General features: G+C 66.4%; 399 protein-coding genes, 5 tRNA genes, 3 rRNA genes and 4 pseudogenes (2 of these 411 running past the window's edge). 162 read left to right on the top strand and 249 right to left on the bottom strand.

The window, feature by feature from the left end:
• A protein-coding gene (locus tag ACUDP5_RS10685) for an alpha/beta hydrolase (RefSeq protein WP_445658724.1) crosses the window boundary here: on the top strand, positions 1-891 show its 3' portion. The gene continues 36 nt to the left of window position 1, outside the view; the window shows 891 of its 927 coding nt (coding positions 37-927); its start codon lies beyond the left edge, outside the window; the stop codon is at positions 889-891.
• A gap of 34 nt (positions 892-925) precedes the next feature.
• Here ACUDP5_RS10685 and ACUDP5_RS10680 read toward each other — a convergent pair whose 3' ends face one another.
• Both ACUDP5_RS10680 and ACUDP5_RS10675 read right to left on the bottom strand, forming a co-directional pair.
• Complete coding sequence (locus ACUDP5_RS10680) at positions 926-2,614, bottom strand: sensor domain-containing diguanylate cyclase (protein ID WP_445659149.1); 1,689 nt, start codon at positions 2,612-2,614, stop codon at positions 926-928.
• 541 nt (positions 2,615-3,155) lie between these two features.
• Entirely contained in the window at positions 3,156-4,295 is a 1,140-nt protein-coding gene (locus ACUDP5_RS10675) for a multidrug effflux MFS transporter (protein ID WP_445658723.1), read from the bottom strand.
• Between the two features lie 178 nt (positions 4,296-4,473).
• Between ACUDP5_RS10675 and ACUDP5_RS10670 the strand changes: the two genes are divergently transcribed.
• On the top strand, positions 4,474-5,343 hold the full coding sequence (locus tag ACUDP5_RS10670) for a LysR family transcriptional regulator (protein ID WP_263911777.1): 870 nt from the start codon (positions 4,474-4,476) through the stop codon (positions 5,341-5,343).
• A 138-nt stretch (positions 5,344-5,481) separates the two neighbouring features.
• Positions 5,482-8,214: an autotransporter family protein gene (locus ACUDP5_RS10665; RefSeq protein WP_445658722.1), complete on the top strand. Its 2,733-nt coding sequence runs from the start codon at positions 5,482-5,484 to the stop codon at positions 8,212-8,214.
• 387 nt (positions 8,215-8,601) lie between these two features.
• On the opposite strand, the gene ACUDP5_RS10660 is transcribed toward ACUDP5_RS10665, so the two are convergent.
• On the bottom strand, positions 8,602-9,372 hold the full coding sequence (locus ACUDP5_RS10660) for an APH(3') family aminoglycoside O-phosphotransferase (protein WP_445659148.1): 771 nt from the start codon (positions 9,370-9,372) through the stop codon (positions 8,602-8,604).
• Positions 9,373-9,400: 28 nt separating this feature from the next.
• Positions 9,401-10,408, bottom strand: a complete 1,008-nt coding sequence (gene ftrA, locus ACUDP5_RS10655; protein ID WP_445658721.1) for a transcriptional regulator FtrA — start codon at positions 10,406-10,408, stop codon at positions 9,401-9,403.
• Positions 10,409-10,533: 125 nt separating this feature from the next.
• On the opposite strand from ftrA, the gene ACUDP5_RS10650 reads away from it, so the two are divergent.
• Entirely contained in the window at positions 10,534-10,968 is a 435-nt protein-coding gene (locus ACUDP5_RS10650; RefSeq protein ID WP_445658720.1) for a rhodanese-like domain-containing protein, read from the top strand.
• A 48-nt stretch (positions 10,969-11,016) separates the two neighbouring features.
• On the opposite strand, the gene ACUDP5_RS10645 is transcribed toward ACUDP5_RS10650, so the two are convergent.
• Entirely contained in the window at positions 11,017-11,874 is an 858-nt protein-coding gene (locus tag ACUDP5_RS10645; RefSeq protein ID WP_263911773.1) for a LysR family transcriptional regulator, read from the bottom strand.
• Positions 11,875-11,957: 83 nt separating this feature from the next.
• On the opposite strand from ACUDP5_RS10645, the gene ACUDP5_RS10640 reads away from it, so the two are divergent.
• Positions 11,958-12,338 carry a tautomerase family protein gene (locus ACUDP5_RS10640; protein ID WP_263911772.1) on the top strand — a complete coding sequence of 127 codons (381 nt, stop codon included), beginning with the start codon at positions 11,958-11,960 and terminating at the stop codon, positions 12,336-12,338.
• An 11-nt stretch (positions 12,339-12,349) separates the two neighbouring features.
• On the opposite strand, the gene ACUDP5_RS10635 is transcribed toward ACUDP5_RS10640, so the two are convergent.
• Positions 12,350-13,207, bottom strand: a complete 858-nt coding sequence (locus tag ACUDP5_RS10635) for a dienelactone hydrolase family protein (RefSeq protein ID WP_445658719.1) — start codon at positions 13,205-13,207, stop codon at positions 12,350-12,352.
• 226 nt (positions 13,208-13,433) lie between these two features.
• On the opposite strand from ACUDP5_RS10635, the gene ACUDP5_RS10630 reads away from it, so the two are divergent.
• From ACUDP5_RS10630 to ACUDP5_RS10620, 3 genes and pseudogenes are all read left to right on the top strand, one after another.
• Entirely contained in the window at positions 13,434-14,234 is an 801-nt protein-coding gene (locus tag ACUDP5_RS10630) for an enoyl-CoA hydratase (RefSeq protein WP_445658718.1), read from the top strand.
• Positions 14,231-14,416: pseudogene (locus tag ACUDP5_RS10625) on the top strand (CoA transferase); the annotation flags it as partial. The gene ACUDP5_RS10630 and the pseudogene ACUDP5_RS10625, both read left to right, overlap by 4 nt.
• A gap of 6 nt (positions 14,417-14,422) precedes the next feature.
• Positions 14,423-15,004: pseudogene (locus tag ACUDP5_RS10620) on the top strand (tripartite tricarboxylate transporter substrate binding protein); the annotation flags it as partial.
• 15 nt (positions 15,005-15,019) lie between these two features.
• On the opposite strand, the gene ACUDP5_RS10615 reads toward ACUDP5_RS10620, so the two are convergent.
• From ACUDP5_RS10615 to ACUDP5_RS10605, 3 genes are all read right to left on the bottom strand, one after another.
• The gene (locus tag ACUDP5_RS10615) at positions 15,020-15,343 is read right to left on the bottom strand and encodes a helix-turn-helix domain-containing transcriptional regulator (protein ID WP_445658717.1); all 324 of its coding nucleotides are present in this window, start codon (positions 15,341-15,343) and stop codon (positions 15,020-15,022) included.
• Entirely contained in the window at positions 15,333-15,617 is a 285-nt protein-coding gene (locus tag ACUDP5_RS10610) for a type II toxin-antitoxin system RelE/ParE family toxin (RefSeq protein WP_445658716.1), read from the bottom strand. Before ACUDP5_RS10610 ends, ACUDP5_RS10615 begins: the two co-directional genes overlap by 11 nt.
• 258 nt (positions 15,618-15,875) lie before the next feature.
• On the bottom strand, positions 15,876-17,975 hold the full coding sequence (locus ACUDP5_RS10605) for a TonB-dependent receptor (protein WP_445658715.1): 2,100 nt from the start codon (positions 17,973-17,975) through the stop codon (positions 15,876-15,878).
• 434 nt (positions 17,976-18,409) lie between these two features.
• On the opposite strand from ACUDP5_RS10605, the gene ACUDP5_RS10600 reads away from it, so the two are divergent.
• Entirely contained in the window at positions 18,410-19,294 is an 885-nt protein-coding gene (locus ACUDP5_RS10600) for a crotonase/enoyl-CoA hydratase family protein (protein WP_263911763.1), read from the top strand.
• A 43-nt stretch (positions 19,295-19,337) separates the two neighbouring features.
• Here the strand turns inward: ACUDP5_RS10600 and pdeR are convergent, their stop codons facing one another.
• Together pdeR and ACUDP5_RS10590 are read right to left on the bottom strand one after the other, a co-directional pair.
• Positions 19,338-21,335 carry a cyclic di-GMP phosphodiesterase gene (pdeR, locus tag ACUDP5_RS10595; RefSeq protein WP_445658714.1) on the bottom strand — a complete coding sequence of 666 codons (1,998 nt, stop codon included), beginning with the start codon at positions 21,333-21,335 and terminating at the stop codon, positions 19,338-19,340.
• 364 nt (positions 21,336-21,699) lie between these two features.
• On the bottom strand, positions 21,700-22,695 hold the full coding sequence (locus tag ACUDP5_RS10590) for a Bug family tripartite tricarboxylate transporter substrate binding protein (RefSeq protein ID WP_263911761.1): 996 nt from the start codon (positions 22,693-22,695) through the stop codon (positions 21,700-21,702).
• A 222-nt stretch (positions 22,696-22,917) separates the two neighbouring features.
• Here ACUDP5_RS10590 and ACUDP5_RS10585 point away from each other — a divergent pair, with 222 nt between their 5' ends.
• Together ACUDP5_RS10585 and ACUDP5_RS10580 are read left to right on the top strand one after the other, a co-directional pair.
• Positions 22,918-24,693, top strand: a complete 1,776-nt coding sequence (locus tag ACUDP5_RS10585) for an IlvD/Edd family dehydratase (protein WP_445658713.1) — start codon at positions 22,918-22,920, stop codon at positions 24,691-24,693.
• Positions 24,694-24,713: 20 nt separating this feature from the next.
• Positions 24,714-25,397 (top strand): GntR family transcriptional regulator, encoded by a 684-nt coding sequence (locus ACUDP5_RS10580; protein WP_445658712.1) that lies wholly within the window; start codon positions 24,714-24,716, stop codon positions 25,395-25,397.
• Between the two features lie 76 nt (positions 25,398-25,473).
• Here the strand turns inward: ACUDP5_RS10580 and ACUDP5_RS10575 are convergent, their stop codons facing one another.
• Entirely contained in the window at positions 25,474-26,382 is a 909-nt protein-coding gene (locus ACUDP5_RS10575) for a LysR substrate-binding domain-containing protein (protein WP_445659147.1), read from the bottom strand.
• Between the two features lie 136 nt (positions 26,383-26,518).
• On the opposite strand from ACUDP5_RS10575, the gene ACUDP5_RS10570 reads away from it, so the two are divergent.
• Both ACUDP5_RS10570 and ACUDP5_RS10565 read left to right on the top strand, forming a co-directional pair.
• Complete coding sequence (locus tag ACUDP5_RS10570) at positions 26,519-27,481, top strand: 3-hydroxyacyl-CoA dehydrogenase family protein (RefSeq protein ID WP_445658711.1); 963 nt, start codon at positions 26,519-26,521, stop codon at positions 27,479-27,481.
• Positions 27,478-28,332 (top strand): 3-keto-5-aminohexanoate cleavage protein, encoded by an 855-nt coding sequence (locus ACUDP5_RS10565; protein WP_445658710.1) that lies wholly within the window; start codon positions 27,478-27,480, stop codon positions 28,330-28,332. Before ACUDP5_RS10570 ends, ACUDP5_RS10565 begins: the two co-directional genes overlap by 4 nt.
• A 129-nt stretch (positions 28,333-28,461) precedes the next feature.
• Here the strand turns inward: ACUDP5_RS10565 and ACUDP5_RS10560 are convergent, their stop codons facing one another.
• The 4 genes from ACUDP5_RS10560 to dsrO form a co-directional block, all read right to left on the bottom strand.
• Positions 28,462-29,022, bottom strand: a complete 561-nt coding sequence (locus ACUDP5_RS10560; RefSeq protein ID WP_263911752.1) for a hypothetical protein — start codon at positions 29,020-29,022, stop codon at positions 28,462-28,464.
• Positions 29,023-29,197: 175 nt separating this feature from the next.
• A complete protein-coding gene (locus ACUDP5_RS10555) occupies positions 29,198-32,395 on the bottom strand; it encodes a tetrathionate reductase subunit A (protein ID WP_445658709.1) in 3,198 nt (1,065 codons plus the stop codon).
• Positions 32,396-32,466: 71 nt separating this feature from the next.
• Positions 32,467-33,501: an NrfD/PsrC family molybdoenzyme membrane anchor subunit gene (gene nrfD / locus ACUDP5_RS10550; RefSeq protein ID WP_445658708.1), complete on the bottom strand. Its 1,035-nt coding sequence runs from the start codon at positions 33,499-33,501 to the stop codon at positions 32,467-32,469.
• Between the two features lie 13 nt (positions 33,502-33,514).
• Positions 33,515-34,279 (bottom strand): sulfate reduction electron transfer complex DsrMKJOP subunit DsrO, encoded by a 765-nt coding sequence (gene dsrO / locus ACUDP5_RS10545; RefSeq protein WP_263911747.1) that lies wholly within the window; start codon positions 34,277-34,279, stop codon positions 33,515-33,517.
• Between the two features lie 340 nt (positions 34,280-34,619).
• Here dsrO and ACUDP5_RS10540 point away from each other — a divergent pair, with 340 nt between their 5' ends.
• Genes ACUDP5_RS10540 through ACUDP5_RS10530 form a run of 3 tightly spaced genes read left to right on the top strand, consistent with a single transcriptional unit; the run spans position 34,620 to position 36,437 of the window.
• Positions 34,620-35,297: a CsgG/HfaB family protein gene (locus ACUDP5_RS10540; RefSeq protein WP_445658707.1), complete on the top strand. Its 678-nt coding sequence runs from the start codon at positions 34,620-34,622 to the stop codon at positions 35,295-35,297.
• A gap of 10 nt (positions 35,298-35,307) precedes the next feature.
• Complete coding sequence (locus ACUDP5_RS10535; protein ID WP_263911745.1) at positions 35,308-35,784, top strand: DUF4810 domain-containing protein; 477 nt, start codon at positions 35,308-35,310, stop codon at positions 35,782-35,784.
• Positions 35,785-35,786: 2 nt separating this feature from the next.
• Complete coding sequence (locus ACUDP5_RS10530; RefSeq protein ID WP_263911743.1) at positions 35,787-36,437, top strand: DUF799 domain-containing protein; 651 nt, start codon at positions 35,787-35,789, stop codon at positions 36,435-36,437.
• 101 nt (positions 36,438-36,538) lie between these two features.
• Here ACUDP5_RS10530 and ACUDP5_RS10525 read toward each other — a convergent pair whose 3' ends face one another.
• Positions 36,539-37,084 carry a DNA-deoxyinosine glycosylase gene (locus tag ACUDP5_RS10525; protein WP_263911742.1) on the bottom strand — a complete coding sequence of 182 codons (546 nt, stop codon included), beginning with the start codon at positions 37,082-37,084 and terminating at the stop codon, positions 36,539-36,541.
• A 166-nt stretch (positions 37,085-37,250) separates the two neighbouring features.
• On the opposite strand from ACUDP5_RS10525, the gene ACUDP5_RS10520 reads away from it, so the two are divergent.
• The 4 genes from ACUDP5_RS10520 (at position 37,251) to ACUDP5_RS10505 (ending at position 40,541) form a co-directional block, all read left to right on the top strand.
• Positions 37,251-38,114 carry a pirin family protein gene (locus ACUDP5_RS10520; RefSeq protein WP_263911740.1) on the top strand — a complete coding sequence of 288 codons (864 nt, stop codon included), beginning with the start codon at positions 37,251-37,253 and terminating at the stop codon, positions 38,112-38,114.
• Between the two features lie 288 nt (positions 38,115-38,402).
• A complete protein-coding gene (locus ACUDP5_RS10515; RefSeq protein WP_445658706.1) occupies positions 38,403-38,819 on the top strand; it encodes a type II toxin-antitoxin system RelE/ParE family toxin in 417 nt (138 codons plus the stop codon).
• Positions 38,770-39,075 (top strand): helix-turn-helix domain-containing protein, encoded by a 306-nt coding sequence (locus tag ACUDP5_RS10510; protein WP_445658705.1) that lies wholly within the window; start codon positions 38,770-38,772, stop codon positions 39,073-39,075. The genes ACUDP5_RS10515 and ACUDP5_RS10510 overlap by 50 nt, the downstream gene beginning before the upstream one ends.
• Before the next feature lie 317 nt (positions 39,076-39,392).
• On the top strand, positions 39,393-40,541 hold the full coding sequence (locus ACUDP5_RS10505) for an AraC family transcriptional regulator (protein WP_263911735.1): 1,149 nt from the start codon (positions 39,393-39,395) through the stop codon (positions 40,539-40,541).
• Positions 40,542-40,623: 82 nt separating this feature from the next.
• Here ACUDP5_RS10505 and ACUDP5_RS10500 read toward each other — a convergent pair whose 3' ends face one another.
• The 10 genes from ACUDP5_RS10500 to ACUDP5_RS10455 form a co-directional block, all read right to left on the bottom strand.
• The gene (locus ACUDP5_RS10500) at positions 40,624-41,046 is read right to left on the bottom strand and encodes a hypothetical protein (protein ID WP_263911734.1); all 423 of its coding nucleotides are present in this window, start codon (positions 41,044-41,046) and stop codon (positions 40,624-40,626) included.
• A 13-nt stretch (positions 41,047-41,059) separates the two neighbouring features.
• Complete coding sequence (locus tag ACUDP5_RS10495) at positions 41,060-41,434, bottom strand: glutaredoxin family protein (RefSeq protein ID WP_445658704.1); 375 nt, start codon at positions 41,432-41,434, stop codon at positions 41,060-41,062.
• Between the two features lie 127 nt (positions 41,435-41,561).
• Positions 41,562-42,455 (bottom strand): SphA family protein, encoded by an 894-nt coding sequence (locus ACUDP5_RS10490; RefSeq protein WP_263911732.1) that lies wholly within the window; start codon positions 42,453-42,455, stop codon positions 41,562-41,564.
• Positions 42,452-44,080 (bottom strand): phytoene desaturase family protein, encoded by a 1,629-nt coding sequence (locus ACUDP5_RS10485; RefSeq protein ID WP_445658703.1) that lies wholly within the window; start codon positions 44,078-44,080, stop codon positions 42,452-42,454. Before ACUDP5_RS10485 ends, ACUDP5_RS10490 begins: the two co-directional genes overlap by 4 nt.
• Before the next feature lie 53 nt (positions 44,081-44,133).
• A complete protein-coding gene (locus ACUDP5_RS10480) occupies positions 44,134-44,643 on the bottom strand; it encodes a flavin reductase family protein (RefSeq protein ID WP_445658702.1) in 510 nt (169 codons plus the stop codon).
• Positions 44,643-45,884 (bottom strand): styrene monooxygenase/indole monooxygenase family protein, encoded by a 1,242-nt coding sequence (locus ACUDP5_RS10475; protein WP_445658701.1) that lies wholly within the window; start codon positions 45,882-45,884, stop codon positions 44,643-44,645. Before ACUDP5_RS10475 ends, ACUDP5_RS10480 begins: the two co-directional genes overlap by 1 nt.
• A 97-nt stretch (positions 45,885-45,981) precedes the next feature.
• Positions 45,982-46,770 carry an SDR family oxidoreductase gene (locus ACUDP5_RS10470; RefSeq protein ID WP_263911726.1) on the bottom strand — a complete coding sequence of 263 codons (789 nt, stop codon included), beginning with the start codon at positions 46,768-46,770 and terminating at the stop codon, positions 45,982-45,984.
• A 409-nt stretch (positions 46,771-47,179) separates the two neighbouring features.
• Positions 47,180-47,809 (bottom strand): class I SAM-dependent DNA methyltransferase, encoded by a 630-nt coding sequence (locus ACUDP5_RS10465; RefSeq protein WP_445658700.1) that lies wholly within the window; start codon positions 47,807-47,809, stop codon positions 47,180-47,182.
• A 149-nt stretch (positions 47,810-47,958) separates the two neighbouring features.
• Complete coding sequence (locus ACUDP5_RS10460; RefSeq protein ID WP_263911722.1) at positions 47,959-49,815, bottom strand: phosphoenolpyruvate carboxykinase (GTP); 1,857 nt, start codon at positions 49,813-49,815, stop codon at positions 47,959-47,961.
• A 142-nt stretch (positions 49,816-49,957) separates the two neighbouring features.
• On the bottom strand, positions 49,958-51,580 hold the full coding sequence (locus ACUDP5_RS10455) for an AMP-binding protein (RefSeq protein ID WP_445658699.1): 1,623 nt from the start codon (positions 51,578-51,580) through the stop codon (positions 49,958-49,960).
• Between the two features lie 95 nt (positions 51,581-51,675).
• On the opposite strand from ACUDP5_RS10455, the gene ACUDP5_RS10450 reads away from it, so the two are divergent.
• Positions 51,676-52,401: a TetR/AcrR family transcriptional regulator gene (locus ACUDP5_RS10450; protein ID WP_263911719.1), complete on the top strand. Its 726-nt coding sequence runs from the start codon at positions 51,676-51,678 to the stop codon at positions 52,399-52,401.
• Here ACUDP5_RS10450 and ACUDP5_RS10445 read toward each other — a convergent pair.
• Positions 52,365-53,273, bottom strand: a complete 909-nt coding sequence (locus ACUDP5_RS10445; protein ID WP_263911717.1) for an SDR family oxidoreductase — start codon at positions 53,271-53,273, stop codon at positions 52,365-52,367. The genes ACUDP5_RS10450 and ACUDP5_RS10445 overlap by 37 nt on opposite strands.
• A 140-nt stretch (positions 53,274-53,413) precedes the next feature.
• Here ACUDP5_RS10445 and ACUDP5_RS10440 point away from each other — a divergent pair, with 140 nt between their 5' ends.
• The 4 genes from ACUDP5_RS10440 to ACUDP5_RS10425 all read left to right on the top strand — a co-directional run bounded on the left by ACUDP5_RS10440 (position 53,414) and on the right by ACUDP5_RS10425 (position 56,874).
• Complete coding sequence (locus tag ACUDP5_RS10440; RefSeq protein WP_263911716.1) at positions 53,414-54,205, top strand: enoyl-CoA hydratase/isomerase family protein; 792 nt, start codon at positions 53,414-53,416, stop codon at positions 54,203-54,205.
• A 74-nt stretch (positions 54,206-54,279) separates the two neighbouring features.
• Positions 54,280-55,566: a Zn-dependent hydrolase gene (locus tag ACUDP5_RS10435; RefSeq protein WP_445658698.1), complete on the top strand. Its 1,287-nt coding sequence runs from the start codon at positions 54,280-54,282 to the stop codon at positions 55,564-55,566.
• 29 nt (positions 55,567-55,595) lie between these two features.
• A complete protein-coding gene (locus ACUDP5_RS10430) occupies positions 55,596-55,931 on the top strand; it encodes a thioredoxin family protein (RefSeq protein ID WP_175192475.1) in 336 nt (111 codons plus the stop codon).
• Between the two features lie 13 nt (positions 55,932-55,944).
• Positions 55,945-56,874: a DMT family transporter gene (locus ACUDP5_RS10425; protein ID WP_263911711.1), complete on the top strand. Its 930-nt coding sequence runs from the start codon at positions 55,945-55,947 to the stop codon at positions 56,872-56,874.
• Positions 56,875-56,887: 13 nt separating this feature from the next.
• Here ACUDP5_RS10425 and ACUDP5_RS10420 read toward each other — a convergent pair whose 3' ends face one another.
• Together ACUDP5_RS10420 and ACUDP5_RS10415 are read right to left on the bottom strand one after the other, a co-directional pair.
• Complete coding sequence (locus ACUDP5_RS10420; RefSeq protein ID WP_445658697.1) at positions 56,888-57,790, bottom strand: DMT family transporter; 903 nt, start codon at positions 57,788-57,790, stop codon at positions 56,888-56,890.
• Positions 57,781-58,515 (bottom strand): GNAT family N-acetyltransferase, encoded by a 735-nt coding sequence (locus ACUDP5_RS10415; protein WP_445658696.1) that lies wholly within the window; start codon positions 58,513-58,515, stop codon positions 57,781-57,783. The genes ACUDP5_RS10420 and ACUDP5_RS10415 overlap by 10 nt, the downstream gene beginning before the upstream one ends.
• A gap of 113 nt (positions 58,516-58,628) precedes the next feature.
• On the opposite strand from ACUDP5_RS10415, the gene pdxR reads away from it, so the two are divergent.
• A complete protein-coding gene (pdxR, locus tag ACUDP5_RS10410) occupies positions 58,629-60,134 on the top strand; it encodes a MocR-like pyridoxine biosynthesis transcription factor PdxR (RefSeq protein WP_445658695.1) in 1,506 nt (501 codons plus the stop codon).
• A gap of 162 nt (positions 60,135-60,296) precedes the next feature.
• Here the strand turns inward: pdxR and ACUDP5_RS10405 are convergent, their stop codons facing one another.
• Positions 60,297-60,935 (bottom strand): LysE family translocator, encoded by a 639-nt coding sequence (locus ACUDP5_RS10405; RefSeq protein ID WP_445658694.1) that lies wholly within the window; start codon positions 60,933-60,935, stop codon positions 60,297-60,299.
• Positions 60,935-61,567 (bottom strand): LysE family translocator, encoded by a 633-nt coding sequence (locus ACUDP5_RS10400; protein WP_263911705.1) that lies wholly within the window; start codon positions 61,565-61,567, stop codon positions 60,935-60,937. Before ACUDP5_RS10400 ends, ACUDP5_RS10405 begins: the two co-directional genes overlap by 1 nt.
• Before the next feature lie 245 nt (positions 61,568-61,812).
• Here ACUDP5_RS10400 and ACUDP5_RS10395 point away from each other — a divergent pair, with 245 nt between their 5' ends.
• Entirely contained in the window at positions 61,813-62,640 is an 828-nt protein-coding gene (locus tag ACUDP5_RS10395) for a DUF72 domain-containing protein (protein WP_263911703.1), read from the top strand.
• A 25-nt stretch (positions 62,641-62,665) separates the two neighbouring features.
• Here ACUDP5_RS10395 and gorA read toward each other — a convergent pair whose 3' ends face one another.
• Entirely contained in the window at positions 62,666-64,024 is a 1,359-nt protein-coding gene (gorA, locus tag ACUDP5_RS10390; protein ID WP_263911701.1) for a glutathione-disulfide reductase, read from the bottom strand.
• Between the two features lie 158 nt (positions 64,025-64,182).
• Here gorA and ACUDP5_RS10385 point away from each other — a divergent pair, with 158 nt between their 5' ends.
• Positions 64,183-64,809, top strand: coding sequence for a LysE family translocator (locus ACUDP5_RS10385; RefSeq protein WP_263911699.1), 627 nt, complete (start codon positions 64,183-64,185; stop codon positions 64,807-64,809).
• 78 nt (positions 64,810-64,887) lie between these two features.
• On the opposite strand, the gene aceE is transcribed toward ACUDP5_RS10385, so the two are convergent.
• Positions 64,888-67,551, bottom strand: a complete 2,664-nt coding sequence (gene aceE, locus ACUDP5_RS10380; RefSeq protein WP_445658693.1) for a pyruvate dehydrogenase (acetyl-transferring), homodimeric type — start codon at positions 67,549-67,551, stop codon at positions 64,888-64,890.
• A 199-nt stretch (positions 67,552-67,750) separates the two neighbouring features.
• Between aceE and ACUDP5_RS10375 the strand changes: the two genes are divergently transcribed.
• The 3 genes from ACUDP5_RS10375 to ACUDP5_RS10365 all read left to right on the top strand — a co-directional run bounded on the left by ACUDP5_RS10375 (position 67,751) and on the right by ACUDP5_RS10365 (position 70,306).
• Entirely contained in the window at positions 67,751-68,209 is a 459-nt protein-coding gene (locus ACUDP5_RS10375) for a MarR family transcriptional regulator (protein WP_263911697.1), read from the top strand.
• 80 nt (positions 68,210-68,289) lie between these two features.
• A complete protein-coding gene (locus tag ACUDP5_RS10370) occupies positions 68,290-68,997 on the top strand; it encodes an aspartate/glutamate racemase family protein (RefSeq protein WP_445658692.1) in 708 nt (235 codons plus the stop codon).
• A 103-nt stretch (positions 68,998-69,100) separates the two neighbouring features.
• The gene (locus ACUDP5_RS10365) at positions 69,101-70,306 is read left to right on the top strand and encodes a GGDEF domain-containing protein (protein ID WP_263911695.1); all 1,206 of its coding nucleotides are present in this window, start codon (positions 69,101-69,103) and stop codon (positions 70,304-70,306) included.
• 66 nt (positions 70,307-70,372) lie between these two features.
• Here the strand turns inward: ACUDP5_RS10365 and ACUDP5_RS10360 are convergent, their stop codons facing one another.
• Both ACUDP5_RS10360 and fdx read right to left on the bottom strand, forming a co-directional pair.
• Positions 70,373-72,745 carry a mechanosensitive ion channel domain-containing protein gene (locus ACUDP5_RS10360; RefSeq protein ID WP_445658691.1) on the bottom strand — a complete coding sequence of 791 codons (2,373 nt, stop codon included), beginning with the start codon at positions 72,743-72,745 and terminating at the stop codon, positions 70,373-70,375.
• Positions 72,746-73,057: 312 nt separating this feature from the next.
• Positions 73,058-73,393, bottom strand: a complete 336-nt coding sequence (gene fdx / locus ACUDP5_RS10355; RefSeq protein WP_263911694.1) for an ISC system 2Fe-2S type ferredoxin — start codon at positions 73,391-73,393, stop codon at positions 73,058-73,060.
• Positions 73,394-73,498: 105 nt separating this feature from the next.
• Here fdx and ACUDP5_RS10350 point away from each other — a divergent pair, with 105 nt between their 5' ends.
• The 6 genes from ACUDP5_RS10350 to ACUDP5_RS10325 all read left to right on the top strand — a co-directional run bounded on the left by ACUDP5_RS10350 (position 73,499) and on the right by ACUDP5_RS10325 (position 77,097).
• A complete protein-coding gene (locus ACUDP5_RS10350; RefSeq protein WP_445658690.1) occupies positions 73,499-74,245 on the top strand; it encodes a hypothetical protein in 747 nt (248 codons plus the stop codon).
• A 2-nt stretch (positions 74,246-74,247) separates the two neighbouring features.
• A complete protein-coding gene (locus ACUDP5_RS10345) occupies positions 74,248-74,526 on the top strand; it encodes a hypothetical protein (RefSeq protein WP_263911692.1) in 279 nt (92 codons plus the stop codon).
• A 141-nt stretch (positions 74,527-74,667) separates the two neighbouring features.
• On the top strand, positions 74,668-75,624 hold the full coding sequence (locus tag ACUDP5_RS10340) for a sensor domain-containing diguanylate cyclase (RefSeq protein WP_445658689.1): 957 nt from the start codon (positions 74,668-74,670) through the stop codon (positions 75,622-75,624).
• A 37-nt stretch (positions 75,625-75,661) separates the two neighbouring features.
• On the top strand, positions 75,662-75,991 hold the full coding sequence (locus tag ACUDP5_RS10335) for a YciI family protein (RefSeq protein ID WP_445658688.1): 330 nt from the start codon (positions 75,662-75,664) through the stop codon (positions 75,989-75,991).
• Positions 75,992-76,092: 101 nt separating this feature from the next.
• Positions 76,093-76,479 (top strand): VOC family protein, encoded by a 387-nt coding sequence (locus tag ACUDP5_RS10330; protein WP_263911686.1) that lies wholly within the window; start codon positions 76,093-76,095, stop codon positions 76,477-76,479.
• Between the two features lie 93 nt (positions 76,480-76,572).
• A complete protein-coding gene (locus ACUDP5_RS10325; protein ID WP_445658687.1) occupies positions 76,573-77,097 on the top strand; it encodes a hypothetical protein in 525 nt (174 codons plus the stop codon).
• A 140-nt stretch (positions 77,098-77,237) separates the two neighbouring features.
• Here ACUDP5_RS10325 and ACUDP5_RS10320 read toward each other — a convergent pair whose 3' ends face one another.
• A complete protein-coding gene (locus tag ACUDP5_RS10320; RefSeq protein WP_263911679.1) occupies positions 77,238-77,948 on the bottom strand; it encodes a Crp/Fnr family transcriptional regulator in 711 nt (236 codons plus the stop codon).
• A gap of 212 nt (positions 77,949-78,160) precedes the next feature.
• On the opposite strand from ACUDP5_RS10320, the gene ACUDP5_RS10315 reads away from it, so the two are divergent.
• From ACUDP5_RS10315 to ACUDP5_RS10295, 5 genes are all read left to right on the top strand, one after another.
• The gene (locus tag ACUDP5_RS10315) at positions 78,161-79,798 is read left to right on the top strand and encodes an acyl-CoA synthetase (RefSeq protein WP_445658686.1); all 1,638 of its coding nucleotides are present in this window, start codon (positions 78,161-78,163) and stop codon (positions 79,796-79,798) included.
• A gap of 31 nt (positions 79,799-79,829) precedes the next feature.
• On the top strand, positions 79,830-81,599 hold the full coding sequence (locus ACUDP5_RS10310; RefSeq protein ID WP_445658685.1) for an acyl-CoA dehydrogenase: 1,770 nt from the start codon (positions 79,830-79,832) through the stop codon (positions 81,597-81,599).
• A 181-nt stretch (positions 81,600-81,780) separates the two neighbouring features.
• Positions 81,781-82,794, top strand: coding sequence for an ABC transporter substrate-binding protein (locus tag ACUDP5_RS10305; protein WP_263911675.1), 1,014 nt, complete (start codon positions 81,781-81,783; stop codon positions 82,792-82,794).
• On the top strand, positions 82,791-83,609 hold the full coding sequence (locus ACUDP5_RS10300) for an ABC transporter permease (RefSeq protein ID WP_263911673.1): 819 nt from the start codon (positions 82,791-82,793) through the stop codon (positions 83,607-83,609). Before ACUDP5_RS10305 ends, ACUDP5_RS10300 begins: the two co-directional genes overlap by 4 nt.
• Entirely contained in the window at positions 83,597-84,337 is a 741-nt protein-coding gene (locus ACUDP5_RS10295; RefSeq protein WP_445658684.1) for an ABC transporter ATP-binding protein, read from the top strand. Before ACUDP5_RS10300 ends, ACUDP5_RS10295 begins: the two co-directional genes overlap by 13 nt.
• A gap of 64 nt (positions 84,338-84,401) precedes the next feature.
• Here ACUDP5_RS10295 and ACUDP5_RS10290 read toward each other — a convergent pair whose 3' ends face one another.
• Positions 84,402-85,631, bottom strand: a complete 1,230-nt coding sequence (locus ACUDP5_RS10290) for an MFS transporter (protein WP_263911670.1) — start codon at positions 85,629-85,631, stop codon at positions 84,402-84,404.
• 150 nt (positions 85,632-85,781) lie between these two features.
• Here ACUDP5_RS10290 and ACUDP5_RS10285 point away from each other — a divergent pair, with 150 nt between their 5' ends.
• Positions 85,782-86,231 (top strand): winged helix-turn-helix transcriptional regulator, encoded by a 450-nt coding sequence (locus ACUDP5_RS10285; protein ID WP_445658683.1) that lies wholly within the window; start codon positions 85,782-85,784, stop codon positions 86,229-86,231.
• 37 nt (positions 86,232-86,268) lie between these two features.
• Here ACUDP5_RS10285 and ACUDP5_RS10280 read toward each other — a convergent pair whose 3' ends face one another.
• From ACUDP5_RS10280 to ACUDP5_RS10255, 6 genes are all read right to left on the bottom strand, one after another.
• Positions 86,269-87,258: a pyridoxamine 5'-phosphate oxidase family protein gene (locus ACUDP5_RS10280; RefSeq protein ID WP_445658682.1), complete on the bottom strand. Its 990-nt coding sequence runs from the start codon at positions 87,256-87,258 to the stop codon at positions 86,269-86,271.
• Between the two features lie 39 nt (positions 87,259-87,297).
• Positions 87,298-87,927: a glutathione S-transferase family protein gene (locus ACUDP5_RS10275; protein ID WP_263911666.1), complete on the bottom strand. Its 630-nt coding sequence runs from the start codon at positions 87,925-87,927 to the stop codon at positions 87,298-87,300.
• 193 nt (positions 87,928-88,120) lie between these two features.
• On the bottom strand, positions 88,121-88,513 hold the full coding sequence (locus ACUDP5_RS10270) for a type II toxin-antitoxin system HicB family antitoxin (protein WP_025135446.1): 393 nt from the start codon (positions 88,511-88,513) through the stop codon (positions 88,121-88,123).
• A gap of 57 nt (positions 88,514-88,570) precedes the next feature.
• Complete coding sequence (locus tag ACUDP5_RS10265; RefSeq protein ID WP_445659146.1) at positions 88,571-88,693, bottom strand: type II toxin-antitoxin system HicA family toxin; 123 nt, start codon at positions 88,691-88,693, stop codon at positions 88,571-88,573.
• 41 nt (positions 88,694-88,734) lie between these two features.
• Positions 88,735-89,622 carry a LysR family transcriptional regulator gene (locus tag ACUDP5_RS10260; protein ID WP_445659145.1) on the bottom strand — a complete coding sequence of 296 codons (888 nt, stop codon included), beginning with the start codon at positions 89,620-89,622 and terminating at the stop codon, positions 88,735-88,737.
• Positions 89,623-89,673: 51 nt separating this feature from the next.
• Positions 89,674-90,633: a LysR substrate-binding domain-containing protein gene (locus tag ACUDP5_RS10255; protein ID WP_445658681.1), complete on the bottom strand. Its 960-nt coding sequence runs from the start codon at positions 90,631-90,633 to the stop codon at positions 89,674-89,676.
• Between the two features lie 101 nt (positions 90,634-90,734).
• Between ACUDP5_RS10255 and ACUDP5_RS10250 the strand changes: the two genes are divergently transcribed.
• Positions 90,735-92,093: an MFS transporter gene (locus ACUDP5_RS10250; RefSeq protein WP_445658680.1), complete on the top strand. Its 1,359-nt coding sequence runs from the start codon at positions 90,735-90,737 to the stop codon at positions 92,091-92,093.
• Between the two features lie 81 nt (positions 92,094-92,174).
• On the opposite strand, the gene ACUDP5_RS10245 is transcribed toward ACUDP5_RS10250, so the two are convergent.
• The gene (locus ACUDP5_RS10245) at positions 92,175-93,068 is read right to left on the bottom strand and encodes a LysR substrate-binding domain-containing protein (RefSeq protein ID WP_445658679.1); all 894 of its coding nucleotides are present in this window, start codon (positions 93,066-93,068) and stop codon (positions 92,175-92,177) included.
• A 142-nt stretch (positions 93,069-93,210) separates the two neighbouring features.
• On the opposite strand from ACUDP5_RS10245, the gene ACUDP5_RS10240 reads away from it, so the two are divergent.
• Positions 93,211-93,870, top strand: a complete 660-nt coding sequence (locus tag ACUDP5_RS10240) for a flavodoxin family protein (RefSeq protein WP_445658678.1) — start codon at positions 93,211-93,213, stop codon at positions 93,868-93,870.
• Here ACUDP5_RS10240 and ACUDP5_RS10235 read toward each other — a convergent pair.
• The 8 genes from ACUDP5_RS10235 to ACUDP5_RS10200 all read right to left on the bottom strand — a co-directional run bounded on the left by ACUDP5_RS10235 (position 93,779) and on the right by ACUDP5_RS10200 (position 101,908).
• A complete protein-coding gene (locus tag ACUDP5_RS10235) occupies positions 93,779-94,786 on the bottom strand; it encodes an alpha/beta hydrolase family protein (RefSeq protein WP_445658677.1) in 1,008 nt (335 codons plus the stop codon). The two genes, ACUDP5_RS10240 and ACUDP5_RS10235, sit on opposite strands and share 92 nt — an antisense overlap.
• A gap of 110 nt (positions 94,787-94,896) precedes the next feature.
• On the bottom strand, positions 94,897-95,739 hold the full coding sequence (locus ACUDP5_RS10230; RefSeq protein WP_445658676.1) for an AraC family transcriptional regulator: 843 nt from the start codon (positions 95,737-95,739) through the stop codon (positions 94,897-94,899).
• A 118-nt stretch (positions 95,740-95,857) separates the two neighbouring features.
• Entirely contained in the window at positions 95,858-96,817 is a 960-nt protein-coding gene (locus tag ACUDP5_RS10225) for a proline dehydrogenase family protein (protein WP_445658675.1), read from the bottom strand.
• Positions 96,818-96,965: 148 nt separating this feature from the next.
• Positions 96,966-97,880: a DMT family transporter gene (locus tag ACUDP5_RS10220; RefSeq protein ID WP_445658674.1), complete on the bottom strand. Its 915-nt coding sequence runs from the start codon at positions 97,878-97,880 to the stop codon at positions 96,966-96,968.
• A 223-nt stretch (positions 97,881-98,103) separates the two neighbouring features.
• Positions 98,104-99,351, bottom strand: a complete 1,248-nt coding sequence (locus tag ACUDP5_RS10215) for a D-amino acid dehydrogenase (RefSeq protein WP_445658673.1) — start codon at positions 99,349-99,351, stop codon at positions 98,104-98,106.
• 109 nt (positions 99,352-99,460) lie between these two features.
• Positions 99,461-99,898 carry an Rrf2 family transcriptional regulator gene (locus ACUDP5_RS10210; protein ID WP_263911649.1) on the bottom strand — a complete coding sequence of 146 codons (438 nt, stop codon included), beginning with the start codon at positions 99,896-99,898 and terminating at the stop codon, positions 99,461-99,463.
• A gap of 19 nt (positions 99,899-99,917) precedes the next feature.
• On the bottom strand, positions 99,918-101,135 hold the full coding sequence (gene hmpA / locus ACUDP5_RS10205; RefSeq protein ID WP_263911648.1) for an NO-inducible flavohemoprotein: 1,218 nt from the start codon (positions 101,133-101,135) through the stop codon (positions 99,918-99,920).
• Between the two features lie 110 nt (positions 101,136-101,245).
• Complete coding sequence (locus tag ACUDP5_RS10200) at positions 101,246-101,908, bottom strand: 4'-phosphopantetheinyl transferase family protein (protein WP_445659144.1); 663 nt, start codon at positions 101,906-101,908, stop codon at positions 101,246-101,248.
• A 233-nt stretch (positions 101,909-102,141) separates the two neighbouring features.
• Between ACUDP5_RS10200 and ACUDP5_RS10195 the strand changes: the two genes are divergently transcribed.
• The 20 genes from ACUDP5_RS10195 to ACUDP5_RS10100 all read left to right on the top strand — a co-directional run bounded on the left by ACUDP5_RS10195 (position 102,142) and on the right by ACUDP5_RS10100 (position 119,210).
• Positions 102,142-102,756, top strand: a complete 615-nt coding sequence (locus ACUDP5_RS10195; protein ID WP_445658672.1) for a beta-ketoacyl synthase chain length factor — start codon at positions 102,142-102,144, stop codon at positions 102,754-102,756.
• A complete protein-coding gene (locus tag ACUDP5_RS10190; RefSeq protein ID WP_445658671.1) occupies positions 102,753-103,631 on the top strand; it encodes a lysophospholipid acyltransferase family protein in 879 nt (292 codons plus the stop codon). Before ACUDP5_RS10195 ends, ACUDP5_RS10190 begins: the two co-directional genes overlap by 4 nt.
• 43 nt (positions 103,632-103,674) lie before the next feature.
• Positions 103,675-103,935 carry a phosphopantetheine-binding protein gene (locus tag ACUDP5_RS10185; protein WP_445658670.1) on the top strand — a complete coding sequence of 87 codons (261 nt, stop codon included), beginning with the start codon at positions 103,675-103,677 and terminating at the stop codon, positions 103,933-103,935.
• 16 nt (positions 103,936-103,951) lie between these two features.
• The gene (locus tag ACUDP5_RS10180) at positions 103,952-104,209 is read left to right on the top strand and encodes an acyl carrier protein (RefSeq protein ID WP_263911644.1); all 258 of its coding nucleotides are present in this window, start codon (positions 103,952-103,954) and stop codon (positions 104,207-104,209) included.
• Positions 104,206-104,754: a hypothetical protein gene (locus tag ACUDP5_RS10175; RefSeq protein ID WP_445658669.1), complete on the top strand. Its 549-nt coding sequence runs from the start codon at positions 104,206-104,208 to the stop codon at positions 104,752-104,754. The genes ACUDP5_RS10180 and ACUDP5_RS10175 overlap by 4 nt, the downstream gene beginning before the upstream one ends.
• A 3-nt stretch (positions 104,755-104,757) precedes the next feature.
• Positions 104,758-106,458, top strand: a complete 1,701-nt coding sequence (locus ACUDP5_RS10170) for an ApeI family dehydratase (RefSeq protein ID WP_445658668.1) — start codon at positions 104,758-104,760, stop codon at positions 106,456-106,458.
• Positions 106,445-107,197, top strand: a complete 753-nt coding sequence (locus ACUDP5_RS10165; protein WP_445658667.1) for a glycosyltransferase family 2 protein — start codon at positions 106,445-106,447, stop codon at positions 107,195-107,197. Before ACUDP5_RS10170 ends, ACUDP5_RS10165 begins: the two co-directional genes overlap by 14 nt.
• Positions 107,194-108,117 carry an LpxL/LpxP family acyltransferase gene (locus ACUDP5_RS10160; RefSeq protein WP_445658666.1) on the top strand — a complete coding sequence of 308 codons (924 nt, stop codon included), beginning with the start codon at positions 107,194-107,196 and terminating at the stop codon, positions 108,115-108,117. Before ACUDP5_RS10165 ends, ACUDP5_RS10160 begins: the two co-directional genes overlap by 4 nt.
• On the top strand, positions 108,110-108,559 hold the full coding sequence (locus ACUDP5_RS10155) for an acyl-CoA thioesterase (RefSeq protein WP_263911635.1): 450 nt from the start codon (positions 108,110-108,112) through the stop codon (positions 108,557-108,559). The genes ACUDP5_RS10160 and ACUDP5_RS10155 overlap by 8 nt, the downstream gene beginning before the upstream one ends.
• Positions 108,556-109,224, top strand: a complete 669-nt coding sequence (locus tag ACUDP5_RS10150; protein ID WP_445658665.1) for an outer membrane lipoprotein carrier protein LolA — start codon at positions 108,556-108,558, stop codon at positions 109,222-109,224. The genes ACUDP5_RS10155 and ACUDP5_RS10150 overlap by 4 nt, the downstream gene beginning before the upstream one ends.
• Positions 109,208-111,535 (top strand): MMPL family transporter, encoded by a 2,328-nt coding sequence (locus tag ACUDP5_RS10145; protein ID WP_445658664.1) that lies wholly within the window; start codon positions 109,208-109,210, stop codon positions 111,533-111,535. Before ACUDP5_RS10150 ends, ACUDP5_RS10145 begins: the two co-directional genes overlap by 17 nt.
• A gap of 42 nt (positions 111,536-111,577) precedes the next feature.
• Complete coding sequence (locus tag ACUDP5_RS10140) at positions 111,578-112,825, top strand: NAD(P)/FAD-dependent oxidoreductase (RefSeq protein WP_263911632.1); 1,248 nt, start codon at positions 111,578-111,580, stop codon at positions 112,823-112,825.
• A 7-nt stretch (positions 112,826-112,832) separates the two neighbouring features.
• The gene (locus ACUDP5_RS10135) at positions 112,833-113,402 is read left to right on the top strand and encodes a DUF3261 domain-containing protein (RefSeq protein ID WP_445658663.1); all 570 of its coding nucleotides are present in this window, start codon (positions 112,833-112,835) and stop codon (positions 113,400-113,402) included.
• A complete protein-coding gene (locus ACUDP5_RS10130; protein WP_445658662.1) occupies positions 113,399-114,598 on the top strand; it encodes a beta-ketoacyl-ACP synthase in 1,200 nt (399 codons plus the stop codon). Before ACUDP5_RS10135 ends, ACUDP5_RS10130 begins: the two co-directional genes overlap by 4 nt.
• Positions 114,595-115,053, top strand: coding sequence for an ApeP family dehydratase (locus ACUDP5_RS10125; RefSeq protein WP_445658661.1), 459 nt, complete (start codon positions 114,595-114,597; stop codon positions 115,051-115,053). Before ACUDP5_RS10130 ends, ACUDP5_RS10125 begins: the two co-directional genes overlap by 4 nt.
• The gene (fabG, locus tag ACUDP5_RS10120) at positions 115,050-115,781 is read left to right on the top strand and encodes a 3-oxoacyl-ACP reductase FabG (protein ID WP_263911628.1); all 732 of its coding nucleotides are present in this window, start codon (positions 115,050-115,052) and stop codon (positions 115,779-115,781) included. The genes ACUDP5_RS10125 and fabG overlap by 4 nt, the downstream gene beginning before the upstream one ends.
• Positions 115,781-117,004 (top strand): beta-ketoacyl-ACP synthase, encoded by a 1,224-nt coding sequence (locus tag ACUDP5_RS10115; RefSeq protein WP_445658660.1) that lies wholly within the window; start codon positions 115,781-115,783, stop codon positions 117,002-117,004. Before fabG ends, ACUDP5_RS10115 begins: the two co-directional genes overlap by 1 nt.
• 34 nt (positions 117,005-117,038) lie before the next feature.
• Complete coding sequence (locus ACUDP5_RS10110) at positions 117,039-117,479, top strand: excinuclease (RefSeq protein ID WP_263911626.1); 441 nt, start codon at positions 117,039-117,041, stop codon at positions 117,477-117,479.
• A 127-nt stretch (positions 117,480-117,606) separates the two neighbouring features.
• The gene (locus tag ACUDP5_RS10105) at positions 117,607-118,068 is read left to right on the top strand and encodes a GatB/YqeY domain-containing protein (RefSeq protein WP_263911624.1); all 462 of its coding nucleotides are present in this window, start codon (positions 117,607-117,609) and stop codon (positions 118,066-118,068) included.
• A gap of 56 nt (positions 118,069-118,124) precedes the next feature.
• Complete coding sequence (locus ACUDP5_RS10100; protein ID WP_445658659.1) at positions 118,125-119,210, top strand: hypothetical protein; 1,086 nt, start codon at positions 118,125-118,127, stop codon at positions 119,208-119,210.
• Positions 119,211-119,301: 91 nt separating this feature from the next.
• Here the strand turns inward: ACUDP5_RS10100 and dinB are convergent, their stop codons facing one another.
• Positions 119,302-120,384 carry a DNA polymerase IV gene (gene dinB / locus ACUDP5_RS10095; protein WP_263911620.1) on the bottom strand — a complete coding sequence of 361 codons (1,083 nt, stop codon included), beginning with the start codon at positions 120,382-120,384 and terminating at the stop codon, positions 119,302-119,304.
• A 183-nt stretch (positions 120,385-120,567) separates the two neighbouring features.
• Here dinB and ACUDP5_RS10090 point away from each other — a divergent pair, with 183 nt between their 5' ends.
• A complete protein-coding gene (locus ACUDP5_RS10090) occupies positions 120,568-120,993 on the top strand; it encodes a PaaI family thioesterase (RefSeq protein WP_445658658.1) in 426 nt (141 codons plus the stop codon).
• 247 nt (positions 120,994-121,240) lie between these two features.
• Positions 121,241-122,233: an IS110 family transposase gene (locus ACUDP5_RS10085; RefSeq protein ID WP_263915840.1), complete on the top strand. Its 993-nt coding sequence runs from the start codon at positions 121,241-121,243 to the stop codon at positions 122,231-122,233.
• Positions 122,234-122,287: 54 nt separating this feature from the next.
• On the opposite strand, the gene ACUDP5_RS10080 is transcribed toward ACUDP5_RS10085, so the two are convergent.
• The gene (locus ACUDP5_RS10080; RefSeq protein ID WP_263914819.1) at positions 122,288-122,743 is read right to left on the bottom strand and encodes a BPTD_2524 family lipoprotein; all 456 of its coding nucleotides are present in this window, start codon (positions 122,741-122,743) and stop codon (positions 122,288-122,290) included.
• A 182-nt stretch (positions 122,744-122,925) separates the two neighbouring features.
• Here ACUDP5_RS10080 and ACUDP5_RS10075 point away from each other — a divergent pair, with 182 nt between their 5' ends.
• Complete coding sequence (locus tag ACUDP5_RS10075) at positions 122,926-124,830, top strand: alpha/beta hydrolase family protein (protein ID WP_445658657.1); 1,905 nt, start codon at positions 122,926-122,928, stop codon at positions 124,828-124,830.
• Here ACUDP5_RS10075 and ACUDP5_RS10070 read toward each other — a convergent pair.
• Complete coding sequence (locus tag ACUDP5_RS10070; protein ID WP_263914817.1) at positions 124,820-126,046, bottom strand: GGDEF domain-containing protein; 1,227 nt, start codon at positions 126,044-126,046, stop codon at positions 124,820-124,822. The two genes, ACUDP5_RS10075 and ACUDP5_RS10070, sit on opposite strands and share 11 nt — an antisense overlap.
• Positions 126,047-126,590: 544 nt before the next feature.
• On the opposite strand from ACUDP5_RS10070, the gene pgaA reads away from it, so the two are divergent.
• From pgaA to pgaD, 4 genes are read left to right on the top strand one after another with little or no spacing between them, the layout of a single operon-like run.
• Positions 126,591-129,113, top strand: a complete 2,523-nt coding sequence (pgaA, locus tag ACUDP5_RS10065; RefSeq protein WP_445658656.1) for a poly-beta-1,6 N-acetyl-D-glucosamine export porin PgaA — start codon at positions 126,591-126,593, stop codon at positions 129,111-129,113.
• A 7-nt stretch (positions 129,114-129,120) separates the two neighbouring features.
• Positions 129,121-131,160: a poly-beta-1,6-N-acetyl-D-glucosamine N-deacetylase PgaB gene (gene pgaB / locus ACUDP5_RS10060; protein ID WP_263914815.1), complete on the top strand. Its 2,040-nt coding sequence runs from the start codon at positions 129,121-129,123 to the stop codon at positions 131,158-131,160.
• On the top strand, positions 131,157-132,494 hold the full coding sequence (gene pgaC, locus ACUDP5_RS10055; protein ID WP_263914814.1) for a poly-beta-1,6-N-acetyl-D-glucosamine synthase: 1,338 nt from the start codon (positions 131,157-131,159) through the stop codon (positions 132,492-132,494). Before pgaB ends, pgaC begins: the two co-directional genes overlap by 4 nt.
• Positions 132,491-132,943: a poly-beta-1,6-N-acetyl-D-glucosamine biosynthesis protein PgaD gene (gene pgaD, locus ACUDP5_RS10050; RefSeq protein WP_445658655.1), complete on the top strand. Its 453-nt coding sequence runs from the start codon at positions 132,491-132,493 to the stop codon at positions 132,941-132,943. The genes pgaC and pgaD overlap by 4 nt, the downstream gene beginning before the upstream one ends.
• 73 nt (positions 132,944-133,016) lie before the next feature.
• Here the strand turns inward: pgaD and ACUDP5_RS10045 are convergent, their stop codons facing one another.
• Entirely contained in the window at positions 133,017-134,267 is a 1,251-nt protein-coding gene (locus tag ACUDP5_RS10045; RefSeq protein WP_445658654.1) for an MFS transporter, read from the bottom strand.
• A 202-nt stretch (positions 134,268-134,469) separates the two neighbouring features.
• Here ACUDP5_RS10045 and ACUDP5_RS10040 point away from each other — a divergent pair, with 202 nt between their 5' ends.
• Both ACUDP5_RS10040 and ACUDP5_RS10035 read left to right on the top strand, forming a co-directional pair.
• Positions 134,470-135,273 (top strand): AraC family transcriptional regulator, encoded by an 804-nt coding sequence (locus ACUDP5_RS10040; protein WP_445658653.1) that lies wholly within the window; start codon positions 134,470-134,472, stop codon positions 135,271-135,273.
• Between the two features lie 216 nt (positions 135,274-135,489).
• Complete coding sequence (locus ACUDP5_RS10035) at positions 135,490-138,162, top strand: PBP1A family penicillin-binding protein (protein WP_263914810.1); 2,673 nt, start codon at positions 135,490-135,492, stop codon at positions 138,160-138,162.
• 105 nt (positions 138,163-138,267) lie between these two features.
• On the opposite strand, the gene ACUDP5_RS10030 is transcribed toward ACUDP5_RS10035, so the two are convergent.
• The gene (locus ACUDP5_RS10030; protein ID WP_263914809.1) at positions 138,268-138,984 is read right to left on the bottom strand and encodes a metallophosphoesterase; all 717 of its coding nucleotides are present in this window, start codon (positions 138,982-138,984) and stop codon (positions 138,268-138,270) included.
• Positions 138,985-139,172: 188 nt separating this feature from the next.
• Between ACUDP5_RS10030 and ACUDP5_RS10025 the strand changes: the two genes are divergently transcribed.
• Positions 139,173-140,348, top strand: coding sequence for a PepSY-associated TM helix domain-containing protein (locus ACUDP5_RS10025; RefSeq protein WP_263914808.1), 1,176 nt, complete (start codon positions 139,173-139,175; stop codon positions 140,346-140,348).
• The gene (locus tag ACUDP5_RS10020; RefSeq protein ID WP_263914807.1) at positions 140,345-140,539 is read left to right on the top strand and encodes a hypothetical protein; all 195 of its coding nucleotides are present in this window, start codon (positions 140,345-140,347) and stop codon (positions 140,537-140,539) included. The genes ACUDP5_RS10025 and ACUDP5_RS10020 overlap by 4 nt, the downstream gene beginning before the upstream one ends.
• A 109-nt stretch (positions 140,540-140,648) precedes the next feature.
• On the opposite strand, the gene ACUDP5_RS10015 is transcribed toward ACUDP5_RS10020, so the two are convergent.
• A complete protein-coding gene (locus ACUDP5_RS10015; RefSeq protein ID WP_263914806.1) occupies positions 140,649-141,476 on the bottom strand; it encodes an aldo/keto reductase in 828 nt (275 codons plus the stop codon).
• A 170-nt stretch (positions 141,477-141,646) separates the two neighbouring features.
• Between ACUDP5_RS10015 and ACUDP5_RS10010 the strand changes: the two genes are divergently transcribed.
• Both ACUDP5_RS10010 and ACUDP5_RS10005 read left to right on the top strand, forming a co-directional pair.
• A complete protein-coding gene (locus ACUDP5_RS10010; protein ID WP_263914805.1) occupies positions 141,647-143,452 on the top strand; it encodes an ABC transporter ATP-binding protein/permease in 1,806 nt (601 codons plus the stop codon).
• Between the two features lie 51 nt (positions 143,453-143,503).
• Entirely contained in the window at positions 143,504-143,893 is a 390-nt protein-coding gene (locus tag ACUDP5_RS10005) for a Rieske (2Fe-2S) protein (RefSeq protein ID WP_175219896.1), read from the top strand.
• 73 nt (positions 143,894-143,966) lie between these two features.
• Here ACUDP5_RS10005 and ACUDP5_RS10000 read toward each other — a convergent pair whose 3' ends face one another.
• Positions 143,967-144,953, bottom strand: coding sequence for a bile acid:sodium symporter (locus ACUDP5_RS10000; protein WP_263914804.1), 987 nt, complete (start codon positions 144,951-144,953; stop codon positions 143,967-143,969).
• 105 nt (positions 144,954-145,058) lie between these two features.
• Here ACUDP5_RS10000 and ACUDP5_RS09995 point away from each other — a divergent pair, with 105 nt between their 5' ends.
• On the top strand, positions 145,059-145,901 hold the full coding sequence (locus ACUDP5_RS09995; protein WP_263914803.1) for a LysR substrate-binding domain-containing protein: 843 nt from the start codon (positions 145,059-145,061) through the stop codon (positions 145,899-145,901).
• A 70-nt stretch (positions 145,902-145,971) separates the two neighbouring features.
• Here ACUDP5_RS09995 and ACUDP5_RS09990 read toward each other — a convergent pair whose 3' ends face one another.
• The 8 genes from ACUDP5_RS09990 to ACUDP5_RS09955 all read right to left on the bottom strand — a co-directional run bounded on the left by ACUDP5_RS09990 (position 145,972) and on the right by ACUDP5_RS09955 (position 153,366).
• Positions 145,972-146,505 carry an OsmC family protein gene (locus tag ACUDP5_RS09990; RefSeq protein WP_263914802.1) on the bottom strand — a complete coding sequence of 178 codons (534 nt, stop codon included), beginning with the start codon at positions 146,503-146,505 and terminating at the stop codon, positions 145,972-145,974.
• A 57-nt stretch (positions 146,506-146,562) separates the two neighbouring features.
• Complete coding sequence (locus ACUDP5_RS09985) at positions 146,563-148,008, bottom strand: c-type cytochrome (RefSeq protein WP_445658652.1); 1,446 nt, start codon at positions 148,006-148,008, stop codon at positions 146,563-146,565.
• Positions 148,005-148,817, bottom strand: a complete 813-nt coding sequence (locus tag ACUDP5_RS09980) for an ABC transporter ATP-binding protein (RefSeq protein ID WP_263914800.1) — start codon at positions 148,815-148,817, stop codon at positions 148,005-148,007. Before ACUDP5_RS09980 ends, ACUDP5_RS09985 begins: the two co-directional genes overlap by 4 nt.
• Complete coding sequence (locus ACUDP5_RS09975) at positions 148,811-149,830, bottom strand: ABC transporter permease (RefSeq protein ID WP_445658651.1); 1,020 nt, start codon at positions 149,828-149,830, stop codon at positions 148,811-148,813. The genes ACUDP5_RS09980 and ACUDP5_RS09975 overlap by 7 nt, the downstream gene beginning before the upstream one ends.
• Positions 149,817-150,848: an ABC transporter substrate-binding protein gene (locus tag ACUDP5_RS09970; RefSeq protein ID WP_263914798.1), complete on the bottom strand. Its 1,032-nt coding sequence runs from the start codon at positions 150,846-150,848 to the stop codon at positions 149,817-149,819. The genes ACUDP5_RS09975 and ACUDP5_RS09970 overlap by 14 nt, the downstream gene beginning before the upstream one ends.
• A gap of 166 nt (positions 150,849-151,014) precedes the next feature.
• Positions 151,015-151,329: a hypothetical protein gene (locus ACUDP5_RS09965; protein WP_263914797.1), complete on the bottom strand. Its 315-nt coding sequence runs from the start codon at positions 151,327-151,329 to the stop codon at positions 151,015-151,017.
• Between the two features lie 147 nt (positions 151,330-151,476).
• On the bottom strand, positions 151,477-152,355 hold the full coding sequence (locus tag ACUDP5_RS09960; RefSeq protein WP_445658650.1) for an N-formylglutamate amidohydrolase: 879 nt from the start codon (positions 152,353-152,355) through the stop codon (positions 151,477-151,479).
• 24 nt (positions 152,356-152,379) lie between these two features.
• Complete coding sequence (locus ACUDP5_RS09955) at positions 152,380-153,366, bottom strand: Bug family tripartite tricarboxylate transporter substrate binding protein (protein WP_263914795.1); 987 nt, start codon at positions 153,364-153,366, stop codon at positions 152,380-152,382.
• A 149-nt stretch (positions 153,367-153,515) separates the two neighbouring features.
• Between ACUDP5_RS09955 and ACUDP5_RS09950 the strand changes: the two genes are divergently transcribed.
• Positions 153,516-154,439 carry a LysR substrate-binding domain-containing protein gene (locus tag ACUDP5_RS09950; protein ID WP_445659143.1) on the top strand — a complete coding sequence of 308 codons (924 nt, stop codon included), beginning with the start codon at positions 153,516-153,518 and terminating at the stop codon, positions 154,437-154,439.
• Between the two features lie 69 nt (positions 154,440-154,508).
• Here ACUDP5_RS09950 and ACUDP5_RS09945 read toward each other — a convergent pair whose 3' ends face one another.
• From ACUDP5_RS09945 to ACUDP5_RS09925, 5 genes are all read right to left on the bottom strand, one after another.
• Positions 154,509-154,724 (bottom strand): hypothetical protein, encoded by a 216-nt coding sequence (locus ACUDP5_RS09945; protein ID WP_025135384.1) that lies wholly within the window; start codon positions 154,722-154,724, stop codon positions 154,509-154,511.
• Positions 154,725-154,826: 102 nt separating this feature from the next.
• Positions 154,827-155,933, bottom strand: a complete 1,107-nt coding sequence (locus ACUDP5_RS09940; RefSeq protein WP_445658649.1) for an AGE family epimerase/isomerase — start codon at positions 155,931-155,933, stop codon at positions 154,827-154,829.
• A 154-nt stretch (positions 155,934-156,087) separates the two neighbouring features.
• Positions 156,088-156,300, bottom strand: coding sequence for a hypothetical protein (locus tag ACUDP5_RS09935; protein WP_006218759.1), 213 nt, complete (start codon positions 156,298-156,300; stop codon positions 156,088-156,090).
• 347 nt (positions 156,301-156,647) lie between these two features.
• Positions 156,648-156,872: a hypothetical protein gene (locus tag ACUDP5_RS09930; RefSeq protein WP_263914793.1), complete on the bottom strand. Its 225-nt coding sequence runs from the start codon at positions 156,870-156,872 to the stop codon at positions 156,648-156,650.
• Between the two features lie 68 nt (positions 156,873-156,940).
• Positions 156,941-157,834, bottom strand: coding sequence for a DMT family transporter (locus ACUDP5_RS09925; protein WP_445658648.1), 894 nt, complete (start codon positions 157,832-157,834; stop codon positions 156,941-156,943).
• Positions 157,835-158,009: 175 nt separating this feature from the next.
• On the opposite strand from ACUDP5_RS09925, the gene ACUDP5_RS09920 reads away from it, so the two are divergent.
• Together ACUDP5_RS09920 and ACUDP5_RS09915 are read left to right on the top strand one after the other, a co-directional pair.
• A complete protein-coding gene (locus tag ACUDP5_RS09920) occupies positions 158,010-158,480 on the top strand; it encodes an Lrp/AsnC family transcriptional regulator (RefSeq protein ID WP_025135380.1) in 471 nt (156 codons plus the stop codon).
• Between the two features lie 102 nt (positions 158,481-158,582).
• Entirely contained in the window at positions 158,583-158,816 is a 234-nt protein-coding gene (locus tag ACUDP5_RS09915; protein ID WP_025135379.1) for a hypothetical protein, read from the top strand.
• Between the two features lie 94 nt (positions 158,817-158,910).
• On the opposite strand, the gene ACUDP5_RS09910 is transcribed toward ACUDP5_RS09915, so the two are convergent.
• The 3 genes from ACUDP5_RS09910 to ACUDP5_RS09900 form a co-directional block, all read right to left on the bottom strand.
• Positions 158,911-159,504: a BPSL1445 family SYLF domain-containing lipoprotein gene (locus ACUDP5_RS09910; protein ID WP_445658647.1), complete on the bottom strand. Its 594-nt coding sequence runs from the start codon at positions 159,502-159,504 to the stop codon at positions 158,911-158,913.
• Between the two features lie 248 nt (positions 159,505-159,752).
• Complete coding sequence (locus ACUDP5_RS09905; RefSeq protein ID WP_445658646.1) at positions 159,753-160,007, bottom strand: hypothetical protein; 255 nt, start codon at positions 160,005-160,007, stop codon at positions 159,753-159,755.
• A gap of 156 nt (positions 160,008-160,163) precedes the next feature.
• The gene (locus tag ACUDP5_RS09900; protein ID WP_263914790.1) at positions 160,164-161,045 is read right to left on the bottom strand and encodes a MurR/RpiR family transcriptional regulator; all 882 of its coding nucleotides are present in this window, start codon (positions 161,043-161,045) and stop codon (positions 160,164-160,166) included.
• A gap of 136 nt (positions 161,046-161,181) precedes the next feature.
• On the opposite strand from ACUDP5_RS09900, the gene ACUDP5_RS09895 reads away from it, so the two are divergent.
• Both ACUDP5_RS09895 and ACUDP5_RS09890 read left to right on the top strand, forming a co-directional pair.
• On the top strand, positions 161,182-162,180 hold the full coding sequence (locus ACUDP5_RS09895) for a tripartite tricarboxylate transporter substrate-binding protein (protein WP_263914789.1): 999 nt from the start codon (positions 161,182-161,184) through the stop codon (positions 162,178-162,180).
• A gap of 12 nt (positions 162,181-162,192) precedes the next feature.
• Positions 162,193-163,146: a succinylglutamate desuccinylase gene (locus ACUDP5_RS09890; protein ID WP_445658645.1), complete on the top strand. Its 954-nt coding sequence runs from the start codon at positions 162,193-162,195 to the stop codon at positions 163,144-163,146.
• Positions 163,147-163,229: 83 nt separating this feature from the next.
• Here the strand turns inward: ACUDP5_RS09890 and ACUDP5_RS09885 are convergent, their stop codons facing one another.
• From ACUDP5_RS09885 to ACUDP5_RS09875, 3 genes are all read right to left on the bottom strand, one after another.
• On the bottom strand, positions 163,230-163,664 hold the full coding sequence (locus tag ACUDP5_RS09885) for a GNAT family acetyltransferase (RefSeq protein WP_263914787.1): 435 nt from the start codon (positions 163,662-163,664) through the stop codon (positions 163,230-163,232).
• Between the two features lie 304 nt (positions 163,665-163,968).
• A complete protein-coding gene (locus ACUDP5_RS09880; protein ID WP_445658644.1) occupies positions 163,969-164,886 on the bottom strand; it encodes a PhzF family phenazine biosynthesis protein in 918 nt (305 codons plus the stop codon).
• A 152-nt stretch (positions 164,887-165,038) separates the two neighbouring features.
• The gene (locus tag ACUDP5_RS09875; RefSeq protein WP_445658643.1) at positions 165,039-165,344 is read right to left on the bottom strand and encodes an NIPSNAP family protein; all 306 of its coding nucleotides are present in this window, start codon (positions 165,342-165,344) and stop codon (positions 165,039-165,041) included.
• Between the two features lie 370 nt (positions 165,345-165,714).
• On the opposite strand from ACUDP5_RS09875, the gene ACUDP5_RS09870 reads away from it, so the two are divergent.
• Positions 165,715-165,873 (top strand): DUF6726 family protein, encoded by a 159-nt coding sequence (locus ACUDP5_RS09870; protein ID WP_183003318.1) that lies wholly within the window; start codon positions 165,715-165,717, stop codon positions 165,871-165,873.
• Positions 165,874-165,945: 72 nt separating this feature from the next.
• On the opposite strand, the gene ACUDP5_RS09865 is transcribed toward ACUDP5_RS09870, so the two are convergent.
• From ACUDP5_RS09865 to ACUDP5_RS09825, 9 genes are all read right to left on the bottom strand, one after another.
• The gene (locus ACUDP5_RS09865) at positions 165,946-168,861 is read right to left on the bottom strand and encodes an autotransporter family protein (RefSeq protein WP_445658642.1); all 2,916 of its coding nucleotides are present in this window, start codon (positions 168,859-168,861) and stop codon (positions 165,946-165,948) included.
• A 412-nt stretch (positions 168,862-169,273) separates the two neighbouring features.
• Positions 169,274-169,350, bottom strand: a tRNA-Pro gene (locus tag ACUDP5_RS09860).
• A 191-nt stretch (positions 169,351-169,541) separates the two neighbouring features.
• Complete coding sequence (locus tag ACUDP5_RS09855; protein WP_445658641.1) at positions 169,542-169,958, bottom strand: MerR family transcriptional regulator; 417 nt, start codon at positions 169,956-169,958, stop codon at positions 169,542-169,544.
• 58 nt (positions 169,959-170,016) lie between these two features.
• The gene (locus ACUDP5_RS09850; RefSeq protein WP_025135360.1) at positions 170,017-170,355 is read right to left on the bottom strand and encodes an integration host factor subunit alpha; all 339 of its coding nucleotides are present in this window, start codon (positions 170,353-170,355) and stop codon (positions 170,017-170,019) included.
• Positions 170,356-170,358: 3 nt separating this feature from the next.
• The gene (gene pheT, locus ACUDP5_RS09845) at positions 170,359-172,776 is read right to left on the bottom strand and encodes a phenylalanine--tRNA ligase subunit beta (protein WP_445658640.1); all 2,418 of its coding nucleotides are present in this window, start codon (positions 172,774-172,776) and stop codon (positions 170,359-170,361) included.
• A 12-nt stretch (positions 172,777-172,788) separates the two neighbouring features.
• Positions 172,789-173,811 (bottom strand): phenylalanine--tRNA ligase subunit alpha, encoded by a 1,023-nt coding sequence (gene pheS, locus ACUDP5_RS09840; protein WP_006387999.1) that lies wholly within the window; start codon positions 173,809-173,811, stop codon positions 172,789-172,791.
• A 77-nt stretch (positions 173,812-173,888) separates the two neighbouring features.
• Positions 173,889-174,248, bottom strand: a complete 360-nt coding sequence (gene rplT, locus ACUDP5_RS09835) for a 50S ribosomal protein L20 (protein WP_006387998.1) — start codon at positions 174,246-174,248, stop codon at positions 173,889-173,891.
• Between the two features lie 18 nt (positions 174,249-174,266).
• Positions 174,267-174,464 (bottom strand): 50S ribosomal protein L35, encoded by a 198-nt coding sequence (rpmI, locus tag ACUDP5_RS09830; RefSeq protein WP_006387997.1) that lies wholly within the window; start codon positions 174,462-174,464, stop codon positions 174,267-174,269.
• 376 nt (positions 174,465-174,840) lie between these two features.
• On the bottom strand, positions 174,841-176,376 hold the full coding sequence (locus ACUDP5_RS09825) for a YifB family Mg chelatase-like AAA ATPase (protein ID WP_445658639.1): 1,536 nt from the start codon (positions 176,374-176,376) through the stop codon (positions 174,841-174,843).
• Between the two features lie 314 nt (positions 176,377-176,690).
• Here ACUDP5_RS09825 and ACUDP5_RS09820 point away from each other — a divergent pair, with 314 nt between their 5' ends.
• Together ACUDP5_RS09820 and ACUDP5_RS09815 are read left to right on the top strand one after the other, a co-directional pair.
• Entirely contained in the window at positions 176,691-177,242 is a 552-nt protein-coding gene (locus ACUDP5_RS09820; RefSeq protein WP_445658638.1) for a hypothetical protein, read from the top strand.
• A gap of 11 nt (positions 177,243-177,253) precedes the next feature.
• Positions 177,254-177,994, top strand: coding sequence for an RES domain-containing protein (locus ACUDP5_RS09815; RefSeq protein WP_445658637.1), 741 nt, complete (start codon positions 177,254-177,256; stop codon positions 177,992-177,994).
• A 74-nt stretch (positions 177,995-178,068) separates the two neighbouring features.
• Here the strand turns inward: ACUDP5_RS09815 and ACUDP5_RS09810 are convergent, their stop codons facing one another.
• Both ACUDP5_RS09810 and ACUDP5_RS09805 read right to left on the bottom strand, forming a co-directional pair.
• Positions 178,069-178,320, bottom strand: coding sequence for an accessory factor UbiK family protein (locus tag ACUDP5_RS09810; protein ID WP_025135357.1), 252 nt, complete (start codon positions 178,318-178,320; stop codon positions 178,069-178,071).
• Between the two features lie 150 nt (positions 178,321-178,470).
• Complete coding sequence (locus ACUDP5_RS09805; protein ID WP_263914777.1) at positions 178,471-178,896, bottom strand: DUF5339 family protein; 426 nt, start codon at positions 178,894-178,896, stop codon at positions 178,471-178,473.
• 545 nt (positions 178,897-179,441) lie between these two features.
• Between ACUDP5_RS09805 and ACUDP5_RS09800 the strand changes: the two genes are divergently transcribed.
• Positions 179,442-179,780: a P-II family nitrogen regulator gene (locus tag ACUDP5_RS09800; RefSeq protein WP_006218735.1), complete on the top strand. Its 339-nt coding sequence runs from the start codon at positions 179,442-179,444 to the stop codon at positions 179,778-179,780.
• 31 nt (positions 179,781-179,811) lie between these two features.
• Positions 179,812-181,050 (top strand): ammonium transporter, encoded by a 1,239-nt coding sequence (gene amt, locus ACUDP5_RS09795; RefSeq protein WP_183003325.1) that lies wholly within the window; start codon positions 179,812-179,814, stop codon positions 181,048-181,050.
• Positions 181,051-181,185: 135 nt separating this feature from the next.
• On the opposite strand, the gene ptsP is transcribed toward amt, so the two are convergent.
• The 7 genes from ptsP to rfbD form a co-directional block, all read right to left on the bottom strand.
• Positions 181,186-182,880 carry a phosphoenolpyruvate--protein phosphotransferase gene (ptsP, locus tag ACUDP5_RS09790; RefSeq protein ID WP_445658636.1) on the bottom strand — a complete coding sequence of 565 codons (1,695 nt, stop codon included), beginning with the start codon at positions 182,878-182,880 and terminating at the stop codon, positions 181,186-181,188.
• A 124-nt stretch (positions 182,881-183,004) separates the two neighbouring features.
• Positions 183,005-183,274 carry an HPr family phosphocarrier protein gene (locus ACUDP5_RS09785; protein ID WP_198484624.1) on the bottom strand — a complete coding sequence of 90 codons (270 nt, stop codon included), beginning with the start codon at positions 183,272-183,274 and terminating at the stop codon, positions 183,005-183,007.
• Between the two features lie 109 nt (positions 183,275-183,383).
• The gene (locus tag ACUDP5_RS09780) at positions 183,384-183,785 is read right to left on the bottom strand and encodes a PTS sugar transporter subunit IIA (protein WP_263914775.1); all 402 of its coding nucleotides are present in this window, start codon (positions 183,783-183,785) and stop codon (positions 183,384-183,386) included.
• Between the two features lie 16 nt (positions 183,786-183,801).
• Positions 183,802-184,779 (bottom strand): glutathione synthase, encoded by a 978-nt coding sequence (gshB, locus tag ACUDP5_RS09775; protein WP_263914774.1) that lies wholly within the window; start codon positions 184,777-184,779, stop codon positions 183,802-183,804.
• Between the two features lie 178 nt (positions 184,780-184,957).
• A complete protein-coding gene (gene infC, locus ACUDP5_RS09770; RefSeq protein ID WP_263914820.1) occupies positions 184,958-185,509 on the bottom strand; it encodes a translation initiation factor IF-3 in 552 nt (183 codons plus the stop codon).
• Positions 185,510-185,529: 20 nt separating this feature from the next.
• On the bottom strand, positions 185,530-187,482 hold the full coding sequence (gene thrS / locus ACUDP5_RS09765; RefSeq protein WP_445658635.1) for a threonine--tRNA ligase: 1,953 nt from the start codon (positions 187,480-187,482) through the stop codon (positions 185,530-185,532).
• 372 nt (positions 187,483-187,854) lie between these two features.
• A complete protein-coding gene (gene rfbD / locus ACUDP5_RS09760) occupies positions 187,855-188,769 on the bottom strand; it encodes a dTDP-4-dehydrorhamnose reductase (RefSeq protein WP_445658634.1) in 915 nt (304 codons plus the stop codon).
• 306 nt (positions 188,770-189,075) lie between these two features.
• Between rfbD and ACUDP5_RS09755 the strand changes: the two genes are divergently transcribed.
• Entirely contained in the window at positions 189,076-189,816 is a 741-nt protein-coding gene (locus tag ACUDP5_RS09755; protein ID WP_263914771.1) for a response regulator transcription factor, read from the top strand.
• Positions 189,817-189,865: 49 nt separating this feature from the next.
• On the opposite strand, the gene hemN is transcribed toward ACUDP5_RS09755, so the two are convergent.
• Positions 189,866-191,296 (bottom strand): oxygen-independent coproporphyrinogen III oxidase, encoded by a 1,431-nt coding sequence (gene hemN, locus ACUDP5_RS09750; RefSeq protein ID WP_263914770.1) that lies wholly within the window; start codon positions 191,294-191,296, stop codon positions 189,866-189,868.
• Positions 191,297-191,414: 118 nt separating this feature from the next.
• Here hemN and ACUDP5_RS09745 point away from each other — a divergent pair, with 118 nt between their 5' ends.
• Positions 191,415-191,678 carry a hypothetical protein gene (locus tag ACUDP5_RS09745; protein ID WP_263914769.1) on the top strand — a complete coding sequence of 88 codons (264 nt, stop codon included), beginning with the start codon at positions 191,415-191,417 and terminating at the stop codon, positions 191,676-191,678.
• Between the two features lie 88 nt (positions 191,679-191,766).
• Here ACUDP5_RS09745 and ACUDP5_RS09740 read toward each other — a convergent pair whose 3' ends face one another.
• Positions 191,767-193,278, bottom strand: a complete 1,512-nt coding sequence (locus tag ACUDP5_RS09740; RefSeq protein WP_445658633.1) for a glycosyltransferase family 39 protein — start codon at positions 193,276-193,278, stop codon at positions 191,767-191,769.
• A 299-nt stretch (positions 193,279-193,577) separates the two neighbouring features.
• Between ACUDP5_RS09740 and ACUDP5_RS09735 the strand changes: the two genes are divergently transcribed.
• The 11 genes from ACUDP5_RS09735 (at position 193,578) to ACUDP5_RS09685 (ending at position 206,490) form a co-directional block, all read left to right on the top strand.
• The gene (locus ACUDP5_RS09735; protein ID WP_445658632.1) at positions 193,578-194,276 is read left to right on the top strand and encodes a FadR/GntR family transcriptional regulator; all 699 of its coding nucleotides are present in this window, start codon (positions 193,578-193,580) and stop codon (positions 194,274-194,276) included.
• Positions 194,273-195,988 carry a thiamine pyrophosphate-binding protein gene (locus ACUDP5_RS09730; protein WP_445658631.1) on the top strand — a complete coding sequence of 572 codons (1,716 nt, stop codon included), beginning with the start codon at positions 194,273-194,275 and terminating at the stop codon, positions 195,986-195,988. Before ACUDP5_RS09735 ends, ACUDP5_RS09730 begins: the two co-directional genes overlap by 4 nt.
• Before the next feature lie 18 nt (positions 195,989-196,006).
• Positions 196,007-197,248, top strand: a complete 1,242-nt coding sequence (locus ACUDP5_RS09725; RefSeq protein WP_445658630.1) for a Zn-dependent hydrolase — start codon at positions 196,007-196,009, stop codon at positions 197,246-197,248.
• 18 nt (positions 197,249-197,266) lie between these two features.
• A complete protein-coding gene (locus tag ACUDP5_RS09720; RefSeq protein ID WP_263914764.1) occupies positions 197,267-198,766 on the top strand; it encodes an aldehyde dehydrogenase in 1,500 nt (499 codons plus the stop codon).
• A 196-nt stretch (positions 198,767-198,962) separates the two neighbouring features.
• Complete coding sequence (locus tag ACUDP5_RS09715) at positions 198,963-200,537, top strand: ABC transporter substrate-binding protein (RefSeq protein WP_263914763.1); 1,575 nt, start codon at positions 198,963-198,965, stop codon at positions 200,535-200,537.
• Between the two features lie 90 nt (positions 200,538-200,627).
• Positions 200,628-201,635: an ABC transporter permease gene (locus tag ACUDP5_RS09710; RefSeq protein WP_263914762.1), complete on the top strand. Its 1,008-nt coding sequence runs from the start codon at positions 200,628-200,630 to the stop codon at positions 201,633-201,635.
• A complete protein-coding gene (locus ACUDP5_RS09705; RefSeq protein WP_263914761.1) occupies positions 201,632-202,471 on the top strand; it encodes an ABC transporter permease in 840 nt (279 codons plus the stop codon). The genes ACUDP5_RS09710 and ACUDP5_RS09705 overlap by 4 nt, the downstream gene beginning before the upstream one ends.
• Before the next feature lie 9 nt (positions 202,472-202,480).
• Positions 202,481-204,115, top strand: a complete 1,635-nt coding sequence (locus ACUDP5_RS09700) for an ABC transporter ATP-binding protein (RefSeq protein ID WP_445658629.1) — start codon at positions 202,481-202,483, stop codon at positions 204,113-204,115.
• A 26-nt stretch (positions 204,116-204,141) separates the two neighbouring features.
• Complete coding sequence (locus ACUDP5_RS09695; protein WP_025135334.1) at positions 204,142-204,435, top strand: cupin domain-containing protein; 294 nt, start codon at positions 204,142-204,144, stop codon at positions 204,433-204,435.
• 26 nt (positions 204,436-204,461) lie between these two features.
• Positions 204,462-205,526, top strand: coding sequence for a histone deacetylase family protein (locus tag ACUDP5_RS09690; RefSeq protein WP_263914760.1), 1,065 nt, complete (start codon positions 204,462-204,464; stop codon positions 205,524-205,526).
• Positions 205,527-205,533: 7 nt separating this feature from the next.
• Positions 205,534-206,490, top strand: coding sequence for a DMT family transporter (locus ACUDP5_RS09685; RefSeq protein ID WP_263914759.1), 957 nt, complete (start codon positions 205,534-205,536; stop codon positions 206,488-206,490).
• 33 nt (positions 206,491-206,523) lie between these two features.
• On the opposite strand, the gene ACUDP5_RS09680 is transcribed toward ACUDP5_RS09685, so the two are convergent.
• Positions 206,524-207,549 (bottom strand): LacI family DNA-binding transcriptional regulator, encoded by a 1,026-nt coding sequence (locus ACUDP5_RS09680; RefSeq protein WP_445658628.1) that lies wholly within the window; start codon positions 207,547-207,549, stop codon positions 206,524-206,526.
• A 133-nt stretch (positions 207,550-207,682) separates the two neighbouring features.
• On the opposite strand from ACUDP5_RS09680, the gene ACUDP5_RS09675 reads away from it, so the two are divergent.
• The 4 genes from ACUDP5_RS09675 (at position 207,683) to ACUDP5_RS09660 (ending at position 212,476) form a co-directional block, all read left to right on the top strand.
• Positions 207,683-208,225, top strand: a complete 543-nt coding sequence (locus ACUDP5_RS09675; protein ID WP_263914757.1) for a TRAP transporter small permease — start codon at positions 207,683-207,685, stop codon at positions 208,223-208,225.
• A gap of 44 nt (positions 208,226-208,269) precedes the next feature.
• The gene (locus ACUDP5_RS09670) at positions 208,270-209,550 is read left to right on the top strand and encodes a TRAP transporter large permease subunit (protein ID WP_263914756.1); all 1,281 of its coding nucleotides are present in this window, start codon (positions 208,270-208,272) and stop codon (positions 209,548-209,550) included.
• Between the two features lie 57 nt (positions 209,551-209,607).
• Positions 209,608-210,624, top strand: coding sequence for a TRAP transporter substrate-binding protein (locus ACUDP5_RS09665; protein WP_445658627.1), 1,017 nt, complete (start codon positions 209,608-209,610; stop codon positions 210,622-210,624).
• Positions 210,625-210,694: 70 nt separating this feature from the next.
• Positions 210,695-212,476, top strand: coding sequence for a dihydroxy-acid dehydratase family protein (locus ACUDP5_RS09660; RefSeq protein ID WP_263914754.1), 1,782 nt, complete (start codon positions 210,695-210,697; stop codon positions 212,474-212,476).
• An 81-nt stretch (positions 212,477-212,557) separates the two neighbouring features.
• Here ACUDP5_RS09660 and ACUDP5_RS09655 read toward each other — a convergent pair whose 3' ends face one another.
• From ACUDP5_RS09655 to ACUDP5_RS09645, 3 genes are all read right to left on the bottom strand, one after another.
• Entirely contained in the window at positions 212,558-213,505 is a 948-nt protein-coding gene (locus ACUDP5_RS09655; RefSeq protein ID WP_025135326.1) for an alpha/beta hydrolase, read from the bottom strand.
• A 178-nt stretch (positions 213,506-213,683) separates the two neighbouring features.
• On the bottom strand, positions 213,684-214,103 hold the full coding sequence (locus ACUDP5_RS09650) for a YbaN family protein (protein ID WP_263914753.1): 420 nt from the start codon (positions 214,101-214,103) through the stop codon (positions 213,684-213,686).
• A gap of 53 nt (positions 214,104-214,156) precedes the next feature.
• On the bottom strand, positions 214,157-214,864 hold the full coding sequence (locus ACUDP5_RS09645; protein ID WP_263914752.1) for a hypothetical protein: 708 nt from the start codon (positions 214,862-214,864) through the stop codon (positions 214,157-214,159).
• 147 nt (positions 214,865-215,011) lie between these two features.
• Between ACUDP5_RS09645 and ACUDP5_RS09640 the strand changes: the two genes are divergently transcribed.
• Complete coding sequence (locus tag ACUDP5_RS09640) at positions 215,012-215,548, top strand: phosphonate degradation HD-domain oxygenase (RefSeq protein WP_445658626.1); 537 nt, start codon at positions 215,012-215,014, stop codon at positions 215,546-215,548.
• A gap of 217 nt (positions 215,549-215,765) precedes the next feature.
• Here the strand turns inward: ACUDP5_RS09640 and ACUDP5_RS09635 are convergent.
• The 9 genes from ACUDP5_RS09635 to leuC all read right to left on the bottom strand — a co-directional run bounded on the left by ACUDP5_RS09635 (position 215,766) and on the right by leuC (position 225,576).
• Positions 215,766-215,842, bottom strand: a tRNA-Val gene (locus tag ACUDP5_RS09635).
• 177 nt (positions 215,843-216,019) lie between these two features.
• A complete protein-coding gene (locus tag ACUDP5_RS09630; protein ID WP_445658625.1) occupies positions 216,020-216,682 on the bottom strand; it encodes a phosphoribosylanthranilate isomerase in 663 nt (220 codons plus the stop codon).
• Positions 216,683-216,810: 128 nt separating this feature from the next.
• On the bottom strand, positions 216,811-217,908 hold the full coding sequence (locus ACUDP5_RS09625; protein ID WP_263914748.1) for an ABC transporter substrate-binding protein: 1,098 nt from the start codon (positions 217,906-217,908) through the stop codon (positions 216,811-216,813).
• Positions 217,909-217,942: 34 nt separating this feature from the next.
• Positions 217,943-218,776, bottom strand: coding sequence for a tRNA pseudouridine(38-40) synthase TruA (gene truA, locus ACUDP5_RS09620; RefSeq protein ID WP_263914747.1), 834 nt, complete (start codon positions 218,774-218,776; stop codon positions 217,943-217,945).
• Between the two features lie 3 nt (positions 218,777-218,779).
• The gene (locus tag ACUDP5_RS09615; protein ID WP_445658624.1) at positions 218,780-220,711 is read right to left on the bottom strand and encodes a type IV pilus assembly protein FimV; all 1,932 of its coding nucleotides are present in this window, start codon (positions 220,709-220,711) and stop codon (positions 218,780-218,782) included.
• A 253-nt stretch (positions 220,712-220,964) separates the two neighbouring features.
• The gene (asd, locus tag ACUDP5_RS09610) at positions 220,965-222,095 is read right to left on the bottom strand and encodes an aspartate-semialdehyde dehydrogenase (protein WP_263914745.1); all 1,131 of its coding nucleotides are present in this window, start codon (positions 222,093-222,095) and stop codon (positions 220,965-220,967) included.
• Between the two features lie 289 nt (positions 222,096-222,384).
• Positions 222,385-223,461: a 3-isopropylmalate dehydrogenase gene (gene leuB, locus ACUDP5_RS09605; protein WP_263914744.1), complete on the bottom strand. Its 1,077-nt coding sequence runs from the start codon at positions 223,459-223,461 to the stop codon at positions 222,385-222,387.
• 37 nt (positions 223,462-223,498) lie between these two features.
• Positions 223,499-224,149 carry a 3-isopropylmalate dehydratase small subunit gene (gene leuD, locus ACUDP5_RS09600; protein WP_025135313.1) on the bottom strand — a complete coding sequence of 217 codons (651 nt, stop codon included), beginning with the start codon at positions 224,147-224,149 and terminating at the stop codon, positions 223,499-223,501.
• A gap of 23 nt (positions 224,150-224,172) precedes the next feature.
• The gene (leuC, locus tag ACUDP5_RS09595) at positions 224,173-225,576 is read right to left on the bottom strand and encodes a 3-isopropylmalate dehydratase large subunit (protein ID WP_263914743.1); all 1,404 of its coding nucleotides are present in this window, start codon (positions 225,574-225,576) and stop codon (positions 224,173-224,175) included.
• A 526-nt stretch (positions 225,577-226,102) separates the two neighbouring features.
• Between leuC and ACUDP5_RS09590 the strand changes: the two genes are divergently transcribed.
• The 8 genes from ACUDP5_RS09590 to ACUDP5_RS09555 all read left to right on the top strand — a co-directional run bounded on the left by ACUDP5_RS09590 (position 226,103) and on the right by ACUDP5_RS09555 (position 243,998).
• Entirely contained in the window at positions 226,103-227,617 is a 1,515-nt protein-coding gene (locus ACUDP5_RS09590; RefSeq protein WP_263914742.1) for a TolC family outer membrane protein, read from the top strand.
• A 26-nt stretch (positions 227,618-227,643) separates the two neighbouring features.
• Positions 227,644-227,856: a hypothetical protein gene (locus ACUDP5_RS09585; RefSeq protein ID WP_183003363.1), complete on the top strand. Its 213-nt coding sequence runs from the start codon at positions 227,644-227,646 to the stop codon at positions 227,854-227,856.
• Positions 227,840-230,011: a type I secretion system permease/ATPase gene (locus tag ACUDP5_RS09580; RefSeq protein ID WP_445658623.1), complete on the top strand. Its 2,172-nt coding sequence runs from the start codon at positions 227,840-227,842 to the stop codon at positions 230,009-230,011. The genes ACUDP5_RS09585 and ACUDP5_RS09580 overlap by 17 nt, the downstream gene beginning before the upstream one ends.
• Positions 230,012-230,018: 7 nt before the next feature.
• Positions 230,019-231,440: an HlyD family type I secretion periplasmic adaptor subunit gene (locus tag ACUDP5_RS09575; RefSeq protein ID WP_263914740.1), complete on the top strand. Its 1,422-nt coding sequence runs from the start codon at positions 230,019-230,021 to the stop codon at positions 231,438-231,440.
• Positions 231,441-231,458: 18 nt separating this feature from the next.
• Entirely contained in the window at positions 231,459-232,115 is a 657-nt protein-coding gene (locus ACUDP5_RS09570; RefSeq protein WP_263914739.1) for a helix-turn-helix transcriptional regulator, read from the top strand.
• Between the two features lie 84 nt (positions 232,116-232,199).
• Positions 232,200-241,202, top strand: coding sequence for a retention module-containing protein (locus ACUDP5_RS09565; protein WP_445658622.1), 9,003 nt, complete (start codon positions 232,200-232,202; stop codon positions 241,200-241,202).
• A gap of 127 nt (positions 241,203-241,329) precedes the next feature.
• Positions 241,330-242,013 carry a transglutaminase-like cysteine peptidase gene (locus ACUDP5_RS09560; protein WP_263913824.1) on the top strand — a complete coding sequence of 228 codons (684 nt, stop codon included), beginning with the start codon at positions 241,330-241,332 and terminating at the stop codon, positions 242,011-242,013.
• Positions 242,014-242,030: 17 nt separating this feature from the next.
• Positions 242,031-243,998: a LapD/MoxY N-terminal periplasmic domain-containing protein gene (locus tag ACUDP5_RS09555; RefSeq protein WP_263913823.1), complete on the top strand. Its 1,968-nt coding sequence runs from the start codon at positions 242,031-242,033 to the stop codon at positions 243,996-243,998.
• A gap of 60 nt (positions 243,999-244,058) precedes the next feature.
• On the opposite strand, the gene ACUDP5_RS09550 is transcribed toward ACUDP5_RS09555, so the two are convergent.
• Genes ACUDP5_RS09550 through ACUDP5_RS09540 form a run of 3 tightly spaced genes read right to left on the bottom strand, consistent with a single transcriptional unit; the run spans position 244,059 to position 247,515 of the window.
• Complete coding sequence (locus ACUDP5_RS09550; RefSeq protein WP_263913822.1) at positions 244,059-244,898, bottom strand: M48 family metallopeptidase; 840 nt, start codon at positions 244,896-244,898, stop codon at positions 244,059-244,061.
• 44 nt (positions 244,899-244,942) lie between these two features.
• Positions 244,943-246,010, bottom strand: coding sequence for a chorismate synthase (gene aroC, locus ACUDP5_RS09545; RefSeq protein WP_263913821.1), 1,068 nt, complete (start codon positions 246,008-246,010; stop codon positions 244,943-244,945).
• Between the two features lie 38 nt (positions 246,011-246,048).
• Positions 246,049-247,515: a putative bifunctional diguanylate cyclase/phosphodiesterase gene (locus ACUDP5_RS09540; protein WP_445658621.1), complete on the bottom strand. Its 1,467-nt coding sequence runs from the start codon at positions 247,513-247,515 to the stop codon at positions 246,049-246,051.
• A 533-nt stretch (positions 247,516-248,048) separates the two neighbouring features.
• Here ACUDP5_RS09540 and ACUDP5_RS09535 point away from each other — a divergent pair.
• Both ACUDP5_RS09535 and ACUDP5_RS09530 read left to right on the top strand, forming a co-directional pair.
• Positions 248,049-250,022, top strand: coding sequence for an EAL domain-containing protein (locus tag ACUDP5_RS09535; protein WP_445658620.1), 1,974 nt, complete (start codon positions 248,049-248,051; stop codon positions 250,020-250,022).
• A gap of 8 nt (positions 250,023-250,030) precedes the next feature.
• A complete protein-coding gene (locus ACUDP5_RS09530) occupies positions 250,031-251,551 on the top strand; it encodes a sensor histidine kinase (RefSeq protein ID WP_445658619.1) in 1,521 nt (506 codons plus the stop codon).
• Here ACUDP5_RS09530 and ACUDP5_RS09525 read toward each other — a convergent pair.
• The 3 genes from ACUDP5_RS09525 to ACUDP5_RS09515 form a co-directional block, all read right to left on the bottom strand.
• A complete protein-coding gene (locus ACUDP5_RS09525; protein ID WP_025135298.1) occupies positions 251,533-252,252 on the bottom strand; it encodes a response regulator transcription factor in 720 nt (239 codons plus the stop codon). The genes ACUDP5_RS09530 and ACUDP5_RS09525 overlap by 19 nt on opposite strands.
• 214 nt (positions 252,253-252,466) lie before the next feature.
• Entirely contained in the window at positions 252,467-253,954 is a 1,488-nt protein-coding gene (locus tag ACUDP5_RS09520; RefSeq protein WP_263913817.1) for a protein adenylyltransferase SelO, read from the bottom strand.
• Positions 253,951-254,322 (bottom strand): DUF2069 domain-containing protein, encoded by a 372-nt coding sequence (locus tag ACUDP5_RS09515; protein WP_263913816.1) that lies wholly within the window; start codon positions 254,320-254,322, stop codon positions 253,951-253,953. Before ACUDP5_RS09515 ends, ACUDP5_RS09520 begins: the two co-directional genes overlap by 4 nt.
• A gap of 17 nt (positions 254,323-254,339) precedes the next feature.
• On the opposite strand from ACUDP5_RS09515, the gene ACUDP5_RS09510 reads away from it, so the two are divergent.
• Positions 254,340-255,653 carry a YihY family inner membrane protein gene (locus tag ACUDP5_RS09510; RefSeq protein WP_263913815.1) on the top strand — a complete coding sequence of 438 codons (1,314 nt, stop codon included), beginning with the start codon at positions 254,340-254,342 and terminating at the stop codon, positions 255,651-255,653.
• 38 nt (positions 255,654-255,691) lie between these two features.
• Entirely contained in the window at positions 255,692-256,150 is a 459-nt protein-coding gene (locus ACUDP5_RS09505) for a CBS domain-containing protein (protein WP_025135294.1), read from the top strand.
• A 103-nt stretch (positions 256,151-256,253) separates the two neighbouring features.
• Here the strand turns inward: ACUDP5_RS09505 and dusA are convergent, their stop codons facing one another.
• On the bottom strand, positions 256,254-257,234 hold the full coding sequence (dusA, locus tag ACUDP5_RS09500; protein ID WP_445659142.1) for a tRNA dihydrouridine(20/20a) synthase DusA: 981 nt from the start codon (positions 257,232-257,234) through the stop codon (positions 256,254-256,256).
• A gap of 209 nt (positions 257,235-257,443) precedes the next feature.
• Here dusA and ACUDP5_RS09495 point away from each other — a divergent pair, with 209 nt between their 5' ends.
• Both ACUDP5_RS09495 and ACUDP5_RS09490 read left to right on the top strand, forming a co-directional pair.
• Positions 257,444-258,412, top strand: a complete 969-nt coding sequence (locus ACUDP5_RS09495; protein WP_445658618.1) for a homoserine kinase — start codon at positions 257,444-257,446, stop codon at positions 258,410-258,412.
• A 64-nt stretch (positions 258,413-258,476) separates the two neighbouring features.
• The gene (locus ACUDP5_RS09490) at positions 258,477-259,280 is read left to right on the top strand and encodes a BPSS1780 family membrane protein (protein ID WP_445658617.1); all 804 of its coding nucleotides are present in this window, start codon (positions 258,477-258,479) and stop codon (positions 259,278-259,280) included.
• 6 nt (positions 259,281-259,286) lie between these two features.
• Here ACUDP5_RS09490 and ACUDP5_RS09485 read toward each other — a convergent pair.
• From ACUDP5_RS09485 to ACUDP5_RS09440, 10 genes and pseudogenes are all read right to left on the bottom strand, one after another.
• Positions 259,287-259,451 (bottom strand): annotated as a pseudogene (locus tag ACUDP5_RS09485) (DUF192 domain-containing protein); the annotation flags it as partial.
• 65 nt (positions 259,452-259,516) lie between these two features.
• Positions 259,517-260,389 (bottom strand): type II secretion system F family protein, encoded by an 873-nt coding sequence (locus tag ACUDP5_RS09480; protein ID WP_263913811.1) that lies wholly within the window; start codon positions 260,387-260,389, stop codon positions 259,517-259,519.
• Between the two features lie 13 nt (positions 260,390-260,402).
• On the bottom strand, positions 260,403-261,248 hold the full coding sequence (locus ACUDP5_RS09475; RefSeq protein ID WP_445658616.1) for a type II secretion system F family protein: 846 nt from the start codon (positions 261,246-261,248) through the stop codon (positions 260,403-260,405).
• A pseudogene (locus ACUDP5_RS09470) lies at positions 261,245-262,922 on the bottom strand (ATPase, T2SS/T4P/T4SS family). Before ACUDP5_RS09470 ends, ACUDP5_RS09475 begins: the two are co-directional and overlap by 4 nt.
• A 29-nt stretch (positions 262,923-262,951) precedes the next feature.
• Entirely contained in the window at positions 262,952-264,289 is a 1,338-nt protein-coding gene (locus tag ACUDP5_RS09465) for a type II and III secretion system protein family protein (protein WP_263913808.1), read from the bottom strand.
• The gene (cpaB, locus tag ACUDP5_RS09460; protein ID WP_263913807.1) at positions 264,286-265,122 is read right to left on the bottom strand and encodes a Flp pilus assembly protein CpaB; all 837 of its coding nucleotides are present in this window, start codon (positions 265,120-265,122) and stop codon (positions 264,286-264,288) included. The genes ACUDP5_RS09465 and cpaB overlap by 4 nt, the downstream gene beginning before the upstream one ends.
• Positions 265,119-265,805, bottom strand: a complete 687-nt coding sequence (locus ACUDP5_RS09455) for a hypothetical protein (RefSeq protein WP_445658615.1) — start codon at positions 265,803-265,805, stop codon at positions 265,119-265,121. Before ACUDP5_RS09455 ends, cpaB begins: the two co-directional genes overlap by 4 nt.
• Positions 265,806-265,879: 74 nt before the next feature.
• Positions 265,880-266,491, bottom strand: a complete 612-nt coding sequence (locus tag ACUDP5_RS09450; RefSeq protein ID WP_445658614.1) for a pilus assembly protein — start codon at positions 266,489-266,491, stop codon at positions 265,880-265,882.
• The gene (locus ACUDP5_RS09445; protein ID WP_445658613.1) at positions 266,488-267,915 is read right to left on the bottom strand and encodes a hypothetical protein; all 1,428 of its coding nucleotides are present in this window, start codon (positions 267,913-267,915) and stop codon (positions 266,488-266,490) included. The genes ACUDP5_RS09450 and ACUDP5_RS09445 overlap by 4 nt, the downstream gene beginning before the upstream one ends.
• The gene (locus ACUDP5_RS09440; RefSeq protein WP_445658612.1) at positions 267,912-268,142 is read right to left on the bottom strand and encodes a hypothetical protein; all 231 of its coding nucleotides are present in this window, start codon (positions 268,140-268,142) and stop codon (positions 267,912-267,914) included. The genes ACUDP5_RS09445 and ACUDP5_RS09440 overlap by 4 nt, the downstream gene beginning before the upstream one ends.
• A 496-nt stretch (positions 268,143-268,638) precedes the next feature.
• Between ACUDP5_RS09440 and ACUDP5_RS09435 the strand changes: the two genes are divergently transcribed.
• Positions 268,639-269,790: an acyltransferase family protein gene (locus tag ACUDP5_RS09435; RefSeq protein WP_445658611.1), complete on the top strand. Its 1,152-nt coding sequence runs from the start codon at positions 268,639-268,641 to the stop codon at positions 269,788-269,790.
• A gap of 20 nt (positions 269,791-269,810) precedes the next feature.
• Here ACUDP5_RS09435 and mdtD read toward each other — a convergent pair whose 3' ends face one another.
• A complete protein-coding gene (gene mdtD / locus ACUDP5_RS09430; protein ID WP_263913803.1) occupies positions 269,811-271,205 on the bottom strand; it encodes a multidrug transporter subunit MdtD in 1,395 nt (464 codons plus the stop codon).
• 120 nt (positions 271,206-271,325) lie between these two features.
• Between mdtD and ACUDP5_RS09425 the strand changes: the two genes are divergently transcribed.
• A complete protein-coding gene (locus ACUDP5_RS09425; RefSeq protein WP_445658610.1) occupies positions 271,326-272,246 on the top strand; it encodes a glycosyltransferase family 9 protein in 921 nt (306 codons plus the stop codon).
• An 83-nt stretch (positions 272,247-272,329) separates the two neighbouring features.
• Here ACUDP5_RS09425 and ACUDP5_RS09420 read toward each other — a convergent pair whose 3' ends face one another.
• The 22 genes from ACUDP5_RS09420 to ndk form a co-directional block, all read right to left on the bottom strand.
• Entirely contained in the window at positions 272,330-273,472 is a 1,143-nt protein-coding gene (locus tag ACUDP5_RS09420; RefSeq protein WP_263913801.1) for a glycosyltransferase family 4 protein, read from the bottom strand.
• Between the two features lie 471 nt (positions 273,473-273,943).
• A complete protein-coding gene (locus ACUDP5_RS09415) occupies positions 273,944-274,231 on the bottom strand; it encodes a hypothetical protein (protein ID WP_263913800.1) in 288 nt (95 codons plus the stop codon).
• A gap of 112 nt (positions 274,232-274,343) precedes the next feature.
• Positions 274,344-274,422 (bottom strand) — tRNA-Ile (locus ACUDP5_RS09410).
• A gap of 7 nt (positions 274,423-274,429) precedes the next feature.
• Complete coding sequence (gene rpoD, locus ACUDP5_RS09405; protein WP_263913748.1) at positions 274,430-276,697, bottom strand: RNA polymerase sigma factor RpoD; 2,268 nt, start codon at positions 276,695-276,697, stop codon at positions 274,430-274,432.
• Between the two features lie 770 nt (positions 276,698-277,467).
• Complete coding sequence (gene dnaG, locus ACUDP5_RS09400; protein ID WP_263913747.1) at positions 277,468-279,513, bottom strand: DNA primase; 2,046 nt, start codon at positions 279,511-279,513, stop codon at positions 277,468-277,470.
• Positions 279,514-279,532: 19 nt separating this feature from the next.
• Complete coding sequence (rpsU, locus tag ACUDP5_RS09395; protein WP_006218592.1) at positions 279,533-279,745, bottom strand: 30S ribosomal protein S21; 213 nt, start codon at positions 279,743-279,745, stop codon at positions 279,533-279,535.
• 347 nt (positions 279,746-280,092) lie between these two features.
• Positions 280,093-280,635 carry a phosphoribosyltransferase gene (locus ACUDP5_RS09390; RefSeq protein WP_025135229.1) on the bottom strand — a complete coding sequence of 181 codons (543 nt, stop codon included), beginning with the start codon at positions 280,633-280,635 and terminating at the stop codon, positions 280,093-280,095.
• Positions 280,636-280,718: 83 nt separating this feature from the next.
• Positions 280,719-282,014, bottom strand: coding sequence for an adenylosuccinate synthase (locus tag ACUDP5_RS09385; protein WP_029953375.1), 1,296 nt, complete (start codon positions 282,012-282,014; stop codon positions 280,719-280,721).
• Between the two features lie 76 nt (positions 282,015-282,090).
• Positions 282,091-283,248, bottom strand: coding sequence for an ATP phosphoribosyltransferase regulatory subunit (locus ACUDP5_RS09380; protein ID WP_263913746.1), 1,158 nt, complete (start codon positions 283,246-283,248; stop codon positions 282,091-282,093).
• 245 nt (positions 283,249-283,493) lie between these two features.
• On the bottom strand, positions 283,494-284,399 hold the full coding sequence (gene hflC, locus ACUDP5_RS09375) for a protease modulator HflC (protein ID WP_263913745.1): 906 nt from the start codon (positions 284,397-284,399) through the stop codon (positions 283,494-283,496).
• Between the two features lie 18 nt (positions 284,400-284,417).
• On the bottom strand, positions 284,418-285,722 hold the full coding sequence (hflK, locus tag ACUDP5_RS09370) for an FtsH protease activity modulator HflK (RefSeq protein WP_263913744.1): 1,305 nt from the start codon (positions 285,720-285,722) through the stop codon (positions 284,418-284,420).
• Positions 285,688-286,794 (bottom strand): GTPase HflX, encoded by a 1,107-nt coding sequence (gene hflX, locus ACUDP5_RS09365; RefSeq protein ID WP_175192630.1) that lies wholly within the window; start codon positions 286,792-286,794, stop codon positions 285,688-285,690. The genes hflK and hflX overlap by 35 nt, the downstream gene beginning before the upstream one ends.
• An 84-nt stretch (positions 286,795-286,878) precedes the next feature.
• Complete coding sequence (gene hfq, locus ACUDP5_RS09360) at positions 286,879-287,115, bottom strand: RNA chaperone Hfq (protein WP_006218585.1); 237 nt, start codon at positions 287,113-287,115, stop codon at positions 286,879-286,881.
• A gap of 161 nt (positions 287,116-287,276) precedes the next feature.
• Complete coding sequence (gene hisC / locus ACUDP5_RS09355; RefSeq protein WP_263913742.1) at positions 287,277-288,344, bottom strand: histidinol-phosphate transaminase; 1,068 nt, start codon at positions 288,342-288,344, stop codon at positions 287,277-287,279.
• Between the two features lie 3 nt (positions 288,345-288,347).
• A complete protein-coding gene (gene der / locus ACUDP5_RS09350; protein ID WP_263913741.1) occupies positions 288,348-289,700 on the bottom strand; it encodes a ribosome biogenesis GTPase Der in 1,353 nt (450 codons plus the stop codon).
• Positions 289,701-289,725: 25 nt separating this feature from the next.
• The gene (bamB, locus tag ACUDP5_RS09345; RefSeq protein ID WP_263913740.1) at positions 289,726-290,883 is read right to left on the bottom strand and encodes an outer membrane protein assembly factor BamB; all 1,158 of its coding nucleotides are present in this window, start codon (positions 290,881-290,883) and stop codon (positions 289,726-289,728) included.
• A gap of 5 nt (positions 290,884-290,888) precedes the next feature.
• Positions 290,889-291,527 carry a YfgM family protein gene (locus ACUDP5_RS09340; RefSeq protein WP_263913739.1) on the bottom strand — a complete coding sequence of 213 codons (639 nt, stop codon included), beginning with the start codon at positions 291,525-291,527 and terminating at the stop codon, positions 290,889-290,891.
• A 2-nt stretch (positions 291,528-291,529) separates the two neighbouring features.
• Positions 291,530-292,816 (bottom strand): histidine--tRNA ligase, encoded by a 1,287-nt coding sequence (gene hisS / locus ACUDP5_RS09335; protein WP_263913738.1) that lies wholly within the window; start codon positions 292,814-292,816, stop codon positions 291,530-291,532.
• A 54-nt stretch (positions 292,817-292,870) separates the two neighbouring features.
• A complete protein-coding gene (ispG, locus tag ACUDP5_RS09330) occupies positions 292,871-294,157 on the bottom strand; it encodes a flavodoxin-dependent (E)-4-hydroxy-3-methylbut-2-enyl-diphosphate synthase (RefSeq protein WP_445658609.1) in 1,287 nt (428 codons plus the stop codon).
• Between the two features lie 15 nt (positions 294,158-294,172).
• The gene (locus tag ACUDP5_RS09325) at positions 294,173-294,676 is read right to left on the bottom strand and encodes a helix-turn-helix domain-containing protein (protein WP_263913736.1); all 504 of its coding nucleotides are present in this window, start codon (positions 294,674-294,676) and stop codon (positions 294,173-294,175) included.
• Complete coding sequence (gene rlmN, locus ACUDP5_RS09320; protein ID WP_175192634.1) at positions 294,673-295,827, bottom strand: 23S rRNA (adenine(2503)-C(2))-methyltransferase RlmN; 1,155 nt, start codon at positions 295,825-295,827, stop codon at positions 294,673-294,675. The genes ACUDP5_RS09325 and rlmN overlap by 4 nt, the downstream gene beginning before the upstream one ends.
• A 41-nt stretch (positions 295,828-295,868) precedes the next feature.
• Entirely contained in the window at positions 295,869-296,294 is a 426-nt protein-coding gene (gene ndk / locus ACUDP5_RS09315; RefSeq protein ID WP_076519905.1) for a nucleoside-diphosphate kinase, read from the bottom strand.
• 361 nt (positions 296,295-296,655) lie between these two features.
• Between ndk and ACUDP5_RS09310 the strand changes: the two genes are divergently transcribed.
• Positions 296,656-299,550, top strand: a complete 2,895-nt coding sequence (locus tag ACUDP5_RS09310; RefSeq protein WP_445658608.1) for a valine--tRNA ligase — start codon at positions 296,656-296,658, stop codon at positions 299,548-299,550.
• A 119-nt stretch (positions 299,551-299,669) separates the two neighbouring features.
• Here ACUDP5_RS09310 and ACUDP5_RS09305 read toward each other — a convergent pair whose 3' ends face one another.
• From ACUDP5_RS09305 to rpsP, 8 genes are all read right to left on the bottom strand, one after another.
• The gene (locus ACUDP5_RS09305; protein WP_445658607.1) at positions 299,670-300,959 is read right to left on the bottom strand and encodes an NAD(P)/FAD-dependent oxidoreductase; all 1,290 of its coding nucleotides are present in this window, start codon (positions 300,957-300,959) and stop codon (positions 299,670-299,672) included.
• A gap of 9 nt (positions 300,960-300,968) precedes the next feature.
• Positions 300,969-301,700: an amino acid ABC transporter ATP-binding protein gene (locus ACUDP5_RS09300; protein ID WP_263913733.1), complete on the bottom strand. Its 732-nt coding sequence runs from the start codon at positions 301,698-301,700 to the stop codon at positions 300,969-300,971.
• Positions 301,697-302,350 carry an amino acid ABC transporter permease gene (locus tag ACUDP5_RS09295; RefSeq protein ID WP_025135212.1) on the bottom strand — a complete coding sequence of 218 codons (654 nt, stop codon included), beginning with the start codon at positions 302,348-302,350 and terminating at the stop codon, positions 301,697-301,699. The genes ACUDP5_RS09300 and ACUDP5_RS09295 overlap by 4 nt, the downstream gene beginning before the upstream one ends.
• 115 nt (positions 302,351-302,465) lie before the next feature.
• The gene (locus ACUDP5_RS09290; RefSeq protein WP_263913732.1) at positions 302,466-303,218 is read right to left on the bottom strand and encodes an ABC transporter substrate-binding protein; all 753 of its coding nucleotides are present in this window, start codon (positions 303,216-303,218) and stop codon (positions 302,466-302,468) included.
• Positions 303,219-303,308: 90 nt separating this feature from the next.
• Complete coding sequence (locus tag ACUDP5_RS09285) at positions 303,309-303,983, bottom strand: helix-turn-helix domain-containing protein (protein WP_263913731.1); 675 nt, start codon at positions 303,981-303,983, stop codon at positions 303,309-303,311.
• A 183-nt stretch (positions 303,984-304,166) separates the two neighbouring features.
• The gene (gene trmD / locus ACUDP5_RS09280) at positions 304,167-304,982 is read right to left on the bottom strand and encodes a tRNA (guanosine(37)-N1)-methyltransferase TrmD (RefSeq protein ID WP_025135209.1); all 816 of its coding nucleotides are present in this window, start codon (positions 304,980-304,982) and stop codon (positions 304,167-304,169) included.
• Positions 304,982-305,599: a ribosome maturation factor RimM gene (gene rimM / locus ACUDP5_RS09275; RefSeq protein WP_263913730.1), complete on the bottom strand. Its 618-nt coding sequence runs from the start codon at positions 305,597-305,599 to the stop codon at positions 304,982-304,984. Before rimM ends, trmD begins: the two co-directional genes overlap by 1 nt.
• A gap of 68 nt (positions 305,600-305,667) precedes the next feature.
• Positions 305,668-305,928, bottom strand: a complete 261-nt coding sequence (rpsP, locus tag ACUDP5_RS09270) for a 30S ribosomal protein S16 (protein ID WP_025135207.1) — start codon at positions 305,926-305,928, stop codon at positions 305,668-305,670.
• Positions 305,929-306,207: 279 nt separating this feature from the next.
• Between rpsP and ACUDP5_RS09265 the strand changes: the two genes are divergently transcribed.
• On the top strand, positions 306,208-306,789 hold the full coding sequence (locus tag ACUDP5_RS09265; protein WP_263913729.1) for a hypothetical protein: 582 nt from the start codon (positions 306,208-306,210) through the stop codon (positions 306,787-306,789).
• A gap of 66 nt (positions 306,790-306,855) precedes the next feature.
• On the opposite strand, the gene ACUDP5_RS09260 is transcribed toward ACUDP5_RS09265, so the two are convergent.
• The 20 genes from ACUDP5_RS09260 to ACUDP5_RS09165 form a co-directional block, all read right to left on the bottom strand.
• Complete coding sequence (locus ACUDP5_RS09260; protein WP_263913728.1) at positions 306,856-307,125, bottom strand: sulfurtransferase TusA family protein; 270 nt, start codon at positions 307,123-307,125, stop codon at positions 306,856-306,858.
• On the bottom strand, positions 307,112-309,736 hold the full coding sequence (gene alaS, locus ACUDP5_RS09255) for an alanine--tRNA ligase (RefSeq protein ID WP_263913727.1): 2,625 nt from the start codon (positions 309,734-309,736) through the stop codon (positions 307,112-307,114). The genes ACUDP5_RS09260 and alaS overlap by 14 nt, the downstream gene beginning before the upstream one ends.
• Before the next feature lie 78 nt (positions 309,737-309,814).
• Positions 309,815-310,771, bottom strand: coding sequence for a prepilin (locus ACUDP5_RS09250; RefSeq protein ID WP_263913726.1), 957 nt, complete (start codon positions 310,769-310,771; stop codon positions 309,815-309,817).
• Between the two features lie 131 nt (positions 310,772-310,902).
• A complete protein-coding gene (locus ACUDP5_RS09245; RefSeq protein ID WP_263913725.1) occupies positions 310,903-311,520 on the bottom strand; it encodes a type 4 pilus major pilin in 618 nt (205 codons plus the stop codon).
• A gap of 51 nt (positions 311,521-311,571) precedes the next feature.
• The gene (locus ACUDP5_RS09240; protein ID WP_263913724.1) at positions 311,572-312,708 is read right to left on the bottom strand and encodes a general secretion pathway protein; all 1,137 of its coding nucleotides are present in this window, start codon (positions 312,706-312,708) and stop codon (positions 311,572-311,574) included.
• Positions 312,701-314,425, bottom strand: coding sequence for an ATPase, T2SS/T4P/T4SS family (locus ACUDP5_RS09235; RefSeq protein ID WP_445658606.1), 1,725 nt, complete (start codon positions 314,423-314,425; stop codon positions 312,701-312,703). The genes ACUDP5_RS09240 and ACUDP5_RS09235 overlap by 8 nt, the downstream gene beginning before the upstream one ends.
• Entirely contained in the window at positions 314,422-314,913 is a 492-nt protein-coding gene (locus ACUDP5_RS09230) for a hypothetical protein (protein ID WP_263913722.1), read from the bottom strand. The genes ACUDP5_RS09235 and ACUDP5_RS09230 overlap by 4 nt, the downstream gene beginning before the upstream one ends.
• Complete coding sequence (locus ACUDP5_RS09225) at positions 314,900-316,258, bottom strand: hypothetical protein (protein ID WP_445658605.1); 1,359 nt, start codon at positions 316,256-316,258, stop codon at positions 314,900-314,902. Before ACUDP5_RS09225 ends, ACUDP5_RS09230 begins: the two co-directional genes overlap by 14 nt.
• Positions 316,258-317,847, bottom strand: a complete 1,590-nt coding sequence (locus ACUDP5_RS09220) for a hypothetical protein (protein ID WP_445658604.1) — start codon at positions 317,845-317,847, stop codon at positions 316,258-316,260. Before ACUDP5_RS09220 ends, ACUDP5_RS09225 begins: the two co-directional genes overlap by 1 nt.
• Positions 317,844-318,662 carry a TcpQ domain-containing protein gene (locus ACUDP5_RS09215; protein ID WP_445658603.1) on the bottom strand — a complete coding sequence of 273 codons (819 nt, stop codon included), beginning with the start codon at positions 318,660-318,662 and terminating at the stop codon, positions 317,844-317,846. The genes ACUDP5_RS09220 and ACUDP5_RS09215 overlap by 4 nt, the downstream gene beginning before the upstream one ends.
• Before the next feature lie 149 nt (positions 318,663-318,811).
• Positions 318,812-320,152, bottom strand: coding sequence for an extracellular solute-binding protein (locus tag ACUDP5_RS09210; protein WP_263913718.1), 1,341 nt, complete (start codon positions 320,150-320,152; stop codon positions 318,812-318,814).
• 4 nt (positions 320,153-320,156) lie between these two features.
• Positions 320,157-321,413, bottom strand: a complete 1,257-nt coding sequence (locus ACUDP5_RS09205; protein WP_263913717.1) for a D-amino acid dehydrogenase — start codon at positions 321,411-321,413, stop codon at positions 320,157-320,159.
• A 203-nt stretch (positions 321,414-321,616) separates the two neighbouring features.
• On the bottom strand, positions 321,617-322,663 hold the full coding sequence (locus ACUDP5_RS09200; protein WP_445658602.1) for a CDP-6-deoxy-delta-3,4-glucoseen reductase: 1,047 nt from the start codon (positions 322,661-322,663) through the stop codon (positions 321,617-321,619).
• Positions 322,664-322,718: 55 nt separating this feature from the next.
• A complete protein-coding gene (gene panD, locus ACUDP5_RS09195) occupies positions 322,719-323,087 on the bottom strand; it encodes an aspartate 1-decarboxylase (RefSeq protein ID WP_025135192.1) in 369 nt (122 codons plus the stop codon).
• 307 nt (positions 323,088-323,394) lie between these two features.
• Positions 323,395-324,267 (bottom strand): MOSC domain-containing protein, encoded by an 873-nt coding sequence (locus tag ACUDP5_RS09190; RefSeq protein WP_263913714.1) that lies wholly within the window; start codon positions 324,265-324,267, stop codon positions 323,395-323,397.
• Between the two features lie 132 nt (positions 324,268-324,399).
• Positions 324,400-325,323: an ectoine hydroxylase gene (gene thpD, locus ACUDP5_RS09185; RefSeq protein ID WP_445658601.1), complete on the bottom strand. Its 924-nt coding sequence runs from the start codon at positions 325,321-325,323 to the stop codon at positions 324,400-324,402.
• 15 nt (positions 325,324-325,338) lie between these two features.
• A complete protein-coding gene (locus ACUDP5_RS09180) occupies positions 325,339-325,743 on the bottom strand; it encodes an ectoine synthase (protein WP_025135189.1) in 405 nt (134 codons plus the stop codon).
• Positions 325,740-327,047: a diaminobutyrate--2-oxoglutarate transaminase gene (gene ectB, locus ACUDP5_RS09175; protein ID WP_263913712.1), complete on the bottom strand. Its 1,308-nt coding sequence runs from the start codon at positions 327,045-327,047 to the stop codon at positions 325,740-325,742. Before ectB ends, ACUDP5_RS09180 begins: the two co-directional genes overlap by 4 nt.
• Positions 327,048-327,171: 124 nt before the next feature.
• Positions 327,172-327,732 (bottom strand): diaminobutyrate acetyltransferase, encoded by a 561-nt coding sequence (ectA, locus tag ACUDP5_RS09170; protein ID WP_263913711.1) that lies wholly within the window; start codon positions 327,730-327,732, stop codon positions 327,172-327,174.
• Entirely contained in the window at positions 327,729-328,277 is a 549-nt protein-coding gene (locus tag ACUDP5_RS09165; RefSeq protein WP_175218601.1) for a MarR family winged helix-turn-helix transcriptional regulator, read from the bottom strand. Before ACUDP5_RS09165 ends, ectA begins: the two co-directional genes overlap by 4 nt.
• 310 nt (positions 328,278-328,587) lie before the next feature.
• Between ACUDP5_RS09165 and ACUDP5_RS09160 the strand changes: the two genes are divergently transcribed.
• Both ACUDP5_RS09160 and ACUDP5_RS09155 read left to right on the top strand, forming a co-directional pair.
• Entirely contained in the window at positions 328,588-329,478 is an 891-nt protein-coding gene (locus ACUDP5_RS09160; RefSeq protein WP_445659141.1) for a MurR/RpiR family transcriptional regulator, read from the top strand.
• A 38-nt stretch (positions 329,479-329,516) separates the two neighbouring features.
• Complete coding sequence (locus tag ACUDP5_RS09155; protein ID WP_445658600.1) at positions 329,517-330,857, top strand: aspartate aminotransferase family protein; 1,341 nt, start codon at positions 329,517-329,519, stop codon at positions 330,855-330,857.
• Between the two features lie 59 nt (positions 330,858-330,916).
• Here ACUDP5_RS09155 and ACUDP5_RS09150 read toward each other — a convergent pair whose 3' ends face one another.
• The 5 genes from ACUDP5_RS09150 to ACUDP5_RS09130 all read right to left on the bottom strand — a co-directional run bounded on the left by ACUDP5_RS09150 (position 330,917) and on the right by ACUDP5_RS09130 (position 337,937).
• Entirely contained in the window at positions 330,917-332,194 is a 1,278-nt protein-coding gene (locus ACUDP5_RS09150) for a DUF418 domain-containing protein (RefSeq protein ID WP_445658599.1), read from the bottom strand.
• The gene (locus tag ACUDP5_RS09145; protein ID WP_445658598.1) at positions 332,191-332,823 is read right to left on the bottom strand and encodes a TetR/AcrR family transcriptional regulator; all 633 of its coding nucleotides are present in this window, start codon (positions 332,821-332,823) and stop codon (positions 332,191-332,193) included. Before ACUDP5_RS09145 ends, ACUDP5_RS09150 begins: the two co-directional genes overlap by 4 nt.
• 199 nt (positions 332,824-333,022) lie before the next feature.
• Complete coding sequence (gene parC / locus ACUDP5_RS09140; protein WP_445658597.1) at positions 333,023-335,344, bottom strand: DNA topoisomerase IV subunit A; 2,322 nt, start codon at positions 335,342-335,344, stop codon at positions 333,023-333,025.
• 35 nt (positions 335,345-335,379) lie between these two features.
• A complete protein-coding gene (locus ACUDP5_RS09135; RefSeq protein WP_445658596.1) occupies positions 335,380-335,976 on the bottom strand; it encodes a YcxB family protein in 597 nt (198 codons plus the stop codon).
• Entirely contained in the window at positions 335,976-337,937 is a 1,962-nt protein-coding gene (locus tag ACUDP5_RS09130) for a DNA topoisomerase IV subunit B (protein ID WP_445658595.1), read from the bottom strand. The genes ACUDP5_RS09135 and ACUDP5_RS09130 overlap by 1 nt, the downstream gene beginning before the upstream one ends.
• A 328-nt stretch (positions 337,938-338,265) precedes the next feature.
• Here ACUDP5_RS09130 and trxA point away from each other — a divergent pair, with 328 nt between their 5' ends.
• Together trxA and rho are read left to right on the top strand one after the other, a co-directional pair.
• The gene (gene trxA, locus ACUDP5_RS09125) at positions 338,266-338,592 is read left to right on the top strand and encodes a thioredoxin TrxA (protein WP_025135179.1); all 327 of its coding nucleotides are present in this window, start codon (positions 338,266-338,268) and stop codon (positions 338,590-338,592) included.
• 117 nt (positions 338,593-338,709) lie between these two features.
• Positions 338,710-339,969 carry a transcription termination factor Rho gene (rho, locus tag ACUDP5_RS09120; RefSeq protein WP_006218533.1) on the top strand — a complete coding sequence of 420 codons (1,260 nt, stop codon included), beginning with the start codon at positions 338,710-338,712 and terminating at the stop codon, positions 339,967-339,969.
• Positions 339,970-340,127: 158 nt separating this feature from the next.
• On the opposite strand, the gene ACUDP5_RS09115 is transcribed toward rho, so the two are convergent.
• Both ACUDP5_RS09115 and ACUDP5_RS09110 read right to left on the bottom strand, forming a co-directional pair.
• Positions 340,128-340,475: a hypothetical protein gene (locus tag ACUDP5_RS09115; protein WP_445658594.1), complete on the bottom strand. Its 348-nt coding sequence runs from the start codon at positions 340,473-340,475 to the stop codon at positions 340,128-340,130.
• A gap of 105 nt (positions 340,476-340,580) precedes the next feature.
• Positions 340,581-344,219, bottom strand: a complete 3,639-nt coding sequence (locus ACUDP5_RS09110; RefSeq protein ID WP_445658593.1) for a YhdP family protein — start codon at positions 344,217-344,219, stop codon at positions 340,581-340,583.
• A gap of 84 nt (positions 344,220-344,303) precedes the next feature.
• Here ACUDP5_RS09110 and glnE point away from each other — a divergent pair, with 84 nt between their 5' ends.
• Both glnE and ACUDP5_RS09100 read left to right on the top strand, forming a co-directional pair.
• Positions 344,304-347,078: a bifunctional [glutamate--ammonia ligase]-adenylyl-L-tyrosine phosphorylase/[glutamate--ammonia-ligase] adenylyltransferase gene (glnE, locus tag ACUDP5_RS09105; protein WP_445658592.1), complete on the top strand. Its 2,775-nt coding sequence runs from the start codon at positions 344,304-344,306 to the stop codon at positions 347,076-347,078.
• Positions 347,079-347,178: 100 nt separating this feature from the next.
• The gene (locus ACUDP5_RS09100) at positions 347,179-347,853 is read left to right on the top strand and encodes an epoxyqueuosine reductase QueH (RefSeq protein WP_445658591.1); all 675 of its coding nucleotides are present in this window, start codon (positions 347,179-347,181) and stop codon (positions 347,851-347,853) included.
• A gap of 78 nt (positions 347,854-347,931) precedes the next feature.
• Here ACUDP5_RS09100 and ACUDP5_RS09095 read toward each other — a convergent pair whose 3' ends face one another.
• The 10 genes from ACUDP5_RS09095 to ACUDP5_RS09050 all read right to left on the bottom strand — a co-directional run bounded on the left by ACUDP5_RS09095 (position 347,932) and on the right by ACUDP5_RS09050 (position 357,173).
• Entirely contained in the window at positions 347,932-348,903 is a 972-nt protein-coding gene (locus tag ACUDP5_RS09095) for an AraC-like ligand-binding domain-containing protein (protein ID WP_445658590.1), read from the bottom strand.
• A gap of 98 nt (positions 348,904-349,001) precedes the next feature.
• Entirely contained in the window at positions 349,002-349,568 is a 567-nt protein-coding gene (locus tag ACUDP5_RS09090; RefSeq protein ID WP_445658589.1) for a cytochrome C, read from the bottom strand.
• Positions 349,565-350,080 (bottom strand): methylamine dehydrogenase light chain, encoded by a 516-nt coding sequence (locus ACUDP5_RS09085; RefSeq protein WP_263913698.1) that lies wholly within the window; start codon positions 350,078-350,080, stop codon positions 349,565-349,567. The genes ACUDP5_RS09090 and ACUDP5_RS09085 overlap by 4 nt, the downstream gene beginning before the upstream one ends.
• A complete protein-coding gene (mauD, locus tag ACUDP5_RS09080) occupies positions 350,064-350,702 on the bottom strand; it encodes a methylamine dehydrogenase accessory protein MauD (RefSeq protein ID WP_263913697.1) in 639 nt (212 codons plus the stop codon). The genes ACUDP5_RS09085 and mauD overlap by 17 nt, the downstream gene beginning before the upstream one ends.
• 16 nt (positions 350,703-350,718) lie before the next feature.
• Positions 350,719-351,276: a MauE/DoxX family redox-associated membrane protein gene (locus ACUDP5_RS09075; protein WP_263913696.1), complete on the bottom strand. Its 558-nt coding sequence runs from the start codon at positions 351,274-351,276 to the stop codon at positions 350,719-350,721.
• Entirely contained in the window at positions 351,273-352,499 is a 1,227-nt protein-coding gene (locus tag ACUDP5_RS09070) for an amine dehydrogenase large subunit (protein WP_263913695.1), read from the bottom strand. The genes ACUDP5_RS09075 and ACUDP5_RS09070 overlap by 4 nt, the downstream gene beginning before the upstream one ends.
• Before the next feature lie 30 nt (positions 352,500-352,529).
• The gene (locus ACUDP5_RS09065) at positions 352,530-353,411 is read right to left on the bottom strand and encodes a transporter (RefSeq protein WP_263913694.1); all 882 of its coding nucleotides are present in this window, start codon (positions 353,409-353,411) and stop codon (positions 352,530-352,532) included.
• Positions 353,412-353,481: 70 nt separating this feature from the next.
• Entirely contained in the window at positions 353,482-354,990 is a 1,509-nt protein-coding gene (gene styD, locus ACUDP5_RS09060; RefSeq protein WP_445658588.1) for a phenylacetaldehyde dehydrogenase StyD, read from the bottom strand.
• Positions 354,991-355,152: 162 nt separating this feature from the next.
• Positions 355,153-356,142 carry a quinone oxidoreductase family protein gene (locus tag ACUDP5_RS09055; protein WP_263913692.1) on the bottom strand — a complete coding sequence of 330 codons (990 nt, stop codon included), beginning with the start codon at positions 356,140-356,142 and terminating at the stop codon, positions 355,153-355,155.
• Between the two features lie 50 nt (positions 356,143-356,192).
• Positions 356,193-357,173 carry a DMT family transporter gene (locus tag ACUDP5_RS09050; RefSeq protein WP_263913691.1) on the bottom strand — a complete coding sequence of 327 codons (981 nt, stop codon included), beginning with the start codon at positions 357,171-357,173 and terminating at the stop codon, positions 356,193-356,195.
• An 85-nt stretch (positions 357,174-357,258) separates the two neighbouring features.
• Here ACUDP5_RS09050 and ACUDP5_RS09045 point away from each other — a divergent pair, with 85 nt between their 5' ends.
• The 5 genes from ACUDP5_RS09045 to ACUDP5_RS09025 all read left to right on the top strand — a co-directional run bounded on the left by ACUDP5_RS09045 (position 357,259) and on the right by ACUDP5_RS09025 (position 363,146).
• Entirely contained in the window at positions 357,259-358,149 is an 891-nt protein-coding gene (locus ACUDP5_RS09045; protein WP_263913690.1) for a DMT family transporter, read from the top strand.
• Between the two features lie 40 nt (positions 358,150-358,189).
• The gene (locus ACUDP5_RS09040) at positions 358,190-358,696 is read left to right on the top strand and encodes a MarR family winged helix-turn-helix transcriptional regulator (RefSeq protein ID WP_263913689.1); all 507 of its coding nucleotides are present in this window, start codon (positions 358,190-358,192) and stop codon (positions 358,694-358,696) included.
• Between the two features lie 107 nt (positions 358,697-358,803).
• Complete coding sequence (locus tag ACUDP5_RS09035) at positions 358,804-360,231, top strand: efflux transporter outer membrane subunit (protein ID WP_445658587.1); 1,428 nt, start codon at positions 358,804-358,806, stop codon at positions 360,229-360,231.
• 20 nt (positions 360,232-360,251) lie between these two features.
• Positions 360,252-361,514 (top strand): HlyD family secretion protein, encoded by a 1,263-nt coding sequence (locus ACUDP5_RS09030; protein WP_263913687.1) that lies wholly within the window; start codon positions 360,252-360,254, stop codon positions 361,512-361,514.
• Between the two features lie 12 nt (positions 361,515-361,526).
• Positions 361,527-363,146 (top strand): DHA2 family efflux MFS transporter permease subunit, encoded by a 1,620-nt coding sequence (locus ACUDP5_RS09025; protein ID WP_263913686.1) that lies wholly within the window; start codon positions 361,527-361,529, stop codon positions 363,144-363,146.
• A gap of 60 nt (positions 363,147-363,206) precedes the next feature.
• Here the strand turns inward: ACUDP5_RS09025 and ACUDP5_RS09020 are convergent, their stop codons facing one another.
• The 3 genes from ACUDP5_RS09020 to ACUDP5_RS09010 all read right to left on the bottom strand — a co-directional run bounded on the left by ACUDP5_RS09020 (position 363,207) and on the right by ACUDP5_RS09010 (position 366,910).
• Positions 363,207-364,163 carry a hypothetical protein gene (locus ACUDP5_RS09020; RefSeq protein WP_445658586.1) on the bottom strand — a complete coding sequence of 319 codons (957 nt, stop codon included), beginning with the start codon at positions 364,161-364,163 and terminating at the stop codon, positions 363,207-363,209.
• A gap of 26 nt (positions 364,164-364,189) precedes the next feature.
• The gene (locus ACUDP5_RS09015) at positions 364,190-365,257 is read right to left on the bottom strand and encodes a tartrate dehydrogenase (RefSeq protein ID WP_263913684.1); all 1,068 of its coding nucleotides are present in this window, start codon (positions 365,255-365,257) and stop codon (positions 364,190-364,192) included.
• A gap of 123 nt (positions 365,258-365,380) precedes the next feature.
• Positions 365,381-366,910 (bottom strand): helicase HerA-like C-terminal domain-containing protein, encoded by a 1,530-nt coding sequence (locus ACUDP5_RS09010; RefSeq protein ID WP_445658585.1) that lies wholly within the window; start codon positions 366,908-366,910, stop codon positions 365,381-365,383.
• A 155-nt stretch (positions 366,911-367,065) separates the two neighbouring features.
• On the opposite strand from ACUDP5_RS09010, the gene ACUDP5_RS09005 reads away from it, so the two are divergent.
• The 7 genes from ACUDP5_RS09005 to ACUDP5_RS08975 all read left to right on the top strand — a co-directional run bounded on the left by ACUDP5_RS09005 (position 367,066) and on the right by ACUDP5_RS08975 (position 372,387).
• Entirely contained in the window at positions 367,066-367,797 is a 732-nt protein-coding gene (locus ACUDP5_RS09005; RefSeq protein WP_263913682.1) for a YebC/PmpR family DNA-binding transcriptional regulator, read from the top strand.
• A 140-nt stretch (positions 367,798-367,937) separates the two neighbouring features.
• Positions 367,938-369,245, top strand: a complete 1,308-nt coding sequence (gene purD / locus ACUDP5_RS09000) for a phosphoribosylamine--glycine ligase (protein ID WP_175192673.1) — start codon at positions 367,938-367,940, stop codon at positions 369,243-369,245.
• A gap of 12 nt (positions 369,246-369,257) precedes the next feature.
• Positions 369,258-370,169, top strand: a complete 912-nt coding sequence (hemF, locus tag ACUDP5_RS08995) for an oxygen-dependent coproporphyrinogen oxidase (RefSeq protein WP_263913681.1) — start codon at positions 369,258-369,260, stop codon at positions 370,167-370,169.
• A complete protein-coding gene (gene nadD, locus ACUDP5_RS08990) occupies positions 370,166-370,753 on the top strand; it encodes a nicotinate (nicotinamide) nucleotide adenylyltransferase (RefSeq protein WP_263913680.1) in 588 nt (195 codons plus the stop codon). Before hemF ends, nadD begins: the two co-directional genes overlap by 4 nt.
• Before the next feature lie 73 nt (positions 370,754-370,826).
• Positions 370,827-371,231 carry a ribosome silencing factor gene (rsfS, locus tag ACUDP5_RS08985; RefSeq protein ID WP_263913679.1) on the top strand — a complete coding sequence of 135 codons (405 nt, stop codon included), beginning with the start codon at positions 370,827-370,829 and terminating at the stop codon, positions 371,229-371,231.
• A gap of 8 nt (positions 371,232-371,239) precedes the next feature.
• Positions 371,240-371,710 carry a 23S rRNA (pseudouridine(1915)-N(3))-methyltransferase RlmH gene (gene rlmH, locus ACUDP5_RS08980; RefSeq protein WP_006387790.1) on the top strand — a complete coding sequence of 157 codons (471 nt, stop codon included), beginning with the start codon at positions 371,240-371,242 and terminating at the stop codon, positions 371,708-371,710.
• Between the two features lie 56 nt (positions 371,711-371,766).
• On the top strand, positions 371,767-372,387 hold the full coding sequence (locus ACUDP5_RS08975) for a Maf family protein (protein ID WP_445658584.1): 621 nt from the start codon (positions 371,767-371,769) through the stop codon (positions 372,385-372,387).
• Between the two features lie 108 nt (positions 372,388-372,495).
• Here the strand turns inward: ACUDP5_RS08975 and ACUDP5_RS08970 are convergent, their stop codons facing one another.
• Positions 372,496-373,830 carry a dicarboxylate/amino acid:cation symporter gene (locus ACUDP5_RS08970; protein ID WP_263913677.1) on the bottom strand — a complete coding sequence of 445 codons (1,335 nt, stop codon included), beginning with the start codon at positions 373,828-373,830 and terminating at the stop codon, positions 372,496-372,498.
• A gap of 295 nt (positions 373,831-374,125) precedes the next feature.
• Here ACUDP5_RS08970 and ACUDP5_RS08965 point away from each other — a divergent pair, with 295 nt between their 5' ends.
• Both ACUDP5_RS08965 and ACUDP5_RS08960 read left to right on the top strand, forming a co-directional pair.
• Positions 374,126-376,096: a sensor histidine kinase gene (locus ACUDP5_RS08965; RefSeq protein ID WP_445658583.1), complete on the top strand. Its 1,971-nt coding sequence runs from the start codon at positions 374,126-374,128 to the stop codon at positions 376,094-376,096.
• Between the two features lie 76 nt (positions 376,097-376,172).
• On the top strand, positions 376,173-377,576 hold the full coding sequence (locus tag ACUDP5_RS08960) for a sigma-54 dependent transcriptional regulator (protein ID WP_263913826.1): 1,404 nt from the start codon (positions 376,173-376,175) through the stop codon (positions 377,574-377,576).
• Positions 377,577-377,722: 146 nt separating this feature from the next.
• On the opposite strand, the gene rrf is transcribed toward ACUDP5_RS08960, so the two are convergent.
• The 5 genes from rrf to ACUDP5_RS08935 all read right to left on the bottom strand — a co-directional run bounded on the left by rrf (position 377,723) and on the right by ACUDP5_RS08935 (position 383,072).
• Positions 377,723-377,835, bottom strand: a 5S ribosomal RNA gene (rrf, locus tag ACUDP5_RS08955).
• 200 nt (positions 377,836-378,035) lie between these two features.
• A 23S ribosomal RNA gene (locus ACUDP5_RS08950) occupies positions 378,036-380,920 on the bottom strand.
• A gap of 308 nt (positions 380,921-381,228) precedes the next feature.
• Positions 381,229-381,304 (bottom strand) — tRNA-Ala (locus ACUDP5_RS08945).
• 26 nt (positions 381,305-381,330) lie between these two features.
• Positions 381,331-381,407, bottom strand: a tRNA-Ile gene (locus tag ACUDP5_RS08940).
• 134 nt (positions 381,408-381,541) lie between these two features.
• Positions 381,542-383,072 (bottom strand): 16S ribosomal RNA (locus tag ACUDP5_RS08935).
• Together the 16S, 23S and 5S rRNA genes with 2 tRNA genes alongside form the textbook arrangement of a ribosomal RNA operon.
• Positions 383,073-384,349: 1,277 nt before the next feature.
• On the opposite strand from ACUDP5_RS08935, the gene rng reads away from it, so the two are divergent.
• Together rng and ACUDP5_RS08925 are read left to right on the top strand one after the other, a co-directional pair.
• On the top strand, positions 384,350-385,831 hold the full coding sequence (gene rng / locus ACUDP5_RS08930) for a ribonuclease G (protein WP_263915567.1): 1,482 nt from the start codon (positions 384,350-384,352) through the stop codon (positions 385,829-385,831).
• Between the two features lie 348 nt (positions 385,832-386,179).
• Positions 386,180-386,881 (top strand): DUF3053 domain-containing protein, encoded by a 702-nt coding sequence (locus ACUDP5_RS08925; protein WP_263915566.1) that lies wholly within the window; start codon positions 386,180-386,182, stop codon positions 386,879-386,881.
• 70 nt (positions 386,882-386,951) lie between these two features.
• Here ACUDP5_RS08925 and ACUDP5_RS08920 read toward each other — a convergent pair whose 3' ends face one another.
• Complete coding sequence (locus ACUDP5_RS08920; RefSeq protein ID WP_445658582.1) at positions 386,952-388,418, bottom strand: sensor domain-containing diguanylate cyclase; 1,467 nt, start codon at positions 388,416-388,418, stop codon at positions 386,952-386,954.
• Positions 388,419-388,551: 133 nt separating this feature from the next.
• On the opposite strand from ACUDP5_RS08920, the gene ACUDP5_RS08915 reads away from it, so the two are divergent.
• Positions 388,552-389,697: a diguanylate cyclase domain-containing protein gene (locus ACUDP5_RS08915; protein ID WP_263915564.1), complete on the top strand. Its 1,146-nt coding sequence runs from the start codon at positions 388,552-388,554 to the stop codon at positions 389,695-389,697.
• A gap of 41 nt (positions 389,698-389,738) precedes the next feature.
• On the opposite strand, the gene ACUDP5_RS08910 is transcribed toward ACUDP5_RS08915, so the two are convergent.
• From ACUDP5_RS08910 to msbA, 3 genes are all read right to left on the bottom strand, one after another.
• Positions 389,739-389,960 carry a hypothetical protein gene (locus ACUDP5_RS08910; RefSeq protein WP_263915563.1) on the bottom strand — a complete coding sequence of 74 codons (222 nt, stop codon included), beginning with the start codon at positions 389,958-389,960 and terminating at the stop codon, positions 389,739-389,741.
• Between the two features lie 184 nt (positions 389,961-390,144).
• Positions 390,145-391,962, bottom strand: coding sequence for a monovalent cation:proton antiporter-2 (CPA2) family protein (locus ACUDP5_RS08905; RefSeq protein WP_445658581.1), 1,818 nt, complete (start codon positions 391,960-391,962; stop codon positions 390,145-390,147).
• A gap of 48 nt (positions 391,963-392,010) precedes the next feature.
• Positions 392,011-393,786: a lipid A export permease/ATP-binding protein MsbA gene (msbA, locus tag ACUDP5_RS08900; RefSeq protein ID WP_263915561.1), complete on the bottom strand. Its 1,776-nt coding sequence runs from the start codon at positions 393,784-393,786 to the stop codon at positions 392,011-392,013.
• A 106-nt stretch (positions 393,787-393,892) separates the two neighbouring features.
• Between msbA and ACUDP5_RS08895 the strand changes: the two genes are divergently transcribed.
• Genes ACUDP5_RS08895 through ACUDP5_RS08885 form a run of 3 tightly spaced genes read left to right on the top strand, consistent with a single transcriptional unit; the run spans position 393,893 to position 395,919 of the window.
• Complete coding sequence (locus ACUDP5_RS08895; protein ID WP_263915560.1) at positions 393,893-394,864, top strand: glycosyltransferase family 9 protein; 972 nt, start codon at positions 393,893-393,895, stop codon at positions 394,862-394,864.
• Between the two features lie 15 nt (positions 394,865-394,879).
• Positions 394,880-395,644, top strand: coding sequence for a YdcF family protein (locus tag ACUDP5_RS08890; protein WP_263915559.1), 765 nt, complete (start codon positions 394,880-394,882; stop codon positions 395,642-395,644).
• Positions 395,645-395,646: 2 nt separating this feature from the next.
• Positions 395,647-395,919: a YkgJ family cysteine cluster protein gene (locus tag ACUDP5_RS08885; protein ID WP_445658580.1), complete on the top strand. Its 273-nt coding sequence runs from the start codon at positions 395,647-395,649 to the stop codon at positions 395,917-395,919.
• Between the two features lie 48 nt (positions 395,920-395,967).
• Here the strand turns inward: ACUDP5_RS08885 and ACUDP5_RS08880 are convergent, their stop codons facing one another.
• From ACUDP5_RS08880 to dnaE, 7 genes are read right to left on the bottom strand one after another with little or no spacing between them, the layout of a single operon-like run.
• Entirely contained in the window at positions 395,968-397,116 is a 1,149-nt protein-coding gene (locus ACUDP5_RS08880) for a glycosyltransferase family 4 protein (RefSeq protein ID WP_445658579.1), read from the bottom strand.
• Positions 397,091-397,816 (bottom strand): polysaccharide deacetylase family protein, encoded by a 726-nt coding sequence (locus ACUDP5_RS08875; protein ID WP_263915554.1) that lies wholly within the window; start codon positions 397,814-397,816, stop codon positions 397,091-397,093. The genes ACUDP5_RS08880 and ACUDP5_RS08875 overlap by 26 nt, the downstream gene beginning before the upstream one ends.
• An 18-nt stretch (positions 397,817-397,834) precedes the next feature.
• Positions 397,835-398,950 (bottom strand): glycosyltransferase family 4 protein, encoded by a 1,116-nt coding sequence (locus ACUDP5_RS08870; protein ID WP_263915553.1) that lies wholly within the window; start codon positions 398,948-398,950, stop codon positions 397,835-397,837.
• On the bottom strand, positions 398,947-399,699 hold the full coding sequence (locus ACUDP5_RS08865; protein WP_175219488.1) for a glycosyltransferase family 2 protein: 753 nt from the start codon (positions 399,697-399,699) through the stop codon (positions 398,947-398,949). The genes ACUDP5_RS08870 and ACUDP5_RS08865 overlap by 4 nt, the downstream gene beginning before the upstream one ends.
• On the bottom strand, positions 399,696-400,544 hold the full coding sequence (locus tag ACUDP5_RS08860; RefSeq protein ID WP_445658578.1) for a polysaccharide deacetylase family protein: 849 nt from the start codon (positions 400,542-400,544) through the stop codon (positions 399,696-399,698). The genes ACUDP5_RS08865 and ACUDP5_RS08860 overlap by 4 nt, the downstream gene beginning before the upstream one ends.
• Positions 400,541-401,632: a glycosyltransferase family 4 protein gene (locus tag ACUDP5_RS08855; RefSeq protein WP_263915551.1), complete on the bottom strand. Its 1,092-nt coding sequence runs from the start codon at positions 401,630-401,632 to the stop codon at positions 400,541-400,543. The genes ACUDP5_RS08860 and ACUDP5_RS08855 overlap by 4 nt, the downstream gene beginning before the upstream one ends.
• Positions 401,632-405,123, bottom strand: a complete 3,492-nt coding sequence (gene dnaE, locus ACUDP5_RS08850) for a DNA polymerase III subunit alpha (RefSeq protein WP_445658577.1) — start codon at positions 405,121-405,123, stop codon at positions 401,632-401,634. The genes ACUDP5_RS08855 and dnaE overlap by 1 nt, the downstream gene beginning before the upstream one ends.
• 128 nt (positions 405,124-405,251) lie before the next feature.
• Between dnaE and lpxO the strand changes: the two genes are divergently transcribed.
• The gene (lpxO, locus tag ACUDP5_RS08845; RefSeq protein ID WP_445658576.1) at positions 405,252-406,151 is read left to right on the top strand and encodes a lipid A hydroxylase LpxO; all 900 of its coding nucleotides are present in this window, start codon (positions 405,252-405,254) and stop codon (positions 406,149-406,151) included.
• 55 nt (positions 406,152-406,206) lie between these two features.
• On the opposite strand, the gene ACUDP5_RS08840 is transcribed toward lpxO, so the two are convergent.
• From ACUDP5_RS08840 to hrpA, 3 genes are all read right to left on the bottom strand, one after another.
• Positions 406,207-407,502, bottom strand: a complete 1,296-nt coding sequence (locus ACUDP5_RS08840) for an ABC transporter ATP-binding protein (RefSeq protein ID WP_445658575.1) — start codon at positions 407,500-407,502, stop codon at positions 406,207-406,209.
• An 8-nt stretch (positions 407,503-407,510) separates the two neighbouring features.
• Positions 407,511-409,244: an ABC transporter permease gene (locus tag ACUDP5_RS08835; RefSeq protein ID WP_263915548.1), complete on the bottom strand. Its 1,734-nt coding sequence runs from the start codon at positions 409,242-409,244 to the stop codon at positions 407,511-407,513.
• 126 nt (positions 409,245-409,370) lie between these two features.
• Entirely contained in the window at positions 409,371-413,309 is a 3,939-nt protein-coding gene (gene hrpA, locus ACUDP5_RS08830) for an ATP-dependent RNA helicase HrpA (RefSeq protein ID WP_445658574.1), read from the bottom strand.
• Between the two features lie 135 nt (positions 413,310-413,444).
• Here hrpA and argA point away from each other — a divergent pair, with 135 nt between their 5' ends.
• The 3 genes from argA to ACUDP5_RS08815 all read left to right on the top strand — a co-directional run bounded on the left by argA (position 413,445) and on the right by ACUDP5_RS08815 (position 417,283).
• Positions 413,445-414,803 carry an amino-acid N-acetyltransferase gene (argA, locus tag ACUDP5_RS08825; protein ID WP_175194648.1) on the top strand — a complete coding sequence of 453 codons (1,359 nt, stop codon included), beginning with the start codon at positions 413,445-413,447 and terminating at the stop codon, positions 414,801-414,803.
• Positions 414,804-414,900: 97 nt separating this feature from the next.
• Positions 414,901-415,173, top strand: a complete 273-nt coding sequence (locus tag ACUDP5_RS08820) for an oxidative damage protection protein (RefSeq protein ID WP_263915546.1) — start codon at positions 414,901-414,903, stop codon at positions 415,171-415,173.
• A 127-nt stretch (positions 415,174-415,300) separates the two neighbouring features.
• A complete protein-coding gene (locus ACUDP5_RS08815; RefSeq protein WP_445658573.1) occupies positions 415,301-417,283 on the top strand; it encodes a phosphocholine-specific phospholipase C in 1,983 nt (660 codons plus the stop codon).
• A gap of 92 nt (positions 417,284-417,375) precedes the next feature.
• Here the strand turns inward: ACUDP5_RS08815 and phoU are convergent, their stop codons facing one another.
• From phoU to rmuC, 5 genes are all read right to left on the bottom strand, one after another.
• Entirely contained in the window at positions 417,376-418,107 is a 732-nt protein-coding gene (gene phoU, locus ACUDP5_RS08810; protein ID WP_025141156.1) for a phosphate signaling complex protein PhoU, read from the bottom strand.
• Between the two features lie 163 nt (positions 418,108-418,270).
• The gene (gene rpiA, locus ACUDP5_RS08805; protein WP_263915544.1) at positions 418,271-418,951 is read right to left on the bottom strand and encodes a ribose-5-phosphate isomerase RpiA; all 681 of its coding nucleotides are present in this window, start codon (positions 418,949-418,951) and stop codon (positions 418,271-418,273) included.
• A gap of 41 nt (positions 418,952-418,992) precedes the next feature.
• Complete coding sequence (locus ACUDP5_RS08800) at positions 418,993-420,657, bottom strand: isovaleryl-CoA dehydrogenase (RefSeq protein ID WP_445658572.1); 1,665 nt, start codon at positions 420,655-420,657, stop codon at positions 418,993-418,995.
• Positions 420,658-420,731: 74 nt separating this feature from the next.
• The gene (locus ACUDP5_RS08795) at positions 420,732-422,261 is read right to left on the bottom strand and encodes an amidase (RefSeq protein WP_445658571.1); all 1,530 of its coding nucleotides are present in this window, start codon (positions 422,259-422,261) and stop codon (positions 420,732-420,734) included.
• 158 nt (positions 422,262-422,419) lie between these two features.
• Entirely contained in the window at positions 422,420-423,814 is a 1,395-nt protein-coding gene (gene rmuC, locus ACUDP5_RS08790; protein WP_263915540.1) for a DNA recombination protein RmuC, read from the bottom strand.
• Between the two features lie 159 nt (positions 423,815-423,973).
• Between rmuC and ACUDP5_RS08785 the strand changes: the two genes are divergently transcribed.
• Complete coding sequence (locus ACUDP5_RS08785; RefSeq protein WP_263915538.1) at positions 423,974-424,711, top strand: PhoP regulatory network YrbL family protein; 738 nt, start codon at positions 423,974-423,976, stop codon at positions 424,709-424,711.
• Between the two features lie 42 nt (positions 424,712-424,753).
• Here the strand turns inward: ACUDP5_RS08785 and ACUDP5_RS08780 are convergent, their stop codons facing one another.
• The 9 genes from ACUDP5_RS08780 to ACUDP5_RS08740 form a co-directional block, all read right to left on the bottom strand.
• On the bottom strand, positions 424,754-425,479 hold the full coding sequence (locus ACUDP5_RS08780) for a DNA-3-methyladenine glycosylase (protein ID WP_445658570.1): 726 nt from the start codon (positions 425,477-425,479) through the stop codon (positions 424,754-424,756).
• Positions 425,480-425,483: 4 nt separating this feature from the next.
• Positions 425,484-425,840 carry a Spx/MgsR family RNA polymerase-binding regulatory protein gene (locus tag ACUDP5_RS08775; RefSeq protein WP_263915535.1) on the bottom strand — a complete coding sequence of 119 codons (357 nt, stop codon included), beginning with the start codon at positions 425,838-425,840 and terminating at the stop codon, positions 425,484-425,486.
• Positions 425,837-426,646: an ABC transporter permease subunit gene (locus tag ACUDP5_RS08770; protein ID WP_006384055.1), complete on the bottom strand. Its 810-nt coding sequence runs from the start codon at positions 426,644-426,646 to the stop codon at positions 425,837-425,839. Before ACUDP5_RS08770 ends, ACUDP5_RS08775 begins: the two co-directional genes overlap by 4 nt.
• On the bottom strand, positions 426,643-427,563 hold the full coding sequence (locus ACUDP5_RS08765; protein ID WP_263915532.1) for an ABC transporter permease subunit: 921 nt from the start codon (positions 427,561-427,563) through the stop codon (positions 426,643-426,645). The genes ACUDP5_RS08770 and ACUDP5_RS08765 overlap by 4 nt, the downstream gene beginning before the upstream one ends.
• Positions 427,560-428,687, bottom strand: a complete 1,128-nt coding sequence (locus ACUDP5_RS08760) for an ABC transporter ATP-binding protein (protein ID WP_445658569.1) — start codon at positions 428,685-428,687, stop codon at positions 427,560-427,562. The genes ACUDP5_RS08765 and ACUDP5_RS08760 overlap by 4 nt, the downstream gene beginning before the upstream one ends.
• A gap of 5 nt (positions 428,688-428,692) precedes the next feature.
• Positions 428,693-429,796, bottom strand: coding sequence for a polyamine ABC transporter substrate-binding protein (locus tag ACUDP5_RS08755; protein ID WP_445658568.1), 1,104 nt, complete (start codon positions 429,794-429,796; stop codon positions 428,693-428,695).
• A 152-nt stretch (positions 429,797-429,948) separates the two neighbouring features.
• A complete protein-coding gene (locus tag ACUDP5_RS08750) occupies positions 429,949-430,614 on the bottom strand; it encodes a 3-deoxy-D-manno-octulosonic acid kinase (RefSeq protein WP_445659140.1) in 666 nt (221 codons plus the stop codon).
• A gap of 55 nt (positions 430,615-430,669) precedes the next feature.
• Positions 430,670-431,092: a group II truncated hemoglobin gene (locus ACUDP5_RS08745; protein WP_445658567.1), complete on the bottom strand. Its 423-nt coding sequence runs from the start codon at positions 431,090-431,092 to the stop codon at positions 430,670-430,672.
• Positions 431,092-433,623 (bottom strand): ABC transporter permease, encoded by a 2,532-nt coding sequence (locus ACUDP5_RS08740; RefSeq protein WP_445658566.1) that lies wholly within the window; start codon positions 433,621-433,623, stop codon positions 431,092-431,094. The genes ACUDP5_RS08745 and ACUDP5_RS08740 overlap by 1 nt, the downstream gene beginning before the upstream one ends.
• Before the next feature lie 115 nt (positions 433,624-433,738).
• Here ACUDP5_RS08740 and ACUDP5_RS08735 point away from each other — a divergent pair, with 115 nt between their 5' ends.
• The 3 genes from ACUDP5_RS08735 (at position 433,739) to ACUDP5_RS08725 (ending at position 436,765) form a co-directional block, all read left to right on the top strand.
• Positions 433,739-434,713 (top strand): TRAP transporter substrate-binding protein, encoded by a 975-nt coding sequence (locus ACUDP5_RS08735; protein ID WP_263915525.1) that lies wholly within the window; start codon positions 433,739-433,741, stop codon positions 434,711-434,713.
• A 238-nt stretch (positions 434,714-434,951) separates the two neighbouring features.
• Positions 434,952-435,452: a TRAP transporter small permease gene (locus ACUDP5_RS08730; protein WP_263915523.1), complete on the top strand. Its 501-nt coding sequence runs from the start codon at positions 434,952-434,954 to the stop codon at positions 435,450-435,452.
• Between the two features lie 35 nt (positions 435,453-435,487).
• Positions 435,488-436,765, top strand: a complete 1,278-nt coding sequence (locus tag ACUDP5_RS08725; RefSeq protein ID WP_445658565.1) for a TRAP transporter large permease — start codon at positions 435,488-435,490, stop codon at positions 436,763-436,765.
• 196 nt (positions 436,766-436,961) lie between these two features.
• Here the strand turns inward: ACUDP5_RS08725 and ACUDP5_RS08720 are convergent, their stop codons facing one another.
• The 10 genes from ACUDP5_RS08720 to ACUDP5_RS08675 all read right to left on the bottom strand — a co-directional run bounded on the left by ACUDP5_RS08720 (position 436,962) and on the right by ACUDP5_RS08675 (position 449,734).
• Positions 436,962-438,293 (bottom strand): IS110 family transposase, encoded by a 1,332-nt coding sequence (locus ACUDP5_RS08720; RefSeq protein WP_445658564.1) that lies wholly within the window; start codon positions 438,291-438,293, stop codon positions 436,962-436,964.
• A 1,004-nt stretch (positions 438,294-439,297) separates the two neighbouring features.
• On the bottom strand, positions 439,298-440,284 hold the full coding sequence (locus ACUDP5_RS08715; RefSeq protein WP_445659133.1) for an IS110 family transposase: 987 nt from the start codon (positions 440,282-440,284) through the stop codon (positions 439,298-439,300).
• 363 nt (positions 440,285-440,647) lie between these two features.
• Positions 440,648-441,613, bottom strand: coding sequence for an ABC transporter ATP-binding protein (locus ACUDP5_RS08710; protein WP_445658563.1), 966 nt, complete (start codon positions 441,611-441,613; stop codon positions 440,648-440,650).
• Entirely contained in the window at positions 441,603-442,610 is a 1,008-nt protein-coding gene (locus tag ACUDP5_RS08705) for an ABC transporter ATP-binding protein (RefSeq protein ID WP_263914988.1), read from the bottom strand. Before ACUDP5_RS08705 ends, ACUDP5_RS08710 begins: the two co-directional genes overlap by 11 nt.
• Positions 442,607-444,094, bottom strand: coding sequence for an amidohydrolase family protein (locus tag ACUDP5_RS08700; protein WP_445658562.1), 1,488 nt, complete (start codon positions 444,092-444,094; stop codon positions 442,607-442,609). Before ACUDP5_RS08700 ends, ACUDP5_RS08705 begins: the two co-directional genes overlap by 4 nt.
• The gene (locus tag ACUDP5_RS08695; protein ID WP_263914986.1) at positions 444,094-445,287 is read right to left on the bottom strand and encodes an amidohydrolase family protein; all 1,194 of its coding nucleotides are present in this window, start codon (positions 445,285-445,287) and stop codon (positions 444,094-444,096) included. The genes ACUDP5_RS08700 and ACUDP5_RS08695 overlap by 1 nt, the downstream gene beginning before the upstream one ends.
• A 32-nt stretch (positions 445,288-445,319) precedes the next feature.
• Complete coding sequence (locus tag ACUDP5_RS08690; RefSeq protein ID WP_263914985.1) at positions 445,320-446,261, bottom strand: ABC transporter permease; 942 nt, start codon at positions 446,259-446,261, stop codon at positions 445,320-445,322.
• A complete protein-coding gene (locus tag ACUDP5_RS08685) occupies positions 446,251-447,243 on the bottom strand; it encodes an ABC transporter permease (RefSeq protein WP_263914984.1) in 993 nt (330 codons plus the stop codon). The genes ACUDP5_RS08690 and ACUDP5_RS08685 overlap by 11 nt, the downstream gene beginning before the upstream one ends.
• Positions 447,244-447,336: 93 nt before the next feature.
• Positions 447,337-448,914 carry an ABC transporter substrate-binding protein gene (locus ACUDP5_RS08680; RefSeq protein ID WP_445658561.1) on the bottom strand — a complete coding sequence of 526 codons (1,578 nt, stop codon included), beginning with the start codon at positions 448,912-448,914 and terminating at the stop codon, positions 447,337-447,339.
• Positions 448,915-448,987: 73 nt separating this feature from the next.
• Positions 448,988-449,734: an aspartate/glutamate racemase family protein gene (locus tag ACUDP5_RS08675; RefSeq protein WP_445658560.1), complete on the bottom strand. Its 747-nt coding sequence runs from the start codon at positions 449,732-449,734 to the stop codon at positions 448,988-448,990.
• A 248-nt stretch (positions 449,735-449,982) separates the two neighbouring features.
• Between ACUDP5_RS08675 and ACUDP5_RS08670 the strand changes: the two genes are divergently transcribed.
• Positions 449,983-450,702 carry a GntR family transcriptional regulator gene (locus ACUDP5_RS08670; RefSeq protein WP_263914981.1) on the top strand — a complete coding sequence of 240 codons (720 nt, stop codon included), beginning with the start codon at positions 449,983-449,985 and terminating at the stop codon, positions 450,700-450,702.
• Positions 450,703-450,793: 91 nt separating this feature from the next.
• On the opposite strand, the gene ACUDP5_RS08665 is transcribed toward ACUDP5_RS08670, so the two are convergent.
• On the bottom strand, positions 450,794-451,084 hold the full coding sequence (locus tag ACUDP5_RS08665; RefSeq protein ID WP_129246681.1) for a DUF3579 domain-containing protein: 291 nt from the start codon (positions 451,082-451,084) through the stop codon (positions 450,794-450,796).
• A gap of 136 nt (positions 451,085-451,220) precedes the next feature.
• On the opposite strand from ACUDP5_RS08665, the gene ACUDP5_RS08660 reads away from it, so the two are divergent.
• Both ACUDP5_RS08660 and argF read left to right on the top strand, forming a co-directional pair.
• Positions 451,221-452,402, top strand: a complete 1,182-nt coding sequence (locus ACUDP5_RS08660) for an aspartate aminotransferase family protein (protein ID WP_445658559.1) — start codon at positions 451,221-451,223, stop codon at positions 452,400-452,402.
• A 56-nt stretch (positions 452,403-452,458) separates the two neighbouring features.
• Positions 452,459-453,400, top strand: a complete 942-nt coding sequence (argF, locus tag ACUDP5_RS08655) for an ornithine carbamoyltransferase (protein WP_445658558.1) — start codon at positions 452,459-452,461, stop codon at positions 453,398-453,400.
• An 84-nt stretch (positions 453,401-453,484) separates the two neighbouring features.
• On the opposite strand, the gene ACUDP5_RS08650 is transcribed toward argF, so the two are convergent.
• The 4 genes in view from ACUDP5_RS08650 to ACUDP5_RS08635 are tightly spaced (at most 23 nt apart) and all read right to left on the bottom strand, a layout consistent with a single transcriptional unit that may run on beyond the window.
• The gene (locus tag ACUDP5_RS08650; protein ID WP_445658557.1) at positions 453,485-454,366 is read right to left on the bottom strand and encodes an alpha/beta fold hydrolase; all 882 of its coding nucleotides are present in this window, start codon (positions 454,364-454,366) and stop codon (positions 453,485-453,487) included.
• Positions 454,367-454,389: 23 nt separating this feature from the next.
• On the bottom strand, positions 454,390-454,953 hold the full coding sequence (locus ACUDP5_RS08645; RefSeq protein ID WP_445658556.1) for a hypothetical protein: 564 nt from the start codon (positions 454,951-454,953) through the stop codon (positions 454,390-454,392).
• Between the two features lie 12 nt (positions 454,954-454,965).
• A complete protein-coding gene (locus tag ACUDP5_RS08640; protein ID WP_445658555.1) occupies positions 454,966-455,496 on the bottom strand; it encodes a carboxymuconolactone decarboxylase family protein in 531 nt (176 codons plus the stop codon).
• Between the two features lie 3 nt (positions 455,497-455,499).
• Positions 455,500-455,941, bottom strand: the 3' portion of a protein-coding gene (locus tag ACUDP5_RS08635; protein ID WP_175219106.1) for a Bug family tripartite tricarboxylate transporter substrate binding protein. Its footprint extends 512 nt past the window's final position; 442 of the gene's 954 nt are visible here — the last part of the coding sequence; its start codon lies beyond the right edge, outside the window; it ends in the stop codon at positions 455,500-455,502.

Below are 455,941 nucleotides of genomic sequence, written 5' to 3'. Positions count from 1 at the left end.
CTATTGACCAGCCTCGGCGCCTATATTGCTCCCACGCACGCCCAGGCCCCATCGACGCCAAAGGTGCAGTCTGGCGACGGGCACCCCTACGAGATCGCCGACAGCGAAGTATGGGACGTGCCTGATCCCGTTTCCAACCGCGGCTACCAGGTCTTCGTTGCGCTGCCACCGTCCTATGCCAAACAGCCGCAGCGGCGCTACCCCGTGCTGTACGTGACGGACGCCGACTACGCCTTCCCGATCGTTCGGCAGCTAGGGCGCCGCCTGAATGTTGAAGGCCCGCAGATCGAGGAATTCATTCTCGTCGGCTTATCTTATGGCAAGGGCGAGGACGGCGGTGTCAGCCGCCAGCGTGATTACACGCCGACACCCAACGGCCCAAGTACGGCATCGCCCAATTCGATACACGGTCAGGCGCGCGCATATCAGCAGTATCTGCGCGATCAAGTAAAGCCCTTCATCACCGCTCGGTATCGCGCAGACCCTGCCAGAGCAATCTTTCTGGGCCACTCCTACGGCGCGCTCCTTGGGGTTCAGGTGCTTTTCACCGATCCTGGCTTGTTCAGCAGCTATATCCTCGGCAGCCCTTCTCTTTGGTACGACAAGCGATATGCCTTGAAACTCGAGGCGGCCTACGCCAAGCAGAATCAGGACCTGAAGGCGAATGTCTACCTTTATGTCGGTGCTTATGAGGCTTTGCGCAAAGGTGATCGACGCTACAACCAGACGGTGGACATGGTTGCCGACAACCGCGCATTGGAAGCGGCGCTGCTGAGCAGAAATTACTCGAGCTTGAAACTGAAGTCAGCGATCTTGAACGACGAAGATCATCTCACCGTCGCACCCCGGGGCTTCACGCAGGGATTGAAGTACCTGCTGCCAGTGCGCTGAACCCTCATAGGGCTGCCGGTTCTTGCCACCGACATCACACCTTGTTCAGCAACCCCACATCCAAGTCCGAGCCCGGCCTTCGCGCAGATTCACCCGCCTGCCCCCCTTTGGCAGCTTGCTGCGCCCGCCGTGCCTGCTTGTCTGCATACATAAGCTGATCGGCCTGCTTGAGGGCGGCTTGCAACGAACTGACGGCAGGATCCACGGTGACGATGCCAAAGCTTGCACCTCGATAATGGAAACTGCACTCGGCGGCGGTGTAGGTACCGATCAGCGGCTGCGCCAGCCGGTTGCGCATTTCGTCAACGACTCCTTGCGGATTGTCGGACCTGGACGGATCCACGAGTCCGATCACAACGAACTCGTCGCCGCCCCATCGACCCAGCATGTCGCTTGCACGGAGACCGGCCGACATGCGCCGGCCCACCTCGATCAGGAATCTGTCGCCGGCGTCATGCCCATAGGTGTCGTTGATGGGCTTGAACCCGTCCAGATCGATAAACGCTACCAGAACCCATTGCTGTGTCCGCTTTGCCAGCGCGAACAACCGCTCCAATTCAGCCAACACTGCGCGTCGATTCGGCAGGCCGGTCAGCGCGTCATAGTTGGCGGCATACCGTTCATCCTGTCGGCGCATGACGATCTGGCTGGCGACATGGCCTGTCAGCAGGATCAGGACCAGGCCGACCACCGCGACCAACCCCGTCATCCAAAAGTGCTGTCTGCGCATGGGTGCCAGGTGCTCCAGCGTGGCCAGCGTGAGCAGCTGATACTGGGTCCCCGACAAGGGCTGGCGCCGCAGCAGATAGGGCCTGCCGTCGATAAGCCATTGGTCGGCAAGGTCCGGGTCGCCTGCCGCGCGCACGTCCATGCGCTCGCCTGCCGCTTCTTCGCCATCCGGCGCAAGCACCGTGCCCGGCGCCAGGAGCGCTGCGACGTTGCGCAGCATGAACGGCTCTGACGATGCCGTGATCACGCGCCCCTGGCGATTCACGATCAGCGCGACATGGCGCCCTGTCAAATACAGCGCGACCTCTGGCGCGTCGAACTTGACCGTGACCGAGCCCAACGGCACGTCGTTCGCGTCCTCGATACGACTGGCCACGAAATAGGAGGGGGATTTATTCAAACGCGCGATACCGAAATAATGGCCATTGCCGGTACGCAACGCGTCAATCAGATAGGGCCGGCCCGAATAGATCATGCCCACGATGCTGTCGGGTTCGGCCCAATTGCTGGCCGACACGGTGTCGTCCGACATGTTATTCATGTAAATGCGGGCGTAGCGCAGGTCAGTGGCCAGCGCGTTCATGAAATCACCGACCCTGCGCACCAGCGGGTCGCTCGCGAACTGCGCAGCGCGCTGCTGCCGTGTCAGCGAGGCGGCGCCTGGGGGATCCGTGCGATAACGCATGGCGAGTTCAATCACCTGGCCCTGCCGCGCCACCATATTGGCCACGCTCGCCATCTCGGTGAACAGCCGGTCCATGACGCGCGCAGTCGTTTTCGCCTCGTATTCGGCGCTTGCCGCCGACCTCGCCAATTGCGCTGACACGATCCCCTGCGAAATCCACCACCCAAGGCCGGCCACCAGCGCCAGCCAGACGACGGCCAGGCCCAGCGAGACGCGGCGCACGGTGCGCCACGTCTGTTGTTCACGCCCGCCTTGCTGCAGCAACACGTCGTTCTCCCTCGCTTTGCCAATCGTCGAAAAGCGCTTGATTCGGTATGTGTGACCTTCTCACTCCTGGCTACAGTATGAGCGTCGACCCGTCCCGCCCATTCTCCCAGGCGATATTCAAAAATATCGCAATAGGCGCACCGACGCATCGTGCGTCGGATTTATCGGCGCTGGAGCAGGAACAAGCATCGACACAATATCGCAGCCGTCTGGCTTCGATTTTTTTGTTGACAATATTTAACAGTGGGATACCGGCAATATACGGGTATAGACCTCAATCTACGCCGTATGGACTATTTTCGGCCAGCCCCCACCAAATCAGGGTGCTTCTGAAACGTAGAAGGCGTGCATTCATTTTGTCAGCCGTTCTGCTCTGCTTTCCGCCAAATTACAGATATTGCCAGTTTCATGGAATCTGACCGTATGAGTTTTCTAACGCAACTTCGGGATTGCCGCTATGAAATGCTGGTTAGTATCAGGATCACTGTTTCCGAGGCATTCGGCGCTGCGCCGGCTATATCCCGTGGTTCTGCATGCGTTCCTGGCACAAGACCGCAGGGCCCCGCGGCGTACCGGATGGCGCTCAGACGACCTTTGGCTGGCATCCGGGCCGTGGCAGGCAGGTTGACAGCGCGACCAGGCCAAGCACCAGCACCGTCGCACCAAGCACGCCAGGCCCTGTGCCAAAAGCCGCGCTGACACCCATCGCCACCAGCGCGGCGCTGCCGATCTGGCAGAACCCGACCAGCCCCGACGCGGTGGCCGCATAGCCATGCTCGCTGGCGACCGCCCCGGACACGGCCAGCGACAGCGACGAACCGTTGGCAAGACTGACCAGGCACATCGGCAACACGACGGCCGCCGCGCCATGCAGTCCCAGCGCCGCCACCGCCATGAACGCCACGCCCCCGACGACGAAGAAAACGATGCCGGCAGCGACGATGCGATCATACGGCCAGCGTTCGAGCAACCGCCGGGTCACCCAATTGGCGCCGATGATGCCGGCCGTCAGCGGCAAGTACAGCCAGCCGCTCTGTTCTTCGCTCAGGCCCTGCCGCGCGAACAGGAATGGCGATTGGGTCAAGTAGACAAACCACGCGCAGTAGATCGCGCAGACCACCAAGGTGTAGCGGCGAAAGGTTCGGTCGCGCAGCACGTGGCCGAAGCCGGCAAACGCAGCGGTCCGGGTACGGGCGGCGATGGGCAACGTTTCCGGCAGCTGCGTCAGCACCATCAGCAGAGCGACGATCCCGAACGCGGCGACGAACAGGAAATCGGATCGCCAGCCGAAGGCCGCTGCCAGGTGGCCCCCTATGGCGGGTGCAAGCGCGGGCGACAGCGACACCAGCGGGTAGATCACCGCATAGACCTTCGCAGAGGTGCGCTTGTCGCAGGTATCGGCGATCAGCGCACGGCCAACCACAAGGCCCGCGGCGGCGCCGACCGCTTCAAGCATGCGCCACGCCAGAAATCCCTCATAGGTGGCGGACAGCGCACAGCCCGCCGAGCCGACGACGTAGCAGGCGATGCCGGCCAGCAGGACGGGCTTGCGGCCATTGCGGTCCGACAGCGGCCCGTAAGCCAACTGGGCAAGTGCCAATGCCAACAGGTAGAACGAGATCGTTTGCGGCATTTGCCAGTCGGCAACCCCGAACTCCTTGCTCATGGTCGGCATGGCGGGCAGATAGACATCCGAAGCAAGCAGCCCCAAGGCGCTCAGCATGGCGACGGTCAGTATGAAAGATAGGCGAGGCATGGGGTTCCGGGCAGCCAGTCGGGCTCGCTGCGCATCCAAGGTTCAAAGGAATAGCCGCCATGCTACGGAGATGCCTTTCATGTGAAAATGCACAAATTGGCAGCGATGTGCTGCAAATTTGCAGGATACGCATGCGGGGACGACGATGAACTGGGACGACGTACGGATATTCCTGGCCATTCTGCGCGCCGGCACCTTGCGCGGTGCGGCGGATCAACTGGCCATCGACCAGACCACCGTCAGCCGGCGCCTGACCGGATTGGAACGGACGTTGGGCAGCCGGCTGTTCCTGCGCACCACCGCCGGCCTGGTGCTGACCGACACCGGCCAGCAAGTGCTGCGCATGGCCGAGGATATGGAACGCATGGCCGTTTCCTTCGAGCGTCGTGGCGAAGGTGCCGATGCGCGCGTGGCCGGGCAGGTGCGCGTGACCACCACCGACGCGCTGGCGGTGGACTTCGTGGTTCCAGCCATCGAACGCCTGCGTGCCAGCCATCCCGAGGTGCGGGTGATCCTGAGCACCACGACACGGCTGCTCGACCTGGCTCGACGGGAAGCCGACATTGCCGTACGCACCCTGCGGCCGCAGCAACCGGACTTGATCGTGCGCCAACTCGGCTGCTGGGATGTCGGGCTGTACGCCACCCGCGGTTACCTGGCCAAGTACGGACAACCGCAGCCCGGCGATGGCCTGGCGGGCCACGACATTGCGCTTTACCAAGAGGGCGTGACCGGCCGGCAGGACGACACGCTGGCGGGTGAATCGAGGGCAAAGGGCCGCGTGGTTGCGGAATTGGATTCGAGCCTGATGCTCAGCACCTTCGTGCGCGCCGGCCTGGCCCTGGGCGAGTTACCCGAGTACCTGGCACGGCGCGATCCCGCGCTGGTACGGCTATGGCCCGAGCGCCGGCGCGCCAAGCCCTACGAGGCGTGGCTGGTGCTGCACCAGGATTTGGCACGCACGGCCAGAGTGCGTGTGGTCGTGGATGCGATCACGTCGGCGTTCGCGGCTTGAGCGGACGCCCCCCTCGGTGTGACTCCCCAGCCACACCCCAGGCAAATTGACCATCCTTGACTTTTTATTTCTGACGACACACTCCGACACAATGTAATCTTTCCCAACAAAATCACATTAATTTCAGGAGGGGTGTTCATGATTGCTAACCAGAAAGCGAGCGCGGGATGGTTATCGTCGGCCATCTTTGTGGTCTATGCGGCCTATGTCGCCCATCCTGCCCAAGCCCAGTCGGTTTCCAGTACGGGCGATGTCGTGCCTGGGCCGGTGCTGTCGCCGAATTGGAGCGTCGGCGGCGATCTGACCGTCGGGGATGTCGTGGACGGGACGTTGACCCTGGACGCAGGAGGCGCCGTTGACAATAGCGCGGCAAGTATCGGCAACGGTCCCGGCAGCACGGGCACCCTGACAGTGTCGGGACGCAGCGGCAGTGGCACGCCCTCCACCTGGATCAGTGCCGGGCCCGTGATCATCGGGGTCCAGAGCGGCAGCACCGGCAGGCTCAGGCTCCTGGGCGGGGGCTTCGCGCAAAGCGACTCGGCCTCGATCGGCGAGGACAATGGCAGCAACGGCAACGTGCTCGTGTCCGGCTTGGGGTCGACCTGGAATCTCGCCACGCTGAACTCCTTCCAGATCGGCTCGTTTGGGACAGGCACGCTGCGTATCGACGATGGCGGCGCCGTGCGCAGCGGCCAGGCGCTGATCGGCAGCGGCCCCGGTAGCCAGGGCAACGTAACGGTGTCGGGGTCCGCATCGGTCTGGCAGGCGTTCAACAATATCTACGTAGGCTTCGAGGGCCAGGGCGACCTGCAAGTCCTGGAGGGCGCCACCGTGCGCACCGTCGGATCATCCGCGCCGGGCGCCGCCGCAACGATCTACATCGGCAACCAGACGAGCGGCGTTGGCACCGTGACCGTATCGAGCACGACCGCCGATGTCTCGACGCTTACCGCCAGCGATCGCATCGAAGTCGGCTCGGCAGGAACGGGAACCTTGAACGTCTTCAAGGGCGGCCTGGCGGTCGCCGCCAGCGACACGTGGGTGACTGTCGACAGCACCGCCACCGGCACGTTGAACCTCACTGGCGACGCGAGCGGCCGCGGCGTGCTGGAGACCGGCTCGGTCATCAAGGGCGCCGGCAACGCCACCTTCACCCTCGATGGCGGCGTCCTGCGTGCTCGGCGTGACAAGGCCAATTTCCTGAATGGCTTCCTGACGCAGGCAATCGGAAACGAGGGCGCCTCGTTCGACACCAACGGCTACGAGGTGGGCGTGATGACCGCGTTCTCGGGCACCTCCAACCTCAACAAGCTGGGCGCCGGCAGGCTGACCCTGTCGGGCAACAGCGCCGCCTTCACGGGCACCACCGATGTCCGGGCCGGAACATTGCAGGTCGATGGCGTCCTGGGCGGGCCGGTGAACGTATTGTCGGGAGCACGGCTGACCGGGACGGGGCGCGTTGGCGCAACCGTCAACCAGGGCACCATCGCACCGGGGCCGCGCAGCGGCTTCGGCACCCTGACCATCGCCGGCAACTATACGGCGCAAGGCGGCAACCTCGAGATCCGCACCCAGCTTGGCGGCGATGACTCGCCGACCGACAAGCTCGTGATCACGGGTGATACCGCGGGCGCGACACCGGTCATCGTGAAGAACATGGGAGGCACGGGTGCGCAGACCCAACAAGGCATCCAGGTGGTGCAGGTCAACGGTCTCTCGACGGGCCAGTTCAACCTGGCCAATGGCGACTACGTCATCCAGGGCCGTCCGGCCGTGGTGGCCGGCGCCTATGGCTATATCCTGCAACAGGATCCGGCCGACGGCGACTGGTATCTGCGGTCGTCCCTGCCTGATTCCGGCACGCCGCCGACCGTTCCCCTGCCCTCCCAACCCAGTGGCGCGTCGCCTGGCGTGGGCCGCCCCTTGCTGTTCCAGCCCGGCGTGCCGGTCTATGAGGCCTACGCCAACACGCTGCTGCACCTGAGCCGGCTGCCCACCCTGCGCCAACGCGTCGGCAATCGTCTCTATGACTCGGCGGACGTCGGCCGCAATGGCGTGTGGAGCCGCGTGGAGGGCACGACGAGCCGGCTCGACCCGTCCACGTCCACCACGGGCACCCGCCAGGACATCGATAGCTGGAAGGCGCAATTTGGTGTCGACCGCATCCTGGCCGGCCAGGAAGAAGGGTCCCGCCTGGTGGGTGGCATCGCCTTTCACTACGGCAAGGCCGACACGCACGTGTCGTCGGCGTATGGCAACGGCACGATCGACACCACTGCCTATGGCCTGACGCCGACGCTGACCTGGTACGGCAAGAACGGCTTCTATGTCGACACGCAGGCCCAGGCCACCTGGTTCGACAGCGACCTGAATTCCCGGCTGGCCGGCAAGCTGAAGAGCGGCCGCCAGGCCAACAGCTACGGGCTGGGTATCGAGGCGGGCAAGGCGTTCGGGTTGGGCGAACGGTTTGCCCTGATCCCGCAGGCACAGCTGTCTTATGTATCGACCCGTTTTGACAGCTTCAACGATAAATTCGGCGCGCGCGTCGAGAGCGACAAGGGCGACAGCCTGCTGGCCCGCATGGGTATCGCCCTGGACTACAAGCGCAATTGGCAAACGGGTGGCGTCAATCGGGAATCCAGCATCTACGGCGTCGTCAATGTGAAACACGAATTCCTGAACGGAACGCGTGTGCGCGTGGCCGACGTGCCCGCAGCCAGCCGCATGGCGCGGACCTGGGGCAGCGTGGGAGCGGGGGCAAATTACGGTTGGGGCGATCGCTATGCGATCTACGGCCAGGTCGATGCCGACGCGGATTTCTCGGGCAGCTACATCGTTACCGCGACCGCAGGTTTCAGAATGACGTTCTAGATCCGCACGATTGGCACACAGCGCCTTGGGATCAAGGCGCTGTGAGCCACCCGATCACACGGTCGCCAGGCGACCCTCCCTTGGAATCCATGCGGCGCGCGATCGTCTGTCGCCGCCCCACGCCCGAACTTTTCCCGATATCGCTTTACTACCCATAATCTCCGGGTATTTTGAAGACCGTGCTCAAGTGGGTCGCGGCGACGTCTATGTGTTCGAGATGGACGACGCTACCGTAGTGGCCTTGGACAGCTATTCAGAGCCGACGGATCAATTGGATTTGATCTCCCTGTGTATCAGGTGCGGCAAAGACAAGAGTGCCGAGATAGCTCGGCTTGCGCCGCGGTTGTTGCGACGTGATCCGATGATCGAACCCCGACGCAACGGCAATCAGAAAAACTCATCCAGCAAACAATAGAACGCCATGCGTTCGTGGTCGGGTTCCACGCCGTATTCACGAAAGAATGGCGCCACCCATGCTTGCCCGAGATTGCGCGCGATGCTTCGTGCGGTCAGCGCAAGGTCCTGGTATCTGTCACTGACGCCTAAGCGGCCGCAATCGATGAAGCCCGTGAAATCGCTTCCGGCTGCCATGAAATTGGGCAGGCAGGCGTCGCCGTGGGTCACGACAGGATCACAGGCCAGCGGACACGTCGACAACAGCTCCGCCAGCACATCCGAAGCGCTCTGCCCTTGGCGTTCATCGTCAAAATCCGTTTCGTCGACGAGTCCCAGGCGCACACGATCTCTGGCGACAGCGATACGTTCCTCCAGGGGGTGGCGGAATGGGCACATTGCGATCGGCACCTCGTGGAGACGACGCAGTGCCTGCGCCAGAACAGCCACGACTTGAGCGGAAGGCAGGTCATCCGCGCTGGCCAGATCGCGCCCAGGAACGGCAGTCATGAGCAGCCAGTGGCGGTTGTCATCCGTCGTAAAACCGACCACGGCCGGCCCAGGCAGGTCCAGCCGCTGCAGCCACTGAAGGCGTTCGACTTCGCCAGGAAGCTCACTCAACAGGCCCGCAGGTTCCGACTTCAGGAATAGCGCTTGCCCGTCATCGCCATGGATGCGAAAGACTTCCGCTCCGGATTCTCCAATGACTTGTCGTTCGATGACCGCGCCAGCCAGTCTTTGTTGCCATACTTCCGGGATATGCATGTTGTCCACGTGTTGTCTTCCAGCGGAATTACGTTGGGCGCAGCCGTCTATCGTCGCCACCCTCGTCTTTCAGCGGCGCCGCCCCTCGGCCAAACTTATCCCGATATGCCGCGGGACTTGTCAGCACGATACGCCTGAAGTGCCTGCGCATCGATTCCTCCGACCCAAAACCCGCCAGCTCCGCAATCCGTCCAATCGGCAAGGCCGTCTGCGCTTCCAGCATGTCTCGCGCCGCCGCCACGCGTTCACGCACCAGCCATTCATACGGCGCCATGCCGGTGGCATCGTGGAATTGCCGTTGCAGGGTGCGCGGGCTCATCGCGGCGCGTTCCGCCAGCGAACGCAGCGTGTGCGGCAAGGCGGGATGCTGGCGCATCCAGTCCATCAGCCTGGTCAGGCGCCCGCTGTCGTCCAGGGGCATGGGGCGCGGCACGAACTGCGCCTGGCCGCCTTCCCGGTGCGGGGCCACCACCAACCGCTGCGCGACCCGGTTGGCCACGGCGCCGCCGTAATCGCGCCGTACCAGGTGCAGCAGCATGTCCAGGCCCGCGGCGGACCCCGCCGACGTGATGACCTGGCCTTCGTCTATATAGAGCGCGTCCGGCTGGACCCGCACTTGCGGATAGCGCCGCTGCAGCGCTTCAGCGTAGCGCCAGTGGGTGGTGACCGTCTTGCCGTCGAGCACGCCGGACGCGGCCAGCACGAACACGCCGGAGCAGATCGAGCACAGCCGCGCCCCGCGCTGGTAGGCCAGGCGGATGCGCTTGAGCAAGGCCTCGGGCGGTAATTCGTCGGCGTCGCGCCAGCCGGGCACCACGATCGTGTCGGCGCGATCCAGCATCTTCAGCGTGTAAGGCGCGGCGACCGTGATGCCGCCCGCGGCGCGCAGCGGACCGGGTTCGCCCGCGCACACGGCGAAGCGATACCAGTCGACGCCGAGTTCCGGACGCTCCAGCGCGAACAGTTCCGTCACGCAGCCGAATTCGAAGGTACAGAGCCGGTCATAAGCCAGCGCGACGACAAGATGAGTAGCCATGGCGTGATGTTACCGAATAATGGCATTTACGCCACTACTGCGAATGGCGGCCAACGGCCAGAATGACGTCACTGGATCGGGTTTCCAGGCACTTGTTCATCGAACCATTCACGCAGAGTTCACCCATGTCGACCTCCAATGCCGTCACCGCCATTCCCGCCGCCCGCAGCGATGCCGCGCTTGCCCATTTTCGTGCGGCCATGCAGTTCGAGACCGATTGTTCCGATGTGGCCAGCGCGTTGGCCAGCGGCGTGCCCGGCTTCGTGCTGCTGGATGTGCGCAGCCCGGCGCTGTATGCGCAGGGCCACGTGCCGGGCGCGCTGAATCTGCCGCACGGCAAGATCGTCGAGTCCAAACTCGTGGACTATCCGGCGGATACGCTGTTTGTGACCTACTGCGCCGGGCCGCACTGCAATGGCGCGACGCGGGGCGCGATACGGTTTGCCCAGCTGGGGCGGCCGGTGAAGGTGATGATAGGCGGGATCACCGGGTGGCTCGATGAAGGCTTCGACCTGACGGGCGATGCCACGCCTCGCAGAGAAGCCTCTCAGCCGGGTTGAGGATCGGGCGCGGACGGACGATCCCGGCGAGCGGGAACGGGCAGCCGCCTACCCGCGCACCGCGCTGCGAAACGCCGCCGATAGCGCAGCCAGTGCGTCCTGCGTGCGGGCATCCTTGCTGCGGGTATGTAGCAGGACGGGCAGATGCGGCAAGTCGGGAAGCCCGAGTCTGGCGCCGATATCCACCGCGCCAAAGGGCAGCATTCTGGGCGCCAGCGCCGCCACGCCCAGTCCCGCCATGACCGCCGCCGCGACGGCCGCCACGCCGCCACCGACAAAGACTTCTCGCCAGGGGACCTGCGCGGCATCCAGCAGGCTTGCCGCCAACGCGCGCACCCCGCAGGGCTCTGCCAGGGTGGCAAGCGGCAGGGGTTCGTCGGCCCGGTATTGCCAGCCCGGGGCCGCGAACCAGCCGAGCTTTTCTTCGGCGATCAGGGTGCCATCGCGGCGGCCGGCATCCAGGCGGACGATGACCGTGTCGAGTTCGCGCCGGTCGAAACTTTGCAGCAGATCACCGGACGAGCCGATGCGGATTTCGACCAACAGTTCGGGGTCCTGCGCATTCATGCGCGCGATCAAGGCAGGCAGTTCCGGGCCTGCGACGTGATCGCTGATGCCAAGGGTTATGCGCTGGCGGGCACCGGAAAATGCCGCCAGGGCACGATCATGGGCCGCCAGCAGTTCGCGTGCGTGCTCGAGGAACATTGCCCCGCTTGCGGACAGCTCGACGTACCGGGGCGTACGCTCGATCAGCCGGGCATTCAGCCTGTCTTCCAGCCGCTTGAGCTTCAGGCTGATGCCGGCCTGCGTCGTCTGCATCGCTTCTGCAGCGCGCGTGAAGCTTCCCAACTCGACAATGCGGACGAAGGCTTTTACGGCGTCCAGATCAAGAGAATGCGCAGTCATTTCAGATAGTTATCATTGAAATAAACACGCATAGCGTATCAGAATGATTAGTATGGAGCGACTCAACTGACAGAGACCGAAACATGCCCCTCGTTCATATCTCCCTGCGCACCGGCAAGACCGAAGCCTACCGACAAGCCATCTTCGACAGCGTCTACCGTGCGCTGCGCGACACCTTCAACGTTCCCGAAGACGACCAGTTCATGACCCTTACCCAGCATGAGGCGGCGGACTTTCGCTACGGCAAGTCTTACCTGGGGGTGGCGCGCAGCGATGACCTTGTGTTCATCCAGATCACGGCCAACAACACCCGCAGCCTGGAACAGAAGAAGGCGCTGTTTGCGCGGACGGCGGAACTGCTCGCCGAAAGCCCGGGCATGAGGCCCGAGGATGTGTTCGTGAACCTCGTAGAGGTGGCGAAAGAGAACTGGTCGATGGGCAATGGCCTCGCGCAATATGCCTGAGCGCCCGCCCGCTATTGCCCCATCGCGAACCCCTGCTCGCGCAAGAACTGCGCCACGATCGGCTTCCACTTCTGCGGCGAATGGGTAAAGAGACTATGCCCGTTCTCGCCGTCCGGCCCCATCGGCACAAACGTGGCGTGGCCGCCCGCCTGGTTGTAGGCGGCGACCCACTGTTTGGGCCAGTCGGGACCCCAGTACAGGTCGTTTTCGGTGTAGATCCATAGCATCGGCAGGCGGGTCGCCTGGCCATAGGCGGCGTAGGTGGCCTGCAACCGATCCGGCCCGCAGGACTTGCCGGGTGCGCGCACCGGATCGCCGCCGGCTCCGCCCGCGAAGTTGATGGCGGCCTTCACGCCGGGCGGGTTCTGCGCCGCCAGCGCCACGGTGGAACCTCCGCCCACCGACTGGCCCAGCACGACGATGCGCGAGGCGTCCACGTCCGCGCGTTGCGCCATCGCTTGCACGACCTGGCTGATCTGGCTGGCGGCCCGGTCGAACATGGGGGTGAAGCGCCGGTCGTTGCAGGGGCCGCTGCTTTCCAGGTCGGGGCCGCCGGTGGCGCCGTAGCCCAGGCGCACCGGCACGGCCACCACGAAGCCCGCGTCCGCGAAGAACTGCGAGGCCGCCGAGTAACGCGCCCGGCCCAGCCTGGCTCGGCCGGCGGGGTCGCCCGCCCGGCCATGGTTGATGACGATCAGCGGATGCTTGCCTGTACCGGCGGGCGTGAACACGGTCACCACCAGATCGCCCGAAGCCGTGCCGCCGTTTTCCAGCGCGACCTTGACGGGGACTTTCTCGATGCTTTCGTTGGCCGCCTGCCGGGGCGGCGGCGCGGCGCAGGCCGTCAGCAACGCAACGCTTGCGATCATCGCGATTCTTGTCAGCGCACCCATGTAGACCCTCGTCATGAACAGGCTCGGCGCCCGGGTAGCGGCAAGACTACTCCCGCCGCGGCCGGCTCGCCACTATTGCGAACCCGCCCCGCCGATTCATTCCACTTCAGACTTATTCCATGAAAATTACTTGTTTGTCGTGATCAACGACCGGGCCTAGGATGGCTGGCAACGCCAACGATTCCAGGAAAAAGACACTGCCATGACCGCCCCCATTCCCGCCTTTGCCCACAGCCTCGTCCAGCGCGACGAACGCGGCGTGTACACCTTGCAGATTCACGATGCCAAAAGCCTGAACATCCTGGCCACGCCCGTCACCCTGGGCCTGACCGAGGCCGTGCGCTGGATCGCCGCACAGCCCGACGCCCGCGCGCTGGTCATCCGCGGCAGCGGCGACAAGGCTTTTGTCGGCGGCGCCAATATCTATGAAATGGCCGAACTGGACCCGGCCGGCGGCCGCGCCTTCATCACCAACCTGCGCCACCTGTGCGACGCCGTGCGTGACGTGCCAGTGCCCACCATTGCCCGCCTGCCCGGCTTCTGCCTGGGCGCCGGCATGGAACTGGCCGCGGCCTGCGACATCCGCCTGGGGTCGCGCGATGGCGTGTTCGGCATGCCGGAAGTGCATGTCGGCATTCCGTCGGTGATCCACGCCGTGCTGCTGCCCGCCCTGATCGGCCCGGGCGCCACGAACTGGCTGCTGCTGACCGGCGCCACGGTCGACGCCGACCAGGCGCTGCGTTGGGGATTCCTGCAATTCCTGTGTGACCCCGGGACCGAGGCGCTGGACGCCCTGGTGGAACGCACCGTCGGCCCCATCGCCGCCAGCGGACCGCTGGCCGTGCGCTCGCAAAAGGCGCTGTTGCGCTATTGGGAGACGTCCACCCTTGAAGCTGGGCTGGACCGCAGCGTCGACGCCTTCGGCAACGCCTTCACTACCGACGAGCCGCGCCGTCACATGGCGCCCTTCCTGGCCCGCAAGCGCGCCCCGGAGGCGCAATGACCGCCGCCCCGGCCACCGGCCCGCTGGCCGGCTTGCGGGTGGTGGACATGACCTCGGTCGGCATGGGCCCGTACGCCACGCAGATCCTGGGTGACATGGGCGCCGACGTCATCAAGGTCGAGTCCCCGGAAGGCGACGTGTTCCGGGCCTCGGTGCCGGCCGCCTCGCCCGGCATGGGCGCGGTGTAGATGCTGGTGGTGCGCGAAGACGCGCCCTACGACTCGGTGTCCAAGCTGGTGCAGGCCACCCGCGACAAGCCGCTGAACTACGCCTACGGCTCGCCCACCAGCCAGATCGCCGGCGCCACCTTCAACAGCGTGGCCGGCGCCGCCGCCAACGCCGTGCCCTACAAGAGCCAGCCGCCCGCCGTCACCGACCTGCTGGGCGGCCACGTCGACTACCTGTTCGCCGACCTGTCGGTCGTGACGTCGTTCATGCACAGCGGCAAGCTGCGCGGCATTGCCTTCACGGGTCAGGCGCGGTCCAAGGACTTCCCTGCGGTGCCGACGCTGGCCGAGCTGGGCTACAAGAACTTCGACCTGGTGGTGTGGGTTGGCGTGGCGGCCCCGAAAGGCACCCCTGCCCCCGTGGTTGAACGCCTGAACCGGGAAATCACGCAGATCCTGCAGGAACCCGACAGCGTGGCGAAATTCGAGACCCTGGGCATGCAGGTCTCGCCCAATACGCTGGCCGAACAACAGGCGTTTGCCCAATCGCAACGCCAGATCTGGACCCAGCGCGCGATCGACGCGAAGATCGAGCCGCAGTAAGCCTAGTGCACGGCCTCAGCCCATTCTGACCGGGGCGGGGGCCGCCTGCGCAAGGGGTGCCACGGCCAGCCGCAGCCCCATCGCTCGGAGGATGGCGAGCAGACTGCTCAGGGCGGGATTACCTTTGGGCGACAAGGTGCGATAAAGCTGAGTCGGATTCAGCCGAGCCTGTTCAGCCACCATCTGCATACCGCCGAAAGCCAACGCCATCTGGCGCAGCACGATAAGCAATTCTTCCTGATCTCCATCCGCGAGAATTTGATTGACCAGTTCCAGCGCAAAGGCTGGGTCATCGCGGTACATCTCGGCCATCGCCTGGTCATTAGGCTTACTTCTCATCGTCTGTTCTCCGTTGCCAATCCCGCCAGTACTCCACCGCACAAGCGATATCGGCGTCTTGCGTCCGCTTATTGCCGCCAGCCAGCAGCAGCACCAGGCGGTGTCCCGTCAATGCGTAATAAACGCGAAAACCTGGCCCCACATCGATACGCAGTTCCCAGACCCCATCACGGCAAAAGCGATGGTCAGCGAAATTGCCTTTCTCCAGCCGCATGACTCGGCGCAAGATCGCCATTTTGGTCGACGCATTCCGCAAGCCCTGCAGCCAGACCATATAGGGATTCTTGAGCTTGTCGGCAGTGAGGTAGTGATCGATCTGGTACCTACAATTTTCGTCAATAAACGAATTTCAGTCAAGTTGGCATGGCCCACGTGCCATCGCTCGCCAACATAGAGCACCCTTGTCTTAGTTGCTAAGAGAAGAGAGAGCATTTCGTCACTGACGCCCGCCCCTCCGAACGCAGACTCGTCGAACTGGACACGAAAAAAACGGGCGCCGCAGCGCCCGTCCGTCTTGCCGGAACCGCCCCGATCAGAAGCGATACTGCGCCGTCGCCACCACCGTGCGCGGTTCGCCCACCAGGATCTGGCCGGCGCTGGTGGCCGAGGCGTAATAGCCCTTGTCGGTGATGTTGCGCATGGCCAGGCGCCAGTCCCAGCGGCCGGTGCGGTAGCCGACCAGGGCGTCCCAGGTGGCGTAGCCGGGCAGCACGGCCGAGTTGGCGTTGTCGGCGTAGCGTTGGCCGACGAAGGTCAGGCCGGTTTCGCCGTACAGGCCTTCGGCCGGCTTGTAGGTCAGGAACACGCTGCCGTTGCGCCGTGCCACGTTGCTGACGCGGTTGCCGGCCAGGCCGTTGTTGTCTTCGACGATGGATGCGTTCTGCAGGCCGATGCCGCCGCGCAGGTACCAGTTGCCCGTCAGCCGCCCGGCCGCCGTCAGCTCGATGCCGCGCGAACGTTGCAGGCCGGTCAGCAGCACGATGGTCGGGTCCACCGGATCGGTGGTGCGGCGGTTGTAGAGCTCCAGCTGGTACAGGGCCAGCGTGGTGCTCAGTTGACCATCGAGCCAGTCGCTCTTGACGCCCACTTCATATTGGCGCGTGTGTTCCGGGTCCAGGTCGTTGGCGTTGCCGCGGGCATTCGGCGTGATGCCGATGGTGCCGCCGCCCGTGGGCGAGAAGGTCTTGCTGTACGAGGCGTAGAAGGAATGGTCGCGCACCGGCGTCCACACGACGCCGGCGCGCGGGCTCAGGCCGTGGCTGTCGCGCTTGGCCGACGCGTCCAGCAGGCGGTTGGTGGAATCGATGCTGAAGCGATCCATGCGCAGGCCCAGCAGCACCTGCCAGGCGTCGTCCAGCTTGATCTGGTCCTGCACGTAGTAGCCCTGGCTCTTGACCTTGTGGCGCGCGTCGCTGTTGATCACCATGGCGCCATTGTGCTGCTGCGACAGGTCCGGGTCGTACAGGTCCAGCGAGGGCACGGCCTGCGCGCCGGGGCCACGGGTGGCGGTGGTGTAGAGCTTGGGCGAACGGTCCTGGTTGGCCAGTTCGACGCCGAACAGCACACGGTGCTCGATGCTGCCGGTATGGAAGAGACCTTCGGTTTCGAGGTTGTTGGTGAGGTTGCGGGTGGACAGGTCCTGCTGCCAGCGGGTGCGCGTGACCTTGCGGGTGGCGGCGTTGTAGCCCGTCAGGTAGGTGTTGTCGAACTCGCTGTCCAGCGCGAACACGGCCAGCGTGTAGCGCAGTTGCCAGCCCGGGGCCAGCGCGTACGACAGGCGCGAGCGGAACGATTGCGCACGGTCGTCGATGTCGTCGCGGTCGGGGTTGCCGTAGACGGTGCTGCGGCCCACGTCGGCCGGGCGGCCGTTGACGCTGGGAATGCCGCGGTCGGGGGTGCGGTCGTAGCGGCTGTATTCGTATTGGACCAGCCAGTCCAGGTCGGGCGTGATGCGCCAGTTCAGCGACGGCGCCACCAGCTGGCGCGTGCCGCCGATCTTGTGGCGAAAGCTGTTGGTCTCTTCCTGGCCGATGTTCAGGCGCACGCTGACGTGGTCGCTGGGGTCGGCGCTCAGGTCGCCGTAGACGCTGCGCAGGTCCCAGCTGCCGGCCTGGGCTTCGAAGGTGGATTCGCGGCCGGGCTGCGGCGCCTTGCTCACGCGGTTGACGATGCCGCCCTGGCTGCCGCGGCCGTACAGCACCGCCGCCGGGCCCTTGAGCACGTCGATCCGTTCGATGTTGTGCAGGTCACGCACGTACTGGCTGTCGTCGCGGATGCCGTCCAGGTAGAAGTCGTTGCTGGCGTCAAAGCCGCGGATGCGCAGCGAGTCAAAGCGCGTGTCCTGGGCGTTGGTGACGTTGGGAATGCCGGCCAGCGCCTCGCCCAGTGTGCGGATGCCGTAGTTCTGCAGGTTCTCGACCTTGACGCTGTCGATGGCCTGCGGCACGTAGCGGGCCGGGGTCTGGGTGCGGGTCGCGGTGGTGGTTTCGGGCAGGCGGGGGTCGTCGGCATTGGCGCCTTCAACGCTGATGGGCGCGAGCTGCGCCGGTTCGGCGGCAACGGCAACGACGGAAAACAGCAAAGCCAGCGCGGCGCCCAGTGGCAGGGCGCGCGGTACGGAGGATAGGGACATCGCGAGCAGTGTGTAGATTTTATCGAGCCGCGATGATATCGATAATGAATCTTATTAGTAAATGAGATTATTCGCATTTGGTGGGATTCCCTGATTTTTGTTGCGAGGTCACAACGAGGCCCACGCCGGCCTCGCCACGCGGTCGCCCGCAGCAGTGCCCTGCCCTCCTTTTGCACGAGGCGCCCCCACACCTGGCGGCCGCGCCGATCCTCGCGAATTCGCGACGGTCCTCATCCGCATTGACGAGGCGCGGGTCCTCCACGCGCATGACCTGGACGCGTCGATGCAAAGTTTTCCCAACAATCACTCGGATGTTTGCACTACGGAGAACTCTGGCCGGCCGAATGAGCTTTGCATGAGAGGGACTGGGCGACAGCTGGTTTAGGCTGGCCCCGCAGTACTCCGACTCACCCTGATCGATTGGACGAAAGCAAATGAATCAACTCATTCATCCGGATTGCCATCCCTTCACCGCCGCAGGCACCCTGAAGCAAGTCTCCGCGTTCTACGAAGAAGGACGACGCGTCATGTGGATGATGCTGCGCGCCCAGCCGCGCCCGTGCTTTAACCATGAACTGATCGACGAAATCATGACCCTGGCGCGCGCCGCCAAGGATTCGGGCCTGCCCATCGACTTCTGGGTCACCGGTTCGCTGGTGCCGCAGATCTACAACGTGGGCGGCGACCTGAACTTCTTCGCCGAAGCCATCCGCACGGGCAAGCGCGAGGCGCTGCGCGCCTATGCGCGCGCGTGCGTGGACTGCGTGCACGCGGCCACGCGCGGCTTTGACACCGGCGCCGTGTCGCTGGCGATGATCGAAGGCACGGCCCTGGGCGGCGGCTTCGAGGCCGCGCTGGCGCACCACTTCGTGCTGGCGCAGAACAACGCCCGCATGGGCTTTCCCGAAATGGCGTTCAACCTGTTCCCGGGCATGGGCGGCTATTCGCTGGTGGCGCGCCGCTCGGGCATGAAGCTGGCCGAGGAACTGATCGGCTCGGGCGAATCGCACACCGCCGAATGGTTCCAGGCCCGCGGCCTGGTGGACGTGGTGTTCGAGCCGGGCGACGCCTACAAGGCCACCCGCACCTTCATCGACGTGATGCGGCCCAAGCTCAACGGCATGCGCGCCATGCTGCGGGCGCGCCAGCGCGTGCTGCAGCTGACGCGGTCAGAGCTGATGGACATCACGGAAGACTGGGTGGACGCCGCCTTCATGATCGACCCAAAGGACCGGGCCTATATGGAACGGCTGGTGATGGCGCAGAACCGGCGTTCGTCCGGCGGCGCCGAATCGACGCTGGACGCGACGATGCATTGAAAGGGTCAGGCCGCGGCGGGCTGGCCCGCCGCCTCGCAGGGCGTCAGGCGATCAGGTGCAGCCGGCGCCGCTGCGCCAGCCAGGCGGTGAATTCCGCCGCCGGCATCGGCTTGGCGTACAGGTAGCCCTGCTTGGCATCCACGCCCAGCGTATCCAGGAAGGCGGTTTCTTCCTGCGTTTCCACGCCTTCGGCGATCACCTTCAATTCGAGCGTGCGGGCCACGGCCACGATGGCCCGCGCCAGCGCCTGCGACACCGGGTTCTCGTTCACGCCGCGCACGAAGCTGGCGTCCAGCTTGATCGCGTCCAGCGGAATGCGCGCCAGCTGCGACAGCGACGAATAGCCGGTGCCGAAGTCATCCAGGTGCACCCGCGCGCCCAATTGCCGGAACTGCTTCATCAGTTCAATGGCCGCGACTTCGTCTTCGATCAGGCAGCTTTCGGTCAGTTCGATGTCCAGCAGGCAGGGATCCAGCCCGGCATCGCTGACCGCCCGCATGAATTCGCTGACCACGCCCTTGTCGTCCAGTTGCCGCGCCGACATGTTGACGGCCACGCGCAGGTTCAGGCCGTCGCGCTTCCAGGCGGCGGCCTGGCGCGCGGCCTCGCGCATCACCCAGACGCCCAATTGCGAGATCAGGCCGGACTCTTCGGCGTAGGGAATGAAGACGCTGGGGCAGATCATGCCGCGCTCGGGCGAGCGCCAGCGCAGCAGGGCCTCGACGCTGTCGACGTCGCCCCCGCGGCCGGCCAGCTTGGGCTGGTAATACAGCATCAGGTGGCCTTCGGCCAGCGCCTTGCGCAGGTTGGTGTCCAGCCAGACATAGTCGGCGTTGCGGCGGTCCATCTCGGGCTGGAACACGCGGTAGGTGTGGCGGCCGGCTTCTTTGGCCACGTACATGGCGATATCGGCGCTGCGCACCACGCTGTCCAGGTCCTCGCCGTGCTGCGGGTACATGGCGATGCCGATCGAGCAGCTGGTGTAGACCTCGATCAGTTCCTGGCGGAACGGTTCGCGCAGGCGTTCGATGATGCGCTCGGCGGTGGCTTCCAGTTGCCAGGCCTGCGCGCCTTCCTGCAGCACGATGAATTCGTCGCCGCCCAGCCGCGCCAGCGTCTGGCCCGGCGACAGGCAGCTGGAAATGGCCACCGCCACGGACTTGAGCAGGCGGTCGCCGAAGCCGTGGCCGTAGTGGTCGTTGATGCGCTTGAAGTTGTCCAGGTCCAGGAACAGCACGCCGCCGCTGGCGCCTTCGCCTTCGGCCAGCGCCGCCTGCAACCGCGCCGTAATGGCGTGGCGGTTGGGCAGGTCGGTCAGCATGTCGGTGTTGGCCAGCACCCGCAGGCGCTCCTGCGCCTGGCGCTCTTCGGTGATGTCGGTACCCGAGCAGATCAGGTAGACGCGCTTTTCGCCGCTGCCGCTGGTGACGAACTTGTTGCGGAACAGGAACAGGCGCGGGCCCTTGACCGTATTGATCAGGCGCTCGACCTCGTAGGACTGGCCACGCTTGTAGAACTCGGCGATGTTGCGGCGCGAGGCCGCGGCCTCTTCGCGCGTCATGAACATGTCGAACACGCTGCGCCCGACGATGTCCTGTTCGCGCTTGCCGGTGTATTCCTCGCTGACCTTGTTGAAACGCTGCACGCGGCCGTGCTGGTCGACGATGACGATGACCGAGTTGGCTTCGGACACCACGGTTTCGGCGAACGACAGGCCTTCGACCAGGTCGCGTGCGACCGAATCGGTGTCGGTGTGGGCCGACGCGGTGCCGGCCCATTCGTTGGGATTGATCTTGCGGCCGACCAGGTGCAGGCGCACCGGCTCGCCATAGAGCGAGATGTCGATGCGCAGGCTTGCGGTGATGCCGGTCAGGGCGCGAATGGCCTGCGCCTGCTCGGGCTGCAGCGCCATGGCGATATTGGTGGCGCCTTTGACGGCGGATAGTTCGATCGCGTCGCTGTCGGCCGCCAGCCTCCAGTACGGGCTAGGCGTACCGAAATGCAGGTACAGGATCGATTTGTCGTCCTGAGTCTCAGTCATTGGAGTCCCCCGCCGTCCCAGGAAGGCTGCAAAGAACATTACGGTGTAGTCAGTTTGGGGTCAACCACCTGTAGGACCGGCCGGGATGCTGTATTGCGGAATATTTCACAACAGTGGGCAAGTGTGTTGCCCGGCCCGCCCTTGGCGCTATGGACAATGCTCCAATGAAAGCCGATCTACATGTCTGTTGCGTGCTGCAGCGCAATGCACGCAAACAATATCGCCGAAAATTTGTGACTATTTTTGGCATGTGGCCCGGAAACGGCGATCGCCGGACGCAACAAAGCGGCCCGCCGGATGCCGGGGGCCGCTGCCGGGCGACCACGCACGCGTGCCGCCCTATGTTGTGGGTGAACCCGCCGGCCTATTCCGGCTTGACGCCGGCTTCGTCGATGACCTTGGTCCAGCGCGCCAGTTCCGACGACACGCGGGCTCGGGCATCGGCCGGGCTGGTCCATTCGGCGATGGCGCCCTGGTTCAGCAGCGATGCCTTGACCTCGGGCTTGGCCAGGATCTTCTTCAACTCGCCGTTCAGGCGGTCGATGACCGGCGCCGGCGTATTGGCGGGCGCGACGATGCCGAACATGGAACTGACTTCGAAGTCTTTCAGGCCGGCTTCGGCGGCGGTGGGCACGTCAGGCAAGGCCTCGACGCGCTGCGGCGACGTGACCGCCAGCGCGCGCAGCTTGCCGGCCTTGATGCTGGCCTGCGAGGCCGGCACGGTTTCGATCATGCTCAGCACCTGGCCGCCCATCAGGTCGGTCATGGCCGGGCCGCTGCCCTTGTAGGGCACGTGCAGGATGTCCACGCCGGCGGCGCGCTTGAACATTTCGCCGGCCAGGTGCTGCGGCGAGCCGTTGCCGGCAGACGCCATGGTGACGTAGCCCGGGCGAGACTTGGCCAGCGCGATCAACTGCTGCAGGTTGTTGGCCTGCACCGTCGGGTTGACCACGAACACCAGCGGCACCGTGCCCACGATGGATACCGGCGCGAAGCTCTTTTCCACGTCGTACGTCACCCGGCCGCGGTACAGCGCGGCGTTGATGGAATGGCTGGTCAGCGCGCCCATCAACAGCGTGTAGCCGTCGGGCTGCGCCTTGGCCACCTGGTCTGCGCCGATGTTGCCGGCCGCGCCCGCGCGGTTTTCCACGATCACCGACTGGCCCAGCGCGCCGGTCAGCTCCTGCGCCAGCACGCGGCCGATCACGTCGGTGGCGCCCCCGGGCGGGTACGGCACGATCAGGCGGATCGGCTTGTCGGGGTACGCGTCGGCAGCCAGCACCGGGGTCGCGGCGCCGGCACAGACGGCCAGCAGGGATAGCAGCAAGGCGCGGCGGGGCCGCAGGCGCAGGTCGGACATGGGTAGGTCTCCTGCCGGGATGAGTATTGGAATGGAACGGACGCCCGGCTCGTCAACCGCGCCAGTGTAGGAGCCGAAACTTGATTGATGAATCAGAATTTTTCTATCGACTGATCGTTTATTTAGATCAATAAACAATCGCTGCAAAACCGCTTGCCGCGCCTTTCAAAGGGTGGATATGATCATTCCCCTGGATTATCAATAATATTATCGGGAACAAAAATGACGGATGACACGCAGGGCGGCAAGCCCGCCAAGGGCCCCTTCGACAGCGACGGCGCCCAGTCGCGCGGCGTGGCGCGCGGGCTGACCAACTACGGCGACATCGGTTTTTCGCTGTTCCTGCGCAAGGCCTTCATCAAGGGTGCGGGCCTGTCCGACGACGCGCTGTCGCGCCCCATCATCGGCATCGTCAACACCGGCAGCAGCTACAACCCCTGCCACGGCAACGCGCCGCAACTGATCGAAGCGGTCAAGCGCGGCGTGATGCTGGCCGGCGGCCTGCCGATGGACTTCCCCACCATCTCGGTGCACGAGAGCTTCTCGCAGCCCACCAGCATGTACCTGCGCAACCTCATGTCCATGGACACCGAGGAAATGATCCGCGCCCAGCCCATGGATGCCGTGGTGCTGATCGGCGGCTGCGACAAGACCGTGCCGGCCCAACTGATGGGCGCCGCGTCCGCCGGCGTGCCGGCGATCCAGCTGGTGACCGGGTCCATGCTGACCGGCTCGCACCGCGGCGAACGCGTGGGCGCCTGCACCGATTGCCGCCGCTACTGGGGCCGCTACCGCGCCGACGAGATCGACGCGCCCGAGATCGCCGACGTCAACAACCAGCTGGTGGCCAGCGTGGGCACCTGTTCGGTGATGGGCACGGCCAGCACCATGGCCTGCATCACCGAAGCCCTGGGGATGATGGTGGCGGGCGGCGCATCCGCCCCCGCCGTCACCGCCGACCGGGTCCGCGTGGCCGAGCGCACCGGCGCCACGGCCGTTGCCATGGCCGCCTCGCGCCTGACGCCCGACCAGATCCTGACCGGCAAGTCCATCGAAAACGCGCTGCGCGTGCTGCTGGCCATCGGCGGCTCGACCAACGGCATCGTGCACCTGACGGCCATCGCGGGTCGCCTGGGCATCGACATCGACCTGGCGGGCCTGGATCGCATCAGCCGCGAGACCCCGGTGCTGGTGGACCTGAAGCCCTCGGGCCAGCACTACATGGAAGACTTCCACCATGCCGGCGGCATGCCGGCGCTGCTGCGCGAGCTGCGCCCCTTCCTGCACCTGGACGCCCTGACGGTATCGGGCCGCACGCTGGGCGAGGAACTGGACGACGCGCCCGCCCCGTTCACGCAGGACGTGATCCGCAGCGCCGCCGACCCGATCTACCCCGTGGGCGGCCTGGCCGTGCTGCGTGGCAACCTGGCCCCGGGCGGCGCCATCATCAAGCAATCGGCCGCCAACCCCAAGCTGATGGAACATGAAGGCCGCGCGGTGGTGTTCGAAGACGCCGAAGACATGGCCCGCCGCATCGACGACGAGGCGCTGGACGTGACCGCCGACGACGTGCTGGTGCTCAAGCGCATCGGCCCGACCGGCGCGCCGGGCATGCCCGAGGCCGGCTACATGCCGATTCCCAAGAAGCTGGCGCGCGCCGGCGTCAAGGACATGGTGCGCATTTCCGACGGCCGCATGAGCGGCACGGCGGCGGGCACCATCGTGCTGCACGTCACGCCCGAGGCGGCGATTGGCGGACCGCTGGCCTACGTGCAAAATGGCGACCGTATCCGCCTGTCGGTAGCGCAGCGTGAAATCGCGCTGCTGGTGGACGACGCCGAGCTGGCCCGCCGCATGGCGGCCCGCCCGGTCGAACGCCCCACCGCCGACCGCGGCTACCGCAAGCTGTTCCTGCAGACGGTCACGCAGGCCGACCAGGGGGTCGATTTCGACTTCCTGCGCGCCGGCGTCACGCGGGATACGGTGCCCAAGAAATAACCCCCACCCTGCCCCGCACCATGAACGCCATCACCCCCGACGCCCTGCAACCCCAAGCGCCCGACGCCGTCTCGCAAGCGGTGGCCGCGCTGGAAGAAGACATCGTCTTCGGCCGGCTGCATCCGCGCGAACGGCTGACCGAAGACGAGTTGATGGCGCGCTTCGGCATGAAGCGCCATGCGGTGCGCCAGGTGCTGGTGGACCTGGAACTGCTGGGGGTGGTGGAACGCAAGCGCAACGTGGGCGCGGTGGTGCGGGCGTTTTCAGTGAACGAGGTGATGGAGCTGTACGCGCTGCGCGAGGTGCTGGAGGTGCACGCCGCCAGCCTGATGCCGCTGCCCGTGCCGCAGGCGCGGCTGGCGGCGCTGATCGCCGTGCAACGCGAACACGATGCCGCGGTGGCCGAAGGCGACGCGCGCCGCGTGTTCCGCAGCAACCAGCGCTTTCACCGCGAGTTCTTCGGCCTGCTGGACAATACCGTGCTGGGCCAGGCGATCGAGGAATACGCGCGCCGCACTCACCCGATCCGCTTTGGCTCGCTGGCCGCGGCCAACTACCGCGAACGCGCCCGGCAGGAACACTGGGCGATGATCCATGCCTTGCGCGATGGGGACCGCGATACGCTGATGGCGGTATGCCGGGACCACCTGCTGCCTTCGCGCGACGCCTATCTGGCGTCGGAGCAGGCGCGGCGCGGGGCCTGAAGCGCGGCGCGCCAGCGACCGCCCCCCGGCCGTGGCGCCCTGCACCGCGCCCCGTCCCTGACGCTTCGACGCGCTGTCAGCGCGCCTGATCGGCCAGATATTCCCTCAGCGTCGCCACCAGCGCCGCGGCCGCCGGCGGCAGGCTGCGATTGCGCGCCGTCACCAACCCGATCGACCGCTCGGCCACCGGCCCGATCAGCGGCCGCTGCACGATGCCGTTCTGCGCCACCGCGCCTGCGGCGATCTCGGGCAAGGCCGCCACGCCAAAGCCGCATTCCACCATCGCGACGATGGTGGTCAGGTGCTCGGCTTCAAAAGCCGGGGTGAAGCGGATGCGATTCTGCAGAAAGGCCCATTCGGTGTACTGGCGCACGCTGCTGGGATGCACCATGGACACGTGCGCGGCAGACGCCGTGTCGGCCCAGCGCAAAGGCCCGCGCGACTTGGCCAGCGGATGCGCCTGGGGAATCAGCAGGATGAAGCTGTCGGACATGAGCGGCACGTAGTGCAGGTCGGCGTGCTGCGGGTCGGCGGCGGTCAGGGCAAAGTCCACCTCGCCGGCCCGCACCAGGTCGAAGGCGGGGCCGGACAGCGTATCGCGCACTTTCAGCGCCACCTGCGGGTGGGCCTGGCGATAGGCCATCAGCACGCGCGGCAACAGCCGCGCGGCCAGCGACGGCAGCGCGGCCACCGAGACCTGGCCGTGCTCGGCGCTGGCGATGCCGCTGACGGCGGCGATGGCGTCGCGAAACGCCACCTGCAAGGCCGCGGCCTGCTGCATGAAGACTTCGCCCGCGGCCGTCAGCCGCACGGTGCGGGTGGTGCGGTCGAACAGCTTCACGCCCAGCGATTCCTCGATGCGCTGGACCTGGGTGGACAGGGCCGACTGCGACAGGTGCAGCTGCGCGGCCGCCTGGCGGAAGTTGAGCGTGCGGCCAAGCACCAGGGTGGTGTCGATATCGCGCATGGAAAGATTGATCTGCATGTCGGCGGCGGCCTCGGCCATTGATCTGATTTGTCGATCATTCTATCCAAAAAATCTGATTCATCAATCAAACAAGCTTCTCTACACTCGGCGCCCAATACAGATGCAGCAGCGGTTTCAGAATAAGGAGCAAACCATGCAGACGGACGCGAAGGCCCTGCCCAATCCGGGCGCGGCACATGCGGTGGTGGTGGGCGGCGGCACGATGGGCGCCGACGTGGCAGTGGTGCTGACGCGCGCCGCCTGCCGCACGACAGTGATCGAGCCGGACGCCGCGCGCGCCGCCGCGCTGCCCGCCCGCGTGGCGGAAAACCTCAAGACCATCGGCCGCGAGGCCAACGCGCCGCTGCTGGGCACGGCGCCCAGCCTGGACGCGGTGGACTGGGCCAGCGTGGACCTGGTGATCGAGTGCGTGCCGGAACGGCTGGACATCAAGCAGGCGCTGTTCGCCGACCTGGTGCGGCGCGCGCGGCCGGATGCGGTGCTGGCCAGCAACAGTTCCAGCTTTCCGATCAGCGCGATCAGCCAGGGGCTGACGACGCGCGAGCGCATGCTGGGCCTGCACTTTTTCATGCCGGCGCACCTGGTTCCGCTGGTGGAAGTGGTGATGGGCGAGGCCAGCGACGAGGCCCGTGCGGATGCGCTGATCGCGTTCATGCGCCGCTGCGGCAGCGTGCCGGTGAAGGTGCGCCAGGACCTGCCGGGTTTCCTGGCCAACCGCCTGCAACATGCGCTGTCGCGCGAGGCGTTCCACCTGATCGACCGCGGCATTGCGTCGCCGGAAGACGTGGACGCGGCGGTGCGCTTCGGTTTCGGCTTCCGCTTCCTGGCGGCCGGCCCGGTGATGCAGCGCGACCACGCGGGGATCGATGTGCACGCGGCGGCCGGCGCGACGATGTATCCGACGTTCTGCAACGATGACCACCCGGCGCAATGCCTGGCCGAACGCGCGGCGGACGGCCGCTACGGCATGAAGGCGGGTGAAGGCTTCTACACCTGGACACCGGAAACGATCGCGGCCGAACGCGCGCGCTACGACCGGCTGCTGCGTGCGGGGCTGGACCTGATTGCGCCGGAACTGCCGGAGATCCAGCCATGAGCGCGGCTACCTTTGCCCGCGCGGCGCTGGCCGAGTCGCCGGTGATCGTGACGGTGGCGCCGAACGGGGCGTACAAGCAGGCGGCGGACCATCCGGCGGTGCCGATGACGCTGGACGCGCTGGCGTTGGAAGCGCGCGCCTGCCTGGATGCAGGCGCGGCGATGATGCACATGCACGTGCGCAAGCCGGACGGCAGCCATCTGCTGGATGCGCACGCGTACCGCGAGGCGCTGGCGGCGGTGGACCGCGCCGTGGGCCGCGAGCTGCTGGTGCAGGTGACGAGCGAGGCGGCCGGGGTGTACAAGGCGGCCGAGCAGATGGCACTGGTGCGTGAGCTGCAGCCGGAAGCGGTGTCGATGGGCCTGCGCGAAATCGCAGTGCCGGAGATTCCCGAGACGGAGCTGGCGGCATTCCTGGCCTGGGTGGCCGAGCGCCGCATCATGGCGCAGATCATTCTGTACGACGAAGGGGATGTGCGCCGCTGGCTGTCGTTGCGGGCGCGGGGGCTGGTGCCGCCGGGGGCCTGGTCGGTGCTGTTCGTGCTGGGGCGCTATAGCGTGGGGCAGACGTCGTCGGCTTACGATCTGCTGCCGTTCCTGGCGGCTTACGACCATACGCTGCCTTGGACGGTTTGCGCGTTTGGCGCCGAGGAAAATGCCTGCGTGACGACGGCGGCGGCGTTCGGGGGGCATATGCGGGTGGGGTTCGAGAATAATCTGAAGCTGCGGGATGGCAGCATCGCGACGGGAAATGCTGATCTCGTGCGGCAGGCCGTTGAAGGCGCGCGCGCGTTGGGGCGGCCTGTGGCGGATGCGGCGGATGCCCGGCGCATTTACGGCGCGGTAGCTTGATTCTTTATGCTGATTGCGCGGCCCTGGCGCTTGCGGCTTGTTCCTGAGTCAGGGGGTTGTCCTTTGCTGCTGCAGGGCAGCTTTCCTGGGCCGCTGGGACGAGGTGTGTGCTTGACGTACTCGTCACGCTCAGCGGGGCATGGAGATCAAATAAGTCGTTGAGGGTTGCCGCAACAATTGCGCGATGTCTGGCATTTTTACGTCCAATGCGTGCATCAGGTAGAGAGGATAAAAAAAATCGTCGTATCCCAATGGCGAATCGGGGGCATATTGCACGTTGTCCTCGAACGCCTGCCTTTCGCCGGATTCCGCGCAAGAAACCTCGCCTTCCTCCAGATTCAGATCGTATTCAATTCTGCGGATCTGTCGTCCGTTCTCATAGAACTCGTAGAACATGTATGGAATCCATATATCCACCGAAAAATTGAATACCGGCGTTTGGCTTCGCGCTGAAAATTCCTCGCTGATTTTCCTGCCCTCGTTGACCAGCCCCCCTCCCTCCACGATGACATGGCCGCCAACGGGGCGGGTCATGATCAGCGCATCGCGGCGGTCCCCTGCATCGGCATCCATCCATCTGTCGCAGGCTTGAATTTCGACAAGCGAAAAATTCGCCACGAAGGAATCAACCGTGCTTTTGTCGATCAAAAGCCAGCTTTTACGGCTGAAATTCTCGAAAATTTCGTTCATTGTTTCCGTCGATTTTTCCGGAAACGCGGATTCCGGCCGTGCATCCACGTTTCCCTGAATCAAGATCTCAACCTTTGGGCAGGGCCAGCCGGGATTCTCGCCTTTTTTCTGCGAAGAAAGAAGTTGCCCCCCCGCCTTTTGCGGGACGGTGGCGCCGGCCCTGGCTCTGCCCCGGCTACGCCCGCTCGATCCGCGCCGGCAGCCCCTGCCGCACCGCGGCGCCCGACACCCAATCGATCCACACGTTGGCGTGCGCCCCGCGCGTGGCGTCGCCAAAGCCCAGGTCGTTCAGGTTCACGCCCGCCGCCAGCGCGGGGTCGTGCGGCATGGGCTCGCCATCCACGACGTGCGCGCGGGCGCCCAGCTCGGTATGGCCATAGCCGTGCTCGATGCCCACGGCGCCCGGCTGGATGCCATCGCGCAGCAAGGCCAGGCCGGTCACCGCCCCGCCGGGTGTGACGATGCGCACGGGGTCGCCGTTGCGCAGGCCCAGGCGTTCGCCATCCTGCCGGTTGATCGCCACCGGGTTGTGCGGATGCACCTGGCGCAGCCGGTCCACGCCGATCGACATCGAGCTCATCAGGTTGGACTTGAACGAGCTGAGCAGGAACGGCCATTCGGCCTGCGGATACTGCTCGCGCATGTCCCGGCCGTCCGCCAGCCGCGGCGGATACCACGTCGGACAGCCGCTGTAGCGCTCGCCCGTCATCGCGTGGCGAAAGCCCGCCAGCTCTTCGCTCCAGACCTGCAGCGGCCGGGCCCAGGCCTGCCGCGTCTGGCGCGCGCCTTCGGCGCCGGTCCAGGCGTCCTGCATGCGGTCAAAGCGCCCGCCGCGGCTCATCACCATGGCGACGCGGCGCCATTCGTCCGGCTTGAGCTTCTGCTGCAGCTGGTCGCCATAGCGCGCCACGCCGGTCAGGGCCAGGTCGTCGTCGCTGGCTTCGGGCACCGGGCGGCCCGCGGCAAAGGCGATGTTGGCCATGCCGCGCAGGAAGAAGTCTTCGGCCGTGTCCAGCGGATAGCGCTTGCCGTCCGCATCGGCGATGGCATCGGCGCCGAAGCCCGGCATGCCCAGCCGCTTGGCGCAGGCGATCAGGAACGATTCCAGGCACACCGGCGCGCCCTCTGCGGTGCGCGCCACCCTCGGCGCCACGGCCGGCCAGCGCACCGTCGACGCCTTGGCCACCACGTCGGCCCATGGCGCCGACACGCCCCAGCTTTCGTAGGTAACGGTGTCGGGCACGATGTAGTCGGCCAGCGCGCTGGTTTCGTTGATGAAGGGGTTGATCGACACCGACAGCGGCAAGACCGCGGGGTCCTTCAGTTTGTCCAGCAGCACATTCTTCAACCCGGCTATGCCATAGACCGGGTTGCTCATGTGGTTGAACCAGACCTTGGCGTGGTATGGATAACCGGCCAGGGCGGATGCCAGCATCTCGGAACTGAGACCGCCGGTCGCCGGATACCAGGGCGCCGCGGCCGGATAGGCCGGCTGCCCCGCGGCCTGCTTGCGCTTGAACTCGCTGGATTTCTCGTACGGAAAGCGGTTGCGCGACAGGCTCACGCCCTTGGGCGTGGCCCGGTTGGCAAAGCCGGCGATGTTGTAGCGCGGCCCGGCGCCATAAGGCGGGAACGGACCGGCGTCCAGCACCAGCCCGCCTTCCGCGTTCAGGTTGCCGACCAGCGTGTTGAGCATGGCGATGGCATAGGCGGTGTAGAAGCCCGCCCCACTCATCGTGCCGCCGTGCGCGTCGGCCACCGCGCGCTTGCCGTAGCTGGTGAACCGTTCGGCCAGCCGGGCGATCGTGGCGGCCGGCACGCCGCACAGGGCGGCGTATTCGTCCAAGGTCTTGCGGCGCGCTTGCGCTCGCAGCAAAGCCAGCGACGTGCACACCCGCAGGTCCGTGGGCGCGCCGGCCAGGCCGGGCGCAGCCAGCGCCTCGTCGACGAACAAGGCAGCCGGCGTGGCCACGGTATGCGGCGCCAGCGTGCCGTCTTCCAGGCGCACCACGTACACGTCTTCCCACTTATCGCCGGCATCGGCTGGCCGCGGCCAGCCCAGGTCGGCGCCGCGCAGGAAGCTGCCTTGGCGCGGGTGCCCGGGTTCAGTCACCACCAGATGGGTGGCGTTGGTCCAGGCGGCCTCGCCGGCCGCTTTCATGGCGGCGGGCCCCGGCTGCGACAAGGCGCGCGCGTCAAAGCGCTCGTGGTCCAGGATCCAGCGGATCAGGCCCATGGCCAGGGCCAGGTCGCTGGCGGGGTTGACCGGCACCCATTCGTTGCCCGACCCGGCCGACAGGCTGGACGAGGCCGGCAACACGGGCGCCACCACCACGTAGGTAAAGCCGTCTTCGTCGGGCCGCGTGCGGGCCTCGGCCAACTGCCGGGCCTGGCGCTGGAACGGGTTGCCCGCCTGCGCGGGCGCGGCGCCGATGAACAGGCCAAACCGCGCCCGGTCCCAATCGGGCTTGCCATGCGGCATGCCTTTCAGGTCGCCCAAGGCGGCGCCCGCCCCGACCCGGAAGCTCTGGCCGCAGTAAGAACCGTGGTTGCTGAAGTTGACGGTGCCGAACGACTGCCCGGCAAAGCGCTGGATCAGCGGCGTGCGGCCTTCGTTGGACGCGTCGGTGAACAGAAACTGATTCACCTTGGCCCCGTACTCCGGGTTGGCCGGGTCCAGCAGGGTGTCGCGGTCGAAGATCGCGCGCAGGCCGTCCACATGGCCTTCGCCGAACAGGTCGCCGCCCTCGCACACTTCCTGTACCAGCTGCTCGAACGAAATGCGCTGCCACTTGCCTTCGCCCCGGCCGCCGACGCGCTTGAGCGGCTGCAGCACGCGGTACGGGCTGTGCATCTGTTCCAGCATGGCCGAGCCGCGTGCGCATGACGTGGCACGGCCTTCCAGACCGTGGTCGCCGCCCAGTTGCGCATAGACCTCGCGCACGGGAGTGTCCATGGCCGCGGGCCGGGTGGTGGCCAGCGGATGGTACGGGTTGCCCGCCACGCGCAGGATGCGGTTGGTCGCGGTATCCACCCGCAGCCGCACGCCGCACTGGGTCCAGCAGCCCAGGCAGCTGGACGGGCTGACGGTCTGGCCCGGTTGCGTGGTCAGCAGGCCCGACAAGGGGTCGATGCGGAATTCCGGCGGCAGCGAATTGCCGCGCACGGCGTCGGCGGTGGGCACGCCGGCCGTGCCTTGGGCCAGGCCTTTGACGGCCTTGGCCACGGTATCGCCGTAGCCGACCGCAAACGCGGCCATGCCGCCGGCCACCACGCTGCCGCGCGCGATCAGCTTGCGGCGGGCGGCATTGTCGGGGCGATCGGGTTCATCCGCGGGGCTCGCGGGCGGGGTTTCGGGGTGTTGCTTATCCATGGCGTATCTCGATGTCGATGTCTCGTGGGGCGGGCCGGCGGGCAGCGCGGGCCCGCGACCGGCGCGTGGTCTCAGGCCGCGAGGCTGCGGACGCGCGCGGGGTACAGTTCCAGCGCGCAGGTCACGGCGGCGACCAGCGCGGCGCACAGTCCCAGCACGCCGACCATGCCGAGCAGGCCGTCGCTGCCCCAGGGCATGTCGTACAGGTACAGTCCGGCGCCGTACTTGGGTACGCCCTGCACGCTCATGAAGACCACCCAGCGGAAGATCCAGGCGGCGGCCAGCAGGGTCAGCGCCAGCGCGGCCGACGGCAGCGGTGCGGCCAGCGTGCGCGGGGCGCGCTGCAGCAGCGCGATCATGCAGAACGCGGTGACGATGGCGCCGGCCAGGCTGGCGCGCCACACCGGAAACTCGGCGAACAGGCGCAACGCGGCATCAAACGAGGGGTCCAGTCCCATCAGGCCCAGCAGGGCCCAGGCGCCCGCGCCGAGGGTCATCGATACGATGGCCGCCACGCTGAGGCGCCGCATCAGTTCGACGGGCAAGGCCCGCAGGCCGCCAGGCAGCCAGCGCGCCACCAGGAACATGGCGCCCAGCGATCCCAGCCAGGCGGTCAGCGCGAAATTCAAGGGCAGGAACGGCGTGTGCCACAACGGCCGCGAGCGCAGCACCATGACTTCCGCGCCGGTGTAGACCAGGATGGACACGGCCGACACGGCCAGCGCCACCGCCACCAGGCGCACCCAGGCGATGCGCCCCCACCACCAGGCGGCGCAGAACAGCACGGCCAGGCCGGTGAAGACAGGCAGAAGCAGCGCGCCCAGCCACATCCACGACCACGGCGTGAGCCGGGTATAGAAGTGCCAGAAACGGCCGGGCTGGTGCAGGTCGGCCAGCAGCGACACGGGCGCGGCGATGGCGGTGACCAGCAGCACGGTGACGGCTGCGGGCAGCAACCGGCGCGCGGCCGAGCCCTGGCCGCCGAAGGCGGCCCACGCGGCAACGAGCGCGGTGGCGGCGCTGATGCCGATGAGGAAGAAGTACTGCACGGCCCACGGCAGCCAGGCGGCGTCGTAGACAGGAGTGAGCAATTCGGTGATCTGCATGGCGGTCCCCTGCTCAGTGGCCACCGGCCAGGCGTACGCCGGCCTGGCCGTCGATCTGGTGCACGAACGCGTCGGGCAGGCCCAGGTAATAGACGTGCGGATCGGTCTTCATGTCGGGCTTGAGCACCTTGAGGTCGGCGCGATGTTCGGCCATCAGGGTCGAGATGGCGCTGTTCGGATCGTTCAGGTCACCGATGATGCGGGCGCCGCCGACGCAGCTTTCCACGCAGGCGGGCAACAGGCCGGCTTCCAGGCGGTGTTCGCAGAAGGTGCACTTGTCGGCCGTCTGGGTGTCGTGGTTGATGAAGCGGGCGTCGTAGGGACAGGCCTGCACGCAATAGCCGCAGCCGACGCAGCGCTCGTTGTCGACGAGGACGATGCCGTCTTCCCGCTGGAAGGTCGCCTGGACCGGGCAGACGGGCACGCAAGGTGGGTTGTCGCAGTGGTTGCACAGGCGCGGCAGCATGACCATGGCGCAGGGGCTGCCATTGTCGGGTTTGACTTCGTACTGCAGGACGGTGGTGCGGAACTGGCCCAGCGGGGGCAGGTTTTCAAGCGAACAGCTGACGGTACAGGACTGGCAGCCGATGCATTTGCGCAAGTCGACGAGCATGCCGTAGCGCTTGCCGGGGTGGCCGGGACGGCGGGGGGGCTGCTGATTGATGCCGGTGGCTTCGGCGTGGATGGGAATGAACGTGGCGGTGGCGGTCAGGCCCAGCAGGCTTTTAAGGAATCCGCGTTTGCCTGGAAGGGGGTCGGGTGGGGGGTGCGTGTTCATGGCTGGCTCCGCTAAATATCGTTACAGGCATGAACTTATCGCTATTGGTTATATAGAGCCTTGATATGGGTCAAAAAAAAGGGGACGGCGCTATTTTTCAGAATGTTCTGATTCTCGCCCCCCGGGGCGCCGGCTAGAGTGCCCCTTGCCGCGCATTCCTCCCCTTGCCCAATCCCCGGCAATCCGCAATCAAGGATTGGTACAATTATGACAAATTAGTACAAATAATTCAGAATGCGTCATTCTTTGCGCAGGCTCACTCTGTCAGTGAAAGCAGATTTTCGCGGCGTTTCTTGGTCGCAAAAAAACCCCGAACGGGGAAGCATCAACTGGAGAACCGATGTTGAATAAGATGGTGAAAATAGGGGCACTGACGTTGTTGTCGGTCGTCATGGCGGGATGCGCGACAGAGCGCTCCCAATCCCTCGCGGTACCCACCACCGCGGCCGCGACCAAGGCATACCAGGGTCCGCGCAGCCCGATTTCCGTGGGCAAGTTCGACAACCGCACCAACTACCTGCGCGGCGTGTTCTCCGACGGCGTGGACCGCCTGGGCGGCCAGGCCAAGACCGTCCTGGTCAGCCACCTGCAACGCACGGGCCGCTTCCAGGTCATGGACCGCGACAACCTGTCCGAAATCGCCCAGGAAGCGTCGTTCAACAAGCAGGCCAACCGCATCAAGGGCGCACGCTACGTCATCACCGGCGACGTCACCGCCTTCGGCCGCAAGGTCACCGGAGACCAACAGCTGTTCGGCATCCTGGGACGCGGCAAGGAACAGGTCGCCTATGCCAAGGTCGATCTCAACGTGGTGGACGTCACCACCTCCGAAGTCGTCTATTCCACCTCGGGCGCAGGCGAGTACAGCCTGTCCAACCGCGAAGTGGTCGGCTTCGGCGGCACGGCGGGCTATGACTCCACGCTGAACGGCAAGGTCCTGGACCTGGCCATCCGCGAAGCCGTGGACCGCCTGGTCGAAGGCATCGAACAAGGCGCCTGGGCGCCGGCCGGCAACTAAGGGGAACCGCATGCAAACCACCATGGCGCAACCGCGCCGGACCACGCACGCCTTGCGCACGCTGGCGATCGCCACCCTGACCGGCCTGCTGGGCGCCTGCGCACAGCCCGCCAAGCCGATGTACAGCTGGGACGCCTACCAGCCCACGGTCTATGCCTACCTGAAGGAAGACGGGGCCGACTACACCGTGCAGGCACAGGCGTTGGAAAAGAACGTCGAAAAGGCCCGCGCCACCAACGCCACGCTGCCGCCCGGCTTCCGCGCGCATCTGGGCATGCTGTACCTGAAGATGGGCGACGAAGGCAAGGGTATCGAGCAGTTCGAAGGCGAGAAGACCGCCTTTCCCGAAGCCACCCCGTTCATGGACTTCCTGCTGCGCAACGCCAAGAAGCCCGTCGACGCGGCCCAGGCAAACAAGTCGGCCGCCAGTGACGGCGCGGACGCCGTCGAACCCATCGCGCCGAAGACGCGCAAATCCGGAGGTTGATCATGACGAAATTCTTGCGCATCGCCCTCCTCGCAGGCATCGCGCTGCTCGCCGGCTGCGCCGGACCGCAGCGCAACGTGGACTACACCGCGTTCCGTGAAAGCAAGCCCGTATCCATCCTGGTGCTGCCGCCGCTGAACACGTCGGTGGACGCGGCCGCCGCGGCGGCCGTGCTGTCGCAGGCCACCCGGCCGTTGGCCGAATCCGGCTACTACGTCGTGCCGGTGGGCGTCATGGAAGAAACCTTCCGCCAGAACGGCCTGACCACGGCGGAAGACATCCATGAGTTGCCCGCGACGCGGCTGCGGGAAATCTTCGGCGCGGACGCCGCGCTCTACCTGACCGTCAAACAGTACGGTGCCAGCTACCAGGTCGTGTCCAGCAACGTGACGGTCTCGATCGACGCCGCACTGGTGGACCTGCGCAACGGCGCCAAGCTGTGGGACGGCACCCGCACGCTGTCCCAGGGCAGCAACAACAGCGGTGGCGGCCTGATCGGCATGCTGGTGCAAGCGGTGGTCGACCAGGTCGTCAACACCTTGTCCGACCGCAGCTACGGCGTGGCGGGCATGACCAACAACTCGCTGCTCAGCGCGGGCACCCCCGGCGGCATTCTGTACGGCCCGCGTTCACCGCGCTACGCCACGCAGTAACCCCCCTCTGCCCTGTCTGCACCAAGCGCCGCCTTCCCGCGGCGCTTGGCGCTTCTGCAAGGCTGGCGCGACAATCTCGTGACGCCGATCGCCCCTGCGAATCACGCCGGCAGGGTCAGGGCTGCGCGCCAGACGGCAAGCTTTTCGTCGAACCGGGCGGCAGCGTGGGCGGGGCTGGTGGAGGGCAGGTCGAGGTATTGCAGGGCCCGCGCGGGATCAAGGCCCGGCAGGACGTGGCGACGGTACAGCGCCGCCGCCTTGCCCCCGTTGAAGCAGACCCGCACCAGGTCGGGATGCCTGTGCAGGAAGTCGGCAAAGTCGTTGGCGACCAGGGTGTCGGGCCGGATGGCCGCGTCCAGGCTGCCGGGGCGTTCACAGGCTTGCAGCACGTCCCAGAGAGCGACGCGCGCCCGTTGCAGGGCGGCCAGGCGTTCAGGGTAGTCCTGGGCGGGGTCAAAGCCCAGCACCTGGCCGGCGATGGGCCAGAAGGCGTTGCGCGGGTGGGCGTAGTAGCGCGCCTGCCTGAGCGAGGCCACGCCCGGCATCGAGCCCAGGATCAGGATACGGGCGTCGGCGGCGGCAACGGGGGCAAAGCCTTGGACGTGGCCGGCAGGCAAGGCCCGGGAAGGGTCGGCGGATGAAGACATGGCGCAAGGATACGTGAGGCGGCGGACGGCCGCAGCGGCGCGGCCAGCGTTCTATTCATGGAACGGTGCTTATCAACCCCAGGGGCTACCGGAACGAGCGTATCGCCCTTATCTTGACAGGTATGACGAACGGCCCCGCAGGGGCCGCGCAACAGGAATGACGATCATGAAGAAGATTCTGGGTGTGCATGCCAGCCCGCGTCCCCACTGGGTGGGCGACGGCTTTCCGGTGCGTTCGATGTTTTCCTATGGGGACAAGGGCAAGGATGTCAGCCCCTTCCTGCTGCTGGACTACGCGGGTCCGGCGCAATTCGCGCCGGCCACGCAGCCGCGCGGGGTGGGCCAGCATCCGCACCGCGGGTTCGAGACGGTGACGATCGTGTACAGCGGCGAAGTCGAGCATCGCGATTCGACCGGCAATGGTGGCGTGATCGGGCCGGGCGACGTGCAATGGATGACGGCGGCATCGGGCATCCTGCACGAGGAATTCCATTCGCCCGCCTTCACGCGCCAGGGCGGCGAGCTGGAAATGGTGCAACTGTGGGTGAACCTGCCGGCCAAGGACAAGAAGGCGCCGGCCGGCTATCAAAGCCTGCTGAACGCGGACATTCCGGTGGTGTCGCTGCCGGACGACGCGGGGTCGCTGCGCGTCATCGCCGGCAGCTTCGCGGGCCAGATGGGGCCTGCGCGCACCTTCACGCCGATCGACGTCTGGGACGTGCGTCTGGCCGCTGGCAAGTCGGCGACGTTCGCGATTCCCGCGGGCCGCAACAGCATGCTGGTGATGCTGCGCGGCACGGTGCTGGTGAACGGCGAGTCGGTGGCGCGCGATGCCCAACTGACACTGTTCGGCCGCGACGGTGAATCGATCACGGTCGAAGCCAACAACGATGCCGTGTTCCTCGTGCTGAGCGGCGAACCGATAGACGAGCCGGTGGTGGGTTACGGGCCCTTCGTGATGAATTCGCAGGCCGAAATCGTCGAAGCGATCCAGGACTTCAACGCCGGCAAGTACGGGCAGATGCACTAAGGCACGTGACCCGGCGGGCGGGGGCCGAATCGGCGCCCCTAACCGCCAGCCGATTCTCGCGGCAACGCAAGACAGCGCGGCCCTTCATTGCGAAGGTGGCCGCGCTTTTTCTTGATGACACAAACGTCGCAGTCCGCGAGACGGCGGAGTTCGCTCCGCGATATGGTGGCGCAATGGATGTGCAGGAGCCTACCCCGGTTGCTTCAGCCGTCGCCGCCCCTCCTTCGAAAATCGGACAAACACTCAGGCAACTTCATACCCGTATCGGGTATAGTTGAAAAATCCACGATGCAGCGAGTTCTCAAGCGAAAGCACTTTGCCCGATGGCAGGCTGGCGAACGATTGCCCGACGCGGCGCTTTGCATGGCGGTCGACGAAATGGAAAGTGGGCGGGTTGATGCCAGCCTGGGCGGCTTGCTGCACAAGATGCGCGTGGCTCGCCCGGGGTCCGGAAAACGTGGCGGCTACCGAACATTGCTGTCGGCCCGCATCGGCAATCGCTATGTATTCCTGCACGGGTTCTCCAAAAACGACCAAGCGAACATCACGCCAGATGAACAAAGGGCCTTGCAGTTCGCAGGGAAGGTCTTTCTTGAGCTGACCACGCAAGCGCTCGCGACAGCGGTGAGATCTGGCGTGCTACTGGAGGTACATTGTGTCCAAGATAATCAAGTCACTGCGTGGCGACCTGGCGGCGCTGCATGAGGCAGGTGCGGTCAGCAAGGTCACCTTGCGCGAGTTCGATGCGCTCTGCCCGCCACCTCCGGTACGCCATTTCGGCGCAGCGGATATCAAGGGCCTGCGCGAAGCCTTGAATTTCAGCCAGGCGGTATTCGCGCGTTATCTGCACACCACGGCCTCGACCGTGCGCAAATGGGAGCAAGGCGAAACCCAGCCCACAGGGCCGGCGCTCAAGCTGCTCAATGTCATCGCCAGCAAGGGATTGCAGGCCGTTCTCTGAGACAGGCCTCGAAGCCTGCAATCACCGCTACCTTCAACCCTGCCCTCCGACATTGCTGCGCCGCAACGCACGACGCCGTCGCCGCATCCGGCCTGGCGCAAGTCTCGCCCCCACCGGTTTTGCGCAGTCCGCGGATAGGCGTTGCGAAAAACGGATAATTTTTCCGCCTCCGGGACGGGTTTTCCAGCAGGTCAGCGGGGCCGACGGCGCTTTACTATGGGGGCCATCAAAAGGCCCACGCCGCAAGCGGCGCGCCGGGCCTGGGACCCCGGCCGCGACAGGCCGGACACCTGGACACGAGCAAGGAAATCCCGGCCATGCTGAACACGATGCAGTCCGATGCCGGCACGTCATGGCCGTCGGTCGAGCCGCGATCGGCCGAGCATGGGCCGGCGCAACAAAGCCCGACTTTTCGCAGCCCCGCCGAGCGCAACGCGATCCGTCCTGACAAGGCCTGTCCGTCCACGGCGGATTCCCGCCCGGCGCCCTGGCGCATCGACGCCGTGCTGGCAATGCCGGCGCAGCAGTTGTTCGCGTCGGGCGATCTGGACGAAGCGCGGTCGATGGTGGGCCGGGTGATGCGGCCGCACCTGCTGGGCGTGGTGGGGCCGCGGCAACGGCTCGATGCCCGCATGCATCACCAGCCGCTGGGCGAGGTGTCGCTGAACCGGCTGCGCTATGGCGCGGACGTCGAGATCCGGCCGGGGCCGCTCGAAGACTTCTTCCTGGTGCAGATGCCGCTGTCGGGCACGGCCACCATCGAAAGCGGCCCGCAGCGGGTGGATTCGACGCCCGAGGTCGCCTCGGTGGTCAGCCCCGACGACGACCTGGCGATGCGCTGGGCCGACGACAACGACCAGTTCATGCTGCGCATCGGCCGTTCGCTGCTGGAACGCACACTGGTGGGTCACCTTGGCGTCGCGCTGGACCGGCCGCTGCGCTTCCAGCTGGGCTTTCGCTGGCGCGAGTGTCCGGCGTGGCGCTGCCTGATGGCCTATCTGCTGGACTGCTCGGCGCAGCACGCCCAGTTGGCCGAGCACAAGCTGATCGTGCACCAGATGGAACAATTGGTGGCCGCGACGCTGCTGTCCGCCCTGCCCCACAACTACAGCAACACCCCGGCCAGCCGCCGCGCCGCGGTGCTGCCGCGCCACGTGCGCTGCGTGCAGGACTACCTGCAGGCGCATGCGCACGAACCGGTCAGCGCCGAGCAGCTGGCGCGCATCGCGGGGGTCAGCGTGCGCAGCCTGTACGCGGGCTTCAAGGAATTCCTGGGCGTCAGCCCGATGCATTATCTGCGCGACCTACGCATGGAACGGGCGCGCGCCGAACTGGTCTCGGGTGAATGCCAGAACATCGCCGGCGTGGCGCTACGCTGGGGCTTCGCGCACCTGGGCCGTTTCAGCACCAGCTACAAGGCGCGCTACGGCGAAAGCCCCAGCCAGAGCCTGCGGCGCCACGGCTGACGCGGCAACGCGCTGGCGCCCACCGGGTGCCGAGGCCAGGGCGGACATGGCATCGCATTGCGCCCGGCCCACCGGCTCGCGCCTAGCGCGGCTTCCAGGTCAACCCGTCGGTCGAACGGTATTCCGGCGTGCCGGTGCAGCAGCCGCCGGCGCCGAACGCCTGGCGGCCAAGAAAGACTGTCACGCCGCCCTTGGTCGCCGTCAGTTCCTGACGGATGCAGCTGGTGGGCAGCGGATAGAAATCGCCTTCCAGCACCAGCGTCCAGGCGACGTTATCGCCCTCTGCCGGATCCACCTTGTAGACCTTGCATTCATGCACGAGCAGGTGGATGGGCTTGCCCGCCAACGTGCCCTTGAACTGGAGCCGGGGCGGCGTTTGCTGGGTGGCCAGGGTCTCGGCGGTGTACTTGGAGCCGGCGGGCGGCGGCGGCAGCGACGGCTCGCAACCGGCCAGCGCCAGGGCCATGCACACGGCCAGGGCCAGGCGGCGGGTGGCGCGTGGCATGGCGGCTGCCCTGTCAGGCCACGTTGGCATAGCGTTGTTCAAGGTAGGCAATGATGTCGTTGGACTCGTACATCCAGCGCGTGCCGTCCGCGTCATCGATGCGCAGGCAAGGCACCTTGACCTTGCCGCCGCCAGCCTGCAATTCGGCGCGCGCCTGGGGATCGCCCTTGGCATCGCGCAGCGCAACGGGCACGTTCAAGCGGTGGAAGGCGCGCCGCGTCTTGACGCAGAACGGGCAGGCATGGAATTGGTAGAGCGACAGCGCGGCCGCCTCGCGATTGACGGCGGCCTGGCCTTGCGCCGACCGCTGTTGCGGGCGCGGGCGGGTCAGCGCGTCGCCCAGGACTATCAGTTGACCCACACCGACACGCAGGGCTTTCACAATCATGGATGGCCACTTGAAACGAAGAAAGGCCTTGAGTCTAGCCCATTCGCGGCGGCAGGCGGGTTGCCCCCTGCCACCGCCCCCTTCCCCGCGGCGAGCCCGCTGCCGGGCAGACCCGCCGCACGCTGCCCTAGAACGGAATGGCCAGCTTGACGTAGAGCTGCTGGCCTTCCGGCCGGTTCTTGACCTGGAATTCCTGCTGCCACTTGGCGGTGAACAGCCAGCCCCGGTCGTTCATGTAGCGCACCGACGGGCCGACGCCAAAGGCGCGGGCGCGGCCGGCGGCGCTGTTGGGGCCGTTGTCGTCGGTGACCTGCTGGAAGGCATGGCCGCCCACGCCCAGCACCCACCCCTTGCCCACGCCCCAGCCCACCGCGTAGTCGGCGTGGATGGCCTGGCCCGAACGCGTGTCGGTGGCGGAATTGCGGAAGTTGAAGTCGTACATCACTTTCAGGTCGGCATTGAAGCCATCCGGACTGATGCGGCTGAGCGCGAACACGGGCTGCGCGGTCCAGTAGTTCTTGCCCAGGCTGGACGGATCGTTGCGGCTGTATTCGCCAGTCGGGGCGTACATGTCCAGCCCGACCACGTAGTGCAGCGATTCGGACAGGTGATAACCCAGCGCCACGCCCAGCGTCATGTCGCCCAGGCCCGTGCTGCGATAGCGCTGGCCACCCGCCTTGAAGGTCACGTCCAGCAGCGGCGCAATCGCATGAAAGGCCAGCTGGCCGCCCAGTACCTGCTGCGGCGTCACCCAGATCAGGCGCGGGGCCAGCACGTTGACGTCGACCTTGAAGTCCGGCACCGGCAGGCGCTCGCCATCGTTGCCGCGCAGCTTGTCGTAGCGGGCGCCGCCGCCGTAGATCAGCATGTGCACGCCGGGCGGCGGCAGCGCGCCCGACATGAAGTTCTCCAGGCCGTCCGGATAGATGCCCAAGCCGCCGCCTTCCGTGGCGTGCGCCGCGCTGCCGGCCAGCGCCAATGCCGCGGCGCAGGCCAGCCGGCGTTTCAGGTGTCTCTTCATGTTCCGCTCCTGCCCCCGCGGGGCGCGAGATGTTGCGCGACGAGATAGCCGGAACCGCCGCCCAGTCCGGGACCCGGATGGGTGGCGGCGCCGATGTGGAAAAGATTGCGCAGGGGCGTGCGGTGGCCGCGCGCGCCATGGCCGCCGGCAAAGGGCCGCAGCCAGAAGAACTGGTCGGGCGAACAGACGCCCGCGTACGGATCGCCGCCCACCAGGTTGCAATTGAGCGCTTCCAGGTCGGCCGGGCTGTAGCTGCGGCGCCCGACGATGCGCGAGGCCAGCCCCGGCATGACCGATTCCAGGCGCGCCTGTACACGATCGGCCATGGCTTCGCGCAGCGCCTCGGTCCAGCGGCCATCGGCCGGCGGCGCGATCAGGCCGGCGGCATCGCCTTTGATGCGTACCGGCAGTTCCTGCATCTGCACCCACAGGATCCAGCCGCCGTCCGGCGCGCGCGACGGGTCCACCGCCGTGGGCTGGCCGATGGCCAGCGTGGGCCGTGCGGGCAACAGGCCGTTGTTGGCCTCGGTGACCGACGCGCAGACCTGTTCCATGCTGTCGGTCAGGTGCACCAGCGGTACGTGGCGCAGTTCCGGCGTCCGCCAATCGGGCGGCGCGTTCAACGCGAAATGGATCTGCATGCCGCCGCGGCCGTGGCGATAGCCGGCGGCGCGCTGACGCACGGGTTCGGGCGCATCCGGCAGCAGCGTGCCGTAGAGCTGGCCGGGCGCCACGTTGCAGACCACCGCCTCGGTCGCGCGGAACTCGCGCCCCCCTGCCCGCACGCCCACCGCGCGGCGACGGCGGCCTGCGCCCTGGGTCAGCACGCGTTCGACCGTGGTGTGGGTCAGCAGCCGGCCGCCGTGCTGTTCGATCACCTTGGCCAGCGCGTCCACCACGCCTTGGCTGCCGCCTTTGACCACCGGCATGCCGCCGGCCACCACCGCGGCAAAGGTCAGCTTGCCGATCAGCGCCGAACAGGCATCGTCCGGACCCAGGCCGGTGTGCAGCACCCAGGGCGCGATCAGGGCGCGCGCGCCATCGGATTGCAGTTCGCGCTCGGACCAGCGGCGAAAGCTCTCCAGGGCATCGGCGGCAAAGCCCAGCAGCCCGTCCAGGCCGCGCCGGCGCCATTCCTTGAACAGCAGCTTGAGCATGCCGGCGCCGTAGGGGTTCTGGCCCAGCAGGCCGAAGGTCAGCGCCGCGTCGTCGCCGAACAGGCGCTGCGCCATGGCGCCAAAGGCCTGGCCGTCGCCGGGCGCCCAGGCGTCCAGCCGGCGCACGCTATCTTCGATGTCCTGCTTCAGGGCCACGCCGCTGCCGTCCGGCCGCACCAGACCGGTGGTGTAGCCGCACTGGGCGAATGCCAGTCCGGCAGCCTGCAAGGCGGGCTTGAGCGCCGCATACGCCGGGCTGCCGACGAACAGCGGATACCAGCTGGACAACACGTCGTGGCGATAGCCGGGAAACAGTTCCTCGGTACGGATGCAGCCGCCCAGGCGATCGTTGCGTTCCAGCACCAGCACCGATTTGCCGCGCTGCGCCAGCAAGGCGGCGCATACCAGCGAATTCATGCCGCTGCCCACCACGATGATCTGGGGGTCGGCCGTTGAAGGTTGGGTCATGGGGGGATCCGTTCGATTGCGTCGGGGTCGGTTCGTGGACGTGGCGGCGCGCGTCAATTCGGTTGCAGCAATTCGGTGAACCGGCCCGCGTGGAACACCAGCGGCGTGGCGACCACGCTGGCCACGCGCAGCACCCGGCCGAACAGCAGCAGGTGGTCGCCCGCCGGGCTCTGCTGGTCGTTGGCGCAGACCAGCGTGGCCACCGCGCCGACGATGGCGGGCACGCCCTCGGGCACTTCGTGCAGCGCGGTGCCGTCGAACTTGTCGGGCACCGCCGGGTCGGCAAAGCGCCGCGCCAGCGCTTCCTGGCCGCAGGCCAGCACGCTGATGGTGAAGTGGCGGCAATCACGAAACGCCGCCAGGTTGGGCGAGCGGTTCACCAGGCTCCACAGCACCAGCGGCGGATCCAGCGACAGGGACGCGAACGAATTGATGGTCAGCCCGACCTTGCGGCCGTCCAGACAGCGCGTGGCCACGATGGCCACGCCGGTCGGGTAGCTGCCCAGCACGCCGCGCAGGACCTTGGGGTGCAGGTCGGTGCTGCCCCAGTCCAGGGCCGCCATCACGCCGCCGCCCGCGATGACTTGGCGGCAATGAAGGCCTCGCACGCCACCGGATCGCTCCACCACGGAAAGAAGCTGGGCGGATGATTGAAGCCATTGGCCACGGCGTGGGCCAGGTCGGGCGCGTCCCCGGCGGCCTGCAGCAGCTGCAACAGATGCGGCGGCGGGGGCAGCAGCATCGAGTTGGTCCAGTCGACCACCGCGCTGGCGTAGTCCCAGAAGCGCTCGAAGGTCTGCTGCATCCACTGCGCCGTGAATTCGCCGTCGCCGTGCGCCAGGATGGCGTCCAGGTAGACGGCGCAGGCCTTGGTGGCGTTGTTCGAGCCCTGGCCCGTGATCGGGTCGTTGGTGACCACGGCATCGCCCAGCCCGAACACCAGCCGGCCCGACGGCAGCGTCATCACCGGCTTGCGCACCGTGGGCGCGAAGCTGCCGGCCAGGATGCCGTTGGCGTCGGTCAGTTCCACCGACCCGCAGCGTTCGGCCTCCCAGGGCAGGAAGGTGTGCAGGATGTTCAGGCTTTGCAGCAGGTGTTCCTGCGGCGTCTTGATGTCGCGCCAGCAATCCATGGGGCCGCCGGGGACGCCTTCGAACACCATGATTTCGCAGGGGCCGCCGGTGGTCAGCGCAGGGAACACGAAGTATTCGCCCACGCCGGGGATCAGGTTGAAGGCCACGCGCGAGAATGCCGGCGCCGGCGTCATGCCGAACACATAGGTCAGCGCCAGGGCGCGCTGCGGCGTGTCAAAGCGCGAGCGGACGACATCGCACTCGAACAATTTGACGACGTCGCCCTTGCCGGCGGCCAGCAGCACCAGGTCGTGCGAGGCGGCCAGGATTTCCAGCTCGGCCACGCCGCCGTCCTGGATCAGCAGGCGGCCGCCGCGGGCCGCGAACAATTCCATCCAGGCGGGCATCTTGATGCGCTGGTCCACCGCCTGTGCCGGCCGGTCCAGGCGCGCGGCCCAGTCGATCAGTTTATGGCCGGGGCGTTCGGGGTGCGGCACGGCCAGGCCAATGCCTTGCACGGGCGGGCACTGGGCCTCCCATTGGTTCAGGCCCAGGTCACGCTCGACCTGAAGCGAGGCATCGAACATGCATTGGCTGGACATGACCTTGCCCTGGCGGATGTGGTCCGGTTCGCGATTGGTGACCACGGTGACCTCGTAGCCTTTGTCCAGCAGGCCCAGGGCCAGGGGCAGACCGGCCTGCCCTCCTCCGACGATGGCGATTCGACGCATGGGGTGTTCTCCTGTTTGGCTGCGGACCGCCGCGGTGGCGGACCGTTGCATGGGGTGCGCCGGATCGGCCCGGCGCGGGATGGGGGTCGGACGCGCCCTATTCGGCCAGGCGCGGGATGGCGGGGCGGGCCTGTTCGGGGCCCATGGCGGAATAGCCGCCGTCGGCGGCGTAGTCGGCGCCGGTGACGACGCTGGCGTGGTCCGACAGCAGAAAGGCCACGACCTCGGCGACTTCGGCGGGGTCGCCGACGCGGCCCAGAAGGTGATAGTCAGCGGCCACGCGATCGGTCTTGGCGCGGTCGCCGCCGGTGATTTCGTCCATGACGCGAGACCAGGTCCAGCCGGGCGACACGGAGTTCACGCGGATGCGGTCGGCGGCATAGTCCATGGCGAGGCTGCGGGTGACTTGCAGCATGGCGGCCTTGGAGACGGGATAGAGCCAGCGGCCGGTCTGGGCGACGCGCGACGAGATGCTGGTGAAGTTGACGATGGCGCCCCCGCCTGCGGCGACGAGATGCGGGTGGACGGCGCGCGCGGCCATGACGGCGCTGACGACGTTGATGTCCAGGGCGCGCAGCCAGTCGGCGCGGCCGGAGGCGGCGCCGTCGTCGAGGTAGGTGGCCGCCAGGTTGACAAGGAAGTCGATGCGGCCGAAGTGGGCGGCGGCATCGGCAACGCCGCGGGCAAGCTGGGCGTCGTCGGTGATGTCGACGGGCCAGTAGCGGATGCCGTCGGGGTCGGTGGCGGCCAGGCGTTGGCCGCCGGCAGTGTCGATGTCGAAAACGGCAACGCGTACGCCGTAGGCGCGCAAGGCGGCAACGACGCCGGCGCCGATGAGCGTGGCGCCGCCGGTGACGATGGCGGTTTTGTGAGCCAGACCTTTCATGGAGGTACCTCGTGTGGGGCGGGATGACGAGGCGGATGGTGGCTGGGTTGTGGCGAGGGGCGTTATCCGGATCTGGCGTTGGGTATCCGGGGGGTGCGGGGGAATGGGGGGGAGTTGAGGTTTTTGGGGGGGATTGTCCGGGGGGTGCGGTGGGTATCCGGATTTGGCTGGGAGTGAGGGGTGCGATGGAGTGTGGATTCGTAGTACTACTTTTGTGCTTCTTTAAAACTCTTAGGTGATTTATTGGATTGTGTTGGTGAGATGGGGCTTGCGGAGACGGGGGCTTCGTTGTGCCGGGGGGGTGCGGTGCTGGACCTGTGGTCAGGGGATGGGATTTGCGGGGTCGCCGAATCGCGGCCGCGCGGGCGGCCACGATCGGCATTTGAGGTGTTGAATGTGGGGCGGCGTATTAGCCCACGCGGCGCCAGACGCTGGCTAGCCAGGGTTGTTGGTCTCGGGGGAGGCCTTCGGGGCGGTAGTAGTGTTCCAGTTCCTCAAAGCCGGCGGCTTGCAGCAGGGTGCGCCAGGTGTCCAGGTCGTGGTAGGCGCCGTAGCGGCCGCGGTTCCAGCCTTCCTGGTTGCCGCCGCGGGGGTTGGAGCTGAAGAGGATGCCTCGGGGTTTGAGGGTGGCGTGCAGGTCTTTGAGGACGCGGGGGAGTTCCTGGGTGGGGATGTGGAACAGGACGGCGTTGGCGAAGATGCCGTCGAAGCGGGCCGGTGGCAGGGACAGGTGCAGGAAGTCCTGGTGCCAGACGTCGCAGCCGCTGGCGTGGCGGGCCATGTCGACGAAGCTGGGGGTGCCGTCCAGGCCGACGGGGTGGTGGCCAAGGGCGGCAAAGGTTTTCAGGTCGCGGCCGGGGCCGCAGCCCAGGTCCAGGATGTCCAGGGGCGCCTGGCCTTCGATGTGGCGCAGCAAGGCGGCGATGTTCTGGCTGACGTCGTGGTCGCGGGTGCCGGCCTCGAAGGACTGGGCGCTTTCTTCGTAGTGGGCCAGGGTCAGCGAGGTGATCTTGGCGAGGTCTTCGGCGTCGAGTTTCATAAGGGGATTGTGCCGTAGTTCGGAGGGCGTGCACGACATGGCAGACGATGGCGCCGGGACGAAGGCGACATGACGTTGACCCGGGTCCGCTCGAAAAAACGCCGCGCACGTTGCCGTGCGCGGCGTTGACTGCTGGCGCGTGACCGCCGTCAGGCGGCCAGGCGGCCTTCGATCTTGACCTTGGTGGCCGGCAGGTCGTCGGGCAGGCCCTGGGCCAGCTGGCCGAACAGTTCGTCGTGCAGGGCCAGTTCGTCGCGCCAGGCGGTGGCGTCGACGGACATGACCTGGTCGAACTTGTCGGGGCTGAATTCCAGGCCGGTCCAGTCGATGTCCTTGTAGCTGGGGGACACGCCGAAGACCTGGTCGACGCCGCCGGCCTGGCCGTCGATGCGGCCGAGCATCCAGCGCAGCACGCGCATGTTTTCGCCGAAGCCGGGCCAGACGAACTTGCCGTCGGGGCCCTTGCGGAACCAGTTGACGCAGTAGATGCGCGGCAAGGTGGCGCCGGCGGCTTCGAGCTGCTTGCCCAGCTTGAGCCAGTGGTTGAAGTAGTCGCTCATGTTGTAGCCGCAGAACGGCAGCATGGCGAAGGGATCGCGGCGCACCACGCCCTGCTGGCCGACGGCGGCGGCGGTGGTTTCCGAGCCCATGGTGGCGGCCATGTAGACGCCTTCGACCCAGTTGCGCGCTTCGGTGACCAGCGGCACGGTGGTCGAGCGGCGGCCGCCGAAGATGAAGGCGTCGATGACCACGCCCTGGGGGTTTTCCCATTCGGGGTCGATGGACGGGCACTGCGCGGCCGGCGCGGTGAAGCGGGCGTTGGGGTGCGCGGCCTTGCGGCCGGTTTCGCGGGCGATGGCCGGGGTCCAGTCCTGCCCTTGCCAGTCGATCAGGTGCGCGGGCGGGGTGTCGGTCATGCCTTCCCACCAGACGTCGCCATCGTCGGTCAGGGCGACGTTGGTGAAGATGACGTTGGCCTTGAGCGTGGCCATGGCGTTGAAGTTGGTCTGCTCGCTGGTGCCCGGGGCCACGCCGAAATAGCCGGCCTCGGGGTTGATGGCGTGCAGGCGGCCGTCGGCGCCGGGCTTGATCCAGGCGATGTCGTCGCCGATGGTGGTGACCTTCCAGCCGTCCATGCCTTGCGGCGGGATCAGCATGGCGAAGTTGGTCTTGCCGCAGGCCGACGGAAACGCGGCGGCCACGTGGTATTTACGGCCCTTGGGCGAGGTGACGCCCAGGATCAGCATGTGTTCGGCCAGCCAGCCCTGGTCGCGTCCCATGGTGGACGCGATGCGCAGCGCGAAGCATTTCTTGCCCAGCAGCGCATTGCCGCCGTAGCCCGAGCCGAAGCTCCAGATTTCGCGGGTCTTGGGGAAGTGGACGATGTACTTGGTGGGGTTGCAGGGCCAGGCCACGTCGGCCTCGCCGGCGGCCAGGGGCTTGCCGACCGAGTGCACGCACGGCACGAATTCGCCGTCGGCGCCCAGCACGTCGTATACCTGCTTGCCCATGCGCGTCATGATGCGCATGTTGACGGCCACGTAGGGGCTGTCGGACAGTTCGACGCCGATGTGGGCGATGTCGGAGCCCAGCGGGCCCATCGAGAACGGCACCACGTACAGCGTGCGCCCGCGCATGGCGCCGTCGAACAGGCCATTGAGGGTGTCGCGCATTTCGGCGGGATCGGCCCAGTTGTTGGTGGGGCCGGCGTCTTCGGCGCGGTCCGAACAGATGAAGGTGCGGTCTTCGACACGCGCCACGTCGGACGGGTCGGAACAGGCCAGGAATGAATTGGGGCGCTTGGCGGGATTGAGCCGGCGCATCGTGCCGGACTGGACCATGAGTTCGCACAGGCGGTCGTATTCTTGCTGCGAACCATCGCACCACTCGACGCGGTCCGGCTTGGCCAGCGCCACCACGCTGGCGACCCAGTCGATCAGGCCGCGGTGCTTGACGTATGCGGGTACGTTCAAGGCCGCCAGGCCCCCGTCCAAGGGCTTATTCATTAGGGTTATCTCCATACTAAGGCTGATGGCGATACGGCCCCGTTTGCATGGGGCCGTATACATGTTTGCGCCATCATACTTGCAGCGCCGGGTCGCCCGTCAACCCGACCAGACGGACGAGATTGTCACGGGTTGAGACGGTCTACTCGTAGCGCCCGTCGCGCAGCGCCCTGCGGATGATCTTGCCCGTGGCCGTCGTTGGCAAAGTCGTTACAAAGCGGATCCGGCGCGGGTATTCGTGGGCCGCCAGGCGGGTGCGCACGTGGGCTTGCAGGGCCTTGACGAGCGTGTCGTCACCGTTGACGCCGTCGTGCAGCACGACATAGGCCATCACGACCTCGGTGCGCTCGGCGTCGGGCACGCCCACCACCGCCGCCATGCGCACCGCGGGGTGGCCGAGCAGGCAGTCTTCGATGGGCCCCGGGCCGATGCGGTAGCCCGCACTGGTGATCACGTCGTCGTTGCGGCCGACGAAGCGGATGAAGCCGTCCACATCGCGCACGCCCTGGTCGCCGGTCAGGAGATAATCGCCGGCGAACTTTTCGGCGGTGGCCCGGGGGTTGTTCCAGTAGCCCAGGAACATCACGGGGTCGGGCCGCAATACGCCGATATTGCCCTCTTGGCCATCGGCCATTTCGACCCCCTGGTCATCCACGATGGCGACCCGATGGCCGGGTGCCGCGCGGCCGATGGCGCCGATGCACGGCTCGAACAGCGACGAGCACGACGACACCAGCATGTTGCACTCGGTCTGGCCGTAGAACTCGTTGATGGTCACGCCCAGCACGCGCCGGCCCCAGTCGATCAGCTCGGCGCCCAGCGATTCGCCGCCGCTGGCCACCGAGCGCAGCGCCAGCGCGCCGGGCGCGGGCGGCTGGGCCATGCCGCGCATCATCTTCAGCGCGGTCGGCGGCAGGAAGGTATGCGTGACCCCATGGCGCGCCATCAGGTCGAAGGCCGCCGCACCATCGAATTTCTCGAAGCGCCGCGCCAGCACCGGCACGCCGTGGTGCCAGGCCGGCAGCAGAACGTCCAGCAGACCGCCGATCCAGGCCCAGTCGGCCGGCGTCCACATCAGCGCGGCGTGCTCCGGGAAGAATTCGTGCGACATCTCCACGCCCGGCAGGTGCCCCAGCAGCACGCGGTGCGCATGCAGCGCGCCCTTGGGTTTACCGGTGGTGCCCGACGTGTAGATGATGACGGCGGGGTCGTCGGCCGCGGTGTCCACGGGGTCGAACGCGTCCGATTCGGCGTCCAGCGCGGCATGGAACGCCAGCGCCCCGCCCTCGCCCGCGCCGTCGATGCAATAGACGACCTTCAGGTCCGGCAGGCTGGCGCGGATCTCGGCCAGGCGACGGCAGCCTTCGGTGTCGGTCACCAGCGCCGTGGCGCCGCTGTCGGCCAGCCGGTACTGGATGGCGTCCACGCCGAACAGCGTGAAAAGCGGCACCGCCACGGCGCCCAGCTTGTAGACGCCGATGTGCGTCACCGCGGTCTCGGGCGCCTGCGGCAGGTACACGGCCACGCGGTCGCCGCGGCGCACGCCCTGGCGCCGCAACGCATTGGCCAGCTGGTTCGAGCGCGCCTTGATCTGGTCGAAGCTGTAGCGCGTCTGCGTGCCGTCGTTCTTTTCATGGATGAGCGCCAGGCGGCCGCTGCCGTCGGCCCACTTGTCGCAGGCGTCCACGCCGATGTTGTAGGCCGCGGGGATGCGCCACTGGAAGGTGTCCGCCAATTGCGCGTAGGTGTCGGTTCTGGACAGCATGATGATTTCGTCTCCGTGTCGTTATTCTTGTGTTCGTGTCGTTATGATAGGGGCCGTCGACCACTGCAAAGGCCCCTCGCCCCGCCACCGCACCCATGGAAAAAACCGCTCCCGTCCCGATGCGCCGCCTGCCGGCCAGCGCCAAGTCCGAACAACGGATACGGGACATCCTGCGGGTGGCGCGGCAGGTGTTTTCCGAAGCCGGCTTCCAGGCCGCCACCACCACCGAAATCGCGCAGCGGCTGGGCGTGTCCGAAGGCACGGTGTTCACTTATTTTGGCGGCAAGCGCGAATTGTGCGTGCGCGTCATCAGCGACTGGTACGACGAGATCATCGCCAAGGTCGAAGACAGGCTGCCGCACGTGCAAGGCCCGCGGGCCCAGCTGCATTACCTGGTGCATGCCCATCTGCGCCATCTGCTGGCCGAAGGCACCGGGCTGTGCGCCTTCATCCTGTCCGAAGGCCGCGCCCGCAACGACGACTTCGGCGAGGTCTACGCCGGCCTGCAACGGCGCTACACCGCGCCGCTGATGCGCATCCTGGCGCAGGGCCAGGCCGACGGCCACATCCGCCAGGACATGCCGCTGCGGCTGTTGCGGTCGGCCGTGTACGGGCCGATGGAACACGTGCTCTGGGACGCCATCCTGCGCAATGCCAAGGTCGACGTGGCCGCCACCGCCGACCAGCTGGTCGACTTCCTGTGGCAGGCCCTGCAGCCGCCGCAGCGCGACGCGCTGGCGCTGGCGCGGTTTCGCGGCGAAGTGCAAGACGCCCTGCATCGGCTTCAATCTTCCGAAAACAAGGACGGCGGCAAATACTGAGGAAAGCCGTCGTAGGCCTGGCTTCGTTGCGCGGGCGGCAGCGTCCACGAATGGCGCGCATTGGGCACGCCGCCATCCACCCGGATGACGCTGCCGTTGATGAAAGCGGCGGCCGGCGACAGCAGGAACACCACCGCCGCCGCCAGTTCGGCCTCGGTGCCGAAGCGCTGCAGCGGCACCTTGGTCTTCAGCTCGCGCAGCACGGCGCGATAGTCCTCGTCGTAGCTGTCCATGCCGCTGGACGCGATCCAGCCGGGCGCCACCGCATTCACCCGCACGCCGGCATGGGCCCATTCACAGGCGGCCGTTTCGGTGAGGTTCCAGACGCCCGCGCGCGCCGCGCCCGAATGCCCCATGCCGGGCATGCCGCCCCAGATGTCGGCCAGCATGTTGACGATGGCTCCGCCGTGCTGGCGCATGTGCTGCACATAGACCTCGCGCGCCACCAGGAAAGTGCCGTGCAGGTTGTTCTGTACCACCGCATTCCAGCCATTGAAGCTGATGTCTTCCAGCGCTGCGGGAAACTGGCCGCCCGCGCAGTTGAACAGGCCGTCGATGGCGCCATGCGCGGCCAGGGCGTCGGCCACCACGCCGCGCACGCCGGTTTCGCCGCGGATGTCGCAGGCGTGCAGCGTGATGCGGCCGGCCGACTCGGGGTAGATGCCCACGATCTCGTCGCGCACGGCTGCCAGCTTTTCAGGCTTGCGGCCCACCAGCGCCAGGCCCGCGCCCAGCGCGGCCAATTCATGCGCGGTGCAGCGGCCCAGGCCGCTGCCGCCGCCCGTGACCATGATGGTCTGGCCATCGAACAGGCCGGGCCGGAACACCGACGCATAGCGCGCCGCGGCGTCGCGGGTGGGGGCATGGCTCATGTCTCGCTCCATCGTTCCATTTTATTGAGGATAACTCAATATTTACCCTCGTCACACCGTATATCCACGTTTCACCCTATGGATTCAATTGTGAAGTTCAGGTTATTAATTGAGCACAAATCAATAAACAGGAGACCCGCATGCCCCAGCCCGCCCCGCTCGAGGTCGTGCTCGATGGCCCCGTCGCCCGCCTGACCCTGAATCGGCCCGACGTGCGCAACGCCTTCGACGAGACCTTGATCGCGGCCCTGACCACGGCGCTGCAACAGGCCGGCGCCGACCCGGCGGTGCGCGTGGTGCTGCTGACCGGCGCGGGCAAGGCCTTCTGCGCGGGCGGCGACCTGAACTGGATGCGCAAGATGGCCACGCTTGCCGACGCCGACAACCGCGCCGACGCCACCCGCCTGGCCGACATGCTGCGCGCGGTCTGGTCCTGCCCCAAGCCGGTGGTGGCCGCCGTCAATGGCGACGCGTATGCGGGCGGCCTGGGGCTGGTGGCAGCATGCGACATCGCGGTGGCCGCCGACCACGCCCACTTCTGCCTGTCGGAAACCCGCCTGGGGCTGCTGCCCGCCACCATCAGCCCCTACGTCATCCGCGCCCTGGGCGAACGCGCGGCCAACCGATACTTCCTGACCGCCGAACGCTTCGACGCCGCCGCCGCGTTTCGCATGGGCTTGCTGCACGGCGTGGTGCCGGCCGACCGCCTGCACACCGAGGCCGAGGCGATCTGCCGCACGCTGTGCGACAACGGCCCCCAGGCGGTGCAGGCCAGCAAGCGGCTGGTGCGCGACTTCGCCGGCCAGCCGCTGGACGCCGCGCTGATCGCCGATTCGGTCGAACGCATTGCCGCCGTGCGCCGTTCGGACGAAGCGCGCGAAGGCGTCGGCGCATTCCTGGAAAAGCGCGAGCCGGCCTGGCGCCAGCGATGACGCGGCGGGCGGTGAGCGGGAACTGCATGCCATAATCGCCGATGCCTTTCCCGCAACACCCCCAGCCTTACGTCATGCCCGCCTCCTCTTCTGCTTCGCCCGCCCCCGTCTTCCCCCCGCTGAACGCCGACCGCCTGTGGGCCCGCGTCGAAGCGCTGTCGCGCTTCACCCTGCCCGACCAGCCCTGGACTCGCCGCGCGTTCTCGCCGCTGTTCCAGGAAGCGCGCCAGTGGCTGCGCGCCGAATTCGAGGCCGCGGGCCTGACGACGCGCGTGGATGCCGGCGGCAACCTGATCGGCACCCGCGCCGGCCGCAACCCCGCCCGCAAGCCCATCGCCACCGGCTCGCATTGCGACACCGTGCCCAGCGGCGGCCGCTTCGACGGCATCATCGGCGTGCTGGCCGGCATCGAAGTCGCCCACACCCTGCAAGAACAAGGCATCGAACTGGAGCACGACTTCGAGGTCATCGACTTCCTGTCCGAAGAGCCCAGCGACTACGGCATTTCGTGCGTCGGCAGCCGCGCGCTCAGCGGCCAGCTCAGCGCCGACATGCTGGCCGCCCGCAATCCCGACGGCGAAACGCTGGCCCAGGGCATCGCCCGCATCGGCGGCGACCCGGCCGCGCTCAATGCCCCCTTGCGCGGCGCGCATGGCACCGCGGCATTCGTCGAACTGCACATCGAACAAGGCCCCGTGCTGGAAAGCCGCCAACTGCCCATCGGCGTGGTCACCAACATCGTCGGCATCCGCCGCGTGCAGATCGTGGTCGAAGGCCAGCCCGACCACGCTGGCACCACCCCCATGGACATCCGCCGCGATGCCCTGGTGGGCGCGGCCCGCCTCATCGACGCCGCCAGCCGCCAGGCCAGTGCCGCCAGCGGCAATCCGCATTACGTGGTGGCCACGGTAGGCAAGCTGGCCATGACGCCCAACGCCGCCAATGCCGTGCCCGGCCGCGTCGAACTGACGCTGGAAATGCGCAGCGACAGCGATGCGGTGCTGGACGCGTTTCCCGAAACGCTGATGGCCTCGGTGGCCGACGACCTGAAGGCGCTGCGCCTGACCGCCGGCTTCACCCAGCTCAGCCGCGCCCAGCCCACCGACTGCGCGCCGCTGGTGATGGATGCCGTCAAGGCCGCCGCCGACCAGCTGGGCTACGCCAGCATGCGCCTGCCCAGCGGCGCGGGCCACGACGCGGTCTACATGGCGCCCACCGGCCCCATCGGCATGATCTTCATCCCCTGCCTGCACGGCCGCAGCCACTGCCCCGAAGAATGGATCGAACCGGCGCAACTGCTGGACGGCACGCGCGTGCTGTACCAGACGGTGCGGGAACTGGATCGAGTCCTGTCGCGCTAAGCTTGCGCCAACCAGACCCCACGGACCCCATGGAACAGATAGAACTGAACGACAGCACCGCCGACCGCTACCTGCTGGACGCCCCCGGGCTGTCGCTGCTGGTGTTCCACAGCCGCACCTGCGGCACCTGCCGCATCGCCCGCGAACAGCTGCCCAAGCTGGAGTTGCCGGTCGAACGCGTGTGCTGGGTGGATGCCGGCGAAAACGGCGGCCTGGTCGAACGCTACGAGGTCTTTCACCTGCCCGCCATGTTCGTGACGCGCGACGGCGCCTTCTTCGGCCCGGTGCAAGCCACCCTGGCCGAATGGGACCTGCGCCAGCAGATCGGCCTGGCGCTGGACAGCTACCCCGCCGAACTGCCTTGAGCCGGGGCCCGCAATGACGCCCTTGCGCCGTCCGCTGGACACGCTGGCCACCAGCGTGATGCTGCTGCTGTGCGTCTGCTGGGGGTTCCAGCAGATCGCCATCAAGCTGGTGGCCGCCGACATTTCGCCCATCATGCAGGTCGGGCTGCGCTCGACCTTCGCCGCGCTGGTGCTGGCGGTGGTGGTGTGGCGCGCCGAAGGCGCGCGGGCGCTGCGCGACGGCACCCTGGGCGCCGGCCTGCTGGTAGGCCTGCTGTTCGGGCTGGAGTTCCTGGCGGTCGCGCAGGGGCTGGTCTACACCACGGCCTCGCACATGTCGGTGTTTCTGTACACCGCGCCGATCTTCACCGCGCTGGGCCTGCACTGGCGCATGCCCGAAGAACGCATGGCACCCCTGCAATGGGTGGGCGTGGCGGTGGCCTTTGGCGGCATCGCCGTGGCCTTCCTGGGTAACGGCAAACCGCAGGCCGGCGGCAGCGACATGCTGCTGGGCGATGCGCTGGGCTTGCTGGCCGGGCTGCTGTGGGGCGCCACCACGGTGGCGATCCGCCGCACCGCGCTGTCGGAAGCCGCGCCGTCCAAGACCCTGTTCTACCAGATGGCGGCGGCCGCCGTGCTGCTGCTGGGCTATGCCGCGGCCACCGGCAACGCCGGCATCCGCACCACGCAGGCGGCCATCCTCAGCGTGGCGTTCCAGTCGGTCGTGGTGGCGCTGTCCAGCTACCTGGCGTGGTTCTGGCTGCTGCGCCGCTATCTCGCTTCGCGCCTGTCCATCCTGTCGTTCATGACGCCGCTGTTCGGCGTGTCGTTCGGCGTGCTGATCCTGGACGAACCGCTGGACGGCGCCTTCGTGATCGGCGCGGTGATGGTGCTGGCCGGTATTTCGCTGGTCAGCGGCGCGGGCTTGCTGCGCGAGAAATTGCGGCGCCCGCCGCGGGCCTGAGCCGTGCCGCTGTCTAGCCCGGCGCGCGCGCCGGGCTTTTCTTTGCGCCCAGGTTCAGCACGATCAGCGCGGCCCCCGCCAGCACCAGCGCAAAGCCCCACCAGTCGGCCGGCGCCGGGCGATCGCCCACCAAGGCCATCGCGCCCAGCACCCCCACCACCGGTACCATCAGGGTGGTCAGGGCCGCGACCGTGGCGCTGACCCGTTCGCTCAGCACGAACCACAGCCAATAGGCCACCGCCGTGCCCAGCACGATATGAAAGGTCAATGCGGCCGCCACCCGGCCATCCCAACCCTGGAGCGGAAACGACTCGCCGGCCAGCAGCACGCCGGCCAAGGCGCAGGCCGCGCCCACCGCCAACTGCCAGGCCGTGATGACGATGCGGTGGCCGCTCACCGGCCAGCGCTTCAGGTAGACCGTGCCGGCGGCCCACCCGAAGGCGGCGGTGAGCGGAAACACCAGGCCGCGCGCGGCGGCCAGGTCATGTTCTGCGAAAACGGCGCGCAGCACCGGCCAGGCCAGCACCGCCACCCCGGCCCCGCCCAGCAGCAACGCCAGCCCGCGGCGGCGGTCCAGGCGTTCGCCCAGCACGGCCCAGGCCAACAGCGCCGACATCATCGGCATGGTGAAGGTCAGCACCGCGGCGCGCGACGTGCTGGTGCTGAGCTGCGCCCAGGCCACCGCCAGGTTGAACACCGCCACGGCCAGGATGCCCCCGACCACAATGCCTGACCACGCGTCGCGGGGCGGCAGCAGGGGCAGCCGCTTGGCGCGCGCCAGCGCCAGCAGCAGCAAGGCCCCGCTGCCCAGACCCAACAGGCGCAGGGTGAACGGCGGGCAGATCGACAGCACGATCTTCACCGCCGGCCAGTTCAGGCCCCAGAACAGGGCCAATGCCACGGGGATCAGGCGCACGCGGCCTTTTCCCGGGCAATCAGGTCCGCCAGGCCTTGGCGCTGGCCGCCTTCGGCATCGAAGTTGTCCGGGCTGAGCCAGCGTTCGTAGGCGGCGCGCAAGGCCGGCCATTCGCTGTCGATGATCGAGAACCAGGCCGTGTCGCGGCTGCGGCCCTTGTACACCGTCGCCTGGCGGAAGATACCCTCGAACTGGAAGCCCAGGCGGGCGGCGGCGGCGCGCGACGGGCCGTTCAGGCTGTCGCACTTCCATTCATAGCGGCGATAACCCAGCTCGTCGAAGGCGCGCCGCATCAGCAGGAACTGCGCCTCGGTCGCAATGCGGGTGCGCTTGAGCAACGGCGAAAACGCCACGAAACCGACCTCGATGGCGCCATTGGCCGGATCGATGCGCATCAGCGACAGCGAGCCGATGGCACGGCCGGTGGCCAGATCGATGACGGCATGATGCATCGGGTCACTGGCGGCATGCGCCTGGGCCTGTTCGGCAAACTTGCGGTAAGCCTCGGCATCGGCAAAGGGGCCGACGCTCATGTACGTCCAGTCCCTGCCGTCCGGCGCCTGGCTGAAGGCCTGGAACAGATCGGCCGCGTGGCGCTCGGCCGACAAGGGTTCCAGCCGGCAGTAGCGGCCCTCGATGGGCGTGACCGGCGGGCGCGGGCGCGGCGTCCAGTCAGTCAGGTCGGGGCCGACGGGTTGTTGGTGAGCATTGACGCGGGGTTGCATGCTTGCTGAGCCTCATCCAGGTTGGAAAACGCCGCCGGCGGTGGCGACGCAAGCCGGGCCGCTGCATGGTGGCAAGCGGCCCTGGCATGCCCTCACGATAGCCAAATCGTGGCATGATAAAAAGCACCACGACCCCTGAATTTAATAGAGCCATGATAGACGGTGCCGGTTTGTTGTCCAGCCCCCTGGCGCGCGGGCCCGGCGCGCTGCCGCGCCAGCGCCAGCTGATCCAGCGCCTGAAGCAGGCCATCCTGGCAGGCCAGTTGCCGGCCGGCGGCAAACTGCCCGCCTCGCGCGTGCTGGCCGACGAGCTTGCCATTTCGCGCAATACCGTGCTGATCGCCTACGAGCAATTGACGGCCGAAGGCTACGTCATTGCCGACCGCCAGGGCACCCGGGTGGCGCCCCTGTCGGCCGCGGCGGCCAGCGCCGCCAAGCAGGCCGCGGCGCCCCCGGCGCCCGCCTTTCGCACCGCCCAGCGGCTGTCGCGCATCGTCGCCACCCGCGCGCCCAACGACGGCGCGCTGCCGCTCACCCCCGGCACGCCGGCGCTGACGCAGTTTCCCATCAATGCCTGGCGCCGCGCGCAGGATCGCGCCCTGCAGGCCGCCCCCGCCGCCACGCTGGGCTACGGCCCGCCCGTGGGCGAACCGGCGCTGCGCGAGGCCATCGCCCAATACCTGCGCGTGTCGCGCGGGGTGCGCTGCGACGCCGACCGCATCGTCATCACCGAGGGCGCGCAAGGCGCGCTGGCCCTGTGCGTGCAGCTGTTGACCAACCCGGGCGACACCGCCTGGCTCGAAGAGCCCGGTTACCGCGGCGCCAAGGCCGCCTTCCACGCAGGCGACCTGAACGTGGTCGCCATGCGGGTGGACACCGATGGCATCGCCACCCCCGACGACGCCTGGGACACACAGCCCCCGCGCCTGATCCAGACCACGCCCACCCACCAATACCCGACCGGCGCGGTGCTGTCGCTGGCGCGCCGGCTGGACCTGCTGGAACGCGCCCGCCAGGCCGGCGCCTGGATCATCGAAGACGACTACGACAGCGAATTCCGCCACCAGGGCGAACCCATCGCCGCCATGCAGGGCCTGCTGCCCGACGCGCCCGTGCTGTACGTGGGCACCTTCAGCAAGACCATGTTCCCCGCCTTGCGGCTGGGCTTCCTGGTGCTGCCGCAGGCCATTGCCGGCCCGGCCATGCCGTCCATCATCGAAATGCTGCGCGGCGGCCACCGGCTGGAACAGCTGACCATGGCCGCCTTCATCGAAAACGGCCAGTTTTCGCGCCACCTGGGCCGCATGCGGCGGCTGTACCGCGACCGCCAGGCCGCGCTGCGCGACGCGCTCGCCGAACACCTGGGGGTGGACCACGAGGTGCTGGGCGGCCACAGCGGCCTGCACCTGACCGTGCGCCTGCCGCCAGACCTGTCGGACCGCGCCATCGTCGAGCAGGCCCGCAAGCTGGGCATGAACCCCAACGCGCTGTCGACCTTCGCCATCACGCCGCAGCCGCAGGACAACGGCCTGGTGATCGGCTACGGCAACACCAGCGCCGATCGTTTTCCGGGGCTGGTCAAGCAGTTGGGCAAGCTGGCGAGGGCAGCGCGCAAGTGATGCCAGAACAGCGGCAGCCGATGCTGCGGCAGCCGATGCTGCGGCAGCCGATGCTGCGGCAGCCGATGCTGCGGCAGCCGACGCTGCGGCAGCCGGTGCTGCGGCAGCCGGTGCTGCGGCAGCCGGTATGGCGGCCGCAGCAGCCCCTGCGCAGGCCGGGGTTCAGGTCTTGCTGGTCAGCAGCCTGACCGCCGCCGCCGCAAAGAACACCCCCAGCACGCCATCGATGACGCGCCGCGCGCGGGCGTAGCCGCGCGCCATGGCGGGACTGGAAAACACCACCGCGCACAGGCTGTAGAACGCCATGCCGGTCAGCGTGCACGCCACGACGATGGCCGGGGCCACCCAGTGCGGCGCGCCGGGTTTCAAGCCCAGCGAGATGATGGCGATCCAGGCCAGGATGGCCTTGGGATTGCTGATCTGCACCGCCCAGCCGCGCGCAAAATACGCCAACGCGCCCGGCCGTGCCCCGTCCGTCATCGCCGGCAGCACGTGCCGCCTGGCGGCCGAGCGCAGCGACTTCACCGCCAACCACAGCAAGTACAGGCCGCCGGCAATCTTGATGGCCACCAGCGCCCCGGCATACGACGCCAGCACCACCGACAGGCCCAGTGCCGTCAGCACGCCCAGGCTGCACGAGCCCATTGCCACGCCCAGCCCGAGCATCACGCCCGCGCGGCGTCCCGCGCTCATCGCGGTGCCCAGCGTGGCCAGCACCGCCGGTCCGGGGCTGACGGTCGCCAGCACGAACGCGGAATACGCCAGCAGCATGCCGGGCAGATACGAATGGGCGGCGTCCATCAGCGGCGAGAATCCAGCGCCATGCGCAGCGCCAGGCCGGCCAGGACCGTGCCCATAAGCCAGCGCTGCACCACCATCCACAGCGGGCGCCCGGCCAGGAAGCCGGCAATCGACCCCGCCATGATCGCGATGACCGCATTCACCGACAGGCTGACCGCCACCTGCGTCATGCCCAGCGCGATCGACTGCGTGAACACGCTGCCGTGGTCGGGCTGGATGAACTGCGGCAGCAGCGACACATACATCACCGCGACCTTGGGATTGAGCAGGTTGGTCACCAGCCCCATCGAGAACAGTGTGCGCGCGCTGCTGGGCGGCAGTTCGCGCACCTGGAACGGCGAGCGTCCGCCCGGCCGCACCGCCTGCCAGGCCAGGTACAGCAGATACAGCGCGCCGCCGAAACGCAGCGCATCGTAGGCATACGGCACCGCCATCAGCAGCACCGTGATGCCGAACGCGGCGCACAGCACATAGAACACGAACCCCACCGCCACGCCGCCCAGCGAAATCAGCCCGGCCTTGGGGCCCTGCGAAATCGAACGCGACACCAGATAGATCATGTTGGGCCCGGGCGTGAGCACCATGCCCAGGGCGACCAGGGCGAACGTCAGGAGATTGGCAATGTCAGGCATGATGAGCCGGCGCGCGCCGGACGGCAGTGAAGGGATGCGCTGCACGTTATCTGAAATCTGTATCGGAACAGCGTGTTTTTTCGATGCGCCCGTGCCGCGGCACGCGCCAGACGCGGCATCCAGGCAACACCCCGGCTGAACCCTCGCCGACAATCCGCGCTTTTTAAATGTGGACGGATGGGACGCGCGGCCGGACAGGGATAGAGTGGGTGGGGTGCTCCGCAATCCCGGAAAGGACCCCGCCCATGCCCCTGCGCAAATCGCCCGCCGCGCACAAGCCTGCCGCCATCCGTATCGGCATCGGCGGCTGGACTTACGCCCCGTGGCGCGGCACCTTCTACCCCGAAGGCCTGCCCCACGCCCGCGAGCTCGAATACGCCAGCCGCCAGCTCACCGCCATCGAAATCAACGGCACCTACTACAGCAGCCAGAAGCCGGCCACCTTCGCCAAATGGCGCGACGAGACGCCCGACGGTTTCGTGTTTTCGCTCAAGGCCTCGCGCTACGCCACCAACCGCCGCGAGCTGGCCGGCGCCGGGGAATCCGTGCACCGCTTCGTGCACGGCGGGATCGCCGAACTGGGCCCGAAGCTGGGGCCCATCGTGTGGCAGTTCGCGCCCACCAAGGTGTTCAACCCGGACGATTTCGGCGCCTTCCTGGCGCTGCTGCCCGACACGGTCGACGGCCTGCCGCTGCGCCATGTGCTGGACGTGCGCCATCCCAGTTTTGCCTGCGAGCAATACCTGGACCTGGCCCGCCGCCATGGCGCCGCCACCGTCTACACCGACAGTGAAGACTACCCGTCGCTGGCCGACCGCACCGGCGCCTTCGTGTATGCCCGGCTGATGCGCGCCAGCACCGCCTTCAAGGCCGGCTACGCGCCCAAGGTGCTGGACGCCTGGGCCGAACGGCTGCGCACCTGGGCACGCGGTGCGGACCCGTCCGACCTGCCGCGCATCGCCGCGCACAAGGCGGCGGGCGGCGCCAAGCCACAGGAGGTGTATGCATTTTTCATCAACGGCGCCAAAGAGCGCGCGCCGGCCGCGGCGCGCGCCATGATCGAACGCTTGTAACGCGGCGGGCGCCTGGCCCGCCCCGCTAGTTCGCCACTGGCGTACGCAGTGTCACGAACTCTTCGGCCGCCGTCGGGTGGATGCCGATCGTCTCGTCGAAGACCTGCTTGGTCGCGCCCGCCTTCAGGGCGATGGCGATGCCTTGCACGATCTCGCCGGCGTCCGGCCCCACCATGTGCACGCCCAGCACCCGGTCGGTCCTGGCGTCGACGATCAGCTTCATCAACGTCTTTTCCTGGGACTCGGTCAGCGTGAGCTTCATCGGGCGAAAGCGGCTTTCGAACAGCTTGATCTCGTGGCCGGCCTCGCGCGCCTCTTCGGTGGTCATGCCCACCGTGCCGATATTGGGCAGGCTGAACACGGCGGTGGGAATCAGCTTGTAGTCCACCTTGCGGTATTCCTCGGGGCGGAACAGGCGTCGCGCCACCGCCATGCCCTCGGCCAGCGCCACCGGCGTCAGCGGCACCCGGCCGATGACGTCGCCCAGCGCCAGGATCGACGGTTCGGCCGTGCGGTATTCGTCGTCGACGGCGATGAAGCCCTTGTCGTCGAACTTGACGCCGGTGTTTTCCAGGCCCAGGTTGTCCAGCATCGGGCGGCGCCCGGTGGCGTAGAACACGCAGTCGGTCTCGATGACCGAGCCGTCCTTCAGCGTGGCGGCCAGCACGCCGTCGGCGCGCTTGTCGATGCGCGCGACGTCGGCATTGAAGCGCAGGTCGATGCCCTTCTTGGTGAGCTCGTCGCGCAGGTGTTCGCGCACCGCGCCGTCAAAGCCGCGCAGGAACAGCGGGCCGCGGTAGACCTGGGTGGTCTGTGCGCCCATGCCATTGAAAATAGAGGCGAATTCGACCGCGATGTAGCCGCCGCCCACCACCAGCACGCGCTTGGGCAGCGCCGGCAGGAAAAAGGCCTCGTTCGAGGTGATGGCATGTTCCTTGCCGGGAATGTCCGGCACCTGCGGCCAGCCGCCGGTGGCCACCAGGATGTTGGCCGCGGTGTACGACTTGCCGTCGACCTCGACCGTGTGCGGGTCTTTGATGCGGGCGTGGGCTTCCAGCAGTGTCACGCCGCTATTGACCAGCAAATTGCGGTAAATGCCGTTAAGACGCTGGATCTCGCGGTTCTTGTTGGCGATCAGCGTGGCCCAGTCGAAGCGGGGCTGGCCGGCGGTCCAGCCAAAGCCGTGCGCCTGTTCGAAGTCTTCGCTGTAGTGGGCGCCGTAGACCAGGAGCTTCTTGGGCACGCAACCCACGTTGACGCAGGTGCCGCCCAGGTAGCGGCTTTCGGCCACGGCCACGCGGGCGCCGAAACCGGCCGCAAACCGCGCCGCGCGCACGCCGCCCGAGCCCGCGCCGATCACAAACAGATCAAAATCGAATGCCATGGAATTTCCTTCGCTGCCGCCTTGCGGGGCCGCGTTCACTGTCCGGGAAACCTGTATTTTGCACCACGCTCCCCCCAGACGCGCCCAAAGCCCTGCACCTTGGGATACATTGGCCGCCAGGGGCGACGCCGCCGCCCCCCTACTCTGGAGCAAGACCCATGTCGCTCGAAACCTGGCTCGCCTTCCTGGGCGCGTCCGCCCTGCTGGTGATGCTGCCCGGCCCCACCATCCTGACCGTCATCAGCTATTCGATCACCCATGGCAAGCGCGCCCGCCTGCCGCTGGTGCTGGCCGTGGCGCTGGGGGATTCCACCGCGCTGGCGCTGTCGCTGCTGGGCGTGGGCGCCCTGCTGTCGGCATCGGCGTTCTGGTTCACCGTGGTCAAGACCGTCGGCGGCCTGTACCTGCTGTACCTGGGCTTCAAGCTGCTGCGGGCCGGCGTGGCCCCCGCCACGCTGCCGCAGGCCGGCGCCGCCGGTTCGCGCTGGAAGCTGTTCGCCAACACCTACCTGGTGACGGCGCTGAACCCCAAGGGCATCATCTTCTTCGTGGCCTTCCTGCCCCAGTTCATCAACCCGACCGGCGACGTGACGCGCCAGTTGTGGACGCTGTCGGCCACCTTCGTGGTCTGCGCCGGCATCAACGCCACCGTGTACGCGCTGTTCGCGGACTCGGCGCGCCGCCTGCTGGCTTCGCCGCGGGCGCAGCGCGGCTTCAACCTGGGCGGCGGCGCGCTGTTGTCGGTCGCGGGCATCTGGGCCTTGCTGGCGCGCCGCGCCGCATAGCCCCCCTGACAGGCCCGGCGGTCGGCGTCCATGGCGCCGCCGCCTGCCCACAAGGCCGCCCTGGGGCCACGCCGCTCGTCAGGGCAACGCCGCCGACACGGCCTCCGGGTCCAGCCCGTAACGCCGGATCGCATCCGCCGCCTGCTCGGGCGACAAGACCCCGTCATCGGCCAGCGCCTTCAAGGTCGCCAGCACGATGTGATGCCGGTCCACCTCGAAGAACGCCCGCAGCGCCTGGCGCGTATCCGACCGGCCAAAGCCGTCCGTCCCCAGCGTGACGTAGCGGCGTCCCGCCAGAAAGGGGCGGATCTGCTCGGCCACCGTCTTCATATAGTCGGTCGCCGCCACCACCGGCCCGGCCGTATCGGCCAGGCAGCTTTGTGCGTAGCCGCGCCGCGCCGGGTCCAGCGGATGCAGGCGGTTCCAGCGTTCGGTTTCCTGGCCGTCGCGCCGCAGCTCGGAATAGCTGGTGACGCTCCAGACGTCGGCGGCCACGCCGTAGTCCTGCTGCAGCAGCTCGGCCGCGGCCAGGGTCTCGGCCAGGATCGCCCCGCTGCCCAGCAACTGCGCACGCACCTCGCCCGGCCCGCCCTCGCGCAGCCGGTACATGCCCTTCAGGATGCCGGCTTCGGCGCCTGCGGGCAGCGGCGGATGCGCGGTCTTCTCGTTGATCAGCGTCAGGTAGTAGAAAACGTCTTCCTCTTCCTGGTACATGCGGCGCAGGCCGTCCTGCACGATCACCGCGATCTCGCAGGCATAGGCCGGGTCGTAGGCGATGCACGACGGAATCACCGAGGCCAGCACGTGGCTGTGGCCATCGTCGTGCTGCAGCCCTTCGCCTTCCAGCGTGGTGCGGCCCGACGTCGCGCCCAGCAGGAAGCCGCGTGCGCGGATATCGCCCGCCGCCCAGGCCAGGTCGCCCACCCGCTGAAAGCCGAACATCGAATAGAAGATATAGAACGGAATCGTCGCCACGCCGTGCGTGCTGTAGGCCGTGGCCGCCGCGATCCATGACGACATCGCGCCCGATTCGTTGATGCCTTCCTGCAGGATCTGGCCGCGGCGGTCTTCGCGATAGACGCTCAGCTGGTCGGCGTCTTGCGGCGTGTACAGCTGGCCCACGTGCGAATAGATGCCCACCTGGCGGAACATGCCGTCCATGCCGAAGGTGCGCGATTCGTCGGGCACGATCGGCACCACCTTGGCGCCGATGTCCGGGTCCTTCAGCAGTTGCGCCAGGATGCGCACGAACGCCATGGTCGTGGAAAACTCGCGCCCGTCGCTGCCCTTCAGGTGCGCGGCAAACGCGGCCAGCGCCGGCATGGCCTGCGGCCCCGGGCCGGCGGGCCGGCGCGGCAGGTGGCCGCCCGCGCGCTGGATGCCCGCGTCGAAATAGGCCTGCTCGGCGCTGCCGGGCGCCGGCTTGATGTACGGAATCTCGGCCAGCCGGTCGTCGGCCACCGGGATGCCGAAGCGGTCCCGAAACGCCCGCACCGCCGGGTCCGCCATCTTCTTTTGCTGGTGGTTGGTATTGGCCGCCTCGCCGGCCGCCCCCATGCCGTAGCCCTTCACCGTCTTGGCCAGGATCACGGTGGGCTGGCCGCGATGCGCCAACGCCGCGGCGTAGGCCGCATGCACCTTGACCGGGTCATGCCCGCCGCGGTTCAGCGCGCCGATCTCGTCGTCGGACAGGTGCGCCACGCGTTCGAGCAGCACCGGGTCCGCGCCGAAGAAATGTTCGCGCACATAGGCGCCGCCGCGCGCCTTGAACACCTGGTATTCGCCGTCCACGCACTGCATCATGCGGCGCCGCAACCGGCCGTCGTGGTCCTGCGCCAGCAGCGCGTCCCAGCCGCTGCCCCACACCACCTTGATCACATTCCAGCCCGCGCCGCGGTAGACGCTTTCGAGTTCCTGGATGATCTTGGCGTTGCCGCGCACCGGGCCGTCCAGCCGTTGCAGGTTGCAATTGACCACGAAGATCAGGTTGTCCAGCTTTTCGCGCCCGGCCATGGCCACCGCCGCCAGCGTTTCGGGCTGGTCCTGTTCGCCGTCGCCCAGAAAGCCCCAGACCCGGCGGCCTTGCACGGGGATCAGTTCACGGTCTTCCAGGTAGCGCATGTAGCGTGCCTGGTAGGCCGCCATCAGCGGCCCCAGCCCCATCGACACCGTCGGAAACTGCCAGAACCCCGGCATCGTGCGCGGATGCGGGTACGAGGCCAGCCCGCCCCCGCCGATCTCGCGCCGGAAGCGGTCCAGTTCGTCTTCCGAGATGCGCCCTTCCAGGTAGGCGCGGGCGTAGATGCCCGGCGCCGAATGCCCCTGGATGTACAGCATGTCGCCCAGGTAATCCGGCGTGGCCGCGCGAAAAAAGTGGCGGTAGCCGGTTTCGTACAGCGTCGTCGCCGAGGCGTACGTGGCAATGTGCCCGCCCACGCCCGAGGTCTTGCCGGCGCGCAGCACCATCGCCATCGCGTTCCAGCGCAGGTAGGCGTCCAGGCGCGATTCGATGCCCACGTCGCCCGGAAACGGCGCCTGCCCCGCCACGCCGATGGAATTGACGTAGGGCGTGACACCCGGCGCGGCGTAGCCGCCCAGGCGCTCGCGGTCCTGGTTGATCAGTTGGTCCAGCAGGTAGTGCGTGCGCGGCAGGCCTTCGTGGGCCAGCACGGCCTGCATCGCGTCCAGCCATTCCCGGGTTTCCTGCGGGTCGGCGTCGATCGGATCGATCTCGGTTTCCATGGGCATGCTCCTTTGGGGAAAGCGGCGCCACGCCGGAACGCGCCGGCGCCTTCATTTCATATCGTGAATTGCATTTGCATAATGTGCAATTGCAATCGTATGAAGGTTCCCAAACAATTGCAAGTGCAACTGTTAAGGGATTTGCCGGCCGCCGCCTCTACAATCGCGACAGCAGAATCTCCAGACAAGGAACGACCGCATGGCCACGGGCAAGCCCGACGCGTGGAGCCTCTTTCTGACCGCGCATGCATTGGTGGTGGAAGAGATCGAAAAAAGACTGTCCGCTGCCGACCTGCCGCCGCTCGCGTGGTATGACGCGCTGTGGGCGCTGGAACGCGCGCCGCAGGGCACCGCCCGCATGTTCGAGATGGCCGAACGCATGGTCATCGCGCGCTACAACCTGACGCGGCTGATGGACCGCATCGAAGCCGCCGGGCTGGTCGAACGGTTCCGCAGCGACGAAGACCGCCGCGCCACCTACGCCCGCATCACGCCTGACGGGCTGGCGCTGCGGCGCAAGATGTGGAAGATCTATGGACCCGCGATCGACGAGCTGTTCCTGTCGCGGCTGCCGCAGGCGCAGCAGGACGCCATGGCCGAACAGTTCCGCGGCATCGCCAGGCATGTGCGGGCGCTGACCAAGAGCACGGTCGAGTAACGCGGCGGCATCGCCTGCCTGTCGCACCATCGTGGCGCCGCCGCCTGGCGCAGACCCGCACACCCAAGGAGATCCCCCGCATGACACCCCGCCCGCCCCTGCACATCGGCATCGTCGCCTGTTCGGCAGAAGGCGCCGCGCTGTGCTATCGCACGATCTGCGCCGAAGGCGCGCAGCAACTGGGCCCGCATGCCCACCCCGAGGTCTCGCTGCACACCCATTCGCTGGCCGACTACGTGGCCTGCCTCAACCAGGGTGACCTGGCCGGCGTGGGCGCGCTGATGCGGTCGTCGGCCGGCAAGCTGGCGCGCGCAGGGGCCGACTTCCTGATCTGCCCCGACAACACCATTCACCAGGCGCTGGGCCACGTGCTGCCGCAATCGCCCCTGCCCTGGCTGCACATCGCCGAAGAAGTCGCCTTGGAAGCCGCCCAGCGCGGCTTTCGCCGCATCGGCATCACCGGCACGCGCTGGCTGGTGGACAGCCCCGTCTATCCCGACAAGCTGGCGGCCCAGGGCCTGGAATGCGTGCGGCCATCCGAATCCGACCGCGACCTGCTGGCGCGGATCATCATGGACGAACTGGTCTATGGCGATTTCCGGCCGGCGTCGGTGGCGTTGCTGCAAGACGTGGTGACGCGGCTGCGCGACGCCGGCTGCGATGCGGTGGTGCTGGGCTGCACCGAACTGCCGCTGGTGCTCAACGACGGCAACTGCGCGCTGCCGACGCTGGATTCCGCCCGCATCCTGGCCCGGGCCGCGCTGCGGCGCGCGCTGCGGGGCGAGTGACACGGCCATTCATCGACAATGACTTCCCCCCCCTGTCGGATGACGTCAACGACGGCCCGGTCGCTTCCTGGCTGGCAGTGCACATCCCTTTCCCCTCCCCACTATGGTTGCCTCCACGCTCGTTGCCATGCTGTGCGCACACCTGTTGTGCTTTTCAGGCATGTTCTTATTGATCAGCCGTCGCCTGCCTGGCAACAGGATGGGGATGGATTATTTTGCCGTGGGCAACCTGTTGCTGGCGTCGGCCTACATCCTGCAATTGCTGGAAGGCGGCCCGGCCTGGAGCCTGATGAGCGTGGTCAACCACATTCTTACGCTGGCTGCGCCGATCGCCTACTGGCTCGGCGCGATGCGTTTCTTCGGGCGCCAGGTTCCGCTGTGGCGTCCGTTGATCGCCTTTGCGGCGGCCTACGGCCTGGCGCAATTGCTGGTGCAAGGGAACGCCGGCCCCGCCGCCCGCTACGCCATGCTGGCGGCGATGGCGACCGTGCTGTTCTTTGCCATGACCCTGACCGTGATCTACGGCGTGCGCACGTTCGCCAAGGACCTGTACGGCGAAATGATCTTTTTCTCGCTGCTGATCGGCGGCATCTGTGTCCTGAACGCGCTGAAGTTCATGAAGATCGTGGACGATGGCCTGGATGCCCTGCACATGGACAGCCGCTTCCAGATGATCTTCTATATCTATATGTCGACCCTGGCCACCATCGTGCCGCCCGCCATCGTCTGGCTGGTGCTGCGGCGGCTGACAGACAGCCTGCGCAATATCGCGGCGCGCGACCCCATGACGAACTTGCTCAATCGCCGAGGGCTGGTGGATGCGCTGAAGCAGTACTTCAACGCGCGACAGGCCGCGCCGGCCTGTTTGCTGCTGCTGGATGTGGATCATTTCAAGCGCATCAATGACACCTACGGCCACCAGGCCGGGGACGAGGTCATCTGCCAGGTGGCGGATCTGCTGCGTGCCACCGTGCGTCGCGGCGACCTGACCGGTCGTATCGGCGGGGAAGAATTCGTGGCCATCTTGCTCGATGCCGACACGGACGGCGTCATGCTCCTGGCCGAGCGCCTGCGTGCCAACATTGAAAACCAGGCCATCAAGGTGGCGGGATCCGACCAATCGCTGCGCTGCACCGTCACCATCGGGATTTCGCCGCACTTCCATGGCGTGCAGGGGCTGGAAGACGCCCTGCGACAAGCCGATTCCGCGCTCTACCGCGGCAAGGCGGCGGGCCGCAACCGGATCGAATGGGCTGACGCCACCCCTGGCCTTTCAGCCCAACGCGCTGAACCGGCCATCATGGCGTAAGCGGCGGGTTCGAGGCAGCCAAGCCGTCCAAGGCTGCCCTGAAACCCGCTCCTGTCCGCTCTACCGCTACGTGCGCGGTGCCTCGTCCTCGGCTTCCTGACGCGCTTCGAGTTCATTGCCCAGCACCTCGGCCGAATCGTCGGTGCTGGATTCCGACACCAGGGGACGGCGGGTGTGCCCTGCCGCCCGGGCGTTGCCGCCCTCGTCGGGCCGTTCGGCCTGCACGGCCACATTGGCCGGCGGCGCGTAGCCGCGCTTGTCCTGCCCGAAGTACACGACCGTGTGCGGGTACGGCAGCTCGATGCCGGCGGCGTCGAAGTGCTTCTTGAGCAAGCGGTTGTAGCCGCGCTGCACGGCCCACTGCATGCCCGGCGTGGTCTTGATCAGGATGCGGATGGTCACGCCCTTGTCGTTGACGGCCGTGACCCCGGCCACCGTCATCTCTTCCAGGATCTCGGGTCCCAGCACCGAATCGGTCATCAGCTCGGCAAACGCCGCGCGCAGATGCTCGATGGCGTCGTCCACGCTTTCGCGGTGCGCGATGGTGTATTCGCCCAGGTGGTACGAGAAGTCGCGCATGTGGTTGGCCACCACGTCCACCGACGAAAACGGCACCAGGTGGTAGCCGCCGTCCAGCGTACGTATGCCCACGGACCGGATGGTCATCTTCTCGACCGTGCCGAACACGCCCGCGACCTGCACCACGTCGTTCTCGTTCATGCCGTTTTCAAGCTGGATGAACACGCCGGTGATGATGTCCTGCACCAGCTTCTGGGCGCCAAAACCGATCGCCAGGCCCACCACGCCCGCGCCGGCAATCAACGGACCGACGTCGATGCCGATCTGCGACAGCAGCACCATCAACGTCATCGTCACGATGACGATCAGCGCCGCATTGCGAAACAGCGCCAGCAACGTGCGTTCGCGCGCACTGGGCATGCCCCGCCCTTCCCGCTGGCTCAGGCGGTGCTCGATGATGCTGGCGATCACCGTCCAGGCCAGCGCCGCGATCAACAGCACGATGACGATATTGAGCGTCACCTTGATCGCCGCGCCCCCGGCGTCCGACGCCAGCCAGCGCGACAGGTCAAACGCGTGCCAGGCATCCAGGATCAGCAGCACCGCCACGATGCGGATGATCCAGCCCACCAGCTTGAGCAGCGCCGGCACGTAGGCGTTCACCCGCGCCTCCAGCAGCGGCAGGCGCTGGCGCAGGTCGTCGGACAATCGAATGGGCTTGGCCAGGATGGCGTTCAGCAGCAGGATCAAGAGGCTGCTCACCCCGATCACCAGCAGCGTCTGCGCCGTGGCCCGGGCCATGAAAGGCAAGGCATTGGTCGGATCGACCTGGCTGACCACCAGCAAGATGGTGAAGTAGCCGATGCCCAGCACGTGCCATATGCGCGACAGGAAATGCAGCCGCGCCCCCAGGAACGTGGCCACCCCCGCGGCGCGGCGATCCAGATGCTCGCGCACCGCCTGGCGGTTCTGCCAGATGGTGCGCACGGCGTATACATAGACCGCCAGCATGATGACCATGCCGGCCAGCCGGCCCAGCGCCGGCGACAACGCGGCCGCCATCACCGGATCGATCAGCAGCGTGCCGTAGCCCGCGGCCGCCACGATGCGCACCAGCCAGCCATTCCAGTACTTGGCGGACGCATCGGCCATCGGCAGGAGCCGCAGATGCGGGTGCCGCACCGCGAACACCGTGCGGATCACGACCTTGATGATTTCCACCGACAAGAAGGCCCGCAGGAAGACGGCGGCCAGCGCGTCCAGCGTGCCGCGTCCCGGCGTGCCCCACAGGGCGGCCGCACCGCCCGCCATCGCGGCCAGCAGCACCACCCCCACGTCAATCGCCAATGCCCCCACGATCGCGCCCGCGCGCCGGCCCAGCACCCGGATGGGCAGTGGCGTGCCGCGCGCGGACGCGGCGGCTGGCTTGCTGCCGTGTTGCGCCACCCAGTGGTCGATGCGCGTGTAGATGCGCATCGCGATCAGGCGTAGCAGCAGGAAGGCGATGATCGTCGCCGCCGCCGCCAGCAGCAGCGGCATCAAGGCATGGCTCGCCGTGCCGCTGTCCATGCGCAGGCTGCGCCCCGAGGCCAGCGCCACCATGTCGTCCACGCCCTGGCCCATGTCGGTGGCCACACCGGTCAGGAAGCGCTGCACGTCATCGGCCATGCGCTGTTGCAATCCGGGCGTTGCCGGCGCGGGCCTGGCTTGCGCGTCAGCGGAACGCGCTGCGGCGGGGTCGGCGCCGGCTGCCTGCGCGCGCAGCGCATCCACCAGGGCCTTGCGCGCATCGGGGTTGTCCAGCAGGTCGGCCAGCGCGGCGGGGGACAGCGTGCCGGGAGAAGCGGTGTCGGCAGGCGCCGAGGCTGCCGGCAACAGCGGCGTTGCCGCCCGGGCGTCCGCCTGCCACGACAGGGCCACGCAACTCAGTATCAGCGCCAGCAGCAACGCCGGCCACGGCCTGCCTCGCCTGCGCCGCCAAAGACTGGCGGCATATGGGCGAAACGGGAAAGCGATCGATACTATCGTTGCGGATAGAACCACTAATACATCTCCTCTGGGAACAGGATAATTCGGGCCGCGAGAGCCCGGCGACAGTCACTATCTTGCCAGACTACGATTTCAGAGCGCTTCAATTCCGCCCGAAAAACACTTTCAGACATTTTTCACGACGGCCGCGACGTACCGATCCGCCTGCCTTCGCAGCCCCCTCGCGGTGCCTGCCTGCACCGCTCAGGTTTCCCTGGCGTGATTCACCGTGTACTTCGGAATATCGATCGTCACGTCCTCTGCCCCCACGATGGCCTGGCAGCTCAGGCGCGACTGCGGTTCGACCCCCCAGGCGCGGTCCAGCAGGTCTTCTTCGCCTTCCTCCACCGCATTGAGCGCATCAAAGCCCTGGCGAACAATGCAGTGGCAGGTCGTGCACGCGCGGCTTTGCTCGCAGGCGTGCTCGATCGGAATTCCGTGATCGAGCAGGGCCTCGCACAGCGATACCCCGGCCGGCACGTCCAGCACGGCGCCGGCCGGCGCGAGGTCGGGATGGGGAAGAACAGTGATTTTTGGCATGGTGACGCCCCTGGCGAGTCCGATCAAAGCAATATCGCCAGCGTAAGGATGGCTACGCTTGGAAGGTCAAGCGATAATCCGTCGACCCCATTCTGCGGAGGCCGCATGAGCTTTCTCGATCGCCAGCCCGATTCAACGTCTGCGGACACGCCCGTCCCGCAGGATCCCCTGGCGTGGCAACGTCACTGGCATCACATCCTGGATGCCTGTGACGACCACCCGGACGAAGTGGCCGGCGACAAAGGCGTGCCTGATCCGCTGCCGGACCTGGACCAGGACTTTCGGCTGCTGTTCAATTTCTGGTCCGCCGACTGGCCCAGCGGCGCCGAGGCGCGCAAGCGGGCCTTTTCGATCCTGCCCCGCGGCGATCAGATGCTGGCCCGCATCGAGGAATATCTATCGACGCCGGCCAAGGCCATCGATGCCGAGCAGGCCACGATGCGCTTGCGCCAAGGGGTGGACCTTACCCGGCGCGCGGGCTTCGAGGCGCCCGACCCGGACGGCCCGGTCCGTGTGCTGGCCAGCCCGGCGGTGTCTCTGCGTGATGCCTATTGCCGCGCCGAATCGCCTTTTGTGGAATTGCGCGATGGGATGGACACCATGGCGGAAAACGAAACGGGTGAGGTGGGGGCCGCGGCGTACCACTTTCTCTCCGAGCCGCTGTATCGCCTGGCCACCACTTACGACGTTTCCAGCTGGATCGCCTGGCCGCTGTGCAGCCGCTTGACCGCGCCGGCGGACGACCCCACCGCGGCCGCCATGCGGCTGTGGCGGGGCGGCTGGTCGGCCGGGTGGGATGACGAAGGCCTGTTCCTGTACGACCGCAGGCAGGAATTCGGGCTGGCGCCCTGATCTTGCAGGAACAACCCGAGGACGGACCCCGATCGCCCAAACGCCGGCCAGGCGCGGCCCTGCGCTACCTGTGGGAAGCCGGCCGCGAACCTGCCGACCCGTACACGCCGCCGGACACCTTCCTGCAAGGCTTCGCGCCGTCCGACCTGGTGCTGGCCGCTGATGGCGGCTATGTCCAGCACCTGGCGCCGCTTGACGATGCCTGGTTCATGGACGGCTACTGGCCGTCGCTGCGGTTTTCCGCACAACACGAGCCGTTAGGCTGGGTCTGCGAATCTTGACGCGAACCCTGAACGCATTGCGCGTGTAACCGCGCGAAATCGCTATCGTCTGCCATCGGCCGGAAACGATCATTCCGTCATGCCCTGGTCAATGGCTTCAGGCTACAGTGATTGCTCACGTGGATCGAGGACGGATGCGGCATGGCCGACGCAAGCACGCTTTTGAATGACAACGCGGTATACAAGACCTTGCTGGAGTCGACCAAGGCAATTCCCTGGAAAATCGATTGGGCGTCCATGAAATTCGCCTATATCGGCCCCCAGATCGAGGCATTGCTGGGCTGGAGCGTCGACAGCTGGGTCAGCGTCGAAGACTGGGCCATGCGCATGCACCCCGAAGACCGCGAATACGTGGTCAATTTCTGCGTTTCGCAATCCCAGGCGGGCGTCGACCATGAAGCCGACTACCGGGCCCTGACCCAGGACAACGGCTACGTCTGGATTCGCGACGTCGTCCATGTCATGCGCAATGAGCAAGGCGAGGTGCAGGCGTTGATCGGCTTCATGTTCGACATCACCGAACGCAAGAAGACCGAAGAACAGTTGCTGAGCCTGCAAAAAGAACTGGAAGCCCTGTCTTTCAAGGACGGCTTGACCAATATTGCCAACCGGCGCCGCTTTGACAGCAGTTTCGAACTGGAATGGGAACGGGCCGGCAAAGATCGCCAACCGCTGTCCATCTTGCTGCTCGACGTGGATTTCTTCAAGCAGTACAACGACTTGTACGGTCACACCCAGGGTGACAAATGCCTGGTGGATATCGCCCAGACGCTGAGCCTGGCGCTGGATGGCCCGCGCGATCTGGTGGCGCGCTACGGCGGTGAGGAATTCGTCGTGCTGCTGCCCGAGGCCGATGCCGCGACCGCCCTGAAGGTGGCCGAACGCTGCCAGCGCCTGCTGGAAAAGAAAGCCATCATGCATGCGCTGTCGCCCCACGGCCGCCGCGTCACGGTGAGCATGGGCGCGGGCACCCTGATTCCTGACGGTAACGCCACGCGGGGTGCCTTCATCAAGGCCGTGGACCAAGCGTTGTATGTGGCCAAGAACAACGGCCGCAACCGCATTGAACATGTGCAGTGGGAGGCCACCGCGCGCTAGCTGCCACGCCGGCCCCCCGCAATTTCAGGAGACCCGCATGCCCAAGTTCATCACGATCGGCTACGGCGACCAGGCCGGCTACGACCGCACCGCCGCTCCCCTGCGCGATGCCGCCCATGCGCACGATGCCAATTTGCGGCAACAAGGCGTCTTGATGGGCATTGCCGGCGCCCCGGTGCAGGTGCGCAACCACGACGCGGCGGGGGTGGAAACGACCGCGGCGCCCTACATGACATCGGCCTTGCCGGTGGCGGGCTTTGCCATCATCGAGGCGGCCGACCTGGCCGAGGCGATAGCGCAGGTGTCGCGCACCCCGTGTGCGGTGGCGCAGGGGGTGGTCGAGGTTTGGCCATTGCTGGAACCCTAGTCTGGCCCCGCCCGCAGGTTGCAAATCGAAGCGTTCCTGGTCAGCTCGTTAGCCTATGCTGACCGGCCGGGGTTTCCCCACACGCTCTCAAGGAGCCGCGAATGCTGGACCATGTCGAAATCAACGTGAGCGACTTCGAGCGCAGCCGGGCGTTTTACCTGAGCGCGCTTGCGGCCATCGGTTACGTGCCACGCAAGGCGCTGCCTACCGGCATGGGCTTTGGCGTGGGCGAGCTTGAAGAGGCCGGCGACCCGGGCGGTGAATTCTGGATTCATCCGGGCACGCCCAGCACCCCGCGCGTGCATGTGGCCTTTCGGGCCCGCAGCCGCGCCGAGGTCGATGCCTTTCATCGGGCGGCGCTGGCGGCCGGCGGCAGGGATAACGGTGCGCCCGGCCTTCGCCCGCAGTATCACCCGCATTATTACGGTGCCTTCATCCTGGACCCCGACGGCTACAACGTCGAGGCGGTGTATCACCGCCCCGAGTGAGCGTCATCACTTCTTCTTGCAGTCGATCACGCTGGCTTTGGTGATGACATTTGTATCGGACCGCTCAACATGGTGAAGCCCCAAACCCGGGCAATGCTGTTTGCGCTATGCATCGTCCCCGTGATCGTGGCCCTCTTCCTGGGGCTTTTCCTGGGGTCGCTGATCCTGGTCAACCGCTATTGGCCGAACGCCGGGTTTACGGCCGAGGAAGTCCTGAATCAGCTGATGGTGCTGGGCATTGCCTTGGTCGCCCTGCCCTGGATTCAACACCGCAGCTTTCAGCATCAATATGGCCTTCAATTCGGATCGGCGAACGGGACACCGGACCTGGCCCCGCCCAGACCCTCACGGGCGGTAGCAGGGGTTCGCCTGATGTTGCTCGTCGCAGGCGCCGCGTTGCTGGTGGCGGTGTTCGGGCCACTGTCGCATCTGACCCGCCTGTCTGACTGGCTGCAAGACAGCGGCTTGGGTGCGATGTCGTTCCGCCTGGTCGAGCTGCTGATGCTGCTCGCCCTGCTTGGCGGCTTTCTGTTGGTGGGCGGACTGGTGGCGCTGGCTCGGCGCGTTGGCGGGCCCCGCAAACGCCAGGACACCCGCGACCCGCGCCATGAAACCTAACGGATCTGGCTGATCTGCTATGCCGGCACGCTGGGGTTGTGCGCGGGCCTGTCCCTGCTGGCGAGTTTCCTGATCCGCAAATTCCTGTAGCGGCGCCCAGGTTCATGGGCCCTTCGTTGCCCGGCGCGGTGGCGCCACGCTCAAAGCTGATCGGCCCCGAACAACCGCAGCCGCCCCAGGTCCAGCACCTGGATCTGGTTGTAGGCCAGCCCCAGGATTCCCTGGTCCGCCAGCGTCTGCAACGCCTGATTGACCCGCTGGCGCGACAGGCCGGTCAGGTACCCCAATTCTTCCTGCGAAATCGCCAGCGTCAGGTCGGTGGACGGATACAGCTGCGGGTTGAACAGCTGCGCCAGGGATTGCGCCACGCGGGCATCGGCGTCCAGCAGGCGGTGATTCTGGATCGAGGCGATGAATTCGCCCATCCGGTTGTTCAACTGCCCGATCACGAAGTGCGAGAACGGCAGGCTGGCCGACAGCAAGGCGTGAAACGTGTCCACCGGCACCCGCAGGACCAGCGACGGCTGGATGGCGACCACGTCGTATTTGCGCAGTTCGCGCTTGATGACGCTGCCCTCGCCGAACCAGCCGCCGGGCGGCACGCCGGAAAACGTGCAGCTGCGCCCGGATTCGTTGTAGATGGCCAGCTTCAGCAGGCCGGCATGCACGCCCAGCCAGTAATCCGATGGCGCGTTGCGGCGCGCGATCCAGGCGCCGCTGGCGACGTGGTCGGCGCGTGACGTGGCCAGGACCAGGTCCTGATGCGCAGTGTCCAGCGCGCCGAACCAGGCACAGGCGTCGAACAGCTCGGCGAGCTCGTCGGCGGAAACAGCGTTTGAAACATCGGACATGGAAAGAACCGTGTAAAACTGGAGGTTGGCACGTACGCGGAAGGTCTGTCATGCAGGCGACAGACAGTATTTTCCGGCGACGGATAAGCTTCTCGCAAGCAGCGGGATGCAGCGAGCGACCGGACCCACGCGGACAGCAAGATCCGCGATCCCGATCAAGCTTTCAGCACACAAGCTATCCGGGCGCGCCCCGTGCCCGACAGGAGACAACCATGAGCAGCATGTTCGAACACGGCCTGGCGCGCCGGGACGCCAACTATGAGCCGCTGACCCCGGTGGATTTCATTGCGCGGGCCGCGCAGGTGTATGGCCAGCGGCTGGCGGTGGTGCATGGCAAGGTGCGACGCACCTGGGCCCAGACCTACGAACGGGCGCAGCGCCTGGCCGGCGCGCTGGCGGCCGCCGGCATTGGCCGCGGCGACACGGTGGCGGTGATGCTGCCCAATATTCCGGCGATGGTCGAGGCGCATTTCGGGGTGCCGATGCTGGGCGCGGTGCTCAATACCCTGAATACCCGGCTGGACACGCCCAGCGTGCTGTTCATGCTGGGCCACGGCGAAGCCCGGGCACTGATCGTGGACACCGAATACGCCGACGTGGCGCAACGTGCCCGGGCGGAATTCCCGCATCTGAAAGTCATTTCAGTGCACGACCTGGACAGCGCACCGGCCACCTTGCCGGGCGCGACGGACTACGAGGACTTCCTGGCGGCGGCCCCTGCCCGCTTCGACTGGCAGCCGCCGGCCGACGAGTGGGACGCGATTGCGCTGAACTACACGTCGGGCACGACGGGCGATCCGAAGGGCGTGGTCTACCACTACCGCGGCGCCTACCTGAACGCGGTGAGCAATATCCTGGAATGGGACATGCCCAAGCACCCGGTGTATCTGTGGACGCTGCCGCTGTTTCACTGCAATGGGTGGTGCTTCGCCTGGACGGTGGCGGCGCGCGCTGGCGTCAATGTCTGCCTGCGCAAGTTCGATCCGCAGACGGTGTTCGACCTGATCCGCAACGAAGGCGTCACGCACTACTGCGGCGCGCCCATCGTGCAAAGCGCGCTGGCCAATGCGCCGGCGGAGATGCGGGCGGGCATCGACCATACGGTGCGCACCATGGTGGCCGGAGCAGCCCCGGCACCGGCGGTGATCGCCAAGATGAAGGAAATCGGCTTCGAACTGACGCACGTGTACGGGCTGACCGAGGTCTACGGCCCGGCCGCCGTCTGCGCCCGGCAAGAGGCCTGGGACGCCCTGGAAGACGAACAACTGGCCGCGCTGACCGCCCGCCAGGGGGTGCGCTACCACCTGCAGGCCGGCGTATCGGTGCGCGACCCCGAGACCATGCAGGAAGTGCCGGCCGACGAGCAGACCGTGGGCGAAATCATGTTCCGCGGCAATATTTGCATGAAGGGCTACCTGAAGAACGAGCGCGCCACCGACGAGGCCTTCGCCGGCGGCTGGTTTCATACGGGCGACCTGGGTGTGATGACGCCGGACGGGTATATCCGCATCAAGGACCGCAGCAAGGACATCATCATCTCGGGCGGCGAGAATATTTCCAGCATCGAGGTCGAGGACGCGCTGTACCGCCACCCCGCCGTGGCGGCGGTGGCGGTGGTGGCCATGCCGGACCCGAAGTGGGGCGAAACGCCCTGCGCTTTCGTCGAACTGAAGCCGGGCTGCAGCGCGACCGAGGCCGAGATCATCGCCCACTGCAAGCTGCTGCTGCCCGGCTTCAAGGTGCCGCGCGCGGTGCGCTTTGGCGAGCTGCCCAAGACGTCCACCGGCAAGATCCAGAAGTTTGAACTGCGCGCGGCGGTGGGTTCCACCCGCGCGATCGATGCCACCTGATTCCCCTTCCACACGCCAGGAGCGCTACGCCATGACGTACCAAGCCCCCGTGAAAGACATGCTGTTCGTGCTGAACCACCTTGCGGGCCTGCCGCAGGTGGCGGCGCTACCGGAGTACGCCGAAGCCACGCCGGACACCGCCCAGGCGGTGCTGGAAGAGGCCGCGACCTTTGCCGCCGACGTGCTGGCGCCGCTGAACCACTCGGCCGACCGCGAGCCCAGCGCCTGGAAGGACGGCGCGGTGACGACGTCGCCGGGGTTCAGGCAGGCGTTTGCCCAGTACGCCGAGGCCGGCTGGCAGGGCATGACGCACCCCGAACAGTATGGCGGCCAGGGCCTGCCGGGCCTGTTGGGCGCGCCCTGCGCCGAAATGCTGAACGCGGCCAACCTGTCGTTCGCGCTGTGCCCGCTGCTGACCAACGGCGCGATCGAGGCGCTGCTGACGGCAGGCTCGCCCGCGCTGCGCGAGCGCTACATCGGCCCAATGATCTCGGGCCAATGGACCGGCACGATGAACCTGACCGAGCCGCAGGCCGGCTCCGACCTGGCCTTGCTGCGCACCCGCGCGCAGCCGGTGGGCGACGGCAGCTACCGGATTTCGGGCACCAAGATCTTCATTACCTACGGCGAACACGACCTGGCCGAAAACATCGTGCACCTGGTGCTGGCGCGCCTGCCCGATGCGCCCGAGGGCGTGAAAGGCATTTCGCTGTTCCTGGTGCCCAAGTTCCTGGTGAACGAAGACGGCACGCTGGGCGCGCGCAACGATGTGACCTGCGTGTCGATCGAGCACAAGCTGGGCATCAAGGCCAGCCCCACCGCCACGTTGCAGTTCGGCGACGCGGGCGGCGCCATCGGCTACCTGGTGGGCCAGGAAAACCGCGGCCTGGACGCGATGTTCATCATGATGAACGCGGCCCGCTTTGCGGTGGGCGTGCAGGGCATCGCGGTGGCCGACCGCGCCTACCAGCACGCGCTGGCCTATGCCGCCGACCGGGTGCAGAGCCGCCCGGTGGATGGGTCATCGCGCGAATCCGTGACCATCATCCACCACCCCGACGTGCGCCGCATGCTGGGCACGATGCGTGCGTTGACCGAAGCCGGCCGTGCGCTGGCCTATTACACCGCCGGCCACGCCGACCTGGCCCACGCCAGCGCCGACCCGGCTACCCGGGCCCGCCACCTGGCGGTGCAGGAATTCCTGGTGCCGATCGTCAAGGGCTGGTGCACCGAGGCATCCATCGACGTGGCCAGCCTGGGCGTGCAGGTGCACGGCGGCATGGGCTTCATCGAAGAGACCGGCGCCGCGCAGTACTACCGCGATGCCCGCATCCTGACCATCTACGAAGGCACCACCGCCATCCAGGCCAACGACCTGGTCGGCCGCAAGACGCTGCGCGACGGCGGTGCGGTGGCGCAGGCGCTGATCGACGAGATCCGCAAGACGGAAGAAGCGCTGCAGGCGCGCAGCGAGCCGGCCGCCCGGCTGGTGCTCACGCCGCTGCGCCAAGGGCGCCTGGCGCTGGCCAACACGGTGGATTTCGTGGTGGCCAACGCCGCCGCGCATCCCAATGCCGTGTTCGGCTCGGCCGTGCCGTATCTGCTGCTGGCCGGCACCGTGCTGGCGGGCTGGCAGATGGCGCGCGCCCTGCTGGCGTCGCTGGACCACCTGGCCGAGGACCCGGCCTTTCACCAGGCCAAGATCGACACGGCCCAGACGTACGCGCTGCACAAGCTGACGCAGGCGCCCGGGCTGGCGGCGGTGGTGGCGGGGTCGATCGAGTACGCGGTGCAGCCCTGAAGCGACGCCAGCATCCCCTGAAAAGACCGCTGCGGCGGTCTTTTTTCATGCATGGCGGCACGGTTAAACATATAACCAATAAGAATAAAGAAAAGAAATAAACATATCTAAAATTATTAAGCGGACACTGCCCGCAGGCAAGACGCCAGCCGTATCAAGGCGTAGTACAGGACCCTTCCCCATGCTTCGCAAGCTGTTTTCCGCCGCCCTCATTGCCACTGCTTTCGCCGTGGCCCCTGCCCATGCCGCCCCGCCCGCGCTGGAAATCGGCTACCTGCCGATCCTGCCGGACGCGCAGTTGTTCGTGGCGCTGGAAGAAGGCACCTTGCAGGCCCAGGGCGCCCCCGCCCCCAAGCTGGTGCAGTTCCAGAGCGGCCCCGCGCTGACGCAGGCGCTTTTGGCCGGCCAGCTGGACGTGGCCTACGTCGGCATCGGCCCGGCGCTGGTGGCCAGCGCCAAGGGCGCCGGCATCAAGGTGGTGGCCTCCAATATCGTGGAGCAGGTGAACGTGGTGGCGCTGGGCGCGCTGGCGCCGTATTTCGCGTCGGGCGACCCGGCCACCGCGTTTGCGCGCTTTGCCAAGGACAAGGGCAGAAAGCCCGTGATCGCCAGCTACCCCAAGGGCGCGGTGCCCGAAGCCGCGCTGCAATACTGGCTGCGCAAGCAGATCAAGGCCGACCCGGCCAGCCTGGAACTGATCTACCAGGGCGAAGCGCAGATCCAGCAATCGCTCTTGACCGGCGCCATCGACGGCGCGGCCATCCTGGAGCCCACCGTGACCACGGTGCTGACGCGTGCGCCGGATTCGCGCGTGGTGGCGCGCGGCTCGCAGCTGTTTCCGAACCAGCCCGGCGCCGTGCTGCTGGTGCGCGACAAGCTGATCGCCGACCACCCCGAGGTGGTGCAGCAACTGGTCAACGCCCAGTTGTCCGCCACGGCCCTGCTCAAGAACGACCCGGCGCGCGCCGCGGGCCACGTGCAGAAGTACGTGGGCGGCGGCCGCCTGGACCGCGCCCTGGTGGAAAAAGCCATACGCAGTTCGCACGACCAGTTCGTGGCGGACCCGCACGCCATCGTCGACGCCACGGCCGAGCTGCAGACCTTCCAGGCCAGCCTGGGCACGGTCGAGGCACCGCCGGTGGACGTGAAGCAGCTGTTCGACACGCGCTTCTTCGACAAGGCCGCCAAGCCATGAGCCAGACCGCCCAGGCCTATGCCGCCCCGGCCGCGCGCACGCGCGCCGAAGCGCCGCCCTGGCACGCCGCCGCCCGCCGCGCCGCCTACGGCATTGCAGGGCTGGCGATCTTCATCGGCATCTGGAAGGCCGCGCTGATCTGGCAGTGGGCGCCCCCGGGCACCCTGCCCGACCCGTTCGCGCTGCCCGCGACACTGATGCAGGAATGGCAGTCGGGCCGGCTGCTGCCCGCCATCGGGTCGAGCCTGGTGCATTATTTCTGGGGCCTGGCGGCGGGCACGGCGCTGGGCTTTGCCGTCGGCCTGGCCGCGGCCACGCTGCCGCGCTTTGATCTGATGCAGGCCTACCTGGCGCGCATCCTGCGGCCGATTCCGCCGCTGGCCTGGGTGGTGTTCGCCATCGCCTGGTTCAAGGTCAGCCATGCCGGCGCGGCATTCGTCATCGCCATCGGCGTGTTCTGGGTGAACTACTTCGCGACCTACAGCGCGGTGCGCAATGTGGACCCGCGTTTTTACGAACTGGCGCGCGCCTTCGGCCACGGCGGTTACCTGGCGCGCGCACTGACCGTGACGCTGCCCGCCATCGCCCCCGGCGCGCTGTCGGGCGTGCGCACGGGCATCGGCCAGGCCTGGATGACGCTGATCGCCGCCGAGTTGCTGGGCGTGCCCGGCATGGGCCAGGAAATGAACGCCGCCGCCGGCGTGGGCGCCTACGACGCGGTGGTGGTGTACATGCTGATCATCTCGCTGGTCTACACGATCTGCGACCTGGCGTTTTCCGCCGTCGAAGGCAAGGTGCTGCAATGGCGTCCGTGATCGCGTTTTCCAAGCTGTCCTACCAGCATCCCGGCGCCGCCGCGCCCGTCATCCAGGGCCTGTCGCTGGATATCGAGGCGGGCAGTTTCGTGGCGGTGGTGGGCGGATCGGGCGTGGGCAAATCGACGCTGCTGCGCGCCGCGGCCGGGCTGGCCGAACCGGCTTCGGGCGAAGTGCGCTTTCAGGCGCCGACGCGGCCCGGACGGCGCAGCCGCGCGGTGGTGTTCCAGGACAGCCGCCTGCTGCCGTGGCGCACCGTCGGCAGCAATGTCGGCTACGGGCTGGAGGGCCTGGGCCTGGATCGCGCGGAACGCCAACGCCGCATCGACGCGGCGCTGCAACTGACCGGCCTGGGCGACTATGGCCGCCGCTGGCCGCACCAGTTGTCCGGTGGCCAGGCCCAGCGCGTGGGCATTGCCCGGGCGCTGGCGGTCAAGCCCGACCTGCTGCTGATGGACGAGCCCTTCAGCGCCGTCGACGCGATCACCCGCCGCAACCTGCAGCAAGAGCTGATCCGGGTGTGGCAGGCGTCGGGGGCGGCGGTGCTGTTCGTGACCCACGACATCGAGGAAGCCGTGTTCCTGGCGGACAAGGTGGTGGTGCTGGGCGGCCGCCCGGCCAACATCGCAGGCCACTACGACATCGACCTGCCCCGCCCGCGCGACCGCGCCGATCCGGCGTTTGCGCGGCAGGTCGCCGCCATCGCGCATACGCTGGAACATCACTGAACCGCGGCGCCCCGGTGGGCGCCACCGGTCGCTGATCCGCACCGCGCAGGCGCCCCCGTATGCGTCACCCCTGCTGTGTCGCGCAGGCCGCCTTCAACGGCGCCTTGCGCGGCAAGGTCACGGCCCAGAACACGGCGGCCACCAGGCCCAGGCCCGCGCCCAGCACGCATACGCCCAGCCAGCCCGCCCGCGCGTAGACGGCGGTCGACGCGATCGACCCCAGGCCGCTGCCCACCGCATAGAACATCATGTAGCCGCCCACCAGCCGGCTGTGCGCCTGCGCGCCGATGCTGAAGATCATGGTCTGGTTGGTGACGTGCAAGGCCTGCGCGGCGATGTCCAGCAGCAGCACACCCAGCGCCAGCGCCCACAGGCTCTGGTCCAGGAACGCAATGGGGATCCAGGCCAGGCACAGCAGTGCCAGCCCCGCCCCGGTGGTGCGCTGGCCCAGGCCACGGTCCGCCAGGCGCCCGGCGCGCGCCGCCACCAGCACGCCGGCCACGCCCACCAGTCCGAATGCGCCCACGGCGGTGTGGGTCAGGGAATGCGGCGGTGCGCTCAGGGGCAGCACCAGCGCGGTCCAGAACGCGCTGAAGCTTGCGAACATCAGCAACGCGATCACACCGCGTACCTGCAATACGCGCTCGGTGGCCAGCAGCGTGAACAGCGATCGCAGCAGCGCCCCGTAGCCCAGACCGGCCGCCGGCAATTCGCGGCGTGGCAGCCAGCGCGCCAGCACCAGCGCCAAGGCGGCGGCCAGCACGGCGGACACCAGGTACACGGCGCGCCACCCCCACAGATCGGCAACGGCGCCGGCCAGCGTGCGGGCCAGCAGCAGGCCGATCACCACGCCCCCCTGCGCCGCCCCCACCACCCGGCCACGCTCGGCAGGCGCGGCCAGGGCGGCCGACAGTGCCAACAGGCCCTGCGTCATGGCCGTGCCCAACAAGCCCAGCGCCAGCATGCCGGCCAGCAGCCAGGGCGAATTCGTCGCCCCGGCCACGGCCGTCAACGCCAGCACCAGCAGCCCCAGTTGCCCGAGCATCAGCCGGCGGCGGTCCAGCAGATCGCCCAACGGCACCACCAGCAACAGCGCGAGCGCGCAGCCGACCTGCGTGGCGGTGACCACGATGCCCACCGCCCCCTCGTCCAGGCCGAATTCACGGCCCATGGCGTCCAGCAAGGGCTGGGCGTAATACACGTTGGCCACGCTCAGGGCACAGGCCACCGCCAGGAGCAACACCAGGGCGGTGGGCAGGCGGGCGGCGGGCGCGGGGTCGGATCGTTCTGGCATGCTTGCCTCTTTTGGTTTCATAACAAAACTAGAATGCTAGGCCTTAAGGTTTTATAATGCAACTACAAATTCGCGATTCACATTGACGTCCAACCGGAAGGCGGCACGCCCTTCCCTGATGCCGCATCGCCCGGCAAAGGTCCGCACGACATGGTCAAACGCACCAGCCTTGAAGGCGCTGCCTGCCCGGTGGCGCGCTCGCTCGACGCCATTGGCGACTGGTGGTCGCTGCTGATCGTGCGCGACGCGTTCGACGGCTTGCGGCGCTTTGGCGAATTCCAGAAAAGCCTGGGCGTGGCCAAGAACATCCTCAGCGACCGCCTGCGCACGCTGGCCGCCCACGGCATCCTGGCCACGGTGCCGGCCTCGGACGGCAGCGCCTACCAGGAATACGTGCTGACGGAAAAAGGCCAGGCGCTGTTTCCCGTCATCGTCGGCCTGCGCCAATGGGGCGAAGACCATTACTACGGCCCCGCCGAAGCCCATTCCCAGCTGATCGATCGCAAGCGCGGCCAGCCCGTCAAGCGGCTGGAAATCCGCGCGCAGGACGGCCGCTTGCTGGGGCCGGACGACACGGTGGTGCAGAAGGTCGACGGCTGATTCTTCCGGGCACGATGCCGGCTCGATACCTGCCTGGCTACGCCGCTACCGCGCCCGGCCAATGCCCCGTCGCCAGGGCGGTCGGCGAATAGCTGTTGAAACGCCAGCGCAAGGCCAACGCCCCGGGGCGCGCGCGCACTCGCTGCACATGCACCCGCCACAGGCGCTCCGCGCCTTCGAAGGCAGCGATCTCCGGGCTGTCCAGCACCACCTCGGCGCGGCCCGACAGCTGCAGCACGTCGCCGCGCTCGAAGTCGATGAACAGCAGGCCGGCGCGCGGATTGATCACCAGGTTGCCCAGCGTATTGAAGAAGCGGTTGCCGGAGAAATCCGGAATCGTCAGCGTATTGCCATCGACCCGCACAAAGCCCGGCTTGCCGCCGCGATGGGACACATCGACCCGGCGTCTGGCGTCGTCGGTGTCGGCGTAGCTGGTCACGAACAGGGTGTCGGCTTGCGCGATGAGCGCGCGGTCGGCCTCGTTCAACGCGGCACGCTCATGCCCCGCGCCGGGAAAGCGCAGCGCGGGCGAACGCGAGAAAAAGAATTCGCGCGCCTGGATGTATTGAGGGCAGTTGCCGAAAGACTCGCCCACCGAGATATCGAAGCGCTTGCCGTCCCAGGCACTGATCTGTCCGTTCATGCGGTTGCGGCGGCGCGAGTGCAGCTCGATGCCCAGCAAGGCGATGGCCTGCGCTGCCCCCAGCCCCGCGGACAGCGGATCATCGGCGTCGGGCACAGCCGCCACGCGCAGCGTCGTCGGGTCCGGCGAACGCAGAAAGCCCGGCTCGCCCTCCAGCACGCCCGCCCACGGATCGCCCTGCGCGTCGACCGCGCCGGCCACCACGAAGGGCAACTGCTCGAAGAAGGTCCGGTGCTGGTCGGGCATGTAGTCGCGAATCACCTTGGCGCCGACCTGCGCCATGCGCTCGGCCATGCCGATGTGGGCCTGCAAATGGCGTTCGCCGGCATGCCAGGGCGCGGCGGGGGCCGGGTCTGTGACGGTGGCGTTGGCGTTGGCGGTCATGGTGGGCTCCTTGGCGGTATCAGGCGCTTGGCCGCGGCATCAGGCTGCCAGCAGCCCGACGGGCGTGGTCACCATCGGCACGAAACCCGGCAAGGCCTCGATCCGTGCCAGCCACGCGCGCACCTGCGGATACGCCGCCAGCGACACATTGCCTTCGGGTGCATGCGCCACATAGGCATAGCAGGCCACATCGGCAATGGTGGGCGCGGCGCCCGCCAGGTAGCCGGTGGCGGCCAATTCATGTTCCATCACGGCCAGCAGCGCGTGGGCCCGCGCCAGCGTGGCGGGCACGTCGTACGGCGCGCCGAACACGGTGACCAGCCGCGCCGCAGCCGGTCCGCCGGCCAACGGACCGGACGCCGCCGACAGCCAGCGCTGCACCGCGGCCGCGCCCACGGCGTCTTCGGGCAGCCAGGCCTGGCCGTTGTAGCGCTTGCACAGATACACCAGGATGGCGGTCGAATCCGCCACCACCACGCCGTTGTCGTCGATGACCGGCACCTGGCCAAACGCGTTCAGCGTCAGGAAGTCAGGCTGCTTCTGCGCGCCGCGGCGCAGGTCGACCTCGACCACGCGATGCGGCACCTGCAACAGGGACAGCATCAGCGCAACGCGGTGGGCGTGGCCGGACAGGGGAAAGCTGTAGAACGTCAGGGAAGCGGAGGACATGGCGCAATCTCAAGAATGGAAACAGGGTTCCATCTTGAACCGGCCCGGCCCGCCAGGGAACCGCCAGCGGGCGCAAGACACTATTGCGAAAAAAAGCGATATTCGGCCCTGTGCCACTGCGCACTTGCGGCGCTGAAGCGCGCCTTGTCTGCAATCCGACAAGGCGCGGCAGCAGAGTCCACAGACTGTGCTTTCAACAAATCAATGCCATATGGGCGATGAAGCCGCTTCTGCTTTCTCCAGCCGCTCGTGCTCGATCATCCAGGCGTTTCAGAATGCGCCGAGGCAAAGTGATATTCACGCGCTCGACGGACTCATCCATGACGGCGGGATCCACATCGACAATTGCCCAGACCCAGCCCTTGAATGCCGGATCACTTTGATGGGTCGCAATGCTGGTGGGTGCGGGAACTGTCTCGCCAGAATCAATGGCGGCCTCAATCCAAAGCTCTATGGCCTCTTTGGCGTTATCAATTGCCTGATCGATCCCGTCATCCGCCGCTGAATAGCAACCGGGGAGATCAGGAACCACTACGCTCCAGCTCTGAGCATCGCTTCCGGGTTCGATTGCGATGGGGTATTTCATTACGGTATTCCTTCTTGTACGTCGAGAGGCCCCGGCTTGCAGCCCAGGGCCTGCTCTCTATTTCAAACCTGCTTTTGTCAGTATCTGGTGCACGAGGCCTTTACCTAGCTCCTTTTTGGGGTGGGGGACAACCAGGTGTCCGGGGCGGTCCGGGTGGTAATAGATGTGATTAGTACACACCACCGGAAATGACCTCCTGGACCGACAGACCTGCCGCACGTTCACCCCGGCAGCGCCGCCAGGTCTCGCCGCAACGCGTCGACGCAGAAATCGACGAAGCTGCGGACCTTGGCCGAGCTTTTGCGGCCTTCGGGGTAGACGACGTGGACGGGTATCGGCGGCAGTTCGTAATCGCGCAGCACCACTTGCAGCGCGCCGCTGGCCAGGTGGCGGGCCACCTGATACGACACCACCTGGGTCAGGCCCCAGTCTTCGCAGGCTGCCTTGATGGCCCCCTGGAACGAGGTGACCGTCAGTTGCGAAGCCATCGGCAGGCGGCGCGGCTGGCCGTCCTGCTGGAAGCGCCATTGCGGTCCGCGGCCTTCCATGGCCGCCGTGATGGTGCAGAACTGTGCCAGCGCGTCGGGCGTGTCCGGCGTGCCGAAACGCTGCAGGAAGGCGGGCGAGGCGCACACCACGCGCCGCACGTGGCCCACGGCGATGGCGGTCAGCGACGAATCGGGCAGCGCGCCGATGCGCACGGCCACGTCCACGCCTTCGTCCATCAGGTTCACCACGCGGTCCACCAGCAAGGCGCGCACCGAGACCTCGCGATGGTCTCGCAGGTAGCCCAGCACCGCGGGCATGACGTGCAGTTCGCCAAACAGCGACGGCGCGGTGATGTGCAACGACCCGCGCGGCGCGGCCATGGCGCCGGCGGCGGCGTCATCGGCCTGCTCGACGTCTTCGAGAATGCGGCGGCAGTCCTGGGCGTAGCGCTCGCCGGCTTCGGTCAGGCGCAGGCTGCGGGTGGTGCGCACCAGCAGCAGCGCGCCCAGCCGGCGCTCCAGCGCGGAAACGCTGCGCGTGACGGCGGGGGCCGACATGGCCAGGCGGCGAGCGGCGGCGGCAAAGCTCTGGGCTTCGGCCACCGCCAGGAACACGCTCATTTCATGGAACCGGTTCAAGGCGTCGTGCCTCCTTAGTGGGATTGCGGCCGGTCAGGCCGCGACGGGCCGCTGCGACGCGGCAGGCCGGGCATGGGCGTTGCCGGCGGGCAGGCCCGGCGTCGCGGGCAAGGCGGCCACGCTGTCGCGCACGCATTGCCGCACGATGTCGGCCAGGGCGGCGGCAACGGGACCGGGCTGGCGTTGCGCGCCATACAGCGACAGCGTCAGGCTGGGCAATGGCGGCAGGCCCCGTTCGCCCGACGCCAGCACGCGCAGGCCGGCGGGCAGGCCCAGCGGCGTACGCACCATCAGGCCCAGGCCCGCGCTGACCGCCGCCCACAGGCCCGCCAGGCTGGGGCTGATGAACGCCGACGTCCAGGCGATGCCGGCGCGGTCCAGCGCATCGGTGGCGCGGCTGCGAAAGAGGCACGGCGCTTCAAAGGCCACCAGCGGCAAGGCGTTGCCCGCCCCCGCCCAGGCCTGGTCCGGCGCGACGGGCCCGATCCAGCACATGGGCAGCTCCGCCAGACGCGTGGCGTGCGGCTGCGCGGCATCGACGTCCCACGCCAGCGCCAGGTCCAGCTCGCCCGCGGCGATGCGTTCAAGCAGGTCGGCGTTGCGCGCCACGCGCGCTTCGATGCGGACCTGAGGGTGCGCGCGCGCGAACTGGCCCAGCACCTGGGGCAGCAGGATTTCGCCGAAGTCTTCTTGCAGGCCCAGGCGCACCCGGCCCTGCAACTGCGCGCCACGCACGGCAACGGCGGCCTGGTCGTTCAGTTCGAGCAGCCGGCGTGCGTAAGCCAGCATGGTCTCGCCGGCGTCGGTCAGTGCCAGGCCGCGGCCGGCCTTGCGCAGCAGTGGCACGCCGGCCTGGTCTTCCAGCTTTTTCAACTGCGCGCTGACGGCGGACGTGGATCGACCGAGCCGGTCGGCCGCGCGGCCGAAGCTGCCCAGTTCGACGCCGGCCACGAAGCTGCGCAACACGTCCAGGTCAAAAGTGACCGATCGCATGATTGTCCTGTTTTTCAAAACCTTTAGTTGAAAATTTCCTGATTTTCAGAACCATCTTACGAGCGCAGACTCAGACGCGTCAATCCTGCCTGGAACGTGCCATGTCCTTGTCTACGCTATCCGCCCCGGCCTCGCGGCCGGCCCTGTCCCCCCCTCGTCCTGCCCACCGTTGGAAGGTGCTGACCGTGGGCGTTGCCGCCAATGCGGCGTTTTCGGCTGCCGCCGCCGGCTTGCCCGCCACCGCCGTTTTCATGCGCTCGGGCTACCGCCTGGACAACGACCAGCTGGGCCTGGCGCTGGGCCTGATGGGCCTGGGCGTGGCGCTGTTCGAACTGCCGTGGGGCATGCTGGCCGACCGCTGGGGCGACCGGCCCGTGCTGCTGGGCGGCCTGGGCGCCACCGCGGCGGCGCTGGCCTGGATGAGCCTGTACGCCGCGCCCACGCATGGCGCCGTGCCCACCCTGTGGCTGCTGGCGGTGGGCCTGCTGCTGGTAGGGGTGATGGGCGGCAGCGTCAACGGCGCCAGCGGCCGCGCGGTGATGGCATGGTTCGACGAAGGCGAGCGCGGCCTGGCCATGAGCATCCGCCAGACTGCCGTGCCGCTGGGCGGTGGGCTGGGCGCGCTGGTGTTGCCGTGGCTGGCCTCGCAGCTTGGCTTTGCGGCGGTGTTCGGCCTGCTGGGCGCGCTGTGCGCGGGCGCCGCGCTGTTGACCCTGGGGTGGCTGCGCGAGCCGGATCGGATGCGGCCCCACCCCGCGGCGCCCACGCACGCCGCCGCTGCGCCGATGCCCGCACACACCGCGTCGGCTGCCGCGCCACCCATGCCCGGCACGCCCGCGGCCACGCCGCCAACCCGCTCGGCCCCGCCCAGCCCGCTGCGCGACGCGCGCGTCTGGCGCGCCGCGCTGGCCATCGGCCTGCTGTGCTGCCCGCAATTCGCCGTGCTGACGTTCGCCACCGTGTTCCTGCACGACTACAGCGGCGCCGGCATCGCCACCCTGACCGCGGTGATGGTGGCCGTGCAGGTGGGCGCAATGGCGGCGCGCATCGCCAGCGGCCGCTGGACCGACCGCCGGGGCAACCGCCCCGCCTATCTGCGCGGTTGCGTCTGGCTGGGTTTCTCGTTGTTCGCGGTGCTGGCCGGCGTGGCTTGGCGCCTGCAGGACGTGGCCAGCGATCCGCTCCCGATGGCAGCCGTGGCCGTGCTGCTGGCGGTGGCCGGCATCTGCGTGTCCGCCTGGCATGGCGTGGCCTATACCGAACTGGCCACGCTGGCCGGCGCGCAGCGCGCCGGCACCGCGCTGGGGCTGGCGAACACGTGCGTCTACCTGGGGCTGTTCCTCACGCCGCTGGCGTTGCCGCATCTGGTGGCCGCGTCATCCTGGCCGCTGGCGTGGCTGGTGGCGGGCGGCTTGATGCTGACGGCGCTGCCGCTGCTGCCGCGAACGGCGCGCCCCTGATGCCCCGCGCCGCAGCGGCCCGGGCATCCGATCCGCGGGCTGGGCCCACAGGCCCCCGGGCCCCGTTGCCACGCCCGGGGGCTAGGCCTTGAATTCCTGCCGTAGCCACGCCAGGAATGCCTTGACCGGCGGATGCCGTTCGCGCCCCGGCGCACACAGCGCGGTGTAGGCCGCCCCCGGCACGCTGACCTGCGGGCGCAGCGGCACCAGCGTGCCGGCCTTGACGCTGTCGGACACCATCACCGAACTGGCCAGCACCAGCCCCTGCCCGGCAATGGCGGCCTGCAAGGCGTAATGCTCTTCCGCATAAGCATGCACCGCCGCCGGCTGGCGCCAGGCCGGCAGTCCGGCCGCGTCGCACCATTGCTGCCAACCTTCGTCGTAGAGCGCGGAATCGCGCCAGCGCACGGTGACCAGCGCGGGCATGGCCCGGCCTGCGCGCTGCGCCTGCGCCACCACCGCCGGCGCGCCATAGACGCCAAAGCGTTCCTGCAGCGCGCAGGCCGCATGCAGCGCTGGATAGCGCCGGCTGCTGTAGCGGATGGCCACGTCGACGCTGGCATCCTGCAGCAGGTCGATGGTGTCGGCCTGGGCCAAGAGGCGCAACTGGTACTGCGGATAGGCCTGGTAGAAACGCCCCAGCCGCGGCACCAGCCACAGGGCCGCGAACGAATGGGTGGTGGACAGCGTCAGCGCGCCCGCCGCGCTGGCCGGGCGCAGGGCATCGAGCGTCTGCGCGATATCGAGCAAGGCGCCGTGCGCGCTGGCGAACAGGCGTGCGCCGCTGTCGGTCAGGCGCACGCCCTGCGGCACGCGATCGAACAGCGCCACGCCGGCGTGGCGCTCCAGCGCCTTGATCTGGTGCGACACCGCCGTGGGCGTGACAGACAGCTCGGCCGCGGCCAGCTTGAAGCTGCGCAGCCGCGCGGCGGCTTCGAACGCGCGCAGCGCCGTGACAGGCAACGAGGCAAACATGAGGTGCCCTTATGGATGAATTCAATTCATCTTAGGCGAGAAATGCTCGTTTGTCGCGAGCCCGGCGCATGCCTACATTGGCAGTACGCCAGGGGATAGCCAGACCGGCATCCCGGCCTTTCCCGCCATCGAGGTATTCAACATGAATTCAAATCACCCCAAGAAGCTATTGATCCTGGCCGGCAGCCCGCGCCGGGACGGCAACAGCGCGGCCCTGGCCGCCGCCGCCCAGCGCGGAGCGCTGGCGGCGGGCACGTCGGCCACGCTGCTGTTCCTGGACGACTACATCAAGGGCTTTTTGACGGACCTGCGCCACGCACCGCCCCCCGACGACCGCTATGCGGAACTGTTCCTGGAACACTACCTGCCCGCCGATGGCGTGCTGTTCTGCACGCCGCTGTATTGGTACGGCATGTCGGCCCAGACCAAGGCGTTCTTTGACCGCTCGTTCACGCACTATGCCGGCACCGGCCCGGAACCCGAACAGGTCAAGGCCGCCATGGCCGGCAAGCGCCTGGGCCTGGCCGTGGCGTCGGAAGAGACCTACCCCGGCGCGGTGCTGGGCGTGGTGCACCAGTTGCAGGAATTTTCCCGCTACACGCACGCCGACTTCGTCGGCTACGTGCACGGCGCCGGCAACAGCCGCGGCGAGATCGCGGCGGACCCGCGCCACCCGCTGCAGGCTGCCGAGACCCTGGGCGCCGAGTTCTTCACGCGGAAATACTCGGACTACCGGCTAGAGACGCCACGCAGTCACAACGTATGGGCGTCGCCCCCGCCAGCCGACGCTCGCCGCGCGTAAGCCAGCCCAGCGCGATGGGCCAGAGCGCGTCGCGGAATCGCTCGTGGAAGAAGGCGAAATGGCCGATACCATCCAGCCCGAGCGAGGCAGGGGCCAGCCGCAGGTGGGTGCGGGCGCTGCCGGTGAAATAGCCCAGCAGCCGGCCGATGGCGGCCTCGGTGCCGAATTCGTCGTCGGTCACGCTCAGGGCCAGGATGGGCGCGGTCACCGCCGCCATCGCCGCCACGCGGCGCGCACCCGCCGGTCCGCCGCGTGTCTCGAAGCGCGGGCCCATGAAGCTCCAGTCCCGCACCACCCCGCGCGGCGTGTCCTCCAGCCAACCCAGCCGGCGCCCCGGGAAGTAACCCAGGCAGGCGGCCAACAGCGGCATGGCCACGTGCCATTTGGCCAGCATGCGCAGGCGCTGGCCCGCCGCGTAGTCGCGCCAGTAGGCGTACTGCGCACCCATGGTGAAAATGCGCCGCAGCCCCTGCGCGGACGGCGCCAGGCCCGTGACGAAACCACCGATGCTGTGTGCCACCACGTCCACCGGCTGGCCCGGAAAATGCGTGGACACGTAGCGCAGCACTGCTTCGAAGTCCCGCTCGCCCCAGTCCATCCACGACGCCTGGAAGCCTCGCAGGGAGTCGGGGCGCGACTCGCCGATGCCGCGGTAGTCATAGGTGACGACGTCCAGGCCGTGCTGGTACAGGTAGGCGGCGAAGCGGGCGTAGTAGCGGCAGCGCACCGAAGTCGCCGCATTGATGACGACTACGGGTCGGGCGGCGGTCCGTCGGGCCGCGGTCGGTCGGGCGGCGGTCGGTCGGGCCGCGGTCGGTCGGGCGGCGGTCGCTCCGGCGGCGTCCTCGTGGCGCCACACGAAGCCCCCCAGCGCCACCCCGTCCGCGGCGCGCAAGGTGATGCGTTGAGCTTCCATCTTCACATTCCCTTTCATCAATCGATAAAGCACCGAAAACCTGCGAATAGCTCGATTAAAGCCGCTGAAAAAACGCGCTTCAACCAATTATTCGTTGCTCATCGCATGACTTACAGGAATGTCTTGCGTGCCACGGCACGGGCGGCCGACCGATTCATCGCCCCCGGCGGACTGCCATACACCTGCTTGAAGACTCGGGTCAGGTGGGCCTGGTCGGCAAAGCCCACGGCCGCCGCGGCCTGGGCCAGCGGCAAGCCGCTGCGCAACAGTGCGCGGGCGCGCGCCACCCGCCAGTTACGCAGCCACGCCTGCGGCGGCAGCCCGTAGCGCCGGGCAAATTGCTTGACCAGGGTGCTGCGGTGCTTGCCTTCGGCCTGTGCCAGCGCCTCCAGGTCGGGCGCGCAGGACGGATCGGACCGCATGCGCTCGAACAGCAGCGCGCAGACGTCCGGTTCGGCCGAACCCGTTGCCTTGCCCGCCTGCATCGCCTCGCTGGCCGGCTGCCCGTGCGCCGCCAGCAGCGCGAACAACGCGGCCGACAGGCCACTGCGGCGTGCGGCGTCGCCGGTCTCGTCCGGGGCCAGCGCGGCCAGCCACTGGTCGCACAGCGCCGCGTCGCGGATGACCGGCCCCGCCAAGGTCAACCCCGTTTCGCGCAGCGCCCACGCATGGTCCTGAAACCAGGCCGGATCGATATACGCCATGCGGTACGCCAACAGGCCCGCGGACGTGCCGCCGGTATGCACCTGGCCGGGTGCGATCACCACCAGGTCGCCCTCGCCTGCCTCGAAGCCCTGGCCGCGCACGGTAAAGGTACAGCGCCCCCGGGCGATGGCGCCGATGGACCAGGCATCGTGAAAGTGGGCCTCGAAGCGGTAGGCGCGCAGGTCGGCGATGAGCACGTCGCCAGGCAGGCCCGCGCCGCAATGCCAGATATGTTGGGAAACCGCCATCGAAAAACCGCCAGGAAAAATTCAGGACATGCCGCCACGACGAGAACGCGGGAACGCAAACCCGGCATGTCCACGGCCCGGACCGGTCAAGACAAACGGCCCGCACCGGCGATGGCGGCTATCCGAAATAGTCGGCGTCCGATGCCAGCGACCGCGCCAGCAGCCACGCATTGCGGGGATTTTCCCCCACGCGGCGAATGGCGTAGGGCCACCAGTCGGCGCCGAACGGCAAATACACCCTGACGTTATAGCCCAGCCGCCGCAGCGCCAGCTGCCAGTCCGGCCGCACCCCGTACAGCATCTCGAATTCAAAGTCGTCCGGCGCCCAGCCGCGCTCGCGGGCCAGCATCATGATGGCGCCGGCCAGGCGGTCGTCATGGGTGCCGAACACCGGCAGGAAGCCCGCCTCGCGCGCGGCGGGCGACAACATGATGGACGCGGTGTCCAGATAAGCCTGGTCGATGCGGACGCGCCCCGAATGGTCCAGCGCGCGTTCCGGAAAGGCGCCCTTCACCAGCCGCAGCGAGGTGCGCTGGCCGATCGCCCACGCCAGGTCTTCGGGGGTGCGGCGGCGGCGCGCCTGCAAGGTCAGGCCGGCGGGCAGGCCCGCCGCCAGCAGCGTGCGATGCAGCGCGCAGGTGCGGTCGCGGATGGCCGAGTCTTCCATATCCAGCACGACCCAATCGCGGCCGCCGCCCGCCGCCTGCCGCGCACGGTCGGCGATGCGGCGCGCATTGGCTGCGCCGAGCGCGTCGCTGCGCATATAGCCGATGGCGGTGGGGTCGATGGATACGTGCACGTCCAGCCCCGCCTGGCCCAGGGCGGTTGCCGCTTCGATGGCCTGGCGCACGTTGTGCTCGATCGCGTCGGGATCGGCCACGTATTCGCCCAGGTAGAACAGCGACGCGCGGATACCGTGCGCCTCGCGCAGCCTCGCAGCGGTGCGCACCGCCTGCGTCACGTCGGCGCCGCCAACGAAACGCCGCGCCAGCGAGGTACGCGCGGCCAGGCCGCGCATGGCCCGGCCGATGCCGGGGCTGCGCGCCAGCGTGATGGCGGTTTTCTGGAAAAGGCTCATAGGCGCTCCGTACGAAAAGCGCCACTATGGAAGGGCCGCACGGGCCTGTCTTGAACAGGAGTGAATCCGGCGCCCTCGCGGGCAAACGGGGCACCGGCCCGCCCCCGAACATGATTGCCGGGGCCACGCACGGCGCACCCCGCTCAGATCAGGCCTTGCCGGCCGCCAAGCCCGCTGCCCGGCTGCGGCCGAACAACGGCCGCTGCACGGTCTGCGCCAGCAGCACCCCGGCCAGCGTCACCGCGCCGCCAAGCAGGTGGTAGCCATGCAATTGCTCGCGCAGCAGCATGAAGGCCGCCAGCGCCGTGAACAGCGGCAACAGGTTGATGAAGATGCTGCACCGGTTGGGACCCAGGCGGTGCACGCCTTCGATCCACAGGAACGAGAGCAGCACCGACGAGAAGATGCCGGCATACAGGATCAGCGGAATCGTCTTCATGTCCAGCGCCGCCTGCGCCGCCGGCACCCGCAGGTACAGCGGCAGCATGTACAGGAGCGCAAAGATCGACTGCACGAAGGTGGACTGCCAGGCCGGCACCGGCACCTTCCAGTGGCGCAGCAGCACGCCATACAGCGCATAGGAAAACGCCGCCAGCAGCATCAGGCCATCGCCCACGTGGATACCGTGCTGGAACACGCTGAGCATGTCGCCCTGCCCCACCAGGTACAGCAGCCCCAGGAACGACAGCGCGCCCCCGGCCGCCATGCCCAGCGTCAGCGGGTCGCGCAGGATCACCACGCTGAGCAGCATGCTGAGCAGCGGGATCAGCGCGGTCAGGATGGCCATGTTGGTGGCGGTGGTGGTTTCGGCGGCGCGGTACGACAAGGCCTGGAACACGGCCGACGACAGCGCGCCGTACAGCGCCAGCTTGGGCCAGTGGCGCAGGATGGTCTTGCGGTTGCGCCAGACTGGCGCGGCCGTGAACAGGCCCATGATCGCCAGCGCCAGGATCAGCCGGTAAAAGGTGATGGCGGTGGGCGAGATGGCGCTGGCGGCCATCTTGGACACGATGACATTGCCCGCCCAGAACAGGATGGCGAACAATGGAAACAGGTAGGACATGATGGTTTCACTCGCAGGAGGGGGATCGGCCGCGGCAGGCACATGTGTCCCACCCGCGGATATCCGCCATCCTATTGAGCGCCCGAACGCCCGTCTGCCGATGAAGAGGCAGGGACTATCTGGAAATGGACATTCCCGGGCGCCCTGCCGCCACCTTGGCGCGGGCAGTGATTGCGCCCCGCCCCGTTCAGGGCCGGACAGGGCGTGCTGGGCCCTGCCCCGATCAAGGCCGGAACATCGCCTCGTCGAGCGGCGCCGGCAACCCCGCCATGCGCGCCGTCAGCAGCGCGGCGCTGCCGCAGGCCAGCGTGAAACCCAGCGCGCCCTGGCCGATATTGAGCCACAGGTTGTCGGCGGCCGGGCTGCGGCCGATCAGCGGCTTGCCCGTGGGCGTGGCCGGGCGCAGGCCGGCCCAGGGAATGGCCTGGCTCAGGTCCAGCGCCGGGAAGGCCTCGGCCACCTGGCGCTTGAGCAGCGCGATGCGCGCCGGGTCGATGTCGGCATTGCCGCTGCCGATGTCGACCATTGCGGCGATCCGCAGCACCCCGCCCACCCGGGCGTAGACGATGCGGCGTTCGTAGTCGGTGACGCTGATGCGCGGCGCCACGGCGTCGTCGTCGGCCAGCGGCACGGTCAAACTGTAGCCCTTCAGCGGATACAGCGGCACGTCGTGCCCCAGCGGCCGCAGCAAGGTGCGCGTGCCGACCCCGGTGGCCAGCACGATCGCATCGGCGCCGATGTCGCCGTCGCGCGTGTGCACGGCCACGATGCGGCGGCCTTCGCGTTGCAGGCCCGACACCGGGTTGGACATGGCACATTGCACGTTGGGCAAGCCCTGCAACCGCTCGAACAGGGCCTGCGTGAACTGGCGGCAATCGCCCGCCTCCTCGCTGGGGGTGTAGACGGCGCCGGCCAGGCTGGCTCCCATGCCGGCCAGCGCGGGTTCACGCGCCAGCGTCTGGGCGGCGTCCAGCACCTGCTGATCGGACCCATGGGCGGCCTGGTAGGCCACCAGCGCGCGCGCCTTGTCCAGCAAGGCCGCGCTGCGGTAGGCGATCAGCTTGCCATTCTTCAGGTGGCCGAATTCCAGGTCTTCCTGGCCCAGCAGGGTGTGCATGGCGTCACGGCTGAGATACGACAGCGCCAGCAGCTGGGCCGTGGCCTGCCGCGCCACCGAGGCGCGGCAGGCCAGCGCGAATTGCAGGCTCCAACGCCATTGATGCGGGTCCAGCCGGGGCCGGAAACGCATGGGCGAATCGTTGCGCAGCAGCCAGCCGGGTACGCTGGGCAGCACCCCCGGGCCGGCCAGCGGTGCCACATAGCTGTAGCTGAGCTGGCCGCCGTTGGCGTAGCTGGACACCTCGGCCGGGTGCGCATGCGCGTCCACCAGCACCACATCATGCCCCTGGCGCGCCAGGAAATAGGCGGACGTCACGCCCACCACGCCGGCCCCGATTACGCACACGCGCATACCTGCATCCAAATAAGAGATTGGCAACCTTTCTATTCTGGCGGGTGCGACGACTGGTAGCAAATCACCAGGACCGGGGCGGCCATAACCCCGGCTCATGGGCCCGGCCCTAGGCCGCCCGGTGCAGTCTGATGATGGCCGCGGCCGTCGGGTCGCGCACCAGGTCGGCCAGCGTGTACGCGTTGAGGGCGTCGTAGAAGGCCTGCAGCGTCTGCGCCAGCACGCCGGCCAGACGGCAGGCGCCGTCCAGCGCACAGGGCGGCTCGCGACAATCGATCAGAGGGCCCTGCTGTTCCAGTTCGCGCACCAGGTCGCCCAGCCGGTATTGCGCGGGCGGATGCGCCAGCGCCAGGCCGCCCCCCTTGCCGCGCGACGTGCTGACCCAGCCGCGCTGCGACATGAAATGCACCACCTTGACCAGATGGTTGCGCGACACGTCAAAGCGCGCGGCGATCTCCGGAATGGTGACCGCCGCGGGCCGGTCGCGGCATTGCGTCAGGTACATCAGCACGCGCAAGCCGAAGTCGGTGAATCGGGTCAGTTGCATGGGCGCCAGGATACACCGGTCAGGTGGGTGCGCCACCGCTGCCGAAGGCCTCGGCGTGGATCCGGTCCGCCGCCACCCCCAGCGCCAGCAGCGTCTCGCGCTGGGCCCGCATGAAGCCGGCCGGGCCGCACAGGTAGTAGTCGGCATCCGGCACGATGGCCTGGTCGCGGATGGCGCGCAGGTCGACACGGCCGGCGTAGTCGTAATCACGACCCGGCTGGTCGCCGCTGGCGACCTCTTCGTAGAACACCGCCTTGCGCACATTGCCGCGCGCCGCCGCTACGGTGTTGACGTGATCTTTCATGGCATGCGCCGCGCCATTGCGGCAGCCATGCACGAAACGGATCTGGCGCGGGTCATCGGTGGCCACCAGGTGGTTCAGCATCGACACCATGGGCGTCAGGCCCACGCCGCCGCTGACCAGCACCACCGGCGCGGCGGTGTCATCACGCAGGTGGAAATCCCCCTGCGGCGGCGCCACGTCCAGCACGCCGCCTTCCTGCAGGCGGTCGTGCAGCGCGTTGGATACGCGGCCGGCAGGCGTCTGCACGCCCGCCGGTTCGCGCTTGACCGAAATGCGCAGGCGGCCCTGCCCCGGCGCGTCCGACAGGCTGTATTGGCGCGGCTGCATCAGACCCAATTCAGGCACGTAGATGCGCACCGACACATATTGGCCGGGGCGGTAGTCGGGCACCGTGCCACCGTCGGCCGGCGCCAGGTAGAACGAGGTGATCTCCGTGCTTTCGGGCTGCTTGCCCACCACGCGGAAGGCGCGCCAGCCGGTCCAGCCGCCCGGCTTGGCCGCCGAATCCGCGTACAGCCGTGCCTCTTCGGCAATCAGCATGTCGGCCAGCTGGCCGTAGGCGGCAGCCCAGGCCTCCACCAGTTCGTCGGTGGCGGCCTCGCCCAGCACCTCGCGGATGGACGCCAGCAGGTGGCGGCCCACGATCGGGTAGTGCTCGGGCCGGATGCCCAGGCTGACGTGCTTGTGGACGATGCGCGTCACCACCGGCGCCAGCACCGACGGATCGTCGATGTGCTCGGCGTAGGCGGCCACCGCCCCGGCCAGCGCCTGCTGCTGTTCGCCGCCCGCCTGGTGGCCCTGGTTGAAGACGTGCTTGAGTTCGGGATTGCCGTCGAACATGCGAGCATAGAAATGGCGGGTCAACGCCACGCCGTGGGTCTTCAGTACGGGGGCCGTGGCCTTGACCAGGGCGCGGATCTGCGGGCTCAACATCAACTGCTCCTTGCGCTGCGGATGACCCGGGCGGGAATGCCGGACATCCGGTTTTAAAGATGCATCAATAATACATGTTTAAGTGCGACGGGCAAAACCCTGATGGCCTGTCAGTCCGCGCCGCCCTCCCATTGCCCCAGAACCTGCACCGCCGGCAGTTCGCATCCCGCCGCCGCCCGCCAGTGCAGACGAGCGGGCGGGTCGGCCGGGCTGGCGCGCCACACGGCGGCGGCCACCCACTCGTCGCCAAGCTGCCAGCCCCCCGCCTGCCACCGCCCGGCCGGCGGGCGCAACGTCCATTCGCCCGAGGGCAGCGGCGCCAGGCCGACCGAGGCCATGTCCGCCGGAAAATCCAGCCCGGCGGCTTTGATGAAGGCTTCTTTGAGGGTCCAGAGCAGGTAGAACCCGATTTGCCGCCGGGGCAAGTTGGCGGCGTCGCGCAGCCACGCCTGTTCGGCAGCGCTGCATACCCAGGCGGCCAGCGCATCGAGATCCCGCGGCCGTATCCGTTCAAGATCGGCGCCGACGGCCCGGTCGGCCGGGGCCTGCGCGCACAGGGCATGGCCGCCGCTGTGGCTGAGCGACAAGGCCTTCGCGCCGCCGGCCGCCCGAACGCTTTGCAGCAATGCGCGGCTGACACGCCAGTCGAGCAGCGCCTTGGCGGAGCGTATGGCCGGCGCGCGGCGGGCGTCCTCGGGGGACAACGCTTGCGGCCGATAGTCATCGGCCGCGCTTTGGCAAGCCCACCACAGGGTAAGTTCCAAATTTCCCACTTTATTTAGTAACAAAATGCTAGTTCAAAATGTAAAACACGCGTCGTTACAAGCGCCTTGGTAACTTCTAAAAACAATTCACCTATTTACGATCATAGTAAGATCGCGCGCTTATGCTGACCTTCTCAATTGCGCAATGGCAGGGTTGGACAGCGGGCTTTGACGACGCGAGCAGCTGGAAGCAGTGGGCTGAACATCCTTATTGTCCCGTTGGCGAAACCTGCCCGCCACGCATGGAATTCCTGCCTCCGATGCAGCGCCGTCGCCTGACCCCGATGGCGCGCTCGGTGTTCGCGTGCGCCTGGCCGGTCGCCGAGGGCCAAGCCCCCATGCCGCTGGTCTTCGCTTCGCACCATGGCGAAACCACGCGCAATTTCGGCCTGCTGCAGGCGCTGGCCGCCAACGAACCGCTGTCGCCCACCGCCTTCGGGCTGTCGGTGCACAACGCCATTGCCGGACAGTGGTCGATCATACGCCGCGAAACCCCCGAATCCGTTGCCCTCTCGGTCGAAGACGACGGGTTGGAACACGCTTTCCTGGAAGCCGGGTTGCTGCTGGCCGACGGCCACGCCGAGGTGCTGGTGGTGCTCGCGGAAGAACGGCCGCCGGCCCCTTATGCTCCATGGATCAACGACGTGCCGTTCTCGTACGCGGCGGCATTCCGCCTGCGCGCTGGATCCGATTGGCGGCTCGAACCCGTGGCGGCGGATTCATCCGCCCCGACGGGCGCCGACGCGCCGCAGCCCTGGCCCAACACGCTGAACCTGCTGCGCCACCTGGCATTGCACACCCCTGCCTGGCGACACGCCAACCACGCCCGTCACTGGCTCTGGACCCGCTCGGCATGACGCCTTCCCCCCTTCCTCCCGCGCCCGCCGTCCCCCGCCAGGATTTCTGGCTGTGGCGCCTGGTCGCCACGGGCATGGCCTTCACGATGTTCGGCGTGGGCGGCGTGCTGCTGCGCCTGCTGGTGTTCCCGCCGCAGCGCCTGATTCCCGGCAATGCCGCCGACCGCCAGCGCCGCGCGCGCTGGGCGCTGAACGGCACGTTTCGCTTCTTCATCCGCTTCATGGTGCGGGTGGGCATCCTGACCGTCGAATTCAAGGGTGCCGAGCGCCTGGGCAAGCCCGGCCAGATGATCCTGGCCAACCACCCGTCGTTGCTCGACGTCGTGTTCCTGGTGGGCCACGTCAAGAACGCCAACTGCATCGTCAAGCACGGTCTGGCCACCAACCCGTTCACGCGCGGCCCCGTCAGCAACGCCGGGTACATCACCAACGATGAGAGCTTCGACATGTTCGACCGCGCGGCCGACGTCTTGCGCAACGGTGAAACCCTGATCGTCTTTCCGGAAGGCACCCGCACGCCGCCCGACCGCCTGCCGCAGTTTCACCGCGGCGCCTGCGCCATTGCGCTGCGCGGCGCACGCGTGGTGACGCCGGTGGTCATCCGCATGAACCCCCGCAGCCTGACCAAAGGCGAACCCTGGTACCGCATCCCGCCATGCCGCATGCGCTACGTCATTCAGGTGGGCGAAGACATTGATCCGGCAACATGGTCGAATGCGCACCCGCTGCCCATCGCCGGGCGCAAGATGAACGAGCACCTGCACGCCTATTTCGAAGCCGAACTGACGCGCGACGCGCCCGTCGGCGCGGCGGGGCCGGCCGACGCAACGCGACCCGCGGCCACGGCCGCCAAGACAGACAACGAACACGCCTGATAACGACAAACGCCAACCGCGCCGCAAGTGGAGTGCAAGCAGCATGAATCAACTGGAAAACGAGCTCAAGACGCTCGTCATTGAATCCCTGGGCCTGGAAGACATCGCCCCGGCCGACATCGACCGCGAGGCCCGCCTGTTCGGCGACGGCCTGGGTCTGGACTCGGTCGATGCCCTGGAACTGGGCCTGGCGCTGCAAAAGCGCTACGGCATCACGATCGACCCCGAAACGCGCAACATGCGCGAGCACTTCGCCAGTATTGCCAGCCTGGCCGAATTCGTCGCGGCCCAGCGTCGCAGCTAAGGCATTGGAGTTGACCATGCAAACCCGCGATGACATCTTCAACACGCTGCGCGACGCGCTCTGCGAGCTGTTCGAGATCGAACCTGAGCGCATCACGCCAGAAGCCAACCTGTACACCGACCTGGAAATCGACAGCATCGACGCCATCGACCTGATCGATCACGTGCGCCGCCAGACGGGCCGCAAGCTCGACGCCAACGACTTTCGCAGCGTGCGCACGGTCGAAGACGTGGTCCAGGCCATCTGCAAGAAACAGCAGGACGCCGCCGCATGAAGCGAGGCCTGGCGCCCGCCCTGGCCGTGGCCGGCCTGGCCTACCCCTTCGTCGTGCATGCGACGCTGGGGCGGGTCGACGCGGCCTGGCTGGCGCTGCCGCTGGCGCTGCTATGGCTGGCACGCGCCTTCACGCCCGGCGCCGACACGCCCGGCGGACGCCTCTTGCCGCTGGCCGCCGTGGCCTTCTGCGTGGTGCTGGCGGTATCGAATTCGCAAGACTGGCTGCGTTGGTATCCCGTAATGATCAATGCGATGCTGCTGGCCATCTTCGGCGCCAGCCTGCGCCAGGGCCGGCCGGTGATCGAACGCCTGGCGCGCCTGCGCCACCCCGACCTGCCCGAGGCCGGCGTGCGCTACACACGCAATGTCACGCGCGTCTGGTGCGGCTTTTTCGCCGTCAACGGCGCCATCGCCGCGGGCCTGGCCGCCTGGGGCCCCTGGGCCTGGTGGACCGCCTACAACGGCGCCATCAGCTATGTCCTGATGGGCCTGCTGCTGGGTGGCGAATGGTTGTTGCGGCCTGCCGCGGCAAAGGCGGCTTGAACGGTGGCCTGGATTCCCCTGACGCATCTGCTGCTGCCCGCCGGCGCGCCGGCCGACGGCACACCGGTCGCCGACGACCCGCCTCTGTCGCGCGCGGCCTTCGCCGCGCAATGCCTGACGGTAGCCGGGGCGCTGCAAGCCCGCGCCATCCGCCGCGCCGCGCTCTGGTTCGATGACGCAGCCACCCTTGCCACCGCACTGTATGCCTGCTGGCGCGCCGGCATCACGGCCGTGCTGCCCGGCGATGCACGGCCAGACTCCTGCCTCCCGCTCGACGCCACCGTCGATGCCTGGCTGACCGACACCGACCTGCCCGCCGGCACCCGCGCCCCCTGGCGCCTGCACCAGCTGCTGGACGCGCCGCCCCTGCCGCCCGCCGCCCTGGACCCGGCGCAGACGCTGGTGCTGTGCACGTCCGGTTCCAGCGGCACGCCCAAGCACGTGTCGAAAAGCTGGGGCCAACTGGCGCGCGAAGTCGACGCCCTGCAGCGCCAATGGCCCGACGCCACCGGCCCGGTGCTGGGCAGCGTGTCCGCGCAGCACATGTACGGCCTGCCATTTCGCGTGCTATGGCCGCTATGCGCCGGACGCCTCATCGACCGCCGCCAGCGCCACTACCCCGAAGACCTGCAACTGGCCAGCCTGCGCCACCCCACGTTCACCTGGATCGCCAGCCCCGCGTTGCTGCGCCGGCTGGGCGACCGCCTGGACTGGGCCCAACTGCGTGGCCGCCTGGGCCGCATCTACTCATCGGGCGGCGCCCTGCCCGCTGACGTTTCCGACGCCATCGCGCAGCAACTGGGCCTGCGCCCCACCGAAATCTACGGCAGTTCCGAAACCGGCGCCGTGGCCTGGCGCAGCGGCGCCGGCCTGTGGCAACCGCTGCCCGGCATGACGGTCGGCCTGGATGCGCAAGGCGCGCTGCGCGTGATGTCGCCGTGGGTCGACGCCGCAGACGAACAAACCGCCGATGGCGCCGAGCTTGCCGAGGGCGGCTTCCAGTTGCTGGGCCGCCTGGACCGCATCGTCAAGATCGAAGAAAAGCGCGTTGCGCTGCCGATGATCGAACACACCCTGGCGCGCCACCCGTTCGTGGCCGAGGCACGCGTGGGCCGGCCCACGGGCGCACTGCGCCTGACCGCCCTGGTGGCGTTGTCCGCCGTCGGGTTGCATGCGCTGCGCAACCAGGGGCGCCGCAGCGTGGTCGACGCGTTGCGCCGACATCTGGCGGCAGGCGTCGATTCGGTGGCCATTCCCCGCAGTTGGCGGCTGCTGCGCCAATTGCCCTGGAACGCACAGGGCAAGATGCCGCAGGCGGACTTCGACGTTGCGGCAGGCGAGCGCCCGCTGCACCCGGTGGCCGACGGCCTTCCCACCGACAACGCCGACGAACGCCGCTACCGCATCGAGATTCCCTGCGACCTGGCGTATTTCAGTGGCCACTTCCCGACCGCGCCGGTCGTGCCCGGCGTGGCGCAAATCACCTGGGCCTTGTCGCTGGCGCAGCGTGAATTGCAGCCCGCGTTGCATTTTGCAGGCATGGAAGCCCTGAAATTCCAACGCTTGCTGCGGCCCGGCGACGTGGCCGAACTGGCGCTGCGCTGGGATGCCGGCAAGCAGAAGCTCTATTTCGCCTACACGCTGGACGGCGCGCCCTGCTCGTCCGGCCGCGTGCTGCACGGAAGCGGTCATGGCGCCGCATAAGCTCTGCGCGGTCATTCCCGTCTACAACCACGGCGCCACCGTGGCCGCCGTGCACGCGCAACTGGCGGCGCTGGGCCTGCCCTGCGTGCTGGTGGACGACGGATCGGCACCCGAATGCGCCACGGTGCTGGACACACTGGCCGCCCTGCAGAAAACCCACCTGGTGCGCCGCCCACAGAACGGCGGCAAGGGCGCCGCGGTACAGGACGGCCTGCGCGCCGCCCGCAGCCTGGGCTACAGCCATGCGCTGCAGGTCGACGCCGACGGCCAGCACGCCCTGACCGATACCGCCGCATTCTTGCAGGCCTCGCGGGCCCAGCCCCAGGCGGTCATTTGCGGCGCCCCGGTGTATGGCGACGATGTGCCGCGCAGCCGTCTGTACGGCCGCTGGCTGACCCGGGTGTGGGTCTGGATCAATACCTTGTCGCTCGACATTCCCGATGCCATGTGCGGTTTTCGCGTCTATCCGCTGGATGCCGTGCTGAGGGTCATCGACGACGTGCGGGTGGGCTGCCGCATGGACTTCGACATCGCCATCCTGGTGCGGCTGCATTGGCGCGGCGTGCCCATGACCTGGCTGCCGACGCGCGTGGTGTACCCCGAAGGCGGGGTATCGCATTTCAAGGCGCTGCGCGACAACGTCCTGATCAGCCGCATGCACGCTCGCCTGTTCTTCGGCATGCTGGCGCGCTCGCCCGCCCTGCTGTTGCGCCGGCTGAGCAAAGGCGTACGCCCATGAGCGCCGCCGATCGGCACTGGGCCGACCAGCCCGAACGCGGCAGCCCCCTGCTGCTGCGCCTGACCGCCTGGGCCGCCCGCCGCATCGGCCGCCGCGCCGTGGCGCCCGTGGTGTGGGTCGTCGTGCTGTATTTCTATACGTTTGGCCCCCGCGCGCGCCGCGCCATTGCTGCCTACCAGCGCCGGCTGATCGCCGCCGGCGGCCTGGCCACGCCGCTGCCCAAGTCCTTTCCCGTCTACCGCCAATACCTGGCATTCGCCCAGGCCCTGCTGGACAAGCTGGACGTGTGGCAAGGCAAGGTCACGTACGCCGACCTGGACATCACCGACCCCGACGCGCTGCATGCGCAGATGGGCACGGGACGCGGCCAGATCCTGGTGGGCTCGCACCTGGGCAACCTGGAAGTGTGCCGCGCGCTGGCCGAAAAATCCGGCCGGCTGAAACTGAACGTGCTGGTGCACACCAAGCACGCTGTCCACTTCGGCCGACTGCTGGACGAAGCCGGTGGCGGTCTGCGGATGATCCAGGTCAGCGAACTGGATGCCGGCGTCATGCTCGACCTGGCCCAACGCCTGGATCGCGGCGAGTGGTTGGCCATCGCCGGAGACCGCGTGCCGCTGACCGGCGACCGCAGCACCGAAGTCGACCTGCTGGGGGCCGCGGCGCTGTTGCCGCAAGGCCCCTGGCTGCTGGCCGGCTTGCTGCGCTGCCCCGTCAACCTGCTGTTCTGCACCCGCCACGGCGCGCGCTACCGCGTGGCCATGGAACGCCTGTGCGACGGCATCGAATGGACGCGCGCCACACGCCAGGCGCAGATCGCCGGCTGGGCACAGCGCTACGCCGACCGCCTGGGCGCGCACTGCCGCCAGGCGCCGCTGCAATGGTTCAACTTCTACCCCTTCTGGAAAGACGATGCGTAAACGTGGCGCCCTGGGCGCGGAGGTCGAAATCCGGGTGCCTTTCTACGACGTCGACGCGATGGACGTCGTCTGGCACGGCCATTACGTCAAATACCTGGAAGAAGCGCGTTGCGCGCTGCTGGACAGCCTGGGATACGGCTACGACGCCATGCGTGCCAGCGGCTATGTGTGGCCGGTGATCGACCTGCAATTGCGCTATGCCCATGCTGCCCAGTTCGGCCAGCGCCTGGTCGTGCGCGCCGAGCTGGTCGAATGGGAACATCGCCTGAAGATCAACTACCTCGTCCGCGAGGCCGCCAGCGGCCAGCGCCTGACCCGGGCCAGTTCGGTGCAGGTGGCCGTCTGCATGCAGAGCCGCGAAATGCAACTGACCTCGCCCGCCGCCCTGGTGGACGCGGTGCAGCGCAAGCTTGACCTCGACGCTCCGGAGCACACGGCATGACTCGCTTGTCCCACCTTCTGCCGGCCCGCCCGCTGAACCTCCTGCTGATCTGCATTGCGGATCGGCTGGCGCGGCGCCTGCTGCTCAGCCTGGCCCTGGCCGTCTTCCCCTGGGTCGCCCACGCCTTCACCCTGGACGACCTGCAACAGCAACTGCGCGCCACCCCCATCGTGCGGGGGCATTTCGTGCAGCAGAAGTTCCTGCGCTCGCTGCCACAGCCCCTGACCAGCCGCGGCGACTTCACCCTGGCCAACGGTCGTGGCCTGCTGTGGCTGCTGCGCAGCCCCATCGCCCAGGACCTGCGCATCAGCGCCGACGGCATCGCGCGACGCGGCGCCGACGGCGCCTGGCAGGCGCTGCCGCAACACACCGGCGCCGGCCGCGAAAATCGCCTGTTCCTCTCGGTGCTGGCGGGCGACACCAGCGGCCTGCGCGAGAACTTCGACCTGACCCTGACCGGCAGCGCCGACGCCTGGCAACTGATGCTGTTGCCGCGCTCGGTGCTGCTGCGCCAGATCTTCGAGAACATCCAGATCAACGGCGGCAAGCTGGTCGACCGCATCGAGTTGCGCGAAGTGCAAGGGGACCGCAGCGTGCTGCAGATGACCGACGCCGTGGCCGCCGACGCGCTGACGCCCGAGGAGCAACGTGCCTTTGCCGATTGAGCGCTGGCTGCCGCGGCTGTTCAAGCTGGGGGTGTTGCTGCTGCTGTGCCTGGGGGCCTGGCAGTGCCGCCACGGCTGGCCGGTCTCTGCCAATCTGATGGACCTGGTGCCGCAGGCGCGAGCTGACGCCACGCGTCAGCTCGCCGAAGCCCGCATCCAGGAGCCCCTCAGCCGCCAGTTGGTCGCGCTGGTGGCCGCCGCCAAGGATGGCGACAGCGCGGCCCCCGCGCGGCTGCTGGCGCAGCGCTGGCAGCAAAGCGGCCTGTTCGATTCGGCGTTGGTCGACGTGGACGTGGATCTGCCCGAACTGCGGGCTCGACTGCTGGCCAACCGCCTGGCCCTGCTGCCCGCGGCACAGCGCCAGCAACTGCTCGAAGACACGCCTGCCTTTGCCCGGCGCCGCGCACGCGAATTGGTCGACCCCTTCTCGTCATCCGGCGCGGTGCCGGTCAACCAGGACCTGCTCGGCCTGACCCGGTTGGGCGAACAGGCGCTGCGCCCCGGCGGTGCGGTGCAGTACGACGTGGCCACGGGCACACTGCAGGCCGAGCACGCTGGCCGCGCCTGGGTGCTGGTGCGCGCCACCACGCGTGAAGATGCATTCGACAGCGATGCGCCGGCGCGCATCGCCGCGCAGATCGCACAGGATCGCCAGGCGCTGGCCGCCACGGGCGCCGACCTGCTGGTGGCCGGCGGCGCGCTGTACGCCGCGGCCGGGCGTGCCCAGGCAGTGGCCGAAAGCGGCTGGATCGGCGGCGTATCGGTCGCCGGCATCGTGCTGGTGCTGCTGCTGGCGCTGCGCCGCTGGCACGCACTGCTGGCGTTGGCGCCCGTGGTCGTGGGGCTGCTCGCCGGCACCGTCGCCTGCGTCGCCGCGTTCGGCTCCATCCACGTGCTGACCCTGGTGATCGGGGCCAGCCTGATCGGCGTGGCGGTCGATTTCCCGCTGCACTGGCTGGGCAAAAGCTACGGCATGCCCGACTGGCGCGCGTGGCCGGCCTTGCGCCGCGTACTGCCCGGCCTGACCATCAGCCTGGCGGCCAGCCTGGTCGGCTACGTGGCGCTGGCGTTCACGCCCTTTCCCGCGCTGACGCAGACCGCGGTGTTTTCCGCCGCCGGCCTGCTGGGCGCCTATGCCTGCACCGTGTGCCAACTGCCCGCCTGGCTGCGCGACTTCCGCCCCCGACCCTGGCCGCCGCTGCTGCGTTTCGCCCAGACCGCGCTGGCCGCGCGCGAACGCCTGGCCGGCCGCCGCGGCGTGCTGGGGGCCGGCGCGCTGCTGCTGGCCGCCGTGACGGCCGGCGGCATCAGCCGCTTGAACATCCAGGACGACCTGCGCCAATGGCTGGCCCTGCCCGCGCCGCTATTGCAGCAGGCGCGCCAGATCGGCGAGATCACCGGCTTCATGCCGACCAGCCAGTTCTTCCTGGTGCGGGCCAAGGATCCGGACGAGCTGCTGCGCCGGCAAGCGCAGATCGCGCGCCAATTGGATACGCAGATCGCCGCCGGCGGCCTGCAGGCCTACAACGCGCTCAGCCAACGCGTGGCGCCCATTGCCGATCAACAGGCCGCTGCCGCCGCGCTGACCCGTCTGGCCAGCACGCCCCAGGCCTGGCAGGCGCTGACCGATATCGGCGTGCCATTTGACGCCATCAAGCAGGAACTTCAGGCGCTGGCGGCCCTGTCGCCCGTCACGCTGGACGCGGCCGTGCAGGGCCAGGTCGGCGAACGCTGGCGTCCGCTATGGCTGGGTCAGCAGGGCGGCGAAGCCGCCGGCATGGTGACCCTGCTGGGGCTGCGCGACCCTGCCACCCTGGCCGCCATCGCGCAGTCCACGCCCGGCGTCACGCTGGTGGACCGCAGCGGCGAACTGAACCGCATGTTCACCGCCACCCGCATCGAGGCCGCCGAACTCAAGCTGCTGTCGTACGGCGTTGCGGCGCTGCTGCTGTGCCTGACGCTGGGCCGCGCAGCCACCTGGCGCATCCTGGCCGTGCCGCTGGCGGCCACGGCCTGCAGCCTGGCCGCATTGGGCTACCTGGGACAACCCCTTACGTTGTTCAGCCTGTTCGGGCTGCTGCTCGTGTCGGCCATCGGCGTGGACTACGCCATCTTCATGTACGAGCGGGTCGCCGGTGCGGCGGCCAGCCTGGTGGGCATCGTGCTGGGTGCGCTCACCACCTTCCTGTCGTTCGGCCTGCTGGCCGTCAGCAGTACCCCCGCCATCGCCAATTTCGGCATGGCGGTGGCGCTGGGCGTGGGGTTCTCGCTGCTGTGGGCGCCGTGGATCCGGCCTCCTGCAACGCCCTGAATCCATCATTCTTTCTATCGATTCTCAAAGGAAACATCCGGCATGGAACATCGGGAAGTGGTTGTCATCGGGGCAGGCCCCGCCGGGGCAGTGGCCGCCGCGCTGCTCAAGCGCCAGGGGCATGACGTCCTGATGCTCGAACGCCAGCAGTTCCCGCGCTTTTCCATCGGTGAAAGCCTGTTGGCCCACTGCCTGGAATTTGTCGAGGAAGCCGGCATGATGCCGGCCGTGCAGGCCGCCGGCTTCCAGGTCAAGAACGGCGCCGCCTTTGCCCGCGGCGAGCAATATACCTACTTCGATTTCCGCGACAAGTTCACTCCGGGCCCCGGCACCACCTTCCAGGTGCAGCGGGCCCAGTTCGACAAGGTGCTGGCCGACGACGCCGCGCGCCAGGGCGTGGAAGTGCGCTATCTGCAGGAAGTGACCGCCGCCGATTTCTCGGGCGATGGTCCGCTGCTGGACGTGCGCGGCGCCAACGGCAGCCAATACCAGGTGCGCAGCCGGTTCGTGCTGGACGCCAGCGGCTACGGCCGCGTGCTGGCGCGCCTGCTCGACCTGGAGCGGCCATCGTCGATGCCGCCGCGCAAAGCCATCTTCACCCACCTCGAAGACCGCATCGACGACGCCGGCTTTGACCGCGAAAAGATACTGATCAGCGTGCACCCCGAACAAAACGGCATCTGGTACTGGCTGATTCCGTTCTCGAACGGCCGCTGCTCGTTCGGCGTGGTGGGCGGACAAGACCTGTTCGGCGGCCCCGACGAAGACCTGATGACCACGCTGCGCACCATGGCCGAGGCCGCTCCCAATTTGAAGCGGGTGCTGCGCAATGCGGTGTGGGACACGCCCGCCAACACCATCGGCGGCTATTCGGCCAGCGTCACGCGGCTGCACGGCGCGGGCTTTGCCCTGCTGGGCAACGCCGCCGAATTCCTGGACCCGGTGTTCTCGTCCGGCGTCACCATCGCCCTGCGCTCGTCCAAGCTGGCCGCCGACGCCTTGCACCGCCAGCTGGGCGGCGAAACGGTCGACTGGCAGGCCGACTTCGCCGACCCGCTGATGGTGGGTGTCGAGACCTTCCGCGCCTACGTCCAAGGCTGGTACAGCGGCGAATTCCAGGATGTGGTCTTCTATGAAGGCGCCCAACCCGAGATCCGCCGCATGATCAGCTCCATCCTGGCCGGCTACGCCTGGGATCCGGCCAACCCGTTCGTGGCCAGTCCGCAGCGCCGTCTGCGCATGCTGAGCGAACTTTGCCGCGCATCCGGCGCCCAGCCCGCGCCCGCCTGACCTGCCCATGACACCGTCCTTCTTTCCCACTGCAACGCTGGCGCGCGCCGCCCGCCACGGCGCCTCGGCCCTGCTGGCGCTGGCGCTGCTGGCCGGGTGCGCCGGCGCACCGCCCGTGCCCGCGCGGCTGGCGCCGTTCGACCTGCCTCGCCAATTGCACGTGGCGCAATCCCGCCCAGGCCAGCCCGTGCAGGACACGTTGCTGGTGGTGCAGCGCGAGGCCGGCGCCACGCGCTGGTCGCTGTTCGACCCCATGGGCGTGCCGCAGGCGCGCCAGATGCTCGAAGACGGTCGCTGGCGCAACGACGGTTTCATCCGGCCCAACGCCCAGGCGCGCAACCTGTTCGCCGCGCTGGTGTTCGCCTGGACGCCCGAAGCCGACCTCGACGCCGCCTACGGCGCCGGCGCCTGGCGCGCCAGCCGCGCGGCCGATGGGGTCGTGCAGCGCGAGCTGCTGCAACGCGGCCAGGTGCGCTGGACGGTGCGCTGGCCGCAGGGCGCCACCACCGGCCAACTCGACATCCGCGATGCCGACGGCAACACCTGGCATGTCGCGCCGCTCAAGGAGCAACCATGAATACCTGGCTGAGCACCCCGGGCGTGGTCTGCGCGCTGGGCGCCGGCGTTGACGCCGTGGCCCGCGCCGCCCTGGCCGGCGACACCGGCGGCATGCGCCGGCAAACGGGCTGGGTCAACGGCCGCACGCTCACGTTGGGCGTCTGCGCCCCCCCCCTGCCCGCCCTCCCCGATACCCTCCCGGCGCAGCACCACAGCCGCAACAACCAACTGCTGTTGGCCGCCGCCAGCCAGATCGAACCGCAACTGCGCCTTGCCGTGGCCCGCCACGGCGCGCATCGGGTAGCCGTCGTGCTGGGCACCAGCACATCCGGCGTCAACGACAACGCACCCGCGTTTCGCGCCCTGGCGGCCGATGGCGCCTGGCCTGCCCGCTACGACTACCGACGCCAGGCCCTGTCCTCGCCCGCCTCCTTCCTGGCCGAGTGGCTGGGCACCACCGGCCCGGCCTACACCCTGTCCACGGCCTGCACGTCCAGCGCCCGGGCGCTGCTGTCCGCGCGGCGCCTGCTGGCCCTGGGGCTGGCCGACGCCGTGGTCTGCGGCGGCGCCGACACGCTGTGCCGCCTGACCATCAACGGCTTCGCCACCCTGGATGCGGTGGACGAAGCCCTGTGCCTGCCGTTCTCGGCCAATCGCCGCGGCATCAACATCGGCGAGGCCGGCGTGCTGTTCCTGATGCAGCGCGAGCCCGCCGACGACGAGGCGGTCGCGCTGCTGGGCGGCGGCGCCAGTTCCGACGCGTGGCATATGTCCGCGCCCGACCCCACCGGCGCCGGCGCACTGCAAGCCATGCGCGCCGCCCTGCGGTCTGCCGGCATGGCGCCCGCCGACGTCGGCTGGGTCAACCTGCACGGCACCGGCACCCCGCACAACGACGCCATGGAAAGCCTGGCCGTGCATGCGCTGTTCCCGCAAGGTGTGCCGTGCGCCTCCACCAAGCCCCTGACCGGCCACACCCTGGGCGCCGCCGGCGCGCTCGAGGCCGCGCTGGCCTGGATCACGCTGGCGCCGGCCAATGCCGACGGCCGCTTGCTGCCTCACGTGTGGGACGGCCAGGCGGACGCGGCCCTGCCCATGCTGGATTTCTCCACCGCGCAGCACCGCTACGCCGCGGGCCGGCCGCGCGTCGCCATGAGCAATTCATTCGCCTTCGGCGGCAACAATGCCAGCCTGATCCTGGGGACGCCATCATGACGAGCGACTGGCCCATCGCCAGCCTGCTGCCGCACGCAGGCAACATGATCCTCATCGACGAGGTGCTGGCGCATGACGCCGACAGCCTCACCGCGCGCGCCGTGGTCAGGCCCTGCCCCTACTCGCTGCCCGACGGCTCGCTGCCCCCGTGGCTGGGCCTGGAACTGATGGCCCAGGCCGTCGGCGCCTGGGCAGGCTGCCAGGCCCGCCTGGCCGGCACCGAGGTCAAGCTGGGCTTTCTGCTTGGCACGCGCCGCTATGAATGCCACGCCGACACCCTCCCGGCGGGCGCCGTCCTGACCATCCCGATCAAGCGCGGCTTCATCGACGACGTCGGCATGAGCATCTTCGAATGCGAACTGCACCACGGCAACCGCCTGCTGGCAGCCGCCCGGCTGAACCTTTACCAGCCCCAGGACCCCACCGTTTTCATCCAGGAAGATTCGCCCCAATGAGCGCCGCCCCCATACTCGTCACCGGCTCCAGCCGCGGCATCGGCCGCGCCATCGCACTGGCCCTGGCCGACGCCGGCCATGACCTGGTGCTGCACTGCCGCCAGCAACGCGCCCAGGCCGATGCCGTGCAGGCGGAAATCGCTGCCCGCGGCCGCCAGGCACGCGTGCTGCAATTCGACGTGGCCGATCGCAACCAGTGCGCCGCCGCGCTGCAGGCCGACATCGAGGCCCACGGTGCCTACTACGGCGTCGTGCTCAACGCCGGGCTGACCCGCGATGGGGCCTTTCCCGCCCTGACCGGCGACGACTGGGACCAGGTGCTGCGCACCAACCTGGATGGCTTCTACAACGTGCTCAGCCCGCTGGCCATGCCCATGATTCGCCGCCGCGCCCCCGGCCGGGTGGTCTGCATGGCGTCCGTCTCGGGCCTGATCGGCAACCGCGGCCAGGTGAACTACAGCGCATCCAAGGCCGGCCTGATCGGCGCCGCCAAGGCCCTGGCGGTGGAACTGGCCAAGCGCCAGATCACCGTCAATTGCGTGGCCCCCGGCCTGATCGACACCGACATGATCGATGAACACGTACCCGTGGACGAAATCCTGAAAGCCATTCCCGCCCAGCGCATGGGCCGCCCCGAAGAGGTCGCGGCCACCGTCGCATTCCTGATGTCGCCCGGTGCCGCCTACATCACGCGCCAGGTCATCGCCGTCAACGGAGGTCTGTGCTGATGAAACGCGTCGTCATCACCGGCATGGCCGGCATCAGCGCGTTGGGGTCTGACTGGCCCACCATCCAGCAAGCGTTCCAGGCCGGCCGCAGCGCCATCCGGATCATGCCCGACTGGTCGCGCTACACCGAACTGAACACCCGCCTGGGCGGCCCCATCGAAGACTTTCACGTGCCCGCGCACTGGACCCGCAAGCAATTGCGCAGCATGGGCCGCGTGTCGCAGCTGAGCGTGCGCGCCGCCGAAATGGCGCTGGACGACGCCGGCCTGCTCGGCGACCCGATCATCGCCGACGGCCGCATGGGCGTGGCCTGCGGCTCGTCGATCGGCAGCACCGCCGAAATCCGCGCGTTCGGCAACATGCTGCTCAACGGCGTCACCGACGACCTGAACGCCAACTCCTACGTGCGCATGATGCCGCACACCACCGCGGCCAACGTCGGCATCTTCTTCGAACTGAAGGGCCGCATCATCCCGACGTCCAGCGCCTGCACGTCGGGCAGCCAGGGCATCGGCTATGCCTTCGAAGCCATCCGCTACGGCCGCCAGGACCTGATGCTGGCAGGCGGCGCCGAAGAACTGTGCCCCAGCGAAGCGCTGGTGTTCGACGCCCTGTACGCCACCAGCCAGAAGAACGACACGCCCGAACTGACCCCGCGCCCCTACGACCGCGACCGCGACGGCCTGGTCATCGGCGAAGGCGGCGGCATGCTGGTGCTGGAATCGCTGGAACACGCCCAGGCTCGCGGGGCCCGGATCTATGCGGAAATCGTCGGTTTCGGCAGCAATTCCGACGGCACCCACATCACCCGGCCCGAGGCCCGCACCATGCGCATCGCCATGGAAATGGCCTTGGCCGATGCTGGCCTGGCGCCCGATGCCATCGGCTACGTCAACGGCCACGGCACCGCCACCGAGCAGGGCGACATCGCCGAAACCCAGGCCACCCACGGCCTGTTCGGGGCGCGCATGCCGATCAGCTCGCAGAAAAGCTACCTGGGCCATACGCTGGGCGCCTGCGGCGTGCTGGAGTCCTGGTTCAGCATCGAAATGATGCGCAACGACTGGTACGCGCCCACGCTCAACCTGCAGCACGTCGATGCGCGCTGCGGCGACCTGGACTACCTGCGCGAAGGCCGCCGCATGAGCCACGAATACGTCATGAACAACAACTTCGCCTTCGGCGGCATCAATACGTCGCTGATATTCCGCCGCTGGCCTTGAGGACCCGGCTCCCCCCCAACCTGGAACGCAATCCATGAACGTCTCCCATAAGCTGTTTGGCGCCCTGGCCCTGTCGCTGGCCTGCTCGGCCCCCGCGCTGGCCCGGGACACCTCGGTCTACCTGCCGCTGCAGGCGGCCGTCGACGGCGCCCGGGCCGCCGGCAAGATCGACGGCAGCGTCAAGTTCTACCTGGCCGGCACCGGCCCCGCAGGCAAGGTCGTGCAAGCCGGCGTGGTCACCAACCGCAAGACCAACGCCGCCGGCAAGTCAGACGAAGAAGCTTGCCTGTGGGTCGCCCAATCGGCCGTCATCGCCCTGCACGAGGCCGCCAAGACGGCCGGCGCCAACGCGGTCACCAACATCGTCAGCTACTACCGCAAGAACGAGTACCGCAACAAGACCAACTACGAATGCCACGCCGGCGCCACCGTGGCGGGCGTCGCCCTGCGCGGCGACCTGAGCAACGTGAAATGACGGTTGTCCGGGGGCACCCGCCTCCGGCTGCCCTGCGGGGCGCCGCCCCGCGGATGACCGCTCCCCACCGTTGACCCCGGGCCGGTTAAACTTGCCCTTTGCCGCAACACCACACAAAGGTTCCCCCATGAGCTCCGCTACGCTCAAGACCCGCCTGTCCGACGCCGTCAAGGACGCCATGCGCGCCAAGGCGAGCGAACGCCTTGCCACCCTGCGCTTCCTGCTGGCCGCAGTGAAGCAAAAAGAAGTGGACGAGCGCCGCGACCTGACCGACGCCGAAATCACCGCCATCATCGAAAAGCAGGTCAAGCAACGCCGCGAATCCATCGCCGCGTTCGAGCAGGCCGGCCGCACCGAAACGGCGGAACAGGAAAAGGCCGAACTGGTCGTGCTGCAGGAATTCCTGCCGCAGGCCGCCACGCCTGAAGAAGTGTCCGCCGCCATCGACGCCGCCTTGGCCGCAGTGGCCGCCCAGGGCGTCACCGGCGCGCCGGCCATGGGCAAGGTCATGGCCCTGCTCAAGCAATCGCTGGCTGGCCGCGCCGACATGACCGCGCTGTCGCAGCAAGTCAAAGGGCGGCTCGCCTGAAGCCGCCCGCCAGCGCCATCGCGCTGGACGCCGTCGCCCCGCCCTGGCGCGGGGCGATGCGCGACTGTGTCGAGGCCATCAATATTGGCCGCCGGCATTTCGAATCCCGCTACGACACCACCCTTGCCGATCCGCTGAAGGCAGACCCGGACGCCCTGCGCCGCCTGTCTGACGCCATTGCGCCGGTCGTCGAGGGCCTGGCCGCCGCGCCCGACAACGGCTACGGCTGGGGTTGCGGCGGCGGCTCCCCGCTGGCCTACCGCGAAGCGCGCAAGGTCACGTTGGGCCTGTGGCGCGGCAGCCATCATTCCAGCCGACCCGACGCCGACGGCGCGCTGGACTACCCCCGCTGCCTGTACCTGTTGTTCCAGGCCGCGCGCCTGTCGCCCGCCGGCATGGCGCAGGCCGTGGCCGGGCTGCAAGACGACATCGTCTTCAATCACGTCACCTTGCACATCATCGAAGACGCGCTGGCCCTGGCCGCGCAAGACGGCGCCGGCCAGGCCGCCCGCGCCGCAGCCGTCGAACCCTACATCCAGCAGCTGCGTACCACCCACATCTTTCGCGAAGAAGACAACCGCTACCAGGGCTACCGCATCCTGCTGCGCGACGCCGCCGACCACGGTGACGCCGCTGCCGCCCTGAAACTGCTGCCCCAGTGCAACACACGCACCGAACGCGACGACATCGCCATCATCAAGAGCCGGCTGGTGGCCGCCGTCAGTGCACGCGACGGGCTGCAGGCTGCGTTGGACCTGTGCGCGCACAAGCGCATCGGCCCGGCCAGCCGCGAATATGCCCTGCAGCCGGTCGTGGACGCCGGGCAATACCCGGCGGTGCAGGCCGCGCTGGCCGCATACCCCGACCTGGCCACCGCCGACAGCGGCGACGGCCTGGCGTTCCTGGTGCCCGCGTTTTGCCGCCAGCAGAAAAACGCGGCCGATGCGGCCGATGCCGCGCAATTCGATGCGCTGTTCGAACGCGTCGACGCCATGAACCCCAAGCTCAAGCACGGCGATGCGCGGCTGCGCGACTGGCTGCTACTGGAACTGGGGCTGGCCTCGCGGGACAAGGCCTACATCGCGCGCTGCCGCAAGGCCATCAAGCACAATTCCATCAAGCGCGAGCTGGACCCGGCGTAGCCCGATTCAGCATGCGCTGATTCCGCATGCACGGACGCATACCCGGACGCATACACGGATTCAGCAGCGCTCCGCTCGAGCACGCCCCCCGCTAGAACGCCCCGCCGAATAGATCCGGCTGACGCGATTGCTCGGCGGGGTCGGCGAAATTGCTCATGCCCACGCCGGCCAGCCGGTACAGCGTATCGGCCGGCAATTCGACTCGCTCGCACAGCAGCCGCGCCACCGCCGCCAGTTCGGCCGCCGAGGACGGCGGATTGGGGCTGGTCTGGCTGCGCGTCAGGATGCGGAAACGGTCGGTCTTGAGCTTGAGCACCACCGTGCGTCCCAGCGCGCCTTTTTTCAGCGCCTGGTCCCAGACCTTGGCCGCCATGCGGTCGATGGCATCGCCCAGCGCGTCCAGCCGGATGTCTTCCGAAAACGTGGTTTCGGCCGACACCTGCTGCAGCGGCTGGTCGGTCTGCACTTCGCGCTCGTCGATGCCCCGGGCCAGCTCGTACAGGCGGCGCCCGTAGCGGCCGAAATAGTGTTCGAGTTCTTCGGCCCCGTGCGTGGCCAGGTCGCCCACGGTATGGATGCCCAGTTGTTCCAGCCGCGCCTGCGTCACCTTGCCCACGCCCGGCACCTTGCGCACCGGCAGCGGCTGCAGGAAATCGAGCACCTTGGCGGGGCGAATCACGAACTGGCCGTCGGGCTTGTTCCAGTCAGACGCGATCTTGGCCAGGAACTTGTTGGGCGCGATGCCCGCCGACGCAGTCAGGCCGGTTTCGGTGCGGATCTGCTGGCGGATCACCTGCGCCACTTCGGTGGCCGACGGCAGGCCCAGCTTGTTGACGGTCACGTCCAGGTAGGCCTCGTCCAGCGACAAGGGCTCGATCAGGTCGGTATGGCGGGCAAAGATCTGGCGGATCTGGCGCGAGACGTCGCGGTAGCGGTTGAAATCGGGCGGCACGTAGATCGCCTGCGGACAGAGCCGCTGCGCGCGGATGGCCGACATGGCCGAATGCACGCCGAAGCGGCGCGCCTCGTACGACGCGGCGCACACGACCGAACGCGGTCCGGTCCAGGCCACCACCACCGGCTTGCCGCGCAGGTCGGGGTTGTCGCGCTGTTCCACCGACGCGTAGAACGCGTCCATGTCGATGTGTACGATCTTGCGGCTGGGCTCGCTCATGGGGCAAAACGGTTGCAGGCAAAACGGGCGCGGACCACGCAACGGGTTCGATCAACGAACACTATCGAATGCCCACTGGACGCTTGCCGGACACCTGGGGGGTGCCAAGCCATGCGCGCGCCGGAAAAGTGGATATTATGACCGGCAAATTCCTGTCTTATTCCTTTCCCGCACACCGCTTCCATGACTGCAACCGCAACCCCCGCCCCGGGTGAGTATTTCGGCCTGGCGATTCCCTTCATGAGTTTTCTGGGCCTCGTGCCCGAGAGCATCGCGCCGGCCTACGCCCGCACCACGCTGCCCTGGCGACAGGACCTGACCAACAGCCGCGGCGACGTGCACGGCGGCACCCTGATGAGCGTGCTGGACTTCACCCTCAGCGCCGCCGCCCGCGGCTCGGCCGACGCCACCGAAGGCATGGCCACCATCGACATGAACACCACCTTCCTGTCGCCCGCCACCGGCGACCTGATCATCGAGGCCCGCTGCCTGCGCCGCGGCGCATCCATCGCCTTCTGCGAAGGCGACATCCGCCGCGCCGACGGTGAACTCGTCGCCCGCGCCACCGCCACCTTCAAGATCATCCGCCGCCGGCCCGGCGGCGATTAATCCTTCGCCAGAATCAATAGCGCTTGCTAGAACAGCCCCCCCGGCCGCACGGCCGCCCGAAGGCCGGGTAGCCCCCTTGTATGCTTTGACGTGTTGGGTATGAAGTTCGTTTGACCGGCCCTGTACAGCCCGTTCCCCCTTTGAGCCTAGAGCTCGTCCCCGAGCATTGGGGCGTACAGTCCGCCGTGTTTGTCACTAAGCCCGAACAGTTACCCGAAGACAAGTTCGAATGTTGCAAGGATGGGACATGACAGACGCGATGGTTAGCCAAGACAGCACCGAAGTCGTAGATTTTGTAGGCGTGGATATGGCCCAGAAGGATTTCGTCTGGAGCTTGCATGGAGTGAGGGGTACCCATGAGGCGAGCAATGACGAAGCCGGGTTCAGTGCCTTTTGTGAGGCGATCAAGGGCAAGCGCATTGGCCTGATCGTGGTCGAAGCGACTGGGGGGCTGGAGCGAGCATTGGCGTGCTACCTGCTTCAGCATGGTCTACCGGTCGCGGTGGCCAACCCGCGGGCGGCACGCGAGTTTGCGCGTAGCCTGGGCCATTTGGCTAAGACCGATGCGATTGATGCCGTGGCCTTGGCGCACTATGCCCAGACCTTGGCTGGCAAGGCAGACCAGGTCGGTGTGCAGTTTGCTCCACCGGATGAGCAGGTCGAGGTGTTGCAGGCGCTCGTGACGCGTCGCGCACAATTGATGGTCATGCGCACTGCCGAGAAGAACCGCCTAACCGGGGCGGTCCGAGTTCTTAAAGACAGCATCCGAGCAGTCATTAAGACACTCGATGCCCAGATATCCAAGCTGGATAAGGATATCAATGGGCACCTGGACACCCACTTCAAAGATCAGACCAAGCGCTTTGAAGCGATAAAAGGGGTCGGAATTACGACCTGCGCCACCTTGTTGGCATTTATGCCTGAGCTGGGAACGATCAGTGGGGCCCGAGCGGCCAAGCTGGCCGGCCTAGCACCGTTGAACCACGATTCAGGCAAGTCACGGGGCAAACGCCACATATGGGGCGGACGCAGCATAGTGCGTTGCACGCTGCATATGGCCATGCTCAGCGCGGTGAGGTTCAACCCCGTTATTAAGGCGTTCTACGATCGTCTGCTGGCGGCCGGCAAACCCAAGAAGGTCGCTCTGGTCGCTTGCTCGCACAAGCTGCTACGAATCCTGAACGCCATGGCCCGCTCCCAGCAACCATGGAACAGCCAATTGCACCTTCAGGCTGCTTGACTGGAAACACAGTTGCTTGGGGGGCAGCAAGCGCAAAGCGCGCAGCGTGGGGGCTTACTTTCCCAAATCGCGAGAAGGCTTGACCGGCGGACGCGGGTCCAGCGGCATGTAGGACGAGCACGACGTCAGGTTGTAGTAGATCGCGTCCTGCATGGCGCGCATCGCGGCCGCGTCCCAGGTGCCCTTGCCCCACACCACGATGCGGGTGTCGGTGGTCTGGGGGCCCGCCGCCTTGAGGTCGACGCGGGTCATTTCGTTGTCGGTATAGGGGGCCAGCACCCGCACCAAACCCGATTGCGTGCTTTCGTCCAGGTTGGACACCACGCGATACGCGTTGTCGGTGCTGCGCAGGCAGGCATTGGCCTGGCGCACGACGGTGGCGTAGGCGTCCTTGTAGTTCACGGGCGCCTTGAATTCGCTGTGCGGCGACGCGCTGTCTTGCGAGATGCCGAGCGAGCAGCCCGCCAGGCCCAGGGCCAGCACCGACACCGCGACCAGATTCCTAACCATGTGTTTCTCCAGATTGATAGCCGCGATTATCCCGCAAACAAGGCAATCCCGGGGACCGCTCCCGGCGGGACAATTCGGTCACCCGGTGGTTCGACACCCCGGGCGCGGCTATGGCATTATCGATGAGTCCGGCGGCAAGTGCAGCCGGCTGCATCCGTCGGAGGTTCGCCTTGCTCTCATTCATGAAACACACCCTTCTGGCTGCCGGCATCGTCGGCGCCTCGCTGGGCGCCCAAGCCGCGCAGCCCCCCCGCATCTACCCGCTGAAAGACTTCTTCCGCAACCCGGAACGCGGCTTTTTCCGGCTGGCCGACGACGGCAAGACCCTGGGCTTCATGCAGCCCACCAGCGTGGACGGCAAGCCGCCCCGCATGAACATCTACGTGCAGGCCCTGGAAGGCAGCAAGCCGGTGGGCGAACCCCGCAAGCTGACCAGTGAAACCGCGCGCGACATCAGCAATTTCTTCTGGAAGGGCCCCGACGTGGTGCTCTACCAGAAAGACTTCGGCGGCGATGAAAACTTCCACGTCCTGGCGGTGGACGCCAAGACCGGCAAGATCACCGACCTGACCCCGTATGAAGGCGTGCGCGCCAGCATCGAAGACGATCTCGAAGACGATCCTGACCACATCCTGATCAGCCACAACCAGCGCGACCCGCAGGTGTTCGACGTCTACCGCGTCAACGTGCATACCGGCGCCGGCGTGCTGGTGGCCCAGAACCCCGGCAACATCGTGGGCTGGCAGACCGACCACGCCGGCAAGGTGCGCGCCGCCGTCACCAGCGACGGCCTGAACACCACCCTGCTCTACCGCGACAACGAAGCCTCGGAATTCCGCCCGCTGCTCACGACCGACTACCGCACCAGCGTCAGCCCGGCCTTTTTCACCTTCGACGACAAGAAGTTCTACGCCCTGTCCAACCGCGGCCGCGACAAGCTGGGCCTGGTGGTCATCGACCCGGCCGCGCCCGACAAGGAAGACGAGATCTTCACCCCCGACACCGTCGACCTCGACGCGGCCGGCTTCTCGCGCAAGCGCCGCGTCCTGACCGTGGCGTCCTACCAGACCGACAAACCGCAGTTCAAGTTCTTCGACAAAGAAACCGAAACGCTGTTCAAGAACCTGTCCGCCAAGCTCGAGGGCTACCAGTTCGCCATCCAGGGCGCCAACCGCGACGAAGACAAATTCATCGTCGCCGCCTACAACGATCGCACCGCAGGCTCGCGCTACATCTACGATGCCCGCGCCGACACGCTCAGCAAGCTGGCCGACATCAACCCGGCCCTGCCCGAAGCCGACATGGCGCGGGTGCAGCCCATCAGCTACCAAAGCCGCGACGGCCTGACCATCCACGGCTACCTGACGCTGCCGGCCGGCCGCGACCCCAAGAACCTCGCGTGCATCGTCAATCCGCACGGTGGCCCGTGGGCCCGCGACGGCTGGGGCTACAACCCCGAAGTGCAGTTCCTGGCCAACCGCGGCTTCTGCGTGCTGCAGATGAATTTCCGCGGGTCCACCGGCTATGGCCGCCGCTTCTGGGAAGCCAGCTTCGGCCAATGGGGCCTGAAGATGCAGGACGACATCACCGACGGCGTGCAATGGCTGGTGCAGCAAGGCATTGCCGACCCCAAGCGCATCGGCATCTACGGCGCCAGCTACGGCGGCTACGCCACGCTGGCAGGCGTGACCTTCACGCCTGACCTGTACGCCGCCGCGGTCGATTACGTGGGCGTGTCCAACCTGTTCACGTTCATGAAGTCGATTCCGCCCTACTGGAAACCGATGCTGGAAAAGATGCAGGACATGGTCGGCGACCCCGAACGCGACAAGGCGCGCCTGGCGGCCACCTCGCCCGCGCTGCACGCCGACAGGATCAAGACGCCGCTATTCATCGCCCAGGGCGCCAAGGACCCGCGCGTCAACAAGGACGAAAGCGACCAGATGGTCAAGGCGCTGAAGGCGCGCGGCGTCGAAGTGGAATACATGGTCAAGGACAACGAAGGCCACGGCTTCCACAACGACGAAAACAAGTTCGAGTTCTACGAGGCGATGGAAAAGTTCTTCACCGAACACCTCAAGCCGTAGGGCTCTGCACCGGTGCCGCCAACGTGGCGGCGCCGTCTTCCCGGGCCGCCTGGCGGCCCGGCAGGCGGCCGCTCCAGGCCATCTCGATGCGGTCGCGGCCCAGTTCCTTGGCCTTGTACAGCGCCAGGTCGGCGCGGGCCAGGATGCCATCGGCCGTATCGCCCGGCTGAAACGTCGCCACGCCGCCGCTGGTGGTCATGCGCACTTCCTGCCCTTGCAGGTACAACGGCGAATCCCGCAGCGCATCGCACACGCGCTGTGCCTGCACCAGCGCGTGCGCGGCATCGCAGCCATACATCAGCAGCACGAATTCCTCGCCGCCGAGACGGCCGAATCGATCGCTGGCACGCACCGCCCGGGGCACCACCTGGGCGAAATGACGCAGTGCGCTGTCGCCCGCCGCATGGCCATGGCGGTCATTGATGGACTTGAAATGGTCGATGTCCAGTACCAGCACCGCCAGCCGGCCGTCGCCGCGCTCGCAGCGCTGCAATTCATGTTCCAGCTCGTCCAGGATGCTGCGGCGCGAATAGGCGTGGGTCAGGCTGTCGAAGGTCAGCGCGGCCTGCATCTTTTCGGAAAGCATGGTCTGGATCAGCAGCAGCAGCGCCAGGAACAGCGCCGGCACCGCCACCGAGCCGCAGACGATGAAGAACAGGCCCCATGGCGCCGGGTCGAGCAAAGACGTCGCATGCACCCAGCCGCTGCCGTACAGCACGGCGCGCAACGCGCTCAATGCCGCCAGTCCAAATATCGACAGCATCACGTAGAGCATCACGCCGGGCGTCTGGATACGGCCGCGCTGGCGATAGACCACCCGGCCCGTCGCCCCCATCAGCACCGCGGTGTAGGCGGAAAAGAGCGTCATGCGTCCGACCAGGTTGTCGCTGGCATACAGCATCAGGGCCATCGCCACGACGCCGATGGCCGCGGCTGCAGCCGCACGCCCGACGTGCGGTCGCAAGCCGAAGAACTGCCGCACCCCCACGTACACCAGGCTCATCGCGGCCAGCCAGGCGGCGTTGGACACCATCACATAAGCGCCCGGGGGCATCAGTTCGCACGAGGCGTAGGCCAGCAGCGACAGCACGGCCAGCCCGTTGGCGGCCGTGAAAGCGCGCACGCCAGCGATGCCGCGCGCCTGGAACGGCAACAGCAAGGGCAGCGCCAGCGCCGTCGCCAGGCCCCATACAAGAAAAAATAAAGCAGTCGTCATGTTTTTGCGGCTTCGCGCCCTCGTGGACGGTCGCCGTCGCGTGGAACATCTGTTGCACCGGATTCACAGTCGGGGACACGTTACATACCCGCATCTTTGACGTTTTTTGTTACTAACACGGCAAGCCGTGCAGCCCTCTCCGCCGCGCGAAACGTTCCGTGCCGGGTGGCCCGACGGTCGGCATACCGCCACGACGGTTGCGCGGTATGCGGCAGAGAATACGCCAAGGCCTTGCGCCGTGGCCTGCCCTTTGCAGTAATTGACAGTTGAATTGGCCGAAAACCCATAAAGTGCGACCTATCGACGGTGCCACCAGAAGCGCCGCGATCACGCCCCACGGGCGTGGCGCGTACTAGCCATGCACTCCAGCGCGAGTGCGAAGGTCCCCGTAGCGGGCGCCGCGCAGTGAAAACCTGAACGCTCAACCCCTTCGCCGCCGGCGCCGTTGGCGCTTGTGCTGCGCATGATTCGGCGACACGGCATCTGCCCGCGTCCGGCCGGCGGAGCCCCGAGCGCCCATATCGCAACTGCGGAAGTACTTCAGATGCTGAAAAAAGGAACGCCCCGACGGGGCGAGGATGCCCGCCACGCCTTGACCGCCCGGCAGCCCCGGCCCGGCCAGCGCACGGCCAGCCCCTGCTGGCAGGCGCTGACGGCCTGTGCGGTGCTGGCGCCGGCCCTGGCATGGGCCGCCCCGGACCATGATTACGACGCGCTGATCGCACGCGCCCGGGCCGGTGATTACGAGCCGGCGCTGGCCCTGCTGCGCCAGCAAGGGCCCGGCGCAGGCCGCCAGGCGGTGTACGACCACATCGTCATCGCCAGTTGGGCCGGCAAGCCTGCCGAAGCCGTGGCCGCCTATGAAACGCTGCCTTCGGGTGCCGCCCTGCCCGCCGACATCCAGCTGGCCGCGGCGCGCGCCTACCGCGACCTGCAACGTTGGCCCGAGGCCCTGGCCGCCTACCGCGCCGGCCTGCGCCGCCACCCTGGCCAGTCCGCGTTTGCCGGCGGTGAAATCATGACCCTGGCCGACGCTGGCCAGACCGCCGCGGCACGCGATGCCGGCCAGGCGTGGGTCAAGCGGGAACCGCGCAACGCCGATGCGCGCCTGGCCTTGAGCTACGTCCACGTGCGCCTGCGCCAGCCCTACGAGGCGCTGCACCAGGCCGACCAGGCGCTGGCCATCGCCCCGGGCACGCCCTACGTGCTGCGCGAATACATCGACGCGCTCAGCCGCGCCCGCATGGCCGGGCAGGCCTTGGCGCTGGCCCGCCAGCATCCGGACCTGTACAGCGCCGCGCAGATGCGGCGCTTCGAGGCCGACGCCGTGGCCCAGCAGGTGCGGCTGGCGTCCATGCCTACCCGCAGCGAAGCCGAGCGCTTCGTCATCGCCGACCGCGCGCTGGCCCGCTACGCCGACCTGATTCCCGCCTGGCAGGCGCTGGGTGAACCGGCGCAGGCCGATGTGCGGCGCGCCCGCATCGACCGCCTGCATGCGTTGCACGCGCGGGCCCGCATGGCCGACCTGGTGGCCGAGTACGAGGCGCTGCGCGCGCAGGGCGTGACGGTGCCGCGCTACGCGCTGAACGACGTCGCGTCGGCCTACCTGTACCTGCGCCAGCCCGAGAAAGCGCGCGACCTGTACCGCGAGGTCGCCGCCGACGACGCCTGGCGCCAGGACGATCCCGAAGACCGCCTCAGCACCGAGACCGGCCTGTACTACGCGTTGGCGGAAGCCGAGCAGTTCGACCAGACGGCGCCGGTCACCGACGCGGTCGGCTCGGGCTACGCGCCGTGGCTGTATTACAAAGGCCAGGCCACCCGCAACCCCAACGACCTGAAGCTGGCCAGCGCCCAGACCGTGGCGTCCGCGCGGCTGCTGGCCGACGACACCGTGGCCGCCCAGCAGCAACAGGAAGACATGGTCGCCAACGCGCCCAACAATTCCACGCTGCGCGCCGACCTGGCGTCCACCTACCGCAAGCGCGACTGGCCGCGCGCATCCGAACGTGCACTGAAGCTGGCCGAAACGCTGGCGCCGCGCGCGCTGTCCGTCGAGAACGGCCAGGGCTTCACCGCCATGGATCTGCAGGAATGGCGCCAGGCCGAGGCCCTGTCGGCGGATACGCTGGCGCGCGCCCCCGAAGACCTGACCAGCCGCCGCCTGGCGCGCGAATGGGAAGTGCACAACAAGGCCGAACTGCGCATCGAGGGCTACCGCGGCCTGGCGTCCGACAGCCCGGTAAATGGCAATGGCGATTTCGGCATCGACGCGGTGCTGTACACGCCGCCCATCGACTACAACTGGCGCGCGTTCGGCGGCGGCGGTTACGCCACCGGCAATTTCGAGGAAGGCCGCGGCCACTACCGCTGGCTGCGCACCGGCGTGGAGTGGCGCGGCCGCGACCTGACCGTGGAAGGCGAAGTCTCGACCCACAGCTACGGCCACGGCGTCAAACCCGGCGTGCGCCTGTCGGCCGCATACGACCTGGACGACCACTGGCAGGTGGGCGGTGGCGGCGAAATCATGTCGCGCGAGACGCCGCTGCGCGCCCTGACCAACGACATCTCGTCCAACCGGTTGAACGGCTTTGTGCGCTGGCGCGCCAACGAACGGCGCGAATGGACGCTGTCGCTGGCGCCGTCGCGCTTTTCCGACGGCAACCAGCGCTGGGAGCTGGGCCTGGCCGGCCGCGAACGCGTCTACACCGCGCCGCACCTGAAGGCCGACCTGACGCTGGACCTGTCGACCCAGCGCAACAACCGCGACGACGCGCCCTACTTCAATCCCCGCTCGGACCTGATGCTGTTGCCCGGCGCACGCGTCACGCACACGCTGTACCGGCGCTACGAAACCGCGTGGGAACAGATCGGCACGCTCGGCGCCGGCACCTATACCCAGCAGGGCTACGGCACCGGCGGCGTCATCGCCCTGGGCTACGGCCAGCGCTACCGCGCCAACGACGTGCTGGACATGGGCGCCATGGTCACCGGCATCAGCCGCCCGTACGACGGCCAGCGCGAGCGCGAACTGCGCATCACGTTCGACCTTGCCTATCGCTTCTGAGACCGACATGCTGCTCAAGCTACCCACCCGCATTTTCCTGGCAGCCTTGCTGCTGGGGCTCATCCTGGTGCTGACCGCCTGCGCCAAGGACATTCCCGTCTACACGCCGCCGTCCGCGCGCCCCGTGGCCGCCGCGGAACAACCGTGGCAGCCCGGCCACTTCCTGGCGCTGGCCTATCACGACGTCGAAGACGAAGACCCCGACCAGGGCTTTCTCAGCGTGCGCACCGACCGGTTGGTCGACCAACTGGCCTGGCTGCGCGAGAACGGCTACCAGGCCGTCTCCGTCGACCAGATCCTGGCCGCGCGGCAAGGCGGTGCGCCGCTGCCCGAGCGCGCCGTGCTGCTGTCGTTCGACGACGGTTACCGCAGCTTCTACACCCGCGTCCTGCCGATCCTGAAGGCCTACCGCTGGCCCGCCCTGCTGGCGCCCGTGGGCACGTGGATGGACACGCCCGCCGACAAGCCCGTGGACTTCGGCGGCAGCCCCGAGCCGCGCGGCCGCTTCCTGAACTGGAAAGAGATCCGCGAAATCTCGCAATCAGGCCTGGTCGAAATCGCCGCGCATACCAATGCCTCGCACTACGGCGCGCTGGCCAACCCGCAAGGCAATACCGAACCCGCCGCCGCCATCCGTGCCTTTGACGCCGCCACGCGCCAGTACGAAACCGAGGCGCAGTTCAACGCCCGCATGGGCGCCGACGTGGCCGCCATCAGCCGCAAGATCGAGCGTGTCACCGGCAAGGCCCCGCGCGTCTGGGTCTGGCCCTACGGCGCCGAAGGCGGCAGCACGCTGCGCATCACCGCCGAGCACGGCTACCAGCTGGCGCTGACCCTGGAAGACGGCCCCGGCCGGCTCGACCGCCTGATGTCCACGCCCCGCATGCTGCTGGCCAGCGACCCGGCGCTCAAGCCCTTCGCCAACAGCATCGTGGGCATGGAAGCCACGCCCTTCATGCGCGTGGCCCATGTGGACCTGGACTACGTCTACGACCCCGACCCGGCCCAGACCGACCGCAACCTGGGCGAACTGGTGCAGCGCATCCTGGACATGCAGATCAACACCGTGTTCCTGCAGGCCTATTCGGACCCCACCGGCGACGGCCTGGTGCGTTCGGTGTACTTCCCCAACCGCTGGCTGCCGGTGCGCGCCGACCTGTTCAACCGCGCCGCCTGGCAGTTGCACAATCGCGCCAACGTGATGGTCTACGCCTGGATGCCGGTGCTGGCCTACGACCTGGACCCGGCCATCGCGCGGGTCACGCGCTGGCACCCGGACTCGCCGCAGGCCGCGCCCCAACCCGACCCCGACCAGTACCGCCGCCTGTCGCCGTTCGACGCCACTGCGCGGGCCCGCATCGGCGACCTGTACGAAGACCTGGCGCGCCACGCCATCTTCGACGGCATCCTGTTCCACGACGACGCGGTGCTGTCCGACTTCGAAGACGCCAGCCCCGGCGCGTTGGCCGCCTACCGTGCCGCCGGCTTGCCGGGCGACATCGCGCAACTGCGCGCCGACCCCGCCACGATGCAGCGCTGGACCCGCGTGAAGAGCCGCGCGTTGATCGACTTCACCGCCGAGCTGACCGCCAAGGTGCGCGCCGTGCGCGGCCCGCAGATCAAGACCGCGCGCAATATCTTCGCCATGCCGATCCTGGATCCGCAATCCGAGACCTGGTTCGCGCAGAACCTGGACGATTTCCTGGGCGCCTACGACTGGACCGCGCCCATGGCCATGCCGCTGATGGAAAACGTGCCCCAAGGCCAGGAAAACGCCTGGCTCGACCAGCTGGTCGACCAGGTGGCCAAACGCCCCGGCGGCCTGGACCGCACCGTCTTCGAACTGCAGGCGCGCGACTGGCGCACCGGCCCCGGCCGGCCCGAGGCCACGCCGGTCGACACCGCGGTGCTGGCCGGCTGGATGCAGCGCCTGCAACTGCGCGGCGCCCGCAGCTTCGGCTACTACCCCGACGACTTCTCGCAAGACCAGCCCCGGCTGCAAGGCATCCGGCCCGCCATCTCTGAAGCGTGGTACCCCATCCGATGATCGACCGACTGATCGCCCTGATTATTCTGCTGGCGGTGCTTGGCGCGCCGTTCGGCTTCACCATGATGCTGACCGGCCAGGCGCTGCTGGGCTTCGTCTTCTTCTATCCGCTGTTCATGTCCGGCATGTGGATGGCCGGCGGCCTGTACTTCTGGTGGCACTGGGAACGCCGCTGGGACTGGGGCCCTGGCCGCCCGCCGCCCGTGCTGGCCGGCAACCCGCTGATCTCCATCCTGGTGCCCTGCTACAACGAGGCCGACAACGGCGAAGAGACCCTGCTGGCCGCGCTGGGCCAGCACTACCCCAACCTCGAAGTCATCGCCATCAACGACGGCTCCAGCGATGGCACCGGCGCCCTGCTCGACCGCCTGGCCGCGCAGCATCCGCGCCTGCGGGTCGTGCACCTGGCGCAGAACCAGGGCAAGGCCATGGCGCTGCGCATGGGCGCCCTGGCCGCGCGCAGCGAATACCTGGTGTGCATCGACGGCGACGCGGTGCTGGACCCGGATGCGGCCGCCTACCTGGTGGCGCCGCTGATCGACAACCCGCGGGTGGGCGCCGTCACCGGCAACCCGCGCATCCGCACCCGCTCGACCCTGATCGGCCGCATCCAGGTGGGCGAGTTCTCGTCCATCATCGGGCTGATCAAGCGCACCCAGCGCGTCTATGGCCAGGTCTTCACGGTATCCGGCGTGGTCGCGGCCTTTCGCCGCGCCGCGCTTGACCGAGTGGGCTACTGGAGCCTGGACATGATCACCGAAGACATCGACATCAGCTGGAAGCTGCAACGCGACCACTGGTCGATCTTCTACGAGCCGCGCGGCCTGTGCTGGATCCTCATGCCGGAAACGCTGCGCGGGCTGTGGAAGCAGCGCCTGCGCTGGGCCCAGGGCGGCGCCGAGGTGTTCCTGAAAAACCTGCGGTCGATCTGGACCTGGCGCCACCGCCGCCTGTGGCCGCTGATGCTGGAATTCTGCCTGTCCACCGCCTGGGCCTTCGCGTTCGGCATCTCGGTGCTGCTGTGGCTGGTCAGCCAGGTCGTGACCCTGCCGCACAACATGCACATCGCCAGCCTGATGCCGCCCGCCTTCACCGGCATGATGCTGGCCGTGGTCTGCCTGCTGCAGTTCGCCATCAGCATCCTCATCGACCGCCGCTACGAGCCCGGCCTGTGGCGCGCGCTGTACTGGGTCATCTGGTATCCGCTGGCCTACTGGATGGTCAGCCTGTTCACGACCCTGGTCAGTTTCCCCAAAGTCATGCTGCGCAAGCAGGCCCGGCGCGCCCGCTGGACCAGCCCCGACCGCGGCATCAAATCTCCGGACGCCTCATGATCATCACCACGCAACGCTCGCGCGCGGGCTACCTGTTCGATCTGCTGCTGACCGCGGTGGGCTGGCTCGCCTTCGTCTATCTGTTCGGCTCGGGCATCGCGGCCATCCTGCGCGGCGCCGCCGGCGGCCCGCAGCTGCCGCTATGGCCGACCTTCCTGCCCACGCTGCACACGCTGGGCAGCTACGCCCTGCTGGCGCTGGCCAACGCCGCCGTGCTGGTGGCCTGGGCGGTCTACAACCACCTGCGCTTTCGCGGCAAGGACCGCCGCCAGCCCATCGATGCGTTGGGCGACCATCAACTGGCCTTGAGCTTCGCGGTGACGCCGCAGCAGCTTGCGCAACTGCGCGGCGCCCGCGTCGCCGTCATCCACCACAGCGGCGACGGCGAAATCCAGGACATCGAAACGGCCCGGCCGCGGTTGGCGGCGGTGGCGGGCGGCGCGGCCTGAGCGGGGCTCGCGGTCGGCGCCGCCTCGCCCAAGCCCGTCGCGTGGCGCCGGCCCCGCCCCGCCGTCGCAGCGATCAGGCCCGCTTGCGCGCCACGTTGGGCAGCAGCACCGCCACCACGCCCAACAGCGGCAGGTACGCACACACCTGGTACACATAGCCGATGCTGGTCGCGTCGGCCAGCTTGCCCAGCGCCGCGGCGCCCAGGCCGCCCATGCCGAACGCGAATCCGAAGAACAGGCCGGCAATCATGCCGACCTTGCCCGGCACCAGTTCCTGCGCATACACCACGATGGCCGAGAACGCCGACGCCAGCACCATGCCGATGATCACCACCAGCACGCCGGTCCAGAACAGGTTGGCGTAAGGCAGCATCAGCGTGAACGGCGCCACGCCCAGGATCGACACCCAGATCACGATCTTGCGGCCGATGCGGTCGCCCACCGGCCCGCCCACCACCGTGCCAACCGCCACCGCGGCCAGGAACAGGAACAGGTACAGCTGCGCCTCGCGCACCGACAGGGCGAACTTGTCGATCAGGTAGAACGTGAAATAGCTGTTCAGGCTGGCCAGGTAGAAGTACTTGGAGAACACCAGCAGCCCCAGCACGCCCAGCGCGCCCAGCACCTGGTTGCGCGTCAAGCCGTTGTCCGTGCCTTCGCGCTTGGCACGCGGTTTGCCGCGCGCGCGGTTGGCGCTGTACCAGCGGCCGATGCCGGTCAGCACCACGATGCCGAACAGCGCGGCCAGCGAAAACCAGGCCACGCTGCCCTGGCCATGCGGAATGATGAACAGCGCCGCCAGCAGCGGCCCCAGGGCCGAGCCGACGTTGCCGCCCACCTGGAAGAGCGATTGCGCCAGGCCGTGGCGCCCGCCCGAGGCCATGCGCGCCACCCGCGACGACTCGGGATGGAACACCGACGAACCCGTGCCCACCAGCACGGCCGCCACCAGCAGCCAGCCGAACGAGGGCGCCACCGACAGCAGCAACAAGCCCACCAGCGTGAAGCCCATGCCCACCGGCAGCGAATACGGCTTGGGATGGCGGTCGGTGTAGAAACCGATGAAGGGCTGCAGCAGCGACGCCGCCAATTGGTACACCAGCGTGATCAGCCCGATCTGCGCAAACGACAGGCTGAACGAGTCCTTCAGCATCGGGTAGATGGCCAACAGGATCGACTGGATCATGTCGTTCATCAGGTGGGCCACGCTGATCGCGCCCAGCACCTTGAAGGCGGTGGACGGATCGGACACGGCTGGGGTCGGCGTGACCGCCGGGGCGGACAAGTCCGGCAGGTCGGCGGCGGGATTCTGGGCGGAATTCATGGCGGTGGCGGGATCAGAAAAAAGGGGCCATGCGCCGGCAATACGCCGGGCGCCATGGGCTGCCGAGGCGACCAGCCGCCTCGCACTGGCCTAGTGTAGGAACGTCGCCACGGCCTTGCCTGCCAATTTTCGTCGAGAAAGTGACAAAATAGCGCCATCCCTACCTATATTCCGGCCTCATCCCGTTTCCGGAAGTGACACCATGCCGACCCGGCCCAGCCGCCCCGACCCCGCCCGCAGCGTCAACGCGCAGGACTACCAGGACCGCCCGCGCAGCGTCACCGCCATGGCCAAGGAATTTGCGGCCGGCGCCCGCACCGGCGCCCACTCGCACCCGCGCGCCCAGCTCATCTACGCGGTCCAGGGCGTCATGCGCGTCACCACCCCCAGCGGCTTCTGGGCCCTGCCGCCCCTGCGCGCGCTGTGGGTGCCGGCGGGCGTGCCGCATGGGGTCGACATGATCGGCGCGGTCTCGATGCGCTCGCTCTACATCCAGCCCGACGCCGCCCACACCTATTGGCCGCAGTGCCAGGTCATCGAGGTCAGCGGCCTCTTGCGCGAACTGATCCTGGCCCTGACCGCCGAGCCCATCGACTACCCGCTGGGCGGCCGGGCCGAGCAGGTCGCCGCGCTGATCCTGTCCGAACTGGCCGCCGCCCGCGTCGTACCCATCCAGATCCCCTGGCCGCGCGACCGGCGCCTGCAGACCATCTGCGAGGCCATCCTGGACCAGCCCGGCCTGCAACGCGGCATCGAAGACTGGGGCAGCGAAGTCGGCGCCAGCGCGCGCACCCTGATCCGCTTGTTCCAGGCTGAATTAGGACTGAATTACCGCCAGTGGGTGCAGCAGGTGCGCTTGGCCGACGCCGTCTGCCGGTTATCGTTAGGGGTGCCCGTGGCACGTATCGCGGCCGATCTCGGCTACCGCAGCCCCAGTGCGTTCAGCGCCATGTTCCACCGCGCGCTGGGCGCGCCGCCGCAGCGCTACCTGCAAAACACCGCATGACATCTGCAACCGGCCTTGCCGTTTGTCACGGCGCGCAATACATTTCACGGCGCGCTTGTGCAGCGCCGCAGCGTGAAACCCACGCAGCGCGTATGCTCAACCCCGTCCCTATATCCTTTACCCGTCGTGCGGACCATCCCGCCGGGCAAGTTTGGTTACTGAAACCTTCCGGTGCGGTCGCCGGTCTATGAAGGTTCTGCCCTAGAATCGCCAGCAATGAGCACCCCCCAGCAATCCTCCGCCACCCCGGGCGGCAAATCGGGCTTCCCCTGGAAACGACTCCTCATCAAGGCGGGCGTCGCCGTCGCCGGCCTCGGTGTCTGCGGGGCGGTGCTCGTCGGCCTGGCGCTGGCCCTGGCCTGGCCCAGCCTGCCCGACCTGCACGCCATGACCGACTACCGGCCGCGGGTGCCGCTGCGCATCTACACGGCCGACAAGGTCCTCATCGGCGAATACGGCGAAGAACACCGCAACGTGCTGCGCTTCGATGAAATTCCGCCGGTCATGCGCCAGGCGGTGCTGGCCGCCGAAGACGACCGCTTCTACCAGCACGGCGGGGTCGACTGGATGGGCATGGTGCGCGCCGTGCTCGTCAACCTGGTCAAGCAATCCAAGACCCAGGGCGGCAGCACCATCACCATGCAGGTGGCGCGCAACTTCTACCTGTCGTCCGAAAAAACGTATTCGCGCAAGTTCTACGAACTGCTGCTGACCTACAAGATCGAATCCGAGCTCACCAAGGACCAGATCCTCGAGCTCTACATGAACCAGATCTACCTGGGGCACCGCGCCTACGGCTTTGCTGCCGCCTCGCGCACCTACCTGGGCAAGCCGCTGGCCGAAGTCACCCCCGCCGAAGCCGCGATGCTGGCCGGCATTCCCAAGGCGCCGTCGCGCTTTAACCCCATCACCAATTTCCCGCGCGCCGAAATCCGCCAGCACTACGTGCTGGGCCGCATGAAGACGCTGGGCTACCTCACGCCCGAGCAGGCCGACGAAGCCCTCAAGCAGCACATCACCATTCGCGGCGCCGACGGCTCCAGCACGCGCGGCTTCGCCATCCACGGCGACTACCCCGCCGAACTGGCGCGCCAGCTGATGTACGGCGTCTTCCAGGAACAGACCTACTCCAAGGGCATCGACGTCTACACCACCATCGATTCCAAGTCCCAGGAAGCCGCCTACCGCGCCGTGCGCGACGGCGTGCTGGACTACACCCGCCGCGCCGTCTACCCCGGCCCCGAAGACCAGATCGAGCTGCCCGACGGCGTCGAGAAAGACCCGGCGGCGCTGGACGACATCCTGGACGGCGTGCAGGAAAAAACGCCCGACAGCGAAGACCTGCTCGCCGCCGTGGTGCTGGCCGCCAGCCCCCAGGAAGTCACCGTGGCGCGCAGCGCGCGCGACATCATCACCATTTCCGACAAGAAGGCGCTGGCCGTGGTGGCGCGCGCCCTGAACCCCAAGGCCAGCGACAGCCAGCGCATCAGCCGCGGCTCGGTGGTCTACATCCACAAAAACGGCGACAGCTGGGAAATCATCAACATGCCCGCGCTGCAGGCCGCGCTGGTGTCGATGGCCCCGCAAGACGGCGCCATCCGCGCCATGATCGGCGGCTTCGACTACAACCGCGGCACCTTCAACCGCGTCACGCAGGCCTGGCGCCAGCCCGGTTCCAACATCAAGCCCTTCGTCTACGCCGCCGCGCTCGAACGCGGCCTGACGCCGGCCACCCAGATTTCGGACCAGCCCTTCATGCTGACCGCCGCCCAGACCGGCTCGAAAGACTGGCAGCCCAAGAACGACGGCAACCGCTACGAGCCCATGCTGACGCTGCGCCAGGGCCTGTACAAGTCCAAGAACATGGTCACCATCCGCATCCTGCAGGCCATCTCGCCGCAGTACGCGCAGGACTACCTGACCCGCTTCGGCTTCGACAAGGCCCGCTGGCCGGCCGTGCTGCCGCTGGGCCTGGGCGCCGGCGGCGCCACGCCGCTGCAGGTGGTCAACGGCTACAGCGTCTTCGCCAACGGTGGCTACCGCGTCACGCCCTACCTGGTGGACCGCGTCACCGACCGCTCGGGCAACGTGCTGATGCAGGCCCAGCCCGTGGTGGCCGGCGACGCCGCCGCGCGCGCCATCGACCCGCGCACCGCCTGGGTCATGGACGACATCCTGCGCGGCGTCACCACCAGCGGCACCGCTGCGCGCGCGCACCAGGTGCTCAAGCGCAACGACGTCGGCGGCAAGACCGGCACCACCAACGAGGCCGTCGACGTCTGGTTCTCGGGCTTCACGCCCACCCTGGCCACCACGGTCTGGATGGGCTTTGACCAGCCCAAGTCGCTGGGCACCAACGAATTCGGCAGCGGCCTGGCCCTGACCACCTGGCTCGACTACATGCAGCCGGTGCTCAAGGGCGTGCCCGAAGCCAAGCCCGCCCCCCGGCCCGACGGCCTCCTGGTCGACAACGGCGAATACTATTTCTCGGAATTCCCGCCGGGCCAGGCCGTGGCCTCGCTGGACCTGTCCAGCGGCGATGCCCTGACCGACTTCCTGAACAACAACCGCTCGACCGACGGCGTGGACAACTCGGTCAAGCCGCTGCCGGTGCCGGGCGCCGCCGCGCCGCCGACGCAGGCGCCGCAGGGGCAGCCGTTGCAAGCCCAGCCGTTGCAGGTCCCGAATACCGGCGCCCCGCAGCAAGCGCCCGTAGCCCAGCCCATTCCGGTGCCGGCGGCCGGCGGCGGCGTCCTCAACAACGGCGGCAGCAACAGCGGCAATGCACCCATTCCGCCGATCCCGGTGCCGCGCGTGGACGCAGGCGCCGATGGCGTGCGCACCAGCGCGGTCAATGGCCGCGGCCCGCTGGCCGCCCGCCCGCTGTAAGCCGCTTTTTTCCCGCCATCGTCATCCGTCGGCGCGCCATCGCGCGCCGACTCACGCCAGCGGCATTCCGTGCCCGCGGCGCCCAGGCGGCGCCGCTCCCCGACGTCAATCCTCGGTTTCCGCCAGTTCGGTCACCACCGCGCGCGGCCAGGCCGCCAGCGATTCCAGGTCCAGGAAGGTGAAGTAGCCGCCGCGCCAGCCCTCGGTATCGATGTGGTACACGTTGCCCAGCGCCAGCGGCTCGGCCACCGGGGTATGCCCCGCCACCACCGCGCGCACGCCCAGGATGCCGGTGCGATCCATTTGCCGCAGCCGCTCGCGCGACCACTGGCAGGCGGCGCTGGTGCGCTTGTAGCGGTCTTGCAGGGCCGCTTCCAGCCGCGGCCAGAACAGCACCGGGCAATCCGCGTGCAGCAGCCCCACGGGGCCCGACGAGGTTTCCACTTCGATCGCAATCGGCAGTTGGTCGAAGGCCTCGGCAAAGACCTGCTGGCGTTCGGGCGGCAGGTCCAGGAACCAGCCGCCACCGTAGCTGCGCCAGTTGTCCACGTCGACCTGTTTCGTGCGGATGTGCCGCACCGCGTAGTCTTCGTGGTTGCCCTGCACCGCGTAGAACCAGGGCTGCGCCAGCCAGGCCAGCACGGTTTCGCATTCCGGGCCGCGGTCGACCAGGTCGCCTACGGAAAACAGGCGGTCGCGGGCGGGGTCGAACCCCAGTTGGTCCAGGCCCTGCTGCAGGCGGGTAAAACAGCCGTGCACGTCGCCCACCGCGAAGTCACGGCCCACCGCGTTGCGCGGCACTTTCAGAAAACGTTGCTGCATGATGATCCAGCTTGCCCGATCGGGCCCAAGCCTCTTTTTTAACCCGCTTTGAATACGTCCCTTATTAATGACCCCATTCGCTTCGTCGTGCAAATTCCGTTACGAGAATAGCTATTATTCGTGATAATGTTCCGACTTTCACCCACCCTACCTTGAACGGGGCCGCGCATGCCGCCCCCGCCGTCGCCATGACTGCCGCCTCCACCATCAAGACCTGGTACCTGGTTCATAAATGGACCAGCCTGGTCTGCACGATCTTCCTGCTCATCATCTGTCTTACCGGGTTGCCGCTGGTGTTCCACCACGAGATCGAGCACTGGCTCGACGACGCCAAGCCCCTGTCCGACGTGCCCGCCTCGACCCCGCCCGCCAACCTGGACAAGCTGGTGGAAAACGCCAAGGCCATGTACCCGGGCGAAGTCGTCGACTACCTCTTCTTCGACCCCGACGAGCCCCAGGTCTACGTCGGCATGGCCAAGAAGCCCGGCGACGGCCAGGTGTCCGGCCACGCGGTGCGCATGGACGGCCGCACAGGCGACGTCCTGCTCGACGGCCCGCTCTACACCGAAGACAAATTCTCGTTCATGGGCATCATGCTGGCCCTGCACGTCGACCTGTTCGCCGGCCTGCCCGGCGAACTGTTCCTGGGCTTCATGGGCCTGTTGTTCTGCGTCGCCATCGTCTCCGGCGTGGTGCTGTACGGCCCGTTCATGAAAAAGCTGGAATTCGGCACCGTGCGCGCCGGCCGCTCCACCCGCCTGAAGTGGCTGGACCTGCACAACCTGCTGGGCATCGTCACGCTGGTGTGGGCCTTCGTGGTGGGCGTCACCGGCGTCATCAACGAGCTGTCCACGCCGCTGTTCCGCCTGTGGCAAGGCACCGAACTCGTGCGCATCCTGGAACCCTACAAGGGCCAGAGCGTGCCCGCCCAGCTGGCCTCGGCCCAGGGCGCGGCCGACACGGCGCGCAAGGCCCTGCCGGGCAACGAAGTGTCGTTCATCGCCTTCCCCGGCAACGCCTTCGGCAGCCCGCACCACTACATCACCTGGATGCGCGGCGCGACCCCGCTGACGTCCAAGATGAACACGCCCGTCCTGGTCGATGGGCGCACCGGCGAGCTCACCACCGTCGCCAAGATGCCCTGGTACCTGACCGCCCTGGAGCTGTCGCGGCCGCTGCACTTCGGCGACTATGCCGGCCTGCCGCTCAAGATCATCTGGGCCGTGCTGGACCTGATCACCATCGTGGTGCTGGTCAGCGGCCTGTACCTGTGGCTGGCGCGGCGCCGCGCCACCGAGGCCCGCATCGCCGAACTGGTGCGCAAGCACCAGGCCGCCGCCACGCCCCAACGGAGCCCCGCATGAGCAAGAACAGCCGCGGCAACATGTTCGTCTGGGGCGTGCCGATCATCCTGGGCGTGCTCAGCGTCTTCGGCCTGCTGGCCGCCCTGCTGGGCACCGGCGGCTGGCACTGGGCATCCTGGACGGCGCTGACCGTCCTCATCATCGTCATCGTGCGCTACTGGTTCTTCCCGCCCAAGCAGCCAGCACAGTAGCGCCATGATGTGGCCAGCCCGTGGCGCCGGCCCATCCACCCGGCGCCGACATGCCCGGTCACGGCCCCGCTGCCGCCCCAGGCCCGGACGCCGCGGCGCCCCCACCGCCTTACTTGCCGAACTTCTCCGGATCCGGTCCCAGGCGGCCCGCTTCCTTGATCGCGTCGATGGCGTCCATCTCGGCGCGCGACAGTTCGAAATCGAACACGTCGATGTTCTCGCGGATGCGCGCCGGCGTCACCGACTTCGGAATCACGATCAGGCCGTGCTGCAGGTGCCAGCGCAGCGTCACTTGCGCCGGCGACTTGCCGTGCTTCTTGGCCAGTTCCAGGATCGTCTTCTCTTTGGTGATGCCGCCCTGCGCCAGCGGACTCCAGGACTCGGTCGCGATGCCGTGCTTGTCGTGGAACGCGCGCAGTTCACGTTGCGCAAACCCCGGGTGCAGTTCGATCTGGTTGACCGACGGCGTCACGCCGGTGGCCTCGATAATGCGTTCGAGATGGGCCTGCGTGAAATTGGACACCCCGATCGAACGCGCGCGGCCGTCTTCCTTCATTTCGATCATGGCGCGCCAGGCGTCCACGAACTTGTCGCTGCCGGCCACCGGCCAGTGGATCAAATACAGGTCCACGTAGGCCAGGCCCAGCTTTTCCAGGCTCTCGTCCAGCGCCTTGTGCGCCGCGTCGAAATCGTGCTTGTCGTTCCAGAGCTTGGTCGTGACGAACAGGTCCTTGCGCGCCACGCCCGCGGCGCGCAGCCCGGCGCCCACGCCGGATTCGTTGCCGTAGATCGCGGCCGTGTCCACCGAACGGTAGCCGGCCGCCAGGGCTTCCTTGACGCTGGCGGCGGCCTGGTCATCGGGCACCTGCCAGACCCCCAGGCCCAATTGCGGAATCTTGCTGCCGTCGTTCAGTTTTACTGCGGGTACCTTCACCATGAGTCCCTCCGAAGTAGGCGAAATGCGGATGCAAAACCCCTGGGATCCGGCGGAAAGTGGTCCTTCCGGCCCAGGGGTTTTCCACTAAATAATAGCGCCCGTGCCGGATAATGGCCGTCATGCCCGGCCTGCGCCCCGCGCCGGCCCTCACCCTCAGCCCCTGCCGATCCATGCCCGCACCTGACTCCCGGCCGCCCGGCCGCGGCGGTTTTTCCACCCTTCGCACCCTGTTTCCCTACCTCTGGCCGCCGGGCCAGACGGGGCTCAAGCTGCGGGTGGTGGCCGCCCTGCTCTGCCTGTTCGCCGCCAAGGCGGCTACCGTCTACGTGCCCATCCTGTACAAGCACGCCATCGACGAACTGGGCCAGGGCGCCCCGGGCGCCGTCACGGTGCCGCTGGGACTGATCCTGGCCTACGGCGCCGCCCGGGTTCTGTCCCTGTTGTTTTCCGAGCTGCGCGACGCCATCTTCGCCCGCGTCGGCCAGCACGCCATCCGCTCGGTCGGCCTGCAGATCTTTCGCCATCTGCATGGCCTGGCGCTGCGCTTTCACCTGACCCGCCAGACGGGCGGCCTGACCCGCGCCATCGAACGCGGCACCAAGGGCATCCAGACCCTGCTGTCGTTCCTGCTGTTCAACATCCTGCCCACCTTCTTCGAGATCGGGCTGGTCTGTATCGTGCTGTGGAAGATGTTCGATGCCTGGCTGGCGCTGGCCACCGGCGCCACCGTCATCCTCTACATGGGTTACACGCTGGCCGTCACCGAGTGGCGCTCGAAGTTCCGGCGCCAGATGAACGAAACCGATTCCGAAGCCAACACCAAGGCCATCGAAAGCCTGCTGAACTACGAGACGGTCAAGTACTTCGGCAACGAAGAGCACGAAGCCCGCCGCTACGACGCCTCGCTGACCCGCTACGAACGCGCCGCCGTACGCAGCCAGGTCAGCCTGTCGGTGCTGAACATCGGCCAGGCCGTGATCATTTCCGCCGGCCTGACCCTGGTCATGTGGATGGCCGCCCGCGGCATTGCCCAGGGCCGCTACACGCTGGGCGACTTCGTGCTGGTCAATACCTACCTGCTGCAGCTGTACACGCCGCTCAGCTTCTTCGGCTTCATCTACCGCGAAATCAAGCAGGCCCTGATCGACATGGAACGCATGTTCGAACTGCTGGGCCAGGACCGCGAGGTGGCCGACCGCCCCGACGCGCAACCGCTGCGCGTGGCCGGCGGCGAGGTCGAATTCCGCGACGTGCGCTTCGGCTACGACGAGCGGCGCCAGATCCTCAAGGGCGTCAGCTTCACCATCCCGGCCGGCAAGACCGTCGCCGTGGTGGGCACCTCGGGCGCGGGCAAATCCACCATCGCGCGCTTGCTGTTCCGCTTCTACGACGCCGACAGCGGCGCCATCCTGGTCGACGGCCAGGACGTGCGCACGGTCACCCAGGCCAGCCTGCGCGCCGCCATCGGCGTGGTGCCGCAAGACACCGTGCTGTTCAACGACACCATCCGCTACAACATCGGCTACGGCCGCCCGGGCGCCTCCGACGCCGAGATCGAAGCCGCCGCGCGCCTGGCCCACATCCACGACCTGGTCATGGCCATGCCCGATGGCTACCAGACCCTGGTGGGCGAACGCGGCCTGAAGCTGTCCGGCGGCGAAAAGCAGCGCGTGGCCATTGCCCGCACGCTGCTCAAGAACCCCGCCATCTTCCTGTTCGACGAAGCCACCAGCGCGCTGGACACCCACACCGAACGTGAAATCCAGGCCAACCTGCGCGAAGTCAGCCAGGGCCGCAGCACGCTCATCATTGCCCACCGCCTGTCCACCGTGGCCGATGCCGACGAAATCATCGTGCTCGAAGACGGCCGCATCGCCGAACGTGGCCGCCATGCGCGGCTGCTGGCACAGAATGGCCTGTACGCCGCCATGTGGGCCCGCCAGCAGGAAAGCGCGGCCGCGGCGCCCGCGGATTGACAAGCCCGCCCCCCTATCCGAATATCGCACCCTTTGATTCCAAGGCCCGCCATGCAGGATTCCTCCAGCGCTCCCGAAATCCGCGTCTGCGCCGCCTCCGACCTGGTCAACGGCGGCCTGGGCGTCAAGGTGCCCGTCACCGACAGCGCCGGCCAGACCACCGCGTTCTTCGTGCGCTACCAGGATCGCGTGCACGGTTACCTGAACCGCTGCGCCCACGTGGGCGTCGAACTCGACTGGGAAGGCAGCTTCTTCACCCGCGCCGGCGACCTGATCATGTGCGCGCGCCACGGCGCCACCTATGAGCCCGACACGGGCTTGTGCGTGGGCGGCCCCTGCCGCAATGGCCGCCTGACGGTGCTGGCGGTGCAGGAACGCGAGGGCGCCGTCTATTGGCAGCCCAGTGGCAAGATCCGGCCACTGGACGCCGCCGAAGGCTGACCGCCACCGCCTTGGCCGCCCGCCCCGCGCGGCAATCGGCCGCGCCGATTGCCGGCGCGGCGGCACGCCAGGCTCAGGCCTGCGCGGGCGCGGCAACCTGACCCGGCTCGCTGCGGTCCGCATAACGGCGCGCCAGCACCGCGCAGACCATCAGCTGCATCTGGTGAAAGATCATCAGCGGCAGCACCACGATGCCCATCTGCGACGTGCCGAACAGCACGGTGGCCAGCGGAATGCCCGAGGCCAGCGACTTCTTCGAGCCGCAGAACACCAGCGTGATCTCGTTTTCCTTGGACAGGCCCAGCTTGCGGCTGCCCCATGTGGTGATCAGCAGCACCGCGCCCAGCAGCAGCGCGTTCACCAGCACCATGGTCGCCAGGTCGATGGCGGGAAACGCGTGCCAGATGCCCTGCGCCACCGCCTCGCTGAACGCCGTGTACACCGCCAGCAGGATCGAGCTGCGGTCCACCTTGGACAGCACGCGGCTGTTGCGCTGCGCCCAGGCGCCGATCCATGGCCGCAGCAGGCTGCCCACCGCAAACGGCAGCAACAATTGCAGCAGGATGCGGCCGGCGTCGGCCAGGCCATGCCCGCCGCCCTGGCGGTGCAGCAGCACCGCCACCAGCAGCGGCGTCAGCACCGTGCCCAGCAGGTTCGAGGCCGTGGCCGCGCAGATGGCGCCGGGCACGTTGCCCCGCGCCATCGAGGTGAACGCGATCGACGACTGCACCGTGGACGACAGCGTGCACACGAAGATCACGCCCAGCCACAGCGATGGCGTCAGCAAGCCCGGGAACAGCGCCCGCAGCCCCAGGCCCAGCGCGGGAAACAGGATGAAGGTACAGCCCAGGATCAGGGCATGCAGCCGCACGTCCTTCACCCCCGCCACGATCGCATCGGTGGACAGGCGCGCCCCGTGCAGGAAGAACAGCAGCGAAATGGCCACGTTGCTGGCCACCATCATGAACGACGCCCCCTTGCCCACCGCGGGAAAGAAGCTGGCGAATGCCACGGTGGCGATCAGGATGAGCGTGAACTGGTCGGGCAAGAAGCGGCGCATGGCGGGTTTTCCGGGAAATTTTCGCCACTATAGGCGCGCCGCTTGCTATCGTGAAGGCCACTGGTTACTTTAACTGTCATCGGAATATCCTATGACCGGTCCTCCATGCTCAACCCGCTCTGGCTAAAGACCTTCGCCGCGGCCGCGGCCTCACCCAGCTTCAGCGAAGCCGCGCGCCGGCTGGGCCTGACCCAGCCCACCGTCAGTGAACACATCCGCCAGCTCGAACAGGCGCTGAACCGCCGCCTGTTCCTGCGCGATACCCACTCGCTGTCCCTGACCAGCGACGGCCGCAGCCTGCTGGTGCACGCCGAAATCATCCTGGATGCCCACGAGCGCGCCGAACGTCTGTTCGACGCCCCGCGGCTGCGTGGCCGCGTGCGCCTGGGCACGTCCGACGACCTGGCCATGGGGCCGCTGCCCGACGTGCTGGCCGCCTTCCGCCAGGCGCATCCCGAAGTGGAACTGGACATCACCATCGGCGTCACCAGCGACCTCTACCGGCTGCTGGACGACAACGGACTGGATGTCATGATCGGCAAGCGTCGCCGCGGCGACCGCCGTGGCCAGACCCTGCACAAGGAAGCGCTGCTGTGGCGCGCCAAGGAAGGCCTGCGCATCGCGCCGGACGCGCCGCTGCCGCTGATCCTGCTGCGCGAGCCCAGCGTCACCCGCACGCTGGCGCTGGATGCGCTGGCGCGGGCCGGGCGCAACTGGCAGATCGTCTGCACCAGCACCAGCTACGCGGGTTGCCAGGCGGCTGCCCGCGCCGGCCTGGGCATCACCGTGCAGCCCTCGCACCTGTCCACCGCCGGCCTGGCCGCGCCGGCCGGCGTGCATGCGCTGCCGGCCCTGCCCCAGGTGGAGTTCATCGTCATCTCGGCGCCCGCACCCAACAAGCCCACCCGCGCGTTGACCGAGATCCTGATGCGCAGTTCGCTGACCTGACGCCGCAGCATCAGGCAGGCCCGGCCCGCCCACGCCACCGGGCGCCGGCGCGGGCAGTCCCGGCAATGTCCTACTGCGCCGACGGCCGCGTATGCCGCACGCTGCCCTCCAGCGGCTGCGGCTGCTTGAGCAGATTCAGGATCGGGCACCACTGCTCCACCGCCTCGTGCACGGCACGCACCGCGCTGTCATCGGCCGGCGACACAATGTGCGCCGTATAGCGGATGTTGTGCGGAAAGAACGGCACCTTTTCATAGCCCGGCTTGCCGCCGCGCGGATCCAGGTCGCCCTCGATCTCGACTTCCAGCGACTCCAGCGGCAACTCCAGCTCGGCCGCCTTGATCAGGAAGATGTGCGTCAGGCAACTGCCCAGCGACCCCAGCAGCAGCTCGGGCGAACTCGGCCCCAGGTCGTAGCCGGCGAAATCCGCCGGGCTGTCGCTGACCACCTGGTGATCGCGGATGCGGATGCGGCGCACGCCGCTGCGGCCTTCGGCGCTGACGTGTGCGCGCAGCTTCACCGGCGTCACCGTCTGCGGATCGCGCGCGTTGCGCACCAGCACGGCCTGCCGCTTCTGGCCCAGGTATTCGTTCAAGGTACTCATCTTCCTGCCTCGCGTAAGTAAGAGTGGAATGGATAAAGCGGATGTGCCCGCGCGGCGCTACTGCCTGCGCCGCGTATCCGGAATGCCGATGGGGGCACGGTCCATCGCCTGCAACAGCGCGCCCAGTCCCTGGGCGGAAGCGCTTTCCATGCGGCCGCCGGGGCCGCAGACGTTGTCCGCGCTGGTCCAGGCAGGCGCCGCGCCGGGCAGCCGGCGCGCGCGCAGCCAGCCGCGGCGGTCTACCATGAACTGCGCGCCGGCCAGTGCGTCGGGCGGCACGCCCGCCGCCAGCGCGTAGGCGTTCCAGGCATCCTCGCCTGGCGCCACGCAATCGGCGCCCGCAGGATCGCCGCCGCCCCAGGTGAGCGCCACCGTCAGCAGACGCGGATCCAGCGGCGCTTGCAGCGCATTCGGCGCGGACGCCCCTGCGGCCGCGCCCACCCACAATGGCAGGCCGCGCAGCCCCGCCAGCGTCGTCGCGCGCCCGTCGCGGCAAGTCACCGCCACGCCCGGCGCGGGAATCGCCGGCATGCCCGTGCCGCCGCTGCCGCCGTAGGCCCGCAGCCGCAGATAGTCCAGCACTTGCCAAATCTCGTCCGGGCCCAATGCCGCGCCAAAGCCCGGCATGGCCGACACGCCGCCCCGTTCGTCACCGCCGTGCGTCACCCGCCAATGCAGTTCGCCTTCCAGGCGGTTGTCGAACAACGGCGGCCCCAGCACGCTGGGCCAGGCGGACAGCCCCGCCGCCAGCGGTCCGCGGCCATCGGCCTGCTCGCCATGGCAGCCCGCACAGTGCGCCTGATACAGCCGGCCGCCCTGCAGCACATTGCGATCCGTGAACGGCAGCGGCGACCGCTGGTACGAGGTGCGCGTCGCCTCCGTCATCAGCAGTTGCGGCGCCGGCCAGTTGGCAGAGGCCAGCAGGCCGGCCGCGGCCGTCAGCCACACCCACCGGCCGCGCCGCGCGAACAAGGCCGCCACCAGCAGCGCCAGCGCCAGCCCCGTCAGCCCGACCGCCAACCACAGCCGACGCCAGGTCTGCGTGCCGACCGGCAGATCCGGGTCGTAGCGCCAGGCAAAGGGCCAATGCGCAATGGCAAGCGCCTCTTCGGGCTGCCAGGCAATCGCCACGGCGATCACGCCGGCTAGCAGCGCCAGCGCCCCCAGCAGCATGGCCGCGGCGTGACGCCATTGCGCCTGCGCCGCGCGCCCCGCGGCACGGCTGTGCAACCACGCGGCCGCCAGCGCGGTCAGCAGCAACACCGCCACGGCCGCCAGCACCAGATGTCCCAGGCGCGACCCCAATAGTCCCGGCGTGCCCTGCGCCCGCTGCCAGCCCAAGGCCAGCACGGCAAGCGCCGCCCCCAGCGCCAAGGCCGCCTGCCCCGGCAATGGCACGCCGACGGTGATCGCCGCGCCGGCGCGCCGGCGCGCCGCGGCCAGGCCCGCCAGCAGGCCCGCCGGCGCTGCCAGGGCCGCCAGCGCCACCCCTGCGTTGCTCACCACGTCGCATCCAACCCCAACAGCGCCAGCGCCTGGCGACGCAATTCGGCCAGCCGCGGATCGCCGCGATGGCGCGGGTACGGCAGGTCATTGACGATCTCGTCCTTGATCCGCGCCGGCCGCTCGCTCAGCACAATGATGCGTGACGCCATGAACAGCGCCTCTTCCACGTCGTGCGTCACCAGCAAGGCCGTCACGCCGGTGCGCTGCCACAGCTCCACCAGCTCGGACTGCATCGCGATCCGCGTCAGCGAATCCAGCTTGCCCAGCGGCTCATCCAGGATCAGGATGCGCGGATCGTTCACCAACGCACGCGCCAGGGCCGCGCGCTGCGCCATGCCGCCCGACAGCTGGTGCGGATAGGCCTGGCTGAACGCCGCCAGCCCCACCCGCTGCAACGCGTCGTCCACGCGCTCGCGCCGGGTCTTGAGCAGCCCGCGCGCCTGCAAGCCCAGCGCCACGTTGTGCCACACCGTGCGCCAGGGATACAGCGTGGGGTCCTGGAACACCACGATGCGCGACGGCGACGGGCCCTCGATGGGTTCGCCATCGGCCAGCAGGTCCCCTTCGGCCGGCGGCTCCAGCCCTGCCACCAGCCGCAACAGCGTCGACTTGCCGCAGCCGCTGGGGCCCAGCAAGGCCACGAACTCGCCGGGTTGCACGTCCAGGTCGATCCCGTCCAGCACCGGCAGCGCCGCGCCATCCAGGTCGAATCGATGATTCACGCCGCGCACCGCCAGGGCCGCGCCGCGCGCCGCGGCCGCCTGCGAACCGGCCGCAGCCTTCGACACTTGCGTCGCCGCTACCATTTCACGACTCCCTTCTGCCAGGCCAGCAAGCGGTCACGCCCCAGGAACAGCAAGGTGATCAGGCCCGAGAACACCAGCGCCATCACGATCAGCGCGCCGTACATGTTGGCGTACGAAGCCCAGCCCTGCGCCCACGACAGATACCAGCCCAGGCCGGATTTCACGCCCATCATCTCGGCCGCCACCAGCACCGAGAACGATGCGCCCAGCCCCATGAACAGGCCCACGAACACCTGCGGCAGCGCCGCCGGAATCGCCACCCGCAGCACCAGGAACCATTCGCTGGCCCCCATGGTGCGCGCCACGTCGTAGTACGCACGGTTCACCCCGGCCACGCCGGACCACGTCAGCACCGTGACGGGAAACCAGGTGGCCAGCGCAATCAGGAACACCGCCGCGGACCAGCTCGACGGAAAGAAGAAGAACGCCATTGGCAGCAACGCCGTCGACGGCACCGGCCCCAGAAAGCGAAGCACCGGATGCACCCAGTAGCCCAGCCCGCGCGACCAGCCGATCGCCACGCCCGTCAGGAAGCCCGCCGCCGCCCCCAGCACAAAGCCATTGGCCAGCAGCCACAGCGAATTGACCAGGCTGTCGGCCAGCCGCCTGTAGTCGCTGACATACACCTCGATCAGCGACTGCGGTGGTGCGAAGAACGGGCTGGGCAGCAACGCCAGCTTGGCCGTGGCCACTTCCCACACGCCCACCGCCACGGCCAGGGCCAGCAGCCAGGGCCCCGCGCGGTGCAGCGCGCGCACCGGCCGCCAATGGGCCCCGCCCGCCACCGCCACCAGCAGCAACGCGGCCGCCAGCGCCAACGCGGCCACGCCGAATTCCTGCGTGTAGCCCCACGACGTGAAACCCACTTCCACATTGGGCCAGCGCAGCGTCACCCCGCCCACCGCGGCCCACAGGGCCGCGGCGACCACGCCGGTCTTCCACAGACGCCAGGGTTGGGCGGCCGCCGGCGCGCCGCGCAGCGCCCCCGCCGCCAGCGCGTCAGCCGAGGACATTGGGCACCACCGCTTGCGCGTACTTGTTGATGTCCAGGTTCGCGCTCAGCACCTTGATCGTCTTCAGGTCCTTGGCGTAGCCCACGATTTCCTCGCGCAGCGCAGCGCCCGTCGACGCATGGCCGTGGCTGTGCGTGCGCAAGATCGCCGCCACGCGCTCGGCCGGCACCTTGCCCGGCACGTACGGCGCGAAGATGCGCGCCGTCTCGTCCGGATTGGACGCGGTCCAGCGCTGCGCGTCGATGACCGCGCGCGTGATCGCCGCGGCCGACTCCGGGTCCTTGCGCACCAGATCGCCACGCAGGCCCAACACGCAGCAGGTGCGGTTCTCGTAGTCGCCTTCGATGTTGGTGGCAATCTCGCGCAGCTTGTTGTCTTCGCGCAGCGTGTAGATCAGCGGATCGTCGCCCGCGATCGCATCCACCTCGCCCTTGCGCAGCACCTCGCCGAACAGGTCCTGCGGATACTGGCGCCAGTCCACCGATTCCGGATCGATGCCCAGCTGCGCCACGCGGATCGCAAAGAAGTTCTTCACCGGGCTGGCCTGGTCCGACACCGCAATGCGGCGGCCCTTCAGGTCCTGCACGCTCTTGATCGGCGAGTCCGCCGCAGTCAGCAGGCGCATGCAGCCGCCATGCGTGCCCACCGCCAGCTTCACGTCAAAGCCCTGCTCCAGCGGCTTGAGCCAGCGCAGCGCCATGCCGATGCCGCCGTCGGCGTGGCCGGTGGCGATGGCTTCCAGCAATTGGTCGGTCGAGCCGCTGAAATTGATGCGTTCGACCTTCAGGTTGTACTTGTCGAAAAAACCGCGCTCCAGCGCCACCGATACGGGCGACTGGCACACCGCGGTCTGGCTCCATGCGATCTTGTAGGTGCGCGGCGCGGTGTTCGCCGCCAGCACGCGCGACCCCAACATGCCCAGCGGCGCGGCCAGGCCCGCAAGGCTGGCCGCACGCAACAGCGTGCGCCGCGATACTCCGCGCGCCGCGTGGGCGCCCGATTGGACGTTCGTATTCATCAACCTTCCTTTTGAGCAGACTGTGAATGGCGATGCTTGCCATGCGGCATCATCGGCCCGCGCTCAGGCGTTAGACAAATACAAAGTGGGGATAACAATATGGGCGGGCCCTCCCGCAGAGGACCCGCCCAGGGTCTCGTCCAGTCCGGCAAAGGATCCGGCGGACTCAGTCCGGCAAATGGTCCGGCACGCCCTCGGCGTCCACAGCCTTCACACGGTCCAGCGCGTTGCGCGCGGCCGACATCGCTTCGACGGTGCTGCGAAAACGGCGCGTCACGAAAATCTCGAACGCCAGGCTTTCCGGTTCGTCCGCTTCGGCGGGTTCCGCCTCGACCTGCGGCTCGGAGGGCGCATCCTTCGTGGCTTTCGCCGGCTTGGCCGGCAAGCGCCGCGTCTCCAGGAAGGCGCGCGCGGGCACGCGGCCTTCGGGCTGCGTGGCATACGCCACGACGGAAAAACCGTTGATGATCTTCTCGGCCATACAGGTTCCCTATAGGCCGCGCCCAGTGGCGGCGCAGCACGTTGTTAGCGACAACGGCCCGCCACGGCGAAACTTAAGCCGATGCGCAGCGGCCCCGGTTGATCTGCATCAACCGGGGCCGCCCCGCCACGCAATATGCACGCGCGTCTATTTTGTCGACGATATGGCCGTCATGCGCGAACGCACGTAATGCGCCACCCGTTCGAGCACCTGCGACAGGTCCGCGCGCAGGCTGTCAAAGCCCGCATTGCGCTCGCGCGTCACCTCGTCCATGTACAGCGGACGGCGGATCTCGACCTGCAGGCTATGGCGGTTCAGCGCCGGCTGGCCGATCTGCGCGATCAATTGCACGCCCTTGTACGGATCGTTGCGCGCCACCGTATAGCCGCGGTCGCGCAATTCGGTCTCGATCAGCGCAATGAACTCCGGTTCACAGGTGGTGCCGTCGCGATCGCCCAGCACGAAGTCGGCCAGCGGATGCTCGCTCTGGCGCCCCAGGCGCTCGTAGGCGTCGTTCGGCATCGAATGCAGGTTCAGGTGCCAGACCGCGCCGAAATCGCGCTGCGCGGTGTCAATCGCCCGCGCCAGCGCCGCGTGATAAGGCTCGTAGTACGCCTGGATGCGATGCCGCACTTCGGCCAGCGTCAGCTTGCGGTCGTAGATCGGCGTGGCCTTGTCCATGCGACGCCAGATCAGCCCCTTGCCCAGCCGCGTCTTTTCGCCGGGGTCCAGCGGCTCGGGCCAGGGTTCGGCCAGCAGTTCCGGGTCCAGGTCGCGCAGCGTGCGGTTGGGGTCGATGTAGACCCGCGGAAAATGCGCCGCGATCAACATGGCGCCCAGCGCGGGGGCCGCCGACCACAGGGCGTCCACGTGCGTGTCTTCGCCCTGGCGCAGTTGCGCCAGGCTGGCGGCGGCATTGAAGTCGGCGGGATATTGCTCGCCGCTATGCGGCGAATCGCAGACCAGCGGCAAGGCCGGCGCGGTCGGCGCGTGCACGGAAACGGCTTGGAAATCGGCGTGTGTCATCGTCGGGGGTCGGGTTGACAGGCCTTAATCGGCCTGGATGTTGGCGGCCTTCGCGACCTTGGCGTAGCGCGCCAGGGCCTGCTCGATCTGGACCTTGAATTGCTGCGGCGTCGTGGGCATCAGCGTACCACCGACGTCCTCGGCCTTCTTGCGGAATTCCGGGTCCTTCATGGCCGCCTGCACCGCCTGGTTCAGGCGTTCCACCACCGCCGACGGCGTGCCCGCCGGCGCCACCAGGCCAAACCAGCCGCCCGTGCCCATGTCGGGATAGCCCAGCTCGATGTAGGTCGGCACGTCCGGCAGCAGCGGCGAACGCTCGGCGCCCAGCACCGCCAGCGGCCGCAGCTTGCCGCCCAGCACCTGGGGCAGCGTCGACGACAGGTTGTCGGTGATGGCGTCCACCTGCCCGCCCATCACGTCGTTCAGCGCCGGCCCCGCGCCACGGTACGGCACATGCAGCAGCTTGATGCCGGCCAGCATCATGAAATTCTCGATGTTCACGTGGCCCAGCGAGCCCACGCCCGGAGAGGCAAAGCTGTACTTGTCCGGCGAACCCTTGGCCAGCGCCACGAACTCGGCCATGTTCCTGGCCGGCAGCTTCGGGTTGATCGCGAAGATGCTCGGCACGGCCAGCACGTTGGCCACCGGCTCGAAATCCTTGACCGGGTCGTAGTTCATCTTGCGGTACACGGCCGGGTTCGACCCATGCGTGCTCATCGTCGCCATGCCTATCGTGTAGCCGTCGGCCACCGAACGCGCCACCTGTTCCATGCCCAGCGAGCCGCCCGCGCCGGCCTTGTTTTCCACCACGATGGTCTGCTTCAGGTCACGGCCGGCGTATTCGGCCACCAGGCGCGCCACGATGTCGGTCGAGCCGCCCGCGGCAAACGGCACCACCAGCTTGATGGGGCGCGAAGGATAGTCGGCGGCGGTGGCCGTGCCAGCGAAAGACAGCGCGGCGCAGACGCCGGCAAGCGCAATGCGCGCGGAACAGCCGAAAAGGCGGGACATGGAGCGACTCCGAAAAAGGTGCAGGTCGTGCTGCGAGGCCGCCAGTGTCCAAACTTTACGATCGCCTTTCAAACGACTATATTGCACGCCTTCATTACCTATGCTCATGCTAGGACCCGCGCTTGGCGGGTTCCAAGGACCGCCGCGCCATGCGCCTGCACTCGCCGTCCATGTCCGAGCTGCACGCCTTCATGACCGCGGCGCGGCTGGGCAGCTTCACCCTGGCCGCCGACCAGTTGTGCGTCACCCAGGGGGCCGTCAGCCGCGCCATCGCCCGCCTCGAAGCGCATTTCGGCCAACCGCTGATGCGCCGCAACGCCCATGGCCTGACGCTCACCGACACCGGCCGCAAGCTCTACGAAGGGGGCCTGGCGCCGCTACAGGCCATCGAGGCGCTCAGCGCCGAACTGCGCGCCGACAACCGCCGCCAGCGCCTCACGCTGGCCAGCGTGCCCACCCTGGCCAGTGCCTGGCTGGTGCCCCGCCTGCCCGACTTCCACCGGCGGCATCCCGACATCCAGCTGGGGTTTGCCACCTACCGCCGCAACGAGGACTTCTCGGGCGCCACGCCCGACGCCGCCATCCTCTCGGGCGTGGCCGGACAATGGCCCGGCTGGCAGGCGGACTACGTGATCGGTCGCGAAATGGTCGTCATCTGCAGCCCGGCCCGGCTGGCCGCCCGGCGCGCGGCCGGCTTGTGGGACCGCCCCATCGGCCTGCTCGGCGAACCCCTGCTCTACCACGCCAACGGCCCCGACAATTGGGCCCGCTGGTTCGACGCGGCCGGCGTGCAGCGCGACGCCATCACCCTGGCCAGCAGCTTCGAACAGGTCAGCATCCTGGTGCGCGCCGTCATGGCCGACATGGGCATCGCCGTCCTGCAGCGCTGTCTGGTGCAGGACGACCTGCAAGCGGGCCACGTGGCCTCGCCCTTTCCCGACCTGCGCGTCACCATCGCCCGCGGCTACCACCTGTGCGCCCCGCCCCAGCGGCGCGATCACCCCGCGCTGGCCTGTTTCCGAGAGTGGCTGCTCGACACCGCTCGCCAGGATCCCGAAGCGGCGATGCCGTAACAAAAACAAACGGGCCCCTTGCGGGGCCCGACACTTGTACTACGCAGGCGCCCTGGGCGCCGCCGGCCCTCAAGGGGCCAGCTTGAATCCCAGGTCCACACCCCACTTGTCCGTCTCGCGCAGCCACTTGGCGCCGCAGCTCAAGCAGCGGAAGTGGTCTTCGCGGCTTTCCTCGCGGCCCTTCTGTGTCGGGTTGGTGAATCCCTGGTGCCCCAGATGAGAATGCGGTGCAACGCCCGCAAGCCCGGGATTGATGCGTTGGCAAGCCAAGCACATAACGCTCATTGATGCTTCCCCACAAACATAGTTACCAAATTGTAAGGGATTTCACCAATGTTTTTCTATTAAAACCCGTCCCCGATTAGACAAAAATTGTTAACGGCGCAATTAAACAACGGCCGGCAGGGCCGCCAGGCAGGTCGCCAGGTGGTAGGGCGAGGTCGACGGCATGTCTGCGCGCACCACCTTACCCGCGCCATCCAGGCATTCGTACCACCCGCCGGCGTGCAGGAAGCGGGTCCGGAAATGCGCCAGCGCCGACGTCAACGCCGGCAGATCGCCCACCACCGCCAGCACCCGCAGGTATTCCGTCTGTGCCCAGACCCGGCGCGTGTCGTCCAGCACCGCGCCGCGCTCGTCCAGGGCGGCAATCACGCCGCCAGCATCGACCCCGTGCCCACGAGCCCAATGCACCCCGCGCGGCAATGCGTCGGCCAGGTCCAGCCCGTCGAACACCTCGGCCGCGCCCCGCACCAGCGACAGCCATTCGAACTGGTGCCCCGGTTCGATGCGGTTGCCGGCCGCCCCTTGCGGCGCCTCCGAAATGCATTGCGTCGGGGCGCTCAGGAAAGCCTGCGTCATCGCCTGCGCCAGGCCACGCAGCCGCTGCGCGAACAGGGCCGGCTCAGCCACCTGCGCCGCGGCCAGATAGGCCTCGGTCAGGTGCATCATGGGATTTTGCGCCGGACCGCGCAGCACCTGGCCCCAATCCGGACTCAGCGCAGCGTGGTACAGCGAATCGGCTGCCTTGAAACGCGACTCGATGGTCTCGGCCGTGGCCAGCAGCAACTTGCGCGCGTCCGCATTGCGCGACCGGCGAAAATACGCCGCGCACGCAAAGACGATGAAGGCATGGGTGTACAGATCCTGCGTTTCGTCCAGCGGCCGCCCCTGGGCATCGATGCTGTAGCGCCAGCCGCCATGCGACTCGTCGCGAAACCAGTGGCGCAAGGAGGCAAACAGGCGGTCGGCATGCGCACCGGCCGCGGCACCGGGCGCCTCGGCATACACGTACAGTTGGCGCGCGCAGGCCATGGCGCGATAGCGCTCGGCCGGCAAGGGCTGGCCGGTGGCCGCATCCAGGGATTCAAAGGGCAGACCCAGCACGTCATTGAAGCCTGGCCCGATCCACAGGGGCAGGATGACGGAGTCGAAATGCTCGCGAAAAGCGTTGATGTGCTCCGCCAGCGCGGAGTTGGTCTGTGCGGCAGTCATCTTTGAACGACGCATGCCCGATAAGGGCCGCTTGTTAGGGAGCAGCGACGATAACCTAAATTTACGTCGCCATCGTGCAAGCATCATTCGAAGCGTCATGCGCACACAGACCGGTACAGCCGTTCAGCTTCCTTCAAGGGCTTGTTGCCATGCCCTACCGGAAGATGTTTTCCTCGACCCAGTTCTGCGCGAAGATTTCCGCGCGATCTCGTGCCTCGTCCAACGAAGCGCAGTTGCCCAAGTGGGAAAACGCGGCATCCACTTCGGTGCCGCCCTCAGCCGTTACCGTCAGCAATACGCCATATCCGCCGGTATCCATGGCCGCTGTGGAAACGTCGATCAGTACTTCCTGGTCACGATGCTGCATGTGCTACCTCCCAGTCGGTTACCTAAACGCGTGAACCACGCGTGACGTAGCGGGTTGCAGAATTCCCGCGCAATGAATAGACCTGAAAACGTCACGCAAGTTCATCTTACCGGCGCGGACCCGCCCGCGATACGTCCGGACGCAGCCAAATCAGACAAACCGTCTCAGGAGATTCCCGTACAGCGCGCAAATAAGACTGAAAGTCCGCGCAATACCGCGACAAAGTTCGCAAGAAACGCACTAATTCGACCCGTCGCGCGCGCAGCGATGCGTCACAAACACGTAGCGGGAAAGGACGAAGCAGGACGGGATCGGCCAAATGCCCTAGGGCTGATGGCGCATAGGCGCTAGCGCAAATGCAGGGCGCCGGGTTCTTCCATGCGCAGGGACAGCTTGCCCTTTTCGGTGATGCGCCAGGCGCCGTCGGCATCGGCCTCGATGCAGCGCAGCGTTTGCAGCGCTTGCGCGACATGCGCGGGCACGCTGGTCTGGACGGCGCCCGGTTCCGAATTGTCGGCAACGATGCGCAGCCAATGACCCAGTTCGCCCTTCTCGAAACGATGCAATGCCATGCGTGGTAACTCTCAAATGAATACCGCAACGATAGCATGCCGCCCCGCGCAGCCCGGCCTGGCGGCCGCTATGACGGCCGCAATGCCAGGGGTCGCTTCATGCGCGCGGCCGCGGCCGAAGCGGCCACGCTCAGGGCGATCAAGCCCAGGCCCAATGCCAGGTCGGGCGAAATGCGTTCATGAAACACCACCGACGACACGATCAACCCGATCACCGGCACGCACAGCATGGCAATCGATGTCGCCACCGGCGGCAGCTTCTGCGTCATGCCCAGCACCACGATGAAGGTCAGCGCCGTGGCCAGCGGCCCGGTATACAGAATCACCGGCCACGCATCCGGCACGGCCAGAAAGGTCGGCGCCCCATCGCGCAGCCAGGCCAACGCCGCCAGCGGCACGGTGGCAATCGCGGTTTGCCACGGAATCATGTCGGCGCCCAAGCGCACGTGGCGGTTGCCGCGCAGCTGGATGATGTTGCATGCCCAGGCAAACGACGCGCCCAGCAGCATCACCAGGCCGATCACGGTATGCGCCTGCCACGGACTGAATGCCGGCGCGACGATCACGCCGATACCGGCATAGCTCAGCGCCGTCGCGCCCCACTGGGCCGCCGACAGGCGTTCTTTCAGCACCAGCGACGACAGCGGGATCACCCAGATCGACGTGGCGTACGCGATCACCGACGCGCGCCCCGGCGCGACGTATTGCAAGGCCCACAGCGCAAGCGCCGTAAACGCCCACATCTGCAGCAACGCCACGCCCGCCACCAACGGCCATTCCTGGCGCGTCGGCAAGCGCAGCCGCCCCAGCATCGCCAGCACGGCCACGCTGATCAACGCAGCCGAGCCAAACCGGCTGGCCGCCAGCCACAGCGGGCTCATGTGCGCCAGCCCCAGCTTCATCACGGGCCAATTGCCGCCCCAGATCATGACCGCCCCCGCCAGGGGCAACAACTTGCGCAACGTGCTCTCGTGGCTCACAGCTACATCTACCGCTTGAATATTCCGTACATTGGCCGATTGACCAAAGAAAGGAACAGTCTATAGGGTAAACCCCAGCATATTTCACCTCAATTCACCGCCATTCCATGCATACTCGGCACAAATGAACTGCCTACCTCAATACCACAGGTGACTTATGCCGGACATCAACCTGGATGCCACCGACATCCGCATTCTCAATGAACTCCAGCGCGACGCCCGCCTGACCAACGTCGAGCTGGCCGCGCGCGTCAATCTCTCGGCCTCGCCCTGCCTGGCGCGCGTGCGGCGCCTGGAAACCGAAGGCCTGATCGATCGCCGAGTCACGCTGCTCAATGCCCGCAAACTGGGCCTGAAGGTCAACGTGTTCATCCAGATCTCGCTGGACAAGCAACGCAAGGCCGCGCTGGACGTGTTCGAACGCGAAATCGCCGTGCTGCCCGAAATCATGGAGTGCTACCTGATGTCGGGCGATGCCGACTACCTGATCCGCGCGCTGGTGCCCGATGTCGATGCGCTCGAACGCCTGATCGTCGAACACATCACGCGCATTCCCGGCGTGGCCAGCATTCGCTCCAGCTTCGCGCTCAAGCAGGTGCTTTACACCACGGCGGTGCCGCTGGCCTGATGCGCGCTTGCGGTATCGCGCCGGCAAGCCCACAATGAAAACGTCCGCTGCCGCATTGAGCCGGCGGCGGCGCCCCCTCCATCGCTTAGCAAGGAGCACACCATGCCTGAAACCGAATGGTTCCCCGGCAGCACGCTACCCGATCGTCAGGGCTACTTTGAAGTGGCGTTCGACACCGGCGAAACCGAAATCACACGCTACGGCATCCTGGGCTGGGAACCCGCCGAAGAACGCGGCCATATCCTGCGTTGGCGCGGGCTGGACCCAAAAATCGAAGCCGCTGAAATCGAACGCGAAAGCGCGGTCCGCAACCACGGCGACGACATCCTGCGCTGATTCGCGCCCACGCAACCCAAAAAGAAACGCCGCGGTGAATGACCCACCGCGGCGTTTTGCATGGGACGCGAATCCCGAGGGGGCCTGATACCCCTTACATATCGATCTTCGAGATCTTGGTGCCTTCCAGCGACACGCCCGCCATCAGGCCGCCGTTGTTCAGCACGAAGCCCACGATCGGCTGTTGCGCCGTGTTGGTATCGATGCGGCCATTGGCGCCGATGTTGACCACGGCGACCGTGGCGTCGGCACCCACCGTCCAGCCGTTGCTGTTGCGGAACTTGTTCAAGGCGTCGTCCGTCATGAACAGCACGAACATCGCCTTGGACTGCGCGCCGGCCTGGAAGCCGATCGAGCCTGCCGTGGTGCTGTAGTAGCCGGCATTGGCGCCGCCCACACGCAGCACACCCTTGCCGTGCTGGGCACCGATGAAGAAGCTGCCGCTCAGCACGTCAGGGAAAATCAGCACGCCCTTGGCGCGCGCGATCAATTCCTTGGATTGGGGCGCGGCTTCGTACAGCTTGCCCAACGATGCGTTGGCCGCGCTGTTGATCGACTGCCGCTGCTCGGTCGCCGAAGCGGCCGACTTGGGCGTGGTGGTGGTGCAACCGGCAAACAGCAGGCCGGCTACGCCGATCGCCGCGGCAGCCATGCCAGCGCGGCGCAAGCGAGGAAAAGTGTCGAACATGGAACTCTCCTTGTTGTTGTCATCCAATAACCACTCTACCGGCCCCTGGCCAAGGCACAAGGCACATGTTGTGATAAACGAAACAAAAACTACACTGCCCCCAGCCAGAACCCGTTCCGAACCACAGACGGCATATATTGCAGGCCAATGCGGTACAGGAGTGCCCCGCAACATTTGGTAGGGCACGCCGCTTCTGGATACGGTGCGCAAACTGCCCCGTATCCGGCCGCGCTGGCGGCCGTGCGGCATCAAAGAATGCCGTAGCGAGGTTCGCCGGTCGCGGGGTCGACCGACACGATGCCGGACAACACCAGTTCCGCATGGCGCCGGGCCACGCCTTCGTCGGCAAAGGTCACGAACCGCGGCAGGGACCAGCGCTGCTGGAAGTCCGCATCGCCCGGACGGGACACGGCGATCTCGATCGCCAGGACGCCCGCATCCAGGCTGACCACTTCACACTTAACCTCGAAGCCGTCGATGTGACGCTGCGGCCACAAGTCCATTCCCGCACTCCTGAAATCTGCTTGTCCGGCCGCAATATGCCAAAAAAAAAACGGCTTGAAAAGCCGTGTTTTTCAGCAGTCAAACAGCACTAGAACAGCTAGTGCCGACGCATCTGGACAGGTCCGAAATCAGGCCGAAATCGGGCCGATTTCGGGTCAACGCGCGGGCGGATGGATCCACTGCGAATCCCACAAGGCCTCGCCCCGTTCAAGCGTTGCTGCCAGTTCCTTTTTACGGCGCAATGCCACGGCTGCCAAGAGCGCATTGCAGATCGACATGGCCGCCACATAGGAATCGAACGGCGATGCGCTGGAGGTGCGGGCCAGCAGCACGTGCTGCGCAAACGCGGCAGCCGGGGCGGCGGCCGAATCGGTGATCAGCACCACCTTGCCTCCCCGCTCGCGAAACACCTTCACGGCATTGGCCGCGGCCACGGAATAGCGGCGGAACGTAAAGGCCAGCAGCACATCCTGCTCATCCAGCCACAGCAGTTGGTCTTCGAGGAACAGCGGGCCCGAGGCGGTCATGGCCTTTACACCCGGCATGCACAGGTTCAGATACAGCGCCATGTGGCTGGCCAGCGGCGCGGCCTGGCGCAGGCCCAGCACATGCACCCGCGCCTTGCGCTGGGTCAATGCGCGCACGGCCGCTTCGAACGCCGCCACATCGATGGCGGCAAACGTGGCTTCCAGGTTGTGCTGGTCGTGCAGCAACGCATTCTGCAGGCATGCCTGGGCCGACGGATTGTCGACACTGACCGCATCCGCCCGTTCGCCTGGCGAGGCCAACATCGCCGTCACCTCGGCGCGCGCCTGCATCTGCGCCTGCGCATAGCTGTCATAGCCCAGCTTGGCCAACAGGCGCACGACCGTGGACGCGCTGGTGCCGACCTTGCGGGCCAGGGCCGTGGCCGATTCCAACAGGCCCTGCGGATAGCGCGACTGCATGTCCTGGACCACCAGTCGTTCGGTCTTGGTCAGCTTCTTGTCGTAGGCAGCGATGCGTTGGTGCAGGTTCACGATGCGGGCGAACTCCATGACGCGGAGCCATGCGCCCGCCGCGGCGCGGCTAGGTGATAACCCCAAATTCAACAACGTTCATTGCAGACTATATTCCCCTCTGCAATTTTCATTGCAGAATAGACTGAACCGTCCGTCACTACAAGAGAGCTTCATGACGCATCGATCCCAGGCGCCGTCGCCAGGCCGCCGCACCCTGCTCATGGCCGGCATGGGCGCCGCCCTGCTGCCGCTGGCCGCGCGCGCCGACACGTATCCCTCGCGCCCCATCAGCCTGGTGGTGCCTTTTCCTGCCGGCGGCTCCGTCGACCTGGTCGGCCGCCTCTACGCCGAAGCGCTCGGCAAGGTACTGGGCGTGACCCTCGTCGTCGAGAACCGCGACGGCGCCGGCGGCGCCATCGGCAGCCAACGCGTGGCGCGCGCCAAGCCCGACGGCTACACGTTGGTCGCCTCGTCGCAAAGCTCGCACCTGGCCAACCCCATCATGCACCCCAACCTCGGTTACGACCCGATCAAGGACTTCGCCTCGATCTCGCAACTGGCGCGCACCCCCAACGTGCTGGTGACCAGCGCCGAACTGCCCGTCAAGACCTTCGCGCAATTCGTCGCCTACCTGAAGGCGCACCCCGACGACGTGCACTTCGCCACCGCCGGCGTGGGCAGCATGGGCCAGCTCAATGCCGAACTGCTCAAGCACACCGTGCAGGTCAAGGCCGTGCACGTGCCCTATCGCGGCGGCGCGCCACTCTTGAATGCCTTGCTGGCCAACGAAGCCCAGTTTGCGCTGGACAACCTTGCGCCTTTCCTGCCGCACATCCAGACGGGCAAGATGCGCGCGCTCGCCGTGGCCGCGCCCAATCGCCTGGACTCGCTGCCGGACATTCCCACTTTTGCCGAACTCGGTTATCCCGTGCTTAACTCGATGTCCTGGATCGGACTGGCCGCGCCCGCCGGCACGCCGCCCGAGATCGTGCAAAAGCTGCTGGCCGCCGTCCAGACCGCAGCCCGCGAACCCGCCACCGCGCAATCGCTGGAAAAAAGCGGCGCCCTGCCCCCTGAATTGCAGACGCCCCAAGCATTCACCACCATGATGTCGCAACGCCTGGCCTTGTACAAAGACCTGGTCGACCGCGCCGGCATCCGCCCCGAATAGGCCCCCTCCACAATGTCCAATCCCGCTTTCGCCCCCGACACCGCGCCGCTGGAAGTCCTGCCGCGCGACCTGTCCGCCTACCGCCAGGGCAACACCGGCATCGACTACGTGCACCGCTTCGAATCGGGCAAGCCCGGCCCGCACGTGCTCATCAACGCCTTGACCCACGGCAACGAAATCTGTGGCATGGTCGCGGCCACCCATCTGCTCGATACCGGCGTGCGTCCCAAGATCGGCACGCTCACCGTCAGCTTCGCCAACATCGAAGCCTATGAAGCCTTCGACATCGACAACCCCTACGAAAACCGGCAACTGGTTCACAACCTGAATCGCATCTGGTCGCCCGAATGGCTGGACGGCGCCGAGCAAAGCCCCGAACTGCGGCGCGCGCGTGAATTGCGACCCGTGCTGGACGCGGCCGACTATGTGCTGGACATCCATTCCACCCGCGCCCCCGTGCAGCCTTTCTGGGTCTACCCCGAAATCGACCGCAACACCGCGCTGGCCGCCGCCGTCGGCGCGCCTGCCGTGCAACTGGTGATGCCGGCCGGCCGCTTTCCCGGCACCGGCGTGCTCAACTACGGCCGCCACGGCGACCCCGCCTCGAACAGCGGCGGCGCCCTGGTGGTCGAATGCGGCCAGCACTTCGCGCAATCGGCGGCCGACCTGGCCACCGACGTCACGCTGCGCTTCCTGGCGCACCTGGGCCTGATCGATACGCCCGCCTCGGCCGCCCCGCCCCCGCCCGCCCAGCCCTTCCGCCTGCTGGAAGTGCACATGGTCAAGTCGGAAGACTTCGCCTTCGTGCGCCCCGTCATCGGTTTCGAAGTCTTCAACAAAGGCGAACTCATCGCCATCAACGCCGGCGAGGAAATCCGCTCACCGTGCGACCACTGCACGATCTTCATGCCGACCCGCATGCCGATCGTCGGCCGCGAAGGCGTCTACCTGACCGAGCCCATGTAAATGTGGGAGCCCCATCCCTGGGACTTGAACGACCCTGCCGCCGGCCTTCAGCGGCAGGGCTTCGAAGCCAGCGGCCCCGGGCCTCACAAATCCGGGATCAGGCGCTTGCCCAGGCTGATCACCTGATCCTGCTCGAACCCCAGGCTGGCATAGAAATCCCGCACCGCCTCGTTGCCCGAGCGGATCAGCAGGTTGATCTTGGGGCAGCCTTTTTCCAGCAGCTTGCGTTCCACTGCCCGCATCAGCACCGACGCATAGCCGCGGCGCTGATGCGCCGGCGACACCGCCAGGTAATTGATCCAGCCACGGTGGCCGTCATACCCGCCCATCAAGGTGCCCACGATCTCGCCGTCCGCTTCGCCGACCAGGAACAGGTCGGACTGCACGGTCAGCTTGCGGGCCACGTCCTTGCGCGGATCATTCCACGGCCGCGTCAGCCCGCAGGCGGTCCATAGCCCGATCACGGCGGCTTCGTCGGACGGGTGGAAAGGCCGGATGGCCAGTTCAGGGTGCGTCATGCTTCGTTCCTCTTTGCAGGAAAAACGAAGGCCGGGCGCTACGCCTCGATGGCTGGAAAACAGGTCGCGCATGCCGCGCAAACAAAAAGGCCACGAGGGGTATCGTGGCCTTCTGGTGGGAGCGCCGGAAATCCGGCGCTTGAACACGGCTTGCCACTCAACGCAGGCGTCGAGTGATTCGTCGGTTGTCTGCCCGGGCCGGCAAGGCCGGCGGGGCGAAATGGGCGATAGGCATGGCGGCCAGCATACTTGAAGATTGTGCGTCGCAGCAAGCCCTCACGAAACCCCAGCCGGCGCTGGCGGGTCAATCCATCATCGGCACCGGCAACGTGCCTTCCATCACCACCACGGCCTGCCCGGCCACGCCCGCCCAGACGCCGTCGGCGCGAACCTCGGCCTGCGCCAACAGCAGGCTGGCCCGCCCCATGTCCACACCCTGCCCCACCCGCAACCGCAGTTCGCCCGCGCCGCGCAAGGCGGCCCGCAACGCGGTCGCAGCCCCCGTCGCGCTGCCCGTGGCGGGATCCTCCGTCATGCGTCCGGTGAACATGCGCGCCTGGATATCCGTCGGCCCCTGCGCTGTATCGCCGCTCGCGTCGGTGGTGTAGGCGTAGATCGAGCGCGCCCCGTCCAGCGGCATCAACGCGGCATAGCCGGCCGGGTCCGGCGCCGCGCGGCGCAGCGCATCGCGGCTGGCCAATTGCACCACCAGGAAAGACAGGCCCACGGACGCCACCTGGGGCGCATGCTCGGCCAGTTCGATATCGGCGGGTTGCAGCCGCAGCGCGCGCGCGGCGGCTTCGGCCGACGCCTGGCTGCCCCGCGTCAAGGGCTGCGGCGCGGCCAATTCGGCACCCAGCAAACGGCCAGCCTCGTCGTACTGCAATGCCATGCGCACCAGGCCCGCTTCTTCCTCGAATTCGAAGCGCGCCGGCGCCGGGCGACCCGCCGCGATCATCTCGCGCGCCAGCACCACCGCCGTTCCCACATTGGGATGGCCGGCGAACGGCACCTCGCGGTCGGGCGTGAAAATGCGTACCCATGCCGTATGCGCGGCATCGCGCGGCGCCAGCACGAAGCTGGTTTCCGTGTAATTGAATTCCCGCGCAATGCGCTGCATCTGCGCGGTATCCAGACCCTCGGCGCCCAGCACCACCGCCAGCGGATTGCCCTGGTAGGCGTGGGCGGTGAACACATCGGCGGTGACGTAGCGGTAGCGCATGGGGGTCCTTGCATCAGGGGAATGAACACCAGCAATTATGCGGCCCGCCTGATCGGTGCGACAGGCACAGAGCGGAACGAATCAGGCCATAACAGCCCCGTCGCCCTGAACTCAGGCCATCACGCGCGGGCCGCCGGCCCCGCCCCCAAGGCTCATTCAAATACCGGCCGGAAGAAACTGCGTTCGTAGCTCAGGATGCAGCGCGTGTCCTCGGCAAACTTGAAGGCCGCCTGGCACGCCGCGTCGTCCATCGACTGCTGGCGGTAGCGTTCGTATTCCGCCAGGCTCGGAAACGTGAACATGGCCAGCGCGATATTGTTGGCGCCTTCGGACGGCAGGAAATAGCCGTGGTGCTTGCCGCCGAACTTCTCCACCAGCGGAATCCACATCTTGCCGTAGGCCTCGAAATCCTTGAGGCGGCAGGGGTCGATCACGTAACGCAGATAGCAGGTAACCATGGATGCTCCGTAAAGCGTGACACCGCAGCGTATGCTGCGGCAAGCCGGCGCCGCAGCCAGGCAGCGCGCCGTTGGGGGTTGGACAATCCCATAAGCCCTGCCGCGCGTCAATGCGTGCACAACCCTTGCCCCCGGCCTCTTCCTCAAGCGGATCGCGCACGTCCGGCCCCCCGCCGCCGAACCCGCACCCTGTGAACGCCCCGGCAGCTGCCTGGCGCACCGTTACATCTGGTACGGCCGACTGCACAGATATTCACACTCCCACATCATTTGCGCAAAAGAGTCGCTGCGCGCCTCACCCAGAATCCCAGGACTGCGCCCGACGGGCGAAACGGCGGCCATGGCCGCCATTCCTTTCCAAGCGAATTCGATGAAGTGGATCCTGGTTTCTACGTTGTGCCTGCTTGCCTCAGGCTGTGGCCTGGCGGCCGCCCCCTGCCGGATCACCTCCGCCGTCATCAAGATTGTCCCGGTCGTCGGCGACGTCGCCGCGGCGCCGACCGACGCCTGCGCAGAGATCATCGACTGACACCCTCGCGCCCTGCCACCGGTCAAGCACCAATCCCGATTCGTGCCTTATCAATCACCGGGGATCGCATCGCTACCAGCGATAACCCACGTTGACCATGCCCCCATAACCGCGCTGGCCATTGTTGCCGGCTTGGCCGAAGAGATTCCCGGACACCTGGACCGCGCGACTGACGCGGCCTTCGGCACCCAGCTTCAGTTCGAGCGCATTGCGGGCAGGCGCAGCCTCTAGCGCGTTGGCCCCCGTACGCACGGATGCACCATTGAACCGATGCAGCCAATTGGCCTCGAGGAAAGGCCGCATCGCCGGGGCAACGGCCGTGGCCTGCGGATACAGACGCACGCCGAAGCGCGAGTGCCAGGCGTTGTCGCTGCCACTGCGCAGGCGAGTGCCCTGCAGCGTCGCATCCTGGGCGTCATAATGGCTGTACACCAGTTGTGCGTGCGGCTCGAGCACGATGGGGCCCAGCGTCGATCCGGCGGCAAACGGCGTGAACGCGTAGCCGGCCTCGATCGATGCACTGAAGACCTTGGAGCGGTAGTGCACCGAGCCCACCTCGCTGTTCACCTGATTGCGGTAGCGCGCCACCTGCATCCACGTATCAGCGTATGCGCCCAGCCGCGTGGCGTCGTCCTGATAGGCAGTACCGTACACCCCGACCGAATAGCCGGACACCTTGCCGTGCGCACGAGCCTGCACGGCAGCGCCACCCGGCAGCATCAGCGTGGACGTCGAGCGTGTACGGGCATCGCCGTAGCCCCCCATAAGGCCTCCGTAGAGGGCGCCGCTACCGCCGAGGGGCAACTTGATGAGATCCGCCCCCAACTGCAGCACCGAGCTGTCAGTAGCGATGTCGACTCGCCCCTGCGTCAGGCCCAAGCCGCTGTCCTGGCGCCCTTCGACACGCGTCCACACGCCACGGCCGGTCCGTGCCGCGACGCCATCGGCGGTGGGTGCATCGGCGCTTGCAACGCCGTAGGCGGCCACACGGTCATGCAGGCCATGAATGAAGAGCCGCATACTGGCCAACTGGTTGCCGATATACGCACCGCTTTCCGGCGACACGTTCTGGAAACCTGGCTTCAGGGGCGGCGAGACTGCGGCGGGACCCGCAGGGTTCGTGGGGTTCGGGGGGGTCGTGGGATCCGTGGGCCCTGGCGCCGGGGTGCCGTAGCTCGACGTCAGGTACCAGTCGGGGGCCGCGCCGCCATTGCCGCCACGGACCAGGCTGTAGTCGTAGCCGTTCAGGGCAATCGTGCCCGCGCTGGCACGATAGCCGCTGGAACCGGCGTCCAGATGGAACGCGTTGGACGCGGTCGTGCCACCGTTGATCGTCTGCACCACTCGGATGCCGGTGCTGCTGCCCGCACCGCCTGCATTGATGACGCGCAAGCCCGTGGTACCGGTTGCCGAACCGCCATCGATGATCAGCCTGTCAGTGGCGGCAGCGTCGTCGCCCAACCAGGTATTGAGTACCAGCGTGCCGCCGCCCACGTAGTTGCCTACGGTCAGCGTCTTGAAGCTCCCGCCGCCAGCCGGTGCAGCGAAGGCGACCAGACCCGCATTGGACAGCGTACCCAGCGTGGAGTCACCGCGCACGTTCCAGGTGCTGCTGGCGTCGAGCGTCACACTGTTGATTTGCCCCGTGGCACGCTGCAAAGCCGCACCCGTCAGTACCGAGCCACTCTTGAGGGAAACGTCAATGACGCCTTGACTCTCGGCCACCAGATCCCCCCGTAGAAAGGCGTGGGAGGCGTCCAGGTATGCCCGTGCAGCGCTATCCCCCACGGGTGAACTGGCCCACAGCAGCACGCCCTTTTCCGCGTCCCCGTGGGCATCCTTGGAACTAATGGAAGAGTCCGAGACAAGGAATGCGTAAGTACCATCCGAGACTCCGCCCCGTCCGACCCCCAAGGCCGCCCCACCTTTGGTGCTGATCTGACTGCCGTTCCTGATTGTCACGGCCGGGGGCACCGAGCCAAAGTAGCCAGCGCCGAGAATGCCGTAGCTATTTTCCCCGCCTTCGACGAGCAGGCTCGTATTGTCCAGCGTCGCCGTCGCACCGTACCCGATCACCAATCCTCTTGCGAATTCGCCAGAGGCATTCACCACGCTATCGTGAGCGGACAAGGTAGTGCCGGTGCCCTCGAAGTTCAGGGCGACATAGGACGACCTCAGTGAAACATGCTCCAGGGTCACAACGTTGCTCCTACTGGAAGCAATGTCGCCCGCCGATATGCCGTAACCGACACTACTACTGCCATTTTCCCCGTGCTGAATGTCCACCCCTGTCAACGTAATGACGCCACCGGCCAGACTTACAGCCGAATCCGCCAAACTACGAATAGCGCCGCCAGTCATCTCCAGCCGGCCACCAGTAAACACTGCTATGGCGCGTCCACCGTTGCCTTGGTAGAAGATGCGAGTATCGCGGAGGTAAGCCACAGAGCCCGGATTCCTCACCTGCACACTGGCCGATAGACCGCTGGTCGTGATCTCACTGGCTTCAAGCGAGACTTGAGCTCCCTCGTCTACGAATACCCCCACCCCCGTCGCCGTGCGGGGATCGGAGCCAAGAGAAGTGATGGTCAGGTTCTTTCCATGAATGGCCGCACCCGCCCCCTTGCTACTCAACGTGGGTCCGGCAGCGCTGACAACGCTCCCCCCCACAAGCTCGATGTGGCCGCCATCGAGTGCGTAGGCGCCTGCGCTAAAGCCGGAGATGCTGCTGTTGGTCAACGATATGATGCCTCCCGAGGCCGCCAGCAAACCCATGGCGCTCGGGTTGGTGGCGGTCACGGAGACGCCATCGCCGCGCAGACTATTGCTGCCAGACACCGAAACAGCAGTACCTGGGCGGCCGTACGTGACTGTGTCGCCGGGACGAAGCACGGTGTGGATGTTATTGCTCGCGGGAGGATCGAGGACGACCTGAAGGTAGTCACCGGCTTGGGCGGGAGCAGCCGCCACGGCCAGCAGGCCGAGCATGATGGGGGTTAGATGCGCGCGCACGAGAGACCTCTGCATTCATGCTCGGAGGCGCACGCCATTCACTTCACAGACCTGCGATGAACACAACCTTCAAGGCTCTACGAAGCAGCGCAACGCTCCGAGCAATTCGGTTGTTGACGCTGAACATCGTCGCCCGCTTGGCGCGCATCACGTATTGGATGTCTCTCAATACGCACTGGAAGATTCTCAAACTGCGAGGCTCACTACCGCCCAAAGGCCAGGAAGGGATCCACCAGGTCCGGCAGTGACATGCGCAATGCGGCAGCTGGTGACCAGGAAGGCGCTACGACGGACAAGCGCACCGGCGTATGCGGAAAATCCCCACAGCGGTTCGCACAATGAGAAAGGGGGTTAGTGATTTTCATCACTAACCCCCTTAGGGTATTGCTGGTCGGGACGGCGGGATTCGAACTCGCGACCCCTTGCACCCCATGCAAGTGCGCTACCAGGCTGCGCTACGCCCCGAAAGAAAAAGAGTATAGCAGAACAAAAAATTGTTTGCACGCATTGGTGCAAAAAAAGTGCTGAATACTCAAAAAAATTTGCGTCCCCTGCGCGATGCCTGCATCACCTGCCTGCAGGTCTCGCGCACAAGACGCAAGGGTCCAGAAGTCGTGCTTGAAAAAAGTTCGCGCTTGCTTGATGCGCGCCGCGCATCAAGCCTGTGCAGCGCTGCTGGCGCTTGCGGCCGGCGTGCCCAGCGCTTCGCCCAGCATCGTCGACACGTTGCCCAGTTCGTTGCGCAGGGCCTGCATCTCGGCGCCGGTCAGACGCACGGCGGCGTCCTGATCGTGCGGCGTGTCGCGCGCATCGCCCAGGCGATTGCGCGCGCCGCTGATGGTGAAGCCTTGCTCATACAGCAACGACCGGATGCGGCGGATCAGCAGCACCTCGTGGTGCTGATAGTAGCGGCGATTGCCGCGCCGCTTGACCGGCTTGAGCTGCGTGAATTCCTGTTCCCAGTACCGCAAGACATGAGGCTTGACGCCACACAGGTCGCTGACTTCACCGATGGTGAAATAGCGCTTGGCGGGAATGGGCGGTAGGGTTACGGTGGATTCAGTACGTGTCATAAGAGAATTTTATGCCGCGCGGAAGTCGAGTGCCGATAACAATTACCGACAAAGCGTATCACTCCTCGGCGTCGGGCGCCGTGGGAGTGGCCTGCTCGACCACGCTCTTGAGTTTCTGGCTGGCGTGGAACGTGACCACGCGGCGGGCGGCGATGGGTATGGTCTCGCCGGTCTTGGGATTGCGGCCAGGGCGCGGCGGCTTGTCGCGCACCTGGAAGTTTCCGAAGCCCGAAAGCTTGACGGAATCTCCGCGCGCCAAGGCGTCGCGGATTTCCTCGAAGAACGTGTCGACGATGTCCTTGGCTTCGCGTTTGTTCAGGCCGACCCGCTCAAAGAGCAGTTCGGCCAGCTCGGCCTTGGTCAGGGTGCGCGGCTCGGCAAGCATACTGTTCCCCATGGTTCAAGCACGCTGGCGCGCGCCGTGGGCACTGACCAAAGCGTCTTTGATGCGTGCCAGGCAATCGGCCACCCGGGCTTCGTCCAGTGTGACTTCAGTGTCCTGTAGCCAGAAACGGAACGCAAGGCTTTTTTCGGCCACGGGCTGGTCGCCCTGGGCCTTCTCGCGCCACACGTCGAACAGGCGCACGTCCTGTACCACCGCCAGTTGCGGATCGGCCTTGACGGCGGCGGCCACGGTGTCCAGCATCGATTGCGCGGTGACGGGGGCATCGACCCACAGGGCCAGATCGCGCACCACCACGGGCTGGCGCGACAGCTCTCGTACCTGCGGCAATTCGCCTTCGGAGAGCGCAGCCACGTCGACTTCGAACACGACCGGCGCGTGCGCCAGATCGGCTTGCTGGGCCAGACGCGGGTGCAATTCACCGATCCAGCCGACCTGCTGGCCGTCCAGTTCGATGCGGGCGCTGCGGCCCGGATGCAGTGCCGGGTAGGCCGCGGCCTCGAAGCGCAGACGGCTGCCGCGCGCGCCGAACAGCGCCTGCACATCCGTCTTCACGTCGTAGAAGTCCACCTGGCGCGTGGGCACGCCCCATTGTTCTTCGACCACCGGGCCCCACGCGGCGCCGGCCAGCTTCAGGGGCTGGCGCACGCCGGCCACGGCCAGCGGGCCATCCTCGGCCGAGGCATCGCGCACGAAAACGCGGCCCAGCTCGAACAGGCGCACGCGCGTCTGCTTGCGGTTGGCGTTGTGGCGGATGTTGGCGACCAGGCTGGCGATCAGGCTGGAACGCATCACCGACAAGTGGCTGGCGATGGGGTTGACCAGCTTGACCGGCGTGTCGTTGCCCGCGTAGTCGCGTTCCCAGTCGGCTTCGACGAAGCTGTAGTTCACGACTTCCTGGTAGTCCTGAGCGGCAGCCAGGCGGCGCAGCGCGTGGGCGCCGCGGCGCACTTCGGGCTGCGAGAACATCTTGGCGCGCGCCATCGGCGGCACGGTGGGAATGTTCTCGAAGCCGTAGATGCGAGCCACTTCCTCGATCAGGTCTTCTTCGATTACCAGGTCGAAACGGTACGACGGCGGCGTGACGATGAAGTCATCGCCTTCGACCGTGAATTCCAGGCCCAGGCTGTTGAAGATCTTGGCCACGTCGGCTTGCGTGACGGGCACGCCCAGCACGCGGTGGCAACGCGCCAGGCGCATGCGCACCGGCTCGCGCTTGGGCAGGTTGACGATCTGGTCGTCCAGCGGACCGGCCTGGCCGCCGCAGATGTCGACGATCAGGCGCGTGATGAATTCAATGTGCTGCGGGATCGTGGCGTAGTCCACGCCGCGCTCGCCGCGGTGGCTGGCTTCAGAGCTGAACTTGAAGCGGCGCGCGCGGCCGGCCAGCGATTGCGGCCACCAGAATGCGGCTTCCAGATAGATATTGGTCGTGTCCAGCGTGACCGACGTGGCTTCGCCACCCATGATGCCGGCCAGGCTTTCGACCTGGTCGCCCGCCACCACCACACCGACCTTGGGGTCCAGCGTGACGGTCTGGCCGTTCAGCAATTCAAGGGTCTCGCCTTCGCGGGCCCAACGCACCGACAGGTCGCCATGGATCTTGTCCAGGTCGAACACGTGCGAGGGGCGGCCCAGTTCCAGCATGACGTAGTTGGAGATGTCGACCAGCGCCGACACCGAACGCTGACCGGCGCGCTCAAGGCGCGTCTTCATCCATTCGGGGGTCTCTGCACGGGCATTCACGCCGCGGATCACGCGGCCGCCGAAACGGCCGCACAGATCAGGGGCTTCGACCTTGACGGGCAGCACTTCGTCCAGCGTCACCGGCACGGCCTTGGCCGTGGGCACCGACAGCGGCGCGCCGGTCAGGGCGGCAACTTCGCGCGCCACGCCCAGGATCGACAGGCAGTCGGCACGGTTGGGCGTCATCTTCAGCGTGAAGAGCGTGTCGTCCAGGTCCAGCGCTTCGCGGATCGACTGGCCCGGCACGAAGTCGGCGGGCAACTCCAGGAGGCCGCCGTGGTCTTGCGACAGGCCCAGTTCGCGGGCCGAGCACAGCATGCCCGACGATTGCACGCCGCGCATCTTGGCCACGCCAATCTTCATGCCGCCAGGCAGTTCCGCGCCCACGCGGGCAAGCGGCACCTTCAGGCCGGCGGCCGCGTTGGGCGCGCCGCAGACGATCGTCAGCAGCGTGCCCGAGCCGTCGTCCACTTGGCAGACGCGCAGCTTGTCGGCATCGGGATGCGGAGCGATCTCGACGATGTGGCCCACCACCACGCCGCTGAACGCGGGCGCGGCCGGCACGGTGTCTTCGACTTCCAGGCCGGCCATGGTGAGCCGGTGCGCGAGTTCGTCGGTTGCGATCGGGGGATTGACCAGCGTACGCAGCCAGGATTCGGGAAATTGCATGATCAGCCGTCTTTATTCGTTGAACTGGCGCAGGAAGCGCAAATCGCCTTCGTAGAACTGGCGCAGGTCGTTGACGCCATAGCGCAGCATCGTCAGGCGCTCAAGGCCGGAACCGAAGGCAAAACCGATGTAGCGCTCGGGGTCCAGACCGAAGTTGCGCACCACTTGGGGATGCACCTGGCCCGAACCGGAGATCTCCAGCCAGCGGCCACGATTGGGCCCCGACGTGAACATCATGTCGATTTCGGCGGACGGTTCGGTGAACGGGAAGAACGACGGGCGGAAACGCACGACGAGGTCGTCGCTTTCGAAGAAGCAACGCAGGAAATCGGTGTACACGCCCTTCAGGTCGGCGAACGAAATGTCTTCGGCGATCCAGAGCCCTTCCACCTGGTGGAACATGGGCGAGTGCGTGGCGTCGCTGTCGACGCGATAGGTGCGCCCCGGCGCAATGACCTTGATGGGCGGCTTGTGCATGCGGGCGTAACGCACCTGCATGGGGCTGGTATGCGTGCGCAGCAACAGCGGCAGGCCGTCAGCGTCTTTCATGTCGACGTAGAACGTGTCCTGCATCGAACGCGCCGGATGGTCCAGCGGGTTGTTCAGCGCGGTGAAATTGGTCCAGTCGTTTTCCACTTCGGGGCCGTCGGCCACATCGAAGCCTATGGAGCGGAAGATTTCTTCGACGCGTTCCCAGGTCCGGATCACCGGATGGATGCCGCCCGGCACGCGGCCGCGGCCCGGAAGCGATACGTCAATGGTTTCGGAAGCCAGTCGGGCGTCCAGTTCGGCCTGCGCCAACGCGGCGCGGCGCAAGTTCAGGAGCTCTTCGACCTTTTGCTTGGCCTGATTGATCCGGGCGCCCATGTCGCGCTTCTGCTCGGGATCGAGCTTGCCCAAGCCTTTGAGCAGCACCGTCAGCGCGCCATCCTTGCCCAGGAAGCGGGCCTTTGCATTTTCGAGCGCGGCGGCGTCCGTGGCCGCGGCGAAGCGTTCTTGCGCCTGGGAAACCAGGTCGTCAACCGATTGAGTCATGAAATCCAGCCTTCAAAACGCAAACGGGGCCATTACAGCCCCGTTTGCAGCGATGCGCGATGAGTTAAAGCGCGCGATCAGGCAGCCAAGGCAGCCTTGGCTTGCTGCACGATGGCGGCAAAGCCGGCCTTGTCGCGCACGGCCAGATCGGCCAGGACCTTGCGGTCGAGTTCGATGGCAGCCTTCTTCAGGCCAGCGATGAACACGCTGTAGCTGACGCCGTGTTCGCGGACGGCGGCGTTGATACGCGTGATCCACAGCGCGCGGAACGTGCGCTTCTTGTTACGACGGTCGCGGTAGGCGTATTGGCCAGCGCGCATGACGGCTTGCTTGGCAATACGGAACACATTACCGCGGCGGCCACGGTAACCCTTGGCGGCGGAAATGACTTTCTTGTGACGTGCGCGGGCAGTGACGCCGCGTTTGACGCGAGGCATAGTAGATCTCCGTGAGAATCAAGCGAAAGGCATCATGGCCTTGACGGAGGCCACGTTGGTTTCATGGACCGCAGCCGAACCGCGCAGCTGGCGCTTGTTCTTGGTGGTCTTCTTGGTCAGGATGTGACGCTTGAACGCCTGACCACGCTTGATGGATCCGCTGCCGCGAACCTGAAAGCGCTTTGCGGCGCTTTTCTTGGTTTTCATCTTGGGCATGATGATTCCCTAAACTAAACACTGATTGTTGATTTACATGACGCGAGGTGCTTGGCGCAAGGCGGTTGGCGGTCTGTCCGCACCCGGCATCGCTGCCTGATGGAACACGCTACCTACACCATTGCGGCAAAACTTTAGGACCTCTTGCCACTTCTTGGGGGGTACTGCTTGGGGGTACTGCTTAGATACTGCTTTGGGGTACTACGTTTTTCTCGGCACGCCAGACAAAAAAGATAGCCTGGACCCGGGAAAGCCTTTGATTATATGGTGATTTCCCAGGTTTTGTCGAGCCAATTGGCAGGTCGGCGCGGCGCCCCGCCTGCGCCAGGGGGACGGAACCCGCCCGAACGGGCGCCCAAGCGCGGGAAACGGGCCATCATACGCCCGGCTGGCGGTACTGCACCGCCTGGGCGACATGGCTGGCGCCCAGCATGTCCTGCCCGTCCAGGTCGGCGATCGTCCTGGCCACCCGCAGGGCCCGATGCATGGCCCGCCCCGATCCCGCCAGGCGCCGCATGGCCTGCAGCAGCAAGTCACGGGCATCGGCCTGCAGCGGACAGTGGCATTCCAGTTCGGCACCGGCCAGCCCGGCGTTGGGCTTGCCCTGGCGCGCGTGCTGGCGCTCGCGACAGCGTGCCACCCGCTCGCGCACCGGCTCGGACGGCTCGCCCGGCGGCCCCTGCATGCATTCCAGATCAGAGGGCGGCAGCGCCACATGCAGGTCGATCCGGTCCAGCAAGGGGCCGGATATCTTGCCCGTGTAGCGTGCGACCTGGTCGGGCGTGCAGGTGCAGGCCCTGCGCGGATGGCCCCGCCAGCCGCAAGGACACGGGTTCATCGCCGCCACCAACTGGAACCGCGCGGGAAACTGCGCCGTATGCAGGGCGCGGGCGATGATCACCCTGCCCGTTTCCAGCGGTTCACGCAGCGCCTCCAATGTCCGCCGACTGAATTCGGGCAATTCGTCCAGGAACAGGACGCCATGATGCGCCAGGCTGATTTCGCCGGGGCGCGGCCGCCCGCCCCCTCCCACCAGCGCCATGGCTGATGCCGAATGATGCGGCGCCCGGAACGACGGCGTGCCCATCCGGGCATCCGGCACGCCCGCCAGGGCGGCGATGGCCGCTGTCTCGAGCGCCTGCCGGCGCGTCAGGGGCGGCAACAGGCCGGGCAGGCGAGCGGCCAGCATGCTCTTGCCCGCCCCGGGCGGCCCGACCATCAGCAGACTATGGCCACCCGCCGCGGCCACCTCCAGCGCCCGCCGCGCCCCCGGCTGCCCACGCAGGTCGGACAGGCACGGCACCGGCGGCGCTTCCGGCCACGCCAGCGGAATCGCGTCAGGCAGCCGGCCATGCCCGGCAACATGGGCGGCCACGTCCGCCAACGTGCGGGCCGACAAGACCCGCAGGCCTTCAACCCAGGCTGCCTGCTCGGCACTGCCGGCAGGCAGGATCAAGGTGGCACCTGGCGAATCCTGCGCCACGCTCAACGCGATCACCAGGGCCGCGGCGACAGGCACCAACGCCCCGGTCAGCGACAACTCACCCGCCAGCACCAGACCCGCCAGCAAGGGATCGGGCGCGGGGCCTGCCTGCCCGCCCGCGGCGTCCGTGGCGGGCGCCGCCAGCTGCCCGGTGGCCAGCAGAAGCCCCAGCGCAATCGGCAGGTCAAAACGACCCGATTCCTTGGGCAGATCGGCCGGCGACAGGTTCACAGTGATGCGCCCCGCGGGAAAGTTGAAGCCGCTGTTGATGATCGCCGCCCGCACGCGCTCGCGGCTTTCACGCACCTCGGTATCGGGCAGCCCCACCACGTTGAAGCTGGGCAGGCCCGGCCCCAGGTGCGTCTCGACCCGCACCGCATGGGCATGCAGGCCGCTGAGGGTACGGCTGGCAATAACGGCAAGGGTCAAGGCGGTCTCCGGTTGCGATCGAAAACCAGTATGCCCAAAACAAAAACGGCCGCATCAGCGGCCGTGGCAAAAGTGTCACTGGCTGGTGGGGTGCCCGGCCTCGGACAGAAGACACGTCTTGTCCGGTGCTGTCAGCACATTGGTAAAACTGGGAAAAATGGAAATAATGGAAAAAAAAGCATAAGCTGAAGACTCGGATGCCTGAAGAGATCACTATGGGACCAATCCTACGGAAGCCACCCACCACAACCGACGACGTCCGGGCTATCGTCAACGGCAGTTATTCAGGCGATCCCCACGAGGTTATCAAGCGCATGGCATCCACCCTGGCCAAGGAAGTATCGCCCCTGCGGAAATCCGGCCGCACAGACGACCTGCTGCACGTCATCGTGCGGCAGCTCGAAGCCTGGCTCATCAACGAAAAAGCTCCTGTCGGCGACAAGCCCCCCGCTCTACCCGTTGCCCTATGGTCTCCCGCAGAAGTGCTCGCCCGGCAAAAACTGAGCGCGTTGACGACCTTGTATCGGTACGACAAGGACGGCAGGCTCTATTGCGTCATGCCATCGACGAAAAAGAACGGGCGCGCGTTCCCAGCCTGGCAATTCGTTGAACCCGTTCCCAAGCTTCTGCAAACCGTCATTGCCGAATTGCGAGGGGTCTTGCAGTTCGAAATCCATGCGTTTTTCGTGACCGAACAGGAAGACCTCAATGCGCTCTCGCCCGCCGAAATGCTGGCGGGACTACCCTTCGAAAATCGCGCAAACGTATCGACCGCACAGCAGCGGCTTCTGTCGCTCGCCGCCACGCAGCGACTGCAACGCGTCCTTGAACTTGCCAGACAAGCGGGAAAAGGCATGCGCGACTAAGCCGCCATAGCATGCCAGTGGACGTACGGGGCCCTGATCAACCGCCGCCCCATTTGATAGCGCGGGTTCCTTCCATCAAGGCCTTGTATGCTGCACTCAGGCATTCGGCTGCATCACTAGCCGCCCACACAGCGGTATATCGCACTGCCGGTGATCCGGAGTATTTGCTCCCCGAGACCTTTCACAATGCCTATCGATTCGGCCCGCCAAGAGAACTGCGCCTGCCGCACGGTGCCCTGCCTTACGCCTGGTTTTATGTTGCCCTGGACATGCCTACCGCGATATGGGAAGGCCGCTTTGCTCGAACCGATGCCACTCGCCCAGGTCAGTTCTACCTGGACCCATCTGCCGTAAAGACTGGAGTCGTCGGCCAGATTGCCTTTGGCCGCGACCTGCGCCTCTGGAAACTGGCAGGAGAAGCCTGTGCCAAGCTCGGAATCCAAGACACCATCTCGTCAAGCGATTACGAGGCCTGCCACTGGATTGGCCATCGTCTGCGAAAGGCAATGCTTGACTGCGATTGCGCCTTGATGCCAGACGGCATCATCTACCCTTCCCGACAAATGCGGGGACACCAAGCGATTGCACTTCGAAGCGAATTGCTGCCCGAACTACGAACGATCGCCAACGTCCGCCACGAGCGATTCACGGCGACCGCCGCCTATGCCGCGTTAATCGCAGACCCCTTATACGGGCCACCGCCAAATCGGACTGTGCCCATGCCTGCCCTCCCAGGCGCCAGTCCAGGGTAACGGTCGCGAGTCCTTGGACTCCAAAACAAAAACGGCCGCATCAGCGGCCGTGGCGAAAGCGTCCCTTGGACAGCCTACTTGTCCAGGGCGGACAGGCGGGTCTCCAGTTGCTCGACCGTGGCGGCCAATTGGTCTACGCGGGCCCGGGTGCGTGCCAACAGGTCGGCCTGCACGTCGAATTCCTCGCGGGTGACCAGATCCAGCTTCGAGAACGCCTGCGTCATCATGGCGCGCACGTTGCGTTCGACGTCCGCGGCGGGGCTGCGGGCGATCAGGTCGGAAATGTTCTTCTGGATGTCTTCCATCCATTGGGTGCGATTGTTCATAGCGGCCTCACGGTGTTCTTGGTGCCTCAAGTGTAGTGCTTTCCCCGTGTCTGCCGCAGGCAAAAAAAAGGGCGGGCCGCATGCGGTGACCGCCCATCAAAGCACAGGAGAAAACCGGGCCGCCTTGGGGGCAGCCCCCTACCAACATCGTTACTTGCAGCCCATCTGGGTCGCGGACTGCGCAAACAAATCGGCCGACTGCTTGCATTGCGCAGCCAGTTGCGTCTTGTCGCTGATCGTCGCCCACTGCGTCTTGGCTGCGTCCAGTTGCTGCTTGAAGCTGGCCGCGGCGGGGTTGGAAGCGCCCAGCTTGTCCATGCACGCGCTGACCTTGCTCAGGTAGGCATCGCACTCGGCGGGCAGGCCGGCAGTCGCACCGGCAGCGGGCGCGGGCGTGGTGGTGGCGGGCGGCGTGCTCGCGGCGGGCGGCGTGCCCGGCGTGGTGCTGCTGGACGCCGGCGGGGTCGATGCCGCGGGCGGCGCGGCCTTTTCGTCACTCTTGTTGCAGCCGGCCAGCACCGCCAGCGCGGCAGTCAGCGCCAGCACGCCAAGGGTCTTGCGTTGGATCGTCATCATTCCTCTTTCCTTTCTTGCTTTTCGTATATATAGAGAGCCGCAACGCCGGAACCCCTTGCCGCGGCCCGATCAGGCCCATGAGGTGTCATGAGCTGGAGTCGATTCTTCTTCACCCAACCTTTGGCAACAAGCTTATGCGTGTAAACCCTCGTATCACGCCCCGCCCCCTTTTTGTGCCGTCTTGCAATTCGCTTTCAGCCCACTGAATAACACCTGCTTTGCCGCGCGAAGCGCGGCCAGCAACGTTCCGCGGCCGCCGCGAGCGCGCGCGGCCAAGTCAATGCGGGGCGTTGCAAGCCCTACAGATCGATACCGCGGCCGCATCAACTGGCAACAAATGGCGGCAGCGGCACATATTCCGTTGCATTCCTCACCAACGCCCGGGCATGCACCGATTTGAGGCTGACGCGTGGTGCATGACGCACTATATTGGTGCATTCAGGCACAACAAACGCGCCTGCCCCACCGCCCCACGGGCACCGCCCCCTATGGCATGGAATTTGCTTGATTGACGAGGCCTACGTGCAACCATGAGAGGAAATGCCATGAAACTCATCATCGCCATCATCAAGCCATTCAAGCTCGACGAAGTGCGGGTGGCTCTATCCGGAATCGGCGTCCAGGGCCTCACTGTTACTGAAGTGAAAGGGTTCGGGCGCCAGAAGGGCCATACCGAGCTTTATCGGGGCGCGGAATACGCGGTCGACTTCCTGCCCAAGCTGCGAGTCGAAGCCGCCGTGCCCGACCACCTGGTCGACCAGGTCATCGAAGCCATCGAACAAGCCGCTCGCACCGGCAAGATCGGCGACGGCAAGATCTTTGCCGCCCCCCTTGAACAAGTGATCCGCATCCGGACGGGCGAAGCCGGCGAAGCTGCGCTGTAGATAAATAAGAAAGACTCATTGGAGCCTGAAAATGGATAAAGCAGATATCTCCTGGTTGCTCGTCTCTACCCTCCTCGTATTGATGATGGCCGTACCCGGTCTGGCGATGTTCTATGGCGGCCTGGTACGCAGCAAGAATGTGCTGTCGGTGCTGCTGCAAGTGTTGTGCACGTTCGTGCTGGGCCTGGTCCTCTGGTTCATCTACGGTTACTCGCTTGCCTTCACCGAAGGCAACGCGTTCTTCGGCGGCCTCTCGCGCGCCTTCTTCTCTGGCATGTTCACGCCGGCGGACGGCAAGTACGCCATGTCGAACACGCTGACCGAGCTGCTGTTCGCCTCGTTCCAGGCGACCTTCGCCGGCATCACCTGCGCACTGATCGTCGGTAGCTTCGCCGAACGCGCCCGCTTTTCGGCGGTGCTGGTGTTCACGGTGATCTGGTTCACGTTCGCCTACATTCCCATCGCACACATGGTGTGGTTCGCCTCCGAAACGGCGCCGGGCCTGCTGAACGCCAAGGGCGCGCTGGACTTCGCCGGCGGCACCGTGGTGCACATCAACGCCGGTGTGGCCGGCCTGGTGGGCGCCTATGTGGTGGGCAAGCGCGTCGGCTACGGCCGCGAAGCGATGCAGCCGCACAACCTGCCGATGACCTTCGTGGGTGCCGCCCTGCTGTGGGTGGGCTGGTTCGGCTTCAACGCCGGCTCGGCATTGGCCGCCAACGAGAACGCCACGCTGGCCTTCTTCAACACCATGATCGCCACCGCGGGCGCCGTGCTGGCCTGGCTGTTCACGGAATGGGCCATCAAGGGCAAGCCTTCCATGCTGGGTGCCGCTTCCGGCGCCATTGCCGGCCTGGTGGGCATCACCCCGGCTGCCGGCCTGGTGGGTCCGGTGGGCGCGCTGATCATCGGCGTGATCGCCGGCATCGTCTGCGTCTGGGGCGTCAATGGCCTGAAGCGCCTGTTGCGCGCCGATGATGCGCTGGACGTGTTCGGCGTGCACGGCGTGGGCGGCATTGTCGGCGCCCTGCTGACGGGTGTGTTCAATGCCCAGGTCCTGGGTGGCCCCGGCCTGGCGGAACCCGGCATGATCCTGGGCCAGCTGTGGGTGCAATTGGAAGGCGTGCTGATCACCATCGTCTGGTCCGGCGTGGTCGCCTGGATCGCCTACAAGATCGCCAACGCCCTGTGCGGCCTGCGTGTGCCGGAAGACCAGGAACGCGAAGGCCTGGACGTCACCAGCCACGGCGAATCGGCGTATCACAGCTGATTCTCCCGCCCTGCGCCCGCGCCACCGTGCCGGGCGGCACTTTCAGCCCCCTCTTGCAGGGGGCTGACCGAAAAAAAAGCCCGTCGCGCATCGAGCGACGGGCTTTTTCCATTCCGGGCGAATTCCCGGATGGCGTCAGGCCAGGTCCAGGGTATCCAGGTCCACCGGCAAGGCGCGGTTCAGCGCGCTGGCCACCTTGACGCGCAGCGCATTGGTGTGGGCGCGCCGGACTTCGCGCTTCACGTCCAGCAATTGCTGGGGATGCATCGAGAATTCCGTCAACCCCAGCCCCAGCAGCAAACGGGTCATGCGCGAATCGCCGGCCATTTCGCCGCAGACGGCCACGGGCTTGCCCGCGCGTTCGCCGGCGTTGATGGTGTGGGCGATCAGTCGAAGCACGGCGGGATGCAGCGGGTCATAGAGCGCCGCCACATCGTGGTCGCCGCGGTCGATCGCCAGGGTGTACTGGATCAGGTCGTTCGTGCCGATGGACAGGAAATCCAGCGCCTGGGCAAAAGGCTCGATGGCGATTGCGATCGCGGGCACTTCAACCATGGCGCCCACTTCCATGTGCGGCGCGTAGGCCTGCCCACGGGCATCGAGCTCGCGCCGGGCCGATTCGATGGCCGCGCGCGTGGCCACGACCTCGTGCATGTGGGCGATCATGGGGATCAACAGGCGCACCGGGCCGTGGGCAGAGGCCCGCAGGATGGCGCGCAGCTGCGTGGCGAACATTTCCGGACGCGCCAGGCAGTAGCGGATGGCACGCTGCCCCAGCGCCGGATTGGTGGCCACCGTGGCCTCGCCGTCCAGCGTCTTGTCAGAGCCGATATCCAGCGTGCGGATGGTGACCGGACGGCCTGCCATCACTTTGACAACAGACGAATAAGCCTCGTACTGCTCTTCTTCGCCCGGCAGATCCGGGCGCCCCATGAACAGGAATTCGCTGCGGAACAGGCCGATGCCGTGCGCCCCCGAGGCCAGCGCCAGCGCGGCTTCTTCGGGCAGCTCGATGTTGGCGTGCAGCACGATGTCGATGCCGTCCAGCGTGACGGAAGGCTCGTCGCGCAGCAGGCTGAGCTCGGCCCGTTCGTCGGCGTAGGCGGCCTGGCGGCGGCGGTATTCCTGCAGGATGCGATCCGACGGATTGACCACCACGGCGCCAGCGGCGCCGTCGATGATCAGCATGTCGCCATCGCGCACCAGCTCGCGCACGTTGCCCATGGCCACCACGGCCGGCACGCCCATGCTGCGCGCCACGATGGCCGTATGCGAGGTCGGGCCGCCCAGGTCGGTCACGAAGGCGGCGAACCGCCCTCCACGCAGGCGCAGCATGTCGGCGGGCGAAATATCGTGCGCGACCACCACCAGCGCGTCATCGCCGCCCATGTGCGACATGTCGGGCAGGATGGCGGACGTGCCTGACAGCACGTGCAGCACCCGCTCGATGACCTGGCGCACGTCGGCGCCGCGCTCGCGCAGGTACTCGTCTTCCATGGCGTCGAACTGCTGGCCCAGGATCTGGCCCTGGGTGGTCAGCGCCCATTCGGCGTTGTAGTGGCGTTCGGCGATCAGGGCCAGGGTCTGTTCGGCCAGCAGCGGGTCACCCAGCAGCAGGCTGTGCACGTTCAGCATGGCGCCCAGCTCGCGCGGCGCGTCAGCCGGCAAGGTGTCGGCCAACAGCCGCAATTCCTGCTGGGCCGAGTCCAGCGCCTCGGTCAGGCGGCGGCTTTCGGCGGGGACGTCTTCGGGGGATATCCGGTAGTGCGCGACTTCCAGCGCCGCGGCCCCCATGACCACCGCCCGGCCGATGGCATAACCACGTGCCACGCCCTTGCCGTACAAACAAATAACGGGACTGGCAGTGCCAGCCCCGTCATGGACCTGAGCCGCGGCGCCGGCCGCGGACAAGCCGGCCGGTGCATTGCCCGGGCCGGCGGATTCGGAAGCGCTGCTATTCCTGTTCACCGAATTTGCTGTCGAACAGAGTTTCAATTTCGGAAAGAGCCTGGTCGGCGTCGCTGCCCGAAGCCTCGAGCTTGACGGTCACGCCCAGGCCCGCGGCCAGCATCATGACGCCCATGATGCTCTTGGCGTTCACGCGCTGCGCGCCACGGGAAATGAAGATCTCGCTGGAGAACTTGCTGGCCAGCTGCGTCAGTTTGGCGGCCGCCCGCGCGTGCAAACCCAGTTTATTGCTGATGACGATGTCTGTATTAGGCATAGGAAATATCATGACCGCGGAGGCAAGCCGCAGTGGTGGTTGCAGCAAAAGGTCGAACCGCACATCGGCTTGAAATATTAGCCGACATAATAGGGCAAATTTCCGCCCGTCAGTCTACACGCAAGACGCCTTGAACCCCGCCGGCGAGCGCTTTTTCGCGGGTCTCGGCCAGGGACAGGTTGCGGTAGGTCAGCGCCCGCAGCAGCATGGGGGTGTTCAACCCCGCCAATACACAGCACTGGATGCCCTGCGCTTGCGCGTCGGCCACGGCCCGTTTGGAGATATTGGCGGGCGTGGCGCCGATCAGGTCGGTCAGCACGAGCACCCCGGCGCCATGGTCCTGCTCGAAGATGTCCTTGAGCACGGCAGGCGCCAGGTCGTCGGGACGATCCTCGGGCTGGATGTCGTGGATCGCCAGCATGCCGTCAAGGTTGCCCATGACGTGGCTGGCGCACTCGCGCATGGCCGCGCCCAGGGGCGCGTGCACGACGATGACAATACCCGTGGTCATGACGATTCCTGGCCGATCAGGCGGCGGCAGCCACGGCCGGCGCGGCTACGGCTTTTTCCAGCGCCGTGACGAACATGCCAGCGACGTCGAAGCCGGTCTGTTCGGCGATTTCCACGAAGCAGGTGGGACTGGTGACGTTGACTTCGGTGACGTAGTCGCCAATGACGTCCAGGCCGACCAGCAAGAGGCCGCGCGCGGCCAGCTTGGGCGCCACCGCCTCGGCGATCTCGCGGTCGCGCGGGGACAACGCCTGGGCCACGCCGCGGCCGCCGGCGGCCAGGTTGCCACGCGTTTCGCCGGCCAGCGGGATGCGGGCCAGGGAATACGGCACGGGTTCGCCGCCGATCAGGAGGATGCGTTTGTCGCCCTTGACGATTTCAGGGATGTAACGCTGCGCCATGATGGTGCGCGCGCCGTTGTCGGTGAGCGTTTCCAGGATGGCGTTGAGGTTGGGGTCCTTGGGCTGCAGGCGGAACACGCCGGTGCCGCCCATGCCGTCCAGCGGCTTGACGATGACGTCGTGGTGCGTATCGTGGAACGCCTTCAGGCGGGCCATGTTGCGGGTCACCAGGGTCGGCGCGGTGAACTCGCTGATTTCGGTGATGGCCAGCTTTTCGGGGTGGTTGCGGATCGCCGCACCGCTGTTGAACACCTTGGCCCCTTGAGCCTGGGCGTATTCGAGCAGGTGGGTGGAATACACGTATTCCATGTCGAAAGGCGGGTCTTTGCGCATGACGACGGCACCGAAATCGGCCAGAGGCAGGTCGCACGCGGCCCCTTCGCGCCACCAGTCATGGCCGTGCAGGTCGGCATCCGCCACCAGTTCGATGGGCGTGGTAACCGCCTTGACCGTGCCGGTTTCGATGTAAAGGTCGCCCTGCATGGCCACGCTGAGCGTATGGCCGCGCGCAACCAGCGCACGCATCATGGCGACAGAACTGTCCTTGTACGCTTTGAGCAGCGGCAAGGGATCCAAAACGAACAAAACATGCATCTCGACACCCCGAACGTACGCCGCCTTCCCTTTCGGGAAGGCGGCTATCTATGACATCGTAGCGCAGAGCCGCCCAATAAGCGAACCCGCCGAACACGGTATGGACGGCGGGTCGCGCAGGGGGAAGCGGCTGGGGCCTTCCCGGAAAGACGAGCCTGGGAAGGCTCCGCAGGGAGCTTTACGCCGCCGTTTCAGGCTTGCCCGCGGGCACGGCCTTCTTCTTGGGCGCCAGCACCATGACCATCTGACGGCCTTCGAGCTTCGGCATGGCTTCGACCTGGGCCAGTTCCAGCAAGTCGTCGCGCACACGTTCAAGCACCCGCATACCCAGTTCCTGGTGAGCCATTTCGCGGCCACGGAACCGCAGCGTCACCTTGGCCTTGTCGCCTTCTTCGAGGAAGCGGCGCAGGTTGCGCAGCTTGACTTGGTAGTCGCCCTCGTCGGTGGCCGGACGGAATTTGACTTCCTTGACCTGGATGACCTTCTGCTTCGAACGAGCTTCGGCTTGGCGCTTCTGCTCTTGGTACTTGAACTTACCGTAGTCCATCAAACGGCAGACCGGCGGCTCGGCGTTCGGCGCGATTTCCACCAGATCCACGTCGTTTTGCTCGGAAAGACGGAACGCGTCGGCAATCTTGACGATGCCCAGCTGTTCTCCGTCCAGACCTATCAGGCGCACCTCGGGGACGCGGATTTCACCGTTGATGCGATTGGCTTTTTCAGTGGCGATGTTGAAAGCTCCTAGAAATGTTAAGCAGCGCTGCTATCAGGATGATTGACGTCGCGGCGGGTGGACACGTCCTCGGTCAAGCGCGCGACGAACTCGTCGTATGCGATGGCACCAAGGTCCAGTCCGCCCAGTCCGCGTACGGCGACGGTGCCGTTTTCTTTTTCCTTGTCGCCGACGACGAGGATGTACGGCACCTTTTGCAGGCTGTGCTCCCGAATTTTACGAGTGATTTTTTCACCGCGCAAATCGGACTCTACTCTAAAGCCTTGTTTTTTCAGGCTTTGCGTAATTTTGGCCGCATAATCGGCCGAAGGTTCGGAAATGCAGCACACGACGGCCTGCACCGGAGCCAGCCAGGGCGGCATCGCACCGGCGTGGTTTTCGATCAGCATGCCGATGAAACGCTCGAGCGAACCCAGGATGGCGCGGTGCAGCATGACCGGCGGGCGGCGCTGGTCGTTCTGGTCCACATACTCGGCGCCCAGGCGCACAGGCATGGAAAAGTCGACCTGGATCGTACCGCACTGCCAGTGGCGGCCGATGGCGTCTTTCAGGGTGTATTCCACCTTGGGGCCATAGAAAGCGCCTTCTCCCGGCGAAATCTCGAACTCGCAGCCGGTGCGGCGCAGGCTTTCCATCAGGGCCTGTTCGGCCGTATCCCAGACTTCGTCCGAGCCAATGCGCTTTTCAGGACGCGTGGCGACCTTGTACAGGACTTCCGTGAAACCGAAGTCGCGGTACACCTTCTGCAGCAAGGCCGTGAAGTCGGCGCATTCGTCCTGGAGCTGTTCTTCGGTACAGAAAATGTGGCCGTCGTCCTGCGTGAAGCCGCGCACGCGCATCATGCCGTGCAGCGAACCCGACGGTTCATTGCGGTGGCACTGGCCGAATTCGCCGTAGCGCAGGGGCAGTTCGCGATACGAATGCAAGCCGGCGTTGAAGATCTGCACGTGGCCCGGGCAGTTCATGGGCTTGAGGCCGTAGACGCGGTTCTCGGACTCGGTCGTGAACATGTTTTCACGGTAGTTGTCCCAGTGGCCGGTCTTTTTCCAGAGCGAAATGTCGAGGATCTGCGGCGCCTTCACTTCCTGGTAGCCGTTGTCGCGGTAGACCGAGCGCATGTATTGCTCGACCTGCTGCCACAGGGCCCAGCCCTTGGGATGCCAGAAGATCAGGCCCGGGGCTTCGTCCTGGAAGTGGAACAGGTCGAGTTCGCGGCCGATCTTGCGGTGGTCGCGGCGCTCGGCTTCTTCGAGCATGTGCAGGTAGGCTTCCTGCTCTTCCTTGGTGGCCCAGGCCGTGCCGTAGATGCGCTGGAGCATCTCGTTCTTGCTGTCGCCACGCCAGTAGGCGCCCGCGACCTTCATCAGCTTGAACACCTTGAGCTTGCCCGTGGACGGCACGTGCGGCCCGCGGCACAGGTCGATGAAATCGCCCTCGCGGTACAGGCTCAGCGGCTCGTTGGACGGAATGGACGCAATGATCTCGGCCTTGTACTTTTCGCCGATGCCCTTGAAGAACTCGACGGCGTCGTCGCGCGACCAGACTTCTCGGGTCACGACTTCGTCTTTCTTGGCCAGTTCGGCCATCTTTTTCTCGATGGCGGCCAGGTCTTCGGGCGTGAACGGGCGCTTGTACGAAAAGTCGTAGTAAAAGCCGTTGTCGATCACGGGGCCGATGGTGACCTGCGCGTCGGGGAACAATTCCTTGACGGCATAGGCCAGCAAGTGCGCCGTGGAGTGGCGGATCAGGTCCAGGCCGTCGGCGTCCTTGGCAGTCACGATGGCCAGGCGGGCGTCGCCCTCGATGCGGTAGCTGGTGTCGACCAGCTGGGAGTCGGCGCCGTCAAAGGTCACGCGGCCGCCCAAGGCGGCTTTGGCCAATCCCGCGCCGATCGATTGCGCCACGTCGGCGACCGTGACCGGCCCCGGGTATTGGCGCTGCGAACCATCGGGCAATGTGATCTGTACCATCGGGAGTGCTTCCTGGGGTTCTGGGGATGAAAATCGAAAATCAGAAACGAAAAACGCGGCTGGTAGCCGCGTTTATCTGGTTGTCTTGCTGAGTCCTACCGCTGACCTGACACGGTGAAACCCGACGCACGAAAAACTAACGCGACATAGGGCGAAAGTTCCGGGTCGTAGTTCGTGCCAGCGGGAAAAACATGATGCCTGGGCCTTCAGGGGTGGACTGGAAGAGGCCCGCCAGCTTGGGCAACGTATGGCGTCAAGGGCATGGACGTCGCGACGGTGGGCTGATGGGCTTAACGTTGCCGATTGTAGCACCCTTTGAGACGGTTTCGTGGCGAAAGCGCCACACCCTCTCCCTGTGCCCGCGCTGGCCGCTCAGGCCAGGTTGCGACTGTCCGCGATGGCCGCCAGCGCGTGCTGCACGCCCTCTTCCCAATGCGGCGCGTGAATGCCGAAGGTGCGTTCCAGCAGGCGGCAGTCCAGGCGCGAATTCATGGGCCGCCGCACGGACGTGGGATAGTCGTCGGACGGCACCGGCCGGATGTCGCCCGGCGTGAGCGTGACGGCCAGGCCCGCCCGACGCGCCTGCTGGGCGATGAAGCAGGCGTACTCATGCCAGCTTGCGTCTCCCGAGGCGGCCAGATGGTACAGGCCGAAGGGGAATTCATCCTGCGCCGCGCGATTCAGGTAACGCGCCACGACAAGCGCGGTGGCATCGGCGATGAAGGCCGCCCCGGTGGGAGCACCGCGCTGGTCGCTCACCACGCGCAGCGCTTCCGGCTGGCGCAAGGCCATCAGCATGGTCTTCAGGAAGCTGTTGCCGAATACGCCATAGACCCATGACGTGCGAAACACCAGATGGGCGGGATTCATCGCCCGCACCGCCACTTCGCCTGCCAGTTTGCTGCGGCCGTAGGCGTTCAGCGGCGCGGGCACGTCCCGTTCGTCGTAGGCGCCGGCCTTGGCGCCATCGAACACGTAGTCGGAGGAATAGTGGACGATCAGCGCGCCGCGGTCTGCTGCCAGGGCGGCCAGTTCACCCGCGGCCTCGGCATTGATGCGCATGGCGCGCACGATGTCGTCTTCGGCCCGCTCGACGGCCGTGAAGGCCGCCGCGTTGACGATGACATCGGGCTTTTCACGCTGTACCAGCCGCGCGATCTGCAACGGATACGTCAGGTCGCAATCGCTGCGGCCCGTCGCGACCACGCGGCCCAGGGGGGCGAGGCTGCGCCGCAGCTCGAACCCCAGCTGCCCTTCCCTGCCTAGCACCAGAATCTTCTTGGGCATTCGCCACCCACGCCTTGCTTGCCTGTGACGACGGCCAGGCAACATGCCGGCCTCGCGATTGAATCCGGCAGCGATTATGCCCCGAAGGCCGGGGGTTCCTCTGCGCCGCGAGCGTGGAACCGCATGACTGCGCGTAAACCCCACCCGTATTTCCGTCCGATTTTGGCCTGATTCTGATCCGGACAGCCCAACAAAACGTAATCTGCCCATACAAATTTAGGACCAATCACGACGTACGCACCGGACGCCATCGCCCCCAAAGCCCTGCCGCCGCCCGCGTTCCCTTGGCCATTCAGTGGAGCATCGATGAAAAGTGTGTCAGCGCCAGATTCCGCCCTCCTCCCTGCCGACAAACCCCACGGCAAGAAGGACGGACAACGCCTCAATTCGCGCAAGCATCTCCTGCTGTCGCAACCCCCACCCGTCATACGGGTGGCGATCCTGGATGACCACCCCGTGGTCGCTCTGGGCGTGGGCGCCTTTCTGGACAGCCGGCCGGGGTTTCGCGTCCTGCACCGCGAAACCTCGGGCCGCAGCCTGCTTCAAAAATTGGACGCCGCCCCCTGCGACGCCGCGCTGGTCGATTTCTACCTGCCCCTGGAGCCCTGGGACGGCGTGAACTACCTGCGGCGGCTGCGGCGTTACCACCCCAACATGGCGATCATCACCTTCTCGGCCGGCAACCGCATGGAAACCCAGTACGCGGCCTTCCGGGCGGGTGCCAACGGTTATCTCGCCAAGCAATGGGGAATGATCCTGCTGCCCGAGATGATCCACGGCGTGCTGAGCCGGCGGGACCCTTTTCTTTCCGTCCAGGACGGCAAGGTGCGCGCCATTTCGCCGACCCATCCGCACGCCCTGCTCACGACGTCCGAAGTCGAAATCCTGCGGCATATCAGCCAGGGGCTGTCGGTCACCCAGATTTCGGCGCGGTTGATGCGCAGCAAGAAGACCATCAGTACCCACAAGCGCCGGGCGATGCGCAAGCTGCAGCTGTCTGACGATCTGGCACTGGCCCTTTACCTGCGGGAGAAGTTCACCGAATAGCCCCCGGCCGCCAGGCCGGACGCCCCTCGTCCAGGGCCTCGCACAGGCCCTAGATGATGCGGGAGTAGCTGGCGCCGGAGCTGGCCGCGCTGCGCAGGTACCCGTCAAAGGCCATCGCAACGGCCCTGACGAAGTACCAGCCCAGGCCGGTCACGCGCAGTTCCCCGGCACGCAGGTTCACCAGGCCGAGTTCGGCCAGGTTGGTCATCTGCGACAGTTCGGCCCCGAAATAGTCGCCAAAGCGCAAGCCGTGGCGCGATTCAATGCGGGCAAAATCCACGCGGCCCTGGCACATGATGTCCATGATCACGTCGCGCCGCGCCAGATCATCGGCATTGAGCGCCAGGCCTCGTTCCACCGCAAAGCGGCCGGACTCGATGGCGGCGTAGTAGCCGTCCAGGTCCTTGGCATTCTGGCTGTAGGTATGGCCGATGCGGCCGATGGCCGACACGCCCAGCGCGACCAGGTCGCGGTCGGGCTGGGTGCTGTAGCCCTGGAAATTGCGGTGCAGCTCTCCACGTTGCTTGGCGATGGCCAAGGCGTCGGTGTTCAGCGCGAAATGGTCCATCCCGATGTAGGTATAGCCGTGCTTCAGGAAGCCTTCGATGGCCGCACTGAGCAGGCCGACACGCGTGGCACGGTCGGGCAGGTCCGCCGGGTTGATGCGGCGCTGCGGCTTGAAGCGTTCGGGCAAGTGAGCGTAGGCGTACAGGGCAATGCGGTCGGGTCGCAGCGTGGTGACCTGGGCAATGGTGCGCGCGAACGATTCCGTGGTTTGCAGCGGCAGGCCGTAGATCAGGTCGACGTTGACCGAGTCGTAACCCAGCGCACGGGCGCTTTGCATCAGGTCGCGGACGTCCTCGAACGACTGCACGCGATGCACCGCCACCTGGACCCGTGCGTCGAAGTCCTGCACGCCGAAACTGAGCCGGTTGAAGCCCAGCTGGCGCAGCTGCGCCAGGCGCTGCGGCGTGGCGGTACGAGGATCCACCTCGATGGAGATTTCGGCGTCGGATTCGAAGCGGAAGGCGGCGCGCAGGTCCGTCATCAAGCGTTCAAGTTCGTCGTCCGACAGGAAGGTCGGCGTACCGCCGCCGAAATGCAACTGCGATACCGGCACGCCCGGCCCCAGTTCGGCGACATGCAGCGCGATCTCGCGCTCGAGCGCGTCCAGGTAGCGAGCGGCACGGTCGTGATGGCGGGTCACGACCTTGTTACAGGCGCAGTAATAGCAGACCGAATCGCAGAACGGGATGTGCACGTACAGCGACAGGGGCTCGGCCGGGCTCGCCTCGTGCCGCTGGCGCAAGGCCTGGCGGTACGCGGATTCGCCGAAACCGCCGTGATAGCGGTCCGCCGTGGGGTAAGAGGTGTAGCGCGGGCCGTTCTTGTCCAGCCGGGCCAGCAATTGCGGCGGAAAAAAAGGCTCGGCGGCTTGCGCTGGAGGGTCTGCGAGTAAAGGGCGTAGGGCGGCTTGCATACCCTGGATTATTGGCTTGCGGCGGCCCTGCCGCCTTGATCTTGCGCAAAGGGCGCCCGGCCGCGTCGCGGGGGGCCCGTAAAATGCCGCCACATCCATACATGACAAGGACTCCCCCGTGGACACCGAACTGGACGGCCGCCTGCTGGCCCTGCGGCAAGCCCTGGCGATTGCCATCGCCCTATCCACCCGCAGCAGCCCGCAGGCCACCGACATGGCGCTGGAACTGCTGGACGATCTGAAGGCCAACCTGGACAAGGCGCCGTCGGACAGTCCTTTCGAAAAGCCCGATTGGGTCGTGGGCGCCCACGACGAGCTGGACGGCATCGCCCGCATGGTGCGGGCCTTTACCCAGACGCCCGACCCCGGCGAAGAGGCCTGAACCCCACCGCGCCCGACAGCGGCCGGGTCGCTGCCTCCCAGGGTTGCTCGGCCATAGCCCCAAAAAATACGGCGCGGGCAGACACCTGCTAATGGTCAGCCGCGCTGCGGGCCGGCACCGCCGTATCGGTCGCGCAGACTGCCCTCGGCCGCGTGACGCGCCAGTACAAGCGCGGGAATGCCTCCCCCACCGGGCCAAAGCCATCGGGCTGCGTCTTGGCCCGCCGCAATTCCAGCGCGCCGCAATCGGCCACCAGATCCGCCCGCACCCATGGGCTGAATTGAAATTGCCCGTCTATCAGCACGACGGGCTTCTCGGGCAGGCGCAACGCCAGCGCGCCCGACTCGGCCCAGGCGCCGGAGATCACCTTGACCGGGCCGCCCAATTCGGCAACGGCGCGGTCATGCAGGATATCGGCCAGCCCCTGGGCATCGAAATAGCGCCAATCGGATGCGCGACGCCACAGGCCGGCGCCGTTGGGCGAGGTCAGTTCCACGCGCGCCATCAGCAACAGCTGGATCACGACAAAGACCCACACGACCTGGCGAGGACGAAACGGCCCGTGCCACGCACTGCGCGCCAGTTCCATGGCGGCAGGCACGATGAACAGCAGGAACGGCGTGCCCCAGTACAGCTGGATGTGCGAGCCCGACAGCAAGGCCATGAGGCTGACGAACAGCAACGGCGTCAGGCCGAACGACAGCAGCAACGCGCGGCCGGCGGCCTCGCCCTGGCCGACCACGGACCGGGCGGGGGCCGCGGCGCGACGCGCACGGCGCCCGGACAGCCACACTGCCGCCAGAAAGACCCAGGCCGGCAGGGCGCGGGTGAACAACTGGTCGCCCCACCAGGCGGCCACTTCGACCAGGCGCGCGCCCCACGGCAGGCCGGCGCCCAGCGATGATGCCATGGCGTACTGAAGCGGCTTGAAGTCGTGGCTGATGAGCCAGATCATGTGCGGGGCGAACACCGCCAGCGCCGTCAGGCCCGCCACCTGCAGCCCGAAAACATGCATGGGGTCACGCCAGGCCTTCCGGCTCAACCAGAACAGCAGCACCGCCAGGCCGGCGACGGCGATCTGGTACTTGGCCAGGGCCCCCAGACCCAGGCACACGCCCAACAGGATCCACCAGCCGATCCGGCGGGTGGAATAGGCCTTCCAGCAGGCCATCGCACTGCCGGCCACCAAAGGAATCAGGACGATCTCGTGGTTGTAGAAATACAGCCGGCCGTTATAGAACGTGACGCACAGGCCGCCCAAGGTGGCGATGGCGGCGTAGGCCTCGCCGCGCATGCCGCGCAGCAGGCGCCACATCAGCAGGAAGGCGCCCAGGGTGCAGGCCGCGCCCAGCAGGTAGGTCGCCCAGGCCGTCCAACCCAGCACCTGCACCACCGGCCACAACAGCCAGGTCGGCAGGGGAGGATGCTTGTAATAGCCCCACTCCAGGCTGCGGACCCAGATCAATTGCTCGATGTTGTCGGTGGGCGGAACCAGCACCGCGCGGTCCGACCACCACAGCCACGCCAGCGCGAACACCGCCATGCCGATGCTGATCCGCCAGAAATCCGGCCTTCCTGCCACTGTTGCGCCACGCTGCACGCCCCTCTCCTGTTCCCGGCGTACGCAATGCCCCGCCCTGTTGCCCCGCACACTCGGGCGCAGCGATTATCCGGCCCGCCCGTGGGGGCAGGCGCAGGGGTTTTGTGCGGCAATTGTTCGAAAACTGTAAAGCCGTCGCGGCCTCGCCGCGCCGCCCTAACTGGCCTGACCACCAGATAGGAAGACGGGAAACCCCTCTGATCGTTTTCCCTTGATCGGTCTATTTTTTCTTTGATTTCAATGAGAAGCTGTAGGCATAAGTGGCCTGACCACCAGACCAAGACTTCCGCAGCATTCTGATGAACACCTTCCAAGCCGTCGCCGTTACCCGCCTGTACCGCATGATTGCCGACCAGATCGCCGGCCGCATCCGGGCGGGGGATTTTCCCCATGGCGGCCGGCTGCCCTCCGAGCGTGAACTGGCCGAGCAATTGCAGGTCAGCCGCGCGTCGATCCGCGAGGCCTTGATCGCGCTGGAAATCGAAGGCTACGTGGAAGTGCGGGTGGGGTCGGGCGTCTTCGTCACGGCCTCTCGGGACGACGCCGCCCCGGCCTCGCCCCCCCAGGACGAGATCGGCCCCTTCGACCTGCTCGAAGCGCGGATGCTGATCGAACCGGAATGCGCGGCGCTCGCCGCGCAGCAAGGGACCGAGGCGCAACTGGCGGCCATCCGCAAGGCGCATGAGGGCATGTCGCTGACCGATACGCCCGGCCTGCACGACCGTGAATTCCACCGTGCGATTGCCGCGGCGTGCGGCAATGCGGCGCTGGCCTCGTCGGTGGCGCACTTGTGGGACCTGAGCCTGGCCAGCCCGGTGTTCAGCCGCATGCAGGACTATTTCGTCAATACCAAGGTGTGGGCCGTGGCCCACGCCGAACACCAACGCATCCTGACGGCCATCCTGGCCCGCGATCCGATTCGCGCGCGGCATGCCATGCACGCCCACCTGATCGGCATCCTGGCCCGCCTGCGGGAAGACTTCGGAGTGTTTGCATGACGGTCTTATCCCCCCTTGCCCGCAACGGCGGCCAGATCCTGATGCAGCAATTGCGCATCCACGGCACTCGTCGGATCTTCATGATTCCGGGCGAAAGCTACCTGCCCTGCATCGACGCGCTGAACGAGCACCGCGGCGCCATCGAGCCCATCGTCTGCCGCCAGGAAAGCGGCGCGGCCTACATGGCCGAGGCCTACGGCAAGCTGACCGGCGAGCCGGGCGTGTGCTTCGTCACCCGCGGCCCGGGCGCCACCAATGCCAGCATCGGCGTGCATACCGCCTTCCAGGATTCCACGCCGATGATCCTGTTCGTCGGCCAGGTCGGCAACGATTTCTACGAACGCGAAGCCTTCCAGGAAATCGACTACCGCCGCATGTTCGGGCAGATGGCCAAGTGGGTTGCACAGATCGACCGCACCGACCGCATCCCCGAATTCGTGGCGCGCGCCTATGCCACCGCCACCAGCGGCCGCCCGGGTCCGGTGGTGCTGGCGCTGCCGGAAGACACGCTCTGGGGCACGGCGTCGGTGCCCGACCTGCCGCCCTACCCGCGCATCGTCGCGCATCCTGGTGAACACGACCTGGATCGCCTGCGGCAACTGCTCGATGGCGCCGAACGCCCGGTCATGGTGGTGGGCGGCAGCGGCTGGACGGACGAAGCCATCGGCCAGGTCGCCGCCTTCGCGCAGCGCTTCGAGCTACCGGTGGGCACGGCCTGGCGCCGGCTGGAGTGCTTTGACCAGCGCCACCCCAACGCCGCCGGCCACGTGGGCTGGGGCATGACCGAGGCGCTGCGCAGCCGCATCCAAACGGCCGACCTGATCCTGGCGGTCGGCACGCGCCTGGGCGAAGCCACCACCGAGGGCTACCAGCTGGTGCAAAGCCCGCAGCCGCGCCAGAAGCTGGTTCACGTGTATCCCGACGCCCAGGAACTGGGCCGCGTGTATGCGCCGACGCAAGCCATCGTCGCCAGCGTAACGGGCTTTGCGCAGGCCGTCGCCCGCCTGCAACCGGCCCATGCCAAGCCGCGCGGCGATGCGGTGCGCCAGGCCCACGCCGATTATCTTGAATCCCTGGCGCCCCTGCCCGCGCCCGGTCCGCTGAGCCTGGACACGATTGCCGCGCAGGTCAGCCAGCGCCTGCCGCAGGACGCCTGCGTCACGGTCGGGGCCGGCAACTATGCGCTGTATCCACACCGTTATCGCCAATTCACCGGCCCCGGCACCAGCCTGGCACCCACCGTGGGCGCCATGGGCTACGGGCTGCCCGCGGCCGTGTCCGCCAAGCTGGAGCATCCCGGCAAGACGGTGGTCTGCTATGCCGGCGACGGCTGCTTCCAGATGAATCTGCAGGAACTGGGCGTGGCCCAGCAATACAGGCTGGGCATCGTGGTGCTGGTGTTCAACAACGGCATGTGGGGCACCATCCGCGCCCACCAGGAACGCGAGTTTCCCGGCCGCCCGATCGCCCTGGACTTCGAGAACCCCGACTTCACCCAGATCGTGCGTGGCTACGGTGGCTATGGCGAAGCCGTCGAGCGCACCGAGGATTTCGCCGCCGCATTCGACCGCGCGCTGGCCTTCGCCGACCGTGAACAGCGGCCGGCGCTGCTGGAAATCCGCTACGACGCCGACGGCATCGCGCCCGGCCAGACGCTTACCTCCATCCGCACCGCGGCCATGGCGCGCCACACCGCCGCGCCCTCCCATTGACCCGAACGAGGCTCAACCATGACTTCTTCCCTGTCCGTCAACGGCAACCGTCTCTGGCAGTCCCTGATGGATCTGGCGCAGATCGGCGCCACCCCCAAGGGCGGCAACTGCCGCCTGGCCCTGACCGCGCTGGACGGCCAGGGCCGCGACCTGGTCACCGGCTGGATGCGCGACGCCGGCCTGACGGTGCGCGTGGACCAGGTCGGCAACATCTTCGCCCGCCGCGCCGGCCGCAATGACGCGTTGCCGCCGGTGATGACGGGCAGCCACATCGACACGCAGCCCACGGGCGGCAAGTTCGACGGCTGCTACGGCGTGCTGGCCGGACTGGAAGTGATGCGCACGCTGAACGACGCAGGCGTACAGACCGAGGCCCCGCTGGAGGTGGCCATCTGGACCAACGAGGAAGGCTCGCGCTTCGTGCCGGTGATGATGGGCTCGGGCGTGTTCGCCGGCAAGTTCTCACTGGAAACGGCGCTGAGCGCGCGCGACGCCAAGGGCATCGCGGTGCGCGACGAACTGCGGGCCATCGGCTACGCGGGGCCGGAGCCCGTGGGCGGACGCCCGGTGGATGCCTACTTCGAGGCCCACATCGAACAAGGCCCGATCCTGGAACATGAAGAAAAAGTGATCGGCGTGGTGACCGGTTCGCTGGGGCTGCGCTGGTACGACGTGACGGTGACCGGCATGGAAATGCACGCCGGCCCCACGCCGATGGGCATCCGCCGTGACGCGCTGTTCGCCGCCAGCTACCTGCTGCAGGCGGTGGTCAACATTGCCAACGCCAACCAGCCGCACGGCCGCGGCACCGTGGGCGAGATCCATGCCCACCCCGGCTCGCGCAACGTCATCCCTGGCCAGGTGCGCTTCACCACCGATCTGCGCCACGAAGACGAAGCCACGCTGACCCGCATGGACGCGGCTTGGCGGCAAGCCTGCCGCGAGATCGCCGACAAGCATGGCGTGACGGTCGACGTGAAGGACGTGCAGTACTTCCGCCCCACCCCGTTCGATCCGGACCTGGTGGACAAGGTGCGCCAGGGCGCCGCGCAGCGGGGGCTTGCGGCCATGAACATCGTGACGGGCGCCGGCCATGACGCCGTCTACATGGCGGCGGTGGCGCCCACCGCCATGATCTTCGTGCCGTGCAAAGACGGCATCAGCCACAACGAAATCGAAGACGCCCAGCCCGGCGATCTGGAAGCCGGCTGCAACGTGCTGCTGGACGCCATGGTGGCACGGGCCAACGGCCCGCGCTGAATCGACAAGGACACGGCCATGACAACCTACACCTTTGACGACTGGCAAGCCCGCGCCCGCTCGCTGACCCTGCGCGGCCAGGCCTATATCGACGGCGCCTATGCCGATGCCGCCGACGGCGCCACGTTCGTCGCCACCAGCCCCATCGACGGCCGCAAGCTGGCCGACGTGGCCGCCTGCGGCCAGGCCGACGTCGACCGTGCGGTCGCCGCAGCCCGCCGCGCCTTCGACAGCGGCGTCTGGTCGGGCCTGCCGCCGCGCGAACGCAAGGCCCGCCTGCTCAAGCTGGCCCAACTGATCACCGATCACAGCGAAGAGCTGGCCCTGATCGAAACCCTGGACATGGGCAAGCCGATCCGCGACGCGCTGGCCTTCGACCTGCCCGAGACCGCGCAGTGCTACGCCTGGTACGGCGAAGCCATCGACAAGGTCTACGACGAAATCGCCCCCACGGGCCCGAACGCGTTGGCCACGGTGACGCGCGAGCCCGTCGGCGTGGTGGCCGCCGTGGTGCCCTGGAACTACCCCCTGCTGATGGCAGCCTGGAAAGTGGCGCCGGCACTGGCCGCCGGCAACAGCGTCATTCTCAAGCCTGCCGAGCAATCGTCGCTGAGCGCGCTGCGGCTGGCGGCGCTGGCCGAGCATGCCGGCATTCCCGCCGGGGTCTTCAATGTCGTGCCGGGCACCGGCCCCGTTGCCGGCCAGGCCCTGGGCCTGCACCCGGACGTGGACTGCGTGGCCTTCACCGGGTCCACCGCCACCGGCAAGCGCTTCATGACCTATTCGGGCGAATCGAACCTGAAGCGGGTCTGGCTGGAATGCGGCGGCAAATCGCCGCACATCGTGTTCGAAGACTGCCCCGACCTGGACCGCGCCGCGCTGATCGCCGCGCTGGCGATCTTCTCGAACCAGGGCGAAGTGTGCATCGCCGGCTCGCGCCTGTACGTGCACGACGCCATCTACGACACCTTCATGGAAAAGGTGGCGCGCCACGCCGCCGACATGCGGCCCGGCAATCCGCTGGACCCGGACACCACGCTGGGCGCCATGGTCGATGAGCGCCAGACGCGTTCGGTGATGGCCCGCATTGCGGCCGGCCAGGCCGATGGCGCCACGCTGCGCATCGGCGGCCGTCAGGTCCGCACCGACAGTGGCGGCTTCTACATCGAACCAACCATTTTCGACTGCGTCGATGCAACCCACCCGCTGGTTCGCGAAGAGATCTTCGGGCCGGTGCTGACCGCGCAGCGATTCCGCAGCGAAGACGAAGCCATTGCGCTGGCCAACGATTCGGCCTACGGCCTGGGTGCGGGCCTGTGGACCGCCAACCTGGGCCGCGCGCATCGCCTGTCGCGGCGACTGCGCGCCGGCCTGGTCTGGGTCAATTGCTATGCCGACGGCGACATCACCGTGCCGTTCGGCGGCGTCAAGCAATCGGGCTTCGGCCGCGACAAATCGCTGCATGCGCTGGACAAGTACAGCGACCTGAAGACCACCTGGATCGACATCAGTCTGTAGGCCCCCGTCCGTGCATCGCGTTCGCCGCATTGGTGCGCGGCGCTGTACCTGGCACCTAGACAGCGCATTGTTGCAGCAGCTTCACCCGCAGTTCCCCGAGAAACCCAGGTGGCACGAGGTTTGCTTGTCATAGCCGGCACGCGCCGCGTAAACAGGCGCCCACCTGACCGACACTCTTCCAGCCCGGAGGCTCGCAGTGAAATCGAAGAAATGGTTCTCCCTCAGCATCGGCGCCCTGCTCCTGGCCGCCGCCTTGCCCGCCACCCAGGCCCTGGCCCAGACCAAGGGCGGCACGCTGAACATGATCGTCCAGCCCGAACCGCCCGTGATCGTCACGGCCATCAACCAGCAGGGCCCGACCCAGTTCGTCGCCGGCAAGATCTATGAAAGCCTGCTGACCTACTCCACCGACCTGAAGCCGCAGCCGGGCCTGGCCAAATCGTGGGAAGCGTCGGCCGACGGCCTGACCTACACCTTCCACCTGCAGGACAACGTCAAGTGGCATGACGGCAAGCCCTTCACCGCCGACGACGTGGTGTTCACGCTGTCGGACATGCTGCCCAAGACCCATGCGCGGGCCCGCGTGATCCTGAACAAGTTCGTCGACTCGGTGCAGGCCACCGACCCGAAGACGGTGGTCATCAAGCTGAAGTCGCCTTTCCCGGCCTTCATGCTGATGTTCGAGCCGGGCTTTGCGCCGATGATGCCCAAGCACATCTACGCCGGCACCGACTACATGGCCAATCCGGCCAACCAGAAGCCCGTCGGCACCGGCCCGTTCATGTTCAAGGAATGGAAGCGCGGCGAGTACATCAAGCTGGTGCGCAACCCCGATTACTGGAAGCCGGGCATGCCGTACCTGGACGAGCTGGTGTTCAACGTGATCCCGGACGCGGCCTCGCGCGCGGTGGCGTTCGAGCGCGGCAGCGTGGACGTGCTGCGCGGCGGCGACGTGGACAACGTCGACATCAAGCGCCTGCGCGCCCTGCCCAAGGTGGAATACACCACGGCCGGCTGGGAAATGTTCTCGCCCCAGGCCTACCTGATCTTCAACATGCGCAAGCCGCCGTTCGACAACCTGAAGGTGCGCCAGGCGGTCATGGCCGCGATGAACCGCAACATGGTGGTCAACAACATCTTCTTCGGCCTGGGCAAGGTATCCACCAGCCCGTTCGTGACCACCGAGATGTTCTATGACAAGAACATGCCGCCCATGGCCTTCGACATGAAGAAGGCGCGCGAGCTGATCAAGGAATCGGGCATCAAGCCCGGCGACTACACCATCCGCCAGTTGAGCTTCCCGTACGGCTCGACCTGGGACCGCCTGGGCGAATACACCAAGCAGGCGCTGGAACAGCTGGGCTTCAAGGTCAACCTGGAATCGACCGATGCGGGCGGCTGGGCCAGCCGCACCGGCAACTGGGACTTCGACCTGACCACCAACTTCACCTACCAGTACGGCGACCCCGCGCTGGGCGTGCAGCGCCTGTACATCTCGTCCAACATCGTCAAGGGTTCGCCGTTTGCCAACGTGCAGGGCTACAGCAACCCCGAGACCGACAAGCAGTGGGAAGCGGCGGCGTCCGAAGTCGACCCGGCCAAGCGCCAGGCGCTCTACACGCAGCTGCAGACCACGCTGGTCAACGAGGTCGCCAACGGCTTCCTGGTGGACATGGAATTTCCCACGCTGTATCGCGCCAACGTCAAGAACCTGGTCAAGACCGCCATCGGCCTGAACGAGTCGTTCGACGACGTCTACATCGAGAAGTAAGCGCCGCACACCGCCTCCGGGGCCGGCACCCCGGCGGCGGCGCCCGGCCGCGCGACGGACACCCGCGCCCGTCCACGGAGGACCTTGAGCATGAAATTCCTGTCTTTCCTCGTATCCCGCATCGGCAAGGCCCTGGTGGTCGTGCTGGGCGTGGTCATCATCAATTTCTTCCTGATCCGCCTGGCGCCCGGCGACCCCGCCGCCGTGCTGGCGGGCCAGGCGGGCGCGGGCGATGCCGCCTATGTCGAGCAGTTGCGCGTGGCGTTCGGGCTGGACAAGCCCGTGCTGACGCAGCTCTTCCTGTACCTGAAAGGCGTGGTCCAGCTGGACCTGGGCTTTTCCTACCGCAACCACGTGCCGGTGCTGGACCTGATCGTCGAGCGCCTGCCCGCCACTTTCTTGCTGATGTCCTGCGCCTTCGTGTTCTCGATCGTGCTGGGCGTGCTGCTGGGCGTGGTGGCCGCCAAGGCGCGCTACCGCAACAAGCGCCGCTGGATCGACAGCTCGGTCATGACCGGCGCGCTGCTGCTCTACGCCACGCCGCTGTTCTGGCTATCGCTGATGGGCATCCTGCTGTTCTCGGTGGTGCTGGGCTGGCTGCCGGCCTTCGGCATGGAAACCGTGGGCGCCGGCCTGACCGGCTGGGCCCGTGTGGCCGATATTGCCCAGCACCTGATCCTGCCGACCGTCACGCTGGGCTGCTTTTTCATGGCCGTCTACGTCCGGCTGACGCGGGCGTCGATGCTGGAAGTCATCGGCATGGACTTCGTCAAGACGGCGCGCGCCAAGGGCGTCAGCCCCAGCCGCGTCATCCGCGCCCACGTGCTGCGCAACGCGCTCTTGCCCGTCATTACGTTTGCGGGCATCCAGCTGGGCCAGATGGCCGGCGGCGCGGTGCTGACCGAGACCGTGTTCGCCTGGCCCGGTATCGGCCGGCTGATGTTCGATGCGCTGCTGCAGCGTGATTACCAGCTATTGCTGGGCATTTTCCTGGTGACCTCGATCATGGTGGTGGTGTTCAACCTGCTGACGGACGTGCTGTACCGGCTGATCGATCCGCGCATCGGCGCGGGCGCCCAACAAGGAGCCGCCGCATGAGCCCCTTTGCCCGTCGCTATATGCGCAACTACGGCGCGGTGGCCGGCCTGGCCATCATGCTGGTCGTCGTCGTCGTGGCCCTGGCCGCCCCCCTGCTGTACCCGGATTCGCCCTGGATGATGGTGGCGGACCCTCTGATCCCGCCGTTCACCGACGCGGCCTACCCGTTCGGCACCGACATGCTGGGCCGCGACATTACCGCCGGCCTGGTGTGGGGCGCCCGCGTGTCGTTGATGGTGGGCTTGCTGTCCACCACCGTGGCGCTGGTGTTCGGCATCGTGGTCGGGTCCATCGCGGGGTACTGCGGCGGCCGCGTGGACGATGCGCTGATGCGGTTCACCGAGTTCTTCCAGACCATTCCGCAACTGGCCATGGCCGTGGTGCTGGTGGCCATCCTGAGCCCGTCGGTGTATTCCATCATGGGGGCCATCGCGGTGGTGTCCTGGCCGCCGGCGGCACGCCTGGTGCGGTCGGAATTCATGACGCTCAAGCAGCGCGAGTTCGTGCAGGCGGCCATCGTCATCGGCCAGACGCCCGCCCGCATCGTGGGCACGCAGATCCTGCCGAACGCCATGTCGCCCATCATCGTGTCGGCCTCGTTCATGGTGGCGACCGCCATCCTGACCGAATCGTCGCTGTCCTTCCTGGGCCTGGGCGACCGCAACCTGATGAGCTGGGGCTTCATGATCGGCGCGGCCCGCACCATGATCCGCGAAGCCTGGTGGATGAGCGTGTGGCCGGGCGTGGCCATCCTGCTGACCGTGCTGGCCATCAACCTGATCGGCGAAGGCCTGAACGACGCCCTCAACCCGCAACTGCGCAAGCGCGGCGAATAGGAGACCGGCATGAACGCATCCCCGCCCCTGCTTTCCATTCAGAACCTCAGCATTGCGCTGCCCGGCGGCGGCGACCGCCCGTTCGCGGTGCAGGACGTCTCGTACGACATCCATGCCGGCGAAATCCTGTGCATCGTCGGCGAATCCGGCTCGGGCAAATCCATGAGCGCCAACGCCATCATGGGCCTGTTGCCGGACTACCTGACGCCGCAGCAGGGCCGCATCCTGTTCCGCGGCACCGACCTGCTGCAACAGGACGAGGCCACCCTGCAAGCCATGCGCGGCAAGGACATGGCCATGATCTTCCAGGAGCCCCTGTCGGCCCTGAACCCGCTGATGACGGTGGGCGAGCAGATCAGCGAAGTCATGCGGGTGCACAATGCCTACCCCGGCGCCGAGCGCATGAGGCGCACGCTGGACCTCCTGGCCTTCGTCGGCCTGCCCGACCCGGCCACGCTCTACCACGTGTACCCGTTCCGCCTGTCCGGCGGCCAGCGCCAGCGCGTCATGATCGCCATGGCCCTGGCGCTGGAGCCCGCGCTGCTGATCGCCGACGAACCCACCACTGCGCTGGACGTCACCACCCAGGCCCAGATCCTGGCGCTGATCGCCCGCATCCAGAAGGAAAAGGGCATGGGGGTGATGTTCGTCACCCATGACTTCGGCGTGGTGGCCGAGATCGCGCACCGGGTGGCCGTCATGGAAAAGGGCATACTGGTCGAACAAGGGCCGGCCGACGAGGTGCTGAACCGGCCGCGCCATCCGTACACCCAGCGCCTGATCGCCGCCGTGCCGCATCGCCGGGGCGAGGAACGCGTCGCGGCCGCCGACGACCGGCCCGTGCTGGAAGTGAAAGACCTGAAGAAGACCTACGTCATCGGCCACGGCTGGCTGGGCAACAAGCGCGAAGTGCATGCGGTGGACGGCGTGAGCTTTACCGTGCGTCGCGGCGAAACGCTGGGCATCGTCGGTGAATCCGGGTCGGGCAAGTCCACCATCGGCAAATGCCTGCTCAAGCTGGTCGGCATCAATGGCGGCCAGCTGATCTTCAACGGCCAGGACATCGCCACCCTGCCCGAGTCGCGCTTTCGGCCGCTGCGCAAAGACATCCAGATGATCTTCCAGGACCCGTTCGCCTCGCTCAACCCGCGCCACACCGTGGGCCGCATCATCAGCGACGGCCCGGTGGCCAACGGCGTGCCGCGGGCCCAGGCCGAGGCCCGGGTGCGCGAACTGCTGTCGCTGGTGGGGCTGGACCCGTCGGCGTTCGACCGCTATCCCAACCAGTTCTCGGGCGGCCAGCGCCAGCGCATCGGCATCGCGCGCGCGCTGGCGCTGGAACCCAAGGTGCTGGTGGCCGACGAATCCGTCTCGGCGCTGGACGTGTCCGTGCAGGCACAGGTGCTGCAATTGCTGCACGACCTGCAACAGCGCCTGAAGATCGCGCTGGTGTTCATCACCCACGATCTGCGCGTGGCCGCCCAGATCTGCAATTCGGTGCTGGTCATGCACCGCGGCAAGGTGGTGGAATACGGCTCGCCCAGCCAGATCTTCGACAACCCGCAACACGCCTATACGCAACAGCTCATCGCCGCCGTGCCCGGCCAACACTGGGATCCCACCCAGGCACAGGCCGCCGCCTGAAAGCGGCTCAACCAGGAGACTCGACCATGCAACGCCCCGCTGCCATCCCGACCGTCCAGATCGACAACGCCCAGGTCACCGTGACCGAGTGGCGCTTTCCGCCGGGCGGCGAAACTGGCTGGCACCGCCACGGCATGAACTACGTCGTCGTGCCGCAGACCACCGGCCCGCTGCTGCTGGACACGCCCGACGGCCCGATCACCAGCCAGCTCACCACCGGCGTGGCCTACTACCGGCCGGTGGGGGTGGAGCACAACGTCATCAACCCCAGCGACACCGAATTCGTGTTCGTCGAAATCGAAATCAAGCAGGCGGCCTGACGCCCCCCCCCTGGACAAGGATCACCATGAAGGCGTTTTTCTCGGAAGAACAGCTGCTGCACGCGCCCCGGCAGTTCATGCGGCTGGGACGCATCAGCGCGCCGACCGACCTGCCCTCGCGCGCCGAAAGCCTGCAAAGCGCCCTGGCGGCGCGCGGCGTTGCCGTGCAGGCACCGGCGGATTACGGCCGCAAGCCGCTGGAAGGCATCCACAGCCAGGATTACCTGGACTATCTGGAAACCGCGTACGCCCGCTGGCAGGCCTTGAAGGCGCCCGGCGTGGACCCCGGCCCGGAGGTGCTGCCGAATCTGTCGCCCTACTACAACGGCCGCATCGAGACGGCCGGACGCGGCCCCTGCCCGTCGCCGTCCATCGTGGCGCAGACGGGGTATTACCTCAGTGACCTGTCGTGCCCCATCGGCCCGCAGACCTGGCGATCGGCGCTGCGCTCGACCCACAGCGCCGTGGCCGCGGCCGATCACGTCGCAGGCGGCGGCAAGCTGGCCTATGCGCTATGCCGACCGTCGGGCCACCACGCCCATCGCGATCGCGCCGGCGGCTTCTGCTACCTGAACAGCAGCGCAGCCGCCGCCAGCCGCTTGCTGCAGACCTGGTCCAAGGTGGCGGTGCTGGACGTGGACGCGCACCACGGCGACGGCACCCAGAACATCTTCTACCAGCGTGCGGATGTCATGACCGTGTCGCTGCACGCCGACCCCACCGGCTACTACCCGTTCTACACCGGCTATGCGCACGAGCGCGGCCACGGCGCGGGTGAAGGCTGCAACCTGAACCTGCCGCTGCCGCACGGCTCGGGCAACGACGTCTTCCTGAAGGCACTGGACACCGCCCTGGCCGCACTGGCCGGGTATGCGCCAGAGGCCCTGGTGCTGGCATTGGGTTTCGACACCTACAAGGACGACCCTATCAGCGTGCTCCAGCTGGACATCGGCGCCTACCGCGACATCGGTGCGCGCGTGGCCAGCCTGGGCGTGCCGACGGTGGTGGTGCAGGAAGGCGGCTACATGGTCCAGGCCATCGGCCCGGCGCTGGACGCCTTCCTGCAAGGCATGAGCCAGGGCGGCACCTGAGCCGGCCATGACCCTTCCCCCATCGGCCGCGCCCGCGCAGGCCGCCGCGTCGGCGGCGGTAGCGACCGCCGCAATACCGGCTGCCGCAGCACCGGCCGCCGCCACCTCTGCCGGATCCCGCCGCGCCGGCATCCTGCTGTTCTTCGGCGCCCTCATGGCCTTTGCCACGTTCGACGCCGGCTCCAAGCAGATGCTGGCGTATTACCCCGCACCGTTCCTGAACGTCATGCGCTACATCGCCGTGGCGACGCTGGCGCTGGCGATGCTGTGGCGCCACCGCGGCCAACGACTGCGCGATGCGGCGCACAAGCCCCTGCTGGTGCTGCGCGGCGTGATGCTGGCCACCGTGGCCAGCTGCTTCATGACGGCGCTGATCTGGATGCCGCTGTCCGAGGCCACGGCGATCTACTTCACCTCGCCGCTCATCATGGTGGCGCTGTCGCCCTGGCTGCTCGGCGAAAGGGTCAAGGCGGCGCAATGGACGGCGGTGGCGGCGGGCTTTGCCGGCATGCTGCTGATCGTGCGGCCGGGGTCCGACCTGCCGGTGCTGGGCACCGTGCTGATGGCTGTATCCGCCGTCAGCTACGCCATCTTCCAGGTGCTGACCCGCAAGCTGTCGGGCAAGGTCGCCGGGCCGGTGCAATACGCCTACACCGCCTTCATCTGCCTCATTGCCACGGCGCTGCCCGCGCCGTTCTTTTTGCCGGATCCCTGGCCCACCGCCATCGACATGACGCTGATCGTAGCCTTGGGCGCATGCAGCGGCCTGGCGCAGATTCTGCTGATCGCGGCGTTCCAGCGCGTGTCGGCCGCCACCCTGGCGCCGCTGAACTACTTTCAGTTGCTGCTGGCCGTGGCGTTCAGCACCTTCTGGTTCCAGCGCCCGCCCGACAGCCTGGCGCTGGCCGGCATGGGCCTGATCATGGCGTCGGGGGTCTTCCTGGCCTTGCGGCGGGCAAACTAGAGCGGACTCAGAGCGCCGCCGCGCCCACGGGAATCAGGTGGTTTCGCGCTGGACCAGGGTGAAGCCCAGGTCCACGTGGCGCTGCGCGATGTCCTGCCCCTCCAGTTGCCGCAGCAGCAGTTGCGCGGCCTCCCGGCCGATCTCGTAGCGCGGTGTGGCGATGGTGGACAAGGGCGGCGTGGTCCAGGCCGTGCCCGCCAGATCGTGAAACCCCACGATCGCAATCTGCGTCGGCACGCTCACTCCCAGGCGCCCGCACTGGAACACCGCCCCCTGGGCCAGGTCGTCATTGCAGAAGAACACCGCATCGCAATCGGGATGTGTCGCCCGCAGGCGCTGCAACAGCGTCGCGCCCAGGCCAATGGAGGATTTCTCCGGCGTCATGATTTCCAGTGACGGATCGTACAGGCCGGCATCGCGCAGCGCCTGGCGGCCGCCTTCGCAGCGGCGCAGCGAACGCGGGTCCAGCTGCGCGCCGACGATGGCGATGCGCCGGTACCCCCGGTCCACCAGGTGCCGGCAGGCCGCATACCCCGAATCGGCCTGCGAGAAGCCGACGCTCATGCCGTCCTCGCCAGCCAGGGTTTCGATCGTGTGCACGGTGGGCATGCCCTGCACCCGCAGCAGATCCCACACGCCCGGGTTGTGGTCGATGCCGGTCAGGATCAGCCCGTCCGGCAGATGCTGCAGATACTTGCGCAGCAGCGCTTCCTCGGCGTCGGGCGAATAGCCGGTCACGCCGATCAGCAGATGGTAGCCCTGCGCGTCCAGCGCGTCCTTGATGCCCGTGATGATGTCGATGAACACCACGTTGCTGAGCGAAGGAATCAGCACCACGATGGTCTGTGACCGCGACGACGCCAGCGCACTGGCCGCGTGATTGGGCACGTAGCCCAGTTCCTGGCAGACCTGGGCGATGCGCAGGCGCAAGCCCTCGGCCACCTTGTCGGGCGTGCGCAACGCGCGCGACACCGTGATCGCGCTGACCCCGGCGCGGTCCGCGACCTGTTGCATGGTCACCCGCCCGGCTCGGGTGCTGCGCGGCTTTCGGATGGACATCGATCTTTCTGACCCAGTTGGCGAGCCCGTAGTCTGACGCAAACCGGGGGGCTTGCCAAACCAAAAATGTTAGCGCTAACATCAGCTTCGCAAGACCTCATAAAAATCCGGAAAACGGAAACTGGAGACAAGCATGCAAGGTTCCCCCAAGGGGCGGCCCGGCGGTACACCGCTGGCCCGCGCCGCAGACTGGTGCGCCCGCCTGCAGACGTGGCTGATGGTCGCCTGCCTGGCCGTGATGGTGGTGCTGCTGTTCGGCAACGTCGCCCTGCGCTATCTGTTCAATTCCGGCATCAACGCGTCCGACGAAGTGTCACGCCTGGCGTTCGTCTGGATGATCTTCCTGGGCTCGGTGCTGGCGCTGCGCGATCACCAGCACATCGGCGTCACGATGCTGGTCGACCGCTTCGGCCCGGCCGCCCGGCGCGTGTCGCACATCTTCTGTCAGTTGCTGGTGCTGTGGGTGCTGTGGCTGATGGCCGAAGGCAGCTGGGTGCAGACCGTGATCGGGCTGGACACCCGCCTGCCCGTCACGGGGATGTCGCTGGCCGTCTTCAACGCCGCAGCGCTGTATGCCGCCGTCCTCATGGGCCTGCTGACCCTGGTCGACCTGGTGCGCGTGCTGGCCGGCGGGCCCTTGCCGGCGGAATCCAGCCCTGAAGACCCGTCGGTCTGATCCGCCCCCCTCCCCCTTCCCGCCATCCCGCCCGGACCCGCGCCATGATCCTGACCGTCTTCCTGCTCGTGCTGCTGGGGCTGATCGCCCTGGGCATGCCGATTGCCTTCGCGTTGCTGCTCAGCGCGATCGCCATGATGTTCCAGCTCGATTTCTTCGATACGCAGATCCTGGCGCAGAACATGCTGTCGGGCGCCAACAGCTTCACGCTGATGGCCGTGCCGCTCTTCATGCTGGCCGGCGAACTGATGAACGCCGGCGGCATCTCACGCCGTATCGTCAACCTGGCCAGCATGTTCGTGGGCCACATCCAGGGAGGCCTGGGCTACGTGGCGATCTTCGCCAGCGTGCTGCTGGCGGCGCTGTCGGGCTCGGCCGTGGCGGACGCCGCCGCGCTCGGCTCCCTGTTGATCCCCATGCTGCGCGAAAAGGGCTACGACGCCGGCCAGGCCTCGGGCCTCATCGCCGCTGGCGGCATTATCGCGCCCATCATTCCGCCGTCCATTTCCTTCATCATCTTCGGCGTCGCCACCAACGTCTCCATCACCAAACTGTTCTTCGCCGGCATCGCGCCCGGGCTGATGATGGGCCTGACGCTGGTGGCGGTATGGACCTGGGTGGCGCGCAAGCATGGCGCCATCAAGCCCGCGCCGCGCCAGCCGTGGCCGGCCCGCCTGCGCGCCCTGCGCGAGTCGGCCTGGGCGCTGATGCTGCCGGTCATCATCATCGGCGGCCTGCGCGGCGGCATCTTCACCCCGACCGAGGCTGCGGTGGTCGCCGCCGTGTACGCGCTGCTGGTCAGCCTGTTCGTCTACCGCGAGATCGGCGTGCGCCACCTGCTGCCGCTGTTCATCAATGCGGCGCGCACCACCGCCATCGTCATGTTCCTGGTGGCCGCCGCCATGGTCTCGTCGTACATGATCACCCTGGCCGATATGCCGCAGGACCTGATCGCGCTGCTGGACCCGGTGCTGGACCAGCCCAAGCTGCTGATGTTCGCCCTGCTGGTGCTGCTGACGCTGGTGGGCACCGTCATGGACCTGACGCCCACCATCCTGATCCTGGCGCCGGTGCTGATGCCCGTCGTCACCAAAGCCGGTATCGATCCCGTCTACTTCGGCGTCATGTTCGTCATGGTCGGCTGCGTGGGCCTGTTGACGCCGCCGGTCGGCACGGTGCTGAACGTGGTCTGCGGCGTTGCCCGCATCAATATGGAAACCATCTGCAGGGGCGTGTGGCGCTACGTCGTGGCCTACACGCTGCTGCTGGTCCTGCTGGTGATCTTCCCCGAGCTGATCACCGTTCCCGCAAGCTGGATGCACTAGGCCTGCGGCCCCCCGGCGCATGCCCGCGCCCACTACAAGAAGCCAAGGAGGAACACCATGTACAAGCCTTTGAAGACCCGTCTCGTCGTACTGGCCGCCGCGCTGTCCTGCGCATTCGCCGGCATCGCGGCCGCCGCCGACGTCAAGCCGCGGCTCATCCGCTTCGGCTACGGCCTGAACGAAGAAAGCGTCCAGGGCCGCGCCGCCCGTTTCCTGGCGCAGGAGCTGGAGAAGATCAGCGACGGCAAGCTCAAGATGAAGACGTTCGGCTCGGCCAACCTGGGATCGGACGAACAGATGCAGGGCGCGCTGGCCGGCGGCGCGCAGGAAATGATGGTCGGTTCCACGGCGCCGCTGGCCGGCATGGTCAAGGAATTCGGCGTCTTCGACCTGCCATTCCTGTTCAACAGTGAAAAAGAGGCCGACGCCGTGCTTGACGGCCAGCTGGGGCAGGACCTGCTCAAGAAGCTGGAAGCCAAAGGCCTGGTCGGCCTGGTGTACTGGGAAAACGGCTTTCGCAACATGACCAATTCGAAACGCCCCATCGTGCGCGCCGAAGACATGCAGGGCATCAAGCTGCGCGTGATGCAGAACCAGATCGCGCTGGGCGTGTTCAACACGCTGGGCGCCAACGCCGTGCCCATGCCGTTCTCGGAACTGTTCACCGCGCTGGAAACCCGCACGGTGGACGGCCAGGAGAACCCCATCACCACCATCCAGAGCAGCAAGTTCTACGAAGTGCAGCCCTACCTGACGATCACCCGCCACGTCTACACGCCCTGGGTAGTCCTGGCGTCCAAGAAATGGTGGGACAAGCTCTCACCCGACGAACAGCGCCTGGTGCGCCAGGCCGCCGAGGCCTCGCGCGATTTCGAGCGCAAGGACAGCCGGGCGGATTCGCTGAAGGCCATGGGCACGCTGGAGCAGGCCGGCATGAAGATCAACACCGTATCGCCCGAAGAAGTGGCCCGCATGCGGGAAAAAGTGCAGCCCGTGGTCGACAAGTACACGCAGGAGCTCGGGCCGGGCCTGATCCAGCAACTGAACGCGGAAATCAGCAAGGCGCGCAACTAGCCCCGCAGGGCAATCTGACTTGCGGCGCGCCCGCCGCGCCGCAAGCCCCCGAAGCACACGAGACGCATCCATGACCGACACTCCCCGCAAGCTGCGCAGCCAGAAATGGTTCGACGACCCCGCCCATGCCGACATGACGGCCATCTACGTCGAGCGCTACCTGAACTACGGCCTGACCCGCGAGGAACTGCAATCCGGGCGCCCCATCATCGGCATCGCCCAGACGGGCAGCGACCTGGCGCCGTGCAACCGCCATCACCTGGCCCTGGCCGAGCGCATCAAGGCCGGCATCCGCGACGCGGGCGGCATTCCCATGGAATTCCCGGTGCATCCGCTGGCCGAGCAGGGCCGCCGCCCGACGGCGGCGCTGGATCGCAACCTGGCCTACCTGGGCCTGGTCGAGATCCTGCACGGCTATCCGCTGGACGGCGTGGTGCTCACCACCGGCTGCGACAAGACCACGCCCGCCTGCCTGATGGCGGCCGCCACCGTCGACATTCCCGCCATCGTGCTGTCCGGCGGCCCCATGCTGGACGGCTGGCACGATGGCCAGCGGGTGGGCTCGGGCACCGTCATCTGGCACGCGCGCAACCTGATGGCCGCCGGCAAGCTGGACTACGAAGGCTTCATGACCCTCGCCACGGCGTCGTCGCCATCGGTGGGTCACTGCAACACCATGGGCACCGCGCTGTCCATGAACTCGCTGGCTGAAGCGCTGGGCATGTCGCTGCCCACCTGCGCCAGCATTCCCGCCCCCTACCGTGAACGCGGCCAGATGGCCTACGCCACCGGCCTGCGCATCTGCGACATGGTGCGCGAAGACCTGCGGCCATCGCACATCCTGACGCGGCAGGCCTTTGAAAACGCCATCGTGGTCGCGTCCGCCCTGGGCGCCTCCAGCAATTGCCCGCCCCATTTGATCGCCATGGCGCGCCACGCCGGCATCGACCTCAGCCTGGACGACTGGCAGCGCCTGGGCGAAGACGTGCCGCTGCTGGTGAACTGCGTGCCGGCCGGCGAGCACCTGGGCGAAGGCTTTCACCGCGCCGGCGGCGTGCCGGCCGTGCTGCATGAATTGCTGGCCGCCGGCCGCCTGCATGGCGACTGCCCGACGGTGTCCGGCAAGACCATCGGCGATATCGCCGCCGGCGCCAAGACCCGCGATGCCGACGTCATCCGCAGCTGCGCCGCGCCGCTCAAGCACCGTGCCGGCTTCATCGTGCTGTCGGGCAACTTCTTCGACAGCGCCGTCATCAAGATGTCGGTGGTGGGCGAAGCATTCCGCCGCACCTACCTGTCGACCGAGGGCGACGAAAACGCCTTCGAGGCCCGCGCCATCGTGTTCGACGGACCCGAGGACTACCACGCCCGCATCGAAGACCCGTCGCTGGAGATCGACGAACACTGCATCCTGGTCATTCGCGGCGCCGGCACCGTGGGCTACCCCGGCAGCGCCGAAGTCGTGAACATGGCGCCCCCTTCGCACCTGATCAAGCGCGGCATCGACTCGCTGCCCTGCCTGGGCGATGGCCGCCAGAGCGGTACGTCGGGCAGCCCGTCCATCCTGAACATGTCGCCCGAAGCCGCCGTGGGCGGCGGGCTGGCGCTGCTGCGCACCGGCGACCGGATACGGGTCGACCTGAACCAGCGCAGCGTCATCGCGCTGGTGGACGATGCCGAGATGGAACGGCGCCGCCAGGCCCCCGGCTACCAGCCCCCCGCCTCGCAAACCCCTTGGCAAGCGCTGTACCGCCAGTTGGTAGGCCAACTATCCACCGGCGGCTGCCTGGAGCCGGCCACGCTCTACCTGAAGGTGGTGGAAACGCGGGGCGACCCCCGGCACTCGCACTAGGCCCGCCCGGGCCACGCGCTGCGGGTCGGGCCTTGGCAGTCAGGCTTTGACGTCCTGGCGCCAGGGATCACGCGGTGGGGATCACGCCTTGAAGAACTGATTGAACGCCGCCCATTTGGCGAACAGCTCGGGCCAGGCCTGTACCAGCGAACCCGGCTTGCCCATGCCCCAGCCGTGCTTGCCGGCCGCGAAGATGTGCATCTCGGCCGGCACGCCCAGGCGGCGCAGCGCCCCGAACATCAGCAGGCTGTTGTCTACCGGCGAAATCGGATCGTCCTGTGCCTGCGCCAGGAACGTGGGCGGCATCTGCGCCGTGACCAGGTGGTCCACCGAAAACGCCGCGCTTTCCTCGGCCGTGGGATGCTCGCCAACGATCTCCCGACGCGCATGGGTGTGGTCGAACGGCGGCATGAACGTCAGCACGGGATAGATCAGCGCCGCGAAGTCCGGCCGCGAAGACTGCTTGTCGGTCTCGTCCAGTAGCGGGTAGCGGGCCACGCCCGGCGTGGCCGCCGTGATGCCGGCCAGATGCCCGCCCGCGGAAAACCCCATCACGCCGATATGGCCGGTATCGAGGCCGAATTCCTGGGCCGAGGCGCGGATCACCCGCATCGCACGCTGTCCATCCTGCAGGGGCGCCACCGCCGGCCAATGCTCGCCCGGCAGGCGATACACCAGCTCAAACGCCGTCACCCCTTGCGATTGCAGCCACAGGCAGGCCGGCGTGCTTTCCGTGCCGCGTTCGATGTGGGCATAGCCGCCGCCGGCAATCACCAGCATGGCCGTACCGTTGGGACGTTCGGGCCGGTAGACCACCAGGCGCGGCCGCGACACCTGCGTGACCGAACCCTTGGCGCTGACCTTCTCGGCCTCTTTCGGGCCGGGCCCGCCCGGGGCCCGGTTGCCCGGCCACAGATCAAGGGTGGGTTGGCCCGTGGGCGCGGCAATCGCCATCGCCGGCTCGGTCATCAGCCCCAGCGCGGCGCTGGACAGGCCGGCAAACAGGAGTTCTCGTCGTTTGATATGCATAAATCGTCCTCGCGGGCCGGAATGCCAGGCGGACGAAGCGGCCGCCGGACCAGGCCTGCCAACAAAGGCCATGGCCGCGCTGCAGGCAATTTAAGCAGAGATTCGCAGGCCCGGCGGCGACAAAATGGACACGCCCGTTTCGGTGCGTTACGCGTGGCGTGCAGCGTTCAAGCAGGCGTCAGGCGCGTGGCGCGGGATCGTTCGGCCGCGCCACGGATTGTTCCGCCGGATCAAGAGGCTTCGGGCTCGGCCGGCTCAAGACATAGGCAGCGCTTGCCAGGAAAAACACGCCCACGCCCAGCGCCAGCCAGAACGACGGATGTGCGCCCCACCAGAACAGGCCATACCCCACCGCCATGCCCAACGACGCGTACAGCTTGCCCTTGCGCGACACCGCGCCCTGCTCGCGCCAGGCGCGCAGCGACGGACCGTAAGTGGGGCTGTCCAGCAGCCAGCGCTCAAGCCGCGGCGACGAGCGCGAAAAGCAGCCCACCGCCAGAATCAGGAAAATCGTGGTCGGCATCACCGGCAGGAAAGCGCCGATCACGCCCAACGCCAGCATCACGCAACCCAGGATCAGCCAAAGTGCTCTCATCATGATGGGGTGCAGGATAACGCAGTTGCAAGACGGCGCCGCGAATCACCTGACGGTCAAGTCGGCTCCGGCATTTTCTCGCGCAGCATCTGCAGAAAGCGTGCACCGGGTTGTCCGCCCGCCCGGCGCGCCTTGGCCACCATCGCCCAGGCATCCGCATACTGGCCGTTCCAGTAATACGCGCTGGCCCACGCGTTATACAGATAGGCCTTGTCCGGCTCGACGGCCTCGCCATTGCGGAACAAGGCGTCCGAACGCGTGATCATTGCGGCGCGTTCCGGGCCCGACAAGGTCTGGTCCGCGGCGGCACAACGTGCGGCAATACGGCCCGCATCGGCATAAATGCCCTGGAATGAAGGCGGCTTCAGGCTCAGCGCCGTCTCCATCATTTTCATGGCGTCGCAATACTTGCCCTGATCGTGCAGCACCGCGGCAAAGCCGGTATAGACCTCGGGATTATGCGTATCCATCAGCCAGGCCTGGTTGAAGCGCCGCGTCGCCATGCCGAGTTGGTCGGCCCGGTAAAACCGATACCCCTGCTCGATCCAGGCCTGCGCTGCGCGAGCGGGTGACCCAAACGCGCGGCTCGCGTCCGCCGTGAGTTTGTCGTCGGCGGCCTTGATGTCAGGGGCCGATCGATCCATGCCCCCGTACATCGGAATCTCGTCGACGCGCGACTGCGGCGCAACCGGCGCAGTCGCCAGGCAGCCGGCGAGTGACAGGGAGGCAATCAGGGGGGCAACGCGAAGGAGCAGTCTATGCATGAATCATCCCGGGTGAAGCCCAAGACTATCATCGATAGGGGCCGCGCCAGGGCGGGCAGAATCGATCTGCGCAACATGCTCTAGTCATCTAGATGTCACTGCAAAGCGCTATCGTCTCCTGCAACTTCCCAACGCCGAGGCTGCACCATGCTGACCCTGCCCACTATCGAAACCCTGTTCGCCCACCACGGCGCCGCCTACTACGGCGGCGAAGCCATCAGCCAGACCGAACACGCGCTGCAATGCGCGCAATTGGCCGAACAGGCCGGCGAATCCGAGGCCGTGATCGTCGCCGCCTTCCTGCACGACGTCGGCCACCTCATGCTGGCCGAGAGCATCACCACCGACATGCGCCACCAGGAAGTCGCCGCCGACGCCCTGGCCACGCTGTTCAGCGACGACGTCACCGCCCCCGTGCGTCTGCACGTCGCGGCCAAACGCTACCTGGGCGCGATCGAACCCGCCTACCTGGACACCCTGTCGCCCGCCTCGGTGCAGAGCCTGGCGTTGCAAGGCGGCGTATTCACCGCCGAACAAGCCGAGACGTTCGCCTGTCAGCCGCACGCGCTGGCCGCGGTGCGGCTGCGCCGGTATGACGATCTGGCGAAGGTGGTGGGATTGGATACGCCGCCGATTGCGCACTATATGGAGATGGCGCAGCGGTGTTTGCGGGTGGATGGCTGATTGCCGATCGCCAAGCGCTGGCGAATTAATCGCTACGCCCCGACATTATGTAGGCACGCCCGAAAATGTCGGATGCGTTTTAAGCGGTGCGGCGGAATCAATAATCCTTGATTCTGCATAATCTTCGCCACAAAGCAAAAAGCCGCGAAGTCTTAGACTGTCGCGGCTTTTTTGGCGGTGCTTGACTAGCTCTATCAAGCACCACTTTGCAGGAATTTGGTAGGCGGTATTGGAATCGAACCAACGACCTCCACGATGTCAACGTGGCGCTCTAACCAGCTGAGCTAACCGCCTGCAAAGAAGAAGAATTATATAGTGCTTTTTTAAACTGTGCAAATCGTCTTTTCAAACTTTTTGCTGTTTTTGTTGCGTTCCAGAGTTTTGCTCTCGCCCTACTCTTCATCTGCAACGGCCTGTCTTTTGAACGTGTTTTGCAACTTTCAAATGACTGCCAGCACTGCGCAAACCTTCTTACTTTTTCGCGTCTGCGGCGTGCACCGCAGCAACGAAGAACGAGATTCTATCAGAACTTTTTATTCCTTGCTCGACCTCGACGCCGCTGCTCACATCGACGGCCCACGGGCGCACGGATTGGACCGCGGCGGCGACGTTGTCGGGGGTCAATCCGCCGGACAGGATGAGCGGGCGCGACACGGGATCGGCCTTCACGTCGGTCAGCAGCGCGTGGTCAAAGCCGTGGCCGCTGCCGCCGTAGCCAGCGCTGTAGCTGTCGAACAGCCAGCCGGCGGCTTCGCCGTAGGCGCGGCAGCAGGACGCCAGGTCTTCGGCCGTATCCAGGCCCGGGGCGCCTGCGCGAAACGCACGCAGGTAGCGGTGGTGGTAGCGCGCGCAGTCCTGCGGGGATTCATCGCCATGGAACTGCAGCAGTTCCGGGCCGACCTGGTCCAGCACGGCCTGCACGTCCGCCGGATCGGGGTTCACGAACAGGGCCACCACGTCGACGAACGCCGGCACCGCGCGGCGCAGTTGCGCGGCGCGGGTGGGCGTCAGGCAGCGCTTGCTCTTGGGGTAGAAGACAAAGCCGATGGCGTCGACGCCGGCCGAAACGGCGGCGTCAACGTCTTCTTCGCGGGTCAGGCCGCAGATCTTGATGCGTGTGCGCATGGAATTCATTGCTTGCGTCGCCCAGCGCGACGGATGCGGCCAGTATATATAAGAGCGCCTACCTCACGCATGCCGCCGCGGGATGCGGACCGCCCGACGATCAGGCGAACTGGCAGCCCGCTGCAAGGCTGCCGGCGTCAGCCCGCCGGCTGGCCCGCCGTCGCCATGAAGTTGTCGAAGCTGCCTTCGGCCACGCGGAACCACGGGATTTCCTTGTCGCGAAAGGCCGTCATGCTCTCGTACAGCTTCTTGAACATGGGGTCTTTGGCGCTCAGTTCCTGATAGAGCTTCAGCGACGCCTCATAGGCGGCCTGCAGCATGGGCCGGGAAAAGGCCTTGAGTTGCGCGCCACGTTGCACCAGCCGGCGCAGCGCATCGGGGTTGCCGGCGTCGTACTTGGCGATCATGTTGGCGGTGGCCATGCGGCTGGCCAGGCCCAGCGCCGCCTGATAGGGCTTGGGCAGTTCGTCGTACGCGTCCTGGTTGACGTACAGCGACAGTTGCAGCGTGCCCGCCCACCAGCCGGGAAAGTAGTAGTTCCGGGCGACCTTGTAGAGCGCCAGGCTTTCGTCGTCGTACGGGCCGATCCAGGCCACGGCGTCCACCCCGCCCTGCTCCAGCGCCGCATAGGTGTCGGCGATGGGCAGGTCGACCGGTTCGGCGCCCATGCGGGCCAGCACCTGGCGGGCGAAACCGCCCGCCTTGATCTTCAGCCCGAGCAGGTCGTCCACGGATTTCACCTCGCCGCGGAACCAGCCGCCCATCTGGGCGCCGGTAAAGCCGCAGGGGAAATTCAGGATGTTGTACTTGTCGAACAGCACGCGAGTCAGGGCCAGCCCTTCGCCCTGGATCATCCACGCGTTCATCTGGCGCGTATTCAGGCCGAACGGCAGGCCGGCGTCGAAGCACAGCGCGGGATCGGTATCGAAAAAGCGCGTGGAGGCGGTATGGCCGCATTCGACGATGCGATGCTGCACGGCGTCCAGCACCTGGCCGGCCTCCATGAGATCGCCGGCGGAGAAAATCTCGATATGGAACTTGCCGTCGGTGACGTCGTTGACGTAGCGGGCCACGTCTTCAGCGCCGCCAAACAAGGTGGGCGATTCATTGGGAAAGCTGGAGGCCAGCTTCCAGGATACGGTCGGGGCATCCTGCGCATAGACCGGGGCGGCGATGGCGGCCCCGCCGGCGGCGGCGCCCAGGGCGGTTCGCTTCAAAAACGCGCGGCGTTGCATGAGACTGGCCTCCTAGGTGCCGACGGCCGCCCGGCTATGGCGGATTTTCCGATGGTTGCATCGTGTGTTGCGTGAAGGGCGACAGCAAAAGCGCCCCGCCATCCAACTCGTCCAGGCCGAACTCGTCGGGGTATTCGATGGCCGACAGGTACAGGCCGTCGGGTGAAAACGTGGGCGCGCCGCGCTTGCGGTCGCGCCAGGACAGCAGCTGCGCCATCCAGTCGACGGATTCGCGGCCCTGGCCGATCTGCAGCAGCGCACCCATGATGTTGCGCACCATATGATGCAGGAAAGCGTTGGCCCGAAGCGTAAACACTAGAAACGGACCGCGCTCTTCGATGTCGAGCCGGTGCATGACGCGCACCGGATGCTTGGCCTGGCACTGCGACGAACGAAAGCTGGAGAAATCGTGTTCCCCCAGCAAGGCGCGTGCGGCCGCGCGCATGGCATCGACGTCCAGCGGCTGATAGCACCACCCTGCCCGGCCTGCCCACAGCGCCGGGCGCACCCGACCCCGCCACAGCAGATAGACGTACGTACGGGCCCGGGCGGAAAAGCGGGCATGGAAGTCATCCGACACCGGCTTGGCCCATTGCACGGAAATGCTGGGGGGCAGGAAGGCATTGACGCCCCGCACCCAGGATTCCATGCGTCGGTCCAGGGGAGTATCCAAATGGATGACCTGCATCGCCCCGTGCACGCCGGTGTCGGTGCGGCCGGCGCAAATGGTGGCCACCGGTTCCGTTACGTCGCAGAAGCGCGCCAGCGCGGCCTCCAATGTGTCTTGCACCGTTTGCCGGTGCGGCTGGGTTTGCCAACCCTGCCAGGCGGAGCCGTCGTAGGCCAGCCCCATTGCAACTCTGGACATCTGTCAGACCCGTGGACCGCCGACCCGGCGCGGTTCGTCCGTGGGCGGTTCGTCCAGGTCGAGATTGATCGAATCGAGCTTGCGGTTCAGCGCTGCGGTATCCAGCGCGGGCTCGTTGTAGGCGTAGGTTTCCTCGTCGTCGTCGCCACGGCGCGCGCCCGCGCGACGCAGCACCCAGGCGATGGCGAACGCGATCAGCGCCAGCACGGCGGTGACGATCACCAGAAGATTGTCGGCCAACCAGGCCGGCATGGAAGAAGTCAAATCCTTGTCCTTGTCGTTGCTTGCCGCCGCATCCGCGGCGGCCTTGTCTTGTGTGGCGGCGGCCGTGGGTGCCGTCGCGCCGGGCGTACCGGCCGCGCCCGGGCTGCCGGGTGCGCCTGCGGCGCCCGGCGTGCCCGATGCACCGGCAACGCCGGGCGTTCCGGCGGCGCCTGCGGCGCCTGCCGCGCCCGTTGCGCCCGTTGCGCCCTGCGCACCCGATTTTCCTGCCGATCCCGCTGCGCCAGGCGCACCGGTCGAGCCTGCGGCGCCGGAGGCGCCCTGTGTTCCTGCTGCCCCGGTCGTGCCCGTGGCCCCAGCGGCACCCGCCGCGCCTTGCGTACCCGCAGCGCCGGTTGCACCCGCGGTTCCCGTCGTGCCTGTGGTGCCCGCGGCCCCCGGCGTACCCGCTGCCCCGCTGGCCCCCGCCGCGCCGGCGCCTCCCGACGCACCCGATGATCCGCTGGCCCCCGCGGCGCCGGCAGCGCCCGGCGTACCCGATGCCCCGGGAACTCCCGGGGCGCCGGGAGTTCCCGGTGTAGCGGACGCCCCTGCCCCGCCTGTGGCACCCGCAGCGCCCGGTTTACCCGATCCGCCCGCTGCGCCATCGGCCCCGGACGCCCCCGTTCCCGATGCGCCCTGCCCGGCCACGGCCTTGTTCAATTCGTCGACGTTGCTCTGCAACTGGTTGACGCGGCCCTCGGCATCGGCAATGGCGCGCTGGTTGGAGGTGCGCTGATCCGCCTGCGCTTCGGCCTGCGCCGCCGCGCCGCCCGCGGCTTGCCCGGAAGACAGGCGTACGCGATCTTGGGGCGGCGATGCGGTCGCGACGCCGGAATCGCCAGGCCGGGCCACCGTGCCGGAAGACGCGTCCTGCCCCTTGACCACCGACGGGTTCGCGCCCGCCGCGGCGCCGATGCGGGCGCGATAGCGGGCAAAGGCTTCGGCGTGTTCGTTGAAAATGCGACGGGCTTCGGCGGGGTCCACGGCCCGCACGGTCGCGGCGTCGGGGATCGTGAGCGTCTGGCCGGCGCGCACCAGGTTCATGTTGTTCTGGATGAAGGCTTCAGGGTTGGCGCGCCACAGCGCCACCAGCATCTGGTAGACCGAGGCGTTGGGCACCGCGTTGCGCTGGGCGATGGCGAACAGGTTGTCGCCCGACTTGACGTTGACGCTGCCCGCGCTGCCGCCCGTGCGGCCCGGCGTGCCCACGGCCGCCGGCGTGACGTCGGCCCCCGCGCCGCGCAGGGGCACCAGGATGCTGACCTGCACCTGCCGTTGGCCCGAACTGGAACTGATGTCCAGCAACAGGTCGACGGCACCGCTGGCCGGCGCCTGCGCCGACCGCACCCGCAGGTTCTTGCGGGTGGCATCCATGCCATCTTCGACCCGTACCACCATGCCGGCCAAGGGCGCGGGCGGCTTCAGGCCCGCGCGTTGCCAGGCGGCCTCGTCCGCGATCGACACGCGCAACGACGACACTTCGTCGGGGGTCAGTTCCTGCAGCCCGACCAGCGCCTGAAGCGGCGCGCCCGGTGCCGAGACCACCCGCGAATGCCCCACCCGCATCGCCAGCGCCTGGCTGCTGATGCTCGCGCCCAGCGCCAAGGCGATCGCCCACTGGAGGGCCTTCAAACGGCGGGCATGCTTCACTTGGCGCGAACGCTGGGTCATAAGCTGGAATTCCGTTCTTGTAGTCGAATTACGGGCGAGGGCTTGTTCATGGCGATCTTGTGATAACAAGCCTTAATTCACCGGAAAAGTGTAATAGATGCAGCGCGTTTCACAAACCTGAAAGGCGCATCGGCGTTGGCTGGCGGGCACATTGCCCACCCCCGCGGCCGCGGCGCAAATGACAAAGGCACCCGAAGGTGCCTTTGCGGGGACTGCCCTGGCGGATCGGGCGGCTTGCGCCGCCCGCCGGGCATCAGGCTTCGGCCAGCGCGATGCGCAGCATGCGGCGCAGCGGTTCGGCGGCGCCCCACAGCAGTTGGTCGCCGACGGTGAAGGCGCTGAGGTACTGCGGGCCCATCGACATCTTGCGCAGGCGGCCCACCGGAATGTCCAGCGTGCCGGTCACGGCCACGGGCGTCAGGTCGCGGATGGTGGCTTCCTTGGTGTTGGGAATGACCTTGGCCCATTGCGTGCCCTGGGCGATCAGCGATTCGATCTCGTCCAGCGGCAGGTCGCGCTTGAGCTTGATGGTCAGCGCCTGGCTGTGGCAACGCATTGCGCCGATGCGCACGCACAGGCCGTCGATGGGCGTGGGGGCCGTGCCAAAGGCAGCGCCGCGGCCGAGGATCTTGTTGGTCTCGACCTCGCCCTTCCATTCTTCCTTGGTCATGCCATTGCCCAGGTCCTTGTCGATCCAGGGAATCAGGCTGCCACCCAGCGGCACGCCGAAGTGGTCGCGGGGCAGCGCGTCGTCTTTCTGCTTGGCCAGCACGCCGCGGTCGATTTCCAGGATGGCCGAGGCGGGGTCGTCCAGCAGCGGCTTGACGGCGTGGTTGAGTTCGCCGAACTGGGTCAGGAGTTCGCGCATGTGCTGCGCGCCGCCGCCCGAGGCGGCCTGGTACGTCATGGAGGTCATCCACTCGACCAGGTCGTTGTTGAACAGGCCGGCCAGGCCCATCAGCATGCAGCTGACGGTGCAGTTGCCGCCGATGAAGTTGCGTACGCCGCGCTTGAGCGCCGCGTCGATGACGGGACGGTTGACCGGGTCCAGCACGATGATGGCGTCGTCGGCCATGCGCAGGGTGCTGGCCGCGTCGATCCAGATGCCGTTCCAGCCGGCGCCGCGCAGCTTCGGGTAGACCTCGGACGTGTAGTCGCCACCTTGGGCCGTCACGATGATCGGCAGTTTTTTCAGAGCGTCAATGTTGTAGGCATCTTGCAGCGGGCCTGCGCCAGTCGCCCAAGTGGGGGCGGCGCCGCCAGCGTTGCTGGTGGAGAAGAACACCGGTTCGATCAGTGCGAAGTCGTTCTCGTCGCGCATGCGTTGCATGAGCACCGAGCCGACCATACCGCGCCAGCCGACAAGGCCTACTGCTTGATTCATTTCAATCGCTCTTTAAAGGTGGGGACAAGGTCTGTTGGAAAAAAACGTGCAAGAACCCAACAATTTATCAGAATGCACGCGGGGATGTTGCGGCGCAGCTTGAAAAAACGGGGCCGCAATCATTGGGGAGCGGCTTTCGCGGCGCGGCGGCAACAACCCAAGGGAACAGGGCCGCCCGGTGGGCGGCCCTTGGACCATCGGGGCCGGGCTTGCGGCCCCCAACGGCGGCTGACCGGCGGCCGTGGGCCGGCAGACCGGGGCCACGCGGCCGGGCGGGCCCCTTGCGAGATCAGGCCAGGGCCTTGAGGACGGCGTCGCCCATGCCCGAGGTGCTGACTTTGGTGGTGCCGGGTTCGAAGATGTCGGCGGTGCGCAGGCCGTCGGCCAGCACGCGGCGCACGGCGGCTTCGATGCGGTCGGCCTGCGGCGCCAGGTTCAGCGAGTAGCGCAGCAGCATGGCGGCCGACAGGATGGTCGCCAGCGGATTGGCGATGCCCTGGCCGGCGATGTCGGGGGCCGAACCGTGGCTGGGCTCGTACAGGCCCTGGCCGCCGGCATTGAGCGAGGCCGACGGCAGCATGCCGATCGAACCGGTCAACATGGCGGCTTCGTCGGACAGGATGTCGCCGAACAGGTTGCCGGTCACGATGACGTCGAACTGGCGCGGGTTGCGCACCAGTTGCATGGCGGCGTTGTCGACGTACATGTGCGAGAGTTCGACGTCGGGATATTCGCGGGCCACTTCGATGACGATGTCGCGCCAGAACTGCGAGGTTTCCAGCACGTTGGCCTTGTCGACGCTGCACAGCTTCTTGTTGCGCTTGCGGGCCGATTCGAAACCGATGCGCGCGATGCGGCGCACTTCGGATTCGGCGTAGCGCATCGTGTCGTAGCCTTCGCGTTCACCGGCGAAAACGCCGTCCGGCGACGAACGCACGCCGCGCGGCGTGCCGAAATAGATGTCGCCGGTCAGTTCGCGGATGATCAGGATATCCAGGCCGGAGACGATCTCGGGCTTGAGCGACGAGGCGCTGGCCAGCTCGGGATACAGGATGGCCGGGCGCAGGTTGGCGAACAGGCCCAGCGCCTTGCGCAGGCCCAGGATGGCCTGTTCGGGGCGGAATTCGCGCGGCAGGCTGTCGTACTTCCAGTCGCCCACGGCGCCGAACAGCACGGCGTGGGATTCCTTGGCCAGGTTCAGGGTGGCCGGGGGCAGCGGGTGTTCGAAGGCGTCGAACGCGGCGCCGCCGACAGCGGCCTGTTTGATGTCGAAGGGCACGTCCAGCGCCTTCAGGACGCGCACGGCCTGTTCGACGATTTCGGGGCCGATGCCGTCGCCCGGCAAGACTGCGATGTTATGGGTCATGGAATGAAACGGTCCTGTGGTCGGTATGGGAAGGCGGTCAGGCGATGGGCCGGCTTTCGAGCCAGGGATGGCGGGCCAGGCGTTCGGCCTCGAACGCGCGGATCTTGTCGGCGTGGCGCAGGGTCAGGCCGATGTCGTCAAAGCCGTTGAACAGGCAATATTTGCGGAAGGGTTCGATGTCAAAACCCATTTCTCGCCCGTCGGCGGCCACGACCACCTGGCGTTCCAGGTCGATGCGCAGCTTGTAGTTGGGGAACGCCTTCACTTCGTCGAACAGGCGGGCCACTTCCAGTTCGGACAGCACGATCGGCAACAGGCCGTTCTTGAAGCTGTTGTTGAAGAAGATGTCGGCGTAGGACGGCGCGATGATGGCGCGGAAACCGTACTGTGTCAGGGCCCAGGGCGCGTGCTCGCGGCTGGAGCCGCAGCCGAAGTTCTTGCGCGCCAAGAGCACCGAGGCGCCTTGGTAGCGCGGCTGGTTCAGCACGAAATCCGGGTTGAGCGGACGCTTGCTGTTGTCCATGCCGGGTTCGCCGTGGTCCAGGTAGCGCAGTTCGTCGAACAGGTTCGGGCCGAAGCCGGTGCGCTTGATGGACTTGAGGAACTGCTTGGGAATGATGAGATCCGTGTCGACGTTTTCGCGGTCGAGCGGAGCCACCAGGCCTTCGTGAGTGGTAAATGCTTGCATGATGTGTACTCGGTGCGCGTTGCTTAACGGAAGGTGCGGACGTCGACGAAATGGCCGGCCACGGCGGCCGCGGCGGCCATGGCCGGGCTGACCAGGTGCGTGCGGCCGCCCTGGCCCTGGCGGCCTTCGAAGTTGCGGTTCGACGTCGAGGCGCAGCGTTCGCCGGGTTCGAGGCGGTCGGCGTTCATGGCCAGGCACATCGAGCAGCCCGGTTCGCGCCATTCGAAGCCGGCTTCGATGAAGATCTTGTCCAGCCCTTCGCGTTCGGCCTGTTGCTTGACCAGGCCCGAGCCCGGCACCACCATGGCCTGGCGCACATTGGACGCCACGTGCTTGCCACGCGCCACGACGGCGGCGGCGCGCAGGTCTTCGATGCGCGAGTTGGTGCACGAACCGATGAACACGCGATCCACGCGGATGTCGGTCAGCGGGGTGTTGGGCTTCAACCCCATGTATTCCAGCGCGCGTTCCATGCCGCTGCGGCGCACGTCGTCTTTTTCGCGATCGGGGTCCGGCACGCGGGAATCGACCGGCAGCACCATTTCGGGCGAGGTGCCCCAGGTGACCTGCGGCTTGATGTCGCGGGCGTTGACTTCGACCACGGTGTCGAACTTGGCGCCGTCGTCGGTGTGCAGCGTGCGCCAGTAGGCGACCGCATGGTCCCACAGCACGCCGGACGGGGCGAACGGGCGGCCGCGGAAATATTCGATGGTCTTGTCGTCGACGGCGACCATGCCGGAACGGGCGCCGGCTTCGATGGCCATGTTGCAGACCGTCATGCGGCCTTCGACGGACAGCGAGCGGATCGTGCTGCCGGCAAATTCGATGGCATGGCCGGTACCGCCGGCGGTGCCGATGATGCCGATGATGTGCAGGACAACGTCCTTGGCCGTACAGCCGAAGGGCAGTTCCCCTTCGACCTTGATGAGCATGCTCTTGGCTTTCTTCATGAGCAGCGTCTGGGTGGCCAGCACGTGCTCGACCTCGGACGTGCCGATGCCGAAGGCCAAGGCGCCCAGCGCGCCGTGCGTGCTGGTGTGCGAGTCGCCACAGACGACCGTCATGCCGGGCAAGGTGGCGCCCTGCTCCGGCCCGATCACGTGGACGATGCCCTGGCGCAGGTCGTTCATGCGGAATTCGGTGATGCCGTGCTTGTCGCAGTTGGCGTCCAGCGTGTCGACCTGCAGGCGCGAAACCGGATCGTCGATGCCCTGGGCGCGGTTCAGCGTGGGCACGTTATGGTCGGCCACGGCCAGGTTGGCGCCGACGCGCCACGGTTTGCGGCCGGCGATGGCCAGGCCCTCGAACGCCTGCGGGCTGGTGACTTCGTGCAGCAGGTGGCGGTCGATATACAGCAGACAGGTGCCGTCGGTTTCCTGGTGAACGATGTGGGCGTTCCAGAGTTTGTCGTAAAGGGTTTGGGCCATGGATGCGCTCTGCAATTGGACAGTCCGGCTCGGGCCTCGCGCGATTCAGGGCACATCGCCCTGCGCGCCGGCCACTGCGGCATGAAGGGAATTATGCACAGGCTCTGAACCTAGTACAACCACACCAAATATACTAGTACCAACACTACCATGGTGTGCGGCCGCGTGCCCCGCGATACCGATTTTGAAACGCTGGCCAGAGGCTGTGGCCGAATAATCACAAATGTTCGATCCCAAAAACAATTTGGATACAGAATTCGCAACCAGATATAATCACGCTTCAATGTGGCAAAGCAGAAACAGACATGATGCGCAATAAATCGCATTAATGGTTTTTGATTAATCCGTCCATATTGAATTTCGTCCAAATCACGAAATTTTTCGTTATTTTCGTGATTTTATTCGAAATAAATCCGACGAACCGGCAGATTGAGTCAAGACTTTACAAATCTTGAATCGCTAATTTTCACATCTGCACACAATATGCCGGTTACTAATCCAAAAACTTGACTCGCGAATAATCCCTATGGCTTCGTTCCTGCTTAAAACCACGGTTTCGGCCCTGGCCTTGGCATTCGTCCCTGCCGCATTTGCACAGCCCGCGCCCGCGCAATCCCCTGCTCCGGCCACCGCACCGGGAGTCACCACCCTGAACCAGATCGTTGAGCAGACGCTGCTCAGCAACCCTGAAATCCAGGCCAAGTACCATGACTTCCAGGCCTCCCTGGAAGGCCAGGCCGTGGCCCGCGGCGCATTCTTCCCGCAGGTCAACGCCCTGGGCTATGCCGGCCGCGAATACCGCAACAACGTGCCCGGCGTGGGCTCGCAGAACTGGAACCGCCCTGGCTATAACTTCGAATTGCGCCAGCTGATATTCGACGGTTTCCGCACCAGCAACGACGTCAAGCAGGCGGGCTTCGACAAGCTCTCGCGCTTCTATGACGTGCTGGCCACCAGCGACACCACTGCCCTGGCCGCCGTGCAGGCCTACATCGACCTGCAGCGCTACCGCGACATGGAACTGCTGGCCCGCCAGAACTATTCGCTGCACGAAGAAACCCTCAAGCAGATCGGCCAGCGCGCCGAGTCCGGCGTCGGCCGGCGCGTCGACCTGGAACAGGCCGGCGGCCGCCTGTCGCTGGCCCAGACCAACCTGATGACCGAAACGGCCAACCTGCTGGACGTGCAGCAGCGCTTCCAGCGCGTGACCGGCGCCTTCCCGCCGGAAGCGATGCAACCGGTTCCTGACGTGTCGGACAAACTGCCGGTCAAGCCTGGCAACTTCAACGAGTCGCTGCGCCGCAACCCCACCTTCCTGTCCAAGCAGGCCGCCCTGCAAGCCGCCGAGGCGGGCGTGGCATCGTCCAAGGGCGCGTTCTCGCCCAAGTTCGAATTCGTGGCCGCCACCGGCCGCGACCAGAACGACCCCACGCCCGAAAACCGCAACATCCGCAGCTCCAGCGTGCAGGTGGTGATGAACTACAACCTGTACCGCGGCGGCGCCGATTCGGCTCGGGTGCGCCAGACGGCAGCCCAGTCCTACGCCGCCCGCGACGTGCGCGACTACACCTGCCGCAACGTGCAGCAGGACCTGGCCGTGGCCTGGAACAACATCGCCAGCCTGCAGGAAAAGCTGCCCTTCCTGCGTGACCACGAACTGGCCACGTCCAAGGTGCGCGACGCCTATCGCCAGCAGTTCCAGATCGGCCAGCGTACCCTGCTGGACCTGCTGAACACCGAAAACGAGCTGTTCGAATCGCGCCGCGCGCTGACCAACGCCACCTACGACCTGAAGCTGGCGCAGTACCGCTGGCTGGCCCTGTCGCACAAGCTGCTGCCGGCGCTGACCCTGCAACCGGCACGCAACGAGATGCCCGAGGAAAACGGCAAGCTGGTGGTGTCGGACGACGTCATCAAGCTGTGCAACTCCACGGTGCCCGACTCGGCCCGCCTGACCCCGGTGCGCGTGCAATACAACGAGGGCAACCTGCCGCCCACGTTCGTGCCCGTGAACGCGCCGGCCAACCAGCCCCGCTCCTGATCAGGCATCAGGCGCAAGGAGGCCGCATGGCGAACCAGAACAACGACTTTTCGCAGTTGGATGCGGACTTTGTCCGCGTATTGGAAGACTTGATCGACGCGTTGATCGCCAACGGCACCTTGCGCCTGACCGATTTGCCGGTACAGGCCCAGCAAAAGCTCACCCAGCGCAAGCAACAGCGCGCGCGGCTCTCGGAACATCTGGACCTGCTGGATGACGAAGATGGACAAGTTATCTGAGATGGAACAGGCGTCCCGGGAATGGCGCGCCGACGCGCGCGCCGCACATGACGATCCGCTGCTGGACTGCCTGGTCGAAATCACGCGCCTGCACGGCGTGGCGTCGACCGCGCAGGCCCTGTCCGCCGGCCTGCCGCTGGAAGCGCACAAGCTGACGCCCGCGCTGCTGCCGCGGGCCGCGGCGCGCGCCCAGTTGTCGGCGCGCGTGGTCAAGCGTTCGCTGGACAGCCTGCCGCCCGACCTGCTGCCCGCCATCCTGCTGCTCAATGGCGAACGGGCCTGCCTGTTGCTGAAAAGAGACGGCGACGCCTATGTGATCAGCCACCCCGAGCTGGGCGGCAGCGCCGTCACCATGAGCGCCGCCGAGCTGGCCAGCCAGTACACCGGCCTGGTGTGCTTCGTGCGGCCGCAGTTCCGCTTTGACGCACGCGCCCCGGAAGTCGCCAAGGTGCGCGAGCGCCATTGGTTCTGGGCCGCCATCATGGAAAACCGGCGGCTGTACCGCGACGCGCTGGTCGCCGCCCTGCTGATCAACGTGTTCGCCATGGCGATGCCGCTGTTCACCATGAACGTGTACGACCGCGTGGTGCCCAACAACGCGGTGGAAACGCTCTGGGTGCTGGCTATCGGCATCACCCTGGTGGTGATCTTCAACATGATCCTGAGCACGGCGCGGTCCCACGTGGTGGACAGCGCCAGCAAGCGGGTCGACGTGCGCCTGTCGGCCCAGATCATGGAACGCGTGCTGGACCTGCGGCTGGAAGGCCGGCCGGTGTCGGTGGGGTCATTTGCCGCCAACCTGCGTTCGTTCGAGTCGATCCGCGACTTCATCGCGTCGGCCACCATCACCGCCCTGGTGGACCTGCCCTTCATCCTGCTGTTCCTGGCCGCGCTGGCCTGGATCTCGCCGTGGATGGTGCTGCCGCCGGTGGTTGCCATCGTGCTGATCCTGCTGGTCTCGCTGGCCGCCCAGGCGCGGATGGAAGCGCTGACGATGGCCACGTTCCAGGCATCGTCGCAGCGCAACGCCACGCTGGTCGAGGCCCTGACGGGGCTGGAGGCCGTCAAGACCCTGAACGCGCAGGGCGCGATCCAGCGCAATTGGGAACGCGCCACCGAATTCATCGCCCAGAACGGCGGCAAGCTCAAGCTGATCTCGTCGTCCACCGTGGGCTTCGTGCAAGCGATTCAACAGCTGGTGTCCATTTCGGTGGTCATCATCGGCGTGTACCTGGTGCAGGACGCGGCGCTGTCGATGGGCGGCATCATCGCCGCGTCGATGATCGCCGGGCGCTGCCTGGCGCCGCTGGGCCAGGTGGCCGGCCTGCTGATGCAGTACCAGAACGCGCGCACCTCGCTGGGCTCGATCGACAGCTACATGAAGCTGCCGATCGAACGCCCGCCCGAGGCCGAATTCCTGCATCGTCCGGTATTCCACGGCGCGCTGGAATTCCGCGACGTGAGCTTCACCTATCCCGGCGCCACCCAGCCCGTGCTGAAGAAAGTGTCGTTCAAGCTCAAGCCGGGCGAGAAAGTCGGCATCATCGGCCGCATCGGCTCGGGCAAGACCACGCTGGAAAAGCTGGCCCTGGCGCTGTACCAGCCGACCGAAGGCGCGGTGCTGCTGGACGGCGTGGACGTGCGCCAGATCGACCCGGCCGACGTGCGCCGCGCCATCGGCCACGTGCCGCAGGACCCGATCCTGTTCTACGGCAGCCTGAAGCACAACCTGGCCATGGGCGCACCCTATGCCGACGACGCCAGCATCCTGGCCGCCGCCAACCTGGCCGGGGTGACCGAATTCGCCAACCTGCACCCCAACGGCTTTGACATGATCATCGGCGAGCGCGGCGAATCGCTGTCGGGCGGCCAACGCCAGTCGGTGGCCGTGGCGCGCGCCCTGATCAACGACCCGCCCATCCTGCTGCTGGACGAACCCAGCAGCAACATGGACCACCAGAGCGAGGCCCAGTTGCGCCGCCGCCTGGGCGAAGCCAGCGCCAGCAAGACCATTTTGCTGGTGACCCACCGTACGGCCCTCTTGGACCTGGTCGATCGACTGATCGTCATCGACAACGGCCACATCGTGGCCGACGGCCCCAAGGAACAGGTCGTCGAAGCGCTGCGCCAGGGGCGCGTCGGACGGGGAAGCTGAGGCAAGCATGCAGAAAATTCCAGGTCAAAAACGGCCGAGCCTGCTCGGCGCGCCGTGGCGCAAGCTGCGCGGCGTCTTCATATTCTTCTTCGACCGGCTGCTGGACGGCGCCGAGAAGGGCAAGCCCGAGCAACGCTCGGACTACGTGGGCAACGCCGAATGGGTGATCCACGAATCCCAGGCCCGCGGCGCCCGGGTGCTGCTATGGATGAGCCTGCTGGCGCTGGCCGCCCTGCTGGTCTGGGCGGCGATCGGCAACATCGATGAAGTCGTGCGGGGCGAAGGCAAGGTGGTGCCGTCGCGCCAGGTGCAGATCATCCAGAGCCTGGACGGCGGCATCGTCCAGGAACTGCTGGTGCGCCCGGGGCAAGAGGTCGAGGCCGGCCAGACGCTGCTCAAGATCGACAACACGCGCTTTGCCTCGTCGCTGGGCGAGAACAACGCCGAATACCTGTCGCTGCTGGCCAAGTCCGCTCGCCTGCACGCGCTGGCGACGGGCGAGCCCTTCGTGGCGCCCGAGGAAGTGCTGGCCCAGGCCCCTGGCCTGGTCGAAATGGAGCGCAACGCCTGGCAGGCCCGCACCACCGAACTGAACGCCACCGTCAATGTGGCGCGCGAACAGCTCAAGCAGCGCCAGGAAGACCTGCGCGAGACCATTGCCAAGCGCGATCAGGCGTCGGCCAGCTGCAGCCTGACCTCGCGCGAGCTGCAGGTGACGCGCCCGCTGCTCAAGAGCGGCGCGGTGTCCGAAGTGGACCTGCTGCGCCTGCAACGCGACGTGGCCCGCTATTGCGGCGAACAGAAAGGCGCCGAGGCCCAGATCGACCGATTCCAGGCGTCCATCAAGGAAGCCCAGAGCAAGCTGGAAGAGTCCGAGCTGAACATCCGCAACCTGGCCCGCAACGAGTTGTCGGAAACCAACACCAAGCTGGCCACGCTGCGCGAAGGCAAGCTGGCGCTGGCCGACCGCGTGAAGCTGGCCGAAGTGCGGGCGCCGGTGCGCGGCACGGTCAAGACGCTGTTCAACAACACCGTCGGCGGCGTGGTGCAGCCAGGCAAGGACATCATCGAGATCGTGCCCAAGGACGACACCCTGCTGCTGGAAGTGCGCATCCTGCCGCGCGACATCGGCTTCCTGCATCCGGACCAGAAGGCGGAAGTGAAGTTCACCGCCTACGACTTCGCCATCTACGGCGGCCTGGAAGGCAAGGTGGAACAGATCGGCGCGGACACGGTCACCGACGAAAAGGGCAATTCCTACTACGTGGTGCGGGTGCGTACCGACCGCAGCACCGTGGGCGAAAAGCTGCTGCCCATCATCCCCGGGATGGTGGCCGAGGTTCATATCCTGACCGGCAAGCGGACCGTGCTGCAGTACCTGCTCAAGCCGATCCTGCGGGCCAAGGCCAATGCGTTTACTGAACGTTGAGGAGTGCTGGAAGGCGTTATGAAATCCGTTCCTGTCTTGTTGGTTACGCACGACGACCTGCTCTGGCAGCACTGGCGCGCCCTGGACCCCACGCGCTGGCTGGCGGCCCGTGGCCGCGGCCTGGCGGATCTGCAGCGCTGGCGCGAACAGGGCCGCATGCTGGCCGTGGTGGATACGGGCCTGCCGCGCCTGCCTTCCTGGCAGGACCCGTCCTGGCTGCCGCTGCTGTCCGGCCTGCAGGTCGTGGTGGCCAGCCCCAGCCCCAATGACGAGCAAGGCGCCCAGGCCCTGGGCGCTGGCGCGCTGGGTTACTGCCATGGCTATGCACCGGCCCAGGCGCTGGCCCAGGCGCTGGAGGTCGTGGCGTCCGGCGGCATCTGGATGGGCCGCTCGCTGGTGACCCGCCTGCTGCGGCTGGTGACCGAGCGCGCCCAGGACGCCTCGACCTGGGACAACGGCGCCCTGACCGAACGCGAGATCACCGTGGCGCGCTATGCCGCCAGCGGCCAGTCCAACGCCCAGATCGCCGAGGCGCTGGGCATCACCGAACGCACGGTCAAGGCGCACCTGTCGGCGGTATTCGAGAAGCTGGGCGTAACCGACCGCCTGCAATTGGCGCTGCGGGTGCATGGCATTTCGGCGCCCGTCGACGCGCGCGGCAAAGTTCCTTCCTGAACCTGTCCTTGAGGACAATACCGCCGCCCGCTCGTCCTCTCTAGTATCTGGCCATCTTGGACAAATCCCTGAAACGGAACCGACATGGCCAACTCTACTCCCGCAGTCGTCACTGAAATCACCGGTCGCGCTTGGATACGCAATAGCGACGGATCGCTGACCGAGCTGCGTCAAGGCAGCAACGTCCCCGCCGGCAGCGACATCGTCACCGCCTCCGGTGCGACGGTGGCCCTGCAAGTCGAGAACGGCATGCCGATCGTGATCGGGGAAAGCCGTGAAGTGGCCGTAAACGGGGACATGGCCGGCCCCTTGGCCGACCCGTCCGAAGCCGCGGTGGCCGCGCCCAAGGGCACGGATTCCGACCGCCTGCTGGCGGCCCTGCAAGCCGGCCAGGACCCGTTCGAGGTGCTGGACCCGACCGCCGCCACCCTGACCGGCGGCAGCGGCGATGACGGCGGCGGCAGCTTCGTGCGCCTGGCCCGCATCCTGGAATCCACCAGCCCGCTGGACCTGGCCTACCCGAACCCGGGCCGTGGCGTCGACACGATTGACCGCGCGTCCAGCGGCACGGGCGCCGGCGACGGAACCGGCGATGGCACCGGCACCGGCACCGGCACGGGCCCCACCGCCCCTGCCAACAACGCCCCCATCGCCGCCAATGACTCGGCCCGCATCGGCGAAAAGGCCACCGCAAGCGGCAATCTGCTGACCAACGACCGCGACCCCGACGGCGATCCCCTGACCATCGCCTCGGTCAGCGGCCGCACCATGACCCCGGGCGGCCTCACCGTCACCGGCTCGAACGGCGGCACCTTCGTCGTGCAGCCGGACGGCAGCTACACCTTCGTGCCGGGCACCAGCTTCCAGCACCTGCCCGAGGGGCAGACCGCCACCACCACGATTTCCTACGTGGTCACCGACCCCAGCGGCGCAACCTCGACCGCCACCGTGGAAATCACGGTCGTGGGTGCCAATGACCCCGCCCAGATCACCGCATCCAAGCCGGGCGACGACGCCGGCACGGTCAAGGAAGACGAAGTCTCCACGGCCAACGGCAAGCTCAATGTGGTGGACGCCGACGACGGCCAGTCGTTCTTCGTGGCCGTGGCCGACCGCCCGGGCACCTACGGCACCTTCTCGCTCGACGCCAACGGCAACTGGGTCTACAGCCTGAACCAGGCCGACCCGCGCGTGCAGGCCCTGGCCGCCGGCGAGTCGCTGACCGAGACCTTCACGGTCACCACCGCCGACGGCACCACCGGCCAGGTCGTCATCACGATCAACGGCACCAACGATGCCCCGACCATCAGTGGCGCCGCCACCGGCGACGTCACGGAAGACGCCACCACCGCCACCGTGTCTGGCCAGCTGACCCAGCAGGACGTCGACACCAGCGACACGCACACCTGGTCGGTCAACAACGACGGCAAGGGCACCTACGGCACGTTCACCGTCGACCAGAACGGCAAGTGGACCTACACGCTGGACAACGCCAGCGCCAATGTCCAGGCCCTGGCCGCAGGCCAGAAGGTCACCGACACCATCACCGTCACGGTGGACGACGGCCACGGCGGCACGGCCACCCAGGTCATCACCATCGAGATCACCGGCACCAACGACGAACCGACCATCACCGGCGACGCCACCGGCAACGTCAAGGAAGACGCCGTCGACACCACCGTGTCCGGCCAACTGACGCCGCACGATGTCGACACGCTGGACACCCACACGTGGACGGTCACCGACGGCGGCCGCGGCCAGTACGGCTCGCTGACGATCGACCAGAACGGCAAGTGGACCTACGTGCTGGACAACACCAGCCCCAGCGTCCAGGCCCTGGCCGAGGGCCAGAAGGTCACCGACACCATCACGGTCAAGGTCGACGACGGCCACGGCGGCACGGCCATCCAGACCATCACCATCGACATCACCGGCACCAACGACGCGCCGACCATCACCGGCGAAGCCACCGGCAGCGTCACGGAAGACGCGGTGTCCAACTCGGTGTCCGGTCAGTTGGCGCAGCATGACGTCGACACCAACGACACGCACACGTGGACCGCCACCGACGGCGGCCGCGGCCAGTATGGCTCGCTGACGATCGACCAGAACGGCAAGTGGACCTACGTGCTGGACAACACCCGCCCCGGCGTCCAGGCCCTGGCCGAAGGCCAGAAAGTCACTGACACCATCACGGTCAAGGTCGATGACGGCCACGGCGGCACGGCCATCCAGACCATTACCATCGAGATCACCGGCAGCAACGACGCGCCGACCATCTCCGGCGAAGCCACGGGCGGCGTCAAGGAAGATACCGCCGACACCACCGTGTCCGGCCAGCTGACCCAGCACGACGTCGACGCCACCGACACCCACACCTGGTCCGTCAACAATGACGGCAAGGGCACCTACGGCAACTTCACCGTCGACCAGAACGGCAAGTGGACCTACGTGCTGGACAACGACAGCAAGAACGTCCAGGCCCTGGCCGAAGGCCAGAAGGTCACCGACACCATCACCGTCACCGTCGATGACGGCCACGGCGGCAAGGCCACCCAGACCATCACCGTTGAAATCACCGGCACCAACGACGCCCCGACGCTGTCGGGCACGGCGACCGGCAACGTGACCGAAGACGGCACCTCCACCGCCACCGGCAAGCTCGACGTCGCCGACGTCGACACCAACGACACCCACACCTGGACCGTCGGCAACAACGGCAAGGGCGAGTACGGCACGCTGACGGTTGACCAGAACGGCAACTGGACGTACGAACTGAACAACGACGACCCCAAGGTCCAGGCCCTGAAGGCGGGCGAAAAGGTCGTGGACACCATCACCGTCACCGTCGACGACGGCCATGGCGGCACCGTCACCCAGGAAATCAAGGTCACCGTCACCGGCACCAACGACACGGCGGTCGTGACCCCGAGCAAGCCGGGCGATGACCTGGGCAGCGTCACCGAAGACGGCACCCTGACCACCGGCGGCAAGCTGGACGTGACCGACAAGGACGCAGGCGAAGCCAACTTCAAGCCGCAGGCTGGCGTCGTGACCGAACACGGCAAGTTCTCCATCGATGCCGATGGCACCTGGAAGTACGAGCTGAACAATGCGGACCCGAAGGTCCAGGCCCTGGCCCAAGGCGAAAAGCTGACCGAGACCATCACGGTCACCACCGCCGACGGCACGACCAGCGTCGTCACCATCACGATCAACGGCACCAACGACGCGCCGACCATCTCCGGCGAAGCCAAGGGCGGCGTCAAGGAAGATACCGCCGACACCACCGTGTCCGGCCAGCTGACCCAGCACGACGTCGACACCACTGACACCCACACCTGGTCCGTCAACAATGACGGCAAGGGCACCTACGGCAACTTCACCGTCGACCAGAACGGCAAGTGGACCTACGTGCTGGACAACGACAGCAAGAACGTCCAGGCCCTGGCCGAAGGCCAGAAGGTCACCGACACCATCACCGTCACCGTCGATGACGGCCACGGCGGCAAGGCCACCCAGACCATCACCGTTGAAATCACCGGCACCAACGACGCCCCGACGCTGTCGGGCACGGCGACCGGCAACGTGACCGAGGACGGCACCTCCACCGCCACCGGCAAGCTCGACGTCGCCGACGTCGACACCAACGACACCCACACCTGGACCGTCGGCAACAACGGCAAGGGCGAGTACGGCACGCTGACGGTTGACCAGAACGGCAACTGGACGTACGAACTGAACAACGACGACCCCAAGGTCCAGGCCCTGAAGGCGGGCGAAAAGGTCGTGGACACCATCACCGTCACCGTCGACGACGGCCATGGCGGCACCGTCACCCAGGAAATCAAGGTCACCGTCACCGGCACCAACGACACGGCGGTCGTGACCCCGAGCAAGCCGGGCGATGACCTGGGCAGCGTCACCGAAGACGGCACCCTGACCACCGGCGGCAAGCTGGACGTGACCGACAAGGACGCGGGCGAAGCGGTCTTCAATCCGCAGAACGGACTCCAAGGCGAACATGGCAAGTTCTCCATCGACGCCAATGGCAACTGGACGTACCACCTGGACAACGCCTCTTCCGCCGTCCAGGGGCTGGGCGCGGGCGAAACGCTGAAGGAGACCTTCACGGTCACCACGGCTGACGGCACCGAAAGCACCGTCACCGTCACGATCGAAGGCACCAACGACGATCCGAAGCTGTCCGGCAAGGTCGATGGTGCGGTGGCCGAAGACGGCACCGCCGTCGCCACCGGCAAACTCGACGTTGCCGACGTGGACGTGAACGACAAGCACACCTGGACCGTCAACAACGAGGGCAACGGTACGTACGGCAAGTTCACCGTCGACCAGAACGGCAACTGGAAGTACGAGCTGGACAACGCCAGCGACAAGGTGCAGGCCCTGAAGGGTGGCGAAAAGGTCACTGACACCATCACCGTGACGGTGGACGACGGCCATGGCGGCACGGCCACCGAGACCATCGTCGTCACCATCACCGGCACCAATGATGCCGCCGTGGTGACCCCGAGCAAGCCGGGCGACGACAAGGGCACGGTCAAGGAAGACGAAACCACCACGGCCAGCGGCAAGCTGAACGTGGCGGACAAGGACGCCGGCGAAGCCAGCTTCCAGGCCCAGGTCGACCACCCGGGCCAGTACGGCAAGTTCTCGATCGATGCCAACGGCAACTGGTCCTTCAAGCTGGACAACAACGCCGCCGCCATCCAGCAGCTGGGCGCCAAGGACAGCCTGACCGAGACCTTCACGGTCAAGACGGCCGACGGCACCACCAGCCAGGTGGTCATCACGATCAACGGCACCAACGACCTGCCGACCATCACCGGCCTCACCACCGGCAACGTCAAGGAAGACGGCGCGCAGACCACGACCGGCCAATTGACGCCGCATGACGTCGACGCGACCGACAAGCACAGCTGGTCGTTCGACAACGTCGCCAACAGCGGCAAGGGCCAGTACGGCACCTTCACGCTCGACCAGAACGGTAAGTGGACCTACGTGCTGGATAACGACAGCGCCAAGGTCCAGGCCCTGGCCGACGGCCAGAAGGTCACCGACACCATCACGGTACTGGTGGACGACGGCAACGGCGGCAAGGCCACCACCACCCTCGTCATCGACATCACCGGCACCAATGATGCCGCCGTGGTGACCCCGAGCAAGCCGGGCGACGACAAGGGCACGGTCAAGGAAGACGAAACCACCACGGCCAGCGGCAAGCTGAACGTGGCGGACAAGGACGCCGGCGAAGCCAGCTTCCAGGCCCAGGTCGACCACCAGGGCCAGTACGGCAAGTTCTCGATCGATGCCAACGGCAACTGGTCGTTCAAGCTGGACAACAACGCCACCGCCATCCAGCAGCTGGGCGCCAAGGACAGCCTGACCGAAACCTTCACGGTCACCACGGCCGACGGCACCACCAGCCAGGTGGTCATCACGATCAACGGCACCAACGACCTGCCGACCATCACCGGCCTGGCCACGGGCAACGTCAAGGAAGACGCCACCCTCACCACCGTGTCGGGCCAGTTGGCCAAGCACGACGTCGACGCGACCGACAAGCACACCTGGTCCGTCAACAATGACGGCAAGGGCACCTACGGCACCTTCACCGTCGACCAGACGGGCAAGTGGACCTATGTGCTGGACAACGACAGCACCAAGGTCCAGGCCCTGGCCGAAGGCCAGAAGGTCACCGATACCATCACGGTCACGGTGGACGATGGCAACGGCGGCAAGGCCACCCAGACCATCGTCGTCAACGTCACCGGCACCAACGACGCCCCGACGCTGAGCGGCGCCACCACCGGCAACGTCAAGGAAGACGGCGGGCTGACCGCGACCGGCCAGCTGACGAAGTCGGATGTCGACACGAACGACACCCACACCTGGTCCGTCAACAACGACGGCAAGGGCACCTATGGCACGTTCACGGTCGACCAGAACGGCAAGTGGACCTACGTGCTGGACAACGGCAGCGCCAAGGTCCAGGCCCTGGCCGAAGGCCAGAAGGTCACCGACACCATCACCGTCACCGTGGACGACGGCCATGGCGGCACGGCCACCAAGACGATCGTCATCGATATCACCGGCACCAACGACGCCGCCGTCATCACCCCCAGCACGCCGGGGGCCGACAAGGGCACCGTCAAGGAAGACACGATCGACACGGCCAGCGGCAAGCTGAACGTGACGGACAAGGATGCCGGCGAAGCGGTCTTCAAACCGCAGACCGACTTCCAGGGCCAATACGGCAAGTTCTCGATCGACGCCAACGGCAACTGGTCGTTCAAGCTGGACAACACCGCCGCCGCCGTGCAGCAGCTGGGCGCCAAGGACAGCCTGACCGAGTCCTACACGGTCACCACCGCGGATGGCACCACCAGCAAGGTGGTCATCACCATCAACGGCACCAACGACCTGCCGACCATTACCGGCCTGGTCACCGGCAACGTCAAGGAAGACGGCACGCTGACCACGAGCGGCCAGCTGACCAAGCAGGACATCGACGCCACCGACAAGCACACCTGGACGGTCAACAACGGCGGCCAGGGCACGTACGGCACCTTCACCGTCGACCAGACCGGCAAGTGGACCTATGTGCTGGACAACAACAGCGCCAAGGTGCAAGCCCTGACCGAAGGCCAGACGGTGAACGACGTCATCCGGGTCACGGTGGACGACGGCAACGGCGGCACCGCGTACAAGGACATCACCGTCACCATCACCGGCACCAACGACGTCGCCAAGATCAGCGGCCAGACCGGCGGCACGGTGATCGAAGACAACACGCTGCTGACCTCGGGCAAGCTGACGGTGTCGGATGCCGACGCCGGCCAGAGCAGCGTCGTCGCCCAGACCAGCGTGGCGGGCAAGTACGGCACGTTCTCGATCGACGCCAACGGCAACTGGACCTACTCGCTGAACAACGGCCTGAAGGAAGTGCAGGACCTGCCCGCCGGCAAGGTGCTCAAGGAGAGCTTCGAGGTCACGTCCGCCGACGGCTCGGCCAAGCAGACCATCACGGTCGACGTGGTGGGCACCAATGATGCCCCGGTCGCCGCAGACAACGCGACCACCGTCAGCGCCGGTGCCGGCCATGCCTTCACCACGGCCGAGTTCAACTTCAATGACGGCGCCGAAGGCAATTCCCTGCAAAGCGTGATAATCACGCGCCTGCCGACCGACGGCACCCTGACCCTGAACGGCCAGCCCGTGACGGTGAACGCCGTGATCTCGGCGGCGGACATCGCCGCGGGCAAGCTGGTCTACACCCCGTCGGCCGCCGGCCAGGACACCTCGTTCGGCTTCCAGGTCCGTGACGATGGCGGCACCGCCAACGGCGGCAAGGACACGTCGGGCGAGTACAACTTCGCGCTCAAGACCAACAACTTCATCTCGGGCGACAACGACGGCAGCGGTACCGGCACCAAGCCGCCCATCAACGGCGGCAGCGGCGACGACGTCATCCTGGGCGACAAGGGCGGCACCGTCACCACGGTGGAGCCGGGCAAGAACTACAACATCGCGATCGTCGTGGATACCTCGGGCAGCATGGCGGACCCGTCGGGCACGAAGGGCCTGTCCCGCATGCAGTTGACGATCGACGCGCTCAAGAACCTGGCCAACAGCCTGAAGGGCCACGACGGCATCGTCAACGTGGCGCTGATCGGCTTCGAGTCATCGGCCAGCACCAAGTACACGGTCAACGGCCTGAACGCGAGCAACGTCAATGACCTGATCAAGGCCATCGAAAAGCTCAGCGCCAGCGGCGGCACGAACTACGAAGGCGCGTTCAAGGAAGCCCTGACCTGGTTCAACAAGCAGCCCTCGTCGTCCAACGGCAAAACATTCGAGAACGTCACGTACTTCCTGACCGACGGCGACCCCACGTTCAGCAACAACGGCAGCAACGGCAGCGGCAACAGCACCGACTACCGTGACATGAAGGATGCCGTCGACGCCTTCAAGGGCCTGAGCGGCAAGAGCGCCGTCCACGCCATCGGCATCGGCACGGGCGTGAACGAGGGCTACCTCAAGTTCTTCGACAATTCCAGCGTCACCGGCACGGGCACCGTCTCGTTCCCGGGCGACTACTGGTGGAGCCCCAACCAAACCGTCACGGGTGCGGTCGGCCAGCCCCAGATCGTCAACACGTCCAAGGACCTGGCGGCCGCGCTGCAAGGCGGCTCGTCCAGCACGGACCCGGCCGCTGTCGGCAACGACATCATCAACGGTGGCGCCGGCAACGACATCATCTTCGGCGACACGCTGAACACCGATGGCAGCGTGCTGAACTGGAGCTCCGTGGGCGGCCGCCCAAGCGACCTGCTGCAAGGCTCGGGCCTGAAGGCGCTGCAAGTGTTCCTGGAAATGCGTGACGGGCATCCGCCGACCAACAGCGACCTGTACGACTACATCAAGGACCACCACGCCGACTTCAACCTGGCAGACGACCCGCGTGGCGGCAACGACACGATCCACGGCGGCACCGGCGACGACATCCTCTACGGCCAGGGCGGCGACGACATCCTGTACGGTGACGACGGCAACGACATCATCTACGGTGGTGCCGGCGACGACAAGCTGTACGGCGGCGACGGCAACGACCTGCTGCACGGCGGTTCGGGCAACGACACGCTGGAAGGTGGCAACGGCAACGACATCCTGATCGGCGGCAAGGGCGATGACACGCTCATCGGCGGCGCCGGCAGCGATACGTTCAAGTGGGAACTGGGCGACCAGGGCACCACCGCCAAGCCGGCCGTGGACACGATCAAGGACTTCGCGCTGGGCAAACCGGCGGATGGCGGCGACGTGCTGGACCTGAAGGACCTGCTGGTCGGCGAAAAGGACGGCACCCTGACCCAGTACCTGAACTTCCACAAGGAAGGCAGCAACACGGTCATCGACGTCAACACGCAGGGCAAGCTGGGCACGCAGGGCGCGGACCAGAAGATCGTGCTGGAGAACATCGACCTGACGCAAGGCGGGCAATTGAACAACCAGGCGATCATCAACGACCTGCTGCAGAAGGGAAAGCTGAACGTCGATCACAGCTAAGCCCGTCACCGTCCAGGGCCGCCCGCGGCCCTGGACGGTCCGAAGCACCGTGCGCGACGCGTTGGCGGCGCGGGGATTTTTTCCGGCTGACACCTGAATCACCCGGAAAAATGTGAAAATCCGTTTCATGCCATCAACCCGCCGTTTCCGCGTCACGCTGAACCTGTGCCGATGGGTTTTGCTTTGCCTGGCGTGCGGCTGGGGCGGCAGTTTCGCCCTGGAGATCAACGCCGACAAACTGCAAAGCCTGTCGGCCAGCCGCTATGGCGCCAAGGGCGCCAAGGCGGTGTCGAACTGGCTGCAATTGCTGCACACCCCGCCTCCCCCGCTTGAACGAGACAAGCTGACGGTGGCGAACGATTTCTGGAACCGTGCCCTGCTGTCGGGCGACGACATCACGATCTGGGGCAAGGACGACTACTGGGCCACCCCGCTCGAATCGCTGGGCAAAGGCGCGGGCGACTGCGAAGACTACGTCATCGGCAAGTATTTCACCCTGCTGTCCCTGGGCGTGCCGGCGAACAAGCTGCGTTTCATCTATGTGCGGGCACGGGTTGGCGGCCCGGCCAGCAGCAGCCAGATCGCCCACATGGTGCTGGGCTACTACGAAACCCCGAACGCGGTACCGCTGGTGCTGGACAGCCTGATTTCCACCATCCTGCCGGCGTCGCAACGGCGCGACCTGACGCCGGTCTTCAGCTTCAACGCCGACGGCGTATACGTCGACGGCAAACCCGCCGCACCGGTTGACCGCCTCAGCCGCTGGCGCGATCTACTTCAACGCATGGAACGGGAAGGCATACGCCCCTGATGTCCGGAACCAAGACTATGTCCATACTTCGACAGCTCCTGCTCAGCGTCACCCTCGCGATCATCGTGATCCTGCTGGGGACCCTGGCGCTCAGCGTCAACGCCGCCCGTGAATACCTGTCGGGCCAGTTGCAGGTGCAGAGCACCGATGCCGCCGTGTCGCTGGCGCTGTCGCTGTCGCAACCGGCCAACAACGACCCGGTGGTGCAGGAATTGCTGGTGTCGGCGCTGTTCGACGGCGGCCACTTTTCACTGGTGCGCCTGGCCGACCCCGAAGGCAAGGTGCTGATCGAACGCCAGGCCACGTCCGCGGGTGCCTCCGTGCCGCGCTGGTTCCAAGCGCTGGCGCCGCTGGATGCGCAATCGGCCTCGCACGCGGTCAGCGACGGCTGGCGCCAGATCGGCGAAGTCACGCTGGTGGCCAACGACGCCTATGCCTGGGAAGCCCTGTGGCGCAGCAGCCTGCGCATGATCGCGCTGGTGGTCGGCGCGGGCCTGATCTGGGCGCTGTTCGCCTTTGCCCTGGTGGGCTGGATCAAGAACCGGCTGCTGCGCGAGATCAGCGACCACGTCCGCAGCATCGGCCAGGACACGCCGCCACAGCAGATGCAGGCACGCGTGCCCGAATTGACCGACGTCGTGCAGGCGCTGAACCAGACCCGCGAGCGCGTCTACGCCAGCGTCGAGGAACAGAACGCCAAGATCGAATCGCTGGAACTGGAACTGAACCAGGACCCGGTCACGGGGCTGCCCAACCGCAAATACTTCGTCAATGAATTCCGCCGCGCGCTCGAAGCCGGCCCGGTCCAGGGCGGCTCGCCCGCACGTCCGCCCATCGATGGGGGCCATGTGCTGGTGTTCCGCCAGCGCGACCTGGCTGACCTGAACCGCCACATGCCGCGCGAGTTCATCGACCAATGGCTGCGCGCCGCCTGCGAACGCATCCAGGCTTCGCTCAAGTCGCTGCACGTGGCCAATCCGCTGCTGGCCCGCCTGAACGGGTCCGACTTCGCGCTGCTGCTGCCGGGTTGCGCCGCGCCGCAGGCGATGATGATCGCCGAGCAGTTGCGCGCCGACCTGCATGCCTCGCGCATTCCCGTGGGCGAAGGCCACCTGTGCCGCTGGGCCCAGGCCATGGCCGACTACAGCCACGGCAACCCGGCCGGACCGGTGCTGGCGCGGCTGGACTTCGGCCTGATGCGGGCGGAAAGCGCCGGCAACGACCAGGTCGTCATCGCCGGCGCGGCCGATGCGCAATCCCCGTCCGAATCCGGCGAGCGCGCCTGGAAGGACGCCATCCTGTCGGCCCTGGAAGGCCGCCGCTTCGAACTGGCGACCGAACCGCTGCGCGCTGCCGATGGCACCGTCCTGCGCACCGAAGCCATGCTGATGCTGCGCACGGCGCCCGACCAGGCTGCCATCCCCGCCACCCTGTTCATCCCCCCCGCCGTGCGGCTGGACCTGGTGGCCGATTGCGATCTGCAGGCCGTGGAACTGGGCCTGGACTGGCTGGCCGCCCACGACGGCGAACTGGCCCTGCGCGTGGCCCTGCCCTCGCTGCGCGGCCAGAAATACCTGCGCCAGCTGGCGCTGCTGCTGACCGAACACCGTGCGCTGGCCCGCCGCCTGTTCCTGGAAATCGACGCGCACGGCCTGGTGGAATGCCACGAGCAGATCGCCGCGCTGGCGCGGGTGGCCTCGGAATTCGGCGCGCATATCGGCGTGCGCCGCCTGGCGCAGCAATTCGGCGCCGTGGCGCAGTTGCACACCCTGCCCCTGTCGTACGTCAAACTGGGTGGCGGTTTCGTGGGCGGCATGTCGCAAAGCCCGGGCAGCCAGCAACTGACGGCATCGGTGCTGGAAACCGCCCGCAAGCTCAACATCGCGGTCTACGCCGAAGACGTGCCGGACAGCGAAACGCGCCGCATCCTGGCCGACCTCGGCATCACCGTCATGCGGGGCCCGGGCGTCAAGCAGCCCAACTAGGCCGGACAGTCGCAAAAAAAGGGCATCCGCGGCAACGCGGATGCCCTTTTCCATATCGGTTCAGCGGGCGGCGCGGCCCTTGGACTGTTCGTACAGCGGCAGCACCTGCTGGGCGGCAGCCTGCAGGTCGGTGATGCGCGATGCGGCCGAGGGGTGGGTCGACAGGATCTCCGGCGGCGCGCTGCCGCTGTCGGCCGCGCCCATCTTCTGCCACAGCGTCACGGCCGCACGTGGATCGAAACCGGCCCGGGCCGCCAGTTCGACGCCCATGCGGTCGGCTTCGGTTTCGTGGGTACGGCTGTTGGGCAGGGTGAACATCACGCTGGTGAGTTGCCCGCCCAGGTCCGACGCGGCGCTGGACCCCGTGGCGATCGACAGCACCTGCAAGCCCAGGTTGGTGGCCATCTGCTGCGACACGCGCTCACGCGCATGTTCGCGCAGCGCATGCGAGATTTCGTGGCCCAGCACGGCCGCCAGTTCGTCATCGGTGGGCTTGATCTTGTTGATCAGCCCCGTGTAGACGGCGATCTTGCCGCCCGGCATGCACCAGGCGTTGATCTCGTCGCTGGTCAGCACGTGGACTTCCCATTTCCAGCCCGACGCATCCGGGCGGAACACACCCGCTTGCGCGATCAGGCGCTGCGAAATGCTGCGCACCCGGGCCACTTGCTGGGCATCGCGATCCAGCAGATTCTTGGCCTGGGCCTGCTTGAGGATGTCGGCGTACTGCTGGTTGGCTTCCTGCTCGAGCGCCTGCGACGGCACCATGCTGGACATGTATTGCGTGCGGTTCACGCCAATGGCGCCCGACTGAGTGGTGTTCATGCCCGAGCAACCGGCCAATACGGCCAGGCCCAGGACGGCCGCCAGGCGGCGCAACGGATAGCGGTTACGGCTCATGTCGGCCTCCAGCAGTTGCAAAAAATCAGGGACTTGCCAGCCGTTCAGGCCCGATCACCGCACTGCCCGCGATGCCGCAGGGCGTGGTCGATCAGCACCAGGGCCAGCATGGCTTCGGCGATAGGCGTGGCTCGAATGCCGACGCAGGGATCGTGGCGGCCCAGCGTCTGCACCATGACGGGTTCGTTGGCCCGGTTGACCGAGCGGCGCTCGACCCGGATGCTGGACGTGGGCTTGATGGCCAGCGACACCGTCACCGGCTGGCCGGTAGAAATGCCGCCCAGCACGCCGCCGGCGTGGTTGGTCAGGAAACCGTCGGGCGTGATTTCATCGCCATGCTCGGAGCCGCGCTGCGCGATGCAGTCGAAACCCGCGCCGATGGACACGCCCTTGACGGCGTTCAGGCCCATCATCACGTGGGCGATGTCGGCATCCAGGCGATCGTAGATGGGCTCGCCCCAGCCGGCCGGCAGGTTCTCGGCCACGACCTCGATGCGCGCGCCGACCGAATCACCGTCGCGGCGCAACTGGTCCATATAGGCTTCCAGTTCGGGCACGACCTCGGCGTTGGGCGCGTAGAACGGGTTGTTCGGCACCTCGTCCCACGACACGAACGGAATCGGAATGGGGCCCAATTGGCTCATGTAGCCACGCACCTTCACCCCGTACTGCTCGGCCAGCCACTTCTTGGCCACGGCGCCCGCGGCCACGGTGGGCGCGGTCAGGCGGGCCGACGAACGGCCGCCGCCGCGCGGGTCGCGCAGGCCGAACTTGCGCCAGTAGGCGTAGTCGGCGTGGCCGGGCCGGAACGTGTCGGTGATGTTGGAATAGTCTTTGCTGCGCGCATCGGTGTTGCGGATGAGCAGGCCGATGGGCGTGCCGGTGGTCAGGCCTTCGTAGACGCCGGACAGGATCTCGACCTGGTCGGCTTCCTGGCGCTGGGTGACGTGGCGCGACGTGCCGGGGCGGCGGCGGTCCAGTTCGAGCTGGATGTCGGCGGCATCCAGGGACAGTCCCGGCGGACAGCCATCGATGACGCAACCGATGGCCGGCCCGTGGGATTCGCCAAAATTCGTGACGGTGAACAAGGTACCGAGGGTATTGCCGGGCATAGGAAGTCAACAGGTCGGGAGGTTGCAAGCAACCCCGATTATGACACCGCCGAGGCCAAAGCCTGAATCTCGGCGGCCGGCGCCGGGCGTCCCAGCAGGAATCCCTGCATCACGCGGCAGCCCAGCGACTTGAGGATTTCGCGTTGCCCTTCGGTTTCGACGCCTTCGGCCACCACCGGCAGGTGCATCGCCTGGCACAACCCGAACAAGGCGGACACCACCTCGCGGCTGCCGGCATCGGATTCCAGCGCCGAAATGAAGCTGCGGTCGATCTTGACCCAGTCGATGGGCAGATGACGCAAGTGGTTCAGGCTGGAATAGCCGCAACCGAAATCGTCCAGCGCCACGCCGATGCCCTTGGCGCGCAACGTGTTCAGGATCTTCACGTGGCGCTCGTAGTGCATGATGAAAATGGATTCGGTGATCTCCAGCACCAGCTTGCGCGGCGCCAGGCGGGTCGACGCCAGCACGTCGGACACCAGTTGCACCAGGCTGTCCTCGTTCATCTGCTTGACCGACAGATTCACGTGCACCCGCCAGGCGGCCGGCCATAAAGCGGCCTGCGAGCAGGCACGCTCGAGTATCCAGGCGCCCAGCGGCACGATCAGGCCGCTGCGCTCGGCCAGCTCGATCGTCACCGCGGGCGACACGCTGCCCAGCTCCGGGTGATGCCAGCGCAACAGCGCCTCGCAACCCTGCACCACGCCCGTGCCGCTGTCGCAGACCGGCTGGTAATACAGTTCGAACTGGTCCATGGACGCCGTGGTCAGCGCCAGGCGCAGGTCGTTTTCCAGCCCTTGCTGGTCGCGCTGGCGGGCCAGCATGCGAAAGTCGAACATGTTCCAGCCCGGACCGCCCCGTTCTTTCAGCGGCACCATTGCGACCTGCACGCAGCGTTGCAATTCTTCCACACTGCGGCCGTGGTCCGGATACAACGCCGCCCCCACGCGAAACACCGCGATCAGAGGCCGGCCGCCCAGTTCGTAGGGCACCGACAGGTCTTCCAGCAGCTTGGCCGACACCAGTGCCGCCCCCTGCTCGTCCACCTCGGGAATGCAAAGCGTGAACGTGTCCGTGCCGCTGCGGGCCACCATGCCCCCCAGGGCGCGCGTGAGCAGGCTGAGGCGGTCAGCGACCATCACCAGCAGGGTCTGGTCTTCGCCTGCGCGCAGCATCGCGCTGATCTCGGCATACTGGTCAAAACTGACCAGGAAAAACGCACCAATGCCGCGCGTCCCCGTGCGGGCGCGCGCGATACCCAGGGACTCGCGGTCCGCCTGCGCCACGCCCCCCGGGCCGAATGCGCCCCGGCCCGACGCCTTGTCCGCCTGGTTCAACCAGGCGCGCGCGCGGCGATGCAGCTCCCGCTGGCTCAGGACACCGGTCAATTCGTCACGCGTCAGTCGCCCGCGCAGGACACGCTCCCGGCGGACGAAAAACAAACTTATCGCTGCAAGTGCGCCCGCGAGCGTCAGGCACAGTGCGAGCAGGTAACTCTCACGCACGGAGCCCCCTATCTAGAAACCCTTGGCGTTGTGGTCCGGAAAGAAACCCAAGGGCTGTAACATTTTTTAAATTATGCATTATTTTCGCAAAAAAACGCCACACTTCAGGAGCAACGCGCTCCTTTTCCTTCGATTCCTGCCCTGCTCTGGTTGCTCGCTTGGGGTCATGACGGTCCTTGGATAGCAGTCGCTGGCCGGTCCTTTGCGCCATGCCGTGCCCTTACTACGACAGCCGGAACCCTAAAATTAATACGGCCTGTCTCAATAGTTATCATCCGGGCAATTATCACGAACGAAATAATTGCACAGGTTGTCTGATATCGCAGGTGATTTCGTAATATTCTGTATGTTCTGTGACATGCGGAATTACAGCGTACGCGACGACACTGAGGTATTAGTAACGTGTGTCACGTTTCTTATCCAGCATTTTTCCCGATCAGGCACGCTCGCGGCCTGACGTTCCCCCTTTTACTGGCAGGCCGGCATTGCGCGGCACCGGCAACGGTGCGGGCCACGAAGGGAACCCCTACTCCATGTCCACATTACGCCGGCTGATCCTCTGCACCGCCCTCCTGATTGCCTTCATTTTGCTCGGTGCGCAGGCGCTGGGGATGCTGGCCGCCCACCGCTACCTGAACACCCAGCTGGCCCAGCAGGGCCAGGCGGGTGCCAGCGCCCTGGCGTGGGCGCTGTCCCACACCGCGGGGGGCACGCAAGACCAGGTCAAACTGGCCGATGAACTGTTCGGTGCCGGCCTGTATTCCTTGGTCAAGATCAATGCGAAAAACGGGGACGCCATAGCGGAGCGCCGCAGCGCCTCGCCTGGCCAACCCGGACGGGCACACGACTGGCGCGATGGCTGGTTGACCATGCAGGCCCCCGCCGCCACCCTGCCCTTTGTCGCGCCGGATGGCCGCCCGATGGGCACGGTCACCGTGCAGGCGGATGCCCGGCTGGCCCGGGACACGCTCTGGCAAGGCGGCGTACGCGTCATCGGCCTGGTGCTGGCCGCGGGCGTCTTCTGGACGCTGTTCGCCGTCAACCTGATGCGCTGGATCGAAGCGCGCACCTCGCGCGACATCTGCGAACGGGTGCGGGCACTGGCGCCGGGTGGCGAGGCGGCGCCCAACCGCGCGTGCGGACTGGCGGGCGTGGACCAGGCCCTGGTCGACGCCCAGCGCAAGGTGGCCGCGACGGTGCAGGAACAGAACGCACGCATCGAATCGCTGCAAAGCGAGATCTCGCGCGACGCGGTCACCCGTCTGCCGAACCGCAAGTACTTCATCGACCATTTCCGGGTCGAGCTTGCCAGCCAGGAACCGGACGCGGGCGGCCACATCCTGCTGTTTCGCCAGCGCGACCTGGCGCAGATCAACCGTCACCTGTCGCGCGCCTTCACCGACCAGTGGCTGCGGTCCTCGTCCGACCGCCTGCGTAAACTGGTCGACGGCTCCGGCGGTCCGACAGCCGTGCTGGCGCGCATCGGCGGCTCGGACTTCGCGCTGCTGATGCCCCGTACTTCGGCGCCCCAGGCCGGCCTGCTCGCCGAGCGGGTGCGACGCGAATTGCGGTCGCTGCGGGTGCCGATGGACAAACGCGGCTGGTGCCGCTGGGCGCTGGCGATGGCCGCCTACGCCCCCGGCGACAGCATGAGCGACACGCTGGCGCGCCTGGACCATGCCCTGATGTGCGCGGAAAGTGCCGATGACGACCAGATCTCGCCGGCAAGCCAGGCCGCCGACAGCACCCGCATCGGCGAATACAGCTGGCACGATGCGCTGTCCACCGCCCTGGAGCAGCACCGCTTTTCCCTCTCGGTGCAGCCCCTGGCGGACGTGGCAGGCAGGCTGTTGCAGCACGAGGGCCGCCTGACCCTGCACGATGCTGCCGGAGCCGACCCGGTCCCGGCCTCGATCTTCATGCCGCCGGCGGTGCGTCTGGGGCTGTCGGCCGAATGCGATATCCAGGCGATCCGCCTCGGGCTGGACTGGCTGTATACCCACCCCGACGCCTTGACCGTGCATGTTTCGCGCGCCTCATTGGCCCAAGGGGCTTTCCTGGCGCGACTGGAACGCATGCTGGCCGACCGGCCCGCCCTGACGGCACGCCTGATCGTCGAAGTCGATGCCGAGGCGTTGGTGGAACACGGCGCCGACATGCAACAGTTGTGCCGAATCGTCACCCAGGCCGGCGGCCGCGTGGGGCTGTCACGCCTGTCCCGGCAATTCGGGGCCATGGAGCACTTGCACGAATACCCGGTGTGCTACGTGAAACTGTGCGGGGGATTCATCACCGGCATCCTGCACAGCCCGGGCAGCCAGCACCTGGCGGCAACGGTCGTCGCAACGGCGGTGTCGCTGAACATGGATGTGTACGCGGAAGACGTGCCCGACCCCGCCACCCAGGCCATCCTCGAGAAAATCGGCGTCCGCGCAATTCGTGGCGCTGTCGTAAACTTCGCCCGCGCGCACGACCTCGCGCCTGACCACCAATGGGTTCCTAGTTGACGGAAGGCTTGTTTCTTCGCACCCTTCGGCGCTTTCGCCACCGCCGCGCAAGCCGCACGACGCCTGCGCAACGCGGCTGGCCAGCCTGGCTGGCAGGCGCCGTGCTGTGGCCCGGCCCATTGATGGCGGCAGGGCCGGCCACGTCCTACCCCGAGCTTCAGGCCGCCCTGGTCGCCGGCGTCGCCTTGGCGTGCGCGGTGGCCTTTCTCACCACCTGGGCCTATACAAGGGCAGCCAGCTACGGCGCCGCGCTCGCGTTCGTGCTGGTGGAGGGCGTCTTGCGCGTGCAGCCCTTGCTGTTTCCGGCCGGCGCCTTGCAGGCGGGCTCTTTCGCTGCCCTCCTGGCCTTGTCCGTCCCCCTGATTTCCGGCAGCCCCGTCGCCGCCCGCCTGGCAACGGCATGCCGCTGGGCCTGCATCGCGTTGACCGGCCTGGCGGCACTGGCACTGATCTTCGTCTATGACGCCGACGGCGGCATGTTGCCCGGCTTGATCGCCGCCGTCTGCGCCGCCGCCAGCGCAGCATTGGCAGCGTGGTTCCTGGCAGCGGCGGCCCGAGGCACCCCCCGCAGGATGGCCGCGCTGGCGCTGGGCGCAGCCTATGCGGTGTCGGTCTGGGTGCTGACGCAAGACGCGGTGCCCGGCCAGAGCGACGGCGCGCTGGCCCCCGAACTGGCGCGGCTGCTGCTGGTGCTGGCTGCCTTGCTGCTGGCGGGGCTGGATCCCAGGCACGCTCACGCAAGGCCCGCCCCCGCCGACGCCGACTCGCACGTCCAGGGCGACCTGCGGCTGGCCGAAATGGCCGGTGCGCTCGATACCCAGCGCCAGGTGAACGCCCTGATATCGCACGAGTTGAGGGCACCCCTGGCCACGATCAGTGCCGCCGCCCAGTCGTTGGACATGATCCTGTCCGGCAGCGGTGAAGCCGTCGACAACCGTCTGGCGCGCATCCATCGGTCCGTCACGCGCATGACCGAATTGATGGAACAGCTGCTGAACCAGGACCGCCTGGGCGAACACGCCTGGACCCCGCGCGCGGAACTGACCGACATGTCGGAACTGGTCGGCGACGTGGTGGCGGCGATGCAACCGGATACGGCGCATGCCTTGCTGCTGCAGACCGACGCCGACACCCTGCCCGTCTATTGCGACCGCCCGCTGACCAGCGTGGTCGTACGCAATCTCATCCACAACGCCATCAAGTATTCGCCAGCCAGCGAACCTATCCGCATCGAAACGGGACGGACAACCGAGAAGGATGCGCCCATGGCCTGGATGGCGGTCACCGACAGCGGCCCCGGCATCGGCGAAGAAGAACAGGCGCGCATCTTCGAGCCGCATTTCCGCCGCTCGGCGCACCGCGAAACTCAGGGAATGGGAATTGGCCTGTATCTGGCCCGGCGCATCTGCCAGAACCAGGGTGGCTCTCTGGTCATGCAAAGCAAGGTGGGCGTCGGCACGCGCTTCGTCATCACCCTGCCCGCGCGGCCGCCCGCGCCGGACGCGGCCAATCAGGCCGCGAACACGTAGCCCTGGCCGCGCACGGACAGCACGGGCAACTTCAGGCCCGCGCTTTGCGCCTTGGCGCGCAGGCGGCTCACCAGCACATCGATACGGCGCAGTTCAAACCCTCCGGGGCTGTCCGGCAGGAACAATTCGGCCAGCGCCTGGCGGCTGACGGCGGAACCCGCCGCGTCCATCAACGCCATCAGGAACGTGCGTTCCTGGGCGCTCAAATGCAGCGACGCGCCATCCGGCGCCACCAGGATCCAGCCGCCGTCCTGCAGCGACCACGCGGTATCGGCCGACGCACGCGTTTCGGCATCGGCGGGACGCGGCACCTTGGCCAGGCGCATGCGGCGGGCCAGGCTGCGGATGACGGAGCTGAGCTCCAGCAGGTCCACCGGCTTGGTCATGTAGACGTCGGCGCCGCCTTCCAACCCGCGCACCCGGTCTTCGAGCGCACTGCGCCCGGTCAGCATGACAATGCCTACCGGACTCAGCGCGCGCAGTCGCGTGGCCACCGAAAAACCGTCTTCACCAGGAAGATGGGCATCAAGGATGACGATATCGCAGGGCTGTTCCTGCAAGCGACGGTAAAAGGCCGCGGCGTTGTCACAAGCAAACGCCACACGGAAACCGTACCCACCGAGGCCCAACGCCAACTCCTCCCGGAAGTCCGCATCATCCTCAAGCAGGCCGATACACAGCAAACCATCTGCGCCAGGCATATTTAGAGTGCTTTATATTGAAAATTGTCGACAAATGCCCCAAGGACGGGGGTACCGTCCTGAGTGTCCCGCAGGCGACAATCTTACGACTTTTACAATGGAAACGAATGATTGCAGAGAAAAAAACCGCGTTTTTTCGTCTCAATGCGCCAACTTTCTACGATATCCCGCTCTAAAAAGACGTTTTGTCGTCAAGAACCGCTCAAAACGAACATCAAGACGAACAACTGACTTCAATGCCGTTGGCCCAATCCGGCGGCAGGGCCGCATACTTTTCGTACCCCGGCTGTTCCGTGAAGGGCGCGCGCAGCAGCTTCATCAGGGTATCGATCTCGCCGGCATCGCCCGTTTTCGCAGCGCGGATCGCCTCTTCGGCCAGGTGATTGCGCAATACATATAGCGGATTGACCCGGTTCATGGCGGCGGCGACTTCAGCGGCCGCCCGGCCGTCCTGGGCCTGGCGCGCCAACAGGCGGTCCAGCCAGGCCGCAGCGGCGGGCCGATCGATGAACAGGTCTTCGAACGGCGCGCGGTTGCCCGATACCGCATCGGCCAGCCGGCGCCAGCTCAGGGTGAAATCCGCCTGATTGGCGTCCATCAGCTTGAGCAGGTCGTCCAGCAAGGGCTCGTCCGCCGGGCGCCACGCGGCCAGCCCCAGCTTGGCGCCCATGCGGTCATGGAAGGCGCGGGTGAACACGCCTTCATACTCATCCAGCACGGCACGCAGGCCGTCGACGTCCTGCACCAGCGTATGCAGGCTGCCGCCCAGGCGATACAGGTTCCAGAGCGCCACCGACGGCTGCCGATTCCAGGAATAGCGGCCCTCGGAATCCGAATGGTTGCACACATGGCCCAGCCGGAAACCGTCCATGAAACCGTAGGGGCCGTAATCCAGCGTCAAGCCCAGGATCGACATATTGTCGGTGTTCATGACTCCGTGGCAAAAGCCCACGGCCTGCCAATCCGCCATCAACCGCGCGGTGCGGTGCGTGACTTCGCGCAGCAGGTTCCGCAACGGCGCGGCAGCGTCCTGGGGTTCGCCCGCCGGCGCGACCCGGCATTCGGGGTAGTAGCGGTCGATCACGTAGTCGGCCAGCGCCTTGAGCAGGTCCGGCTGGCGGCGCGATGACCAGTGTTCAAAGGAACCGAAGCGCACGAAACTGGGCGACATGCGCGTGACGATGGCCGCGGTTTCGACGGTTTCGCGCCAGACCGGGTCGTCCGAAGCCACCAGCGCCAGGGCACGCGTAGTCGGCACGCCCAGACCGTGCATGGCCTCGCTGGCCAGGTACTCGCGCACCGATGAACGCAGCACCGCACGGCCGTCGCCCATGCGGGAATACGGTGTCAGGCCCGCCCCTTTCAGTTGCAATTCCCAGGCGCCGGCCGGCCCCTGGATTTCGCCCAGCAGATGCGCGCGGCCATCGCCCAACTGGCCCGCCCAGACGCCAAACTGGTGGCCGCTGTACACCGCTGCCAGCGTGTCACCGCCCGGCAGCGGATCGGCGCCGGAAAAGACACGCAGGAATTCCGGCGTCTGCAGCACCGACGCGTCCAACCCGATCAGGGCGGCGGCTTCGGCGTTGGCGTGCAGCAAACGGGGATTGTTCAGGGGCTGCGGCGCCAGCCGCGTGTAGAACGCCGCTGGCAAGGCCGCAAACGAGTTGACGGCCTGCAATTCGGACAGGGAATGAGCGTTCATGCGCGTTGGCTCCTGGCGGCCCGCTTGGCCGGCCGCACGTAGAAAATGGCGCTGAGGAAAAACACGGTGGACAGCAGGATCTCACCCCAGGCCATCAGGACCGACAACGGCGCCGGGTCGGACATCGCCCGCACCACGCCTTCCATCAGGTACAGCAGCGACAGCATCGCGGCCCACTGGTACGTGTAGAGATTGCCACGCAGGATGCCGCGCAGCGGCAACACCAGCGGCAAGGCCTTGAGCAGCATCCAGGAACCGCCCGGACGCAGCGGCGCCACGACCGTTTCCCAGGTCACGCACAACACGATCAAGGCGAACAGCGACACCGATGCCACCAGGCGCAAGCGGGGGTTGAGTTCAGGGTTCATGCTGCTATTATCGCCTGATGAACCGCCCCGCCGAGCCTGCCGCCGCCGCGCCGGCGGCCACCGAGCCCCCGCCCCCGCACGCTTCGTGGGGTGCGCGCGTGGGCCGCGCCTTCCTGTTCACCGCCCAGCGCGCCGACGAAGAAAAGCTGCTGCAGGTCGCCTCCAGCCTCACCTTCACCACGGTGCTGGCCATCGTGCCCATGCTGGCCGTGGTGCTGTCGCTGTTCACCGCCTTTCCCGTGTTCCAGGAATTCCGGGTCGCCCTCGAAGATTTCCTGACCAACAGCCTGATGCCGCCGTCCGTGTCGGACAACATCATGGAATACCTGAACCAGTTCGCTCGCCAGGCCTCGCGCCTGACCGCGATCGGCGGCGGCTTCCTGCTGGTCACGTCGCTGCTGCTCATCATGACCATCGACAAGGCCTTCAACGACATCTGGCACGTCACGCGCCAGCGGCCTTTGCCGCAGCGGGCCCTGGTGTACTGGGCCGTCATCACCCTGGGGCCCGTGGTGGCCGGTGCCAGCCTCTGGGCCACCTCGTTCGTGGCGCGCGAGTCGCTCGGGCTGGTGCGCGACGTGCCCGAAGTCGTCAGCGTCGCCATTTCTTTCATTCCGCTGGTGCTGACCGGCCTGGGCTTTGCGGCCCTGTTCGTGGTGGTGCCGAACCGCGATGTGCTGTGGCGCGATGCCCTGGTCGGCGGTTGCGTCACCGCCGTGGCGCTGGAAATCATGAAATCGGCGTTTGCCTACTACCTGACCCGTTTCCCCACCTATACCGTCATCTATGGGGCATTCGCCACGCTGCCCATTTTCCTGCTCTGGATCTACCTGTCGTGGCTGGCGGTGCTGCTGGGAGCCACCCTGGCCGCCACCGCCCCGCTCATCCGGCTGGGCCGCTGGGAATTCAACCGCTACCCCGGCGCGCCCTTCGTGGACGCCCTGGACGTGCTGCGCGTATTGCGCCGGGCCCAGTCCGAAAGCCCGCCCGGCCTGCCCGCCAACCGGCTGGCTTCCGGCCTGAAACTGCACCAGGACGAACTGAACGAGGTGCTCGAACGGCTCAGCGACATGGGTCTCATCACCCGCAGCCCGGACGACCTGTGGGTCCTGACCTGCGACGCCCGCGAGACATCCCTGGCGCCGGTCGTAGACCGATTCCTGCTGGATCGCGCCCAGCCGCGGGTGCGCGACGACCCCGAAATCCTCAAGGTCGCCTCGGCCGTGATTTCCCAGCAAAACACACCGACGCTGGAAGAACTTTGCGGAGAGGCGCAAAATACCGGAAATGGCATCGCCCCGGTCTTGCAGCTGGAAGCGAACAAGAAATAGCAAATAGCATCAGGGCGCGCTGCGCCCAGGAGAAACCGATGTTGAAGGTCAGCGAGATTCTGCGCGTCAAGGGAGACACGCTTTACACGGCTTCGCCGGACATGCCCGTGTCCCAGGCCGTGCAAACCATGAGCGAACAGGATATCGGCTCGCTCGTCATCATGGAATTCGGCACCCTGACGGGCATGCTGACGTTCCGCGAGATCATTCGCCACATGCACGCACATGGCGGCGCGGGCGAAACCACCATCCGGTCCATCATGGACGACGCACCGGTCAGCGTGTCGCCCAACACCAGCGCCGACGAGGTCCAGCGCCTGATGCTCGAAAAGCACGCGCGCTACATTCCGGTCATGGACGGCCCGACCCTGATGGGCGTGATTTCCTTCTACGACATGGCCCAGGCCATCGTGGCGGCCCAGCAGTTCGAAAACAACATGCTCAAGGCCTACATCCGCGACTGGCCCGCCGAAAGCGCCGAACCGGCCAAGTCCTGAGTCCGGCCCGCGGACACTTACCGCGGACAGATACGGCCCCTGCTCAGGGGCCGTTATTTTTTGCCTGGATGCCTGGATTGAGTATCTGGCTTGGATATCCGGATCAGATACCCGCTGGCGCCGCCGTCAACGCGGCGCCGCGCATGTCCGGCGCGTGCCGTTGGCTGCGCCAGGCGTCATAGATCAGTGCCGGATTGTTCGCGGCCAACAGCGCCGGATCCGACAGCATGCGGCGCCACCGGCGCGCGCCCGACTGACCATTCACCAGACCCAGCATGGGCCGCGTCATGACGCGCAGCGGCACGCCCTGCGCCACCTGGCGCGCGGCATATTCCATCATGGCGTCGACCACCTGTGCATCGCTGGGCAGCCGCACCGACGGCCACAGTTGCAACGACACTTCGGACAGCACCCGCGGCGTGTGCCAGGCCGCCCGGCCCAGCATGACGCCGTCAAAATCGGCGGCCGCCGCCACGGACTGGTCGGCATCGGCCAGCCCGCCATTCAAGACGAACACGCAGTCCGGGAAGTCCCGCTTCAACTGCCGCACCACGTCGTAGCGCAGCGGCGGAATTTCGCGATTGTCCTTGGGCGACAGGCCCTTGAGCACCGCGTTGCGGGCATGGGCCACGAATACCTGGCAGCCGGTGTCGTAGATCTTGCCGACGAAATCGCGCACGAAGGAATAGGACTCGTCGTAGTCCAGCCCCAACCGGTGCTTGACCGTGACGGGGATGTCCACGGCGTCCTGCATGGCCTTGATGCAGTCGGCCACCAGGTCTGGCTCGGCCATCAGGCAGGCGCCGAAAGCGCCCTTCTGTACCCGTTCAGATGGGCAACCGCAATTCAGGTTGATCTCGTCATAGCCCCACTGGCGGCCCAGCTTGGCCGACTGCGCCAGTGCGTCCGGCTCGCTGCCGCCCAGTTGCAGGGCGACCGGGTGCTCGGCTTCGTCGAAGTCCAGGTGACGGGCGACATTGCCGTACAGCAGCGCGCCGGTGGTGATCATTTCGGTGTACAGACGTGCGCGCGGGGCCAGCAGCCGATGGAAATAGCGGCAGTGCCGGTCGGTCACGTCAATCATCGGGGCGACACACAGCCGCCAGTCGGGGGAGTCCAAGAATCGCTCAGTAAAACAAGGGGATGCGGTATTTTACGGTGCTTGGCCGGTTTATGTCCGGCAGGCCGATTGCGCGGGCGGTGAACCCCTGCCGCCCATGTGGTCTAAAATTGCGCCGCCACCGCGTACAGCCAAGTCCGCCCGCCCGTTAACTCCCCTCTTTCCGTACATCAATGGCCGTATTCACCCCCGTATCCGACGACGACGCGCGCGCCCTGTTGGCGCATTTCGACCTGGGCGAGTTCGTCTCGCTGCGGGGGATCACGGCGGGCATCGAAAACACCAATTATTTCCTGTACACGAGCCGCGGCGAGTACGTGCTGACGCTGTTCGAGGTGCTGACGCAGGCGCAACTGCCGTTCTATATCGAGCTGATGTACCACCTGGCCAGCCGCGGCATCCCCGTACCGCAGCCGCAGACGCTGCGCGACGGCACCCGCCTGACCACCCTGCACGGCAAGCCCTGCGCCATCGTTTCGCGCCTGCCCGGCGGCTACGAGCCCGCGCCCGGCGCCGCCCATTGCGCCCTGATCGGCGCCACCCTGGCCCGCGCCCACCTGGCCGGGCAGGACTTCCCGATCCAGCAGCCCAACCTGCGCGGCCTGTCCTGGTGGGTCGAGACCGCCCCCAAGGTCATGCCCTTCCTGGAAGCCGGCCAGGCCCAACTGCTGCAGACCGAACTGGCCGACCAGCAAGCCGCCGCCGCCACCCCGGCATGGCAGACGCTGCCCGCGGGCCCGGCCCACTGCGACCTGTTCCGCGACAACGTGCTGTTCGCCGGCACCTTCGAAGATCCCCTCATGGGCGGCATCATCGATTTCTATTTCGCCGGCTGCGACACCTGGCTGTTCGACGTGGCCGTCAGCGTCAACGACTGGTGCATCGAACGCGACACCGGCGAGTTCATCCCCGAGCTGGTCCAGTCCTGGCTGGCCGCCTATGCCCAGGTACGGCCCTTCACCGATGCCGAACGCCAGGCCTGGCCGCTGATGCTGCGTGCGGCCGCCCTGCGCTTCTGGCTGTCCCGCCTGTACGACTATTTCCTGCCGCGCCCGGCCCAGACGCTCAAGCCGCACGACCCCCGTCATTTCGAAAGAGTGTTGCAGGCGCGCCACCGCGCGGGCCTGCCAGTATTGCCGTAACCGTTACGCCCCCCATAATGGGGGTAGCACGTCCCTTATTGAGAGATCACTCCCCAAGAGAGCCATGCAAGCAGCATTCCTCCCCGCGTCCTCCGGCTGGCAATGGGTCCGAGACGGCTTCCGTCTGTTCCGCAAGCAACCCCTGGCCATGTACACCTGGGCGCTGGTCAACAGTCTCCTGGTCATATTTGCGTTCGCGGCACAGATTGTCGGCCCGATCCTGTTCATCGCCCTGATGCCGTCCGTCACATTGATGAGCCTGGCGGCCTGCAAGCATGTCGAGGCAGACCGCGTGATGCTGCCCTCAATGTGGGCCAAACCGCTGAAACAGCCTGGCGTCTTCAGGAAGCTGTTCCTGATGGGTCTGCTGTACGCCGCCGTCAGCCTGATCGCCGGCCTGGCCACCTTCCTGCCCTTCTCGGCCGCTTTCGCCGAAGGCATGCGCATCGCGTCCATCGAAAACAGCATGGAACCCATCCTGCAGGCGCTGCGCACCCCGCTCATCATCTTCACGGTGCTGTACGTCATCATCGCAGCGCTGTTCTGGTATGCGCCCGTGCTGGTGGCCTGGCATGGGCTGCGCCTGACGCAAGCCTTGTTCTTCTCCGGCATCGCCTGCTGGCGCAATAAATGGGCCTTCCTGGTGTACGCCGCCACCTGGGTCCTGATCGCCCTGTTCCTCGATCTGTGCTCGGGCCTGCTCGTCTACATCGGCCTGTCACCCCAATTTGCCAGCACGCTGCAGATTCCGTTCACGATTGCGGCGGCGGGCGTGTTCTATTGCAGCTTCTATCCGTCGTATACCGCCGTGTTCGGCATCAATAACACCAGCCCGAACCTCGACAACGGCCACGGCGCCCAGGCATAGCGCCAGCCTGCGGGGCGCCAGCGCCCTGCAGACCTTCACCACCCGCCCGTCGCGCGACACGAAAGCCACGTCAATGGCGTGGCGCATGCCAAACGTATGCACCGCCCAGCACGGGGCCAGCAAAATACCCGACCGCGGCCCCGGCGGGCGGCGGCCCAGCAGCCCGCGCATCCTGCCCATCCACCCGGTCACCCGCAGCAATCGCAACCGCCGGCGCGGCAAGGGGCGGCGCCCGCTCATTGCGCCCCCTGAAGCAGCTGGATCGCAATCGGAAACCCCAGCACGATGAACGTACAGGGGAAGATGCAGGCAATCAACGGCAGCAACATCTTGACCGGCGCCTGCATGGCCAATTGCTCCGCGCGCACGTGGCGATCATTGCGGCTCTGCGCCGCCTGGGCCCGCAGCACGGGACCCAAACTGATGCCCAAGGCGTCCGCCTGAGCCAGCGCAGCGGCCCAATTGCGCGCCAGCGGGCTATCGCAGCGCTCGGCCAGGGCCTTGATGGCCGCCGTCCGGGAGACCCCCGCGCGCATGTCTGCCAGCGCGCCCGCCAACGCATCCCGCAAGGGGCCCTTGGGGCCACTGGCGGCCGCCAGTTGCAAGGCGCCGTGCACGCTCAGCCCGGCCTCGACGCAAAGGGTCATCATGTCGAACACGAACGGCAGGTCGCGTTCGACACTGCGGCGCCGTTGGTTCCCCAGCCCCCGCAACCACAGACCAGGCCAGGCGCTGGCGGCCAACGCCGCCGCGGCAGCCCACGGCGCCCAGGCCAGCAGGCCCCCCTCCGTCAGCTTCAATGCCAATGCCGCGGCCACGCCCGCCCCGCCCACGCCCGCGGTCACGCTCAAGGCAGCCATGTGTTCGTAGCGGATGTCCGCAGGCAGAGCGGCCCGCTCGATGGCGCCAGCCAAGCGACGGCGCCATCGCCACGAACACAGCGGCGCCACCAGAGGTGCCACGGCACAAACCCAGGGCCAGGCCATGCGCCACCACCACGGCATGGCGCTGGCCACGGCTGGTTCATCCAGCAACAAGGGCCGCAGGACGATCCAGGCCCCCCAGGCCGCCCCCAGCGCCGCCAGCAATACCCCTACATTCAGCCACATGCATTGACTCCGCTCAGAAATCAATCCGGACGATGCGCCGGATCAGCAATACGCCAGCCGTTTCCAGCACCGCCACGATGGCCAGCACCGCCCAGCCCAGCGGCGTACGCCACAACAAGCCCATGATTTCGGGTTCCAGGCGGTCCAGCACGGCCAGAAGCAACAGCGGCAGAGCGCCGACGATCCAGGCCTGCATGCGCCCCTGGGACGTCAGGGCTCTGAGCTTGGCCTGCAGCTGCAATCGGGCGCGAACGGTCTGGGCAATGCTCTCGAGGGCCTCGGCAAGGTTGCCGCCGGTCTGCGCGGCAATACGCATCGCCGCCACGACCAGGGAGGTGGAGTCCGCCGCCATGCGCACGTTCAGGTTTTCCAGCGCCTGGTCCCAGGGCACCCCCAACCGTTGTTCGCGCAGCATCAGGCCGAATTCCTGGGCCAGCGGCGCGGCACCCTGGTCCACCATATGGCGCAAGCCGGTCGTCAACGCCACCCCCGCGCGCAGCGCGGAGGCCAGCATCAGCAACGCCATCGGCAGTTGCTGCTCGAAGCGGCGGGCACGTCGACGCCGCAATCCGTCAACCAGCATGCGGGGGGCACGCAGGGCCGCCAGACCGGTCACGGCAGCAATGATGCCGCTGGCGGTCGCGGCAAATGCCACCGTGGCCACCAACACCGCCCCGGCTATCGCAGCCATCCACAATTGCGCGGGGTCGATGAACAGGAACAACTCGCTCAACCTCACGCCCGCTTCCTGCGTGTACAACTCGCGATAGCGCCGTAGCGCCGGCGTGAACCAGCTTTGGGCCTGCCAGGCCAGCACCATCACGCACACCATTGCCCCGCCGGCCGCCAGCCAGATCATGCCAGACCCGTCGAATAGCCAGGTGTCACGCCACCGGCTTCGCGTGCGCCGGAGAACCACTCGGCTTGCAGCCCCGCTTCGGCCTCCCGCCATTCCTGGGCAAAGCTGGGCAAGGCCCCACAGCCGGTGAAGCCACCGGCCCTTTCGTGCCGGAACAATTCTTGCAGCTGGATGCGGCCGCTTTCCATGCCGGTGACTTCCGCCACCGACGTCACCACGCGGTGCCCATCGGCCAGCCGCGCCTGCTGCACGATGATGTCGATGCTGGCGGCGATGTGCTCGCGCACCACCGCCAGAGGCAGGTCAAGCCCTGCCATCAGGATCATCGACTCCAGCCGTGCCAGCGCATCGCGGGTGGAATTGGCGTGCAACGTGGTCAGCGAACCTTCGTGACCGGTATTCATGGCGGTCAGCATGTCGAAGGCCTCGGCCCCGCGGCATTCGCCGACCACGATCCGATCCGGACGCATGCGCAAGGCATTGCGCACCAGTTCGCGGATATCGATACGGCCGCGGCCTTCCTGGTTGGCCGGCCGCGCCTCCAGCGCCACGAGATGCTCGTGGTTCAAGCGCAGCTCGGCGGCATCTTCGATCGTGACGACGCGTTCGCCGTCGGGGATTTCATTGGACAGGATATTCAGGAGCGTGGTCTTGCCGGAACCCGTCCCGCCAGACACCACCAGGTTCTTGCGCATGCGCACGCACAGGGCAAGGAACTGCGCCATGGCGTCGTTCAACGACCCGGTCGCCAGCAGGTCCGACATGCCCGGCCGCCGCTGGGGAAACTTGCGGATGGTCAGGCTTGCGCCTTTCAATGCCACCGGGGGAATGATGGCATGCACCCGCGACCCATCCGGCAAACGCGCATCCACCATCGGCGAGCTTTCGTCGATGCGGCGGCCCAACGGTGTCACGATCCGCTCGATCACCCAGCGTACGGACTGCTCGCTGGTGAAGACGCCCGCATGGCGCCATAGCCTGCCTTCGCGTTCAGACGTAGATTTCGTCATAGCGGTTGACCATGATTTCGGTAATGCCGGGCGCGGCCAGCAAAGGCTCGAGCGGCCCCAGCCCCACGGCTTCGTCAAGCACATCGCGGCAGAGCGCCGCGCGGTCCGCGCCGGGCGGCAGGTCGCCGTCATCGGCCACGATCTGCGTCAGCAGCCGTTCGGCTTCAGCGCGCAACACGGCATCGCTCATGCCGGCGACATCGCGCCGCCGCAAGTCTAGCGCCCCCAGCAATGCCGTATGCAAGCGCCGCCGTTGCTGCAAGGATGGCAACGACGACGAAACCGGAAGCAGCGGCGCCTCGAATTGCGACGCCGGGGGTGCCACCTGGTGCGCAATCGCTGCGGCAGGTTCGGGTGCACGGCCATTCTCGTCCGGCTGTGCCACCGTCACGCGCAGGCGACATGGCCCGATGACAATCTCGTCGTCGGGCAGCACCGGGGCATGGCGCACCACCCGCTGGCCGTTGACGAGCGTACCGCCCAAGGTGCCCAGGTCTTCGAGCACGATCATCGATGCTTCGCGCAGCAAGCGCGCATGTTGGCGTCCTACCCGCCAGTTGGCGATGCGCAAGCCGCATTGCGCCCCGCGGCCGATCACCAGAGGCGCGGCGACGGCAATCTTGCGACTGACGGCATCTTCATAGGTCATTTCTATTTCGAGCATCACGCTACTCCTGTTTGGCCGCGAGGAATTCACGGACTGCGTCCCGTCCATTGCGAACCGGCTCCGGCATAGGGATCCCACCCGGCTGCGGCAGGCACCGTCGTTCCGAGCCGGGGAGCGTCCGGAAACGCGCTGTCCACCAGGTCGCGGCCGCGCCGCACCCGGTCTGCCATGGCTGGCTCGTGGCGAGACACGATCTTGGGCGTCACGAAAATGGCCAGCTCGGTTTCTCGCAACTGATAGCGGCGCGAAGAAAACAGGGCGCCAAGCACGGGAATGTCCTTCAGCAACGGCAGGCCGCTGGTCTCGTCCGACCGTTCTCGCGACAGAAAGCCGCCGATCACCAGCGTATCGCCGGACCGCACGTTGAACTCCGTGGATGCGCGACGGGTCCGCAACGCGGGCCCGCTGGGCGAGGTCAACGCCATGTCTACAGAACTGGCCTCGACCTCGATCAGCGATCGGATCACGCCATTGCGATCTATTCGGGGCGTGATCTGCAAAGAGACGCCGTAGGGCTTGAACAAGGTGGTGGGATTGCCGCGCGAATCGGTCGATGCATAGGGCACCTCGCCGCCCGCCAGAAATGTCGCGCTGGCGCCGCTGCGAGCCAGCAACTGCGGCTGCGCCAGCATGACGGCCTCACCGCTTTGGGCCAGGGCAGCGATGCGGGCCGACAGCAGGGCATTCACACCGAAATACCCGGCCGCCGATGACACGGGCGCGGGGGTCTCGATGACCTGTTCTCCAGGACGGCTCATCCTGCCTCGCGATCCGCCGTCCCAAGCCAGGCCGGCATTCAGTCCGCCTTGCGTCATGCCATCCCAACGCACACCGAATTCGCGCAATCGCGAAGACGGGATTTCGACCACCTGCACGTCCAGCAACACCATGCTGTCCCATCCCACTTGCCCGGTGAAGTCCACGACGGCCGGGTAGCGATCCGCCAGCGCGGCAATGCGGGCACGATCGTCATCGGACAGATCATCACCCTCGATGACAATGCGCCCCCCCACCAGGGTGCTGCGTGTTCCCGGAATGCGCGCCAGCAATGACTCGACCTCGGCACGCAGTCGGAACGCGCCGGCCGGCACCACCCGGACGTCATAGGCCTTGACCCGGCCGCCCGCCCACACATGCACCGATGACACGCCCTCGGCGCGTGCGAACACGACAACCTCGCGGCCCTCGGTGGCGATCGCGTTGAGCACCTGGCCGTTGCCAATGGCCACCCGTGTCACCCCGGGCACTGACAGCACACGGGTTTCGCCTTCCTGCATTTCCAGTTCTTCGGTGGCTGATCGGGCCGACGTGTTCACCAGGCTCAGGCACAGCGCGGACAACACCGCAACGTAGCGGATATTCATGGCTGCTCCGTATCAGACCCGGGCCGCCCGGCGGGCATGGCGCCATCCGGGGTACCCAGCCGGTCCCCATACAGGATGACAACCCCCGGCTTGCGCCGCGGCTCACGGTTCAGGCCGATCAGCGACGCCAGATCGCTTTGCGGTGCCGCGCTGACTGCGGCCGCATCATCCCGATTGCGCAGCATGGCCGTCAGCGTGCCGGTCTGCCTGGCCGCGATGTAGCGCATGGCCTCGTCCGGAGTGGCTGCCAGCGTGATGTGGGTGGCATCATCGCCCTCTGCCGTGTCGGCCGCCGTCAGCACCCGCATGCCTTGCAGCAGCGGAACCGTCACCTCACGGTCACGATGGGAGAAGGACACGTAGATGTCGATGGCATCGCCCGCCCGCAACATGTCGGCCAACCCGCCAAGGTCGGACGTCGACACCATCAGCGCGCGCTGCCCGGGTTTGAGCCGCGAAGCCAGCGCCGGGGCTGGCGGCGTAAAGGTCAGGTAGGCTTTGAGCACGGGTTCGCCCTGGGCAAGGTCTGTGGTCAACCGGGCGCCCAGCACGCCATCGATGCCGAGCGGATCGACGCTCGCGGCCGGTGCCCACTGCGCGGGCATCTCGCGCACCGCCAGATCCGCCTCGCCCAGTACCGACCCCGCGGGCAGATCGTAGGCCGCCACCAAACGGCTCACCTGCGGCGTGCGCGCCTCGTCCTCCAGCGCCTGGACGCGCTGCTGCACGTGTTCGCGCACCGCCCAGGCAGACAACAGTCCCGCGGCCAGCGCCAACAGATACACGGCGGCCCTGCGCAGGCGCCGCACGCTCTGCGTGAACAAGCCGTTCATGGCGCCCACCGCCTGACCCACAGGCCGCTGCCGGCCTCCAATGGCACCAGCGTCCACTGCAAGCGAACCCCCTGGCGCCGCCAGGATTGCGTGCCGCCACGGATCGGGTCGTTTTCAATTCTCTGCCAGCCGTCACCCAGCAGCCCCTGCTGCAGCAGCAACGCCAGGCGCGCCGGCGGCAGTGGATGCTGCCAGATATGTTCGGACACCTTCACGCCCCCCTCCAGTACGGTGAAATCCAATCTGAGACGAGCATTGGCAGGCAGCCAGCGCGGCGGATCGCCAGCCGGCAACGCCTGCCCTCTCATCGATGAAATGCTGCCGACGCTGCGCCCGGTTTCCGGGCTGGCCATCTGGGCCACCCACAATGCCCCGCCGACACGACCGGACAGGATGGCCTGCCCCGGCAAGACCTGCAGGTCGCCCAGCGCCGGTTGCTGGCGTGACAACACACGGATCAGTTCAGGCGTGTTGACCGGGGCGTCGAACACCACGACCTGTATCGGCACGCCATGCAGCCACATCCGGTCGGCCAGGGGCTCGACGCGCGAGCCCGGCGGGAAACGCAGATCGGTCAACGACACCACGCAGCAAGGTACGCGCGCGGCCCCGGACGACGGCACGGATTGCGCCGCGGCGCCAGGCATGACGGGCCACGCCAGCCATGCCAGAGCCGCCAGCAAGCGCAATCGACGGCGCCCCATGGCGTCCACCGGCTCCCCGGATCGACCTCTCATCCTGTCGTGCAAGCGGGCGTTCATCGATATGCCTTTCTACGTTTGCCCACGCGGTCGGCGGGCACCAGGTCGGCCCAGGGCGAGAGCCAATCCGTGGAAATGGCCGGCCTGCCCCAGGGCGCATCCACGCGTCCCACCGCGCCGCCTACGCTACGGGCCAGCGACAGAGAGCGGTTCGCGGCGCGGCCCCAGGATGTCGGCGCCGCGCCGACGCGGCGCCGTGCGTCGTCATCGCCATCCGCATGCCCCGCGCCTGTCGCGACGCTGGTCCGGCGCTGGATCCGTGCGGCGTCCCAACGTGCCGTGCCCGCCACAGCGGTCTGGGCGGTGACGGACATCAGCCGCAGCTCAGCGCCGAACCATTCGTTCTGCAGCGCCGCGTTGGCCGATGCCATGCCGCCTGCCATGGCCTGGGCACGGCCGGCCACCGACGCGCCCGTCTGCGGACTCGCCACCGGTGCCCCCGATGCCGCCGCCATCACGGCTCGCCGGCTGAGCTGCGCCATTTCCTGCGCGCTGAATTGCAGCTTGCCGATCCATGCCACCGCCAGGAAGGCCACGATCAGCATCGGCACTATGAGCAGCGCTTCGACCAGGGCCTGGCCGCGTTGCGTTGTGCGAACGGGATTCATCGCGCCCCCTTGGCCGCCAAGGCTTCCGCCGGCGTCACGGACGCCAGGCGCGCTTGCCAATAGGGGCGAAACAAGGTGGCCAGCTCGCCACGCCCGTCCGCCCGCGCATCCGGACGCGCGAAATAGGTCTCGGCGGCGCTGGTGACCGTGAGCGCCCCCTCGTGGCCCAACCCGACATAGCGAAACCTCCCGACGGGTGCCGACACGGTGCTGGCCGCATCAGTGGTGGACAACGCGTCACCAGCCAGGCTGACGGCCACCGCGAAGCGCAAAGGCGCATCACTGCGTCGCAGCGCAACCTCGCGATAGCCGGGCAGCCCCAACCCCGGCCAGCGCTGCACCTGCGCCATGGCGTAGGAATTCGCCATGGGATTGGTCGCGCCATCAAAGATGTTCCAGTTCGTGGACAGCTCGACCCAGCGCCAGAAATCCTGCGATGAAAAATCCTCGGGTGGCGATTCCACGTATTCGAGATCCGGCGGCGCCTTGGACTTCTGCCCCTGCGCGGTACCCCAGCCCATCGCATATTCGCGGTAGTAGCACCCGACCCACCGGTTGGACCGCAGGGCGTGGAACGACTGCGTGTCCAGCGCACCCCACCGACCATCGGGGCCCAGCCAGGTCGAGCCACGACGCCTGAGCTCGTGCCGCAATATCGGGCAGTACATGCTGACCGGCCAGGGATTGCGGCGAGTCTCGTTGCGTCGGTCCAGGAAACCGAAGCGCCCTGCCGCCTGCTCGACCGCCGGACGCAACCCCGCTTGCCGCGTCGCCGCATGACGTGCTACGAACCCTGGCCAGCCATCACTCAGCAGTCGAATGGAGGGCTGCGCGCCGGCCCGCCTGGACGCGGCCACGGCGAAACTGCCGGCGGCATCGGAATAATTGTCATGCAGCACCGCACGCATCAGCCGATCGCGCGAGGCCGGCAGGTTTTTCACGGCCGCCGTCGCACCGGCATCCAGCACCCGATGCACGATGCGATCATGCTCCGCGTAGGCGCGCGCCAGGTCGGCCTCGGCGCCCGGCTTGCCCCGGGCCATCGCATAGGCCAACCCGGCGTCGGGGCCAAACAGCATGCCAATCAACGCCATCGGCGGGTTACTGCGATTGCGCTGGCCTTCCAGGGTACGCAGGAACTGCGCCCCGGCGCCCAGGGTGACCAGATGCGCCATGGCAACCTGGTGCGCGATCTGCGTACGGTTGACGTAAGCCAGGAAGTTGAGCTGGCGCGCCTGCTCCAACGCGCCGCTGTAGGCGGCCGCATCTGCCGCGTGAGTCAGGCTCGAACGCGATTCAACCGTGCGCCCCAGGTTGTACAGCATGACCAGCGACACCGATGCCGTGGCCGCCAGCAGCATGCCCAGCACCAGCGCCTGGCCTTGCTGCAGGGCGACCGGTTTGCGCTCGAGCCGGGCGATCACTTGTCGGCCGCGGCATTGCCGGTGAAGGATTTGAGCGAACGCGCCTTGGTCTGCGCGGCGGCCTTTTGAGCGGCCTTCTGTGCATCGCCCGATTGCTTGCTGCCGTCTTCGCCCGCCAACTCTCGCGCCATGGCGGCGGTCTGCGACCGCACGACTTGTCCGAAGTACTGATAGACGGCGATTGCCGCCACCGCCACCAAGGCCACGACCACGATGTATTCGGTCATGCCCTGCCCTGTCTGACGCCTGCGATATGCCAACATTTTCGATCTCCGCTCGCTGTGAATGAGGGTCTCAGTGTCGGCTTGGCGGCCAGGCCTCACAATTCGCGGATGCCGAGGCGGATAAATGCGGCGCGGCGGCCTTGACGCCCACGCTGCGCGGACATCCGGCCACGCCACACTCCCCCCTGGAATGTGTAACCCCCTAATTTCACTGGGGTTTTCCCTATTGATCGGGCATAGGGGCAGCAGTAGATTGGACTTGCCGGGCTGTCTGACACCCATCGCGTGCGAAGCCGGGCAAGAGCGCCCCAGACTCATCTCGAGCTGGGGCGCTCTTCCATTTCCGGGCCGGCAGGCGCAAGCCGGCACCGACGGCGGCATTACAAAATCTATACAGAGTCGCCCAATCCCCTCACAGGGGCGTGGCTAGCATCACGGTTTTCCCCGAACAGCCCGCTCAATGCTTGCGTATGCCCCACCCGCCACGGCCCCGCGCCTCGTGACGGACGATTCCCGCAACCCCGCCATCGATGCCCTGCGCGGCGTCGCCATCCTGTGCGTCGTGCTGCTGCACGTGCAGATACACATCCCCCAAGAGCAAAGCCTGCTGGGCAAAGTGCTGCCCGCGCCCTTGTTCAACATCGTCTTTCGTAGCGGCTACTACGGGGTCATCATTTTCTTCGTCATCTCGGGCTTTCTGATCACGCGTTCGTCGCTGACGCGTTGGGGCTGCCTCGCTGCCGTGCCTTGGCGCAATTTTCTGTGGCGCCGCGTTGCCCGCATCTACCCGTGCCTGCTTCTGCTGTTGCTGGCGTTAGCGGCCCTGCATTGGGCGCAGATGCCCGGCTTCGTCATCGACAACACCCCTCTGCCCCGCGCCATCGCCGCCGCACTGACGCTGCACCTGAACTGGCTGGAGGCCCAGGTGGGCTATCTGCCCGCCGCCTGGAATGTATTGTGGTCGCTATCGATCGAAGAAGCCTTCTACCTGGCCTTTCCCCTGATCTGCCTGCTGTCCGCGGCTGCCGGAACCCGCGCATTGGTGCTGGCCTTGCTGCTGTTTGTCGTCCTCGGCCCGTTTGCCCGCGTCGCCTTCACCAGCAACGACATCTGGGCCGACCACTCGTATCTGTCAGGCATGGACGGCATCGCCATCGGCTGCCTCGCCGCCTTGGCCACCACCCACCTGGACAGGACGGGCAGGCGCCACGGCCCCGGGTTGTTGCTGGCGGGCACGGTGATGTTCGTACTGGTGTTCTTTCTGAGAAAGGCCACATCCATGCTGGGACTTACTGCATCGGGCCTGAACGTCACGTTGCTGGAAATCGGCGTGGCCTGCCTGCTGATCGGCTGGAGCCTGCGCCCGCCTCGGCCCCCACGGCACAATCCCGTGATCGCTGCGCTACGCTGGACCGGGCACAACAGCTACGAGATCTACCTGACCCACATGTTCCCCGTGCTGCTGCTTGCCGCCGCCTCATGCCGCAATTCAGGAGGCGCCGTATCAACGTGGTGGCGTGCCGGCGCACTCACCGCGGCATGTGTGCTGGTCGTCCTGATGGCCGCGATGCTGGGCGGATTGGTGGCCAGGTATTTCTCGACGCCAATGCGTCGATGGATGATGCGCGCGGCGCGGGGGAGCCAGAGGTGAATCTCCCCCCTGGGCGCGTGTCAGCCCGCCGTGGCACGGCCGCCGGCAGAGCCGTTCAGGCTATCCGCGTCCAGGCGCCTGAAAACCAGCGCCGACAACAACGTGATGGCGCCCACGCACAGGAAGGTCAGCGTGAACGCCCAGCCCAGCGCCGCATTGCCTGGCCCCGAAAACACGCCCACCAGCCCCCCGCCGATGGTCACGCCCAAGCCTATGGCCAGCATCTGCACCATCGAAAACAGGCTGTTGCCACTGCCCGCGTCGCGCGTGCTCAGTCCCTTGAGGGTCACACTGTTCATGGCCGCGAACTGCATCGAGTTGGCCGCCCCGAACAGCGCCAATTGCGCCACTTGCAAAGCCATGGGCCAGCCGTGAGAGATGGCCGCGAACGACATGATGGAGACCCCCACCAGCACCGTATTGGCGAGCAGGAACGTGTCATAGCCGAACCGCCGCACCAAAGGCGCGATCCAGGGCTTGGACACCGTACCGGCGATGGCGGCCGGCAGCATCATCAGGCCGGACTGCAGCGGCGTGTAGCCCAGCTGCAATTGCAACAGCAGCGGCAACAGAAAGGGTACGGCGCTGCTGCCGACTCGGCACACAAGATTGCCGATCAGGCCAACGCTGAAATTGGGTTCGCGGAACAGGCGCAGTTGAAACAGCGGATTGTCGCGCCGTCGAGCGTGCACCACATACAACGCTACCGTCAGCGCGCTCAAGGCGAACAGCCCGCCCGACCACGCCGCCCGCCCGTCACCGGCGGGCAGGTCCAGTGCCAACGAAAACGCCACCATGCACAACGACAACAGGCTGCAACCCAGCACGTCGAACGGCGCCACATCAGCCAGCGCGTCTTCGGGCAGATAGCGGCGCACGGCAAACAGGCCCGCCAGGCCGATCGGCACATTGATCATGAAAATCCAATGCCAGCTTGCCACCTGCACCAACAGGCCGCCCAGCGTCGGGCCGAAGATCGGGCCCACCTGCCCCGCGATGGACACGAACGCCAGGGCGGAAATGTACTGATCGCCCGGCACCCGGCGCAGCACCGCCAGGCGCCCGATGGGCAACAGCATCGATCCGCCGACGCCCTGCACCACGCGCGCGATCGTCAGTTGCGTCAGACTCTGTGCCAGGCCGCAAAACACGGACCCCACCGCGAACACCAGGATCGCCGCCAGATAGACGCGACGCGTGCCGTAACGGTCCGCCAGCCACCCCGATGCCGGCGTCAGCATGGCCATCGTCAGCGTGTATGCCACCACCACGGGCTTGAGCGCCAGGACATCCTCGCCCAGGCTGCGTGCCATGGCGGGCAAGGCGGTATTGACGATGGTGGTGTCCAGCGTCTGCATGAAAAAGCAGGCGGCGACCACCCAGAGCAGGGCGCGTTGCGAAGACGGTGCGGGCATGCCTGAATCGTACTCCCGACCAGCCAACGAGCCGCTGACAGCCCTGTGGGGCGCCAGCCGATCCAAGCGCGGCCACCGATCGGTTATCCTCCGGGTCAACGAAAAAATGGAAGACTTGCCGTGAGCCAAGCTCATACTCCGCCGGCCGAAAAACTGGCCCTGGTGCTGTCCAACCGGCTGGGCGATTCGCTGTACCAGATGACGATCGCCAACAACCTGCGCAAGACGGGTCGCGATATCGCCGTCTATGGCGTCCACGGCTATGCCCTGAGGGAATGGTTCCCCGATTTCGACATCCAGCCCCTGCCTGCGGACATCAACAGCCTGGCCGGCTACCACACCATCGTGCAGATGGACCCGGACAGCCCGTTCGACGGCCTCAGCCGCGTCTGCAAGCGATTCCTCAGCACCAAGGAGTGGGGCAAGATCCAACCCACGCCGCGCTCGCACAGCTCGCCCAACGGCATCCTGGATGAATTCCGGCGATTCTCTTTTGATGCGTTCGGCCTGACCCACTGGAGCGACGACAACGGTTTGAAGGCTCCCGCCCGTTTCAAGGCGCGCCGCCACCCCAAGCGTGTCATCCTGCACCCGACCTCCAGCGAGGCGGAACGCTGCTGGACACCCGGCAAGTACGTCATCGTTGCGAAGCGCCTGCGTGCCATGGGATACGAACCGGTGTTCGTGCTGGCCCCGTCAGAGCGCGAATATTGGTTGCCGCTGCTGGAACCCGCCCATGCCGGCCATGTGCAGGCGCCTTCCATCGACGGCGTTGCCGCCGAGGTCTACGAATCCGGCTGGTTCATCGGTACCGACTCCGGCATCGGCCACCTGGCCTCATGCTGCGGCCTGCCTACCGTCACCATCGTCGATCGCCCCCGCAACATGCCGCGCTGGCGCCCGGCCTGGGCCGCCAACATCATCGTCAAACCGTGGTGGCTGCCCCTGCGCACCATGCGCCGAAAATACTGGCGTGAAGCCACCACCGTCTCGGCAGTGATGCGCTGCTTTGGCCGCCTCGTCCACCGACAACATCGCTGATCGGCAAACGACAAGGCCGGCTCCCGAGCTCTCGGGTAACCGGCCTTCAAGGTATTGCCCGACGGCGATGGCCGTCACCACGGTCAGACCATCGCTTCGACGTTCCGGGCAAGCTTCGCGGCTTGCGCCGCCATCCGATACGCACTCAAGGTTTCCCCCATTTTCTGCGCAAGCATGAAGTGCCGTTCGGCGTATTGACGTGCCTGCTCGACAATCTGAGCGGATTGTCCGGGGTAAGCCCAGATCCAGGCGAGACGGGCGGCGAACCCGGCGACGTCGCCTGCCGGCGCCAACCAACCGGTAGCCCCCGGATGCACGATCTCCGGCAAGCCGCCCACGGCGCTGGCGACGACCGGGCACCGCGACGCAAAGGCTTCCGGCACCACCCTCGACCAGGCTTCGTTCACCGAAGGAACAAGCACCGCGTCCGCCGCATGCAGCATGTTCGCGACATCTTCCCGATGGCCCGCAAACGTCACGTAGTCACCGATACCCAATTGCGCCACCAGATCGTGCAACTGCTGGCCGTACGCGGCCGTCGCGCGAGTCGGCATGCCCACCACCAACGCACGGGCCGGGATGCCTTGGCGGCGCAATGCGTGCACCACCCGCAGCAGGTCCTCCTGGCGCTTGTCGGGTCGCAACATGCCGATCGTGGCCACCACGAATGCGGCGCCATCCAGGCCCAACTCCTGCCGCACGGCCTGGCGCACGGCAAGCTTGTCCGTCTCCGAGAAGAAGACATGATCGGCCCACTCGCCCACCACACTGATCCGCTCACGTTTTGCAAAGCCGGCCGCCAGGATGTCCTGCGCCCCGCCCTCGCTGGTCGTAATGACGCGGTGGCACCCCAGGCGCCACTCCAACCTGCGTCGCCAGGATGTGCGCAACGGCCGGGCGAAATGCCAGGTCCTGACCAGCGAGCAAAGATCCCTGCACAAGGCGCTGGCCTTGGCGTCGGGCGTGCCATGCGCGTCGATGACCTGGATGCGCAAGTCCTTGACGATCTGGCGCAGTTTCATCGCGCAGGACCAGGAATACGGCGAGCGGAATTCCATGGCGATGGTCGCGAGCCCCCAATCGCGCGCCAGCTTGAGCGTTTCGCTGGCGGGCGGCGCTGCAATTGCTACCGCGTGCCCCTGCTCTCGAAGCCATCGCGACTGCTCCAGAACGCGAAACTCCATTCCACCCAAATTAGGGCCCGAAAGCGTGTGCAGGATTTGCATGGGATCTACAGCGACAAAAACACGTGGCCGACGTGCGCCGGCCGGAAGAGCGAAGACAGCACCGGTCCGACTCCGCGTTGCGCGCGAGCCGGCGACAGTGCACTGCGGCACAGGCCACGGGAAAACCGATGGGATCGCAGCAACATGGATGGAGGCGCTTGATGGACTGCGTTCGTGATGTCCGTTTCGACAGGCCGCAATCCCTTCGAAATCGACTGAAACGCTATTTTTGTAAATTCAGCAATACGCCAGGAATATAGGCGGCCACTCCCATCCAGGTTGGAGCATTTTTTTAAACGTTGTTAAGATCTTTGCTGTTTATGTAAGTAATTAATTCTAAAACAGGCAAAGCACGGGCCAGTCCGAGCGGACCGAGCATGGCAGCCCCCTGCGCCACGGCAGAACGCCGCCGTCAGGCCGCTCCCGCGAGAGATATTCCCCCGCTGGTTCCGCCAAGCGGAAGGCACCCCGTCAGAAGAGGCACGCCTTGTGCGAACACTCGTAAAGAAAACCTGCCACCCGAGCGGCGGGGTACAGCACAACGAGCGCCGTGCCCAACACCCACCACCGGCGTTGCCGACGAATGAGCAGCACCACGCAGACCGACCACGCGATGACCGCGGTCCAATAGGCGGGAAAGTACGGCCCCAACCCCAACATCAGCCAGTCGATACGAATCAGCAGCCCCCCCACCGCCACCGCAATCAGCAAGATGCCAATGAGCAGCCGGTTGCCGGATCGATTCATCTCAGTCGACATGCATCGCCTCGCTCGTAAAGATGGCCGGGAAACGCGTTGATGTTATTCGAAGCCCAAATAAAACAGCCGCCATTGCTGGCGGCTGTCGGTACCTGATTTCGCAGGATTTCTTTGGTAGGCCCCCCGAGAGTCGAACTCGGCACCAACGGATTATGAGTCCGCTGCTCTAACCAGGCATGAGCTAGAGGCCCAGGAAACTTACTGCCCTTCCAGGAAGCTCTTCAGCTTGTCGGCCCGGCTCGGGTGACGCAGCTTGCGCAGCGCTTTAGCCTCTATTTGGCGGATGCGCTCACGCGTGACGTCGAACTGCTTGCCCACTTCTTCCAGGGTCTGGTCGGTGCTCATTTCGATACCGAAACGCATGCGCAGAACCTTGGCTTCCCGCGGGGTCAGAGAGTCTAGCACTTCCTTGACCACGTCGCGCATGGAACCATGCAGCGCGGCGTCGGAAGGCGCCAGCGTCGAGGTGTCTTCGATGAAATCACCCAGATGCGAATCGTCATCGTCGCCGATCGGCGTTTCCATCGAGATCGGTTCCTTGGCGATCTTCAGGATCTTGCGGATCTTGTCCTCGGGCATGTCCATCTTCTGCGCCAGGGTCGCGGGATCCGGCTCGGCGCCGGTTTCCTGCAGGATCTGACGGCTGATCCGGTTCATCTTGTTGATCGTTTCGATCATGTGGACCGGGATACGGATGGTGCGTGCCTGGTCGGCGATGGAACGGGTGATTGCCTGGCGGATCCACCACGTTGCATACGTCGAGAACTTGTAGCCACGGCGGTACTCGAACTTGTCCACGGCCTTCATCAGGCCGATGTTGCCTTCCTGGATCAGGTCCAGGAACTGCAGGCCGCGGTTCGTGTACTTCTTGGCGATCGAGATCACCAGACGCAGGTTGGCCTCGGTCATTTCGCGCTTGGCCTTGCGGGCCTTGGCTTCGCCGGTGGCCATGCGCTTGTTGACGTCCTTCAGGTCCTTGAGCGGCAGCACGACGCGCGTTTGCAGGTCGATCAGCTTTTGCTGCAGTTCCTGGACGGCGGGAATCTGGCGCTCGAGCGTTTCGGCGTACGGATGGCCAGCGGCCACTTCGTCCACGACCCACTGCAGATTGGTTTCGTTGCCCGGGAACACCTTGATGAAGTGCGTGCGCGGCATGCCGGCACGGTCCACACACGTGTGCAGGACGGCGCGTTCAAGCTGGCGCACTTCTTCAACCTGGTTGCGCAGCGTGTCGGCCAGCTTTTCCACCATCTTGGCGGTGAAGCGGATGCCCATCAGCTCGTTCTGGATCGATTCCTGGGCGCGCACGTAGACGTCCGACTTGTAGCCGTCCTTTTCGTACGACAGGCGCATCTTGTCGAACTGCTTGCTGACCTCGTCGAACTTGGCCAGCGCCTTCACGCGCAGGTCTTCCAGCTGCTTGCTGGACATGCCGCCGGCGGGGCCGTCGTCGCTTTCGTCTTCGTCGGCAGTGACACCGGCGCCGGCGTATTCTTCGCCGTCTTCCGGATCCACCAGGCCGTCGACCACTTCGTCGATCTGCGCCTGGCCATCACGAACGCGCAGGATGTGCGCCAGGATTTCATTGATGGTGGTCGGGCAGGCCGAGATGGCCATGACCATGTGCTTCAGGCCGTCTTCGATGCGCTTGGCGATTTCGATTTCGCCTTCACGGGTCAGCAGCTCCACCGAACCCATTTCGCGCATGTACATGCGGACGGGGTCCGTGGTGCGGCCGAAATCGGAGTCCACGGTGGTCAGGGCGGCTTCGGCTTCGTCTTCGACGTCATCGTCGTTGGACGCGACCGGCGCGTTTTCGCTCATCAGCAGCGTTTCGGCATCGGGCGCCTGGTCATAGACCGCGATGCCCATGTCGCTGAACGTGCTGATGATGCCGTCGATGGCCTCCGCGTCGACGAGGTCGTCGGGCAGATGGTCGTTGATTTCGCCGTAGGTCAGGTAGCCGCGGTCCTTGCCCAGCTTGATCAGCTGCTTCAGGCGGTTGCGGCGGGCTTCGTATTCTTCGGGCGTGACGGGGCCGCGGGCGATCAGATCCTTGGGATCCGCCTTGCCACGCTTGCCACCGCGCTTGGGCGGCTTCAGGTCGGGCAACACTTCGCCCTCGCCGTCCATCGCGTCATCGAAACCGTCGGAATCGTTGTTCGCGTTCTTGGCGGGGCGGCCCGGGCGGCGGCCGCTCGGCACCGGACGCGCACTGCCCACCAGGTCGGCGAGCTTGTCCTCGGCCTTCTTGGCGCGGGCCTTCGTCACCTTCTCGGGCTTGTCTGCCGCTGCCGTCTTCGTCGCCGCCTTCTTGGCGGCCGTCTTGGCTGCAGGCTTGGCGACCTTCACCGCCGTCTTGGCGGGTGCTTTTTCCGCCGCCATGCTTACGACGCGCTTGGCCGTCGTGGCCTTGGTGTCGGCTGCATCAATTGCAGAGGAGGATTTGCCGGTGGATTTGGTCATAGTCGCTTCCGTGGTCGTCGCAACCCGTGTGGGCATGTTGCACCGTACAACGCCGCCTCCGGGCAAAGGCCCATCGCGGCGTCGATACGGGTAAAACTGGTGAATCGGCTAAGGCCTTGCGGCTGCGTTGTTCGCAGCACCAGCTCTTGCGAGCCCGCTTGGCGCCGTTCCGGTGCAATACCGGCTGGGCGCCTGACGTGCATGGCCTCATCCGGCGGCGGAACCCGGGCGTTGGGGGGGCTGTCTGCCTATAAATAGGCTGTGCTTGCTAACGGGTCATTGCCCTTGGCAGCTAGATAGACACAGCACCCAAACCACAAACGCTACACGGAGATACCCGTCGCCGAACTGCGTAATTCACCGCTCAGCTATAGTAATTAACTATGTAACAAATTTGACGTACACGTCCGCTTTTTTTCGCAGCGGCGCCCTGGGACTTTCCCGATCATCCGGGCCCCTCGCCAATACTGCTGGCGACAGGATGGGCAACACTACTGGCGAATAACTCAGCCGGCCTGCTCGTCAAACTGCATCACTATTAGATTCCAGCGGCGCAAATAGATTCCGTGCGCCACCATTTTCCTGCTCTCGAGTTCTCTCGCCCTCGATTCCTGCTTCCGCAGCTAACCGCAAGTTCAGCCGACACAACAACTTCAGCTAATACAAGTCCAGCCACGACATTCAGCCACCACAAATTCAGCCAATATTCAGCACCGCCAAATTTGCTACCAATGCCTGTTTGCTGCGGAAAACCCTTGATTTTACCGCATTTACCGCACACCGGCACCTTTCAGCACCGCCATGCGACTGGACAGCTCGAGATAGCGCTTGCGCTGCTCATCCGTCGTCAAGCCAGTGGCCGCCAATTTGGCCATTTCGGCCTTGGCCGAATCAAATTCGATCCTGCGCAGGGCGTCGTCCCATTCAGTCTGCGGGTCGGGCAGGTCCTCTTGCGACAGGATGTCGGCACGCAAGCCCTTGAGCACCGTTGCCAGGTCTGAATCGGGATCTGCGGCCTCCAACAAGGCCCCCACATGGCGGGCACCGCTGGATTGCGCCAGCATGATCAAGTCCCTTACCAATCCTAGATGGGGGCCATGGTCGATGACTTCAAGCTGCTGGTCTCCCATGGAGTCCACCAGCTCAGGGTGGGCAAGCAGCAGTCCCAACAGGCGTTTGGCCAGCGACGGCATGGTGCGGCGGCCTTCGAAGCCGCCGACGTCGTCGCGGCGTTTCCAATTGCCTTTGCCACCCTTCCAATCGCCCTTGCCCTTCCAGTCACTCTTGCCTTTCCAGTCCTGCTTGCCACCACCACCCCAGTTGCCGCCGCCGCCGCTCGGCTCACCGCCCGGCGACGCAAACTGGCCGACATCGACATACTCACCGTCGTCGGCGGGAATGTCATGGAAATCGTGGCCGCCAAAATCGTAGCCTGCATCCGGATGGCCGCCCTCGTGCTGCGGCCCGGCCGGATGCGCCTCACCCGCCGCCGCGGGTTTGGCCGGCGCGCCAAAAGGCTTGGCCGGCTGCTGCGCCAACACCTGCGCCATTTCCTCCGGCGTCAACTGCACCAGCTTGGCCATCTCGCGTTCGATCTGGACCCGCAACGCGCACTCGGGAATGGACGCCAGCAAGGGCTTGGCCTCATGCAGGCAACTGGCGCGCCCCTCGGCCTCGTCCATGTTGTGCCGCGAAGCCAATTCGTCCAGCAGGAAGCGCGACAACGCCACCGCCTCGCCCAGGCAGGCACGGAAGGCCTCGGCCCCCAGTTCACGAACATACGAATCGGGGTCGTGCTCCGTCGGCAGGAACAGGAAACGAATGGCGATGTCGTCGCGCAGCACCGGCAGACAGGCCTGCAGCGCACGCCACGCCGCGCGCCGCCCCGCGCCATCCCCGTCAAAACTGAAAATGACCTTGTCGCTTGAACGCAAAAGCTTCTTGACGTGGTCCGGCGTGGTGGCCGTGCCCAACGTGGCCACCGCATTGGCGATGCCCTGTTGCGCCAGGCCCACCACGTCCATGTAGCCTTCGACCACGATGATCTGCCCTTCCTGGCGGATCGCCTGGCGGGCCTCCCACAGGCCGTACAGCTCCTGGCCTTTGGAAAACAGCGGCGTTTCGGGCGAATTCAGGTACTTGGGCTCGCCCTTGCCGATGATGCGACCGCCGAAACCGATCAGGCTGCCGCGCGCGTTGCGAATCGGGAACATGACCCGTTCACGAAAGCGATCGTAGCGGCGCCCGTCTTCGGATTCGATGACGAGGCCAGACTCCACCAGGGTGGGGTCGTCGTAATTGGGAAAAACTTGCGAAAGCCCGTGCCGGTCGGTGCCCGACCAGCCCAAGCCGAAATGCGCGGCAATCTCGCCGGTCAGGCCACGTTGCTTCAGATAGCGGATCGCCGCGGGCGATGCGCGCAACTGCTTCAGATAGTGAGCCTGTGCGGCGTCCAGCACCTGCGTGTGGCGAGATTCCTCGGCCTTGCGGCGCGCGGTTTCCTGCTGTTGGCGGGGACTGCGATTTTCTTCGGGGACCGTCATTCCCGCCGAAGCCGCGAGCGTACGCACGGCTTCGGGGAAACTGGCGCCCGTGTGTTCCATCAGGAAGGTGATGGCACTGCCATGCGCTCCGCAACCGAAGCAGTGATAGAACTGCTTGGTGGGGCTGACAGTGAATGACGGGCTTTTTTCGTTATGAAAGGGGCATAGGCCAAGAAGGTTGGCCCCACCCTTTCGCAACTGCACATACCGCCCGACTATGTCGACAACGTCGACCCGGGCGAGTAGTTCCTGGATGAATGATTCTGGAATCAATAGATTCTGGAATCAAAGATCAATACAGGCGCGGGGGCAGTTGTTGGCTACGGATGCGCTTGTAGTGGCGCTTCACAGCGGCGGCGTGCTTGCGCTTGCGCTCGGCCGTGGGCTTCTCGTAGAACTCGCGCGAACGCAGCTCGGTGAGCAAACCGGTCTTTTCGATGGTGCGCTTGAAGCGGCGCAGAGCGGCTTCAAACGGTTCGTTTTCCTTCAGTCGAACGATAGGCATAAAGTAATTGGCCTGCTTGTAGGGTAACAAAAGTTGATGACAAACCTGGCTTGCTTGCCAGCGGCGCTGCGCGGGTTCTGGCGGGGATTCCGGCAAATCACAAACCCCTGCGCCACAGCACCTTGCAACGCCAACCAAAGCGCCAAGCGCCTTACGGCGTGCCTTGCGGCGTACTACGGCGCCAACACTCGCTGGCCGTTTCCGTTACCCAAAGACTACCCAAAGAGTAACAAGCCAAGTTCGGTTTAGCGATAACCAGCGATTCTAGCATGGTCATGGCCGTTTTGACTACCAGGGGAACGATCTGGTGCCATAGGCCGCCAGCCATTCCGTCCCCCTGAAATACGTCAACCCTTCGACCCTTTGCGGATCCAGGCTTCGAGCTGATGCGGGCGCAGGCTGTCGTAGTCTTCGAACGGCTGGTGGATCCAGGGGTTGGTCGGCAGCTTGTCGACGTAATAGTCGGGCTGCGCCTGGGAATGCCCCTTCCACCACAGGACGGCGCTGCGCAATTCGGTGATGTCGGCGAACTGGCTCTTCAGGTGGTCGTACACCTTCATGAACGTCTTGCCGGTATCGACCATGTCGTCCACCAGCAACACCCGCCCGGACAAGGTGCCGCGCGTGATGGTGATGAACTGCGCGATATCCATGTCGCCCTGCTTGGTGCCCGCCGCTTCGCGGTAGCTGCTGGTCGCCAGAATGCCCAACGGCACATCAAAAATACGGGACATAACGTCGCCGACACGCATACCGCCGCGCGCCAGGCACAGAATCTTGTCGAACTCCCAACCCGATTGATGCACCTGCAAGGCCAGGCGTTCGATCAAACGGTTGTAGTCGTCCCACGTCACCCACAGATGGCTATCGTCATTGGTCGGCGCGCTCATAGGCAAGGATCTCCTGCGTGAAAATACGAAAAGGCCGCCGCCGGTATGAGACCGGCGGCGGCCTTGGGAATAATAACCCGATGTCAGCCCTTCAGGGGATGACGCAGCACGATGGTTTCGTTGCGGTCGGGACCGGTGGACACCAGGTCGATCGGCACGCCGCAGACTTCGGCCACGCGCTCGAGATAACGGCGGGCGGCTTCCGGCAGCTTGTCGTATTCGGTGATGCCGACAGTCGATTCGCTCCAGCCCGGCAGCTCTTCGAGCACCGGCTGCGCCTGCGCCACGGCATGAGCGCCATAAGGCAGCACGTCGCGGAATTCACCATTGACGCGGTAGCCGACGCCCAACTGGATGGTTTCCAGGCCGTCCAGCACGTCCAGCTTGGTGATGCACAGACCGGTGATGCCGTTCAGGCGCACCGAGCGCTTCAGCGCGGCGCCATCGAACCAGCCGCAGCGACGCGGACGGCCGGTGACCGAACCGAATTCCTTGCCGATGGTCGCCAGGCGAGTACCGATTTCGTCGACCAGTTCCGTGGGGAACGGGCCCGAACCGACGCGCGTCGTGTAGGCCTTGGTGATGCCCAGGACATAGTCCAGCGACTGGGGACCGACACCCGCGCCCGCCGAAGCAGCGCCTGCGACGCAATTGCTGCTGGTGACGAAGGGGTACGTGCCGTGGTCGACGTCAAGCAAAGCGCCCTGGGCGCCTTCGAACAGCAGGCGCTTGCCTTCCTGTTGCATGGCGAACAACGTGCTGGAAACGTCCGCAACCATCGGGGCGATCGCCGGGGCCAGAGCCATGGCTTGATCGCGCACTTCGTTGGCCGAAACGGCTTCGGCGCCCAGGTACTGGGTCAGCACGAAGTTGTGGTAATCCAGCACTTCGGCGAGCTTTTCGTCGAACAGCGCGGGGTTGAACAGATCCTGCACACGCAGCGCGCGGCGAGCGACCTTGTCTTCATAGGCCGGGCCGATACCGCGACCGGTCGTGCCGATCTTGCCTTCGCCCTTGCGCGCTTCGCGCGCCTTGTCGACGGCGACGTGGTACGGGAGGATCAGCGGGCAGATCTCGGAAATGCGCAGGCGCGAGCGCACGTCCAGGCCGGCAGCCTCGAGCTCTTCGATTTCCTTGAGCAGGGCTTCCGGAGACAGCACGACACCGTTGCCGATGAAGCACGTGACGCCAGGATGCATGATGCCGGACGGAATCAGGCGAAGAATCGTCTTCTTGCCATTGATCCACAGCGTATGGCCAGCATTGTGGCCACCCTGGAAGCGGACCACGCCCTGGACGGATTCCGCCAGCCAGTCAACGATCTTGCCCTTGCCCTCGTCACCCCACTGAGTGCCGATTACGACTACGTTCTTGCTCATGTTACGAATCAATATCGAGTTTCTCGGGAAATCCGGAAATCTCCCCGCGGCCCTCTCGTTGCCGAGAGGGAGTTAGTCACAGCGTTCTGACCGTCCAGGCGCCGTCTTGCAGCGCCAGCTCGCGATCGCAAACGAATTCGTCCTGATCCTGCTCGTGACCGGGCAATACCTGAACGACAATCTCACCCGACCGGCGCAGACGGCGGACCGCCTCGGTCAGGGCGGGGGCTTGCCCCCAGGGCGCGCGAACCGCACGCGCCCGTTCCGCCGGCGGCAAACCCGCCGCCAGTTTGCGTAAATCAAGACTGAAGCCGGTGGCCGGACGCGCACGCCCGAACGCCCGACTGACATCGTCGTAACGGCCGCCAGACACCAGCGCATCGCGCCAGCCTTCGGCGTACAGCGCGAACTTCACGCCCGAGTGGTAACCGTAGCCATTGACATCGGCCAGGTCGATGCCGAACGCCACGTTGGGCATGGCATCCACCAGGACCTGCAGCGCATCCAGCGCGGCGGCCACGTCCGGCAACAGGGGCAGATCGTGGCGCGCCTGCTTGAGCACTTCGGGCCCGCCGTACAGCTTGGGCAGCAACTGCAGCGCCTTGAGCGTTTCGGCGCGCATGCCGGGCTTGCGTTCGGCCAGCTCAACCAGGCCCGGTACGTCTTTTTCGCGCATCAGGCGGATGATGTCCTGGGACACCGCCGCAGCAACGGGATCTGCCTCGACGATGCCGCGCAGCACGCCCGGATGGCACAGGTCCAGCCGGGGGTTGCGCACACCGGCGATGGCCACCGTTTCCAGCACCAGCTGGATGATTTCCAGGTCGGCTTCAAAGCCGGCATGGCCGTAGATTTCGGCGCCGATCTGCAGCAGCTCGCGGCTGGACAGGAGATCCGCCGGGCGGGCATGCAGCACGTTGCCGCAATAGCACAGGCGGGTAACGCCGGCGCGGTTCAACAAGTGCGCGTCGATGCGCGTGACCTGGGGAGTCATGTCGGCGCGTACGCCCAACGTGCGGCCCGACAGCTGGTCAACCAGCTTGCAGGTACGCAGATCCAGATCGCTGCCCGTGCCGGACAGCAATGAATCGATGTACTCGACCAGGGGCGGCGCGACCAGCTCGAAGCCGTAAGTACGGTACAGATCGAGAAGTTCGCGGCGCAATTCCTCGATGCGCCGGGCCTCTGCCGGAAGTACGTCGGCAAGGCTCTCGGGCAGCAACCAGTTACCCATGAATGTTTACCTGAATAACGCCTAGAGATGCGTGGGCGTCGCCCAAACGAAAAAGCGGCTGAGGGGGCGTAAGCCCGCTCAGCCGCTGCGGAATGTTTTCTAGCTTACGCGGTATTGTACATGGTTCAGCAGCCAGCGCCAGCCGGGGTATCCAGGGCCCAAAGCCGTCCCTTATTGCACAATCCGCCAGAAAAAAGCCCCTTGGCTGACCAAGGGGCTTTTGCGTTGCCGCGGGCGGTAAAGCCTTACTTCGCGGCAGGCACGGTGACCGGCGCCAGGGCCTGGCCCGCCGGGTCCTTCATGAACTGGAAGAAGCTGGAGCTGGGGTCGACCACCAGCACGTCGCCCGGCTTGGAGAACGAAGCGCGGTAGGCTTCCAGGCTCTTGTAGTACGTGTAGAACTGCGGGTTCTTGCCGTAGGCCTGCGCGTAGATCGCGGCAGCGGCGGCATCGCCCTCGCCCATGATGCCCTGGGCCTTGGCATAGGCCTGGGCCACGATCACTTCACGCTGACGATCGGCTTCGGCGCGGATCTTCTCGCCCTCGGCGGCGCCGATGGAACGCAGCTCGTTGGCGACGCGGGTACGCTCCGCTTCCATGCGGCGGTACACCGATTCCGAGATCTCGGGCGCGAACTCGATGCGACGCAGACGCACGTCGACGATCTGCACGCCCAGGGGCTCGGCGCGCTTGGCGACGTTGGTCAGGATTTCGGCCATGATCTTGTCGCGTTCGGTCGAGACCACGTCGCGCACGGTGCGCACGTTGACCGAGGCGTTGAGCGCATCGCGGATCTGGGCTTGCAGGCGCTCTTGCGCCGCACGCTCGTTGCCGCCGAAGGTCACGTAGTACAGGCGGGGATCCGCGATGCGCCACTTGACGTACGAGTCGATCAGCAGGTTCTTCTTTTCGGAAGTCTGGATACGCTCGGCTTCGTTGGTTTCGATGGTGAGGATGCGCTTGTCCAGCGTCACCACGTTCTGGAACGGCGGCGGCGCCTTGAAGTACAGGCCGGGTTCGCTGATGACCTTGCGCACTTCACCCAGCGAGAACACCAGGGCGTAGTCGCGCTCGCGCACCACGAACACGCAGGAAGAAAGGGCAGCCAGCACGATGAGCAGGCCGACCAGGATAGGCATAAGACGTTGCATGATCAGGACTCCTCCGGGTTAGCGCGACGTACGGTCGCGGGGCAGCGCGTTGCTATTGCTGCTGCCGGAAGGCTGGGGGGCCGGCACCGCATTGCCACGCAGAGGCGGCTGGACGGGCGGGCTGATCAGTGCAGGCGAACCGGGGTTGCCTACCGCGGACTTGCTGGCGTCTTGAGCCGCCAGATGCATGATCTTGTCCAAGGGCAGATACAGCATGTTGTTGTTGCTCTTGGTGTCGACCATGACCTTGCTGGCGCGCGTGAAGATGTCCTGCATGCTCTCCAGGTACATGCGCTGGCGCATGACGACGGGCGACTTCTCGTATTCGCCCAGGATGCTGGTGAAGCGCGCGGTATTACCTTGCGCGTCGCCGACGACCTTGGCCTTGTAGCCTTCGGCCTGCTCGGTCATGCGCGAGGCCTGGCCACTGGCCAGCGGCACGACCTGGTTGGCGTAGGCCTGGCCTTCGTTGATCTGGCGCTCGCGGTCTTGGCCGGCCTTGACGGCGTCGTCGAACGCGGCTTGCACCTGTTCGGGCGGCTGCACGTTCTGGATGGCGACCGTGCTGACCTGCACACCAGTCTGGTAGCGGTCGAGGATCTGCTGCATCAGTGCCTGGACCTGCGAGGCCACGGTGGTACGGCCTTCGTACAGGACAAAGTCCATGGACTGCTTGCCGACCACTTCGCGCATGGCGGTTTCAGACGCCTGGCGCACGGAGTCGTCCGGGTCGCGGGTCATGAAGAGGTAATCAGGTGCGCCATCCGCACGCAGGCGATACTGCACGACGAACTGCATGTCGACGATGTTCTCGTCCGTCGTGAGCATCAGCGCTTCGGGCAGGACCTTGTTGCGCGAACCGCCACGGAAACCGACTTCGAACGTACGCAGTTGCGAGACGTTGACGATTTCGTGGCTTTGAATGGGGTACGGCAGGCGCCATTGGAAACCGGCCTGCGACGTGCTCTTGTATTTGCCGAACTGGGTGACGACGGCAACCTGGCCTTCCTGGACGATATAGAAGCCGCTGGCTGCCCAGATGCCGACCGCGACCAGGGCGATCACTCCCAGTCCGATGCGTGCACCGCGCGGCGACGGCGGCGTCATGCCGCCCCGATTGCCGCCCGGGCGATTATTGCCGCCCCCGCCTTTGCGGCCGAATAACGATCCGATGCGATTATTGAAATCGCGCCAGACCTCGTCGAGGTCTGGAGGACCGTCTCCGTTGCCTTGAGGCCGCTTGGGCGGCGGCTCGGAGCCATTGTTGTTTCCACGACCCCAACCGGGGTCATTCAGATTGAAGAGTTTGATAATTCGAGGCATTGTTTCCCACAATCTGTCCGGTCTCCGCCATTGCCCCGCGCAACGCGTCCAGACCGGCGCGCTCGGTGGCGCTTACAAATACTCGCGCAATCGTACCATGGGCGTCGCGCTCCACCCGGGGTTCCAAACCGGCCCGGTCTATCTTGTTGTATACCAGAATGGTCGGGACGTTGGCAGCGCCGATTTCAGCCAGGACTTTGTTGACCTCGAAGATCTGTTCGTCGCGCTGCGGGCTGGCCGCATCGACCACGTGCAGCAGCAGGTCGGCGTGCACGGTTTCTTCCAGGGTGGCGCGGAAGGCGGCGATCAGGTCGTGAGGCAGGTCGCGGATGAAACCCACGGTATCCGACACGACGACGTTGCCCGCCCCTTCGATCCAGATGCGGCGCGTGGTGGTGTCCAGCGTGGCGAAAAGCTGGTCCGCCGCGTAGGTGTCGGCTCGGGTCAAGGCATTGAACAGGGTCGACTTGCCCGCGTTGGTATAGCCCACCAGCGACACCGACAAGGCGCCTCCGCGCGCACGGGCACGCCGTTGCGTGACCCGCTGGCGCTCAACCCGGTCGAGACGCTCGCGCAGCGTCTTGACCTTGGCGCCGATCATGCGGCGGTCCATTTCGAGCTGGGATTCGCCAGGGCCGCGCATGCCGATACCGCCGCGCTGACGTTCCAGGTGGCTCCACATGCGCGTCAGGCGGGTCGACAAGTGCTGCAATTGCGCCAGCTCGACCTGCAGCTTGCCTTCATGGCTCTTGGCGCGCAGGGCAAAAATATCGAGGATCAGCGCAACCCGATCCACCACGCGCAGGTTGAACAGGCGTTCCAGGTTGCGCTGCTGGGCAGGCGACAAGGGCTGATCGAACAGCACGATATCGGCGAGCAGCGCCTGGGCCATGCCCACGCCTTCGTCGGCCTTGCCGGAACCGATGAAGAACTTGGCGTCGGGGCGATCGCGGCGGGCGGTCAGGGTGCCGACGATTTCGGCGCCCGCCCCCTTGGCCAGCATGGCGAATTCTTCCGCGTGGGCCGTGAAGTCGGGATCACCGAGATCCACGCTGATAATCAGTGCGCGCATACATGCACCATTTTGGAGCCAAAGCGAAAATGCCCGCCGACGTCGACCGTCCGGCGGGCAATAAAAGGTACTGCAGGAGCGAGATTACTCAGCAGGGACTTCCACCTGGAAATTCACGGCGCGGGCGGGAACAACGGTGGAAATGGCGTGCTTGTAGACCATTTGCGTGACCGTGTTACGCAGCAGCACCACGTACTGGTCGAAAGATTCGATTTGCCCTTGAAGCTTGATACCGTTCACCAGGTAAATGGACACCGGCACGTGATCTTTGCGCAGGGTGTTCAGGAACGGATCTTGCAGAGTTTGCCCTTTATTGCTCATTGGCCAGGCTCCATTTGTTTGTTATTGAGTGGTGGCGCGCCGTGTACTGGTGGAGCACGCCGAAACATGTACTCTACAGGGTTTTCCCGGCCCGTGCCACTTGTGTCGGAAGTGAAGATGACACCAGAGTTTTCCGCCGCAAAAGCCCCGCCGGCCGTGGTTCAGACGACCTCGGCGAGCGCCTTCAGAAGCAGCTCGCACTGCTCATCGGTGCCCACTGTAATACGTAGAAACTGGTCTATGCGCGGCTGCCGGAAATGGCGCACGATGATGCTGCGTGCGCGTAGCCCGGCGGCCAGTTCCGCAGCGTCCCGGGATGCATGCCGCGCGAACACGAAGTTCGCGCTGGATGGCAACACCTCGAAGCCCAGCGACACCAGACCCGCCGCCATCCGTGCGCGAGTCTGGATCACGGCTTGGCGGGTCTGCTCAAAATACTCCGTATCCTCAAGCGCCGCCACCGCCCCGGCCGACGCCAGGCGATCCACGGGGTAGGAATTGAAGCTGTTCTTGACCCGCTCCAGCCCGTCGATGAGTTCGGGGCTGCCTACGGCGAAGCCGACCCGCAGGCCGGCCAGCGAGCGCGACTTGGACAGCGTCTGGACCACCAGCAGGTTGTCGTAGCGCGCGGTCAGGGGAATGACGGATTCAGCGCCGAAGTCGACATACGCTTCGTCCACCACCACCACGGCATCCGGATTGCCGGCCACGATGCGTTCGATTTCCGCGACCGTCAGCGCCCGCCCGGTGGGGGCATTGGGGTTCGGGAAAATGATGGCGCCGGCCTGACCATGCCGCGCGGGCAGGTAGTCGTCGACATCGATGCGGAAATCGTCGGTCAGCGGCAGCGTCTCATAGGCAATGCCGTACAGGCCGCAATAGACGGGATAGAAGCTGTAGCTGATATCGGGAAAACGCAGCGGACGCTCGTGCTTGAGGAGCGCCAGGAAGGCATGGGCCAGCACTTCGTCCGAACCGTTGCCCACGAACACGCGCGACGGTTCCACGCCGACCGTGGTCGCGATCGCCTGGCGCAGGCGGTCGGAGGACGGGTCCGGATACAGCTTGAGGGTGTCGTCGCTTGCCGCGCGGATCGCCTCGAGCACCTTGGGCGACGGCCCGTAAGGGTGCTCGTTGGTGTTCAGCTTGACCAGGTTCTGAAGCTTGGGCTGCTCGCCCGGGACATACGGACTGAGCGTCCCGACCACGGGACTCCAGAAACGGCTCATGGGTCAGTCTTCCTGCGCGTAGGGGTTGTGCGAGGATTTGAATTCGATGCGCAGCGGGGTGCCGGCCAGGTCGAACGCATTGCGGAAACGGGTTTCCAGGTAGCGGCGATAGGAATCCGGAATGGCGTCCAGCGCGTTGCCATGGATGACGACCAGCGGCGGGTTCTGCCCGCCCTGGTGCGCATAGCGCATCTTGGGACGGAAGATGCCCTTGCGGGGCGGCTGCTGTTGCTCGATGGCGGCCTGCAGCTCGCGCGTGAGCTTGGGGGTGGAAAGCTTGGCAAACGCGGCCGCATGGGCCGAATTGATGGACTTCAAGAGCGGCTTGATGCCCTGCCCCCGCAGCGCCGAAATGGTGTGCACGCGCGCAAACGACAGGAAGCGCAGCTTGCGCTGGAATTCGCGTTCGATGCGTTCTTTTTCTTCACCATCCAGGCCGTCCCATTTGTTGACGGCGACGACCACCGCGCGGCCGGTTTCCAGCACGAAGCCCGCGATGTGGGCGTCTTGCTCGGAAATCTCGGTTTGCGCGTCCAGCATCAGCAGCACGACGTTGCTGGCCTCGATGGCCTGCAGCGTCTTGATGACGGAAAACTTCTCGACGGCCTCGAACACCTTGCCGCGCTTGCGCAGGCCGGCGGTGTCGATCAGCGTGTAACGGCGGCCATCGCGGTCGAAATCGATTTCGATGGCATCGCGGGTCGTGCCAGGCATGTCGAAGGCGATGACGCGTTCTTCGCCCATCAGGGTGTTGATCAGCGTGGACTTGCCGACGTTGGGACGGCCCACGATGGCCAGCTTGATGCGGTGGTCGTGCTCGCCCTCTTCGACGACGTCTTCTTCGGCGGGCGGCTCGGCCAGGTCCTTGAGCGCGAGCTCGATCAGGTCGACGATGCCGTCGCCGTGCGCGGCCGAGATGGGATAGGGCTGCCCCAGGCCCAGCTCGTGGAATTCAGCGATGGCAGGGCCCAGGCCCATGCCTTCAGCCTTGTTCACCGCCAGCAGCACGCGTTGCTGGCCGGATTTGCGCAGCAAGGTGGCGATTTCGTGATCGTGGGCGTTCAGGCCCGCGCGGGCGTCCACCAGGAACACCACCACGTCCGCCTCGGCGATGGCCTGCCGGGTCTGGCGAGCCATCTCCAGCAGGATGCCGTCCTTGGCGACGGGCTCGAAACCGCCCGTGTCGATGGCGATGAAGGGGATATCGCCCACCCTGCCCTCGCCATAGTGGCGATCGCGGGTCAGGCCGGAAAAATCGGCCACCAGCGCGGCGCGCGATCGCGTCAGGCGGTTGAAAAGGGTCGATTTACCCACATTGGGGCGACCGACCAGGGCAACGACAGGCTTGAAGGACACGGTGTAAGGCTTTGTTCTTAAGGGTTTAATTGGTACCGATCAGGACGAGATTGCCATTGCCCGTCTGGACCAGCACACCTTGGGGAGTCGTCTGGGGCGGCGATACGACGGCGCCGCCGCCGACCGACAGGCGCGCCATCAGGCTGCCGTCGCTGCGCGACAGGAAATGCACGTAACCGTCCAGGTCGCCGACTGCCAGCGCCCCGCCCAGCGTGGCCGGAGCCGTCAACTGGCGGTTTTTCAGTGCAGCCTGCTTCCAGATATTGCCGCCGTTATCCAATGCGAAGGCGTTGACCACGCTGTTCTGGTCGGCCGAGTAGGCAAAGCGCTCGTCCAGGGTCATGCCGGTAACGCTGGAGAAGTCCTTGGCCCAGATCGGGCGGCCGCCGGCCGTCACATCAAAGCACACGATACGCCCTTGATAGGCCACGGCGCAAAGCAGGTTGCCGGCAATGCGGGGGGCGCCGACCACATCGGTCAGGCGTTCGAGGTCGCTGGCGCCGCGCGGCGTAGCCACGGTGCCTTCCCATTGCACGTTACCACTATCCGAGGCGATGGCCAGCAGCTTGCCGCCCGGCAGCCCGCTGATGACCAGGCCTTCGGCCAGGACCATCTGGGCCACGCTGCGCAGGGCCAGGGCGGGACCCGGGCGCTGGACGCTCCAGAGGCGCTCGCCGTTGTTCGCATCGAAGGCCTGGATACGGTAGTCGCCGCTGCGGACAACGACGATGCCATAGCCCACCACGGGCGAGATATTGACGTCGCTGGTGGCGCGGACCTTCCACTTGACCTTGCCATTGTCGTCGAACGCGACCACGTCGCCATCCGGCGAGGCCACGGCGGTGGTGGTGCCGTCACTGCCGGCACCGGCGGTCAGCTTGACGCCTGCCTGGGCTTTCCAGATGGGGCGGCCACTTTGCAGATCGAACTTGCCGACGGAGCCGTCGGGCGTCGCGGCATAGATGGAGCTGCCCAGCACGGTGGGCGCGAAGCCCAGGCCGGAACCGCTGCCGATGGACGTGGACCAGATCTGGCGCACGGACATGCCGGCCTTGTATTCGGTCAGGGGGGCGGGGTCGTAACGGCCGTCATCATGGGAAAACAGGCCGCAGCCACCCAGGGCCAGCAAGCCCGACAGGCAAACCGCGCCACGCCACGTACGGCCAAAGGCAAATTTACGCATTACAGTCACGCTCCGCTCAGGGCATCCAGTTTCAGTTGCACAACCTGGGTCAGCGGATTTGCCGTACCCAGGCCATCAATGGCGCTTTGCCATGCGGCACGCGCTTCATCGCGCTTGCCTTGGGCAGCGAGAATATCGCCGCGGCGGTCGGCAAACAAGGCCGCGAAGGCCGCCGGCGCGTTGTTCAACTGCGCCAGGGCGCCATCGTATTGCTTCTGGTCGAGCAGCAGGCCGGCCAGGCGCAGGCGCGCCACGGCCTGCATGGACGGGTTCTTGGACTGCCCTGCCAGCCATTCGAGCTGCTGGCGCGCGCCGTCGATGTCTTTCTGGGCTTGCAGCGCCTGGGCCGCCACCAGGGCGCCACGGGCGGCGTAACCGGTGGAGCCGTATTGGTCGCGCAAGGTGGCCGCGGCCGCCTTGATGCGCACGGAGGAGTCGGCCCCGCCCAGGCGGGCCGCGTCTTCCAGGGCCTCGAAGTAGCCCATGGCCTGGTTGGCACGGTGCGATTGATAGGCCTTCCAGCCCCACCAGCCGCCCCATGCCACGACCACGGCCGTCAGCAGCGACACCATCAGCGTGCCGTAGCGGGCCCACCACGCCTTGATGGCGTCGAGTTTTTCCTGTTCTTCGAGATCGTATGCCATGCCTAACCCTTGTGATTCAATACTTCGGCCAAGGCCGCCAACGGGACTTGCTGCTGCGCGGCGTCGCCCTGGGCGTCGGCGCGCAGGAATTTGACGCTGGCGGTCTGCGAGGCCACTTCATCGGCGCCAAGGATAACCGCAACCCGGGCGCCACTGGCGTCCGCGCGCTTGAATTGGGACTTGAAGCTGGCCGAGCCGGCGTGCACGACCACCGACAGGCCGGCATCGCGCAGGTCTTCACCGACCCGGGCGGCCAGGCGCTGGGCGTCTTCACCCTGGTGCACCACATAGACGTCGCATTCGGCCGGGGCATCGACCTGCACGCTCTGCTCCCAGAGATCGAGCAGGCGCTCCATGCCGATGGCGAAACCGACGGCGGGCGCGGCCTTGCCGCCCAGCAGTTCGATCAGGCCGTCGTAGCGGCCGCCACCGCAGACCGTGCCCTGGGAACCCAGGCGGTCGGTGACCCATTCGAAGACGGTCAGGTTGTAGTAGTCGAGCCCGCGCACCAGGCGCGGGTTAAGGCGGTATTCGATGCCGGCATCGGTCAGGCGCTGGCAGACGCCGTCGAAGTGCGCGCGGGATTCCTCGCCCAGGAAGTCGAACAGGCGCGGGGCGCTGTCAGCCATTTCCTGCATGGCGGGGTTTTTCGTGTCCAGCACGCGCAGCGGATTGGTGTACAGGCGGCGCTTGCCGTCTTCGTCGAGGATGTCGGCGTGCTTTTCCAGGTGGGCGATCAAGGCGGCGCGGTGCGCGGCGCGCTCAGCCGGCTGGCCCAGCGAATTGAGCTCGAGGCGTACGTCGGTCAGGCCCAGCAGCTTCCACAGGCGAGCCAACATGACGATGAGTTCGGCGTCGACATCGGGGCCGGCGAAACCCAGGGCTTCGACGTCGATCTGGTGGAACTGGCGGTAGCGGCCGCGCTGCGGGCGCTCGTGGCGGAACACGGGGCCGATGGAGTAGACGCGCTGCGGGCGGTCGTACAGCAGGTTGTGCTCGATCGAGGCGCGCACGATGCCGGCCGTCATTTCGGGCCGCATGGTGAGCGATTCGCCATTGAGCGCATCGGTGAAGGTGTACATCTCTTTTTCGACGATGTCCGTCACTTCGCCGATGCCGCGCGTGAACAGGCGCGTATGCTCAAGCACGGGCGTACGCACATTGCGATAGCCGTAGCCGCGCAGCCAGCCGCGCACGATTTCCTCGAATTGCTCCCAGCGGGCGCTGGGCCCTGGCAGCAGGTCATTCATGCCGCGGATGGCGGCGACTTTCTGGAAAGCTTGAGTCATCTTGATCATGCCGCATCACGCGCTGGCAAGCGCGCTGGCGGCGACACCCTTTCTTTAATGAGAGGCGAGCGCGCCGTAGCGACGCGCGACGTAGTCTTCAACGATGGCCTGGAATTCTTCGGCGATATGGTCGCCCTTCAGGGTGACCGTGCGCTCGCCGTCGACGAATACCGGCGCGGCCGGCACCTCGCCGGTGCCCGGCAGGCTGATGCCGATGTCCGCGTGGCGGCTTTCGCCAGGCCCGTTGACCACACAGCCCATGACCGCGACGTTCATGCTTTCGACGCCGGGGTATTGCGTCCGCCAGACCGGCATCTGCCGGCGCAGGTAGGACTGGATGCTGTCGGCCAGTTCCTGGAAGAACGTGCTGCTGGTGCGGCCGCAACCGGGGCAGGCCACCACCATGGGCGTGAACGCCCGCAGACCCATGGTCTGCAGGATTTCCTGGGCCACCACGGCCTCGCGGCTGCGGTCGCCGCCGGGTTCGGGCGTGAGCGAGATGCGGATGGTGTCGCCGATGCCCTGCTGCAGCAGCACGGCCAGCGCGGCGGTGGACGCCACGATGCCCTTGCTGCCCATGCCGGCTTCGGTCAGGCCCAGGTGCAGCGGGTAGTCGCAGCGCGCCGACAGGTCGCGGTAGACCGCGATCAGGTCCTGCACATGGCTGACCTTGCACGACAGGATGATGGCATCGCGACGCAGGCCGAGTTCTTCGGCGCGCTGGGCATTGCTGATGGCGGACACGACCAGGGCGTCGCGCATGACGGCCTGCGCTTCCCAGGGCTGGGCGCGCCGGCTGTTCTCGTCCATCTTGCGGGCCATCAGTTCATGATCGAGGCTGCCCCAATTGACGCCGATGCGCACCGGCTTGTCGTAGCGGCAGGCCACTTCGATCATCTGGGCGAAATTGTCGTCGCGACGCTTGCCCCCGCCCATGTTGCCCGGGTTGATGCGGTACTTGGACAGCGCCTGCGCGCATTCCGGAAACTGCGTCAGGAGCTTATGGCCGTTGTAGTGGAAATCGCCGACCAGGGGAACATTGACACCCATGCGGTCGAGCTGTTCGCGGATGGCCACGACTTCCTTGGCCGCCTCGGGGGTATTGACCGTGATGCGCACCAGCTCGGAGCCGGCGAGCGCCAGTTCCTTGACCTGGATCGCCGTGGCGATCGCGTCGGCGGTGTCGGTGTTGGTCATGGACTGGACCACGACGGGCGCGTCGCCGCCCACCATGACCGTGCGGTCGCCCCACTTGACCGCCACCGCACGTGTGTGACGGCGGGTAGCCGCGCCCACCGCGGGCGGCGGCGCATCCTGGCAAGGCAGAGAGGAATCTTGCATCGGCGGAACCGGTAATTACTTGGACAGCTTGGGAAGCCAGTCGAACGCGAGCCAGTGCTGCGGCAGCCAGCCCTGCCAGAAGGCATAGGCGACGCCGGCGGCAAGCACCAGCACGATGGCGATCAGCCAGCCCCAGGAGGTCGACGACGAGCGATCGTCGTCGGCGCTGGATTGGGGAATGGAATGCGCGGAATGCAGCGCACCCGGGCTGAGCTTGACGGGGCCGGTGGCGCGGGCCTTGGGGTCCAGCGAGTCCACGATGGCCTGGGAATCGGCGCCCAACAGGCGGGCGTAGTTGCGGATCAGGCCGCGCAGCGAAACGCCGGTGGGCAGATCGGCCCACTGCTCGTTTTCAAGGGCTTCGATCTGCTTGGGGGAAAACTTGATGCGGCTGGACACTTCATCGAGCGACCAACCCTTGGACTGGCGCAGCGTGCGCAGCGCCGAACCCACATTGCCCGAGCCGCTTGCGGCGCCCGTGGACGTCTCTGAAACTGCAGAAGCGAAATCCTGCGTCATGCATGCACCTGTTTAATTGGTATGGTCTGGCGCTGCGCGGCGTTCCGTTCGGTGATCCGGGTACGGTCGCGCACTTCTCCCGCCAGTTGACCACAAGCGGCATCGATATCGTCACCCCGGGTCTTGCGTACGGTCGTGATGATGCCGGCGTCCATCAGGCGCTGGGCAAACACTTTGACACGCGCCGAAGACGAGCGCTTCAGGCCGGACGCGGGGAAGGGATTGAACGGGATCAGATTGAGCTTGCAGCGAATCTGGCGTGCAATGTGTATCAGTTCTTTGGCGTGCTGGTCGGTATCGTTGATGCCGTCCAGCATGCAGTATTCGAAAGTGATGAAGTCGCGCGGCGCGTACGCCAGATAGCGTTCGCACGCGGCCAGCAGCTCCTTCAGGGGGTACTTCTTGTTCAGCGGCACGAGCTCGTCGCGCAGCGCGTCGTTGGGCGCGTGCAGCGATACGGCCAATGCCACCGGACAGTCTTGCGAGAGGCGGTCCATCATGGGGACCACGCCCGAGGTGGACACCGTGACGCGGCGGCGCGACAGGCCGTAGGCGTTGTCGTCGAGCATCAGGCGCAAGGCGGGCAGGACCTGGTCGTAGTTGAGCAGGGGTTCGCCCATGCCCATCATGACCACGTTGCTGATGACGCGGGTGTCTTCGGTGGCGCGGGCGCCTTCGAGGCGTGCCGTGCCGATGTCGGCTTCAAGCACGCGCTTGGCCCACCACAGCTGGCCGATGATTTCGCTGGTCTTCAGGTTGCGGTTGAAGCCCTGGTGCCCGGTCGAGCAGAAGCGGCAATTGACCACGCAGCCGGCCTGGCTGGAAATGCACAGGGTGCCGCGATCATCTTCGGGAATGAAGACGGTTTCGATGGCGTTGCCCTGCCCCACGTCGAACAGCCACTTGCGGGTGCCGTCGGTCGAGCGCTGCTCGATGTTGACGGGCAAGGCCTCGATGCGGCAATTCGATGCGAGCTGGCCGCGGAAATCCCGGGCCAGATCGGTCATGGCGTCGAACGAATCGGCGCCGCGCTGGTGCATCCAGCGCTGCAGCTGACGGGCGCGAAACGGCTTGCCGCCCCACTGCCCGACGAGTTCGGACAGGGCGGAGCCGTCCAGCCCCAGCAGATTGATTCGTTCGACGGATTCCATGACCTGGGTAAAGCTGAATATCTAAAACGATTTCCGGGAAATCAACGGCTGTGGATGTTGATTTCGGGGAAGAAGAAAGCCACTTCGACGGCGGCCGTTTCCGGGGCGTCGGAGCCGTGCACGGCGTTGGCGTCGATGCTGTCGGCGAAGTCGGCGCGGATGGTGCCCGGGGCGGCCTTCTTGGGGTCCGTGGCGCCCATCAGGTCGCGGTTCTTCTGGATGGCGTCTTCGCCTTCCAGCACTTGCACGAACACGGGACCGGAGATCATGAAGTCAACCAGGTCCTTGAAGAAGGGGCGCTCTTTGTGCACGGCGTAGAAACGCTCGGCGTCGGCGCGCGACAGCTGGGCCAGGCGGGCGGCGATGACCTTCAGGCCGGCTTGTTCGAAGCGGCCGACGATCTGGCCGATGACGTTCTTGGCGACGGCGTCGGGCTTGATGATCGAGAGGGTGCGTTGGATGGACATGAGAACTCCGAAAACTGATTGCTGACTGGTTTCTATAATTGCCTGGCGCGGCCTGCGCTTGTCGGTGTCACCCTTCAAGCCACATCGCGCTGTGGGCGCGAGAAGCGGTTCGGAACGATTGCGTGCCCCGGACCGGCCCGGCCGCCTGTGACCCAGGCGGGGATTCGACACTGCCTACCCTTTAGCCCCCAACTTCGAGCCCCCCAAAATTTTGGCGAAACTTCAATGAATTCAGGGACTTCTAAAAGGTTTACAGTAACCCGGTATTCTAACACGCCGATACGACCGCATTACATCTTAAAATGAGCGGTTTGCTTGCCCGTATCCATCGACCGGGCGCCCTGTCTGCCGGAACCCTGCAATGACCCAAGCTGCTCCCCCGAACGCCGCGAATCCCGCGAACGACTCCCAGGAACTCTCCAAGAGCTTTGAACCCGCCGAACTCGAATCCCGCTGGTATGCCGAGTGGGACAAGCGCGGGTATTTCGCCGCCGGATCGCACGTAAAAACAGGGACGGAATCAAAGCCCTACGTCATCCAGTTCCCGCCGCCCAACGTGACGGGCACGCTGCACATGGGACATGCATTCAACCAGACCATCATGGACGGCCTGGTGCGCTACCACCGCATGCTGGGTGACGACACCGTATTCATTCCGGGGACGGACCACGCCGGCATCGCCACGCAGATCGTGGTTGAAAGACAGCTGGACGCCCAGAAGGTTTCGCGGCACGACCTGGGCCGCGAAAAATTCGTGGAAAAAGTCTGGGAATGGAAGGAAAAGTCGGGCAACGCCATCACCGGCCAGGTGCGCCGCCTGGGCGCCTCGGCAGACTGGCCGCGCGAATATTTCACCATGGACGACCGCATGTCGCGCGGCGTGGTGGAAACCTTCGTGCGCCTGCATAAACAGGGCCTGATCTACCGCGGCAAGCGCCTGGTCAACTGGGACCCCAAGCTGCTGACCGCCGTGTCCGACCTGGAAGTGCAGTCTGAGGAAACCGACGGCCACATGTGGCACATCCTCTACCCCTTCGTCGATGGCCCGCAGACCATCGTCGACAAGGATGGCCAGACGGTGACGCTGCGCGGCATGACCATCGCCACCACCCGCCCCGAGACCATGCTGGCCGACGGCGCGCTGTGCGTGCACCCCGAAGACCCGCGCTACAAGCACCTGGTCGGCAAGCAAGTCGAACTGCCGCTGTGCGACCGCAACATCCCCATCATCGCGGATGACTTCGTCGACCCCGAATTCGGCACGGGCTGCGTGAAGATCACCGGCGCGCACGACTTCAACGACTACGCCTGCGCGATGCGCCACGATCTGCCGCTGATCGTCATCTTCACGCTGGATGCGCATATCAACGAGAACGGCCCCAAGCAGTTCCAGGGCATGGAACGCTACGAGGCCCGCAAGGCCGTCGTGGCCCAGCTGGAAGCCGACGGCTACCTGGTCAAGGTCGAGCCGCACAAGATGATGCAGCCCAAGGGCGACCGCACCGGCGTCGTGCTCGAACCCATGCTGACCGACCAGTGGTTCGTGGCCATGAGCAAGCCGGCCCCCGAAGGCACGCTGAACCCGGGCAAGAGCATCACCGAAGTGGCGCTGGAAGTCGTGGCCGATGGCCGCATCCAGTTCTACCCGGACAACTGGACCACCATCTACAACCAGTGGCTGAACAACATCCAGGACTGGTGCATTTCGCGCCAGTTGTGGTGGGGCCACCAGATCCCCGCCTGGTACTCGGAAGACGGCCAGGTGTTCGTGGCACACGACCAGGCCGAAGCCGAAGCGCAGGCGCGCGCCGCCGGCGTGACGGGCGCGCTCACGCGTGACCCGGACGTGCTGGACACCTGGTTCTCGTCGGGCCTGGTGCCCTTCACCACCCTGGGCTGGCCCGACAAGACGGCCGACCTGGAACGCTACCTGCCGTCCAGCGTGCTGGTCACGGGCTTTGACATCATCTTCTTCTGGGTCGCCCGCATGGTCATGCTGACCACGCACCTGACCGGCCAGATCCCGTTCAAGCACGTCTACGTGCATGGCCTGATTCGCGACGCGGACGGCCAGAAGATGAGCAAGTCCAAGGGCAACACGCTCGACCCGGTCGACCTCATCGACGGCATCGACCTGGACGGCCTGGTGGCCAAACGCACGTATGGCCTGATGAACCCCAAGCAGGCCGGCAGCATCGAAAAGGCCACGCGCCGCCAATACCCGGACGGCATCCCGGCCTTTGGCACCGACGCGCTGCGCTTCACCATGGCCGCCTACGCCACGCTGGGCCGCAACATCAACTTCGACCTGAAGCGCTGCGAAGGCTACCGGAACTTCTGCAACAAGCTCTGGAACGCCACCCGCTTCGTGCTGATGAACACCGAAGGCCATGACCTCACCGGCACGGAAACCGGCGAACTGTCGTTCGTGGACCGCTGGATCGTCAGCCAGCTGCAGGCCCTGGAAGCCGACGTGGCGCGCGGCTTTGCCGACTACCGCTTCGACAACATCGCCAATGCGCTGTACCGCTACGTCTGGGACGAATACTGCGACTGGTACCTGGAGCTGGCCAAGGTGCAGATCCAGACGGGCACGCCGGCCCAGCAGCTGGGCACCCGCCGCACGCTGATCCGCGTGCTGGAAGGCGTGCTGCGCCTGGCCCACCCCATCATTCCGTTCATCACCGAAGAACTGTGGCAGAAGGTCTCGATCGTGGCCGGCAAGCGCAAGGAAGGCGTCGCCGACAGCGTCAGCGTGCAGCCCTACCCGCAGGCCAACCCGGCCGCCGTGGACACCGCCGCCGAAGCCGATGTGGCCGAACTGAAGGCCCAGGTCGAAGCCGTGCGCGCGCTGCGCGGCGAGATGAACCTCTCGCCCGCCCAGAAGGTGCCGCTGTGCGCCCAGGGCGACGCGCCCACGCTGACCCGCAACGCGCCTTACCTGGCCGCGCTGGCCAAGCTGAGCCAGGTCGACGTGCTGGACGTCCTGCCCGATGCCGGCGCGCCGGTGCAGGTGGTGGGCGCCAGCCGCCTGATGCTGCACGTCGAAGTCGACGTGGCGGCCGAACGCATCCGCCTGGACAAGGAAATCGCGCGCCTGGAAGGCGAGATCGCCAAGGCCAACGGCAAGCTGTCCAACGCCAGCTTCGTCGAGCGCGCCCCGGCGGCCGTGGTCGAACAGGAAAAGGCCCGCGTCGCGCAGTTCGGCGAGACGCTGCAGAAGGTGCGCGAACAACGCGGCAAACTGGGCAATTGATGCCTGGCGGGCATCACGCCTGACGCCCCCCCCCCTCGAAGCCCCGGCCCCGGTCCGGGGCTTTTTTCTTTGCGCGGCTGCCCTGCGCCCGATCTGGCGTGCCTGCCGCGCCCGCCAGTCTAGACCCCGCCGTCGGTCATTCGATACCAGGTGACGACAGCGTTCACGTACAGCCTGCGCAGGCCATAGAGCGGGAATGGCGTTACGGGCGACAAGGGCACCGGCAGCGCCTTGGCGTCGCCGCTGACCACGTACTGCGCCATGGCGCGGCCCATGCTGGTCTGCAGGCCCACACCACGCCCCTGGCACCCGATATCCACCAGCAGACCGGGTTCGGGTTCGTGCAGATGAGGCAGGTAGTCCCTCGTGATGGCGACCCGCCCGCACCAACGGTATTCGAAGGAGGCGCCCGCCACCTGCGGGAACATCTTGACCATCACCCGCTCCAGGTGCGCCCAGTCCTCGGGCCCTTTGGGTTCGCGGAACGGACCGCGGCCGCCCATCAGCAGCCGGCCCTGGTGGTCCAGCCGGAAGTACAGCAGCAGATTGCGCGTATCCGAGGTGACGTGGCCTTGCGGGAAGATGCCCGCACGCAGTTGCTCGGGCAGCGGCGCCGTGGCGACCTGGAAGGTATTGGCGTCGATGATCGAAGTTTTCAGCCCGGGCAGCAGGTCAGCGCCATAGGCGTTGGTGCACATCACCACGCGGTCGGCAATGACGGTCGCGCCGCGGGCCGTGGTAGCGGTCCATCTGCCGCCGTCCCGGCGCAACCCGGTGACAGGCGTGTCGGTGTGGATCACGGCGCCGGCATTCAGGGCCGCCCGGGCCAGGCCGCGTGCGTAGCTCAGGGGCTGTATGGCGCCCGCGCGCCGGTCCACCCAACCCCCCAGGTATCGGTCGGTGCCGATCAGGCGCGCGACTTCGGCCTTGTCCAGCGGTTGCGCATCGGCGCCATGGCGGGCCCACTGCGCCGCACGGGCATGTGCCAGGTTCAGCGCGGCGGCATTGTGCGCCCCCTGGATCCAGCCCTGGCGCACATGCGGCACGTCCATCGCGTGGCGCTCGATCAGGTTGAACACCGAATCCGCCGTCGCCCCGGCAAAGCGCACCAGGCGTTCGCCCGCCTCGGCGCCGAACATGGCGACCAGCGCGTCCGGATCGTATTTCAGGCCCGGAATGACCTGACCGCCGTTGCGCCCCGAGCCGCCGAAACCGATTTCGCGCGCTTCCAGCAGGACCGTGCGCACGCCCTGCTCGGCCAGGTGCAGCGCGGTGCTCAGGCCGGCATAGCCGCCGCCCACGACCAGCACGTCGGCCTGGGTCGATTGCACGAGCGGCTGGGTGTCAGGCGGCGGCGCGGCCGTGGCGGCCCACAGCGACGGGGACAGGGGAAACGGCGTCTGCGGCATGGCGGTTCCTTACATGGGGTGCAGCACGCGGCGCAGGAAGTCCTGCGTGCGGGGGTGCTGCGGATGATTCAGCACTTCACGGGCGGCGCCCTGCTCCACGATCACGCCGCCGTCGAAGAACATGACGCGGTCCGCGACTTCGCGAGCGAAACTCATCTCGTGCGTCACGACCACCATCGTCATGCCCGCTTCGGCCAGCTTGCGCATCACGCCCAGCACGTCGCCGACCAGTTCCGGGTCCAGCGCCGAGGTCGGCTCGTCGAACAGGATGGCCTTGGGCCGCATGGCCAGCGCGCGGGCAATCGCGACGCGCTGCTGCTGGCCGCCGGACAGCTGCGGCGGATGGGCGTCGGCCTTGTCGGCCAGTCCGACGCTGGCCAGCAGCTCGCGCCCCCATTCCAGCGCCTGCGCGCGCGGCTCGTGCTTCACGTAGATCGGCCCCTCCACCACGTTTTCCAGCGCAGTTCGGTGGGGAAACAGGTTGAAGCGCTGGAACACCATCGCCACCTGCGTGCGGATCGACACGATGGACGCGGCATCGCAGTCCACCCGCTCGCCATCCACGGTGATGCTGCCGGCGTTATAGCGTTCCAGGCCGTTGATGCAGCGCAGGATGGTGGACTTGCCCGAACCGGACGGCCCGATGACGCAAACGACCTCGCCCTTGGTGACTTCGGCGTCGATGCCCTTGAGCACCTCTAGCGAACCGAAGCTCTTGCGTACCCCCTTGAGTTCGATCATTTGGCGGCACTCCTTTTTTCCAGGTGGCGCACCAGCAGGATCAGCGGCACGCACATCACCAGGTACATCAGCGCCACCAGCGAAAACACCGTGGCGTTCTTGAAGGTGGACACCGCAATCAGCTTGCCCTGCAAGGCCAGTTCGGCGACCGTGATGGTGGAGGCCTGCGACGAATCCTTGAGCATCATGATCATGATGTTGCCGTACGGCGGCAGCACGATCTTGACGGCCTGCGGCAGCACCACGCGGCGCATGGTCAGGCTCCAGCTCATGCCCATGGCCATGGCGGCTTCGATCTGCCCGCGGTCGATGGCCTCGATGCCCGCGCGGAAGTTCTCGGCCTGGTAGGCCGAATACGCCACACCAAGGCCGATGATGGCGGCCTGCACGGCCGTCAGCGACACCCCCATGTCCGGCATGACGAAGTAGATGTAGAACAGCAGCACGATGATCGGGATGCCGCGCAGCAGGTTGATCACGCCCGCGCTGAATTTGGCCAGGTACTTGTTGCCCGAGACGCGCATCAGCGCCCACACCAGCCCCAGCACCGTCGACAAGGCCAGCGAACCCAGCGTCACCAGGATGGTGAGCTTGGCGCCTTGCAGCAATATCGGCAGGTATTCCGCCGCGTCCTTGAAGAATTCCGTCATGCTTCATCACCCCAACAAGACTGCGCTCGCGGGCGCCGGCCGTGCCCGGCCCGCCCGCGCGCACGATGCACGCAGGTCGGGCGCATGCCCCGGCGGCCCCACCCTCAACCCGGCGTCAGGCGCCCAGGCCCCACTTCTTCAGGATGCGGTCGATGGAGCCGTCCGCCTTCAGCTTGACCAGCGCCTTGTTGATGCGGTCCAGCAAGGCCGTGTCGTCCTTGCGCGTGGCCAGCCCCAGGCTGCCCATGACGGTAGGCTGGTAGGACTGCGCCATTTTCAGGTTGGGATAGTTGCCCTGGGTCAGGATGTAGGCGGCGATGGGGAAGTCCATGAAGCCGCCCTGGATGCGGCCGGCGTTGGCGTCGCGCATCATGTCAGGCGGGTTGTCGTAGAGCTTCACTTCCTTGAAAACACCGCTTTTCTGGATGGGTTCGACAAAGGCGGTGCCCACCTGCACGCCCACCGTCATGCCCTGCATGTCGGCGAAGGACTTGTATTCCTTGTTGTCGGTCTTGAGCACCATCAACCCTTCGCCGTAGCGATACACGGGCTCGGAAAAGCTCACCACCTGTTGGCGCTGCGGCGTGATGAACATGGCCGCCGAGACAATGTCGATGCGCTTGGACGTGAGCGAACCGATCAGCGCGGAAAAGGCCATGGGCTCGATCTGCACCTCGAACCCCGCCTCTTTGCCGACCGCCTTCACGATGTCGACCATCACGCCTTCTATGCTGTTGGTCTTGGTATCGAGAAACGTGAACGGGCTGCCGGTGGGCGTCGAGCCCACTTTCACCACCGTTTGGGCCTGCGCGCCCGCGGCCGTGGACAATGCTGCAAATACAGAGACAACCAGAGTCTTGAATTTCATGACATTTCCTCATCGTGGCAAAGAGTTCCAGGCGCTGCCTGGAAGGCGGATGATCCCCAGTGTCATCGCGCCGCTTTACTGCCCGCGCGCTCAACGCGCCCGTTGCGTCTCGTCCCCCGCGGCTTGAGTGATATTGGAAATGGCCCAGATGACCTCGGTCGCCTGCGACCCGGGATTGCGCCAGCGCCGCGGCGTGCTGCTGGCATAGCAAAAGCTGTCGCCCTCGTTGAGCAGGACGACGCGGTCGCCCACCCACAGCTCAAGCGAGCCCTTGAGCACCACGCCGATCTGCTCACCCTGCCCCGTCACGAAAAGCTCGTTACCGGTCGAACCACCCGGCTCGATGGTGCAGCGGCACAGATCCATGCTGTGGCAGGCCGGCGGCGTATACATCTCTTTGACGATGCCTTTCTCGCGCAAGTCGATGTAGCGGTGCGTGCCGGCCCGGGCGACCCGGCCGCCGTCTTCGCCTTCGGTGTGCTCGGCGTTACGCAGCAAGGCGTTGACCGACACGCCGAACTCCCGCGCCAATTGGTGCAGCGTCTTGACCGAGGCGGAACTCAGGCCCCGCTCGATCTGGCTGAGCAGGCCCAGCGACATCCCGCAGGCCTGGGCCACATCAGCCAGCGAGCGGCCCTGGCCCTTGCGCAACTGACGCAGTTGCTGGCCCAGCCAGAGATCCACCGCGGACTCGGGACGCCCCGCCAACGCGGCCGGCTTGGGCAGCGGCGAATCCACACGCAACGAGGAAGAGGATCGGCTCATGTGAAAATTTCATTTTTATATAATTTTCAATACTAAGGAGCACGGGAAAGCGCCACAACCTAGGAACATCCCTAGCGGTGGGGCAATGCGGATTAGAGGGTCAAACACCAGGGCGCCCTGCCGCGCGGCCCTCTCGAGCCATGGCAGGACTACGCGTGCGCCGGCATGGCGCACCGCAACGAATCACGCCGTCTTGGGCTTGGAGAAACGGCGCTTTTTCTTCGGCTCGGGCAAGGGTTCGCCGGCCAGCTCGGCCAGGTAACGCTCGTCGGCCAGGGTCAGCCAGCCTTGTGCGCGGGCCGACTCGATGAGTTCAGGCCGGCGGGTGACTGTCAGCGCCAGCGAACGCTCGCGGCGCCAGCGCGCGATATTCGCGTGGTGGCCGCTGAGCAACGGCGCGGGCACGGATGCGCCCTCGTACACCTCGGGCCGCGTGTAATGCGGGCTGTCCAGCAAGCCGGACAAGGTGTCGTTGAAGGAATCCTGCAGGGCAGAATCGCCGTCGTTCAGGACGCCGGGCAACAAGCGCACGGCGGCGTCGATGACGGCAAGCGCCGCGATTTCGCCGCCGGACAAGACGAAGTCGCCCAACGAGATTTCATGCGTGACGCAGCGCTCGATGAAGCGTTGGTCGACGCCTTCGTAGCGGCCACAGATAAGGATCAAGCCATCGCTGGCGGCCAGGGCCTCGGCGCCTGCCTGGTCGTAGCGCTTGCCCACGGGCGCCAGCAGCGCCACGGGGGCCGGCGCCAGGCCTTGCGCCGCGCGCGCGGCTTGGGCAGCGCCGACGGCGGCCTCGAGCGGGGCCGCCATCATCACCATGCCGGGGCCGCCGCCATAAGGGCGGTCGTCCACAGTGCGGTGTATATCGTGCGTGAAATCGCGCGGATTCCAGGCATGCAGGGACCACCGGCCCTGGGCATGCGCCCGGCCGGTGACACCCAGGTCGCGCACCACCCCGAACATTTCGGGAAAGAGCGTAACGACGTCAATGCGCATCAGAGATCCGCGGGCCAGTCGCTATCGATGCGGCGAGCGGCCAGGTCGACAGCGTGTATGTGCGCGCGTACGAACGGAACGAGCATTTCGGCGGGCTTTCCCTTGGCGTTCAGAAGGGTTTCGGGACCATCGGCCCCCACCTTCTGGCACAAGACCTTCAAGACGGCATGAGCGCCGTTATCAAGGACTTCGTCCACCACGCCGATGAGCGCGGATTCGCCGCTCGCCGTGGTGTACAGCGAGCAGCCAATGAGATCCACCCAGTAGTATTCGTCTTCTTCGGGCGCAGGGAAGGAACCCCGCGGCGCCTGCACGGAAAAACCGCGCAGGGCTTCGGCCTGGTCACGATCGGCGATGCCGCTCAACTGGGCCACCACGGTGGCACCTTGCGAACGGGCTTGCACGACCTTGTATGCGACAGGCGCAGACGCGACAGCGCCCCGCGCCAATTCAGGCACAGGGCGAGTCAACCACCATTGAGAAGCTGAGAGCAGCACTTCGGCGTTGGCCGAATGCGGCTGCACCTTGACCCAGCCTTTCACACCGTAGGCCGCAGTGATGCGGCCCAGCTCGATCAAGTCCGCAGGCGCCGCGTTGGAAGTTGCGGCATCAGACATGTATCGGGCAGTCGGTTTTATCTAGCGTAGTAAAAACTAGCAGGGTTCAGGCTAAACGACGCGGGCAATCAAGCCGCGGCGGAAACCTTGGCCGAGTAGTCTTTGACCAGACGCTCGACAGCCGGCGACAGCTGGGCGCCGTTGCTGGTCCAGTGCTGCACGCGATCCAGCGCAATGCGCAGGTTTTCCGTACCTTCGTTGGCAACGGGGTTGTAGAAACCCACGCGCTCGATGAAACGGCCGTCGCGACGGTTACGCGAATCGGTGGCCACCAGGTTGTAGAACGGACGCTTCTTGGACCCACCGCGGGCCAGGCGAATCACCACCATAGGTAATCCCTTGAATTAGTTGTGAAAAACGGGAAATTCTAGCACTTAAAGAAGCCGGCTGGCAAATGCAGGTGCTGAAAAATCGGGAGTCGCGCGGGATTTGTGTTCTAAAACACCACATGCGGGTATTCTAGAAATCCCTAAATACGGGCCGGAGCCCGCCGCAGACAGAGTGTAGCCCGTCGGGCACCCCTGTGCTGCCTGTCAGCGCGTTTGAAGAATATACCTGATTGCAGAAATCGGCGTTTCCCTCAAACTTCCTCTTCCGGAGGGTGCAACATGAAGAACCGTAAAGCTGTCTTCACCCCTGTCGCACGGCTGGCTTTGACAGGTTTGCTGGCGGGCATGCTGGCGATGCCGCTGGCGGCGTCGGCCCGGGTGCTCGGCGCGGCGCTGACCACCGCCACAGGCAAAGTCACGGCGGTAGACCCCGCCACCCGGACCATCACGCTGCAAGGCGCCAACGGCAATGTCGTCGATGTCCAGGCCGGACCGGACGTGCGCAACTTCAAGCAGATCAAGCCAGGCGACACGCTGACACTGGATTACTACGAATCGGTGGCCGTCGACGTGCGCCCCGCCGGTTCGGGCGCCCCTGAAGTGGTCACCGACACAGCCGCCACCCGCAGCGCCAAGGGCGCCAAGCCCGGTGGCGCGGCCGGCCGACAAACCCGCATCACGGCCGAGATCTGGCATATCAATAAAAGCGCCAACCTGGTCACGCTGAAAGGCCCGCAGGGCGGCCTTCGCACCATCCAGGTCCAAGACCCCGCCATGCAGGCCCGCCTGGCGCAACTGAAGGAAGGCGACCTGGTGGACTTCACCATTACCCAGGCCGTGGCAGCGGCGATCCACAAGTAGGCCGTTGCCCGCCAATAAAAAGGCCAGCCTTCGCAGGCTGGCCTTTTTATTGGGGGCGCAACATGCCTAACGGCGCCGCAAATAGTGCACGCCGCGGCCGTCGGTTTCGTGCTGCGCAACCAGCGCATTGCCTGTCTGGCGACAAAAGGCCTGGAAGTCGCGGATGGCGTTGCGGTCGGTGGTGATGACGCGCAGCACCTGACCGCTCTCCATCTGCGCCAAGGCCTTCTTGGCACGCAGGATGGGCAGCGGGCAGGTCAGCCCGCTGGCATCCACATCCTGGTCGAAGGACAGCGCCTGTGCGCCGGATTCGGCAACCATGTCAGAGACGCTCATCGACCCACTTCTGCACGCTGGCGATCGCGGCCGGCAGGGCCGCGATGTCGGTGCCGCCGCCCATGGCCATGTCGGGGCGGCCGCCGCCCTTGCCGCCCACCTGGCTGGCGACAAAGCCGACCAGGTCGCCGGCCTTGATGCGGTCGGTCAGGTCGGCGGTCACGCCACCCACCACGCTGATCTTGCCATCGGCCGAGCCGGTGGCGAGCAGCACGACTGCGGGCTTGAGGCGGTCTTTCAGGTTGTCGACCATGCCGCGCAGGGCCTTGGGATCGACATCGCCGATACCCGCGGCCAGGACCTTGATGCCCTTGACCTCGACCGCGGCGCTGCTGGCCAGGTCGTTGCCGGCGCTGGCAGCCAGCTTGTTGCGCGATTGCTCGAGGTCTTTTTCGAGCTGCTTGACCTGGTCCTGCACCTGGGCGATGCGGGCCGGCAGGTCGGCGGGCGTGCTGCGCAGCATGCCGGCCACCTGGGTCAGCAAGGCATTCTGGTTCTGCACCCAGGCCAGGGCGTTGTCGCCCGTGATGGCCTCGATACGGCGCACGCCGGCAGCCACGCCGCCTTCGGACACGATCTTGAACAGGCCGATGTCGCCGGTGCGGCTGACGTGGGTGCCGCCGCACAGTTCGCGCGAGAAGCCGATATCAAGCACGCGCACCGTGTCGCCGTATTTTTCGCCGAACAGCGCCATGGCGCCGCCCTTGACCGCGTCGTCGTAGGCCATGACCTGGGCCACGGTGGGCTGGTTGGCCAGGACTTCGGCGTTGACGATGGCTTCGACGCGCGCGATCTGCTCGGCAGTCAGGGGAGCATCTTGCGCGAAGTCGAAACGCGTCTTGTCGGGATCGACCAGCGAGCCACGCTGCTGCACATGGGCGCCCAGCACCTGGCGCAAGGCCTTGTGCATCAGGTGGGTGGCGGAGTGGTTGCGCACGGTGCGGGCGCGGCGCACCGCGTCCACGCGCGCCAACAGGGTATCGCCCACCGACAGCGTGCCCTCTTCGAGGGTGCCGTGATGACCGAACACGCCGGATTGGATCTTCAGGGTGTCGGCGACCGCAAAGCGTACGCCCGCAGCTTCGAGCAGGCCGGTGTCGCCCACCTGGCCGCCGGACTCGGCGTAGAACGGGGTGGCATCCAGCACCACGACGGCGCTTTGGCCAGCCTGGACCTGCTTGACCTGGGTGCCATCGACGTACAGGGCGGTAACCTTGACGTTGTCGAGCTCGAGCTTTTCGTAGCCCTCGAAGCGCGTTTCGGCGCCCTCGTAGCTGAGGCCTTCGGCCATCTTGAATTTGCCGGCGGCGCGCGCCTGATCGCGCTGGCGTTCCATGGCGACTTCGAAGCCGGCCATGTCGACATCGACCTCGCGCTCGCGGCAGATGTCGGCGGTAAGGTCCACCGGGAAGCCGTAGGTGTCGTACAGCGTGAACAGCGTAGTGCCATCCAGTTGGCCACCCTTGGGCACGTTGGCCAGGGCGGTGTCCAGGATGCGCATGCCGTGTTCGAGGGTTTCGCCGAAACGCTCTTCTTCCTGCTTGAGCACCTGCGCCACGCGCTCGGCCGTGGCGGCCAGCTCGGGGTAGGCTTCGCCCATTTCGGCGACCAGGTCGGGCACCAAACGATAGAAGAACGGCTTGGTCTGGCCCAGCTTGTAGCCGTGACGCAGCGCACGGCGCACGATGCGGCGCAGCACGTAGCCGCGACCTTCGTTGCTGGGGATCACGCCGTCGACGATCAGGAACGAGCAGGCGCGGATGTGGTCGGCGATGACCTTGAGCGAATTGTTTTCCAGATCCTTGACGCCCGTTTCGCGAGCGGCGGCGGCAATCAGGTGCTGGAACAGGTCGATTTCGTAGTTGGAGTGCACACCCTGCAGCACGGCGGCAATGCGTTCCAGGCCCATCCCGGTGTCGACACAGGGGCGCGGCAGGCGCGGCATGTTGCCGGCGGCATCGCGCTCGAACTGCATGAACACCAGGTTCCAGATTTCGATGTAGCGGTCGCCGTCTTCTTCGGGCGATCCCGGGGGGCCGCCCCAGATGTCGGGACCGTGGTCGTAGAAGATTTCCGAGCAGGGACCGCAGGGACCGGTGTCGGCCATCTGCCAGAAGTTGTCCGAGGCATAGCGGGCGCCCTTGTTGTCGCCGATGCGGATGATGCGCTCGGCCGGCACGCCGACTTCCTTGGCCCAGATGTCGTAGGCTTCGTCGTCTTCCTGGTAGACGGTGACCCAGAGCTTTTCAGCGGGCAGCTTGTAGACCTGCGTGAGCAGCTCCCAGGCGTACTGGATGGCGTCGCGCTTGAAGTAGTCGCCGAAGCTGAAATTGCCCAGCATTTCGAAGAACGTATGGTGGCGGGCGGTGTAGCCCACGTTCTCCAGGTCGTTGTGCTTGCCGCCCGCGCGCACGCTGCGCTGCGACGACGTGGCCCGCGTATACGACCGCGATTCCTTGCCTGTGAACACGTCCTTGAACTGGACCATGCCCGAATTGGTAAAGAGCAGGGTCGGATCGTTGCCCGGCACGAGCGACGACGAAGGAACGATGGTGTGTCCCTTGGACTTGAAGAATTGCAGGAACTGCTGGCGAATCTCGGAGGATTTCATCTTGGATGAAGCAGGATTTAGGCGAATCGTTGATTATAGAGGGTAGTCGGCGGCTTGCGCTGCCAGGCCCGCCTGCCCTCAGCGCATGCAGACGTACCCCATGGTCCAGCCCACCTCGGCATCCCAGACGCCCCCCGCCGACACCAGCACTGCCGAGTACCCCGGCGGACAACTGCAGGCGCCCGTGCGCGGGTTGGCCGTGGATTCACCGCTTTGCTGGACGCACCCTCGGGGATGGTTAAGGCTGAATGCGCCGCCAAAATCACCCCCACTGGCCTGCTGCCACAGCCCTGCCTGGCAACTCAGCAGTTCTCCGGATTGCGCACGGGCAATGCCCGCAGGCACCCCGTGGCAGTCCTGGCCCAGGCGTGCCTGCCCCTGCAATTCCAGGTATTCGCCCCCTCGCAGCCGACCGGCAACCGTCAGGTTGCCCTGCAGGTCCGGATCCCGGGCGTCACGCAGTTTGACGTATTTGTCTGCCTCGGAACGTTCCAGGCCCGCCCACGACACGACGGTACCCGGCGGATAGGTCGGTGCACCCGGTGCGGCGGGGTTGTCGAAGTTGAAAGCGGTGCCCCGCAACGCGGCGGGCGCCGTTGGCCACACCGCGCCGCCATAGCCGCCCGCGGACTCGATCACCACCGCGATGGCAGCCAGGTCGGGATATTGCGTCCCCGGTTTCAATAATGGCCGGTCGGCAAAGACCAGGGCATCGAGACGGCAAGGTTGCCCGGGGCACGTCGCCGTGCGCACGATCCGGACCTGTACGCCAAAGGCCAGAGCTGACTGCGCGGGGAAACCGGCCGGCAACGCGCCGACCCGGCGCAGTTCATCAAGCGTCGGCGCCAAGGAATCAGCGAACAGGGCAGACCCGTCCCCTGCCGTCGGCACCTGACCCGCGGCCCAGGCGTCGAAATGTCGCAACAGCGTCTGCTCCATCGCGGCTCGCACCTGGGCCAGCCAGACACCGGTGGCGCGTGCGGCGGAGTCCTCGATGCGGTGTGCCACCTGGCTGGATGCCCAGATCGCGATCATGGCCGTCAATGCCAACGCCAGGGCCAATTCAAGCAGGGAGAATCCGCCCTGCCCCGCCGACGTTTGCCCGGCGTTCCCGCCAGGCCTGCGATGGTGCCCGCACCCTGTGCCCCCGGACTTCGCGTACCTGTTCATTTGGCGGTGAACACGAATGTGTTGGTGTCACCCTGGCTGCAGCGGGTCTGGGCCAACGCCGCGCGGTAGGGAATGGCGGGCACGGCCAGGGCATTCTTGACCACGCCGGAGCCGTTGTCGCCCTCGATCGAAATGACCTCGGACACGCGCTGCAATACGGAGGCCAACGCCGGGCAAGCCGCATTGCTGACGTTGTTCAAGGTGACCGTGAACGCCGCCCCTACCCCCGCACCGTCCAGCGACGCCGCAGCGACCCGGACGACCCCGCTGCTGCCCGTTCCGCTTCCCCCCAGGCCGTGTGCGATGCGAGCCGAGGCGCCCGTGCCCTGCACCGACAACACGCTGGAATCGCGCAGCATATTGGCCATGGCGCCCGTATCCAGCCCGGCATAGGGCGTGATGCCGCCGCCCTGCGCGTTGACCCGCATGCTGACGATGAAGCGCTGCAACTCCTCGGCTACCTTGGGTACCTTGTTTTCGATGACGTAACTGCCGATGGCCGGGATGCCGACAATGGCGATCAATAGGACGATCGCCGTGACGATGGACACCTCCACCAACGAAAACCCTCGCTCGCGCCCGCCGCCCGCGATGCCTGCCCTGCACTGTTCCATTCGCCTCTCCATGGTGAAAAAAAACCGCTACCGCAATGAGCCTGGCCGCAATCAGCGGCTGGCGTAGAAATTCGTGAGCGCCAGGCGCAATTCGTCTATGACCGCGTAATGCCACAACGTGATGCCCAAAGCCGTGGCGACCGAGCCGATCAGCAATGCCCAACGCAGCACGGCGGCCTGCAGCCGCACCCGCGCCAGCAACCGTGTTTCGACCCGGAGCCGGACGCGTTCAAGGCCCGCTTCCATGCCCAACGCCCCCATCATGTCCGCCATGAACCACCAGGTTTCGGGGTCCAGCAGGCCCGTATCGAAGATCTGGGCATCGGTGGCACCGCCATCGATACGCATCAGCATGCGTTCCAGGTGCATGGCCAGCCACGCGGGCGCGCCACGCCCCTGTACGGTGAGCGCGCGCCGAAGCCGCGTATCGGCAGCGCCATGCTGGCGCACCAGCACCGCCAGCAAGGAAAGAAACCGGATGGCGTGGAAATCCCGGTGCAGACGCCAGATCAATCGCCTGTCCAGCCAGGCCCGGGCGGCGCCGGTGTAATGGGGCAACGACCACAGGGTCAGCCCTCCGAGGCCCGCCACCATGACCAGCCAAGGCACCAACCAATGGCGAGCAGCCGCCGCCAATGCGAACAAGGCCCGGGTCTGCCGGCCGTAGTCTTCGGCCGGCAACGCCTGGAATACCTGCTGCAGGCGCGGCGCGGTGAACAGCGGAATCGCGCAAAGCATGGCGAGCGCCACGGCAGCGGCGACCACGCCGGCGGCCGCCGTGGACACAAGGGCAAAACGCGCCTCGGCAGCCAGCCTGGCCGCTCGCGCCAGATCGCGCAACGCGGCGGCAAGATCGCCGCCCTCTTGCTGCACACAGGCCAGCAGCAGGCATTCCGACGTGGGCAAGGTGCCCTGCCAGGCCGCCCCCAGGTCTCCGCCGACGTCTTGATAGGCCGCAGCCCAGTACTGCGACAGGCGGCCGCGCGACGAGCCAGGCCCATAGCGACGCGCGTCGTCCTCGAACAGATCGCGCAAGGTCCGGCGGCCCTGCAGGCCATCGATCAGGTCGGCGAGGTACTCGTAGTAATCGGCACGGTGCGGCAAGAAGCGCCAGGCATCCCATCGCAGCCCCAGGCCGGCGTGGAAGCGGCGGTGCCAGGAGACCGCCTGCGGCACGAGCTCAGCCATGGGTGGTCTCCGGCGCGACCGCGGCCGCCTGGCACAAGCCCAGGTCGAAACGACGCAGCAAGGCCCGGGGGTCCACCTCACCCTGGGCTGCCTTGAACAGGGCACTGTTGAGTGCCTTGGCGCCCCGAGTGGCCTCGTCACGCCAGGAAGCGTCCGGCAAGGGTCTTGCCGGGGGACGCAGCGGCGCGTAATCCCGCTTGCGCACACAGTCCAGGAAGCCTGCGGCGTGTTCAGGTTCGATCATTTCCGCCGCCACGCTGCGGCCGATCGTGCCGTTGAGTTCGGGCATCTGCGGCCGACGGCACTCGGCGCAGCCGTCCGGATTACGCACCTTGAGTGCGGCCACGTCCAGCAGGAAGGTCCGCTCGAGTGCCGCCATCCAGACCCGCCAATGCTCGGCTTCGTGCGGAGCATGACGCCGCTGCGCTGTCCCCCAGAGTTGCGCCGCGGGCCAGGCGCAGGCCGGGCACAACCTGGGCAGCAGGGTCTGGTAGACCAGCAGTTTGAGGATGCCGGGCGCGGCCAGCAACTCGCGCGAAACGCCGATGGCATCCGAGGCGAGGCGCTCCGGAATCATCGCCGCCGACCCGGCGTGCGTCGTGGCGTACAGGCTGATGCCCGAACTGGCCAGGTCCATGAAGGCGCGCCCGGTGTCGACGTCGCGTATTTCGCCAATGAGCAGATCGTTCAAGGCTGAACGCTTGATGGTCTTGAGCTTGGCATCGAATGCCGGCCAGCCGGATGCGGTCAGGGAGCCACCCAGGCTGTTCTGCAGCGCATTGCCGATGACGTATTCGACCGGGTCTTCCAGCGTGATGACTTTGCGGGTCGGGGCAATGCCGCGCATGAGCGCAGCAAGCGTGGTGGACTTGCCGGCCCCGACCACACCGGCCAGCACGATGGCCCCGCCCTCGCGCTCGCGCGCGCCGAGCAACGTGGCCACCTGGCCCGGAAGATAGCCGAGCGCGCGCAGATCGCTGCCGCCCGTGGCATCCAGCCGCAGTATGCGCAGGCATACCGAGGGCCCCGCATCGGTGGCCAGCGACGCCCACCGCAGCACCACGGGGACGCCGGCCAATTCCAGCGCGATGCGCCCCTGTTGCTCGAGCGCAGGATCGAACACCGCGCCATTGCCCCCGCGGACATCCATCCATGCCACCGCCAGCACTTCGAGCAAGGTGGCGTTGGACAGTCCGGCGAACCGTTCGGCAACGACGTATTCCCCGTGGATGGTGTAGCGGACCTCGCACCCCTCGCGTCGCTGGTTGATGTTGATATGCACATCGCTGGCCCCCTGGCCCACGCCCCACCCGACGATATCCAGGAACAATGCCGCCAGCGCGGACGTGCGAGCAGCCTGCCGGGGACCACTGCGACGGGACAGGCCGTGGGCGGTAAGCTGGCCGCGCGCGACCATGAGCAGCAATGCCGCCGGCAGCAGATAGCGCGACGGCTTGGCGAGCCGGTAACCCTGCGCCCGCACCATGCGCTCCACCTCATCGATCGCGTCGCCGACACAGAACTCCTTGACCGCGAAGATGGCGACATCGCCGTTTTCGAACAGCACCGGACAAAGACGCCCCGCCATGGCGGCGAGATCGAACTCGCGGCCGAGCGCCCGCGAGAAGGCGGGATCGAGACGTGCGATGTCTTCGGGCGCGTTCAGCGAGCACAAGGCGGCCCCCAGGGCGCCGGAGGAGGCGGATGACGAATTCATGGCGCGGGGCTCCCCATGTCCAGGCAGGCACGGACATCACGGTCATCGCGGCGCAGCCGCACGCAACTGTCTTCTACCGCGATCAATTGATACGCCTGAGAGACCGTTGCCCCCGCTACCGGCGCGGCCCGGCCCGCCTGGTAGCGCAGCAAGGCACCGTTGACGATCAGCTCCACCTGCAAGCGCCGGGCCACCCCGAAGATGGCCGATACGCGTATGTCGTCGGGTACTGAGCGGGTCGTCTGCGGCACTGCCATTGCCTTCACAGGACAAATGCCCGGCACCCGGCAATCGGCCAGCGCGGCGGCAGCGTCCGCGCGCAGCAGGGTGCGGACGGTATCCGCTTCCGGCCAGGCCTGCGGGTCGGCAGGTTCGACGGCCGGTTGCGCCCTTGCCCCGGCCACCAGGATGGCGCTGCCGACCAGGACCACCCCCCGCCGTAGCGACAGGACGCCGCTGGACAGTTGCCGGATGCTAATGCTGTTCATATAGGACTCCCTGCAATTCGGCGACCAGCGTGCTTGCGTTGAGACTGGACCGGAGTTGAGGCTGGATATTCACGGCCAGCCGGGACCAACGTGCCACGCCAAGCCGGCCCGGCAACAAGGCAAAGGACCGCAAGGGTCCATTCAGCGTGAGCGCCCGCGCACGTATGTCGGGTGTCGGCACGGCCGGCGCATCCGGCCCCGCGGCCGCAGCGGCGACACTGGCCGCCGCTGGCAATGCCACCACCGCGGGTGACATGACAATCGAGGTGAACGCCGGCCGCAATTGCTGCAGGATCACCGTCGCCCCCGTATCGACCTGCAGGGACGTCGGCAGTGTCTGGTGGGCCAAGTCCTGGACATCCGAAACCACCTGCCAGGACAGCGAGGCATCTTCGAGCGGGCTGAACGACACATGCCAACCGCGCGGCAACCTTGCGAACAGGCCCTGGTTGGTGGCCAGCGGATGCACTCGGGTGTAGCTGGCACGGCAGGACCAGCGCTCGGCAAGCGCATCGCACTGCGCACGCCGCAGGGCCCAGCCCTGGACCTCGATCGGCACTTTCGCGACTGACGTCAGCAACCGTGCAATTTCCGTGGCGCCATGCGCGGGAATGGCGCTCAGCACGGCGTGTCGCACCCGGCGAGCGACATCGGCGGCCTCCTGTGGCCGGGACACAGGCGCCTCGGTGCGCGAAGGCGGCGCGACGAACTGGCGCCACAATGCAGGCGCCACCACCGACAGCGCCAGGCAGGCGAGAAACCAGCGCAGCACGCCGGGCAACGTGTTCCACCGCGACGGCAGCACGGACAGCTGGGCGACGGGATCGACCGCCTCCAACAGCGCGGCGTAGACTTCACGCGCATCGCGGCCAGCCAGGTCAGGCCGAGCACTCATCAGCCGCGCGTGTTCGCGTAGCGCCTCGTCATGAGAATCGAACAGGCGGTCTGCCTGCGACAGCACGGTGCCGCCGTGCGCCGCCACCAACCAGTGCTGCCCGGTCGGCAGAGGCACCAGGCTATGCCCCCCATCGGGGTAGCGCAACGCAAACAATTGAGCCGCCGCCAATTGGCGTGACGCGGCGACCACGGCGCCCGCACGGCGCCAGCGCCGCGCACCGTGCAGCGTGCCCCGACCATACCCCGCCACGGTGGCAGGCGATCCGGCCACTATATAATGCGTGGCTCGCAGGCGGCGGCCGCGCGCGCGGGCCAACGATGCCACATCGGAGCCGATCAACGCGTGCCACCGCAGACCGAACGCCAGCCCGCGATCTGTGCCAGGGCATTCGACAAGAAGATATTGCGGCGCTCGATTCACACCGGAGGTGCCGGAAAATGGGCGCATCAGAACCCCTCTTCGACCTGGGCCGTAATCAGGATCAGCGTCGTCACGCGTTCGGTGGCGGCACTATCCTGGCCGCCTGTCGCCAACGGCAGCCCCGGCGCCAGGCGCTGGCGATCATGCTGATCCTGGCTACGGTCAAACCCGGAGACGATGACGGGCTGGCCCGGTCGCAGTTCTATCTGCTGCACCGTGCCGTTGCCATCCACGGTGATCTGCTGCACCTGGACCTGGTTGCCCCGCTCGCCGAAGGTGACGGTCTTCAGGGGTTGAGCCACCGCGTTGTCGTAGGCGACGGACAGCAGGATCTGGCCGTCGTCCTGGACGTCGGGCACCAAGGTCAGAAACGAACCAACGGTTTCTTCCTTTTGGCTGATGGACACGGCAGGCAATGAACTGTTGGCGCCGTCTGCCGTCATGCCCGGTACCGCCGTACTCTGCACCCGGTCGATATACGAGAACGTGGTTCGCACGGCGTGGGTAACGGGCCGGCGATTGAGGGTCAGGACGGGCACCCTGCTATGCCGCACGACCGCCCCCGTGGTGCTCAGCGCCGACAGGATGGCCTTGGACGCATCGAAAGGCCCACGCCCCGCCGCCACCTCGAGTGCACCGGAGGCCGCAGCCGGCACCGCCGGCATTGCCAGCCGCGCCGCTCCCCCGGCCGCGGCATAGACGGCGCTCCAATCGATGCCCCCTGATGCCGTGTCGCGGGAAATCACGGTGATTTCCTCGAACACGATCCGGACCCGCCGCGTCAACGCCTTGTTTTCGCGCTCGAAGAAGCGGCCTACCCGTTCCAATGCCTCGGGCGTATCAGTGATGACCAGCGCGGTTTCGCCTTCGACCGCATCGGCGATGACGCCCGAACGGGTCAGGAACGCCTGGGCCTGCGCGCGCAGGATCGCCAGTGCCTTGTGCTCGCCGCCGGACAGCGATGTGCTGGAGGTGTTTTCGAAGCCTTCCGCTTCGGCCCGCCCTGCGCGTCCCAGCCGCACATCCACCTTGCTGGCCAAGGACAGCGCACGCAAATCAAACACCCGCGTATCGGTGCGATAGAACTCCAGGGCGTTATGTTCGTAACGCCAATGCACCGAATAGCGAGCCGCCACCGCATCAAGCAGATCGGCCAGCGGCTGCGAACCGGCACGGACCTCGAAGCGTTGCGCAGCAGGCGTGGCCAGAGCGCCGTTGACCGCCAGGCGCGGCAGGAACAGGTCCAGCGGCAGCAACGCATCGGGCCTGACGCGCACCGGCATGCCCGTGGCAGTGGCCAAGCGCTGCGCCAGCGTGGACAGGTCAGCGTCGTCGGCCAGCATCAGCGTGGTCTGCACGTTCTCGCGCAAGGCCGGCGGCAGGGAGACCTCGCGCGCCAGCGGCTGGGGCTTGCCCGCCAGCCAGGGTGTGGCGACATCCTGGGCGGCCTGTCGGGCGTTTCGATCGGTGAGGCTGTCGGCAAAGGTCTGATGCCGGGAAGTGGCGTCGGCCTGCTTGCGTTCGGCAGCCTGGCGCAGGGCGACAACCTGCTCGGTCAGCGCGCAGCCGGCAAGCTGGCCGAACAGCACCAGGACAATGGCATGGCGAAGATTCATGCGGCCCCCGGCGTCGCGGTCAGCCGCGTGCAGGATTGAGCGAGGGGCACGACACGCAGCACCCGATTGCCGTAGAAACACGGCTGCAACGGCTTTTCAGCCAATTCGGTAGCGCCGAGGAGCCCGCGTACTGCGGACTTGAAATCGCCCGGGAAGTCCGCCGAGGCCGCCAACGGGATGTCGACATCGACCGCCCAATGTTGCGGCTGGAAGGTCCAGCCCGCCATGTCAGCCCAGCGCACCAGCACCGCGCGCAAGGTCGCGTCAGGCGGCGCCGCCCGGAACAGCTCGACGGGAGGTGGCGCTTGCGGAGCCGTTGGCGTGCTGGAGACAGGTTGGACAGCAACGGCGCCGGACTCGTGCAGCGGCGCCAGCGGACCCGCCCCGGCCTGCGCTGCCGGAACTGCGGCTAAGGCTGTCGTGGGGGCTGCGGGCGCGAGCGCGGCGGCATCTTGCCCGCGCTGCGCGCGGGCCGCCAATCGGCCGCCGCGGAAAGCCAGGGCACGCCAACCGCCCGCCAGCACGACATAGGGTTCGCGACGCACATAGGGCAAGGCGCGCTCGCCTTCGGGACCCACTCCGAAGATCGCCGGCAGCGCCTGACCCGGCGCAAACTGCAGCCAGGTTTCCCGGCCGTCGTCAAACACCTGCATCGGCGCGACGGCGGGGTCGCCTGACAAGTGCCAGTCAAAGCGAAAGCCCTGCTCGGCCGGTCCCGAGGCCTGCCAGGAGGTGCCCGCCGGCCGTTTGGCCAGGGGCATCGTGCAGCCTGCCAAGCCTGACAAGCTCGCCGCCAGAAAGAGTATTCGAACCATGCCTCACCGCAAGCAAAAGGCGAACCGGAAGCGGATCGCGGTGAAGACATGGTGTCGCAAGGCCAGGCGCCGCAACAGACTGGCATGTACGCAGGGCGAAAAAAAGCCCGGTTCGAAAACCGGGCTTCCTGGCCTTGCAGGCGTGGCGTTTAACGCTGCGTCGCGATGCTGCGGGCCTGGTTGGCGGCGTTGTTCAGGGCCGAGACCGGTGGGGTCTTGCCTTCCAGCGCGTCGTTGAGCTGCTGGTTGAACACGGGTTCGATGCGGTCATAGTTGGCCATGCGGAAACCGCGGCTGTTGGCGGCCGGACGCGTGCTCATCGAAGCCACCACGGCTTGGGCGCCCGGGATGCTCTTGTAGAACGACACGTCGGACGCGCGGAACGCGGCTTCGGTCAGCGGCAGATAGCCGGTGCGCTGGTGCCATTCCGCCGCGATGACGGGCTTGGACAGCCAGGCCAGGAACTGCGCGGTGGCCTTTTCTTCGGCTTGCGGACGGCCTTCAAGCGCCCACAGCGCCGAACCGCTCACGAACGGCTGGCCGCCGGTCTGGGTGGCCTGGTCGTAGTAAGGCAGCGGCGCCACGCCGAACGACAGGCCCTTGGTGGTCAGGAACTGGCCAAACGAGCCCGAATTGCCGGTCAGGACCGCGCATTCGCCCTTGGCAAAGAGCTTGTCGGCGCTGCTGTCGGCCGTGTGGGCCATGAACAGCAGCGAACGCTTCCAGCTGACCATCAGCGAGATGTGGCGCATGTAGAGCGTGTCGAATTGCATGGCAGGCGCCGCGCTCTTCTTGGTGATCGCATCCAGGCCGTTGTTGTTGCTGGTGAACTGCTGGTTGTTCACAGGCGCCAGGTTTTCCAGGTGGATCGATACCTGGTCGCTGGAGGCGTAGGGACAATCCAGGTCCGCCACATCGCGCAGCTTGAGCAGTTCGCCTTGCAGGGCGGTCCAGGTGCGCGCGGGCTTGTTGGGATCGAGGCCGGCCTTCTTGTAGGCGGCGGTGTTGTAGAACATCACCGGCACTTCGGCCATCCAGGGGAAGGCCAGCAGGCGGCCCTTGCCGTCGCGGATGAAGCTGCTGGTGGCCGGCACGAACCAGTTCAGGTCCTTGACGGGGTACTTGGCCAGCAGTTCATACATCGGCAGGATGGCCTTGTGCTCGGCCACGACTTCCGGCGAATGGTTGTCGTTCAGTTGCACCAGGTTCGGGGCCTTCTTGGCCTTGACCGCCGCGGTAGCTTCCTGTTGCAGGGCAGCTTGCGAGGCAAAGCCGCGCAGGGTCACTTTGACCTGGTCCTGCTCTTTGTTGTACTGCTTGGCCAGCTTTTCGAATTCGGCCTTGTTGGCGTCGGGCAGCGTGTGCCAGACCTGGATCTCGACGGGTGCGGCATTGGCCGCGCCCGCTACCGCCATGGCGGCGCCAAACACCCATGCCCGCCGGCTGGCGAACATCGCGCGGGCAACGCCCGCCAATTGCAATTTCTTCATAGGTTCATAGACCAAGAAAAGGGAATTCCGGTTCTGGACGACGTCCGCTGAGCAGGTCTGCCAGAGCCCGGCCCGAGCCAACGCCCATCGTCCAACCGAGAGTACCGTGTCCAGTATTGATATACAAATTGGGGATACGGCTGCGGCCGACGATAGGCACGTTCGAGGGGGTGGACGGGCGCAAGCCCGACCAATAACTGACGCGTTCGAAGTCGAGCGCGTCGGGAAAGAGTTCGCGGGCCAGCCGCGTCATGGCCTCGCAGCGGCCGGTGTTCAGGCCGCGGGAATAGCCGGACAGTTCGGCGGTGCCCGCCATGCGCAGGCGATCGCCCAGGCGCGAGAACACCACTTTGTGGCTGCTGTCGGTGAGACTGACCGTCGGCGCGCCATCGGGCTTCAAGACCGGGAAGGTCGCCGAGTAGCCCTTGGCCGGGTAGACGTTGCAAGGAATGCCCAGCGGACGCACCAGCGACGGGCTGAAACTGCCCATGGCCACCACGTAGGCGTCGGCAACAAGGGTGCCGTAGCGGCCGTCGGGCTCGATCAGTTCGACACCCTGCACCGTGCCGCCTTGGGTGATCAGACGCGTGACGCGGGTGCTGTAGCGGAATTCGACGCCGGCTCGCGCGCAGCGCTCGGCCAGTGCGACCGTGAACAGATGCACGTCGCCGCTTTCGTCTTCGGGGGTGAAATCCCCCCCGACGATGGTATTGCGATGGGGTGCCAGGGCCGGTTCGATCGCAATGACCTCATCGGTGGACACCACGCGGCGCTCGACGCCGAAATCGCGCATCAGGCCTGCGGCCCGTTGCGAGTTTTCGAATTCGTGGGGATCACGGTAGAAATTGAGGATGCCGCGCTCGAGGTGGTCGTATTCGATGCCAAGCTCGGCGCGCATGGTGCGCAACGTGGCACGGCTGTATTCGGCCATGCGAACCATGGCACGGATGTTCGGCGCCAGCCGCCCCGGCAGGCATTCACGCAGAAAGGCCAGGCCCCACATCCATTGCCGCCAATCCAGTTGGGGGCGGAACAACAGCGGGGCGTCGTCCTGGAACATCCATTTGAGCAATTTCAGGGGCGCCTGCGGATTGGCCCAGGGTTCGGCGTAGGACACCGATATCTGGGCGCCGTTGGCAAGGCTGGTTTCCTGGGCGGGTCCGGTGCAGCGGTCGATGACCACGACGTCGTGGCCTGCCTGGCTAAGCCACCAGGCGCTGGAAATTCCGATGATGCCGCTACCCAATACCGCTACTTTCATGCCCGCATTGCTCCTTGCGTACCCACTGGATCCGCGGACACGATGTCCGCGCCCCGCGGCAAGCCGCTGCCAAGGTGACATCGCAGTTTACCCCGACGCCCCGCCCTCGCCTACGGCTGAAAACATCAAAAAAAGGGGCAGAATCCTTCAGCCTGAAACCGGCCGTCAGTTCGCCCCTTTTGATTGCGCACGCCTGGAATGGATCAGGGCGCGGCTTTGGCCAGGTCGGCCTCGGACGTGAAGGCGTCCGCGTAGAACTCCTCGGGCGGCAGGCCGCGCTGGGCGCTGAATTCGCGCCGGGCGGCGTCGACCATGGGCGGCGCACCGCAGGCATACACCTGGTACCCCGACAGATCGGCAATGTCGTGCAGGACAGCTTCGTGGACAAAGCCGTCACGGCCCGTCCAATTGTCTTCCTGCAGTGCATTGGACACCACCGGCACGTAGCGGAAGTCCGGCAGCGCCTCGGTCCACGATTGCGCCAGCGCATCCATGTACAGGTCGCGCGGGCGGCGACCGCCCCAATACAGCGAGACGGGGCGGCGGATGTTCTTGTGGATCATGTGTTCGACGATGGCCTTGACGGGCGCAAAGCCCGTGCCGCTGGCCAACAGGATGATGGGCTTGTCGCTGTCTTCGCGCAGGAAGAACGAGCCGAACGGGCCCTCGAGGCGCAGGATTTCGCGCTCTTTCATCTGCGTGTCGCCAGCACCGAACACGTGGTCGGTGAACAAGCCGCCCGGCATGTGGCGGATGTGCAGTTCCAGCGGGCTGCCGGCATGCGGCGCGCTGGCCATCGAATAGCTGCGGCGGCGGCCATCCTTAAGGATCACTTCGATATACTGGCCGGCGTAATAGCGGAACTGCTCGGATGCGGGCAATTGCAGCTTGAGCACGGTGACGTCGGGCGCAGCGCGTTCCATGGTCTGCACGCGAGACGGCAGCTTGCGGATCTGGATGTCGCTGGCCAGGCGAACCTCGGTGGATTCGACCACCAGGTCGGAGGCAGGCCGTGCCTGACAGAACAGCGTGTAGCCGTCGGCCAGTTCCTCGGGCGACAGGATCTGCGCGGGATATTGACCGGCGTCGAACTCCCCGGACACCACTTTGCCCTTGCAGGTGGAGCAGGCGCCGTTGCGGCAGCTATAGGGCAGCACGATGCCCGCGGCCAGGGCGCCGTCGAGCACGGTCTGGCCGGGCTCGACCGGGAATTGATGCTTGCTGGGTTGAATGATGACCTGGAAGCTCATGATGAAACGTATCTGGGTTGACGGAGCGCCGCCTGGCGCTCCGCCCGGCCCGGCCTCAGGCCGGGAACTTGCGAATTTCCTTGACGCGGTTGGCGTCGTCCACCAGCACGACCTGCGGCTTGTGGGTGGCCGATTGCTCTTCCGACATCGGCCCGTAGGTGCAGATGATCATCAGATCGCCGACCTGGGCACGGCGCGCGGCGGCGCCGTTCAACGAGATGACGCCGCTGCCGCGGGCCGCCTTGATGATGTAGGTGTCGAAGCGTTCGCCGTTGTTGATGTTGTAGAGCTCGATGCGTTCGAACTCGCGCATGCCGGCAGCGTCCAGCAGGTCTTCGTCGATGCCGCAAGAGCCTTCGTAGTGAAGGTCGGCTTCGGTGACCGTGACGCGGTGCAGCTTTGCCCGCAGCATGATGCGTTGCATGATAGAAATATCCTGGTTTCGCGTACCGGCGCGCGAAGTGATGCAATGAATGCGAATATGCCTGCGGGCAGGTAGTTCCGCCGGCCAAGAACCGCGCGGCACCCGGTTTCTGCCGTCGGAAGCCCGTATTCTATAATTTTTGCCGCGATGGAACGCCCTGCTGGCCGCGCCCAAAGCCACTTGGCGGCATTTGCCATCCAAAATGGCAGCATTGGCCATCGTCATGGCCCGAAAACGTCCATCGCCCGGCGTGCACTGGGCCCCGGAAAAACCGGGCTGAACCGATCGGGCCAGGCCCGGCGCGATGTCAGAAATCCAGTTCGATCTCGACCCCGTCGCCCACTTTCAGGCGGGCGCCCGCGGGCGCATCGACGATGGCATTCTGGCCGAACACCACCCCGATATCCAGGTTGCGGTAACCCGCCAACGTGCGGCCGGGTTCGTCGTACTGCACGGCGGTGCGCTGATCGATATCGGGAATCGAGCAGCGGGTGCACGGCTTGACGAACGCCATGCTGACCGGCCCGGCGGTGATCATGGCGGTGTGGTCTTCCTCGAAGGCCTCCCACTCCCCTTGCACGACGATATTCGGCCGGAAACGGTCCATCGACACCGGCGACACGCCCTTGGCCTGCAATCGGGCATTCAGGTCGTCCAGCGATGCCTGGTTGGCCACCAGTAGCGGGAACCCGTCGGCGAAACCGAAGAAATGATCGCCGCCAAAGGTATCGGCCAGGTCCGGGTGGCCGTCGGTCCACCTGTCCACCCATTCGGCCTTGGCCGGGCGGGCCGCGGCCTCGTCCACCTTGTACAGGCGGCATGGCGTCTTGAGGAATGCCGAACACCATTCGGCCGCTGCCTCGCCTTCGCGACGTGCGTCGATGAAGTCCTTCCAGACGCCCACCGATTCCACGCCGGCCTGCAGGCCGGAACCATCCAACGGCACCTCCAGGTCCGCCATGCCGGGCGCCGACAGACGCAGCGAATCGGCCGTGAGCGCGGTGCGGATCAACGCCATGGCAGGCCATTGACGCTGCGTCATGAACTGGCCGTCGGCGCCGATCACCATCCAGCGGCGGTCATGCGCCAGCCCGGCGCGGTCCACCGGCGACTCGGCCAGATCGATACCGGCACAGGATTTGATCGGATAGATATGCAGGCTGAGGATGCGGGCGGACATGGCAGGAATGCGGTCGTGGAAAAGAGCGGCAAAGCATAGCGGATGGACGAAAAAAAGCCCAGGCGGACCTGGGCTGAAAGAATGAAGCCCCCGCGGGGGGCAGCAAGCGCAAAGCGCGCGGCGTGGGGGCCCTCAACCAACCAGTTTCAGGGCATCCAAGGGCGTCACCGCCTTGAACGCCTTGCGCGTGGCGATGTGCTCGGGGCGCGGGGTCAGGCCGTACTTGGGCGGCTCCAGCGTGTTTTCCATGCTGTTGTAGACCATGAACACGTTCGACCGGGGCCACGGCGAAATGTTGCTGTTCGAGCCGTGCATGGTGTTGCAGTCGAAAAACACCACCGAACCGGCCTTGGCGGTCATGGAGCGGATACCGCCCTGCTCGACCAGCAATTGCAGGCTGACCGGGTCCGGCACGCCATATTCCTGCTTCTTGAGCGATTGCTTGTAATGCTCATTGGGCGTTTCGCCAACGCAGGAAATGAACTGGCGGTGCGACCCGGGCACCAGCATCAGCGGCCCGTTGCAGTCGTTGTTCTCGGTCAGCAGCACCGAGCAGCTCAGCGCACGCATCGACGGCATGCCGTCTTCCACGTGCCAGGTCTCGAAATCCGAATGCCAGTAGAACTCCTTGCCCTTGAAGCCAGGCTTCATGTTGGCGCGGGACTGGTGAATATAGACTTCGGACCCCAGGATCTGGCGGGCCACGTTGACCAGTCGCGGATCACGCACCAGGCGTGCCAGCACGGGGTTCAGCACGTGCACCATGAAGATGGAACGCACCGCATTGCTGCCGGGCTCGGTGATCGATTCTTCGCGACGGACGATCGACGGGTCGCGCGTCATGCGCTCGACCTCGGCCGACAGTGCGCGCACCTCAGCTTCCGAGAACAGGTCTTCGAGCAGCAGGAAGCCGTCGCGCTCGTAAGCGCCGATCTGCTCGCCGCTCAGGGCGTTGGCATAGCGGCCGTCGCCGTAGACCACGGGGTCCTGGCGGGAAATGATGGCGGAACTGCGATCCGTACGGGAGGCGTACGGATCCTGTGCAGGTGAGATCATGCGAACCTCCTTGTATCAGGCCGCTTTCGCGTGGGCTTCAGGCAAGGCGTAGACGCCCTCTTTGTCGTGCACTTCCTGGCCCGTCAGCGGCGGGTTGAAGACGCAGATGACCCGCAGCGGCTCCTTGCCGCCGCACAGCCAGTGCTCGTCATGCTCGTTAAGCGCATAGACCACGCCCGGCCCCAGGTCGTATTTCTTGCCGTCGGCAATGGTCTCGATCGAGCCATCGCCTTCGATGCACCACACCGCTTCCAGGTGATTCTTGTAGTGGATATGGGTGCGGCCGCCCGGGAAGATGGTGGTCTCGTGGAAGGAAAATCCCATGCCGTCCTTTTTCAGCAGCACACGGCGGCTGACCCAGGTATCGGTGCGGACTTCATCGGCGGTTCCGATCACATCTTTGACATTACGTACGATCATTGACGTTTTCCTCCAAATTTGAGAATGCGGGCGGACTGCCCTTCTTCAGCCAGCGCGTCGGCCACGCTGGCCTCGATCACATCCAGGCCCTTGGTGAGCAGCTCTTCCTCGATGGTCAAGGCGGGCAGCAGCTTCAGGACCTCATCGTGTGCGCCCGACGTTTCGATGACCACGCCGCGCTTGAACGCGTTGGCGGCGATACGGTTGGCCAGCGCGGGGGTGCTGTTGCACACCAGGCCCTGGATCAGGCCGCGGCCACGCACCGACAGGCCGGCGTTGGGATAGCTGTGGACCAGGTTTTCCAGCCAGTCGCGCACCAGGCGCTCCTTGCGCTGGATGTCGGCCGTGAAGGCGGTGTTGGCCCAATAGGTTTCCAGGGCCTGCGTGGCGGTGACGAAGGCCAGGTTGTTGCCGCGGAACGTGCCGCTGTGCGCGCCCGGCTTCCAGATGTCGAGTTCGGGCTTCATCAGCACCAGGGACATCGGCAGGCCAAAGCCCGATAGCGACTTGGACAGCGTGATGATGTCGGGGCGGATGCCGGCGGCCTCGAAGCTGAAGAACGTGCCGGTGCGGCCGCAGCCCACCTGGATGTCGTCCACGATCAGCAGCATGTCGTGGCGCTTGCACAGCTTGTCCAGTTCTTTCAGCCAGCGCAGCGTCGCCACGTTGACGCCGCCCTCGCCCTGCACCGTTTCCACGATGACGGCGGCGGGCTTGTCCATGCCGCTGCTGGGATCTTCCAGCATGCGCTCCAGGTAGGCCATGGTGTCCACGTCCGGCCCGAAGTAGCCGTCGTAGGGCATGAAAGTGGTGTTGGCCAATGGATAGCCGGACGCATCGCGGAACTTCATGTTGGCTGTCACCGCCAGCGAACCGCCGCTGACGCCGTGAAAGCCGTGCGTGAAGGAAATCACATTGGGCCGCCCTTTCACCTGGCGCGCGATCTTCAGCGCCGCCTCGACCGCATTGGTGCCGGTGGGGCCGGTGAATTGCAGGGTGTACTGCCAGTTGCGCGGCTTGAGCAGCACGCGGTCAACGGTCTCGAGGAATTTCTTCTTGGCGCTGGTGGCCATGTCCAGGCCGTGCACCACGCCATCGGACTGCACGTATTCGAGCAGCTTTTCCTTCAGCACCGGATTGTTGTGGCCGTAATTCAAGGTGCCGGCGCCGCTGAAGAAGTCGATGTATTCGCCACCGTCCTCGTCGACCAGCGTCGAGCCCCTGGCCTGGCTGAAGATCACGGGAAACGAACGGATGTAGCCCCGTACTTCCGACTCCATCCGGTCAAAGATTTTCAAGTCCATGTGATTAATCCTCCCTTTCATCTCATAAGTTGACAGACGGCCAGAGCCCCTCCGCATGCGCGCCAGGCGCATCCGGATCAGAACAGCCATCCCGGTTTTCGATAGGACCCGCTGCGTTCCCGCCTTACGGCGCGGGCAATGAGAAGGGGCCTATCCTCAACAACATCTCGTCGTCGTGGTCCGCGCCGCCGAACAGTTGCCGATCGAAGAACGGCTGCTCGGAAACGTGGGCGCCCAGCTCGCCGGCCAAGCCGGCGAAAGTGCGGCGCGATGCCTGGTTGTCAGGCGCCACCGTGGTTTCAAGATGACGAACATGCTCGAGCCCCTTGCGTCGCAAGAGCTCCCGAAGCATGGCGCGGCCTAACCGTTGGCCGCGTGCGCGGGTGTGCACGGCGACCTGCCAGACGAACAACACGTCAGGCCTGTCGACAAGCACGTAAGCGGAGATAAATCCATCGATGCGTCCTCCGGCGCTTTCGGCCAGGACGCAGGTGCCGCGGTTGTGCTCGCACAGGAGCAGGTACGCGTATAGGGAATTCACATCGAGTGGCGGGCACTCGGAGATAAGCTGGTGGATCGCGGCGCCGTCTTTGCGGCGGGGCTCACGCAGGAGATGCGTTTCGCTGCCCGCCGCCGGCGCCACGGCACTTGAGTTGATGGGGTCGATCAGTTCGTTTGTTCTCATACAACCAGTCCCGATTCGGGAGGCGCCCCGCCGGTGGGCACCTCGAGGATGGGCGACGACACGTCGCCATGGGTATCCGTTGCGACTCCGCTTTCTTCTTCCATCAGCGCCACGATGCGCTCGAGCGACAACGTGATGGTGGCCTGCTCCAGCTCGGGCAAGGCGTTCAACGCGTCGGCCAGGTGCTTTTGCAGCGGCGACGGCGCCTGCTGCGCGAGCTCGCGGCCGGCGTCGGTGGCGGTCACGAAGACGATGCGGCGGTCTTCGCGGCCGCGCTCGCGGCGGATCAGGCCCTTGTCTTCCAGGCGGTCGAGAATGCCGACGACCGTGCTGGGGCTGACATGGATTTCGCGGCTGATCGCGGTGGCCGTCAGCGGGCCATTCGCGATGACCGTGCGCAGGCACATCAGCTGCGGCGCCGTGATGTGGCTCACCGCAGACAACTGGCGCGAATGCAACGCGATGGATCGCGTGATTCGGCGCAGCGCCCGCAAGATGCGCAGGTCGTACTGCTGCGAGGGGTCGGTTACGGTCTGTTTATTCATGACTGAATTAGTTCAGCTAAATTGATTTCTATACGAATGATATGGGTGACCTATCCCTGTGTCAAACCCCATCACCGGCCATTTTGTAATCATTTTCGCGCTATTTGCCGGCATGTCCCCAAGGGCATTCCCAGGGGGACAGCGACGTTACGGTTTGTCGGAGTTGTCGTACGATTCGCAAATAAAACATCTGTTTTTTACTTCCATATAGATGTAGCATTTGTTTTATTTCGTTCTGTGCACCGACGCCATCGTGACAACCGCCCTGCTGGACCATCTGCGCGAGATCAGCGCAACCCTGCCCGCCGAAATGCAGCGTGCGGCGCGTTGGGTACTGGCCAATCCGGCCCAGGTCGGACTGTGGTCGATGCGACGCCAAGCCCAGGCCGTGGGCGTGTCGCCGGCCACGATGCTGCGGTTGGCCCGCGCCGCCGGGCACGAGAGCTACGAAGCCTTTCGCGCCCCGTTCCAACGAGCCCTGGCCGGCGAGTCCGATGCCAGCTTGCGTGACCGCGCGGCGCGCTTGCAGGCTTCGCACGCGGGCCAAGGCGGCGGCCGCGGCCATGACACCCTGACGCAGCTGCAGACCGAGGCCATGGCCTCGGTCTGGCAGGCCAATGACGAGGCCGCGTTCGATGCGGCCGTCACGGCGTTGCTGGGTGCACGCCAAGTGGGCTTTCTGGGTACGCGTTCCGCGTTCGGCATCGCCTTCCAGATGCGCTACGCCTACCACCTGCTGCGCCGCAATGGCATCCTGATCGACGGCTTGGGCGGCGCGTCTGCCGAAGACGCCGACTGCCTGCAGGAAGGCGATGCGCTGGTGGTGATTTCGCAAGCGCCCTACCCGGCGGCCACCGTGCGACTCACCCGCCAGATCGCCGCGCGCGGCGTGACGGTATTGGCGCTGACCGACAGCGCGGCAGGTCCGGTGGCCCAGGCCGCCGACCACGTGCTGCGCTTTACCCGGCCCGATGATCCGGCGGCGGCGCAAGCGCCCCCCGATGCATCGGCCCAACGCGGACCCGGCTCTTTCTTTCACAGCACCGCGGGCCTGCTGGGCCTGGCCGAACACCTGATTGCGCGCCTGGCAGCCCGCGGCGGCGACGCCGTGCTGCAGCGCCTGGCCGACATCGAAACCCGCCTGCAGGCCGACGGCGCCTATTGGCGCGAACCGACGCGCAAACGCGGCGTCGCCCCCTGAACTTTGCCCCCGCTTCCCCGCTACCGGAGACCCCAGCCATGACCCGCACCCGCGTTCTACACCGTTCCCTGCGCAGCACGCCGCCCGTCGCCGTGCGCGGCCAGGGCGTCTGGCTCTACGACCAGGAAGGCCGCGCCTACCTGGACGGATCGGGCGGCGCGGCGGTCTCCTGCCTGGGGCACAACCATCCCGACGTGCAGGCGGCAATGCATGCGCAGATCGATGCGCTGGCCTACGCCCACACCAGTTTCTTCACCACCGAGGTCGCCGAGGAACTGGCCGGCATGCTGGTTGACGACGCGCCCGCCGGCACTTCGCACGCGTACTTCGTGTCGGGCGGCTCGGAAGCCATCGAGGCCGCGCTGAAGATGGCGCGCCAGTACTTCGTGGAAATCGGCCAGCCGCAGCGCCGCCACATCGTGGCCCGGCGCCAGAGCTATCACGGCAACACGCTGGGGGCCTTGGCGGTGGGCGGCAACGCCTGGCGCCGCGCCCAGTTCGCGCCGCTGTTGATCGATGTCGAACACGTGTCGCCCTGCTACGCCTACCGCGACCAGCGCGCCGGTGAAACCGACGACCAGTACGCCGACCGCCTGGCGCAAGAGCTGGACCAGGCTTTTGAACGGCTGGGCCCGGACACCGTGATGGCCTTCGTGGCCGAACCGGTGGTGGGCGCCACATCGGGCGCGGTGACAGCCGTGCCCGGCTACTTCCGCCGCATCCGCGACGTCTGCGACCGCCACGGCGTGCTGTTCATCGCCGATGAAGTCATGTGCGGCATGGGCCGCACCGGCACCTTGTATGCCGTCGAACAGGAAGGCGTGACGCCCGACCTGATCACCATCGCCAAGGGCCTGGGCGGCGGCTACCAGCCGATCGGCGCGGTCATGGCACAGGAACGCATCGTACAGGCCATCCAGCAAGGCAGCGGCTTCTTCCAGCACGGCCATACCTACCTGGGCCACGCGACGGCCTGCGCAGCGTCGCTGGCGGTGCAGCAGGTGATCCGACGCGACAACCTGCTGGCGCGAGTACGCACGCAAGGCGAGGGCCTGCGCCAACGCCTGCAACAGGCGCTGGGCGACCATCCGCACGTGGGCGATATCCGCGGGCGCGGCCTGTTCATGGGCGTGGAGCTGGTGCGCGACCGCGCCAGCAAAGAGACCTTCGACCCGGCCCTGTCGCTGCACGCGCGCATCAAGCGCGAAGCCATGGCGCGCGGCCTGATGGTCTACCCCATGGGCGGCACCATCGACGGCCGCCAGGGCGACCACGTGCTGCTGGCCCCGCCCTTCATCATCTCGGACGACGAACTGGATCAGTTGACCGAGCGGCTGGCCGGTGCGATCGACGCGGCCATCGCCGACGCCGGGCGTTGAGGCGGCGCCGGGAGGGGGCCGCCCCGAATCGGCCAATCACCTGACCGCGAGCGGCCCGCCTAGCCGCCCCGCTCCGAAGGCACGCGGCGCCAGGCCGGCCACGCTCCGATGGTCAGGGCGCGCAGGAACCACTCAACCGGACCGTAGGCATGGCGGCGCAGCCACCATGCCGACAATGGCAACTGCGCCGCGAACAGCGCGGTGGCGATCAGCAAGGTCATGCCCGGCGACACGCTGCCGGACAGCCGCCATCCCCAGGCCGTGAACAGCCACGCGCACACCACCGATTGCATCAGGTAATTGGTCAAGGCCATGCGGCCGGCCGGCGCCAGCCAGCGGGCCAGGCAGGCGCCGGGACGCGTGCGCATCGCCAGCAGCAGGGCCGCGGCGTACGACATGCTGAGCAACGGTGCGGTGAGCAGGTCCGTGGCCAGGCCCAACGTTTCCCATACCCGGGGCGTCGCGTGCAGGGTGGTGGTGGCGTAGATGGCGGACCCCGCCAGTCCTGGCAAAACGCCCAGCGCGCACAACAGCCACAGCACGCGCGGCTCGCGCCAGGGGTTGGCCAATGCCTGCCGGCGCCCCAGGGCGTAGCCCACCAGGAACATGGCAAACACGAACGGCCCCTGCACCAGCACGATGGCGGCCCAGAGGGTCGTCGTCAACTCGAGCCAATGCCGAGAGATCGTCGTCATGACCGAACCGCGATAGGCTTCGATCGCGGCCTGGGCGTCGGCGGCCGACACCTTGGCCGCCGCGCGGCTGTACGCTTCGGTGCCGGCCGCATCCAGCAGGCTCAAGGCGCCCAGCGCCGCCCAGGCCAGCGAGACCAGCCCGATAAGCCATAGCGCCCGCCGCAACGCCCGGCTGGGCGCCATGCCGCGGCAGGCCATCAATATCAGGCCCAGCAGCGCATAGGTCAGGAGGATGTCGCCCTGGTAGAACAGCACGGCATGCGCCAGGCCCAGCGCCGCCAGCCCCAGCAGCCGTCGGGAAAAACGCGGCGCGAACGCGGCCCCGCTGCGTTCGGCCGCGGCCATCTGCAACGTGAAGCTGTAGCCGAACAGGAACGAAAACAGCAGGTAGAACTTGGTCTCGAACAGCCACGCAATCAGCCAGCCGACCACGTGGTCCTGCACCCGGGAAAATTCGGGATGGGGGATCCCGCTGGCGTAGAAGGGCGAGGCGAACACGCCGATATTGACCACCAGGATGCCGAACAGCGCGAAGCCGCGCAGTGCATCCACGTGCGCCAGCCGTTGGGGCGCGGCGCCCTGCTGCCCCGGCGGTCCCGCTTCGGGCGCTTGATGCGGCGCCGCTTGCACAGGCGTGCTCATGCGCCCTCTCCCGCCTTGCCTTTGACCACCGGTGACGGCGGCAGGCACCCTTGCAGCGCGGCATCGAGCAGCCGACCGCCCGCGGCGGCATCGAACTGCGGATCCACCACCGACCGGCTGTAGACCCCGTCAAGCAGCAACAGCAGCATGTCAGCCATTTCCGCGACCGGCCGCGGCAGCGCGGCGGGCGGCAGCGGGCACCACACGGCCGCCAGCAACGCCGTCAACGCCGCCTTGCGTTCGGCTTCGTTGGCCATGACCAGGGCGTGGACCCGGGGATTGCGCACCGCCTCGGCCAGCACTTCCATTCCCAGCCGCACGAAGCCGGGATCCTGGTACTGCGCCAGGTTGTCGCCCACCCAGCGGGTCAGCGCCAAGCGTGCGTCGGGCTCGGCGTCCACGCCCTGCTGGCGTTCGCGCAGCGTCTCGGTATCCGACGCGATCAGGGCTTCGATGATCTCGGCCTTGCTGGCGTAGTAATGGAACAGGTTGCCCGGGCTCATGCCTGCGCGCGCACAGATCTGCGCGGTGGACGTAGCGTGGAAACCGTTTTCGGCGAAGCAGTCTGCCGCGGCGGCCAGTATCTGGCGGCGGCGCTCGTTCTGCCTGGCAGGATCTATTTTTCGCATGATATGGCGCGGTGACGTCCGTGAAGGGTGATGCTTTATTAATAGACTGATTGATCTATCTATTAAATACCGCCACCCCGCCCCGGGTCAAGCCAGCCGTGCCGATGGCCAGGAAGCCCGCGCAAGGCCCTAGCCACGCCAATGAAAAAAGCGGCCCCCTCAGGGGCCGCCTTCATGGATGCCGCGCATCCCGCCGCAATCAGCCCAGCACGGGCGACAGCAACGGTTGCTTGGGCCGCACATCCAGCGCCCGGCCCTTGCGTGCGCGCTTGCCGACATAGATTGCCAACGCGTCGCCGACCAGGATGTCTTCGGTGTGCTTGTTGCGATAGATGCCCGCGGCGCGCAGGCCGAGCGCACCGATCGGCACGGTCTGGTCGAGCTTGTCCGCGCCATCCAGGCCCATCAGGATGGTGCCGCGGCCGCCGCCGGACAGCGCCTTGACCTCGTCCAGCCCGAACACCAGGAACTTGCCCTTCTGCGACAGCAGGGCCAGCTGCTTGGCGCCGTCGAACAACGGCACGGGGTGCAGCAGTTCATCGCCCGCTTCCAGCGTGATGAACTGCTTGCCGGCGCGCTGACGGCTGATCATGTCCGACAGCTTGGCCGAGAAGCCATAGCCGCCGCGCGTGGCCAGCAGCCAGCGGCTGTCAGGCGCCGCCGCGATGGTGTGCACGATGCGCGAACCGCTTTCCAGGTCGATCATGGTGGTGACCGGCTGGCCGTCGCCGCGCGCCGACGGCAGGCTGGCCACCGGCACCGAATAGACCCGGCCGTTGTCGCCCATCGCGATCAGCGTGTCGGTGGTGCGGCATTCGAAAGCGCCATACATGTCGTCGCCCTGCTTGAAGGCGAATTGCGACTTGTCGTGGCCGTGGCCTTGGCGGGCACGCAGCCAGCCCTTTTGCGACACCACCACGGTCACCGGCTCGTCCAGCACCTTGGTTTCGAGCACGGCGCGTTCGGCGGTTTCGATCAGGGTGCGGCGGTCATCGCCATACTGCTTGGCGTCGGCCTCGATTTCCTTGATCAGCAGGCGCTTGAGGCTGTTGGGGTTGTCCAGCAGCTCTTGCAGCGCAAGCTGGTCCTTGCGCTTTTCTTCAAGCTCTTTCTCGATCTTGAAGCCTTCCAGGCGCGCCAGCTGACGCAGGCGCATTTCCAGGATGTCTTCGGCCTGACGCTCGGACAGCTTGAAGCGTTCCATCAGGGCCGCGCGCGGCTCGTCGGATTCGCGAATGGTCTGGATGACCTCTTCGACGTTCAGGTAGACCACCATGCGGCCTTCCAGCACGTGGATGCGGTCGATGACCTTGTCCAGGCGGAAGCGGGTGCGGCGCACGACGGTGTGGGTGCGGAATGCCAGCCATTCGACCAGGACATCGCGCAAGCCCTTCTGGCGTGGACGGCCATCGGTGCCGATGCAGACCAGGTTGATCGAGGCGCTGCTTTCCATGCTGGTCTGGGCCAGCAGGGTGTTGACGAATTCGTCGCGATCGACGCGCGAGGTCTTGGGTTCGAACACCAGGCGCACCGCGGCATCCTTGCCGGATTCGTCGCGCACGGCGTCCAGCAGGTTCAGCATCACGGCCTTGGCCTGGGTCTGCTCGGGCGTCAGGCTCTTCTTGCCGCTCTTGACCTTGGGGTTGGTGATTTCCTCGATTTCCTCGAGCACCTTCTGGCCCGAGGTGCCCGGCGGCAGTTCGGTGACCACCAACTGCCACTGGCCGCGCGCCATTTCCTCGAACGTCCAGCGGGCCCGCACTTTCAGCGAACCGCGGCCGCCCGCGTAGATCTGCGCAATGTCGGCAGCGGGGGTGATGATCTGCCCGCCCCCGGCGAAATCAGGGCCGGGAATCATGCCGTAGAGTTCGGCGTCCGGCAGTTGCGGGTGCTTGATCAACGCCACGCAGGCCTGCGCGACCTCGCGCAGGTTGTGCGGCGGAATCTCGGTAGCCATGCCGACCGCGATGCCCGATGCGCCATTGAGCAGCATGACGGGCAGGCGCGCCGGCAGCATCTGGGGCTCTTGCTGGCTGCCGTCGTAGTTGGGCACGAAATCGACCGTGCCTTCGTCCAGTTCGTCCAGCAGCAGCTTGGCGATGGGCGTCAGGCGCGCTTCGGTGTAGCGCATCGCCGCGGCGTTGTCGCCGTCGCGCGAGCCGAAGTTGCCCTGGCCGTCGATCAGCGGGTAGCGCAGGGAAAAATCCTGCGCCATCCGCACCATGGCGTCGTAGGCCGCCTGGTCGCCGTGGGGGTGATATTTGCCCAGCACATCGCCCACGACGCGCGCGGATTTCACCGGCTTGGCCCCCGCGGCCAGGCCCATGGCCTGCATTGCGTACAGGATGCGGCGCTGCACGGGCTTTTGCCCGTCGCCCACGTCCGGCAGGGCCCGGCCCCGCACCACGGATACTGCGTAGTCCAGATAAGCCTGTTCGGCATAGCGCGCCAGGGTGATGGCGGCATCGCCGCCCTCTTCGGGTGCGGCGTCGAACAAACCGTGTTGATTGCTGTCGGTCATGATGGTTTCAGGTAGACAAATTCATTGAAACGGCGTCATTGGGAACGCGCGGCGTCCAGCAGCTGGATATCGGCCACGTGCTCGCGCAATTGGGCGCGCACGGCGTCCAGCGTCGCGGCGTCTTGCCCGCGCTTGGGGATGATCACGCCCTGCAGGGTGCCCAGGATGACGTAGAGGTGCTGCGGCGTTTCCTCGACCCGCCGCACATCGCCCCAGGGGAGCTGCCCGGACGCGCCGGCAACGGTGTCGTCGATGCCTGCCGGCCCGAAGACCAGTTGATGGCGCCCCAGGAACAGGCCGTCGGGCTGCTTGGCCAGCATGCGTCGCGTGTTCATGCGCACCAGCCCCGGCAGCACGAACTCGTAGGCCAGCGCCAGCAACACCAGAATGCCCAGGCCCACGGCCAGGCCCTCGAAGTACAAGGGCAGCATCAGGCCCCAGTTGGGCCCATTGCCACCCCAGGTCTGCCAGACCAGGTACGCGAACAGCACCACGATCATCAGCACCGCAAAGCGCAGGTGCGATCGGTAGCGACGACGGCGCAACTCCGGCCGCTTGTAGACATACGCCGAGAAATCGGCGTAGTCGTCGGCCGTGAGGTCGACCGCCATGGACGCGGGCGGCAACGCCATCAGATGTCGAGCTCCGCCAGGTTGCCCTTTTCTTCGATCCAGGCGCGGCGCTGCGACGATTCACCCTTGCCCATCAGCATGTCGAACATGCGGGTGGTGTCTTCGGGGGTCTGGTCGCCATAACCCACGGGCAGCAGCCGGCGCGTGTCCGGGTTCATGGTGGTTTCCCACAGCTGTTCGGGGTTCATTTCGCCCAGGCCCTTGAAGCGGCTGACCGTCCAGGCGCCTTCGCGCGAGCCTTCCTTGCGCAGCTTGTCCTGCGCGGCTTCGAGCTCGCCTTCGTCCAGGCAGTAGATCTTGCGCGCCGGACGCTTGCCCTGCGCCGGAACATCCAGGCGGAACAGCGGCGGCTTGGCCACGAACACATTGCCGGCTTCGACCAGCTTGGGGAAGTGCTTGTAGAACAGCGTCAGGAGCAGCACCTGGATGTGCGAGCCGTCGACGTCGGCGTCAGACAGGATGCAGATGCGGCCATAGCGCAGGCCGGACAGGTCCGGCGTGTCGTTGGGCCCGTGGGGGTCCACGCCGATGGCGACGGAAATGTCGTGGATTTCGTTGTTGGCGAACAGGCGGTCGCGGTCGACTTCCCAGGAATTGAGCACCTTGCCGCGCAGCGGCAGGATGGCCTGGAATTCCTTGTCGCGACCCATCTTGGCCGACCCACCGGCCGAATCACCCTCGACCAGGAAAACTTCGGTCCGGGTGGCGTCGCTGGATTCACAGTCGGTCAGCTTGCCCGGCAGCACGGCCACCCCGGAACTCTTGCGCTTTTCGACCTTCTGCGCCGAACGCTGGCGCGCCTGCGCCTGGCGAATGGCCAATTCAGCCAGCTTCTTGCCGTATTCCACATTGCTGTGCAGCCAGAGATCGAGCGCGCTCTTGGAAAAGCCGCCCACCAGGCGAACCGCGTCGCGGCTGTTCAGGCGTTCTTTGATCTGGCCCTGGAATTGCGGGTCAAGCACCTTGGCCGACAGCACGAAGCTGGCGCGGGCGAACACGTCTTCGGGCAGCAGCTTCACGCCCTTGGGCAGCAGGCTGTGCAGTTCGGCAAAGCCCTTGACCGCACCAAACAGGCCTTCTCGCAGGCCGGATTCGTGCGTGCCGCCGGCCGGCGTGGGAATCAGGTTGACGTAGGACTCGCGCACGGCGTTGCCGTCTTCGGTCCAGGCCACGACCCACTGGGCGCCCTCGCCTTCGGCGAAGTTCTCGTGGTCGGCGCCGGCGTATTGCTCGCCTTCGAAGAACGGCACCATCAGTTCGGCGCCGGACAGCGCCTCGGCCAGGTAGCCGCGCAGGCCGTCCTGGTACTGCCAGGTCTTGGTGTCGCCGGTCTTTTCATTGACCAGCAGCACCTTCACGCCCGGCAGCAGCACGGCCTTGCTGCGCAACAGGTGGGTCAGCTCGCCCAGCGGAATATTGGGGCTGTCGAAATACTTCGCGTCAGGCCAGACCCGCACGCGGGTGCCCGACTTCTTGCGGCCGCCCTGGTCATAGGGCGCCAGGGGTTCGGCGACGTCGCCCCCCTTGAAGACCAGGCGGTTGACCGCCCCGTCGCGCCAGACCACGACTTCAAGGCGGGTAGCCAGGGCATTGGTGACGGATACGCCGACGCCGTGCAGGCCGCCCGAAAACGCATAGGCGCCGCCGCCGGCCTTGTCGAACTTGCCGCCTGCGTGCAGGCGGGTGAACACCAGCTCCACCACGGGCGCGTGTTCTTCGGGGTGCAGGCCGACGGGAATGCCGCGGCCGTCATCTTCGACGGAAACGCTGCCATCGATGTGCAGCGTGACCTGTATCTGTTTGCCGTAGCCCGCCAGGGCTTCGTCTGCGGCGTTATCAATGACCTCCTGCACGACGTGCAGGGGGTTTTCGGTGCGGGTGTACATGCCCGGGCGCTGGCGCACGGGCTCCAGCCCCTTCAGGACGCGGATGGACGCCTCGTTGTAACGTGGAGTGGCCAAGTTATCCCCAACATCTGTGGAAAAAAACCGACATTTTACGGATAAGCCCAGATTCTGCGCGGCTCCGGGTGGAATGCGCACGACCTGACCAGCTCCGAATTCGGTAGGATGACGATAGACACAGCGAGCGTAGCCGGGTTCAACCAACCCGATCACGACAACTGCGCCGCAACATCCTACACAAAAGCGGCAAACCCTGTTGTTATAAACAGTGGTATGACTGTCGTTATTGACAGTGGTATGCTTTAATCCATTCCACAAACAAGAACAACGGCAAGGCGCGTCCCTTTTTTTCGCGCCTTTTGCTGCCGAACCGAGAATCACCATCATGAGCGACCAAATCAAGAACGTCAGTGACGCGAGCTTCGATGCCGATGTGTTGAAATCCGGCCAGCCGGTGCTGGTGGACTACTGGGCTGCCTGGTGTGGCCCCTGCAAGATGATTGCCCCGATCCTGGAAGAAGTCGCCACCGAGTACGCAGGTCGCCTGACGATCGCGAAGCTGAACGTGGACGAAAACCAGGGCACTGCCTCCAAGTACGGCATCCGCGGCATTCCCACCCTTATGCTCTTTAAAGACGGCCAGGCTGCCGCCACCAAGGTTGGCGCGCTGTCGAAGTCGCAACTCACCGCATTCCTGGACGGCGCGTTGTAAACTGCGTGCTGTGAACGAAGGCGCCGCCCTGGTGGCGGCGCTCATTCAATACCGCGCGAGCCCGTCCGTGGCGCGCCGCCAGAACCCTCCTTTACTTTTCCCCCACCACTCACCGCGATGCACCTCAACGAACTGAAGGCGCTGCATGTCTCGCAGCTGCTGGAAATGGCCGCTGGCCTGGAAATCGAGAACGCCAACCGCCTGCGCAAGCAGGAGCTGATGTTCGCCATCATGAAACGGCGCGCCAAGCAGGGCGAGCAGATCTTTGGCGACGGCGTGCTTGAAGTCCTGCCCGACGGCTTCGGTTTCCTGCGCTCGCCCGAGACCTCGTATCTGGCCAGCACGGACGACATCTACATCTCGCCCTCCCAGATTCGCCGTTTCAACCTGCACACCGGCGACTCGATCGAAGGTGAAGTGCGCACGCCCAAGGATGGCGAGCGTTACTTTGCGCTGGTCAAGGTGGACAAGGTCAATGGCGTGGCGCCCGAGGCGATCAAGCATCGCATCATGTTCGAGAACCTGACGCCGCTGCACCCGAACCGGACCATGCGTCTGGAACGCGACATCAAGAGCGAAGAAAACCTCACGGGCCGCATCCTCGACGTCTTCGCCCCCATCGGCATGGGCCAGCGCGGCCTGATCGTCGCCAGCCCCAAGTCGGGCAAGACGGTGATGATGCAGCACATTGCGCACGCCATCACCACCAACTACCCCGACGCCGTCATGATCGTCCTGCTGGTGGACGAGCGCCCGGAAGAAGTGACCGAAATGCAGCGCACCGTGCGCGGCGAAGTGGTGGCCTCGACCTTCGATGAACCCGCCACCCGCCACGTGCAGGTTGCGGAAATGGTCATCGAAAAGGCCAAGCGCCTGGTCGAAATGAAGAAAGACGTGGTGATCCTGCTGGACTCGATCACCCGCCTGGCCCGCGCCTACAACACCGTCGTACCGGCTTCCGGCAAGGTGCTGACCGGCGGCGTGGACGCCAATGCCCTGCAGCGCCCCAAGCGCTTCTTCGGTGCGGCGCGCAACCTCGAGGAAGGCGGTTCGCTGACCATCCTGGGCACCGCGCTGATCGAAACCGGCAGCCGCATGGACGAAGTCATCTACGAAGAATTCAAGGGCACGGGCAACTCCGAAGTCCACCTTGAACGTCGTCTGGCTGAAAAGCGCGTCTACCCGTCGATCAACCTGAACAAGTCGGGCACTCGCCGCGAAGAACTGCTGATCGCGCCGGACCTGCTGCAAAAGGTCTGGGTACTGCGCAAGTTCATCCACGACATGGACGAAGTCCAATCCATGGAATTCATCCTGGACAAGATGCGCGCCACCAAGACCAATGCCGAATTCTTCGACATGATGAAGAAGAAGTAAGCTGCCCAGACGTAAGCCACCCTTACGCGATTGGCATTGATTTGGCGAGGACAGCCCCAGGGCGGTCCTCGCCAAATGCTTTATGGGGCGGCGTTTTGGTCAGTCTTTGAGCCAGCGATCGGCAGGCCTGCGGCGGTGCCCGCATTCGTGCCCGGTGTTCACTGCACCTTGGGATCAGGGAATGGCAACTTGTCCTGGGAGGAACTCGGCTGGGCCTTCCACTTCTTGCCCTGCTTGTAGAAGTCCATCTGGTTCTCGTTGACCACCGCCCCCATCGTCACCGCCACCGTGCACGCCACCTGCCCCGGGTGGGTGGCTTCTTCGGCAGCCACGCAGGTGCCCAGCTTGACCTTGGACGGGCGCGACAAGCCGGTGCCTTCCAGCATGTCGACAATGGCATCCGTGGCCTCGGCAATGGTGGGCAGCACCAGGCTCTGGGCCTGGGCCCAGGCGGAAACGCTCATCAATGCGACCGCCGTTACCACGCGGATCCGGGACTTGGGCATCTGTCAGCTCCATCAGTATTGGGACTGACGCAGCTTATAGGCAGGGCCACGTTGCTGTCTGTACGGTCTGTATCGCAATGTCAGGCCTGGCGCGGGCCGCCCAGATCAGTGTTCGATGAACTCTTCCAGGCTGCGTGGCTTGGGCGTCTGCTTGGGCGCCGGCTTGCCCGAGGCGTCGATGGGATCGATCTGCGGATCGTCCCAGCTACCCGTGACGGCGTATTCCAGGGTCATGGCGCGGGCCAGCGGCTGCTTGAGCAACCATTGCGTCACGAACGCCCCCAGGCCAATCAATGGGTTGACGGCCAGCGCCGTCACCATGGCCGCGCCACTGGCGTCCAGGTTGGGAATGACCACCGCCTTCAGGTTCCAGCGCTCCTGCACGATATTGACGCCGCCGGCCAGCACGATGGCGGCGACCGGACCATTGAGTTTGTAGCCCTCGGTGGTCAGCGAGCCGTCGGCCATCTTGACCTGACCGCGCACGGTATCGAACGGAAAGCCATCGCGCAGCAAGTTGGTGGGGTTGACGTCCAGCCGGGCCAGGCGCTGCAAGGATTGCAGCGACAGCAACTCGAGCAAGCGGGCCGTGCGCGAGTTCACGTGCATGAAGCGGCCCTTGTCCAGGCTGATCTCGGCGTCGCCGACGATGTCGGCAATGTTGTGGGTCCAGGGCAGATTGCGCCAGGTCGCTTTGCCTTTGACGCTGCCCGTGCCGCCTGACACCACGCGTTCGAAGCCGATGCGGTCCATGAAGGCCCCCACGTTCTCGAACTTGGCGGTCGCGTCCACCGTCAGCCCGCGGTCCGGGCCTTCGAGGCGCCAGGCGCCGGTGGCATTCAGTGTGGCGGCGTCGTTGGTGATCGACAGTTTGTCCAGGCGCCATTGGCGGCCCCGTTCCAGATTGGTGCCCAGCACCTGCAATTCGCCCAGGTTCTTGCCATACAGCTTGAATTCCTTGGCTTGCAGGTCGATGGCGGGAATATCGGACAGGTCGCTACCCGACGACAAGGCCTTGTCGGCCTCGTTGGTGTCGTCCGCGCCGCCCAGCGCCAGGTGTTTCAGCCGGGCCGTGATCTGGCCCGCGATGGCGCCCGAAGCCTCGCGCCACGACAGCGAACCGGCCGCCTGGCGCGATTCGATATCCACGCGCCACTGCGCTGGCGCCGGGCGGGTGGCGTACAGGGTCAGGTCGTTCAGGGTGTAGCCGCTGGTGCGCAGGACGCCCGTGGCCAGGCTGACCCGCTCGGGCTGCGGCAGCAGCGGGCGGGCTGCCGGGCGCCCCTTGACCGGGGGTGGACTGAAACCGTCGGACACGGCCTCCCAGGCATCCATGTCCAGTTCGGGCAGGCTGGCGCTCAGGCTCAGGCCGCGTTCGGGCAGGCTGGCGGGTCGGCCGATGCCCAGGGTGCCGCGGGCAAAATACGAGGGCGCGGCATCCGTCGGATCACGTTCGAACAGCGCGTTGATGTTCTCGCCCAGGCTGGCGGTCAGCCAGCGCCGGCCCTTGGCGCCGCGATCCTGTGCAGCGCCCCACTGCAGCTTGAGTGTTTGCGCAGTGGCTGCCGGCTTGCCCACCGGCGCGGGCATGTTGATTGCCATGCCGACCAGATCGGTTTCCATCGACAATTCGACCGAACCGCCTCGCTGATAGCCGACCGCCCCCTTGTAGGCCGCCTTGCCCGAAAAAAGCGCCATCGACGGCGTATTGCTGATCTGGGTCAGGCCCGATCCCGCCAGCACGCCATCAAAGCGCAGGACGTCCTTGGGCTGCGACAGGCTGCCAGCGATCTTGACCGGACCGCCCAGGAACTGCGCGCGGATTTCCTTGGTATGCACCCCTTTTTCCGAGAAGTCCAGGTCGCCGTGCATCTGGCTGAGCAAGGGCATTTCGGGCATGAAGGTGAACGTGTTGTCGGCGAACTGGATCTTGCCCTCGACCTGCGTGTCGTCGGTGTTCATCAACGGCACCTTCAACTTCAGCGGCATGCGCCAGTTGCCGGTGCCCCGGGCTTCGTCCAACGCTCCGTCGAGCAGGCCGCCCAGCGGCGAGTTCTCCGCCAGCGCCAGGTAGGCGGGCACCGGGCCGGTCGTGTCGCCATCGACCGTCAGCAGGGCGTTGTGCTCCATGTCGGGAATGCTGGCGGTCACTGCGCCCAGGGTCACCGTCTGGTCCGGACCGGTATGCGCCACCGCACCGCCGGGGCTGTCGAGCACCAGGCCCACCTTGTCGACCCGGAAGCTGCCAGAGAGGTTTTCGAGCATCGGCCAGCCCTTGCGGTGGCTGCGCGCCGGCGCGTAATCGACCTTGGCACCGGTATAGGCGCCGGCGATGACGAATTCGCCGGTCGAACCCGGCGCCCCAAAGGGAAACTCGTCCAGGTCCCCCTTGAGGGTGATGGCGGCCGATTCCATCTGGCCGGCGGGCAAGCCGGTGGCCAGCCACTCGCGCGCGTCCGCATTGACCTCGAGCGGCAGGTAGCGGTGGATGGCGTTCATCTTGCCCCGCACCAGCGTGCCGCGCATATCGACGCTGCCCGCCCCGGTCTTGCCCTCTTTGCGCCATTGGCCTTGCAGGCGGACGTCCAGGTCGCTGTTGGCGATCCGCAGCTGGCCGACGTCCACGAACCAGTTCCTGGCATCGACGCCTTTGGTCTGGGCGTCCAATGCCAGTTCGTCGGCCACCAGCTCGGGCTGTTCGAATACGCCCGGCAGCGCCACGCGCAACTGTTCGACGCGCCCTTTGACCGACAGATTCGCCGCGCCGGAACTGCGCGCCAGCGGCAGGCCGTCAGTGTCAATGAAGTCGCCCGGCGTGCCCTCGATGCGAAGCTGGGCATAGCCGCTGCGGACCGCCGGCCCGTCGGCAGCCGCCGTCCAGCCGACGCCGCGTCCTGCCACGTCGGCCGTCAGGGTGGTGAACTTGCCATGATCCAGCTGCAGCCAGGCCCGGCCGCTGATGCGTCCCTTGACGGGAGGCGGCGGCGCCCAAGGCGCCCAGGCCTGCGGCTCGGCGTCATCGAGGGCCGCGTAGAGTTCACCGCTCCAGTTGGCCGGATTGGACGCATCGCCCGCGAACAGGCTGCGATTGAATTCGCCGCGCAGGTCCAGTTTGCGGCCCAGCGCCGGATCGGCATCGGCGCGCAGCACGAAACGATGCGACAGGCTGCCGTTGCGCACCAGGAAATCGACATTGCTCAGTACCAGGTCGGGCGCCTGGCGCATTTCATCCTGCCAGCGGATGGTGGCGCCACGGATGCGCAATTCACGCTGCGCGGTCAGCCAACGCAGCGCGGGATGATCCAGATCAGATCGGTGATCGCTGGCGTTCAGGTCGATGCTTTGGCCCGCCACCCATAGATGGTTGTCGGTATCGCGGCGCAAGGTCAGTTCGGGCTGCTCGACGCGCAGGCGCACCAGCTTGGGCGACAGGGTCAGGATGCTGCGCCAGGCGAGCACGGCGGATACCGAGGGCAGCGTCAGCACCGGCGCCTCAACGCCGTCATAGACCTGGACGTCAGCCAGTTCCAGCCGGGGATTGAGCCCCTGCCATTCCGCCTTGATGTCGCCGATCGAGACGCGTGCGCCCAACGCCTGGCTGGCGTAGGCTTCGATCTGGGGACGCCACTGGTCCACGCGCGGCAAGACCCAATAGCGCACGCCCAAGAGCCCGACGGCCACGACGCTATAGATAGTCAGCGCCGCCCAGAACAGGCAGCAGAGCACTTTTTTTGAAACAGACACGGATCGGTGGGCAGGAGAATATGTCTTGCGGTATCGTCCCCACTTATACCTGAAACGCGCCCATTCGTCTCTCGCCCGATACCCATGTCCACGCCCTCCCTGCTCGCCCCTGCCCTGGCCTGGTCCGGCCACCTGCGCCGCCGTCTGGATGCCCATCCGGACCTTGCCGCCTGGCTGGAAGACGCGGTGCGCCAGCCCGTCACCCCCGAACGATTGGCGCAGTGGCAGGCTGAACTGGCGGGCCCGGGCGCGCCGGCGGTGCTGCCGGTGGACCTGTGCCGGCAGGTGCTGCGCAAGCTGCGCGAGCGGGTATTCAGCACGCTGATCGTGCGCGACCTGGCCGGCCAGGCGCCGCTCGAGGAAGTGGTGGGTGCAATGACGACGCTGGCCGACATGGCGGTAGCGGCGGCCTACCGTAGCGTGGCGGCCGACCTGGCCGCCGTGCACGGCGTGCCGCGCGACCCGGCCACCGGGCAGCCCCAGGAAATGCTGATCGTGGGCATGGGCAAGCTGGGCGGCTGCGAGCTCAACGTCTCGTCCGACATCGACCTGATCATGCTGTACGGCGAGGAAGGCGATACCGACGGCCCGCGCCGCATCAGCCACCACGAGTTCTACGGCCGCCTGACCCGGCGCATGATGCCCGTGCTGTCCGAAGTGGACGCCAACGGCCAGGTATTCCGTACCGACCTGCGCCTGCGCCCCGACGGCGATGCCGGCCCGCTGGCCTGGAGCCTGGACGCGCTGGAACACTACCTCATCGGCCAGGGCCGCGAATGGGAACGCTATGCCTGGCTCAAGGCGCGGCTGATGCCCGCCCAGGTATTCGAGGGCAGCGACAGCACGGCCCAGGCACGCCAGCTGGAAAGCCTGCGCGTGCCTTTCGTGTACCGCAAATATTTCGACTTCGACGCGCTGGCCGCGTTGCGCGCCCTGCGCGAACGCATCCGCCAGGACTGGCAGCGACGCGCCATGGCGCGCAATGGCATCGACAGCGCCAACAACATCAAGCTGGGCGATGGCGGCATCCGCGAGATCGAATTCGTGGTGCAACTGGCCCAGCTGATCCGTGGCGGCCGCATGCCGGCCCTGCAAAAGCGGGGCTTGCTGGAAGCGCTGCACGCCGAATGCGTCGCCGGTCTGGTGCCCGAAGACGACGCGCGCCGCCTGGAAGAGGCCTACCGTTTCCTGCGCCGCACCGAACACGCGCTGCAATACCGCGAAGACGAGCAGACCCACCTGCTGCCCGGCGACCCCGCGCTGCGCGCCGGACTGGCCGCTGCGCTGGGCTTCACCCCGGAAGATTTCGAAAGCACCCTGGCCGCGCACCGCCAATTCGTCTCGCAGACCTTCCGCAACGTATTCCGGATGGTAGGCATGGACAGCGAGGACACGGCCAATGCGCCCGATGCCCAAAGCGACCCGGCGACCGACGAACCCGACAGTGAATGCGAACTGGCCGAGCAGATCCGCCAAGCCTTCGGCGACGAAGCGGACGACCTGCTGCGCCGCACCGAAACCCTGCTGGGCAGCCATCGCATCCGCAGCCTGCCGGAAAGCAGCCGCCGCCGCATGGAAGTCCTGCTGCCCGCCGCGCTGCGCGCCGCCCGCCAGACGCCGGCCCCGCTGAACGCGGCCGTGCGCCTGTTCGACCTGATCGAAAAGATAGCCCAGCGCAGCGCCTACCTGGCCCTGTTGGCGGAATACCCCGACACGCTGGCGCGAGTGGCCCGCATGGTGGCCGCCAGCCCCTGGGCAGCCCAATACCTGACGCAGCATCCGCTGCTGCTGGACAGCCTGATCGACTGGCGCACGCTGTTCGAACCGCTGGACTTCGCCCAGATCGCCCGGCAACTGCGCGCGGACCTGGACGCCTGCCGCCTGCCCGACGGCGATCCGGACATCGAACGCCAGATGAACCTGATGCGTGACGTACAGCGCCAGGCCAGCTTCCAACTGCTGGCGCAAGACCTGGAAGGCGAGCTGACGGTGGAAAAGCTGGCCGATCAGTTGTCCGCGCTGGCTGACCTGCTGCTCACCGAAACCATCCACCGCACCTGGCCCCTGGTCAACAAAGTCCCGGACGCTCCCCCTCGCTTCGCGGTGATCGCCTACGGCAAGCTGGGCGGCAAGGAACTGGGGTATTCGTCCGACCTGGACCTGGTGTTCCTGTATGACGACCCGCGCGACGACGCGTCAGAGGTCTACGCCAAGCTGGGCCGGCGCATGACATCCTGGCTGTCGACCATGACCTCGTCGGGCCGCCTGTACGAAATCGACCTGCGCCTGCGCCCGGACGGCGATGCAGGCCTGTTGGCCGTATCCGTCGAGGCCTTCGAGCAGTACCAACAGAAGCACGCCTGGGCCTGGGAGCACCAGGCGCTGACACGGGCACGCTACGCGTCGGGCGACGCGGCGGTCGGCGAGCGTTTCGAGCAGATTCGCGAGGCCATACTGGTGATGCCCCGCGATACGGCAGCCCTGCGCGACGAAGTGCTGGCCATGCGCGAGAAAATCAACGCCGGCCACCCGAACAGCAGCGGCAAGTTCGACCTGAAACACGATAGCGGCGGCATGGTCGACGTGGAATTCGTGACCCAGTACCTGGTGCTGTGCCAGGCGGGCACGCACCCCATGCTGGTGCGCAACCTGGGCAACATCACCCTGCTGCGGCTGGCCGGCGAGGCCGGTTTGATCGACCCGGGCCTGGCGGCGCGTGCGGGCGACGCCTATCGCGTACTGCGGCGCATCCAGCACCAACTGCGCATGCAGGGGGTGGAAAAGGCGCGGGTCGCGCCCGACCAGTTGCAGGCCGAGCGCACCGCTGTACGAGAGCTGTGGCAGGCGGTGTTCGGCTGAATAATGGGGGACGCTCTGGCCGCCCGCCTTGAACGCCCCCGTGCAAAGCTGGCAACTCATCGTAAAATAAGGAGTTTTCCGCCTTACTTGCCAGCCAGATATGTCCGAATTCGTGCGCCCCAAACTCGACCTGCCCGTCGGCCGCAGCAAAGTGCTGATGCACTCGTGCTGTGCCCCCTGCTCTGGCGAGGTCATGGAAGCCATGACGGCGTCGGGCATCGACTACGCGATCTACTTCTACAACCCGAACATCCATCCGGTCAAAGAGTACGAGATCCGCAAGCAGGAGAACATTCGCTTTGCCGAGCAGCACGGCATCGAATTCATCGATGCCGACTACGACATGGACAACTGGTTCGATCGCGTCAAGGGCATGGAAGACGCCCCCGAGCGCGGCGAGCGTTGCACGGCCTGCTTCGACATGCGTTTCGAACGCACCGCGCTATACGCCCACGAGCACGGCTTTGACACCATCACCAGCTCGCTCGGCATCTCGCGCTGGAAAGACATGAATCAGATCAACGGCTGCGGCGAGCGCGCGGCCGCTCGCTACGACGACCTGATCTACTGGACGTACAACTGGCGCAAGGGCGGTGGCTCGTCCCGCATGATCGAAATCAGCAAGCGCGAAAACTTCTATCAGCAGGAATACTGCGGCTGCGTCTATTCGCTGCGCGACACCAACCGCCACCGCCGCGCCCAGGGCCGCGAGCGCATCCATATCGGCGTGAAGTTCTACGGCAAGGAAGACCTGATCAACGAGGAAAACCTCTAAGGCGCTCTTGCCGGACCTGTCTGCATGAAAAAGGAGCCCGTGCGGGGCTCCTTTTTCATGGGCGGCCCCTTGGCCGTGTCACGCCGACTCGTTCGGCAGACACCCCTTGCGCCGGTATTCCGACGGCGACACGCCATAGCGGTTGCGAAATGCATGGCTGAACCGCGCCGCGTCTGAAAAGCCGTGCTGGAAGGCGATATCACCGATCTGCCGCGCGGTCTGCGTCGCATCGCCCAGCATGCGCCGGGAACGCTCGAGCCGGGCGCTCAGGATGAAATCGGCGGGCGTGGTGGCGGCCAGGGCAAACAGGTTGTACAGATAGCGGCGCGACACGCGCAGGGCTGCCGCGGCCGTCGCGGGCGACAAATCCGGATCATGCAGGTTTTCGACCAGATACTGCTGCACCCGGCGCAGTTGCGCCTGGCGCATGTCCGCTTGATCTTGTTCGGCCTGCCCGCCCGCCCTTTCGCTGATGTCCAGCCCCATCATCTGCATGACGGCATTGGCGGCATCGCGCGACGCGCTGTCGGAAAGATGCCCGTGTTCGCCCAAGGCGACCCGCAGCAAGTCCATCGCCATGCGGCCGCAGCCGTGCCGAGCGCTGAAACTGCGCGCCACGGAATTCTTCATGAAAGGATGCCAGGCTTCGGAATGTTTGCCCGGCACCAGCATGACCAGAAAGTGCGCGTCGTCGTCGACATCGACCTCGTAGGGACGAGTCGTGTCGTAGATGCCCCAATCACCAGGCATCAGCAATGCCGTGCGGGCAGCCTGCCGGATTTCACTGCGGCCGCCCAGTTGCAGCGTCACCTTGTAGCCTGACACGTCGGCGCGGTCGGCCAACTGCTTGGTACGCCGCACGCGTTGCGCGCCGGTATGCATTTCGCAGATCTGCATCCAGCCCAGGTAATCCATCGCCACGCTGCTGCGAAAGCGCGACGGGTGCACCGCAGACACTTCCAGCGGTACGAACGTATTGCTGATACTTTCCTTCCAGCTGGCGCAATCCAGGAACTGCTGGGGCGCGCTGCGTATAAGGGGCTGGTGCATGGCGACTCCGGCGCACGGCATGAAACAGAGCGGTCTTCTTTCTATCACCGAGCACCTGACAGCGAGTATCCGTGACAACCCCTAAAAGCCACGTGCCCCTAGGGCTTTCGGGCGCTGCCGTAGGAATAATCAGACAAAATGAACCCTTGCTTGGCCAATTCTTGCGCCAATCCGTGGCGTACCGGCACCACGTCCGGGTAACGCCTGGGGCGCGCCGCCGCCACTTCGGCTTCGGTATACGGCTGAAACCCGCTTGGAAGCTGCGCCGGACTGAAGCTGAGCAGCACCCAATTCAGCACGGCGGCCAGATCCGCATTACTCAGTGGCGAGTATGCCGCCCCCGGCACCCGAACCAAGTACTCGCGTCCCGCCGGCAGTCGCGCAAAGGCCCCCACCGAATTACGGAAATCCGGAATCCCGTGGGGCGTACTGCCGCGACCGTCGACCCGATGACAGCCCGCACACTGCAGCACGTAGTCGGCACGGGCCCCGGGCCACAACGCGCCGGCGGCCGCCGGCTCTACGGCCGTGGTGGCCGGCGCCGCGGCAGCGCCACCGGCGGCCGGGGCTTCGACCGCCTGCGACGCGGTCGCAACCAGACTCGCCAATACCGCGACCAGCCGGCGCCCCCACCCACAGCGGGGCCCAAAAAGTCGTGTGTTCATGGCTTCTTCTTGGCCAACCCCACGATCACGGAGGTGGTGCAATGGAAAATGGACGACTCGTTGGACATGCACCAGTTGACGTCGTTGTGCAGGAACATCTGATAGCCAGGGCGCTCGCGCTCGGCAGCCGCGCACATGCACTTGCCGCAAGCCGTCTTGCCGCAACAATCGTTGTAGCTGATGAGATAGTCCTTGCCGTCCATCGGGTTGTGGCAGGTGCCGATCCAGGAAACGGCCGAAGGCGATGTGCCCGGCGGGCAAGACGTGGTGCTGCCGCCGCAGCATGAACACAGAAAGCCGTCCACCGCGCAATAGCGCCAGTAGTCGCAGGCGGTTTCGTCTGTCTGCGGTTTCTTGGCGGCTGCCGGCGCCGAGCGGGCCACCGGCAACACAGGCACCAGGAAGGCGGTACCCACCAGCACCTTGCCAATGCGGTTCAGCACGCTGCGCCGCGACGTGGCGTGCGCCATCGAGCGCGTGGCGCGCTCTCCAAGCTTATCCAACCAGAGCATTGCGGTTCTCCTTGCGGGAAATGCGGGTCTCGTCCAGCGAACCGGCGGCCAGGAATTCCTGCACCGACGCCACGCCCAGTTCCTTGGCCGTGAACAGGCTTTCGAGCTGTTCGCGGGAATTGATCAGGCCCTTGGCGCGGATGACGCCGGTCTCGTCGATCAGCACGGCGTACGGCAGCTTGCTGATCTGGAATTTCATGCCCAGTTCGGTGGACAGCAGGTACGGAAAGCGCTCAAGGCCGGCCTGACGGTAGAAAGCCAGGTGTTCGGGCATTTCGCCGTCGCTGGCCAGCACGATGCGCAGCCAGGCGCTTTCCGTGCCGGCCACGGATTTCAGGATGGGCAAGAGCTTCTTGCATACCGGGCAGGAAGGCGACAGGAAGAACAGCAACTGGCTGTGCTGGCCGCGTTCACCGATGGTCAGGCGACGGCCCAGCAGGTCCGGCAGTTCGAAACGCGGTGCGGCCTCGCCTACCGCGGGCCCCTTGTCCATGGTCAGCGCGCCCATCGGGGCCACGCGTTCGTACAGCACGCCGATCTGGCGCGACAGCGCCAGAATGACCAGCAGCAGGCAGAGCACGACGCCCCACAGCAGGAAATTGGAGATGATCAAGGCTTCCATGTTTTGTTCCTTGGTTCTAGTGATGCAGCTGCTGCAGCTTCAGGTGTGAAGCCAGCAGATGGTTGACTGTGAAGTACAGGGCCACGGCGCTCATGGCCAGCCCGAAGACCGAGGCGGCGTCGGCCCATTGCAGGCTGCGCGATGCCCCTTGGGCGGCGGTAAAGATGGGCAGGGTCCATAGCGCCAGCAGGGCGTTGCGCAGCACCATCCACCAGGACAGGCCCGCACCACGCGCCGCCGCGCCGCGAAAGGCGGGCCCTCCGCAACCGCAGTCGATGTCGCGGCGCCCACGCGCCAGGTTGACCGCCACGCCGGCCGTGGCCACGGCCAGCACGGCCAAGGCCAGCGCAGCGCCGGAAGACCGGCTCGCGGGCACCAGCAGCAGCGCGCCGGCCAGGGCCTCCGCCAGGACATAGACCCATGCAAAGGCGGCGGCCAGGCCGGCAGGCACGATCTCGTAGGCGGTCACGGCGGCAACAAACGCCGCCATATCCTTGAGCTTTTCCAGCGCCCCCAGCAGCAGTACGCAGGCCAGCGCGGCACTTGCGGCGTAAAGCAGGACGGGATCGGTCATCGGGCGCCTCCGGGTTGGGGTTCGACCTGCAGCGCGGTTTCGCCGGCGCCCTGGATCGTGCCCTTGAACACCGGCGCCGCTGGCGCGGCGTCGTAGATGTTGACGTTGCCGCCATCCAGCGTGAACAGGCGCGGCTTGTCGTCTTGCGACACCGACATCGACAGCGCGTTCTTGCCAGGTATGCGCGCCAGCCGCTTGTGCGTGGCCAGGTCGTATACCCAGATTTCCGCAGCGGGCGTCTTGTGCGAGCCTTCGACGCCGTTCGGGTGCATGCCCACGTAAAGACGCTTGCTATTGCGGTTGACAGCCAGCAGGTTGTAGCCGCCCGGCCGCCAGCCGCGATCTTTGCCGGACTTGTCCAGCAGCGACCACGGTTCAGCGAACTTTGCATCCTGGCCGCTGAAATCGGCGCTGTAGACATTGCCGTTGTACGACACGAAGTAGAAGGTGTCGCCCAGGTTGCCCGTGTGCGTGAAGATCGGGTCCTTCTCGACGTCGAACATGGGCTTGCTGCGCTGCTGGCCCGACGGCTTGCCGGCGGCGTCCAGGTCGACGGTGATGAAGGTGCCGTCACCGCAGATGCTGGCAAAACTGCGCGGCCGCGACGGTGGCACGATGATGCTCCAGCAACCGGCGGAGGCGGTGACTTCATCGGCAAACGTGCGGGCCTTCAGGTCCACCACGGTTACGGACGACGCGGGCGTGGCGTTCTGCACGAACAGCAGGCCGCCGTCCGAACTCTGCTGGAGGTAGTTGCGATAGTTCAGCGCCTGGGCTCGCTTTTCGGGAATCTGTACCTCGAACTTGGGCGTCAGCGTTTCGGCATCCCAGGCTTCGACCACGTCGGTGCGCTTGCCACGGTTCAAGCGCTCGTAGTAGGTAGTCATGATGTAGATGTCTTTGCCGTCGGCAGACACGGTCATGTGCCCGTTGAACGACGACGGCACCAAGCCCAGGAATTTCATCGTGTCGCCGTCATAGATGTTGATGCGACTGTCGACCAGATGATTGAACACCGCATCCATCACGTACAGCCGGTGCGGCGTGGCGGGCGGCAGGCGCGTGCCCCCCTTGAGCTCTTCGTTGGGCAGATCGGCCCGGGCCATGCCAGCCGTGGCGGCCAGGGCGGCGCACAGGGCCCATTTTGCCAACTGGGCGCCAGCACGCCGTCCCGCACGCGCTGCGGCCTGCGGGCCGCGTCTGTCAGCACAAAGCGCAGTCATTGGAAGTCTCCTGGTTCATGTCCGTTGCTCCTAAAAGGCATAGACGTAGCGCATCTGCAGGCCACGCATGCGCGGGCCGTTCTCGACCTTGAGGTCGTGGATGTACTGCATCTGGATCTGGTTGGCGTCATTGATCTGGTGGGTGAGTTCCAGCGCCAGTTGGTGGTTGCGGGCGCGACTGGTGACGGTTTCACCGCTGACGCGCTCACGGCCGCCGGTCTCAAAGCGGTAGCGGATGCCCGTGTAAGTATTGGCAGTGAGGTTGGTCGAAGCCAGCGCAAAGAAGCGGAAGGACGGGTCCTTTTTCAAGGTCTGACTCATCCAGTCGGTGTTGCGACCGTAGATTTCGACTTCGCCGATGGCTTCGAGAAACGTGGATTCACCGACTCCTTTGACGAAGGAAAAGTCCTGGATGGTGGACCAGCGATTCTTGCCTGGCGAGGTATCCGGCCGTGCACCGTCGTACCGGCCCAGCGGCACCACCACGAAGGGCTCCCAGGCGAACCAGGTCTTGGTCTGCTCGTTGTTGTAGAGCCAGATCGCGGACCCCAGCGTGACGTCGCCGATGCCTGTCTGGCGGTCGCGTGACGCGCCCGGCAGTTCCATCGTGGTGCGGGATATCGGCACGATGAATTCAAGTTGCACGGTCTTGCCGAAGAACTCACGGTAGTGCATCTGGCGATAGATGGCCGCATCGACATCTACCGAGGCGCCGTCCACGCGTTTGCCCGCCGAATACAGCCCCGACGAGCGCAGGCCCGTCAGGTAGCCCGCGATGATGTTGGTACCGACCGGTGCGGGTATCCAATCGCGTGCGCTGGGATCTCCTGCCCATGCGCTCTGTGCCGTCGCCGCACACGCCAGCAGTAATGCTGCGCTTGCCCGGCCCCGGCAAATGGTCTTGCCTGCCATGCCCTTCCCCTTGGTGTCGCGGCACGCGCGTGCGCCGGTATGTCCCGGCTTGAAGCGCGCGGCCGTCAGTCTAGTAAGCGATGCAAACGGACTTCTTCTCCAGATACATGTCCAGTACGGCGCGGCCGTGCTCACGGCCGATGCCCGACTGCTTGAAACCGCCGAACGGCATGTTCGGATCGAGCATGTTGTGGGTGTTGACCCACACCGTGCCCGCATCGATGCGTGGAATCAACCGCTGCACGCGGGACAGGTCGTTGCTCCAGAGGCTGGCGCCCAGGCCAAAGGCGCTGTCGTTGGCGAGCCGCACGGCATCGTCCAGCGTGTCGAACGGCTGGGCGACGACGACCGGCCCGAAGATTTCTTCGCGAGCGATGCGGGCGTCGGCCGGCACGTCGGCGAACACCGTCGGTCGCACGAAGTAGCCGGCTCCGTCGCCGGCATTGCCCCCCGCCAACACCCGTCCGCCCTGAGCACGACCGATGCCGATGTAGTCCAGGACGCGCTGCTGATGACGTGCCGACACCAGTGGCCCCACCTGCGTGGTGGGGTCGAAGCCCGACCCCAGCTTCATGCCGGCGGCCAGGTCGGCAAGCCCCTGAACGACCTTGGCATACAGCCCCTTTTGCACGTACAACCGGGATCCGGCGGTGCAGACCTGCCCCTGGTTGAAGAAAATGGCCGCGGCCGCGCCTTGCACCGCGATGTCGGGGTCGCAGTCGTCCAGCACGATGACGGGCGACTTTCCGCCAAGTTCCAGCGAGACGCGCTTCATGTCGTCCATGGCAGCGCGCCCAATGAGCTTGCCGACTTCGGTGGACCCGGTGAACGCTATTTTGTCGACGCCGGGATGGGCCACCAGCGCCGCCCCGGCGGTTTCACCCCGGCCCGTCACGACGTTGACCACGCCGGGCGGAAAGCCCGCCTCGAGCACCAGCTCGGCCAGCCGCAGGGCGGTCAGGGGGGTTTCTTCGGCGGGCTTGAGCACCACGGTGCAGCCGGCGGCCAGTGCGGGAGCGATTTTCCAGATGGCCATCAGCAACGGGAAATTCCACGGAATGATGGCGGCCACCACGCCCACCGGCTGGGGCAAGGTATAGGCGTGGTATTGCACGCCCGGCGGAAACGGGATGGACAGTGCAAGCGTATCGCCCGTGAGCTTGGTGGCCCAGCCGGCCATGTAGCGCAGCCATTGCGCGCCGGCGCCCACTTCCAGCCCCTGGGCCACGCCCAGCAGCTTGCCGTTGTTCAAGGTTTCAAGCCGTGCCAGCGCGTTGCCGTGCTGCTCGACCAGGTCGGCCAGTTTCAGCAGCAGGCGTTCGCGGCCAGCGGGCAGCATGTCGTGCCAGGGGCCCGCAGAAAACGCCCGGCGCGCGGCCTGCACGGCCAGGTCGATCTGGGCGGGCCCGGCATCCAGTTGATGGGCGATGACCTCGCCCGTAGCGGGATTGAATACTGCGACAGGATCGCCTTGCCCTTCGCGCAGCGGTTTGCCGTCGACGATCATGAATTCGCGGATGGCCGCCAATTCGGGGCGGTCGGACGCGGGTGCGCTGGCGGGTATGCGGGCGGACGACATGCGGAAGGCTCCAACGGATAACGTTGAAGCCAGGATAGCAACGGCCTGCCGTGCTGGCTTGTCCGCCCGTGCATGGGGTTTTGTTCCCGTGCGCACGTCCAAGCAAACGGCGGAACGCGCAACGCGTTCCGCCGTCGGGGCCCTGCCGGACAAGCCGGAAACTCAGTCCAGCATCAGCACCGTGGCGCCGGTGGTCTTGCGCGAGGCCAGCGCGGTCTGGGCTTCACCGGCCTGTTCCAGGCTGTAGCGCTGATCAATACGGACCTTGATCTTCTTTTTCAGGACCAGGTCGAACAGTTCTTCAGAGGCCGCCTGCAGCTTTTCCAGCGTGTTGACGTGCACGCCCAGCGACGGACGCGTGACGTACAGGCTGCCCTTCTGGTTCAGCACCGCCAGGTTCACGCCCGCCACCGGACCGGATGCGTTGCCGAAGCTGACCATCAGGCCGCGCGGCTCGATGCAGTCCAGCGAGGTTTCCCAGGTGTCCTTGCCCACGCCGTCGTACACCACCGGCACCTTCTTGCCGCCGGTCAGTTCGAGCACGCGCTCGACCACGTTTTCGCGCGAGTAATCGATGGTTTCCCAGGCGCCATTGGCGCGGGCCAGTTCAGCCTTTTCGGGGCTGGACACGGTGCCGATCAGCTTCACGCCCAGGGCACGCGCCCATTGGCAGGCGATCAGGCCCACGCCCCCGGCGGCCGCGTGGAACAGGATGGTCTCACCGCCTTGCAGGCGGTAGGTCTGGCGGAACAGGTACTGCACGGTCAGGCCCTTGAGCATCAGCGCGGCGGCCTCGTCAAAGCCGATGCCCTTGGGCACCTTGACGACCTGGTTGGCGGGCACGTTGCGAGCCTTGGCGTAAGCGCCGATCGGGCTTTGGCCATAGGCCACGCGGTCGCCCTTTTTCAGGTGCTTGACGTCGGCGCCCACGGCGGTGACCACGCCCGCGCCCTCGAAGCCCAGGCCGTGCGGCAGCGGGTGGGGATACAAGCCCGTCCGGAAATAGATATCGATGAAATTCAGGCCGGCCGCATGCTGGTCGATGGTGACTTCATTGGCGGCGGGCGGCGGTACTTCGACTTCCACCAGTTTCAGGACTTCGGGACCGCCGTGCTGCTCGATACGGATTGCCTTGACGAGATTGCTGGCCATGCTGGCCTCCTTTCATTGAAATGTTGCGAATCAACCGAGAAAACCAGACTTCAGCGCGCGGGGGCCGAACCGCCCCGCGCGGCGGACGGTGGCTTGGCAGCCCCGCCCCCCATCAATACGAACACGCCGGCCAGGACCAGCGCGGTGCCCGCCAACTGCCAGGCGGTAACGGGCTCATCCAGGAACCACGACGCCAGGAACAGCACCGACACCGGCCCGATCATGCCCAGCAGCGACGCGGTCGGGGCGCCGATCAGCGCCACTGCCCACATCAGCATGAACACGGGCGCCACCGTATTCAGGGTGGCGTGGATGATCGAATAACCGTAGACGCCCAGGGGCTGGACCAGCACGGATGCGGGATGCACCACGAAGAACTGCACGATGCAGGCCACGCAGGACACCAGCATGGCATACGCCACCAGTCGCGTCGGCCCGACGCGCTTGATCAGTTCGCCCGAGCAGATCAGGTACACAGAATAGCTGAGCGCCGAGCCGAAAACGAACAAAGACCCTGTCAGCACCGCGGCAGATCCGCCGAAGCTGAGATCATGCGCGAACACCAGCACCACGCCCGCGTAGGACAACCCCATGGCCAGCCACTGCCGGCGCTCGACCGGGCGCTTGAACCAGAACGCGGACAGCAGCACGACCAACGACGGCGACAGGAACAGGATGAGGCGCTCGAGGCTGGCGGTGATATAGCGCAGACCCAGGAAATCCAGGAAGCTGGACAGGTAATACCCCAGCAGCCCCAGCAGGCAGACCTGCAGGCGTTCCGTCCAGGTCATCACCACGATCTGGCCGCGGGCCGCCAGGCGCGACTGATGCCACGCCACCGCCGCGAAGAATGGCATGGCGAACAACATGCGGAATGCGATGAGGGTGACCGCGTCGATACCGTAGCGGTAGGTGAACTTGACGACGATGGCCTTGCCCGAAAACAGGACGGCGCCCAGGGCGGCCATGAAAAAGCCGGCCGCGCGGCTGGAGGGACGAGAGACCGGCAAAAGCCTGGCAATGCGATTCATGCGATGATTTTAGATTCAGTGCATGACCAAATGCACGCCCGGCTGCGCTTTTTTAGCCGCCTTCCGCCTTCGCCCTCCGCCTCGAATGACCCGACACCGCGCCCTGACCTATATCCATATCGCCGCCATCCTGTTCGGCCTGACCGGCGTTTTCGGCGAACTGATCCAGGCCAGCGCCGCGGTCATCACCCTGGGACGCGCCGTCTTCGCCGTGATCTCGCTGGGCCTGTTCGCGCGCATGCGCCGCCGCCCGCTGCTCGGCGCCCTGACCCCGGCCCAGTTGTTCGTGCTGGTGGTGGCCGGCGCCCTGCTGGCGGCGCACTGGGTCACCTTCTTCATTTCGGTGAAAGTGGGCGGCATCGCCATCGCCACGCTGGGATTTGCCAGCTTCCCCGCCTTCATCACGCTGTTCGAAGGCCTGATCTTCCGCGAACGCGTGCGGCTCGCCGAATGGCTGTTGCTGGGCCTGGTCACGGCCGGCCTGGTGCTGGTCACGCCGTCGTTCGACCTGGCCGACCAGGGCACCATCGGCCTGGCCTGGGGCCTGTTGTCCGGCCTGACCTTCGCGCTGCTCGCCCTGAGCAACCGGCGTTCGGCATCCGGCATGGACCCGATGCAGGTGGCCTGCTGGCAGAACCTGATCGTGGCCCTGGTCATGTTGCCGTTCGCGGCCGGCCAATTGCCCGCGCTGCCCGCCCTGGACTGGTTCTGGCTGGCACTGCTGGGAGTGTTCTGCACCGGCCTGTCGCATTTCCTGTTCGTCTCCAGCCTGACCCGCCTGAATGCGCGCAGCGCCGGCCTGGTGATCGCGCTGGAACCGGTCTATGCCATCGCGTTCGCCTGGGTGCTGTTCAGTCAGCAACCCACCGTGCGCATGATGGCCGGTGCCGCGTTGATCGTGGCCGCCATCGTCTGGTCGGGGCTGCGCAAGGCGCCTGCCGCCCTCGAAAATGCGCCCGAAGGCGTCCCCAAATAGCAGCCTTGACAATTACTGACTAGGCAGTAAAATTCGCCACATGAATGCCTCGTCACGCCCTGATTCTTCCGAAAATCCGATTCATTACCGCGGGGACACCCGCTGCATGACAGAGGATAATGCCGGCTACCTGATCAAGCTGGTCGCGAACTCCCTGAACCGCATGCTGGATCAGGAAATGGCGCCGCTCGACCTGACGGCCATGCAATGGCGCCCCATCGCCATGCTGTACCTGGGTCGGGCCGACACGCCGGCCGAACTGGCCCGCCTGAACGGCATGGATACCGGCGCCATGACCCGCGCGCTCGACCGCCTCGAGGCCAAAGGCCTGCTGCGGCGGGCCCGCAGCCAGCAAGACCGGCGCGTCGTTAAGATTGAACTGACCGAACTCGGCGAAGAAAAGGCGCGCAACATTCCGCCCAACATCGCCCGTGTACTGAACCACCACCTGCGGGGATTTTCCACCGACGAGGTGGCGCAGTTGATGCACTTCATGCGCCGCATGATCGCCAACGGCTCCGCCTCCGGCGTCGCGCCCGAGCGCTGACGGCGCTCCCGCGAGCGCCTGCCGCCCCTGGCCACAGGGGCTTTATTTGACATAATATTTGCCTAGGCAAATACAGATTAATCAATTACTTTCAGCAGATTGTCAGGATGAAACGCCTTCTTTCTACCGCATTAGTGCTCGCCCTGAGCGGTTGCGCCCTGATGGAACCCGGGCCCACGCCCGTCGCGGCCCTGGACGAAGCCAAGCTGGGATTGACCGCCCAGGCCACCGCCTGGCCCGAAACACAGTGGTGGCAACGCTACGGCGACAGCCAGCTCAACACGCTGATGGACGAAGCGCTGGCCAACAGCCCGTCCATGACGGCTGCGCAGGCGCGCCTGGCCAAGGCCAATGCCGCAGTCAGCACGGCCCGAGCGCCCCTGCTGCCCCGGGTCGACGCCGACTACTCCCTGACCCGCGAACACCTGTCCAGCGACTATATCTATCCGGCGCCGCTGGGCGGATCCGTCGTCAGCGACAACCGGCTGGCGCTGGACTTCAGCTATGAGCTCGACTTCTGGGGCAAGAACCGATCGCGCCTGCAGGCCGCCGTGTCGCAACAAGCCGCCGCCGAAGCCGATGCCCAGGCCGCCCGCAACATGCTGGCCAGCGCCACCGTGCGCGCCTACCTGAACCTGCAGAATGCCTTTGCCCAGCGCGACGTCATCAAGCGCGTGCTGACCCAGCGCGAGGATGTGCTGTCCCTGACCCGCGGCCGCTACTCGGCGGGCCTGGATACCCAGGTCGAGGTCAAACAGGCGGAATCGTCCCTGGCCGCCGGCCGGGTCGAGCTGACCCAGAACGAAACCACCCTGGCGCAATTGCGCAACCAGGTCGCGGCGCTGGTGGGTGCCGGACCCCAGCGCGGCCAATCGCTGGTCGCCGTGGCGCTGACCGCCCCCGGCGGCGGCGTGCCGGCCAGCGTACCGCTGGATCTGCTCGGCCACCGCCCCGACGTGGTCGCCGCCCGCTGGCGCGCCGAAGCCGCGCGCCACCAGATCGACAGCGCCCGCGCCGAGTTCTACCCCAACGTCAACCTGGCCGCCTTCGTCGGCTTCCAGGCGCTGGGCACCGGCAACCTGCTGGGCGCCGCCAGCCGCACGGCCGGCATCGGCCCGGCCATCACCCTGCCGATCTTCCACGGCGGCGAACTGAACGCCAACCTGGCCGGCCGTCGCGCCGACGCGGATCTGGCGGTGTCTGACTACAACCAGACGGTGCTGGACGCCGTGCACCAGGTGGCCGACGCGCTGGATGGCCTGCGCCTGCTGGACCAGGAAAGAGCCCAGCAGCACCAGGCGCGCGAAGCCATCGAAGCCGCCTACGACCTGGCGGTCAACCGCTACAAGGCCGGCATGGGCAACTACCTGACCGTGCTGATCGCGCAGACCGGCGTGCTCACGCAAGCCCGCCTGGACACCGACCTGCGCATCCGCGCCTACCAGCTCGACGCCAACCTGGCCAACGCGCTGGGCGGCGGCTACGCCCCCGCGCCCGCTGCCCAGCCCGCGCCCGCCACGAACTCCACTCATTGAACGCTCCGGATTCAGACGTCATGAACGCAGCCACCACTCCCACGACCAATCCCGCCCGCAAACGCCTGCTGCTGATCGCCACGGGGGTCTTTATCGTCCTCGCGATCGCCTACGGCATCTGGTGGGCCCTGTTCGGCGCCCACTTCGAAAGCACCGACGACGCCTACGTGCACGGCAACCTGGTGCAGATCACGCCGCAAGTGCCCGGCACGGTCATCGCCATCGAAGCCGACGACACCGAAACCGTCGCCGCCGGCCAACCGCTGGTGCGCCTGGATCCGGCCGACACCGAAGTCGCGCTGCAGCAGGCTGAGGCCAAGCTGGCGCAGATGGTGCGCCAGGTCCGTACCTACTATGTGCAGAACGACGCACTGGCGGCCGATGTCGACCTGCGCAACGCCGACATCCTGCGTGCTCAGGCCGAACTGACCCGCGCCCAGAGCGACGTCAGCCGCCGCCAGCAACTGGCCAAGTCCGGCGGCGTCAGCGGCGAAGAGATCCTGCATGCCGAAGCCGCCCTGAAAACCGCCCAGTCCGGCCTGGCGCAAGCCCGTGCCGCACTGGCCGCCTCGCGCGCCAAGCTGGCCACCAACCAGGCCCTGACCCAAGGGACGACCGTGGCGGACCACCCCGACGTGCGCCAGGCCGTCGCCGGCCTGCGCAACGCGTGGCTGGCGCAATCGCGCACCGTGCTGCCCGCCCCCGTCGGCGGCGTCATCGCCCGCCGCAGTGTGCAGGTAGGCCAGCGCGTGGCCCCGGGCGCCGCGCTCATGACCGTCGTGCCGCTGGACCAGGTCTGGGTCGAAGCCAACTTCAAGGAAGGCCAGCTGCGCAAGATGCGCATCGGCCAGCCCGTCAAGATGGTGGCCGACCTGTACGGCAGCTCGGTCACGTATCACGGCACCATCGCCGGCCTGGATGCCGGCACCGGCAGCGCCTTTGCCCTGCTGCCTGCGCAGAACGCCACCGGCAACTGGATCAAGGTGGTGCAGCGCGTACCGGTGCGCATTGCGCTCAATCCTGACGATCTGAAGGCCCATCCGCTGCGCGTCGGCCTGTCCATGGACGTGGAAGTCGACGTCGGCAAGCAGGAAGGCGAGCCGCTGACCGCGGCCGCCCGCAAGGAACCGGCCTGGTCGACCCGCGCGTTCGAACCGGCGCATGACGAGGTGGACGCGATGATCAGCAACATCATCCAGGCCAACCTTGCCTCCGACGAATTCACCCCGCAGGCGGCCCCGTCGCCCGCCACCAAAGAAGGCTCGGCGCGCGGCGCCAAGTAAGGAAGCGCTCCCATGAGCACCCCCGCACAGCCCGCGGCCGGCGGCGCCCCCGCCGAGCCGACCGTACTCCCGCCCGGCACCTACCCGCCACTGGAAGGCGCGACCCGCATCATCGGATCGATCGCGCTGTCCACGGCGGTGTTCATGAACGTGCTGGACACCTCGATCGCCAACGTCTCCATCCCGACGATTTCCGGTGACCTGGGCGTCAGCTCCAGCCAGGGCACCTGGGTCATCACCTCGTTCGCCGTGGCCAATGCCATCACGGTGCCGCTGACCGGCTGGCTGACCCAGCGCTTCGGCCAGGTACGGTTGTTCCTGATTTCGACGCTGCTGTTCGTGCTGGCGTCGTGGCTGTGCGGCTTTTCGCCTTCGCTCGAAGCGCTGATCGCCTTCCGCGTGCTGCAAGGCGCCGTGGCCGGCCCGATGATCCCGCTGTCGCAAACGCTGATGCTGGCCAGCTTCCCGAAATCCAAGGCGGGCATGGCGCTGGCGGTCTGGTCCATGACCACCCTGGTCGCCCCCGTGGCCGGGCCCTTGCTGGGCGGCTGGATTTCCGACAACTACACCTGGCCCTGGATCTTCTACATCAACGTTCCGGTGGGCCTGCTGGCCGCCTGGATCAGCTGGCGCATCTACGGCAACCGCGAATCACTGACCCGCAAGCTGCCCATCGACAAGCTCGGCCTGGTACTGTTGGTGGTCTGGGTGGGTTCGCTGCAGATCATGCTGGACAAGGGCAAGGAACTGGACTGGTTCGCCAGCCCCACCATCATCGCGCTGGCGGCCATCGCCTTCGTGGCCTTCGTGTTTTTCCTGATCTGGGAACTGACCGACGCGCACCCGGTGGTGGACCTGCGCCTGTTCAAGATCCGCAACTTCACCGTGGGCGCCGTCACCCTGGCAGTCGCCTATGGCGTGTTCTTCGGCAACGTGGTGCTGCTGCCGCTCTGGCTGCAAAGCTACATGGGCTACACCGCCACGTACGCAGGCCTGGTGACGGCCCCGGTGGGCCTTCTGGCAATCCTGCTGACGCCCATGGTGGGCAAGATGCTGGCCACGCGCGACCCGCGCCAGATCGTCACGGCCGCGTTCATGATCTTCGCGCTGGTCTGCTTCATGCGGTCGGGCTTCAACACCCAGACCGACGTGCGCACGCTGATGATCCCGACGATCATCCAGGGCGCAGCCATGGCGGCGTTTTTCGTGCCGCTGACCTCGATCACGCTGTCCAGCATCGAACCGTGGCGCATTCCGGCGGCCTCGGGCCTGTCGAACTTCCTGCGGCTGACCGCAGGCGCGTTCGGCACTTCGATCGCCACCACGCTCTGGGAAAACCGCGCGACCCTGCACCACTCCCAGTTGACCGAAGCCGCCAAGCCCGGCCAACAGGCGTTCGACCAGACCTTGAACGCACTGCAGAACGGCGTGGGCATGTCGCACGAACAGGCCCTGACCACGGTAGACCGCATGATCAACGCCCAGGCGTTCACCATGTCGGCGGTCGATGTGTTCTATGCGTCGGCGGTCATTTTCCTGATGCTGATCGGCTTGGTCTGGTTCGCCAAGCCGCGCTCCGCGAAGGCCGGTGGCGGCGGTGGCGCGGCCGAGGCGGCGGCAGGCGCCCACTGATCACGACGGGGCATCCTGCAACGCAAAGGGCCTGGCAAGAAATTGCCAGGCCCTTTGTTTTCAGTTGTTCAACAACGCTTGCCAGTTTTGCCGTTCGATCACATCCGGCGGTATCGCACTGACGGGTGACAGATTGATTACCGACACGCCTCGGCCACGCCATTGCTGGGCGGCAAACCGGAACGACGGCTCGATGAGACGGGCGAAATTGCGCGCCAGGCGACTGGTCTGCGGCGTCGCCCCTTCATCGTAGAAACGCATGCCATGCTGCAGCGTCAGGTCCAGCCCATGCAGGTACACCTTGCGTGCGCCGCCTGAAATCATTACCTGCAGCGCCACATAGGCCACCGTATCGGCATCGAACACGCCCAGAGAGGCATTGAAGCTGTAGCCCAGCCCCTGCTTGGCGTCCAGCAACTGCAGGTCGGGCGACGCCGCCACCATGCGCTTGAGCACGGCGGGTGCCGCGCTACGCTGGTAGGCGCGTTCGGAGATCAGCTCGATGATGCAGATACGGCAGCGTATGAACTCCTGCGGAATCCCTTGCATGATGTAGCGCAGCACTTCGGGCAACACGTACAAGGTGAGATCACAGGCGACGATCTCGCGCACCAGGTCGATACGGTCGCGAACGAAGTTCTGGTCGATGATGCAGTAATACTTGAATGGCAGATCGAACTTGAGGGCAAGCGCGATCGAGCCATTCACCCCCATCGCCGCCCGGATCTTCAGGCGGTCGTAGGGAATGTCGGCGACCGAGGGGCCGCTCAGGATCAGGTGCATCTCGTCGTCGGCCGGGTCGTAGCCCTGCTCGAGCGGCGTGATCGGCAGCGACCGGCCAAAGGCACGAAAACCGCAGATCACCCCGGCCGGATTGCGCCAGATGCGGACGAAGGGCCACAGGTGCTGGTTGTGGCGCTGCGTGCGCGACCGCATCATGCGGAACAGCTTGCGAGCGAAACGGTCGGCACGGCTGCCACCCACCTGAGTGGAGGTAGAAGCAATGGAATCGACCATGTCCTCGGCCCCCTGGAAATGCACGACTAGCCCGCCGCGATCAGCGACGCAATGGCATCGCCGACTTCAGCGGTGGAAGCGGTGCCCTTCATGTCGCGCGTGCGCGGGCCATCGGCCAACACGGTTTCAATGGCGCGAACCACGGCCGCCGAGGCCTCGGGGTAGCCCAGGAAGTCCAGCATCAGCGCGCCGCTCCAGATCTGGCCGATCGGGTTGGCGATGCCTTTGCCGTAGATGTCGGGTGCGGAGCCATGCACGGGTTCAAAAAGGGACGGGAACTTGCGTTCGGGGTTCAGGTTGGCCGACGGCGCGATGCCGATCGTACCCGTGCAAGCCGGGCCGAGATCGGAAAGGATGTCGCCGAAAAGATTGGAGGCCACGACCACATCGAACCAATCGGGGTGCTGCACGAAATGCGCGCACAGGATGTCGATATGGTATTTGTCCCAGCGCACATCCGGATAGTTCCCGGCGATGTCGGCCACCCGCTGGTCCCACCAGGGCATCGAAATGGAAATGCCGTTGGACTTGGTGGCCGCCGTCAGGTGCTTGCCCCGTTTTTGCGCCAGTTCGAATGCGAACTTCAGCACGCGGTCTGCACCCACACGGGTAAATACGCTTTCCTGGATGACCACTTCGCGCTCGGTTCCGCCAAACAGGATGCCGCCGCTATTGGAATATTCACCTTCGGTATTTTCACGAACGATGAAAAAATCGATTTCGCCGGGCTTGCGGTCAGCCAGCGGCGACGGCACCCCGGGCATCAGGCGCACCGGACGCAGATTGATGTATTGATCGAATTCGCGGCGAAACTTGAACAGCGACCCCCACAGCGCCTCGTGGTCGGGCACGGTAGCGGGCCAACCGATGGCCCCGAAGAAAATCGCCTCGTGCTGACCGATCTGTTGCTGCCAGTCGTCCGGCATCATCTTGCCGTGCTTGGCGTAATAATCGCAGCTCCAGTCGAAGTGGTCCCACTGGAAATCGATGCCGAAGCGCGAGGCGACGGCTTCGAGCACCTTCAGGCCTTCCGGCACGACCTCCTTGCCAATACCGTCTCCTGGAAGCACCGCAATCTTGTGTTTCTTCGCCACCGCTCTGTCCTTTCGAATCCTGGGTTATACCGCCCAGAATCATAGGCATAAATGGCGTCAACGCAATACCCCCAGTTACAAAAGTTGGGGGTATTCGCGTGTTCCAGAGATGGAATACAGAATTCAGCGACGGGTTTTGGATCCCAGCAAGGAACCGAGGATGCCGCGTGCCAATTCTCTTGCGATGGAACGCGCCGTGCTCTTGGCCACCGACTGCACCACGCCGTCGCGCTTGCCGCCACGCGGCCCCGTCGAACCGAACAGGACGTCATTCAGGCCATCCATGAAGCCGCCGCCCTTCTCTTCAGGGGCGGGAGCGGGCGACGGCCCGCCCGCGGTCGGCACCGGCGCAGCCGAATCCTGCCTGGCCGGCACCGAGGCGCGGCCGGCCAGCACCTCGTAGGCGGAGGCTCGCTCGATGGCCTGGCCGTACTTCGTGGTCATCGGGCTGGCCTGGCGCAGGGCCTGGCGTTCCGCGTCGGTCGCGGGGCCGATGCGGCTGGCGGGCGGCACGATCCAGGCGCGCTCGGTCGGCATGGGACGGCCCTTGACGTCCAGCAGCGACACCAAGGCCTCGCCCACGCCCAACTCGGTAATGGCCGCCTCGATGTCCAGGCCCGGATTGGGCCGCATCGTCTGCGCGGCGGTCTTGACGGCTTTCTGGTCACGCGGGGTAAACGCGCGCAGGGCGTGCTGTACCCGATTGCCCAATTGGCCCAGCACGGTATCCGGAATGTCCAGCGGATTCTGCGTCACGAAGTAGACGCCCACCCCCTTGGAACGCACCAGCCGCACCACCTGTTCGATCTTGTTCAGCAACGCCGGCGGCGCATCGTTGAACAACAGATGCGCCTCGTCGAAGAAAAACACCAGCTTGGGTTGTTCCATGTCGCCCACTTCGGGCAGCTTTTCATACAGGTCGGCCAGGAGCCATAGCAGGAAAATCGCGTACAGCCGCGGTGCCTGCATCAGTTTGTCGGCGGCCAGCACGTTGACGATCCCGCGCCCCTGGGCATCGGTGCGCATCAGGTCGGCCACGTCCAGCATGGGTTCGCCGAAGAATTTCTCGGCGCCCTGGGACTCCAGCGCCAGCAGGCCGCGCTGGATCGCGCCCACGCTGGCCGAAGACACATTGCCGTAGCGGGTCTTGAGGTCGGCGGCGCGGTCGGCCACGTTCTGCAGCATCGCCCGCAGGTCTTTCAGGTCCAGCAGCAGTTGGCCTTCGTCGTCAGCCACCTTGAAAACCAGGGTCAGCACCCCTTCCTGGGTGTCGTTCAGTTCGAGGATGCGCGACAGCAGCAGCGGCCCCATATCGGTGATGGTGGCCCGCACGGGCACGCCCTGCTCGCCGAAGACGTCCCACAGCGCGACCGGGCTGGCGCCCCAGGCCGGCTCGGCAAGGCCCAGGCTTTTCAGGCGTTCCTGCAGCTTGGGGCTGGCTGTCCCCGGCTGCGAAATACCCGTCAGGTCGCCCTTGACGTCGGCCATGAAGACCGGGGTGCCGATGCGGGAAAAGGATTCGGCCAGCACCTGCAGGGTGACCGTCTTGCCGGTGCCGGTGGCCCCGGTGATGCAGCCGTGCCGGTTGGCCAGGGCAGGCAGCAGCGCCAACTCGGTCTGCGCATTCTTGGCGATGACGATGGGGTCGGGCATGGGCAACTCTCCGGGCCGGGGGTATCAGATGCCCAAGTGTAGAGCCTGCCGTGGCGCTTGTGCGTGGCAATATGGACACAGGCGACAGGGTCCCGGGCGCGCAGGCCGCCGGCACGGTAAAATGCCGTTTTTGCAGACAATTTATCTGGGAAGCCATGGCCGGACACAGCAAATGGGCCAATATTCAGCACCGCAAAGGCCGCCAAGACGCCAAACGCGGAAAGCTCTGGACCAAGATCATTCGTGAAATCACCGTGGCGGCGCGCGCCGGCGGCCCCGACCCGGACAGCAATCCGCGCTTGCGCATGGCCTGGGACAAGGCCACCGACGCCAACATGCCCAAGGACAACATCCAGCGCGCCATCCAGCGCGGGGCGGGCGGCGCCGACGGCGACGCCTACGAAGAAGTGCGCTATGAAGGCTACGGCATCGGCGGCGCGGCCGTCATTGTCGACTGCATGACCGATAACCGCACCCGCACCGTGGCCGAAGTGCGCCACGCCTTCGCCAAGAATGGCGGCAACCTGGGCCAGGAAGGCTCGGTGGCCTTCATGTTCAAGCACTGCGGCCAATTCGTTTTCGCGCCCGGCACCCCTGAAGACAAAGTCATGGAAGCCGCCCTCGAAGCCGGCGCCGAAGACGTCACGACCGACGAAGAAGGCGTGATCGAAGTCGTCTGCGCGCCGCCCGACTACGCCGCCGTGCGCAGCGCCTTCGACGCCGCGGGCCTGAAGGCCGAAGTCGACGGCATCGTCATGAAGGCGTTGAACGAAACCGAGCTGGCCGGCGAAGACGCCATCAAGATGCAGAAACTGCTCGACGCCCTGGAAGCCCTGGACGACGTGCAGGAAGTCTATACCACCGTCATTTTCGACGAAGCGCAGTAATTCCATGACCCAGGCGTTGTGAAGGCACCCGCCTTCCCGGCGCCACGCTGTCACCGGACCCGGGCCCGCCCGGGTCCGTGGCCTATTTCTCGGGCAGGTGTCCCGCGACACTCGACTGGCAACCTTAAGACTCACGCAACATGAAACTCCTGGTAATTGGCTCTGGCGGCCGCGAACATGCCCTGGCCTGGCGACTGGCCCGCTCCCCGCGCGTACACAAGGTGTACGTCGCCCCGGGCAACGGCGGCACGCAACGGGCCGAGCAAATGGAGAACATCCCGTTCACCAATGCCGAAGAACTGGCTGATTTCGTCCAGCGCGAAGGCATCGCCCTGACGGTCGTGGGCCCCGAAGCCCCGCTGGCCGCCGGTGTCGTGGACGTCTTCCGCGCCCGCGGCCTGAAAATCTTCGGCCCGACCAAGGCCGCCGCGCAACTGGAAAGCTCCAAGGACTACGCCAAGGCCTTCATGGTCCGGCACAACATCCCCACCGCGCGCTACGAGACCTTCACCGACCCGGCCCTGGCCCACGCCTATATCGACCAGGAAGGCGCCCCCATCGTCATCAAGGCCGACGGCCTGGCCGCCGGCAAGGGCGTCGTCGTCGCCGCCACCCTCGAAGAGGCGCATGCCGCCGTCGACGCGATGCTGGGCGACGGCTCCATGGGCGCCGCCGGCGCGCGAGTCGTCATCGAAGAATGCCTGGTGGGCGAAGAAGCCAGCTTCATCGTCATGTGCGACGGCCGCAACGTGCTGGCGCTGGCCACCAGCCAGGACCACAAGCGCCTGCAGGATGGCGACCAGGGCCCCAATACCGGCGGCATGGGCGCCTATTCGCCCGCCCCTATCGTCACGCCCGAACTGCACCACCGCATCATGCGCGAAATCATCCTGCCGACCGTGCAGGGCATGACGCGCGACGGCATTCCGTACACGGGCTTCCTGTACGCCGGCCTGATGATCGCCCCCGGCGATGATCCCGACCGCGACATCAAGACGCTGGAATTCAACTGCCGCATGGGCGACCCCGAAACCCAGCCCATCATGATGCGCGTCAAGAGCGACCTGCTCGACGTGCTCGAGCACGCCGTGGACGGCACGCTGGATCGCGCCGACATCACCTGGGACCGCCGCACGGCCCTGGGCGTGGTGCTGGCCTCGCACAACTACCCCAACACCCCGCGCACGGGCGACGTCATCCGCGGCCTGCCCGCCGACGCCGACGACTGCATGGTGTTCCATGCCGCCACCGAACTGGACGGCGAAGACACCAAGACCACCGGCGGCCGCGTGCTGTGCGTCACCGCGCTGGGCGATTCGGTCAAGATGGCGCGAGACCGCGTGTACGAAGCCATCGACGGCATCCACTTCGACGGCCGCCAGTACCGCAGCGACATCGGCTGGCGCGCGCTGAAGCCCTCGCAGCAAAAGCCCAAGTCCAACGCGTAACCGGAAGCGCCGATGAACGCACTGCCCGTCGCCACGGTCCGCGACTACCTTACCGGCCTGCAGTCCCGCATCGTCGCCGCCCTTGAGGCCGCGGAAGGCAGCGCCTTCCGCGCCGACGAATGGACGCGGCCCGAAGGCGGTGGCGGCCTGTCGCGGCTGCTCGAAGGCGGCGCGCTGTTCGAACGCGCGGGCGTGCTGTTCAGCCACGTCAAGGGCACCAAGCTGCCGCCGTCGGCCAGCGCGCATCGCCCCGAACTGGCCGGGCGCAGCTGGGAAGCCATGGGCGTGTCCATGGTGCTGCATCCGCGCAATCCGTACGTGCCCACCACGCACATGAACGTGCGCATGTTCGTGGCCGCGGCCCGCCCCGGCCACGACGAAGCCGACGTATTCTGGTTCGGCGGCGGGATCGACCTCACGCCCTACTACCCGTTCGAAGAAGACGCCCGCCATTTCCATACGGTCTGCCACGACGCCCTGGCCAGCCACGGCGCCGACTACTACCCGCGCTACAAGCGCTGGTGCGACGAATACTTCTTCCTGAAGCACCGCAACGAAACCCGCGGCATTGGCGGCATTTTCTTCGACGACCTGAACGCCCCGGGATTCGATGCGTCCTTCGCCCTGACCCGTTCGGTCGGCGACGCCTTCCTGGCCAGCTACCTGCCGATCGTCGAGCGCCGCCGCGATATCCCCTACGGCGAACGCGAACGCGACTTCCAGGCCTACCGGCGTGGCCGCTATGTCGAATTCAACCTGGTCTTCGACCGGGGCACCCTGTTCGGGCTGCAATCCGGCGGCCGCACCGAATCGATCCTGCTGTCCATGCCGCCCCTGGCACAGTGGCGCTACGACTGGCAACCGGAAGCCGGTACCCCGGAAGCCGAACTGGCCCCCTACCTGACGCCGCGAGACTGGGTGTGAAGCGTATCGGACTCCTGGGCGGCAGCTTCGATCCCGTCCACGTCGCGCACATCGCATTGGCCGAAAACGCCTTGCGCGCGCTCGGCCTGGCCCAGGTGCAGCTCATCCCCGCGGCCAATCCGTGGCAAAGAGCCGCCCTGCACGCCACCGAGTCGCAGCGTCGCGACATGCTCGAACTGGCCATCGCCGGCCACGACGGGCTGGTGGTCAACCCCATCGAGCTCGAACGCGGCGGCGCCACCTATACCATCGACACCCTGCGGGCGCTGCCCGGCGACGCTCGTTACGTCTGGCTGCTGGGCGCCGATCAATTGGCCAATTTCTGCACCTGGCGCGACTGGCAGGAAATCTCCCGTCTGGTGGATCTGGCCGTGGCGACCCGCCCCGGCACGCCGCTTGCGCCCCCCGCCGAACTGGCCGCCTGGCTGGACAGCCTGGGCCGCAAGCTCGAAGAACTGCCTTTTGCCCCGATGCCGGTATCGGCCTCGCAGATCCGTCAGCGCCTGGCGCTGGGCGAATCCACCGACGGCCTGCTGGCCAGTCCCGTGGCCGCGTATATTGCGGCGCACCATCTTTACCGATAAACCCACACCCGCCTGGGCGCGCAGCGCCACGGAACCGGCACCTGCTGTCCGTGCGCGGGTTATATTTGCAGCTATGGATATACAGAAACTCCAACGCGCCGTCATCGACGCCCTCGAAGACGTCAAGGCGCAAGACATCAAGGTCTTCAACACCACGCATCTGACCAGCCTGTTCGATCGCGTCGTGATTGCAAGCGCCACCTCCAATCGCCAGACCCGGGCGCTGGCCTCCAGCGTGGCGGATCGCGGCCGTGCCCTCGACCTGACCGGCATCACGATCGAAGGCGAAGACACCGGCGAATGGGTCGTCGTCGACCTGGGCGACCTCGTGGTCCACATCATGCAGCCCGTCATCCGCCAGTACTACAACCTGGAAGAAATCTGGGGCGGCAAGCCGGTACGCGTCAAACTGCTGCCCGAATCCACCCGGGCTGCGCCGATCGTCAGCGACGGCGCCTACGACGACGCCGATCAGTAAGGCGCGGCGTGAAACTGATCGTCGCCGCCGTGGGCACGCGCATGCCGGACTGGGTGCAGACCGCCTGGGACGACTACGCCAAGCGCCTGCCGCCCGACTGCGCGCTGGAACTGCGCGAAATCAAGCCCGAACCGCGCACCACCGGCAAGACGCCCGCCCAGATGATGGCCGCCGAAGCCAAGCGCATCGAAGCCGCCTTGCCCGCTGGCGCGCTGCGCCTGGCGCTGGACGAACGCGGACGCGACCTGACCACCATGGCCCTGTCGCAAAAGCTCGAACAATGGCGAGCGGGCGGCCAGGACGTGGCTTTCCTGGTCGGCGGTCCCGATGGCCTGGATGCCGACCTCAAGGCCTCGTGCAGCGGCCAGTTGCGCCTGTCGTCCCTGACCCTGCCGCATCCCATGGTGCGCGTGGTGCTGGCTGAACAGCTCTATCGCGCCTGGGCCATCATGACCAACCACCCCTATCACCGCGCCTGATCCGCGCCCGGCTCCCAGCCAGGCGCGTGGCCGGCGCACCCAGCCGCCGCCCTCGTATGACCGAACCCGCTCCCGCCCTGCCCCCACGCCTCTATCTTGCTTCCGCCAGCCCGCGGCGGCGCGAACTGCTGACGCAGATCGGCCTGGCCCACGAGGTCTTGCGCGTACCCGCCCCGCCCGGCGAAGACGAACCGCAGCATGCTGGCGAAAGCGCCGCCGACTACGTCCAGCGCACCGCCCGCGACAAGGCCCTGCGCGGCCGCGACTGGATGCGCGACCAGGCCCTGCCCGTCCTGCCGCTCCTGGCCGCCGACACCACCGTGATCCTTGACGGCCACGTGCTGGGCAAGCCCGTTGACCGCGACGACGCCATTCGTATTCTTGGCGCCTTGTCCGGCAGCACGCACCAGGTGCATACCGCCGTCGCCCTCTGGACGGGCGATCGCCTGCTCGAAGCGGTGTCCATCACCCATGTCTGGATGCGCGCGCTGACAGCGGACGAAATCGGCCGCTACTGCGACAGCGGCGAACCCTTCGGCAAGGCCGGCGCCTATGGCATCCAGGGCCTGGCCGGCACCTTCATCTCGCGCATCGACGGCAGCTACACGGGCGTGATGGGCCTGCCGCTGTTCGAAACCGCCAATCTGTTGCGCAGCGCCGCGATCCAGATTCCCTGACGCGTGGCAGCATGATAAAAGGCCCCCAAGCCTGTCGGCTTGGGGGCCTTTTGTCGAGCGGCTGCTCAGCCGTCGCATCCAACGGCATGAGGCAATCGGTCGCGGTGCTCAACCCTGCAAGGTCGACACGCGTGCAATCGCTTGCGGGTCCGCCGCGGGCCCCGCGCCTTCCAGCGCGGCATGCAGCTTGTCCTTGTCCAGCTCACCTTCCCAACGTGCCACCACCACGGCCGCCGTAGCGTTGCCGACCAGGTTGGTCAGCGCACGGCATTCGGACATGAAGCGGTCCACGCCCAGTATCAGGGCCATGCCGGCCACCGGCACCGTCGGCACCACCGACAGCGTTGCAGCCAGCGTGATGAAGCCCGCGCCGGTCACGCCAGCCGCGCCCTTCGAGCTCAGCATCGCCACCAGCAGCAGCAGGATCTGGTCGCCCAGCGACAGCGGAATGTCGCAAGCCTGGGCGATGAACAGGGCCGCCATCGTCATGTAGATGTTGGTGCCATCCAGGTTGAACGAGTACCCGGTCGGCACGACCAGACCCACCACCGACTTCGAACACCCGGCACGTTCCATCTTCTGCATCAGGGTCGGCAGCGCGGCTTCCGACGAGCTCGTGCCCAGCACCAGCAGCAGTTCTTCGCGGATGTAGCGCACCAGCTTCAGAATCGAAAAGCCGTTGTAGCGAGCCACCATGCCCAGGACAACGACCACGAACAGCACGGCCGTGGCGTAGAACGTGCCCACCAGCATCGCCAGGTTGACGATGGACTTGATACCGTATTTGCCGATGGTGAACGCCATGGCCCCGAAAGCGCCGATGGGCGCCGCCTTCATCAGGATGGCAACCAGCTTGAAGATGGGCTGGGCCAGCGCCGTCAGGAAATCCAGCACCGGCTTGCCCCGTTCGCCGACCTGCGCCAGCGCGATGCCGAACAGCACGGCCACGAACAGCACTTGCAGGATGTCGCCGCCGACGAAGGGGCTGAAGATCGTGGTGGGAATCACGTTCAGCAAGAAGCCCGTGATCGTGGAATCATGCGCCTTGGCGACGTATCCCGACACCGCCTTCTGGTCCAGCGTGGCGGGATTGATGTGCATGCCGGCGCCCGGCTGCACGATGTGGCTCACCACCATGCCCACGATGAGGGCCAGGGTCGAGAACACCAGGAAGTACAGCATGGCCTTGCCCGCCACGCGGCCGACCTTCTTCAGGTCGCTCATTGCGGCGATACCGGTGGCGACCGTCAGGAAGATCACGGGCGCGATGATCATCTTGACCAGCTTGATGAACCCGTCGCCCAGCGGCTGCATCGACTCGCCGAGTTCCGGCTTGAAGTAGCCCAGCAAAATGCCGATCGCGATCGCGAAAAGCACCTGCACGTACAGGATTTGATAGAACTTGAGCTTGCGCGCAGGCGCGACTTGATCTACTTCGATCATTGGGATTTGTCCCCACCAGGGGCCCCGAACGCATTGCGATGCGACGCAACGGACGCCGGGGCGTTTTCTCTTTTGAAGCCTTGCGTATCTCCGCAGGCCATTTCACCCGGGTGCGCAATGCCGCCAGGCTTACTGGGGTATATGCAAATGCCGTGCCAACCGACGGCAAGGCCGCATCCGCCCCTAAACACTTGATTTTGCTTATCTTCTTATCGCGTCCGAGATCGCAGCGCGTTATAGTTGGCGAAATTCCACACATAAAGCAGATAAAATGTGCGGAAAGCCACACAAACCTATGCCCCCCGCCCCCTCATCACCCAAGACGTCCGCTCAGGCGCTACCGGACAGCCCGCCCAAGGCCGACGCGCCCTTGGCCGCCAAGCCGCGCGGCATTGCCTGGCCTTGGGTCCTTCTGATCCTGCTTGCGGTGGGCATCGCGCTGGGCGCCCTGCACGCCGCCAGCCAATGGGCGCGAGAAGGGGCGCTGAAGGAGGCCGCGCTGCAAGCTCGCGGGGCCGGCCAGATCAACGCCGCCCTCCTGCGCAACAATCTGGACAAATTCCGCGCCCTGCCATTCGTGCTGACCCGAGATGTCGACCTGCGCGCCACGCTGCAGAACCCCACCGTCGCCCAGATCGAATCACTGGACGAAAAGCTCGATACGCTGAGCCGGGGCGTCGGCGCCTCGGCCATCTACGTGCTGGATACCAGCGGCTACGCCATCGCCGCCAGCAACTGGCGCGAGCCGGCAACCTTCGTCGGCGTCGACTACCAATTCCGGCCCTATTTCAAGGGCGCGGTCGCGCATGGCTCGGCGGAGCATTTCGCGTTGGGCACGATCAGCCACGAAGCCGGGCTGTACTTGTCGCGACGGGTGGACGGTGCCAATGGCGTCATGCTGGGCGTGGTGGTGCTGAAGGTCGATTTCCGCGACCTTGAAGCCGATTGGCGGCAATCGAACGCGCCGATTTTCGTGACCGACGAGCACGGCGTCGTACTGCTGGGCAGCCTGGCCGACTGGCGTTTCCGCGTGTTGTCGCCGTTGGCGCCTGATCTGGCGCAAACGCTGCGCACCAGCCTGCAGTTCGGCGACGCGATGTTCCAGCCGTTGCCGCTGCGTCCGCCGCTGAAAACCATCAACGGCGGACAATTGGTGCACACCGATGAAGCCCTGCCCCAGATCGCCGCGGGCGCGCCCCTGCTACACACCACGCTGCCCATTGTCGAGTCGCCGGGTTGGACACTGCATCTGCTGTCGCCCGTGCAGTCAGCCATGAACCGCGCGACCGCCAACGCCCAGCTTGGCGCCCTCCTCGCCATGGCGGTGCTGTCGGCGGTGATAGGCATCGTCCTATTCCGTCGCCATCGCAACCGCGAGCGCACCGCGCAGCAGGCGGCAGTGCGCCAACAACTGGCCGCGCAGGTCGAAGAACGCACCGCCCAATTGCGCGAAGTGAACCAACAGTTGTTGACGCAGATGGACGAACGCCAACGCACCGAAGCGCGGCTGCACACCATGCAGGACGAACTCGTGCAGGCCAGCAAGCTGGCATTGCTCGGCCAGGTCGCCGCCGGCGTCGCGCACGAAGTCAACCAGCCGGTTGCCGCCATTCGCGCCTATGCCGACAATGCCGCCGAATTTCTGCGCCGCCGCGACACGGCCTGCGTGGCAGAAAACCTGAGCACCATCGCGTCCTTGACCGAGCGTATCGGCCACATCACCGGGGAACTGCGCGCATTTTCGCGCAAGGCGGGCGCCTCGGTAGGCCCCACCAGCCTCAAAGAGGCCTTGGACGGGGCGTTGTTGCTGGTCGGTCCGCGCGCCAGGCGCCAGGGGGTGACGCTGCAACGTCCGCCGGCGGAACCTGACTATCGAGTCCAGGCCAACCGCATCCGGCTCGAACAGGTCCTGGTGAACCTGTTGCAAAACGGCATGGACGCGCTGGAAGGCCAAGCCGATGGCCGCATCATCATCGCCCTGCAGGACATGGGCGCCTCGGTACAACTGTTCGTCAATGACAACGGCCCGGGTTTGTCACCTGAAGCCAGTGCGCGCCTGTTCACCCCCTTTCATACGACCAAGGCCGAAGGCCTCGGATTGGGCTTGGTCATTTCGCGGGACATCGTTGCCGAATTCGGCGGCGACCTGCAAGCCGCTCATCCCGGAGACGCCATTTTCCCCGCGCCCCACGGCCCCGGCCGCGGCGCGATGTTCACGCTCACGCTGCGCAAGTCGCCGCCTACTATCCATGACCCGCGCCCCTGATACTTCTCTCCAGCCCGCGCCCGAGCGCGACGATTCGGCGCCCGGTACTCCCTGCGCCGTTACGTCCTCGGCCCGCATGCCGACTGGCAGCCCTTCAATCGGTTCCACCGGGAACCCGGACAAGCCACTGACGCCTCGCGTGGCATTCATCGACGACGACGAAGACCTTCGGCGCGCCAATGTCCAGACCCTCAAGCTGCAAGGCATCGCAGTTGAACCGCACGCCAGCGCACGCAGCGCGCTGCCGACCCTTAACCGCGACTTCGACGGCGTAGTGGTCACGGACATCCGCATGCCGGATATCGACGGCCTGCAACTATTCCAACGCCTGCGCACCATCGATCCGGAAATTCCCGTCATTCTCATCACCGGCCATGGCGACATCGCCACCGCCGTGCAATGCATGCGCGATGGCGCGTACGATTTCCTGGCCAAGCCTTACCCGCCCGACCGCCTGGTCACGGCGATTATGCATGCCGCCGAAAAGCGCCACCTGGTGTTGGAGAATCGGCGCTTGCGAGAGGCGGCTTTTGCCGTGGAGGCCGATGAAGTGCCATTCATTGGCACCACTCCTGCCATGCAGCGTATCAAGCAGACGCTGCGCCACATCGCCGACGCCGACGTGGACGTGCTGGTAGAAGGTGAAACCGGTACCGGCAAGGAAGTCGTTGCCACGGCCTTGCACCGCTTGAGCCGCCGGCGCCATCATGCGTTGGTGGCCATCAATTGCGGGGCCCTGCCCGAAAGCGTGATCGAAAGCGAGCTGTTCGGCCATGAAGCCGGTGCGTTCACAGGCGCGCAAAAGCGGCGTATCGGCCGCATCGAGCATGCCAGTGGCGGTACGCTGTTCCTGGACGAAATCGAAAGCATGCCGCTGGCCGTGCAGGTCAAGCTGCTGCGCGTGCTGGAGTCGCGTCAGATCACCCCACTGGGCAGCAACGAGGTTCGCAACCTGGATTTGCGTGTGGTCGCCGCCACCAAGGAAGATCTCGGCAGTCCAGCCATCCGCGCCAAATTCCGCGAAGACCTGTTCTACCGCTTGAACGTCGTCACCATCCGCATTCCGCCGCTGCGCGAACGCCGCGAAGACATTCCTCTGCTGTTCGCCCACTACCTCGGCCATGCATCGCGCCGCTTCCAGCGCGATATCCCCGATATGCCGGCCGACATCAAGCACCACCTCTTGACCCACGACTGGCCAGGCAATGTCCGTGAACTGGCCCACTTTGCCGAACGTTTCGTGCTGGGCGTGCTCAATACCCCGGCCGTTGCGGCGCCCGCCGAAGTCTCGGGTCCAGGTTCGCTACCCGAAAAGATGGAACGCTTCGAAGCCCAGCTCATCCGCGAAGCGCTCACTGCCCACCAAGGCGACGTGCGTGCCACGCTCGAAACGTTGGGCATTCCCCGCAAGACGTTCTACGACAAGCTCCAGCGTCACGGCATCGACCGGCAAGACTACACAGGCACGCCGCAGGCCTGACAGCGAGGCACCGAGCCCAAACAAAAGCCCCTGGTCGGCGCAGCCGCCCAGGGGCTTTTATCTTGTCAAAACCGTGGCCAGTCAAAACCGTAGCCACAAAGACAAAACCCCACAGGCGAGAGCCTATGGGGTTTTGCGGAATAAAAGCCTGACGATGACCTACTTTCACAGACGTCCGTCCACTATCATCGGCGCAAAGGCGTTTCACTGTCCTGTTCGGGATGGGAAGGAGTGGTACCACCTTGCTATGGTCGTCAGGCGTAACTGGTTGAGTGGTTGCTTTGAGGGCAACAACTCCAATCTTGGAAGAAGCGCAACGTGTGGGTGATCAGAGACTCGCTCGATGATCACGCACAGTGGGGTGTAATTGGTGTTGGCTGGCTGCTGACGGTGCAGCCAGATTTTGTATTGAACGACACTTGGAACGCTATATCACCAGGTCATAACCATCAGTGTTATAGGATCAAGCCTCACGAGCAATTAGTATCGGTTAGCTTAACGCATTACTGCGCTTCCACACCCGACCTATCAACGTCCTGGTCTCGAACGACTCTTCAGGGGGATCAAGTCCCCGGGATACCTAATCTTCAGACGAGTTTCCCGCTTAGATGCCTTCAGCGGTTATCTCTTCCGTACTTAGCTACCCGGCAATGCCATTGGCATGACAACCGGTACACCAGAGGTACGTCCACTCCGGTCCTCTCGTACTAGGAGCAGGCTCCGTCAAGTATCCAACGCCCACGGCAGATAGGGACCAAACTGTCTCACGACGTTTTAAACCCAGCTCACGTACCTCTTTAAATGGCGAACAGCCATACCCTTGGGACCGGCTACAGCCCCAGGATGAGATGAGCCGACATCGAGGTGCCAAACACCGCCGTCGATATGAACTCTTGGGCGGTATCAGCCTGTTATCCCCAGAGTACCTTTTATCCGTTGAGCGATGGCCCTTCCATTCAGAACCACCGGATCACTATGTCCTGCTTTCGCACCTGTTCGACTTGTCAGTCTCACAGTCAAGCACGCTTATGCCATTGCACTATCAGCACGATTTCCGACCGTACCTAGCGTACCTTCGAACTCCTCCGTTACACTTTGGGAGGAGACCGCCCCAGTCAAACTGCCCACCATGCACTGTCCCCGATCCGGATAACGGACCAAGGTTAGAACCGCAAACAAACCAGGGTGGTATTTCAAGGATGGCTCCACGTGATCTAGCGACCACGCTTCAAAGCCTCCCACCTATCCTACACAGGCCGGTTCACAGTCCAATGCAAAGCTACAGTAAAGGTTCATGGGGTCTTTCCGTCTAGCCGCGGGTAGATTGCATCATCACAAACACTTCAACTTCGCTGAGTCTCAGGAGGAGACAGTGTGGCCATCGTTACGCCATTCGTGCAGGTCGGAACTTACCCGACAAGGAATTTCGCTACCTTAGGACCGTTATAGTTACGGCCGCCGTTTACCGGGGCTTCGATCAAGAGCTTGCACCCCATCACTTAACCTTCCGGCACCGGGCAGGCGTCACACCCTATACGTCGACTTTCGTCTTTGCAGAGTGCTGTGTTTTTAATAAACAGTCGCAGCCACCGATTCTCTGCGACCCCATCATGCTAAGCGCGCAGGCGCTTCACACTACCGGGGTATACCTTCTCCCGAAGTTACGGTATCAATTTGCCGAGTTCCTTCTCCTGAGTTCTCTCAAGCGCCTTGGAATATTCATCCCGTCCACCTGTGTCGGTTTGCGGTACGGTCTCGTACAGCTGAAGCTTAGAGGCTTTTCTTGGAACCACTTCCAATCACTTCGCAAGCAATGCTCGCTCGTGCCATACCCTTGATTTACGCGCCCGGATTTGCCTAAGCGCCATCTTCGATACAGCAACAGGGACATCCAACACCCTGATGATCTTCCGCGATCCGTCCCCCCATCGCACTGTACGACGGTACTGGAATATTAACCAGTTTCCCATCAGCTACGCATCTCTGCCTCGCCTTAGGGGCCGACTCACCCTGCGCCGATGAACGTTGCGCAGGAAACCTTGGACTTACGGCGAGGGGGCTTTTCACCCCCTTTATCGCTACTCATGTCAGCATTCGCACTTCTGATACCTCCAGCAGCCTTTACAAGCCACCTTCGCAGGCTTACAGAACGCTCTCCTACCGCGTGCACTAAAAGTGCACACCCGCAGCTTCGGTTTATCGCTTAGCCCCGTTACATCTTCCGCGCAGGACGACTCGATCAGTGAGCTATTACGCTTTCTTTAAAGGATGGCTGCTTCTAAGCCAACCTCCTGACTGTCTATGCCTTCCCACTTCGTTTCCCACTTAGCGATAATTCGGGACCTTAGCTGGCGGTCTGGGTTGTTTCCCTCTTGAGTCCGGACGTTAGCACCCGGTGCTCTGTCTCCCAAGCTGTACTTGCGGGTATTCGGAGTTTGCCATAGTTTGGTAAGTCGCCATGACCCCCTAGCTATAACAGTGCTCTACCCCCCGCAGTAATACTTGAGGCACTACCTAAATAGTTTTCGGAGAGAACCAGCTATTTCCAGATTTGTTTAGCCTTTCACCCCTATCCACAGCTCATCCCCTAATTTTTCAACATTAGTGGGTTCGGTCCTCCAGCACGTGTTACCGTGCCTTCAACCTGGCCATGGATAGATCATCTGGTTTCGGGTCTACACCCAGCGACTGAATCGCCCTATTCGGACTCGCTTTCGCTACGGCTTCCCTATTCGGTTAACCTTGCCACTGAATGTAAGTCGCTGACCCATTATACAAAAGGTACGCAGTCACCCCACAAGGAGGCTCCTACTGTTTGTATGCATACGGTTTCAGGATCTATTTCACTCCCCTTCCGGGGTTCTTTTCGCCTTTCCCTCACGGTACTGGTTCACTATCGGTCGATCACGAGTATTTAGCCTTGGAGGATGGTCCCCCCATCTTCAAACAGGATTTCACGTGTCCCGCCCTACTTTTCTTACGCTTAGTTCCACACACAAAATTTCATCTACAGGGCTATCACCTGCTACGGCGGGGCTTTCCATCCCCTTCGATTATCTTGCATGCTAAAACGTAAAGGCTCTTCCGATTTCGCTCGCCACTACTTTCGGAATCTCGGTTGATTTCTTTTCCTCGAGCTACTGAGATGTTTCAGTTCACCCGGTTCGCTTCCACTAGCCTATGTATTCAGCTAGGGATACTGCATTGCTGCAGTGGGTTTCCCCATTCGGACATCTACGGATCAAAGCTTGTTTGCCAGCTCCCCGTAGCTTTTCGCAGGCTACTACGTCCTTCATCGCCTGTGATCGCCAAGGCATCCACCATATGCACTTAGTCGCTTGATCCTATAACGCTGTAGGCTATAGGACCTGAGTATTAGCGTTTGTGCCGTTCATAAGTTTCAAAGCAGTCTGAAGTTATTCACTTCAGTCTTGAGAACTTGGAACAAAATAATGCAATCACAACCCGTACTTATCTTCATCGACTTGCGCCGAGTACTTGATAAGTACATTTCGTTGTGCTTCTTCCAGATTGTTAAAGAACGAATATAGCTGTCAGGTAAAACCTAACTCATAAGACCGTCGATTTATTCAATCACGATGCTATGAGTTAGCCTCTACACGTCACCACCAGGTGACTGCTTGAGAATCAATGGTGGAGGTGAACGGGATCGAACCGATGACATCCTGCTTGCAAAGCAGGCGCTCTCCCAGCTGAGCTACACCCCCATATTCAACGCCTGGCGTCAAATACTTGGTGGGTCTGGTTGGATTCGAACCAACGACCCCCGCCTTATCAAGACGGTGCTCTAACCGACTGAGCTACAGACCCAAAACCTTCTCGGATCAGTAGTCAGGATGCCATGGACACAGGGAGGAATCCCTCTACCCAAGCCCACAACCGATCCCAGCTATATATCAAACAACCGATAAGAGTGGACGCTTAACACGAGCACTTAAGCTCTGAAAGGAGGTGATCCAGCCGCACCTTCCGATACGGCTACCTTGTTACGACTTCACCCCAGTCATGAATCCTACCGTGGTAATCGCCCCCCTTGCGGTTAGGCTAACTACTTCTGGTAAAACCCACTCCCATGGTGTGACGGGCGGTGTGTACAAGACCCGGGAACGTATTCACCGCGACATGCTGATCCGCGATTACTAGCGATTCCGACTTCACGCAGTCGAGTTGCAGACTGCGATCCGGACTACGATCGGGTTTCTGGGATTGGCTCCCCCTCGCGGGTTGGCGACCCTCTGTCCCGACCATTGTATGACGTGTGAAGCCCTACCCATAAGGGCCATGAGGACTTGACGTCATCCCCACCTTCCTCCGGTTTGTCACCGGCAGTCTCATTAGAGTGCCCTTTCGTAGCAACTAATGACAAGGGTTGCGCTCGTTGCGGGACTTAACCCAACATCTCACGACACGAGCTGACGACAGCCATGCAGCACCTGTGTTCCGGTTCTCTTGCGAGCACTTCCAAATCTCTTCGGAATTCCAGACATGTCAAGGGTAGGTAAGGTTTTTCGCGTTGCATCGAATTAATCCACATCATCCACCGCTTGTGCGGGTCCCCGTCAATTCCTTTGAGTTTTAATCTTGCGACCGTACTCCCCAGGCGGTCAACTTCACGCGTTAGCTGCGCTACCAAGGCCCGAAGGCCCCAACAGCTAGTTGACATCGTTTAGGGCGTGGACTACCAGGGTATCTAATCCTGTTTGCTCCCCACGCTTTCGTGCATGAGCGTCAGTGTTATCCCAGGAGGCTGCCTTCGCCATCGGTGTTCCTCCGCATATCTACGCATTTCACTGCTACACGCGGAATTCCACCTCCCTCTGACACACTCTAGCTCGGTAGTTAAAAATGCAGTTCCAAAGTTAAGCTCTGGGATTTCACATCTTTCTTTCCGAACCGCCTGCGCACGCTTTACGCCCAGTAATTCCGATTAACGCTTGCACCCTACGTATTACCGCGGCTGCTGGCACGTAGTTAGCCGGTGCTTATTCTGCAGGTACCGTCAGTTTCACGGGGTATTAGCCCATGACGTTTCTTTCCTGCCAAAAGTGCTTTACAACCCGAAGGCCTTCATCGCACACGCGGGATGGCTGGATCAGGGTTTCCCCCATTGTCCAAAATTCCCCACTGCTGCCTCCCGTAGGAGTCTGGGCCGTGTCTCAGTCCCAGTGTGGCTGGTCGTCCTCTCAAACCAGCTACGGATCGTCGCCTTGGTGAGCCGTTACCCCACCAACTAGCTAATCCGATATCGGCCGCTCCAATAGTGCAAGGTCTTGCGATCCCCTGCTTTCCCCCGTAGGGCGTATGCGGTATTAGCTACGCTTTCGCGTAGTTATCCCCCGCTACTGGGCACGTTCCGATACATTACTCACCCGTTCGCCACTCGCCACCAGACCGAAGTCCGTGCTGCCGTTCGACTTGCATGTGTAAGGCATCCCGCTAGCGTTCAATCTGAGCCAGGATCAAACTCTTCAGTTTAATCTCTGTATTTGTTCGTATTTCTTAACCCCCGAAAGGGTCGAGTCATACGTCGCTACTCAAAGGAAGTGAGGTATGTTCTTAAACTTGACGTCTAAGGTACTTCACTTCTAGTGAGCACTTGATTTCATTGTGCTTGTGACCGAAGTCACTCTGCACTCGCATCAAGCGCCCACACTTATCGGTTGTTTAATTGTTAAAGAGCGGTACTGCTAAATTCTGTACTACATTTACTTCTTACTGCTATCTGCCCGTCAACTTCGGCTAACTTCGCTTTCGCGTCGTCGCTGTCGTTGCAGCAGAGAAACGAGATTATGAAGAAGTTTTTATCGTTTGTCAAGTCAGCTTCGTTTTCGTTTTAACGCAAACTCACTGCCTTGCTTTACGACCCCTTCAGGTCTCGCCCTAGCAGCTATCGAAACATCAGGGTTAACCCTAAATTTTCGGCAACTGCCAAGCCTGAAACTATAACACAACTTTTGCAGATTATGCAACCGGCTTTTGCCTAATTTGCACCCTATCTTGCAACCCCGCTATCCGGTGAATTCCTTCACTTTCCAGCAGCCCCGGGAAACCCCAGAGGTTGGCTACCGCTCAGTCGGCTAGCAACTTGATTCAGACCACCCTACCGGGTAAACCCTGATTCGCTGTCACCAGCCAAGCCCAAGACTATAGCACAACTTTTGCAGATTGTGCAACTGGCTTCTGCCTGATTTGCACCATCTTTTGCAAAACCCGCTGACTGCTGGTTCGAGAACCGTTGCCGGTTCATCGCCTTGGAGCCCTGCGGCAGATCTGTGTTGCCGAGGCATCCAGATCCGTTGCACTTGCTTGGCTTCGCGGTTCACAAAACTGCTTGAACTGCGAAGGAGCGAGACTATAGCACAGAATTTTGCGTTGTCACACGCAGGACGCAAAAAGCTTGATGAATTCCGCTTCGGGCGCCGCAGCAACCGCCCCGTCAGCCCACCAAGCCAGTCCGCCACGATGGGCCTCGAGCCTCTTTCGCGCTGGCTTGCCCCACACTTCCCCGTCCGCCACGCCTGCCGGCCCTGGCCGGCGGACGGCCTGGTTACCGCACAGGGCAGTCATCTGCGCACAGGACGGCAATCTATATATAGAGAGGCGAACTTGCGCTCATTTCGCTATCTATATAGATAGCTGAACTTGGCTCTATATAGATAGAGTTGAACCATCGACTTGCCTGGCCCATGGGTACGTTTACTATTCGCCTTGGCGCCGTGCCCGCGCCCTACACCACCGGAGAAGATGCCCCCATGCCCCCAACCATCGCGTCGAGCGAAGATATCCTGATCAACATCACGCCCTTCGAGACGCGCGTCGCGCTGGTCGAGCAGGGGTCGGTGCAGGAGCTGCACGTGGAACGCAGCATCCAGCGCGGGCACGTGGGCAATATCTATCTGGGACGGGTGGTCCGGGTATTGCCGGGCATGCAGAGCGCCTTCATCGATATCGGCCTGGAACGGGCTGCGTTCATCCATATTGCGGATCTGCGCGAGAACCGGGGCGAACGCAGCCAGGGCCTGACCCCGACGCCCATCGAGAAGTTGCTGTTCGAGGGCCAGACCATCATGGTCCAGGTGGTCAAGGACCCGCTGGGCACCAAGGGGGCCCGGCTGTCGACGCAGATCAGCATGGCCGGCCGCATGCTGGTGTATCTGCCGCATGACCCGCACATCGGCATCTCGCAGAAAATCGATTCGGAATCCGAGCGCATCCAGCTGCGCGAGCGCCTGCAGGCACTGATGCCCGCAGAGGAAAAAGGCGGCTTCATCGTGCGCACCCAGGCCGAGGGCGCCACGGACGATGAACTGACCGCCGACCTGGAATACCTGCGCAAGTTGTGGGCGAGCGTGCAGGCTGCCGCTCGGACGCACCCGGCGCCGACGCTGCTGCACCAGGACCTGACGCTGGCGCAACGCGTGCTGCGCGATATGGTGGGGCCGTCGACCGGCTCGATCCTGGTGGATTCGCGCACCACCACCGCGGCCATGCTGGAGTGGGCCCGCATCTATACACCATCAGTGGTGGACCGCATCCAGCATTACAGCGGCGAGCGCCCCCTGTTCGACACGGCCAATGTGGACGAAGAGATCGCTCGGGCGCTGTCGCGCCGGGTGGACCTGAAGTCGGGGGGCTACCTGATCATCGACCAGACCGAGGCGTTGACGACGGTGGATGTGAACACCGGCGGCTTCGTGGGCGGCCGCAATTTCGACGACACCATCTTCAAGACCAACCTGGAAGCGGCGCAGGCGATAGCCCGCCAGCTGCGGCTGCGCAATCTGGGCGGCATCGTGATCCTGGACTTCATCGACATGGAAGAGCAGGAGCACCGCGAAACCGTGCTGGCCGAATTGAAGAAGGCGCTGTCGCGCGACCGCACCCGCATGACGGTCAACGGCTTCACGCAGCTGGGCCTGGTGGAGATGACGCGCAAGCGCACCCGCGATTCGCTGGCGCATCAGTTGTGCGAGCCCTGCCCCATGTGCGAATCGCGTGGCAATGTGCGTACGCCGCGCACGGTCTGCTACGAGATCCTGCGTGAAATCCTGCGCGAGGCGCGGCAGTTCAATCCCAAGGAATTCCGCATCCTGGCATCTCAGGACGTGGTGGATCTGTTCCTGGAGGAAGAAAGCCAGCACCTGGCGATGCTGGGCGACTTCGTGGGCAAGCGGGTGTCGCTGGAAGTGGAGAGCACGTACACGCAAGAGAAATACGACATCATTCTGGTCTGACGCAGGGACGACGGCCGCCGCTCGCGGCCCGGTTTCGGGCCCGGAGCGAAACCTGAACCGAGGCCGCGAGCAAGCCCCGCGCAGCACACCGCCTTCGGGCGGTTTTCTTTTGGTTGCGGCTACCGGGAGCCGCATCCCGCGACGCTGCCGCCCGTGGATGGCGCACTATCAGTTAACACGCAAACTTTCACGTCAATGTGTGTGAAATTTGTATCCCTGCACTTCGATTGAAATGAAGTTTGAAACCCGTGGCGAGGCGAGCGTTGACCCGATAAGCTCGCCGGCGGCTGGGCTGGCTCGCCTTTTTTTTGGGCCACGCCCTTTCCTATGCTTTCGGAGAATCACCCCATGAAATCCCTATTCCGTCCGTTCGTTGCGCTGGCCCTCGCCTTGCCGCTGATGCTGGCCGCCTGCGGCAGCAAAGAACCCGAACAGCGCGCCGCGTTCATGCAGTTCCTGCAGACGCGTATCGTCGACAAGCCTGGCGTGCGCGTGCCCAAGCTGACGGACGAAGAGAAGAAGTCGTTCGGCGACTACGCCTCGCAATATGCGGTGATCACGGACTTCAACTCGGGCATGGACGCGTCGGTCAAGCCGATGGGTAACCTGATGCAGAAGGGCGCGGTGCGCTCGCTGAATGACGTGGTCGCCCGCCGCGATGACCTGAAGACGGTGCAGGCCGGCCTGAAAGACATGGGCGAAGCACTGACCAAGGAACAGGCCAAGGCGGATGCCGCTCGCGCCCAGCTCAAGCAGCCCGACGACCTGAAGGCGGTCTATGACAAGGCATACGAGAAGACGGTGACCCTGCCGGCCAATACGTTCCGCGAAGTGCTGCCGCAAATCACCGGCACGCTCGATAGCAGCCTGGCGATCGCCGACTACGTGGAGGCACACAAGTCGCAGATCGACCTGTCGGGTCCGGTAGCCCGCGTGCAGGATCCGACCGTGCAGGCCGAGCTGAACAAGCTGCTGCAGGAACTGACCGCCCAGGCGCAGAAGGTGCAGCAGGCGCAGACCCGCCTGCAAGCGGTGATGATGGGCAAGTAAGCCGCCCCCCGCCCTGCCTGACCGAAAGCCGCCTTGTGCGGCTTTCTTCTTTTACGCTGGGCCAGGCCGCCTACCCGGCGATGACGCGATTGCGGCCCGATTCCTTGGCGCGGTAGACCGCGGCATCGGCGGCTTCGACCAGCGAGGCGGCGTCGTCGCCTGGCTTGGGGATGCGGGTCGCCACGCCGATGCTGACCGTGACGATGCCGCCTTCATTGTCTTCGTGCTGGGCGCACAGGCCGACGACGGCCTGGCGGATCGTTTCGGCGATTTCCAGCGCTTGGGCCTGCGAGGTGTCAGGCAACAATGCGACGAATTCCTCGCCCCCATAGCGCGCGGCCAAGTCACGCGGGCGACGCGCCTTGCCCCTTAAGGTCAAGGCCAGGATCTTGAGCAGTTCATCGCCTTCCTGGTGGCCATAGCGATCGTTGTAGCGCTTGAAGCGATCAGCATCCAGGAACAGCAAGGACAGCGGCTTGCCTTCGCGAATGGCGCTCTGCCATTCGCGCTGCAGGGTTTCATCGAACGTGCGGCGATTGGCGATGCCGGTCAGGCCGTCGGTCTGGGCCTCTTTTTCGAGCTGGCTTTCGACTTCCATGCGCAAGCGCGTCTCGCGCCGGTACAGCACGATCTGGGCCATGACCGAGGCGAACAGCGCCAGCGTGATGGGAATGATCAACATGGCGCGCCGCACCCAGGGCTCGAGCACCTGATCGACCGCCATGGCGACGTCGATGATCAGCGGCGTACCCGGCACGCTGTCGAAGGTGTAGAGGCGATTGACGCCGTCGGGCGCCAGCACGCCGACAAACACGCCTTCGCGGCGGATCAGGAATTGCTGGAAATCCAGTTCCTGGCCGATGTCGGCGCCGAGATCATGCTTTGAATACGGCGTGCGCGCGATGACGGCGCCGTCGTTGCGGAAAATGGTGATGGCATCCTGAGGGCCGATGGATAGGCCGTCGAAGCGATCGCGGAAATACGCCAGCCGCAGGGATCCGGTGACCACGCCCGCGAAGCTGCCGTCCGCGTTGGACAGGCGGCGGCTGATGCCGATGCTTTCGTCGCCGCCTCGCAAGCGGCTGAGGTAGGGCCGGCTGATGTACATGCCGAGATCCGGGCTGTCGCGGTGGACCTGGAAGAAGTCGCGGTCGGAGAAATTGCCGCCAGGGGAGTCGAGGCTTTGGGAGTCGTACCGGACGTTGCCGTCCTTGTCGAGGATGAGGATCGTGCCCAGGTATTCCGCCGTCGCCGCACGATCGAACAAAAAGCGCTGCAAGGTGGCCCGCGGCAAGTCCTGGATGCCCGGTTCACGCAGACGCTCGATCACCCCTTGCAGCGACAGATCGTAGACGCGAATGGTGCGGCCGATGTCGGCGGACAGCACCTCGGTCAGGTTGCCCGCGGCGACGTAGGCCTGGTTCCAGCTGGTGCGCCGATCCATCCAGAGCAGCGCCACCGAGGCAGCACAGATGCCGATGGCGATCAGCCCCGCCAGCGCATACAGGCTGCGGTGTAGTAACCCATGGGACTTCAATACGGCGCTCCTTCGCGATCGCGGGGGGTGTCGTGCTTTTTGGGGTCATAATGCCGCAAGCGTGTGCAGCCAGGCAAGACGGCCTTGCCCGCATGCCCCAAGCATCTCGGCCCCGTTCCCATTGAACGAATCTATGAACAGCCAGGACCGGATTTACAGCTTGCCCCAATTACGGTTCACCCAATGGCTGGTGGACCCGGGCCGCAATGTGCCGCCAGACATCCGCGTGGCGCTGGTACGTGGCCTGTTCGGTTCATTGCCGATTTTCTTTGGCGGCATCATCAATACCCTGCTGGTCGCGGCGTTGATTACCGCCCGCCGACCCGAATTGCCGTTCCTGCTGTGGCTCGGCCTGGAAACGCTGGTGTGCGCGTCACGCATCGTTGTGCTGGTGTCCGCCCGTCGCCTGGCCTTGGCGGGCAGGCCCACGCCAACGGACCTGTATGTGATGCTGGCGCTGTGCTGGGCTGGCAGCGTGGGTTACGGCACGTTCATCAGCCTGATCAGCGGCGACTGGATCGCAGCGACCCTGGCCTGCCTGTCGGCCGCCTCCATGGTGGGCGGGATTTGTGTGCGCAACTTCGGCGCCCCCCGGCTCTCGGCAGCCATGGTGGCGCTCAGCGTCGGCCCCTGCGCCCTGGGCGCCTTGTTTACACAAGAGCCCATTTTCTGGCTGGTCCTGGTGCAGGTGCCGCTCTACATGACATCGATGTCGATGGCGTCGTACCGCCTCAATGGCATGCTGGTGTCGACCATGCTGGCGGAACGCGAAAACGAACGCCAGGCGCGGCAGGACTCGCTGACGGGCCTGTTGAATCGGTATGGCCTATTGCGTGCGCTGGACCAGGCCGTGGAGCGCGCCAGGCGGGGAACGGCTGAATTCGCCGTGCTGTACCTGGACCTGGACGGTTTCAAGGCGGTCAATGATACCTATGGGCACGGCACCGGCGACATGCTGTTGAAGCAAGTGTCAGAGCGGCTGCAAGCCCTGCAACCGCCCGACGCCCAGGCCGGCCGGATCGGCGGCGACGAATTCGTGTTGCTGATGCATCTGGACCCCACCGAAGACATCCAGCGGTTTTCGGACCGGATCATCGACAGCGTCCGGCAGCCCTATGATTTGCAGCAGGGCATGCCGGTGTTCATCGGCGGCAGCATCGGCATTGCCTTGATACCGCGCCATGGCGCGGACACCGCCGCCGTGCTGCATGCGGCCGACCGGGCGCTGTACCTGGCCAAGTCGGCCGGCAAGAGCCGGGCCGCGATGGCGCAGTTGTAAGACCGCGCCCGGCGGCAGGCCTTGGCCCGGCCACATGGCCGTCACGACGCGACGGCGGCCGCAATTCGGAAGGGAAACGCCTTGGCGCCGCGCGCCTTGTCGGTTTCCCGGTGGGCGCTGATCGCCCAGGCCGGACCGGCCGACACGGCGAATTGGCGCATGGCGCCGGCGGAAAACCCACATTGCAGGGTCGTGGCTTGACGCCTTGCAAGCTCCAGTCCGACAGCGTGTGGGGTCGTGGAAATACGATCCGATTGCAGCATGGCAGCCCCCTGGCTAACGCGCTTCGAAGCGAAGCGCCGTGGAAACCAATCTACCTCAGCGGATCGGGCTTGCGCGTGAAATGATGCGTAAAGTAATGCAAAGAGTCGGTAATAAGCCGGTCATGCCCCAGCTCGGTGCAGCCCAGGTCGGCCACCCTGCCCGGCGGCGCGTGAGCCCGCGGGATCAGGCAGGTGCGCCGGGCTCGTCATGAGCGGCGTGCCCGGTGGTTTCCCGGTCGGGCTGGTCATTCCTGCCGTCGGCCGGCCCCGTCATGTTGCCGTACAGCAGCGAGCGGCCGGCGAACAGGCCGCCAGCGACCTCGAGTTCGAACCGTTCGGTGTCCCGCCGCCGCACGTCGGCCACCACGTCGGCAGCCTCGTCCGCCGGCACGCCGATCACGCGCAGGGCAGCCTCGCCGAACGCCAGCGCCGATTCCAGGGTTTCGCGAACCTGGTAATCGACCCCTTCCCTGGCCAGGGCCAGCGAGTGGATCCGGTCGTAGGCGCGCACCACCAACTGCACCAAGGGGAATTCGGCCTTGATCAGCTTGACCATGTGGTTGACCGACTGCGGGTTGTCGATACAGATCAGGATAGCCTTGGCGTTTTCGGCACCCGCCGTGCGCAGCATGTCGATGCGGGTACCGTCCCCGTAATACACCTTGACGCCCCACTTGGCGGCGGCGCGAATGGCGTCGGTGTCGGTATCCAGGATCGATACCTTCATGCCGCGCGCCAGCATGGCCTGGGTGACGATCTGGCCGAAACGGCCGAAGCCGACGATGAGTGCGCAGCCGTCCAGGTCCTGGGCCACGTCGACGCCTTCCATCGAAGGTGCCGGCTTGGGCAGCAGCCAACGCAAGGCCAGCACGCACAGCGGCGTGAGGGCCATGGAAATGATGACGACGGCGATCAGCACCGCCGCCAGGTGGGCATCGAAGATGCCGGCGGCCGCGGCGGCGCCGTACAGCACGAAGGCGAATTCGCCGCCCTGCGCCAGCAGGGCGGCACGGGTCATGGCTTCGGCATGGCTGGCGCGCAGCAGCCGGGCCACCAGATACACGCCCAGCGATTTGACCAGCATGAACACCACGACCGCGGCCAGGATCAACTGCCATTCCCGGGCCACCGCGGACAAGTCCAGCGACATGCCGACACCCAGGAAGAACAGGCCCAAGAGGATGCCGCGGAAGGGTTCGACGTCGGCTTCCAGCTGATGGCGGAAGGTGGATTCGGACAGCAGCACGCCGGCCAGGAAGGCGCCCATGGCCATGGACAGGCCGCCCAGTTCCATGACCAGTGCCGCCCCCAGCACCACCAGCAAGGCGGCGGCGGTCATGACCTCGCGGGCTTGCGCGGCGGCCAGCAGTCGGAACAAGGGGTTGAGCAGCCAGCGCCCCGCGGCCAGCAAGGCCAGGATGCAGCCGACGGCAATGGCCGATTGCAGCCAGGGATCGCCGTGTTCGCCATCGCCTGACGGCGCCAGCAAGGCCACCAACGCCAGCAGCGGCACGATGGCCAAGTCTTCGAGCAGCAGGATGGAGACGATGCGCTGGCCCTGGGCGCTGGCGGTTTCATCGCGCTCGGCCAGGATCTGCATGACGATGGCGGTGGATGACAGCACGAAGCCCATCGCCGCCATGAAGGCCGCGGCGCCCGACAGGCCGGCGGCCAGGCCGACCAGGGTCAGCAGCGCGCCGCAGGCCAGCACCTGGGCCACACCCAGCCCGAAGATCTCGCCCCGCAGCTTCCATAGCCGCGACGGCTGCATTTCCAGGCCGATGATGAAGAGAAACATCACGACGCCCAGCTCGGCGACGTGCAGGATGGACTTGGGGTCGGAGAACCAGCCGATGCCGAAGGGCCCGATCACCAGGCCGGCGGCGAGATAGCCCAGGACGGACCCCAGGCCCAGGCGCTTGAACAAGGGCACGGCCACCACCGCCGCCCCCAGCAAGACCACGACATTGACGAGCTGGTTGCCATCGGCGGGCACGGACATGGGCGGCTCCAGGGTGGCGCGGCGCCGGGGCGCCGCGCGCGGCGGGGGTCAGTCTTCGCGGAACTGCATCTTGTAGAGCGACGCGTACAGGCCGTTGGCGGCCAGCAGCTGGGCGTGGGGGCCCTGCTCGACGATCTTGCCGGCATCCAGCACGATGATGCGGTCGGCGTTCTGCACGGTGGACAGGCGGTGCGCGATGACCAGCGTGGTGCGGCCCTTCATCAGGCGTTCGAGCGAGGCCTGGACCTGGCGCTCGGATTCGTTGTCGAGCGCCGAGGTGGCTTCGTCGAGAATCAGGATGGGTGCGTTCTTGATGAGGGCGCGGGCAATCGCCAGGCGCTGGCGCTGGCCGCCGGACAGACGGGCCGCGTTTTCGCCCACGGGGGTATTGATACCCTGCGGCAGGCCTTCGACGAAGTCCAGCAGGTTGGCGGCGGCGAGCGCATCGCGTACCTGCTGCTCGCTGGCCTGGCCCAGGGCGCCATAGCCCACGTTGGCGGCGATGCTGTCATCGAACAGCACGACGTCCTGGCTGACCAGCGACAGGTGCGAACGCAGGCTGCGCAGCTTCAGGTCGTTGATGGGCACGTCGTCCACGAAGATGGCGCCGCTGTCGGCCAGCACGAAGCGCGGCAGCATGTTGACCAGCGTGGTCTTGCCGCTGCCGGAGCGGCCCACCAGGGCCACGGTCTGGCCGGGTTCGACCACGAAGGACACGTCGTTGACGGTATCGCGGTCGGCGTCGGAGAAACGGTGCGTGACGTTGCGGAATTCGACCTTGCCGCGCACGGGTTCGGGCAGTTCGCGGGTGCCGTCGTCGCCTTCGGGGACCTGGTCGATCAGGGTGAAGACGCTTTCGGCGGACACCAGCATTTTCTGCATGCGGGCGGCCAGGTTGGTCAGGCGCTTGATGGGATCGAAGATCTGGGCCAGCGCGGCCATGAAGGACGCAAAGCTGCCCACCGTGAGTGCGCCGCTGTTGGCCTGGCTGAGCGCCACGGCGATGACGGCGCCCACCGAGATCGAGATGCAGACCTGGGTCAGGGGCGTCAGGGCCGCGTCGGCGGTGGCGGTGCGCATGGCGTAGCGGCGCAGGCGCGTGCTGACGAAATCGAAGCGGCCGCGTTCGACTTCATAGCCGTCGAACAGCTTGATGACGCGCTGGCCGTCGATGCCTTCGCTGACCACGCGGGTCAGCTCGGCGTTCATGTTGACGGTTTCGCGGTTGATGCGGCGCAGGCGCTTGATGAAGACCCGGGCGATCAGTACCGAGACCGGCAGCATGATCAGGATGATCAGGGTCAGGACCCAGGACATGTACAGCAGCACGCAGATCAGCGCGATGACGACGAGGGTTTCGCGCACCAGCACGGTGATGACGTCGGTGGCGTAGCCGGTGACGTTGCCCGCGTCGATGGTGAAGCGGTTGAGCAGGCGACCGGTGTCGCCACGCTTGAAATCGGCGTCGGGCAGACCCAGGAGGCGATCGAACATGTCGCGCCGCATGCCCAGCAGCACGTTGTTGGCGACCCATGCCAGGAGGTAGTCGCTGAAGAAGTTGCAGACGCCGCGCACGAAGATCAAGCCCACCACCGCCAACGGCAGCGCCCAGACGTAATAGGGTTTGGCGCCCGAGAAGCCCTCGTCGAGCAGGGGCTTCATAATGACGGCCAGCGTGGGCTGCGTGGCGGCGGCGCCGGCCATCAGCAGCGTTGCCAGCACCAGCCCCTTCCAGTAGGAGCCCACCCGGCTGTAGATGCGGCTCCAGAGTTCGGCTTTGACGGGCTGGGAGCCCGCGGGCGCGTTGCGTGCGGCAGAATTCAAGGAATCACTCGCTTTAATACAATTGTGCCCGGGATTGTACCGGCTACGCGCTGCAGCGCGGCGCCCGCCCCCGTCCTTCAGCCCTAATTGCGCGTCGCGCCCGTCCATGTCCGAAATCAGTTGCCTTTACGTCCGCCTGCCCAATTGGGTGGGTGATGTCTGCATGAGCCTGCCCAGCCTGCGCATCCTTCAGGCCACCGGCGTGCCCCTGGTGATCTGCGCCCGCCCCTGGGCCCGCGACCTGCTGGACGGCGTGGCGAAACGGGATTTCATCCCCATGCTGGGAAAAGTGGGGCCGGATAGAGCCCAGGTCAATGCACACCGTCGCAGCCTGGGCGCCGAAGGGCGCCGCGCGCGAGGCCTGCTGCTGCCGGATTCACTGTCCAGCGCGCTGGTGTTCCGCCTGGCGGGCCTGCCGTCGGCCGGCTACCGGGACGACGGCCGCAGCTTCCTGTTGCGGTGGCCGGTGGCCAAGCCCGAAGCCGCGCTGCACGCGGTCCAGTCCTGGTACCACCTGACGCGCGAGGCCTTGACCCGCTGGGGCCTGCCCCCCGGCCCTGCCGAGCCGGGCCCGACGCTGGACCTGCCCCTGACGCCCGCCCATGAAAGCGCTGCAGCGCTGGCGCTGGAAGCGGCCGGGTTGGCAGGCCAGCGCTTCGTGCTGATCGCCCCCACGGCCACCGGGCTGCACAAGGGCAAGGTCAAGGTGTGGCCGGGATTCGATACACTTACGCGCGCGCTGCAGGCACGGGGGCATACCGTGGTAATGTGCCCCCCTCCGGCGGAAACCGACGAAGCCCGGCGCAATGCGCCGACGGCGCAGTTGCTGCCTCCCCTGTCCTTGGGCGCGTTCGCTGCCCTCACGGCCAGGGCGGCGCTGGTGATATGTAACGATTCCGGCGTGTCGCACGTCGCCGCGGCCGCTGCCGCCCGGGAACTGACGCTGTTTGGCGTCACCCGCCCGGGTCGCACCGGCCCCTGGTCGCCCAGGGCGGTGTGCGTCGGAGAGGAATCGGCATGGCCGTCCATGGAACAGGTGGAACAGCAAGCGAACCTGCTGCTGGACGGCGCGCAGTAAACGGATTGTTTTGACATGACCCTTTCCAGCTATCTCGCGAACCTGATCATTCCCTACAATTTGTGCGTGACCCTGGTCGTTGTCGGCCTGGTCCTTGGCCTGTTCCGCCTGCGCAAGACGGGCGGCGCCATCATCCTGGCCGGCCTGCTATGGGCGCTGGCCTGGTCGCTGCCGGCCACGTCGCTGTGGCTGGGCGGGGCGCTGGAAAGCCGCTATCCGCATTTGCCCCCCGCCGAATCGCCCACCGCGGACGCCATCGTGGTGCTGGGCGGCAACACCGCCAACGGCCGCGCCAACTGGTTCCTGCCCTATGACAAGGACACGGCGGTCGTGCGCATTGATACCGCGGCGCAGTTGTACCTGGCCGGCCGCGCGCCCAAGGTCGTGCTGTCCGGCGGCGCCCTGGAAGGCGACGTCAGCGAGGCCCGCGGCATGGCCCACGCCATCCGCCAGCAAGGCGTGCCGGAATCGGCCCTGATCCTGGAGAACGCCAGCCGCACGACGTACGAAAACGCGGCCCTGACCGAAGACCAGTTGAAGACCCGCGGCATCGGCAAGGTGCTGCTGGTGACGTCGGCCCTGCACATGCCGCGCGCCATGGCGGCCTTCTCCAAGCAGGGCGTCACCGCCATCGCCGCGCCCGCCCCGCCCCAGATCGTGCGACCCGCCGACGGTTCGCTGAACCCCTGGCTGCCCGACCAGCGCACCTTCGACGCCAGCCGTTCCATCATCAAGGAATACGCCGGGCTGTTCGTATATTGGCTGCGCGGGTGGGTCTGAACATGAGCACGGCGCTGGCCTGCCGACCGGGCTGCGGGGCCTGTTGCATCGCGCCGTCGATCACGAGCGCGATTCCGGGGATGCCGGATGGCAAGCCCGCCGGGGTGCCCTGTATCCAGCTGCTGCCCGACATGCGCTGCGCGATCTTCGGCCAGCCTTCGCGTCCGGACTTCTGCGGCGGGCTGCAGGCCCAGCACGACATGTGCGGACCAGACCGGGAATACGCGATCCGCTGGCTGGGTGAATTGGAACAGGCCACGGCGCCGCACCATTGAAAAACGGGACCTTTCGGGTCCCGTTTTCATTTGGCGGAGCGGGACGGGTCAGCGGCGCTCGTCCAGCACCGCCTGATACAGCGCTTCGTAGCGCGCCGCCACGGTTTCCCAGCTTTGGTCGCGGGCGATGGCCAGGCCGCGTTCGGACAGGGCCGCGCGCAGGTCGGGCTCGTCGCCCAGGCGCTGCAAGGCCTGGGCCAGCTGGGCACCGTCGCGCGGGTCTTGCAGGATGAGCGCGTCCTTGCCCGCCGACAGGTATTGGGCAAAACCACAGTAGGCGGGCGAGCTGACCACGACGGGCAAGCCGTGGGACATGGCTTCCAGGGGGGCCATGGCGTAGCTGTCGTTCAGGGTCGGGTGAGCATAGATGTCGGCCGCGGCGAAATACTGGGCGACATCGGGCGTGGGGTCGACCAGCGTGACGCGCTGGGCGACTGCGCCGGCCGCCCGCACGCGTTCGCGGGTAGCGTCGTCGGCGCCCACGACCAGCAGGCGGTACGGCGCAGGCAGGAGCGCCAGGGCGTCAAGCAGCGCGGGCAGGCCCTTGCGCAGCGGATTGCGGGCAACCAGCAGGCATCCGATGGTGTCGGCGTCCCAGCCAAGCCGGGCCCGGGTCGCGCCGCGCCCGGCGGCGGCTTCGGGCGAAGGCAGCTTCACGCCCGGCGCAATGATGTCGACCGGCAGTTCCGGGCCGTAGCTGCGGTGCAACTGGTCCATGATCAGCCCGGACACCGCCACCACGCGGCGTGCCGGCGCCTGGCGCACGCGGAATTTCTCGAGCAGCAGGTAGGTGGCCAGGCGCGGGCTGAGCCAGGCCAGCACGCGTTTGGCCGGCTTGGCACGGGTCAGCCGGTTGTAGCGTACGGGGGTGACGTGCATGACCTGGATTTCACCGGCCCAACCGTTCATGTGCGAATGCACGATGTCATAGCGGCCGCGAGTCAGGCGGTCGGCCTTCCAGGCGAAGTACAGCACCCGCATCCAGCTGGGCAGCCAGCCGGGAAAGCGCACGGGCAGGAAAGGGAAAGGCAGGTCGCTGTCGAAGTCGCGGGCGACGATGGAAACGTCGTGACGCTGGCCGAGCACGCGCATGAGTTCGACGCCGTAGGCCTCGGCGCCGCCGAAGCGGTTGCCGAAGCGGTCGACCAGCAATGCGATGCGCAGCCGCCGCTCAGCCGCGACCGCGCTTGTCTTCATAGCCGGTCAGGCATTTCTGCAGGAAACGGAAGATGCCGGTCGAGCGCGACACCGTTACCCGCGGCAGGCCGAAGGGATCGTCGCTGGCGTTGGCCAGGCCGCGCTTGGTGAGCGTGGCGTTGTCGTAGCCGGCTTCGCGCGCCATGACCAGGTGTTCGGGGCCGTGGTCGCCGTAGGGATAGCAGAAGGCCGTGACCGGGGCGCCCAGCGCCTGTTCCAGCACGTCTTTGGACTCGACCATCTGGCGGCGGGCCTCGTCGGGTGTCATTTCGGGCAGGTGGACGTGGTCCAGCGTGTGCGAGCCGACTTCGTGGCCGGACGCGGCCCATTGGCGCATTTCTTCGATCGTCATGAGCGGCGAGTGCGGAATGCCGATCTTGGCATCCCAGACGTTGCCGCCGTCGAACTGATTGGCCACCAGGTAGTTGGTGGCGGTGAATCCCAGTTTGTCCAGCACCGGCATGGCGTTCTGGACGACGTTGCGATAGCCGTCGTCGAACGTGATGCCGAACACCTTGCCGCGGCGCTCGCCCCGCACGTAGGGCATGACGTCGCGCATCGACAGACCGCGGTAACCGAGGAAACGCATCCAGCGCATCTGCCGGGCGAAGTCGTCGGGGTGCACCGTCAGGCCGCGAAACGGCGTGCCCTTGGGGTTGGGCTCGCCGATCTGGTGGTACATGAGAATGGGGATAGACATGGGGCGAATTATAAAGGCTCAGTGTCCGGCCAATGTACGCTGGTAGACGTCGACGGTGGCTTGGGCGAAACGCGCCAGGTTGAAGTCGCGCAGGCTGGTTTCGCGGGCATTGGCGCCCATGGCCCGGACTGTCTCGGGATGGGCCAGCATGTCCTGCAGGCGCGCGGTCATGGCGGCCACGTCGCGCACCGGCACGATCCAGCCGTCGACCCCGTCTGTGACGTTTTCAGGCAGGCCGCCGGCATTGGTGACCAGGGCGGGCAGGCCCAGGCCCATGATTTCGCGGCAGGCGAACGACAGCGCTTCGCGGTAAGACAGCACAAAGCCGGCGTGGCACGACGCCAGCGCGGCGCGTACGTCGTCGAGCAGGCCGGGAAAGCGCACCTGGTCGATCATGCCCAGCTCGCGCACGCGGGCCAACTTGGCCTCGTTGGGCGGATCGCCCGCCACCAGCAGCAGTACCCGTTCCTTGTCGCCCGGCGGCAGGGCCGCGACGGCGGCGACCAGATCAAGCCAGCCCTTGTCGTAGTCGGTGCCGCCCGCGCTGCCCAGGAGCAGCTTGCCGCGCCAATCGGGGCCGAAGAAGATGTCGCGCAGCTTGTCCAGGCTGTCGGCCGGCGGCGGCGCGAAGAACTGGGTGTCGATGCCGTGGCGGATGGTGGTGATGGGCCGCCGCTGGTAGGGCGAATCGGCCAGCAGGCGATGGATGTAGTCGCTGACCGCGATGCTGTGATCGGTGGCCAGGGCCACCCGCAGCTTGTGGCCGAAACTGGCCACGGGGTGGTCGTTGTGCTTGGTGAAGACGATGCGCGGACGGCGCGCCATGGCCAGCGTGGCCAGCATGACCTGCTTGTGGTCAGCCGAGCCGTTGGCATGGATGATGTCGAAGCGGCCGTCCTTGATCAGGCGACGCAGGCGGGCGCGGTCGCCGAACCAGGACGAGGGTCGCGTGGTGTAGCGCATGTCCACGACCGTCACGCCGGGAATGGCCTTGGCGTAGCGGTACAGGCGGCTGCTGGCGGGCGCGGCGACGGTGATCTGGTGATCCGCCACCAGGGCGCGCGCCAGGTTGATGATGTAGGTGACGTGGCCGCCGCCGTTGTTGGCGTGGAAGTTGGTGTAGAGAATCCTCACTTCTTCTTCTCGGCCAGGAACATCAGCTTCGAATAGCGGAAGAAGCTGCCCGCGGCCGCAGTGACGGCCAGCACCAGGCCGTGGCGCCCATCCAGGAAGCCGCGCCGGATCAGGTAGATGCGGACAAAGGTCCAGAAGCTGTGGCCCAGCGCGCCGAAGACGGACGTGCGCCGGCCCTTGGCGTACATCATGGCGGCGGCATCGGACGAATAGCGGTTGACCTTGGTGATCAGCGCGTCCAGGTTGTCGTAGGGATAGTGGTTGAAGTAGCCCTTCAGTTGCAACGGCTGGCCGTTGACCGGCACCACCCGCTCGTGCACCGCGGCGTCGTTGAAGCGTGCGGTGCCGCGCTTGAACAGGCGCAGCACGTAGTCGGGCCACCAGCCGCTGTGGCGAATGTCGCGACCGCAGAAGTTCGACAGGCGCGCGATCTCGTAGGTATCGGCGCGCGGGGCGCTGATCGTTTCCTGGATTTCGCGGGCCAGTTCGGGGGTGACGCGCTCGTCGGCGTCGATGGACAGCACCCAGTCGCCGGTGGCCAGGTCCAGTGCGCGGTTTTTCTGCGGGCCGAAACCGGGCCAGTCGGGGGTGACTTCAACGCGCGCGCCCAGCGCCCGCGCCAATTCGACCGTGCCGTCGGTACTGCCGGAGTCCACCACGATGAATTCGTCGGCAAAGGCCACGGACTTCAGGCAATCGGCAATGTTGGCCGCTTCGTTCTTGGTGATGACTATGACTGATAACTTCATCCGCGATTCCTAAGACGCTTTTTCCAGGCTTTCCAGGCGTGATAGCGCGGCCCCCAGAAGGGATCGCGCGACAGCCAGATGCGCCGGTTCAGCCAGGTGCCGCCCTGGTTGCGCACCGCGAAGCGGTAGATGTGTTCGGGGTCGGCGGCGGGCGTGTTCTGGCCGAAAGGGTCGGTAGTGTACAAGTGGCGAAAGCCCGCCTGCCGGGCGGCCGCGACGTAGTCGGCGTCGAAATAGCCCTGCGGCCAGCAGAGGTGGTCGCTGGCCTGGCCCAGGCGGCGCGTCAGCGTTTCACGCGAGTCGGCCAATTCCTGGGCGATGTGGGCCCGCTTGGCGTCGACATCGGCGCCGCAGACCTTGTCCCAGCGCGTGTGGGTATGGGTGTGCGAATGGAATTCGAAGGTGCCGGCGGCCCGCATGGCTTCGATTTCGCTCCAGCGCAGCATGGCATCGTCGCTGCGGCCCGCGGCCACCAGTTGTTTGCAGGCGTCGTGGTCGGGCGTGGCCGGCAGCGGCAGGCCCTGCCCTGCGTGTGGCCGCAGCGGGCCATCGCCGATCCAGCCGGTGATGGTGAACAGCACGGCGCGCATGCCGTAACGCGCCAGGATGGGGTGTGCATGGACCCAGTTGTTCAGGTAGCCGTCGTCGAAGGTGATCAGCACCGAGCGCTCCGGCACCGAGGCGCCGGCCAGGTAGGCTGCGAACTGGTCGGTGGACAGGGACTGGTAGCCCGCCCGCGCCAGGCGCGAGATCTGGGCCTCGAACACGTCGGGCACGGCGTTGATCATGCCACCGGCCGGCGTGACGTGGTGGTACATCAGCACCGGGACGTTGGGCGCATTCATCCGCGGCGCTCCGCCAGCCACTTGGTATAGACGGCCTCGGTGGTTTCAGCCAGCCGGGCGGGCGAGAAGACGCCTTCGTCCCAGACCATCTTGCGGCCGGCCTCGCCCATGCGGCGGCGCAGGTCCGCGTCGTCGATCAGCTTTTCCAGCGCGGCCGTCAGCGCAGCCGGATCCTTGGGCGGCACCAGGATGCCGGTTTCGCCGTTGCGGAACATCTCGGATACGCCGCCCACGTCGGTGCCGATGACCGGCAGGCCGCTGGCCTGGGCTTCGACGTAGACGGTGCCGGACGCTTCCTGCTGCGTGGCCAGCGCGAACAGGTCGCAACCCGCCAAGAGGTTCGGCACGTCGCGACGCGTACCCATCAGGTGGATGCGATCTTGCAGGCCGCGCTCGGCCACGTAGGCCTGGGTCTGCTCGAACACGGGCGAGCCGCCCCCCACGAACACCAGGTGCAACTTGGGCCGGCTGGCCATCAGCGGCGCAATGGCGTCGATCAGGTCTTTGTGGCCCTTGGTGGCGCGCATGACGGCGACGCAACCCACCACCAGGTCGTCCGGCGCCAGCCCGAGTTCTTCGCGCAGGGTGGAATGCTCGACCGGCGGCGGCAGCACGATGGGCGAATACACGGTGGCGACCCGTTCGGGGGGCACGCCGCGTTCGATCAGGTGTTCGCGCACGTGGTCGCTGACCGTGGTGACGCGGTGCGGCAGCCGGGTGTAGGACCAGAGCGAGCCGACCTTGTTGGACAGGTGACGGGTGCGCACGATGAGCGGCGTGCCCGCCAGCCGGCCGGCGGCGGCGGCAATGACGGTATCGCGGCGGCTGTGCGTGTTGAGCACGTCGAAACGGCCCTCGCGCAGGATGCGGCGGATGGTGGCCACGCCCTTCAGGTAGTTGAGCGGGCCGTCCATGTCCAGCGTATGCACGGTGAAGCCGGCTTCGGACAGGCGCTGGGCCAGCAGCGCATGCGGCTGGCAGATGGCTTCAAGGTGGTGCCCGCGCGCGCGCATGGCGTTCATTTCCTTGAAGATACGCCCTTCCTGGCCGCCGAAACTGGTGGCGGCTTCAGAGTGAACGATACGCATCAGTACGTGACCTCCACGCCGTTCGGCTTGGTCCAGGCGCTCAGGTTGGCGAGCAGCGTGTCGGCCATGCGGACCCGCCATTCTTCGCCCAGCCGCACCGTGCACAGGAAGTTGTTCTTGGTATAGACGATATCGACCGGCACGCCGGGGATGCCGTTTTCGGGCTCGGCGCGGAACGGGTTCAGCATCTGGCGCAGGCGCGCGGCATCGGCCGCGCCGTTGAGCTTGACGCGCAGCGACTTGGCGCGCGCCTCGCGGGCCAGCTGCAGGTCGTAGAGCTGGTCGGCCACGATGCGCATGCCGCCGGAATAGTCGTCGTTGCTGACCTTGCCCTGCACGATGACCAGCTGGTCTTCGCGCAGCCGGTTGCGGTGCTTTTCGTACAGCTCGTTGAAGACCGAGATTTCGACCTGGGCGGTGCCATCGTCGAGCACGGCGAAGACCATCTTGCCGCGGCGGGTCATCATGACGCGCACGCTGGCCAGCACCCCGCACATCCATTGCAGGTCGCGCTGCGGTTCGACCCGCGCCAGCTGCATCGGCACGATCTGGCGCACTTCGTCGCGCCAGGCATCGAACAGGTGGCCGCTGTAGTAGTAACCCAGCGCGGACTTTTCTTCGGTGAGCTTCTTGTGCAGGTCCCAGGGCGCGACCTTGGCCAGTTCGCCGGCCACCACGTCGCTGCTGTCGTCGCCGAACAGGGACGACTGGTTGGCGCTGCGCGCGGCCTGCTCGGCCGCTTCCATGGCGGTAGGCACCGACGCCAGCATGGCGGCGCGGTTGGGTTCGATGGTGTCGAACGCGCCCGCCTTGATCAGGGCTTCGATGGTGCGGCGGTTGACGGCGTGCTTGCTGACGCGGCGGCAGAAGTCGAACAGGTTCAGGAACGGGCCGCCTTCCTTGCGCGCGCGCAGGATGTCTTCGACCGCGCCCTGCCCCGTGCCCTTCACGGCGCCCAGGCCGTAACGCATGGTACGCGGGGGCTTGCCCTTTTCGGTGTACTTGTCGGCCACCGGCTCGAAGCGATACCCCGAGAAGTTGACGTCGGGCGGCAGCACTTCGACGCCGTTGTCCTGCGCGTCGCGGCAGAAGATCTGGACCTTGTCGGTGTCGTCCATATCGGACGACATGGTGGCGGCCAGGAATTCGGTGGGGTGATAGGCCTTGAGCCAGGCGGTCTGGTACGAGATGAGCGCGTAGGCGGCCGAGTGCGACTTGTTGAAGCCGTAGCCCGCGAACTTTTCCATCAGGTCGAACAGCTTGACCGCCAGGTCGGGATCGTGGCCCTTTTCCTTGGCGCCCTGCTCGAACAGCTCGCGGTGCTTGGCCATTTCCTCGGGCTTTTTCTTGCCCATGGCGCGGCGCAGCAGGTCGGCGCCGCCCAGCGAGTAGCCGCCGATGATCTGCGAGATCAGCATCACCTGTTCCTGGTAGACGATGACCCCGTAGGTGCTCTTGAGGGTCGCTTCCAGGTCGGCATGGAAGTAGTCCACCGCGGCACGGCCGTGCTTGCGGTTGACGAAGTCGTCCACCATGCCCGATTCCAGCGGCCCCGGTCGGTACAGGGCCAGCATGGCGATGATGTCTTCGAAGGTGTTGGGGCGCAGCTTCTTGAGCAGTTCCTTCATGCCGCGCGATTCCAGCTGGAACACCGCGGTGGTGTTCGCGTCGCACAGAATCTTGTAGGCAGCCGGGTCGTCCAGGCTGAGCGCCATGACGTCGAAGTCGCGCTTGTCTTCGTTGAACTGGCGCACGTAGCGCACGGCCCAGTCCAGGATGGTCAGGTTGCGCAGGCCCAGGAAGTCGAACTTGACCAGGCCGGCCGCTTCGACGTCGTCTTTGTCGAACTGCGAGACCGCACTGTTTTCCTGGCCGGGCTGGCAATACAGCGGGCAGAAGTCGGTGAGCTTGCCGGGCGCGATGAGCACGCCGCCGGCATGCATGCCGATGTTGCGGGTCAGGCCTTCGAGCGGCTTGGCCAGGTCGACCAGGGCGCGCACTTCTTCTTCCTGTTCGTAGCGGTCCTTGAAGGCGGGTTCGTCCTTCAGGGTGCGCTCGAGCGACCAGGGGTCCATCGGGTTGAACGGGATCAGCTTGGACAGGCCATCGCAGAACATGTAGGGCATGTCCAGCACGCGGCCGGCGTCGCGCACCACGGCCTTGGCGCCCAGCGTACCGAAGGTGGCGATCTGGCTGACGGCGGCGCGGCCGTATTTTTCCTTGACGTAGTCGATGACCCGTTCGCGGTTGTCCTGGCAGAAGTCGATATCGAAGTCGGGCATGGAGACCCGCTCGGGATTCAGGAAGCGCTCGAACAGCAAGTCGTAGCGGATCGGGTCCAGGTCGGTAATGCCCAGCGCGTACGCCACCAGCGAACCGGCGCCGGAACCCCGGCCGGGACCCACCGGCACGCCGTTGTTCTTGCCCCAGTTGATGAAGTCCTGCACGATCAGGAAGTAGCCCGGAAAGCCCATCTGGATGATGGTCTTGCATTCCCAGCGCAGGCGTTCGTAGTACTGCTCGCGCCTGGACTCGCGCTCAGCGACGTCCGGGAACAGGAACTCCATGCGCTTTTCCAGGCCTTCCTCGGACAGCTGGACCAGGTAGTCGTCCAGCGTCACGCCGTCGGGCGTGGGGAAGTCGGGCAGGCGCGGCTTGCCCAGCACCAGGCTCAAATTGCAGCGCTTGGCGATTTCGACCGTGTTGGCCAGCGCCGAGGGCACGTCGGCGAAGCGGCGGGCCATTTCCTCGGAACTGAGCAGGTACTGCTCTTTGGTGAAGCGGCGCACGCGGCGCGGGTTGGCCAGGATTTCGCCTTCGGCGATGCAGACCCGGGCCTCGTGCGCCTGGAACTCGTATTCGTCCAGGAACTGCACCGGGTGCGTGGCCACCACCGGCAGGCCGGCTTCGGCGGCCAGGCGCATGGCGGCCTGGGTGTAGGCTTCGTCGCCGTCCATGCCGACGCGTTGCAGTTCGATGTAGTAGCAGCCCGGGAACATCAGCGCCCATTGGCGCGCCAACGCCAGCGCCGACACGGCGTTGCCCGCGTCCAGCGCCTGGCCGACGTCACCGCCGCGGCCGCCCGACAGCACGATCAGGCCGTCCTGCCCTTGCAGCCATTCGCGGCGGATTTCGGCGCGGCCCTTGCCCTGGTTGGTCAGGAATGAGCGCGACAGCAGTTCGCACAGGTTCAGGTAGCCCTGATGGTTGCGCACCAGCAGCAGCACCCGGAAGGGCTTGGTGGGATCTTCGTCGTTGGTCAGCCAGACATCGGCGCCGGCGATGGGCTTGACGCCCGCGCCGCGCGCGCCCTTGTAGAACTTGATCAGGCCGAACAGGTTCGACAGATCGGTCAGGGCCACCGCGGGCTGGCCCAGCTTGGCCACGCGCTTGATGAGGTCGGGGATGCGCACGATGCCGTCCACCACCGAGAACTCGGAATGGACGCGCAGGTGAACAAATGGGGACGGGTTTGTTACGGCTTCGGACATAGCGGAATTGTACCTAGTCGAACGCCCCAAAAACGCGCCAGCGACGATTCGACCGCCGCCTGCCCGGCGCCCCTGTGTAACAATAGACGATTGGACCTGACTCACCCGCCGCAGGACGAGATTTACGTATGAAATGGCTGATACCCGGGATCTGGCTCGCCGCCATCCTGTTCGCGCACTTCCGTGGCCGCGTCAAGCTGCCGCTGGGCCGGCAATTGCTGGATCACTCGGTGTTGCTCGCGCCCGTCAATGCCTTCATGGTGCTGGCGTCCCGCGTGCCGTCCACGCCCTACCTGACCACCAGCGAGATCGCCGAGCTCAAGGTGCTGGACGACAACTGGGAAACCATTCGCGACGAAGCCGTGCAGATGGCCGAGCTGCGCCGCATCAAGGCGGCCGACAGCCACAACGACATCGGCTTCAATTCGTTCTTCAAGTACGGCTGGAAGCGCTTCTACCTGAAGTGGTATGACGCGCGCCACCCGTCGGCCGAAGAACTGTGCCCCAAGACGGTGGCGATCCTGAAGACGCTGCCCAAGGTCAAGGCGGCCATGTTCGCCGAGCTGCCGCCGGGCGGCCAGCTGAACCCGCACCGCGACCCGTTCGCGGGCTCGCTGCGCTACCACCTGGGCCTGGTGACGCCCAACGACGACGGCTGCCACATCATCGTCGACGGCGAACAGTACAGCTGGCGCGACGGCGAAAGCGTGGTGTTCGACGAAACCTACGTCCACGAAGCCTACAACCGCACCGACCAGAACCGCATCATCCTGTTCTGCGACGTCGAGCGCCCGCTGAAATGGCGTTGGGCCGAAGCCTTCAACCGCTGGTTCGGCCGGGTGGTGATGTCGGCGGCCAGCTCGCCCAACGACGGCGGCGACCAGACCGGCGCCATCAACAAGCTGACCCACGCGCACTGGGTCATCGACCAGAAGCGCAAGGCCTTCAAGGCCTGGAACCGCACGGTGTACAAGGCCACCAAGTATGGCCTGATCGCGCTGGTGATCGTGGGCTTCATCGCGCTGTAACGCGCCCCGCGCCTGATACGACGGCGGGCCGTTCGGCCCGCCGCGCCTTCCCTTCCTACCCCGCGTCGCGGTCCGGCAGCGTCAGCAAGCCGGTGTGGTAGTCGTAGCCGTAGATTTCACCGTAGCGGCCCCACTCCACCGCGATCTTCAGCACGCGCTCGGCTTCGTCGGGCTTGAGGAATTCTTCCAGCGAATCCAGGAAGTTCTTTTCCGGCAGCGCGCCGGCCGGTTCCTGTTCCAGGCTGTGGCGGATGTGCGCGGCCAGCGGCACGTGCGCCAGCAACTGGCGCCCGAAGATGATCTGCTTCTGCCCCTGGTCGGCATGCACGTAGCGCTGGCCCAGCGGCGTCAGGAAGATGTCGCCCTTGTCGATCTGCGCCAGCCCGAACAGCCCCAGCGCTTCGCAGGCCGGCAGCAGGTCGTCGTCGGAAATCTCGGCTTCCTCGGCCAGCTTGGGCAGGTCGGCGCGGCCGTTGAAGGGCGCTTCGGCCAGCACGTCCAGCACGCCTTCCATGCGCTCGACCTCGGTCTGCGGGAAGCGGTAGCCCAGGCCTTGCTGGCGCGGGGTGGGCACGTCGTGGGCCGGACGCTGGGTCATCAGCGCGTAGACCTCGTCGATCAGCGCGCGCACCTGCGGCGAATCGGCGTTACGCGGCCGCGGCAGGCCGATCTGGACCTGGCTGCGGATGCGGCCGGGATCGCTGGAGAAGATGATGATGCGGTCGGCCATCATGACCGCTTCTTCGATGTTGTGCGAGACGATCAGGATGCCCTTGGTGGAGATGCGGCTTTCGTCCCACAGCTCGAGCATGTCGTCGCGCAGGGTTTCACCGGTCAGCACGTCCAGCGCCGAGAAGGCTTCGTCCATCAGCAGCACGTCGGGGTTCATGACCAGGGCGCGGGCGATGCCCACCCGCTGGCGCATGCCGCCGGACAGTTCGCGCGGCAAGGCGCCGCCGAACCCGCCCAGGCCCATCAGGTCCAGCACGGCATCGGCGCGCTTGGCGCGTTCGGCCGGCGCCACGCCCTGGGCTTCCAGGCCCAGTTCGACGTTCTGCTGGGCGGTCAGCCAGGGAAACAGCGCAAACGACTGGAACACCATGGCGATGCCGGACGCCGGGCCATACACGGGCTGGCCGCGGTAGGTGACGGTGCCCTGGTCGGCGTTGACCAGCCCCGCCATGATGCGCAGGAGCGTTGATTTGCCCGAGCCGGACTTGCCCAGCAGGGCGACGATTTCGCCTTCGCGCAGGGTGAAGTCCACGTGCTCCAGCACGTTGCGGGCGGTGCCGTCCGCGGCGCGGAACGACTTGCCGACGTCGTGCAGTTCGATCAGGAGATGGGTGTTCATCAGGACTCCTATCGGCCGCGGTCTTCGGCCAGCAAATACAGTTTTCGCCAGAAAAACCGGTTCAACAGCATGACGAAGATGCTCATGACCCCGATGCCGAGCGCGATGCGATGGAAGTCGCCCTGCTCGGTCATCTGCTTGATGTAGCTGCCCAGGCCATCGGCGACCAGCGAGGTATTGCCCCAGGACACGTATTCGGCCACGATGCTGGCGTTCCAGGACCCGCCGCTGGCCGTGATGGCGCCGGTGATGAAGCTGGGAAACACTGCCGGCAGGTACACCCGGCGCCACAGCAGCCAGCCCTTCAGGCCCAGGTTGCTGGCCGCCAGCCGCAATTCGTTGGGAATGGTCGACGCACCCGCCACCACGTTGAACAGGATGTACCACTGGGTGCCGAAGATGATCAGCGGGCTGAGCCAGATGTTGGGGTTCAGTTTCAACGCCACCATCACGAACACCACGGCCGGGAACAGCAGGTTGACCGGGAACGCCGCCAGGAACTGGGCCACGGCCTGCACCCGCTGCGAATACTTGGGCCGCAGGCCGATCCAGACGGCAATGGGCACCCAGATGGCCGAGGCCAGGCCGATCAGCACCATCACCCGCACCAGCGTGATGCCGCCCAGGCCGACCACGTGCAGCACTTCGGCCCAGCCCACTTCCGCGTGCACGAAGACCACCAGCTTGTAGGTGGCCAGCAGCGCGCCGGCAGCCAGCAGGGAATCCCAGATGCGGGTCCAGCGCGGGTCCGGCGCCTTGGCGCGGGCGCGGATCGAGGTGCCGTCGTACGACACGCTGAACCAGCCCAGCGCGCGGCGCATGCGGGCCCAGAACAGGTTGGACAGGGCCTGCATCCAGCGGCTGCGGCGGGTCCAGTCCAGCAGCCAGGACTGCTGGGCGACGTCGGCCTGCGATTCCTCGAAGCGGAACTTGTCGGCCCAGGCCAGCAGCGGGCGGAAGAACAGCTGGTCGTAGAGCAGGATGCCGGCCATCATGGCGCCGATGGCCCAGGCGATGGCGCGGCCGTTCTCGGCGTCGATGGCCACGGCGATGTACGAACCGATCCCGGGCAGCTTGATGTCCTGCCCGGCCACCGAAATGGCTTCGGCCGCGACCAGGAAGAACCAGCCACCGGACATGGACATCATCATGTTCCAGAGCAGGCCCGGGGTGGCGTAGGGCAATTCCAGCCGCCAGAAGCGCTGCCAGCCCGACAGCCGGAAGACGCGGGCGGCCTCGTTCAGTTCGGCCGGCACCGTGCGCATGGACTGGTACAGGCTGAACGCCATGTTCCAGGCCTGCGAGGTAAAGATGGCGAAGATCGCCGCGCATTCGACCCCCAGCAGGTTGCCGGGGAACAAGGCGATGAACGGGGCGATGGCGATGGCCTGAAAGCCCAGGATGGGCACCGATTGCAGGATGTCCAGCATCGGGATCATCGCTTTTTCAGCCGTGCGGTACTTGGCGGCGATGGCCGCGAAGACAAAGCTGAACAGCAGCGAAAAAGCCAGCGCCGTGAACATGCGCAGGATGGTGCGCAACAGGTAGTACGGCAGGTAGATCGGGTCCAGCGAGATGGGCAGTTCTTCGCCGACGGCGAAGGGGCGGCTCATCTGCGAGGCGCCGTAGGCCATGGCGGCCAGCACCACCAGGACCAGGGGCAGCAGCGCCCAGTCCCAGCGGTTGGGCGAGGAGCGGGACGACGAGGACGGGCGGGTCCGGGTGCTGAAAAGCTCGAACATGTCGGCAATGCTCCAGGGAGCGGCGGGGAAAGGCCCGCGCATTGAAGCATAACCAGATGACGTGTCTCTGAACGGAAAACGACTGAAATCTGTCTGTAATACGGGACGGCTCGCGCCGTCCCGCCGTCAGCGTTGCAGGGACTCCCAGCTTTTCATCAGTCGCTTGACCGACACAGGCATGGGCGTGCGCAATTCCTGCGCAAACAGCGCCACCCGCAGCTCTTCGAGCAGCCAGCGGAACTCGTCCAGGCGCGGGTCGGGCGCCCCCTTCAGGGCCGAGCGGGCCCGCTGGTACTGGGTGAGCAGCGGCGCCATTTCGGCCACCAGCTTGGCATCCCGCCCCGGGTCGGCGCGCAGCTTGTCGATGCGCGCCACCGCCGCCTTCAGGTAGCGCGGGTAATGGGACAACTGGGCGTAGGGCGTGTCGCGGATGAACCACTTGGGCATCAGCGCCCCCAACTGCTGCTGCAGGTCGGCGTAGGCGGACGCGTGCGGCTTGGCCTGCGGCAGCTTGCGCTGCAGGGCCGCGTATTCCGTCAGCACCGTGCCGGCCAGGCGCGCGACTTCCTGGGCCAACAGGCCCAGGCGGCCCTTGCCTTCGGCCCGGCGGGCCTCGAACTGCTGCTCGTTGACCGGCCAGGGCTCGGCCAGGCAGGCCTGGCCCAGGGCGCAGTCGATGATCTGGTCGCGCAGTTCTTCCTGCGTACCCAGCGTCATGTAGAGCATGCTGATCTTGGTGAGGTCGGCCAGGTTCTTTTCCAGGAACTTGACCTGCTCGCGCAGGCCGAGCCGGAACAGCTTGAGCAGGCCGGCGCGGTGGGCCTTGCGGGCCTCGTCCGGGTCGTCGAACACGTCCAGGTCGCAATGCGCGCCCCGATCGACCAGCGCCGGATAGCCGATGACCGACTGGCCGCGGCGCTTGATCTCGAGGATCTCCGGCAGCGGGCCGAACGACCAGGAGGTCAGGTTTTCATGCGCCAGCGCCTGGGCCACCTGGGTGTCGCTGGCGGCCAGTTGCTGGAAGGTGGCCTGGGCCTGCTTGCCGAATTCGGCGCGCAGCTGGGCCAGGTTGCGGCCGGCGGACAACATGCGGCCGTGTTCGTCGACCACCCGGAAGTTCATGAACAGGTGGGCCGGCAGGGTTTCCAGCTTGAAATCAGCCACGGCCGGGCGCACCTGCACCTGGTCCCACATGTCGGCGATCAGGGCGTCGACCAGGCCCATCTGGGGATCGGCCATGCGCTCGAACCAGCGGTCATAGAAACCGGCGGCGTAATCAGGCAGCGGCACGCAGTGGCGCCGCAGCTTCTGCGGCAGCGACTTGAGCAGCAGGTGCGCCTTTTCCTTGAGCATGCCGGGCACCAGCCATTCGCAGCGCGCCGGGTCGATCTGGTTCAGGGCGAACAGCGGCACCGACAGCGTCACGCCGTCGCGCGGCGAGCCGGGTTCGAAGTGATAGTCCAGCGCCATCGACACGCCCTGCCACTCGACCTTCTTGGGAAAGACGTCGGTAGTGACACCGGCGGCCTCGTGCCGCATGAGTTCGTCGCGCGTCAGCATCAGCTTGGCGGCCGCGGCCTTGTCCAGGCCGCCCACCCACTTTTCCAGCGTGGCGGTCTGCGAGATGTCGGCCGGCAGCTGGCGGTCGTAGAAGGCGTAGATCAGCTCGTCGTCGACCAGGATGTCCGGGCGGCGGGTCTGGTGTTCGAGCTTTTCGATGCCGGCGATCAGCTTGCGGTTGTGGGCCACGAAGGCCAGGCGCGTGTCGATCTCGCCCGGCACCAGGGCCTGGCGGATGAACAGTTCGCGCGCCTCGCGCGGATGCACGCGGCCGTACTGGATGCGCCGGCCGGTGTAGATGGTCAGGCCATACAGCGTGGCGCGTTCGTTGGCCACCACCTGGCCGGCCTTCTTTTCCCAGCGCGGGTCGGACCAGTTCTTGCGGATCAGGTGGGCGCCCACCTTTTCCAGCCAGACCGGGTCGATGCGGGCCACGCAACGCGCATACAGGCGGGTGGTCTCGACCAGTTCGGCGGCCACGATCCAGCGCCCGGCCTTCTTGACCAGGCGCGAGCCGGGGTGGATATGGAAGCGGATGTCGCGGGCGCCCTGGTAATGGCCGCCCTCGTCGCTCTTGAAACCGATGTTGCCGAGCAGGCCCGACAGCAGCGCCAGGTGCAGTTGCTCGTAGGTGGCTTCGATTTGATTGACGCGCCAGCCCTGCTCGCCCACCAGGGCGGCCAGCTGGGTGTGGACGTCGTGCCATTCGCGCAACCGGATCGGCGACAGGAAGTTCTGCCGCAACAGACCCACCAGCTTGCGCTGCGAGGCCTTGTGCTGGACCTGTTCGCCGTACCAGCGCCACAGCTTCAGGAAGGAAATGAATTCGGACTTGTCGTCGGCGAACTTGGCGTGCGCGGCCTCGGCGGCCTCGCGTTCCTGCATGGGGCGGTCGCGCGCGTCCTGCACCGACAGGGCCGAGGCGATGATCAGCATTTCGGCCAGGCATTGCTGTTCGCGCGCGGCCAGGATCATGCGCCCGATGCGCGGGTCGACCGGCAGCTTGGCCAGTTCGTGGCCCGTCTGGGTCAGCACGAACGAGGCGCCGGTGCGGGTGGCGTCGGTATCGTCGTCGGCCGAGGCCAGCTCGATGGCGCCCAGTTCCTGCAGCAGGTGGTAGCCGTCGGCCACCGCGCGCCCAGGCGGCGCCTCGACGAAGGGGAACTGCTCGATGTCGTCCAGCTTGAGCGACTTCATCCGCAGGATGACCGAGGCCAGCGACGAGCGCAGCACTTCGGGGTCGGTGAAGGCGGCCCGCGCGTTGAAGTCGGCTTCGTCGTAGAGCCGGATGCAGACGCCCGGACCCACGCGGCCGCAACGACCGGCGCGCTGGTTGGCCGAAGCCCGGCTGATGGGCTCGATGCGCAGCTGCTCGACCTTGTTGCGCCACGAATAGCGCTTGATGCGGGCCAGGCCGCTGTCGACCACGAAGCGGATGCCGGGCACCGTCAGCGAGGTTTCGGCCACGTTGGTGGCCAGCACGATGCGCCGAGCATTGCCGCGCGGATGGAAGATCTGTTCCTGTTCGGCCTGCGACAGGCGCGCGTACAGCGGCAGCACCTCGGTGCCGGCCGGGTGGCGTTTGCGCAGGGCCTCGGCCGATTCGCGGATCTCGCGTTCGCCGGGCAGGAACACCAGCACGTCGCCCGGGCCGTGGCGGGCGCACTCGTCCACTGCGTCGACGATGGCGTCGATCAGGTCGCGCTCTTCGTCGCCGGACATGCGTTCGCGGTCGCGCCCGGCCTTGGCGGGCGCTTCGTCTTCGGCGGGTTCTTCCCGCACCGGGCGGTAGCGCAGTTCAACCGGGTACAGGCGGCCCGAGACCTCGATGACCGGCGCGGGCTTGTCTTCGGACGCCGCGAAATGGCGGGCAAAACGTTCAGCGTCGATGGTGGCCGACGTGATGATGATCTTCAGGTCCGGGCGCCGCGGCAGCAACTGCTTCAGGTAGCCCAGCAGGAAGTCGATGTTCAGGCTGCGCTCGTGCGCCTCGTCGATGATGATCGTGTCGTAGCGGCGCAAAAGCGGGTCGCGCTGCGACTCGGCCAGCAGGATGCCGTCCGTCATCAGCTTGATGGACGCGTTGGGGCCGGTGCGGTCGTTGAAACGCACCTGGTAGCCCACCACCTCGCCCATCGGCGTATTCAGCTCTTCGGCGATGCGCTTGGCCACGGATGTCGCGGCCAGCCGGCGCGGCTGGGTGTGGCCGATCATCTTCTGGCGGCCGCGGCCCAGTTCCAGGCAGATCTTGGGCAGCTGGGTGGTCTTGCCCGAGCCGGTCTCGCCGCTGACGATCACCACCTGGTGGTTGGCGATGGCGCGCGCGATCTCCTGGCGCCGCGCGCTGACGGGCAGGTCTTCGGGGTAGGAAACGACCGGAATGGGCCGTTCGGGGCGGGGCGCCCGGCGCTCGGCCTGGGCCGCGCCGTCGGCCCGCGGTTTTCCGGGGGCACGGGTCGACCCGTCAGCCGCTACAGGCGGCCGCGGGCGGGAAGATTCTGGCATGTACGATTTGTCCGGTTAGCTGTCTATTATATAAACGCCCCGCGGCCATATAATTTCGGCACGCCGCCCTCGCGACGGCGCGTTGACGCGGCCCCTGCCGCGTTGTTGCCACTCTCAGGAATTGCCCCATCCATCATGCCCGACCTGGAACCAGACACTGTCTCCGCCCTTGAAGCCCCTGAATTCGCCCCTGCCCAGTTCGTCCGATGGTTCCGAGATGTGGCGCCCTATGTGCATGCGTTCCGAGGCAAGACCTTCGTGGTGGCGTTTGGCGGTGAATTGGTGCAGGCCGGCGCGCTGAACGCGCTGGTCCAGGACTTGTCGCTGCTGTCCTCGCTGGGCATCCGGCTGGTGCTGGTGCACGGCTCGCGCCCCCAGGTCAACGAACAGCTGCGCCTGAAGGGCTTCACCCAGCAATTCGACCGTGGCCTGGCACCCACCGACGCCGCCGCGCTGGAATGCGCCAAGGAAGCCGCCGGCGAGATCCGCCTGGACATCGAAGCCGCCTTCAGCCAGGGCCTGCCCAACACGCCGATGTCGCACGCGCACATCCGCGTCATTTCGGGCAATTTCGTCACCGCCCGCCCCACCGGCGTGCTCGAAGGCGTCGACTACAAGCACACCGGCCAGGTGCGCAAGATCGACGTCGACGCGCTGAAGTTCGCCATCGAAAAGGGCTCGTCGGTCGTGCTGCTGTCGCCGCTGGGCTTCTCGCCCACGGGCGACGCCTTCAACCTGGCCATGGAAGACCTGGCCACCAGCGTGGCCGTGGCGCTGCGCGCCGAAAAACTGATCTTCCTGTCCAGCGGCCAAGGCGTGCTGAACGAAGACGGCACCGTGGACACCGAACTGGCCCGCGTGGACGCCGACGGCCTGTTGGCCGCCGGCTCGCTGGACGAAGAAACCGGCGCCTACCTGCAATATGCATCACTGGCGGTCAAGCGCGGCGTCGCCCGCGCCCACCTGGTGCCCTTCGCGCTGGACGGCAGCGTGCTGCTCGAGATCTTCACCCACGACGGCGTGGGCACCATGGTGGTCGAAGACACCCTGGATGACCTGCGCCCGGCCACCATCGACGATGTCGGCGCCATCCTCAGCCTGATCGAGCCCCTGGAAGCCGACGGCACGCTGGTGCCGCGCCCCCGCAGCGTGGTCGAGCGCGACGTCGAGAACTTCACCGTGCTCGAGCACGACGGCGTGATCTACGGCTGCGCGGCCTTGCACACGTTCGCCGACGAGCAGATGGCCGAAATGGCCTGCCTGATCGTGCACCCCGAATGGCAAGGCTCGGGCGAAGGCGAAATCCTGCTGCGGCACATGGAATCGCGCGCCCGCGCCACCGGGGCCAAGCGCCTGTTCGTGCTGACCACCCGCACCTCGCACTGGTTCATGAAGCGCGGTTTCGTGCAGGGCGGCATCACCGATCTGCCGCGCGAAAAGCAGAACCACTACAACCGTTCGCGCAACAGCCTGGTGTTCATCAAGAAGCTGTAACGCCCGGCCCTACCCGCAGGGGCCGAAGGGGCTTGGCGCCGTCCGCGCGCCAAGCCCGCTAAAATGGCCCATTACTTATTCTTTCCGGCAGCGAACCATGGCCCGTATCGTCAACTGTGTGAAATTGAAGCGTGAAGCCGAAGGGCTGGATTTTCCGCCCTACCCCGGCGAACTCGGCACCCGTATCTGGCAGAGCATTTCCAAGGAAGCTTGGGAAGAGTGGAAGCAGGTGCAGACGCGCCTGGTCAACGAAAACCGCCTGAACCTGGCCGACGCCCGCGCCCGCAAGTACCTGCAGCAGCAGATGGAACGCTTCCTGTTCGAAGACGGCAGCGTCGAAGCCCAGGGCTACGTCCCGCCCTCGGCCTGAATCCGGCGCCGCCTCTCGCGGCAAGCCTGTGAAGCCCCTCGCCCGCGAGGGGCTTCGCGTTTTGGCGGCCCGCCCCGCCCCGCACTGGCCTTAAGATTCCGATATCGCAGGCCGTATTAATGCTGTCATGAACGAAGAACCGAGTTCCGTCGCCACGCCCGACCTGCCCCCGGCCATCCGGCGTGCGTTGGGTATCGCCCCCGACCGCAAGCGCGGCACGCTCGACGACGTGCGGCATGTCGTCATCCTGATGCAGGAAAACCGGTCCTTCGACCACTATTTCGGCGCGCTGCCGGGCGTGCGCGGGCTGGCCGACCCGCATCGGGTGCCCACGGCCAGCGGCAACGTACTGACCCAGGTCCACGGCCGCCAGACCCTGCGCCCCTACGCGCTGCACGCCGACTACGCCAGCCACACGCCGGTGGGCTACATCACCCCGCATACCTGGGACGACGCCCAGCGCGCCTGGAACGATGGCCGCATGGACCAATGGCTGGCCGCCAAGAGCCGCCTGGGCCTGGGCGCCTACCGCCCCGACGAGGTGCCGTTCCAGACCGCGCTGGCCAACGCCTTCACCGTGTGCGATGCCTACCACTGCGCGATTCATGCTGGCACCAATCCGAACCGGCTGTTCCTGTGGACCGGCACCAACGACCCGCTGGGGCGCGCGGGCGGCCCCGCGCTGGTCAACACGTTCGACCGCCTGGGCCCGGCCGACCAGGGCTACGGCTGGACGACCTACCCCGAACGCCTGCAGGCCGCCGGCATCGACTGGCGCATCTACCAGGACATGGCGGACAACTTCCACGACAATCCGCTGGCGGGCTTTCGGCAGTACCGCCGCCAGCACGCCAGCGCGGCCGCGCAGGCCCCGTTGCGCGACCGCGCCCTGTCGACCCATACCCTGGACGACCTGGCCCGCGACGTGGACCAGGGGACGCTGCCGCAGGTGTCGTGGATCATCGCCCCCACCGCCGATTCCGAGCACCCGGAAGTCTCGTCACCCCGCCAGGGCGGCGCCTACACCGAACGGGTGCTGGATATCCTGACGCGCAACCCTGCCGTCTGGAGCGGCTGCGTGTTCCTGGTCACCTACGACGAAAACGACTGCTTTTTCGACCACATGCCGCCGCCTGCGCCGCCGGCCCGCCCCCTGGGCGGCCGGGCAGGCAGCCACTCGGGCGGCTTGTCGACGGTGGAACTGGACGGCGAATACCACGACGCCCGCCATGGCCCCAGCGCCGGTACCCCGGACGATCCTCCCGCCCTGCACGGCCGCGCCTTCGGCATGGGCCCGCGCGTGCCGATGCTGGTGGTGTCGCCCTGGAGCCGGGGCGGCTGGGTCAATTCGCAGGTGTTCGACCATACGTCGGTGATCCGCTTCCTGGAGGCCCGCTTCGGCGTGCCCGAACCCAATATCAGCGCCTGGCGCCGCGCCGTGGCGGGTGACCTGACGTCGGCCTTCGACTTCGCGGGCGACCGCGGTTCGCTGCACGCCGACAGCATCCGCCACGCCTGCGCCCTGCCCTACGCGCTGGAGGCCGTGGGCCGCATGACGGCCGACGGCGAACACTATCGCCTGACCTTCCGCAACCCAGGCACTGCCGGTGCCGTGCTGCACGTGTACGACCGCCTGGCATTGGACCGCGCCCCACGCCGCTACACCCTCGGCGCCGGCGCGCGCCTGGACGACGGCTGGCGCCTGGACGCGCAGGGCGCCTACGATCTCTGGCTGCTGGGTCCGGACGGCTTTCACCGCCAGTTCCGCGGCGACGCTCGCGATGCCGGCCTGCTGGAAGCGCAGCTGGTGCCGGTCAGTTCGGGGCTGCGCCTGCGCCTGATCAACCACGGCGACACCCCCCATCCAGCCATGATCGAATCGCACATGGGCGACGGCTGGCGCGCCATGGTCCACGTGCAGGCCGGGGGCTCGCTGGAGCTGAAATATGCCGGGTGCGAAGGCTGGTACGACCTGGAAGTCACCGCGCAGGCGCTGTCCGCCTTCGGCCGCCGCCTGGCCGGACGGATCAACGCGGGCAAGTCCGGCGTGCCCGACCCGCGGCTGTGCCAGGGCGCGGCGCTGCCGTCGGCGGCCGCTGCCAGCCTGTAGGCTCAACGCCCCCGAATAAAAAAACCCCAAGACGCCAGCGCGCTTGGGGTTTTCTGTTGCCTCACCGGCATGCGGCTGGATGCCGCCGCGGATCAGGAATCCTGCGATTCGGCGGGCGTGTCTTCTTCGCCGCGCGCCAGGCGCTCGGTGTTCTTCACGCCCGTGTGGCGCACGTCGGCGCCCTTGACCATGTAGATCACGCGTTCGGACATGTTCTTGGCATGGTCGCCAATGCGCTCGAGCGCGCGGGCGATGAAGATCATGTCGATGGCGCGCGAGATGGTGCGCGGGTCTTCGATCATGTAGGTGATCAGGTGGCGCAGCGCGCCCTTCCATTCCTTGTCGACTTCCTTGTCGCTGCGCACCACGGCGGCAGCCAGGATCGGGTCGAGGCGGGCAAAGGCGTCCAGGGCCTGGTGCAGCATGGTGCGCACGTTGGAGGCCATGTGGCGCAATTCGATCACCGGAATGTGCGGCATGTCGGCTTCGTGGATACGGCGGGCCACGGTGGCCACTTTCTCGGCCTCGTCGCCCGAGCGTTCCATGTCGGTCAGCATCTTGGACACGGCCATCAGCATGCGCAGGTCGATGGCGGTGGGCTGGTGGCGGGCCAGGATGCGGCTGATGCTTTCGTCGATCTCCACTTCGTGGCGATTGACTTCCTTTTCGCGCTCGCGCACCTTTTCAACCAGCGTCAGATCGCCGCTGGCCAGCGCGTCGATGGCCTCCTGGATCATGGCTTCGACCACGCCGCCCATTTGCAAGAACTGCGAACGGACGCTTTCCAGATCAGCGTCGAACTGCTTGTTTGTATGCTCCGTCATCCGGGCTCCCTGCGTGGTTGATCTCATTGCATTGCCCCGATATGAAAGAGTTTCTCGAGATGGGCCTGCACAACCGGCAAGGTTATGACCCAAGTGTGACAGGATTATGAATCGCGGCCCCGCCCCCGGCAAGCGCACGGGCGCGGGGCCGGCGGCCGGGGCCTCAGGCGCGGCGGTCCAGGCGGCGGATGCCGTCTTGCGTGGCCAGCAGCGCCACGTCGGCGCCGGCGATGGCGAACAGGCCGCAGGTCACGACACCGGCCAGGTTGTTGACGCGGGCTTCCAGGCCCGGCGCGTCGGTGATCGACAGGCCGGCCACGTCCAGGATGACATTGCCGTTATCGGTGACGAAACCCTCGCGCAGGCGCGGCTGGCCGCCCAGCGCAACCATGGCGCGGGCCACGGCTTCACGCGCCATGGGTATGACTTCGATCGGCAGCGGGAACTTGCCCAGCACCTGCACCAGCTTGGATTCGTCGACGATGCAGACAAAGCGCTCGGCCACCGAGGCCACGATCTTTTCGCGCGTCTGCGCGCCGCCGCCGCCCTTGATCATGTGCAGGTTGGCGTCGATTTCGTCGGCGCCATCCACATACAGGGGCATGGAGGTCACGTCGTTCAGGTCCAGCACCTTCAGGCCATGGCCCGCCAGGCGCGCCGCGCTGCGCTCGGAACTGGCGACCGTGCCCCCGATACGGCCCTTGAAGCGCGCCAGGCCGTCAATGAAGAGATCGGCCGTGGAGCCGGTGCCCACGCCGATGATGACATCGGGGCCGGCGACCTGTTCAACGAGTTCCAGGGCCGCGTCGGCGGCTTGCTGCTTGAGTTCTTGCTGGGTGAGCATGGCAGGAAAAAATGCGGTTCAGGTGAGTAGAGCGGGGAAATTTAGCATGCGGCCGCGGCCGGCCAGGCGCGCGCCAGGATCTCCGCGACATCGGTGCCCCCTTCCAGCTCGCCGAAGACGCCGCCCAGGGCCCCGAGCCGGTTGACGACAAAGCCCTGCGCCACGGCCTGTGGCGTGTGCCGGATCAGCAGGGCGGCCTGCCACAACCGCGCCAGTCCGCAAGCGATGCGGCGGGCCTGGAACTCGGCCTGCGCCGGGTCCGCCAGCAGCCCGCGCCAGGCCGCCAGCGCGGCATCGAATTCGCGGTACTGGCCGGTGGCGGGCGCGAGTTCGCTTTCGAGCGCCGGCAACGCCTCGGGTTCGCGCTGCAAGGCCCGCAGCACGTCCAGTGCCATCACGTTGCCCGAGCCTTCCCAGATGGAATTGACCGGGGTTTCGCGGTACAGGCGCGGCATCGGCCCCTCTTCGACGTAGCCGTTGCCGCCCCAGGCTTCCATGCATTCGGCGACCGCCGCGATCGCCCGCTTGCATACCCACAGCTTGGCGGCCGGCGTGCCCACCCGCGCCAAGGCGCGCGCGCCGGCGTCGCCGCGTTCGTCCACCGCTCGCGCCAACCGCAACGCCAGCGCCTGCGCGGCCTCGGATTCCAGCGCCAGGTCGGCCAGCACATTGCGCATCAGTGGCTGCGCCAGCAGCGGCTTGCCGAAAGCCTGGCGATGGCCCGCGTGGTGCAGCGACTGCACCACGGCCTGGCGCAGCAGCGCGGCGCTGCCCAGCACGCAATCGAGCCGGGTGGTGGCCGCCATTTCCAGCAGCACCGCCAGCCCGCGGCCGGGTTCGCCCACCATGGCGCCCCAGGCGTCCTCGAATTCGACCTCGGCGCTGGCATTGCTGTGATTGCCCAGCTTGTCCTTCAGGCGCCGGATGCGGACGGCATTGCGCGGGCCGCCCGGTATCCAGCGCGGCACGAAAAAGCAGCTGAGGCCCGCATCCGTCTGGGCCAGCACCAGGTGGGCGTCGGCCTGCGGCACCGAGAAGAACCATTTATGCCCCACGATGCGATACGCGCAGCCACGGCCGGCCGGGCCCAGGGGTTCGGCCCGCGTGGTGACGGCACGCAGATCCGACCCGCCCTGCTTCTCGGTCAGTCCCATCCCGATCAAGGCGCCGCGCTTGCCGGCCAGCGGCGCGTCGGCGCCATCGAATTCGCGCGAGAACAGCACCGGCAGCCAGTCGCCGCCGTAATCGACCACGCCGGCCGGTTCGCGCTGCAGCAGCGGCACGGCGGCGAAGGTCATGGTGGTGGGGCACAGCGTGCCGGCCTCGACCTGGCCCTGCATCAGGTAAGCCGCCGCGCGCGCCACCTGGGCGCCAGGCACCGGCTGCGCCCAGGCCCGGCTATGCAGGCCGCGTGCGGCGATACCGCTCATCAGCAGTTGCCAGGCCGGATGGAATTCCACATGGTCGATGCGGTGGCCGCCGCGGTCGTAGGCCAGCAGCCGCGGCGGGCAGCGGTTGGCCTCGGCACCCGCGGCCAGCGTCTGGGCGCGGCCCAGCCAGGCCCCATGCGCGGCCAGGTCGCCAGCCCAGGCCCCGGCGCCCTCGCGAACGAGGGCCTCGCGCAAGGCCAGGTCGGTCTCGTACAACGAATAGTCTTCCAGGGGCGGAACCTGGTTCAGAACGGTATGGGTCGCGAACGAAGTCATGCTGGCTCCCGGCGATGCGTTGATGCGCCGCGCGTGACGGGCGCGCGGCGTTGCCCTGCCCGGCGCGCCCCAGCCTATCGGGCGATGGGCGCCACCCGCTGCCACGGCCGCAGGGCTTCGACCTGGGCAGCCAATTCCAGCAGCCAGGCCTCGCTGCCCAGCGGGCCCATGACCTGGATGCCGATGGGCAGGCCGTCGGCGGACAGGCCGAAGGGAATGGAAATGGCCGGCATGCCGGTCAGGTTGGCCAAAGGCGCAAACGGCGAATAGCCGATCACGCCCTTCTTGCCCAGACGGTAGGCCAGGTAGTCGGCGTTGTCCATGGCGTAGCGGCCGATGGGCGCGGGCAACTGGGCCAGCACGGGTGACAGGAACAGGTCGTGGCCCTGCGCGCCCTCGCGATGCAGGAAGCGACCGATGCGCCGCGTGATCTCGTGGCAGGTATCCACGCAGGCCACGTACTGCGCGCCCGAAATGGCGCGCGCATACTCGCGCGCCCCCAGCGTGGTCGGCTGCAGCTCGTCGGCGGCCAGCCGGCGGTTGCGGACGGCGACGAAACTGTCGATGGCGTTGGCCGCGGCGCTGGCGATCAGGGGCAGCATGGGCGACAGCACTTCTTCCGATCCCACGGGCGGCGCGGCCGTGACGAGTTCATGGCCCAGGCCGGCGAAGAAGCGGGCTGCCTCTTCGACCGCGGCCGCGACTTCAGGGTCGATCGCCGCGCCTTCGTAGGTGGTGCTGAGATAGGCGATGCGGCGGCGCGGCGCGCCGTGCGGGTCGGCAGCCACGCGCGAGACGATGTCCAGGTAGGTGTGCAGCGGCTTGGCAGGCGACGCATACGGCGCGCCCACGTCAGCCCCGGCGCTGATATCGAGCGAGGCGGCGCAATCGCGCACCGACAGGGTCATCATGTGTTCGGTGGCCAGGCCGCCCCAGCCTTCGCCCTTGAGCGGACCCAGCGGCATCATGCCGCGCGAGGGTTTCAGGCCCAGCACGCCGCAACACGACGCCGGAATGCGGATGGAGCCGCCGCCGTCGCTGCCGTGCGCAATGCGCACCATGCCGCTGGCCAGCGCCGCGCCCGCGCCGCCGCTGGAGCCGCCGGCGCTGTGTCCGGTCTTCCAGGGGTTCTGGGTGGGCGCGCCGTAGACCGGCGATTCGGTGGTGGGGCTCAAGCCGAGTTCAGCGCTGGTGGTACGGCCGAACGGAATGAGGCCGGCGCGGCGGTAGCGCTTGACGATGTTGGCGTCGACCGACCATTCGACCTTGCCATACAGCACCGACCCCATCGTGCTGGGCAGGCCCAGCGCGGCGGTGCCCAGGTCCTTGAGCAAGGTAGGCACGCCCAGGAAGGGGCGTTCGCGCAGCAGCGCCAGTCGTTGCGGGGAAGTCAGGCTGGCCAATTCCTGGTCGAGCGACTTGGCCAGGTCCAGCCCCAGTTCGGCCTGCACTCCGCAGGCGGCGTTGATCGTGGGGTTGCGCGCCGCCACCCTTTCCACGGCTTGCTGCATCGCGGCAAGCGCTGTCGTGGCCCCCTGGGCGATATCGGCGCCCAGCGCCATCGCGTCGAAGGAAGAGGAATCAAGTCGGTCAGCGGTGCCCATGCTTACGATGCTCCAGATATCGACGGCGAATTGCCGCAATGATGAGGATATCGACAGACCGCCCCGGTCACAAGCGCGGACGGGGCCGGATCGGGCAGCCGCGGGCCGCGCGCTGCGTTTGCGGACGAAGTCGGACCCGTTGCGCCCGACTTGCGGAATCAGTTCGCGGCGGGTGGCGGGGGGACGCCGTCGGTCTCGGCGTCGCCCGCCGCTTCGGCATCCGCGTCGTCGCTACCTTCGCTACCCAGCAGGCGCAGCGCATCCGCTTCCGGCAGCGCCTCGACGCTTTTCAGGTTGCGCAGCATGGCGCGGGTGCGCACTTCGGTCTGACCGATCTTGCTGCTGGCGGTGTCCAGCGTCTTCTTGACGCCGGCCAGCGCATCGCCGAACTTGCCGAATTCCGTCTTGACCGCGCGCAGCACCTGCCAGACCTCGGACGAACGCTGCTCGATGGCCAGCGTGCGAAAGCCCATCTGCAGACTGTTGAGCAGCGCGGCCAGGTTGCTGGGCCCGGCGACGTTGATGCGCAGGTCATGCAGGCGATCCAGCAACCCCGGGCGCCGCAGCACTTCGGCATACAGGCTTTCGGTGGGCAGGAACATGATGGCGAAATCGGTGGTGTGCGGCGGCGCCACGTACTTGGACGCGATCAGGCGCGCCTGCACCTCGACCGCCTTGCCCAGCGCGGCGCCCGCGGCCTTGACTCCCTCGACGTCGGCGGCGTCCTGCGCATCCATCAGGCGTTCGTATTCTTCCTTGGGAAACTTGGCATCGATGGGCAGCCAGACCGGCGCGCCGCCGTCGCCGCGGCCCGGCAGGCGGATGGCGAATTCCACCACCGCGTCGCTGCCCGGCACCGGCTTGATGTTGCTGGCGTACTGCTCGGGCGTCATGTTGTCTTCGATCAGCCGCGCCAGCTGCACTTCGCCCCACGTGCCGCGCGACTTGACGTTGGTCAGCACCCGCTTGAGGTCGCCCACGCCGGCGGCCAGTGCCTGCATTTCGCCCAGGCCCTTGTGCACGGCTTCCAGGCGGTCGGACACCTGCTTGAACGACTCGCCCAGGCGCTGTTCCAGGGTGGCATGGAGCTTTTCGTCCACCGTGCGACGCATCTCATCGAGCTTGGTACTGTTGTCTGCCTGCAACGCTTGCAGGCGCTCGTCTACCGTCGTGCGCACTTCCATCAGGCGACGCTCGTTGATCTGGATCAGCCCCTGCAATTGCTCACTGAAACCCGTGGCGAAACGGCCCAGGGACTCGGCCGATTCGGCGCGGGCGGCCTGGGCGTCGCGGGTCAGCGCGGCGCGCAGGTCGCCGTGGGATTGCGCCAATTCCTGGCGCAGCGCGCGGGTGGATTCCGCAAATTCGGTGCGCAAGCCGCGCTGGCCCTCGGCAATATCGGCGCGCAGGGCCCGTTCGGTGCGCTCCAGGCCGTCCAGCAGCGCATCCAGCCTGACATCGTGGCTGGGACGCGACAGCCACGCCATCAGCGCGGCCAGGCTGGCCAGCACCGCGCCGCCGGCGGCAATCCAAAGCAGAACGTCATTCGACAAGGCAAACCCCTACGCCGCGCCCACGGCGGCCGTCCGAAATTATAGGGCCGCATCCCTGTTGCTGTAGCTATCCGAAACGACTTGGCGGGCGCCCCGCAAGACCAATGGCAAGCAAGAGCATTAAACTGTTAACAACATATATAAGAACCTTAAAAAGAGTTGAATACCGCTGATCTTCCCCCATCCTGTCCGGCCGCCGTCGACTTCGGCTCCGTCTTCGGTCCATTGAACCTCAATGACGAGACGCCCGTCGCCATCGGCGGCGACCGACACATCTTCCAGCATCCCCATGCCCCTTCGCTGCTGGTGAAGGTGATGGACATGCAGGCGCGCGCCGTCTACCTGGACGCGCGTCCCTTCAAGCGTTGGTACAAGCAATACCAGCGTGAAAGCGCCTACCGCGTCTACCTGAACGAAATCACGGAATACGTCACCACCACCACCCGACCGTCGGGCGTGTGGCAGGTGCCGATGGCCCGCATCCTGGGCGTGGCCCAGACCACGCTGGGCCTGGGCCTGCTGGTCGAAAAGATCACCGACGGCCAGGGCAATATCGCCCCCACGGTGGCCGACCTGGCCCGCCAGGGCAAGATGGATGCGGATCTGTCCGCGCAACTGGACGAATTCATCGAAGACCTGGCCGATGCCCACGTCGTGCTGCACGATCTGTCGGCCAGCAACATCGCCTGTGGCCAGAATGCGGACGGCAAGTCGGGGCTGTTCCTGATCGACGGCTTCGGCGTGCTGCCGCTGGTGCCGGTGTATGCCTGGAGCAAGCGGCTGAACCGCAAGCGCATCCAGCGCAAATACGCCGACATGCGCGCCGCCATGGCACGGCGGGCTCGTGAAGCCGCCTTGCGGGCGGCCAGCCAGGATCAATCGCAAGCGCAGGCCTGACGGCCCCTCTCGAACCGTCCGGCGCCGGGAGGCGCCCGCCGTTCAGGGCGCGTGCGGCAGCAACGCCCCCTCCCGATCCACCCATTGATAGTCGCGCCCCGCCACCTGCCCCCGGCGCAACGGGTTGCGGGTGCAGAAGGCCGCATAGGCCGGGTCGACGTAGCGGTATTCCAGGTGTTCGTCGCGCCCCGGCGGAATGCCCAACCGGGTGGTGCTGATCAGCGCCGGCGGCGCCTCGCCCACGTCTTCCACATAGAGCGCGTGCGGATCGAAACGGCGCGCGTCCCAGTCCGGCACTTTCAGGCCCAGCGCCCGGCACAGCAGCGTCTGGCCCGCACACAGCCTGGCGAGCGGCCGCGGCTGTCCTTGGGCATCGGGGTTCAACCGCTGCATGCGGGCCAGCGCGTCGGGGCCGGACAGCGCGTCGGTCCAGGGGTAGGCGGACTTGATCAGCACGGCGTTGCCGGGCCCCGCCGCGCTGAAATTGAGCGAGTCGCCCCCACGCGCGTAGTACATATAGACCACGCCCCCGTCCATGAACAGGGCACGGCGCTTGTGCGTGTAGCCCAGCGACGCATGGCTGCCTTTTTCTTCCAGGTAATAGGCTTCGGTCTCGATGATGCGGGCCGACAGCCACAGGTCGCCGACGCGGTGGCGCACCACCTTGCCCAGCAGGTCGCGCGCAAGCGTGCGGGCGTCACGATTGAAAAAGGCATCGGGCAGCGCGTTGCCCGCGCGGCGCGATGCCTGGTTGGCCGGGGTGGCCACGGCGTCAGGCGAAACGTTCGCCGTAACGCTTTTCGCTGAAGCCGACGCCGACTTCGCCATCGGGCGTGACGGTGACCGGGCGGCGCACCAGCGCGGGGAACTCGGCGATCAGCTGGGTCCATTGTGCATCGGTGGCGGGCGTCTTGCGGTCGTCGGGCAGATTGCGCCAGGTCATGGAAGCGCGGTTGACCAGTTTTTCCCAGCCGCCGACCTTGCCGGACCACGCCTTCAGGGTGGCGGCAGGCACGGGATGGTCGCGGTAGTCGATGAACTCGTGGTCGACGCCGTGTTCGGTCAGCCACTCGCGCGCCTTGACGCAGGTGCTGCACTTGGTCAGGCCATACAGGGTGGTTTGCTTCATTTGGGTTCGGACTCCTTGCGCCATTGCATGCGATTGGCCAGGATCACGCAGGTGCCCACCGCCAGGATGAACAGGGTGGCCAGCGCGTTGATCTCGGGTTTCAGGCCCAGCCGCACGCGGGAGAAGACTTCCATCGGCAGCGTGCTGGAACTGGGGCCGGACAGGAACGACGCCAGCACGACGTCGTCCAGCGACAGGGTGAACGACAGCAGCCACGCCGACGCCAGCGCCGGTGCGATCAGCGGCAGCGTGATCTTGAAGAACACGGTGATGGGCGTGGCGCCCAGGTCCAGCGCGGCTTCTTCGAGCGAGCGGTCCAGGTCGCGGATGCGGGTCTGGATCACCACGGCCACGAACGCCATGCACAGGGTCACGTGCCCCACCCAGATCGTGAAGATGCCGTTCTCGGCGGGCCAGCCCAGATGGCCGCGCAGTTCCACGAACATCAACAGCAGCGAGATGCCCAGCACCACTTCAGGGATGACCAGCGGCGCGCTCAGCATGCCCACGTACAACGCGAAACCGCGGAACCGCCCCATGCGCCCCAGCACGTAGCCCGCCCAGGTGCCGATGATGACGGCGGCCGTGGCCGTCATGGCGGCGATGCGGAACGACAGCCAGGCCGCGCGCAGCAGTGCGTCGTCGTTGAACAGCGAGTGGTACCAGCGGAACGAGAAGCCGGTCCAGGACGTGACGGCGGGCGATTCGTTGAACGAGAACACCATCAGGCTGATGATGGGCACGTACAGGAAGAAGTAGCCCAGCCCCAGCACGACGGCGCGCAAAGTCTTGTTGGGACCGTTCATTTGCGGCCTCCGGTTGCCAGTTCCTGCTGCTTGACCTGGTTGTACTGGAACAGCGCCAGGGGCACCAACAGCAACAGCACCATCACGCAGGTCACCGCCGAGGCCATCGGCCAGTCGGTATTGTTGAAGAACTCGTTCCACATGACCCGGCCCATCATCAGCGTATTGGCGCCGCCCAGCATTTCGGGAATGACGTATTCGCCGACCGCCGGGATGAACACCAGCATGGCGCCGGCAATGACGCCCTGGCGCGACAGCGGCACGGTAATCTGCCAGAACGCCTGCCAGGGCTTGGCGCCCAGGTCGTAGGCGGCCTCCAGCAGGCGCAGGTCCATCTTCACCAGCGTGGCGTACAGCGGCAGGATGAAGAACGGCAGGTAGGCGTAGACCATGCCGATATACACCGCCAGGTCGGTCCGGTAGATTTCGAGCGGGCTGGAAATGATGCCCAGCCACTGCAGGAAATTATTCAAGAGGCCGTCGTTGCGCAGGATGCCGACCCAGGCATACACCCGCAAGAGCAGCGAGGTCCAGAACGGCAGGATCACGCCCAGCAGCAGCAGGTTGCGCACGCCGGGCGAGGAGCGCGCGATGTAGTAGGCAATGGGATAGCCGATCAGCACGCAGGCAAGCGTGGTGATGGCGGCGATCTTGACCGAGCTGAGGTAGGTGGCGAAATACAGGCTGTCGGTGAACAGCAGGATGTAGCCGCGCAGGTGCAGGCTGAACTGCACCGCTTCGTCCTTGAATTCCGCCAGCGACGTGTACGGCGGAATGCCGAACTTGAGTTCGGCGAAGCTGATCTTGAACACCAGCAGGAAAGGCACCAGCAGGAACAGCACCAGCCAGGCGAACGGCGGCACCACCGCCAGCGCCCGGCCCGAGGGCAGCCAGTCGCGGGGCGAAAAGCGGATCATGACGCCAGCACCGTCGCGCTGTCGGCGTCCCAGCTGACGAAGATCTCTTCGTCGATGCCCGGGGCGTCCATTTGCGCCAGCAGCAGGCTGGGCACGCTGGCTTCGACCATCGCGCCGGAATCCAGGCGGATCTGGTAGAGCGCGTAGCTGCCCATCCAGGCCATGTGGCTGACCATGCCGTGGGCCCAGTTGTAGTCGCCTGCGGGCTGGTCGCGCGACACCACCATGCGCTCGGGGCGGATGGAAACGTGCACGTCCATGCCCAGGGGTTCGCTGACGCCGTGGCTGACGTACAGCGGCCGGCTCAGCTCGGGGCTTTCGATGGCGACGTGGTCAGGTTCGTCGACCACGATGGTGCCGGTGAACATGTTGGTCGAGCCGATGAAGCTGGCGACGAAGCGCGAGTTCGGGAAGGCGTAGACGTCTTGCGGCGTGCCGCATTGGACGATCTGGCCGTCGGTCATGACGGCCAGGCGGTGGGCCATGGTCATGGCTTCTTCCTGGTCGTGCGTGACCATGATGCAGGTCACGCCCACCTGTTCGAGAATCTTGACCAGTTCGATCTGCGTCTTCTGGCGGATCTGCTTGTCCAGCGCCGACATGGGTTCGTCAAGCAGCAGCAGCTTGGGCCGCTTGACCAGGCTGCGCGCCAGGGCGACGCGCTGCTGCTGGCCGCCGGACAGCTGGTTGGGCTTGCGGCGCGAATAGCCCGCCATCTGGACCAGGTCCAGCGCCTCGAACACGCGGTCGTGGATTTCGGCGCGATCCACGCCTTCCTGTTTCAGGCCGAAGGCCACGTTGGCCTCGACCGTCATGTGCGGGAACAGCGCGTAAGACTGGAACATCATGTTCACGGGCCGACGATACGGCGGCACGCTGGTGATGTCTTCGCCATCGAGCAGGATCTGGCCGGAGGTGGCCTCCTCGAAGCCGGCCAGCATCCGCAGCAAGGTCGACTTGCCGCTGCCGGAGCTGCCCAGCAACGCGAAAATCTCGTTGCGCTTGACCGAAAGATTGACGGAACGGACGGCGACCACATCGCCAAAGATCTTCACCACATCGGCCACCCGGACGAACTCGTCCGGGTCAGCCGAATGCTGCGCCGAGTAACGGCTATCGGTCATGATGGCTATCGTCCGGACTTGAGCTCGGCCCACATGCGGGTTTGCAGGCGTTGGATGTTCAGGGGCTGGGCCTTGATGACGTACAAGGTCTTGGAGACCTCGGGCGACGGGTAGATCATGGGGTTGTCGGCCACGTCCTTGACCACGTACTTGCGCGCCTCTTTGTTGGCGTTCGGATAGAACATGGTGTTGGTGATGGCGGCATGCACCTGGGGCGTTTCAATGTAGTTGATGAACGCCAGGGCTTCTTCGGGGTGCGGGGCGTCCTTGGGGATGACCATCAGGTCGAACCACGCCGGGGCGCCACCCTTGGGAATGAAGTAGTTCACTTCGTAGGACTTCTTGGCTTCCTGGGCCCGCTTGCGCGCGATCATGACGTCGCCCGAGAAGCCATAGACCATGCAAAGGTCGCCCACGGCCAGCTCGTCGATGTAGCCGGACGAACTGAACTGGCGGATGTACGGACGGATCTGTTTCAGCACGTCCAGCGCGGCCTTGTAGTCGTCGGCGTTGGTGCTGTTGGGATCTTTGCCCAGGTACTTGAGCACGGCCGGGAATACCTGCGCGGCCTCGTCCAGCATCGAGATGCCGCATTCCTTCAGCTTGGCGGCATTTTCGGGCTTGAAGATCATGTCCCAGTTGGCCAGGTCGACGTTGTCGCCCATGATCTGCTTGACCTTGGTGACGTTGTAGCCCAGGCCGTTGGTGCCGTAGCCCCAGGGCACGGCGTACTCATTGCCGGGGTCGACCGAGGCGACCAGCGCCATCACGTCGGGATCCAGGTACTTCCAGTTGGGGATCTTGGACTTGTCCAGCTTCTGGAACAGGCCGGCCTCGATCTGGCGCGAAGCGTAGTGCGTGGACGGGACAACGACGTCGTAACCCGATTTGCCAGCCAACAGCTTGGCCTGCAGGGTGTCGTTGCTGTCGTAGACGTCGTAGCGGACCTTGATGCCGGTTTCCTTTTCGAAACCCGGGATCGTGTCCGGGGCCGTGTATTCGGCCCAGTTGTAGACGTTGACGACCTTGTTCTGCGCCACCGCGGCCGACGTGGCTGCCGTGACCAGCATCGTGCCTAGCGCCCAGCGCATTCCCGCCCTTAGTTTCATTACCAGCCCCCAGCTATCCGCCGTAAGTTACAGGAGTACCAAAAGGCGAAATCATAAAGCTTTTTAGCAAGGACCTGACCAACTTTACCGGCAGATTTAGCCGAATTTGCCGCAATTAGGCCCCGATTGCGATGCATCGGGTGCCCGATGGCTTACGGCTGCACGCCCACGCCCCAGGCGGTCCAGTAACTGTCGCGCAATTTGAGCCAGAAGCGCTCGCCGTCTTCGCCGGCCACCTTCACCAGCGACCGGCGCAGGCGGTCCAGGTTGCCCTGGCGCTGGCGGTCCGACAGGCCGCCCTGGGTGCCGCGGTCGAAGTCGATCAGCCAGACCCGGCCATCGGAACCGATCAGGATGTTGAAGGCGTTCAAATCGGCATGCCAGACACCGGCCCGGTGCATCCGCACGATGGCCTCGGCCACCGGCTGCCACAGGGGCTCGGCCAGGGCCTGGGCCAACGGCCGCACGCCCGGAATGCGCTCGACGATGATGGCGGCGCGATAGGTGGGCCCCTGGCGCCAGTAGGCGGCGGCCAGCGGCGCCGGCACCGGCAGGCCCTGGGCGCGCATCGCGGCCAGCAAGCGGAATTCGCGGAAGCTGCGGCTGCGGTCTTCGCCCGCCCACAGATAGGTGTCGCGGCTGATCCTGGCAATGAGGCCGCCGCGGCGGTAGCGCCGCAGCACCCCCTGCCAGCCCTGCCCCTGCACGAACCAGGCGGCCTGGCGGCCACCGGCATCCACCGGCCGGGCCCGGTCGCCATAGTGGGACGGGTTGAAGATGTCCGGCCCTGACTCGCCCAGGCGGGCGTCGCTGAGCATGGCACCGGCCAGCGGTGCGGGCCAGGCCTGGCGCCGGGCGCCCGAGGCGTCCCGCTCAGCCTTCACGATTGCGCATCCAGTCGGCCACGCCGAAGAACGACTGCAACAGGCGTTCGACCAGCGCGGGTTCGATGCCTTCGTCCTCCATGGCCCGGCCCATGCACGCAACCCATTGATCGCGTTCGACAATACCGATCGAGAACGGCAGGTGACGAGCCCGCAGCCGGGGATGGCCAAAGCGCTGGATATAGTGGTCGGGGCCGCCGAAGTAGCCGCACAGGAACCAGAACAGCTTGTCGCGGGCCTCGTCCAGGCTGGGGCCATGGGCGGCCCGCAGCGCCTTCAGGTCGGGCTCGATGTCCATCAGGTCGTAGAAGCGGTCGACCAGGGCGCGCACGCCGGGTTCGCCGCCCAGAAGGTCGAAAATGCTGCGGGAAATATCCACGGGTTCGGTAATGATCTGCACGCGGGAAATCATCAGGTTTCTCTCAGGGTGACCAGGGGCGGGGTGCGCAGCACGCCGCGCAGCGCCAGCGCGCCGCCGGCCCAGGCGCCGAGCATACCCGCGCCGACCCCGACCAGCCAGGGCCAGAGGCTGAGGGTAATGGTGAAATCGAACACCTGGGTTGATAAAACCCAAGCGATCACGGTGGCGCCGGCCGCGGCCAACAGGCCGGCCAGGCCGCCGACGGCCCACAATTCGATGCGCTGCGACCGCGCCAGCTGGCTGCGGGTGGCGCCCAGCGCACGCAGCACGGCGGCTTCACGCATGCGTTCGTCGCGGGTGGCGGTCAGGGCGGCCGACAGCACCAGCACACCGGCCGCCAGGGTGAACAGGAACAGCAACTGCACCGCCCGCCCGACCTCGTTCAGCACCGATTGCAACTGCTGCAGGATGGCGCCGACGTCGAACACGGTCAGGTTGGGAAACTGCCGCACCAGGCCGGGCAGCACCTGCGCCTTGTCGGGCGGCAGATAGAAAGACGTGATCCAGCTTTGCGGCATGTCGGCCAGGGACTTGGGCGTGAGAATGGCGAAAAAATTGACGCGCATCGTATCCCAATCGACCCGGCGGGTGCTGGACACCGCCACTTCCACCTGCTGGCCGGCCACGTCGAAGGTCATCTTGTCGCCCAGCTTGATGCCCAGGGTCTTGGCCAGGCCCGATTCCAGCGACACCTCGGCCGACCCCGGCGTCAGCCAGCGGCCTTGCTCGATGCGGTTGGACGACGGCATGTCGTCGCCATAGGACAGGTTGAATTCGCGATCCACCAGCCGCTTGGCGCGCGGCTCTTCGTAGTCGTCCGGCCCCACCGGCTTGCCGTTCACGGCGATCAGCCGGCCCCGCACCATCGGCGACAGCACGATGCCGCCCAGGCCTTCGCGGGTCAGCGCGTCGGTCACGGCCTGGCGCTGGTCGGGCTGCACATTGATCAGGAACCGGTTCGGCGCATCCGGCGGCAGCGTGCGCTGCCAGCCCTGGATCAGGTCGGTGCGGGTCATGGCCAGCAGCAGCAAGGCCATCAGCCCCACCGCCAGCGCGCAGACCTGCGTGATGGTGGCGGCGCGGCGCCGCACCACCCCGGCCAGCGCAAAGCGCAGGGCCGGCAGGCCCGCCGCCAGGCCGCGCAGCCGCGCCAGGCCCAGGATGCACAGCCAGGCGACCAGCGCGAACACGGCGAACGCGCCCAGGAACCCGCCCGCCACCACGCCGCCCAGCCTGGCATCGCCGGCGAACCACCAGATCAGCAAGGCAAAACCGACGGCACCCACGACATAGCCGGTGGCGCTGCGGGCGCTGATCGAATCCGCGTCGCGCCGCAGCACCCGGGCCGGCGGCACATGGCGCAACTGCGCCAGCGCGGGCAAGGCAAAGCCCAGCAACAGCAGCAGGCCGGTCAGCAGCCCTTGCAAGGCGGGGATGGCCGACGGCGCCGGCAAGGCCGTGTCGATCAGCGAGGCCAGCACCATCACCAGCACCTGGTGCACGGCATAGCCCAGCAGGCAGCCCGCCGCCGACGCGAACAGGCCGACCAGCGCGAATTCCAGCGTCAGCATGCGCGACACCTGCGACTGCACCGCGCCCAGGCAGCGCATGACGGCAATGCCGTCGCGGTGCCGGGTCATGTAGCGGCCCGCCGCCAGCGCCACCGCCACCGCGGAAATCAGCACCGCCAGCAACGCCACCAGCGACAGGAAGCGCTGCGCCCGATCCAGCGTGCGGCGCACTTCGGGCCGGCCGGATTCCAGCGTGGCGACCTTCTGGCCCCGTTTCAGATTCTGGTTGAGCCAGGTGGAATACCCCGCCACGGCGTCCGGCTCGCCCGCGGCCAGGAGGGCATAACCGATACGGCTGCCCGGCGCGATCAGGCCGGTGGCCGGCAGGTCGCTGGCGCGCAGCAGCACCCGCGGCGCGACGTTCACAAACTGCATGCCGCGGTCGGGTTCGTAAGTGATGACACGGTCGATGCGCAGGTGGGCATCGCCCACATTAAGGGTGTCGCCCACTTTCAGGCCCAGCAGCGACAGCACCTGGGCATCCACCCAGACCGCCCCCTCGGGCGGGATCTCGCGCGTCGGCGCATCCGGGCTGAACGGCGCATCCGCCACCCGCAGCGCCCCGCGCAGCGGATACCCCGGTTCGACCGCCTTCAACGCGGCCAGCTGGGCGCCGTCGCCCGCACTGACCATGGACGGGAACTGCCAGGTGCTGGACACCTGCAGCCCGCGTTCGCGCGCCTGGTCCATGAAGGCCGCCGGCACCGGCTCGTCGGCATCCAGCACCAGGTCCGCCCCCAGCATCTGTCCGGCGTCGCGTTCCAGCGCCCGGCTGACGCGATCGGCCAGGAAGCCGACGCTGGTCACCGCCGCCACCGCCACCACCAGGGCCAGAACCAGCAGCCGCAGCTCGCCGGCGCGGGCGTCGCGCATCATCATGCGGGCGCCCAGCGCCAGGGTGGTCCAGAAACCGGGGCGCCGGGCCCGCGAGACATCAGGGAAATCCATCATCTGCCAATGTTAACCAACGGCCGGAATGGGGGCCGAATCCCGCTATCATGCGCGAAGCGCCTTGCGGCGCCGCACCTATCGCTACACAAAAATACCCAAACCCCTGGAGAAGACAATGCGTAAATCCTGGCTCGCGGCCACGATTCTTGCCGCCTGCGCGGCCGCCGTTCCCCTGGCCGCCTCGGCCCAGACCCCGCTGAAGATGGCCTATGCCCTGTCCACGTCGTCGCACTACGGTGCCGGCGCCGACGCCCTGGCCAAATCCATCGAGGCCTCCAGCAACGGCAAATACAAAGTACAGCAATTCGCCAACAGCGCGCTGGGCGGCGAACGCGAAGTGATCGAAGGCCTGCAGATCGGCACCATCGACCTGGCCATCGTCTCGACCGGCGCCACCCTGAACTTCGTGCCCGAGACCGGCGTCTTCGACATTCCCTTCCTGCTGCGCGACCTGCCCCATGCCCGTAACGTGCTGGACAGCAAGATCGGACAGGATATGCTGGCAAAGTTCCCCAGCCGCGGCATCATCGCGCTGGCCTGGGGCGAACAGGGCTTTCGCCACCTGACCAACAACGTGCGCCCGGTCAAGACGCCGGCAGACGCCAAGGGCCTGAAGATCCGCACCACCGAGAACCCGATCCACATCACGGCGTTCCGCCAGATCGGCATCCTGCCCACCCCCATGGCCTGGCCCGAAGTGGCCACCGCCCTGCAGCAGGGCACCATCGACGGCCAGGAGAACCCGCTGTCGGTCATCACCTCGGCCAAGCTGTCGCAGATGCAGAAGTACCTGTCGCTGACCGGCCACGTCTACGGCCCGGCCCTGGTGCTGATGTCGTCCAATGTGTATGACGGCCTGTCGGCGGACGACAAGGCCAAGTTCGACAAGGCCGGCAAGGAATCCGCCCAGGCCATGCGCGCCTACGTGGACAACATCGAGAAGACCGGCGTCGAGCAGTTGAAGAAAGAAGGCATGCAGGTGTCTGAAGTCGACCGCGCCGCCTTCGCCGCCGCCGTCGAGCCGGCCTACCCCGAGTACTACAAGAAGTTCGACAAGAAGCTGATCGACGCGATCCGCGACACCAAGTAAAACCGGCGGCACGGGCCGCTGCCGCGGGGGGACCCGGTTCCCTCCCGGCAGCGGCCCTGCGTCGGACAGCGGCGCGCGTCGGCCCCCCGCTGCGGAGCGGTCTCGATGCAGGCCTGACGCCGGACCGACGGCCGGTCCTTCTGTCCTGACCTCGCGCCGCCCGTTGCGCCGTGCCCGCCTGCCTTGCCCCTCGCGTTGTCCTGCTCTGCCCCTTTGTTATTCGCTACCGGAAACTTCCATGCGATTGCTCTGCGCCTTCGACCGCATCCTGTTCAAGCTGGTGTCGGTCATCGCCCAACTTCTCTTGGTGGCCGCCGCGGCGGCGGCCTTCTATCAAGTCATCGCCCGTTTCGTGCTGCACTCGCCCGCCGACTGGAGCGAGGTGCTGACCCGCGCCCTGCTCATCTGGACGGTGCTGCTGGGCGTGGCCCTGGCGTTTCGCCACGGCGCGATGATCAGCGTCGAGCTGCTGCGCAACCTGCTGGGCGGCATGCGCCGCCGCGTGCTGGAGGCCGTGATCGGCCTGATCTGCGCCGGCTTCCTGGGCTTCATTGCCTGGATCGGCGGCCAGATGACCTACCGCGTGCGCTTCCAGAACGTGCCCAGCCTGGACATCTCGATTTCCTGGATCTACTCGGCCATTCCGGTCGGCGCCACGCTGGCCGCCATCGCCGTGCTGGCCCGCTGGTGCGCCGGCGAGGAAGAAGACGTCCCCGTGCGCAACGACGCGCAAGGCTGAGCCCCCCGCCCCGAATCCAAGCAGACGATATCGCCATGTCCCAATTAATGATTGTCTCGATGCTGATTTTCTTCGGGCTGTCCGTGCCGGTCGCCGTGTCGATCGGCCTGGCCAGCCTGGCCGGCGTCGGCGCCGCCAACCTGCCCTGGCTGGTGGTGGCCCAGCAGCTATATGCCGCGCTGGACAAATACCCGCTGGTCGCGATTCCCTTCTTCATCCTGGCCGGCAACCTGATGGAAGCCGGCGGCATTTCCGAACGCATGGTGGAATTCGCCAAGAGCGTGGTGGGCGGCATCCAGGGCGGGCTGGCCTGCACCTGCGTGCTGACCTGCATGATCTTCGCCGCGGTCGCCGGTTCCAGCGTGGCGACCACTTTCGCGGTGGGCGCGATCCTGATCCCGGCGATGATCCGCCACGGCTACCCGGCCCCGTTCGCGGCGTCATTGCAGGCCAGCGCGGCCGAGCTGGGGGTGATCATCCCGCCGTCGATCCCGATGATCCTGTTCGCGGTGTCGACCGACACGTCGACCGGCGAGCTGTTCATCGCAGGCGTGATGCCCGGCATCCTGATCGGCGTGGCGTTGATGTTCTACGTCTGGCTCTATGCCAAGCGCAACAACCTGGGCAAGCGCGACGGCGAAGGCCGCCTGCCGCTGTGGCCGGCCTTCAAGCGCGCCTGGCTGGCGCTGATGATGCCGGTGATCATCCTGGGCGGCATCTACGGCGGCGTGTTCACACCGACGGAAGCCTCGGTGGTGGCGGTGATGTATGCGGTGGTGGTGGGAAAATTCATCTACCGTCGCCTGAGCTTCACGCAACTGTCCGGCACGCTGCACAAGTCGGTGGTCTCGACGGCGGTGATCATGTTCGTGATCGCCAACGCAGGCGTGTTCAGTTTCCTGTTGAACCGCGCGGGCATCCCGGACGCGCTGGGGGTCTGGCTCTCCCAACTGTTCGACTCGCAGTTCACGTTCCTGATGGGCGTGAACGCGGCGCTGTTCGTGATCGGCATGTTCATCGAAACGTCGGCATCGATCGTGGTGCTGGCCCCGCTGCTGCTGCCGGTGGCGCTGAAGTTCGGGGTAGACCCGGTGCACTTCGGCATCATCATGGTGGTGAACCTGGCCCTGGGCATGATCACCCCCCCATTCGGGGTGAATCTCTTTGCGGCGTGCGCGGTGGCCAAGTTGCCGTTGGAGAGGTTGATCAAGCCATTAGTGCCGTTCGTGGGGGTGGTGATTGTTTGCCTTCTTGTGATTACTTATTGGCCTGGGTTGTCGTTGGGGTTGCGGGATTTGGTTTACGCCAAATAGCGGGCTTGGGATTGCGTTGGTTTTCTCTTCGTAGGTCGCCCCTGGCGGTGGTGGCTTGCGGAGCGGGCGCCCACGATAGCGGTCCGGCGCGCCGGCGCCGGACTTGCCTAGGCGGCCCCCCCCTTCGTCATCGTCGTCCGCCTTCGGCTCCCTCTCAAGAAACTCCCGTCAAGCTGCTGATTTGTTTGGGGTTTTTTCACGGAGTCTCGGGAAGTGGCGTGAGGCTATAGCCCATCGCCTGGGCGCGCTTGGTCAAGTGATGCATGACGCGCTGCTTGTAGCGTTCCTCGTAATACAGCTCTCCCTGGTCGACATATTCGGTGCCTTTGGTGAGCATGGCGTAGATCAGACGAGCCAACTTGTGGGCCGCAGCGGTGATGGCGCGAGGCTTGTCCAGGCGTGCGCACAGCCGTCGGTAATAGGCACCCAAGGCCGACTGGCTTGTTCGCAACGCAGCGGCGGCCAGGCGCAGGGCTTGGGCGGCGCGGTTTGGCGAGCGCTTGGTGGCGCTGCTCAGGACCTTGCCCCCGGAGATCCGTGTCCCCGGGCACAACCCGAGCCAAGAGGCGAAGTGCTTGGATGTGGGGAAGCGGGTCATATCAGGCCCGACCTCGGCCAGGACTTTGAAGGCGGTCATTTCATCGACCCCATTGATGCGGGTCAGGTCCACGCCGCACATGGCGAACAGGTGCGTGCGCAGGTCGAAGGCCATGGCCTTCTTGGGCCAGCGACGCTGGGACTTGCCTGGGTCGCCGTCATGGCGCTGTAGCTTATGCAGCTCAGTCTGGATGAGCTGATCGCACTCATCGAGCTGGCTCTGATACGCGTCGTACAGGGCAAGCGCCTGGCGTAGCGCGAACAGGTGCTCATGGCGCCAGGTCCCTTGCAGGGCTGCGGCGATATCGTCTTCGCTGGCCTTGACCTGGCGCTTTTTAAGGCGGGCCAGGACGTGGGGATCACGCTCGCCGGCCACGATGGCGCGGATGATGGCCTGGCCGGTGACCCCGACGACGTCCGAGAGCACTTGGGCCAACTGGATGTTCATCTGCGTGAGCGCCTTCTGCATGTGCTGCACGTGGCGCACCTGTGAGGCCAGCAGCATCTGGCGTTGGCGCGAGAACTCGCGCAAGACGCAGATCTGGTCCGAAGGCCGGAAGGCGCTGGCCAGCAGGCCGTAGCTCATGAGCTGTTGCAACCACTGGCAGTCCAGGACGTCGGACTTGCGGCCGCAGACGTTCTTGACGTGCCGGGCGTTGACCAGATAGACAGTAAAGCCCTGGCTGTCGAGCAACTCGTACAAGGGGATCCAGTAGACGCCGGTGGACTCCATGGCGACCGCGGTAATGCCGCAGTCCTTGAGCCACTGCGCCAGGCGATAGAGATCGGCAGTAAAGCTCTTGAACTCACGAACGGGCTGCTCATCGCGGTCGGCAGGCACGGCGACAAAGTGACTGGCCGAGCCGATGTCGATGCCTGCGGCATCGGGGTGGGCCAGGGTTAAGGGTGCAACAGACTTGCGCAGGGACATGGCTTGCTCCATGATCACAAACGGAATGCCGCCAGGCATGGGTACGTCGTTGTACTCACTCTCTCAAACGGGATGCACGCGCTATGCGTGTGCTCACCAATGTCGGTGACGTCACCCGGGGCCATGCTTCAGAACGGGCGTGCGCTAACACGCACCACTGGAAGGTCGGTCTTTACCTGGCGGCATTCCACCTTGCCACAGCCGATGCTACGGAGAAAGTTTCTTCGTCACGGGTGTCGTGCATGACGACTATTGGGCTTCCGATTCCCTCGGGCGCATCGAGGTTGCCCGCTCCGCAAGCCACCACCGCCAGGGGCTACGTGCGTCTAGGTTTGTTGCGCTGCTAGACCTGTGGTCAGGGCATGAGATCTACAGGGTCGCCAAGCCGCGGCCGCGCGGGCGGCCACGTTTGGCATTGCGTTTTCGGAGAGTGTTTCGATGACGCTTCGCGCGGGTGGAGGTTGGTTTTCTGATGAGGCGCACATCAAATGGGAGGGGCGGTGATGGGCGGCGCGGCGAAGGTCAGCTTGCTCGTGCCTACCATCTCGCGCGCCGCCCATCGGGCGCTGGAGATCACTTTGGTAGTTACGGTGTCCACGCCAGTGACGTAACAAAACAATCCGCATCTCGCTCAGCATCTAACGGCGCGGATGCGCTGGAATCCAACAAAAACCTCCAGCGCCTGATGGGCGGCGCGCGAGACGGCCAACATGCGCAAACCAGTGCCACCACGCGCCGCCCATCACCGCCCCTCCCCCCTGACTGCGGACCCACTAGAAAACCAGTCCCCACCCGCGCGAAGCGCATCCGCAACACTTTCCAGAAACGCAATGCCAAACGTGGCCGCCCGCGCGGCCGCGGCTTGGCGACCCCGCAGATTCCATTCCCCGACCACAGGTCTAGCAGCGCGACGACCCGAGACGCGCGTAGCCCGTCGTGCAGGGCTTCGTGGCAGCGGGCAACCTCGATGCGCCCGAGGGAATCGGAAGATACCGTCTTGGCCGTCAAGTAGAAAAAGCGTAATCAGGTCTGTAAGGCTGCCGCGTCTTGAGCACGCCGAAGCACAGATGCACCACTTTTCGCATGCAGGCGCCCAGGGCCGACATCTTGCTCTTGCCCGCGGCCAGCAGTCGTTGATACAACGCCCGCACATGGGGGTTGTGCTTGGACGCAACGACGCCAGCCATGTATGCCAACGCCCGTACGTCCGCAGGACCGGCCTTGGACATGCGGCTACGGCCGCGCAGCGACGTGCCAGACTGTCTCTGCACCGGCACCAAGCCCAGATACGCGGCCAGATCCTCGGCACACTTGAAGTGGTGGGTATGCATCACCCGCAGCATGGTTCTGGTCATTTTCGGCCCCACCCCGGGTATGGTCGCCAACAACCTGGCGTCTTCCTTCAAGTCAGGATGCCGGTCGATATGGTCGTCGATGGCCTTCTCCAGGCGAGCGATCTCCTTGCCGTAAAAGCTCAGCGTGTCGCTGATCGAACGTTCCACCAGCTCCGAGGGCGAGCTGGCCTCGATCTTCTCCTGGCGGTTCATCGTGCGCAGCCGATCCTTGGACAACGCTTCCAGTTGGGTAATCAAGGCACGCAGCTCGCGCACATGGGCCGGCGGGGGCTGCCAGACGGGCGGCTTCATCGCCACGCCATAACGGGCCAACACCACGCTATCGAGTGCGTCGGTCTTGGACCGCATCGCCAACGCCCGACTGAAGTCGTGCACGTTGGCCGGGTTGGCCACCGACACCGTCAGCCCGCCATCATGCAGCGTCGTCGCGGCTTGCTCGTGATAGGGCCCTGTGGCTTCCAACACGGCGTGAACCTGGTCAGCCGCGGCGCCATGCTTGGCGCACCACCGGACTAGGTCGTGCACCCCGTCCCGGCTATTAGGGACAACCTTGCTTTTGCGCTTGTCATTCTCTGGATCCAGCAGCAACGTGCAGTCCAGCTTCAGCTTGGAGACATCAATACCCAGATAGATCATCGTCATACCCTCCATACAAAGAAAGTATGCCAACTGCGCCCACTTACCTTGTGCATGCAGGGTCAAGCCCTAGGCTACCGTCCAGTGTCCGCGATGGCGTCAGAGGTGAGAGACAGGGGTTTAGTCTTCAGAACAGGGTCAGGCACCTAAGGGAGCCGCAGAAACTCACCTGTCTCTCGTGGAATGGTAGCTAACCATCCCAGGGCTCAAGATACAAGGGAGCCGAAGGCGGACGACGATGACGAAGGGGAAGTCCGGCGCCGGCGCGCCGGACCGCAATCGTGGGCGCCCGCCGCCACGAAGCCCTGCACGACGGGCGACCTACGAAGCACCCACCGCCGCATCAACGCCAGCAAAAAAAACCTACCCCATCACCAAATGACACCGCACCTCCCGCCCCCCAACCAAAGCCACCTCAGGCACCACACTCCGGCACCTCTCCTGCACCATCCCGCACCGAGTATGAAACGTGCATCCCGCCGGCGGCATGATCGGATTCGGCACCTCGCCTCCCATCGGCTCCCGATCCCGTCTCGGATCATCCAGATCCGGAATCGTATCCAGCAGCATCCTCGTATACGGATGCCTGGGCGACTCGAATAGTTCGTCGGCCGCCGCCTGCTCCACGATTCTCCCCAGGTACATCACCGCTACCCGATCCGACACGTGGCGCACCACCGACAGGTTGTGGCTGATGAACACGTACGTCAGGCCGAACTCTTTTTGCAGGTCGCCCATCAGGTTCAGGATCTGCGCCTGCACCGACACGTCCAGTGCCGATGTCGGCTCGTCGCACACCAGGAATTCCGCTTCCGTTGCCAGCGCCCGCGCAATCGAAATGCGTTGGCGTTGGCCGCCCGAAAACTCGTGCGGAAAACGGCTGGCGTCGCTGGCCGACAGGCCGACCAGTTCCAGCAACTCGTCCACGCGGCGGCGCGTGTCGGCCGGGCTGGCCCGCAGGCCCAGCGTGATGATCGGTTCCGCCACGATATTGCCCACCCGCCAGCGCGGGTTCAGGCTGGCGTACGGGTCCTGGAAAATCATCTGTGGATGCAGCGTGCCGCCCTTGCGGTTGCGGCCGTAGCGCAGCGTGCCGCGGGTCGGCGCCACCAGCCCCACCAGCAGCTTGGCCAGCGTCGACTTGCCGCAGCCCGACTCGCCCACGATGCTCAGCGTGCTGCCGCGTGGCACCGCCAGCGACACGCCGTCCACCGCCTTCAGCGTTTGTTCGGGTTGGCGCGACAGCGTGCGTTCCAGCCAGGGCGGCGACACATCGAACCAGCAGGCCAGGTCGTCGGCCCGCAACAGGAAATCCTGGTCATGCGGCATGGGCGACGCCTCCTTGGTGCAGCCAGCAGGCGCTGACCGTGGCGCCTGACGGCGACGCCGCCAGCGCAGGACGGGCCTGGCCGCAGCGCGGCCCGGCCAGGGCGCAGCGCGGGTGGAACGCGCAGCCGTCCGGCATCGCGTGCAGCCGCGGCATCGCGCCATCGATCTGGTTCAGGCGGGCCGCGCGGTGGCGCAGGCCCGGAATCGCATTCATCAGGCCCTGGGTGTACGGATGGCCCGGACGTCGCAGCACCTCGAGCACCGGCCCGATCTCGACGATGCGGCCCGCATACATCACCGCCACCCGGTCCGCCGTTTCCGCGATCACGCCCATGTCGTGCGTCACCAGCAGCACCGACGTGCCCTGCTCGCGGCACAGGCGGCGCAACAGCGCCGTGATCTGCGCCTGCACCGACACGTCCAGCGCCGTCGTCGGCTCGTCGGCGATGATCAGCCGCGGCCGGGCCGCCAGCGCCAGGGCAATCACCACCCGCTGGCGCATGCCGCCGGAAAACTGGTGCGGATAATGGTCGATGCGGCGATCGGCGGCCGGAATGCCCACCGCCACCAGCAGTTCCAGCGCCCGCTGGCGGGCTGCCGCGGGCGCCCCCCTGTCGTGATGGCGGATGGTTTCGATCAGTTGGTCGCCCACCGTGAACAGCGGATGCAGGCTGGTCAGCGGGTCCTGGAAGATCGCGCCGATTTCCTTGCCGCGCAGTTGCTGGCGAGCCTTGGGCGGCAGATTGTCGATGCGCCGGCCGGCCAGGTGGATTTCGCCGCCGCCCAGGCGCCCCGGCGGCTCCAGCAGGCCGATCACCGCCATGCCGGTCAGCGACTTGCCTGCGCCGGATTCGCCCACCATGCCGAGGATTTCGCCCGGAGCAATATCGAACGAGATGTCGCGCGTGGCCACCAGCGTGCCATGGCGCGTGGGAAACTCCACCGACAGGCCGCGCACCGACAGCGTCGGGGCGGCGGGACTGGAAACGGTCGTCATGACGGGCTCCTTGGGGGCCGCGGGTAGCTGGATGAAAAGATCTCGTCGACCGCCGGATGGCCCCAGGTGCGGTCGGGATAGCGCGCCACCAGGCCGTCGAACTGTGCCTGGGCCTGCGCTTGCGCCTGGGCGGCGTCAAAGCCGGGGATGCGCCCGTCGACCATCACGAAGCGACCGTCGATGACCACCTGCGACACATCGCGGCCGCTGCCGCCCACCATCAGCGTCTGGATCGGGTCGATCAACTGGCCGTTGCGGTCGTGGGAAAAATCGAACACCACGATGTCGGCCTTGGCGCCCGGCGCCAGGCGGCCCAGGTCGGGCCGGCCCAGCGCATCGGCGCCGCCCACCGTGGCGGCGTCGTAATAGTCTTCCGAGCGCACCGCCTCGGTGGACTGGTCAATGACCCGGCACAGCATCATGCCCACCTGCATGTTCAGCACCATGTCCGGCGGCCAGGTATCGGTGCCCATGCCGATGTTGATGTCTTGCTTGCGGTAGCGGGCAAACGATTCCAGCGTGGCGCCGTGGCGCGCCGACACCAGCGGGCAATGCACGATGCTGGCGCCCGCGTCGCGCAGGATGTCCAGGTCGCGCCCTGGCCGGTCGATATGGCGCGAGCCGGACACATAGGTGCCGTGCGGCAGCAGCGCCCGCTCGGACAGGAAGCCCAGGCTTTGCAGCCATTCGGGCGGACTCATGCCGTGCTGTTGCAGCACCAGGTCGTATTCCAGTCGCGACTGGCAGCAGTGCAGGCGGATCGGGATATCGCGCTCGCGCGCGGCCGTCGCCGAAGCGCGCAACAGGTCGGGCGTACAGGTTTCGATGCGGTCGGGCGACAGCATGGCGCGCACCCGGCCGCCGTGCAGGCCTTCGACCTCGTCGCAGAACGCCACGGCCTGCGCCAACCCGGCCATGCCGCGCGCCTCGTCGTAATGGCAGCGGATGGTGCCCTGCCCGTCCACATAGGTATGGCCGCTGCGGTAGGCTGGCCCCAGGTAAACGCGCAGCCCCAGGTCGCCGGCCGCTTGCGCCGCCGACAGGAATTCGTCGCGGGTCTCGCCCCATACCCGGTAGAACAGCGACGCGATCGGCAACGCCGTCGTGATGCCGTTGCGGATCAGCTGGGCAAAAGCGTAGCGCTTCTGGAATGCCAGTTCGTCGGAGGTGTACATCTCGTACGGCCCCCGCTTCATGTAGGTCTCGGGCCAGATGCGGCCGCGGCGCCAGGCCGGCGAATTGTCGAACCCCAGGATGGTGGTGTCCAGGTCCGACAGGGCGTCCAGGTCGACGAAGCCCGGCCCGATCAGCGCGCGGCCGTAATCGAAGCGGCGCGCGGCCACGCCGGGGTAACGGTGGCCCACATAGACGATGCGGTCACCCTGGAACACGACTTCGCCGTTCTCGTACAGGCAGTGGCGGCCGTTCTCGTGGCCCACGACCCAACGGGCTGTCAGCAGCGTGGCGTCGTCGCGGGCGGCCATCAGGGCGCCTCCACCAGGGCGCGGCCATCGCGCGCCACCACCTGGCCGCGCTTGACCACCAGCTTGCGCACCGGGCGCGACACGATGGCTTCGGCCACCGTTTCGGCGTCGACCAGCACGAAGTCGGCGTGGCAACCCGGCGCCAGGCCGTAGTCGGCCAGGTCCATGACGCGGGCGTTGCCGTACGTGGCCACGTGCAGGGCCAGCGCCAGTTCGTCGTCGCGCCGGAAATTGTTGCGCAGGCCCACCAGCATGGTGCGTTCCAGCATGTCGGGCTTGCCGTAGGGGCCCCAGGTGTCGCGCATGCCGTCGTTGCCGGTACAGACCACCACGCCCGCCGCATGCAGCCGCGCCACGTTGGGCACCGGGCGCGAGGCCGACCCCGTGGTCATGATGTGCACGCCGGCTTCCAGCAGGCCGTCCACCAGACCCTGCACCGCCTGCGCGTCGGGCATGCCCAGGCAGAACGAATGCGACAGCGTCACCTTGCCCTGCATGCCCAGCGCCAGCACCCGGTCGATGGTCATCTGCATCGAGAACGCGCCCAGCTCGCCGGCTTCGTGCAGGTGGATGTCGATGGGCTTGCCGTGCTTGTCGGCCAGGGCGAAGATGGCGTCCAGGTGGCCCTTCGGGTCGCGGTCCATGCCGGCCGGGTCCAGCCCGCCCACCACGTCTGCCCCCATGCGCAGGGCCTGGTCCATCAGTTCCAGCGTGCCCGGACGGATCAGCAGGCCGCTTTGCGGAAAGGCCACGATCTGCACGTCGATCTGGTCGCGGTACTGGTCGCGGGCCCGCATCACGCCTTCGATGGCGGCCACGCCGATGTCGGTATCCACGTCGACGTGGCTGCGGATGTGGCTGGTGCCGTCGGCCACCGACATCACCAGCTGGCGTGCCGATTGACGGTAGGGGTCGATGCCAAGGCGGCGCTTTTCCAGGCGCTCGTTCTCGATTTTGTCGATCAGGCGCGGACCCACCTCGTTGCGGTACCAAGGCATGCCGTACATCGTCTTGTCCAGGTGGGCATGCGCGTCGATCAGGCCCGGCAGCATGATGGCGCCGCCGCCATATACCCGCGGCACGCTGTCGGGCACCGGACCGTCGACGGCCGCGAAGCGCCCGTCGCGCACCAGCACCGAGGCGATCTCGCCGCCCGCCGGGCGGACGTGGGTATAGAGAGTTGCGTTGTCCATGGTTCTACATTGGTCTCCGTACGGTGCCGCGCTCAGCGCAGGCGGGGATTCAGGGCATCGCGCAGCCAGTCGCCCAGCAGGTTCACGACCAGCACGATCAGGCTCAGGTACAGCGCGGGAAACACCACCACCCACCATTGACCCGAAAACAGGAACTGGTTGCCCAGCCGGATCAGGGTGCCCAGCGACGGCTCGGTCGGCGGCATGCCCACGCCCAGAAAGCTCAGGGTCGCCTCGATCAGGATCGCCAGGCCCAGGTTCAGGGTGGCCGTCACCATCACCGGCGTCAGCGTGTTGGGCAGGATGTGCGTCAGCATGATGCGCAGCGAACTGACGCGGATCAGCCGGGCCGCCTGCACGTATTCCTTGCCGCGCTCGACCAGCGCCGAGGCGCGTACGGTGCGGGCGTACTGCACCCAGTTGGTCATCGAGATCGCCAGGATGAGAATCACCGACGACAGGGTTTCGCGCATGCCGGGCGGCAGCAACTGCCGGAACACCGCGGTGACCAGGATGGCGACGAGAATGGTGGGGATGCTGAGCAGCGTGTCGCCCAGCCGCATCAACGCGTTGTCGACCCAGCCGCCGAAATACCCGGCCGCCAGGCCCACCAGCAGGCCGATCGCCAGCGACAGCACCACGGTGGCCAGCCCGATCACCAGCGACATGCGCGAGCCGTACAGAATGGCGGACCAGACATCGCGCCCCTGGGTGTCGGTGCCCAAAAGAAACTGGGCCTCGCCCCCGGCCACCCAGCGCGGCGGCAGTTCGGCGTTCAGCAAATCCAGCTGTGCCAGGTCGTAGGGGTTCTGCGGCGCGATCAGCGGGGCAAACACGGCGAGCAGCACCACCGCCAGCAGCACGATGCCCGCGCCCATCGCCACGTAGTCCTGCCGCAGGCTCCACCACAGGTCGCTTTGGCGCATCCGCGCCAGCCTGCCCCGGCCCTGGCCGGAAAACGGTTTAGTGAGCATTGGCGCCTCCTTTGACGTGCTGGCTGCGCAGGCGCGGATCGACCACGCCGTACATCATGTCCACCAGCGTGTTCAGCGCCACGAAGATGAAGGACACGATCACCAGGTAGGCGGCCATGACGGGAATATCCACGAACATGACCGATTGGATGAACAGCAAGCCCATGCCAGGCCACTGGAACACGGTCTCGGTGATAAGCGCGAACGCGATCAGGTTGCCGATCTGCATGCCGGTCACGGTAATGACCGGCATCAGGCAGTTGCGCAGCGCCAGCCGGAAATGCACCACCCGGTTCGGCAGGCCGCGGGCGCGGGCGAACTTGATGAATTCGGTGCGCAGCGTTTCCAGCATTTCGGCCCGCACCAGCCGCATGATGAGCGTGATCTGGAACAGCGCCAGCGTGATGGACGGCAGCACCAGCGCGGCGCGGCCCGACGGCGTCAAGAGACCCGTGGTCCAGCCGCCGATCCGCACCGTCTCGCCGCGGCCAAAGCCCGGCAGCCAGCCCAGCTGCACCGAAAACACCAGGATCAGCATGATGCCCACCACGAAACTGGGCAGCGAAATACCCAGGATGGACACGAACTGCAGCGCCTGCGCGACCCGCGACTTGCGGTAGATGGCCGTCAGCACGCCCAGCGGCACCCCCACCAGCAGCGACAGCAGGGTTGCCATCATGACCAGTTCGAAGGTGGCCGGAAAACGCTCGGCCACCAGCGCGAACACATCCTGCTGGTTGCGGTAGGAAATGCCGAACTCGCCGTGCGCGGCGTTGGCCACGAAGTGCACGAACTGCATGCCCACCGAGGCATTGAGCCCCAGGCGCTCGCGCAGCTCGTCGCGCTGCGTCTGCGAGGCCTGCTCGTTGAGCATCATGTCGACGGGATCGCCGACGAAACGGAAAATCACGAACGCCATCAACGCCACCGCCAGCATCACGCCGACCGCGTTGACGACCCGCCTCACTATGAACGCCAGCATGTGCGCCCCCTGTCAGCCCTGGTTACGAACGCCGGCATCGACGCCCCCTGATCCGCTCTCGCAAGGCTGGCCGCCAGAGCGGCCAGCCCGCCATCACTTCATGTGCACCGTCCACAGGCGCGCCTTGTTGTCGGGCATCTGCAGCACGTCGCCCACATTGGCGCCCACGGCCCAGGCCATGGGCTGCTGGTGCAGCGGCAGGAAGCGCACGTCGTCGTGCAGGGTCTGCAGAATGTCGGCCATCATCTGCACGCGCTTGGGCCGGTCCATTTCGGCGGCCGCGGCGTCAATGCGCGCATCCAGCGCCGCGTCGCCCCACTGCCCCCAGTTGAAGACACCGGCCGGGCCGCTGCGGCTGTGCATCACCTGCAACAGGATCGACAGCGCGTCGATCTGCGGTTCGTTGGCCCAGCCGTGGATGGTGATGTCGAACTCGCCGCGCGAGCGCTTGGGGTTCTGCAGCGACCGCGGCCCGCTGGCCAGCGAGGCCTTCACGCCGATCCGCGCCCACATCGAGGCGGCGGCCTGGCACAGCTCTTCTTCGTTGACGAACATATCGTTCGAGCACAGCAGCGACAGCGAGAAACCGTCGGGGTAGCCGGCCTCGGCCAACAGCTGCTTGGCGCGGACGGCATCGAACGGCAGGCGCGCTTCCTGTTTGGCCTCGTAACCCGGGATCGACGGCGCCACCAGCGCGCCGGTGGTGCGCGACAGGCCGCGCATCACCCGCTTTTGCAGCAGGTCGGGCGACAGCGCCATGTACAGCGCCTGGCGCACCCGCAGGTCTTTCAGCGGGTTCTTGTCGGTAATGTTGGACCCCACCAGCTTGTCGCCCAGGTTCAAGCCGAAATAGAGGGTGCGCAGCTCGGTCGCGGCCAGCACCTTGACGTTGGGCGCGGCGCGCAGGCGGTCCAGGTCCTGCAGCGGGGCGTTTTCAGTGAAGTTGATGTCGCCCGACAGCAACGCCGCGACCCGGGTGGGCGCCGAGGCGATCGGCGTGAACTCGATGCGGTCCAGATTGTGGCGCGGTTTGTCCCACCAGGCCGGGTTCACCACCAGCACGGTGCGGGTGTCGGGCCGGTACGACTCGACCTTGAACGGGCCGGTGCCATTGGCGTTGTGGGTCGCGTAGCCTTCGATCTTCTTGGCCGCGTCGGTGGGTTTCAGGCTGTTGTTGTCGACCAGCCATTGGCGGTTGAAGATGAAGATATTGGTCAGGTCATTGAGCATCAGCGGGTAAGGATGCGTCATTTCGATGTCGACCGTGTAGTCGTCGACCTTGCGTACGGCCTTGAACGCCGGCAGGTTGCCCTTGAGCGGCGAGGCGTCGTCGGACACCCGGGTCATCGAGGCCACGACGTCGTCGGCCGAGAACGGCGCGCCGTTATGGAACGTCACGCCGCGGCGCAGGTGAAAGCGCAGCACGGTGGGCGACGGCGATTCCCAGGACTCGGCCAGCGCGGGCGTGACGTTGAACTTGTCGTCGTAGCGGATCAGCGCCTCGTAGACGTGGTTCAGGAAGGCCAGGTTGAACGTGCTGCCGTAGGAATATGGATCCAGGGAATCCAGGTCGCGGGCGGCGCCCCACTTCAAGGTGTTGGCGGCGGATGCGCCCGTGATGGCCGATAGCGCGATCACGGCCCCGGCGGTCCACTTCAGCAGCGTCTTCATGGCGGAAATTCTCCCTTGCGTATTTGGGTATGGGGACTTCTAGACTTGCGGATGGGTTGCGGCAGGGGCGGCCTTAGCCGCCCGTGGCCTGGCGCTGGGCGCGGTCCAGCGTGGCCAGCGCCATCACCTGCGCCAGGGCGGCGCGGTAGGAATCGATGACGGGAACGGAAGGCAGGCGCGGCAGGCTGGGCAGAAAGCCGGCCAGCGCGGCGCCGGCCACGATGACCACGTCGGCCCCCAGGGCCACGGCGTCGTCCAGCGCCTGGCCGACGGCGGCAATGGTGTCGGGCGAACGGGTGACGTAATCCAGCGCATTGCCCGGCAAGGCCAGCACGCCGGCGCAGCGGGATTCCACGCCCAGTTGGCGGATCTGCTCGCGCAGCATGCCGGGCCACAGGCGGCCCACGGTGACGATGGCGTAGCGGTCGCCGCGCTGCATCGCCGTCATGATGGCGGCTTCGGCCATGCCGGCCACGGGCACGCGCAGGCGTTCGCGCACCGCGCCGATCCCAGGCTCGCCGAAACAGGCCAGCAGGCAGGCGTCGAAGGGCGTGCCGGCGGCCTCGGCCAGGGCCGCTTCGCGCTCGACCGTTTCCAGCACGGCGTGCGCGGCCACGGCGGCCTGGGCGCGGCTGGCGATATAGGCCGGGCCGAACGGCGCCGTCACGGCGTGGATGTGCGCCGCGTCCCCGAAAAAGGCGCGCGCCTGTTCGGCCAGGCGGATCGTGAGGTCGTCAGTGGTATTGCCATTGACCACCAACAGGCGGCAAGGCGGGGGGGCAATGCGGGCGGAAAGCTCGGCGACGGGTGCTGCGGACATGAATCAAACCCCTGGTCGTTTTGTATACAAACCTCCATACGTTCAGCCTGACAATTCGCTGATTTTGTATAAATGTTTGTATACGATTTATGCCGACAATGTACGCCATTGGTCTGATGCTTCAAGCTATCGCTAACCCTTACCGCCCGATGTAGTATGCTGTTTCACACTTAGAAAGTGCGTGCCGGCGCGGCTTTGCCGCCCGTTATCATCCTCCGGAACACGCACCCCACGGAGAACCCACCACGATGACGTCCCCCCTGCCGCCGGCAGCCGACACGGCCCGGAAAGACGTGAACCGCACGGAAATCGTATACAAAAACTTGCGGCAGGCGATCATCGAACAGGCGCTGCTGCCCGGCGACAAGCTGCCCGAAGACGTCATTGGCGAACGCTTCGGTGTCAGCCGCACCATCGTCCGCGGCGTCCTGACCCGCCTGTTCAGCGAAGGCCTGGTCGACCTGCGCCCCAATCGCGGCGCGGCGGTGGCCCGCCCCAGCCTGGAAGAAGCGCACGACATCTTCGAAGCCCGCCGCTGCCTGGAGCGCGACGTCGCCCGCCGGCTGGTGCTGCACGTCACCGATGCCGGGCTGGCGCGCCTGGAACAGCACGTGGCCCAGGAAGAGGCCGCGCGTTCGCGCAACAGCGTCAACGAATCGATCCGCCTGTCCGGCGAATTCCACATCCTGATGGCCGAGCTCTCGGGAAACGCGGTCTATGCCCGCTACGTCAATGAAATCGTGTCGCGCTGCTCGTTGATCCTGGCGCTTTACGGCCGGCCGCATTCGAGCGAATGCGCGGTCAGCGAGCATCGCGAAATCGTCGCCAGCCTGCGGGCCCGCGACGAAAAGCATGTGCTGCATCTGCTGGAACACCACCTGGAATCCGTCACCGCCCGCGCGCTGCTCAGCCCGGACGGCGCCGGCGTGCGCGATATCCGCAAGATCCTGGACCGATACGGCACGTAGGCGATCACCCGCCCCTGGCTTGCCAGGGGGCGTACGGGACACGCCTGAATGAGAAAAGCGCCCGGTCGGGGCGCTTTTGGGTTTTCAGGCGCTAGATTTCGCGCTCTTCCGTCTTGAGGTTGTTGTCGCGGGCGAAATCCACCACGAACTTGTACGCCAGCGGCTCGAGGTCGCGCAGGCGCTGGTCGACCACGATGCCGCGCACGCCGTCGATGACGACGGGCAGCACGTAGGGCGAGTAGGTGAGGTGGTTACCGGCACAGCCGGCGGGCCGGAACTGTGCCATTACGCCGGCGAGCCGTTCCGCCCAATCGCTGGGGCGAAAGCGGCTACCGCTTTCGGTAACGCCATGAATTACGAATTGTCTGACGCGAGTTGCCATGGATTCTTCACTACGGGACGCCCTTCACTGAGCCGGATCTTCGGCGTGATCAAACATGCGCCCCGCGCCGCGAATTGTATATGATTGATCCTTTGGGGCGATTCGCCCAGGGAAAAAGCCCAGGAGGAGACCCCCGATGACCTCGCCTCTGGCCAATATCTACGCCCGGCTGCCCGTATCGTTCACCCACGGCCAGGGCGTCTGGCTCTGGGACGCCCAGGGCCGCAAGTACCTCGACGCGCTCGCCGGCATCGGCGTTTCCTGCCTGGGCCATGCCCATCCCCGCCTGGTGGCCGCCATCAGCGAGCAGGCCGCCCGCGTCATCCATACCTCGAATATCTACGAAGTGCCCCAGCAGGCCGAACTGGCTGCCCGCCTGACCGCGCTGTCCGGCATGCGCGAAGTGGCCTTCAACAACAGCGGCTCCGAAGCCAACGAGGCCGCCATCAAGCTGGCGCGCTATTACGCCTACCAGCGCGGCAACCGCCATGCGCACATCATCACCATGGATTCGTCCTGGCACGGGCGCACCCTGGCCACCCTGGCGGCCACCGGCAGCGAAAAGGCGCGCAAAGGCTTCGAGCCCCTGCCCTCGGGCTTCATCCAGGTGCCCTACAACAACGCCGACGCCATCCGCGCCGCCGGAGACGCCGAGCCCCGGGTTGCGGCCGTGCTGCTCGAGGTGTTGCAGGGCGAAGGCGGCATCCGCCCGTCCGACATCGCCTTCCTGCAGGAAGTGCGGCGGCTGTGCACCGAGCGCGGCTGGCTGCTGATGATCGACGAAGTCCAGTCCGGCATCGGCCGCACCGGCAAGTGGTTCGCCCACCAGTGGGCGGACATCGTGCCCGACGTCATGACCCTGGCCAAGGGCCTGGCCGGCGGCGTGCCCATCGGCGCGATGCTGGCCGCCGGCCCCGCGGCGGGCGTGTTCACGCCCGGCAGCCACGGCACCACCTTCGGCGGCGGCCCGCTGGCCTGTGCGGCCGGGCTGGCGGTGCTGGACGCCCTGGCATCCGACAATCTGCTGGAAAACGCCCACCAGGTCGGCAGCCACCTGAAAGACCGGCTCGCCGCCGAACTGGCCGGCACGGCGGGCGTGACCGAGGTGCGCGGCCGCGGCCTGATGCTGGGCATCGAGCTGGCCCGCCCCTGCGGCGTGCTGGCCGCCCGCGCCCTGGAAGCCGGCCTGCTCATCAATGTCACCCGCGAGCGCGTGGTGCGCCTGTTGCCGCCGCTGATCCTGTCCCGCCAGGAAGCCGACCAGATCGTACAGATCCTGGCCCCCCTGATTCGACAGTTTCTGGCCGAACATCCATAATCAACCTCCCGCCCGGGCCACGAGCCCGACCGGGCCCCCAGACTAGCGACATCATCATGACTCCTCCCACGACTCAAAACGGCCCCTTGCGGCACTTTCTGCAGTTCAAGGACTTCTCGTCCGCCGAGATCGCCTACGTGCTGGACCGCGCGCGCCTGATCAAGGAAAAATTCAAACGCTACGAACCCCACATGCCGCTGCACGACCGCACGCTGGCCATGGTGTTCGAAAAGGCCAGCACGCGTACCCGCGTGTCGTTCGAGGCCGGCATGTACCAGATGGGCGGGTCGGTCATCAACCTGACCTCCAACGATTCCCAACTGGGCCGCTCCGAGCCCATCGAAGACACCGCGCGCGTCATTTCGCGCATGGTCGACATCGTCATGATCCGCACGTTCGAGCAGACCCGCATCGAGCGCTTCGCGTCGCATTCGCGCGTGCCGGTCATCAACGGCCTGACCAACGAATTCCACCCCTGCCAGATCCTGGCCGACATCTTCACCTACATCGAGCACCGCGGCCCCATCGCTGGCAAGACGGTCGCCTGGGTGGGCGATGCCAACAACATGGCCTACACCTGGCTGCACGCAGCCGAAATGCTGGGCTTCACGCTGCACGTGTCCACGCCGGCCGGCTACGAACTCGAAGCCGCCCGCATCGGCAACCCGTCCGACAAGGTGCTGCGCCAGTTCAAGGACCCGATGCAGGCCTGCCAGGGCGCACACCTGGTCACGACCGACGTCTGGACCAGCATGGGTTATGAAGCCGAAAACGAAGAGCGACGCGCCGCCTTCGCCGACTGGTGCGTCGACGCCGAAATGATGGCCGCCGCCGCCCCCCAAGCCGTGTTCATGCACTGCCTGCCCGCCCACCGCGGCGAGGAAGTCACCGGCGAAGTCATCGACGGCCCGCAAAGCGTGGTCTGGGACGAAGCCGAAAACCGCCTGCACGTGCAGAAGGCGCTGATGGAATTCCTGCTGCTCGGCCAGATCAAGTAAGCGATGCGCGGACAAAAAAAGCAGCCATGAGGGCTGCTTTTTTTTCGTCGTGGCCAGGCCATGACCGATGCCGGGGTCAACCCCTCAAGGCGTCAGGCCCTTTTCCCAGCGCACGATCGCATCCGCCACCGCTTGCGGTTCCTCGGGCACCAGCGCGTGTCCGGCGCCGGGAATCACTACGACCGACACGCGTTCGCCGAACTCGTCGCGGATCTCGTTGCGGGTCGACGCGGGCTTGAACAGGTCAGCGCCCGCCTGCAGGTCCAACAGCGGCTTCTTGCCGCCCGACCACCAGTCGGACTGGCGCGTGGCCTTGCCCGCCAGCCGCTGGCTTTCACTGACCTGGGGGTACCAGCCGTTCAGCCACACGCGGGCGTCGTGGCCTGGCGCGAAAAAGGCGTACTGGATGGATTTCAGGCGCTCGGCATCCGGCAGCGACAGGTCGGCGCTGCGGTCCACGTGTTCACTCAGGCCTGCCGGATACTGCTTGGCCGCCGCCGCCACGATGACCACGCCGCGCACCAGTTCGGGATGGTCCACGCCGGTGGTGCGCGCGACCCAGTTGCCGAACGCATGACCGACCATCACGACAGGCTGCCTGGCCACGTTGCGGATCACCGCGGCCATGTCGTTACCCAGGTCATGCAGCGTAATGCCGGTCATCGGTCCGGTGCTGGCGCCGATGCCGCGCGGCTCGGGTCGCAGCACGCGGTAGCCGGCCCGCGCCAGGCGCGCCGCCAGGTCATCGAAGTCCTCGGCGCCGCGCCCGCGTGACGGCAGCAATACCAACGCCGGCCCCTGGCCTTGCACCAGCACTTCGATGCTGGCGCCGTTGCCAGGCAGCACGGTGACACGCTGCACGGCGTCCGCGGCCGCGTCAGCCGCCGCCGGCGCGGCCTGCGCCGACATGCCCGTGGCACCCAGGGCGGCGCCCCACAGAACCCAACCAGCCCACTGCTTCTTCATCGTTGTCTCCCCGTTCTTCTTGCTTAGAGAATCTTCTGGAACATGGTGCGGCGCGTGTTGCGAAACGATGGCCGCACCCGGCTGCTCCAGTCGGTCGCGCGGACTGCCAGCCAGGGCGGGCTGCCGAAGGTTTCGCGGGTCTGCAGGTCGTAGCAGGCGAGATAGCGCGGCCCCTGGTCACGGCATTCGTAGCGCTGTGCGCGCACCGTGCCCGGCACCGACGCCAGGCCCGGCAGGTGTTCCTGGTCGTACCAGGCGTTCAGGTCGGCTTGCGCCTCGGGCAGCACGTCGGTTTCGACGATGTAGTGCCAGGGCGCATCCGCCCCCGCCGACGCGCCGGCCAGATCCAGCGTCAGGTGCAGCACCCGCGCCTGGGCGCCCGGAAACAGCTCGGCCAGGCGCGCCTGCACTTCCGGCAGGCCGCGCGTGTCGCCGTCCACGTATACATAGGTGTCGTCTTCTTCGAGCGCCGCGAATGCCCGCACCCGCAGCCCGGCCAGGCCATCCGTCAACCGCGCGGCCATATCGGCCGCGCGCGCGGCGTCGAAACGCTCGCCCAACGACACCAGCAATACCGTCTTGTCCATGCCCTGCTCCTTTCAGTGTCCGACGCGCAACGCCACCAGGAAGCGCGACACCATGTTGTAGGCCGCGACCGTCGCGGTCAGTTCGACCAGTTCCTGGTCGTTGTACCGCGCGCGCAGCGGCGCGAACAGCGCGTCCGGCACCTCGATGTCGCGCGTCATCGCGTCGGTCAGGGCCAGCACGTCGGCTTCGCCCGCTTCCAGCCCCGTCACCGCCGCTGCCGCCGGGCCGGTGCGCAACTGTTCCACCACAGCAACCGGCATGCCCGCCGCCAGCGCATGCGGCACATGGGCATCGAACTCATAGGGCGCGTTGTTCAGGGTCGCCACGCGCAGGATGATCAGCTCGCGCACTCGCGGCGACAGCGACGTGTTCAGGCGGATAGCGGTCAGCATCGCTTCCCAGCCCTGCACCACGGCGGGGCTGTTCAGCAGCACCTGGTACAGGGGCGAGATGCGGCCGCGCGCGGCCGCGATACGCGATTCGATGTCGGCCAGGGCCGGGCGCGTGCCCGGCGCCACCGGTGTGACTCGGCAGGCATCCATGGCTTACTCCGGGCGAATGTTCTTGCGCTGGATCAGCGCGGTCCACTTCTCGCGGTCGGCGGCGATCAGCGCGGCCAGTTCCTGCGGCGTGCTGGGCGCGGCCTGGGCACCGAACTTCTCCAGCTTGGCGCGCACGGCGGCGTTGTCCAGCGTGGCGCGCAAAGCCTGGTTCAGCTTGTCCACCGTGGCGGCCGGCGTGGTGGCGGGCGCTACGATGCCGTACCAGTTGTTGGACTCGACTCCGGTGATGCCCTGCTCGGCCAGCGTCTTCACATCGGGCAAGAGCGGGTGGCGCGTGGGCGCGGCAATGCCCAGCGGCTTGAGCTTGCCGCCCTGGATGTGACCGATCAGGCCCGGCACGTCGCCGAAGAAGCCCGACACCTGGTTGCCCATGACGTCGTTGATGACCGGCGCCGCGCCCTTGTACGGCACGTGCAGCACGTTG

The organism is Achromobacter sp. NCFB-sbj8-Ac1-l, from assembly GCF_052695805.1.
The sequence above is the reverse complement of the archived record's forward strand: the minus strand, read 5'-3'. Positions and strand labels throughout refer to the sequence as shown.

Excerpts from the sequence above, each read along its gene's own strand:
- ACUDP5_RS10675 (WP_445658723.1), bottom strand. The coding sequence starts at position 4,295 with ATGCTGAGCGCCTTGGGGCTGCTTGCTTCGGATGTCTATCTGCCCGCC.
- ACUDP5_RS10670 (WP_263911777.1), top strand. The coding sequence starts at position 4,474 with ATGAACTGGGACGACGTACGGATATTCCTGGCCATTCTGCGCGCCGGC.
- ACUDP5_RS10665 (WP_445658722.1), top strand. The coding sequence starts at position 5,482 with ATGATTGCTAACCAGAAAGCGAGCGCGGGATGGTTATCGTCGGCCATC.
- ACUDP5_RS10660 (WP_445659148.1), bottom strand. The coding sequence starts at position 9,372 with ATGCATATCCCGGAAGTATGGCAACAAAGACTGGCTGGCGCGGTCATC.
- ftrA (WP_445658721.1), bottom strand. The coding sequence starts at position 10,408 with ATGGCTACTCATCTTGTCGTCGCGCTGGCTTATGACCGGCTCTGTACC.
- ACUDP5_RS10650 (WP_445658720.1), top strand. The coding sequence starts at position 10,534 with ATGTCGACCTCCAATGCCGTCACCGCCATTCCCGCCGCCCGCAGCGAT.
- ACUDP5_RS10645 (WP_263911773.1), bottom strand. The coding sequence starts at position 11,874 with ATGACTGCGCATTCTCTTGATCTGGACGCCGTAAAAGCCTTCGTCCGC.
- ACUDP5_RS10640 (WP_263911772.1), top strand. The coding sequence starts at position 11,958 with ATGCCCCTCGTTCATATCTCCCTGCGCACCGGCAAGACCGAAGCCTAC.
- ACUDP5_RS10635 (WP_445658719.1), bottom strand. The coding sequence starts at position 13,207 with ATGATCGCAAGCGTTGCGTTGCTGACGGCCTGCGCCGCGCCGCCGCCC.
- ACUDP5_RS10630 (WP_445658718.1), top strand. The coding sequence starts at position 13,434 with ATGACCGCCCCCATTCCCGCCTTTGCCCACAGCCTCGTCCAGCGCGAC.
- ACUDP5_RS10615 (WP_445658717.1), bottom strand. The coding sequence starts at position 15,343 with ATGAGAAGTAAGCCTAATGACCAGGCGATGGCCGAGATGTACCGCGAT.
- ACUDP5_RS10610 (WP_445658716.1), bottom strand. The coding sequence starts at position 15,617 with ATGGTCTGGCTGCAGGGCTTGCGGAATGCGTCGACCAAAATGGCGATC.
- ACUDP5_RS10605 (WP_445658715.1), bottom strand. The coding sequence starts at position 17,975 with ATGTCCCTATCCTCCGTACCGCGCGCCCTGCCACTGGGCGCCGCGCTG.
- ACUDP5_RS10600 (WP_263911763.1), top strand. The coding sequence starts at position 18,410 with ATGAATCAACTCATTCATCCGGATTGCCATCCCTTCACCGCCGCAGGC.
- pdeR (WP_445658714.1), bottom strand. The coding sequence starts at position 21,335 with ATGACTGAGACTCAGGACGACAAATCGATCCTGTACCTGCATTTCGGT.
- ACUDP5_RS10590 (WP_263911761.1), bottom strand. The coding sequence starts at position 22,695 with ATGTCCGACCTGCGCCTGCGGCCCCGCCGCGCCTTGCTGCTATCCCTG.
- ACUDP5_RS10585 (WP_445658713.1), top strand. The coding sequence starts at position 22,918 with ATGACGGATGACACGCAGGGCGGCAAGCCCGCCAAGGGCCCCTTCGAC.
- ACUDP5_RS10580 (WP_445658712.1), top strand. The coding sequence starts at position 24,714 with ATGAACGCCATCACCCCCGACGCCCTGCAACCCCAAGCGCCCGACGCC.
- ACUDP5_RS10575 (WP_445659147.1), bottom strand. The coding sequence starts at position 26,382 with ATGCAGATCAATCTTTCCATGCGCGATATCGACACCACCCTGGTGCTT.
- ACUDP5_RS10570 (WP_445658711.1), top strand. The coding sequence starts at position 26,519 with ATGCAGACGGACGCGAAGGCCCTGCCCAATCCGGGCGCGGCACATGCG.
- ACUDP5_RS10565 (WP_445658710.1), top strand. The coding sequence starts at position 27,478 with ATGAGCGCGGCTACCTTTGCCCGCGCGGCGCTGGCCGAGTCGCCGGTG.
- ACUDP5_RS10560 (WP_263911752.1), bottom strand. The coding sequence starts at position 29,022 with ATGAACGAAATTTTCGAGAATTTCAGCCGTAAAAGCTGGCTTTTGATC.
- ACUDP5_RS10555 (WP_445658709.1), bottom strand. The coding sequence starts at position 32,395 with ATGGATAAGCAACACCCCGAAACCCCGCCCGCGAGCCCCGCGGATGAA.
- nrfD (WP_445658708.1), bottom strand. The coding sequence starts at position 33,501 with ATGCAGATCACCGAATTGCTCACTCCTGTCTACGACGCCGCCTGGCTG.
- dsrO (WP_263911747.1), bottom strand. The coding sequence starts at position 34,279 with ATGAACACGCACCCCCCACCCGACCCCCTTCCAGGCAAACGCGGATTC.
- ACUDP5_RS10540 (WP_445658707.1), top strand. The coding sequence starts at position 34,620 with ATGTTGAATAAGATGGTGAAAATAGGGGCACTGACGTTGTTGTCGGTC.
- ACUDP5_RS10535 (WP_263911745.1), top strand. The coding sequence starts at position 35,308 with ATGCAAACCACCATGGCGCAACCGCGCCGGACCACGCACGCCTTGCGC.
- ACUDP5_RS10530 (WP_263911743.1), top strand. The coding sequence starts at position 35,787 with ATGACGAAATTCTTGCGCATCGCCCTCCTCGCAGGCATCGCGCTGCTC.
- ACUDP5_RS10525 (WP_263911742.1), bottom strand. The coding sequence starts at position 37,084 with ATGTCTTCATCCGCCGACCCTTCCCGGGCCTTGCCTGCCGGCCACGTC.
- ACUDP5_RS10520 (WP_263911740.1), top strand. The coding sequence starts at position 37,251 with ATGAAGAAGATTCTGGGTGTGCATGCCAGCCCGCGTCCCCACTGGGTG.
- ACUDP5_RS10515 (WP_445658706.1), top strand. The coding sequence starts at position 38,403 with ATGCAGCGAGTTCTCAAGCGAAAGCACTTTGCCCGATGGCAGGCTGGC.
- ACUDP5_RS10505 (WP_263911735.1), top strand. The coding sequence starts at position 39,393 with ATGCTGAACACGATGCAGTCCGATGCCGGCACGTCATGGCCGTCGGTC.
- ACUDP5_RS10500 (WP_263911734.1), bottom strand. The coding sequence starts at position 41,046 with ATGCCACGCGCCACCCGCCGCCTGGCCCTGGCCGTGTGCATGGCCCTG.
- ACUDP5_RS10495 (WP_445658704.1), bottom strand. The coding sequence starts at position 41,434 with ATGATTGTGAAAGCCCTGCGTGTCGGTGTGGGTCAACTGATAGTCCTG.
- ACUDP5_RS10490 (WP_263911732.1), bottom strand. The coding sequence starts at position 42,455 with ATGAAGAGACACCTGAAACGCCGGCTGGCCTGCGCCGCGGCATTGGCG.
- ACUDP5_RS10485 (WP_445658703.1), bottom strand. The coding sequence starts at position 44,080 with ATGACCCAACCTTCAACGGCCGACCCCCAGATCATCGTGGTGGGCAGC.
- ACUDP5_RS10480 (WP_445658702.1), bottom strand. The coding sequence starts at position 44,643 with ATGGCGGCCCTGGACTGGGGCAGCACCGACCTGCACCCCAAGGTCCTG.
- ACUDP5_RS10475 (WP_445658701.1), bottom strand. The coding sequence starts at position 45,884 with ATGCGTCGAATCGCCATCGTCGGAGGAGGGCAGGCCGGTCTGCCCCTG.
- ACUDP5_RS10470 (WP_263911726.1), bottom strand. The coding sequence starts at position 46,770 with ATGAAAGGTCTGGCTCACAAAACCGCCATCGTCACCGGCGGCGCCACG.
- ACUDP5_RS10465 (WP_445658700.1), bottom strand. The coding sequence starts at position 47,809 with ATGAAACTCGACGCCGAAGACCTCGCCAAGATCACCTCGCTGACCCTG.
- ACUDP5_RS10460 (WP_263911722.1), bottom strand. The coding sequence starts at position 49,815 with ATGAATAAGCCCTTGGACGGGGGCCTGGCGGCCTTGAACGTACCCGCA.
- ACUDP5_RS10455 (WP_445658699.1), bottom strand. The coding sequence starts at position 51,580 with ATGCTGTCCAGAACCGACACCTACGCGCAATTGGCGGACACCTTCCAG.
- ACUDP5_RS10450 (WP_263911719.1), top strand. The coding sequence starts at position 51,676 with ATGGAAAAAACCGCTCCCGTCCCGATGCGCCGCCTGCCGGCCAGCGCC.
- ACUDP5_RS10445 (WP_263911717.1), bottom strand. The coding sequence starts at position 53,273 with ATGAGCCATGCCCCCACCCGCGACGCCGCGGCGCGCTATGCGTCGGTG.
- ACUDP5_RS10440 (WP_263911716.1), top strand. The coding sequence starts at position 53,414 with ATGCCCCAGCCCGCCCCGCTCGAGGTCGTGCTCGATGGCCCCGTCGCC.
- ACUDP5_RS10435 (WP_445658698.1), top strand. The coding sequence starts at position 54,280 with ATGCCCGCCTCCTCTTCTGCTTCGCCCGCCCCCGTCTTCCCCCCGCTG.
- ACUDP5_RS10430 (WP_175192475.1), top strand. The coding sequence starts at position 55,596 with ATGGAACAGATAGAACTGAACGACAGCACCGCCGACCGCTACCTGCTG.
- ACUDP5_RS10425 (WP_263911711.1), top strand. The coding sequence starts at position 55,945 with ATGACGCCCTTGCGCCGTCCGCTGGACACGCTGGCCACCAGCGTGATG.
- ACUDP5_RS10415 (WP_445658696.1), bottom strand. The coding sequence starts at position 58,515 with ATGCAACCCCGCGTCAATGCTCACCAACAACCCGTCGGCCCCGACCTG.
- pdxR (WP_445658695.1), top strand. The coding sequence starts at position 58,629 with ATGATAAAAAGCACCACGACCCCTGAATTTAATAGAGCCATGATAGAC.
- ACUDP5_RS10405 (WP_445658694.1), bottom strand. The coding sequence starts at position 60,935 with ATGGACGCCGCCCATTCGTATCTGCCCGGCATGCTGCTGGCGTATTCC.
- ACUDP5_RS10400 (WP_263911705.1), bottom strand. The coding sequence starts at position 61,567 with ATGCCTGACATTGCCAATCTCCTGACGTTCGCCCTGGTCGCCCTGGGC.
- ACUDP5_RS10395 (WP_263911703.1), top strand. The coding sequence starts at position 61,813 with ATGCCCCTGCGCAAATCGCCCGCCGCGCACAAGCCTGCCGCCATCCGT.
- gorA (WP_263911701.1), bottom strand. The coding sequence starts at position 64,024 with ATGGCATTCGATTTTGATCTGTTTGTGATCGGCGCGGGCTCGGGCGGC.
- ACUDP5_RS10385 (WP_263911699.1), top strand. The coding sequence starts at position 64,183 with ATGTCGCTCGAAACCTGGCTCGCCTTCCTGGGCGCGTCCGCCCTGCTG.
- aceE (WP_445658693.1), bottom strand. The coding sequence starts at position 67,551 with ATGGAAACCGAGATCGATCCGATCGACGCCGACCCGCAGGAAACCCGG.
- ACUDP5_RS10375 (WP_263911697.1), top strand. The coding sequence starts at position 67,751 with ATGGCCACGGGCAAGCCCGACGCGTGGAGCCTCTTTCTGACCGCGCAT.
- ACUDP5_RS10370 (WP_445658692.1), top strand. The coding sequence starts at position 68,290 with ATGACACCCCGCCCGCCCCTGCACATCGGCATCGTCGCCTGTTCGGCA.
- ACUDP5_RS10365 (WP_263911695.1), top strand. The coding sequence starts at position 69,101 with ATGGTTGCCTCCACGCTCGTTGCCATGCTGTGCGCACACCTGTTGTGC.
- fdx (WP_263911694.1), bottom strand. The coding sequence starts at position 73,393 with ATGCCAAAAATCACTGTTCTTCCCCATCCCGACCTCGCGCCGGCCGGC.
- ACUDP5_RS10350 (WP_445658690.1), top strand. The coding sequence starts at position 73,499 with ATGAGCTTTCTCGATCGCCAGCCCGATTCAACGTCTGCGGACACGCCC.
- ACUDP5_RS10340 (WP_445658689.1), top strand. The coding sequence starts at position 74,668 with ATGGCCGACGCAAGCACGCTTTTGAATGACAACGCGGTATACAAGACC.
- ACUDP5_RS10335 (WP_445658688.1), top strand. The coding sequence starts at position 75,662 with ATGCCCAAGTTCATCACGATCGGCTACGGCGACCAGGCCGGCTACGAC.
- ACUDP5_RS10330 (WP_263911686.1), top strand. The coding sequence starts at position 76,093 with ATGCTGGACCATGTCGAAATCAACGTGAGCGACTTCGAGCGCAGCCGG.
- ACUDP5_RS10325 (WP_445658687.1), top strand. The coding sequence starts at position 76,573 with ATGCTGTTTGCGCTATGCATCGTCCCCGTGATCGTGGCCCTCTTCCTG.
- ACUDP5_RS10320 (WP_263911679.1), bottom strand. The coding sequence starts at position 77,948 with ATGTCCGATGTTTCAAACGCTGTTTCCGCCGACGAGCTCGCCGAGCTG.
- ACUDP5_RS10315 (WP_445658686.1), top strand. The coding sequence starts at position 78,161 with ATGAGCAGCATGTTCGAACACGGCCTGGCGCGCCGGGACGCCAACTAT.
- ACUDP5_RS10310 (WP_445658685.1), top strand. The coding sequence starts at position 79,830 with ATGACGTACCAAGCCCCCGTGAAAGACATGCTGTTCGTGCTGAACCAC.
- ACUDP5_RS10305 (WP_263911675.1), top strand. The coding sequence starts at position 81,781 with ATGCTTCGCAAGCTGTTTTCCGCCGCCCTCATTGCCACTGCTTTCGCC.
- ACUDP5_RS10300 (WP_263911673.1), top strand. The coding sequence starts at position 82,791 with ATGAGCCAGACCGCCCAGGCCTATGCCGCCCCGGCCGCGCGCACGCGC.
- ACUDP5_RS10295 (WP_445658684.1), top strand. The coding sequence starts at position 83,597 with ATGGCGTCCGTGATCGCGTTTTCCAAGCTGTCCTACCAGCATCCCGGC.
- ACUDP5_RS10290 (WP_263911670.1), bottom strand. The coding sequence starts at position 85,631 with ATGCCAGAACGATCCGACCCCGCGCCCGCCGCCCGCCTGCCCACCGCC.
- ACUDP5_RS10285 (WP_445658683.1), top strand. The coding sequence starts at position 85,782 with ATGGTCAAACGCACCAGCCTTGAAGGCGCTGCCTGCCCGGTGGCGCGC.
- ACUDP5_RS10280 (WP_445658682.1), bottom strand. The coding sequence starts at position 87,258 with ATGACCGCCAACGCCAACGCCACCGTCACAGACCCGGCCCCCGCCGCG.
- ACUDP5_RS10275 (WP_263911666.1), bottom strand. The coding sequence starts at position 87,927 with ATGTCCTCCGCTTCCCTGACGTTCTACAGCTTTCCCCTGTCCGGCCAC.
- ACUDP5_RS10270 (WP_025135446.1), bottom strand. The coding sequence starts at position 88,513 with ATGAAATACCCCATCGCAATCGAACCCGGAAGCGATGCTCAGAGCTGG.
- ACUDP5_RS10260 (WP_445659145.1), bottom strand. The coding sequence starts at position 89,622 with ATGAGCGTGTTCCTGGCGGTGGCCGAAGCCCAGAGCTTTGCCGCCGCC.
- ACUDP5_RS10255 (WP_445658681.1), bottom strand. The coding sequence starts at position 90,633 with ATGCGATCGGTCACTTTTGACCTGGACGTGTTGCGCAGCTTCGTGGCC.
- ACUDP5_RS10250 (WP_445658680.1), top strand. The coding sequence starts at position 90,735 with ATGTCCTTGTCTACGCTATCCGCCCCGGCCTCGCGGCCGGCCCTGTCC.
- ACUDP5_RS10245 (WP_445658679.1), bottom strand. The coding sequence starts at position 93,068 with ATGTTTGCCTCGTTGCCTGTCACGGCGCTGCGCGCGTTCGAAGCCGCC.
- ACUDP5_RS10240 (WP_445658678.1), top strand. The coding sequence starts at position 93,211 with ATGAATTCAAATCACCCCAAGAAGCTATTGATCCTGGCCGGCAGCCCG.
- ACUDP5_RS10235 (WP_445658677.1), bottom strand. The coding sequence starts at position 94,786 with ATGGAAGCTCAACGCATCACCTTGCGCGCCGCGGACGGGGTGGCGCTG.
- ACUDP5_RS10230 (WP_445658676.1), bottom strand. The coding sequence starts at position 95,739 with ATGGCGGTTTCCCAACATATCTGGCATTGCGGCGCGGGCCTGCCTGGC.
- ACUDP5_RS10225 (WP_445658675.1), bottom strand. The coding sequence starts at position 96,817 with ATGAGCCTTTTCCAGAAAACCGCCATCACGCTGGCGCGCAGCCCCGGC.
- ACUDP5_RS10220 (WP_445658674.1), bottom strand. The coding sequence starts at position 97,880 with ATGTCCTACCTGTTTCCATTGTTCGCCATCCTGTTCTGGGCGGGCAAT.
- ACUDP5_RS10215 (WP_445658673.1), bottom strand. The coding sequence starts at position 99,351 with ATGCGCGTGTGCGTAATCGGGGCCGGCGTGGTGGGCGTGACGTCCGCC.
- ACUDP5_RS10210 (WP_263911649.1), bottom strand. The coding sequence starts at position 99,898 with ATGCAACTGACCCGATTCACCGACTTCGGCTTGCGCGTGCTGATGTAC.
- hmpA (WP_263911648.1), bottom strand. The coding sequence starts at position 101,135 with ATGTTGAGCCCGCAGATCCGCGCCCTGGTCAAGGCCACGGCCCCCGTA.
- ACUDP5_RS10195 (WP_445658672.1), top strand. The coding sequence starts at position 102,142 with ATGGAATTCCTGCCTCCGATGCAGCGCCGTCGCCTGACCCCGATGGCG.
- ACUDP5_RS10190 (WP_445658671.1), top strand. The coding sequence starts at position 102,753 with ATGACGCCTTCCCCCCTTCCTCCCGCGCCCGCCGTCCCCCGCCAGGAT.
- ACUDP5_RS10185 (WP_445658670.1), top strand. The coding sequence starts at position 103,675 with ATGAATCAACTGGAAAACGAGCTCAAGACGCTCGTCATTGAATCCCTG.
- ACUDP5_RS10180 (WP_263911644.1), top strand. The coding sequence starts at position 103,952 with ATGCAAACCCGCGATGACATCTTCAACACGCTGCGCGACGCGCTCTGC.
- ACUDP5_RS10175 (WP_445658669.1), top strand. The coding sequence starts at position 104,206 with ATGAAGCGAGGCCTGGCGCCCGCCCTGGCCGTGGCCGGCCTGGCCTAC.
- ACUDP5_RS10165 (WP_445658667.1), top strand. The coding sequence starts at position 106,445 with ATGGCGCCGCATAAGCTCTGCGCGGTCATTCCCGTCTACAACCACGGC.
- ACUDP5_RS10160 (WP_445658666.1), top strand. The coding sequence starts at position 107,194 with ATGAGCGCCGCCGATCGGCACTGGGCCGACCAGCCCGAACGCGGCAGC.
- ACUDP5_RS10155 (WP_263911635.1), top strand. The coding sequence starts at position 108,110 with ATGCGTAAACGTGGCGCCCTGGGCGCGGAGGTCGAAATCCGGGTGCCT.
- ACUDP5_RS10150 (WP_445658665.1), top strand. The coding sequence starts at position 108,556 with ATGACTCGCTTGTCCCACCTTCTGCCGGCCCGCCCGCTGAACCTCCTG.
- ACUDP5_RS10140 (WP_263911632.1), top strand. The coding sequence starts at position 111,578 with ATGGAACATCGGGAAGTGGTTGTCATCGGGGCAGGCCCCGCCGGGGCA.
- ACUDP5_RS10135 (WP_445658663.1), top strand. The coding sequence starts at position 112,833 with ATGACACCGTCCTTCTTTCCCACTGCAACGCTGGCGCGCGCCGCCCGC.
- ACUDP5_RS10130 (WP_445658662.1), top strand. The coding sequence starts at position 113,399 with ATGAATACCTGGCTGAGCACCCCGGGCGTGGTCTGCGCGCTGGGCGCC.
- ACUDP5_RS10125 (WP_445658661.1), top strand. The coding sequence starts at position 114,595 with ATGACGAGCGACTGGCCCATCGCCAGCCTGCTGCCGCACGCAGGCAAC.
- fabG (WP_263911628.1), top strand. The coding sequence starts at position 115,050 with ATGAGCGCCGCCCCCATACTCGTCACCGGCTCCAGCCGCGGCATCGGC.
- ACUDP5_RS10115 (WP_445658660.1), top strand. The coding sequence starts at position 115,781 with ATGAAACGCGTCGTCATCACCGGCATGGCCGGCATCAGCGCGTTGGGG.
- ACUDP5_RS10110 (WP_263911626.1), top strand. The coding sequence starts at position 117,039 with ATGAACGTCTCCCATAAGCTGTTTGGCGCCCTGGCCCTGTCGCTGGCC.
- ACUDP5_RS10105 (WP_263911624.1), top strand. The coding sequence starts at position 117,607 with ATGAGCTCCGCTACGCTCAAGACCCGCCTGTCCGACGCCGTCAAGGAC.
- ACUDP5_RS10100 (WP_445658659.1), top strand. The coding sequence starts at position 118,125 with ATGCGCGACTGTGTCGAGGCCATCAATATTGGCCGCCGGCATTTCGAA.
- dinB (WP_263911620.1), bottom strand. The coding sequence starts at position 120,384 with ATGAGCGAGCCCAGCCGCAAGATCGTACACATCGACATGGACGCGTTC.
- ACUDP5_RS10090 (WP_445658658.1), top strand. The coding sequence starts at position 120,568 with ATGACTGCAACCGCAACCCCCGCCCCGGGTGAGTATTTCGGCCTGGCG.
- ACUDP5_RS10085 (WP_263915840.1), top strand. The coding sequence starts at position 121,241 with ATGACAGACGCGATGGTTAGCCAAGACAGCACCGAAGTCGTAGATTTT.
- ACUDP5_RS10080 (WP_263914819.1), bottom strand. The coding sequence starts at position 122,743 with ATGGTTAGGAATCTGGTCGCGGTGTCGGTGCTGGCCCTGGGCCTGGCG.
- ACUDP5_RS10075 (WP_445658657.1), top strand. The coding sequence starts at position 122,926 with ATGAAACACACCCTTCTGGCTGCCGGCATCGTCGGCGCCTCGCTGGGC.
- ACUDP5_RS10070 (WP_263914817.1), bottom strand. The coding sequence starts at position 126,046 with ATGACGACTGCTTTATTTTTTCTTGTATGGGGCCTGGCGACGGCGCTG.
- pgaA (WP_445658656.1), top strand. The coding sequence starts at position 126,591 with ATGCTGAAAAAAGGAACGCCCCGACGGGGCGAGGATGCCCGCCACGCC.
- pgaB (WP_263914815.1), top strand. The coding sequence starts at position 129,121 with ATGCTGCTCAAGCTACCCACCCGCATTTTCCTGGCAGCCTTGCTGCTG.
- pgaC (WP_263914814.1), top strand. The coding sequence starts at position 131,157 with ATGATCGACCGACTGATCGCCCTGATTATTCTGCTGGCGGTGCTTGGC.
- pgaD (WP_445658655.1), top strand. The coding sequence starts at position 132,491 with ATGATCATCACCACGCAACGCTCGCGCGCGGGCTACCTGTTCGATCTG.
- ACUDP5_RS10045 (WP_445658654.1), bottom strand. The coding sequence starts at position 134,267 with ATGAATTCCGCCCAGAATCCCGCCGCCGACCTGCCGGACTTGTCCGCC.
- ACUDP5_RS10040 (WP_445658653.1), top strand. The coding sequence starts at position 134,470 with ATGCCGACCCGGCCCAGCCGCCCCGACCCCGCCCGCAGCGTCAACGCG.
- ACUDP5_RS10035 (WP_263914810.1), top strand. The coding sequence starts at position 135,490 with ATGAGCACCCCCCAGCAATCCTCCGCCACCCCGGGCGGCAAATCGGGC.
- ACUDP5_RS10030 (WP_263914809.1), bottom strand. The coding sequence starts at position 138,984 with ATGCAGCAACGTTTTCTGAAAGTGCCGCGCAACGCGGTGGGCCGTGAC.
- ACUDP5_RS10025 (WP_263914808.1), top strand. The coding sequence starts at position 139,173 with ATGACTGCCGCCTCCACCATCAAGACCTGGTACCTGGTTCATAAATGG.
- ACUDP5_RS10020 (WP_263914807.1), top strand. The coding sequence starts at position 140,345 with ATGAGCAAGAACAGCCGCGGCAACATGTTCGTCTGGGGCGTGCCGATC.
- ACUDP5_RS10015 (WP_263914806.1), bottom strand. The coding sequence starts at position 141,476 with ATGGTGAAGGTACCCGCAGTAAAACTGAACGACGGCAGCAAGATTCCG.
- ACUDP5_RS10010 (WP_263914805.1), top strand. The coding sequence starts at position 141,647 with ATGCCCGCACCTGACTCCCGGCCGCCCGGCCGCGGCGGTTTTTCCACC.
- ACUDP5_RS10005 (WP_175219896.1), top strand. The coding sequence starts at position 143,504 with ATGCAGGATTCCTCCAGCGCTCCCGAAATCCGCGTCTGCGCCGCCTCC.
- ACUDP5_RS10000 (WP_263914804.1), bottom strand. The coding sequence starts at position 144,953 with ATGCGCCGCTTCTTGCCCGACCAGTTCACGCTCATCCTGATCGCCACC.
- ACUDP5_RS09995 (WP_263914803.1), top strand. The coding sequence starts at position 145,059 with ATGCTCAACCCGCTCTGGCTAAAGACCTTCGCCGCGGCCGCGGCCTCA.
- ACUDP5_RS09990 (WP_263914802.1), bottom strand. The coding sequence starts at position 146,505 with ATGAGTACCTTGAACGAATACCTGGGCCAGAAGCGGCAGGCCGTGCTG.
- ACUDP5_RS09980 (WP_263914800.1), bottom strand. The coding sequence starts at position 148,817 with ATGGTAGCGGCGACGCAAGTGTCGAAGGCTGCGGCCGGTTCGCAGGCG.
- ACUDP5_RS09975 (WP_445658651.1), bottom strand. The coding sequence starts at position 149,830 with ATGTCCTCGGCTGACGCGCTGGCGGCGGGGGCGCTGCGCGGCGCGCCG.
- ACUDP5_RS09970 (WP_263914798.1), bottom strand. The coding sequence starts at position 150,848 with ATGAATACGAACGTCCAATCGGGCGCCCACGCGGCGCGCGGAGTATCG.
- ACUDP5_RS09965 (WP_263914797.1), bottom strand. The coding sequence starts at position 151,329 with ATGGCCGAGAAGATCATCAACGGTTTTTCCGTCGTGGCGTATGCCACG.
- ACUDP5_RS09960 (WP_445658650.1), bottom strand. The coding sequence starts at position 152,355 with ATGACACACGCCGATTTCCAAGCCGTTTCCGTGCACGCGCCGACCGCG.
- ACUDP5_RS09955 (WP_263914795.1), bottom strand. The coding sequence starts at position 153,366 with ATGTCCCGCCTTTTCGGCTGTTCCGCGCGCATTGCGCTTGCCGGCGTC.
- ACUDP5_RS09950 (WP_445659143.1), top strand. The coding sequence starts at position 153,516 with ATGCGCCTGCACTCGCCGTCCATGTCCGAGCTGCACGCCTTCATGACC.
- ACUDP5_RS09945 (WP_025135384.1), bottom strand. The coding sequence starts at position 154,724 with ATGAGCGTTATGTGCTTGGCTTGCCAACGCATCAATCCCGGGCTTGCG.
- ACUDP5_RS09940 (WP_445658649.1), bottom strand. The coding sequence starts at position 155,933 with ATGACTGCCGCACAGACCAACTCCGCGCTGGCGGAGCACATCAACGCT.
- ACUDP5_RS09935 (WP_006218759.1), bottom strand. The coding sequence starts at position 156,300 with ATGCAGCATCGTGACCAGGAAGTACTGATCGACGTTTCCACAGCGGCC.
- ACUDP5_RS09930 (WP_263914793.1), bottom strand. The coding sequence starts at position 156,872 with ATGGCATTGCATCGTTTCGAGAAGGGCGAACTGGGTCATTGGCTGCGC.
- ACUDP5_RS09920 (WP_025135380.1), top strand. The coding sequence starts at position 158,010 with ATGCCGGACATCAACCTGGATGCCACCGACATCCGCATTCTCAATGAA.
- ACUDP5_RS09915 (WP_025135379.1), top strand. The coding sequence starts at position 158,583 with ATGCCTGAAACCGAATGGTTCCCCGGCAGCACGCTACCCGATCGTCAG.
- ACUDP5_RS09910 (WP_445658647.1), bottom strand. The coding sequence starts at position 159,504 with ATGTTCGACACTTTTCCTCGCTTGCGCCGCGCTGGCATGGCTGCCGCG.
- ACUDP5_RS09905 (WP_445658646.1), bottom strand. The coding sequence starts at position 160,007 with ATGGACTTGTGGCCGCAGCGTCACATCGACGGCTTCGAGGTTAAGTGT.
- ACUDP5_RS09900 (WP_263914790.1), bottom strand. The coding sequence starts at position 161,045 with ATGGAGTTCGCCCGCATCGTGAACCTGCACCAACGCATCGCTGCCTAC.
- ACUDP5_RS09895 (WP_263914789.1), top strand. The coding sequence starts at position 161,182 with ATGACGCATCGATCCCAGGCGCCGTCGCCAGGCCGCCGCACCCTGCTC.
- ACUDP5_RS09890 (WP_445658645.1), top strand. The coding sequence starts at position 162,193 with ATGTCCAATCCCGCTTTCGCCCCCGACACCGCGCCGCTGGAAGTCCTG.
- ACUDP5_RS09885 (WP_263914787.1), bottom strand. The coding sequence starts at position 163,664 with ATGACGCACCCTGAACTGGCCATCCGGCCTTTCCACCCGTCCGACGAA.
- ACUDP5_RS09880 (WP_445658644.1), bottom strand. The coding sequence starts at position 164,886 with ATGCGCTACCGCTACGTCACCGCCGATGTGTTCACCGCCCACGCCTAC.
- ACUDP5_RS09875 (WP_445658643.1), bottom strand. The coding sequence starts at position 165,344 with ATGGTTACCTGCTATCTGCGTTACGTGATCGACCCCTGCCGCCTCAAG.
- ACUDP5_RS09870 (WP_183003318.1), top strand. The coding sequence starts at position 165,715 with ATGAAGTGGATCCTGGTTTCTACGTTGTGCCTGCTTGCCTCAGGCTGT.
- ACUDP5_RS09865 (WP_445658642.1), bottom strand. The coding sequence starts at position 168,861 with ATGCTCGGCCTGCTGGCCGTGGCGGCTGCTCCCGCCCAAGCCGGTGAC.
- ACUDP5_RS09855 (WP_445658641.1), bottom strand. The coding sequence starts at position 169,958 with ATGACACGTACTGAATCCACCGTAACCCTACCGCCCATTCCCGCCAAG.
- ACUDP5_RS09850 (WP_025135360.1), bottom strand. The coding sequence starts at position 170,355 with ATGGGGAACAGTATGCTTGCCGAGCCGCGCACCCTGACCAAGGCCGAG.
- pheT (WP_445658640.1), bottom strand. The coding sequence starts at position 172,776 with ATGCAATTTCCCGAATCCTGGCTGCGTACGCTGGTCAATCCCCCGATC.
- pheS (WP_006387999.1), bottom strand. The coding sequence starts at position 173,811 with ATGACTCAATCGGTTGACGACCTGGTTTCCCAGGCGCAAGAACGCTTC.
- rplT (WP_006387998.1), bottom strand. The coding sequence starts at position 174,248 with ATGCCTCGCGTCAAACGCGGCGTCACTGCCCGCGCACGTCACAAGAAA.
- rpmI (WP_006387997.1), bottom strand. The coding sequence starts at position 174,464 with ATGCCCAAGATGAAAACCAAGAAAAGCGCCGCAAAGCGCTTTCAGGTT.
- ACUDP5_RS09820 (WP_445658638.1), top strand. The coding sequence starts at position 176,691 with ATGGCATCCACCCTGGCCAAGGAAGTATCGCCCCTGCGGAAATCCGGC.
- ACUDP5_RS09815 (WP_445658637.1), top strand. The coding sequence starts at position 177,254 with ATGCCAGTGGACGTACGGGGCCCTGATCAACCGCCGCCCCATTTGATA.
- ACUDP5_RS09810 (WP_025135357.1), bottom strand. The coding sequence starts at position 178,320 with ATGAACAATCGCACCCAATGGATGGAAGACATCCAGAAGAACATTTCC.
- ACUDP5_RS09805 (WP_263914777.1), bottom strand. The coding sequence starts at position 178,896 with ATGATGACGATCCAACGCAAGACCCTTGGCGTGCTGGCGCTGACTGCC.
- ACUDP5_RS09800 (WP_006218735.1), top strand. The coding sequence starts at position 179,442 with ATGAAACTCATCATCGCCATCATCAAGCCATTCAAGCTCGACGAAGTG.
- amt (WP_183003325.1), top strand. The coding sequence starts at position 179,812 with ATGGATAAAGCAGATATCTCCTGGTTGCTCGTCTCTACCCTCCTCGTA.
- ACUDP5_RS09785 (WP_198484624.1), bottom strand. The coding sequence starts at position 183,274 with ATGCCTAATACAGACATCGTCATCAGCAATAAACTGGGTTTGCACGCG.
- ACUDP5_RS09780 (WP_263914775.1), bottom strand. The coding sequence starts at position 183,785 with ATGACCACGGGTATTGTCATCGTCGTGCACGCGCCCCTGGGCGCGGCC.
- gshB (WP_263914774.1), bottom strand. The coding sequence starts at position 184,779 with ATGCATGTTTTGTTCGTTTTGGATCCCTTGCCGCTGCTCAAAGCGTAC.
- thrS (WP_445658635.1), bottom strand. The coding sequence starts at position 187,482 with ATGGTACAGATCACATTGCCCGATGGTTCGCAGCGCCAATACCCGGGG.
- rfbD (WP_445658634.1), bottom strand. The coding sequence starts at position 188,769 with ATGCCCAAGAAGATTCTGGTGCTAGGCAGGGAAGGGCAGCTGGGGTTC.
- ACUDP5_RS09755 (WP_263914771.1), top strand. The coding sequence starts at position 189,076 with ATGAAAAGTGTGTCAGCGCCAGATTCCGCCCTCCTCCCTGCCGACAAA.
- hemN (WP_263914770.1), bottom strand. The coding sequence starts at position 191,296 with ATGCAAGCCGCCCTACGCCCTTTACTCGCAGACCCTCCAGCGCAAGCC.
- ACUDP5_RS09735 (WP_445658632.1), top strand. The coding sequence starts at position 193,578 with ATGAACACCTTCCAAGCCGTCGCCGTTACCCGCCTGTACCGCATGATT.
- ACUDP5_RS09730 (WP_445658631.1), top strand. The coding sequence starts at position 194,273 with ATGACGGTCTTATCCCCCCTTGCCCGCAACGGCGGCCAGATCCTGATG.
- ACUDP5_RS09725 (WP_445658630.1), top strand. The coding sequence starts at position 196,007 with ATGACTTCTTCCCTGTCCGTCAACGGCAACCGTCTCTGGCAGTCCCTG.
- ACUDP5_RS09720 (WP_263914764.1), top strand. The coding sequence starts at position 197,267 with ATGACAACCTACACCTTTGACGACTGGCAAGCCCGCGCCCGCTCGCTG.
- ACUDP5_RS09710 (WP_263914762.1), top strand. The coding sequence starts at position 200,628 with ATGAAATTCCTGTCTTTCCTCGTATCCCGCATCGGCAAGGCCCTGGTG.
- ACUDP5_RS09705 (WP_263914761.1), top strand. The coding sequence starts at position 201,632 with ATGAGCCCCTTTGCCCGTCGCTATATGCGCAACTACGGCGCGGTGGCC.
- ACUDP5_RS09700 (WP_445658629.1), top strand. The coding sequence starts at position 202,481 with ATGAACGCATCCCCGCCCCTGCTTTCCATTCAGAACCTCAGCATTGCG.
- ACUDP5_RS09695 (WP_025135334.1), top strand. The coding sequence starts at position 204,142 with ATGCAACGCCCCGCTGCCATCCCGACCGTCCAGATCGACAACGCCCAG.
- ACUDP5_RS09690 (WP_263914760.1), top strand. The coding sequence starts at position 204,462 with ATGAAGGCGTTTTTCTCGGAAGAACAGCTGCTGCACGCGCCCCGGCAG.
- ACUDP5_RS09685 (WP_263914759.1), top strand. The coding sequence starts at position 205,534 with ATGACCCTTCCCCCATCGGCCGCGCCCGCGCAGGCCGCCGCGTCGGCG.
- ACUDP5_RS09680 (WP_445658628.1), bottom strand. The coding sequence starts at position 207,549 with ATGTCCATCCGAAAGCCGCGCAGCACCCGAGCCGGGCGGGTGACCATG.
- ACUDP5_RS09675 (WP_263914757.1), top strand. The coding sequence starts at position 207,683 with ATGCAAGGTTCCCCCAAGGGGCGGCCCGGCGGTACACCGCTGGCCCGC.
- ACUDP5_RS09670 (WP_263914756.1), top strand. The coding sequence starts at position 208,270 with ATGATCCTGACCGTCTTCCTGCTCGTGCTGCTGGGGCTGATCGCCCTG.
- ACUDP5_RS09665 (WP_445658627.1), top strand. The coding sequence starts at position 209,608 with ATGTACAAGCCTTTGAAGACCCGTCTCGTCGTACTGGCCGCCGCGCTG.
- ACUDP5_RS09660 (WP_263914754.1), top strand. The coding sequence starts at position 210,695 with ATGACCGACACTCCCCGCAAGCTGCGCAGCCAGAAATGGTTCGACGAC.
- ACUDP5_RS09655 (WP_025135326.1), bottom strand. The coding sequence starts at position 213,505 with ATGCATATCAAACGACGAGAACTCCTGTTTGCCGGCCTGTCCAGCGCC.
- ACUDP5_RS09650 (WP_263914753.1), bottom strand. The coding sequence starts at position 214,103 with ATGATGAGAGCACTTTGGCTGATCCTGGGTTGCGTGATGCTGGCGTTG.
- ACUDP5_RS09645 (WP_263914752.1), bottom strand. The coding sequence starts at position 214,864 with ATGCATAGACTGCTCCTTCGCGTTGCCCCCCTGATTGCCTCCCTGTCA.
- ACUDP5_RS09640 (WP_445658626.1), top strand. The coding sequence starts at position 215,012 with ATGCTGACCCTGCCCACTATCGAAACCCTGTTCGCCCACCACGGCGCC.
- ACUDP5_RS09630 (WP_445658625.1), bottom strand. The coding sequence starts at position 216,682 with ATGAATTCCATGCGCACACGCATCAAGATCTGCGGCCTGACCCGCGAA.
- ACUDP5_RS09625 (WP_263914748.1), bottom strand. The coding sequence starts at position 217,908 with ATGCAACGCCGCGCGTTTTTGAAGCGAACCGCCCTGGGCGCCGCCGCC.
- truA (WP_263914747.1), bottom strand. The coding sequence starts at position 218,776 with ATGTCCAGAGTTGCAATGGGGCTGGCCTACGACGGCTCCGCCTGGCAG.
- ACUDP5_RS09615 (WP_445658624.1), bottom strand. The coding sequence starts at position 220,711 with ATGACCCAGCGTTCGCGCCAAGTGAAGCATGCCCGCCGTTTGAAGGCC.
- asd (WP_263914745.1), bottom strand. The coding sequence starts at position 222,095 with ATGAATCAAGCAGTAGGCCTTGTCGGCTGGCGCGGTATGGTCGGCTCG.
- leuB (WP_263914744.1), bottom strand. The coding sequence starts at position 223,461 with ATGACCCATAACATCGCAGTCTTGCCGGGCGACGGCATCGGCCCCGAA.
- leuD (WP_025135313.1), bottom strand. The coding sequence starts at position 224,149 with ATGCAAGCATTTACCACTCACGAAGGCCTGGTGGCTCCGCTCGACCGC.
- leuC (WP_263914743.1), bottom strand. The coding sequence starts at position 225,576 with ATGGCCCAAACCCTTTACGACAAACTCTGGAACGCCCACATCGTTCAC.
- ACUDP5_RS09590 (WP_263914742.1), top strand. The coding sequence starts at position 226,103 with ATGGCTTCGTTCCTGCTTAAAACCACGGTTTCGGCCCTGGCCTTGGCA.
- ACUDP5_RS09585 (WP_183003363.1), top strand. The coding sequence starts at position 227,644 with ATGGCGAACCAGAACAACGACTTTTCGCAGTTGGATGCGGACTTTGTC.
- ACUDP5_RS09580 (WP_445658623.1), top strand. The coding sequence starts at position 227,840 with ATGGACAAGTTATCTGAGATGGAACAGGCGTCCCGGGAATGGCGCGCC.
- ACUDP5_RS09575 (WP_263914740.1), top strand. The coding sequence starts at position 230,019 with ATGCAGAAAATTCCAGGTCAAAAACGGCCGAGCCTGCTCGGCGCGCCG.
- ACUDP5_RS09570 (WP_263914739.1), top strand. The coding sequence starts at position 231,459 with ATGAAATCCGTTCCTGTCTTGTTGGTTACGCACGACGACCTGCTCTGG.
- ACUDP5_RS09565 (WP_445658622.1), top strand. The coding sequence starts at position 232,200 with ATGGCCAACTCTACTCCCGCAGTCGTCACTGAAATCACCGGTCGCGCT.
- ACUDP5_RS09560 (WP_263913824.1), top strand. The coding sequence starts at position 241,330 with ATGCCATCAACCCGCCGTTTCCGCGTCACGCTGAACCTGTGCCGATGG.
- ACUDP5_RS09555 (WP_263913823.1), top strand. The coding sequence starts at position 242,031 with ATGTCCATACTTCGACAGCTCCTGCTCAGCGTCACCCTCGCGATCATC.
- ACUDP5_RS09550 (WP_263913822.1), bottom strand. The coding sequence starts at position 244,898 with ATGAGCCGTAACCGCTATCCGTTGCGCCGCCTGGCGGCCGTCCTGGGC.
- aroC (WP_263913821.1), bottom strand. The coding sequence starts at position 246,010 with ATGCCCGGCAATACCCTCGGTACCTTGTTCACCGTCACGAATTTTGGC.
- ACUDP5_RS09535 (WP_445658620.1), top strand. The coding sequence starts at position 248,049 with ATGTCCACATTACGCCGGCTGATCCTCTGCACCGCCCTCCTGATTGCC.
- ACUDP5_RS09525 (WP_025135298.1), bottom strand. The coding sequence starts at position 252,252 with ATGCCTGGCGCAGATGGTTTGCTGTGTATCGGCCTGCTTGAGGATGAT.
- ACUDP5_RS09520 (WP_263913817.1), bottom strand. The coding sequence starts at position 253,954 with ATGAACGCTCATTCCCTGTCCGAATTGCAGGCCGTCAACTCGTTTGCG.
- ACUDP5_RS09515 (WP_263913816.1), bottom strand. The coding sequence starts at position 254,322 with ATGAACCCTGAACTCAACCCCCGCTTGCGCCTGGTGGCATCGGTGTCG.
- ACUDP5_RS09510 (WP_263913815.1), top strand. The coding sequence starts at position 254,340 with ATGAACCGCCCCGCCGAGCCTGCCGCCGCCGCGCCGGCGGCCACCGAG.
- ACUDP5_RS09505 (WP_025135294.1), top strand. The coding sequence starts at position 255,692 with ATGTTGAAGGTCAGCGAGATTCTGCGCGTCAAGGGAGACACGCTTTAC.
- dusA (WP_445659142.1), bottom strand. The coding sequence starts at position 257,234 with ATGATTGACGTGACCGACCGGCACTGCCGCTATTTCCATCGGCTGCTG.
- ACUDP5_RS09495 (WP_445658618.1), top strand. The coding sequence starts at position 257,444 with ATGGCCGTATTCACCCCCGTATCCGACGACGACGCGCGCGCCCTGTTG.
- ACUDP5_RS09490 (WP_445658617.1), top strand. The coding sequence starts at position 258,477 with ATGCAAGCAGCATTCCTCCCCGCGTCCTCCGGCTGGCAATGGGTCCGA.
- ACUDP5_RS09480 (WP_263913811.1), bottom strand. The coding sequence starts at position 260,389 with ATGTGGCTGAATGTAGGGGTATTGCTGGCGGCGCTGGGGGCGGCCTGG.
- ACUDP5_RS09475 (WP_445658616.1), bottom strand. The coding sequence starts at position 261,248 with ATGATCTGGCTGGCGGCCGGCGGGGCAATGGTGTGCGTGATGGTGCTG.
- ACUDP5_RS09465 (WP_263913808.1), bottom strand. The coding sequence starts at position 264,289 with ATGAATATCCGCTACGTTGCGGTGTTGTCCGCGCTGTGCCTGAGCCTG.
- cpaB (WP_263913807.1), bottom strand. The coding sequence starts at position 265,122 with ATGAACGGCTTGTTCACGCAGAGCGTGCGGCGCCTGCGCAGGGCCGCC.
- ACUDP5_RS09450 (WP_445658614.1), bottom strand. The coding sequence starts at position 266,491 with ATGAATCCCGTTCGCACAACGCAACGCGGCCAGGCCCTGGTCGAAGCG.
- ACUDP5_RS09440 (WP_445658612.1), bottom strand. The coding sequence starts at position 268,142 with ATGACCGAATACATCGTGGTCGTGGCCTTGGTGGCGGTGGCGGCAATC.
- mdtD (WP_263913803.1), bottom strand. The coding sequence starts at position 271,205 with ATGCCCGCACCGTCTTCGCAACGCGCCCTGCTCTGGGTGGTCGCCGCC.
- ACUDP5_RS09420 (WP_263913801.1), bottom strand. The coding sequence starts at position 273,472 with ATGCAAATCCTGCACACGCTTTCGGGCCCTAATTTGGGTGGAATGGAG.
- ACUDP5_RS09415 (WP_263913800.1), bottom strand. The coding sequence starts at position 274,231 with ATGTCGACTGAGATGAATCGATCCGGCAACCGGCTGCTCATTGGCATC.
- rpoD (WP_263913748.1), bottom strand. The coding sequence starts at position 276,697 with ATGACCAAATCCACCGGCAAATCCTCCTCTGCAATTGATGCAGCCGAC.
- rpsU (WP_006218592.1), bottom strand. The coding sequence starts at position 279,745 with ATGCCTATCGTTCGACTGAAGGAAAACGAACCGTTTGAAGCCGCTCTG.
- ACUDP5_RS09390 (WP_025135229.1), bottom strand. The coding sequence starts at position 280,635 with ATGAGCGCGCCGACCAATGACGATAGCCATCTGTGGGTGACGTGGGAC.
- ACUDP5_RS09385 (WP_029953375.1), bottom strand. The coding sequence starts at position 282,014 with ATGAGCAAGAACGTAGTCGTAATCGGCACTCAGTGGGGTGACGAGGGC.
- ACUDP5_RS09380 (WP_263913746.1), bottom strand. The coding sequence starts at position 283,248 with ATGGGTAACTGGTTGCTGCCCGAGAGCCTTGCCGACGTACTTCCGGCA.
- hflC (WP_263913745.1), bottom strand. The coding sequence starts at position 284,399 with ATGCAACGTCTTATGCCTATCCTGGTCGGCCTGCTCATCGTGCTGGCT.
- hflK (WP_263913744.1), bottom strand. The coding sequence starts at position 285,722 with ATGCCTCGAATTATCAAACTCTTCAATCTGAATGACCCCGGTTGGGGT.
- hflX (WP_175192630.1), bottom strand. The coding sequence starts at position 286,794 with ATGCGCGCACTGATTATCAGCGTGGATCTCGGTGATCCCGACTTCACG.
- hfq (WP_006218585.1), bottom strand. The coding sequence starts at position 287,115 with ATGAGCAATAAAGGGCAAACTCTGCAAGATCCGTTCCTGAACACCCTG.
- hisC (WP_263913742.1), bottom strand. The coding sequence starts at position 288,344 with ATGAGCCGTTTCTGGAGTCCCGTGGTCGGGACGCTCAGTCCGTATGTC.
- bamB (WP_263913740.1), bottom strand. The coding sequence starts at position 290,883 with ATGCGTAAATTTGCCTTTGGCCGTACGTGGCGTGGCGCGGTTTGCCTG.
- ACUDP5_RS09340 (WP_263913739.1), bottom strand. The coding sequence starts at position 291,527 with ATGGCATACGATCTCGAAGAACAGGAAAAACTCGACGCCATCAAGGCG.
- hisS (WP_263913738.1), bottom strand. The coding sequence starts at position 292,816 with ATGACTCAAGCTTTCCAGAAAGTCGCCGCCATCCGCGGCATGAATGAC.
- ispG (WP_445658609.1), bottom strand. The coding sequence starts at position 294,157 with ATGCAAGATTCCTCTCTGCCTTGCCAGGATGCGCCGCCGCCCGCGGTG.
- ACUDP5_RS09325 (WP_263913736.1), bottom strand. The coding sequence starts at position 294,676 with ATGACGCAGGATTTCGCTTCTGCAGTTTCAGAGACGTCCACGGGCGCC.
- rlmN (WP_175192634.1), bottom strand. The coding sequence starts at position 295,827 with ATGGAATCCGTCGAACGAATCAATCTGCTGGGGCTGGACGGCTCCGCC.
- ndk (WP_076519905.1), bottom strand. The coding sequence starts at position 296,294 with ATGTCCATCCAACGCACCCTCTCGATCATCAAGCCCGACGCCGTCGCC.
- ACUDP5_RS09310 (WP_445658608.1), top strand. The coding sequence starts at position 296,656 with ATGACCCAAGCTGCTCCCCCGAACGCCGCGAATCCCGCGAACGACTCC.
- ACUDP5_RS09305 (WP_445658607.1), bottom strand. The coding sequence starts at position 300,959 with ATGCCGCAGACGCCGTTTCCCCTGTCCCCGTCGCTGTGGGCCGCCACG.
- ACUDP5_RS09300 (WP_263913733.1), bottom strand. The coding sequence starts at position 301,700 with ATGATCGAACTCAAGGGGGTACGCAAGAGCTTCGGTTCGCTAGAGGTG.
- ACUDP5_RS09295 (WP_025135212.1), bottom strand. The coding sequence starts at position 302,350 with ATGACGGAATTCTTCAAGGACGCGGCGGAATACCTGCCGATATTGCTG.
- ACUDP5_RS09290 (WP_263913732.1), bottom strand. The coding sequence starts at position 303,218 with ATGAAATTCAAGACTCTGGTTGTCTCTGTATTTGCAGCATTGTCCACG.
- ACUDP5_RS09285 (WP_263913731.1), bottom strand. The coding sequence starts at position 303,983 with ATGAGCCGATCCTCTTCCTCGTTGCGTGTGGATTCGCCGCTGCCCAAG.
- trmD (WP_025135209.1), bottom strand. The coding sequence starts at position 304,982 with ATGCGCATTGACGTCGTTACGCTCTTTCCCGAAATGTTCGGGGTGGTG.
- rimM (WP_263913730.1), bottom strand. The coding sequence starts at position 305,599 with ATGTCTGATGCCGCAACTTCCAACGCGGCGCCTGCGGACTTGATCGAG.
- rpsP (WP_025135207.1), bottom strand. The coding sequence starts at position 305,928 with ATGGTGGTGATTCGCCTGGCCCGCGGTGGGTCCAAGAAGCGTCCGTTC.
- ACUDP5_RS09265 (WP_263913729.1), top strand. The coding sequence starts at position 306,208 with ATGAAGAACCGTAAAGCTGTCTTCACCCCTGTCGCACGGCTGGCTTTG.
- ACUDP5_RS09260 (WP_263913728.1), bottom strand. The coding sequence starts at position 307,125 with ATGAGCGTCTCTGACATGGTTGCCGAATCCGGCGCACAGGCGCTGTCC.
- alaS (WP_263913727.1), bottom strand. The coding sequence starts at position 309,736 with ATGAAATCCTCCGAGATTCGCCAGCAGTTCCTGCAATTCTTCAAGTCC.
- ACUDP5_RS09250 (WP_263913726.1), bottom strand. The coding sequence starts at position 310,771 with ATGATCGCGATCTGGGCATCCAGCCAGGTGGCACACCGCATCGAGGAC.
- ACUDP5_RS09245 (WP_263913725.1), bottom strand. The coding sequence starts at position 311,520 with ATGGAACAGTGCAGGGCAGGCATCGCGGGCGGCGGGCGCGAGCGAGGG.
- ACUDP5_RS09240 (WP_263913724.1), bottom strand. The coding sequence starts at position 312,708 with ATGGCTGAGCTCGTGCCGCAGGCGGTCTCCTGGCACCGCCGCTTCCAC.
- ACUDP5_RS09235 (WP_445658606.1), bottom strand. The coding sequence starts at position 314,425 with ATGAATTCGTCATCCGCCTCCTCCGGCGCCCTGGGGGCCGCCTTGTGC.
- ACUDP5_RS09230 (WP_263913722.1), bottom strand. The coding sequence starts at position 314,913 with ATGAACAGCATTAGCATCCGGCAACTGTCCAGCGGCGTCCTGTCGCTA.
- ACUDP5_RS09225 (WP_445658605.1), bottom strand. The coding sequence starts at position 316,258 with ATGCGCCCATTTTCCGGCACCTCCGGTGTGAATCGAGCGCCGCAATAT.
- ACUDP5_RS09220 (WP_445658604.1), bottom strand. The coding sequence starts at position 317,847 with ATGAATCTTCGCCATGCCATTGTCCTGGTGCTGTTCGGCCAGCTTGCC.
- ACUDP5_RS09215 (WP_445658603.1), bottom strand. The coding sequence starts at position 318,662 with ATGGTTCGAATACTCTTTCTGGCGGCGAGCTTGTCAGGCTTGGCAGGC.
- ACUDP5_RS09210 (WP_263913718.1), bottom strand. The coding sequence starts at position 320,152 with ATGAAGAAATTGCAATTGGCGGGCGTTGCCCGCGCGATGTTCGCCAGC.
- ACUDP5_RS09205 (WP_263913717.1), bottom strand. The coding sequence starts at position 321,413 with ATGAAAGTAGCGGTATTGGGTAGCGGCATCATCGGAATTTCCAGCGCC.
- ACUDP5_RS09200 (WP_445658602.1), bottom strand. The coding sequence starts at position 322,663 with ATGAGCTTCCAGGTCATCATTCAACCCAGCAAGCATCAATTCCCGGTC.
- panD (WP_025135192.1), bottom strand. The coding sequence starts at position 323,087 with ATGCAACGCATCATGCTGCGGGCAAAGCTGCACCGCGTCACGGTCACC.
- ACUDP5_RS09190 (WP_263913714.1), bottom strand. The coding sequence starts at position 324,267 with ATGTCCGCCCGCATCCTCAGCCTGCATATCTATCCGATCAAATCCTGT.
- thpD (WP_445658601.1), bottom strand. The coding sequence starts at position 325,323 with ATGATCTCACCTGCACAGGATCCGTACGCCTCCCGTACGGATCGCAGT.
- ACUDP5_RS09180 (WP_025135189.1), bottom strand. The coding sequence starts at position 325,743 with ATGATCGTACGTAATGTCAAAGATGTGATCGGAACCGCCGATGAAGTC.
- ectB (WP_263913712.1), bottom strand. The coding sequence starts at position 327,047 with ATGGACTTGAAAATCTTTGACCGGATGGAGTCGGAAGTACGGGGCTAC.
- ectA (WP_263913711.1), bottom strand. The coding sequence starts at position 327,732 with ATGAGAACAAACGAACTGATCGACCCCATCAACTCAAGTGCCGTGGCG.
- ACUDP5_RS09165 (WP_175218601.1), bottom strand. The coding sequence starts at position 328,277 with ATGAATAAACAGACCGTAACCGACCCCTCGCAGCAGTACGACCTGCGC.
- ACUDP5_RS09160 (WP_445659141.1), top strand. The coding sequence starts at position 328,588 with ATGCAGCGTGCGGCGCGTTGGGTACTGGCCAATCCGGCCCAGGTCGGA.
- ACUDP5_RS09155 (WP_445658600.1), top strand. The coding sequence starts at position 329,517 with ATGACCCGCACCCGCGTTCTACACCGTTCCCTGCGCAGCACGCCGCCC.
- ACUDP5_RS09150 (WP_445658599.1), bottom strand. The coding sequence starts at position 332,194 with ATGAGCACGCCTGTGCAAGCGGCGCCGCATCAAGCGCCCGAAGCGGGA.
- ACUDP5_RS09145 (WP_445658598.1), bottom strand. The coding sequence starts at position 332,823 with ATGCGAAAAATAGATCCTGCCAGGCAGAACGAGCGCCGCCGCCAGATA.
- parC (WP_445658597.1), bottom strand. The coding sequence starts at position 335,344 with ATGACCGACAGCAATCAACACGGTTTGTTCGACGCCGCACCCGAAGAG.
- ACUDP5_RS09135 (WP_445658596.1), bottom strand. The coding sequence starts at position 335,976 with ATGGCGTTGCCGCCCGCGTCCATGGCGGTCGACCTCACGGCCGACGAC.
- trxA (WP_025135179.1), top strand. The coding sequence starts at position 338,266 with ATGAGCGACCAAATCAAGAACGTCAGTGACGCGAGCTTCGATGCCGAT.
- rho (WP_006218533.1), top strand. The coding sequence starts at position 338,710 with ATGCACCTCAACGAACTGAAGGCGCTGCATGTCTCGCAGCTGCTGGAA.
- ACUDP5_RS09115 (WP_445658594.1), bottom strand. The coding sequence starts at position 340,475 with ATGCCCAAGTCCCGGATCCGCGTGGTAACGGCGGTCGCATTGATGAGC.
- glnE (WP_445658592.1), top strand. The coding sequence starts at position 344,304 with ATGTCCACGCCCTCCCTGCTCGCCCCTGCCCTGGCCTGGTCCGGCCAC.
- ACUDP5_RS09100 (WP_445658591.1), top strand. The coding sequence starts at position 347,179 with ATGTCCGAATTCGTGCGCCCCAAACTCGACCTGCCCGTCGGCCGCAGC.
- ACUDP5_RS09095 (WP_445658590.1), bottom strand. The coding sequence starts at position 348,903 with ATGCACCAGCCCCTTATACGCAGCGCGCCCCAGCAGTTCCTGGATTGC.
- ACUDP5_RS09090 (WP_445658589.1), bottom strand. The coding sequence starts at position 349,568 with ATGAACACACGACTTTTTGGGCCCCGCTGTGGGTGGGGGCGCCGGCTG.
- ACUDP5_RS09085 (WP_263913698.1), bottom strand. The coding sequence starts at position 350,080 with ATGCTCTGGTTGGATAAGCTTGGAGAGCGCGCCACGCGCTCGATGGCG.
- mauD (WP_263913697.1), bottom strand. The coding sequence starts at position 350,702 with ATGGAAGCCTTGATCATCTCCAATTTCCTGCTGTGGGGCGTCGTGCTC.
- ACUDP5_RS09075 (WP_263913696.1), bottom strand. The coding sequence starts at position 351,276 with ATGACCGATCCCGTCCTGCTTTACGCCGCAAGTGCCGCGCTGGCCTGC.
- ACUDP5_RS09070 (WP_263913695.1), bottom strand. The coding sequence starts at position 352,499 with ATGACTGCGCTTTGTGCTGACAGACGCGGCCCGCAGGCCGCAGCGCGT.
- ACUDP5_RS09065 (WP_263913694.1), bottom strand. The coding sequence starts at position 353,411 with ATGGCAGGCAAGACCATTTGCCGGGGCCGGGCAAGCGCAGCATTACTG.
- styD (WP_445658588.1), bottom strand. The coding sequence starts at position 354,990 with ATGTCGTCCGCCCGCATACCCGCCAGCGCACCCGCGTCCGACCGCCCC.
- ACUDP5_RS09055 (WP_263913692.1), bottom strand. The coding sequence starts at position 356,142 with ATGGCCAGCAATCTCGTCAAGGCAATCCGTATCGAGCAGCACGGCGGT.
- ACUDP5_RS09050 (WP_263913691.1), bottom strand. The coding sequence starts at position 357,173 with ATGAATCGCATTGCCAGGCTTTTGCCGGTCTCTCGTCCCTCCAGCCGC.
- ACUDP5_RS09045 (WP_263913690.1), top strand. The coding sequence starts at position 357,259 with ATGACCCGACACCGCGCCCTGACCTATATCCATATCGCCGCCATCCTG.
- ACUDP5_RS09040 (WP_263913689.1), top strand. The coding sequence starts at position 358,190 with ATGAATGCCTCGTCACGCCCTGATTCTTCCGAAAATCCGATTCATTAC.
- ACUDP5_RS09035 (WP_445658587.1), top strand. The coding sequence starts at position 358,804 with ATGAAACGCCTTCTTTCTACCGCATTAGTGCTCGCCCTGAGCGGTTGC.
- ACUDP5_RS09030 (WP_263913687.1), top strand. The coding sequence starts at position 360,252 with ATGAACGCAGCCACCACTCCCACGACCAATCCCGCCCGCAAACGCCTG.
- ACUDP5_RS09025 (WP_263913686.1), top strand. The coding sequence starts at position 361,527 with ATGAGCACCCCCGCACAGCCCGCGGCCGGCGGCGCCCCCGCCGAGCCG.
- ACUDP5_RS09020 (WP_445658586.1), bottom strand. The coding sequence starts at position 364,163 with ATGGTCGATTCCATTGCTTCTACCTCCACTCAGGTGGGTGGCAGCCGT.
- ACUDP5_RS09010 (WP_445658585.1), bottom strand. The coding sequence starts at position 366,910 with ATGCCCGACCCCATCGTCATCGCCAAGAATGCGCAGACCGAGTTGGCG.
- ACUDP5_RS09005 (WP_263913682.1), top strand. The coding sequence starts at position 367,066 with ATGGCCGGACACAGCAAATGGGCCAATATTCAGCACCGCAAAGGCCGC.
- purD (WP_175192673.1), top strand. The coding sequence starts at position 367,938 with ATGAAACTCCTGGTAATTGGCTCTGGCGGCCGCGAACATGCCCTGGCC.
- hemF (WP_263913681.1), top strand. The coding sequence starts at position 369,258 with ATGAACGCACTGCCCGTCGCCACGGTCCGCGACTACCTTACCGGCCTG.
- rsfS (WP_263913679.1), top strand. The coding sequence starts at position 370,827 with ATGGATATACAGAAACTCCAACGCGCCGTCATCGACGCCCTCGAAGAC.
- ACUDP5_RS08975 (WP_445658584.1), top strand. The coding sequence starts at position 371,767 with ATGACCGAACCCGCTCCCGCCCTGCCCCCACGCCTCTATCTTGCTTCC.
- ACUDP5_RS08970 (WP_263913677.1), bottom strand. The coding sequence starts at position 373,830 with ATGATCGAAGTAGATCAAGTCGCGCCTGCGCGCAAGCTCAAGTTCTAT.
- ACUDP5_RS08965 (WP_445658583.1), top strand. The coding sequence starts at position 374,126 with ATGCCCCCCGCCCCCTCATCACCCAAGACGTCCGCTCAGGCGCTACCG.
- ACUDP5_RS08960 (WP_263913826.1), top strand. The coding sequence starts at position 376,173 with ATGCCGACTGGCAGCCCTTCAATCGGTTCCACCGGGAACCCGGACAAG.
- rng (WP_263915567.1), top strand. The coding sequence starts at position 384,350 with ATGCCCCCAACCATCGCGTCGAGCGAAGATATCCTGATCAACATCACG.
- ACUDP5_RS08925 (WP_263915566.1), top strand. The coding sequence starts at position 386,180 with ATGAAATCCCTATTCCGTCCGTTCGTTGCGCTGGCCCTCGCCTTGCCG.
- ACUDP5_RS08915 (WP_263915564.1), top strand. The coding sequence starts at position 388,552 with ATGAACAGCCAGGACCGGATTTACAGCTTGCCCCAATTACGGTTCACC.
- ACUDP5_RS08910 (WP_263915563.1), bottom strand. The coding sequence starts at position 389,960 with ATGCTGCAATCGGATCGTATTTCCACGACCCCACACGCTGTCGGACTG.
- ACUDP5_RS08905 (WP_445658581.1), bottom strand. The coding sequence starts at position 391,962 with ATGTCCGTGCCCGCCGATGGCAACCAGCTCGTCAATGTCGTGGTCTTG.
- ACUDP5_RS08895 (WP_263915560.1), top strand. The coding sequence starts at position 393,893 with ATGTCCGAAATCAGTTGCCTTTACGTCCGCCTGCCCAATTGGGTGGGT.
- ACUDP5_RS08890 (WP_263915559.1), top strand. The coding sequence starts at position 394,880 with ATGACCCTTTCCAGCTATCTCGCGAACCTGATCATTCCCTACAATTTG.
- ACUDP5_RS08885 (WP_445658580.1), top strand. The coding sequence starts at position 395,647 with ATGAGCACGGCGCTGGCCTGCCGACCGGGCTGCGGGGCCTGTTGCATC.
- ACUDP5_RS08880 (WP_445658579.1), bottom strand. The coding sequence starts at position 397,116 with ATGAAGACAAGCGCGGTCGCGGCTGAGCGGCGGCTGCGCATCGCATTG.
- ACUDP5_RS08875 (WP_263915554.1), bottom strand. The coding sequence starts at position 397,816 with ATGTCTATCCCCATTCTCATGTACCACCAGATCGGCGAGCCCAACCCC.
- ACUDP5_RS08865 (WP_175219488.1), bottom strand. The coding sequence starts at position 399,699 with ATGAAGTTATCAGTCATAGTCATCACCAAGAACGAAGCGGCCAACATT.
- ACUDP5_RS08860 (WP_445658578.1), bottom strand. The coding sequence starts at position 400,544 with ATGAATGCGCCCAACGTCCCGGTGCTGATGTACCACCACGTCACGCCG.
- ACUDP5_RS08855 (WP_263915551.1), bottom strand. The coding sequence starts at position 401,632 with ATGCGTATCGTTCACTCTGAAGCCGCCACCAGTTTCGGCGGCCAGGAA.
- dnaE (WP_445658577.1), bottom strand. The coding sequence starts at position 405,123 with ATGTCCGAAGCCGTAACAAACCCGTCCCCATTTGTTCACCTGCGCGTC.
- lpxO (WP_445658576.1), top strand. The coding sequence starts at position 405,252 with ATGAAATGGCTGATACCCGGGATCTGGCTCGCCGCCATCCTGTTCGCG.
- ACUDP5_RS08840 (WP_445658575.1), bottom strand. The coding sequence starts at position 407,502 with ATGAACACCCATCTCCTGATCGAACTGCACGACGTCGGCAAGTCGTTC.
- ACUDP5_RS08835 (WP_263915548.1), bottom strand. The coding sequence starts at position 409,244 with ATGTTCGAGCTTTTCAGCACCCGGACCCGCCCGTCCTCGTCGTCCCGC.
- hrpA (WP_445658574.1), bottom strand. The coding sequence starts at position 413,309 with ATGCCAGAATCTTCCCGCCCGCGGCCGCCTGTAGCGGCTGACGGGTCG.
- argA (WP_175194648.1), top strand. The coding sequence starts at position 413,445 with ATGCCCGACCTGGAACCAGACACTGTCTCCGCCCTTGAAGCCCCTGAA.
- ACUDP5_RS08820 (WP_263915546.1), top strand. The coding sequence starts at position 414,901 with ATGGCCCGTATCGTCAACTGTGTGAAATTGAAGCGTGAAGCCGAAGGG.
- ACUDP5_RS08815 (WP_445658573.1), top strand. The coding sequence starts at position 415,301 with ATGAACGAAGAACCGAGTTCCGTCGCCACGCCCGACCTGCCCCCGGCC.
- phoU (WP_025141156.1), bottom strand. The coding sequence starts at position 418,107 with ATGACGGAGCATACAAACAAGCAGTTCGACGCTGATCTGGAAAGCGTC.
- rpiA (WP_263915544.1), bottom strand. The coding sequence starts at position 418,951 with ATGCTCACCCAGCAAGAACTCAAGCAGCAAGCCGCCGACGCGGCCCTG.
- ACUDP5_RS08800 (WP_445658572.1), bottom strand. The coding sequence starts at position 420,657 with ATGACTTCGTTCGCGACCCATACCGTTCTGAACCAGGTTCCGCCCCTG.
- ACUDP5_RS08795 (WP_445658571.1), bottom strand. The coding sequence starts at position 422,261 with ATGGGCACCGCTGACCGACTTGATTCCTCTTCCTTCGACGCGATGGCG.
- ACUDP5_RS08775 (WP_263915535.1), bottom strand. The coding sequence starts at position 425,840 with ATGAAGCAAACCACCCTGTATGGCCTGACCAAGTGCAGCACCTGCGTC.
- ACUDP5_RS08770 (WP_006384055.1), bottom strand. The coding sequence starts at position 426,646 with ATGAACGGTCCCAACAAGACTTTGCGCGCCGTCGTGCTGGGGCTGGGC.
- ACUDP5_RS08765 (WP_263915532.1), bottom strand. The coding sequence starts at position 427,563 with ATGATCCGCTTTTCGCCCCGCGACTGGCTGCCCTCGGGCCGGGCGCTG.
- ACUDP5_RS08760 (WP_445658569.1), bottom strand. The coding sequence starts at position 428,687 with ATGACCGATAGCCGTTACTCGGCGCAGCATTCGGCTGACCCGGACGAG.
- ACUDP5_RS08755 (WP_445658568.1), bottom strand. The coding sequence starts at position 429,796 with ATGAAACTAAGGGCGGGAATGCGCTGGGCGCTAGGCACGATGCTGGTC.
- ACUDP5_RS08750 (WP_445659140.1), bottom strand. The coding sequence starts at position 430,614 with ATGCTCAGCGACGCCCGCCTGGGCGAGTCAGGGCCGGACATCTTCAAC.
- ACUDP5_RS08745 (WP_445658567.1), bottom strand. The coding sequence starts at position 431,092 with ATGATTTCCCGCGTGCAGATCATTACCGAACCCGTGGATATTTCCCGC.
- ACUDP5_RS08740 (WP_445658566.1), bottom strand. The coding sequence starts at position 433,623 with ATGATGGATTTCCCTGATGTCTCGCGGGCCCGGCGCCCCGGTTTCTGG.
- ACUDP5_RS08735 (WP_263915525.1), top strand. The coding sequence starts at position 433,739 with ATGCGTAAATCCTGGCTCGCGGCCACGATTCTTGCCGCCTGCGCGGCC.
- ACUDP5_RS08730 (WP_263915523.1), top strand. The coding sequence starts at position 434,952 with ATGCGATTGCTCTGCGCCTTCGACCGCATCCTGTTCAAGCTGGTGTCG.
- ACUDP5_RS08725 (WP_445658565.1), top strand. The coding sequence starts at position 435,488 with ATGTCCCAATTAATGATTGTCTCGATGCTGATTTTCTTCGGGCTGTCC.
- ACUDP5_RS08720 (WP_445658564.1), bottom strand. The coding sequence starts at position 438,293 with ATGTCCCTGCGCAAGTCTGTTGCACCCTTAACCCTGGCCCACCCCGAT.
- ACUDP5_RS08715 (WP_445659133.1), bottom strand. The coding sequence starts at position 440,284 with ATGATCTATCTGGGTATTGATGTCTCCAAGCTGAAGCTGGACTGCACG.
- ACUDP5_RS08710 (WP_445658563.1), bottom strand. The coding sequence starts at position 441,613 with ATGCCGCATGACCAGGATTTCCTGTTGCGGGCCGACGACCTGGCCTGC.
- ACUDP5_RS08705 (WP_263914988.1), bottom strand. The coding sequence starts at position 442,610 with ATGACGACCGTTTCCAGTCCCGCCGCCCCGACGCTGTCGGTGCGCGGC.
- ACUDP5_RS08700 (WP_445658562.1), bottom strand. The coding sequence starts at position 444,094 with ATGGCCGCCCGCGACGACGCCACGCTGCTGACAGCCCGTTGGGTCGTG.
- ACUDP5_RS08695 (WP_263914986.1), bottom strand. The coding sequence starts at position 445,287 with ATGGACAACGCAACTCTCTATACCCACGTCCGCCCGGCGGGCGGCGAG.
- ACUDP5_RS08690 (WP_263914985.1), bottom strand. The coding sequence starts at position 446,261 with ATGCTCACTAAACCGTTTTCCGGCCAGGGCCGGGGCAGGCTGGCGCGG.
- ACUDP5_RS08685 (WP_263914984.1), bottom strand. The coding sequence starts at position 447,243 with ATGCTGGCGTTCATAGTGAGGCGGGTCGTCAACGCGGTCGGCGTGATG.
- ACUDP5_RS08680 (WP_445658561.1), bottom strand. The coding sequence starts at position 448,914 with ATGAAGACGCTGCTGAAGTGGACCGCCGGGGCCGTGATCGCGCTATCG.
- ACUDP5_RS08675 (WP_445658560.1), bottom strand. The coding sequence starts at position 449,734 with ATGTCCGCAGCACCCGTCGCCGAGCTTTCCGCCCGCATTGCCCCCCCG.
- ACUDP5_RS08670 (WP_263914981.1), top strand. The coding sequence starts at position 449,983 with ATGACGTCCCCCCTGCCGCCGGCAGCCGACACGGCCCGGAAAGACGTG.
- ACUDP5_RS08665 (WP_129246681.1), bottom strand. The coding sequence starts at position 451,084 with ATGGCAACTCGCGTCAGACAATTCGTAATTCATGGCGTTACCGAAAGC.
- ACUDP5_RS08660 (WP_445658559.1), top strand. The coding sequence starts at position 451,221 with ATGACCTCGCCTCTGGCCAATATCTACGCCCGGCTGCCCGTATCGTTC.
- argF (WP_445658558.1), top strand. The coding sequence starts at position 452,459 with ATGACTCCTCCCACGACTCAAAACGGCCCCTTGCGGCACTTTCTGCAG.
- ACUDP5_RS08650 (WP_445658557.1), bottom strand. The coding sequence starts at position 454,366 with ATGAAGAAGCAGTGGGCTGGTTGGGTTCTGTGGGGCGCCGCCCTGGGT.
- ACUDP5_RS08645 (WP_445658556.1), bottom strand. The coding sequence starts at position 454,953 with ATGGACAAGACGGTATTGCTGGTGTCGTTGGGCGAGCGTTTCGACGCC.
- ACUDP5_RS08640 (WP_445658555.1), bottom strand. The coding sequence starts at position 455,496 with ATGGATGCCTGCCGAGTCACACCGGTGGCGCCGGGCACGCGCCCGGCC.